The sequence below is a fragment of the Bacillus sp. GW821-FHT11D08 genome, assembly GCF_058808515.1.
This window is the reverse complement of record NZ_JBXARS010000005.1, coordinates 1-334,286: the sequence shown is the minus strand read 5'-3', so window position 1 is coordinate 334,286 and position 334,286 is coordinate 1. Positions and strand designations below refer to the sequence as shown.

General features: G+C 46.0%; 347 protein-coding genes, 1 tRNA gene, 2 other RNA genes, 13 pseudogenes and 4 riboswitches. Of the genes and pseudogenes, 85 read left to right on the top strand and 278 right to left on the bottom strand.

Features of this window, described 5'->3' with window-relative positions; translation table 11 throughout:
• The 4 genes from AC1RRX_RS12980 to AC1RRX_RS12965 all read right to left on the bottom strand — a co-directional run.
• The coding region (locus AC1RRX_RS12980; protein ID WP_492870924.1) for a non-ribosomal peptide synthetase at positions 1-3,140 on the bottom strand (3,140 nt) is incomplete at its 3' end.
• Between the two features lie 479 nt (positions 3,141-3,619).
• Positions 3,620-5,095, bottom strand: coding sequence for a D-alanyl-D-alanine carboxypeptidase/D-alanyl-D-alanine endopeptidase (gene dacB, locus AC1RRX_RS12975; protein WP_144464386.1), 1,476 nt, complete (start codon positions 5,093-5,095; stop codon positions 3,620-3,622).
• An 18-nt stretch (positions 5,096-5,113) separates the two neighbouring features.
• Positions 5,114-6,082: an aldose 1-epimerase gene (locus AC1RRX_RS12970; protein ID WP_144464389.1), complete on the bottom strand. Its 969-nt coding sequence runs from the start codon at positions 6,080-6,082 to the stop codon at positions 5,114-5,116.
• A 115-nt stretch (positions 6,083-6,197) separates the two neighbouring features.
• The gene (locus AC1RRX_RS12965) at positions 6,198-7,586 is read right to left on the bottom strand and encodes an MATE family efflux transporter (protein ID WP_007407362.1); all 1,389 of its coding nucleotides are present in this window, start codon (positions 7,584-7,586) and stop codon (positions 6,198-6,200) included.
• A gap of 228 nt (positions 7,587-7,814) precedes the next feature.
• Here AC1RRX_RS12965 and AC1RRX_RS12960 point away from each other — a divergent pair, with 228 nt between their 5' ends.
• Positions 7,815-8,357 (top strand): DL-endopeptidase inhibitor IseA, encoded by a 543-nt coding sequence (locus tag AC1RRX_RS12960; protein ID WP_053104023.1) that lies wholly within the window; start codon positions 7,815-7,817, stop codon positions 8,355-8,357.
• A gap of 145 nt (positions 8,358-8,502) precedes the next feature.
• Here AC1RRX_RS12960 and AC1RRX_RS12955 read toward each other — a convergent pair.
• From AC1RRX_RS12955 to AC1RRX_RS12945, 3 genes are all read right to left on the bottom strand, one after another.
• A tRNA-Arg gene (locus AC1RRX_RS12955) sits at positions 8,503-8,575 on the bottom strand.
• 42 nt (positions 8,576-8,617) lie between these two features.
• Complete coding sequence (locus AC1RRX_RS12950) at positions 8,618-9,163, bottom strand: site-specific integrase (RefSeq protein WP_007407359.1); 546 nt, start codon at positions 9,161-9,163, stop codon at positions 8,618-8,620.
• Positions 9,164-9,478: 315 nt separating this feature from the next.
• Entirely contained in the window at positions 9,479-9,709 is a 231-nt protein-coding gene (locus AC1RRX_RS12945) for an excisionase family DNA-binding protein (protein ID WP_003153848.1), read from the bottom strand.
• 243 nt (positions 9,710-9,952) lie between these two features.
• Between AC1RRX_RS12945 and ggt the strand changes: the two genes are divergently transcribed.
• Complete coding sequence (ggt, locus tag AC1RRX_RS12940; RefSeq protein ID WP_007407357.1) at positions 9,953-11,728, top strand: gamma-glutamyltransferase; 1,776 nt, start codon at positions 9,953-9,955, stop codon at positions 11,726-11,728.
• Between the two features lie 46 nt (positions 11,729-11,774).
• On the opposite strand, the gene AC1RRX_RS12935 is transcribed toward ggt, so the two are convergent.
• The 4 genes and pseudogenes from AC1RRX_RS12935 to AC1RRX_RS12920 all read right to left on the bottom strand — a co-directional run bounded on the left by AC1RRX_RS12935 (position 11,775) and on the right by AC1RRX_RS12920 (position 14,590).
• Positions 11,775-12,950: an MFS transporter gene (locus AC1RRX_RS12935; RefSeq protein WP_007407356.1), complete on the bottom strand. Its 1,176-nt coding sequence runs from the start codon at positions 12,948-12,950 to the stop codon at positions 11,775-11,777.
• Positions 12,951-13,092: 142 nt separating this feature from the next.
• Complete coding sequence (locus AC1RRX_RS12930; protein ID WP_007407355.1) at positions 13,093-13,395, bottom strand: ArsR/SmtB family transcription factor; 303 nt, start codon at positions 13,393-13,395, stop codon at positions 13,093-13,095.
• A gap of 46 nt (positions 13,396-13,441) precedes the next feature.
• Positions 13,442-13,672, bottom strand: a pseudogene (locus AC1RRX_RS12925) (His/Gly/Thr/Pro-type tRNA ligase C-terminal domain-containing protein); the annotation flags it as partial.
• A 51-nt stretch (positions 13,673-13,723) separates the two neighbouring features.
• Positions 13,724-14,590, bottom strand: a complete 867-nt coding sequence (locus AC1RRX_RS12920) for a LysR family transcriptional regulator (protein ID WP_061046699.1) — start codon at positions 14,588-14,590, stop codon at positions 13,724-13,726.
• A gap of 118 nt (positions 14,591-14,708) precedes the next feature.
• Between AC1RRX_RS12920 and AC1RRX_RS12915 the strand changes: the two genes are divergently transcribed.
• Positions 14,709-15,689, top strand: a complete 981-nt coding sequence (locus AC1RRX_RS12915) for a zinc-binding dehydrogenase (RefSeq protein WP_144464391.1) — start codon at positions 14,709-14,711, stop codon at positions 15,687-15,689.
• A gap of 27 nt (positions 15,690-15,716) precedes the next feature.
• Here AC1RRX_RS12915 and AC1RRX_RS12910 read toward each other — a convergent pair whose 3' ends face one another.
• The 3 genes from AC1RRX_RS12910 to gltB all read right to left on the bottom strand — a co-directional run bounded on the left by AC1RRX_RS12910 (position 15,717) and on the right by gltB (position 22,070).
• Positions 15,717-15,917, bottom strand: a complete 201-nt coding sequence (locus AC1RRX_RS12910; RefSeq protein WP_047935787.1) for a hypothetical protein — start codon at positions 15,915-15,917, stop codon at positions 15,717-15,719.
• Positions 15,918-16,012: 95 nt separating this feature from the next.
• Complete coding sequence (gltD, locus tag AC1RRX_RS12905) at positions 16,013-17,494, bottom strand: glutamate synthase small subunit (RefSeq protein ID WP_014418084.1); 1,482 nt, start codon at positions 17,492-17,494, stop codon at positions 16,013-16,015.
• 16 nt (positions 17,495-17,510) lie between these two features.
• On the bottom strand, positions 17,511-22,070 hold the full coding sequence (gltB, locus tag AC1RRX_RS12900) for a glutamate synthase large subunit (protein ID WP_144464393.1): 4,560 nt from the start codon (positions 22,068-22,070) through the stop codon (positions 17,511-17,513).
• 145 nt (positions 22,071-22,215) lie between these two features.
• Between gltB and gltC the strand changes: the two genes are divergently transcribed.
• On the top strand, positions 22,216-23,118 hold the full coding sequence (gene gltC, locus AC1RRX_RS12895; RefSeq protein ID WP_007407347.1) for a glutamate biosynthesis transcriptional regulator GltC: 903 nt from the start codon (positions 22,216-22,218) through the stop codon (positions 23,116-23,118).
• 60 nt (positions 23,119-23,178) lie between these two features.
• On the opposite strand, the gene proB is transcribed toward gltC, so the two are convergent.
• The 4 genes from proB to AC1RRX_RS12875 form a co-directional block, all read right to left on the bottom strand.
• Positions 23,179-24,297 carry a glutamate 5-kinase gene (proB, locus tag AC1RRX_RS12890; protein WP_020955919.1) on the bottom strand — a complete coding sequence of 373 codons (1,119 nt, stop codon included), beginning with the start codon at positions 24,295-24,297 and terminating at the stop codon, positions 23,179-23,181.
• Positions 24,298-24,321: 24 nt separating this feature from the next.
• Positions 24,322-25,170 carry a pyrroline-5-carboxylate reductase gene (gene proC / locus AC1RRX_RS12885; protein WP_007407345.1) on the bottom strand — a complete coding sequence of 283 codons (849 nt, stop codon included), beginning with the start codon at positions 25,168-25,170 and terminating at the stop codon, positions 24,322-24,324.
• A 176-nt stretch (positions 25,171-25,346) separates the two neighbouring features.
• Positions 25,347-25,715: a replication termination protein gene (rtp, locus tag AC1RRX_RS12880; RefSeq protein WP_003153833.1), complete on the bottom strand. Its 369-nt coding sequence runs from the start codon at positions 25,713-25,715 to the stop codon at positions 25,347-25,349.
• Positions 25,716-26,000: 285 nt separating this feature from the next.
• Positions 26,001-26,717, bottom strand: coding sequence for a 3-ketoacyl-ACP reductase (locus tag AC1RRX_RS12875; protein ID WP_015417604.1), 717 nt, complete (start codon positions 26,715-26,717; stop codon positions 26,001-26,003).
• A 129-nt stretch (positions 26,718-26,846) separates the two neighbouring features.
• On the opposite strand from AC1RRX_RS12875, the gene AC1RRX_RS12870 reads away from it, so the two are divergent.
• Complete coding sequence (locus AC1RRX_RS12870; protein WP_144464395.1) at positions 26,847-27,152, top strand: DUF948 domain-containing protein; 306 nt, start codon at positions 26,847-26,849, stop codon at positions 27,150-27,152.
• Between the two features lie 67 nt (positions 27,153-27,219).
• Positions 27,220-27,981 (top strand): hypothetical protein, encoded by a 762-nt coding sequence (locus AC1RRX_RS12865; RefSeq protein WP_144464397.1) that lies wholly within the window; start codon positions 27,220-27,222, stop codon positions 27,979-27,981.
• A gap of 31 nt (positions 27,982-28,012) precedes the next feature.
• On the opposite strand, the gene AC1RRX_RS12860 is transcribed toward AC1RRX_RS12865, so the two are convergent.
• The 3 genes from AC1RRX_RS12860 to AC1RRX_RS12850 are packed head-to-tail and all read right to left on the bottom strand — an operon-like array spanning position 28,013 to position 31,783.
• Positions 28,013-29,260: an RbtT/DalT/CsbX family MFS transporter gene (locus tag AC1RRX_RS12860; RefSeq protein WP_020955920.1), complete on the bottom strand. Its 1,248-nt coding sequence runs from the start codon at positions 29,258-29,260 to the stop codon at positions 28,013-28,015.
• 47 nt (positions 29,261-29,307) lie between these two features.
• Positions 29,308-30,774 carry an FGGY-family carbohydrate kinase gene (locus AC1RRX_RS12855; protein ID WP_144464399.1) on the bottom strand — a complete coding sequence of 489 codons (1,467 nt, stop codon included), beginning with the start codon at positions 30,772-30,774 and terminating at the stop codon, positions 29,308-29,310.
• Positions 30,767-31,783: a 2-hydroxyacid dehydrogenase gene (locus AC1RRX_RS12850; protein ID WP_042635260.1), complete on the bottom strand. Its 1,017-nt coding sequence runs from the start codon at positions 31,781-31,783 to the stop codon at positions 30,767-30,769. Before AC1RRX_RS12850 ends, AC1RRX_RS12855 begins: the two co-directional genes overlap by 8 nt.
• A gap of 121 nt (positions 31,784-31,904) precedes the next feature.
• A riboswitch (SAM riboswitch) is annotated at positions 31,905-31,997 on the bottom strand.
• 147 nt (positions 31,998-32,144) lie between these two features.
• On the opposite strand from AC1RRX_RS12850, the gene AC1RRX_RS12845 reads away from it, so the two are divergent.
• Positions 32,145-34,208, top strand: coding sequence for a molybdopterin oxidoreductase family protein (locus AC1RRX_RS12845; RefSeq protein ID WP_144464401.1), 2,064 nt, complete (start codon positions 32,145-32,147; stop codon positions 34,206-34,208).
• An 81-nt stretch (positions 34,209-34,289) separates the two neighbouring features.
• Positions 34,290-34,542, top strand: a pseudogene (locus AC1RRX_RS12840) (hypothetical protein).
• Between the two features lie 43 nt (positions 34,543-34,585).
• Here the strand turns inward: AC1RRX_RS12840 and AC1RRX_RS12835 are convergent.
• Positions 34,586-34,810 carry a hypothetical protein gene (locus AC1RRX_RS12835; protein WP_015417608.1) on the bottom strand — a complete coding sequence of 75 codons (225 nt, stop codon included), beginning with the start codon at positions 34,808-34,810 and terminating at the stop codon, positions 34,586-34,588.
• 197 nt (positions 34,811-35,007) lie between these two features.
• Here AC1RRX_RS12835 and AC1RRX_RS12830 point away from each other — a divergent pair, with 197 nt between their 5' ends.
• Positions 35,008-35,586: a MarR family winged helix-turn-helix transcriptional regulator gene (locus tag AC1RRX_RS12830; RefSeq protein ID WP_032869940.1), complete on the top strand. Its 579-nt coding sequence runs from the start codon at positions 35,008-35,010 to the stop codon at positions 35,584-35,586.
• Positions 35,579-35,860 (top strand): hypothetical protein, encoded by a 282-nt coding sequence (locus AC1RRX_RS12825; protein WP_012117731.1) that lies wholly within the window; start codon positions 35,579-35,581, stop codon positions 35,858-35,860. Before AC1RRX_RS12830 ends, AC1RRX_RS12825 begins: the two co-directional genes overlap by 8 nt.
• Before the next feature lie 39 nt (positions 35,861-35,899).
• On the opposite strand, the gene AC1RRX_RS12820 is transcribed toward AC1RRX_RS12825, so the two are convergent.
• The 6 genes from AC1RRX_RS12820 to AC1RRX_RS12795 form a co-directional block, all read right to left on the bottom strand.
• The gene (locus AC1RRX_RS12820; RefSeq protein ID WP_032869945.1) at positions 35,900-36,364 is read right to left on the bottom strand and encodes an SMI1/KNR4 family protein; all 465 of its coding nucleotides are present in this window, start codon (positions 36,362-36,364) and stop codon (positions 35,900-35,902) included.
• Positions 36,365-36,377: 13 nt separating this feature from the next.
• Positions 36,378-38,177, bottom strand: a complete 1,800-nt coding sequence (locus AC1RRX_RS12815; protein ID WP_144464403.1) for a T7SS effector LXG polymorphic toxin — start codon at positions 38,175-38,177, stop codon at positions 36,378-36,380.
• Positions 38,178-38,507: 330 nt separating this feature from the next.
• Complete coding sequence (csaA, locus tag AC1RRX_RS12810) at positions 38,508-38,840, bottom strand: chaperone CsaA (RefSeq protein WP_007407998.1); 333 nt, start codon at positions 38,838-38,840, stop codon at positions 38,508-38,510.
• Between the two features lie 68 nt (positions 38,841-38,908).
• Positions 38,909-39,619, bottom strand: a complete 711-nt coding sequence (locus AC1RRX_RS12805) for an AraC family transcriptional regulator (protein ID WP_061046692.1) — start codon at positions 39,617-39,619, stop codon at positions 38,909-38,911.
• Between the two features lie 52 nt (positions 39,620-39,671).
• On the bottom strand, positions 39,672-40,238 hold the full coding sequence (locus AC1RRX_RS12800) for a TetR/AcrR family transcriptional regulator (protein WP_144464405.1): 567 nt from the start codon (positions 40,236-40,238) through the stop codon (positions 39,672-39,674).
• Complete coding sequence (locus AC1RRX_RS12795; RefSeq protein ID WP_077392189.1) at positions 40,238-40,957, bottom strand: MBL fold metallo-hydrolase; 720 nt, start codon at positions 40,955-40,957, stop codon at positions 40,238-40,240. Before AC1RRX_RS12795 ends, AC1RRX_RS12800 begins: the two co-directional genes overlap by 1 nt.
• 224 nt (positions 40,958-41,181) lie before the next feature.
• On the opposite strand from AC1RRX_RS12795, the gene AC1RRX_RS12790 reads away from it, so the two are divergent.
• Positions 41,182-41,703, top strand: coding sequence for a CcdC protein domain-containing protein (locus AC1RRX_RS12790; RefSeq protein WP_061860630.1), 522 nt, complete (start codon positions 41,182-41,184; stop codon positions 41,701-41,703).
• 29 nt (positions 41,704-41,732) lie between these two features.
• Here the strand turns inward: AC1RRX_RS12790 and czrA are convergent, their stop codons facing one another.
• Positions 41,733-42,065, bottom strand: a complete 333-nt coding sequence (gene czrA / locus AC1RRX_RS12785; RefSeq protein WP_012117736.1) for a Zn(II)-responsive metalloregulatory transcriptional repressor CzrA — start codon at positions 42,063-42,065, stop codon at positions 41,733-41,735.
• A gap of 191 nt (positions 42,066-42,256) precedes the next feature.
• On the opposite strand from czrA, the gene AC1RRX_RS12780 reads away from it, so the two are divergent.
• Positions 42,257-42,922 carry a lysozyme family protein gene (locus tag AC1RRX_RS12780; RefSeq protein ID WP_003153802.1) on the top strand — a complete coding sequence of 222 codons (666 nt, stop codon included), beginning with the start codon at positions 42,257-42,259 and terminating at the stop codon, positions 42,920-42,922.
• Between the two features lie 63 nt (positions 42,923-42,985).
• Here AC1RRX_RS12780 and AC1RRX_RS12775 read toward each other — a convergent pair whose 3' ends face one another.
• Entirely contained in the window at positions 42,986-43,522 is a 537-nt protein-coding gene (locus AC1RRX_RS12775; RefSeq protein ID WP_007407990.1) for a DUF420 domain-containing protein, read from the bottom strand.
• 144 nt (positions 43,523-43,666) lie between these two features.
• Positions 43,667-44,452, bottom strand: coding sequence for a VLRF1 family aeRF1-type release factor (locus tag AC1RRX_RS12770; protein WP_061581514.1), 786 nt, complete (start codon positions 44,450-44,452; stop codon positions 43,667-43,669).
• A 188-nt stretch (positions 44,453-44,640) separates the two neighbouring features.
• Here AC1RRX_RS12770 and AC1RRX_RS12765 point away from each other — a divergent pair, with 188 nt between their 5' ends.
• Both AC1RRX_RS12765 and AC1RRX_RS12760 read left to right on the top strand, forming a co-directional pair.
• Positions 44,641-45,144, top strand: a complete 504-nt coding sequence (locus tag AC1RRX_RS12765) for an N-acetyltransferase (protein WP_014418107.1) — start codon at positions 44,641-44,643, stop codon at positions 45,142-45,144.
• A gap of 64 nt (positions 45,145-45,208) precedes the next feature.
• The gene (locus AC1RRX_RS12760; RefSeq protein ID WP_144464407.1) at positions 45,209-46,186 is read left to right on the top strand and encodes a S66 family peptidase; all 978 of its coding nucleotides are present in this window, start codon (positions 45,209-45,211) and stop codon (positions 46,184-46,186) included.
• A gap of 31 nt (positions 46,187-46,217) precedes the next feature.
• Here the strand turns inward: AC1RRX_RS12760 and AC1RRX_RS12755 are convergent, their stop codons facing one another.
• From AC1RRX_RS12755 to gerPC, 7 genes are all read right to left on the bottom strand, one after another.
• Positions 46,218-46,610 carry a hypothetical protein gene (locus tag AC1RRX_RS12755; protein ID WP_144464409.1) on the bottom strand — a complete coding sequence of 131 codons (393 nt, stop codon included), beginning with the start codon at positions 46,608-46,610 and terminating at the stop codon, positions 46,218-46,220.
• Positions 46,611-46,772: 162 nt separating this feature from the next.
• A complete protein-coding gene (locus AC1RRX_RS12750; RefSeq protein ID WP_007407985.1) occupies positions 46,773-47,642 on the bottom strand; it encodes a 3D domain-containing protein in 870 nt (289 codons plus the stop codon).
• 235 nt (positions 47,643-47,877) lie between these two features.
• Complete coding sequence (gene recQ, locus AC1RRX_RS12745; protein WP_059368394.1) at positions 47,878-49,656, bottom strand: DNA helicase RecQ; 1,779 nt, start codon at positions 49,654-49,656, stop codon at positions 47,878-47,880.
• A 107-nt stretch (positions 49,657-49,763) separates the two neighbouring features.
• Positions 49,764-49,949, bottom strand: a non-coding RNA gene (gene ssrS, locus AC1RRX_RS12740) — 6S RNA.
• Positions 49,950-50,164: 215 nt separating this feature from the next.
• A complete protein-coding gene (locus tag AC1RRX_RS12735; RefSeq protein WP_144464411.1) occupies positions 50,165-50,791 on the bottom strand; it encodes an FMN-dependent NADH-azoreductase in 627 nt (208 codons plus the stop codon).
• A gap of 144 nt (positions 50,792-50,935) precedes the next feature.
• The gene (locus AC1RRX_RS12730; protein WP_025284851.1) at positions 50,936-51,427 is read right to left on the bottom strand and encodes a TraR/DksA family transcriptional regulator; all 492 of its coding nucleotides are present in this window, start codon (positions 51,425-51,427) and stop codon (positions 50,936-50,938) included.
• Positions 51,428-51,510: 83 nt separating this feature from the next.
• Complete coding sequence (gerPC, locus tag AC1RRX_RS12725; RefSeq protein WP_032873433.1) at positions 51,511-51,891, bottom strand: spore germination protein GerPC; 381 nt, start codon at positions 51,889-51,891, stop codon at positions 51,511-51,513.
• A gap of 92 nt (positions 51,892-51,983) precedes the next feature.
• On the opposite strand from gerPC, the gene AC1RRX_RS12720 reads away from it, so the two are divergent.
• Positions 51,984-52,217 carry a hypothetical protein gene (locus AC1RRX_RS12720; RefSeq protein ID WP_012117743.1) on the top strand — a complete coding sequence of 78 codons (234 nt, stop codon included), beginning with the start codon at positions 51,984-51,986 and terminating at the stop codon, positions 52,215-52,217.
• Here AC1RRX_RS12720 and AC1RRX_RS12715 read toward each other — a convergent pair.
• Positions 52,204-52,686 carry an Hsp20/alpha crystallin family protein gene (locus AC1RRX_RS12715; RefSeq protein ID WP_003153787.1) on the bottom strand — a complete coding sequence of 161 codons (483 nt, stop codon included), beginning with the start codon at positions 52,684-52,686 and terminating at the stop codon, positions 52,204-52,206. The genes AC1RRX_RS12720 and AC1RRX_RS12715 overlap by 14 nt on opposite strands.
• A 70-nt stretch (positions 52,687-52,756) precedes the next feature.
• Between AC1RRX_RS12715 and AC1RRX_RS12710 the strand changes: the two genes are divergently transcribed.
• A complete protein-coding gene (locus tag AC1RRX_RS12710) occupies positions 52,757-53,029 on the top strand; it encodes a hypothetical protein (protein ID WP_003153786.1) in 273 nt (90 codons plus the stop codon).
• Positions 53,026-53,259: a hypothetical protein gene (locus AC1RRX_RS12705; RefSeq protein WP_003153785.1), complete on the top strand. Its 234-nt coding sequence runs from the start codon at positions 53,026-53,028 to the stop codon at positions 53,257-53,259. Before AC1RRX_RS12710 ends, AC1RRX_RS12705 begins: the two co-directional genes overlap by 4 nt.
• Positions 53,260-53,303: 44 nt before the next feature.
• Here the strand turns inward: AC1RRX_RS12705 and AC1RRX_RS12700 are convergent, their stop codons facing one another.
• The 3 genes from AC1RRX_RS12700 to AC1RRX_RS12690 all read right to left on the bottom strand — a co-directional run bounded on the left by AC1RRX_RS12700 (position 53,304) and on the right by AC1RRX_RS12690 (position 54,351).
• The gene (locus AC1RRX_RS12700) at positions 53,304-53,648 is read right to left on the bottom strand and encodes a PH domain-containing protein (protein WP_003153783.1); all 345 of its coding nucleotides are present in this window, start codon (positions 53,646-53,648) and stop codon (positions 53,304-53,306) included.
• A 293-nt stretch (positions 53,649-53,941) separates the two neighbouring features.
• The gene (locus AC1RRX_RS12695; protein WP_003153781.1) at positions 53,942-54,082 is read right to left on the bottom strand and encodes a DUF4025 domain-containing protein; all 141 of its coding nucleotides are present in this window, start codon (positions 54,080-54,082) and stop codon (positions 53,942-53,944) included.
• Between the two features lie 65 nt (positions 54,083-54,147).
• Positions 54,148-54,351, bottom strand: a complete 204-nt coding sequence (locus AC1RRX_RS12690) for a DUF6501 family protein (protein ID WP_007407979.1) — start codon at positions 54,349-54,351, stop codon at positions 54,148-54,150.
• Between the two features lie 183 nt (positions 54,352-54,534).
• Here AC1RRX_RS12690 and AC1RRX_RS12685 point away from each other — a divergent pair, with 183 nt between their 5' ends.
• The 3 genes from AC1RRX_RS12685 (at position 54,535) to AC1RRX_RS12675 (ending at position 58,844) form a co-directional block, all read left to right on the top strand.
• The gene (locus tag AC1RRX_RS12685) at positions 54,535-56,022 is read left to right on the top strand and encodes an aldehyde dehydrogenase family protein (RefSeq protein ID WP_024085472.1); all 1,488 of its coding nucleotides are present in this window, start codon (positions 54,535-54,537) and stop codon (positions 56,020-56,022) included.
• A 96-nt stretch (positions 56,023-56,118) separates the two neighbouring features.
• Complete coding sequence (locus AC1RRX_RS12680; RefSeq protein ID WP_144464413.1) at positions 56,119-58,002, top strand: terpene cyclase/mutase family protein; 1,884 nt, start codon at positions 56,119-56,121, stop codon at positions 58,000-58,002.
• Positions 57,999-58,844, top strand: a complete 846-nt coding sequence (locus AC1RRX_RS12675) for a superoxide dismutase (protein WP_007407976.1) — start codon at positions 57,999-58,001, stop codon at positions 58,842-58,844. The genes AC1RRX_RS12680 and AC1RRX_RS12675 overlap by 4 nt, the downstream gene beginning before the upstream one ends.
• Before the next feature lie 39 nt (positions 58,845-58,883).
• On the opposite strand, the gene AC1RRX_RS12670 is transcribed toward AC1RRX_RS12675, so the two are convergent.
• Positions 58,884-60,221, bottom strand: a complete 1,338-nt coding sequence (locus tag AC1RRX_RS12670; protein ID WP_007407975.1) for a sodium-dependent transporter — start codon at positions 60,219-60,221, stop codon at positions 58,884-58,886.
• A 199-nt stretch (positions 60,222-60,420) separates the two neighbouring features.
• Here AC1RRX_RS12670 and AC1RRX_RS12665 point away from each other — a divergent pair, with 199 nt between their 5' ends.
• On the top strand, positions 60,421-61,392 hold the full coding sequence (locus AC1RRX_RS12665; protein ID WP_032866238.1) for a bile acid:sodium symporter family transporter: 972 nt from the start codon (positions 60,421-60,423) through the stop codon (positions 61,390-61,392).
• Positions 61,393-61,424: 32 nt separating this feature from the next.
• On the opposite strand, the gene AC1RRX_RS12660 is transcribed toward AC1RRX_RS12665, so the two are convergent.
• The 9 genes from AC1RRX_RS12660 to cdaS all read right to left on the bottom strand — a co-directional run bounded on the left by AC1RRX_RS12660 (position 61,425) and on the right by cdaS (position 73,655).
• The gene (locus AC1RRX_RS12660; protein WP_007407973.1) at positions 61,425-62,171 is read right to left on the bottom strand and encodes an MBL fold metallo-hydrolase; all 747 of its coding nucleotides are present in this window, start codon (positions 62,169-62,171) and stop codon (positions 61,425-61,427) included.
• 73 nt (positions 62,172-62,244) lie between these two features.
• Positions 62,245-63,492 carry a 2-oxoglutarate dehydrogenase complex dihydrolipoyllysine-residue succinyltransferase gene (odhB, locus tag AC1RRX_RS12655; RefSeq protein ID WP_007407972.1) on the bottom strand — a complete coding sequence of 416 codons (1,248 nt, stop codon included), beginning with the start codon at positions 63,490-63,492 and terminating at the stop codon, positions 62,245-62,247.
• Between the two features lie 15 nt (positions 63,493-63,507).
• Complete coding sequence (sucA, locus tag AC1RRX_RS12650; protein WP_022553224.1) at positions 63,508-66,342, bottom strand: 2-oxoglutarate dehydrogenase E1 component; 2,835 nt, start codon at positions 66,340-66,342, stop codon at positions 63,508-63,510.
• Between the two features lie 227 nt (positions 66,343-66,569).
• Positions 66,570-68,486: a vWA domain-containing protein gene (locus AC1RRX_RS12645; RefSeq protein WP_144464415.1), complete on the bottom strand. Its 1,917-nt coding sequence runs from the start codon at positions 68,484-68,486 to the stop codon at positions 66,570-66,572.
• Positions 68,487-68,496: 10 nt separating this feature from the next.
• Positions 68,497-69,387: an AAA family ATPase gene (locus AC1RRX_RS12640; protein WP_003153758.1), complete on the bottom strand. Its 891-nt coding sequence runs from the start codon at positions 69,385-69,387 to the stop codon at positions 68,497-68,499.
• Positions 69,388-69,464: 77 nt separating this feature from the next.
• Entirely contained in the window at positions 69,465-70,055 is a 591-nt protein-coding gene (locus tag AC1RRX_RS12635) for a superoxide dismutase family protein (RefSeq protein WP_012117752.1), read from the bottom strand.
• Positions 70,056-70,137: 82 nt separating this feature from the next.
• Entirely contained in the window at positions 70,138-71,379 is a 1,242-nt protein-coding gene (locus tag AC1RRX_RS12630; RefSeq protein WP_032869970.1) for a C40 family peptidase, read from the bottom strand.
• Positions 71,380-71,698: 319 nt separating this feature from the next.
• Positions 71,699-72,910 carry a macrolide family glycosyltransferase gene (locus AC1RRX_RS12625; protein WP_007611974.1) on the bottom strand — a complete coding sequence of 404 codons (1,212 nt, stop codon included), beginning with the start codon at positions 72,908-72,910 and terminating at the stop codon, positions 71,699-71,701.
• Between the two features lie 118 nt (positions 72,911-73,028).
• Complete coding sequence (gene cdaS, locus AC1RRX_RS12620; protein ID WP_007407964.1) at positions 73,029-73,655, bottom strand: sporulation-specific diadenylate cyclase CdaS; 627 nt, start codon at positions 73,653-73,655, stop codon at positions 73,029-73,031.
• Positions 73,656-73,932: 277 nt separating this feature from the next.
• Between cdaS and AC1RRX_RS12615 the strand changes: the two genes are divergently transcribed.
• A complete protein-coding gene (locus AC1RRX_RS12615; RefSeq protein WP_144464417.1) occupies positions 73,933-75,291 on the top strand; it encodes an MATE family efflux transporter in 1,359 nt (452 codons plus the stop codon).
• A 13-nt stretch (positions 75,292-75,304) separates the two neighbouring features.
• Positions 75,305-76,153: an STAS domain-containing protein gene (locus tag AC1RRX_RS12610; RefSeq protein ID WP_012117755.1), complete on the top strand. Its 849-nt coding sequence runs from the start codon at positions 75,305-75,307 to the stop codon at positions 76,151-76,153.
• A gap of 27 nt (positions 76,154-76,180) precedes the next feature.
• Here the strand turns inward: AC1RRX_RS12610 and bshB2 are convergent, their stop codons facing one another.
• The 4 genes from bshB2 to rarD all read right to left on the bottom strand — a co-directional run bounded on the left by bshB2 (position 76,181) and on the right by rarD (position 78,453).
• Positions 76,181-76,846, bottom strand: a complete 666-nt coding sequence (gene bshB2, locus AC1RRX_RS12605; protein ID WP_007407961.1) for a bacillithiol biosynthesis deacetylase BshB2 — start codon at positions 76,844-76,846, stop codon at positions 76,181-76,183.
• Positions 76,847-76,863: 17 nt separating this feature from the next.
• Positions 76,864-77,214 carry a YojF family protein gene (locus AC1RRX_RS12600; protein WP_007407960.1) on the bottom strand — a complete coding sequence of 117 codons (351 nt, stop codon included), beginning with the start codon at positions 77,212-77,214 and terminating at the stop codon, positions 76,864-76,866.
• Complete coding sequence (gene yoyC, locus AC1RRX_RS12595) at positions 77,211-77,489, bottom strand: protein YoyC (RefSeq protein WP_003153742.1); 279 nt, start codon at positions 77,487-77,489, stop codon at positions 77,211-77,213. Before yoyC ends, AC1RRX_RS12600 begins: the two co-directional genes overlap by 4 nt.
• 67 nt (positions 77,490-77,556) lie before the next feature.
• Positions 77,557-78,453 (bottom strand): EamA family transporter RarD, encoded by an 897-nt coding sequence (gene rarD / locus AC1RRX_RS12590; protein ID WP_007407959.1) that lies wholly within the window; start codon positions 78,451-78,453, stop codon positions 77,557-77,559.
• Between the two features lie 97 nt (positions 78,454-78,550).
• Between rarD and AC1RRX_RS12585 the strand changes: the two genes are divergently transcribed.
• Complete coding sequence (locus AC1RRX_RS12585; protein WP_003153738.1) at positions 78,551-79,015, top strand: hypothetical protein; 465 nt, start codon at positions 78,551-78,553, stop codon at positions 79,013-79,015.
• A 34-nt stretch (positions 79,016-79,049) separates the two neighbouring features.
• On the opposite strand, the gene AC1RRX_RS12580 is transcribed toward AC1RRX_RS12585, so the two are convergent.
• Entirely contained in the window at positions 79,050-79,289 is a 240-nt protein-coding gene (locus AC1RRX_RS12580; RefSeq protein WP_003153736.1) for a hypothetical protein, read from the bottom strand.
• A gap of 202 nt (positions 79,290-79,491) precedes the next feature.
• On the opposite strand from AC1RRX_RS12580, the gene AC1RRX_RS12575 reads away from it, so the two are divergent.
• Both AC1RRX_RS12575 and AC1RRX_RS12570 read left to right on the top strand, forming a co-directional pair.
• Positions 79,492-79,881: a tautomerase family protein gene (locus AC1RRX_RS12575; RefSeq protein ID WP_113766742.1), complete on the top strand. Its 390-nt coding sequence runs from the start codon at positions 79,492-79,494 to the stop codon at positions 79,879-79,881.
• Between the two features lie 52 nt (positions 79,882-79,933).
• A complete protein-coding gene (locus AC1RRX_RS12570) occupies positions 79,934-80,302 on the top strand; it encodes a hypothetical protein (protein ID WP_113766743.1) in 369 nt (122 codons plus the stop codon).
• A gap of 39 nt (positions 80,303-80,341) precedes the next feature.
• Here the strand turns inward: AC1RRX_RS12570 and yodB are convergent, their stop codons facing one another.
• On the bottom strand, positions 80,342-80,683 hold the full coding sequence (yodB, locus tag AC1RRX_RS12565; RefSeq protein ID WP_012117759.1) for a transcriptional regulator YodB: 342 nt from the start codon (positions 80,681-80,683) through the stop codon (positions 80,342-80,344).
• A 129-nt stretch (positions 80,684-80,812) separates the two neighbouring features.
• Here yodB and AC1RRX_RS12560 point away from each other — a divergent pair, with 129 nt between their 5' ends.
• Positions 80,813-81,421: a nitroreductase family protein gene (locus AC1RRX_RS12560; RefSeq protein WP_003153727.1), complete on the top strand. Its 609-nt coding sequence runs from the start codon at positions 80,813-80,815 to the stop codon at positions 81,419-81,421.
• 43 nt (positions 81,422-81,464) lie between these two features.
• Here the strand turns inward: AC1RRX_RS12560 and AC1RRX_RS12555 are convergent, their stop codons facing one another.
• Both AC1RRX_RS12555 and AC1RRX_RS12550 read right to left on the bottom strand, forming a co-directional pair.
• A complete protein-coding gene (locus AC1RRX_RS12555; protein ID WP_023356960.1) occupies positions 81,465-82,067 on the bottom strand; it encodes an alpha/beta hydrolase in 603 nt (200 codons plus the stop codon).
• Positions 82,068-82,069: 2 nt separating this feature from the next.
• Positions 82,070-82,993, bottom strand: coding sequence for a ring-cleaving dioxygenase (locus AC1RRX_RS12550; RefSeq protein WP_061046677.1), 924 nt, complete (start codon positions 82,991-82,993; stop codon positions 82,070-82,072).
• A gap of 185 nt (positions 82,994-83,178) precedes the next feature.
• Between AC1RRX_RS12550 and AC1RRX_RS12545 the strand changes: the two genes are divergently transcribed.
• Both AC1RRX_RS12545 and AC1RRX_RS12540 read left to right on the top strand, forming a co-directional pair.
• A complete protein-coding gene (locus AC1RRX_RS12545; RefSeq protein WP_003153716.1) occupies positions 83,179-83,379 on the top strand; it encodes a DUF3311 domain-containing protein in 201 nt (66 codons plus the stop codon).
• Entirely contained in the window at positions 83,379-84,869 is a 1,491-nt protein-coding gene (locus AC1RRX_RS12540) for a sodium:solute symporter family protein (RefSeq protein ID WP_144464419.1), read from the top strand. The genes AC1RRX_RS12545 and AC1RRX_RS12540 overlap by 1 nt, the downstream gene beginning before the upstream one ends.
• A 291-nt stretch (positions 84,870-85,160) precedes the next feature.
• Here AC1RRX_RS12540 and AC1RRX_RS12535 read toward each other — a convergent pair whose 3' ends face one another.
• Together AC1RRX_RS12535 and AC1RRX_RS12530 are read right to left on the bottom strand one after the other, a co-directional pair.
• Positions 85,161-85,529, bottom strand: coding sequence for a hypothetical protein (locus tag AC1RRX_RS12535; protein ID WP_144464421.1), 369 nt, complete (start codon positions 85,527-85,529; stop codon positions 85,161-85,163).
• Positions 85,530-86,540: 1,011 nt separating this feature from the next.
• Positions 86,541-86,934, bottom strand: a pseudogene (locus AC1RRX_RS12530) (family 1 glycosylhydrolase); the annotation flags it as partial.
• Between the two features lie 4 nt (positions 86,935-86,938).
• Here AC1RRX_RS12530 and AC1RRX_RS12525 point away from each other — a divergent pair.
• A pseudogene (locus AC1RRX_RS12525) lies at positions 86,939-87,151 on the top strand (UTRA domain-containing protein); the annotation flags it as partial.
• Between the two features lie 60 nt (positions 87,152-87,211).
• Here AC1RRX_RS12525 and ctpA read toward each other — a convergent pair.
• Positions 87,212-88,615, bottom strand: a complete 1,404-nt coding sequence (gene ctpA, locus AC1RRX_RS12520; protein ID WP_144464423.1) for a carboxy-terminal processing protease CtpA — start codon at positions 88,613-88,615, stop codon at positions 87,212-87,214.
• A gap of 146 nt (positions 88,616-88,761) precedes the next feature.
• Between ctpA and AC1RRX_RS12515 the strand changes: the two genes are divergently transcribed.
• Both AC1RRX_RS12515 and AC1RRX_RS12510 read left to right on the top strand, forming a co-directional pair.
• Positions 88,762-89,463 carry a class I SAM-dependent methyltransferase gene (locus tag AC1RRX_RS12515; protein WP_007407947.1) on the top strand — a complete coding sequence of 234 codons (702 nt, stop codon included), beginning with the start codon at positions 88,762-88,764 and terminating at the stop codon, positions 89,461-89,463.
• A gap of 92 nt (positions 89,464-89,555) precedes the next feature.
• Positions 89,556-89,807, top strand: coding sequence for a hypothetical protein (locus AC1RRX_RS12510; RefSeq protein ID WP_007407946.1), 252 nt, complete (start codon positions 89,556-89,558; stop codon positions 89,805-89,807).
• Between the two features lie 43 nt (positions 89,808-89,850).
• On the opposite strand, the gene AC1RRX_RS12505 is transcribed toward AC1RRX_RS12510, so the two are convergent.
• Positions 89,851-90,669 carry a M15 family metallopeptidase gene (locus tag AC1RRX_RS12505; RefSeq protein WP_015417648.1) on the bottom strand — a complete coding sequence of 273 codons (819 nt, stop codon included), beginning with the start codon at positions 90,667-90,669 and terminating at the stop codon, positions 89,851-89,853.
• A gap of 83 nt (positions 90,670-90,752) precedes the next feature.
• A complete protein-coding gene (gene deoD, locus AC1RRX_RS12500) occupies positions 90,753-91,451 on the bottom strand; it encodes a purine-nucleoside phosphorylase (RefSeq protein WP_003153702.1) in 699 nt (232 codons plus the stop codon).
• 136 nt (positions 91,452-91,587) lie between these two features.
• Here deoD and AC1RRX_RS12495 point away from each other — a divergent pair, with 136 nt between their 5' ends.
• Positions 91,588-91,713 carry a hypothetical protein gene (locus AC1RRX_RS12495; RefSeq protein ID WP_003153701.1) on the top strand — a complete coding sequence of 42 codons (126 nt, stop codon included), beginning with the start codon at positions 91,588-91,590 and terminating at the stop codon, positions 91,711-91,713.
• 54 nt (positions 91,714-91,767) lie between these two features.
• Here AC1RRX_RS12495 and yodL read toward each other — a convergent pair whose 3' ends face one another.
• The 3 genes from yodL to AC1RRX_RS12480 all read right to left on the bottom strand — a co-directional run bounded on the left by yodL (position 91,768) and on the right by AC1RRX_RS12480 (position 93,006).
• A complete protein-coding gene (gene yodL / locus AC1RRX_RS12490; RefSeq protein ID WP_003153700.1) occupies positions 91,768-92,088 on the bottom strand; it encodes a shape determination protein YodL in 321 nt (106 codons plus the stop codon).
• A gap of 59 nt (positions 92,089-92,147) precedes the next feature.
• Positions 92,148-92,759, bottom strand: a complete 612-nt coding sequence (locus AC1RRX_RS12485; protein WP_144464425.1) for a phosphatase PAP2 family protein — start codon at positions 92,757-92,759, stop codon at positions 92,148-92,150.
• 73 nt (positions 92,760-92,832) lie between these two features.
• A complete protein-coding gene (locus AC1RRX_RS12480) occupies positions 92,833-93,006 on the bottom strand; it encodes a YozD family protein (RefSeq protein ID WP_003153696.1) in 174 nt (57 codons plus the stop codon).
• A 120-nt stretch (positions 93,007-93,126) separates the two neighbouring features.
• On the opposite strand from AC1RRX_RS12480, the gene AC1RRX_RS12475 reads away from it, so the two are divergent.
• Positions 93,127-93,267 carry a hypothetical protein gene (locus tag AC1RRX_RS12475; RefSeq protein ID WP_175384522.1) on the top strand — a complete coding sequence of 47 codons (141 nt, stop codon included), beginning with the start codon at positions 93,127-93,129 and terminating at the stop codon, positions 93,265-93,267.
• On the opposite strand, the gene yodN is transcribed toward AC1RRX_RS12475, so the two are convergent.
• The 14 genes and pseudogenes from yodN to cgeC form a co-directional block, all read right to left on the bottom strand.
• Positions 93,264-93,944: a germination protein YodN gene (gene yodN / locus AC1RRX_RS12470; protein WP_003153690.1), complete on the bottom strand. Its 681-nt coding sequence runs from the start codon at positions 93,942-93,944 to the stop codon at positions 93,264-93,266. The two genes, AC1RRX_RS12475 and yodN, sit on opposite strands and share 4 nt — an antisense overlap.
• Positions 93,945-94,711: 767 nt before the next feature.
• The gene (locus AC1RRX_RS12465) at positions 94,712-94,936 is read right to left on the bottom strand and encodes a YozE family protein (protein WP_144464428.1); all 225 of its coding nucleotides are present in this window, start codon (positions 94,934-94,936) and stop codon (positions 94,712-94,714) included.
• A gap of 74 nt (positions 94,937-95,010) precedes the next feature.
• Positions 95,011-95,289, bottom strand: coding sequence for a YokU family protein (locus tag AC1RRX_RS12460; protein WP_144464430.1), 279 nt, complete (start codon positions 95,287-95,289; stop codon positions 95,011-95,013).
• Entirely contained in the window at positions 95,286-96,707 is a 1,422-nt protein-coding gene (kamA, locus tag AC1RRX_RS12455; protein ID WP_082998638.1) for a lysine 2,3-aminomutase, read from the bottom strand. The genes AC1RRX_RS12460 and kamA overlap by 4 nt, the downstream gene beginning before the upstream one ends.
• The gene (gene ablB / locus AC1RRX_RS12450) at positions 96,704-97,576 is read right to left on the bottom strand and encodes a putative beta-lysine N-acetyltransferase (protein WP_144464522.1); all 873 of its coding nucleotides are present in this window, start codon (positions 97,574-97,576) and stop codon (positions 96,704-96,706) included. The genes kamA and ablB overlap by 4 nt, the downstream gene beginning before the upstream one ends.
• Positions 97,539-98,840 (bottom strand): peptidase, encoded by a 1,302-nt coding sequence (locus tag AC1RRX_RS12445; RefSeq protein WP_374106815.1) that lies wholly within the window; start codon positions 98,838-98,840, stop codon positions 97,539-97,541. Before AC1RRX_RS12445 ends, ablB begins: the two co-directional genes overlap by 38 nt.
• Positions 98,812-99,507 (bottom strand): 3-oxoacid CoA-transferase subunit B, encoded by a 696-nt coding sequence (locus tag AC1RRX_RS12440; protein WP_015240034.1) that lies wholly within the window; start codon positions 99,505-99,507, stop codon positions 98,812-98,814. Before AC1RRX_RS12440 ends, AC1RRX_RS12445 begins: the two co-directional genes overlap by 29 nt.
• On the bottom strand, positions 99,492-100,181 hold the full coding sequence (locus tag AC1RRX_RS12435; protein ID WP_015240035.1) for a CoA transferase subunit A: 690 nt from the start codon (positions 100,179-100,181) through the stop codon (positions 99,492-99,494). The genes AC1RRX_RS12440 and AC1RRX_RS12435 overlap by 16 nt, the downstream gene beginning before the upstream one ends.
• Positions 100,182-100,187: 6 nt before the next feature.
• Positions 100,188-101,519, bottom strand: a complete 1,332-nt coding sequence (locus AC1RRX_RS12430) for an aspartate aminotransferase family protein (protein WP_085342092.1) — start codon at positions 101,517-101,519, stop codon at positions 100,188-100,190.
• A gap of 247 nt (positions 101,520-101,766) precedes the next feature.
• A pseudogene (locus AC1RRX_RS12425) lies at positions 101,767-102,089 on the bottom strand (GyrI-like domain-containing protein).
• Positions 102,090-102,226: 137 nt separating this feature from the next.
• Complete coding sequence (locus AC1RRX_RS12420) at positions 102,227-102,373, bottom strand: YjcZ family sporulation protein (protein WP_014418145.1); 147 nt, start codon at positions 102,371-102,373, stop codon at positions 102,227-102,229.
• A 78-nt stretch (positions 102,374-102,451) separates the two neighbouring features.
• Entirely contained in the window at positions 102,452-103,231 is a 780-nt protein-coding gene (locus tag AC1RRX_RS12415) for a GNAT family N-acetyltransferase (protein ID WP_144464432.1), read from the bottom strand.
• Positions 103,232-103,269: 38 nt separating this feature from the next.
• Positions 103,270-104,541 (bottom strand): glycosyltransferase family 2 protein, encoded by a 1,272-nt coding sequence (locus AC1RRX_RS12410; protein WP_144464434.1) that lies wholly within the window; start codon positions 104,539-104,541, stop codon positions 103,270-103,272.
• 64 nt (positions 104,542-104,605) lie between these two features.
• The gene (gene cgeC / locus AC1RRX_RS12405) at positions 104,606-104,905 is read right to left on the bottom strand and encodes a spore maturation protein CgeC (RefSeq protein WP_007407929.1); all 300 of its coding nucleotides are present in this window, start codon (positions 104,903-104,905) and stop codon (positions 104,606-104,608) included.
• Positions 104,906-105,115: 210 nt separating this feature from the next.
• Between cgeC and AC1RRX_RS12400 the strand changes: the two genes are divergently transcribed.
• On the top strand, positions 105,116-105,547 hold the full coding sequence (locus AC1RRX_RS12400) for a hypothetical protein (protein WP_144464436.1): 432 nt from the start codon (positions 105,116-105,118) through the stop codon (positions 105,545-105,547).
• Between the two features lie 6 nt (positions 105,548-105,553).
• Positions 105,554-106,510 (top strand): CgeB family protein, encoded by a 957-nt coding sequence (locus tag AC1RRX_RS12395; RefSeq protein ID WP_007407927.1) that lies wholly within the window; start codon positions 105,554-105,556, stop codon positions 106,508-106,510.
• A gap of 49 nt (positions 106,511-106,559) precedes the next feature.
• On the opposite strand, the gene phyC is transcribed toward AC1RRX_RS12395, so the two are convergent.
• On the bottom strand, positions 106,560-107,711 hold the full coding sequence (gene phyC, locus AC1RRX_RS12390) for a 3-phytase (protein WP_144464438.1): 1,152 nt from the start codon (positions 107,709-107,711) through the stop codon (positions 106,560-106,562).
• A 315-nt stretch (positions 107,712-108,026) separates the two neighbouring features.
• Here phyC and AC1RRX_RS12385 point away from each other — a divergent pair, with 315 nt between their 5' ends.
• Positions 108,027-108,452, top strand: a complete 426-nt coding sequence (locus AC1RRX_RS12385; protein WP_003153663.1) for an SDR family NAD(P)-dependent oxidoreductase — start codon at positions 108,027-108,029, stop codon at positions 108,450-108,452.
• Positions 108,453-108,485: 33 nt separating this feature from the next.
• On the opposite strand, the gene sprB is transcribed toward AC1RRX_RS12385, so the two are convergent.
• Both sprB and AC1RRX_RS12375 read right to left on the bottom strand, forming a co-directional pair.
• On the bottom strand, positions 108,486-108,662 hold the full coding sequence (sprB, locus tag AC1RRX_RS12380; RefSeq protein WP_007612049.1) for a recombination directionality factor SprB: 177 nt from the start codon (positions 108,660-108,662) through the stop codon (positions 108,486-108,488).
• A 362-nt stretch (positions 108,663-109,024) separates the two neighbouring features.
• Positions 109,025-109,360 carry a DUF3221 domain-containing protein gene (locus tag AC1RRX_RS12375; RefSeq protein WP_237436942.1) on the bottom strand — a complete coding sequence of 112 codons (336 nt, stop codon included), beginning with the start codon at positions 109,358-109,360 and terminating at the stop codon, positions 109,025-109,027.
• Positions 109,361-109,827: 467 nt separating this feature from the next.
• On the opposite strand from AC1RRX_RS12375, the gene AC1RRX_RS12370 reads away from it, so the two are divergent.
• Both AC1RRX_RS12370 and AC1RRX_RS12365 read left to right on the top strand, forming a co-directional pair.
• Positions 109,828-110,064 (top strand): hypothetical protein, encoded by a 237-nt coding sequence (locus tag AC1RRX_RS12370; RefSeq protein WP_007407922.1) that lies wholly within the window; start codon positions 109,828-109,830, stop codon positions 110,062-110,064.
• Positions 110,065-110,189: 125 nt separating this feature from the next.
• A complete protein-coding gene (locus AC1RRX_RS12365; RefSeq protein ID WP_007407921.1) occupies positions 110,190-110,564 on the top strand; it encodes a YoqO family protein in 375 nt (124 codons plus the stop codon).
• A 233-nt stretch (positions 110,565-110,797) separates the two neighbouring features.
• On the opposite strand, the gene AC1RRX_RS12360 is transcribed toward AC1RRX_RS12365, so the two are convergent.
• Positions 110,798-111,250, bottom strand: a complete 453-nt coding sequence (locus AC1RRX_RS12360; protein WP_144464440.1) for a YoqH family protein — start codon at positions 111,248-111,250, stop codon at positions 110,798-110,800.
• 369 nt (positions 111,251-111,619) lie between these two features.
• Between AC1RRX_RS12360 and AC1RRX_RS12355 the strand changes: the two genes are divergently transcribed.
• Together AC1RRX_RS12355 and phrK are read left to right on the top strand one after the other, a co-directional pair.
• Entirely contained in the window at positions 111,620-112,735 is a 1,116-nt protein-coding gene (locus AC1RRX_RS12355; protein WP_085342093.1) for a Rap family tetratricopeptide repeat protein, read from the top strand.
• Complete coding sequence (phrK, locus tag AC1RRX_RS12350; protein WP_016936664.1) at positions 112,732-112,854, top strand: phosphatase RapK inhibitor PhrK; 123 nt, start codon at positions 112,732-112,734, stop codon at positions 112,852-112,854. Before AC1RRX_RS12355 ends, phrK begins: the two co-directional genes overlap by 4 nt.
• A 40-nt stretch (positions 112,855-112,894) precedes the next feature.
• Here the strand turns inward: phrK and AC1RRX_RS12345 are convergent.
• A pseudogene (locus tag AC1RRX_RS12345) lies at positions 112,895-113,014 on the bottom strand (DNA polymerase); the annotation flags it as partial.
• Positions 113,015-113,547: 533 nt separating this feature from the next.
• Between AC1RRX_RS12345 and AC1RRX_RS12340 the strand changes: the two are divergent.
• Positions 113,548-113,718: a hypothetical protein gene (locus tag AC1RRX_RS12340; RefSeq protein WP_014305239.1), complete on the top strand. Its 171-nt coding sequence runs from the start codon at positions 113,548-113,550 to the stop codon at positions 113,716-113,718.
• A gap of 63 nt (positions 113,719-113,781) precedes the next feature.
• Here AC1RRX_RS12340 and AC1RRX_RS12335 read toward each other — a convergent pair whose 3' ends face one another.
• From AC1RRX_RS12335 to AC1RRX_RS12320, 4 genes are all read right to left on the bottom strand, one after another.
• Positions 113,782-114,141 carry a hypothetical protein gene (locus AC1RRX_RS12335; protein ID WP_144464442.1) on the bottom strand — a complete coding sequence of 120 codons (360 nt, stop codon included), beginning with the start codon at positions 114,139-114,141 and terminating at the stop codon, positions 113,782-113,784.
• Between the two features lie 380 nt (positions 114,142-114,521).
• Positions 114,522-114,980, bottom strand: a complete 459-nt coding sequence (locus AC1RRX_RS12330; RefSeq protein WP_144464444.1) for an SMI1/KNR4 family protein — start codon at positions 114,978-114,980, stop codon at positions 114,522-114,524.
• 2 nt (positions 114,981-114,982) lie between these two features.
• Complete coding sequence (locus AC1RRX_RS12325; RefSeq protein WP_144464446.1) at positions 114,983-116,788, bottom strand: T7SS effector LXG polymorphic toxin; 1,806 nt, start codon at positions 116,786-116,788, stop codon at positions 114,983-114,985.
• Between the two features lie 36 nt (positions 116,789-116,824).
• Positions 116,825-117,259, bottom strand: coding sequence for an SMI1/KNR4 family protein (locus AC1RRX_RS12320; protein WP_144464528.1), 435 nt, complete (start codon positions 117,257-117,259; stop codon positions 116,825-116,827).
• Between the two features lie 506 nt (positions 117,260-117,765).
• Between AC1RRX_RS12320 and AC1RRX_RS12315 the strand changes: the two are divergent.
• From AC1RRX_RS12315 to AC1RRX_RS12305, 3 genes and pseudogenes are all read left to right on the top strand, one after another.
• Positions 117,766-118,215 (top strand): annotated as a pseudogene (locus AC1RRX_RS12315) (thermonuclease family protein); the annotation flags it as partial.
• Positions 118,216-118,383: 168 nt separating this feature from the next.
• Positions 118,384-118,485: pseudogene (locus tag AC1RRX_RS12310) on the top strand (excalibur calcium-binding domain-containing protein); the annotation flags it as partial.
• Between the two features lie 79 nt (positions 118,486-118,564).
• A complete protein-coding gene (locus tag AC1RRX_RS12305; protein WP_095353037.1) occupies positions 118,565-119,224 on the top strand; it encodes a hypothetical protein in 660 nt (219 codons plus the stop codon).
• A gap of 102 nt (positions 119,225-119,326) precedes the next feature.
• Here AC1RRX_RS12305 and AC1RRX_RS12300 read toward each other — a convergent pair whose 3' ends face one another.
• On the bottom strand, positions 119,327-119,647 hold the full coding sequence (locus AC1RRX_RS12300; RefSeq protein WP_095353036.1) for a hypothetical protein: 321 nt from the start codon (positions 119,645-119,647) through the stop codon (positions 119,327-119,329).
• A gap of 23 nt (positions 119,648-119,670) precedes the next feature.
• Complete coding sequence (locus tag AC1RRX_RS12295; protein WP_064505233.1) at positions 119,671-120,234, bottom strand: YqxI family protein; 564 nt, start codon at positions 120,232-120,234, stop codon at positions 119,671-119,673.
• Positions 120,235-121,036: 802 nt separating this feature from the next.
• Here AC1RRX_RS12295 and sprA point away from each other — a divergent pair.
• Both sprA and AC1RRX_RS12285 read left to right on the top strand, forming a co-directional pair.
• Positions 121,037-122,721 (top strand): annotated as a pseudogene (gene sprA / locus AC1RRX_RS12290) (serine-type integrase SprA).
• Positions 122,697-123,317: pseudogene (locus AC1RRX_RS12285) on the top strand (polysaccharide biosynthesis protein); the annotation flags it as partial. The pseudogenes sprA and AC1RRX_RS12285, both read left to right, overlap by 25 nt.
• Positions 123,318-123,357: 40 nt before the next feature.
• Here the strand turns inward: AC1RRX_RS12285 and msrB are convergent.
• Both msrB and msrA read right to left on the bottom strand, forming a co-directional pair.
• Positions 123,358-123,792, bottom strand: coding sequence for a peptide-methionine (R)-S-oxide reductase MsrB (gene msrB / locus AC1RRX_RS12280; protein WP_007409536.1), 435 nt, complete (start codon positions 123,790-123,792; stop codon positions 123,358-123,360).
• 1 nt (position 123,793) lies between these two features.
• Positions 123,794-124,327: a peptide-methionine (S)-S-oxide reductase MsrA gene (gene msrA / locus AC1RRX_RS12275; protein WP_003153641.1), complete on the bottom strand. Its 534-nt coding sequence runs from the start codon at positions 124,325-124,327 to the stop codon at positions 123,794-123,796.
• 128 nt (positions 124,328-124,455) lie between these two features.
• On the opposite strand from msrA, the gene AC1RRX_RS12270 reads away from it, so the two are divergent.
• Entirely contained in the window at positions 124,456-124,881 is a 426-nt protein-coding gene (locus AC1RRX_RS12270) for a MarR family transcriptional regulator (protein ID WP_012117803.1), read from the top strand.
• A gap of 49 nt (positions 124,882-124,930) precedes the next feature.
• Here the strand turns inward: AC1RRX_RS12270 and AC1RRX_RS12265 are convergent, their stop codons facing one another.
• The 5 genes from AC1RRX_RS12265 to ilvA all read right to left on the bottom strand — a co-directional run bounded on the left by AC1RRX_RS12265 (position 124,931) and on the right by ilvA (position 128,630).
• Positions 124,931-125,494: a YpmS family protein gene (locus AC1RRX_RS12265; protein WP_144464454.1), complete on the bottom strand. Its 564-nt coding sequence runs from the start codon at positions 125,492-125,494 to the stop codon at positions 124,931-124,933.
• 9 nt (positions 125,495-125,503) lie between these two features.
• Positions 125,504-126,259 carry an SGNH/GDSL hydrolase family protein gene (locus AC1RRX_RS12260; protein WP_144464456.1) on the bottom strand — a complete coding sequence of 252 codons (756 nt, stop codon included), beginning with the start codon at positions 126,257-126,259 and terminating at the stop codon, positions 125,504-125,506.
• 77 nt (positions 126,260-126,336) lie between these two features.
• Positions 126,337-126,918 carry an SCO family protein gene (locus tag AC1RRX_RS12255; RefSeq protein ID WP_099566858.1) on the bottom strand — a complete coding sequence of 194 codons (582 nt, stop codon included), beginning with the start codon at positions 126,916-126,918 and terminating at the stop codon, positions 126,337-126,339.
• A 99-nt stretch (positions 126,919-127,017) separates the two neighbouring features.
• A complete protein-coding gene (locus AC1RRX_RS12250) occupies positions 127,018-127,269 on the bottom strand; it encodes a DUF2535 family protein (RefSeq protein ID WP_007409532.1) in 252 nt (83 codons plus the stop codon).
• Positions 127,270-127,361: 92 nt separating this feature from the next.
• Entirely contained in the window at positions 127,362-128,630 is a 1,269-nt protein-coding gene (ilvA, locus tag AC1RRX_RS12245) for a threonine ammonia-lyase IlvA (RefSeq protein WP_014418155.1), read from the bottom strand.
• Between the two features lie 184 nt (positions 128,631-128,814).
• Between ilvA and AC1RRX_RS12240 the strand changes: the two genes are divergently transcribed.
• Complete coding sequence (locus tag AC1RRX_RS12240) at positions 128,815-129,807, top strand: sigma-54-dependent transcriptional regulator (RefSeq protein WP_144464458.1); 993 nt, start codon at positions 128,815-128,817, stop codon at positions 129,805-129,807.
• 16 nt (positions 129,808-129,823) lie between these two features.
• On the top strand, positions 129,824-130,462 hold the full coding sequence (gene trhA / locus AC1RRX_RS12235; protein ID WP_007409529.1) for a PAQR family membrane homeostasis protein TrhA: 639 nt from the start codon (positions 129,824-129,826) through the stop codon (positions 130,460-130,462).
• A gap of 39 nt (positions 130,463-130,501) precedes the next feature.
• Here trhA and AC1RRX_RS12230 read toward each other — a convergent pair whose 3' ends face one another.
• From AC1RRX_RS12230 to AC1RRX_RS12185, 10 genes are all read right to left on the bottom strand, one after another.
• Complete coding sequence (locus AC1RRX_RS12230; RefSeq protein WP_144464460.1) at positions 130,502-131,125, bottom strand: lysophospholipid acyltransferase family protein; 624 nt, start codon at positions 131,123-131,125, stop codon at positions 130,502-130,504.
• 21 nt (positions 131,126-131,146) lie between these two features.
• Entirely contained in the window at positions 131,147-131,632 is a 486-nt protein-coding gene (locus AC1RRX_RS12225) for a dihydrofolate reductase (protein ID WP_007409527.1), read from the bottom strand.
• Entirely contained in the window at positions 131,629-132,423 is a 795-nt protein-coding gene (locus tag AC1RRX_RS12220; RefSeq protein WP_061582163.1) for a thymidylate synthase, read from the bottom strand. Before AC1RRX_RS12220 ends, AC1RRX_RS12225 begins: the two co-directional genes overlap by 4 nt.
• Before the next feature lie 99 nt (positions 132,424-132,522).
• Complete coding sequence (locus AC1RRX_RS12215) at positions 132,523-133,131, bottom strand: YpjP family protein (protein ID WP_061582162.1); 609 nt, start codon at positions 133,129-133,131, stop codon at positions 132,523-132,525.
• A 262-nt stretch (positions 133,132-133,393) separates the two neighbouring features.
• Positions 133,394-134,164 (bottom strand): class I SAM-dependent methyltransferase, encoded by a 771-nt coding sequence (locus AC1RRX_RS12210; protein WP_032870018.1) that lies wholly within the window; start codon positions 134,162-134,164, stop codon positions 133,394-133,396.
• 39 nt (positions 134,165-134,203) lie between these two features.
• A complete protein-coding gene (locus AC1RRX_RS12205) occupies positions 134,204-134,638 on the bottom strand; it encodes a BrxA/BrxB family bacilliredoxin (protein WP_003153619.1) in 435 nt (144 codons plus the stop codon).
• An 81-nt stretch (positions 134,639-134,719) separates the two neighbouring features.
• Positions 134,720-136,396, bottom strand: coding sequence for a dihydroxy-acid dehydratase (ilvD, locus tag AC1RRX_RS12200; protein ID WP_007409524.1), 1,677 nt, complete (start codon positions 136,394-136,396; stop codon positions 134,720-134,722).
• Positions 136,397-136,648: 252 nt separating this feature from the next.
• Entirely contained in the window at positions 136,649-137,782 is a 1,134-nt protein-coding gene (locus AC1RRX_RS12195) for a conserved virulence factor C family protein (RefSeq protein ID WP_061582160.1), read from the bottom strand.
• Between the two features lie 68 nt (positions 137,783-137,850).
• Positions 137,851-138,459 carry an HD domain-containing protein gene (locus tag AC1RRX_RS12190; protein WP_061582159.1) on the bottom strand — a complete coding sequence of 203 codons (609 nt, stop codon included), beginning with the start codon at positions 138,457-138,459 and terminating at the stop codon, positions 137,851-137,853.
• Between the two features lie 11 nt (positions 138,460-138,470).
• Positions 138,471-138,953 carry a glutathione peroxidase gene (locus tag AC1RRX_RS12185; RefSeq protein WP_061582158.1) on the bottom strand — a complete coding sequence of 161 codons (483 nt, stop codon included), beginning with the start codon at positions 138,951-138,953 and terminating at the stop codon, positions 138,471-138,473.
• A gap of 283 nt (positions 138,954-139,236) precedes the next feature.
• Here AC1RRX_RS12185 and metA point away from each other — a divergent pair, with 283 nt between their 5' ends.
• From metA to cspD, 4 genes and pseudogenes are all read left to right on the top strand, one after another.
• Positions 139,237-140,142 (top strand): homoserine O-acetyltransferase MetA, encoded by a 906-nt coding sequence (gene metA, locus AC1RRX_RS12180; RefSeq protein ID WP_003153608.1) that lies wholly within the window; start codon positions 139,237-139,239, stop codon positions 140,140-140,142.
• A 224-nt stretch (positions 140,143-140,366) separates the two neighbouring features.
• Positions 140,367-141,509 carry a diglucosyl diacylglycerol synthase gene (locus AC1RRX_RS12175; protein ID WP_007409520.1) on the top strand — a complete coding sequence of 381 codons (1,143 nt, stop codon included), beginning with the start codon at positions 140,367-140,369 and terminating at the stop codon, positions 141,507-141,509.
• 93 nt (positions 141,510-141,602) lie between these two features.
• Positions 141,603-141,714, top strand: a pseudogene (locus AC1RRX_RS12170) (hypothetical protein); the annotation flags it as partial.
• Positions 141,715-141,729: 15 nt separating this feature from the next.
• Complete coding sequence (gene cspD, locus AC1RRX_RS12165) at positions 141,730-141,930, top strand: cold-shock protein CspD (RefSeq protein ID WP_003153604.1); 201 nt, start codon at positions 141,730-141,732, stop codon at positions 141,928-141,930.
• A 16-nt stretch (positions 141,931-141,946) separates the two neighbouring features.
• On the opposite strand, the gene AC1RRX_RS12160 is transcribed toward cspD, so the two are convergent.
• Complete coding sequence (locus AC1RRX_RS12160; protein ID WP_144464462.1) at positions 141,947-142,162, bottom strand: hypothetical protein; 216 nt, start codon at positions 142,160-142,162, stop codon at positions 141,947-141,949.
• A gap of 162 nt (positions 142,163-142,324) precedes the next feature.
• Here AC1RRX_RS12160 and AC1RRX_RS12155 point away from each other — a divergent pair, with 162 nt between their 5' ends.
• Positions 142,325-142,582 (top strand): DUF2564 family protein, encoded by a 258-nt coding sequence (locus AC1RRX_RS12155; protein WP_007409519.1) that lies wholly within the window; start codon positions 142,325-142,327, stop codon positions 142,580-142,582.
• A gap of 26 nt (positions 142,583-142,608) precedes the next feature.
• Here the strand turns inward: AC1RRX_RS12155 and AC1RRX_RS12150 are convergent, their stop codons facing one another.
• The gene (locus tag AC1RRX_RS12150) at positions 142,609-142,791 is read right to left on the bottom strand and encodes a zinc-finger domain-containing protein (RefSeq protein WP_015240062.1); all 183 of its coding nucleotides are present in this window, start codon (positions 142,789-142,791) and stop codon (positions 142,609-142,611) included.
• Positions 142,792-142,793: 2 nt separating this feature from the next.
• Entirely contained in the window at positions 142,794-143,465 is a 672-nt protein-coding gene (locus tag AC1RRX_RS12145) for a ribonuclease H family protein (protein ID WP_061582157.1), read from the bottom strand.
• 81 nt (positions 143,466-143,546) lie between these two features.
• Here AC1RRX_RS12145 and AC1RRX_RS12140 point away from each other — a divergent pair, with 81 nt between their 5' ends.
• Genes AC1RRX_RS12140 through sspL form a run of 3 tightly spaced genes read left to right on the top strand, consistent with a single transcriptional unit; the run spans position 143,547 to position 144,806 of the window.
• Positions 143,547-144,227 carry a queuosine precursor transporter gene (locus AC1RRX_RS12140; protein ID WP_012117815.1) on the top strand — a complete coding sequence of 227 codons (681 nt, stop codon included), beginning with the start codon at positions 143,547-143,549 and terminating at the stop codon, positions 144,225-144,227.
• A 6-nt stretch (positions 144,228-144,233) separates the two neighbouring features.
• Positions 144,234-144,626 (top strand): reverse transcriptase-like protein, encoded by a 393-nt coding sequence (locus AC1RRX_RS12135; protein ID WP_015240064.1) that lies wholly within the window; start codon positions 144,234-144,236, stop codon positions 144,624-144,626.
• Positions 144,627-144,677: 51 nt separating this feature from the next.
• A complete protein-coding gene (gene sspL / locus AC1RRX_RS12130) occupies positions 144,678-144,806 on the top strand; it encodes a small, acid-soluble spore protein L (protein ID WP_003153575.1) in 129 nt (42 codons plus the stop codon).
• A gap of 5 nt (positions 144,807-144,811) precedes the next feature.
• Here the strand turns inward: sspL and AC1RRX_RS12125 are convergent, their stop codons facing one another.
• From AC1RRX_RS12125 to AC1RRX_RS12095, 7 genes are all read right to left on the bottom strand, one after another.
• Positions 144,812-145,699 carry a 5'-3' exonuclease gene (locus AC1RRX_RS12125; protein ID WP_014418167.1) on the bottom strand — a complete coding sequence of 296 codons (888 nt, stop codon included), beginning with the start codon at positions 145,697-145,699 and terminating at the stop codon, positions 144,812-144,814.
• A 94-nt stretch (positions 145,700-145,793) separates the two neighbouring features.
• Positions 145,794-145,937 carry a hypothetical protein gene (locus AC1RRX_RS12120; RefSeq protein ID WP_003153570.1) on the bottom strand — a complete coding sequence of 48 codons (144 nt, stop codon included), beginning with the start codon at positions 145,935-145,937 and terminating at the stop codon, positions 145,794-145,796.
• Between the two features lie 76 nt (positions 145,938-146,013).
• Positions 146,014-146,271, bottom strand: coding sequence for a YpbS family protein (locus tag AC1RRX_RS12115; protein ID WP_032866470.1), 258 nt, complete (start codon positions 146,269-146,271; stop codon positions 146,014-146,016).
• A gap of 68 nt (positions 146,272-146,339) precedes the next feature.
• Complete coding sequence (dynA, locus tag AC1RRX_RS12110; RefSeq protein ID WP_136803629.1) at positions 146,340-149,918, bottom strand: dynamin GTPase; 3,579 nt, start codon at positions 149,916-149,918, stop codon at positions 146,340-146,342.
• A 183-nt stretch (positions 149,919-150,101) separates the two neighbouring features.
• A complete protein-coding gene (gene fbpC / locus AC1RRX_RS12105) occupies positions 150,102-150,197 on the bottom strand; it encodes a Fur-regulated basic protein FbpC (protein WP_025284905.1) in 96 nt (31 codons plus the stop codon).
• A gap of 72 nt (positions 150,198-150,269) precedes the next feature.
• The gene (locus tag AC1RRX_RS12100; RefSeq protein WP_032866277.1) at positions 150,270-150,776 is read right to left on the bottom strand and encodes an isoprenylcysteine carboxyl methyltransferase family protein; all 507 of its coding nucleotides are present in this window, start codon (positions 150,774-150,776) and stop codon (positions 150,270-150,272) included.
• Entirely contained in the window at positions 150,776-151,876 is a 1,101-nt protein-coding gene (locus tag AC1RRX_RS12095; RefSeq protein WP_032866278.1) for a type III polyketide synthase, read from the bottom strand. Before AC1RRX_RS12095 ends, AC1RRX_RS12100 begins: the two co-directional genes overlap by 1 nt.
• A 164-nt stretch (positions 151,877-152,040) precedes the next feature.
• On the opposite strand from AC1RRX_RS12095, the gene AC1RRX_RS12090 reads away from it, so the two are divergent.
• Positions 152,041-152,649, top strand: a complete 609-nt coding sequence (locus AC1RRX_RS12090; protein WP_032866279.1) for a GNAT family N-acetyltransferase — start codon at positions 152,041-152,043, stop codon at positions 152,647-152,649.
• 28 nt (positions 152,650-152,677) lie between these two features.
• Here AC1RRX_RS12090 and AC1RRX_RS12085 read toward each other — a convergent pair whose 3' ends face one another.
• The gene (locus AC1RRX_RS12085; RefSeq protein ID WP_032866281.1) at positions 152,678-152,986 is read right to left on the bottom strand and encodes an MGMT family protein; all 309 of its coding nucleotides are present in this window, start codon (positions 152,984-152,986) and stop codon (positions 152,678-152,680) included.
• A 221-nt stretch (positions 152,987-153,207) separates the two neighbouring features.
• Between AC1RRX_RS12085 and AC1RRX_RS12080 the strand changes: the two genes are divergently transcribed.
• Positions 153,208-153,471, top strand: coding sequence for a hypothetical protein (locus tag AC1RRX_RS12080; RefSeq protein ID WP_032866282.1), 264 nt, complete (start codon positions 153,208-153,210; stop codon positions 153,469-153,471).
• A gap of 802 nt (positions 153,472-154,273) precedes the next feature.
• A pseudogene (locus tag AC1RRX_RS12075) lies at positions 154,274-154,851 on the top strand (DUF421 domain-containing protein).
• A 229-nt stretch (positions 154,852-155,080) separates the two neighbouring features.
• Here the strand turns inward: AC1RRX_RS12075 and AC1RRX_RS12070 are convergent.
• The gene (locus AC1RRX_RS12070) at positions 155,081-155,647 is read right to left on the bottom strand and encodes a cysteine hydrolase family protein (protein WP_007409506.1); all 567 of its coding nucleotides are present in this window, start codon (positions 155,645-155,647) and stop codon (positions 155,081-155,083) included.
• A 366-nt stretch (positions 155,648-156,013) separates the two neighbouring features.
• Here AC1RRX_RS12070 and AC1RRX_RS12065 point away from each other — a divergent pair, with 366 nt between their 5' ends.
• Positions 156,014-156,289, top strand: a complete 276-nt coding sequence (locus tag AC1RRX_RS12065; protein ID WP_007409505.1) for a hypothetical protein — start codon at positions 156,014-156,016, stop codon at positions 156,287-156,289.
• A gap of 245 nt (positions 156,290-156,534) precedes the next feature.
• On the opposite strand, the gene pbuX is transcribed toward AC1RRX_RS12065, so the two are convergent.
• From pbuX to AC1RRX_RS12040, 5 genes are all read right to left on the bottom strand, one after another.
• The gene (gene pbuX / locus AC1RRX_RS12060; protein ID WP_007409504.1) at positions 156,535-157,839 is read right to left on the bottom strand and encodes a xanthine permease PbuX; all 1,305 of its coding nucleotides are present in this window, start codon (positions 157,837-157,839) and stop codon (positions 156,535-156,537) included.
• Entirely contained in the window at positions 157,836-158,420 is a 585-nt protein-coding gene (xpt, locus tag AC1RRX_RS12055; RefSeq protein WP_108724855.1) for a xanthine phosphoribosyltransferase, read from the bottom strand. Before xpt ends, pbuX begins: the two co-directional genes overlap by 4 nt.
• Before the next feature lie 99 nt (positions 158,421-158,519).
• A riboswitch (purine riboswitch) is annotated at positions 158,520-158,619 on the bottom strand.
• 133 nt (positions 158,620-158,752) lie between these two features.
• Positions 158,753-160,255 (bottom strand): carboxypeptidase M32, encoded by a 1,503-nt coding sequence (locus AC1RRX_RS12050; protein ID WP_007409502.1) that lies wholly within the window; start codon positions 160,253-160,255, stop codon positions 158,753-158,755.
• A gap of 111 nt (positions 160,256-160,366) precedes the next feature.
• Positions 160,367-162,286: an ATP-dependent DNA helicase gene (locus tag AC1RRX_RS12045; protein WP_007409501.1), complete on the bottom strand. Its 1,920-nt coding sequence runs from the start codon at positions 162,284-162,286 to the stop codon at positions 160,367-160,369.
• Between the two features lie 103 nt (positions 162,287-162,389).
• Complete coding sequence (locus tag AC1RRX_RS12040) at positions 162,390-162,581, bottom strand: hypothetical protein (protein WP_003153550.1); 192 nt, start codon at positions 162,579-162,581, stop codon at positions 162,390-162,392.
• A gap of 165 nt (positions 162,582-162,746) precedes the next feature.
• Here AC1RRX_RS12040 and AC1RRX_RS12035 point away from each other — a divergent pair, with 165 nt between their 5' ends.
• Positions 162,747-162,899, top strand: coding sequence for a YpzG family protein (locus AC1RRX_RS12035; RefSeq protein ID WP_003153548.1), 153 nt, complete (start codon positions 162,747-162,749; stop codon positions 162,897-162,899).
• 40 nt (positions 162,900-162,939) lie between these two features.
• On the opposite strand, the gene AC1RRX_RS12030 is transcribed toward AC1RRX_RS12035, so the two are convergent.
• From AC1RRX_RS12030 to AC1RRX_RS11990, 9 genes and pseudogenes are all read right to left on the bottom strand, one after another.
• Positions 162,940-164,106, bottom strand: a complete 1,167-nt coding sequence (locus tag AC1RRX_RS12030; RefSeq protein ID WP_007409500.1) for a THUMP domain-containing class I SAM-dependent RNA methyltransferase — start codon at positions 164,104-164,106, stop codon at positions 162,940-162,942.
• 96 nt (positions 164,107-164,202) lie between these two features.
• An RNA gene (gene rnpB / locus AC1RRX_RS12025) (RNase P RNA component class B) lies at positions 164,203-164,584 on the bottom strand.
• A gap of 55 nt (positions 164,585-164,639) precedes the next feature.
• Positions 164,640-164,939 (bottom strand): cell division regulator GpsB, encoded by a 300-nt coding sequence (gpsB, locus tag AC1RRX_RS12020; protein WP_003153541.1) that lies wholly within the window; start codon positions 164,937-164,939, stop codon positions 164,640-164,642.
• A 79-nt stretch (positions 164,940-165,018) separates the two neighbouring features.
• Positions 165,019-165,567, bottom strand: a complete 549-nt coding sequence (locus AC1RRX_RS12015) for an SLOG family protein (protein ID WP_007409499.1) — start codon at positions 165,565-165,567, stop codon at positions 165,019-165,021.
• Positions 165,568-165,655: 88 nt separating this feature from the next.
• Positions 165,656-165,892, bottom strand: coding sequence for a spore coat protein CotD (gene cotD / locus AC1RRX_RS12010; RefSeq protein ID WP_003153539.1), 237 nt, complete (start codon positions 165,890-165,892; stop codon positions 165,656-165,658).
• An 83-nt stretch (positions 165,893-165,975) separates the two neighbouring features.
• Positions 165,976-166,083, bottom strand: a pseudogene (locus AC1RRX_RS12005) (hypothetical protein); the annotation flags it as partial.
• A 121-nt stretch (positions 166,084-166,204) separates the two neighbouring features.
• The gene (locus AC1RRX_RS12000) at positions 166,205-167,443 is read right to left on the bottom strand and encodes a ribonuclease H-like domain-containing protein (RefSeq protein WP_032866286.1); all 1,239 of its coding nucleotides are present in this window, start codon (positions 167,441-167,443) and stop codon (positions 166,205-166,207) included.
• Between the two features lie 19 nt (positions 167,444-167,462).
• A complete protein-coding gene (locus AC1RRX_RS11995; RefSeq protein ID WP_039254742.1) occupies positions 167,463-169,709 on the bottom strand; it encodes a DEAD/DEAH box helicase in 2,247 nt (748 codons plus the stop codon).
• Between the two features lie 98 nt (positions 169,710-169,807).
• Entirely contained in the window at positions 169,808-170,314 is a 507-nt protein-coding gene (locus tag AC1RRX_RS11990; RefSeq protein WP_012117833.1) for a PTS sugar transporter subunit IIA, read from the bottom strand.
• 138 nt (positions 170,315-170,452) lie between these two features.
• Between AC1RRX_RS11990 and AC1RRX_RS11985 the strand changes: the two genes are divergently transcribed.
• Positions 170,453-170,866: an Hsp20/alpha crystallin family protein gene (locus AC1RRX_RS11985; RefSeq protein ID WP_017418017.1), complete on the top strand. Its 414-nt coding sequence runs from the start codon at positions 170,453-170,455 to the stop codon at positions 170,864-170,866.
• A gap of 29 nt (positions 170,867-170,895) precedes the next feature.
• Here the strand turns inward: AC1RRX_RS11985 and AC1RRX_RS11980 are convergent, their stop codons facing one another.
• Positions 170,896-171,402, bottom strand: coding sequence for a YppG family protein (locus AC1RRX_RS11980; RefSeq protein WP_144464464.1), 507 nt, complete (start codon positions 171,400-171,402; stop codon positions 170,896-170,898).
• A gap of 186 nt (positions 171,403-171,588) precedes the next feature.
• On the opposite strand from AC1RRX_RS11980, the gene AC1RRX_RS11975 reads away from it, so the two are divergent.
• Complete coding sequence (locus AC1RRX_RS11975; protein WP_003153532.1) at positions 171,589-171,771, top strand: YppF family protein; 183 nt, start codon at positions 171,589-171,591, stop codon at positions 171,769-171,771.
• A 38-nt stretch (positions 171,772-171,809) separates the two neighbouring features.
• On the opposite strand, the gene AC1RRX_RS11970 is transcribed toward AC1RRX_RS11975, so the two are convergent.
• Together AC1RRX_RS11970 and AC1RRX_RS11965 are read right to left on the bottom strand one after the other, a co-directional pair.
• Complete coding sequence (locus AC1RRX_RS11970) at positions 171,810-172,178, bottom strand: YppE family protein (RefSeq protein ID WP_007409492.1); 369 nt, start codon at positions 172,176-172,178, stop codon at positions 171,810-171,812.
• A gap of 45 nt (positions 172,179-172,223) precedes the next feature.
• Positions 172,224-172,469: a DUF5446 family protein gene (locus AC1RRX_RS11965; RefSeq protein ID WP_007409491.1), complete on the bottom strand. Its 246-nt coding sequence runs from the start codon at positions 172,467-172,469 to the stop codon at positions 172,224-172,226.
• Positions 172,470-172,674: 205 nt separating this feature from the next.
• On the opposite strand from AC1RRX_RS11965, the gene sspM reads away from it, so the two are divergent.
• Positions 172,675-172,779, top strand: coding sequence for an acid-soluble spore protein SspM (sspM, locus tag AC1RRX_RS11960; protein ID WP_003153525.1), 105 nt, complete (start codon positions 172,675-172,677; stop codon positions 172,777-172,779).
• Between the two features lie 43 nt (positions 172,780-172,822).
• Here the strand turns inward: sspM and AC1RRX_RS11955 are convergent, their stop codons facing one another.
• On the bottom strand, positions 172,823-173,785 hold the full coding sequence (locus tag AC1RRX_RS11955; protein ID WP_108724853.1) for a DUF2515 domain-containing protein: 963 nt from the start codon (positions 173,783-173,785) through the stop codon (positions 172,823-172,825).
• 41 nt (positions 173,786-173,826) lie between these two features.
• On the opposite strand from AC1RRX_RS11955, the gene recU reads away from it, so the two are divergent.
• Together recU and AC1RRX_RS11945 are read left to right on the top strand one after the other, a co-directional pair.
• Positions 173,827-174,435: a Holliday junction resolvase RecU gene (gene recU / locus AC1RRX_RS11950; RefSeq protein ID WP_007409489.1), complete on the top strand. Its 609-nt coding sequence runs from the start codon at positions 173,827-173,829 to the stop codon at positions 174,433-174,435.
• A 38-nt stretch (positions 174,436-174,473) separates the two neighbouring features.
• Complete coding sequence (locus AC1RRX_RS11945) at positions 174,474-177,254, top strand: PBP1A family penicillin-binding protein (RefSeq protein WP_144464466.1); 2,781 nt, start codon at positions 174,474-174,476, stop codon at positions 177,252-177,254.
• Between the two features lie 77 nt (positions 177,255-177,331).
• Here AC1RRX_RS11945 and AC1RRX_RS11940 read toward each other — a convergent pair whose 3' ends face one another.
• The 18 genes from AC1RRX_RS11940 to AC1RRX_RS11855 all read right to left on the bottom strand — a co-directional run bounded on the left by AC1RRX_RS11940 (position 177,332) and on the right by AC1RRX_RS11855 (position 193,547).
• Positions 177,332-177,823, bottom strand: a complete 492-nt coding sequence (locus AC1RRX_RS11940) for a YpoC family protein (RefSeq protein ID WP_144464468.1) — start codon at positions 177,821-177,823, stop codon at positions 177,332-177,334.
• On the bottom strand, positions 177,820-178,479 hold the full coding sequence (gene nth / locus AC1RRX_RS11935) for an endonuclease III (protein ID WP_007612187.1): 660 nt from the start codon (positions 178,477-178,479) through the stop codon (positions 177,820-177,822). The genes AC1RRX_RS11940 and nth overlap by 4 nt, the downstream gene beginning before the upstream one ends.
• Before the next feature lie 18 nt (positions 178,480-178,497).
• Positions 178,498-179,196 carry a DNA replication protein DnaD gene (gene dnaD / locus AC1RRX_RS11930; RefSeq protein WP_060674319.1) on the bottom strand — a complete coding sequence of 233 codons (699 nt, stop codon included), beginning with the start codon at positions 179,194-179,196 and terminating at the stop codon, positions 178,498-178,500.
• Between the two features lie 94 nt (positions 179,197-179,290).
• Positions 179,291-180,583 (bottom strand): asparagine--tRNA ligase, encoded by a 1,293-nt coding sequence (asnS, locus tag AC1RRX_RS11925; RefSeq protein ID WP_003153515.1) that lies wholly within the window; start codon positions 180,581-180,583, stop codon positions 179,291-179,293.
• Between the two features lie 134 nt (positions 180,584-180,717).
• On the bottom strand, positions 180,718-181,899 hold the full coding sequence (locus tag AC1RRX_RS11920) for a pyridoxal phosphate-dependent aminotransferase (RefSeq protein WP_061860663.1): 1,182 nt from the start codon (positions 181,897-181,899) through the stop codon (positions 180,718-180,720).
• 22 nt (positions 181,900-181,921) lie between these two features.
• On the bottom strand, positions 181,922-182,407 hold the full coding sequence (tseB, locus tag AC1RRX_RS11915; protein ID WP_007409483.1) for a cell wall elongation/penicillin-binding protein regulator TseB: 486 nt from the start codon (positions 182,405-182,407) through the stop codon (positions 181,922-181,924).
• 9 nt (positions 182,408-182,416) lie between these two features.
• The gene (locus tag AC1RRX_RS11910) at positions 182,417-182,587 is read right to left on the bottom strand and encodes a YpmA family protein (RefSeq protein ID WP_003153512.1); all 171 of its coding nucleotides are present in this window, start codon (positions 182,585-182,587) and stop codon (positions 182,417-182,419) included.
• Between the two features lie 147 nt (positions 182,588-182,734).
• The gene (gene dinG / locus AC1RRX_RS11905) at positions 182,735-185,521 is read right to left on the bottom strand and encodes an ATP-dependent DNA helicase DinG (RefSeq protein ID WP_144464470.1); all 2,787 of its coding nucleotides are present in this window, start codon (positions 185,519-185,521) and stop codon (positions 182,735-182,737) included.
• A gap of 121 nt (positions 185,522-185,642) precedes the next feature.
• Positions 185,643-186,026 carry an aspartate 1-decarboxylase gene (panD, locus tag AC1RRX_RS11900; protein ID WP_003153510.1) on the bottom strand — a complete coding sequence of 128 codons (384 nt, stop codon included), beginning with the start codon at positions 186,024-186,026 and terminating at the stop codon, positions 185,643-185,645.
• 1 nt (position 186,027) lies between these two features.
• Positions 186,028-186,888, bottom strand: a complete 861-nt coding sequence (gene panC, locus AC1RRX_RS11895) for a pantoate--beta-alanine ligase (RefSeq protein WP_144464472.1) — start codon at positions 186,886-186,888, stop codon at positions 186,028-186,030.
• Between the two features lie 3 nt (positions 186,889-186,891).
• On the bottom strand, positions 186,892-187,725 hold the full coding sequence (panB, locus tag AC1RRX_RS11890; RefSeq protein ID WP_144464474.1) for a 3-methyl-2-oxobutanoate hydroxymethyltransferase: 834 nt from the start codon (positions 187,723-187,725) through the stop codon (positions 186,892-186,894).
• A gap of 244 nt (positions 187,726-187,969) precedes the next feature.
• Entirely contained in the window at positions 187,970-188,947 is a 978-nt protein-coding gene (locus tag AC1RRX_RS11885) for a biotin--[acetyl-CoA-carboxylase] ligase (protein ID WP_144464476.1), read from the bottom strand.
• Positions 188,932-190,122: a CCA tRNA nucleotidyltransferase gene (locus AC1RRX_RS11880; protein WP_144464478.1), complete on the bottom strand. Its 1,191-nt coding sequence runs from the start codon at positions 190,120-190,122 to the stop codon at positions 188,932-188,934. Before AC1RRX_RS11880 ends, AC1RRX_RS11885 begins: the two co-directional genes overlap by 16 nt.
• 4 nt (positions 190,123-190,126) lie before the next feature.
• Positions 190,127-191,260 carry an N-acetyl-alpha-D-glucosaminyl L-malate synthase BshA gene (gene bshA / locus AC1RRX_RS11875; RefSeq protein WP_144464480.1) on the bottom strand — a complete coding sequence of 378 codons (1,134 nt, stop codon included), beginning with the start codon at positions 191,258-191,260 and terminating at the stop codon, positions 190,127-190,129.
• Positions 191,257-191,970, bottom strand: a complete 714-nt coding sequence (gene bshB1 / locus AC1RRX_RS11870) for a bacillithiol biosynthesis deacetylase BshB1 (protein WP_108724848.1) — start codon at positions 191,968-191,970, stop codon at positions 191,257-191,259. Before bshB1 ends, bshA begins: the two co-directional genes overlap by 4 nt.
• Positions 191,963-192,376 carry a methylglyoxal synthase gene (gene mgsA / locus AC1RRX_RS11865; RefSeq protein ID WP_003153499.1) on the bottom strand — a complete coding sequence of 138 codons (414 nt, stop codon included), beginning with the start codon at positions 192,374-192,376 and terminating at the stop codon, positions 191,963-191,965. Before mgsA ends, bshB1 begins: the two co-directional genes overlap by 8 nt.
• A gap of 23 nt (positions 192,377-192,399) precedes the next feature.
• On the bottom strand, positions 192,400-193,203 hold the full coding sequence (dapB, locus tag AC1RRX_RS11860; protein WP_003153497.1) for a 4-hydroxy-tetrahydrodipicolinate reductase: 804 nt from the start codon (positions 193,201-193,203) through the stop codon (positions 192,400-192,402).
• An 8-nt stretch (positions 193,204-193,211) separates the two neighbouring features.
• Positions 193,212-193,547, bottom strand: coding sequence for a nucleotide pyrophosphohydrolase (locus AC1RRX_RS11855; protein ID WP_003153495.1), 336 nt, complete (start codon positions 193,545-193,547; stop codon positions 193,212-193,214).
• 142 nt (positions 193,548-193,689) lie between these two features.
• Here AC1RRX_RS11855 and AC1RRX_RS11850 point away from each other — a divergent pair, with 142 nt between their 5' ends.
• Complete coding sequence (locus tag AC1RRX_RS11850; RefSeq protein WP_003153493.1) at positions 193,690-194,562, top strand: YitT family protein; 873 nt, start codon at positions 193,690-193,692, stop codon at positions 194,560-194,562.
• Between the two features lie 23 nt (positions 194,563-194,585).
• On the opposite strand, the gene AC1RRX_RS11845 is transcribed toward AC1RRX_RS11850, so the two are convergent.
• The 35 genes from AC1RRX_RS11845 to AC1RRX_RS11675 form a co-directional block, all read right to left on the bottom strand.
• Positions 194,586-195,761: an oxalate decarboxylase family bicupin gene (locus tag AC1RRX_RS11845; protein ID WP_144464482.1), complete on the bottom strand. Its 1,176-nt coding sequence runs from the start codon at positions 195,759-195,761 to the stop codon at positions 194,586-194,588.
• 29 nt (positions 195,762-195,790) lie between these two features.
• On the bottom strand, positions 195,791-196,573 hold the full coding sequence (ypjB, locus tag AC1RRX_RS11840) for a sporulation protein YpjB (protein ID WP_020955993.1): 783 nt from the start codon (positions 196,571-196,573) through the stop codon (positions 195,791-195,793).
• A gap of 67 nt (positions 196,574-196,640) precedes the next feature.
• Complete coding sequence (lhaT, locus tag AC1RRX_RS11835) at positions 196,641-197,234, bottom strand: lipoprotein heptaprenylglyceryl N-acetyltransferase LhaT (RefSeq protein WP_021734183.1); 594 nt, start codon at positions 197,232-197,234, stop codon at positions 196,641-196,643.
• Between the two features lie 107 nt (positions 197,235-197,341).
• The gene (locus AC1RRX_RS11830; protein WP_007409471.1) at positions 197,342-198,109 is read right to left on the bottom strand and encodes a menaquinol-cytochrome c reductase cytochrome b/c subunit; all 768 of its coding nucleotides are present in this window, start codon (positions 198,107-198,109) and stop codon (positions 197,342-197,344) included.
• A 31-nt stretch (positions 198,110-198,140) separates the two neighbouring features.
• Entirely contained in the window at positions 198,141-198,815 is a 675-nt protein-coding gene (qcrB, locus tag AC1RRX_RS11825; RefSeq protein ID WP_003153485.1) for a menaquinol-cytochrome c reductase cytochrome b subunit, read from the bottom strand.
• Position 198,816: 1 nt separating this feature from the next.
• A complete protein-coding gene (locus tag AC1RRX_RS11820; RefSeq protein ID WP_003153484.1) occupies positions 198,817-199,320 on the bottom strand; it encodes a Rieske (2Fe-2S) protein in 504 nt (167 codons plus the stop codon).
• Positions 199,321-199,458: 138 nt separating this feature from the next.
• Positions 199,459-199,905, bottom strand: a complete 447-nt coding sequence (locus AC1RRX_RS11815) for a YpiF family protein (protein ID WP_039063262.1) — start codon at positions 199,903-199,905, stop codon at positions 199,459-199,461.
• 54 nt (positions 199,906-199,959) lie between these two features.
• On the bottom strand, positions 199,960-200,499 hold the full coding sequence (locus AC1RRX_RS11810) for a ReoY family proteolytic degradation factor (RefSeq protein ID WP_003153482.1): 540 nt from the start codon (positions 200,497-200,499) through the stop codon (positions 199,960-199,962).
• A gap of 73 nt (positions 200,500-200,572) precedes the next feature.
• Positions 200,573-201,844 carry a tetratricopeptide repeat protein gene (locus AC1RRX_RS11805; protein ID WP_144464484.1) on the bottom strand — a complete coding sequence of 424 codons (1,272 nt, stop codon included), beginning with the start codon at positions 201,842-201,844 and terminating at the stop codon, positions 200,573-200,575.
• A 315-nt stretch (positions 201,845-202,159) separates the two neighbouring features.
• Positions 202,160-203,446 (bottom strand): 3-phosphoshikimate 1-carboxyvinyltransferase, encoded by a 1,287-nt coding sequence (gene aroA, locus AC1RRX_RS11800; protein WP_144464486.1) that lies wholly within the window; start codon positions 203,444-203,446, stop codon positions 202,160-202,162.
• A gap of 11 nt (positions 203,447-203,457) precedes the next feature.
• Entirely contained in the window at positions 203,458-204,573 is a 1,116-nt protein-coding gene (locus AC1RRX_RS11795; RefSeq protein WP_033574764.1) for a prephenate dehydrogenase, read from the bottom strand.
• 51 nt (positions 204,574-204,624) lie between these two features.
• Positions 204,625-205,707, bottom strand: a complete 1,083-nt coding sequence (gene hisC, locus AC1RRX_RS11790; protein ID WP_007409465.1) for a histidinol-phosphate transaminase — start codon at positions 205,705-205,707, stop codon at positions 204,625-204,627.
• Between the two features lie 11 nt (positions 205,708-205,718).
• Complete coding sequence (trpA, locus tag AC1RRX_RS11785) at positions 205,719-206,516, bottom strand: tryptophan synthase subunit alpha (RefSeq protein WP_061582116.1); 798 nt, start codon at positions 206,514-206,516, stop codon at positions 205,719-205,721.
• Positions 206,509-207,711 carry a tryptophan synthase subunit beta gene (gene trpB, locus AC1RRX_RS11780; RefSeq protein ID WP_020954213.1) on the bottom strand — a complete coding sequence of 401 codons (1,203 nt, stop codon included), beginning with the start codon at positions 207,709-207,711 and terminating at the stop codon, positions 206,509-206,511. Before trpB ends, trpA begins: the two co-directional genes overlap by 8 nt.
• Complete coding sequence (locus tag AC1RRX_RS11775; protein ID WP_042635306.1) at positions 207,692-208,345, bottom strand: phosphoribosylanthranilate isomerase; 654 nt, start codon at positions 208,343-208,345, stop codon at positions 207,692-207,694. The genes trpB and AC1RRX_RS11775 overlap by 20 nt, the downstream gene beginning before the upstream one ends.
• A 4-nt stretch (positions 208,346-208,349) precedes the next feature.
• Complete coding sequence (trpC, locus tag AC1RRX_RS11770) at positions 208,350-209,102, bottom strand: indole-3-glycerol phosphate synthase TrpC (protein ID WP_020955998.1); 753 nt, start codon at positions 209,100-209,102, stop codon at positions 208,350-208,352.
• Complete coding sequence (gene trpD, locus AC1RRX_RS11765; protein ID WP_020955999.1) at positions 209,095-210,111, bottom strand: anthranilate phosphoribosyltransferase; 1,017 nt, start codon at positions 210,109-210,111, stop codon at positions 209,095-209,097. Before trpD ends, trpC begins: the two co-directional genes overlap by 8 nt.
• On the bottom strand, positions 210,083-211,630 hold the full coding sequence (trpE, locus tag AC1RRX_RS11760; protein ID WP_032866310.1) for an anthranilate synthase component I: 1,548 nt from the start codon (positions 211,628-211,630) through the stop codon (positions 210,083-210,085). Before trpE ends, trpD begins: the two co-directional genes overlap by 29 nt.
• Before the next feature lie 223 nt (positions 211,631-211,853).
• Entirely contained in the window at positions 211,854-212,237 is a 384-nt protein-coding gene (gene aroH, locus AC1RRX_RS11755; RefSeq protein WP_003153463.1) for a chorismate mutase, read from the bottom strand.
• A complete protein-coding gene (aroB, locus tag AC1RRX_RS11750; RefSeq protein WP_015417725.1) occupies positions 212,234-213,322 on the bottom strand; it encodes a 3-dehydroquinate synthase in 1,089 nt (362 codons plus the stop codon). The genes aroH and aroB overlap by 4 nt, the downstream gene beginning before the upstream one ends.
• Entirely contained in the window at positions 213,322-214,494 is a 1,173-nt protein-coding gene (gene aroC, locus AC1RRX_RS11745; RefSeq protein WP_003153459.1) for a chorismate synthase, read from the bottom strand. Before aroC ends, aroB begins: the two co-directional genes overlap by 1 nt.
• A gap of 71 nt (positions 214,495-214,565) precedes the next feature.
• Positions 214,566-215,336, bottom strand: coding sequence for a protein-glutamate O-methyltransferase (locus AC1RRX_RS11740; RefSeq protein WP_039063265.1), 771 nt, complete (start codon positions 215,334-215,336; stop codon positions 214,566-214,568).
• A gap of 189 nt (positions 215,337-215,525) precedes the next feature.
• Positions 215,526-215,972 carry a nucleoside-diphosphate kinase gene (gene ndk, locus AC1RRX_RS11735; RefSeq protein ID WP_007409456.1) on the bottom strand — a complete coding sequence of 149 codons (447 nt, stop codon included), beginning with the start codon at positions 215,970-215,972 and terminating at the stop codon, positions 215,526-215,528.
• 121 nt (positions 215,973-216,093) lie between these two features.
• Positions 216,094-217,056, bottom strand: a complete 963-nt coding sequence (gene hepT, locus AC1RRX_RS11730; RefSeq protein ID WP_003153454.1) for a heptaprenyl diphosphate synthase component II — start codon at positions 217,054-217,056, stop codon at positions 216,094-216,096.
• Between the two features lie 28 nt (positions 217,057-217,084).
• Complete coding sequence (gene menG / locus AC1RRX_RS11725) at positions 217,085-217,786, bottom strand: demethylmenaquinone methyltransferase (RefSeq protein WP_003153453.1); 702 nt, start codon at positions 217,784-217,786, stop codon at positions 217,085-217,087.
• A 5-nt stretch (positions 217,787-217,791) separates the two neighbouring features.
• A complete protein-coding gene (gene hepS / locus AC1RRX_RS11720; RefSeq protein WP_007409455.1) occupies positions 217,792-218,547 on the bottom strand; it encodes a heptaprenyl diphosphate synthase component 1 in 756 nt (251 codons plus the stop codon).
• A 156-nt stretch (positions 218,548-218,703) separates the two neighbouring features.
• Complete coding sequence (gene mtrB, locus AC1RRX_RS11715) at positions 218,704-218,931, bottom strand: trp RNA-binding attenuation protein MtrB (protein WP_032866315.1); 228 nt, start codon at positions 218,929-218,931, stop codon at positions 218,704-218,706.
• 20 nt (positions 218,932-218,951) lie between these two features.
• A complete protein-coding gene (gene folE / locus AC1RRX_RS11710; protein WP_003153448.1) occupies positions 218,952-219,524 on the bottom strand; it encodes a GTP cyclohydrolase I FolE in 573 nt (190 codons plus the stop codon).
• A 186-nt stretch (positions 219,525-219,710) separates the two neighbouring features.
• The gene (gene hbs, locus AC1RRX_RS11705) at positions 219,711-219,989 is read right to left on the bottom strand and encodes a non-specific DNA-binding protein Hbs (protein ID WP_003153447.1); all 279 of its coding nucleotides are present in this window, start codon (positions 219,987-219,989) and stop codon (positions 219,711-219,713) included.
• A gap of 374 nt (positions 219,990-220,363) precedes the next feature.
• Positions 220,364-221,842 (bottom strand): stage IV sporulation protein A, encoded by a 1,479-nt coding sequence (spoIVA, locus tag AC1RRX_RS11700; protein ID WP_007409454.1) that lies wholly within the window; start codon positions 221,840-221,842, stop codon positions 220,364-220,366.
• A gap of 185 nt (positions 221,843-222,027) precedes the next feature.
• Positions 222,028-222,762, bottom strand: a complete 735-nt coding sequence (locus AC1RRX_RS11695) for a YphF family lipoprotein (protein ID WP_007409453.1) — start codon at positions 222,760-222,762, stop codon at positions 222,028-222,030.
• Between the two features lie 19 nt (positions 222,763-222,781).
• The gene (locus AC1RRX_RS11690; RefSeq protein WP_003153435.1) at positions 222,782-222,985 is read right to left on the bottom strand and encodes a DUF2768 domain-containing protein; all 204 of its coding nucleotides are present in this window, start codon (positions 222,983-222,985) and stop codon (positions 222,782-222,784) included.
• Between the two features lie 319 nt (positions 222,986-223,304).
• Positions 223,305-224,342 carry an NAD(P)H-dependent glycerol-3-phosphate dehydrogenase gene (locus AC1RRX_RS11685; RefSeq protein WP_003153434.1) on the bottom strand — a complete coding sequence of 346 codons (1,038 nt, stop codon included), beginning with the start codon at positions 224,340-224,342 and terminating at the stop codon, positions 223,305-223,307.
• 17 nt (positions 224,343-224,359) lie between these two features.
• Positions 224,360-225,670: a ribosome biogenesis GTPase Der gene (der, locus tag AC1RRX_RS11680; RefSeq protein ID WP_003153433.1), complete on the bottom strand. Its 1,311-nt coding sequence runs from the start codon at positions 225,668-225,670 to the stop codon at positions 224,360-224,362.
• Positions 225,671-225,862: 192 nt separating this feature from the next.
• A complete protein-coding gene (locus AC1RRX_RS11675) occupies positions 225,863-226,465 on the bottom strand; it encodes a YphA family membrane protein (protein WP_032870086.1) in 603 nt (200 codons plus the stop codon).
• Positions 226,466-226,541: 76 nt separating this feature from the next.
• Between AC1RRX_RS11675 and AC1RRX_RS11670 the strand changes: the two genes are divergently transcribed.
• Positions 226,542-226,673: a YpzI family protein gene (locus tag AC1RRX_RS11670; RefSeq protein ID WP_003153429.1), complete on the top strand. Its 132-nt coding sequence runs from the start codon at positions 226,542-226,544 to the stop codon at positions 226,671-226,673.
• Between the two features lie 34 nt (positions 226,674-226,707).
• Here AC1RRX_RS11670 and fni read toward each other — a convergent pair whose 3' ends face one another.
• The 17 genes from fni to AC1RRX_RS11585 form a co-directional block, all read right to left on the bottom strand.
• Complete coding sequence (fni, locus tag AC1RRX_RS11665) at positions 226,708-227,757, bottom strand: type 2 isopentenyl-diphosphate Delta-isomerase (protein WP_042635307.1); 1,050 nt, start codon at positions 227,755-227,757, stop codon at positions 226,708-226,710.
• A 14-nt stretch (positions 227,758-227,771) separates the two neighbouring features.
• The gene (rpsA, locus tag AC1RRX_RS11660; protein ID WP_003153426.1) at positions 227,772-228,920 is read right to left on the bottom strand and encodes a 30S ribosomal protein S1; all 1,149 of its coding nucleotides are present in this window, start codon (positions 228,918-228,920) and stop codon (positions 227,772-227,774) included.
• Between the two features lie 227 nt (positions 228,921-229,147).
• Positions 229,148-229,822: a (d)CMP kinase gene (gene cmk, locus AC1RRX_RS11655; protein ID WP_144464488.1), complete on the bottom strand. Its 675-nt coding sequence runs from the start codon at positions 229,820-229,822 to the stop codon at positions 229,148-229,150.
• Between the two features lie 78 nt (positions 229,823-229,900).
• Positions 229,901-230,077: a YpfB family protein gene (locus AC1RRX_RS11650; RefSeq protein WP_003153420.1), complete on the bottom strand. Its 177-nt coding sequence runs from the start codon at positions 230,075-230,077 to the stop codon at positions 229,901-229,903.
• A 46-nt stretch (positions 230,078-230,123) separates the two neighbouring features.
• A complete protein-coding gene (locus AC1RRX_RS11645) occupies positions 230,124-230,780 on the bottom strand; it encodes a flagellar brake protein (RefSeq protein ID WP_007409449.1) in 657 nt (218 codons plus the stop codon).
• An 88-nt stretch (positions 230,781-230,868) separates the two neighbouring features.
• On the bottom strand, positions 230,869-232,218 hold the full coding sequence (gene ypeB, locus AC1RRX_RS11640) for a germination protein YpeB (protein WP_007409448.1): 1,350 nt from the start codon (positions 232,216-232,218) through the stop codon (positions 230,869-230,871).
• 24 nt (positions 232,219-232,242) lie between these two features.
• A complete protein-coding gene (gene sleB, locus AC1RRX_RS11635; RefSeq protein ID WP_047935900.1) occupies positions 232,243-233,112 on the bottom strand; it encodes a spore cortex-lytic enzyme in 870 nt (289 codons plus the stop codon).
• A gap of 130 nt (positions 233,113-233,242) precedes the next feature.
• Positions 233,243-233,899: a glutamic-type intramembrane protease PrsW gene (prsW, locus tag AC1RRX_RS11630; protein ID WP_003153415.1), complete on the bottom strand. Its 657-nt coding sequence runs from the start codon at positions 233,897-233,899 to the stop codon at positions 233,243-233,245.
• A 96-nt stretch (positions 233,900-233,995) separates the two neighbouring features.
• Positions 233,996-234,979 carry a YpdA family putative bacillithiol disulfide reductase gene (locus AC1RRX_RS11625; RefSeq protein WP_020956007.1) on the bottom strand — a complete coding sequence of 328 codons (984 nt, stop codon included), beginning with the start codon at positions 234,977-234,979 and terminating at the stop codon, positions 233,996-233,998.
• Between the two features lie 105 nt (positions 234,980-235,084).
• Positions 235,085-236,359: an NAD-specific glutamate dehydrogenase gene (gene gudB, locus AC1RRX_RS11620; protein ID WP_003153413.1), complete on the bottom strand. Its 1,275-nt coding sequence runs from the start codon at positions 236,357-236,359 to the stop codon at positions 235,085-235,087.
• Between the two features lie 160 nt (positions 236,360-236,519).
• On the bottom strand, positions 236,520-237,104 hold the full coding sequence (locus tag AC1RRX_RS11615; RefSeq protein ID WP_003153412.1) for a genetic competence negative regulator: 585 nt from the start codon (positions 237,102-237,104) through the stop codon (positions 236,520-236,522).
• 151 nt (positions 237,105-237,255) lie between these two features.
• A complete protein-coding gene (locus tag AC1RRX_RS11610; RefSeq protein ID WP_020956008.1) occupies positions 237,256-238,044 on the bottom strand; it encodes a metallophosphoesterase in 789 nt (262 codons plus the stop codon).
• Positions 238,045-238,130: 86 nt separating this feature from the next.
• Positions 238,131-238,589 carry a YpbF family protein gene (locus tag AC1RRX_RS11605; RefSeq protein WP_007409443.1) on the bottom strand — a complete coding sequence of 153 codons (459 nt, stop codon included), beginning with the start codon at positions 238,587-238,589 and terminating at the stop codon, positions 238,131-238,133.
• 68 nt (positions 238,590-238,657) lie between these two features.
• The gene (locus tag AC1RRX_RS11600) at positions 238,658-239,428 is read right to left on the bottom strand and encodes a LysM peptidoglycan-binding domain-containing protein (protein WP_007409442.1); all 771 of its coding nucleotides are present in this window, start codon (positions 239,426-239,428) and stop codon (positions 238,658-238,660) included.
• A complete protein-coding gene (locus AC1RRX_RS11595) occupies positions 239,406-239,993 on the bottom strand; it encodes a CPBP family intramembrane glutamic endopeptidase (protein ID WP_007409441.1) in 588 nt (195 codons plus the stop codon). The genes AC1RRX_RS11600 and AC1RRX_RS11595 overlap by 23 nt, the downstream gene beginning before the upstream one ends.
• Before the next feature lie 14 nt (positions 239,994-240,007).
• Complete coding sequence (locus AC1RRX_RS11590; RefSeq protein WP_136803640.1) at positions 240,008-241,498, bottom strand: RecQ family ATP-dependent DNA helicase; 1,491 nt, start codon at positions 241,496-241,498, stop codon at positions 240,008-240,010.
• The gene (locus AC1RRX_RS11585) at positions 241,491-242,549 is read right to left on the bottom strand and encodes a YpbB family protein (protein WP_144464490.1); all 1,059 of its coding nucleotides are present in this window, start codon (positions 242,547-242,549) and stop codon (positions 241,491-241,493) included. The genes AC1RRX_RS11590 and AC1RRX_RS11585 overlap by 8 nt, the downstream gene beginning before the upstream one ends.
• A gap of 268 nt (positions 242,550-242,817) precedes the next feature.
• Here AC1RRX_RS11585 and AC1RRX_RS11580 point away from each other — a divergent pair, with 268 nt between their 5' ends.
• Positions 242,818-243,066, top strand: a complete 249-nt coding sequence (locus tag AC1RRX_RS11580) for a ferredoxin (RefSeq protein ID WP_003153403.1) — start codon at positions 242,818-242,820, stop codon at positions 243,064-243,066.
• Between the two features lie 138 nt (positions 243,067-243,204).
• Here AC1RRX_RS11580 and fmnP read toward each other — a convergent pair whose 3' ends face one another.
• Positions 243,205-243,777 (bottom strand): riboflavin transporter FmnP, encoded by a 573-nt coding sequence (fmnP, locus tag AC1RRX_RS11575; protein ID WP_012117881.1) that lies wholly within the window; start codon positions 243,775-243,777, stop codon positions 243,205-243,207.
• A gap of 147 nt (positions 243,778-243,924) precedes the next feature.
• Positions 243,925-244,059, bottom strand: a riboswitch (FMN riboswitch).
• 206 nt (positions 244,060-244,265) lie between these two features.
• Between fmnP and serA the strand changes: the two genes are divergently transcribed.
• Positions 244,266-245,843 carry a phosphoglycerate dehydrogenase gene (gene serA, locus AC1RRX_RS11570; protein ID WP_007409437.1) on the top strand — a complete coding sequence of 526 codons (1,578 nt, stop codon included), beginning with the start codon at positions 244,266-244,268 and terminating at the stop codon, positions 245,841-245,843.
• 45 nt (positions 245,844-245,888) lie between these two features.
• On the opposite strand, the gene AC1RRX_RS11565 is transcribed toward serA, so the two are convergent.
• The 14 genes from AC1RRX_RS11565 to AC1RRX_RS11500 all read right to left on the bottom strand — a co-directional run bounded on the left by AC1RRX_RS11565 (position 245,889) and on the right by AC1RRX_RS11500 (position 258,852).
• The gene (locus tag AC1RRX_RS11565; protein WP_458294236.1) at positions 245,889-246,989 is read right to left on the bottom strand and encodes an RsiX family anti-sigma factor; all 1,101 of its coding nucleotides are present in this window, start codon (positions 246,987-246,989) and stop codon (positions 245,889-245,891) included.
• Positions 246,928-247,512 (bottom strand): RNA polymerase sigma factor SigX, encoded by a 585-nt coding sequence (gene sigX, locus AC1RRX_RS11560; RefSeq protein ID WP_003153399.1) that lies wholly within the window; start codon positions 247,510-247,512, stop codon positions 246,928-246,930. The genes AC1RRX_RS11565 and sigX overlap by 62 nt, the downstream gene beginning before the upstream one ends.
• A gap of 190 nt (positions 247,513-247,702) precedes the next feature.
• The gene (locus tag AC1RRX_RS11555) at positions 247,703-249,484 is read right to left on the bottom strand and encodes an ATP-binding protein (RefSeq protein WP_007409435.1); all 1,782 of its coding nucleotides are present in this window, start codon (positions 249,482-249,484) and stop codon (positions 247,703-247,705) included.
• On the bottom strand, positions 249,481-250,203 hold the full coding sequence (resD, locus tag AC1RRX_RS11550) for a DNA-binding response regulator ResD (protein ID WP_003153397.1): 723 nt from the start codon (positions 250,201-250,203) through the stop codon (positions 249,481-249,483). Before resD ends, AC1RRX_RS11555 begins: the two co-directional genes overlap by 4 nt.
• An 81-nt stretch (positions 250,204-250,284) precedes the next feature.
• Complete coding sequence (gene ccsB, locus AC1RRX_RS11545) at positions 250,285-251,460, bottom strand: c-type cytochrome biogenesis protein CcsB (RefSeq protein WP_039063274.1); 1,176 nt, start codon at positions 251,458-251,460, stop codon at positions 250,285-250,287.
• 18 nt (positions 251,461-251,478) lie between these two features.
• Entirely contained in the window at positions 251,479-253,107 is a 1,629-nt protein-coding gene (resB, locus tag AC1RRX_RS11540) for a cytochrome c biogenesis protein ResB (protein WP_007409433.1), read from the bottom strand.
• The gene (resA, locus tag AC1RRX_RS11535) at positions 253,104-253,643 is read right to left on the bottom strand and encodes a thiol-disulfide oxidoreductase ResA (protein WP_003153391.1); all 540 of its coding nucleotides are present in this window, start codon (positions 253,641-253,643) and stop codon (positions 253,104-253,106) included. Before resA ends, resB begins: the two co-directional genes overlap by 4 nt.
• An 84-nt stretch (positions 253,644-253,727) precedes the next feature.
• Positions 253,728-254,462, bottom strand: a complete 735-nt coding sequence (rluB, locus tag AC1RRX_RS11530) for a 23S rRNA pseudouridine(2605) synthase RluB (RefSeq protein WP_007612296.1) — start codon at positions 254,460-254,462, stop codon at positions 253,728-253,730.
• Between the two features lie 93 nt (positions 254,463-254,555).
• On the bottom strand, positions 254,556-255,092 hold the full coding sequence (locus tag AC1RRX_RS11525) for a spore maturation protein (RefSeq protein ID WP_144464492.1): 537 nt from the start codon (positions 255,090-255,092) through the stop codon (positions 254,556-254,558).
• Between the two features lie 4 nt (positions 255,093-255,096).
• Positions 255,097-255,687, bottom strand: a complete 591-nt coding sequence (locus AC1RRX_RS11520; protein WP_003153385.1) for a nucleoside recognition domain-containing protein — start codon at positions 255,685-255,687, stop codon at positions 255,097-255,099.
• Entirely contained in the window at positions 255,675-256,826 is a 1,152-nt protein-coding gene (locus AC1RRX_RS11515) for a D-alanyl-D-alanine carboxypeptidase family protein (protein WP_144464494.1), read from the bottom strand. The genes AC1RRX_RS11520 and AC1RRX_RS11515 overlap by 13 nt, the downstream gene beginning before the upstream one ends.
• A 112-nt stretch (positions 256,827-256,938) precedes the next feature.
• Complete coding sequence (locus tag AC1RRX_RS11510; RefSeq protein WP_015240120.1) at positions 256,939-257,424, bottom strand: DUF3907 family protein; 486 nt, start codon at positions 257,422-257,424, stop codon at positions 256,939-256,941.
• 89 nt (positions 257,425-257,513) lie between these two features.
• Positions 257,514-258,107 carry an SMC-Scp complex subunit ScpB gene (gene scpB, locus AC1RRX_RS11505; RefSeq protein WP_007409428.1) on the bottom strand — a complete coding sequence of 198 codons (594 nt, stop codon included), beginning with the start codon at positions 258,105-258,107 and terminating at the stop codon, positions 257,514-257,516.
• Complete coding sequence (locus tag AC1RRX_RS11500) at positions 258,097-258,852, bottom strand: segregation/condensation protein A (protein WP_007409427.1); 756 nt, start codon at positions 258,850-258,852, stop codon at positions 258,097-258,099. The genes scpB and AC1RRX_RS11500 overlap by 11 nt, the downstream gene beginning before the upstream one ends.
• A 207-nt stretch (positions 258,853-259,059) precedes the next feature.
• On the opposite strand from AC1RRX_RS11500, the gene AC1RRX_RS11495 reads away from it, so the two are divergent.
• The gene (locus tag AC1RRX_RS11495) at positions 259,060-259,149 is read left to right on the top strand and encodes a YjcZ family sporulation protein (RefSeq protein WP_003153376.1); all 90 of its coding nucleotides are present in this window, start codon (positions 259,060-259,062) and stop codon (positions 259,147-259,149) included.
• A gap of 88 nt (positions 259,150-259,237) precedes the next feature.
• A complete protein-coding gene (locus AC1RRX_RS11490; RefSeq protein ID WP_003153375.1) occupies positions 259,238-259,759 on the top strand; it encodes a DUF309 domain-containing protein in 522 nt (173 codons plus the stop codon).
• A gap of 65 nt (positions 259,760-259,824) precedes the next feature.
• Here the strand turns inward: AC1RRX_RS11490 and ribT are convergent, their stop codons facing one another.
• The 9 genes from ribT to AC1RRX_RS11445 form a co-directional block, all read right to left on the bottom strand.
• Positions 259,825-260,199: a GNAT family N-acetyltransferase RibT gene (gene ribT, locus AC1RRX_RS11485; RefSeq protein ID WP_003153373.1), complete on the bottom strand. Its 375-nt coding sequence runs from the start codon at positions 260,197-260,199 to the stop codon at positions 259,825-259,827.
• A gap of 116 nt (positions 260,200-260,315) precedes the next feature.
• Positions 260,316-260,780 (bottom strand): 6,7-dimethyl-8-ribityllumazine synthase, encoded by a 465-nt coding sequence (ribH, locus tag AC1RRX_RS11480; RefSeq protein ID WP_003153372.1) that lies wholly within the window; start codon positions 260,778-260,780, stop codon positions 260,316-260,318.
• Between the two features lie 32 nt (positions 260,781-260,812).
• A complete protein-coding gene (locus tag AC1RRX_RS11475; RefSeq protein WP_003153371.1) occupies positions 260,813-262,009 on the bottom strand; it encodes a bifunctional 3,4-dihydroxy-2-butanone-4-phosphate synthase/GTP cyclohydrolase II in 1,197 nt (398 codons plus the stop codon).
• Between the two features lie 14 nt (positions 262,010-262,023).
• Positions 262,024-262,671 carry a riboflavin synthase gene (gene ribE / locus AC1RRX_RS11470; protein ID WP_047935906.1) on the bottom strand — a complete coding sequence of 216 codons (648 nt, stop codon included), beginning with the start codon at positions 262,669-262,671 and terminating at the stop codon, positions 262,024-262,026.
• A complete protein-coding gene (gene ribD / locus AC1RRX_RS11465) occupies positions 262,652-263,767 on the bottom strand; it encodes a bifunctional diaminohydroxyphosphoribosylaminopyrimidine deaminase/5-amino-6-(5-phosphoribosylamino)uracil reductase RibD (protein ID WP_015240125.1) in 1,116 nt (371 codons plus the stop codon). The genes ribE and ribD overlap by 20 nt, the downstream gene beginning before the upstream one ends.
• Positions 263,768-263,898: 131 nt before the next feature.
• A riboswitch (FMN riboswitch) is annotated at positions 263,899-264,045 on the bottom strand.
• 119 nt (positions 264,046-264,164) lie between these two features.
• Positions 264,165-264,509 (bottom strand): hypothetical protein, encoded by a 345-nt coding sequence (locus AC1RRX_RS11460; protein WP_007409423.1) that lies wholly within the window; start codon positions 264,507-264,509, stop codon positions 264,165-264,167.
• A gap of 248 nt (positions 264,510-264,757) precedes the next feature.
• The gene (lepB, locus tag AC1RRX_RS11455; protein WP_032861567.1) at positions 264,758-265,333 is read right to left on the bottom strand and encodes a signal peptidase I; all 576 of its coding nucleotides are present in this window, start codon (positions 265,331-265,333) and stop codon (positions 264,758-264,760) included.
• 80 nt (positions 265,334-265,413) lie between these two features.
• Positions 265,414-265,905 carry a CcdC protein domain-containing protein gene (locus AC1RRX_RS11450; RefSeq protein ID WP_007409421.1) on the bottom strand — a complete coding sequence of 164 codons (492 nt, stop codon included), beginning with the start codon at positions 265,903-265,905 and terminating at the stop codon, positions 265,414-265,416.
• Between the two features lie 149 nt (positions 265,906-266,054).
• Complete coding sequence (locus AC1RRX_RS11445; protein WP_003153363.1) at positions 266,055-266,486, bottom strand: peptidylprolyl isomerase; 432 nt, start codon at positions 266,484-266,486, stop codon at positions 266,055-266,057.
• Between the two features lie 284 nt (positions 266,487-266,770).
• On the opposite strand from AC1RRX_RS11445, the gene AC1RRX_RS11440 reads away from it, so the two are divergent.
• The gene (locus AC1RRX_RS11440) at positions 266,771-267,673 is read left to right on the top strand and encodes a DUF1002 domain-containing protein (protein WP_007409419.1); all 903 of its coding nucleotides are present in this window, start codon (positions 266,771-266,773) and stop codon (positions 267,671-267,673) included.
• A gap of 44 nt (positions 267,674-267,717) precedes the next feature.
• On the opposite strand, the gene lysA is transcribed toward AC1RRX_RS11440, so the two are convergent.
• The 24 genes from lysA to AC1RRX_RS11320 form a co-directional block, all read right to left on the bottom strand.
• Positions 267,718-269,037 (bottom strand): diaminopimelate decarboxylase, encoded by a 1,320-nt coding sequence (gene lysA, locus AC1RRX_RS11435; protein WP_025649809.1) that lies wholly within the window; start codon positions 269,035-269,037, stop codon positions 267,718-267,720.
• A gap of 124 nt (positions 269,038-269,161) precedes the next feature.
• The gene (locus tag AC1RRX_RS11430; RefSeq protein ID WP_007409417.1) at positions 269,162-270,643 is read right to left on the bottom strand and encodes a spore germination protein; all 1,482 of its coding nucleotides are present in this window, start codon (positions 270,641-270,643) and stop codon (positions 269,162-269,164) included.
• Positions 270,597-271,205 (bottom strand): stage V sporulation protein SpoVABEA, encoded by a 609-nt coding sequence (gene spoVAEA, locus AC1RRX_RS11425; protein WP_025284950.1) that lies wholly within the window; start codon positions 271,203-271,205, stop codon positions 270,597-270,599. The genes AC1RRX_RS11430 and spoVAEA overlap by 47 nt, the downstream gene beginning before the upstream one ends.
• Before the next feature lie 3 nt (positions 271,206-271,208).
• The gene (gene spoVAE, locus AC1RRX_RS11420; protein WP_007409415.1) at positions 271,209-271,559 is read right to left on the bottom strand and encodes a stage V sporulation protein AE; all 351 of its coding nucleotides are present in this window, start codon (positions 271,557-271,559) and stop codon (positions 271,209-271,211) included.
• The gene (gene spoVAD, locus AC1RRX_RS11415; RefSeq protein ID WP_007409414.1) at positions 271,560-272,576 is read right to left on the bottom strand and encodes a stage V sporulation protein AD; all 1,017 of its coding nucleotides are present in this window, start codon (positions 272,574-272,576) and stop codon (positions 271,560-271,562) included. It abuts the gene before it with no gap.
• A gap of 11 nt (positions 272,577-272,587) precedes the next feature.
• Complete coding sequence (gene spoVAC, locus AC1RRX_RS11410; RefSeq protein ID WP_003153353.1) at positions 272,588-273,040, bottom strand: stage V sporulation protein AC; 453 nt, start codon at positions 273,038-273,040, stop codon at positions 272,588-272,590.
• Between the two features lie 12 nt (positions 273,041-273,052).
• Positions 273,053-273,478: a stage V sporulation protein AB gene (locus tag AC1RRX_RS11405; RefSeq protein WP_144464496.1), complete on the bottom strand. Its 426-nt coding sequence runs from the start codon at positions 273,476-273,478 to the stop codon at positions 273,053-273,055.
• Positions 273,468-274,088 carry a stage V sporulation protein SpoVAA gene (spoVAA, locus tag AC1RRX_RS11400; RefSeq protein WP_007409412.1) on the bottom strand — a complete coding sequence of 207 codons (621 nt, stop codon included), beginning with the start codon at positions 274,086-274,088 and terminating at the stop codon, positions 273,468-273,470. The genes AC1RRX_RS11405 and spoVAA overlap by 11 nt, the downstream gene beginning before the upstream one ends.
• A gap of 126 nt (positions 274,089-274,214) precedes the next feature.
• Entirely contained in the window at positions 274,215-274,982 is a 768-nt protein-coding gene (gene sigF / locus AC1RRX_RS11395) for an RNA polymerase sporulation sigma factor SigF (RefSeq protein ID WP_003153348.1), read from the bottom strand.
• A gap of 11 nt (positions 274,983-274,993) precedes the next feature.
• A complete protein-coding gene (spoIIAB, locus tag AC1RRX_RS11390) occupies positions 274,994-275,434 on the bottom strand; it encodes an anti-sigma F factor (RefSeq protein WP_003153347.1) in 441 nt (146 codons plus the stop codon).
• Positions 275,431-275,784 (bottom strand): anti-sigma F factor antagonist, encoded by a 354-nt coding sequence (gene spoIIAA, locus AC1RRX_RS11385; protein ID WP_007409411.1) that lies wholly within the window; start codon positions 275,782-275,784, stop codon positions 275,431-275,433. Before spoIIAA ends, spoIIAB begins: the two co-directional genes overlap by 4 nt.
• 95 nt (positions 275,785-275,879) lie before the next feature.
• A complete protein-coding gene (locus AC1RRX_RS11380) occupies positions 275,880-277,049 on the bottom strand; it encodes a D-alanyl-D-alanine carboxypeptidase family protein (RefSeq protein WP_007409410.1) in 1,170 nt (389 codons plus the stop codon).
• 137 nt (positions 277,050-277,186) lie between these two features.
• Entirely contained in the window at positions 277,187-278,005 is an 819-nt protein-coding gene (locus tag AC1RRX_RS11375) for a purine-nucleoside phosphorylase (protein ID WP_007409407.1), read from the bottom strand.
• Positions 278,006-278,017: 12 nt separating this feature from the next.
• Positions 278,018-279,202 carry a phosphopentomutase gene (deoB, locus tag AC1RRX_RS11370; protein WP_015417748.1) on the bottom strand — a complete coding sequence of 395 codons (1,185 nt, stop codon included), beginning with the start codon at positions 279,200-279,202 and terminating at the stop codon, positions 278,018-278,020.
• Between the two features lie 168 nt (positions 279,203-279,370).
• Positions 279,371-280,261, bottom strand: coding sequence for a site-specific tyrosine recombinase XerD (xerD, locus tag AC1RRX_RS11365; RefSeq protein WP_012117897.1), 891 nt, complete (start codon positions 280,259-280,261; stop codon positions 279,371-279,373).
• A 7-nt stretch (positions 280,262-280,268) separates the two neighbouring features.
• On the bottom strand, positions 280,269-280,496 hold the full coding sequence (locus AC1RRX_RS11360; RefSeq protein WP_003153331.1) for a YqzK family protein: 228 nt from the start codon (positions 280,494-280,496) through the stop codon (positions 280,269-280,271).
• A gap of 115 nt (positions 280,497-280,611) precedes the next feature.
• On the bottom strand, positions 280,612-281,061 hold the full coding sequence (gene fur / locus AC1RRX_RS11355; protein ID WP_003153330.1) for a ferric iron uptake transcriptional regulator: 450 nt from the start codon (positions 281,059-281,061) through the stop codon (positions 280,612-280,614).
• Positions 281,062-281,173: 112 nt separating this feature from the next.
• A complete protein-coding gene (spoIIM, locus tag AC1RRX_RS11350; protein WP_007409404.1) occupies positions 281,174-281,818 on the bottom strand; it encodes a stage II sporulation protein M in 645 nt (214 codons plus the stop codon).
• Between the two features lie 76 nt (positions 281,819-281,894).
• Positions 281,895-282,122 (bottom strand): ribosome rescue factor BrfA, encoded by a 228-nt coding sequence (gene brfA, locus AC1RRX_RS11345; protein WP_012117898.1) that lies wholly within the window; start codon positions 282,120-282,122, stop codon positions 281,895-281,897.
• A gap of 56 nt (positions 282,123-282,178) precedes the next feature.
• Positions 282,179-282,469: a hypothetical protein gene (locus AC1RRX_RS11340; RefSeq protein WP_003153325.1), complete on the bottom strand. Its 291-nt coding sequence runs from the start codon at positions 282,467-282,469 to the stop codon at positions 282,179-282,181.
• Between the two features lie 112 nt (positions 282,470-282,581).
• Positions 282,582-283,895: an NAD-dependent malic enzyme gene (locus AC1RRX_RS11335; RefSeq protein ID WP_007409402.1), complete on the bottom strand. Its 1,314-nt coding sequence runs from the start codon at positions 283,893-283,895 to the stop codon at positions 282,582-282,584.
• Between the two features lie 12 nt (positions 283,896-283,907).
• Positions 283,908-285,314: a Na+/H+ antiporter NhaC gene (nhaC, locus tag AC1RRX_RS11330; RefSeq protein WP_020956027.1), complete on the bottom strand. Its 1,407-nt coding sequence runs from the start codon at positions 285,312-285,314 to the stop codon at positions 283,908-283,910.
• Between the two features lie 141 nt (positions 285,315-285,455).
• Positions 285,456-286,883 (bottom strand): aspartate ammonia-lyase, encoded by a 1,428-nt coding sequence (gene aspA / locus AC1RRX_RS11325; RefSeq protein ID WP_003153322.1) that lies wholly within the window; start codon positions 286,881-286,883, stop codon positions 285,456-285,458.
• Between the two features lie 37 nt (positions 286,884-286,920).
• Complete coding sequence (locus tag AC1RRX_RS11320; RefSeq protein ID WP_003153321.1) at positions 286,921-287,910, bottom strand: type I asparaginase; 990 nt, start codon at positions 287,908-287,910, stop codon at positions 286,921-286,923.
• A gap of 176 nt (positions 287,911-288,086) precedes the next feature.
• Between AC1RRX_RS11320 and AC1RRX_RS11315 the strand changes: the two genes are divergently transcribed.
• Positions 288,087-288,440, top strand: coding sequence for a helix-turn-helix domain-containing protein (locus AC1RRX_RS11315; protein WP_007409399.1), 354 nt, complete (start codon positions 288,087-288,089; stop codon positions 288,438-288,440).
• Between the two features lie 10 nt (positions 288,441-288,450).
• Here the strand turns inward: AC1RRX_RS11315 and AC1RRX_RS11310 are convergent, their stop codons facing one another.
• Together AC1RRX_RS11310 and AC1RRX_RS11305 are read right to left on the bottom strand one after the other, a co-directional pair.
• Positions 288,451-289,614, bottom strand: a complete 1,164-nt coding sequence (locus AC1RRX_RS11310) for a TIGR00375 family protein (RefSeq protein WP_042635319.1) — start codon at positions 289,612-289,614, stop codon at positions 288,451-288,453.
• On the bottom strand, positions 289,614-290,168 hold the full coding sequence (locus AC1RRX_RS11305) for an NUDIX hydrolase (protein WP_038464042.1): 555 nt from the start codon (positions 290,166-290,168) through the stop codon (positions 289,614-289,616). Before AC1RRX_RS11305 ends, AC1RRX_RS11310 begins: the two co-directional genes overlap by 1 nt.
• Positions 290,169-290,246: 78 nt before the next feature.
• Between AC1RRX_RS11305 and mciZ the strand changes: the two genes are divergently transcribed.
• Positions 290,247-290,369, top strand: coding sequence for a Z-ring formation inhibitor MciZ (gene mciZ, locus AC1RRX_RS11300; protein WP_003153315.1), 123 nt, complete (start codon positions 290,247-290,249; stop codon positions 290,367-290,369).
• Positions 290,370-290,431: 62 nt separating this feature from the next.
• Entirely contained in the window at positions 290,432-291,352 is a 921-nt protein-coding gene (locus AC1RRX_RS11295; RefSeq protein ID WP_144464498.1) for an aldo/keto reductase, read from the top strand.
• A 32-nt stretch (positions 291,353-291,384) separates the two neighbouring features.
• Here the strand turns inward: AC1RRX_RS11295 and AC1RRX_RS11290 are convergent, their stop codons facing one another.
• Complete coding sequence (locus tag AC1RRX_RS11290; RefSeq protein WP_186302959.1) at positions 291,385-291,609, bottom strand: YqkE family protein; 225 nt, start codon at positions 291,607-291,609, stop codon at positions 291,385-291,387.
• Between the two features lie 122 nt (positions 291,610-291,731).
• On the opposite strand from AC1RRX_RS11290, the gene AC1RRX_RS11285 reads away from it, so the two are divergent.
• Positions 291,732-292,646 (top strand): alpha/beta hydrolase, encoded by a 915-nt coding sequence (locus AC1RRX_RS11285; protein WP_023357006.1) that lies wholly within the window; start codon positions 291,732-291,734, stop codon positions 292,644-292,646.
• 39 nt (positions 292,647-292,685) lie between these two features.
• Here the strand turns inward: AC1RRX_RS11285 and AC1RRX_RS11280 are convergent, their stop codons facing one another.
• From AC1RRX_RS11280 to AC1RRX_RS11260, 5 genes are all read right to left on the bottom strand, one after another.
• Positions 292,686-292,925, bottom strand: a complete 240-nt coding sequence (locus tag AC1RRX_RS11280) for a DUF2552 family protein (protein WP_003153307.1) — start codon at positions 292,923-292,925, stop codon at positions 292,686-292,688.
• The gene (locus AC1RRX_RS11275; protein WP_014305346.1) at positions 292,900-293,262 is read right to left on the bottom strand and encodes an iron-sulfur cluster biosynthesis family protein; all 363 of its coding nucleotides are present in this window, start codon (positions 293,260-293,262) and stop codon (positions 292,900-292,902) included. Before AC1RRX_RS11275 ends, AC1RRX_RS11280 begins: the two co-directional genes overlap by 26 nt.
• A 90-nt stretch (positions 293,263-293,352) precedes the next feature.
• Positions 293,353-294,303 (bottom strand): GNAT family N-acetyltransferase, encoded by a 951-nt coding sequence (locus tag AC1RRX_RS11270; protein WP_144464502.1) that lies wholly within the window; start codon positions 294,301-294,303, stop codon positions 293,353-293,355.
• Positions 294,300-294,644 (bottom strand): antibiotic biosynthesis monooxygenase family protein, encoded by a 345-nt coding sequence (locus AC1RRX_RS11265; RefSeq protein ID WP_047935917.1) that lies wholly within the window; start codon positions 294,642-294,644, stop codon positions 294,300-294,302. The genes AC1RRX_RS11270 and AC1RRX_RS11265 overlap by 4 nt, the downstream gene beginning before the upstream one ends.
• Positions 294,645-294,656: 12 nt before the next feature.
• A complete protein-coding gene (locus tag AC1RRX_RS11260; RefSeq protein WP_007409392.1) occupies positions 294,657-295,127 on the bottom strand; it encodes a GNAT family N-acetyltransferase in 471 nt (156 codons plus the stop codon).
• Between the two features lie 215 nt (positions 295,128-295,342).
• On the opposite strand from AC1RRX_RS11260, the gene AC1RRX_RS11255 reads away from it, so the two are divergent.
• The 5 genes from AC1RRX_RS11255 (at position 295,343) to AC1RRX_RS11235 (ending at position 298,639) form a co-directional block, all read left to right on the top strand.
• Complete coding sequence (locus AC1RRX_RS11255; protein WP_015417758.1) at positions 295,343-296,569, top strand: DNA polymerase IV; 1,227 nt, start codon at positions 295,343-295,345, stop codon at positions 296,567-296,569.
• A 15-nt stretch (positions 296,570-296,584) separates the two neighbouring features.
• Entirely contained in the window at positions 296,585-296,929 is a 345-nt protein-coding gene (locus AC1RRX_RS11250; RefSeq protein WP_144464504.1) for a YolD-like family protein, read from the top strand.
• A gap of 99 nt (positions 296,930-297,028) precedes the next feature.
• Complete coding sequence (locus AC1RRX_RS11245; RefSeq protein WP_003153294.1) at positions 297,029-297,235, top strand: YqzH family protein; 207 nt, start codon at positions 297,029-297,031, stop codon at positions 297,233-297,235.
• A 73-nt stretch (positions 297,236-297,308) separates the two neighbouring features.
• Positions 297,309-298,391 (top strand): AI-2E family transporter, encoded by a 1,083-nt coding sequence (locus AC1RRX_RS11240; RefSeq protein WP_020956036.1) that lies wholly within the window; start codon positions 297,309-297,311, stop codon positions 298,389-298,391.
• Positions 298,392-298,471: 80 nt separating this feature from the next.
• Positions 298,472-298,639, top strand: coding sequence for a DUF4083 family protein (locus tag AC1RRX_RS11235; protein ID WP_007409388.1), 168 nt, complete (start codon positions 298,472-298,474; stop codon positions 298,637-298,639).
• Position 298,640: 1 nt separating this feature from the next.
• On the opposite strand, the gene AC1RRX_RS11230 is transcribed toward AC1RRX_RS11235, so the two are convergent.
• The 5 genes from AC1RRX_RS11230 to AC1RRX_RS11210 form a co-directional block, all read right to left on the bottom strand.
• Positions 298,641-299,030, bottom strand: coding sequence for a VOC family protein (locus AC1RRX_RS11230; protein WP_029973629.1), 390 nt, complete (start codon positions 299,028-299,030; stop codon positions 298,641-298,643).
• A gap of 24 nt (positions 299,031-299,054) precedes the next feature.
• A complete protein-coding gene (gene coaA / locus AC1RRX_RS11225) occupies positions 299,055-300,014 on the bottom strand; it encodes a type I pantothenate kinase (RefSeq protein ID WP_003153290.1) in 960 nt (319 codons plus the stop codon).
• 75 nt (positions 300,015-300,089) lie between these two features.
• Complete coding sequence (dsdA, locus tag AC1RRX_RS11220) at positions 300,090-301,439, bottom strand: D-serine ammonia-lyase (RefSeq protein ID WP_144464506.1); 1,350 nt, start codon at positions 301,437-301,439, stop codon at positions 300,090-300,092.
• A 16-nt stretch (positions 301,440-301,455) separates the two neighbouring features.
• Positions 301,456-302,232 carry an SDR family NAD(P)-dependent oxidoreductase gene (locus AC1RRX_RS11215; protein ID WP_039063282.1) on the bottom strand — a complete coding sequence of 259 codons (777 nt, stop codon included), beginning with the start codon at positions 302,230-302,232 and terminating at the stop codon, positions 301,456-301,458.
• 5 nt (positions 302,233-302,237) lie between these two features.
• Positions 302,238-303,197 (bottom strand): MBL fold metallo-hydrolase, encoded by a 960-nt coding sequence (locus tag AC1RRX_RS11210; RefSeq protein WP_015417764.1) that lies wholly within the window; start codon positions 303,195-303,197, stop codon positions 302,238-302,240.
• A gap of 396 nt (positions 303,198-303,593) precedes the next feature.
• On the opposite strand from AC1RRX_RS11210, the gene proC (AC1RRX_RS11205) reads away from it, so the two are divergent.
• Entirely contained in the window at positions 303,594-304,433 is an 840-nt protein-coding gene (proC, locus tag AC1RRX_RS11205; protein ID WP_144464508.1) for a pyrroline-5-carboxylate reductase, read from the top strand.
• Between the two features lie 36 nt (positions 304,434-304,469).
• On the opposite strand, the gene AC1RRX_RS11200 is transcribed toward proC (AC1RRX_RS11205), so the two are convergent.
• The 7 genes from AC1RRX_RS11200 to AC1RRX_RS11170 form a co-directional block, all read right to left on the bottom strand.
• Positions 304,470-305,216: a polyketide synthase gene (locus AC1RRX_RS11200; protein ID WP_144464510.1), complete on the bottom strand. Its 747-nt coding sequence runs from the start codon at positions 305,214-305,216 to the stop codon at positions 304,470-304,472.
• A gap of 59 nt (positions 305,217-305,275) precedes the next feature.
• Positions 305,276-306,523, bottom strand: a complete 1,248-nt coding sequence (locus AC1RRX_RS11195) for a hydroxymethylglutaryl-CoA synthase family protein (protein ID WP_007409381.1) — start codon at positions 306,521-306,523, stop codon at positions 305,276-305,278.
• Between the two features lie 57 nt (positions 306,524-306,580).
• The gene (locus AC1RRX_RS11190) at positions 306,581-307,735 is read right to left on the bottom strand and encodes a cytochrome P450 (RefSeq protein ID WP_015417767.1); all 1,155 of its coding nucleotides are present in this window, start codon (positions 307,733-307,735) and stop codon (positions 306,581-306,583) included.
• Positions 307,736-307,816: 81 nt separating this feature from the next.
• Positions 307,817-314,032 (bottom strand): beta-ketoacyl synthase N-terminal-like domain-containing protein, encoded by a 6,216-nt coding sequence (locus AC1RRX_RS11185; RefSeq protein WP_144464512.1) that lies wholly within the window; start codon positions 314,030-314,032, stop codon positions 307,817-307,819.
• Entirely contained in the window at positions 314,029-320,181 is a 6,153-nt protein-coding gene (locus tag AC1RRX_RS11180; RefSeq protein ID WP_144464514.1) for a type I polyketide synthase, read from the bottom strand. Before AC1RRX_RS11180 ends, AC1RRX_RS11185 begins: the two co-directional genes overlap by 4 nt.
• A gap of 22 nt (positions 320,182-320,203) precedes the next feature.
• Complete coding sequence (locus AC1RRX_RS11175; protein WP_144464516.1) at positions 320,204-327,922, bottom strand: SDR family NAD(P)-dependent oxidoreductase; 7,719 nt, start codon at positions 327,920-327,922, stop codon at positions 320,204-320,206.
• A 4-nt stretch (positions 327,923-327,926) separates the two neighbouring features.
• Positions 327,927-334,286, bottom strand: a 6,360-nt coding sequence (locus tag AC1RRX_RS11170) for an SDR family NAD(P)-dependent oxidoreductase (RefSeq protein ID WP_144491216.1), incomplete at its 5' end; no start/stop codon positions are given.

Genomic DNA, 334,286 nt, shown 5'->3' with positions numbered 1-334,286 from the left:
ATCGCTTCATACGGGCTTTCTTCCAAGTCCTGAATAACCGAAGCGAGCTCTTCCACCGTCGGCCGGGCGAAGATGTCCTGTAACGGCACCTGAACACCGAACTCTTTGGCGATGCGGGAGACGAGAGCCGTCGCTTTTAACGAATGGCCGCCCCGCTCAAAAAAGTGATCCCGGATGCCGACGGGGCCGTTTTTCAGCACCTCTTCCCAAAGGGCGCAAAGCTTCATTTCCGTGACGTTCCGCGGGGCGGTGTACGCCTGTCTGTCTGCCGCTCCGCCGGGAGCCGGCAGCGCGCGGCGGTCAAGTTTTCCGCTCGGCGTGACCGGCCATTCGCTCATCTCTATAAACTGAGCCGGCATCATGTAGGCCGGAAGGCGTGTCGCAAGCTCCGCCCGCACGTCATCGCTTTCCCGTCCTTCGATATAGGCGTAAAGCGCGGTTTCGCCGTGTTCGGTCCGGGCGGTGACCGCCGCCTCACGAATGCCGTCGATGCGCCGGATCGCCGCTTCGATTTCTCCCGGTTCAATCCGGTAGCCGCGGACTTTCACCTGTCCGTCTGAACGTCCGAGCCATTCGACTAGGCCGTCTTCTGTCCAGCGTGCGATATCGCCCGTCTGATACATGCGCTCTCCCGGATAAAACGGATCATCGAGAAAACGCTCCTCCGTCAGCTCGGGCCGGTTCAGATAGCCCCGGGCCACCCCTGTCCCCGCGATGTACAGCTCTCCTGCCACGCCCGCAGGCTGGATGGTTCCTCCGCTATCTAATACATACAGACGGGCACCAGGAACGGGTTTACCAATCGGAAGCCGCGTCCGTCCGCTGTCCCGTTTTCGGTCACAGACGTAAAACGCCGCATCAACCGTTGCTTCTGTCGGCCCATAGCCGTGAATGAGCATGGTCTCCGGCAGAAGATCGGCAAACCGGGCAGCCGTAAGCGGGGAAAGAGCTTCCCCTCCGGCAAACACGCGTGTCAAGGTTCTGCCGAGGCGTGTTCTTGTTTCCGCAGGCTCTGTTTCCAGCGCGTCTAAAAAGCTGTTGACCATCGCCGGAATAAAATGCGCGGTCGTCACCTTTTCTGAGGCAAACGCTTCAATCATCCGCACAGGATCTTTCTCCCATCCGGCCGGAAGCAGATACACGGACGCGCCGGACATCGTCCACCAAAACAATTGCCAGATGGAAGCGTCGAAAGAAAAGGATGATTTCAGCACGATAATATCCTCTTCCGTCAATGAGAACTGCCCTTGCATCCCTGATAAAAAGGCGGCGGCCTGACGGTGTTCAACAGCCACTCCCTTCGGTGTTCCCGTCGAACCGGACGTATAAATGATATAAGCGAGCGAATCGCTATCCGCTTCTTCAGAAACAGCCCCTGTCTCCGTCTCGCCTGTCAGAGCAGAAAGAGACACTTCAAGCGTCTCGCCGGAAAAACCGGAAACGGATAACCCCGGCTGTGCAAGCAGGAGACAAGCGCCGCAGTCATCGAGCATATAACGCAGCCTGTCCTCAGGATACTCCGGGTCAAGCGGCACGTAGGCGCCGCCCGCTTTTAACACGGCAAGCACTGAAACCACCATCTCCGGCGAGCGTTCAGCGAGTACGCCGACCATGCTTCCTTTGCGGATGCCTTTTTGGCGGAGCCGAGCGGCGAGCCTGTCCGTGTACTGATCAAGCTCGGCGTACGTCAGCATGCCGCCCGGAAAACGGAGCGCCGGACGATGCGGCGAAAGCGCGGCACGGCGGGTGAACAGCCCGTGAAGCGTCGGAGCCGGCGGTTCAACCGCTTCTGTACGGTTAAACGAAGATAACACCCGTTTCTTTTCTTTTTCATCCGCCATATCAATATGCCGAATCAGCCGGTCTGGATTTCTAACGGCATTTTCAACGATCGTCAGCAAATGAGTTTGAATACGTTTAATCGATTTTTCAGTAAATAAAGCGGATTGGTAATCAAAATTCAGCTCAATCAATCCCGTATCTGTCCGCTCCTTAATTAAAATGGAGAGCTCGTTTGCAGTATGTCCGCTGAAAAACATGGCCGTTTCATAATCGAAACCGTCTGCCTTACGCCACTCAAGCGGCTGATACTGCATCGAAATACCGATGATATTTTGCAGGTCATGATGAGTCTGCCTTAATTCATTCACAAAAAGATTGTAAGGATATTTCTGGTGCCGCATAACAGACAGCTGCTCTTTTCCTACGCTGCGGACAAAGGACAGGAACTCTGCATCAGGATCTGCCGTCATTCTGATCGGCAGTGTGCTGACGAACATGCCGAGCATATCCTTTTCGAGCCTGGAGCCCCGGTTTCCGTAATAAGTGCCGATGGCAATATCCTTTTTAGCCGTCAGACGGCTGATGCATATGTATAACGAAGCCATAAACAGAGAGATGATGCTGATATTATTTTCTTTGCAAAAAAGCCGGATAGATTGTTCTAAGGAGTGAGAAAGAGTGATTGTATCTCTGGAAGCCGCAGTGCTTTGTCTAAGATGAGAGGTTCGTTCCGCCAGTGAAAGGTGTTCCGGAACGGTTCGGTATGTTTCAGTCCAAAATGAACGGTCTTTTTGAAAACGGGAAGACTGTAAGTATTGCTGTTCTTTTTCCATGTAGCTGAGATAGGAAGGTCTGTGGTGTTCAGTTAAATCCTCGCTCCGCATGATCTTTTGGTAGATATCAATGAGCTGGTTGCCGAGCAGGTTGAGCGAGATGCCGTCCATGATAATATGGTGAAATTTTGAATAAAGCCAAACTTCTTCGTCTGACATGACAAGCAGAGTAAATTGATACAGAGGTGAATGAAACAGCTTGAACGGAACACGGGTCTGCGTGTCAATCCATGCGTCCCGCTCTGCCTGATCAGTATGAGTAAAATCAACAGTCTCTAGAGAAATCGGCCGATGCCCCGCCAGATAAAGCTGGGGTTCTGATCCGTCCCCTTCTGTCAGTTGAAATCTGAGCGAATCATTTTGCGAGATAGAAAAATCTAAAGCATGGCGCAGTACGTCAAAATCGATGTCCCCCCTGAATTTGACGCATGCCGCGAGATTGCAGATACTTGTGCCCGGTTCGAGCAGCTCCGTAAACCACACTCTTCTTTGTGCGTGAGTTAAAGAATAAACAGTGTTCTCCAATGGAATCCCTCCGCTTCAATTTAAGAGGATAAGAAAGTGAAATAATTACAATTAAATTTCGACAGCATATGACTTAATCATCCATATAAGCATTATTTTAAAACATATTTTAGAAATCACAATAAAAAATTAAATTTTCTCTAACATTTTTTAGAATATAGTATATATTCCTCACTTCACTTCTTCATTTCTATAATCTTTATACCATGTAAAACGGTATGTATGCATACTATAAACTGGTTCTTAAACACTATAATAAGGAATAAAATGTATAATTAATTGCGCTTTTAAAAAGGTTTTCCTCCCGAAAAGAAGTTTTATGTTAAAAAATGAATAACCGGTGAACATGTAAGAAAGCGGTATGTAAAAAAAAGGAAGGGTATTGCCGATATTACTTTTTGAAAAGATTGATTCATAATCGCAATATAATGTTTTACAGACATCAAAAAAAGCCGAATCCTATAAGGATTCGGCCCTTCTTATTGATTTGCCAGCACGACTGCGATTTTGTCTTCAATGTCTTTTCCGTCATCTTCGTCAAGCAGCCCGTTTTGAAGCACGGAAAAAATAAGCGTATCTCCTGTTTTTGTGTCTGCATAGCCGGCAATCGAACTGACTGATGTTAGTGATCCGGTTTTCGCTTTAATTTTGCCTTCTGCCGGAGTATTCTTCAGCCGGTTCCGAAGGGTTCCTCCCGTCATTCTGTCGCTTGCACCGGCGACAGGGAGCGAACGAAGGAAAGCCGGGTACCACTTTTCTTTCTGAACCGCATACAAAAGCTCTCCGATTTGGCCGGCGGATACGCCGTTAATATGAGAAACGCCGGATCCGTCTCTTGCAATCAATTCATCCGGATTCAGCCCGAACGATTTGAGCTCCGATTTCATCACGTCCAAGCCCTTTTCCCAGCTGCCCTCCCCTTTTTTCACTTTTCCCATTTCCTTGATCAGAATTTCGGCGTGCCCGTTGTTGCTCAGTTTCATAAACGGGATCAATAATTCTGAAAGAGGCATGGATGTCCGTGATGTGACGAGCTGGGTGCGGTGCGGCATTCGCCCTGTTCTGATTTTCCCTTTTACAGTTATACCCTGTTTAGTAAGCGCTTGTTTCCATAAATCTAAAGCATAGGACGACGGATCCCACACTGCCGCCCATTCTCTTGCCTTTGCCGAGCCGGCAGGTATGGTTCCCTTTATCGTAATCACATTGCCGCCGTGCTCCCGTTCAACCGTCAATTCTTTCGCTTCATCAGAAGCGACGGTTTTCACTTCATTTTTCACACGAACGACGTCCGTATGGGGGGAAATCGAAATGCGCGGCTTTTTACCGGGCTGTTTTGCCGGGCTGATTTCCGCAATCACCGTTCCGGTATCATAATCCTCATTTGGGGAAGCGGTAAGAGCTGATACTTGCGCGCCATAATATTGGCCTTCATCACTCCACGGAAGATCAACTGAATACCTGGTATCGTCATACCACGAATCATCCCCGATCAGATCTCCTTTAATGACATGGATGCCTCTGGCTTTGACCTGTTTAGCCATCTTCTCAAAATCAGAAGCCAATAGGGTCGGATCGCCTTTTCCCCTGAGATAAAGGTTTCCGCGCAGCTGTTTTCCTTTCACGGCGCCGTCTGCCCGTACTTCTGTCTTAAAGGTGTAATCTTCTCCGAGAACGGAAAGCGCCGCAGATGCCGTCAGCAGCTTCATCAGTGATGCAGGCCTCAGCCGCATATCTTCCCGGCTGCCGAACAGCACCTCCCCTGTTTTTGCTGACCGGACACTGACGCCCGCTGAAACTCCCTTTAAAGCAGGTTCTTCATCCAGAATGTGTTCCAGCTCTTTTTGCAAAGTATTTTTTTGTTCAGCCGCCTTAGCCGCCTCATCAATATAAGGAACTGCGGCAATGACCAAAAGCAGAATCACCGCGCACAAGCGTTTCACATATGTTTTCAATGTTATCCCGCCTCTTTCCTATTCTTCGTCATGCAAAATGGTGATCCTGGATGACGCAGCCGCTTCTTCGCCCGGTTTCAGAATCTGAAGCCCTGTCAGTGATGCAGGCTGATTCAGATTAAATGCATCTGTAACGGAAGTATAAGGCTCAAGACTGACAAACCCCTGCTTGCCGTCACCGTTATATACCACCCAATGCTTGAAAGACGTGTCTGCTTGATACAAAACGGATAATTGCTCATCCGGATGATAAATAACAGCTTCATTATTGCCGCCATTCCGTCCGGAAGAAAGAAAAACATCGTCAAACTGTTTATTTTTCAAAGACATCCCATGACGGAACGCTTCTTTATCAGGAACATCCAATAAACGGCCCGTCGGCACGAAACGTTCATTTAATTCCCACATGCGGTCAGCCGTCAAAAATAGACGGGATCGCTCTTCATTGAAAACAAAAGTTGAATGATAGCCGAGCCCCCAAGGAAAAGCCTCCGTTCCCTTGTTGATAATCAGCGCCCGCTGCGTAAACACATTGTCTTTTAATGTATAGATCATCCGGACAACGACATCGTGCGGAAATTGTTTATGAACACGGGGAATCTTTGAAAGATCAATTTCTGTTTCGACTTTCATTCCATCCCCCTCTTCTTTCGCTGCCGTCGCTTTCCAATGCTGATTGTGAAGAAAGCCGTGAATATGATTATGTTTATCCTCTTCGTTTATCTCAAATTGATACGCGCGGCCGTCAAAACGAAACGTCCCATCCGTAATCCGGTTCGGCGGGAATAAAACGGGAATGCCGTACAGCATCGGTTTTTTGCGGAATTGCTCCGCAGTTTCCGGTTCTCTCAGAAGCCGCATACCGGTTCTTTTATCCCGAAGCGATATGACATTTGATCCCCACTCCGGCACAATGATGCATTCAGCCTGATCAGTCTCCGCTTTTATGGCTGAAGCCCCTAAATAAGTCGTATGTTCAATCGTCATAAGCACCTGCCCTTTCCTTGTTTTCTAGCATGTATAGGAATTCCATTTTCTAAACTCATTTTCCTTCTCTAAAAAAAACATCGCCCGTATGAACTGAGCGATGTGCGGTAAAACCTTATTGAATCAGCCGGGTAATCTGTTTTTTCTTCCATACAAACCGGTAATATCCGTATTGCAGCAGCAGGCTGACGACAAAAGCCGCCGGATAACCGACCCAAATGCCGAGAATGCCGAGATTCGTATAATGAGAAAGAATAAAGGCCACAGGCACTTCAATTCCCCAAATCGCAAAAATGCTGATAATCGTCGGCCATAACACCGTACCGCTCGCCCGCATCGTCGCTGAAACGATTTGAGCGTGCCCGAAAATCAAATAGCTCCAAAGGGTAATCATAATCAGATTGCGGGCAATGTGGAGTGTGTCCTGATCTGTTAAAAACAAAGCAAGTATCTGCCGGGAGAAGGTGTAAATCAGCACAATCAAAACCCCGCCGATCAAATAATTCAGGCCGATGCCGACTTTGATGACCTGTTTCAGCCGGCCGAATTGATTGGCGCCAATGGATTGGGCGGCAAAAATGGAAACGGCGATACCGAGGCTTACCGCCGGCATCTGCACATAACTCGCCACTTGGTTGACGACCCCGTAAGCAGCCGTCGCGTTTGATCCGTAATGATTGACAAATGAAATGACCGCAATTTCAGAAAGTGACACGAGAATCATATTGATGCTCGACGGAATACCGAGACGGAGTAAAAGCGCGAGCAGCTTTTTGTCCATTTTAAGAGAACGGAGCGCAGTCCGGTCAAATGCCAATGGATGTTTCCTTTTCCGCAAATAAACCATGAGTACGATAAATGTCACGATGTTTGAAATCACGGTTGCATACGCCGAACCGTAAATGCCGAACTTCGGAAGTCCGAAAAGCCCGAGAATCAATAAGGGCAAGAGCCCGATGTTTATGACTGTACTGACGATTAACGTATAAAACGGAGTCTTTGAATCTCCCGTTCCGCGTAAAAATGTCGTATACGCAAAATATAAAAACATCAGCGGCATTGCGCAAAACAAAATGCGCGCATATCGGACACTGACATCTATTACGTTTTCCGGCGTTCCCATCAGCCGCAGAATATCAAGCGTAAACACACTGCCGACAACTGCCAGGACAACACCGAGCATAAAGGTAAAAGTCAGTGTAGTGCCGACAATCGCCTTCATCCTCTCTTCGTTTTTCGCGCCGTAAGCCTGCCCGATCAGAATGGAACTTCCCGAACCGATTCCGATCGTAAAGGAGATCAGCAGAAAAAACAGCGGAAAAAAAGACGATACAGCGGCAAGCGCATCGACTCCGAGCCACCTTCCGACAAATACCATTCCGACCAATTGGCCGACAGATTGCAATACATTGCTTAAAAGCAGCGGCACTAAAAACAGTGACATCGATCGCCAGACTGACTGGCCGCGGCCTTCCGCTGTTTCTAAATGATCTTGTACTTCCATATGTAGGACTCCTTTTTTGATTTTCTTCCATTTTATTATTCAGCAGACAGCTTGTAAAAACCTTTTGTTCAATGAAACTCTTTATCTTTTTCTCACGTCTTACATGGAAATAAACCATAAAAATAAAAAGTCCGGAAAATATTTCTGAAAAGGTATTGTAATCTTACCGTAATTATTGTAACATTTGTAACATAAGAGAAAGAGATTGATTGAAGGAGAGATTATATCATGAAAAAATGGCTATTATTCCTCACTACTATTACATTGATTCTATCATTGGGCACTGCTGCGACCGCAAAAAATGCACCTAATGACCTTACACAAAAACAAGCACTTCAGCTGGCCCTGTCAGCGAGAGAACATTTCTGGAATACAATGAGCGGCGGTGCGCTTACATCAAACGCAAATTGCACATCTGAACCGTTTGAATATCAAAATCTGCAATATGTATTTATGTGCAAAGACCTCGGAACAAAAGCGAAAGCCGTAAAATATCTGACACCCGCTTTTACAAAGCAAGCGATTGACAAAGGGCTCAAAGATTACCACTTCACTGTAAAAGACGGCAAATTGGCTGTTCCGGTCGGCGACGGAGATAACCTCCTGAATTGGAAAAAAGCAAAAATGACCCTTCTTTCTAAAAAAGGAAGCGTCCAAACATACCGCTTCACTGTACCGACTCTTGACGGTTCTCCGTCAGCAAAACGCGATGTAACATTCGTAAAAGAAAACAACGTTTGGAAAGTCAATCAATTTGATGCTGTCATATAAGAAAAAGCCCGCTTGCTTACAGCGGGCTTTTTTCACATCATTTCCATCAGGTTTTCACAAAATATCCAACTCAAAACCCCCTTGTATAACAAGGGGGTTTTTGTTTTACCGACATTATTAATCTGCGCCTATCTTATACAAAAAACGCTCTAGGAGAGATTCGAACTCCCGACCTGCAGTTTAGGAAACTGCTGCACTATCCGCTGTGCTACTAGAGCCTGCTTCTATTATAGTAACGCTGGCGGCCGTTTTTTTCAAGTCTACAGCCCTCCGAACACTTTATAGGCGGCTCTCGTCGTATCTTCATCTATTCCGATATAACGCATTGTAATAGACGGAGAAGAATGATTCAAAATCCTCTGCAGTTCAGCAATGTCTTTTGTCCTCTGATAAAAATGATACCCGAACGTCTTTCTAAGCGTATGCGTCCCGATTTCCTCCAACCCGCAAGCGGCAGCCGCTTCCTTTAATATTCTGTATGCCTGAATCCGGGATATGGGCTTATTCGTCCGTTTCGATTTAAACAAATAGTCATCCTCTTTCATGTCTTTTGTATAAGCGTATATGTCGGCCTTTAAAGACTCCAGTATCAGAATTTTTCTTTTCTTTCTCGTTTTGCTTTCGGTTGCCCACACATGATCTTTGTTCCTGACATCCCTCACGCGAAGCGGCAGAACATCTGAAATCCGCAGTGCGCTGTTCATGCCGAAAATAAATAAAAAATAATCACGATCACTTTTTTGCATTAAATACTCTTTGACTTCCTGGATCTTCTCCAAACTTCGGATCGGCTGTACGATATGCATCAAAAAACCCCTTATAATTGGTAAAGTAACATATTGAGCATTATGTTACTATTATAGCCGAAACCCGTTGAATGATAAAGGATAAAGGGTCTTATGTAACATAATATACATAGTGTTACATAAGGGGAATCAGATACGCAGTTTCAACAAATTCCTCAAAAACATCATTTTCAGCCCGGTGACAAGCTTTTAAACAAATAGAGGCCCAAGGCATTAAAAAATGAAAACAACATCCTTAAAAAGAAATCTGAGCATCCGTTTTTTTGTGAGCAACCGAAAAAAATGCAAAAAAAAGACACAATATGAAATTGTGTCCTAGTCTTCATCTTTTACATCAATGTCTTCAGGAAGCGGCTCATTTAAAAACTCTTGAATCATTTCCTTATATTTTTCCAACTGCTCGAGATGGGTTTGAAATTGTTCCTTGTTGATTAAATATTGCTGTCCGTCATGGACGGCCCTTATTTTATTCGTCAAAACAAGATTGTGCACATATTCTTCAGGAAGACTGGTAAACTCCGCTGTCTCTTTGATCGTTAAATACATGGCTCACGTTCCTTTCATATGTCATGTGAGTGAATTCTGTTTTGTTCATTGTAGCTTATTTTTTGTCTTTATGCTTGTTTCACAGCTTTTTCAGTCCGGTTTCCCATTTAGCCTATTTGCGACTGATTACATTCACACAGAAACTCCGGCTTTTTGCGCACCGGACTATTCCGTTTGTCACTTGTGAAAACAGCACATTTTACTTACTCTATAATTGTAAGCGGAAAACAAAGGAGGCAGACTATGAAAAAGAAAAAGTTTATGAATCTCTGTTTTATCGTTCTGCTCAGTACGTTGCTCGCGGCCGGAAGCATCCCTTATCACGCTCAGGCTAAGAAACACCCGTTTTCCTATGACGACTACAAACAGGTAGATGTCGGCAAAGACGGCATGGTTGCCACCGCCCACCCTCTCGCTTCACAAATCGGTGCCGACGTGCTGAAAAAAGGCGGCAATGCAATTGACGCCGCGGTTGCCATTCAATTCGCATTAAACGTAACTGAACCTATGATGTCAGGAATCGGCGGCGGCGGATTTATGATGGTTTATGATGCGAAGACGAAAGACACCACCATTATCGACAGCCGAGAACGCGCACCGGCAGGCGCAACACCGGATATGTTCCTTGACGAAAACGGCAAAGCCATCCCTTTCTCCGAACGCGTTACGAAAGGGACTGCAGTCGGTGTTCCGGGAACATTAAAAGGACTTGAAAAAGCGCTCGACAAATGGGGCACACGCTCCATGAAACAACTCATCACCCCTTCCATTAAACTTGCCTCAAAAGGCTTTCCGATCGATTCGGTTTTAGCTGATGCCATCTCAGATTATAAAGACAAATTATCACACACTGCTGCAAAAGACGTGTTTCTTCCGGACGGAGAACCTCTGAAAGAAGGAGACACACTCATCCAAAAAGACTTAGCCAAAACATTTACAGCTATTAAGTACAAAGGCACAAAAGCATTCTATGACGGAGCATTCTCCAAAAAGCTTGCGGAAACAGTGCAGGAATTCGGCGGCTCAATGACAGAAAAAGATATTAAAAACTTCAATGTGACGATTGACGAACCGATCTGGGGAGATTACCAGGGCTATCATATCGCAACTGCTCCTCCTCCAAGCTCGGGCGGTGTTTTCCTGTTGCAAATGCTGAACCTTCTGGATGATTTTAAGCTTTCTCAATATGATATCCGTTCTTGGCAAAAATATCAGCTTCTCGCAGAAACGATGCATTTGGCTTATGCTGACCGCGCCGCATTTGCCGGGGATCCAGAATTCGTCAACGTCCCTCTCAAAGGCCTCTTGAATCCAGATTATATCAATGCCCGCAGACAGCTGATAGATATTGATAAAGTCAATAAAAAACCGAAAGCCGGCGACCCTTGGGCCTATCAGGAAGGTTCTGCAAACTATAAACAAGTGGAGCAGCCGACTGACAAACAAGAAGGCCAAACGACTCACTTCACGGTAACTGATCGCTTCGGCAATGTCGTATCTTATACGACAACGATTGAACAGCTGTTCGGTTCCGGCATTATGGTTCCCGGATACGGCGTTGTGTTGAATAATGAGTTAACAGACTTCGATGCGGTGCCTGGCGGTGCAAATGAAGTGCAGCCGAATAAACGTCCGCTCAGCAGCATGACTCCGACTATTTTATTCAAAAATAACGAACCTGTCCTGACTGTCGGCTCCCCCGGCGGAGCAACGATTATTTCTTCCGTCCTGCAAACGATCCTGAACAAAGTTGAGTACGGCATGGATCTGAAAGCGGCGGTCGAAGAGCCGAGAATTTACACAAACAGCATGACATCCTATCGATATGAAAAAGGAGTGCCGGAAGAAGCCCGCACAAAACTGAACGAAATGGGGCATAAATTCGGCAGCAGCCCGGTTGATATCGGGAATGTGCAAAGCATCCTGATCGACCGTGAAAACGGCACCTTCACCGGAGTTGCCGACTCAAGCCGAAACGGAGCCGCAATCGGCGTAAACTTGAAAAAATGTGAAAAATGACAAGACAAAAAGCCTCGTTTCTCAAGCTGAGAAATGAGGCTTTTGTTTATTCTGCACTGTATTCAGATGAGGTTTTTTCAGACGTTAATGACGCAAGCGAAAGCACGCCGCACATCGCGATGACAACACCCGCTGATCCGATCCATGTCACTGACGCAAGAGACAGATGGGTGACAACAATGCCCCCGATGCCCGCTCCGGCTGCCATAGCCAGCTGCATGACAGACTGGTTGAGGCCAAGTAATACACCCGATGATTCAGGCTCCATCGTTGCCAAATGATACTGCTGAGCAGGCCCAGATGACCAGGCGGCGAAGGACCAAAAAATAAGCACTGCCGCCGCTCCGAAAGCAGAATGTGTGACAAACGGCAATAACATGAGCATGATAGCATGAAGCGCCATTCCGCCGGTTAATGTCATACGCGCCCCCCATTTGTCTGCGCTGAAACCGCCTGCTTTAGAACCGGCAAGACTTGCAACACCGAAAATAAGCAGCAATGTACTCAGTATTCCGCTTCCGATATGAGTAACGTTCAGTAAATACGGAGAAAGGTACGTATACGCAACCGAATAGCCTCCGAGCCAAAAAAACGTAATGGCCAGCCCGACAGCCACCTTTCGTTTCTTCAAAAGAGAAAATTGCTGAATGAGCGGCACCGGTTTATCTCCTTTTATCTCAGGCAACGCGAAACGTATAATAAGCATGGCAATGATTCCGATTGCCGCAATTCCGGCAAAAACCACCTTCCAGCCAAAAGCTTCAGACACGGTTCTTCCGATCGGAACACCGATAATGAGCGCCGCCGTAAACCCCATAATGACGGTTGCGAGAGAACTTGCCTGTTTTCCCGGGGGAGCGATTTTTGCTGCGATCGTAAGCGCGGTGACCACCACAGTTCCTGCTCCAAGCGCCATGATCACCCGCGCTCCCGCAAATAAGCCGAATCCCTGCACAAGGAAAGAAATGATATTCCCGATAACAAACAGCCCCAGAGCATAGATCATGAGCTTCCTTCTGTCCAGTTTTGCTGTAAGGGCCATCATGACAGGCGTTCCGATTGCATAAACAAGTGAAAAAATCGTAATCAGCTGCCCTGCCGCTGCCACAGTAACTCCCAAGGAACCTGCAATTTTATCAAGCATCCCTGATATCACATATTCAGACGTCCCCACTAAAAAACTGATAATTGCCAAAATGTAAATCTTCCAGGTATTTTGCACCTGACACACTCCTTCATTGATGATTTATATAAAGATATATTGTGATATATCGATATAAAGAGTTGAAAAACAGAAACAAATCGCAATATGTCGATGTGTAGTCGGAAAAAGAAACTGAATCCCTCTTCTAAAGGATTCAGCCCTACATTTCGCGCTGAAAATAATCGGCCATCGCCTTTATCGCTTCTTCATCTCTTTTATAATAGGTGTATTTGCCAATCCGTTTTGTTTGGATAAGGCCCGCCCGCTGAAGGATGGAAAGATATTGAGACGCCGTTGACTGTGTCATCTGAAGCTTATCGGTGATCTGGCTGACACACACTCCGATCTCATTCATATCAATGCCATCATGCGGGGCGAAGTGACGGTCCGGCTCTTTCAGCCATTGTAAAATCTCAAGCCGTGACTCATTAGACAACGCTTTAAAAACATCAATAGGTTTCATACGCTTTATTATATCGTGATTTTACGATATGTCAATGTTGTTTTTGTTAAATCTCTATTTTTTGTTTTGCCTCTCTTATGATCCGGGAAATAAAATCACTCACATTCTCTTCAAATGTGTCTTCCCGCCCGTATTGCCTTACATGTACAGATTGATGGCGGCACTCTCGATCTCCCACAACAGCAATATACGGGATTTTTTTCATTTGTGCTTCTCTGATTTTATAGCCGAGTTTTTCATCGCGCTGATCAAGCTCAGCCCGGATACCCGCTTTCTTTTGAGAAAAACCAGAACGAAAAAAATTGGCGTACACAGCTGTCCTGTTTTCTCATCTTCCGTTCGGTAAAGTTTTTAATCCATTCAGAAGTTCTTCAAACGCCGATGTCAAAAATAAATCACTCCGGTAGATAAATGATATATTCATATCCCGAAACTGTTCAGGGAGCTCATGAAGAAAAAGATTTTTCCTGTTTTGAAAATAACGGACGGCTGATGCAGGCAGAAAGGAAACCCCCATCCCCGCTTGCACCGCCCCAATAATGGCTTCCAACGTACCGAATTCAATGATTTTATGTGCGGGCACTGCTTCTTCTTTCAGTATGTTTTTTATTTTGCGGCGGTGCGAACAGCCCGCGGCAAAATACAGAATCGGATCTCGCAACAAGTCTTGCAAACTGCCTTCCCGCTTATTTGAGACCAAGACCAATTCTTCTTGAAATACAGCGACTTGCTCAAGATCTTCGTATTCGACCGGTCCATAAACAAAAGCGCCGTCCAGCTCATAGTGTAAGACGTGCTGCACTAAGGTATGTGTATCACCGGTTGACAGAGACAGCTGTACTTTCGGGTAGCGGCTGCAATACTCTGTGAAAAATTGAGGGAGATGGACGGCTGCCGCCGTTTCAAGAGAACCGATTCGAAGCGGACCGTTCGGATCGCCTGCCTCTTGCACCGTTTTTTGCGCCTCATGCAGCAATTGAAGGATTCTGTCTGCGTCTTTCAATAAGTTTTCACCTGCGGGCGTCAGCGTCATCCCCCGATTTGTGCGGTAAAAAAGCTGTGTTTGCAATTGCCGTTCCAGCTGCTGAATCCGGTTTGTCACATTTGATTGAACATAATGCAGGCTTTCTGCCGCCTTTGAAATACTTCCTTTGCGGGCGACAGCCTGAAAAATCTTTAAGTCTCCGCTTTCCATGTAAGGACACCTTCTTGCTATGATTTTTATTGATAGCCGGCTATCAATTTTCATTTATTTACTGCAGCTGCTACAGCCTGTAAAATCTTTCTCATCAATCATAAAGGAGAGAAGAATGATGAATGCCCTTATCATACACGAAAATGGCTTTGATTTCAGGCAGGTACCTGACAAAAGGCCGGGAAACGGCGAAGTAAAAATAAAGCTGAAAACAGCCGGATTAAACCATCGTGATTTGTTTTTAATGAAAAAACACGAAACCGGAAACCATGAATTTACTCTCGGTTCAGACGGCGCGGGAATCGTAACCGAAATAGGACACGGCGTCCGGTCTCATTTACTGCATGCAGAAGTCATTATCAACCCGGTGCTGAATTGGAAGACTGTTGGGGACGTACCGGCCGTCCCTGATATTTTAGGCGGTCCGAGCGACGGAACCTTTTCACCTTATGTCATCGTTCCTGCGGAAAATGCCGTTTTAAAACCCGAACACCTGACATGGGAGGAAGCGGGCGTGCTGCCGTTATCAGCATTAACCGCTTATCGCGCCTTATTTACAAAAGGACAATTAAAAAAAGGCGAACACCTTATCCTTCCGGGCATCGGAAGCGGCGTGGCAACATACACCTTATTAATGGCAAAAGCTATCGGAGCGACAGTCAGCGTCACCTCCCGCAGTGAAAACAAAAAACAAACCGCACTGTCATACGGTGCAGACCGGGCGATTGACAGCTACGGTGACTGGAATGAGGCGCTGAATGGCGAAAAAGCAGATATCATACTTGACGGTGTAGGCCCCGCCTTGTTTCAACACTATCTTGACATTATGAAACCGAATGGCCGGATCGTAACATTTGGCGCCAGTTCAGGCGATCAGCTCGGATTTCCTATTCGCTCGCTGTTTTTTCCGCAGATTCATATTCTCGGTACATCAATGGGAAGCAATGAGGAATTCGCGGATATGCTGGAATTGGTAAACCGCTGCGGCATCCGCCCCATTATCGACCGCATGTACCCTCTCAGTGAAGCAGCTGCCGCTTTTAACAGAATGCGGGAAGGACGGCAGTTCGGCAATATCGGCTTTCGTTTGGATGTCTAAAAAAGAGGAGCGGACCCGTCCGTTTCCTTATTTGTTTATAAGCGTTTCCGCTTGAAATTCAATATGTTTTTCTTCATCAATTAAAATCTGCCCGCAAATCGACTGCAGACACACAGAGCCCGTCAGCAGCACCGTGATCGACTGCTCAAGGCTTGCAAATCGTCTCAGTCTCCGGAAGAAAACAATCTCTCCACTCTGTAAAACAAAATTCCATATGTTATCTTCCACGTTACCCTTCTATGACCAATACAGGAAGAAGGAGGTTTCATTTCAATACGAAAAACCGGCTGATCCCAGCCGGTTTTATAAATAAACCCCTTTATTTACGGTAAAACAGTGCTCCCCATTAAATAACTGTCGACTTCGCGCGCTGCTTCCCGGCCTTCATTAATCGCCCATACAATCAGGCTTTGGCCCCTTCTCGCATCCCCTGCGGCGAAAACACCGTCAACATTCGTTTTATAATCCCCATATGCCGCCTGAATTTTATGATTTGCCGAATCGACACCGAACTGTTTCAATAATGGCTGTTCTGTCCCTTCAAAACCGATGGCGATGAACACCAGCTGAGCAGGCCAGACTTTTTCTGTTCCGGGCAGTTCATGAAATTCATACTTTCCGAATTCGTTTCTAACTTTTTCCATTTGAATGGTGTGAATCTCTTGTAAGCGGCCCTGCTTATCGGCCACCATTTTTGTCGTCTGAATTGAATATTCTCTCGGGTCTTTGCCGAACTTTGCCTGCGCTTCTTCATAGGCGTATTCAAGGGTAAAGACGTGAGGCTGTTCAGGCCACATATTGTCGTTCGTGCGCGTTTGAGGAAGTTTAGGATGTTTCCCGAACTGGTGCACGCTGCGCGCTTTTTGGCGCAGCGCGGTTGCCACGCAGTCAGCTCCTGTGTCTCCTCCGCCGATTACGATGACGTCTTTCCCTTTAGCGTCTATATATTGTTTGTCTTTGAAGTTGGAATCTAAATAGCTTTTCGTCGCCAGTGTTAAATAGTCCATCGCATAATGGACGCCTTTTGCTTCCCGGCCTTCAATCAGCAGATTGCGCTGCTTTTGGGCGCCTGTGCACAAAATGACGGCATCAAATTGATCTTTCAGCTCATCTGCCGTTATGTCAACGCCGATTTCGGTATTTGTTACAAAATCTATACCTTCCTGCGTCAAAAGTTTAATACGGCGTTCGACGACATTTTTCTCAAGCTTCATGCTCGGAATGCCGTACATCAGCAGACCGCCGGCTCTGTCAGCACGCTCATAGACCGTTACGGAATGACCGGCTTGGTTCAGCTGATCAGCGCTTGCCAGACCTGCCGGGCCTGAACCGACGACAGCGACTTTTTTACCTGTGCGTTTCGCTGGAATTCTCGGCTGAATCCATCCATTTTCAAAACCTTTGTCAATGATCGTCCGCTCGATGTTTTTAATTGAAACAGCCGGATCTGAAATAGCCAGCGTACAAGATCCTTCACAAGGAGCGGGACAGACCCGCCCTGTGAATTCAGGAAAGTTATTCGTTTTCAGAAGGCGCTCCAAGGCTTCTTTCCAGCGCCCCCGATAGACGAGGTCATTCCACTCCGGTATCAGATTATAAATCGGGCATCCGGAGGTAAAACCGTTGATATCAGCGCCGATTTGGCAAAACGGTGTGCCGCAATCCATACACCGCGCCCCCTGCCGCTTTGACGCTTCATCTGAAAACGGAGCCGAATACTCTTTCCAATCCTTTAAGCGAGTGAGAGGGTCCCGCTCAGCCGGTTTTTCTCGTTTTTCTTCCATGAATCCAGTTGGTTTCCCCATGTTCCTCTCCCCTTTCTTACTGTACTACCGCTTGTTTTTGATCTTTGGCAGGCGTTTGGAGGACCTTTGTATTGGCTTCAAAAGCATACATAATTGCGTCTTCTTCTGATAAACCCGCCGCTTTTTGTTCTTCGATGCTGAGGAGCATTTGTTTATAGTTTTTCGGAATGACTTTGATAAAGGTTTCTGCGGCTTTTTCCCAATTGTCCAGGAGATCTGCGGCTTTTTTGCTGTTTGTCAGCGCCGCATGCCGTTTGACCATTTCTTGCACTTCTTTGATCTCCGCCTCATCCGTCAGCTTTTCAAATGAAATCATTTCCATGTTGCATTTGCGTTTAAATGCTTTGGAATCATCACTCAGGACGTATGCGATACCGCCTGACATTCCCGCCCCGAAGTTTTTGCCGACTTCGCCGAGGACGACAACCCGGCCGCCTGTCATGTATTCACAGCCGTGGTCTCCGATACCTTCTACAACGACATTGACTCCGCTGTTACGGACTGCAAAACGTTCACCGGCGCGCCCGTTAATGTACGCTTCCCCGCTTGTTGCCCCGTAAAATGCGACGTTCCCGATAATAACGTTATCGTGCGTTTCACAATTGAAGGCATCAGGCGCTTTCACGATGATTTTTCCGCCCGAAAGCCCTTTGCCTACGTAGTCATTTGAATCCCCGTTCAAATGAAGCGTCATCCCTTTAGGGACAAATGCTCCGAAACTCTGTCCGGCTGATCCGGTAAAATGAAGTCTGATCGTATCATCCGGCAGGCCTTCCGCTCCGTAGCGTTTAGAAATTTCACTTCCCGTCACGGTTCCGGCTACGCGATTTGTATTATTGATCTTGATTTCAGCTTCCGCTTCCTGACCGGCTTCAATTGCAGCCTGCACCGCCGGAAGAATAACCGTCATATCAAGCGACTCGTCGATTTTATGGTTTTGCGCCGTACGGAAAGTGCGTACGCCTTCAGGCTGGTACAGCAGTGTGGATAAATCAAGCTGGCCCGCTTTCCAATGCGCTTTCGCACGTTCACTGACATGAAGAACGTCTGTCCGTCCGATCATTTCATCAAGCGTCTTAAAGCCTAACTGCGCCATATATTCACGCACTTCTTCTGCGACAAACAGCATGTAATTTACGATATGGTCAGGATCGCCCATGAATTTTTTGCGAAGCTCCGGGTTTTGCGTCGCGACACCTACAGGACATGTATCTAAATGGCAGGCGCGCATCATGACGCAGCCGAGAACGACAAGCGGCGCTGTAGCAAAGCCGAATTCCTCCGCACCGAGCAAGGCGGCCATTACGACATCCCGGCCTGTCATCAGCTTACCGTCCGTTTCCAATACCACGCGATCCCGTAAACCGTTCAGCATCAGCGTTTGGTGAGCTTCTGCAAGACCAAGCTCCCACGGAAGACCCGTATGTTTAATACTTGTTTTCGGCGACGCGCCCGTTCCGCCGTCGTAGCCGCTGATGACGATGACATCCGCAGTGCCTTTTGCCACACCGGCCGCAATCGTGCCGACACCAGCTTTTGACACGAGCTTGACGCTGATACGCGCGCTTCGATTCGCATTTTTCAAATCATGGATCAGCTGCGCCAAATCTTCAATTGAATAAATATCATGGTGAGGAGGCGGTGAGATCAGCCCTACACCTGGTGTAGAACCGCGGACATCCGCGACCCAAGGATATACTTTGTTGCCCGGAAGCTGACCGCCTTCTCCCGGCTTCGCCCCTTGCGCCATTTTGATCTGCAATTCATCCGCATTGACGAGATAATGGCTCTTTACGCCGAAACGGCCGGAAGCAATCTGTTTAATCGCACTTCTTCTGTCGTCGCCATTTTCATCCGGAACGAAACGTTTCGGGTCCTCGCCGCCTTCTCCGCTGTTGCTTTTTCCGCCAAGCCTGTTCATCGCTATCGCTAAAGCCTCATGGGCTTCCTTGCTTAATGAACCGAATGACATCGCTCCTGTTTTAAAACGTTTCACGATGGACGCAGCTGATTCAACTTCCTCTAATTTTAAAGGCTTGCGGTCTTCTTTGAAGGCGAACAGATTGCGTAAAAATCCGATTCGTTCTTCATCCGCTGCATGAGAATACTGCTTAAACAGGCTGTAATCATTTTTGCGGCAGGCCCATTGCAGCGTATGGATGGTTTTCGGGTTGAAAGCGTGGTGCTCTCCCCCGTTCCGCCATTGGAATTCACTTCCCGGATCAAGAGTTTGGCTGTAATCATCCTTGTACGCCGCTTGATGGCGCTGTTTCGCTTCTTGCGCAATCGTTTCGATATCGATTCCGCCAAGCTGAGATGCAGTACCGGTAAAGTATTTGGCAATAACGTCTTCACCGATGCCGACCGCTTCAAAAATTTGGGCGCCCCTGTAACTTTGCACAGTTGAAATCCCCATTTTTGACATCACTTTCACGACGCCTTCTGTTACGCTCTTTCCGTATTTGCTGACAGCTTCTTCATACGGAATATCAAGCCGGCCTTCATCGATTTCCTGCTTATACGTAGCGTAAGTCAAATACGGATTGACAGCATCGGCACCATACCCGATGAGAGCCGCAAAGTGATGAACTTCACGCGCTTCCCCGGATTCAACGATAATGCTTGCTTTTGTTCGCAGTCCTTGGCGGATCAAATGCTGATGCAGCGCACTGACGGCCAAAAGCGGCGGAATCGGCGTCAACTCTTTACTCATTGCCCTGTCAGATAAAATTAACAGAGATACGCCTTCCTTGATCGCTTTTTCCGCCTGCTGAAACAAATCCTTCAGGCCTTTTTCTAGGTCATCGGAAAACAGCGTACGGATGTTCTGGCTCTTAATGTCAGGATGCACAAGTGTTTTCAGCGCATAAAACTGTTCGTTTGATAATACAGGAGTATACAATTTTATGCGGCGTGCATTTCTTTCACTCGGATGCAGCAGATCGCCTTCAGCTCCGAGCCAGGTCACCGTAGAAGTTACCAGCTGCTCGCGGATCGCGTCAATCGGCGGGTTTGTGACTTGCGCAAACAGCTGTTTAAAGTAATGAAACAGTGATTGGGCGCGGTCGGATAAAACGGCGAGCGGCGAATCATTTCCCATAGAGCCGAGCGGGTCCTTGCCTTCTTTAATAACAGGGATTAAATATTTCTGAATATCTTCATACGTATAGCCAAACGCTTTTTGACGGACGAGAAGATCATCGAATTGTTCCTCTTCCCGGATTTCCGGGTCAGGATTCACTTGAACCAATTCTTCTTCAAGCCATTTTTGATAAGGGAATTCATTGGCAATTTCTGTTTTCACTTCTTCATCTGAAATAATCCGGCCTTCTTCTAAGTCAATGAGCAGCATTTTTCCGGGCTCCAGACGTTTTTTATGAAGAATATTCTCCTGCTCTACTTCAATAACGCCGACCTCAGATGAGAAAATAATATGGTCATCTTTTGTCACATAGTAACGTGCCGGACGCAGGCCGTTACGGTCAAGGATGGCGCCGATCTGTTTTCCGTCCGTAAACGAAATGGCGGTCGGCCCGTCCCACGGCTCCATTAAAGAGCTGTGATATTCATAAAAAGCCCGTTTCGCTTTAGACATGTGAGTGTTTTCCGTCCATGGTTCCGGAATCAGCATCATTGCCGTATGTGCCGGTTTCCGCCCTGCCATCACGAAAAATTCAAACGCATTATCAAGAATGGATGAGTCACTGCCCTCAGCATTTAAAATCGGCAGCACTTTGTGAAGATCGTCTCCGAAGCTTTCTGAAACGAACTGCTGCTCCCTCGCTCTCATCCAATTGATGTTGCCCCGGAGCGTATTGATTTCTCCGTTATGAATCAGATAGCGGTTCGGATGAGCACGTTCCCAGGTTGGAAAGGTATTTGTGCTGAACCTTGAATGCACAAGTGAGAATGCAGATACGAAGGTTTCATCCTGCAAATCCAAATAAAATGCGTCAACCTGCTCAGGCGTTAACAAACCTTTATAAACAATAGTCTGGCTTGACAGGCTTGCGAAGTAAAAATCAAGCTGTTCTTGAACGCCCCAATTTTCCGCCTGCTTCCGGATGACATACAGTTTGCGTTCAAAAGCAAGGCTGTCTTTCAAATCGTTTGCGGCGCCGATGAATACTTGACGCACATACGGGCAAGTGCTTTGTGCCACTGTTCCGATTTTTCCGACATTTACAGGGACGGTTCTCCAGCCGAGAACGATCTGTCCTTCCCGCTCAATGAATGCATTCACCTGTTTTTCAATCTTTTTTCTTTCCTCTTCATTTTGCGAGAAAAAGACCATTCCTACCCCGTAACGGCCTTTTTCCGGCAGTCTCATTTCTCCGCACTCTTTCTTAAAAAAAGCATCAGGGATCTGAACCATCAGGCCGGCGCCGTCACCCGTATTCGGATCACTGCCCTGTCCTCCTCTGTGATCCAGCTGGCAAAGCATCTTCAGTCCTTTTTTGACAATGTCATGTGAAGGTTTCCCTTTTAAATGGGCATACAAGCCGATTCCGCATGCATCGTGCTCAAATTCCGGACGGTAGAGACCTTGTGCTTTCGGCATTTGATTGTAAGTCATAATTCCTCTCCCCCGATCAGTTTCCGTTAATTATCGGTCATAAAATCTGACAACTTTAAATTAATTGTAAGTTTTCAAAACAATATAAACAATATATAATTTAGATCAAATACATCTCAAAATGAGATAGATAGGTGTGAACGCAATGGAATTACGCCAGCTTCGGTATTTTATGGAGGTAGCAGAACGGGAACATGTGTCAGAAGCGGCTGATCATCTGCATGTCGCACAATCCGCCATCAGCAGGCAGATTGCAAATCTTGAAGAAGAGCTGCAAGTCACTTTATTTGAACGGGAAGGCAGAAATATTAAATTAACGCCGATCGGCAAACAATTTTTAGAACATATTAAAACGGCGATGAAAGCAATTGATTACGCGAAAGAACAAATTGATGAATATCTTGATCCGAATCGCGGAACCGTCAAAATAGGATTTCCGACGAGCCTTGCAAGCCAGCTTTTGCCGACGGTGATTTCGGCGTTTAAAGAGGAATACCCGAACGTTGAGTTTTTGCTCCGCCAGGGGTCTTATAAGTTTTTAATTGAAGCCGTAAGAAACAGGGATATAGATGCTGCGCTGCTCGGCCCCGTTCCGACGGAATTCCCCGACATAACAGGCAATATCTTATTCACGGAAAAGATTTACGCGCTTGTTCCGCTGCACCATCCGCTTGCCAAACAGAAAAATATTCATTTAATTGATCTGCGCGGCGACCAATTTGTTTTATTTCCTGAAGGGTTTATTCTCCGTAACATGGCGATTGACGCTTGCAGACAGGCCGGCTTTGCGCCGCTTGTATCGACGGAAGGCGAGGATTTAGATGCCATTAAAGGATTAGTCTCCGCGGGGATGGGAGTTACTTTATTACCTGAAAGCACCTTTGGAGAAACCACCCCTCGGTTCACGGTCAAAATTCCGATTGAATTTCCTCAAGTGAAGCGCACCGTAGGCATTATTAAACCAAAAGGAAGGGAACTGGCTCCGTCTGCAAATGATTTCTATCATTTTGTCATTCAATTTTTCTCCAAACTTGAACAATATCAATAAAAAACAAACCCGAGCTTCAAAACGAAGCCTCGGGCTTTTTCATATTTTTATAGATCTTTCTCAGCCGATCGGAATGGATAGTTCAACGTGGCAGACAAACGCTTCCGGATCAATGACTGATTGATCGGTCTGTTTGGGCGGCGTTTCTTTAAATGTCTTCAGCTGGGCTGAGGAATAGTTGACGATGCCGAGTCCGAGCTCTTCTCCCTGCTGATCAAGCAGCCTGACAACCGCTCCGCTGCTGAATCTGCCCTTAATCTGCTCGATGTCCTGCGGTGACAGCTCCATATTTCCGTTCGCGACATCGCGGCTGCTTTCTTTTTCCATCACAATTTCGCCTTCGGGGCCGGAATTAAATGCAAGCCATTGTTCTTTGTGGTTTAACGGCAGGGTTCCTTCCGCTTCAAAATAAGTTCCTTCAGCCGCCTCATCTACCGCTTGAAGCAGAATGTCCGGAATGTTAGCCTGCCCGAGAAAGCCTTTAATACCGGAGGCCATCACAATTTTAAAAGCATCCAGTTTCGAACGCATTCCGCCGGTTCCCATTTCACTCCCGGCATCTCCCGCGCTTGCTTCTATTTCCGGAGTGATGTCACTAACATGACTGATTCTTTTCGCTTTCGGGTTGCTGCGCGGATTATCATCATATAAACCGTCAATGTCTGATAAAATCACAAGCATGTCGGCATCAATTAAACCTGCCACCTTCGCTGCGAGTGTATCGTTATCTCCGAATTTCAGCCGGTTGACTGTGACCGTGTCATTTTCATTAATAATCGGAATAATGCCCCGTTCCAAAAGGACGTTCATCGTATTGCGCACATTATGGTAGCGGCATTCATCGGAAAAGTCGCTTCTTGTAATTAAAATTTGTGATGCGACATAACCGTGCGCTAAAAACAGCTTTGAATAAGCCTCCATTAATAATCCCTGCCCGATGGAAGCAGAAGCCTGTTTTTCAGGGAGGCTTTCCGGTTTCTGAATAAATCCGAGCTTCCGATAACCTGCCGCCACTGCGCCGGAAGATACTAAAATCATTTCATAGCCGCTGTCTTTCAGCTGTGCGATTTGATCCACCAATGCTTCCAGCTTTCTTCTGCTGATTTCCCCGTGCAGGCTCGTCAGTGAGCTGCTGCCGATTTTCACCGCGACTCTTTTGATCTTCGTCCGAGACGTCACTGTATCACTCCTGTTTTTTAACGATTATAGTGCTGCCGTTTTTTCAATTGTTTTGCTGATCTCAATAGAACGTTCAGTCGCGTGTTTGATGGCTTTGGCAATGGCTTCTCCGCCGCCTTCTGACCTGAGCGCATCGAGGCCGGCTTCCGTCGTGCCGTTTGGAGAGGTGATGTTTTCCCGAAGCACATCCGGTTTTTCACCCGTTTCCATCAGCATTTTAGCGGCGCCCAATAACGTTTGCGCGCCGATTTTGCGGGACAGCCGTTTGTCTAAGCCGGCTTCTTCACCTGCTTTTTCAATAAACTCCATTAAATAATAAAAGTACGCCGGTCCGCTGCCTGCGATGCCGGTGAAAATGTCCATCTGATCTTCCTTGATCACGTACACTTCCCCGAGGCATTCCAAAAGGGATACCGCGGTTTTTGCTGAACCGTAAGAGACATGGTCTCCGAAAGCCGCAGCTGTTGCCGATTCGCCGATCATGCTGGATGTGTTCGGCATCACTCTTACAACCGGCTGATTATCATGTAATGACTGTTGTATAAATGAGGTTGTTATGCCTGCCAGAACAGACAGGATGATTTGATGAGGTTGAATACGCCGTTTCAGCGCAGCCAGAGCGATTTCAGCATCCTTCGGCTTCATGGCTAAAATAAAGACATCAATGTCTTCGGTTTTCATGCTGTCAAAAGCAATGCCCTGAATACCGTATTGATGTTCCAATTCAGCGAGTCGCTCTGTATTGCGGCGGTTTGTCACGCAGATGTTTTGGTTGGGAATTTTTTTTGCGCGGACCATGCCTGATATCATTCCTTCAGCCATTGATCCTGCTCCGATAAAAGCAACTTTCTTTTGATCTAAGATCGGTAACATCTCCCTTGTTCGTATTTTGTTCGTATTTTTCACACGTTTTTTATGTTACCACTTCAGGAGTCGATGTCAAGTTTGAAGGTTTTATTGATATGTATTGTTCCGAGCCTGTTATTATGTATAATGAATCACAGAACAAACCTTTAGAGACCGGGAGGCCGGGTGCGTTCCGGCCGGATTTAAAAATTATCTGAAATGGCTTTTTCTATCAGCTTTTTGCAGCGGTCAAGCTCTGTCTTCAGCTGTTTTTTGTAAAGCTTCGCAGCTTCATAGTCTTTAAATTGATAGAGAACGACTTCCTGGAGTTTGGCTCCCTCTTTTTTCACTTTTACTTGCTTTAAAATCCCGTCATCCAATAGTTCGTGAAGTGAACGGTACACCTCGGTATGATTTGGCTTAAAACCGATGGGTTTAAATTCCGAACGCAGCACCTCGAGAAGCTTCAGTCCGTAAAGCCGTTCCTGCTCTGTCATTGTAATCATGTAAAGCTTTAAAAAAGCTCTTTGTTTCACTAAAAAACCGGTTGAACTTCTTTTTTCTTCTTTCAATATGTGCACACCCTTCCTTCTAACAAATTATTCCATGTACTAAATATTCTCTTTATATCCCGTTTTCCCTTTTATTGTTCGGACAGTTTGGTTTGTATTGATTTGTTTTTTGGAGGCGGGGAAAAATAATTTTAGTGAACATTTGGTACATAGTTTATTTAGTTTAATTATAGCTGATATCGGTTTCTTTTTCACTCTTTTTTCTGCAAAAACGGATCTTTATGCCCATTTATTCGGGTTGCGGAAACCAAAAAAGACCCGTCACGAAGACAGGTCCCCTTTTGTTTAAGGATTAGTTGACCACAAACCGGCAGTTTTGATGAAAATGCGCGGATGTAATTTCAATTGAGCAACCATATATTCTGCAAGATCCTCAGGCTGCATGACTTTTTCCGGATTGCCGTCTGTCAGATTTAATTCAATAGACATGTCGCTGGCAACCGTGCTCGGAGTCATTGCGCTGACACGGATATTGTGTTTTCTGACTTCCTGCATGAGAGATTCAGTCAGACCGAGAACGGCAAATTTAGAAGCACTGTACGCACTTGTCGCCGCAGCGCCTCTTTGGCCTGCCGTAGAAGAAATATTAATGATATCTCCTGATTTTCTCTCAATCATTTCAGGAAGAACGGCGCGTGTCACGTGGTATACACCCATTACATTCACTTGAATGATGTCTTCCCACTCTTCAGGCGTAAGATCCAAAAATCCGCCGAATTTGCTGATTCCGGCATTGTTAATCAAGATGTCAACCTCACCGAGTTCTTCTTTAATAGAGGAGACGGCTTGTTCAACCTCTTTTTGGTTTTTCACATCGGCAGCAGCGAATGATGCCTTTACACCAAGGGCTTTCACTTCTTCCGCAACCTTTTCGACATTTGCTTCTGTACGGCCGATTAAACCGATATTGACTCCTTCTTTGGCTAAAGCGATAGCGGCGGCGCGGCCGATTCCTCTGCCCGCACCCGTGATAAGAGCCGTTTTGTTTTGTAAGCTTTCCACGTCTTTCACCCTTTCTGAATGTCCTTATGTACGATTTCACATTATAAGCAGAAAAAAAACAATTAGCAAATAAAATGATTCAACACGATCCGTAAAGGGTATCAACTGAAAAAAAGGAGTGAAAAGCAGATGATCATCATTTTGTATATCAGTGCTGCCGTTGCGGCTGCCGCATTCATTTATGCAGCCGTATCCGCCGTCCATTTTAAAAGAAACACAGCGCCTGATATAAAGAAGATTAACGCCGCGACAGCGTCCATGCAGACGTCCGTTGATGAAATCAAAACAGAAACCCGTTTGTTATCACAAAAGCAGAAAGAACTGCAGGAAGACTTTCTTACTAAAAAAACAGCCGTGCAAACGACGGCAGCCGAAGTTAAAGGAACGCCTCACGTGCTGAAAATGCTCTGGAACGCCGGTAAAAGCGGTTTATGAGCCTGCATGTCATCCGACGTTTTTGATGACACTAAGAGAAACTGGCGCGGATCCAAGGAGGCATAACATGATTTGCGATCGTGAGCGGCTTGCGCATTTTTTGCAGCAGCTTAAAGCACTATCTTCTTCGGGAGGGTTTACAAAATCGGATTTGCTGACTCCGGCTTTCCATTTAGCTAAGGACGGAGATCTGGATTTGTATTATTCGCCTCATAATGAATATATTAACCCTTATGCAGTCGTTGCCATTTCCGGAATCACACCCGGTTTTTTTCAAATGCAGCTGGCTTACAAAAAAGCGGCACAGCTTTTAAAAGATGGCGAAACTTTTGAAACGATAGCCTATGAAACAAAAAAAGCGGCCGGACTTTCCGGTTCAATGAGGCAGAACATCATCGAAATGCTTAATGAATGCGGTCTGCCGGCCGCGCTTCACGTTGAGGATTCATCCCGGTTATTTGATTCAAAACGGGAGCTTCTTCATACAACGTCCGTTATCAAACACCCTGTTTTTTATAAACAGAAAAACTATACGGGACATCGGCCGGCAATCAGCAGGTCAGCTCTTCTCAGCCGTTACGCGCTGACATGTTTTCCGGATGAAATAAAAATGATGAAAAAGGACATTCTGCTTATCCCTCTCGGCAAAGCAGCAGAATCAGCCTGCCGCATGCTGAAGAAGAACGGCAGAATGGGTCATGCGGTCATTCTGGAAGGCTTCCCGCATCCGTCCGGAGCAAACGGACATCGTTTCAAACAATTTCACGAAAACAAACAATCGTTACGTGAACAAATTCAGCGCTTTGCCGGGTTTCTTCAGCAGCTGTAAAAAAACGCCCCGAATTTTCGGGGCGCTGCTGTTAAGAAGCGTATTCAGGCAATGCTTTATTGTGTTTTGCCGTTTTCTCTTCAGGTATTTTGATTTGATTGGTCAAGATTGCACTTACGAAATAGAGCGCTGCGAAAATCCATACAACGCCTTGTGCGCCGACAAGTCCGATGAACGCCCAGGCAAGCGCAGGGCCGACAAATGCCGACAGGCCCGCAGCCAGATTTAACACAGACATGGCAGCACCTTTATCGCTGCCGGCCGCCGTCGGCACGATAGCCCCGATCGGAACGAACCCGGCGAGGAGCCCTCCCCATATAAAACCGACAATGCTGACGAAAAGCAAGTTCCCATGTGATACAACAGGAGCATAATATAATAAAAGAGTAAAAATGCCGCAGCCCACTCCCCCGAACCACATGACAGTCTTTTTCCAGCCGAAGGCATCGCCGACTGCGCCGAAGATTAAGTTAAAGACGATATTTCCGAGAAAGATCGTTCCCCAAATTTGAAGCCATACATTTGTAGAAATGCCGTGCTGCGCCATATGCATCGGAAGAAATACCGGAAATCCGTATGTACCGATGCTGTTAATGATCCGAATGATCCCCCCAGAGAGCACGCGCGGATTTTCAGCAAGGATGGTGATTCCCTTCATTAATTCCTGCGCCTTTTCCAGCTTATCTGCCTTTTTCTTTTCAAAGCGGTCCCTATTTAAAATCAAAGCAAAAAACGCGCCGAGGCAGACCCAAAAAATTGAACTCCACAGTGTATTCAAATAGCCGAAGGATTTGATGGCCCAGCTTGAATACCAAGCACCGAATACAAACATCCCGCAGCAATATGCAATCCAGAACCAGCCGACCGCCGTACTGAGCCTGTTTTTCGGCGACCGGTAAATCACCCATGTCAAAAAAGAATAGGCAAACAGCGGATAACCCAGCCCTTTAATAAAATACGTGACATACATCACCGGCAAATTAAGATTTTCAAATCCGTATGCGATAAATGCGGCTGTTCCGATAACGTAAAACAACAGCCCCATAAACATCGTCCGCTTTGCGCCGAAGGCTTCGAGGCAGACCCCTGAAAACCAAGACGCCACAGCGAGAGAAATACCGTAAACTGTAAACAAGGATGCTGATTGCTGTACCGTCAAGCCGTTTTCAACTAAAAACGGGCTGAGCCATCCTTGTTCAAGGCCGTCCCCCATCATAAACAGCACGACTCCCAAAAATCCCCATGCGAGCTGTTTTGGAATTCCTATTTTATTAAGCATTTTTGTTCCTCCTCAGCAATCTTTCATGTTGTCATCTCATCCCCAAGTCAGGCTTTCACCGCCGGCTGAAAATGAGTAAATAATTTTTGCGTATGTTTCCATTCTTCATATAGGAAGAGATCCGTCTGATCCGCTTCCGGCTCAATTACCTTTGTGCGGCTCGAAAGCTCTGCTTTCACACCGAGAGCTTCGTTGCAAATCATCGCCGCTCCCATTGCGGATGCCTGGCTGAACCCCTCTCTCTTATAGATTTTCTTTTGGAGAAGGTTAGCAAGAAACTGCGTCAAAGCATCACTTTGGAAACCGCCGCCGCACACCTTCACATCATCTTGTGAAAAGGAAGCCACCTCTGTTAACGCCTCATAGTTCCATTTGATTGAAAAAGCGATTTCCAGCAGTGCGGCTTTGACAAAATGGGCTCTGCTTAAGTTTTGGGACAGCGGAGCGTCAAAAATAAATCCGCCTTTTGCCAGTGCGTTTTTCTCAGGCGATAAATAGGAGCCTAACGCAGAAATACAAGCATGATCATGTTTCGGCAGACTTGCGATTTCCCGTTCCATAACGCCGTAGGATTCATTCGGATAAAAAATGGATTTTAATTTTTGATAATTGAGTCCTGTTACACCCGGATTCGTTTCAAGAAGCCATTGACCTTCTTCTGTATGGCAATTCAGCCATGCATTCTCTAAACTTTCGGTTCCGGTCTCCGCTGTTATCTTTGTAATCGGCGTCGTCGTGCCGGATACGATGACGATATCTCCCGGCTTTGCATCTGCACTTTTGATGGCAAGCTGTGTGTCTCCCCCGCCTGCAATCACAGGCACTCTTTCAGAAAGGCCGAGAACCGCCGCTTTCTTAAACGTTAACATTCCGACAACCGTCCCAGATCGGACGAGTGAAGGAAGAATGGCAGAAGGCACACCGAAGATGTTGCATAATTTCTCTGACCACGCCTTTTTCCTTACGTCAAACAGCAGTGTTTCAGCAGCCTGTGACGGTTCATAGCTTAAAATACCGCTCAGCTCAAATGTCACCCAGTCACTGATGCTTGTGATGTACTTCACTTCTTTCCATAAAGACGGCTGTCTAGCTTTTAATCCGACAAGTTTCATGGCGGAAAATAAAGCGCTCGGAAGACGTCCGGTTTGCTGATGCACTTCTTCTATTGCCTCAATCCCGTCTTCCCATTCACGCCCTCTGTTATCAATGTTGGGCAGACCGAGAAATGCCTTTTTACCTTTATTGATCAGAACAATTCCCTGCCTCTGGCTTGTGGAGGTGATTCCGATTAATGTAATATGTGGGCTTTTGGCAATAACCTTCCTTGCCATAGCGCTGATTTGCGTCCATAATCTTTCCGGTGAGAAATATCGTCCGTCCGGATAAAGCGGATCCGTCACATATTCAATGTCTTCCCTTTCAAGCGCGGTCACTTCGCCGCCGGCAGTCACGACCGCGACTCGCGCATTCCCCGTCCCGATGTCAAATACAAGGTAGCCTTTTTGTTCAGCCATTACAGCCTCCTCCTTCCGTTTCAAGTTCTCTTTTGTTATAAAGTTCACGTATTGAGCAGGTTTGATCTTGTTTCCATTTGAAAAGCGCTTCATTTAAAATCTTCACATGATGATCTTCCACTTCAAATGTTGCGCCCGCTAAATGGGGAGTCGCTAATACATTAGGCAAAGAGATCAATTCATAATCAGAAGATTCTGGCGGTTCGTGATAAAACACGTCAAGGATCGCTCCCTTAATCCGCCGTTCTTTCAGCACCCGCAGCAGCTCTTCCCTGTCTGTAACCACCGCTCTTGACGTATTGACAAAAACAGCTTCCTGTTTCATCAATTGAAAGTGCCGGGCGCCGATAAGGCCGATGGTTTCTTCTGTACGCGGCAAGTGAACGGAAACAATATCACTTTCAGAAAATACCCGTTCAATCGTCGTTTTTTCATACTCCCGGTTTTCATGACGGACAAATGGATCATAGTAAAGCACCTTGCAGTCAAAAGCGGCCAATAGCCGGGCGATTCTCTGTCCGACGGCTCCGAAACCGATAAGGCCGACTGTTTTCCCCGTCAGCTCATTTCCTCTGAATTTGACGTAAGCCTGCAAATAATCACCATTCCACTTCCCGTCTTTCAGCCACTGATGGGAAGAATACGTATGACGCAAAAATGAAATCACATTTCCGATAAACATTTCAGCAACAGCCTGGGCATTGCGGGCCGGTGTAAAGAAAACGGGGATTTTTCTTTTAGTCGCCGCCGCAATATTCACGTTAGACGGCATTCCTCTGCAGACACCGATAAAAGCGGAATCAGGCAATATGTCAATAACACGCTCAGACACCTCATCAAGTTCAGTGATAAGCCCCGACGCGTTTGTCTCTTGAATCATTCGGATCAATTCATCTTCCCGATAGGCCCGGCCGTGCTTCTTCCACGGCCGGTGCACAGTCCGGCCGAACAGCTCAGTCAGCTCCTTCAGCCCCTCGTCGTGATATGGTGCGGTAATTAAAACCGTCATGGTGCAAAACATCCTTTTCACATAAATTTTTTCATAAAAAAATCTCTTTCCCCAAAGAAGGAAAGAGATTCATATACCGTCTTTATGCGCTTGAAGCGCACAAATATGTATAGATCATTCTTTCCTATCTTTCAAGCATACGCTTGCTGGAATTGGCACAATAAATGTTGCCGAGGTTTCGTAGGGCCAGTCCCTCCACCTCTCTGGATAGAAAATAAAATGATGAAATTGTCAGGCTGTTTAAAAGAATAAACTCATCATAGAAAAGTCTTTCCGTGATGTCAACACTTTTTTTCTGAATTGACGTTCGATTTTGAAATGTTATAATGCTTACAATATAAACAAAGAGGAGAAATGGGCTATGAATTCTGCTGCAAAACAGCCGAACGGGGTCTTTAAGTCGGTATGCTCACTAGACTGTCCCGATCAATGCGGCTTGCTTGTGACAAAAAAAGACGGAAAAATCGTTAACATTCAGGGAGACCCCGATCACCCGGTCACATCAGGGAATATTTGCAACAAAGTCAGACACATGGCTGAGCGTATTTATGATGAGAAACGCATAACCGTTCCGTTAAAACGGATCGGTAAAAAAGGTGAAGCCGCGTTTACGCCTATTTCCTGGGAGGAAGCGATCAATACGATCAGTGCGCGCTGGAAAGAGCTTATTGCCGAAGAAGGAGCGGAAAGCATTCTTCCGTACAGCTTTTACGGCAATATGGGAAAACTGGCGGCAGAGGGAATGGACCGCCGTTTTTTCCATCGTCTCGGAGCGAGTCATCTCGAACGGACGATCTGCAGCAAAGCCGGATCTGAAGGCTATAACTATACAATGGGTGAAGGAGCGGGTACTGATCCGGAAGAGACCATACATGCAAAGCTCTTTATTTTTTGGGGAATCAATGCCGTCAGCACGAATATGCACCAAGTCATGATTGCCCAAAAAGCCCGGAAAAAAGGGGCTAAAATTGTCGTTATCGATGTACATAAGAACCAAACCGGCCGGCTTGCCGATTGGTTTATTCCCATTCGCCCCGGCACAGATGCCGCACTCGCCCTCGGTATCATGCATGTCTTATTCGACGAAAACCTTCACGATGAAGCATTTCTCACAGAATACACCGAAGGCAGTGACGAATTAAAAGCGCATGTTAAACACTATGATCCGGAAACGGTTTCTGCTATTACAGGCGTTAAAGCCGACGATATCAGACGCCTTGCGAGAATGTACGGGGAAACCTCCCCTTCCCTTATCAGGATCGGAAACGGCATTCAGCACCATGACAATGGCGGAATGATCGTCCGCACCGTTGCCTGCCTTCCGGCTGTTACAGGACAGTGGCTCAACACCGGAGGAGGCGCAATCAAGCACAACAGCGCGGTATTAAACTATAACAGACAAGCGCTCCAGCGGCCTGATCTGCTTTACGGCAGGAAGCCACGATCATTTAATATGAACAGGCTCGGAAGCGTTCTTTTAGAAACAAAACCGCCCGTGCGCTCCCTGTTTATTTACGGTACGAATCCCGCAGTGGTTGCGCCGGAAGCGAATAAAGTCAGAAAAGGCCTGCTGCGGGAGGATTTATTTACAGTCGTTCACGATCTGTTTTTAACGGAAACCGCCAAATACGCGGATATCGTGCTCCCTGCTGCATCCGCTTTGGAAAACACGGATTTTTACACGTCTTACTGGCATCATTTTATTCAGCTGCAAAAACTGGTGATCGAACCCTACGGGGACAGCAAATCGAATACGGAAGTGTTCCGTTTGCTTGCCGGAGCAATGGGATTTACCGAGCAGGAGCTTCAGGATTCCGATGAAGAATTGATCAGACAGGCGCTGGACTTTCCCGACAATCCGTATATCGAGGATATTGATTACGAATCGCTCTCACGCCATTCCTTCATGAGAGCCAAACGGAAAAAACCGCTTTTTCCGGGTAAGCTCAAAACACCGAGCGGAAAAATTGAATTATATTCTGAAAAGATGAAACAGGACGGTTATCCGGCGCTGCCGACGCACATCCCTCTTGAGAGCGATGGCGATTTTCCGCTTTTATTTGTCCCGGGACCGAATCATAATTTTTTAAATTCGACATTTTCGAATAATGAAAAACACGTAAAACTGGAAAAAGCGCCAAAGCTTTTTATTCATACAGAAGATGCTGTACGCCGGAACATAGAAGACGGGGAAACCGTTAGAGTTTGGAATCACCGCGGAGAGTGTGAATTGACAGTTTCGGTCGGCGAACAGGTGCTTCCCGGCGTTGCAGTCAGCCAAGGTCTTTGGGCCGATATGGATGATAAAAAACAGCTCGTCAATTCGCTCACGCCCGATCGGCTGGCGGATATGGGCGGAGGCGCTGTTTTCTTCTCCGGAAAGGTGCAGGTGGAAAAGCTCAGCAATCAAAACCGTCCGCAATAAACGCCGGGCGGTTTTGATGAAGGCTGAATCCTTTCGGCCGGCTTCACCGTATAAAAAGTGATAACGTTTATTGGAGGTTTGCTGTATGGATATCATACCGGCATCGGAATCACTTTAGCCGGATATTTCATCGGAGACGGATTGAAAAACTTTAAATCACCTGATCCTCATGAAGACACTGACCACATTCTCATTAATGGGAGTAACCAAGGAAGAAGCGAAACAAATCGTGCCCGACACCTCTGACATTCCGCATATCACGAGAAACGGAAAGCGGTATGTACAGAAAACTGCATTAAGAGAATGGCTGACTTCCATGCTGGAAAAAGAATAACAGCTGCCATGAAAAGCGGGAAGAGTTTGTCTCTTCCCGTTTATTAAGATTCGCCGCCCTGCCTCTCTTCAACCCCAAACATACGACAGATATCATTCTTACGTAACGAAACATCCCCTTCTTTAGATTTCAAATAAAACCCTTTCTTATATAACCGTATGACTTCCTCATATGTAAGCTCATGACGAAGGAGCGCCATTAAACGCCCGTCTTTTTCATCTTGTTTATTGAACCATTCATACTGTTCTGACCAGTTCACTTTCTGCATGTCAAACACCTTCTCACTTTGTATTAATGCCTTTTCGCATTCTTTTACTTATTACCCCTTCTGTAAACACTCCGACTGCCTGTGACATTTTTGAAAACAGCCGTAACCCCTCCAATTAGTCACCATGTTGACTTGTTCCCCATTTCGTTGTATATTATAATTGTCAACATGGTGACAATTAAGATAGGAGATACCTTATGGATATTAATTTATTAATGAAGGAACTGCATGTTATGCAACAAAGTTACGCATCATTATTTTCGGTTGTCAATAAAGTGCAGGCTCGGGGGGACGAATACTTAGAAATGTTGACTTCCCGACAGCACATGACTCTTATTGCTATTGCCCATTTACCGACGGAAGATACCACACTTATGAATATCGCTAAAAAGCTGGGCACAACAAAACAAACCGCTAACAAATTAATTTCAAGCCTCGCGAAAAAAGGATATGTTCACACTGTGCCAAGCAAACTGGATAAACGTGCAATCAATATTGAGATTACCGCTGAAGGAAAAAAAGCGTTAATTTCCTGTTCAGAAAAATCCACCTATTTTTTAGCGGATATGTTTCATGACTTCACTACTGATGAAATTGAAACATTCTGGAGGCTATTGCAAAAACTTTATCGTTTTGATGGTGAAGAACAGGATGGTTTTGAAGAAAAAGCACATTTGAAAGTTGAAGATCAGGCACAATTCATCTCAGATGACTATGAAGAAAAAATCATGGCTGAATTTTCAAAACGGCGATATGGGAGTGCAGACGATGAATAATATGCTTTATCGAAAAGTAAAAGAAACAGAGGATAAGATGAAGGAAAAATGCTATGAGCTGAAAGATAAAATTGATCAATTTATTTCTCATGCCAAATATAAAATTCATTGCAAACATAAACTGGACCGAGCCGGCAATTATATATCAATTGCCATTGGACTCTTTATCCTAACTGCCTCATGGCTGACCGCAACACAATGGCTGCTTTGGATAGGCGCGGCGAGTATTTTGAGTAATGCCTGTTTGCTCATTATAAAGCCTGTTAAAAATTGAAAATCTGAAAAAGGCTCTCTAATAGAGAGCTTTCTTTTATTAATCGTCCCAGTCTTCATCTTCTTCCCAGTTTTCTTTCATCTCATGAAGTCTTTCATAAAAGAACTTTATAAAATGGGCAGAATTAAGTTCTTTATAGCCACCGAATTCACTCCAAATAACAACTGGACATTCTCCTTCACTGTTGATTTTATTGGTATCTAAACAATACCCAAAAAAATCAACATGTTCTATGACTACTAAGCCACTTGGCAATCCCCTATATTCATGATATTCCCTGGTTGTTTCTACAACTGAAGCACCGCCAAAATCATAGCCTAATAAATCGATTCCATAAACCCCGCCAGAACCATAGTTTCTAAGAAACCATTTGTAGCTATCCGGCAGCGTGACTTGAAGATCTTGCTCAATTTTTAAAATTTCATCTTCTCCAATCCCACCCGTAAAATCTTTTTCTTTTGCATTATCAGCTATGAATTCTGTTACTTTCAAATAAAAATCCATGGTTTATAACCCCTTATTCTTTCTCATATTGTTTTGCTCTCCACTTCCAATACCTTGTCTTAAAGTTATTGTACTGTTTCTCCAGGTAAACATCATTCCGGAAGCTTTCTCCATTACCTTTAAGGCCATGTATTACGTCGCTATACTTTGTATGTAAACTATTAGGTATCTCAAGCAACGGTCCACTTTCTTCTTGTATGAGGTGATGTAAGTTAATCTGTGTTCCGTCTTTAGCATAAGGAGACTTACCATCTTTCATTAATTCCAGGTTGGTTTTTCCTTTTGGAGTTTTTTGATTAATATCAATGTCCTTTAAGGTATAGACTCTACGGCTTACATCTCTAATTTGTCCTTTAACTTTTACTTTGCCGTCTATTTCAACAGCACCATACTTTTCTTTATTTAACCAAGGAAGGTTTATTTCTTGACCAGTAAACGGCTTTCTCGTTCCATCCGGGATTTTCTTTGCATTGGTCAAAAGTTCATTTTTAAGTTTTTGGCTGTCAACCACATTGTATGGTACGTCACCCGACAGAGCAAGATCATATTTAGAGTTATAAGGAAGGAGTTCTGGAAGTTTAACGTCTTTAATTTTCTTCCCTGCCTGCCCTGCCTTGTTTATGACTTTCCCCGCCGCATCAGCTTTGTTAACGGCTCCTGCGCCTTTCGTTCCGACGACAGCCACAGCCACTGAACCGACCGCGTATGTCACCCATCTTGATCTGGAGTAAGCATCTCCGTTCACCATATCTTTTTGATATGATTCCTCAATTGCTGCTGAAACAGCATCATATGTTTTAACTGGATGAAGTACTGCATTACCCAGTGCTGACAAGGTTTCTCCCGGATCGGTTATGAAGTCCCATAAACCGGTTACCGTGTCTTTCCCGACATCATATAAACCAACGCCAGCTCCTTTTAAAATATCCCAAGTCACTTCTCCGACTTCTTCAAGCTGTTTTGCTTGTTCAAGCTGAATGACATATTGCTGCTGGGAAGGTTCAAGGTTTTCATAGCCGATCTTCTTCGCAATTTCCAAGTATTCATCCGGATCGGTCACACCGTCAGCGAGCTTTTTCTTCAGATCCTTGATTTCCCGCTCTTTTGCTTCTTCCTTCTTAAACGTTAAATATGTGTCTGAATGTCTTGCAATCTCGCCTTTTTTCTTATGTATGTCACTTTCCCTGTACGCCTTGGCGTTATAGTGAAGCGGAGTGGCGTTTTTTCCTTTGCCCGTGGCATTTTGGAGCTGCTGAAAGTCGGCCTGGATGAACTGTTCGTTCGCTTCTGTTTCGGCGTATTCTTTTGTTAGATCGTGATCAAGCTTGCCGAGCCTATTTACGGTATCGTCCCGTTTTTTGTCTGCTGATTCCAGATTTTGATCGACATCTTCTGTAGAGAAAACATCAAGATGAATGATATCGCTGATTTCATTTATGATGTCCTTGAGTTCATTGCGCTGCTCCTGCATGATGACTTGTGATTTATTCTTCGCATGAATCAGCTCGTGTTCTAAAAATGACTCTTCCACAAACGAATCGGCCAATCCGGCATCAGATACTTTTCCAGAAATACTGTTAAGAAACGCAATCTTCATATCGATCAGATCAAGCCAGCTGTCTGTGACACCGGCGTGATCTTGAAAGAATGCTTTAATGTTGTCTGCGCCTTTGCCTGAAAACTCACTGTCGTCTAAGTCAGCCATTCCCTGATAGGCTTTCCTGAGAGTGATAAATTGTTCTCTAATCTGATCGTATTGTTTTGCCCGCTTTTCTGCGGCTGAAATGAACGAGGCTGCTTCAAATACTTTCATTTACGGCTCCTTTCTGCTTCTTTCTGTCTAAATTTTACCATAGGATATAAGATTAGATGAATCTCTTGCATTTGTCGAACTGCTTTATTCAAGATCATAAAATTTCAAATGAAACCTTACACGAAGGAATCTGGGATCGGTAAAACAAAGCCAGATATAACATATATTAAAAAATCTCTTGCATTTCCACACCCGGCATGCTATATTGATATAGCGATGAGCTGAATTGTGTAAGCCGATGCACATGCCCTTGCGGCACACACGAATGTGGCGTGTGGTGTATCGCCTCAATACGCAAAAGACGTTTGCTTCTGCAAACGTCTTTTTTTATTATCCGATTTTCGTTCCGTTCGGTACTGTCTGCTCTGGCGTAAGCAGGACAACGTCTCCTTTTTCCGGGATGCCGCCGAGAACGAGAACTTCTGACTTAAATCCGGCGATCCGCCGCGGCGGAAAGTTGACAATAGCTGTAACCTGTCTGCCCATCAGATCACCCGGTTCGTACCGTTTTGTAATCTGGGCGCTTGATTGTTTCATGCCGATCTCTTCGCCGAAATCTATTGTCATCTTAATGGCCGGCACCTTTGCTTCCGGGAATACTTCCGCTTTTACGACCGTTCCTATTCTAAGATCAAGCTTGATAAAATCTTCGATGACTGCCATATCAAAAACTCCTTTTTTACAATCATGATACCAAAAAAAGAAGCAGTTTATTTAACCGATTTTCAGGATTATTTATCAGATTGAAAGGTGTTTCGGAAGACGCGCGGCGTTATTCCCTTATGTCTGACAAACCATCTGGTAAAGGAAGACAAATTTTGAAAGCCGACCTCCTGACTGATGTCTGTCAGCCGGCATTTTGTTTCAATAAGCATTTGTTCCGCTTTCTTCATACGGAGCTCAGCAATATAAGCTTGCGGGCTTTTCCCCGTCTGCTTTTTAAACCAGTCGGAATAATACGCCGGGTGGTAATGTTCCATTGCGGCAAGCTCTTTAATTGTAAAAGTCTTTGATAGATTTCGGCGGATATACGCAATTGAATCATTCGTACGGTTTACTTGTATCTTTTCAGCAATATATTCTGCAAGCAGACTCAATGAATGAGCCGACTGCTGCTTTGTCTCTTCTGTCAGCAGAAACCGAATCGATGTCCAAAAAGGATCAAGCTTATTCAGAACGCCGGGGGCAAATGAACCTTTGAAAAAATATGCCGGTATGTCGAGAACGAGACATTCATTTCGCTCCAAAGAACGGAACCGATGTTCATGCCCGGGCGGAATATACAGCATTTGATCAGGTTTTAATCTGATTTTACGTCTTTCTGTCTCCAGGTCCAGCTGTCCTTCGAGCGGAAAGAGCATTTGGCAGTATGTGTGTGCATGAGAATCAAAAATATGTGAATAGGTGCGCCGCTCACAAATGATATGTTGTAATGAATCCATTTGTCACTCCTTTTTACATGATGCGTCTTTTTATTTGGTTTACATAATAATATTATTGTTCCCTCTCCTGCAAACCTCTTAGAAAAGCAACAACTGCAAACTTCCGGCTTTCCTTAATTGATTCGGTTAATTCAAATGCACTCTGTTTTCTCAACACGGCAAATCCGTGAAGAAGGCTCCTCAGTCCTCTCGCAGCATGAATCGCAGTGTCAGACTGTGCATAACCGTTAGCTGTCAGCTGCCTGACAACAAGCTCTACAAGCAGGCTTGACAGATTCTCAATCCGCCCGTCTTTTATCTTTTGAAATGTTGCGTCATATAATCCTGGATTGGCTTCGGCGAAATTGATATAGGCATCGGCAAGACTGAGCAAAGCCGTTTCGCCCGTCAGTCCTTCTGCAGAGGCCGCCATTTTTTCATATAACATAGTTAAACCGGAGACAGCCAGCTCTGCTTTAATTCCTTGAAGGCCATTGACAAAATTGTAAAGGGAAGGCGGTTTTACGTTTAAGGATTTTGCAACAGCCGCAAGCGTTACTTCGTTCAGCCCTTTTTCGTCAGCGATGCCTGCTGCGGCTCTCAATATCATGTCAAGGCTCATTCCGACTCTCGGTGACATTATGATCGGCCTCCCGGCAGGCTTCGTTCGGCTTCCTCAACAGCCTCAGCCATCATTTCAACGGGATTGCAGAGAACATCTCCATGTCCGGCGGCCAGACTGCTTGGTTGATGAGCGATAAGTGTTCTTGCTGTTTTTACAGCTTCTTCTTTATTCCACGTAGCAAAAGCCGGAAACGGAAATTTCCATTTCAGCTTCCCAGAAACAGCAAGGCCGCCCCGTACTTGAAAGGCATCTCCGACGATCAGCATATCATTTCTCGTATCTTTAAAAGCGAGGCTTCCCGGCGTATGACCGGGAGCGGGAATGACAAGTAAAGATCCGATCCGCTCGCCGCCTTTCAGCAGGCGATCAGGTTCGGTCTGAACATTTTTCGGCACTCCCCCCTTTATCGGCGTTTGTGCTTCATGCTCAAATAATGAAGTGTCACCTTTCAGCAAGAAAGAATCCCGCTCAGAAATACAGACGGAAGCATCCGGAAATTCCGCAGCTAATGAGTCAAGCGAACCGATGTGATCCCCGTGCGCGTGGGTGAGTAATATGTCATTCAGCGGCTTCCCAAGCTGCCGCAATGCTTGTTTGATTCCTTTATGACTGTTAGGCAGTCCGGCGTCAATCAGGGTTACTCCTTCTTCTTCTTCAACCAAATAACAATTCACCGGGAAAAGCGCTGGAAAAAAAGTCAGCTGCCAAACGGTTCCGTATTGTAAGATTCTCATGAACATCCTCCTAAAACTAATATTATTAGTTTTATTATAACTAATACCGTTAGTTTATCAAGAGTTTTCTGTTTAAATCCTGAAAAAGGCGCGGGCGCTTCTCTTATGCAAAAAAAAGAAACGCGCATACTGTGATAAAAGATGCTTTCAGCCTGCGAATAAATCACACTACTAAAACCAGCCGGATAAGCATACACTACTCAACGGAGGGGGAGTTCCACACCATGCATATCACACTTCAAAGCATCTGCCCTGTCTTAATGATTGCCTTTTTTCTGTATAAAAAGGTGAAACGGTCCGTCGGCTTTCAGCCTTTGAAACCCCGCTGGCTTTATACAAGAATGATTTTGTTTTCATTGCTGGCCGCAGCTCTGGCGTTTTTCAGCATCACACACCCGGCTTTATACGGCCATCTTATATTCGGCACTTTTTGCGGCTGGCTTCTGGTCCTGTTTGCAAAACGGAACATTTCTTTTGAAGAACGCCGCGGAAAAATGTATTTTCGTACTCACCTGTGGATTGAACTTATTCTATTAACGTTATTCCTATCGAGATTTGTTTATCGCGTTATTGAAATTTACCGGGTCACAGCGGACTTTACCCATCCGGAGGCATACAGCCAAACGGTCGGGGCCGATCCGCTGACCATCAGTATCTTTTATTTCATCGCAGTGTATTACAGCGGCTTCTCTTTTTATGTTTTAAAAACGAGCAGAGACCAAACCGATAACAGTCAGTACGGCTGACATCCCTGTAAAAAATGCAGGGATGTTTTTTAATCGTGCCGCGTATGGTGAATCATTTGCTGAAGCACATCTAACACATGTTCATCCTCAGGAGAATAATAGATGGATGTTCCTTCTCTGCGTGATTTGACGAGGCGCAGATTTTTAAGAAAACGCAGCTGATGAGAAACGGTAGACTGCAGCAAATTCAGCTTTTCTGCGATATCATTTACCGCGTGCTCACCCTGTGACAGCAAATGGAGAATTCTGATTCTGGTCGGATCAGACAGCGCCTTAAAAGTCTGGGCAACCAAAAATAAAGTTTCCTCATCTAAATCGACAGCGGGGTCATTTTTGTTTCCGGATTCGTGAAATTCAGTCATATACCTCACCCTTCTTTTCTCAAGTAGCCCAATTATACCAAATGTCAATTGATGCAGATACATCCTGCGCCTGACAAAAGAACCGTTATTTTAAATTTATGTTTCAAATACGGGTTTCCGCTTGGTTTCGCGCATTCATCTGTGTCATAATGAAAAAGTCATAATGCTCCTGAAATTGAGGGTGAAACACAGTGGAGAAAAAGAAAAAAGGCTGTTTCGCTGCCGCGGGTCTTATGATGATATGTGTTTTTGTCATGGTTTCCTTCTTCCTCATTCTGCTATTTTCAAATAATGAATGGCTCAAAAGTCTTCCGTTTGATGTCAAGCCGATCGTCCTTGAACGGCTGACAGATTACAAACCGCTTGTTGAAGACGAGCTGGATGAAAAAGGACTCACCAAATATACATCGCTTGTACTCGGCATGATATATCAGGAGTCAAAAGGAAGAGGAAATGATCCCATGCAGTCTTCAGAATCTCTGGGTTTAAAGCGAAATGAGATTAAAAACCCTCAAACCAGTATCAAACAGGGAATCAAACAATTCACTCTCATGTACCAAACAGGCAAGAAAAAAGGCGTAGACTTGGATACGATTATACAAAGCTACAACATGGGAGCCGGCTATATTGATTTTGTGGCTGAACATGGAGGATCGCATACTGAGGAACTGGCAAAACAATACTCCGAGCAGCAGGTCAAAAAGAATCCGAAACTTTACACTTGCGGAGGGAACAAAGACAATTTCCGTTATCCCTACTGCTATGGTGATTACACGTACGCAGAAAAAGTAAAAGCAAAAACAAAAACCGTTGAACAATCCTTAAATGTAACAACACTTGAAACGCTTGAAGAGTAAAAGGCGCCCTGATGAGGCGCCTTTTTCAATCAATAGAAAAAAGCCGCGCAGAGCACGGCTTTTTTAATAATACGGTGAGATCATTAAGTATACAATGACACCCGTCAGACTGACATACAGCCAGAGCGGCATCGTCCATCTCGCGATTTTTTTGTGGCGCTCCACTTGCATGCTGAATCCTCTGATCAGCGTAAACAGCGCAAGCGGCACGATAACGGCGGAAAGACAGATGTGCGTAATTAAAATAAAGAAATAAATCCCCCGAATGATGCCGTGGCCGCCGAATAAAGTATTTTCAGCCACAGAGTGGTATACGACATAGCAGATCAAAAACAGCAGAGTCGTCGTAAACGCCGCCAAAATAAAGCGTTTATGCGCTTGAATATTTTTTTGCTTAATCATAAAGAGCGCTGCCAGCAAAAAGATAAAAGTAAAGCTGTTAAAAATGGCATTTAACATCGGCAGAATATGAATATTGGCAATGCTGACCTGTCCCGATTTCGGCATAAAAAACAGCACCGCAATTAACCCGTTGATCAGAACGGTCAATGTCAGCACGATACCGGTATAACTTTTAGGTTTGTTTTCTGTCTGATTCATCTTATGACCTCTCTCAATTTTACTGACTATCCAAATGGTATGAGAATTCAGCTTTGATGTCAACGGTTTCGTCCGCTTCGTCAGAAATTAGACAAACTTAAGCCCTAAAAAGACCGGGTGTTTGAGACCCGGCCTTTCGTCATATTATGCTTCCTTCAACAGTTCTTCTATCACCTTATGTTCGTTTTCATTCAACAGATTTTTTGGAATGATCCGATCTATCGGTTTATTCATATGCTGATCGAGAATATCGGCTGTTTCTTTGTCCCCTGCGATTACGAGACGCTCCCATTCGTGTGAAGCAGCCTTTTGATCAAGGTTTGAAGCCAATCGTTTATATAGCCTGTTTTGGTTTTCTTCGACGTGGGCTTTGGCAGCGTCTTCGTCCATCGACGCGGAGCGGCTTCCGCTTACATCCTGCGGTTTCCACGATTCATTGATGACGTCGTAATGATAATGCTCCACTCCTTCAATTTTTCCGAGTACGGTTTCTATGATCTTCACTTCATTCTGCTGGGTGAGAATAAAAGCCGTGCTCGGAAATTGTTCACGAAGAAGTTCTAATTGATCAAGGACAGCCGTCTCTTCCCAATAAAATCGTGTTTCAACAGGCACCTGCAATTCAATCGTCTCCCAAATACCGCCTTCTCCCGACGCAAAAAATACGAGACTTCGCGGCATCTCTTTACCAAGCCCATCGATATATTGATAGACACGTTCCATGATGCGGACGAGAGATTTTTCTTCTTCCGGATCACTGGCAGACAGATACTCTTTTAATCTCCGAAAACCGGTTTTCAAGGCGATTTTCCACTCTCCCCCCTGCTGATCCGGATTTCTCATATCCGTATTTACATATAAGGAAAGCATTTTATCAGGAGATTCCGTCATTACGTACTTCAATTTGCCGATGAGTGAGTCAATTGCCATTATAGATTCCTCCTTTTTCCGCTGCTCACTGTTCCTTTCCCTATCCGCACCGCCTTAAAAACGTCAATCCACATATAAACGGCAGACTTTTCTAAAAAAGTTTTTGCAAAACCCATTTACAAACCAAGACATCATTTACTACAATGGATACTTGTGTTTAACTAAGACTTTTACGCTGTGAAAGGAGTATGATTTTGTTTACTGCAGAAGAAAGAGATCAGAAAGAGCTGGAAAAAGAGCTTCATAAACTTGAATTTCAGATTTTCAGAATGCGGGAAAATCTGATAGATGTATCAAAAGACGCGCGAGTGCTTGGTATTGATCAATCGAACAATGACGATTGGATCATTGTTTCCTCGATTGATGATGGCCAAACATGTAAGATTATGCTGACTGATTGTGAATCAGCCTACCGGGGAAGAGGCTGTTTTTCACTGATCGCCTCTTATTATGACAATGCCATTCATATCGGGGACATTAAAGGCCCGCCGAACCATGGCTACGGCTCGATCTGCATGAAATTTTTAAAACATATCGCCAGAGAGCAGAATATCCCGAAAGTGACGGGCGACATCGCTAAGCGTGATTGGGATCATGTCGACAGGCTCGTTCATTTTTATGAAAAGCATCACTTTGATGTCTGGATTGACAATGATACGCAATCAGGCGGCATTAAATGGGTCGACCTGTAAAAAATGATAGATAAACCCTCGTTAATATGGTGTAATAGATTAAACCATTTAAGGAGGGTTTTTTTTGTATCCGGAAAAATTGAAAAAAGGTGACGGCATTCGTATTGTGTCTCCGGCCACAAGCATGTCCGTTATGTCAGATGAAAATATAAATGCCGCGAAGACAAAATTGGAGGAGCTGGGCTTTTGTGTCTCTTTTTCAGAGCATGCGAAAGAAATAAATGAATTTGATTCATCATCCATTGAATCGCGTGTACGGGATCTGCACGAGGCTTTCGCTGACCCTGACATCAAAGCGATTTTGACGACACTCGGCGGGTTCCAATCAAATCAGCTGCTCCGCTATCTTGATTATGAAAACATCAAGCGGCATCCGAAAATCCTTTGCGGCTATTCAGATATTACCGCTCTCGGCCATGCCATATATCAAAAAACCGGCCTTATTACATATTCCGGTCCCCACTTTTCTTCATTTGCCATGAAAAAAGGGCTGGACTATACGATTGACTCTTTCTTGGCCTGCTGTGCTTCTGACAACCCGTATGAGGTAAAGCCTTCATCCGAGTGGAGTGATGATAAATGGTATTTGAACCAGGAGGACAGACGTTTTTATCGGAATCCGGGACCGCTCGTTATTCAATCCGGATATGCGGAAGGAACACTGATCGGAGGAAATCTATGCACGCTGAATCTTCTGCAGGGCACCGAATACTTTCCGGAGATGGAGCAAGTGATTCTGTTTATAGAAGATGATTATATGTCGGACATTCATATGTTTGACCGGGATTTGCAGTCACTCATCCACCTTCCCGCTTTTTCAGCCGTGAAGGGAATTGTCATCGGACGTTTCCAGCATGCTTCAAATGTGTCTGAGGAGGCTCTGCGTGCCGTCATCCGTACAAAAGAAGAACTGTCATCCATGCCTGTTATCGCAAATGCTGATTTCGGCCATACCTCCCCTTTGATGACATTCCCGATCGGAGGAACATGCAGGATAGAAGCCGGCTCAGAAGGCGGACGGATATGGATCGATCGGCATTAATACATAAAGACGGGAAAACCGCCCCGTCTTTTTATTTTGACGCCTTATGCCGCGGCGTGCGCGGAGCGATCATCATTCGTCCGCCGGCCGCTGCCGTCACCCATACGGAAGCTCCTTCATAAAAACGGCTGATCTCTTCATTATATACGGCGTGTGTCAGTTCACGTTTATCATGCGTTCCGTCTTGGTTTTTTACGTTTAAAATAAGCACAAGCTCGTGCCTGCCATTCTTCATCACGCCAGTACGTCTCACCTTTTCAATAACGGCTGGCCTTCCTCTCCCTCTGTCAAGCGCCTGAAACAGCCTGACAGCAGGCAAAGACAGTCCGATAACGAGCACAATGGCGAAAGCGGTGCATATACCTGCTTGAAACACCGGTGATTCTGTGAAGGCATTCCATAAACATATAAATTCCGGCTCCATCGGATTCATACATCCCTTCAGATTCCGTTTTCACATCCATTCCTTATTATATTAGAGAAACGCTTTTTCTTTTTCCGCATATAACGATTATATACAGTCAAAAAAGGGAAGAAAAAAAGAACACAAAGCATTTCGCCTTGTGTTCTTCATCTCTATATGAAACTAGTCTAATACTTTAACATTTACTGTTCTGACGCCCCAGTTGTTAGCGTCACTTTTCTTTGCAACAAATACGTCAATTTTATTTCCTTTAATTGCGCCGCCTGTATCTGCTGCTGTTGCCACTCCGTAACCTTCAACATAAACCTTAGAGCCAAGCGGAATGACACTAGGGTCTACCGCGATGACTTTTGCATCAGGGTTTTTGTTTAAGTCAACACCGGTTGCCGTTACACCGGAAATGCCGCCGTCGTTAGCAGAGTAAGCAGTTGCAGTCATTGTCAGCTGCTTTTTAGGCTCTTGTTGGTTTGTATTTGATTGAACAGGCTGCTGTTTTGCTTCGACAGCCTTCGCTTCTTGTTTAGGTTGTTGTTCTTGAACAGGTTCTTGTTTAGGCTGCTCGTTTTTGACAGCTTCTTGTTTTGGCTGTTCTGTCTCGGCAGCTGGTTTTTGTTCAGTTTGCGGCTGGCTGGCTTCTTGAGCCGGCTGTGCAGCCTGAGCCTGACCTTTCACATTTAACGTTGTGCCTGCGTAAATTATATCTGATTGCAAGTTATTCAAGCTTTTCAGATTGCCGACTGATGTTCCGAATTTCTGAGCAATTTTCCAGAGGCTGTCGCCCTGCTTCACTGTGTACTGCCCAGATGTGGTTGTTTCTACTGAAGAAATAGTCAGTTTCTCTCCTTCAATGATTAAATCAGAAGATAACTGATTCCATTCTTTTAAGTCCTTTAGGTTCACTCCGTTTTTTTGCGAGATCCCCCAGAGCGTGTCACCCTTTTGCACCGTGATTTCTTTAGCAGAAGCGTGAGCTCCAAATGCAGTTGTTGAAATTGCTGCAACTGCGACAAAGGACATAATCGTCTTCTTCATAAGTAAATCCTCCCTTGTTAGCTTTTTATTGGCGGCTAACAGGTGATATCGTAACATATGAAAATGTCAGTTCAATAACAAAACGATTTGAATTAGATTACAGTTCCTTTACATGAAACATTTCTCTCGCTTGGTAAGTCTTGCTGAAACCTTGATACAGCAAGGGTTTTCAAGCTTCTGATTTTTCCGGCGCGAATGAAAAACACAATGTGCAAATTTCCAAAAAAACTTTTTTTCACTCTGTTTCTCTTACATAATTTCGGATTTCTTCTAAAAAAACCGCTCCGTATTTCAATCTTTTTTGTTCCCCGACCCCTTTTACGGAAAGAAGATCCTGATCTGTTTTCGGAAGTTTCGCCGACATTTCTTTTAACGTCTGATCTGAGAACACGACAAATGGAGGCACGCCCTGTTCAGCTGCAATCTCTTTGCGGAGACGCCGGAGAAGCTCAAATAATTCATCATTTTCGGTAACGGCGGCGGCCTGTAAGGCTTCTTTTCTCGCGACTGCGCTTTTTCCAAGCAGAACGTCCCTGCCTTTTTGGGTGACCATAAGCGTCGGAAATGTGCCGTCCGCCATTCTGATATATTCATCTGAAATAAGGAATTCAATAAAATCACTGATTTCCGCTGCGGATTGATGCTTCATAATGCCGTAAGTGGACAGGCTGCTGAAGCCGTTTTCCAGCACTTTTTTATTTTTAGATCCGCTAAGCACCTGCGCCACCATCGTTTTTCCGAAGCGCTCATTCATTCTGATGATACATGACAATACCATCTGCGCTTCTTTTGTGACGTCATGGGCGGTCCTTGTATCAGTGCAATTGCCGCATGCTCCGCAAGCTTCCGCCTCATTCTCGCCGAAATACTTCAGAATAAACCGCTGCAGGCAATCTTCCGTATGGCAGTAATCCACCATCTGTCTCAGTTTTTTGAGATCCTGCTTTTGTTTTTCTTCTCCGGCGGCCGATTGGTCTATTAAAAAACGCTGCACCATAATATCCTGCGGCGAAAATAAGAGCACACACTCGCTGTTAAGACCGTCGCGCCCGGCCCGTCCGGCTTCCTGGTAATAGCTCTCCATATCTTTCGGAATCTGCGCGTGTAAAACGAACCTGATGTTGCTCTTATCGATTCCCATTCCGAAAGCGGACGTAGCTACCATCACTTGTATCTGATCGTTAAGAAACCGCTCCTGCTGGTCTTTTCTGTCATCATCCGCCAATCCGCCGTGATAACGGCCGGCATTGATGCCGCCGCGTTTTAATTTCTCATATAAACGGTCGGTTTCTTTTCTTGTCGCTGTATATATAATGCCGGCTTCGTGTTTATTTTTTTCGAGGTACCGCTCGATAAACCGGTCTTTGTTTTCGCCCTTTACTACTTTAAACGTTAAATTCTCTCTGGCAAAACCGGTATATACAGTTTGTTCTTTCTTAATATGAAGCTGTTTGCAGATGTCATCATGAACCTCAGGCGTAGCCGTCGCCGTTAATGCGATGATGACGGGCGGTTCTTTTAGTTCATTAAAAAGGATTTCGATATTCCGGTAACTCGGCCTGAAATCATGTCCCCATTGCGATATACAGTGAGCTTCGTCAATGGCGACAAGAGGAACCGTAATATTCTGCAGGATGTGAATGAATTCAGAAGAAGTCAAACGCTCCGGTGTGATGTAAAAGAGCCGGTAAGCCCCTTGCTTCAAACCGGTCAGGCGCTCATGAATGTCACGGCTTGTCTGAGTGCTGTTAATATAAGCTGCCGCGATACCCGCTTCTTCAAGCGCGTCGACTTGATCTTTCATTAAGGAAATAAGAGGGGAAATAACGATTGTGGTTCCTTCAAACAGCAGTGCGGGAATCTGATAGCAGATTGATTTTCCGCCCCCCGTCGGCATAATGCAGACCGTGTTTTTTCTCTCCTCTGCAACTGATTGTATCGCCTGCTTTTGGCCCGCGCGAAGACTGTCGTAGCCAAAATAATGCGCCAGAAGGGATTGGGCTTTCTCCAGCATATGTTGTAAAACCTCACTTTGTCTTTGATTCTTTTATTTTATCATACTGATAAAGTACGCTGCTCAAGGGCAATTCAAAATAAAAAGCCATCTCCGCAAGGGAAATGGCTTTCGCTACGTATGCCGTACGCAAGTAAGAAAGTTTTAAACCACCACTCCTCAAAGTGGGTGTTTGCAGAAGCGTTCCTGTCGTCCTCTGCAATGGAGGCATGACATTCCGGCTTCGATATAAAACTCCCTATTACAGCTTAAAGGTTAAAACTTAATTAACAATACGAACAATGTAGCTTCTCTTATATCCTACACCATCAGTCGTATTTTGGCAAGAGGGTTAATTCTTTTACAGAAAACCTTTTTTCTTTGCGAAAAATGCTTTATTCTACATAAAAATTGTTTTTTCGACAAAATATCAATATATCAATATAAGATCAGATCGAAAGCAGCCGCCAGTTTCTTCTATAATAGAAAAAACTCTCACACCCTGTAGGGGCGCAAGAGTTAATGAAAATTAGAATTTTGCAGCCAGATCTTTCGCTTCTTGCAGTCCTTTTTCAATGATCGCTTGAGCGTTATCCGGTGCAGCATTATGGCCTTCAACGACAACAGTGTGAAGATCTTGGACACCCCAGAAACCGAGAACGGTTTTCATGAAGTTTAATGACATTTCAAGAGATGCCATCAGTCCTTCAGAATATACGCCGCCGCGTGCGTTTAAGAGCGCTACTTTTTTATCTCCCATCAGACCTTTAGGGCCTTCAGGCGTGTATGTGAAAGTAACTCCTGCACGAGACAGGTAATCAACATAAGTATGAAGCACAGCAGGCACTGTGAAGTTCCAAAGCGGGAATGCAAACACGACTTTGTCAGCTTTGACAAATTGATTTAAGTAAATGTCAGCAGTTGACGCTTGTTTTTTCTCTTCGTCTGTCATTTCAATTCCTTTTGAAGCTTTAAATGTTCCGTTAATCATATCTCTTCCGAGGTAAGGAAGGTTTTCTTTATGAAGATCAAGTTCGATCACTTCATCATTCGGATTGTTTTCTTTATAAGCAGCCAGAAACGCTTCGTATAATTTTACGGATACGCCTTCTTCAGCCGTACGATCACTTGATTTTACAAATAATACTTGAGACATTCTAAATTCCTCCCGGTAATCTTTTAATATTTACTTACAAATAGTATGTTACTTTCTTTTTTATATAAAGTCAATGATTTTATTTCGATTTTGAGATTTTTTATGGAATAAAAAAACAGGTACATATGAATGTACCTGCTGCTATTATTGTGAATCCTGCTCACGATCCAGGATTTCGTATGTTTGTGAGCTTTTTTGATCAACGGTTTCTTTATTTGAGAGGTCTTTCACCTGCTCGTGAAATTCCCTTTCATATGACGGAGCGTCTGTTTTCACATCCCCTTCTGTTTCTCGCTGCGCTTCGACGGTCATTCTGGCGTACGGCACGGCTTCAAGTCTTTCATAAGGAATTTCTTTTCCCGTTTTCTCGCAAATCCCGTATGTTCCTTTATCCATTCGTTCAAGCGCGGCGTTCACCTCATCTAAAAGATTCTGATCGACACCGTCCAGCGTCTGATTCGTGACCCTGTCCAAATAAATGCTTCCGTGATCAGCTAAGTGGTTATCTACTCCGTTCGACAGTTCTCCTGTGTCTTCACTCATTGAATGATTTTCTTTTGATTCTCCCTGAAGACTTTCCTTTAAATCGATTAATTTATGATAAAGGCTGTCCTGCTGTACTTTTGATAATGACATATTCATCATCTCCTTTTTCGTCTGTATTCTTCGCTGCATCTGTTAATACATACCCTCGAAAAAGGAGGATGAAACAATGGAGGTCAATGCTTTCTCCCCCTGATGGTGACATTGGGTGTCTGCTGCTTTGTCTGTCTTTTTTCTTTCGCAGCATCATTTTGCCGGTTGTCCCGAAATTCTTCAGCGCAGGCTTGTTTGAGCCTGTGCTCCGGTGTATGGTAAGTGGCGCCGATATTCAGCATACCGCTCAGCTCTTCTATACTCAGCTTTTCAAAATCAATATTGTATTCAACCTTGTCCACTTTGACGTGCTCAATATGGACATATGTTTTTTCCCCTTCAACCGTCTGCGGCTCAAAATGACACTTATCCTGAAGCTCATCAAGCTGTTGTTCCACTTTCTTAAGCCGGTCTAATTCTTCTTCACACACTTTTTTGAAAATCTCTTTCATTATTTTTTTCAAAGAAAATCACTTCTTTCCCCGTCACTCTTGGAAAGTTCTATGCGTCCCGCATTGCGAATATATAAACATGATATACAAAAAGGAGGCGAATCATGATGTTTTTTCCATCCGTTATCAATTTTGAGTATATAAAAATGAACGGAATCAGCGGCGGAGCAACTTTTAACACCGGCTCTTCCGTTATGGTGAGAAACACAGCAGCCAATAAAAGAAATGAAGGGTACGGTGAACAAAACGGTGATTGCACCGTTGTCGTCATCCCTATCATGAGTATCGATGATTCAGATCTGATAGATGGCACAGCAAACAAGATCAGCCTTCGATAATGATCTGGCTTGCATCCCCCAGATGTTTAGCAATCGATATATATAAAATCCCGTCTTTGAATACCGCCTGCATTCCCTTTGTTCCCTGAGCGGAATGCGGAAGGTCGAGTTTTTTTTCAAAATCGCCGTATTTTCCGGTCTTCTGTTTAAAATCCTGTTCATTAAAAAAGGATTTTCTCGTGCCTTTTACGACGATATATTCTCCGTAGGACAGCAGCTGAACATCTTGTTTCCGGTAGCCGGGCAGATACAGTAAAAATTGGAGCTCATCATGGGTTTCCACAATATCTATAAGAGGAAAAGCATCCTCATTTCTTCTCATTTGCCCATCTCCCTGTTGAAAGGGAAAATGAGAATGGCCGTTTTGAAATGATTTCAGTTGTTCATCATCAAAAACGTTTTTCCAAAAGTCGCCGCCGGACATGTTTTGCGCCATTTCCATCCATTGCTTCATCTTATCGAAATCCATTTTTATCGCCCCCTGTCTAAGCATACGGTCATAACAGCCGGCATACACCTGTATTAAAGGAGGTTTGCCTGTGGTTCAACCAACTCCATATATCAATATTAATATTTTCATGTTGAAAATTAATTCCTTTGAAAATGCTTCAGCGGTGAATGTCGGACAAAATTTACTGGCGGAATGGCAGAATTCTGATAAAAAGAATCAGGGATACGGACAGAACTTCGGAGATGCAAGCGGCTTCATCGGCACGAACGGCAAAGTGGATGACCGGGATCAAATTGATTCTCCATCTACCTTTGAGTCTGCATGCGATAAAATCCCTGCCGGAAAAGGAGGCCCATTATGATGTTTTCGCCGGTTTTGGTAAATGTAGGAGGCTTTAAAGTAAATGCAGTCGACCGCGGTTCTTCCATTACGATCGGCCCGTATCAGCAAATCGATTATTTTTTATCCAATAAGATCAACTACGGATTCGGTGAAGAAAATGGTGATTTGGCGCCGATTTATATCCCCATCAGTTCTATTGCTGATCCGGATCTCATTGATTCGAACTCCGGAAAAACAAGCATTATATAATAAAAAGGCCATCCGCATGCATTCGGATGGCTTTTATGTGATATTTAACTGCATAAGTATTTTGTTAAGATGGCTTGAACCTCAGTCAAGTCCGTTTCTTTTGCAAATTCCAATTCGAAAGTTTTTCCCCTTGTCATTAATACAAGCCCGGTATCTGGATCAAACATCCCCGCTTCTTGAATGGCGAAGCTTTCAATTGTTTTATATGGAAGAAATACGCGCACTTTCTTTTTGGAGAACATTTTATTATCAAAGAAAATCACTCGTTTATTCGTAAAGCATATTTGGTCAACCCGCAGTTTATAAATCGTTTCGATCCGTTCTCCCTCAACGAGCAAAGCCTCCAGCTTTTTTGTGTCGGTTGATCTGCTGACAGAAAAAATTCCCAATGAAGAACCCCACTTTCTGCTTCTATACTATTGTTTTATTACAATCATAAAAAAATAAGTTCTTTATCCCTATATAAGAATACGACATAGACGGCATTTAAACCATTACGAACAGATTACATTTTTAGAACGTTCATCAAAAAAGCCCTTCGCGAAAGGTGCCGCTTTTATGAAGTAGTACGGTTCAGCGAAAGAAAAGGTTTCAAGAAAACGGTATTTTTTTCGAAAAGTCAGTTTTTTATCTTCGCCATAAAAAACCGCGGCTTCTCCAATGCCGCGGTTTCAACAAAACATCAACGATCCGTATCTTCAATCGTTCCTTCTTTATAGGTATCTGAAATTTGTTCCATCGTCGTGTCGGTGCCTTCTTCAGGTTGCACTTGCTGAAGCTGATCTGATGTTTTATTTTGTTTGTCTTGCTCTGTTTTTTTCATTTTGCAGCCACCCTTTATATGTAGTCTTTTTTAGTATGGCTCAGGCAAAATAAATTCATTCAGCTTTAAACTTCTTCAAAATACTCTTTGTAGAAGCCTCCGACTTTGTTTGTATTGTCTACAACAAAAATGAATTCTTCTGTTTCATTTTTGACTTCATACTCTTTACCCGGCGTCAGCACATTTTTGACAATGTATTTTTTCGCATCTGTATGTACGCATTTGACCTTTTTGACGCTTTCTTTTGTCTGCCAATTATTATGAATCATTTATAAAACTCCTTTTCTTAATCGATAAGCTTATTGTAGCCGTTTTTTCTTGTGAATTGCAATAACGGTTATCAATTGATTTTACCGGGGCTGTTATTATAGAATGACTGTATGCGCTTACTTTGCGCGGACATCAAGATGCTCAAAACAGACCATAAAAAAATTTCGGGAGGTTTGTTACGAATGAGTTCTTTAACGATGCAGATCACAAAAAGGCTGGAAACATTTTTACAGGGCACGAAGAAACTTTATATTGACGGAAAATTTGTTCCGAGCGCTTCAGGATCAACATTTGTCACACCGAATCCGGCAACCGGAGAAACGCTGATGACGCTTTACGAGGCACAGTCAGAAGACATTGACAGTGCAGTGAAAGCGGCACGCAAAGCCTTTGATCACGGCGAATGGCGCACTATGCCGGCCGCTTCCAGAAGCAGGCTGATGTATAAGCTTGCCGATTTAATGGAAGAGCACAAAACGGAACTCGCGCAGCTTGAAACACTTGACAACGGAAAACCGATTAATGAAACGACGAATGGGGATATCCCGCTTGCAATTGAGCATATGCGTTATTATGCCGGGTGGTCTACAAAGATAACCGGACAAACAATTCCGGTCGCCGGCTCATATTTTAATTACACCCGCCATGAGCCTGTCGGCGTCGTGGGGCAGATCATCCCTTGGAACTTCCCGCTCCTTATGGCGATGTGGAAAATGGGCGCCGCCCTTGCCACAGGCTGCACAATCGTTTTGAAACCGGCCGAGCAGACACCGCTGACCGCCCTCTATTTAGCGGAATTAATAGATCAGGCGGGCTTCCCTGACGGCGTCATCAATATTGTTCCAGGGTTCGGCGAGACGGCCGGGGAAGCGCTGACCAACCATGACGATGTCGATAAACTCGCTTTTACCGGCTCTACAGAAATCGGCAAAAAAATCATGGAAAAAGCCGCAAAAAAAATTAAACGCGTGACACTGGAGCTTGGCGGAAAGTCACCTAATATCATTTTGCCTGACGCCAATTTGAAGAAAGCGATTCCCGGCGCTTTAAACGGGGTCATGTTTAATCAGGGGCAGGTATGCTGCGCAGGCTCCCGCGTCTTCATTCACAAAGACAAATATGATGAGGTCGTCAGCGAAATGGTTTCATATGCGAAATCGCTTCAGCAAGGCGCCGGCCTTCACCAAGATACACAAATCGGCCCGCTCGTCAGTCAGGAACAGCATGAGCGCGTGCTTTCATATATTGAAAAAGGAAAAGCGGAAGGAGCCAAAGCTGTCGCGGGCGGCAGCTGCCCGTTTGAAGAAGGGTATTTTGTCTCCCCGACTGTATTTGCGGATGTGGATGACAGCATGACCATCGCAAAAGAAGAAATTTTCGGCCCTGTTTTAGCCGCCATTCCGTATGATACGGTAGATGAAGTCATTGAGCGGGCGAACCGCTCGGAATACGGCCTTGCAGCCGGACTTTGGACTGAGAATGTGAAAAACGCCCATTACATTGCTGACCGTCTCCAAGCCGGCACCGTTTGGGTCAACTGCTACAATGTTTTCGATGCGGCATCTCCTTTCGGCGGCTATAAGCAATCCGGCCTCGGGCGGGAAATGGGCTCTTACGCGCTGAATAATTATACAGAAGTGAAAAGCGTCTGGATCAATCTGGAAGATTAAATCAAACAAGAAACTGCTGCCTGTCAGCAGTTTCTTTCTTTTGTCATGCCGCCTTTTACATATGAATATATATGCTTCTGAAGGAGTTGAGCGAGTGTGAGCACAATTCATGAAAACGTCAGAAGCCGCCAAAAGAAAACCATCTCCCTATTAAGAGAAACGCAAAATGCGGACGGCTCATGGTCATTTTGTTTTGAAGGACCGATTTTGACAAACGCCTTTCTGATCCTCCTCCTCACTTCTCTTGGAGACAATGATAAAGAACTGATCGCTGAGCTTGCAGAAGGCATTCGCGCTAAACAGCGCCCGGACGGAACTTTTGCCAACTATCCTGATGACCGGAAAGGAAATGTGACCGCCACTGTACAGGGCTATGCCGGCTTGCTGGCTTCCGGTTTATATAGCCGTTCTGAGGCGCATATGATTCAGGCCGAACGCTTTATCATCTCAAATGGCGGCTTGCGCAACGTACACTTCATGACAAAGTGGATGCTTGCGGCAAACGGCCTTTATCCATGGCCCGCGCTGCATCTGCCATTATCTTTCTTAGTCATTCCCCCATCCTTCCCGCTGCATTTTTACCAGTTCAGTACATACGCCCGTATTCATTTTGTACCGATGGCCGTGACGCTTAACAAAAGATTTTCGCTGAAAAATCCCAACGTTCCGTCTCTCGCGCATTTAGATCGGCATATGACTAAAAATCCGTTTACATGGCTTCGTTCCGATCAGGATGAGAACAGAGACCTCTCTTCTCTTTTCGCGCACTGGAAGCGGCTTTTGCAGAATCCTGCCGCTTTTCACCAGCTCGGTCTGCGTACGGCCAAAACGTATATGCTTGACCGGATTGAAGAAGACGGCACATTATACAGCTATGCGAGCGCCACTATTTTTATGGTGTACGGCCTGCTCGCTCTCGGTGTATCGCGCCACTCCCCCGTTATCAGAAAAGCACTTGCCGGCACGAAAGCTTTGCTCACGTCTTGCGGCGATATACCGTACCTGGAAAATTCAACGTCGACCGTTTGGGATACGGCGCTTCTCAACTATGCGCTTATGAAAAGCGGGATCTCAGATAACGATCAGATGATAACCAGCGCCGCCCGGTTTCTGCGTGAACGGCAGCAGACGAAAGTCGCTGATTGGGCCGTTCACAACCCGCATGCTGAACCGGGAGGATGGGGTTTTTCAAACATCAATACAAATAATCCTGATTGTGATGACACAGCCGCAGTGCTCAAAGCCATTCCGCGAAAACTTTATCCCGCCTCATGGGAACGCGGACTGAGCTGGCTTTTGTCCATGCAAAACAGTGACGGCGGCTTCTCTGCTTTTGAGAAAAATGTCAATCATCCGCTGGTCCGCCTGCTGCCGCTGGAATCGGCTGAGGAAGCTGCCATCGATCCCTCAACAAGCGACTTAACCGGGCGGGTGCTGCACTGTTTAGGAGAAGCGGGGCTTTCTTCTGATCACCCTCAGATTGAAAAGGCCGTCCAATGGCTGATCCGCCATCAAGAAGAGGACGGATCGTGGTACGGCAGGTGGGGTGTCTGCTATATTTACGGCACATGGGCGGCGCTGACAGGGATGAAGGCTTGCGGCGTGAGCCAAAACCACCCGGCCGTGAAAAAAGCGATTCGCTGGCTGAAGTCCATTCAAAACGAGGACGGAAGCTGGGGGGAATCCTGTATAAGTGCAGAAGAGAAAACCTATGTTCCGCTTTCTTACGGGACGCTTGTACAGACGGCTTGGGCGGCCGAAGCTTTGCTGCAATACGAAAAAACTCATCATCAAGCCGTCACAAAAGGCATATCTTTTCTTATTGAAAACCGGCATTACGAAGGAGCCGCTTTCAGCTATCCGACCGGAATCGGCCTGCCGAAGCAGTTTTACATCAGGTATCACAGCTACCCGTATGTGTTTTCTTTGCTTGCGCTCAGCACTTTTATGAAAATGAGTGAAAAGGAGGAAGAAAAATGAAACGGCACGCTTATCAAACCGAGATGCTGAATTGGTGTGAAACCTTGAAGGAACAAGTTATTCAGCAAGGTCGGTTCGATCGCTTCGCGGCACAAATCGACCGGATTTTTCACACCCTTCAGGATGATGGATTAACGGAGGCCGAATGGTACGAACAGGCATCAGCACTTTACCGGGACATTACTGAACCCGAAGAGCCGGATGAGCGCAGAGCTTATGTGCCGATCGGCAAGCATGTCCTCCCTAAACTGCCTTACAGTTATTCCGCACTGGAACCGTATATTTCAAGAGAGATTATGAAACTCCACCATACCAAACACCATCAGAGCTATGTTGACGGTCTGAATAAAGCAGAACTAGAGCTCAAAAAAGCGAGACAGACGAAACAGTACGACTTAGTGGCACATTGGGGGCGGCAATTGGCGTTTCACGGCGCGGGCCATTATTTGCACAGTATTTTCTGGTTTTCGATGAATCCAAACGGAAAAAGACGGCCGACGGGTGCACTCTTTCAAATGATTGATGTGTCATTCGGAAGCTACTCCGCTTTTAAAGAGCAATTTTCTCAAGCGGCGAAAAAAGTCGAAGGAGTCGGCTGGGCTATCCTAGTCTGGGCGCCGCGCGCCGGGCGGCTGGAGATTTTGGCCGCTGAGAAGCATCAGCTCTACAGCCAGTGGGACGTCATTCCTTTGCTTCCGCTGGATGTGTGGGAACACGCTTATTACTTACAATATAAAAACGACCGAGCGGCTTACGTGGATCAATGGTGGAATGTCGTTGATTGGCGGGAGGCGGAGAAACGGTTCGAGCAAGCGCACCGCGTGATATGGCCGCTTTATTAAAAAAGCCCCCGTCTTGAACGGGGGCCTGCTTTTTTTGGTTTAAAAAATACCAAGCACGTGCAGAAAAACGATAATAATGGCTACAGGAGCCACATAACGGATTAATAGGAGCCAGACTGCAAACCATTTTCGTTTTATACCGGAACCGCTTTTCAGTTCGTCAAACAGCATCTGTTTCGGGATTTTCAACGGTACGAAAACGGCAATTAAAAGCGCGCCCAGCGGCATTAAGACATTGCTGACCAGAAAATCCGCAGCGTCAAAAATACTGCGGTGAAAAATAGAAACATCACTCAAAATTCCGTACGACAGCGCCGAAGGGACCCCGACAATAAATATAGCAAGTCCCCCGATCCATGCATACCGCTTCCGTTTTGCCGAATCGCCTTTTGACAAAACAGCAACTAAAATTTCAAGCATTGAAAAAGCCGATGTCAGCGTCGCAAATAAAAACAGCAGCAAAAAGGCGAGTAAAAACACGATGCCCAACGGCATTTGGTTAAAGACGGTCGGCAGCACGTTAAATAAAAGCTGCGGGCCTTGATCCGGCTTGAGGCCGAATGCAAACACCGCCGGAAAAATCGCCACTCCCGCCATCACAGCAACAAGGACATTTAATACCGTCACCGATACGGCGGATTGAACAATATTTTCTTCTTTTTCTAAATATGCGCTGTATGTAACCATTACAGACACTCCGACGCTTAACGAGAAAAATGATTGTCCCATCGCATATAAAATGGTATTGGCATCCATCGCGCCAAAATCAGGCATAAAAAAGAATTTTAATCCTTTTGCTGCATCATGCAGTGTTACGGAGCGGATCATTAAGAGAATAAACAGAATAAACAGAGCCGGCATCAGCACCTGGCTCACTTTTTCAATGCCGCTGCTCACCCCTTTTGCCACAACTAAAATCGTCAGCACGATAAACAGCAGTTGGCCGAAAACGGCTGCATAAGGATTTGAAATGGTATCGATAAATAACGTATCAAATCCCGAAGAAAGCGATAAGCCGCCTGTAAAGCCTTTTATAATGTAGATTAATATCCATCCCCCCACTACGCTGTAGAAGGATAATAGAATAAAACACGTAATGATTCCGAGATATCCGATCCAGTGCCACTTTTTCCCCGGCGCGAGCGCCTTATAGGATTCAACGGCGTTTTTTTGTGTTTTTCTGCCGATAATAAATTCAGCAAGCAAAAGCGGCAGTCCGATTAAAACAGTAAATAAAATAAAAACAAGCAGAAAAGCGCCGCCTCCGCTGGTTCCCGCTACGTAAGGGAACTTCCATATTGCGCCGAGCCCGATTGCAGAGCCGGCCGTAGCTAAAATAAATCCCAGCTTAGATGACCATTGATTAGCTTCTTTCACTTCAGCACTCCCAATTCATTTCAGTATAAAAATCAATTGTAAGAATATATGTCTGAATAGTCAAGAAGATGTTAGTTTACATAATAATTTTATTGAAAACTTATATTTAATATTGAATTATTCAGAAAATTATTTATAATGGAATACAGAAAAGTCAGTCATATTTTCTGACTGATTTAATGTAAAAGGAGCTGTGTTTATGGAATGGCTGAAAAAAATAAGCGGGTTTGCGGGCCAAACCTTTGGCTTGTGGGTTATCGTCTTTGCCGGTTTAGGATTCGCCTGCCCTGATTTGTTTTCTTGGATCAGTTCTTATATGACGATTTTCCTTGGTATTATTATGTTTGGGATGGGGCTTACTCTTCAAGCAGACGATTTTAAAGAATTAATCAGAAAGCCTTGGCATGTCGTGATCGGAGTCGCTGCCCAGTTTACGATTATGCCGCTTACGGCTTTCTGTTTATCAATCGGGCTCCGCCTCCCCGCAGAAATCGCCGCGGGCGTCATTCTGGTCGGATGCTGTCCGGGCGGTACGGCATCAAACGTCATGACGTTTTTGGCGAAAGGCAATACGGCGCTTTCTGTTGCGGTCACCACGATCTCAACATTGCTTGCTCCTATTGTAACGCCGGCACTTATTATGCTGTTTGCGAAAGAGTGGCTCCCCGTTTCTTTCGGCTCACTGTTTGTTTCCATTATGCAAGCCGTGCTTTTGCCGATCGTCCTCGGGGTGATTGTGAAGCTGTTCTTCAAAAAACAGGTCGGACAAGCCGTGCACGCGCTTCCTCTCGTGTCGGTAATCGGCATCGTAGCGATTGTATCCTCTGTCGTCAGCGTAAATCGTGAGCATTTGCTTCAATCAGGACTGCTGATTGTGTCTGTCGTCATCTTACATAACGGAATCGGATATTTGTTAGGATTCCTGACTGCAAAGCTGTTCAAAATGGATTATGCTTCACAAAAAGCGATTGCGATCGAAGTCGGGATGCAAAACTCCGGACTGGGCGCAGCGCTTGCGACAGCGCATTTCTCCCCTTTGTCAGCCGTGCCGAGCGCAATTTTCAGCATATGGCACAATCTGTCGGGGTCTGTTCTTGCCACCTACTGGTCTAAGAAAAAAGAGAAAAACAGCGCCGAAGAAGAAGAAACGGCAAAGATTCCGTTTTCATAACTGAACAAGGATAGGATAGGCTGCTGCCGCTCCTATCCTTGTTTATTCTGCAGATCACGAAACAGACGCAAAAGCGCTTTTTTTACATCCCCCTGAAATAAACCTCCATGATAACAAATCAATTGGCGGATATCATAATCGAGCAGCCGCTGCACAGAACGGACCGCATCATCCATATGTAACGTATAGCCGGGATTAGCAAGGTTCAGCTTTCCGTCTTCAATGACGACCGCATCACCTGTGACCATAGTTTTTTCGGCAGGCAGATAAAGACTGATATGGCCGGGTGTATGACCCGGCGTGGCTACAACGCGAATGCCTCCGCACCAAGGCAGCAGCTCGCCGTCAGTAACTGTCCGGTGAACTGGAGCCGATTCGACTGATTGAAGAGAGCGGATGAACTGTTTTGCATAAGGCTTTGCATCCTCTGGCAATGAACAAAACGTTGATTCAGCCTGCTCAAGCCGTAAAGATTTTTTAGAGCCGTCAATATACGGCGCTTCACGCTCATGTACTGTCACGCTGACATCCGGATGTAAACGGTATAATGCAGCGAGTGAGCCGATATGGTCTATGTCGTGATGCGTTACAATGATTTTTGTCAATGAATGAAGCGACATTCCATGCCGGGCAGCGGCATGTTGAAGATGGTTTGTAAAACCGGGATATCCGCAGTCTATTAATATCGTGTCATGTTCGTCTTGCAGAAGAACCGGAGTGATAGAATGCAATTCTTCATTATATTCAAATTCGATCTCAAGCGGATAACAGCTTTTCATATAAATTCTCCCCTTCTCTCAATAAAAAAAGTACACTGCTTGTAAGGGCAGTGTACTTTTTGTCTGTCTCAAATTATCCTTCCAGCAACAGCTGTTCCGGATCTTCAAGCAGGTTTTTAATGGTGACAAGGAATCCGACCGCTTCTTTACCATCTACAATTCTGTGATCGTATGATAAAGCGATGTACATCATCGGACGGTTTTCAGAGCGCTCCGCATCAATCGCTACTGGGCGCAGCTGAATTTTGTGCATACCTAAGATCCCAACCTGAGGGCTGTTTAGGATCGGTGTTGACATAAGCGATCCGAATGTACCTCCGTTTGTGATCGTGAAGGAGCCTCCTTGCAGCTCACCTAATGTTAATTTATTGTTTCGCGCTTTCTTCGCAAGTTCGCCGATCTCTCTTTCAATGCCGGCAAACGTCAGGCGGTCAGCGTCACGCACGACTGGGACGACAAGCCCTTCTTCAGCCGCGACAGCAATACCGATGTCATAGAATTTTTTCACGATCAGCTCATCGCCTTGAATTTCAGCGTTAAGGAGCGGGAATTTTTTCAATGCAGCCACGACGGCTTTTGTAAAGAACGACATGAAACCGAGTTTTACTTCGTTTTGCTCAAGGAATTGGTCTTTACGGCGTTTTCTTAGATTCATAACGGCCGTCATATCAACTTCGTTAAATGTAGTCAGCATCGCAGAAGTCTGCTGCACTTCAACCAATCGTTTCGCGATCGTCTGTCTGCGGCGGGACATTTTTTGCACTTCGACAGGTTTGTCAAAGCTTTGCTGTGTTTTTGGAGCCTGCTGTTTCGGCTGTGCCGCAGGTTTTGAAGCCGGTTTTTCATAAGCTTCCACATCTTGTTTGCGCACGCGGCCGAGCGGGTCTCCCGTCGGAATTTGTGATAGATCTATTCCTTTTTCCCTTGCCAGCTTGCGTGCAGCCGGAGACGCTACCGTTCTGGATTTCGCTTCTGATTGTGCTTCCTGGCTGACTTCTTGTGCAGCAGGTTCAGCTTTTGCTTCCTCTTTCGTTTGTTCATTGGCTGGAGCACTTTCTGAAGGGGCGGGTGCAGAACTTTCGCCAGCGCCTTCTGTAATGGTACCGATAATTTCTCCTACTTGGACGGTATCACCCGAATCTTTCAATACCTCTTTTAGAACACCCGATTCTTCTGCTGTCAATTCAACATTTACTTTGTCCGTCTCCAGTTCAAGCAAGTACTCACCCTGTTCTACATAATCACCGGGCTGCTTTAACCATTGGGCTATCGTTCCTTCTGAGATTGATTCTGCTAATTCAGGTACCTTAATTTCCGCCATTTTTTCATTTCCCCCTTAGTTTTTGCGAGTCAAGCTATCAGATACAATGCGTTCCTGTTCTTTTTTGTGGACTGTCGGATCTCCTTCTGCGGGACTGGATCGTCTTCTTCGGCCGATGTATTGGACATTTACTCCTTTTGGCGCGATTTCCGTCAGATACGGGCTGATATAACTCCATGCCCCCATGTTCTGCGGCTCTTCCTGAACCCAAACGATCTCTTGCAGGTTCGGCAGTTTGGCGAAAAGCTCCTTCGTATCTTTTGCCGGGAACGGATACAGCTGTTCGATTCTGGCAATATGAAGCCAATCCTTATCGCCTTCCATTTTGTTGAAGTGATCGCTGATATCAATTGACACTTTTCCGCTTGATAATACGACGCGAGTCACTTTTTCGTAAGCATGGGAAAGACCGGACTGCTCATAGACAGGCTTGAATCGGCTTTCGCTCAGTTCCTGCACTTCAGATACCGTATTCGGGTTGCGCAGCAGGCTCTTCGGCGTCATGATCACAAGCGGGCGGATTTCCTCACGAAGCAGCATTTTCGCTTGTCTTCTTAAAATGTGGAAATACTGAGCCGCACTTGTCAGGTTGGCCACCGTCCAGTTGTTTTCGGCCGCCAGCTGCAGGAACCGCTCGACGCGGCCGCTGGAGTGTTCAGGGCCCTGCCCTTCGTAACCGTGAGGCAGCAGCATGACCAGTCCTGATTTTTGTCCCCATTTTGCCCGTCCTGCAGATATGAATTGATCAAAATAGACTTGAGCCGCATTGGCAAAGTCCCCGTACTGCGCCTCCCACATCACAAGCGTTTCAGGCGAATACACGTTGTACCCATATTCAAAGCCGAGAACCGATCCTTCAGAGAGCGGGCTGTTATGCACCGTAAATGAAGCAGCGCAGTCGTCTAAGTGATGGAGGGCAACAAATTCTTCTCCTGTTTCGCTGTCATGCAGCACAAGGTTTCTTTGAGCGAACGTTCCGCGCTCTGAATCCTGTCCGGTCAGCCGGATCGGCGTGCCGTCTTTCAAAATGGAAGCAAACGCAAGCGATTCAGCCAATGACCATTCAACTTTACGGTCATCATCAAACGCTTTTGCACGTCTTTCCAGGATTCTTTTCAGCTTGCCGAACACGTTAAAAGATTCCGGCCAGTTGATAAGTTCGCCGTTCAGCTTGCGGAGAACATCAAAATCAATGGCTGTGTCAACGTCTGGAAAACCGTTGGACACCGGCTCCGGCAATTCAATTTCCCGTACGGCGTCTTCTTTTTTGGCGGGCACCTTTTTATAGGCGTCTTCAATTCGTTTTGTCACTGCCGTTTCGATGTTTTGCGCTTTTTCCTCGCTGATCAGTCCTTCACTTACGAGTTTTTCCGCAAAGATCCGCTTGACAGTCGGGTGTTTTCTGACGGCGTCATACAGCATCGGCTGTGTCGTTGACGGCTCATCCATTTCATTGTGGCCGTACCGTCTGTACCCGATTAAATCGATTAAGAAATCTTTATTGAACCGCTTCCGGTATTCAACCGCAAATTTAACGGCTGACAGGCATGCTTCCGGATCATCCGCGTTGACGTGAACGATCGGGATTTCATAGCCCTTCGCCAAATCACTGGCATATTTCGTGGATCGTGATTCATCGCTTTCAGTTGTAAAGCCGATCATATTATTGGCGATGATATGAATGGCCCCGCCGACCTGATAGCCTTTCAGAGAGCTTAAGTTCAGCGTCTCGGCGACAATGCCTTCTCCCGGGAACGCTGCGTCACCGTGAATTAAAATGGCGAGCGATTTTGTTTCGTCTTGAACCGGGTACCCCTTTTGCGTTCTTGTTTCCTGTGCCGCCCGCGTGCTTCCTTCAACAATCGGATTGATGAATTCCAAGTGGCTCGGGTTATTTGCAAGCGTAATCCGCGCGCTTTTGGTTTCAGCATCCTGAAGCTGTCTGTCTGCACCGAGGTGGTATTTTACATCGCCCGTCCAGCCGTAGCTGATGCCGGTCGATCCTTCAGACGGCACAAGGTCTTTATTCGGCGCGTGCTGGAATTCTGAGAAAATAATCTCATACGGTTTGCCGAGCACATGCGCAAGCACATTTAAACGGCCTCTGTGCGCCATCCCGATATTGACATTGGTTGTGCCCGCTTTCACAGACTGGGCGATAATGTCGTCAAGAACCGGCACAAGCGCGTCTAACCCCTCAATTGAGAAACGCTTCTGACCGACGAATGTCCGGTGTAAAAATTGTTCAAATCCTTCTACTTCCGTCAGTCTTTCTAAAACGGCTGACAGTTTTTCCGGTGAATTTTTCCGGAACAGTTCTCCGGATTCGACCATTTTTGTAATCCATGCGCGCTCTTCGAAATCATGCACATGGTCAAACTCGAAGGAGATGGTTCTTTTATAGGTATTGCGTAAATGCTGGATGGCTTCTAAGCCGTTTGTTATATTGGCAGGTGCGTCTTTACAGATGACAGACGCGGGTATTGCTTTCATTTCTTCTTCTGTAAGCCCGTACTCGGATAACGGAAAGAGCTCGCTCTTTTTCGGATCCTTTCTGAGCGGATTGACGGAAGCGTTCAGATGGCCATAGGTTCGAATATCTTCTGCAAGTTTAACTGCTGCTGCGATCTTTTGAATCAGATCTGCGGTGACGCGTCCCTGTTCCTTTGTTCCCGATGCCTCTTTTATTTGGCTTGGCGGAGCGCCGAGTTCGTCAAACATGTCTTTCAGATCCGGATCAATGCTGTCTGGATCTTCAGCATATTGGTCGTACAGCTCCAGTGCGTAGCCGAGGTTCGGTCCGTAAAAATCTTCCCAATTCATTCTTTGTTTCATATTATTTTGAAACATTTGAATATTACCCCCAACCTAGATAATCAAGTGATCAATTCACTATCTTGAAATAACTTTTGAACGCTGTGCCCAAAATTATGTAATAAAAACGCTTCCAAGGATATTTTACCACTGATTGCGTTTGGATTCTACCTTGATTGTTCACAAAATAGTAAAAAAAACAGATCAATACCGAAAAAATTAAATCATTTTAAAATAAAAAGCGAAAAAGCATAGGAAAAAGCCTATCCTATGCTTTTATGAAGCAGTTTTTTTAAGAGCGGATACAGCACATCGGGCAGCTGATCGACATCCGGAACAAAAATACTGTACTTTCCGTACATATCCTGAATGGTTTTCATCTGTGATTCCTCTATTGCAGTATTGGACAGAAAAACATTTATGACTTCTATCCCTTTTTTTCTCGCTTCGATGACAGCCTCGCTCGTATCGACGATGCCGTTTTGTTCGTATCCGAATGCTGCCGGCTCTCCGTCTGAAAACACGATTAAAAATTTTTGCGCCTCACTCCGCCGCATCAGCTGTTTCGTCATTTGTCTGATGGCGTATCCGTCTCTGTTATCTTCTTCAGGCGCAAGCTGCATGATCAGCGGACCCGCCGCCTGCAGCAGCGACTCTTCAAACGGAATGACGGTATTGAAGAAATTCGGCTGGCTCGTTTCGGTCGCTTCGTTTGTATCCTCCCAAAATCCGACGATCTGGTGCGGTACGGACACTGATTTCAAGGCTTCATGAAAAAGAACGATCCCTCTTTTTGTTTCATCCATTTTGTCGAACATGCTGGCCGAACAATCGACAAGCAATGTAAAAACGGCGTCAATGTCTGAAGACGGGTCCTGCTTTTTAAAGAAAAGGCGCGGGTTCCGCTCCGTAAAATAGCGGATCAGTTTGCGATTCAGCCGGCCTGCGTGAAGGTCGGTCCGCGGGAGCGTTTTTTTGTGCTCAAGTGTTTTTTGTATCATCTGCTTCAAGCGTTTTTGATATGATTCTATCGTTTTTGCCTGTTCTTTATAAGACTGCTCCTCTTCAGGAGACGGTTTATGAGGCGTTTGATAAACCGGGAAGGCAAATTTGTTTTCTTTTCCGTCAGCCAGCCCCGCGCCCTCATGTTCATCCTGAATGGATTCAAGCGCTTCCAGTTTGGAGTAATCCTCTCTTTTCGTCTGACGTGCGGAACCTTGAACGGAGCCGAGCGCCTGGTCACCGTCATCGCCTTCTCTGGCCGCGTCTTTCCCAAGATCTGATTTCGCGCCGTGCTCAATATCAAATTGAAGGAAACTTTTTGACGGCGCTTCGGTTTCCCGGTGCCACGTATGCATTTTCTCTTCAAGGATTTCTTCATCTCCGTCGGAAGACTCAGGGAGCGTGAGATCGTCACTTAACGAAGGCGCTTTTTTTACACTTTCGAATAAAGGCTCTTCAGCCGCTTTTTCGTAATCAAGTTCCGGCAGAAAAAAGTACGTGTTCAGCATATCTTTCTCAAGCACTTCATCAAGGCCTTCCATGAGGTCTTCCGTTATTCTTGCGATTTGTTCCGTAGAATCCGCCTCATACACCCGGATGAGCTGACGTTCAATATACGGTATCATCATATCAATATGTTCATGCATGGAAGGAATGCCTTCAAGCGGAGACTCAGCCGTCAGCTTGACAAACATCGCGCAATACAAAGCGTCGGTGAAAATGCTCCGTTCTAAATTCAATGTCAGCTGCGTCGTGAAATATTTCCTGTACATCTCCCTCCGCTTCTGAAAAACACGTTTCGTTCCCGGCCGTTCTTTTTTGATCAGCTCTTCAATTCTGATATCCTCAAGCAGCATAAACAGCTGCTTGGCAAAGCTTTGGCGGGTGAAATGCCGGTGAACGTCATTTAAAAACCCCGCAAATTCCCGAAATGAGCTGCTGCGTGTTCCGACAGCGCGCAAATAGACATCGCTTTTCAGGCCGGCTTCCATATCCCCGGCTGATCGGTCTTTCCAAAAGTGGCTCATGTAAATTTTCTTTTCAAAGGGATTGTAGTAAGACTGCACGCCGTATTCCACTTCAACTTCACTGCTTCTGGTCAGTGTTTTGGCCAGATCAGTCAGCATCATGAACAAAAACGAATCAATCGTGCTGTCATTAAATTTGATAAACTTCATTGTATATCCCTCATTCGAACAGCGTTTCTGCAATATTTCTGACAGCGGCTTTTTCCCTGTCATCGTCAAGTTTTTCTACGATGCCTCTTTCAATCGCCCGTTTCGGCGGGATGTACGCAGCCAAGTCGCACGTATCAATGAGAGCCCTGATGGACGCCGCTTCTTCTGACACTTGTCCGTTATGCGCTTGTGCGATTAAATCAGAAGACAGCGTCATAAAGCGCTCAATTAATTTCTCATCTTTTAAGACAGACTGAGAGGTCAGCACCTGCTTCAGGAGGCTTCCTTTAATATACGGAACATCAATGATGACAAAACGGTTTTTAAGAGCTTCGTTCAGCGGAACGGTGCCGACGTAGCCTTCATTAATCGCGGCGATAACACCGAATCCTTCGCTTGCCTTAATCACTTCTCCTGTAAAGGGATTTGTCATCATTTTTCTGTAATCTAGCACGCCGTTTAGAATCGGAAGGGTTTCAGGCTTTGCCATATTGATTTCGTCAATGTATAAAAAATGTCCCTCGTTCATTGCGGTTGTTACAGGTCCGGGAACGAATTCAATTGTCGCCTGTCCCTGTTCATTTTCAATCGTTTTATAGCCGACAAGCGCTTCTGCATCGAGGTCTACGGAGCAGTTGACGCTGTGCATCGGTTTATGAAAATAGTTCGAAAGCGTTTCCGCCAATTTAGTTTTCCCTGAACCCGTCGGTCCTTTTAATAAGATATTTTTTCCCATAGTCAAAGCAATGACGGCATCGAATACAATCGCTTTATCTTCGGCCTCATAGCCTGATGATCCGATTAAATCCCGGAATTCTTGGGAAACGGGATGATTTTGATAAGCCTGCAGTTTGTTTTGTATATCTTCCGGAAGTGATAGGTGCTGTAATTCTGAAGTCATAGGTGATGTTTCCTTTCCATTTGTATTCCATAACCGAGTATACTAAAAAAGCCCTTGTATACTCAATACAAAAGGGCTCATTCCCTGCGGGCGCTTTTTGTCAGGGGAGCGCAGGCGATTCTGGCTCCGGAATTTCCGCTCGGGTTTGTCAAATAATCGTCCGTATGTTCATGAATGACGAACGCGCTTCCGTCCCGGTCGAGCAGGCTGAGTCTGCTCCCTTCTTTTAATGAAGTTTGCGGCGCGTTCATAATGACATCCACTTTACCATCAGCCCCCACTTCAAGATTGGGGAGATCCCCGGCGTGATGACCCATCGGATTGTTGAAGCCGTGTTCTTTGTTCAAAGGGTTGAACGGACCGCCGGCTGATTCGAAATCAGGTGCCTGACATGTCCCTTTTTCATAAATATGAAACCCGAGAGAAGTGCCGGGCGGCAGATGCCCCGCTGATATATGAATGTCTGACCCTTCATCATCAGATTCCCTCACTTCGATATATCCGATCGTTTTTCCGTTTTGATTGATGAGTCCGGCATGCTCACGGTATGCAGATGCTTCCAATGCGCGGCTTTCCCCATGTTTTTTGGGCGGAACAGGAGCGGGTCTCCCCCCGCAGCCGCAAAGCGTAATTGATACGAGCATGAGAAAAAGCAAGAGACGATTCATGCTTCCTCCCCCTTATTTTTTTACCCATCAGTCTTGTCAAAACGTGAAAATGGTAAACAAAAAAAGCCCCGAAAGGCTTTTTTTAAAAATAACTGCGCGCTCCTAAATAAGCTTTTTTCCAATACGGATTGCTTAAGTTTGAAACTTCAACCCCGGAGGAGCTTGCGTGAATAAAATCTCCTCCGCCTAAATACATCCCCATATGAGAAGGGCCCGCTTTATATGTCGTAAAGAAGACAAAGTCGCCTGCTGACGGCTGGCTGATATGTTTCATCGTATTCCAATATCCGGCCGTGCTCAGACGGGAAACAGAGCTTACCTTATTTAAAAGGTAATAGATGTAACCGCTGCAATCGAAGCCCGCAGGCGTATTGCCTCCCCAGCGGTAAGGCACGCCGACATGTTTTTTCGCCTCGCCTATCATTCTGTCAATCTTTGACCCTGTCACCGGAGGTTCGGGAGTATTCGGCTTGTTTGGTTTTGCCGGTTTGTTATCCGGCTGCCGCACAGGATCTTCTGTTTTTCCCGTTCCGTTAATCACCAGAACTTGTCCGATTTGAAGCACATCAGTTGTCAATTTATTTTTTTCTCTGATGAGCTGAGCGGTGATGCCGAACCGATTAGCAATTTTCCAGAGGGAATCGCCTGCTTTTACTTTGTAAGTGGATGGCTTCTCAGAAGGGTTTGAATGAGATGGCGGTGTTGTGCCGCTGTTTCCGTTATGTGAAGAACCTTTGATCTTTAACACTTGATTCGGATACAGCATGTCTGATGTTAATTGATTCAGCTTTTTCAGTTCGGCGATGGTGATCCCGGTTTGATTGGCGATTTTCCACAGCGAGTCACCCGGCTTCACAGTGTAAGTCCCTGATGCGCCTTTATCAGGCTTTGTCTGTCTGCCGCCTCCGTCCGTGCCGCCGGCAGACCCTTTAATTTTCAGTTTCTGGCCCGGATAGATGACATCTGAACTCAAACGGTTCAAGCTTCTCAGCTCAGAAACGCTCATTTTGTATTTTTTTGCGATCACCCATAATGAGTCTCCGTATGTAACTGTGTAGGCACCCGTGCTTCGTTTTCCCTTTTGCCCCGTTTTATGTGTGCCGCTGCCGTCGGGAATGTGCAGCCGCTGTCCTGGGTGGAGTATCGTTGATTTCAGTTTATTTTCCGCCTGCAGGGCTGAAATACTTGTATGATATTGCCGGGAAAGCTTCCAAAGAGAGTCGCCGCTTTTTACTTGAATGGTTTTTGCTTCAGCGGGATGCACGGCGAAGGTTGAAGTCATTACTGCAGATACAGCCAGTCCGGCTGCGATTTTTTTCTTCATATAACGAAAAACCTCCTATTTATCATTGCTGAAAGGGACGTTCCTTTTCTTTGGACGCCGCCTGTTATGCAGGATTCATTCAGAAGTCGACATTAATTCCGATTCATTTGGCCTTAGATCATCACCAATGTCACACATTTTACATATATTGAGAACATTTCACAAAAGACTTTGGAATCATTTTCATAACATGGCTTTTTTCCGCGACATTCCACCTTTCTTGTCTGTTTTTCATACAATTCTCTTTACGGCGTGAAAAATCCTCCCGAAAAACAATCAAAAAAGCCCGCTTCCTTTAAAGGAAGCGGGTGACGGCTGATTACAGAACCCGGGTCTCGGCAGTTTTCACGTCTTCTGCTATCAATTCCGCTGCACGCTGTGCTCCGCCGGCCGCTTTCAGGGATTCTCCGATTTCAGAAGCTTTTGTCTGATATTCAGGATTTTCGCTCAATTCTTTTATTGCTTCAGTGAGCAGTTCCGCTGTTACATCTTCTTTTTTAAACATTTTGCCCGCGCCCGTGTTTTCCACTTGGCTTCCGACGGCGAACTGATCTGCGCCCATCGGAATGACGATCATCGGGGTTTTGTAGTAAAGCCCTTCGCTCGTACTGTTCATTCCGCCGTGAGTGATAAATAAGTCCGCTCTCTTCAGGATCTCAAGCTGCGGAACATAAGGCTTGACAATGACATTCTCAGGAATTTCATCAAGCTCCGCCGGATCAAGATGTTTGCCGATTGACATGACGGCTTTTCCGTTAAAGTTTCTGACCGCTTTTAAGCATTTATTAAACAATTCCTTCTGATTGTTAAAAATCGTGCCCATGGAAATAAACAGGACGTTTTCTCCTTCAAGCTGTTCAAACGGGAAATCTTGAGCCGCCGCCCTTTCGGTAATGGACGGGCCGACAAAGAGATAAGAATCGCCAAACTCTTCTTCTTTCGGCTGAAACGCTCTTGAAGTAAATACGATGGTTTTTCTGCCGTCATTTGAGAAAATATCATACGGCGTTTTAATGTCTGCGCTGAATTCTTCATTGAGCCGGCTGACCGCTTCGGTATAAGCCGGATAATGAGATGATTCCTCTGATACAAGGTTTGTATTTGAAAACACTTCTTTAATAAATGCTTCATTCATTGCAAATGTCGTACAAAGTGAATATGCCGGCAGTTTCAGCTGGTTTCTCACGAGCCTTCCTGCCAGAAAATGATGATCATACAGGATGTAGTCGTAGGATTCATCTTTTACTTCCTCAAGAATACGGAGTGCGGCTTTTTTGGAAGTCTCAATCATTAATAGCAAAAACTCGGTAGCGTCCCGCTGTTCATCACCCGTTGCGTTTTTTCCGAATTCATCTTTACGGAAATCTTCATATTCACGGAATTCCGCTCCGCTTGACGCGATTTTGTTCTCATATTCCTTCACGCCGTAATATACGACATGTTCCCCTTTTGCCTTCAGTTCTTTTACGACGCCTAAAGACGGATTGATATGCCCTTCTCCCGGAAAGCCGATCATCAATACATTTGCCATCTTTCCACTCCCTATTCTTTTAAATTTTATGTATATTTAAACGATAACATCAATACAGAAAAAGGTAAAGATGTTCACCTTATTAATATTAAATGGGTACAATATTCCCATTTTCTTATTATTTCGTATGAAGCGCCCGCGGCGAAACAAGCGGATACAGTCCGCCGTCTTTAGCAAAGGACATTTTTCCCGTTTCTTCTGAAACAACGAGCACGAGTGCATCAGTCACGGCCGAAAGTCCCATCGCGGCCCTGTGGCGCGTCCCGTATTTGAGATCGACATGTTTTGTTGTGAGCGGAAGCACATTGGCTGCTGATACAACCCGGTTTTCTCTGACCAATACGGCTCCGTCGTGAAGCGGATTGCCGGGATAAAAAATACTCTCAATTAAAGCTGCACTGATCTCGGCATGCAGGCTGGTCCCTTTTTGTATCATTCCGTCCAGCGGATCTGCACGTTCAATCACAATCAGCGCTCCGTGTTTTTCTTCCGCCAGATGCTGCACGGCCCTCGCCAGCTCTGTATAGGAAGGCGTAAAATGTTCGATATATGACTGCAGGTAAAACGACGAAGCGACAGCCTGCATTTCCTGAAACGTATGTCCCAGTTCATCTAATTCGCAAAGAAGGCATTGGTCTTTTTCATCCAATGTCCGCAGTATCATTCCGGCATCCTCCGTAATTTGTTTCAAATACGTTTGAACGGCAGCGGTAAACGCGCTTTCCGTCATTTGAGTGTGGCGCATGTCACATCAGCTCCTTTCCCTTATTTTCTGCATCGTGCGCATGGATATGCGCCGCTGTGTGCACCATAATCATGAAAGGAGGCGCACATCATATGGAATTCGCACGGCTGATGCAATATATCTGCACCTTTTTAGGGGTCATTTCACTTTCATTCATTTATGCCAAGATGTTTAAAAAGCCGAAACCGGATAAAAAAGAGTAGGCCGGCTTTCATTGCTTTTTATACATAAAATGTTATAATTTCTCTCGTTAAAATAAAGAAACGGGGAACCTAACTTGAGAGAAACGAACACGATCGGCCAAAAGGTCAGACAGCTGTTACATATCTTCATTCCGATTTTAATCTCACAGGCGGGCCTTTCCCTGATCACCTTTTTGGATACGGTGATGTCAGGGAAAGTGAGCGCTGCCGATTTAGCCGGGGTTGCAATTGGTTCAAGCCTGTGGACGCCGGTTTATACGGGCCTGGCAGGAATATTAATGGCCGTTACGCCCGTTGTTTCGCAGCTGTTTGGAGCCGGCAGACAAAAGGAAGTGCCGTTTTCCGTCATCCAGGCCGTTTATGTAGCGGCCGTTCTCAGTGCGGCGGTTATCCTGATCGGCTTTTTCACCGTTGATATGATCTTGGGACATTTGGGGCTGGAACCTCGTGTCCGGACGATCGCCAAACACTTTTTAGGCTTTTTATCCCTCGGTATTTTTCCTTTGTTTGTGTACACCGTTTTGCGCTCGTTTATTGATGCACTCGGCAAAACGCGAGTCACAATGCTTATTACGCTTTGCTCATTGCCTATTAATTTTGTTTTAAATTATGTATTTATTTTCGGAAAATTCAACATGCCGGCATTGGGCGGAGTCGGTGCGGGGCTCGCTTCCGCCCTGACTTACTGGTGTATTTGCGCCATCAGCTTTTTTATCGTCTGCAGATTTGAGCCGTTTGCCGGGTACTCTGTATTTCGGAAACTGTACCGTTTTTCTCCGTCTGAATGCAGAAAGCTTTTGAAAATCGGTTTGCCTATCGGTTTTGCCGTATTTTTTGAAACGAGCATTTTTGCGGCTGTCACACTGCTTATGAGCCATTTTCAGACGGTGACGATTGCAGCCCACCAAGCGGCAATGAATTTTGCTTCCCTCTTGTATATGCTGCCGCTCAGCGTATCCATGGCCATGACCATTTTGGTCGGCTTTGAAGCAGGCGCAAATCGCTACAGAGATGCCCGCTCATACAGCTATATCGGGATCGTGATGGCGCTTAGTTTTTCTTTATGCACGGCGGCTTTCATTTTGCTGTTCAGACCGCAAATCGCCGGAATGTATACATCAGATCCGGCGGTGCTCATGTTGACGCAGCACTTTTTAATCTATGCGCTGTTTTTCCAGCTTTCTGATGCCGTAGCAGCTCCGATACAAGGCGCTCTGAGAGGATATAAGGATGTCAACTATACACTCGGCGCGGCTTTTGTGTCGTATTGGATTATCGGGCTTCCGGTCGGTTACGCAGTCGGCACTTATACGGGCCTCGGGGCATACGGCTACTGGATCGGGTTAATTGCAGGACTTGCCGCAGGAGCTGTCGGTTTATTCTTCAGACTGATGAAACTGCAAAAGCATTATGTGAAAAAAATGATTTCATAAAGGAGGAGCAGCAATGCCAAAACATAAACTGCTGTACGATTATTTAACTGAACGGGCGGAGGACATCAGTCAGACATGGTTTGATACCCTTCATGATACGGATCCTGATTCTGTTTATGCTTCTACTGACCCGGCTGTACTCACGAATCTGAAAAAACAAAATCTGGCGTTTAATTATCAGCTCAATCGGATTTTTTCTGAAGAGAAGGAAGTATATACAGCGGCATTGGAAAAGTGGGCGTTCGAAGCCGCACGGGATGAAGAACATTTAAAAACTCCCATCCATTATATTATTCGCGAGTTTATCAGAGTTCGTGATTTGTATGTCGGCCATGTCAAGCAGTTTACCAGACTTCATGCGGACACCGTGACAGAAGAAGATGCCGAAGATATATTCCATACGCTGATTAAATCGTTTGATGTGGTCATTCATATTTTCATAGAAGAAATGTATAAAAACACAAACATTCAGCTTGAAGCGCAAAAAGAATTGATTACCGAGCTGAGCTCGCCGGTAATTGTGCTTTTTGACAATGTCGGACTGCTGCCGCTGATCGGGGATATTGACACGGCAAGAGCCAAAATGATTTTAGAGAATACGCTGCACCAGTGTTCAGAGAAGCGCATCACGCAGCTGTACATTGATTTATCGGGCGTAGCCATGATTGATACGATGGTTGCCCAACAGCTTTTCACCTTAATTGAATCACTCGGAATGCTCGGCGTGAAAGCGACATTATCCGGAATCCGTCCTGAAATCGCCCAAACCGCAGTGCAGCTGGGACTGAGTTTTTCAAATTTATCAATAAGGTCTTCGCTTGCAGAAGCGATCGCTTCCGATCTGACACAAAAAAAGGGATAAGGCATTTCAGCCTTATCCCTTTTTTTATCAGTCTTTCCACGGATATGTCCAATACACTTCTTCTTCAAACCATGTCTGAAGAACCGGCTCGTTATTTTTTATTTTTTCTTCCAGCTCTCTCAGCATGCCTTCCGTTTGGGTGCGGTGCGCTTTTAAGGCATTCATTTTAATATCGGCAACCTCTTTAATATCAAGAATAACATCAGGCTTGCCGACGGCTTCCTCCCTGTTGCGGGTGATTGCCATGCAAAGCGTGCGCGGGCGGTCCTCTTTTTTCTTTCTGTAAAGCGCTCTGATAACCGCTTCGCCGCATGCATCATGATCCGGATGGACGCCGTGCTCCGGATAGAATGTGACAATCAGACTCGGTTTTACATCGTCGATAATCTCTTCCATCATATCAGCGAGCCACTCGTCATCTTCAAATTCAAGTGTTTTATCACGAAGCCCGAGCATTCTCAGGTCAGTAACGTCCATTGCTTTGCATGCGTCGATCAGCTCTTGTTTTCTTAACAGCGGCAGTGTTTCACGGTTCGCGAAAAAAGGGTCTCCCATGTTCCGGCCCATTTCGCCAAGCGTTGCGCATGCATACGTAACGGGAATATCTTTTTGTCTGTGTAAAGCAATCAGCCCTGCCACTCCGTATGATTCATCATCAGGGTGAGGCAGGATGACGAGTACATGTTCTTTCATGATTTTCACCCTTTTCTTTAAACTGTAAACGGCTTTTCGCTGATTTGAAGCGAAATCGCCAATTTTCCGCCCGGCAGATGCCCTGCCATTAACAAGCGGTTTTCGTCATCTACTGTATATTCAGTCAGACCTTCTGCGTAAATCCAGCCTTCTTCCGTTTTCAAACCGACGCGGTACGGGCCGTTTCCTTTGATTTTCGCCTGATGGTACGTCACTTTTGCATTGCGTATATAGGCTACAACCGTCATGTTTTTCTCATTCAGATGCGCTGAATAAGAACCGGTCGTTGTTTCCAAATGGATATATACAGGACGATCGGCATATCGCTCTAAAGAAGTTTGCACATCTTCTTTTATGATCGCTTTCATAGCTGCTCCCCTCTTTCTTCTTTTAAAAATTGCAAACGCTTCGTATGTAGTTCAACCAATTCATATTTCTCAATCGGCCGCAGCCGGGAATCTACAATTCGCTGCACCGCCAGAGCAAACTTTTCCTCGGGTGACTTCCGGAGCCTCGGATGTGTTCTTTGATCAAGCAGTTCAAGATCAATTGCCTTCTCCGCTTCTTCAAGAGTTGAAGCCGGGAGAGTGCGGTTATTCCACAGTGCCTGATAGGCTTTTGCTATGTCTTTATCAGTGCCCATTGTACAGCTCCTTTACATACTCGTAATGATTATACATAATTTAAGCTATCGCTGGAAAGCGAAAGGCTTAGCGGCTTTTTATCGGCCGCTTCCATTTTATCTGTGAAAAGGTAAACAAAAGCAATGCTGCCCATATACAAATGAAGGTAAACGCTTTTTGCCCGGAAAACGGTTCATGATACACAAATACGCCGAGCATAAGGGTAATGGTCGGCGCTATATATTGCAAAATGCCGACTTGATACAGCGGCAGACGCTTTGCCCCCTCTGCAAACAGCAACAGCGGCAGGGCCGTAAATACCCCTGCGAAAAATAGGAGCGCCCATGTTCCCGCCCCCAAGGACCCGGAAGTGCTCCCGTCAGCTGTATATCCTAAATAAATAAGTGCAGCCGGGGTAATCAAAAGCGTCTCCAGCGTCAGGCCGATCGTGCTGGACATGCGGGTTCTTTTTTTACATAAGCCGTACAGGCCGAAGCTGAATGCAAGCAGCAATGCGATATAAGGAACCGCGCCATATTGAAACGCAGATATGATCACGGCCGCCCCGGCAATAGAAACGGCTGCTGTTTGCATCTTGTTAAGCTTTTCTTTTAAGAATAGGATGCCCAAAAGAACGGAAACGAGCGGATTAATGTAGTACCCGAGACTTGCTTCAAGCAAAAAGCCGTGATTGACGGCCCATATGTACACAAACCAATTAACGGAAATTAAAACGGAAGCGAAAAAAAGCGCCAGCAGGCCCCCTTCCGATTTCAAAAGACGCAGTTCACGCCATCCGGTTTTCCACTTCTTAAGCACAGTTAAAAGCACACACATGAAAACAAATGACCATAAAATCCGGTGAGCTAAAATGTCCAATGCGGGTATTTGTTCAAGAAGTTTCCAATAGACCGGAAACAGCCCCCACATGACGAAAGAACAAGCGGTATAAATGATTCCTTTTCTTGCGTTATTCCCTTGCACGGCCTTCCCCTTCCTTTCTGTAAACAGATTATATTATATCACGGGAAGCTTCCGGCGGGCATATACTATGTTGTCCGTTAAGAAAGGGTGAGATGCCGTGTTTGATTGGAACAGATATTTTCCCTTCCAAAATCAGTTCTCTAAAGAAACGTTTAAAAATGCTGATCCGAAAGATGTCGAGACATATGTCAACCGAGTGATGGAAAGCGTATTCGGCGCTGGTTATGCCGGACAGTTCCCTTTTCGCGACCCAATGTCCAAAAAGGCCGATCCGGTCGAAGCGGAACCGCCCAAGCCGGAAATTGACCTTTTTGAAACATCCGATCATGTTTTTGCGAAAATTCCCGCAGAACAAGAAGAACTCGACCGTATCAGGATTAAGCATACGTCACACAGCCTCGTTGTAGAGAACAGCAGTCTGGGAGAAGGAAAAAAAGAAATCGTCCTTCCGAGCCTCGTCAAACGGAAAGGAACAAAAGCAGTCTATAAAGACGGGATGATTGAAGTTATGTTTTCAAAACAGGAAGACTACAATCTATCGGAAGTGGAGATTTTAAGATAAAAAAACGGCCCGCGCGATGCAGGCCGTTTTTTCTTTAATAAAATGGCGGATAACCGCCGGCTCCCGGCCCGAAACCGCCGTATGGGACGCCTCCGTATCCGTAACCGGCGAACCCGTACGGATAGCGGGGTCTTGTAAAGCCTGTGGCAATCACGCCTCCGAGAAGACCGCCTAAAAATCCGCCGAATAAAGGAGCGCCGAACAAAAAAGGACTTCTCGCCGGAAATCCGGCAGGACCGAAATTCCCGCGATACAATGCATGACGAGGGTACATGTTTTTCCTCCTTTATGTCTGCCTATTCTTAAGCGTATTCATAAAATGAGGAAATTGATTGGGCGATTGTAACAACATGTGCCTCTCTGTGATATTGCATTAATGTATAAATGTTTTGGTTATAATTTGATTACATTTTGATTAACTGTTATACTTTTTTACAAGTTGCGACATGATAAAAAACCATCAGGGGGAATAAAATATGCCATTACTTCGTTTTGACGTTATTGAAGGCCGGGATGACGCAGCATTAAAGAAATTACTGGATACCGCCCATTACGCCATGGTTAAAGCTTTTGACGTCCCTGTAACGGACCGTTATCAGATCGTTCACCAGCATCGGCCTCATGAGCTTATCATTGAAGATACCGGGCTCGGTTTCAAAAGAAGCAAAGATCTTGTCATCATCAGCATTGTCAGCAAAGCGCGCACCGAACATCAAAAAGAAACGTTATATCAACTGATGGCTGATCAGCTTAAAACAGAATGCGGCATATCACCCGAGGACGTCATGATTTCCATTACAGAAAACGGGAATGCCGATTGGAGCTTCGGGCTTGGTGAGGCTCAGTTTTTAACCAGGAAACTGTAAAAGGCCTCCCCGCTTGTTCTGAATGATTGCAAACTGAATAAAAGAGGGATGTATGTTGGTTAGTGAGTTGTACCCTTGTTTGATATGCGGATTTAAAGGATTAGAGACAAATCCCTTTTATAACGGCGAATATCAAAAAACATTTGATATTTGCCCCTGCTGCGGGTTTGAATTCGGCTACAGCGAGGACCATGACGTAAGCTTAGGGTTTATTGTAACGCCTGATCATTTAATTGAAGCCGCATTTCAGTTATACCGGAAACAGTGGATTGAGGGAGGAATGAAACTATTTTCTCCAAATGATGTCCCGGTGGAATGTAAAAATGATCATTTCCTTACATTCGATGCTTTATTAAAGCAATTAAAAGACTTGAATCTCAATCTGAACAATTTTGATATTAATGGTTTTTATGACGAGTAAACATGATCATTAAGAAAAGGCTGCCTTGGGCAGCCTTTGTTATTCATCACATGTGTCGTTGGCAGATCCCCCGGGCTCGCAAAAACTGTCTGCCCATTTTTGCATTTCCTGAAAAACGGCTTGCAGGGCCAAGCCTTTATCAGTCAGTTTATAAATGACTTTGACAGGTGTTTCAGGCAGCACCTGACGCTCGACGATTTCATTTTGTTCCAGCTCTTTGAGCCGCTCCGCGAGCATTTTTTGGCTGATTGTCGGTATCGTTTCGGTCATATCTTTAAATCGTTTCGGCCCGTCCATCAGTACATGGATAATAAGGCCGTTCCAGCGCTTTCCCAAAAGAGAAAAAGCGGATTCCATTTTAGGACACATTGTATATCCCACGTGAGTTCATCCCTTCATCTATGAATTGACAAGTTTTTTGTGATCCATTAAAATTAGTTTTCGAGTTACATTTAGTAAGCTTCTAACTTTTCTATTATGATAACACGTTTATCCGAAGGAGGAAACATGATGACATCCGTATTAGACGTTTTAAAGGAACGCGCATCTGTTAAAGAATACGATAAAGACGCGGTCATTACAAAAGAGGAATTAACAGAACTCCTTGAAATCACAACGCAAGCGCCTTCCGCCTGGAACCTTCAGCATTGGCATTTTCAAGTCTTTCACAGTGATGAAGCAAAAGCTGCCCTGCTTCCGGTTGCTTTTAATCAAAAACAGATTATTGATTCATCAGCAGTTATTGCCGTATTAGGCGATTTAAAAGCAAATGAAAATGGTGAAGACGTTTATGCTGAACTGGCTGAGCAAGGCAATATCACAGAAGAGATTAAACAAACGCTTTTAGGCCAGATTAACGGTGCATACCAAAATGATCAGTTTGCCCGTGATTCAGCATTTTTAAACGCTTCTTTAGCAGCGATGCAGCTGATGCTTGCCGCTAAAGCAAAAGGCTACGACACTTGCGCGATCGGCGGATTCAATAAAGAGCAATTCGTTAAGGAATTCGACGTGAGCGAGCGTTTCGTGCCCGTCATGCTGATTTCAATCGGTAAAGCCGTTAAGCCGGCGCATAAAAGCAACCGGCTGCCTGTATCTAAAGTGTCAACTTGGCTGTAAGATGAAAGAAACCCTTAGTCCGCTTAAGCAGACTAAGGGTTTTTTATAGGAATCGCTCACTGTACCAGGTTCGTGCCTGCTCTGCTTCCTGCTGTGTGAGCTGATGACCGCCCTCCTGCCAAACAAGCGAAACGGATGCATGGGCATCTGTCAGATACTGATAAAGCTCCTCCGATTCTTCTTTTGTACATAGAGGATCGCGTTTTCCCGCACCGATAAACACAGGCATCCCTTCCATATCAGGCAGCTTCACTCCGCGTATCGGCACCATCGGATGATGCAGAACCGCTCCTTTCAGTACATCTTTATAATGAAACAAAAGACTTGCTGCAATATTGGCGCCGTTTGAATAGCCGGCAGCAATCACGTTTTCTCTGCTGAATCCGTACATTTGCGCCGCTTCATCAATAAAATTCTTTAATTCTTCCGTCCGTTCAATTAAATCTTTCTCGTCAAATACGCCTTCTTTCAGCCGCTTAAAAAAACGGGGCATGCCGTTTTCCGACACTGATCCTCTGACCCCGAGCAGACTTGCGTTCGGATCGATAAAACGTCCGAGCGACAGAAGATCATGTTCATTTCCTCCCGTTCCGTGCAAAAGCAGCAGAACATTTTCTGACGTTCCCTGTTCAAACACATGTTTCATCATCATTCTCCTTTCTCCATTTTGGGCAAAACAGCTGTAATCTGGCTGCGATGCTCTTCCAGCCATTCCGGAAGCTTCAGCTCTGTTCCGAGATTTTCAAAGGATTCATCCGTCATAAAGCCCGGTTCATCGGTTGCCATTTCAAATAAAATGCCGCCGCTTTCCCTGAAATAGATTGAAGTAAAGTAAGACCTGTCAAGAATGTCAGATGAAGCAAGATGAGAATCAGCAAGAATATCCTTCCATTCCGCCTGCTCTTTTTCGCTAGTGCGGAAAGCGACATGATGAACCGTCCCGTAACCGCCGATACCTGCTTCTTTCGGCGCAAGGTCAACATCTATAATATGTCCGATCCGTGCCTCCGATTGCAGCCTGACAATCTGATTTTCTTCGCCTGTCTTTGAATAACCGAAGCGTTCTATGAGAAATTGAATGGTTGCTTCAGGACGGTATGAGTACAGAAGAACACCTCTCATGCCTGTGATCGCTTCTTTTTCAGTAATGCCCGCAGGAGTCCATTCACTCTGTCCGCTTCTTTCATCTTCCATTATGGCAAGCGGCAGGTCTTCTGTATCATTAAAGAGAAGCACTTGTTCAGACAGCATGATCTGTTCTTTTACAGACAAGCCGTTTCCTTCAAGCCGGCGCTTCCAAAACGCGAGTGCTCCTTTCGGCACGGAGAAATAAATTCTTCCGGCCTGCCCTTTTCCCACGGTTCCCGGGCGGCTTCCCTGAAAAGGAAAAAATGTAATGATCGTACCCGGCTCTCCGTTTTGGTTGCCGAAATAAAAGTGATAAGTGGCCGGGTCGTCAAAATTAACGGTTTTTTTAACGAGCCGCAAACCCAGCACTTCAGTATAAAACCGAAGATTTTCAGCAGGATCTTTTGCAAATGCGGTAACATGGTGCAATCCTTGCGTATTCAATGTATTCACTCCTAAATATCTTGATTTCGAGATATTAACTATTCTAATTTAATATGAATGAAGATGCAACTAAAGTGTTTCAGTTAAAAAAGTAATAGAATTCTTTTTTTTCTGAAAAATATCTTGTGATCTTATCTGACACCTGCTATGATAAGGAGCATTATCAAGTTTCAGGAGGAAAGTAAATGGTCAGAAAAGCACTAATTTTCGTTCTCATCTTAATCCCTTTCAGCCAGCTGGCCCTGCTGTCAGTCGCTAATCGGGTTCATCCGATCATTATCGGGCTGCCTTTTTTTCATTTCTGGCTGCTTTTATGGATCGCAGTCACTCCATTATGTTCGTTTCTTATTTATAGGCTGCAGAAGAAACAAGGAGGACTGGACTGATGCCCGCAAATATAACAGCATTGATCATTACAGCCGTCATCGTTTTAACCGTTGTCTGTATCGGCTTTATAGCCGGGAGAGACAAATCATCACGCACTTCTGTTGAGGAATGGTCTGTCGGCGGCAGACGGTTCGGGGGGCTCCTCGTCTGGTTTTTAGTCGGCGCGGATCTCTATACGGCTTATACGTTTTTAGGCTTAACAAGCACTGCCTACACAGGGGGAAGCGTTGCTTTTTTTGCCATTCCGTATTCTGTTTTGGCGTATTTTATCGCGTATTTCTTTCTGCCGAAGCTGTGGAAAGTGGCAAAAATACACAAATTAACGACGCTTGCCGATTATGCCCGTGAGCGTTTTGACAGTAAACTTTTGGCCAGTCTTGTCGCCATTGTCGGCGTTCTTATGCTCATTCCTTATATTTGTCTCCAGCTGAGCGGAATTCAAGATACGCTTCAGGTGGCCGGAACGGGTGTCATTAATGTCAATGTGGTCGTCATCATCTCTTTTATTCTTGTAGCGCTTTATACTTTTTTCAGCGGAATTAAAGGGCCGACGTTTACGGCGATTATTAAAGACATTCTCGTGTGGGTGATTATGCTGTTTATGGTCGTATCACTCCCGCTGATCCATTTTCACGGCTGGACGCCGATGATTCACACTTTGGCTGAAAAAGCGCCGCAAATGCTGACGATTCCGGACTCCGGGCCGAAAGGAATTCCTTGGTTTATCACAGCTTCCATCGTATCTGCGCTGGCGCTCTTTATGTGGGCGCATGCGGCAACCGGCGTATTTACGGCAAAAAGCGCAGATGCCGTCCGCAAAAACAGCATGTTTCTGCCGCTTTATAATATTGTTTTGATTCTTGTTATTTTTCTCGGCTTTATCGCGTTTCTTGTCCTGCCGGAAGATACCAATCCGCGGCTCGCTTTATTGAAGCTGATTCAAACGTCTTACGGCGGAGTCGCGCAGGGCTTTGCTTACTCCACGATTGCCCTTGCGTCATTGATTCCCTGCTCTATCATGGCCATCGGAGCATCAAACTTATTTGCGAATAACTTATATCGGGATTTGATTCACCCAAATGTGTCACCAAGCAAGCTGACGATGATCACCCGTTCAATGGTATTTGTCGTCATCGGGCTCGCGCTTTTATTCGGCATGCTGTTCCCGACTGCGCTCGTTACCCTTCAGCTTCTCGGTGTTTCCGGCATGGTTCAGATCTTTCCGGCTATCGCCGTCAGTCTGTTTTGGAAGAATCAAACGAAAGAAGCGACAATTATCGGTCTTCTCGTCGGTCTTATCGTGACATTCACGGTAAATATCACCCAATCCGCCCACGGTATATATGAAGGCTTTTGGGGTTTGACCGCTAATATGGCAGCCGTTATTATCCTCAACCCGTTTTTTGTAAAAAAAGCGGCTTCAAACGCCGTCAAAGACGGTTTATTCAATAAAGCGCCTTCTGATGAACTGAACCAAAAAGGCGCTTAACAGAAAGAAGCCGGCACGTAAATGTGCCGGTTTTTTACTTTTTTCTCTTCCATTTGTAGGTAGCCACAGTTTTAGCCGGGATGACAGCTTCAAACTGCCGATTTTCTGAAACGACATGGAGTTGGTCATCGCATCGGCATTCCTGCTTTTCGTATGCCTCATTAAATTTGCGAAAGTACTTGGATCTGCAGTCACAGAGAATAAAATCGCAAATCCATTTTCTGGTTCAACATATCAGTATCTTTTTTTAATAATATCTATTTTGGCCCACAGTGACAACGGTCTAAAAAATCAACTCTCAAGATCATCTATATGGGATGTTTTTATCGGTGAACTTTGCCCATCACTTTCTCTCCATCCTCTCCAAACTCGTTCATGGTACCTTTTCAGTCTTTTCTTTTCCCATTTTTTATTTTCTGAACTTACACTATTTGATTTATTGTTTTTAGACTTTTTATTGAACTTTCTTCGTGATTTTTTCGTTTTTTCAGGCTCCATTTTTACATTGTTGATTGTCGCTAGCTCTTTTTTAGCTCGTTCTCTAATCATGGGTTCTCTTCTTTTTCTTCTTTCATGTTTTTCAGCAAGTTCCTTTGCTCTTTTTTCTTGATTTCGTTTTGCCCGCAAAAGGCGCAATTCTTCAGAATTTAGTTTTTCCAAAACAGACCTCCTAAAGGATAAAGACCTCGATTACGCTCTCGATTTTTAGTAGCTCAAACAAATACCAGCACTAGTATCAGTTGTTTCACATTCCTACTTTATTTCGGATTTAATCGATGAAAATTAAGCATTATTTTTTCGAAAGGTTTTAAAAAACCGTCTCAGGCCTCTACTCTTTGAGAGAGAGGTCTGATTCTCGTGACTCCTTTTTGGGAAGTAGTGCATAAGCAAAACTTATTAACGTCACCAATTTTAGACCATCACACAAATAGAAAATTACAACTATAACGCCAAGATATAACCGTTGGAGTATAAAAAAGGATAGGGGTTTATCAATATACAAAAAAACAGCGATCTACTTCCACTTCACCGCAGCAAAAACCATCTTACACGAAATCAACCTCTGTGGAACTGATTGGGATTTGTAGCAAACTTCCCAACAAGAACGGTTTTATCGATATTGATAAAGATGGAAACACACGAGAATGTGGAAATAAGTCTAATTTTTCAGATACAAGTATCGCAGTCGAATAAAAAGGTACGCCAAGATATGTGTTCCGAAGAGATTATTCAGTGAATTATCTCTTCTCACATTATATTATTGTTTAGGGGGTAGAACCAAAGTAAGTGATAGAATTGGGTTTTAGAGAATTGTTGATAATTCTATCACTTTACAACAACTGAATCATTTTGAGCTGAAGACCATGGTATCCTATTTTCGCAAGAAATGGTTGAGCGCTCTGCGAAGTAACTACCGAACACAATAAGCGACTCAACGCCTTATGACGCTTAAGCTTTGTCTACCCCATGTCTCTTATATAAAGGAAGATTAAAGGTAACATGAGTTTAACTATAAACGACTAGCTACCACTCGTATGCTGATCTTAGTTTCAAGGTTCGTCCCGCCATATTTAGTTATTATTTCCAAATAAGAATCCAAAATTCATGTGACAATATTATGTTACTTTAGCGGAGGAATGTAATATATTTCTGCCACCATACGTACAGAGGGATAACAATAATTCCCCATGGTATATAATTCCATTACATCCATACCATCATACGTGACGATAAATATTCAATTCTTGAAGTGTCATGAATTGAACCGTCCTCTTCTAATGTGTCAGTGGCGCCGAATCCGTTTTCCACGATAAATAATGGAGTCTGGTAGCGGTCGTATAAGCGGTTTAATGTGTACCGTAAACCGGTCGGGTCAATCGCCCAGCCCCAATCACTCGCTGTAATATAAGGATTTTCCACGCCGTTTGGCAATCCTCCGTTTACGACATCCCCGGTATTATCGTTTGATACAGCACTTTTTACGGTTGTAGACATGTAATAGCTGAATCTGAGGTAGTCCACTCACTCGGCCTCTTTTCAAAATCTCTTCATCACCGTCTTCAAAGTGTTTTTCAGATTTATATCTGTACGCGGGGATGTTAAATGAGGAAGAAGCGGAGTACTTAGGTCTATTTACAGGAGCGCCTAAGCTATGCGTTGAAACGATTTTTCATTTAACCAACGGCCAGCCGTTTGACTTCTCAAAAGTCACCTATCACTATGAGCAATCACAGTTTTTCATTCAGGCGAACAGCCACCTTTTTGAACAGGAAACGACATAAGACGGGCTTTTCGCAAACAGAAAACACCCAATGCGCGTGCGACGCATCGGGTGTTTTTTACTATTTCATATTCTTATTTAATGTTTCAACGGCTTTTTTCATTTGTGTATCGTTGTCCGCAAGCTGTTTTTGCAGATCCGTCATCAATTTTGCCGTTGTGTCTCCCTTTATAATGCCTGTTTGTTTCAGTTTCTCTTTTGCTTGGAATTGTTTAACGGCTTGTTCAAATGCTTTATCATACGTGCCGTTTACTTTCACGCTGTACCCCAGCGCTTTCAGCATTTTTTGCGCATTGGTGACGGTGGTTCCGGAATCCCCGTATTTGTATGTTTTTTTCACATCTAAATACGGCAGGTTTGCATATTCAGGAAGCTTAACCTGATATTGCGGTTTGATGCCTTTTTTATGAATCCACTCTCCGTCCGCTGTGAGCCATTTAGCGATTGTCAATTTAACGGTAGAACCGTCGCTGTAATCTTTTGCCGTCTGCACGGTTCCTTTTCCGAACGTTTTCTCGCCGATCAGCGGAATGCCCGATGATTCATGCAGCGCAGCCGACATGATTTCCGCGGCGCTCGCGGTGCCGTCATTGACGAGGACGACTGTCGGTTTTGTCACTTTGCGCTCTTTCGTCGCTTTCATGACCTCTTTCGTGCCGTCTTTGTATTCGACCTGCATGATATTTTTCCCTTTATCGATAAACATGTTGCTCATTTTGATGGCTTCATCCATCAGTCCGCCCGGGTTGCCCCTTAAATCGAGAATGTATCCTTTCGCTCCTTGTTTTTCGAGGCTGTCAATGGCTGAATTCAGCTCTTTTGCCGTCGATTCGGAGAAGGATGTGATTTGGATTTCGCCGATGTCTCCTTTTTTCATTTCAGAGTACACCGTTTCAACCGGAATGGTGTCACGTTTGATCGACAGGTTCAGATCGCCGACACCCGCTCTGTGCAGCACAAGCTTGACGTTTGTTCCCTTTTTGCCCCGGATTAATGCGACGGCTTCGTTTACATTAAGGCCTTTAACACTTTTGCCGTTGACCTTCAAGATCTGGTCATTCGGTTTAACCCCCGCTTTTTCCGCGGGTGACCCTTTAATCGGCGATACGATCAGGATGCTGCCGTCCTTTTCTTCCACTTGTGCGCCGATGCCTTCAAACGAAGCGGAAATGGTTTCTTCAAAAGACTTTCCTTCCTGCGGGTCCATATAAGAAGAATATGGATCATCCAGGGAACTGATCATGCCTTTTATCGCTCCGTCTACTAATTTGCTGTCATCTGTTTTTTGATAGTAATCACTTTTAATCTGCTCGTAGGCTTTATTGAATTTCTCAAATTTGCTGTTCGTCAAAGCAGCCGAGCCTTGTCCGAAAATGGTCGTATTGCCCGTGATAAACAGCGTAAGCGCCGAGGCTGCGACCGCGGTGATCAATATAATAAAAAACAGTTTAAATTGCCGCTTCAAGAAAACACCACCTTTTTATTCTTACATTATTATCATAGACGAACGCTCATTCGTCAACTTCAAACGTGAGGCGCCCTTCTTTCCCGTTTACCCAAACCTATGCTTTTCTCTCAACATATGCTGAGGAAAAAAGGAGGATTCGGCCTTTGAGCAAATATTTAGAAATGCTGTCCTTATTCGGAGTCGGAGGGGCTCACCCCGGCGGGCTCGCTTTTTCCAAAGCCGTTCTCACAAAAGCGGCTCCTCCTCCTGGCGAACCGATTCTTGACGCCGGCTGCGGAACGGGACAGACGGCCGCTTATCTCGGCCACCTGCTGTACCCCGTCACCTGTGTTGATAAGGATCCCCTTATGCTTGAAAAAGCAGCAAAACGATTTGCCGCTGAAGGCTTAACCATTCCGGGCTATTTGGCGGAGCTTGAGCGGCTTCCGTTTGCTGAAAATCAATTTTCCGCCGTTCTTTCCGAATCAGTTCTCACCTTTTCAAATCTTGATTCATCGCTGTCTGAAATCCTGCGGGTCCTTAAACCCGGGGGTATGCTGATCGGCATTGAAGCTGCTTTACAAAAGCCCATGCCGGAAAACGCCATCACGCAGATAAAAGACTTCTACGGTTTTACCGTATTGCAGGATGAAACGGCATGGAAACAGAGATTGCTTCAGCAAGGCTTTCAAAAAGCGGATTTCATTCCCGCTGTCTATGAAAACAATGCGCAGGAGCCGACTACAGAAATGGATTTATCGCCCGTTATTCAGCCGGTTCACTACGATACGCTGACGGCTCATTACGAGCTTATGCAGACGTACCGTGAATATATGGGACACTGCGCTTTTGTCGCTTACAAGTAAAACGGCGATTGTCCTCCTGTTTTCGTCCAACCTTTTTACCGCACTCTATCATAAGCTGACATAGAAAGATAGGTTGGATAGGAGGAGAAAAGATGCAAAACTATTATCATCTTTGCCGGCAGCACCAGGGAAAAGTAGCAAGAATTACAGAACGAAACGGCAGAGTCCACGTCGGAAGAATCGTACGGGTAACTAACAGCAAAGTGTATATCGCCCCTGTCGGCGGCCGTCACAGAGGATACGGGTTCGGCTATTGGGGAGGCTGGGGAGGCTGGGGAGCAGCCTACGGTATCGGCCTTGGTTTCATTACCGGATTTGCGCTTGGAGGTTTACTCTTCTGGTAATAAAGAAAGCCCGCTTTCTATTTTTCAAGCGGGCTTCTTCTTATTACACTTTCTTTACTTCATTAAAATATTCTTCAAGCGTTAATTGATGGTCATGGATGGCTTTTGCCGCTTTTTTGCCTACATAGCGTAAATGCCATGGTTCATACTCATACTTTGTGACATTTTCTTTGCCTTTAGGATAGCGGATGATAAAGCCGTATTCATACGCATGGTCTTTCACCCATTTGCCGTCCGCCGTGTTTCCGAACGCTTCATTCAGCTCATATCCGTTGCTTTTGCTGGAAATGTCCATGGCAAGCCCCGTCTGGTGTTCGCTTTGCCCTGGATATGCGACGGCTTCTTTCGCCTTTTTTTCACCTTTCAGACTGACTTCATTATCGAAAATAACTTTCTGTCTGTCATAAGAGCGGTATCCTGAAACGGCAACCAGGTCATAACCTTCTTTTTTCCCGGCGCTGAATAGTTTCGCCAAAGCATCGGCGGCAGGTTTGCGGATATATCGTTTCTCGATTTTCTCAGTAAAAGAAAATTCGACTTTCGGGATCACGAGATCATTCGGTTTATAATCTCCCGGCAGCGTGTATGTCTTATTCACGAGCGCAAGTGTATTTGTCGGGTTTTGAATGGTCTCAAGCCCGTTCACTTCTTTAATATCATTAAAATATTTGCTCTCCAATACAAAATCGCTGTTTTCTGCCTTCGTTGTTTTTTTGCTTGATGTGTCATCTGATTGTTTTGTTTCAGCTGCTGTTTTTGTGTCCTTGTGGCTGTCGCCGCCTGAAATGCTGCAGCCGGTTCCCACGATTGCGGTTACGCTGAGAGCGGCAGCGAGCGAGAACCATTTAGTGGATTTCTTCATTTTACACTTACCTTTCTTTTTTTGAATCAGGGCGATGCATAAAGAAGAGGGCTGCTTTAATCAGCATAACCCTCATCTCAAGTTTACGAAACAGTATGCAGCGCCAGTTTAATCATATCATGAAAAGTCGTTTGACGCTCTTCTGCCGTTGTTTCTTCTCCCGTTAATACGTGATCGCTTACAGTCAGGATAGACAGCGCTTTTTTGCCGTATTTAGCGGCAAGCGTATATAAAGCAGTCGTTTCCATCTCTACGCCGAGAACGCCGTATCTGGCAAGCTTTTCGATTTGGGAGTCTTCATTGTAAAACTGATCGGCGGTGAATACGCTTCCGACCGCTACGGGAAGATTGTTTTTTTGCGCTTCCTGGTACGCTTTATGAAGCAGTTCGAAGTCTGCGCAAGGAGCATAATCTACACTGCCGAAGGCGACACGGTTCATCTGTGAATCAGTTGAAGACGTCATAGCCAAAATCACGTCACGCACCTTCACGTCATTACGGATGGCTCCGCATGAGCCGACTCTGATTAAGTTTTGAACATCATAGCTCTGAATCAGTTCATTCACATAAATAGAGATAGACGGAACACCCATGCCGGTGCCTTGGACTGATACTTTTTTGCCGTTATATGTACCCGTAAATCCGTACATTCCTCTGACTTCATTATAGCATTCCACATTTTCAAGATAAGTTTCCGCAATAAATTTCGCTCTGAGCGGATCTCCCGGCAAAAGCACTGTATCCGCAATTTGGCCTTTTTCTGCGTTTATATGTACACTCATTTCCTTTTCCTCCTGCCTATTCAAACTCCCACCCATTGTACACTGAATAACGGTAAGAGACAATCATCAGCATGATCAGGGCGATCTTGGGCAGAATATGCGGGATGACAAGCCTAAAGAAAAAGGAGTGAACATAATGGGCAAAAAACAGCGCAACCGGGTGACCGGCCAGAAAAAGAACAATCACGTGCCCGTTTCAGACGTCATTGCAGCTGATGAAGCGCATGGAAAAGAGCATTCCGCCGCTAAACGGAAGCCTTAACACTGTCTTTCCCAGACAATACGGAAGCCGGCTGAAGATTCAGCCGGCCCCGTCTTACCTCGGCTGGACGAGCAACCGGTTAATTTTGCTCCATCCCGCAGGGTTAAGCCTGTAATAGGTCTTTCCTTTTCTTCCTTCGTCTATGAGTATGACATCTCCGGTCGCTATGAATCTGGCTTGATAGTCGTTTGGGACCGTATCAGGCACATTAAAAACAGAAAATGCCCTTTCCAGTGCGTCTTGATGATTGTCAGCGGCCAGCTCTGTCCGATAGACGACCCTGTATCCCTTTTTCTCGCCGTAGCGGGGTGTTTGAAAAATCGTCACATCATAGGCGCAAGTCTTTTTTTTAAACACGGGCAGCGATAACAGCATCAAGATCCCTCCCTCTTATTTCTTAATAGTATTAGCGTTTTTTCTCATTTCTCCTGTCTCTATTTTTGTCGAAACGGATGATACTTTTCGTCAAAGAGCGCAAAAAGCGCAACGAGGCAAAGTCCGAGACTGAATCCGGCAAGGACATCCGTCGGAAAATGCGCGCCCAAATAAATTCTGCTGAATCCGATCAGAATGACGAGAACTCCGGTAAAGACGGTGACGGCCCGTTTTCTTTTCGTGAAAAACGGAACATGCTTGATCAAAAAGTAAGCGATGACGGGATACATCACTGCCGAATTCATGGAGTGGCCGCTCGGAAAACTGTATGAGGTTTCATGGACGAGCGGTTCAAAAGCGGATCTGGCTCTTTCAATCAATTCTTTTATTTTTATGTTTACAATCCGTTCAATGAGAAAGAGAAGCGGCAAAAAAACAACATCCGGCGTTTTTTTGTACATATACAGAGCCGCGCCTGTCAAAAGAAGAAGCGGCAAAAGCACCGCGGTCGTGCCGAGCTCCGTTATCCATAACATCAATTCATTCAGCCAGGGAGCCCTGATCCTGACAGCCGCTTCTATGAGACGCTCATCAAAAACCCGGACGGCTTCTATCCGGATCGCTGCTGCGAGCAGAATAAACAATGCGAAAAGACTTGCTGGCTTGTACAACGTTTTCCCCCCATGTTTCATTCTCCCGAGCTGATTGAAAAAACCGAAGCTTTTTCACTTCGGTTCCGCAGTTTCAGTCTTCATCAAGCTCTTCGTCTATCATACATTTTTCTAATAAATAATCAAAGGTGATGTCGGCTATTTCGAAGATTTCCTCTTCACTCGGTATGTACCCGCGCATAGCAAGCTGACTGTAAAAATAATCAGCTATTTCTTCTGTGTCAATCACAAGATCTATTTCTTTCATGCAAACACCGCCTCCTTTTTTATGTTTTATGAAAAAACCGTTCAAATTATACCCGAAAGTTCTAAACGTTTTGTCCGCTCATATACTTTTAAAAAACAAGCCCCGGAGGGAGAAAAGATGATGACGAAAATGATGGCTTTATTGGACGGAGATGGATTTGATATCGTATTGAAAAAAGTGCTGAAAGGAATGTCGTTTGTAATCTTTGCCGGCTGTCTGCCCTGGTTTTTATATGTCACCGTCCGTTTTTTTGCCGGCTAGCTGAAATGCTCCCGCAGGCTTTCCAGCACAAAATTCATCATATCTTTATATTCTTCGTCACCGAACAAATGATAAAGAATCTTATAATCGTTATAAATATCAAGCAGCTCATCTACAATCGATACCGCCAGCACATGCAGGGCATCGGGATCATCAGCATCGCCTTCAAACTGAAGAAGAGCAGACGCGACGGTATCCTCGCCGATCTCATGAGATGCTTCCCCAACATAGTGGACAAACAGCAGCTGATGCACAAACTGATCCATTTCATATTTTCTCAGAACCAGCGTGAGATCCTCTTCCTCCGTTTCAAGCCACTCTCCGTCTTTCAGCCGAGTCAGCTCATAAATAATATCCTCCCAGCCATCCTCTAAATATCTCCATATTTCAGTTCTGTGGCCGATGACACGGAATAATTCCTTTCCGTAGTCCTTTACATATACGACGTCGCCGATCAGAAATTCATATTCAATATCCAATTTTTCCATATCGACGATCACGCCCTCATAATCTTTATAAAGCTGGATGGACGATTCAAAATAAAGCACTTCATTATGATTGACTTCGTAAAGATAATGTTTATCAATTTGATGAACCTTCGTAATGGTGCCGACGGTTCCGTACATCACGACGACCACGATGTCTCCCACTTGAAATTTCGGTTTATCTGGCTTCATGCTGTCTCCCCCTTGCCGCGGACTGTCATACGCTATCGTATGCCGGCCGCCATCATTTCGCATGGGCATGAAAACCACAGGAAATATCTATTTCTGAACCTGTTCAAAATGTCAAAAAGCGCAACATGCTTGTGCGTTTTTTCGCTTACCGTAACAGAAGCGTCCGATGACATTCCGCTCTCGATCGAATGAGCAGTAACAATGCTGAGACAAAAAGCTTCTATTTTTTATGAGTCTTTGTTTTTTTCTCTATGACGCAAAGGTAAATACCCGGCCCGAAGGCATGTTGACAATATCACCGCCGTGATGTTCAAGATTTGCCGGAAACACATCATCGAAGGTGTATGGAGACTCAATTCCGGCTGCATATTTGCAATCGCTTGTTTATCATGAACAACCAAACTCGTTTCGGCTTTCAATGAAGGCACAACTTCAATCCGCTTCAACCTTGTCACATAAAATCCCCTTTTCCGCCCAAACGTCAGTGCCTCATCAGGCTTACCTGATGGATCATTTGATTCCCCTCACTTCATTTAAATGTTTGATTATTTCTCCGTGAAAAGCGGTTCCTTACACGGGGCCCCGCCGGCAGCAGGCCTGATCTGTCGAACTCTGCAGCTATACATTCTCCTGCCTTATGATACGTGCCGTCAGGAAGATTTGTTTACGTGCTGATCAAAACGGACGGCGTTGCGGGATTTGATCATACGGCACCTCATAAGCGAGTGATTTCAACAGAAAAAAACCGCACAATGTGCGGTTTTTCGTCAGGCGTGATGCACCTCGGTCTCATATTTTTCCCAAGCTTCATCAAATGTCGCCATCGTTTCTAAATAGTCGGCGCTCAGTTCTAAATAAGAACTGAGCTCGTGATAATTGCTTGACGTTTTCGGAAAGCCGTGATCTTCATATGCCTGATTCGCAAACTGGCTGATTGCGTCCTGCGGCTTGGGATGCCTGTATTTCATCAAATAGTGATAAAAGGATTTCATGGGTTTCCCCTCCTGATGACTGTCTTTTGTTGTACTATTATACAATTCAAGTGTGAAATTACAACAAAAGAAGACTAGGAGAAGTCAAAATAATTCCGTTTCAAGATCCGTTCTGTCCCCATCAGCTCTTGATATGTGAGTGTTTCCGGTAATTTTTTTGCATTGACTAAAAAAAGCTGATTTTCGATTTCCGCTATGACCGCTTCCTCCTGATAAGTCATGCCGCAGGAGGAACAGGCGAATGAGGGTGTTTCTGTAATTTCTATGGCCCTCGTACCGTCAGGAAGCTCCCAGTACACAGCCGCCTGACTAGCTGACGCCTTCTGATTGCCGCACCACTCGCATGGCTTCACGGCGACTCACCTCCGACTTCCGATCCTGCTTTTTGCTCTTTCTTTTGCTGTGCAATAAATTTCTTTTCTTTCAATTCATCTCTCTTTTCCCTGCGGTCTTTCAGCGTTTCATGATCAGGGTTTGATGTAAACGTTTTCCTCCTGTCGATCCTCGATACATTTTCCGGTGTGAACGAAACCTCTTTGTCCGCGAAAATGGCGCTCAGTCCGACCGGCTCGTGTTTGGCCATCGTTCCCGGAAAAACAGATTCAAAATAGTCGTCGGCTTGATTCGGGATATAGTTTTCCGGCTCGGGATAAGATGTAATCACCCCTTCGAAGTTTCTGATCACAACTTTCTCCGGACTTTGGGAGAGCAAGTAGTTCGGCTGCAGGGCGATTTTACCGCCTCCGCCCGGGGCGTCGACGACAAAGGTCGGCACGGCAAAGCCCGTTGTGTGGCCCCTCAGTCCTTCAATGATTTCCAGCCCTTTTGACACAGGCGCTCTGAAATGGCCGATTCCCTCTGACAAATCACATTGATAAATATAATACGGACGCACGCGGATTTTCACTAAATCATGCATGAGTTTTTTCATAATCGGCACCGAATCGTTAATGCCTGCTAAAATAACGGCCTGGTTACCGACCGGAACACCTGCGTTAACGAGCTTTTCACACGCCGCAACCGATTCTTCCGTCAGTTCGATGCTCGTATTAAAATGAGTGTTCAGCCAGACCGGATGATATTTTTTCAAAATCTGACAAAGGTTATCTGTTATCCGCTGCGGAAATACGACGGGCGCTCTCGTTCCGATCCGGATAATTTCAAGGTGGGGAATGTCACGCAGGTTTTTTAAAATATATTCAAGAATCTGATCGTTGATTAAAAGCCCGTCTCCTCCGGAAATCAGGCAGTCACGGATTTCCGGCGTTTCCCGGATGTAAGCGATGGCCGCATCGAGCTGTTTTTTCGGCACCCCCATTCCGATCTGTCCGGAAAAACGCCTTCTGGTACAATATCGGCAATACATCGAGCATTGATTTGTCACCAGAAAAAGAACGCGGTCGGGATAGCGGTGCGTAAGACCGGGAACCGGTGAATCTTCATCTTCAAACAGCGGATCTTCAAGGTCATATTTCGTTTTGTGCATTTCTTCTGACAGCGGCACGGACTGCATGCGGATCGGACATCTCGGGTTATCGGGATCCATTAAAGAAGCATAATAAGGCGTAATGTTCAGGGGAATGGTTTTTACAGACATCCTGACGCCTTCTTCTTCCTCTTCGGTCAAATGAATGACTTTTTTCAGGTCATCGACGGTTCTTACAGTATGGGTGAGCTGCCACAGCCAATCATTCCACTTGTCTTCCGGCACATCTTTCCACAATTCAATCTCCTTCCAATGACGCTTCGGCTGAAACCATTTGTTTGTCAAACGAATTCCTCCTTATGAATGGCCAAACGTAAAGTCTTGCACCATATATTCATATTTTCGAGCCCTTCTGAAATGCGGCAGTTGTTCACAAGCCTGCCTCTGTAGCCGTATCCCGCATGGTACAAAACGGCATTCATCCCGTAAGACGCTGCACGGGCCAAGGAAAAAAGATGGATGATTTCCCGGCCCGCGAGTTCCTGCTCCAACGCTTTAAACAAGTGTGCCGTTACGGAGTTCCCCCTGTAATCTGACAGAACCGCGCAATCGGTCATTTCAGCGTGCCCCAATACCGGATTGATATCTGCGCTTGCCGCCCCAATGAGACGATCCTGATCGAATGCGGCATAATAGATGGTGTTTTCTCTCATTGTTTTTTTAATATAAAGGGGATTAAAGACAGGAGTCGGATAGGTAAGAAAAACATGTTTATATAAGTGCGATAAGCGGTCTGCATCATCTTCATCCGCTTTTCTGAACATCAGCGCGCTTTCTGCCTGAGTCAGTCCCCGCCGCGGTGTCTCATATAAACGGTCAACAGTCGAATCTTCTGATACATATGAATCTGACCGTCTCCGTTCCTCTGCTAAATAGCGCACCATCACAACAGCCTCATGCCCGTTGTAATACCCGTCTATGACACCCTCAACAATAAAAAGATGCTTGACAAATTCCGGCTCATCGCCGCGCTTGGCAAAGAAAATTACCTTTTGGGCTCCTTCTTGCTTTGCTTCTGCCAAAACGGCCGGAATAAGCGCCGTGATCTGTCCGTCATAACGAATGACTCTGAGCCGCTCATTGAAACGGTCTGCATCAATCTCGGCCGCTCCCTTTTCAGCCCTCAGTTCCTTTATCAGCTCCGTCACCCCCATCTGCCACCCCGCACCATTCCATGATAAAAAGAGAAATGATTTTGACGGCATCGATTAACGCCCGGATTTCAATGTATTCATTCGCCTGATGCGCCGCTTTGACTTCTCCCGGCCCGAAGACGATGACCGGCGTCTGTCCCGCGTGCTGCAAAAGCCCTCCGTCCGTTCCCCACGGGGACGCTTCACGAACCGGTTTTGCCCCTTTCATTTTCTCAAAAGAAGATTCCAGAGCGGAAATCAGCGGATGCTCATCCGGGAGATCATTCGGAAGCCACTGAGCCCCAAACCATTCTATTTCCGCCGGGTGGTGTTTAAACCACTCATCCCGGTACTCCAAATCTTTCAGCCAGCTTGCGAGCTCTTCTTTTACTGCTTCGGGCGTTTCATCCGGAGCTATTCCGCACCTGCCTTCTATCACCACACGGTCAGCTACCGATGATGGCCACGTTCCCCCTTGGACGGTGCCGATATTAATGGGAACCGGGATCGGAACGTCCCGATAAAGCGGGTCTGTGATACGGGCGTTGCGGACGTGTTCAAGCTCTTTAAGGGCTGTGATGACATGCAGGCTTTTTTCGATGGCGCTCACCCCTTCATAGCGGGTGCCGCCGTGTGCGGACAATCCCCTTACCGTAATGCGGAACCACATAGACCCTTGCTGCTTAACAAACAGCTTTAAATTAGTCGGTTCGGGAATAAGCGCCCCGTCAGCCTTGTAGCCCCTCATAACAGCCGCCAGTGTTCCCGCGCCGCCGCACTCTTCATCTATGACACTTTGAAACAGAACATCTCCTTTTAATGTAATCCCGCAGGCTTCAAGCGCTTCTAACGCAAACAAGAGAGCTGTATTGCCGCCTTTCATATCCGTTGACCCGCGGCCGTAAACTTTGCCGTCCTTTTCAACAGCGGTAAACGGTTCATACGTCCATGCGGCGGGATTTCCTTCCGGGACAACATCAATATGTCCGTTCAGTATCAGTGATCTTCCGCCCCCGGCCCCTTTCTTTACAGCTGTGATATTCGGGCTTTCATGGAAGTCTTCGCGTTCTGATATAAAATAAGGATGCTCTTTCAAATGTTTGACACTCGGCTCCCATACATCAATATCCATGTCAAACTGTCTCAGTTTTTCTAAAACGACTGCCTGCGCGTTAAATTCATGGCCGAACGTGCTTTTTTCCCCGATCAGCCGTTTCAGCAAGCTTACCGCTTTTGCTGTGTTTTCTTCCGCCCACTCAGTGACTTTCTTTTCTAATTGATCCATGGACAGGCCCCCTTTTAAGAAAACATTCTCCCAATCTGATCTCGGCATCCGTTGTTTGAATGACATCGTCTATGGTCGTGCCATTCAGCAGTTCCTCAAGAACAAAAGCCCCATCATCTATGCTGATGACGGCTTTCTCTGTAATGATGAGATCTGCACAGCCCGCTGCTGTAAGCGGCAATGAACAGCTTTCGACCAGCTTCGGCCGTCCTTTCTGATCGGTGTGGCTCATGACGACAACTACTTTTTTCGCGCCTTGGGCAAGCTCCATCGCCCCGCCCATTCCGGGCACTTTTTTTCCCGGCACGAGCCAATTGGCGAGATCACCTGTCCTGCTGACTTGGAGCGCGCCTAAAATGGTAATATCTATCAGCCCTTTTCTGATCATGGCAAAAGACAGAGCTGAATCAAAATAGGAAGCACCCTTAACTGTACTGACAGGAAACCCGGCCGCATTGCATAAAAGCTCATCCTCCTCTCCGCGCTCCGGACTGCCGCCGATCCCGAGGACGCCGTTTTCCGCCTGCAGCATTACCTCCATGCCGGCGGGCAGAAAGTTCGGCACTAAAGAAGGAATGCCGATCCCCAGGTTGACAATCATACCTGAGGTAACTTCACTGGCGGCCCGCCTCGCGATACTCTCTCTTTCCGCTATTCCCAAGCCCATTTCCACTTCACTCCTTCACTTTGCACGACACCCTCCACGAAAACGCCCGGCGTTACAATATGCTCGCTGTCAAGTTCGCCGGCAGGCACAATCTCTGCCGCCTCAGCAAATGTTCTTTCGGCCGCCGCAGCCATCAGAGGGTTCATGTTGCGCGCCGTTTTGTCAAACGTCAGATTCCCGAATTCATCAGCAGTATGTGCGGACACAAAAGCGAAATCAGCCGTCAGCGCTTTTTCAACTAAATAGGACTTTCCGTCAATCGTTACGGTTTCTTTGTTTTCACAAACGGTTGCGTTATCAATGCCGATATCAGTTAATATACCGCCTAGCCCCGCTCCGCCTGCGCGAATCCGTTCAGCAAGCGTCCCTTGCGGCGAAAATTCCACCTCAAGCGCTCCGTCAGTCATTTGTCTGCCCGCGACAGGATTTGAGCCGATATGGGAAGCGATCAGCCTTTTTACCCGCTTATGAACGATAAGCGGGCCGATGCCGATTTCCGGAAATCCGGCATCATTGCAGATGACGGTCAGCTCTTTAACGCCGCTTTCCAAAATCGCTTCGATTAATGACGGAGGTGAACCCACTCCCCCAAAACCGCCGAACATGATGACAGATTCGTCCTTGACATCGGCAATTGCTTCATGAATATCGATTTTTTTATGAAAAATAGACATATCAGCTCAATCCTTCTTCATTATTTTTTCAACTTCTTCTGCGGCCTGTGAAAATAGATCTGACAGCTCATCCAGCTCGGCATATGAAATCGTGAACGGCGGGGCGATGATGACGGCGTCTCCTTCTCCGCTGTCAATACCAGGCTTTGCAGGGTAAATAAGCAGGCCCCGTTTTTTTGCCGCTTTAATGATTTTTTCGGTGAAGGCCTGTTTTTTCGAAAAAACGTCCTTCGTCGTTTTATCCTTAACGAATTCAACCCCGATCAGGAGGCCTTTACCGCGGACATCCCCAATCACCCCGCTGCGCTCTTTGATTTCTTCTAATTTCCGCTTCAGCATTACGCCTTTCTCCTCTGACTGCCGAAGCAGCTCGTGTTTCTTAACATAGCGAAGCACTTCAAGCGCCGCTCTTGCACAGTATGGGTTGGCACTGTACGTATGTCCGCTCATAATGACCCCGGAGCCCCGCTTGATCGTTTCAATGATGTCATCAGACGCAACGGCTGCCGCTATCGGAGCGTAACCGGCGCCTAACCCTTTTCCGAGCACCGCGATATCAGGTGCGATCCCCCAATGCTCAGAAGCAAGCATCCGCCCTGTTCTCCCGAGCCCCGTCATGACTTCATCCGCGATAAACAAAATACCGTGCCGGCGGCAGACATCCTCAAGCGCTTCATAATAACCTGCCGGCGGAGTGATGGCCGCCCCGGCTGCTCCGACAATCGGTTCTGCGACAAATCCCGCGATAAATGAGGAACCGATCCGCTGAACAGCCGTTTCCAGTTCAGCCGCCGCAGCTTTCACAAATTCCTCTCCCTGCAGCTCTGAACGATACATATTAGGCGCTGAAACGGCAGGAAACCGTTCGAGCAACTGGGTGAAGCGGTATCTCCGTTCGTAGAACCCCGATAATGAAAGCGCTCCCAAAGTAATGCCGTGGTAACTGCCCCATCTTGATAGAAAGACGGATTTTTGGTATTGCCCTTTTTCCTGCCAATATTGAACGGCCATTTTCATCGCTGTTTCGACTGCCTCTGAGCCGCTGTTTACAAAAAATGACCAATTCAGCCCGCCCGGCAGATGATCCGCCAGAAATAAAGCCAGTTCTTCTGCCGGAGTACTGGTGAATTGCGAGCGATACACAAACGAAACAGAGTCAAGCTGCTCTTTTAAAGCTTGTATAATATCCTCCGTGCCGTGGCCGATATTGCAAGTGACCGCCCCCGATGCTCCGTCAAGATACTTGTTCCCCTCCTGATCATACACATATGATCCCTTTCCATGACTGACTGACGGATAATTTGCGTCAAGCTCCGGTTTGATTAAATAGCTCCCCATATCTTTCCACCTCGAAAACCCATTTGCTTCATTGTATGAACAGATGAATAACCGCATTCTTATCCTTCAGAAAGTTTTTTGCAGAAAATACCTTTCTGTAAAACAGGCTGCCGGAGATGTCCCGACAGCCTGAAGAGCGTTCTGGAAATTCTATTCCTATTGTTGATTTTATTCTTTGCTCAGCTCATCATCACATCATTTTTGATCTGAATCAGTATAAGCAGAAGGCGGAAAATTCCCGTCTTCTTTACCGTATGGGAATCAATATTTCACACAAATGATGATTCACCTTTTGTAAAGTATACCTTTCGATAATGGGCTGCTCTCTGATTGATAAATTATTTTTTTCGATCTCAGAAAAAACAGTGTTCCAAAATCCACTGACTGCCTCTTACGATTCGGATGATCTTGCGGAATTCCTAAAATGACAGAATGATCAAGCAGACCATTCAATTGCGCCCAGTTTTTAAATGACTCCATCAGTTCTTTGTTTTGCTTTCCGCCATACTCTCCGACGTTTCGGAAATAAGCAATTCTTGATTCAAGTAATTCTTCAATCGTTATGTTCACATTTTCGCCCCCTTCTCCAGAAAGGTAATATGTATTAAAATGTTTTTCAAGCTGATTTTTCAGCATGGAAATAACAAAAAGCCTGCAGAAAGTGATGTTCTCTGCAGGCTGATTTTTATTATAGGATTTTTTTCAGTCTAACAAATAAAAGCCGCACCGACGATGATTAATAAAATAAACAATACCACGATCAGCACAAAAGTGCTGGTTCCGCCTCCGCAGCCGCCGTGCCCGTAACCATAGCCAAAACTGCCGCAACCGTAGCCATATCCGTATCCGTACATACACAAATCATCCTTTCTTCTTACGATATACGGCATTGTATGCGGGCCAACTCCCAATTGGTTTATGCGAATGCCCAACTATGTAAGAAAATAATGAAAAATTGTATGCACGCGCCGAAATCTTTTGAAGCCGAGTTTTTCATAAAAGCGGTTTACACCGTCCATCCCGGACGTCACAAGGTATACGGTTTCCATGCCGTTCAGCTTTGCCGCCGCCATCAGCTCATTCATCAATATCGATCCGTAGCCTTTTCGTTGGAATTGATCCAGAATTGCGACTTCTTCTATTTTTGCGGTTTTATCTGCTTTGTTGATGAAAAGCTCTCCGCAGCCGATCGGAATCGTTTGCGAGGCGTCGCTGTAGCACACGACAAGCATAACCGTTCCGTCCTTATACAAAGGATATTTCCGCTCAAGCTTTTGTTCGGCCGCCGCCTCGCCAATGTAAAGGGCATCATAGATGTTCATAATAGACGACCCGTCGGCGAGGCTTTTTTCCGTCCCCCAAGCAGTGAGCGGGTGTCCGGCCTGCAGGTCCCCATTTTCCAGTTTCCTTGCAAAAAACAGCTCATCTTCCACTACGCAGCCCTGCTTTACGAGAGTTTGTTTCAGAAGAAGCGGAAACGCGTGCTCCGGAGACGCTTTCACATGAATATAATTGGCTTGAAGCATGCCCGGAACGGACGAAAAAAACGACAGCAGTTTGTCTAACGGAAATGTACGGTGCAGCTGAACAAAGTTATGCGAAAAAATCTGCGGCAAAAAAGGGTCCGTATATACACTGAAATGCTCGAACCTCTGAATGCCGGAAGTAAGCTCTATATACTGCTTCTCGGTTTTATCAAATTGATCGGTCATAAAAGCTCTCCTTTTCCTTACACATCCAACTGCATCCCTCAACCTTTTGTTATATTGAGATTTCTCATAATTTCATCGTACACCGGATAGAACGGCATTCCAATTGGTAATTGTTTAATTTGCTGAAAGGAAATGGGTATCGCCTTCTGATTCGCAAAAAAGCGTTTCGCTACGTCATGACTGATCGGATGGAGAACCCCTCTCAAATAAACATAAAATTCCCGTTCAATGCGAAACAGCATTCTCCCGGGCAGATGTTGAATACAGCCCGATGTCTCCCAGCTGATCGGCGGACCGTCCGGAAGCGATTGTATTTCGGCCCGTTCTAAAGCCGGGATGTCATGCCGTTTAAATCGGTAAAAGCGAAATGCGCTATGATCAACCAGCCTTTTCTCCCCGTCTTCTATAAAATAAACATGAAACTGATCCCTGACGAGCTGAAAATTCGGAATACTGACGGAGTTCTCTTCCTCATATTGAAATAAAAACGGATCCGGAATGACGACGGTTCGGCCTTCATATAACGTATGCCAGCGCTCGTTTACAGGCTTCCTTTTATTTCGGTCAAGCTGATATACTTTCTGATCCGTCCCCTTTACAAAGGATCCGTCGATCAGGACAGACGGAAGCGATTGATACGTGTTCTGAAATGAGTGGGGTGTTTTATAGGTCGTATCCAACACTTCTTTTATCGGCAGAAATGATGTAAATGTGTTGAGCCTGCTCCAAAAAACAGAGTCTCCGTGATTCCAATGCATAACATCTTCGTCCCAAAAGCTGCCGAACTTCTCTTTCACACGCTCAAGCAATGATCTCCGGTGCATCACTGAACAGTGATCAACGAGAAAAGCGGCCTGATCAAGCACCTCTTCAGCAAAACGATAGAAGTGGAATTGTTCTGTTCCGCGCCCGTTTACATGTATCACCTTCTGGCTGGAATAGACGGCATCAAACTCGCTGTATTGATTAAGCGCTTCCGCCATGCGGCTGAGCCTATCCGGATGAAATACGGTGTCGTCTGTCAAATAAGTGATGTATTCGCCTTTAGCCCGTGAAAGCGCATCATTAATCAAAACGGCATACCGGGTCGACTTCAGGCGTTCGGCAGGATTGATAAAACTGTTGTCATAATATATGCGAGGATCTTTTATATACGTACTGATGGCAGCCGAGGTTTCTTCATTTGAATGATCATCCATCACAAACAGCTCCCAATTGCTGTGGGTTTGATGCAAAACACTTTCAATCGCCTGTTTCACAAGATCCGGTTTGTTGTAACTCGTTAAGATAATTGAGATCTTCTTTTCCATCCCATCACCCCTTCTGTAAAACATAAAAAACGGCTCCGAAAGAGACAGAGCCTGATATCCGTTATTAAAAAGCACCCCAGCTGACGATGCTTGAAATCGCGACGTTTGATCTCGTATTATTGAGCGGATTTTGAAAAACGGCCAAATCTGACAGCACTTCTTTGACAATTACGTTTTGCAGTGTGCTGCCGTTAATCAGATTGACGCGTGATACAGGGACCCCAAGCTCTTTTGCCATTACAAGCTGACGCCGCAAATCTGAATGATCTCCGGACGGCTGACGGGATAACAAAAGAAGAAGAAGCAGTACGAGCTGAAATTCCTCCTCAAAACCCCCGTGTTTTACAGTTTCTTCTGAATCCAAAGTATTCCTCTCCTTCATTTTTTAATCTATACAACGTATGTCATACTCTTACAAACCGCATAGGCAAACAAAGCCTGATTCGAAAATTCAGCTGTTTGATTAAATATTGAAAAAAACACAAGCAAAACGGCATTCGACTTATACCAATCTCTTCAATCAGGAATATGAATAAACGTGAGGTTGAAATTGTTAAAGGAGGTGTATGTCCGCATGAGCGAGGATCGTTTGGAGCTTAAAAAGGAGTTATTGAAAACTCTTTTAGCCCCTGTATTTGACAACAGCGCTTTATCTGGCGGTACAGATGGAGGAGATAACGTGAAAAACAGCGTAAAAGAATTATTGGAAGCGGCAATTGATGCAAAAGTAGATGAAGCAGCGGTGAAAGACAGTCTCAGCGCACAATCTGTATTGGGAAGCGGTATTTCATTAGCTGCGAGATGGATTTTTGCAAGAATTCAGCCCGGCACTGTCATCAGCATTGTGATGGATTCAGGAGACATGATCGGCCCGGTTCAATTTGTTGCCTTTGACGAAATTCACGGAATCGTTTTTGTTACGCAGGAAAATTCCGTTACACCGGCAGGCTCTGCTACAACATTGCTTGACGTCGACAAAGTTGAAAGTGTCACGTTCACTTCGTAACAGCATATGAACGTTTTATATATCCGTTCAGGATATAAAGGCATATACACGTATTTTGACCGCTGGATTGAGGAAGGCTTTTTACAGTCTTCCGTCCGCTTTTTTTCTGTTTCTGAGTTTGAGGAAGATACCATCCGCAGTATACGGGCATTCAAACCAGACATCAGTCTGATGATGACGGGAGACCGTATTCCGTCTGAATGGCTTCAATGGCTGAAGACAGAACAGATTCCCGTTTATCTATGGATGACGGAGGATCCTTTTTATTTCGATGTGAGCATGACAATCGCCCCGCTTGCCGATGCCGTTTTAACGATAGAACAAAACGCGCTTGATGCTTACCGGCAAATGGGCTTACAGCACGTATATTATGTCCCGATCCCCGTTAATCAGCGGCTTTTTAAGAAACAACCTGCTGAAGCTTCTCTTCACACAAATCTGCTTCTGATCGGATACCCGTACCCGAACCGCGTTGAACTGGTGAAAGCAGCGGCGAAGCTTCCGTATACGCTTCGTATCATCGGGAAGGGATGGCGCAGACATCTGCCTAAAAAAATCGCCAGGCAGCAAAATGTGCTCGTAATGGATGAATGGATTGCACCCGAACGTGCCGCATTATATTACAACAGCGCAGACGTGGTCTTAAACCCTCACCGTTCTTATCGGTTTGCGCTCAATCAGAACGGACGCGGCATCGAAAATATCAGTTTAAATACGAGAAGCTTAGACATTGCGGCTTGTCAGGCCTTTCAGCTGACAGACCTTTCTCCCGCGCCCCCGTTTTCATCCTTTGTTTCTTACAGCGGGCTTGCGGATTTTGCGGATAAGATCCATTTTTATATGACAAACCCGGGTGAACGTAAACAAACCGCGGCGCTTAATTATCAAGAGACAGTCCCGGCGTACACGTATGACCAGATTCCGGCTGTGCTTGCGGCTATCCGTTCCAAGACTTTCTCATGAAACGCTCTTCACATCAAAAAGCAGCTTGGATAAGCTGCTTTTTTCATGTTTATTTTCCGCTTCTGTCAGTCAGTTTTCTCGGGTCAACCTGTTTATTGACCTGCGGGTGAAAGCCGATTTTATCAACGATTCTTTCCCATGGCACCATTTTAAAATTTTGATTGGCCTTTTGGCCGTGATCTATATTTTCTCCGTCCTGTGCGACAAAAAGGCCGAACGGATATTCAGGTCCCAGCCCGAAACCCAGAACGTCAATTCCGTCTGTATCGCTTGTGCCGTCTGTCTCAGGCCCGTCTGTTATCTGAAAGTCCGCAACATATTTGTTCTGTCCCTGTCTTTCATAAATCGCGTAGCTGCTGTTACCCTGGCTTGATGCAAGCAAATAACCTTTCCCGTCAGCAGCGTAGTAAATCGTCAGTCCTTCAATATCAGGGGTTAAATGCCTGCCGTCGGCACGATCGATAACCGTTCCGTTACTGCCGCCGTCCGGCTCAGCGCTGAACTTCCAGATGGCCTCATCTTCTTCTGCGATATAAAGACTGCCGTATTCGTCGTCTGTTGCCATCCCTTCTGTCTGAGAATTCATTTTAAACGCCCTTACCTTTTTGCCGGATATGTATCCATTTTTATCAGCATTTAATTCGTATTGTTCAAATTCGCCTTCTTTCCCTGTCACCATCGCGTAATATTTTCCTGTTTTTTGACTGTGGTACAAGCTGAAACCGTATACTTCATCAATTGCTGATGCAATCGGGCGGTCTGGATCCGTAATGCTTTGTAATGTGCCGTTTTTTCCGTCGATGGCGTAAATCTCAATGGTATTCTTTCCTTCAGACCGATTGGATGCCGCCGCAATATCAACTTTTTTTCCGTTCAACGGAAAATCATAGCGGATATCAACATTGTTCAGCTTCCCGGTAGGATAGGAATGAAGCATCTTTCCCTCTAGGCTGTACACGACTAAGCCTGATTTTTTATTGGTTGTGATCAATTTGCTGTTCTGAGGATTCTTGGGATCCAGCCAAATCGCAGGATCATCAGCTGCATCACCTGCTGTATCAACCGGCTCCGTTTCCGCCGCCGCATTCACGGTAAAATGATAAGGATCAGACAGCTTATGCTTGGCCTGGGAAGAAACCGCACCGCATGTGAGCATCAATCCGGCTGCCGCGGTTAACAAAAGTGTTTTTGAATGATTCATTTTCCTTCCTCCTTTTATGAAAGTGTACTTTAATTGTAAAATACATACAGGAAGTTCAGTGTTAAGTTTTTGTGAAGATTGTCCGCATGTGAGAATTTATGAAGAGAAAGAATTGACATGAGCAAATATTTAGAATGAACATTTAGTACAATGTTTTATTTGTGATTTCTATTCTATTAATCGGGTAAAGCGATATGAAAGCGCATCAGATTAATGTTTTTCTCTAATTTTTGATTTATTGGTTTCTTTCATTAACTCGCTGAAATTGTTCAACATATGATGCATGGTAGAGAAACGAGAGTTGGAGGATAAGCCATGCCTAAACAGCAAGCAGTAGAGCTACAACCGTTTTTTCACGATAAAACTGTTCTCGTCACAGGCGGGACAGGATCAATCGGAAGCCAAATAGTAAAACGCCTTTTGCTCTTAACGCCTAAAGAAGTCATTGTGTTCAGCAAAGATGACAGTAAACAATATGTGATGAAACAAAAATACGCGGATGAACAAAGACTGTCATTTGTGCTCGGCGATGTTCGTGACTACAGAAGAGTCAACCAAGTGATGAAAGGTGTTGATATTGTCTTTCACACAGCTGCGCTGAAGCAGGTTCCGACATGTGAGGATAATCCCTTTGAAGCCATTCAAACCAACCTTATCGGCGGACAAAATGTCGCAGAAGCCGCCTTGCTGCAAGAGGTGACGCATGTGATTAATATCAGTACCGATAAAGCCGTTTATTAAGATACTTACTACAAACAAATCAAAAAAAGAAGCTTACTCTGCACTCCTTTCCAAAGCAGCCTCCAATAAATGCTGAGCAAATTGTTTATAAAATTCATCTAAGTCATTACTGGCTTCATCCTGATCTATATAGCGGATACTGTAATTATCTTTATGGACAACCTTTATTGTTTTCTTCTTTAATTCCTCATAACGTTGGTAAGGTTCCAAAACTACACCCCCGCTTTCACAGGAGTATTATATGTATGTAATGGTTCGTCTCTTGACTGTTCTTTCTTTATCAAAGCCTCGCAAGCTTGTTCAAATGTACGGTTAACTTTTTTCTTTATCCAGCGTTCAGTACCGATCTCTTCGCATATGAATACGGGAATGCTGGTTTTATTCAAGGTGCCCAGTAATTCAAAAATGTGTTCTTGGCATGTGCCTTCTCTGCACCTGAGTCAACAATCGTCAAATAAATCTTGGGGCAGAATTAAGCCACCGCGAATGAGGTAAGGTTTGAAGACATTATTTCTGTTCAATATGCCGCTTCAGTTTTTTCAGCGGTATTCCTAGGAATTACAGAATATGTACTAAATACTTTCAAACTTTGAGATGTTTGTTTTTGGAGGTGAAGATTCATTTAATTTTTTATACCAAATACGAATTTTTTGTCCTTTGCTCAAGTCATCTTTATTGTTAAGTTGACTAAGTCCCAGTAATACTATATCCGATCTATACTTCTCAATAATCTCTTTTTCACTAAGATTTTTAAAGTCTTTAGCATCAGCTTTTTCATTAGGTATGAGAATTGCTTGGTTCTCTCTTTTTAAAATGACATAGCCGACCATAGTTTGCTCAGCCTCCATAAAATGTTTGTTATGTTGGTTTTGACACCCTAATGTTATACATAACAAAATTAACAGCATTATAAACACTCTATACAAGTTCAAACCGCCCTTCTTGCATATTTGTAACAAGAATAAATCACTGTTTTAGGAAATGACAGACTAAAACGCCTCATGTTTATGAATTTAGACAAATTCCCCCTAGACAAATGGAACATGGCGAGGTCTTCACCATTATAGAACCGCACAATTGCATCATGAAATATTCAATTGGCTGATCAACCACATCACCTTCTTTAAGCGATCTAATGTTTATATAAGATCCTATAAGTCTATACAGCCTTTCCGCTTAATCATTTTGCTTATCTATAAGCAGTTTACATTAACTAAGGATATGTACAGTTTTTCAGACATGTTCAGCTTGTCCTTGAAATGCCGGATTGCTTTATCTTGTTCTTGACGTAAAATGTTTATCATTTAATCATGCTGACTTAATATAATGTTTAAGTGTTTTTATATGGGGGAATATGTGTAAGGAGGCGGTTTATTTGAAAAACGATCAGAAAATAACACTTGACTCTTCTTTTGCGTTATCCACTCTTATTGTCTTACTTATTGCATTGTACCCATCCTATTCTTCTTGGTTTGTCACAATATTCTTTTTAGGATTTGCACTGATATACACATTTGAAAAAAAGAGCAAATCTTCAAAACTAATTGCTGTTATCTCTTATCCATTATTTATTGTTGCGTTTGTTTACAGCATAATAAACAGCATGTCATGATCCACTCTAAATTTGTTCTTAAAATTACGATTTTAAGTTAAGTTTAAACTGCATTATGTTGAGAATATCACCTTTAATTGGTAAGCTGACATCTAAGGTCATACTTATACAAAGCAGGTGATATATTGAATAAAATAATCGGAATGACCGGATTAATTATCTCCTTACTTGTGCAAGGGTTTTCAGCAAGTGATTCATTGACTCATAAGATCGCCATGGCTTGTCTATTTTTGTTCCTATTGGTTTATAATTTCAACCATACTAAGGAGTTCTCTAAAAAGTCTCTGGCGATTATAGGCGCTTCCTTTATTGTGCTAATGCTTGGAATTTATCAATTGCTCTTTTTTACCGATGATTACTTTGAAAGTCGCGGTTTAAATTTTGGATTTATCCTCTTACTTGAAATTGTTTTAGTTATTGGATTAGTGACTGCTGCGCTGAATTTAATTAAGCATATTGCAGACCGCTTAAGGAAAACACCTGATGGTAAAGAGCGTTGACTCTTTGCCTTTTTTTAGCTAACCATTTCTTTTTATGCCGTCTTTCTATGTACAAAATCAAACGCAATATCGATTTTTGCCGGCTCTCTTCTATCAAATGATGAATTGACTCCAGACATTCCATCTTAATGGACTCTTCTTCATTTTTCACCAGAATTTCTCGATCAATTACCTTTTTGACAATTTACAAAAGATCCAGTCGCATTGCTCTCTTTGATAAGAGCTCTACATTTCTAATAGCAAGATTGAACATTGTTTGTTAATACACTCGGTCCCAACTTTTGCGTCTTAGAATTTGAAAGGCGTACTTGCACTTTAACATTTGTCATTTCAGCCGATATGGAATCAATCCTTCCAGCCCAATTAGGGCTCTCTTCCTCGGGAGTTGGATATAGTTTAAATCGCCAACTGATCTCCCCTGTTTTGGCGGCAAATCCTTCATAACCGTCGTAGCTTCCATAAGAAGATGGCTGAGGAAGGTGGACAGCAAGAATACTCATATTCGTTCTTGAAGCACTTGGCGGGTATAACTGCACTTTATAGATTAGTGCCGCACCCTTCGCATTTTTCAGTTTTTGATTTACCGGTTCGAGTACTGCACTACAAGGCATTGGACTTGCTTTCATTTGAGTTGGAGAGGCAATAACAGCAGCCAATAACGGTATAACCAAGATAAATCGTTTTATCTACATTCCCTCACATTTTTTTGTTAATTTTCCTTACTCCCGCCTTGAATATTCATCACTTTTGAATGGTTAGCTTCATTAAAAGGTGAAAAAGGCAGTACTGGAGCTACTGGCGCTGCCGGTAAAGATGGAAAATCAGCATATGAATTAGCCGTTCAACAAGTTTTCTCAGGAACATTAGATGAATGGCTTGCCTCACTAAAAGCAACAGCAAACTGATCACGTACCCTTCTCTAACGAGGAGGGTATTTTTTTCGTTTTTTCAAATTAGAAAATCCCAAAATCTCTACATCCTTTTACAATTTTTTCAATGACTATGTTATGATTATCCCCAAAGGATTTTTGAAATTTTCAGAAAGAGGGGTTTGGATGAGCAAGATCGCTTCAGAAGTTGTTGCTACTACACTGAATGATTGGTACATTGCTATAAAGAAACAAAAGGTACATGAGTCAATAAAATATTACTCAGAGATTAAAAGCCTGTTCGATGATATGGAAGAGGATCAAGAAGTTCTTGCATATTACAGTTTATTAGAAGAAAGACACAAAATGTTGCTACACTCTTCACGCGGAGAGCCTTTACAAAAGCACACTTATTTCACTGAAGAGAATGAAAATTTCATAAAAAGAACGAACGATAAATTGGAATATAACTTTTATTTATTCGAAGCAATGTACGAGGCATACAACAAAAATTATGATCGAGCAATTAACTTATATGGATTAGCGGAGAAAAAGCTTGCAGAAATTCCGGATGAAATTGAAGCAGCTGAATTCTACTCCAAGGTCTCCTACTTATACACTCTTGTTAAACAAAGCATTGTGGCACAACACTACATCAAGAATGCAATTGCAATATATAAGCGACACCCTGATTATAAATGCAAACTGGCAACTTCAACAATGATTGCGGCTGCAAACTATTCCGATATGAAACGGTTTGAAGAGTCAGAAACATATTATTTAGAAGCAATAGACATTGCACAAGAAACACAGGATGAATATTTGGAAGCTCAGTTATATCACAACCTTAGTATCGTGTATTCTGATTGGGACAAACCTGATAAGTGCATTAAATCTCTCGAAAAAGCTATTGAAAATGAATCTTGGATGAATTCAAATTATTATATAAATTCTTTATTCATGATGATTAAGGAACTATTTAAAATTGACGAAAAAATGAAAGCCATTAATTTTTACAATAAAGCACAGGAAAGACTCATATTAATGGAGAATAAGATATACGAAGCCAAAATTAGCATCCTATTCAACCTATATTGCGGTGAATTAAAAAACAACTTCAATAATTGCATCCGTTATATTGAGTTTTTAAAACAACAAAATGACCTTGAAAGTGTAGATGAATTGTCCTACATAGCTGCAAAAAGGTTTGAATCAATAGGTGCTTTTGAAGAAGCAACAAGCTTTTTCAATGAAAAAATTTGGGCTGAACAGAAAATGAATCAGGTGGAGGGAATCTTATGAAAAAAATTGTGCTTTGCGTATCTATTTTAACTGTAATTTTAAGTGGGGTAGCTTTAACGCAATTGAGTACAGATTCACCATCTAACATCCAGGTAGCTGAAAGGCCAGTCGGAGGTTAAAAATTAATTTAGCCCTACTCATATGAGTGGGCTTTTTATTTTATGATTTGTGATCACCTGTCAAACCTGCTCTATGCAAAGCTGTGCCTCCAGGTGTATAAGAAACAGCTCGTAAGATCGCTTTTGATCCGTATTTATTTCTTATCCCCTCCATAACAAAATTATGGAAGCATGGGCTGGAAAAGGGTAAGGAATTATCAGAACAACTGGAGTAAGCGATTCAAAAGCATAAGGGCGCAGATATCTATGATAAGGTAAAGGCTCAGACATATGCTAGTAGTAAAACAGATAAGCCTTATTCAGTTGCTGCAACCAAAAAAGTACAAATAAATAGTATTGCTCTAAACTTGTGTGGCAATCATACAAAAATTCAAAAGGAACGGACCTAGACAGTAATGGAGGCGCACTTGTCACATCTGGATATTAACCGCTCATCAAATGTCCACTCTGTAAGTACTTCTAAAATTAATCCAACCGAGGATAAAATCTTTTTTATCTATTCAAATCCACTCATCGAGAAAAGCGTACTCATATCCACATTCCAAGGAGAAAAATTCAATAAACGATACTTTAAGGTACCGGATATACCATATATCTAAAAACGTTACATATATTAACAAATCCCGATACACCTGCTTACTTGAGTACGGTCAAGATTTTTCTTTTGAAAAATTCGATTTACAATTTCCATATATGAATGCAAAGTTTAAAGATCAAAAACTTTATGTGATTTCACAAGAGGAAAACAAAAAAGGCATTGGTGGCTATATGGGGATTTTTGATATTCGTACTAAAAAGAAACTTAATGAATTTGATTTACCTGAAGAAGAAACAAAAGTGCAGGACTTTATGGTTTTAGATTAAACATAAAGAATAGGTGCAAAGCAAAAAGCCCCTTCCTGTAGGATAAGGGGCTATAATTTTAAATTAAATAGATGTTTTATAAGCGTTAATTGCTTGATTTCTCAAAAGCATATTATCTTTCGTAACCATTCCGAGATTGTATGCTTGTTTGATGATATCCAACACTTGATTATCAGTTTCAGTTACAGCTCGTCCCCCAGTTATTCTGGACTTCCAGTAATCAAACTGATGACTTAACTCTGAACTGCTTTTAAGGTTTTTATTATCAACTACTTTGCCATTCTCCAGCGCTTCTTTGAATTCAGTAAAACCAATTGAACATTGCTGATTCGAACTAATTCCTGCACCTTCTGTCGCTAAACTGCAAAACGCTAAAAACTTCGGATCTTTCGTGATATTGTAAGAGTTATTTAGACCATCCATAACATTCACCCTCTCTCGAATTTTACAACGTTGCTATAAATGATTTTCATGTTTTTCCCAAGACCTTCAACTTGAATCTCATTTGAAGGAAGTTCGTTCATTGGAATTTCAATGTATTTATCCCATCCTATCACTACCCTGTTTTGCCCAAGTATAGCATCATATTTGTATATGTTCGCTTCACCTTTGTATAACAAATCCCTTCCGTTTGGTATTATTTCACATGTTATTTATCGGTAATTCCAGCGAGATATTCAACTTAAATTCGACCAAATATAATAGATGGAAAAACAGTTTCTTTTCAACCAACAGTATCTTATTTCATTATTTCATACAAAAAAAGCTCTCAAAAAGAGAGCTTAACTTTGCAATACTTCTACTTAATCGTCCCAATCTTCGTCCTCTTCCCAATTTTCTTTTGCTTCTTCAAGCTCTTCCAAGAAAAATTGCAGAAAGTTATCTGCAACCTTGTCACCATAACCGGCTTCATTTGCCCAAACTATTACTGGACATTCGTCGTTTTCCATTTTGTTTGTATCAAGGCAATAAGAGAATTCATCTACATCTTCTATAACGATAATACCGTCACTTAAATTATAATAAGTTCTATATTCCTCAGTAACTGTAACAACCCTTGCAGAAACTTTCCCATGGCCTAGTATATTTACCCCGTAAATTCCACCGGAGCCATATTTATTTAAAAACCACTTATAACTCTCGGGAAGTTTTACATTTAAACGATTTTGTATCTCTTTGATTTTTTCTTCACTTATTCCGCCTGTAAAATCATCATCTTCAGCGTTTTCTTTAATAAATTCTTCAATTTCATGATTAGTCATTGTTACATTTCTCCTTTCTCAAATTGGCTCGCTCTCCATTTCCAATATCTTCGTTGGAAGCTTTTATACTGATTCCGCAACTCCCTGTCATTTCTAAAACTTTCCCCACCTTTTTTCAATCCATGGAGAACTTTTTTATTATTTTGATGAACAGAAGCTGGAATTTCCACCATCGTTCCTGGCTCTTCTTGAATTAAATGATGTAAGTTGATTTTTGTGCCATCATTAGCAAAAGGAGCGTCACCTTTTTTCATAAGTTGTAAATTTGTTTTTCCGCTTTCAGCATCAACTTTGTTTATATCAATATCTTTCAACGTGTATACTCTTCGACTTACATCTTTAGTTTTACCCGAAGCTTTTACCTTCCCTTTAACTTCAAAGGCGCCATACTTCTCTTTATTTAGCCAAGGGAGAGTTAATTCCTTACCTGTAAATGGCTTTCTACTCTCATCTAATTTCTTCGCATTAGTTAATAGTTGATTTTTAAGGTTTTGGCTGTCAACCACATTGTATGGTACGTTATCGGCCAGAGCAAGCTTATACTTAGGATTATACGGAAGCAAATCTGGAATCTTGACGTCCTTAATTCTCTTCCCTGCCTGTCCTGCCTTGTTTATGACCTTCCCCGCCGCATCAGCTTTGTTAACGGCTCCTGCGCCTTTCGTTCCGACGACAGCCACAGCTGCTGAACCAATTGCATATGTCACCCATCTTGATCTGGAGTAAGCATCTCCATTTACCATATCCTTTTGATACGATTCCTCGATTGCTGCTGAAACAGCATCATATGTTTTAACAGGATGAAGTACTGCATTCTCCAGTGCTGACAAGGTTTCCCCCGGATCGGTTATGAAGTCCCATAAACCGGTTACCGTGTCTTTCCCAACATCATATAAACCAACGCCGGCTCCTTTTAAAATATCCCAAGTCACTTCTTCGGCTTCTTCCAGCTGTTTTGCTTGTTCAAGCTGAATGACATGTTGCTGCTGGGAAGGTTCAAGGTTTTCATAGCCGATCTTCTTCGCAATTTCCAAATATTCATCCGGATCGGTCACACCGTCAGCGAGCTTTTTCTTCAGATCCTTGATTTCCCGCTCTTTTGCTTCTTCCTTCTTAAACGTTAAATATGTGTCTGAATGTCTTGCAATCTCGCCTTTTTTCTTATGTATGTCACTTTCCCTGTATGCCTTGGCGTTATAGTGAAGCGGAGTGGCGTTTTTCCCTTTACCCGTTGCATTTTGGAGCTGTTGAAAATCTGCCTGAATGAACTGTTCGTTCGCTTCGGTTTCTGCGTATTCTTTCGTTAGATCATGATCAAGCTTTCCGAGCTTATGTATGGTCTCATCCCGTTTTTTATCTGCTGAATCCAGCTTTTGATCGACATCCTCTGTAGAGAAAACATCAAGATGAACAATATCACTTATCTCATTAAGAATATCCCTCATTTCATTCCGCTGCTCCTGCATGATGGCTTTTGATTGATTCTTCGCATGAATCAACTCATGTTCTAAAAATGACTCTTCCACAAACGAATCGGCCAATCCGGCATCAGATACTTTTCCAGAAATACTGTTAAGAAACGCAATCTTCATATCGATCAGATCAAGCCAGCTGTCCGTGACACCGGCGTGATCTTGAAAGAATGCTTTGATGTTATCAGCACCTTTGCCTGAAAACTCACTGTCGTCTAAGTCAGCCATTCCCTGAAAAGCTTTTCTGAGGTTGATAAATTGTTCTCTAATCTGATCATATTCTTTTGCTCGCTTTTCCGCTGCTGAAATGAACGAGGCTGCTTCGAATACTTTCATTTACGGCTCCTTTCTGCTTAATCTTATCTAAATTTTCTATTCTGAAATATATTTATAATACTCTTGGATTTTCGGCTTTACTGCCCAGTATTTAGTTCCGTTTGATGCCGCCAACATGTCAAACCAAATCTCAAAGTTAGAGTCTAAATATACCGCATCTTCAATATTATCAATTGAATCCAGATGCAACATATACCCCAACCCTTTATTTGATTTGTTTACATCAATAACATACCTGCCATCATAATGATACCCAATTAGGACATATCCCTTAGGGAAGTCTTGAACTTCATTAAATTCAATTATCCCTTCTGTACTAAGAAGCTCAATACCATTAAACATTTCCATTCCATTGTGATTGAATAGGAACTCTTTATAATCATTAGGCAAAGTTACCCCTAACATCTTTTCTAAACTATTAATTTCTTGAGGACTGGCTGGGTCTCTGAATTGAAAAGCAGCATCTTCCATGACATGCCCTCCATGTTGGAGCATAGGAAAAGTTCCGTATTTAGAAACAGCTTCCTTTATCCCATCAAGAGTCATGCGAATTAACTTTCCTTCTTCCAATTAAATTTCCCTCCTCTAAGGTTTAGATCACTAAATTTTACCACACAACTGCATTTGATTGTCTTAAGATGTTAAATACTTAATTTACAATCTTTGGTTTTATATTTATAATTAGGAAGGTTTGTCCATTATAGAGACAGAACAAACAAATTGGGGGAATTACATTGAAGAAATGGCTGTTAGGTATTGGCGCATTATCTCTAATCTTTTCTTTGGCTGCGTGTGGATCTGATTCTGCTTCTACAGATAAAACAGATTCAGATAAAGCTAAAACAACGCAGCAAGATGAAAAGGATGCAAAAGAGACAAAGAAAGACAATCTATCATACGACAAAAGCAATAATGACAAAAATGAAAAAGCCGAAAATGCTTCAAAGAAGGATTCATCGAATAAAAAGCCATCTGACAATAAGAAAAAGCTGGTCGATGTAACACTTAACAGAACAGTTGATGGGAATACGATTAAAGTTAACTATAAAGGCGAAGTCAAAACTGTTCGTTATTTACTTGTTGACACGCCTAAAACTAAGAACCCAAACTCTTGCGTACAACCATATGGTGAGGATGCTTCAGCAAGAAACAAACAGCTGGTTAACAAGGGAAAACTTCAACTGGAGTTTGATAAAGGAGATCGTACAGACAAGTATGGCAGAATGCTGGCTTACGTTTATGCAGATGGCAAATCAGTACAAGAAACACTGCTTAAAGAAGGATTAGCACGAGTAGCTTATGTATATGAACCAAACACGAAGTATTTAGATACGTATAAGAAAGATGAGCAAGCTGCGAAAGATAAAGACTTGAAGATTTGGAGTAAGAATGGATATGCGACTGATAAAGGATTTAATGGCTGCGTAACGAAACCGAAGAAATCAGTAAGTGTATCTAAGCCGGCTCAAAAGTCAGTTACAACACGCCAATCCGAGACACATAAATCGAACTCAAGCGGTTCAGCATCAAGCAGCTCTTCTAACTCTGCACAAGCCTCCCCTTCTGCTGGAGGAACAGAACACTTTGCAAACTGCACAGAGCTGAGAAAGAAATATCCGCATGGCGTACCAAGCACTCACCCTGCTTATACATCTAAGATGGATCGGGATAATGACAACTTTGCATGTGAACGATAAATACAAACTCTAAGAATGCTCTACCTGATTGATATAAAAACGAATAAGTTAGGAAGAATTATTTAAGTGAGGGATATTTATGAAGAAATCTAATTTTTTTAATAACCTTTATTTTGGAATTGGTGGAGAACATTTAGTTATGAGTGACTTTATAATGAGGGGGTTTGAGGCCGTAAAAATAACACCAGATTTCGGTTACGATATCCTAGTTACAAATAAACATAAATTGTTGACCAAACAAACTGAAGAGGAATTACAATTGTATTTACAAGTTAAAACCAGACTTATATATCCAGAGGCCTCTAACACAGATTTAAACATTTTTATTGAAAAGAAAAATTATTCTTACCTACTTTCTGATAAGAATTCCTATCTTGTCATCGTAACTGTTAAAGGAGTATTGGCTAATGACACTTGGTCAGAAGACCCCCTCCAAACTTATGATTTCAACGCAATATCTGATTCTCAGCGCAACTTGGACAGAAGTATATATCAATACTTCATACCGCATAATTTCACATGGCTTAATCATGATGACTTGAAGTACCTAGACAATAATAATTTTATCAGTGAATGTGTTATAAACGGAGTCCAATATTTTAAAATACGCTACGACATCAATAACAGACTATATGATAATAATAATGACTATCATGAATTAAGCGATAGTAGAACCTCTCTATTCAGTATGACGAATATGAATTATTGGACTTACAATAATGTAAGCCTATTTTATTAAGAATAACAATTAACCTTTATAAACCACAGAGCATGAGAGAGAGCTCTGTGGTTTTTCTATAGTGGCTGATTAAACCCCTATGATACATCAATTAGGATTTTATCAAAACTTTTCTTTTAAAGATAACATCATCTCTGTCTCAAATAATACCTGAAGCAGTTCATCTATATTAATTTCGTTCTGCTTGTAATTATTCTTTTCATAAGTACGAATAATTTCTTCATATTCTGATCGATTATCTCCTTTAATGGAGCTAATTCCAAGCTCTTCACCGTATCGGTTAATGAATAGTTGTTTATTCATTTCTTTCGCTTTATCATTTTCATAATTACAAAATGCACCTGACAACTGGACGAGAAAAGTTTCGTCTTCAGAATTTAGGTTATTTTCGTTACACCAGTCTACAAAACGATTTCCAGTCATGTTATCACCTTTAATTTTAGTATTTAAAGAACAAGATAATCTGCAGCAAGGATGATATATTCTACTGCCATGCCAATTGTTTCAGCAACTCCTGCGCCAACTGCACCTTTAATAGCTGGTGGAATTTGTTTTCTTGCCATAGCAGCAACCTCTTTAGGAGCTCCGGTTATATCTTCGAGAACCTTACAAATTTTGTTTGTGTTTTTAATAATCTTGTTTACCGTGGACTTTCCAAACATTGTACCTAAAATGTCTTTTGCCCAAGCATTATTCGCTAGTCCTCTAATAACCTTAATCGCTTCTTTAGCTGCGGCGCTTTTAGCTCCCATAGTACTCATTTGATCTTGTGAGTTACCATTTTCGAGACCTTTTAATTCTTCAGCAGCATTTAAAATGCCTTTTTCTTTAACTGGTGGGACTGAGTATTCTTTAGCTAGTTTTTGAAGCTCGGTAGGATTATAAGTAAATTGCACGTCCTGTTTGGAAACACTTGCTTTTTGCACTTCTGAGGCCGAAGCTCCAACAGTAGGGATGGCTATAACGGCTGCAAGCAACATCAAAAGAATTTTAGCAAATAGACTTTTCAATTTGAACTCTCCTTTATCCCTAATTTTATTGTTCAACACATTGACCACAATACCATAAAATACTAATATTTTTCCTGTTTTTATAATATTAGTTTAAAAAAGGTAAGGAATTCCTGCATTTGAAACTGTTCAGAAATCACTACGGTGATCAAATATTCATTCACAATTTAAGATATTTTTACTATATAAAAAAGACTGTTCTCAAAAACAGTCTTAGATGTTTTTAGAATTAACGTATCCGTTAATTTCCTTAATTCTTATTCTGATTTTTAAACGCCAAGTGCTCAATTCCTTGATCCTTAAAAACTTGACGGATGTAGGGAGGCGAATAATTATATTTCCGGCCAATTTCTTTTAGGCTCATTTTTTTGTTGAAATGCAGATCGTATAGCAGATCAAAGTCTTTTGCTCTCCTCCTCTTTGACAATTCAGAGTAAGAAAGCTTGTCCACTTTTTTTGCCTTAAATAGATTCAGAATACCCCAGTCTGGGATATTAAGTTCCTTTGGTATTTCCCCCATCGTTTTAAGTTCTTTGTTTATGGATAAAACCATTATTTTATTTAGTGTTCAAGTTATAGTTGCTCATAAGCGCTGCCATATGAGGATTAAATGAACAAAATAAAAACCCTGTTAATTACAGTCGGCGTTTAATTAAAAAATGAATACGATTAGAATAGATCAATATTCAAACAATACAATCCTTACAATATATTACGTTATTTTCGTATTCAATGTCAGACAGCATATTGTATGAATACTTCTGTTTTTACAGCAAATACAATAAAGAGGAGGTGCTGATTTTTGGAGTTAAAAAACATCGTTCATTCTTACAACATTACAAATATTTTGGGTTATCTTAGACGCTCTCGTCAGGATATGGAGCGAGAAAAAAGAACAGGCGAAGATACGCTAACAGAACAAAAAGAACTCATGAATAAAATACTGAAGTCGATTGAAATCCCCTATGAATTAAAAATGGAAATCGGGTCAGGAGAAAGCATTGAGGGCCGCCCTGTTTTTAAAGAATGTCTTAAAGACCTCGAGGAAGGCAAGTACCAGGCAATTGCTGTTAAAGAAATAACAAGACTCAGCCGCGGGAGCTACAGTGATGCGGGACAAATTGTTAACCTTCTTCAAAGCAAGCGATTGATTATCATTACACCATATAAAGTTTATGACCCTCGAAATCCTGCAGACATGCGTCAGATTCGTTTTGAATTGTTTATGGCCAGAGAAGAATTTGAAATGACCAGAGAGCGTATGACAGGCGCTAAATACACATATGCGGCACAAGGGAAATGGATTTCCGGACTAGCGCCTTATGGATACCGGTTAAACAAAAAAACATCCAAACTAGTCCCAGTCGAAGAAAAAGCAAAAGTCGTTCAATTCATCTTTAACATCTTTTTAAATGGGTTGAATGGAAAAGATTATAGTTATACAGCGATTGCTTCTCACTTAACAAAATTACAAATACCGACTCCATCAGGAAAAAAGCGCTGGAATCAATACACAATTAAAGCAATTCTGCAAAACGAAGCGTATATCGGAACTGTTAAATATAAGGTTAGGGAAAAAACAAAAGACGGTAAACGAACAATTAGACCTGAAAAGGAACAAATTGTAGTATCGGATGCACATGCTCCTATAATAGATCAAGAACAATTTCAACAATCACAAGATAAAATTGCAAACAAAGTCCCCCTGCTGCCTAATAAAAATGCATTGGAATTAAGTGAATTGGCAGGCGTATGCACTTGTTCTAAGTGCGGTGAACCATTATCTAAATACGAAACTAGGAGAACGCGAGAAAACAAAAACGGCACGGAAAGTGTGTATCACGTTAAATCACTCACTTGCAAAAAGAATAAATGCACTTATGTAAGATATAACGATGTTGAAAATGCCATTTTGGATTACCTCTCTTCTTTAAGCAACTTAGATAATAAGACTTTAACAAAACATATCACTTCAATGATTTCTAAATACGAAGACGTAAATAGTAATGTGAAAACAAAAAAGCAAATGTCTGAACATCTTTCACAAAAAGAACAAGAGTTAAAAAACAAAGAGAATTTTATCTTCGAGAAATATGAGAGCGGCATTTACACTGATGAACTTTTTTTGAAAAGAAAAGCTGTTTTAGATGAAGAATTTAAAGAACTCCAGATTGCCAAGCATGAGCTCAAAGGAACTCAAGAAGCGCAATCAGAAATAGACAGTAATACAGTCAGAAACAACATAAATAAGATAATTGATCAATATCACATTGAATCAAGCACAGAAAAAAAGAACGCGCTATTAAGAATGGTCTTCAAAGAAGTTATCGTTACGATGACACAAAAAAGAAAAGGGCCAATTCCGGCTCAGTTTGAAATTACCCCTATCCTGAGGTTTAATTTTTCGTTTTCGACCTCACCGTCACTGATAGTCCCTCAAAATGCAGTAAATATCTTAAAAAACCGATAAAGCCGTTTCCCCGGTAAACACAATGGGAGCTACGAAGCTGTTGTCCGAAAAGCTGTTTCATCAGGCAAATCATCATGTTCAAAACCGCGGTACGGTGTTTTGTTCGGTCCGCTTCGGCAATGTGCTAGGTTCACGCGGTTCTGTTATTCCTATTTTATTTGAGCAATTGATGGCAGGCGGTCCGCTCACCATTACGGATAAAAACATGACGAGGTTTTTTATGTCGATTGATGATGCCGCAACACTCACCCTGCAATCTGCGGCGATCACAAAGGGCGGAGAAACGTTTATTTTTAAAATGGAGTCCCTGAGGCTCGAAGAACTGCTTCACGGGTTTGAGGAATATGCGTCCCGGCACGGGCTGCCGCGCCCCGCCGCTGTTGAAGTGGGAAAACGCCCCGGTGAGAAGCTTCATGAAGAACTGACCTCTCCTCATGAGACGGAATCTTTATATGAATGGGGCAATCTTTACGCGATATTGCCCGACCCCGCCAAACATCCGGAATTTCGGAAGGTCAATCTCCCCAGATATCAATCCGATCAGGCGCCGCTCATCACAAAAGACACAATCGTAAAGATTATTGAACGATTACATGAAGAAAAAAAAACATAGAAAAAAGGCCTGTCTGATAGGCAGGCCTCATTGCTGAGCTCTATTTTTCAAATAAGTGCAGACAGGCTTCATAGCCCTCTTCCTTCAGCTTGTCTTTCGGAATAAACCGGAGTGCCGCAGAGTTAATGCAATAACGGAGACCGCTTGGCCCCGGACCGTCATTAAATACGTGGCCTAAGTGGGAATCCGCTGTTTTGCTTCTCACTTCCGTCCGGATCATCCCGTGGCTTGTGTCCAGTTTTTCGTCAACCTCTTCTTCCTCAATCGGTTTTGTAAAACTGGGCCAGCCGCAATGAGAATCGAATTTATCCAGAGAAGTAAACAAGGGCTTTCCCGATACGATATCAACATACAGCCCCTCTTCTTTGTGATCCCAGAATTCATTTTGAAACGGCGGCTCCGTTCCGTTATTTTGTGTGACTTCATATTGCATGCGGTTTAATGATTTGATTTTTTCTTCTTTATTAAAAGCCATCTTATCTGTCCCTCCAATGCTCATCCAGAAAGCCTTGACGTCCGGAACCTACACGGTAGCGCCCGTAGTGATCAGGATTTTTCTTATAAAAGTGCTGATGATAGCCTTCCGCTTCATAAAAAGGCTCAGCCTTCAAAATGTCTGTCACGATCGGCTTTTTAAATATACCGCTTTCTTCAAGCTGTTTTTTTGAGGCTTCAGCAATTTGTTTTTGTTCATCATTATGGTAATATATCGCCGCCCGATATGAACTTCCGCGGTCTGCAAACTGGCCGCCTGCATCAGTCGGGTCGATCTGCTGCCAAAACAGCTCGACAAGCTTTTCGTACGGATAAATGTCAGGTTGAAATGTGATTTGAACGGCTTCTCTGTGTCCGGTCGTTTCACTGCACACTTCTTCGTAAGTCGGATTCTCAGTATGACCTCCTGTATAGCCGGACACCACCTTTTCAATCCCGGGCTGTTCGTCAAACGGCTTCACCATGCACCAAAAACAGCCGCCTGCAAATGTGGCGATTTCTTTTTTTTCTGACATACGGGTGCCCTCCTTTGTTCATACGTGGTATTATTATATTATAGCATGTATAAACAGAATAAAAATAATTCTGCTTTCAGGGGAAGCTGAACAAATGCCACGCTGACTACATATTGGAGGTTCATGATTTGAAAGTAAGGACACAAATGATGTATGATATGGAAGCTTTGCTTCGAAAAGTGTTTAAACAAATCAGAAATGAAGTTAATGAAATTCTAGATAAAGAGCTGTCCAGGAATGAATTTATCATTTTGCGGATTCTCAGTGAACAAGGGCCTAAAAAAGTAACGGAATTCGCCCCCATTCTTGAGGTCTCCGCAAGCCACATTACCGCAGTGACCGACGCTTTAGTAGAAAAGGAATGGATCACCCGCATCCGTTCTAAAGAGGACAGGCGAATTATCAGAATCCATATTACGGAAGCCGGGGAGAAAATTGTCGATCATTTCAACCAGAAAAAAACAGAATACTTTTTTAAACGGTTTGACTGCTACTCTGATGAAGAGCTCGCAACGTTAATCAAACTGTTCAGCAAGCTGGATAAAAAACGCTGACACGAAAAAACACAAATCCCTTAAAGGATCTGTGTTTTTTTATGAAAACTTAATGTTTCGGATGATAATAGGAAAATTCAATTTCATCCGTGTCGAGATTGATTTTATCCGCTTTTACATACATGCCGTTGTCTAAAGGCATTTCCGACAGACGGATCTCGATGCTTTTATCCCCGGAATGAACGTGCACAAATGACGGGAGTTCATAAAAGCTGTCCATATAATTCAGCACAAAGCTGATCGGCAGGCTTAATTCGCCTAAGGAAAACTTCGTCACTTTCAACATCACATCTCCGTTCTCCTGTACGGACGGTTCAAATGTGACGACCGCGTTAATGGAGGTTGAGAATGCTTTGATTTTACCTGCCACGTGCACATCGTTATTGATGTCCACTTTGTAGTCAAGCTGATTCGATGCCTTCTCTTTTAAGTACGCATTCACAAACCTGGCAAGAGATTCTTTCGAGCTCGTGATATGAAAGCCGTACTCACTTTTTGTCTGATCTTGTATTTTCGCCTGCTCTCCCGGCATAACCAATAATGTCACAATTACCGCGGCGGCAATCACATTGAGTGCGAGAAGAACAAAAAACAGCGATTTCCACTTTTTCATCATTTCACCCTATTCTGCTGGTAACCCTTGTTTTTCAATGATGCCGTACATTCGATCGGCGATGAGTGCATACCCTTTTGCGTTCGGATGAAAATCATCATCCTTTGAAATCCGTCTGCTGCCGCTTTTTTGACTGAACAAGTCTTCAACATTCACCGAGGCGGCGTGAGGATCTTTTTCCAGCTCTTTTGCGGCGATCTTGTTCCAATCCGTTACAACCCCATTAATTTCTTTTAATTCAGGCAGCGTAAACGTGAATGGATTATACATGCTGACATACACCAGCTCTGCGTTTTCATTATATTTGCGGATTTTTGAAACGATCGCCTTGAACCGTTTTTCAAAAGGTTTCTCTTCCTTTTGGAACGGCTGAACCGTCAGCTGCATCATATTCTGGCGGAGCACCTTCATTAAGTCATTGCCGCCGATGGTAAAAAAGATATAGTCGGCGCTCTTTAATGATTTCTGCACTTTTTTATTATCAAGCTTTTCCAGCAGGTCCGACGTTTTGTCACCCTGCACCGCATAATTTTTAATATCTACCGTTTTCACATGTCCCTTTTTCTTAAGAGACTCCGCTGTCCTGCCGACGTATCCTGAACCGTCAGGATCTCCTACTCCTTCAGTCAATGAATCACCGACCGCAGCTATGACAATATGATCTTTCGTTTTCGGTTCTTCAGCGTCAGAACCGGTGCGCTGGACAGAACAAGCTGATAAAAGCAAGGCCAGTCCGGCGATCAATGAGAACATTCGCAGCTTCAATCTGGTTGCTCCTTCCCCGTCTACTAGTGGAAAGTGTAACATGTTTTTTCAGATTTGAAAATGTCTAATCTGCCAGTTTACTTGAGCTCCTCAGCCGCTCTGACATCTGAGAGGATGTCATCATACGGAACCTTCTGCACGCCGTCATAATCTTTAAGCACCTTTCCGTCAGGTCCGACTAAATAAAAAGAGGTTTTATGTATGACCTGGTCCTCTCCCTCCGGCTTTTTGACGATTGCTTTAAAGCTGTTCAGGGCAAAATCTTCAATGTCCTTTTGGCTGTAACCGGTCAGAAAATCCCAGTTGCGAAGCGAAAGCGGATATTTGGAAGCAAAGGCTTTCAGCTGTTTCGGCGTATCCTTTTCAGGATCTACACTGAACGACACAATCCGCACGTCCAGATTCTCAGCCTTCAGTTTTTTTTGCAGTTCGGTCATGTGGGCCGTCATCGGCGGACAGACCGTATTACAATTTGTAAACATAAAATCGGCAATCCAGACATGCCCCTTCAGGCTTTTCAGTGACACTGTTTTCCCGTCTTGGTTCTGATATGAAAACGGTTCAATCTGATAGTTCAGCGGGTCTTTTATCGTTTTCCCCCCGCAGGCGCACAAGAGCAGCAAACAAAAGACGGCAGCGAAGATTTTCATTTTTTTCATTTTCATTCCCCCCCATGGATAAAACGCTTACAGCATTCATCATAAAAAAATTCCCGCACCCTCCCTTATCAAAAGGAAGGCGCTAAGGAATATGCACCGTTATGCGTTATGTTTTAAAATCTCTTGGTTGAAAACGGCCTCGTAATCTTTCCACTTCATACGGCGCTTGACATATTGTCGGAATGAATACACTGTTCTCACACTTTGTGAAGCAAAAACCTCTCTCAAATAAAGCTCAAGGTGCTGATGAATTTGAAAAAAATAATGTTCACCTTCCGTGACAACCGGTATTTCTGTCACTTTTACCTGAATCCCGTCCTGTCGTTTGAACTCTAGGCTTTTGAGTAACAAGATATCAATCCTTCTTTTTCGATTGTTTTCTTTTTATTATATACAATCTGAGAAAGCGTGTCTGTCATTTTGCGCGGCCGTTCTAAAAAAAGTCAGATTAACAGGTGGAACAGATCCTGATCTTTATTCACCTCTACGTAATGAAATCCTTTTTGATTCATCCGGGCAATGAGCGCGCCGTAATCTTCCCGATGCTTAAGCTCAATGCCGACCAATGCGGGGCCGCTGCTTTTGTTATTTTTTTTCGTGTATTCAAACCGGGTGATGTCATCATCAGGACCGAGCACCTCATCAAGGTATTCGCGAAGCGCTCCCGCCCTTTGCGGGAAATTAACAATAAAATAATGCTGCAGCCCCTCATAAATCATGGAGCGCTCCTTCATCTCCTGCATTCTGCCGATGTCGTTATTCCCTCCGCTGACCACGCAGATGACGTTTTTCCCTTTAATCTCTTCCTTGTACAGATCAAGTGCTGACACGGACAATGCACCCGCCGGCTCCGCTACGATGGCGCATTGATTATATAATTCGAGAATCGTGCTGCACACTTTTCCTTCCGGGACAAGCACAACGTCATCGACGACGGTTTCGAGCGTTTGAAAGGTTTCAGCGCCGATTTTTTTTACGGCCGCCCCATCGACAAATTTATCAATTTTCTCGAGTTCAACCACTTGTCCGGCTTTTTTCGATTCAAAATAGGAGGCTGCGCCCTTCGGCTCAACCGCTATGATTTTTGTATCCGGCGAGATGTTTTTCATGTACGTGCCGAGCCCGGACAGGAGTCCTCCTCCCCCTACGCTTGCAAAAAGAAAATGCGGTTCAACGTCAATGTCATTTAAAATTTCGATGGCAGCCGTTCCCTGTCCGGCCATGACATCGGGATCGTCAAACGGATGAATAAACGTGCGGTTTTCTTTTTCACAGCATTCCGCAGAACTCTTATACGCATCATCGAAAGTGTCACCCGTCAATATGATTTCAACAAATTCTTTTCCGAACAGTTCCACTTGGGATACTTTCTGTCTCGGTGTGGTTGACGGCATAAAAATCTTGCCGTGAATGCCGAGGTGTTTGCATGAAAACGCAACCCCCTGCGCATGGTTTCCCGCACTTGCGCATACAATTCCGTTTTCAGTCTGCTCTTTTGAGAGCTGCCTCATTTTATTATAAGCCCCTCTGAGCTTAAATGATCTGACCACCTGCAGGTCTTCTCTTTTCAAATAGATATTGCAGCCATACCTCTCAGAAAGTCTGTCATTCCTCTGCAAAGGCGTATGTATCACAACGTCCTTTACGTTTTGGTGCGCTTTTAAAATGTCTTTTACCTGGATGAGAGAGTCTTCTTTAAGCAACGGTTTCATTTACAGAGTCCTTTCTTATTTAAATCCCTATTTAATATGCCATTATAACATGAATATTCAAATAATAAGATAATTATTTTAATTTTGTAAATAAAAATAAATGAACCGATACAAGAGAAAAAGATTTTTTCGATGGCATAAACATGTTATACTTAAACCAATTAGAACCAAAAGGAGCCAATTCATGAGTGTAATTGAACAAACTGATCCTTTTTATCAGCTGGCCGGCGAACATCACACCTTTTCAGAAGCAAAACGATTGGCCTCGCAATTTGCCTTATCTGATTTGCCGGTCTTCATAACAGGTGAAGTCGGAACCGGAAAAAAACAAATGGCCAGAGCGATCCACCATAAATCCCGCAGAAACAGCGAACTATTTATTACCGTTCACTGCAGCCAAAGCGAAGAGCGGCTCGAATATGAACTGTTCGGCGCTGAAGGCGCATTAAACAGGGCCAGCCGCGGAACATTATTCTTATATGAAATCGGAGACATGCCGCTCTCGGTACAGGCCCGCCTTCTTTCCGAGCTGGACGCCGGGCTTTCCGCCCGCATCATTGCAAGCAGCACGGCGGATCTTGGCGATACCGGCGCGGAAAATACGTTCAGCCAAGATTTATTTTACAGGCTTCACGTGTTATGCCTTCCGCTCCCTGCTTTATCTGAACGAAAAAGCGATATACCGCTTCTTTTGCAGCATATGCTGACAGCCACGGGGCAGCATATTCATATCGATCCGTCCGTTTATCCGCTGTTTGAGCGGCACACCTTTAACGGCAACATCAGAGAACTTCAAAATGCGGCGTACTATATGGCCGCGGCAGCATCCGGCAGCACGATTTATCCCGATGATGTCCCGCTGTATATCAAAAACAGCCAGAAAGCGAAAACAGCTAAGAAAAAAGAAAAACGGCTGACATTGATGGAGAAAGAAGAGTTTTTGTTTATTTTGGAATCAATTAAAGACTTAAATACGAAGGGCGAATCCGCCAGCAGACGGAGCATATCCGAATTAAGCGAAAACAGCACAATGACATTATCGCCCCAGCAGGTCAGAAACAGGCTTGATTACTTAGAAAAGATGAACTATGTGACAAAAGGCCGTGGACGCGCTGGAACAAAAATTACATTAGAAGGGTTGAGCTTTTTGCAGTCACTGCAAAAGCAAATCCTTTAAAAAGGAGGACATTTGATTGTTCACAATAAAAGAAGAAATCGCAAATGCCGTCACACACGGAATCGGTGTATTGCTGTCGATTCCGGCGCTTATTTTTCTCATTATCTTCGCGGTGAAATACGGCTCGCCGACAGACATCGTCAGCTTTTCAATCTTCGGCGCTTCAATGCTGCTGCTGTATCTCAGCTCGACTCTTTTGCACAGCATTCAGCATAAAAAAACGAAAGACATTCTTGAGATTGTGGATCATTCCGCGATATACGTATTAATAGCCGGAACATATACGCCATTTTTATTAGGACCCCTTAAAGGGGCGCTCGGTCTGACCCTTTTAATTATTGTTTGGTCGCTTGCCATCGGAGGCATCGTGTTTAAAATCTTTTTCGTGAAGCGGTTTATCATTTTTTCAACGCTTGTCTATTTAATGATGGGCTGGCTGATCATCGTCGCCATTAAACCGCTGTACGCTTCGCTGTCAGGCCCCGGTTTCGGCCTTCTTCTTTTCGGCGGCTTATTGTATTCCGCCGGCACAATATTTTATATTTGGAGAAAGGTTCCGTATCATCACGCCATTTGGCACAGTTTTGTTTTAGGCGGCAGCGCCTCGATGTTTTTCTGTATTTTATTTTATTGCGTCAAAGTCCCCTTTATCTGAAATAAAAAGCACAGCCTCTCTATAGAGACTGTGCTTTTTTTATGCACGGAGCCGTTTCTGACCGGCCGGATAATAAGCGGGCTTTATATGTAATTCAATGTCAGCCGGTTTCAGCCGTTTCAGTAATCTGCCCCGCAGCAGCCGGTCTGTTCCCGAAGTGCTGACAGGCACAATCGGGAGATCGAAACGAAGGGCCAGTTCCTCCGGATTGATTTTGCCGTCTTTGGACAGAATCAGGCTTTGCCCTTTTTGCAGACGGACTTCCGCCTCCTGAAACACGGCATCCCGACTGTCTCCGTCACAAATGACACCCATCAGCCGCAGCCAATTTCCGAGAAACGGCATCCGGAAAGCTTTCTCGCCAGCGATAAAACCAGCCGGCTCTTCAAGATGTCCCGCAAGCAGCAGAAGATCAGCCGGGCGCAATCTGGGATGCACATACAATACGGGGCCGTCCGGTATCGGCTGATCATGATGAATGCCGATTGCCGATCCCGACACGTCAATGCAGCCTCTCATAAAGGCTTTCGGCCGCTCATACACCAGCCTCATCTGTTTTTGAAAAGAAAGCCGCGGGTCAAGCTCTTTTTGATTGATATATTCCTGAATATTTTTCATGAACATAAATACAACGTACATCACAAGGCAGCCGTAACGAATCAATTCTTGTCCCCCTGCTTAAACTCAATTCTTTTTCTCGTATACAAGATACTCATAATCGTAAGGGTTTTTTTCATCTTTTACTCCCTGTTTGCGGGATGTCAATTCCCATTCAGCTTCATTAAATTCCGGAAAAAAACGGTCTCCTTCAAAGACATGGTGAATTTTTGTCATGTAGAGTCTGTCCGCATAAGGAAAGAGCGCACTGTACAGCTGGGCTCCGCCGATCACAAAGCATTCTTCATCCGCCGGGATCAGCTTGAGCACTTCCTCAGCCGAGTCGGCGGTAATACAGCCTGGGAATAAAGATTCGTCCCGTGAGGTTACAACGATGTTACGCCGGTTCGGAAGCGGGCGTCCGATTGATTCAAACGTTTTCCGCCCCATTACAATGGTGTGGCCCGTCGTCACTTTTTTGAAATATGCGAGATCATCGGGAAGGTGCCAAGGCAGATCGTTATCTTTTCCGATCAGCCGGTTTTCATCCATCGCAAAAATAAACGAAATCATACGCTGACAGCTCCTTTTATGTGCGGATGCGGGTCATAATCCTCAATGATAAAGTCTTCAAACGTAAAATCAAAAATAGAATCAACATTTCGCGCAAACCGCAGTTTCGGCAGCGGACGGACATCCCTTGTCAGCTGCAGATTCACCTGCTCCACATGGTTTTGGTAAATGTGGACGTCTCCGAATGTATGAACAAACTCACCTGGTTCAAGTCCCGTCACATGCGCGATCATCAATGTTAAAAGCGCATAAGACGCAATATTAAACGGCACGCCGAGAAAGACATCCGCTGAGCGCTGATAAAGCTGACACGACAGTTTTCCGTCCGCGACATAAAACTGAAACAGGCAGTGGCAAGGCGGAAGCGCCATATGATCAATTTCGCCGACATTCCAGGCGCTGACGATTAAACGTCTGGAATTCGGGTTTGTCTTGATGTCATGAATCAGCCGGGAGATTTGATCAATGGTCTCGCCGTCCGCTCCGCGCCACGAACGCCATTGAGAACCGTAAACCGGTCCGAGTTCTCCGTTTTCATCCGCCCATTCGTTCCAGATGCGGACTCCGTTTTCCTGAAGGTAGCGGACATTCGTATCTCCTTTTAAAAACCAAAGCAGCTCATGCGCGATGGACTTAAAATGGAGCTTTTTCGTCGTAAGCATCGGGAAACCTTTCTGAAGGTTAAACCGCATTTGGTAGCCGAACGTGCTGATCGTACCCGTTCCCGTACGGTCTCCTTTTTTTTCTCCGTTTTCTAACACATGACGGCACAAATCTTTATATTGTTTCATTTTTTTCATCCTTTTAAAGTAGTCTTTTAGTAGTGTAACACAATAAAAAATCATTTCTGCAAAATTTCTCAGAAATGATTTTTTTATTTCTTCTCGCTATTACACGCTCATCCAGTCAGGCGGCGTATTGCGGTCCCAGTAAATGCTACCGAGCTCATGATGTGATTGAAATCCGTCTTCAGCGGTATGGTAATGAAAATTAAACCAGTAGCCGTCTTGCGGAGGATGATCCCGGCGGACGTGGAACCTTAAAAGATCTTCACCCGTCAGCCTGTTATACACATGAAAAATTTTTTCAGTTTTTCCGGCCGACGGTTTGCTGGAAATAACCACATCCTGATACGCTTCATCATCTTGAAACTTGGCTAAATGTCCTGTGATCACATCTTCGATTTTCGGCAGAATTTCACTTCTGTAATCATCTTCAATGACCGGAGAGATTTTGTTGCCGAATTTTAAAAATGATTGATTTTCAGCATCACCGAGAAGCTGCTGCTGATACGATTGAAACAGTAATTCAGGCTCCCGCCCTGCCTTCTCTTCTCCCGGCAGGGCGTGTTCATCATAAAAAGCGGTGTAATCATTCTGCTCAAGACTGCTCGACTGTCCTGAAGGCTTGTCTGTCATCAAAGCAGCCGGAGGAGACACGAGTCCGAACGTTACAATGGTAAACAGAACCACAAGGGTCTTTTTCATCCACAATTTCATGACAGATTGTTCCCCTCTGTTTTATTGTCCTCTTTTCCTTTATTTTAGCATAGATGAAAGCGCGGCGTCATGTCCGGCAGCGTATTATCATGCAATATGGGAAATTGGTAACTGTGACCGAGCGGATAAACCGCTTACAATAAGAAGGAGAAAAAGGAGGGGATGAGATGATTAACGCTTTATTTGCGACAGTATCACTTCTCACGCTGCTTTATTTTGTCGTTATGGAAATCACTGATTAACGAAAAAGAAGCCCATGATATCATGAGCTCACATGGATGACACCGAAGTGGAAAAGCGCCGTCTTTCTTTTCAGCACCTTGAAGCCGTATCGTTCAAACCGCGGGCTTTTCCAATGGTCTTTAAGCACTACGCATTTTTTCGCCGCCCGGACGGCTTGCGTGATGCACTCTTCGTTAAAACCCTCTTCTGCCAGCGCGCGGAGCGGTGCAATGCCGTCTGACGTTTCAACAGGTTCGTGAAACATCGGGTCAAAATAAATGACATCTACCGATGAATCAGGAAGCTCCCGCAAATAATCGGCGCAGTCGGCATGTTTGACCTGAATGCGTTTCATGGCGGTTTGGAGCTGCTCCATTCCGGTTTCCCACGTTTGAAGTCCTGTTTCAACAAGCAATGAGACAAGCTTGTTTTTCTCCAGGCCGATGACTTGTCCGCTTTTTCCGACTGCCAGGCTTGCCAAAATCGCATCGGATGCCAGGCCGAGCGTACAATCTAAAAAGGAATCCCCTTCGCGTAATCCGGCTGCTTTTAACAACGGCTCGGCTTCCCCTCTCAAAAACCGCTTTGCGCGGAACATCGCTGTATTCGGGTGAAAAAAGAACTTCTCCCCTTGCTTCGTGTAAAGTTCGAACCGTTCCTTTCCGATGACTAAAAGATCGCTAGCCGCTCGTTCCAGCATTTTTTCAATGGGCTGTTTATTGCGGCTGCAGTAAGTGTCACCCAGCTTGACACTGAGCGACTGCGCTGTGTGTATCGTATATTCGCTTGGTCTGTAACTCGTTGTGATCATCTTTTTCTCCAAAAAGAAAATGCCCGGAATTCGGGCATTTCAGCAGTGCGCATCGAAGGCATCCGTCAGATTTTTCATAATTTCCTCCATGTCATGCCCTTCGATTTCGTGGCGGGGAATAAAATGAACGACCTCTTTACCTTTTAACAGCGCCATTGAAGGCGAGGAAGGTTCCTGCCCCGTAAAATATTCACGCATTTTTGCAGTTGCGTCTTTATCTTGACCGGCAAATACGGTAACCGTATGATCAGGCGCTTTTTCATGCTGTAAAACAGCCTGAGTCGCAGCCGGACGGGCAAGACCTGCTGCACAGCCGCACACGGAGTTGACAACGACCAATGTCGTGCCCTCTGCCTGTTCCATAAAGCTTTCTACTTCTTCAGCAGTCGTTAATTCCTGAAAACCCGCACCCGTCAGCTCACGGCGCATCGGCACGACCAGCTGGCGCATATATTCTTCATAAGCCATTGACATAAAAAAGCCCCCTCTAAAATCCTTATATGAAGTCAAGGATACTATAGAGGGGGCCGGAATTCAATTGTTCAGGCCTCTGTTTTATATTTTCATGATTCCGCCCGTATTGGCGCTTGTTACGAGTTTGGAATACCGGGCCAGATATCCTGTTTTTACTTTCGGCTCGAAGCCTTTCCATTCGGCCTTGCGTTTTTCCCATTCTTCTTCAGGCACTTGTACGTCCAAAATCCGTTTTTCTATGTCAACGATGACATGGTCACCGTTTTCTACGAATGCGAGCGGGCCGCCTTCAGCCGCTTCAGGCGATACGTGCCCGATTGAAAGGCCCCGGGACGCTCCTGAAAAACGGCCGTCTGTAATAAGCGCCACTTTCGGGCCAAGCCCCATTCCGACAATCTGAGACGTCGGAGCGAGCATCTCCGGCATGCCCGGGCCGCCCTTTGGCCCTTCATAACGGATAATGACAACATCTCCTTCTTTTACTTTGCGGTTTATAATGCCTTCAAGCGCGGCATCCTGGGAATCAAAGACGACAGCGGGACCTTCATGTCTTGTAATCCCGTCCTGTACGCCGCCTGTTTTGATAATGGCGCCGTCCGGAGCCAGATTCCCAAACAGGACGGCCAAACCGCCTTTTTCGGTAAACGGATTGTCAAGCGGATGAATCACGTCATAATCCTTTACTTCATGACCCGCAATTGTTTCTCCGAGTGTGCGGCCTGTTACAGTCAGCGCGTCAAGATGAAGCGCCCCTTCTTTTTTCGCTAATTCATTAAGGGCCGCCGAGACTCCGCCCGCTTCGTGCAGATCTTCAATGAAGACGTCCGAGGCCGGCGCCAATTTCGATAAGTGAGGCACTCGTTCAGCCACTTCGTTAATGCGTTCTAAAGAGTACTCAACCCCAGCTTCATTGGCAAGCGCAAGCGTATGTAGCACTGTGTTGGTTGAGCCGCCGAGAGCCATGTCTAACGCAAATGCGTTGTCAATCGCTTTTTCGGTGACGATATCGCGCGGCTTAATGTCTTTTTTGATGGTCTCCATCAATTGGGCCGCTGATTTTCTCACAAACTCTCTTCTTTCCGGTGAAGTTGCAAGAATTGTTCCGTTGCCCGGAAGCGCCAGACCGAGCGCTTCAGACAGACAGTTCATGGAGTTTGCCGTAAACATGCCCGAACAAGATCCGCACGTCGGGCAGCCGAACTGTTCCAGCTCCTGCAGGTCGCTTTCACCGATTTTCCCGGCTTGATATGCGCCGACGCCTTCAAATACTGAAGAAAGCGAAATTTTGCGGCCGTCGCTTGTGCGGCCGGCTGCCATCGGCCCCCCGCTGACAAAAATGGTCGGAATATTAATCCGCATAGCCGCCATCAGCATTCCCGGCGTAATTTTGTCGCAGTTCGGAATGCAGACCATTCCGTCAAACCAGTGCGCCGAGACGACCGTTTCAACTGAATCGGCAATGATTTCGCGGCTCGGCAGCGAATATCTCATGCCGATATGCCCCATTGCGATTCCGTCATCTACTCCGATCGTGTTAAATTCAAAAGGCACACCGCCCGCTTCCCTGATTGCTTCTTTTACGATTTTTCCAAATTCCTGCAGGTGAACATGCCCGGGAACGATATCGATGTATGAATTACAGACCGCGATAAACGGCTTGCCGAAGTCCTCTTCTTTTACGCCGGCAGCGCGAAGAAGGCTGCGGTGCGGCGCTCTGTCAATTCCCTGTGTGATCATGTTGCTGCGTAATTCTGCCATGGTGATCCCCCTACTGTTTTTAGACTGTGCACTATTTTTAAAATTTTCAGTTTATTCTAGGGCGCGTTCTGCAAATTTTACAGTGTCTTTGCCCTGTCTCGCTTTTCTATTCTTTCTGTATTTCGATAAAAACCCTCCAACAATTAATATTGTACTTACTATATAGAGTTTTGAATCATTTTTCAACAATATTCTAAATAATTTTTATAAAAAGTGAATTCAAATAAAAAAGGTGCATGGCGCACCTTTTTGTTATAACTGTTCTTTTTTTCTGCTTTCAGTCATCTGTTTCCAGACTGAACCTTTCGCCTCTTCTCCGTGCTCAATCCGTTCAATCGCCATTTTGACTTGCAGGCTGACTTCGAATTCCGGATCGTCTTCCGCCGCTTTTAATGCTTCCAGCGCGCTTTCATCGCCGACTTCATATAAAAACATGGCCGCGCGCCAGCGCACGAGCTTACTTGAGTCACTGAGCGATTTTATCATGGCCGGGATGGCGCTCGCATCGCCGAGATCCGACAGACAGTCACCCGCCGTCCTTCTGACCGTCACCGTTTTGTCTTCAAGCGCTTTGTATAACAGCGGAAGCACAGACGGCTTTTCGATCATTCCCAAATAAACGACGGCTTGTCTTCTGATCGAAGTCTTCGGATCATGCAGCGCCTTTTCCAATACTGGTAAATCGTCTTCATCCGGATCCATTTGCTCAAGATGGGCATAGCGCTGTTTCCAGTCTTCATCATCAAGCATGTCCAGTGTCACTTTATAAGCTTTCCGCTGCACTGCCGGTCTGGCCTCACCCTTTTGCTGTGCGGCTGCTTCTGTCAGACGTTTGAGCCGCTCATCACTGTAGGCGGCCTGAAGCTCTTCTGTGACATCGTGTCCGATTTCGGTAAAATCCCCGAAGCGCACGCCTTGTTCTTTCCAAGTCCGCTCAAATACAACATTTGAAGCTTCGGAACGCAGCTTTAAAATGGCTTCTTGGAAACGTTCCGGAAGGCCGAAGCGTTCTTCACGTTCGCCGTCCGTCAATTTGACCTGCATCGGGATTCCGCTGAACATTTGTACGAAAACCTTCACTTCACCGAACGATTCCTGTTCAGAACGGCTCTCAGACTGCTCCGTATATTCCATTCCGAAAGCGGAACGGACCTGAGGCAGAATTTCCTTCCAGTCAAAACGTGCGTTTCTCTCCACAGCCAGGAAATCGGCAACGTGATAAACGCCCTTTACTCCTTCAATGTTTAAAATATCACGTACGACAACCGGAGCATCATCTGCCTGATCGGGCTTGTAATTGTTGCTTTTCCCTGCCGGAAGCTCTTCAGTCAAAATCACTTTCATCGTGTTCGGACTCGGCGTCGGTTCTATTGATTTAATCTTCATATTGGTCCTCCTATGCGCAATCTGACACTTATTCTAACATAGTCGGCACAAGCGTTCTATTGCGCCGCTTAGCTTTTGCAAATGCCGGCCTCTTTTTGGATACGGGCGGCGAACTGTAAAAGAAATTGATGCCGCTCCTCTGCTAAACCGGCCCCCGCTTTTGTATTCATTAAGCCTTTAAGCTTGATTAATTTATCCTCTATATGGGCCAGCACACTTGTTTGAGTTCCGTACATCGGATGACCCTTCGCCCCGGCAAACATAAAAGCCCTGCCGATGCCCGCTGCGCCGATCGCATCAAGCATGTCTGCATCCTGAACAACTTTCCCCTCCAATGAAAGCGGCCGCTTTATCAGCAGTTCCCTGTGTCTGAATGACATTCTCGTGATAATATCCGTGATCTCCTGAATGGAGCCAGCCGCGATGTTGAAAGCAGCCAGCCGTTCTGTCACTTCGCCTGCCGTCAGCCTTTCGCTTTTTTCGAGCTTGGCGTCAATCAGATCATGAACCAGCGCGGCCGTCTCAGTGATAAATAAGTCGGCGCCTTCTTCTTTTGCCATATAAACAGAAAGTGTTGCGACGCGGGAAATATGAAGCCAGTCATGGCCCGTTCGTTCATTGATAAGCTTGTCTCTGACCCAATTCCTGACGCTTTCCAGCTGCTCTTTTTCGTTCACCGTATCATCCCTTATTGGGCCAAAAGCCTCTGCACCGTATCTTCAAGCTCTTTTGGGTTGACGTTCGGTGAAAAACGCCCGGTGACTTCACCGTTTCGGTCCACGATAAACTTAGTGAAATTCCATTTGACCGCTTTTGTGCCGAGCATCCCCTTCGCCTGTTCCGTCAGATATGTGAAGAGAGGATGAGCGTCTGCTCCATTGACATCAACTTTCGCAAACATCGGGAATGTGACTCCGTAGTTTTTCACACAGAACTCTTGAATTTCCGCTTCGTTTCCAGGTTCTTGGTTCATGAATTGGTTGCAGGGAAATCCCAATATTTCAAGACCTTCCTCCCGATATGTATCATAGAGCTCCTGAAGCTGCTTGAGCTGGGATGTGAATCCGCATTTGCTTGCTGTATTCACAATGATCATCACCTTGCCTCTGTAAGCCGATAGCGTCATGTCTTCGCCTGTTATGGTCCGTACGTTTATATCGTAAATTGTCATCTGCGGCCCTCCTTTTTACATTCTTCATTTATTTTACCTGTTTTACACTGCAAAACAAACGGCAACCGCTTTTTCCTTCCACTTAACGGAAAACGTTTTTTTCGAGGAACCAAACGGCTCTTTACCCGTCATAATAAAGAGCCGCTCCGAATTTATGCCCATTTGCCGCTTTTATCCCTGTCATTATGCGTTAAATGCGGTTTATTACGCCGGGATGGATTGAAAAATGGCTTAAAAATTTCTATAATGAAGAAAATTAACGGGGAATAACGGAGGTGGCATGTTGCCTATTAATATACCAAATCACCTGCCCGCTAAGCAGGTGCTTGAAAGTGAACACATCTTTGTAATGGATGAAAGCCGGGCTTTTCATCAGGATATCCGGCCGCAGAAGATCGTGATTTTAAATCTGATGCCGAAAAAAATCCAAACGGAAACCCAGCTCCTCAGGATGCTTGGGAATTCACCTTTACAAGTTCACTTTACGTTCTTAATTCCGAGCACACATACTCCAAAAAATACGGCAAGGCAGCATCTGGATGAGTTTTATACGGATTTTTCCAGCATCCGCCACAAACGGTTTGACGGAATGATTATTACCGGGGCTCCGATTGAGCACCTGCCGTTTGAAGATGTTTCTTACTGGGAAGAATTGAAGGAAATCATGGAATGGAGCAAAACGAATGTCACTTCAACCCTCCATATCTGCTGGGGCGCTCAAGCCGGTTTATACTATCATTACGGCATTGAGAAAGTGGAGCTGCCGAAAAAAATCTTCGGTGTGTTTGAGCATACCGTTCTTAAAAAACATGAGAGATTGGTAAGAGGATTTGACGAGCTATACTATGTGCCCCACTCACGGCATACAGATATTAATACGGAGCAGCTGCAATCGGCTTCGGATCTGGATGTGCTCAGCGTTTCAGAGGAAGCGGGGGTCTGTTTAATCGTTTCAAAAGACGAAAAACAGATTTTCTTAACGGGTCATCCGGAATATGATACCGATACGCTACTTCAGGAGTATGAGAGAGACATAGAGAGAAATCTTTCAAACGTAGAAGCTCCTAAGCACTATTTTGCGCCCGGCGGGAAAGAACCTGTTAACCGCTGGAAAGCTCATGCAACGTTATTGTTTATGAATTGGCTGAATTATTACGTATATCAGGAAACCCCGTATGAATGGGATTAATTTTTGTTTTGAGTGATACGGTGACAAAAATATGATAAAATACTCTTGATTCAGTATGCGTATAACAAAACTTTAAAATAATGGAACATATCAATTAAATTTAGTTTAAATATGTTGCCGCGCTTATTATAAAATGATGCACTTGTGTTATGTTTATCTATAGACAATAACTCCTTACGATGCATGAAGCTTGCTTGTTGTTGATTACATTGAGGTGAATTTACTTGAATACCAATAAAAAAGTATTAATTTTGACTGCAAATTACGGAAACGGGCATGTTCAAGTGGCCAAAACGCTCTACGAACAGTGTCTGCGTCTCGGCTTAGATGTGACGGTTTCCAATTTGTATCAAGAGTCAAATCCGATTGTTTCAGAGGTTACTCAATACCTTTATTTAAAAAGCTTCTCAATCGGGAAACAGTTTTATCGTTTGTTTTATTACGGAGTTGACAAAATCTATAATAAACGCAAATTCAATATTTATTTTAAAATGGGAAATAAACGTTTAGGCCAGCTCGTCGAAGAGCATAAGCCGGACATTATTATCAATACATTTCCGATGATTGTCGTACCGGAATACAGACGGAGAACCGGAAAAGTGATCCCGACGTTCAACGTTATGACCGATTTCTGCCTTCACAAAATCTGGGTTCATGAAAATGTTGATAAATATTATGTCGCCACAGATTACGTGAAGGAAAAACTGATTGAAATCGGCACTCACCCGAACAACGTAAAGATCACGGGCATTCCCATCAGGCCTCAATTCGAGGAATCAATGCCGAAAGAGCCGATTTATAAAAAATACAATCTCTCTCCCGACAAAAAAGTTCTTCTTATTATGGCGGGAGCGCATGGTGTGCTGAAAAACGTAAAAGAACTGTGCGAAAATCTCGTTCATGACGATCAGGTGCAGGTTGTGGTGGTATGCGGCAAAAACAGCTCGCTGAAAGAATCCCTCAGCAGCTTGGAAGGTGACAATGCCGACCGGCTGAAAGTTCTGGGCTATGTAGAAAGAATTGACGAGCTGTTCCGTATTACGGACTGCATGATCACGAAACCGGGCGGCATCACACTGACGGAAGCGACGGCGATCGGAGTACCCGTTATTTTGTACAAACCAGTTCCCGGGCAGGAAAAAGAAAACGCCATTTTCTTTGAAGATCGCGGTGCGGCTGTCGTGGTCAACCGCCACGAAGAAATTTTAGAGTCTGTCACCTCCCTTCTTGCGGATGAGGAGAAGCTGAACCGGATGAAGGACAATATTAAAAGCCTTCACCTCCCCAACTCTTCTGAAGTCATTTTGCAGGACATTATAAAAGAATCTGAAATGATGGCCGGGAAGGCGGATATGGCATTATCGTAAAAGAAAAGCACACGAACGATTCGTGTGCTTTTTGTTTTTTTCGGTTAAGCTTTGTTACTGGAAAAATAAAGATAAAAAATAGGGAGCGGCCGCTTGACGTCCGCTCCCATATGGTGTATAGTTGAACCATCATTTAACAACGTTTACATACGTACGGTTGGATGATGACAAAATTTTTTTTAGCACGAAGGTGCTACAGTACTAGGAGGAATTAAGCAATATGCAAAACGGTAAAGTAAAATGGTTCAATAACGAAAAAGGATTCGGCTTCATCGAAGTTGAAGGCGGAGACGACGTATTTGTTCACTTCACTGCTATCGAAGGAGAAGGATACAAATCATTAGAAGAAGGACAAGAAGTTTCTTTTGAAATTGTCGAAGGTAATCGTGGACCTCAAGCTTCTAATGTTGTAAAACTCTAAACTCAATACATGTTGATCAGATGACAAATAGAGGAGAGGCGTATGCCTCTCCTCTATTTGTCATCTGAATCTCAATTGCGACAAGATTCTGCTTGCAGCGCTGCTCGATCTCTTCAATTTGTTTCTCCATTGACGGCATTCCTTTTTTTGCCATTTCCGCTAAACTTCCCAAATCACCGTATATCTCTTTAAATGTCTGCTGAAGGATTGTTTTTAAATCTTTATCATTCACGGCTGGTTTTTCCCTTCTCTCCCAAGATACCCTGAATAATAGTAAATAAGCCCTAATTAATCAGGTTCAATAGTTATATCGGCTTATTTTCTATATTTTTTTCTATTTTCCGTACATATTTCTAAAAAAAAATCTCCAAACTATTTGCGGAGGTGTTTTTTAATGGACTCTGAATTTTTTCCAAACGGACTGACGGATAAACGCCAGCTTGAATTAGCGGTGGAAACGGCCCAGAAAACAACGGGAGCGGCTACCCGGGGCCAAAATTCAACTTTGGTGGAATCTGCATACCAGGCGATTCAGGATGCCAGAACGATGTCACAATCCAGTGAACTGCAGGCTCTCGACCAGGATTTTCTGCAAAAGCAGCGAATGCTTCTCGACGATTGCCAGCATCAGCTTGATGAATTCGAAAAATAAAACCGCAGAAGCTGCGGTTTTATTTTTTATTGATTTGTCAGCTCCTTGCCGTAGGCTTTCAGCTTCTCCCCCACTGTGCATTGGTTGATGCAGAAAGAATGAGCGTGATTTTTTCCAAACTCTTTGCGGAAATGCTTTTTTACGAAACAGTCTTTGCAATATTCATCCTGAAGCTCTGTCAATTCTTTATAAATGCTTTTTTTATCCAATATCAGTCATCTCCGTTACCTTCTAATGTTATGCGGCTTTCAATCTGCCGGTCCGAGAGAATTTTTCTGGCAAGGTCATCCGCTTCTTGATTTTCCTTTCGGTTTACGGCTTCATATGTCGGTGTCAGCTTTAAGGATTCGAGCAGCGCTTCAATTTTATCCAGCCATTCGTTTTGCGTTTCATCATAACACGGCCAGCTGCCGTCAAGCTGATGTAAAACGACGAGGGAATCCCCTCTTATCGTGATTGAATTTCTGCTTGCGCCAAGTTCCTGTACTTCCTTAAGCGCTTCGTACAAAGCGGCATATTCCGCTTCATTGTTCGTCTGAAGCGTTAAGCTTTTGTTTTTCCGTATGCGGTGCCGCTTGCCGCCGAGAGAATAATACACGACAATTCCGAGTCCGGCGCGTCCGCTTGTTTTGTCAAAACCGCCGTCGAAATACACTGTAATGTCGTCAGGTTCGTGCGCAAGCTCTTCAGTAAGCTTTTCTAATTCTTTAAGCGTCCAGGTTGCGCCTTTTTCATCCTCAAAATAAATGTCTTTTATATAAGGAAAGCGGCTGACTTCTCTTGCAAGCATGCGCGCTTTCGGAACGGTCAGCCAATCTTCGGAAAAAAACGCGACAGGGCCTGTTCCTTTTGCTTCTATTTCGATATACGGCTTAAGATTCATTGAAATCACCTTACCATTCATTAGTTGACGGGCGTGTGCTATAATCAAACCATTCTCAAATTGAAAGGAAGTCAGCAGGTTTTGTTTAACGATGTGTTATGGATCTTATTTGCGGTCATTCATTTTATCATTGTTCTTCTGTTTTATAAAGGATTTGGCAAAACGGGCCTATTCGTATGGATCGGTTTCGCCACGGTGTGCGCCAACTTGCAGGTTGTCAAAACAGTCGAGCTGTTCGGGCTTACGGCGACACTGGGAAATATCATGTACGGCACCGTTTTCTTCGCAACGGATGTGCTGAATGAAAAATACGGTCCCAGGGAAGCGCGCAAAGCCGTCTGGCTCGGGTTTTCCACTCTGCTCGCTTTGACATGCGCCATGCAGGGGGCTCTTTTATATAAACCGGCTGCGTCAGATATCGCACAGCCTGCCCTTGAGACGATTTTCGGTTTTCTGCCGCGTGTTGCGCTCGGAAGCCTCTTGGCTTTTATTTTCAGCCAAACGATAGATGTTTATGTATATTCAGCCATACGGAGAATCTTTCCTTCAGACAGGCTTCTCTGGCTCAGAAACAGCGGAAGCACGGCGCTCAGCCAGCTGCTGGATACATTTATCTTCACTGCCGTGGCCTTTATCGGCGTTTATTCCGCGGGAGTATGGTTCAGCATCTTCATTTCAACTTACCTGATTAAATTTGCGGTATCACTCATTTCTGTCCCTTATGCGTATGCGGCAAAACGAATGACACCGAATGGAGAGTGACGGATGATGCCCGCTGAAATTTATGTAGACGGTGCAAGCGCCGGAAACCCGGGCCCGTCCGGTATCGGTATTTTTATTAAACATGACGGGGAAACAGAATCTTTCTCAATTCCGATCGGCGACCATTCAAATCAGGAAGCTGAATTTCTCGCTTTAATTGAAGGAATGAAGCTGTGTGCCGCCCGCGGATTTGAGTCCGTGTCATTCCGGACGGATTCGGATATCGTGGAGCGGGCCGCAGATCTTGAAGCGGTTAAAAACAAGGCTTTCCAGCCGTTTGTTGACGAAATCATCCGCTTAAAGGCCGAATTTCCATTGTTTTTCATTAAGTGGATTCCCGGCAGACAAAACCAAACAGCCGATCAGCTCGCAAAAAAAGCGATTCGGCTGAATAAATAACCGGAATGAAATTGCGTCTCACTGTTCATCCTACAAATGAGGTGAACAGCTATGAGAAAAGAAAATAAAGGCCGGCTGACCGGGGGCGTGAATCCTCAGGGAAATATGGAAGGAAATGCGCATAAAGACCCGAAATCAGCCCTTGAAAACAACGCAAAAAAAAGCAATACAAAACGCTAGAGGGATCAGCTGATCTCTCTGGCGTTCAGCTTTTCGAGCATCCTTTCAATTCCTTTTATCTGATGACGTCTGAGCATTAATGCCGCCTCTTCCATCTTTAATGAAAAAAGCGCTTCTTCAAGCGTACAGACTAACGGCACCTCGCAATGTATTTCAGCAAGCTGCCTTGACAGCTCCAATTCTTTCAAGCTTTGCTGAATTTTCGTTTGCTGGCCCTTCGGCAAGAGAGCGAGGCTTTCTAATAACCGGTCTATGTTTTGGTATTCACGGATCAGCTTGTACGCCGTTTTTTCCCCGATCCCTTTAACGCCGGGATAGTTATCGCTCGTGTCTCCCATCAGCGCCTTAATGTCAATCAGCGCTTTTGGCGGAACTCCCGTTTCTTCTCTGAATATCTCATCTGTATATACCTTATAATTGCCGATACCCTTTTGCAGCAGCGCTACTTGAACTTGATGATTCAGCAATTGAAGCAGATCTTTATCACCCGTTACAATCGTAATTTCCGCTTCCCCGGAAAATAGGGCAGAAAGCGTACCGATACAGTCATCCGCCTCATAGCCTTTTATGCCGATGTTTAAAAAACCGAGCTCTCGCGCTGCTTCTTTCGCTAGATCAAATTGCGGAATCAGCTCTAGCGGCGGTTCGCTTCTGTTGGCCTTATAATCTTGAAACAAATCATTGCGGTACGTTTTGCTTCCCATATCCCAGCAGCAGACGACATGTGTGGGCTGAAACGTATCAACAGCCGTAATAAGATGCTTTAAAAAACCGTTGACGCCGTTTGTGGGAATTCCGTTTTCATTTATCATAAAATTGCGATGAACGGCCGTCGCGAAAAACGAGCGGAACAAAAGCGCCATGCCGTCAACGAGCAGTAATTTATTATTCATATATCGAAACTCCTTTTTATTCAATGTTCCTATTTTACCAAAGAAGGCGGTAAAAAAACAGCATCCCCCCATTTGGAAGATGCTGCCGTCACGTTTACTCACCGTGTCTTTTATTGCTTGCCATCAGCTTTTCAGCTTCACGGCCGGCATAAGAATCAAATTTCTGTCCGAAGCCGTTTTTCTTTTTGGCATTGTTATTCTGCTGAGCATTTCTGTTTCCCAGTTTTGTTCTGCCCATGGTCATATCCCCCTTTAGAGAAGATACGGATAGTATGTACAGCAAGCGCTGATGACACACGCGGCAGGTTCATCCATTACTGTCTGCTGACGAATTCTTTCACCATCTCTTCACTTACGAATTGTCTTTGCGGCACGATGCCCCTTTTCGCCAGCTGGTTCATTTTTGCGGTGATGCCATTGATGGCATCTGTCGTGAACGGTTTATTCTGTCTGCATTTTACAATGGCTTCTTCAATGGCCTGTTCACGCTCATAATCAAGCTGTACAAATGTTTTGACGTGCTGATGCTGTTTTGCGGAATGTGCTGAAATTGCTTTATGGACTTCTGACATAAAAGGTTTCATCTCGCTTTTTTTCATTTTAGTCTACCACGACTGTTATCTGCCCGCCAACCGGATTTTTAAATTTTCAGCATTTCATCTTTCTTTTTCCATGCTTTTTCGGCTTCGTAAAGGTGTTCAATTTCCCTTGCACTCGTATTTTCCGCAAGACCTTGTAAATAAGTGTCCCGCTGCTCGCGGATCTGGGACAGGCTTTTATCCGCCATGTCTCCTTGCAGACGGCGCACCTGCTCAGTATATCGCTCTGAAAGGCTTTCTTTCTCCTGCTCAAGCCACTTTTCTGTCACTTTTTGCAGGCTGAGCCTGAGCCCTTCTACAAACGCTGCTTTTCCGTTCTGTTCAAAAAACTGCTTCGGTGATTTAACTTCCTTTACGTGATGTGAGAATGCCGAGACGTCAATGACCGGAGCGACCTCTTTCAGCTGAACGGCAAATTCGTTTTCACCGCTGACATAAATGGAGAAATCTCCGTCTTCCATAAGCTTCTTCTGACAGTTTTCCATCCATTCCTCAGTCATATGGCGCTCAATAAAACCGGTCATCCGGATATCGAGCGTTTTCAGCTCTTGAATATATTCAAAACGGAATTCCTTGAGCGCTTCATTCAGCGCCGCTGATATATTTTGTTTCCAATCACCGTTTTGAAGACCCGGATGGAAGGCGGTTTTCAGCATATCATTCGCATAAAACGTCAGGCGGTGTTTAATGTGATAGAGCTGTTCTTCCGTATCTTTCATCACTTTTCGAATGATGACCTCAGACGTACGGCGCTTTGAAATGTCAGCGAGAGCTTTTTCATAGGAAGACTCCAGACGCTGTTTCTTTTTCTCTTTTTCTTCTGCCGACTGGTGAAGAGATTCGTGAAGTTGTTCCACCATATCGCACAATTTGTCCGCCTCTGTTTTCAGCTGGGCGCAGCTGGCCCTCATTACATCTTCCTCAATAAAGTGCTCAAGCCCGGTTCTTACATCAGAGAACCTGTTATAAAAAGTTGCTTTTTTACCCGCAAGCTCTTCTTTACTTGAGACATGATATAATTTCGGCCGGTTAATTCCCTCTTTTGAGAGTTCTGAGCGGACATAGTCTTTGACGGTTTCCAGCTCGCTTTCCGTTTTGGCCAGATCGGCGGCGTTAATGACAAAAAACATTTTATCCATGCCGAATGATTCTTTGACGAGGCCGAGTTTCTTCAGAAAAGACCTGTCTCCTTTTGAAAAAGAATGCTGATAGTACGTCATATAAAAGAACGCGTCAGCATCTTTTATATATTGAAAGGCAAGTTCCGTATGGCGCTTGTTTATACTGCTTGCTCCCGGCGTATCAACAATGGTGATGCCTTTTTGCGTGAGAGGCGAATCATAATACACGGTGACTTCTTTTACGCAGCAGGCCGTTTTTTCTTCGGCTGCGTACGGTTTTAAATCTTCAACCGGCACCGTCAGTGTCAGCCTTTGACGGATCTGTTCTTCGTACGTATCAAACGCCTGCAGCATCGTCTGAATCACCGGGATGAGTTCATCCGGAATTTTTCCCTTTTTAATGGCATAATTCCATCTCTCTTTCAGTGAACGCCCCTTTACATCAGCGTCTTTCAGCTCAGTCAGCTGAAGCATTTCAGCGTCCAGCTCCTCCTCCGTTTTAAAAACGATCTCCGCAGATTTATGCGGTTTGCCGTCTTGCGGTTTCGTTATTTTGTTGATCGTAGCCGTTGTGGGCGTCGGTGATGATGGCAGCACGTATTCACCGACAAGCGCATTTGCAAATGATGATTTACCGGAACTGAATCCGCCGAATAACGCCAAGGTAAACTGGCGGTTTTCAAGCCGCTCAATCCTGCTTCGAAAGGCTTCTGCCTGTTTTCCTAATATGCTCGAGGATTCAAGAATCCCGGCAAGCTCATAGAACCGATCAGTCTGCTCTTTTATAGGAAGTTCCTTCATCGCATTTTTTTCGGGCTTGCTTACTTCATGCTGTACAGCCTCTTTTGGTTTCTTTTGGACGGGCGCTTTTGCAAGGCGTTTTTTTCGCGTATACCAGTCGCCGCTTCCCGTATCACAGGTCAATTCTTCTTCCCACAAAGCGCGGACGCGGGCTGCTTTTTCCAAGGCATTGCGTTCTTCTTTTGCCGATTGCGCGAGCTCATCCCTTATTTTCTTTTCTTTTTCGAGCCGGTTTTTCAAGTTCTCAATGAGCGGTCCGTTTTTTGTCTGAACATAAGCGGTCAGCTCCTCAATGAGTTCCGCTGTCTGTCTTTTGGCTTCCCTTCTGATCATTTCAGCGAGGTCTTTCGTATAAGTTAATACGTATTCAGATGAAAAGGCCGCTCCCTGCTTAAGGGCCTGAGCGGTGATATCATCAGAAAGCGGTGTGCGGTACGCCTGGATTTTCTTGATCAGTTCGTCCGAATCCGCTTCATACCGCTTGGCCGCTTTCGTAAATGTGTCGATAATATGCCAATCCGCTTCCCCTTCCGTTCTTTTTTTAATATCGGCAAAAAATTCAGCATGCCTTCTTTCTTTTTCCGAAGCTGTTTTCGCTTTTGAAAAGAATAATCCGGTTTTAAATGATGGCTGCTGTGATTCAATATAAGCAGATGCAAGCACCCTCATCTCAAAGGGTGTCAGATTAGCGTTTTGCAATATGTTCTGCACGTCTTTTCTGATGTCTTTCTCTGCTGTTTCAGCCTGTTGAACGGCTTTTTTAAGCTCATCTTCAACAGAACGGACAAGTGCTTCTTGTTTGTCAAACTGCTCTCCGCTGCCGTTTTTATCTTCTTTTACGAGCATCTCTGTATGCTCTTTGACTAAGTGTGCGACTTTTCTCTCCGTTAAGGACCATAAATTTGTTTTTGCCTGCTGTTTCAGCTTCTGCAGATGTTTTTTCAGCTGTTCCATGCCGTTTAAAGGATGGTCAGGCTCAGTGACAGACGTAAAGAAAAGCGATTCTTTCGGTATTCCCGCGCCTTCAAGCATGTCTTCCACCTGCCTGCGGTACTCTTCAAACTTCGTTTCAGTTTCATCATGTCTGTCAATTTGGTTGACGATCAGAAACAAATTCGGAATACGGTCTTTGATGGAGCTGAGAAACAGCATATTTTCTTCTGAATGGACGTGATTATAATGAACGACGTAAAATAAAGCGTCAGCCTGATGGAGAACTGAAGCGGCAGATAAAAAATGCGCTTCGTCCGTCGAATCAATTCCCGGTGTGTCAATGTAGGCCGCATAAGGCTCTGACTCCTTAAAGCCGGCATAGACTTCCACCGTTTCAATTTGCTCACCGTCTTTACAGAATTGCTGCACTTGTTCTTTATCGTAACTTCCTTTGATCTCTGCATAAGCCCCGTCCGTCGTATGAAGCACGACTTTATCTTCACCGTGCCGGATGACAACGAGGTTGGCGCTTGTGGGAATCGGGCTTGTCGGCAGTATGTCTTCACCGAGCAATGTGTTTAATAAAGAGGACTTTCCGGCCGAATAATGCCCGGTAAACGCGATATAAACCTCTTCATCAGCCGCTTTTTTCATAATGGCCGCGAGCTGATCGGCCCGTTTTTCATCCTGATGATCCAAAAATTGTGCGTATAAGGCACCCGTTCTGCTGAAAATCTCCCTGTTATGGCGTTCTTCTTCTGTCATGTGTCTTTACCCCTTTGTGTCTGTCGCATCAAATGACGTTTTTCATTTTTAGAAAGCTCTGAAAAAAACCTCTCCCCCATTTTACACAAGAATGGCTCACTTTTCTTCAGGAAACGCAAAAAAGCCGCCGATATCGGCAGCTGATAAAGAAAAAACACCCGCGGCAGGAAAAACCGCAGATGTTTAAGAAGACATCGATTTATTCGAAACTTTTTTCAATACGAAACCAATTAAAACACTGTATGTACAAACGGCTGCAAATAAAAATAACATTGTCATTTTCGGCACCACCTTGAATGAGAATCATTTTCATATTTACATCTTATCATGAGTGAGAATGATTTTCAATCTCTATTTTGCGGTGTTTTCTTCTAGCGCTTTCTCTTCGGCGCGAATCCTCACAGTGAGCATGCAGGCATTGAGAATCGAAAAGAGAAACAGTGTCCAATACGCTCCGTATAACAGCGGCAGAAAAATAAATTCTAAGATGACGACCGCGTAGTTCGGGTGCTTCATCCACCTGTACGGCCCCTTTCTGACAAGCTCCGCATCCGGCACGACAAGGATTTTCGTATTCCAATACCGCCCTAATGATAATAGAGCCCAATACCTGATCCCCTGTACAAATAAAATAATACATATAATGGCGGCCCACCTTGGAGAAAGCGTTTTTTGAAACGCCGCCACCTCAGCTGTAAGAGAGACGAAAAAGAGCACGTGCATCAGGACGAGAAAGGGATAATGTCCTTCTCCGTATTCGACTGCGCCTTGCTTTTTCACCTTTTGCTCATTGCGCCGGGCCACGATCATCTCCGCAATCCGCTGGGCCGCAACCAGCATGATAAACAGCCAAAACATTAAGAAGCCCCCTTTTCCCAGCTGAACAGCAAAAGCTCAGACGAAAATCCCGGCCCGAGAGCGCCGATCAGCCCTTTTTCGTTTTCTTTCTGCCGTCCGTTGAGCAACTGTTCTTTTATCACATGAAAAATAGTTGCGGAAGACATGTTCCCGTGTTTTTGCAGCACCTTCCGAGATGCCGCAAGCTGCCCGGTGCCCATTGAAAGACTCGTTAAATAGGCGTCAATGACCTTTTTCCCGCCTGGATGGGCAAGAAAGGTTTTAATGTCGTGAGTACTGACACCATATTCAAATAAAAATTCATCAACATTGTCCTTCAGCCACTGTGAAACCAGGGTGGGAATGTCTCTTGAAAAAATGACTTGAAAACCGCTGTCGGTGAATTCCCAGCCCATCACATCTTCCGCATCCGGCATCATCACCGATTGAGTGGCGAATATCCGCGGAAGAAGCGGCTGTTTGACGTCGTTTCGGTTCGCCTTTTCTCCTCCCATTAGTACTGCGGCAATCCCGTCCGCAAACAGGGAAGTTCCGATTAAGTTGCTTTTTGACTTGTCGTTCGGCTGAAACGTTAAGCTGCAGAGTTCAGCCGCGATGACAAGCACGTATGCTTCAGGATACGCGCGGCAGTATTCGTACGCCCTGGACAGGCCGGCCGCTCCGCCCGCGCATCCTAAGCCCCAGATCGGTATCCGTTTTGTTTTCGCAGAAAACGGAAGCTGATTCATCACTTTCGCTTCAATGCTGGGTGTCGAAAGCCCGGTGCTGGAAATAAAAAAGATCGCATCCACTTTTTCATATGGAAAGGGATTTGTTAAACAATCCGGGTTTGTTAAACAATCAAGTGCCGCATCCGCACTGTGCTTGACGGTTTCTTCCGTATACAGCCGGTTTTTTTCTGAAAAACCCCGTGCCGTTTTATACCATTCAATCGGCCGGACAAACTGCCTTGATTCAATTTCGCCGTTTTGAAAGGCTTTTAACAGCCGATCAATATCCTTAAATGAATCGGCAAACATCCCTCTCGCAAAATCCGCCGCCGTTTCTTGCGAGACATGATACTTCGGAATGCTCGTTCCGACAGATAACACATATGCCATGCCCATCACCTCTTTACATAAAGGTTTCCGCTTTTTTCCTGAATGTATGCATAAGTTTGAATCGAGGATTTCACTGACATGCCATTTTAATAGGAAATTGGCCCTTTTGAATAAGAAACCGTTCGGCTATACTTGATCCATTCATAAAAAAGGTTGTGATTGGGATGCTGACACCTGTCATTCTTAAAGGGTCACTCGTTCAGTTAGAGCTGCTGACGATTGATCACTCTCAGGCACTTTGCGAAGCAGCTTCAGAAAATAGGACGACTTATGCTTACACCCATGTCCCTGACGGAATCGAAGAAACAAAGCGTTATATTGAGCGTGCGCTTTCCGATTATGAAAAAGGACTTGCATTGCCTTTTGCAGTACGGAGTCTTGAAACAGACCGAATCGTCGGAAGCACGCGGTTTATGGTTGCGGAAGTGTTTACGCGGCCGGCGGACGCAGCTCCGGAAGTGTGTGAGATTGGCAGCACATGGTATGCCTCTGCCGTGCAGCGGACTGGTGTCAATACGGAATGTAAACTTCTGATGCTGACTCATGCGTTTGACGTGTGGCAAGCTGTCAGGGTGACGCTGAAAACCGACGTTCGCAACCAGCGCTCACGGACTGCGATTTTGCGGATCGGAGCCCAATTTGAAGGGATCCGCCGCGCACACATTCCGGCTGTCGACGGCGGTCTCAGAGATACCGCCTACTACTCCATCCTTCGGGAGGAATGGCCTTATATCCGGCAAAACCTTTCTGGCCGGCTCAAAGCATATAACTGAAAAACCTGCCGATATACGGCAGGTTTTTTTACATATTCGGATCATATAGGTATAAATTGAGATCGATCCGTCCGTCTGACGTGACCGCTACCCCCTCAGCTTCAAGAGACAGCTTCTGTACAGAAAACATCTCTTCGTCTCTCAATCCGATTTCGCCCTTTGCATTGATGACCCTGTGCCAAGGAAGACGATGCTTTTTACTCATGGAGTGAAGAATCCTCACAACCTGCCTCGCTCCCCGCGGACTTCCCGCAAGACCGGCAATTTGACCATACGTCATCACTTTTCCTTCAGGTATCTGTTTGATAATGGCTACCGCCCGTTCCGTAAATGTCATGCAACTCCCCATTTCGCAAGAGCAGATGATTTTTGAGAAAATCAGCCACTTCCTGATCTTATATTTATAGATGATAATTGCTTCATCATCATACTTATTTCATCTCTGCGTTTAAATAGATTATCTGTTTGTTCACAAAAAATTAACAAAGATAAGCATGTACTTATTTAACATAATATGTAATAATACAATTGTATTAAAAAAGAAAAGGAGTGTTTACAATGAAAATGAAGAAAGCTTTAGCCGGCTCAGCCCTATCACTCGCTTTACTCTGTTCTGCCGCCCCTGCTTTTGCCGCAGGTCCTGCTGATACACCTTCTGCAGAAAGTAAAACGAAGGAAGTATCTGCTTTGGCGACGTTCATACTTAATGGTTCCGGACCTGATTATCCTACTTCAATTTACCGGAATGGAATCACCTATTATTTAGACAACATCACCTTCCATGGTGCTGATGGCACTTGGACAGCCGTCTACAAAAGCTGATTTTTCATGACGCGGAATGTTTGTTCTAAGCAACAACTAAAAATAATCCGTATGTTACCGTGCCGATAAGAGAATAAATGATTGCTAACATGTACCTAAGAAGTGTCAAAATTGAAAATTGTGACAGATTCTGAATTATCTCTTGCTCTACTTGTATCGGAATCTCCTGCTTTTGCAACTTCTGGAGGATATGAACAATTGGTATCTAAAAGAAGTTTCTTTCTGGAACGGAATCTGGTATGGGAATGATGAGCACTGTTACTAATATGAAGGGGGCTTTGCCCCTTTTTCTAGTTTCACTGCCTTTTATAATTGATCCTACATATAGCACCTAGTTGCGTAATTTCATTTCACCCGATGATCATTATCAGTTGTACTGTTTTCTGCTTTTAGACGCAAAAACACATAATCTAAAATTCTCTCCTGCCATAGGTTTTTTGATCGGATCCTGCAGCACTTTAGTGAATCACATGTCTATCCAAAAGCCGAGCCTCAACTCTTTACGAAGAATCAATCCAGATCCTTCAGAACATTTCTATGGACGCTTGAGTTCCCCAGCTCATGTTAAGGTAACTCTATTCTTGATATATGCTGACGTAAACAAAAGGCCATGGAATGTTTTTCCTCCCCTCTTTAGTTATCAAACCTTCTTTTGGACGAGGGGCGCAGGACATCCCCGATCAGAAAAACACCTAAAATGAATAAAATTAAATGTAAGGGCAATAATTTTTCGTGAGCAAGTACACATAAAACCTCTTACTTGCTCTTTTATTTTTGATAAAACACAATCCAGGGTGATAACATGAGATTTGCTTGGGAAGAATTAATTATAATTGCATTCGGAATGATTTTACTGAGAATTTCAGGGAGAAAATCCATTGCACAAATGACCATTGCACAGACAATGGTCATGATTTCAATCGGTACGATTATCGTTCACCCCATTTTAGAAACCAGTTTATTGAAAACATTAATCGCTGCGTCTATCCTTTTTAGCGCTTTGATTTTGATGGAATGGTTTCAAGTAAAAGTAAACTGGTTGAATCTTTTTTAACCGGAAAACCTAAATTCGTTTAGAAGACGGCCAACTCAGAAAACTTAAAGAAGCTGAGACTGACAGCAGATCAACTCGAAATGCGTTTAAGACTTCTTGGCATTTCAAACATAAACACAATTAAATATGCCAATTTATAAGCTAATGGACAATTAGGTTACGAATTAAAAGATGACTGTAAGCCTTTAACCATCAAAGACCTTAAAAATGTGATCGATCCAAAATGTCTTAACAAAGAGCCTCAGCCTCAAAAAGATGATCAAGCCAATATATTCGAGGAAATCAAAAGTCACCAGGCCCAGCATAAGCCAAAAAATCTTGAATAATTCGCTGATTAGTAAAGCCTTTTGTTATTCGCCGAATCAGACCGTTAACCGCCGATCAAAACCGGTTTACAAGAAACAAAAAAAGCATCTGAAGCAGATGCCTTTTTCAATCGATATTGCGACGATGAAAAGAGTCGGTAATCCCCGTATTTTTCGAGAGGTCCTTGTATGCGCCTGAATATGCTTTTCAGCCGCCTATCCCTACCGCCGCCCTTAGCCATAATGTTAGTCAGTTTGTTTTTATAAAATCATTGATTAATTGATCAGTCGTTAATATTGTGGCAAATTCATCATGCAATGTTGCCAGAGATATATTGTGAATAGTCTCTGCATCATAATATGTATCATTTTGATCTCTCATTCCGAAGGCTGCTGTTGCATCTGAAATCAGGTATGTATCAAATCCTAAATTACCGCTCATCCTTGTGGTTGTTGAAACACAGTGCGGCGTAGTCAAGCCAGTGATTACGACAGTTGTTATATCATTTGCTTTTAAAAGCTCTTCTAGATTAGTCCCAATAAAGCTGCTGTTTACTTTTTTGGTTATAATGACTTCTTTTTCCATAGGTTTAACGATTTCCTTTATAGCAACCCCCTCATTTTTTGGATAAAATAAAGAACCAGGTTTATCAGAAATATGTTGTATGTATATGACTGTCCATCCTTTTTCTCTCCATAATTTCAGTATTTTGCTGATATTTTCTTCCGCCTTTACGTTATTTCGGTCTCCCCACTTTTTATCATCAAAGGCTTTTTGTACATCCACAATGATTAAAGCTTTTTTCTTTTCTGCCATCAGATAACCTCCTATATTGAAAATTCGCATTTATAACATTTTAAATAAAGATTTTACTTTTGTACAATTGTTTCAGTGTTAAATTTCATATCGCACCTTCCCCGTTGGAAAAGCGCTGGAATAGCTAAAGCAAACACTGACTCAAAGGCTGCAGCTCACCAGAAGCCAGCAATATTCAACTCTTTTTCTCTATATACTTATCAATATTCTGAAATAAGCCGCAACAGTGAATGAAAGCATCGCTCCTATCGCCATCCACTCCCCTAACTAAATTCACGCTCACAAAATATTAACAAAAAAACCCTTGGTTCTTTTTGTATTGTATGTAATAATACAAGTGTATTAAAAAACAAAGGAGTGTTCAAAATGAAATTAAAAAAAGTTTTAACTGGTTCTGCCTTGTCTCTCGCTTTACTCGTTTCCGCTGCCCCTGCTTTTGCATCTAGCCCTGGCAATACAAATAGCGACTCAACTCAAACAAAAATTTCGACACAAGCGACCAAAGATTCTTTTACAATGGATTACCTTCATAGATGGGATATCCCAAATACAACTGTTAAGAATGGTGTTACATATTACCTTAAGAAAGTAGAGATAATCGAAGGGTTCTATCGCGCAACTTTTGAAGGATGGATTAATTAAAAGAAGGGGCTTTCCCTTCTTTTCACTCTCATTTGTAAGGATCCGTGCACAAGATACTCGTTCACGTACATATAGTTCGGGACGGTTTTTCGGCAAAAAAGGCGGATGCCTCATCACTCAATTTGTTTCTTTTCAAACAATGAAAATAATAAATGAAAGAGGATGCCTCGCAAAAAGTTCAGCAAACTTTCGGAAGCATCCTCGATCTGGATAAAATAAGATGTTATTTTAAAGAAAACGGATCACTAACCCTCTTGAACCCTTGTCACATCAAGGGTTTTTTTCGTTTTAGGAATCATATTATAAATAATATTCAAAAGGACGGCGGTAAAGCTTCCGGCGACGATTCCGTTTGTGGTCAGCAGATTGAAGTAAGACGGCAGGTGCTTAAACATATCGGGAACGACGGTTACACCGAGTCCCAATCCGACCGAACACGCGACAATCAGAAGGTTTTCCTGTTTTTTAAAGTCAATTTGACTGAGCATTTTAATGCCGTAGGAGATGACCATGCCGAACATGGCCACCATCGCGCCTCCCAGTACGGAAGACGGGATGATGGTCGTGAAGGCTGCGATTTTCGGAAAAAGGCCGAAGAGCATTAAAAGTGCGCCCGTGACACCGATAACCGCGTTTTTCTTAATTCCTGTCAGTTGCACGAGGCCGACGTTTTGGGAATAAGCCGTGTACGGAAAAGCATTAAAAATGCCGCTGATGAATACCGCCAGGCCTTCCGCGCGGTAGCCTTTTGCTAAATCACGTTCAGACAGGCGCCGGTTTGTCAGGTCACCGAGAGCGAAATAGACGCCGGTTGACTCAACAAGGCTGACAATGGCAACGATGGACATCGTAATAATCGGTGCCGCATGAAATGTCGGCGTCCCGAAGTAAAACGGTTTAATCATTTGAATTGCGTCAGCATTCGCCACATTGTCAAATTGCACTTTTCCCATAAAATATGCGATGGCCGTCCCGATGACAATGCCGATTAAAATCGAAATGGATTTCAAAAATCCTTTTGTAAACCGATAAAGCAGCACGATGATGACGAGCACCGTAAATCCGAGGGCAAGGTTAGCCGGATCACCGAAATCCTTGCTGCCTTCCCCGCCGGCAATATGATTCATCGCGACCGGCATTAAGGTCATCCCGATAATCGTCACGACAGATCCGGTTACAACAGGCGGGAAAAAGGATACGAGCTTGCCGAAGAAAAACGACAGCAGAATGACAAGCAGACCCGATGCCAAAATGCTCCCGTAAATGGCTGAAATCCCGTACTCCTTACCGATGGAAATAATCGGCGCTACCGCGGTGAACGTACAGCCGAGCACAACGGGCAATCCGATGCCGAAACATTTATTCCTCCATACTTGAAGCAGCGTAGCCGCCCCGCACATAAAAATGTCAATTGATACGAGATATGTCAGCTGTTCTGCGTTCAGTCCCAATGCCGCTCCTACAATTAAGGGAACGACGACGGCGCCGGCATACATGGCAAGCACGTGCTGGATACCGAGTGAAAGTGTTTTGGCATAGCCGTTTTTCATGAACGGACCTCCTGTACAAATGTCACTTTTCCGTCTTCAAGCGATTGAATTCTCGCCAGTGATTCGACCCGGCATCCTTTTTTCATCAGCTCATCTCTTCCCGGCTGAAATGACTTTTCAATGACGATTCCGATCCCGCAAACCGCTGCGCCTGCTTGTTTTACAATGGATAAAAGTCCTTCTGCCGCCTGTCCGTTCGCTAAAAAGTCGTCAATGATTAACACGCGGTCATCTTTCGACAGATGATTTCCGGAGATTACAATCTGACTTTCTGTTTTTTTCGTGAAAGAATAGACGGATGCCGTCAGCAGATCATCCGTTAATGTGAGAGACTTCCTTTTTCTCGCAAAGATGACGGGAACGCCGAGTTCAAGGCCGGCCATCACCGCAGGGGCAATGCCCGAAGATTCAATTGTGACGATTTTGGTTATCTCGTCTTTTTCAAAACGGCGCGCAAATTCCCGGCCGATCTGCTGCATGAGAACTGGATCAATTCGATGGTTTAAAAAAGAATCCACTTTCAGCACTTGATCAGAAAGAACAATTCCGTCTTCTGCTATTTTTCGTTTTAATGCTTCCACAATGATTACCCCCGCTTATAAAAAATAAAAAAAGCATTGCCCGCTCTCCAAAAAAAGAGCAAGCAATGCCGAATGATCTACACGCAACGGCCGAATAAAGCCGTTCCATTGCTCACTCATAGTCGGACATTTACGGTGACCGGTAGAAACTTGCGTGCCATATCCACGCGATTATATGAGTGTTCGTATGATATTAATCAAATTATAACAAGATACACTTCTTTTGCATAGTGAAATTTGAATATTTCCGAACTTTTACAAAGAATTGGTTTTCGATTATTCGTGTTTTTAGAATTTTTAGAAAAACACCCGGTGTATACCGGGCGTTTCGTTTATAAATATAAATTTGAATATTTGCCGACGAGATACTCAATGAGATATTGAACGTTCAGCTCTTCTCCCGTTGCATCTTTTATGATGTCAAGCGGCATTTTGCGTCTTCCGTGCTGATGAACCTTTTCTGTCAGCCATTGTTTGATCGGCTCAAAATCGCCCCGTTCTATTAATTGGTCAAATTCAGGCAGATCGTCAAGCATGGTATGCTTCAGCTGTGCCGCATACATATATCCGAGCGCATAGGAAGGGAAATAGCCGAAATCGCCGCCCGCCCAATGTACGTCCTGCAAAATGCCTTTGGCGTCAGATGGCGGCGTAATGCCTAAATAATCATGATATTTTTGATTCCACAATGCAGGCAGTTCTTCCACTGTCACTTCATTGCTGAAAATCGCTTTTTCAATTTCATAACGGATAATAATATGAAGCGGATACGTCAGCTCATCGGCTTCAATTCGGATAAAGGTCGGTTTCGCCTCGTTGACAGCGCGTACAAAATCTTCTCTTTTCACATCTTGAAATTGATCAGGCGAAGCCTCAACCATTTTTTCATAATAGGCGGTCCAGAAATGTTGATTTCTGGCGATAAAGTTTTCATAAAATAACGATTGGGATTCATGAATTCCCATGGATGCACCGTCAGATAAGTTCGTTCCGCTCAACGCTTCGTCAATATTCTGCTCGTAGATCGCATGCCCGCATTCATGAATCGTTCCGAAAATCGCCGTGCGGAAATCGTTTTCGTCATATCTGGTCGTCACCCGCACATCGCCCCGGTTGATTGTCGTCGCAAACGGATGCACCGTCTCGTCCAGGCGGCCGCCGTCAAAATCATACCCGAACTCTTTTAAGAAATACAAGGAGAGGGCTCTTTGTTGTTCTTTCGAAAACGTTTTCGTTATAAAGGAAGTGTCCGGTTTATTGCCGGATTCCGTCACTTTTTTGATAAGCGGAATAATCGCTTCCTTCAATTCAGAAAACAGCTGATCCAGCACCTTTACCGTAACACCCGGTTCGAAAATATCGAGCAATGCGTTGTATGGATGATCTTCATAGCCCCAATACGAAATAAACCGCTTATTAAAATCAATCAGCTTCTCAAGGTACGGAGCAAACATAGAAAAATCAGAGGCAGCCTTTGCATCCTCCCAAGCCGTTTCAGCTTTCGATGTTAAAATGACATATTCTTTATACTCATCTTCAGGAATTTTTTTATTATGATCATAATCTTTTTTCGCAAGTTCCGCCGCTTTCACTGTATCTTCAGAGAGCTCCTCTGCATGCGCGAGAAGGATGTCGATCAGCTCTTTCATCCGGTCGGATGTCTGGATTTGAAAAACGTCAGCCGACAGCTGTCCGATGCTTTCCGCCCGGTCATCAGAGCCTTTTTTTGGGGCTCCCGTTCTTAAGTCCCAATGCATAAGTGCAATGGCTTCGACATAGTGGGATACTCTTTTTAACAGATCAAAAAACTCTTTTTCATATGTATGTAAATCCATATCCGTTCCCCTCCCTTTTCACTATCAATTACAGGCTAATGGAATGCCGTGATAAAGTCAACTTCCCGGATTTAAAAAAGCCGCAGGATAAGAATCCTGCAGCTTTTGTTTTTATACGATTTTCGGTGTAACAGGCAAGATCTTTTTGACTTCGGCCAAGACCCGTTCACTTTCTCCGCCCGCATAAATGGATATGGTTCCGCTGTCCTGATTAGAACGGATGAGGCGGCCGATTCCCTGCCGGACTCTCAAGAGCATGTACGGCAGATCAACTTCCTCAAACGGATCTTTTTTCGCTCCGTTCCGCTTTGCGGTAAACACGGGATCATGAGGCGGATACGGCAACGCCCAAATGGTCACATTCCGGAGCGAGTCACCGGGAATGTCAAGACCTTCCCATAAGTGGACGGAACAAAGCACGGATTCTTCATCCCGCTGGAATTTTTCGACCAGACTGGAGATCTCTTCGTCACCTTCGTAGTATATCGGATACGGCAGCTCCCACGCGGCAGCCTGTTCTTTAAATTCCTTCATGTCTTCAAAGGAAGGGAAAAGAACGAGGGTGCGTCCTTCATTCTTCTTAATGGTTTCAATCGTTTCGGCTGTTTTCTGCTCAGACGTCATGTCACCGTGAAGCGCAACAGACATTTGCTCCTCGTAATCGTACGGAGATTCAACGGTGAATGATAACGGATCACGGATTCCGAGGCTGTCAGCGATATAATCAAATGAACCGCCCTCAGAAAGAGTGGCCGATGAGAAGATATAAGGAATCTTTTTAGAAAAGACCTTTTCTCCCAAAACTTCGGCTACAGTTCTCGGCATAACGACAAACGTTGAGTCTGTATCCCGCGTTTCAAGCCAGCTGATGGCATCCTTTTGATACAGCGACAGCGAATATGCCATTTGTTCGACGTATTCTTCTACAACTGACAGCTCGTACTTATCAATCGTATACATTTCCGATTCAAATACGAGCGCCTCGCCGATTTTATCGAGCAGACGGCACAGTTCGTCAGCCGCACGCTTAACACGCTGATCGTTTTGGATGTCCAATCGGTGAGAGCCTTCGATTTCCTTCGATTCCTCTGACAGCACATAGAAAAACTCATCGTTTGCGGCAAGGGCATCTTCAATCAGTTCGGCGAATTCCTCTCTGATATCATTTTGAAGCAGACGCTCTAAAAACAGCTCAAGCGTCGACTGCTTCACGCGATACGTTAACGCTTTTTGCGCGGCGAATTCCAGCAGATGTCCTTCATCAAACACGACGGCGCTGTGATCCGGCAAAAGCGGCAGCTGTCCTTCCCTTTTGCGTGATTCTTCCGTCCATACATGCTCCATGTAGAAGTCATGGGAGCAAACAATCAGATCCGTTGATTTTCTGTAATGATCTCTTGAAAGTGTTAAACCGCATCTATGTCTCATATCACAAGTTAAACAATCTTGGAAGGAATCATAGCTGACGCCTGCCCACTCTTCATTCGTCAAATCAGCGTACTGTTTGCGGTCGCCGTACGGATAAAAGCGCTGCATCGCTTGTGATTCGTGTACGAATGAAGGCAACGACTCATAAAGATCCAGCCACTTTTCATCATCAGAACGCTGCATCGTTTTCTCAAGCTTTTTCAGACACAGATACTGCTCATGGGATTTGGACAGCCGTGTATCAATCTGCAGATCCAAATGTTCTGTCAGCTTGGAAATGTCGCCTTCTTTTTTGACAAGCTGTTCAATTAACGTTTCATCGGCGCATGCGATAATGGCCGGTTTACCCGTATATCTGGCATAGCTGATGGCAAACAGCAGATACACCAGCGTTTTCCCCGTACCGACTCCTGCCTCAGCGAACATGACTTTTTTCTCTTTAAATGCCCGTTCAAGCTGAAACGCCATAAATACCTGCTCATCCCGAAGGTCAAAGCCTTTCTCGGGAAGGATATCGTAAAACACGTCACCAATCCAATTGTTCAATTCTTCGTAAAAATTCTTTTCTTTTGTTAAAGCAAAAGGCAAACGTGATGTTGTCACCCAACTCCAACCCCTAACTATTCGGCATTCAGACCATCTATAATATCATTTAACCCTTTTCAATACAACAAAAAAACTTGGCCTCGCCAAGTTTTTGCCATTATCATTTCCGGTTAATGATATGTGTACATAGGAACGGATGGTCTGTTGAATGTGTATGTTTTACCGCATTTTCAAGTTCTTCCTGTGCGTGTGTCATGGCGGAAGGACCGAACTCCGCTCCGGCTTCCTCCAGCCGGAAAGCAGTTGCGTCTAACGCCTTTTGTATTTTACTGAAGTGCTCGCTGTTCAGCATAAAATAGATCACCTCTCAAATAGAAATAATCATCATTCTATGCCGATGCTTCACTTTCTATACATGCCATTCTGAATGATCCGCACCTGACCTGCACAAACTACAACAGATATTCGATCGAATATCCATCTTCACAAAATTATTCTATCCGGGAGTGATGGTTACATGAGTTATAAAGATCGATTAGATCAGCATTCTGAATTGTTTCATCACAATTGGACGCGGCCGAAACGCTCTAAATCGCAAGTGAACGGCCACACCGAAATGTCCCAGACCAACATTATTTTACGGAGCAACGCAAAAGCGCACCGCTGGTAATGGCAGAATAAAACGTAAAGATGCCGGAGAAGACGCTGTTTCAGGCGTCTTCTCTTTGTTGCGGCTTTTTCCGCTGCGGCCGCACTTTAGCCCAGTACTGATAATAATCAGTTTTGATAAAACCGTTAAAGAGCTTCCGTTTTTTGGTTGCTTTTCTTCCGTAGGCCTCTTCAAATTGTTCATTTGACGTTAACATGTAGACAGACCATGTATCAAGAGATTCAAATGCCCGGCCCATTTCTTTATACATCTTCTCGACTTCCCTTTTTTCGCCGAGCCGTTCGCCGTACGGAGGGTTTCCGACGATTACGCCGTATTCGAGTTTCGTCGTAAAATCCTGCACCCGCATTTGTTTGCATTCGATCAGGTCACCAAGTCCCGCTTCTTCTGCGTTTTCTTTGGCGATGTTTACCATCCGGTGATCCACGTCACTGGCAAAGATCTGCAGCGGCTGATCATAGTTCGCCTTTTCTTCCACTTCAAGACGCGCCTTGTCCCACAGTTCTTTTCCGATCCATTCCCAGTCTTCTGAAACAAAATCACGGTTAAAACCGGGAGCAATGTTTTGCCCGATTAAAGCGGCTTCAATGGCGATCGTGCCGGAACCGCAGAACGGATCGACGAACGGACGGTCAGGCGTCCAGTTGGTTAACTGAATTAACGCGGCAGCGAGCGTCTCTTTAATCGGAGCTCCTCCCTGATCAACCCTGTATCCCCGTTTGTGAAGGCCTGTTCCTGATGAATCCAGTGTAAGCACGGCTTTATCTTTTAAAAGGGAAATCTCCACCTTATACTCGGGGCCCGTTTCTTCAATCCATTCATTTTGTTTTCCTGATTGAAGTTTCAGCTTTTCCGCTATCGCCTTTTTGACGATCCGCTGGCAGTCAGGCACACTGGCAAGCACTGATTTCACGGATTTTCCGATAACGGGGAACTTTGCGTTTTCCGGAATGTACGCGCGCCAGTCAATCGCTTTTGTTTTTTCAAACAGCTCATCAAACGTTTTCGCCTGAAACTCGGCGACCTGTACTTTGATGCGGTCAGCCGTCCGCAGCCATAAGTTAGCGCGGCAGATCGCAAGCGCATCTCCTTCAAAAATGACTTTTCCGTTGTCTACTTTGCATTCATAACCTAAATCACGCACTTCTTTGGCGACGATCGCTTCAATTCCCATCGGCGCCGTCGCTATTAGTGTGTACTTCTTCATCGTATCACCCTGTCTCTTTTAAGCTTTCGTTTCATTCAAGATAAAAGCTCCCCTTTAAAGGAGAGCTCTAATTTGTCATATCAATAATGTTTAACGTTCTGTAAGCCATGTTTTGTTCCGTCGTACTGCAATCGGCTCATCACCTCGTACTCAGGCGGCAATCATCTATCTACAGAAAGCATTCTGTCCTTCTATCTGTTCAATTCCTTCAAGAAGGTTCCCCTACCAAAATTTGGGTTTCTCGCTCGAGGGGTTTACCGCGTTCCACTCTCACCATTTCTGATGAGACTTCGTCACTGTGGCACTTTCAAGGATACTCAGCCATATCCGGAGACGTAGGCTTTTTTCCTGCCGTCAGCCTATCAAGGCTGCCCTAGCTTATTTCTTCGCTAGGCACGAACACTACGGGCATCTCAGCACCGTGCGAGCATGGACTTTCCTCTACAGATTCAAAGATCTGCAGCGATTACCCGAACGTTAAGAACACTTGTTCATTATAAAGCAACTTGTCTCATTTGACAAGTGCATCTGCCCTATTCGTCATAAAGTTTGCTGCCGAATACATGTTTCTCAAGGTTGGACAGCCTTTTCAGAATGTCAAAGTTGGTCGTATTGGACTGCACCGGCTGTTTTTTGCTTGCTTCTTCAAGCTGTTTTTTCAGCTGCAGATTTTCTTGCTGCAGTTCTTCAATTTCTTGATGAAAGGTTTCATAATCCTTAATAATCATATCTAAAAATTTGTCAACGTCTTCTTGTCTGTAACCTCTAACGCCTGTTTTAAATTCTTTTTCCAAAATGTCTTTCGCAGAAAGCTTTACTTTATCAGCAAGCATCTTTTTCACCTCATATCGTGAATCATCATGTTATATTTTATTCAGAAACACGTCCCGTTGTCAAATATTCTCTGACGTGTTATGTAAAGAAATCTTCTTCTTCAACGGCGGCACGGAGATCATCCATCGTGATCGAATAAATCGGATATCCGTCTGTTTCACGGCGTTTTTCTGCCTGCTGCAGCATATATTTCGGCGATCCTTCCATTTCAGGATCATATAAAAGCAAAAGCGCATCTGACTTTTCAATAAAGAACGCGTTTTTCTGCCGGAATTGGAGCGGACTTTCGTACGGCCGATGCGTCAGGCTCTCCTCATAATCTGCCTGAGCAAGCACCGCTTCATACATTTCTTTATTCGGTTCCTTCCACTTTTCTTCCTGGCCGTAGAAAGGCGTGATAACGGCAACCTTTAATTCCGGATACTCTTCTCTGAGATCGTACGCCGTTTCAGCCGCCCAAAGCTCAGTCCCCAGCTGTCCGGATATGAGAATCCATTCCAAGCCTTCGTCAATAAAGCTTCTGAGTCTGGTTTCTATCGCCTTTTTTATATAAACAAGCGCCCGGTCATCCTGTTTAAAAATTCCGAGTTCAAACGGCTTGTATCCTGTTACGGCTAATACTTTCAATTGATCACCTGCTTAAAAAATGGGGCTCCCCATCGGGCCCCATTTTGATTTGCTGATATCCTAACCGATCTTGCTTAAGCGTTCAATACTAATGATCGCAGCAGGGGCTTCCGCACTGAAAATGCTGGTGAGTTGTCGGGTCAACATTTGAAAAAGTGTGCGGATAGTAATGAACGTGCTCAAAGTTGTGGTGATTTACGTTAGTTGTATGTTGCGGATGAATATGCGGCACAACTGTGTTAGAAAAACAATGGTGTTCACAGCAATGAGTCGGATGGACAATCGGCGGCATCACGTTTGGTCTGCAACAATGATGATGAAACATGCTAAATCCCCTCTCCATTAACTTATATTACACTGTTAGGTTATGAAGAAAAGAGGGTGCATGTTCTAATTCAATCACCCAATTTAAAAGTGTGTCAGCAAGCTGTCTTTAAAATTCGAAAATACAAACGCAATCAAAAAAACCACGACAAAGAACAAGTAAAAAACACCTTTATACATACCAACTCTCCCCTATAAATAACTAACGCTATTTTACAAGATGCGGCACCATTCTACAACAAAATCGATGCGGATTCAGAAAAAAATATTTTTGGCGAAACAGCTCGGCTTTTGCGCTTTCCCGGGCAATATTTCAAGAAGGATATTTCCTCTTAAGCCGGGCAATTCTCACATGGAGCTTCTCGGCTTCTTTTTCCGATATTTCCCCGTCTTCTGCCGCCTGCTGTGCGGCCTGCAGAGCTTTTTTATAATCTTTTGCGTGATGCTCAAAATAGATCGCCAGCTCTACCGCTGATTGGTGTCTGCATATGTGAAGATCAGAGCCCGTCAGTTTCTCCCAAAGGGGCACGGCGTCTTGCCTGCGGTTTTGTTTTTTATAAAGCATTGCTAAGTCAAAAAGGGCCCGATCCGAATCTTCAAAGTCTTTGCCTTGCAGCGCTTCCAGCTGTGAAACAGCCCGATCGGTTTCTTTATGAGCGATAAACCATTTCGCCATGGCGTATGCTTCCTGACGTTCTGACGTCTGATCAGAAGATGCAAAAATCTTTTTTGACATATGGATGTAAAGAGCGATGAGGGAAAGCACATCTTGTTCATTATGCGAGAGCACTCCCTTTAAAAGAGCCGGATCCTCCGCCTTTAAAAATTGAAAATACAGCATCGGCGCCAAATAACCAGGTGTGTCTTCGTCCCTTTTAAAAGCAAGCTCTTCATTTTCAACCGCCGAAAGCGATACACGCTCTAATTTATGTTTCCAAAGCCGTCTCGCCCCGTGCAGAAGATCAAAGTGACCGAAGTCAGGAAGCTTCGGAAGCCTGTCCCGGAGCAATGTATGCCTAGTTTTTACCTGCGGCCAGTCAAAGGCTTTTCCGTTATACGTAACAAGGGACGTAATGTCAACCTCACTTAAAAAGCTTTTGTAAAGAGCCGTCTCGTTTCCCGGTTTAGGAAGCAGATGCTGTTTAACCGCGACACGGTCTTCATACACTCTTGCATGACCGAGCAAAAAAATCATATTGCCGGCCCCGCCGCCGAGGCCGGTCGTTTCAGTATCAAAGAAGAACAGCTGGCTTTTTTCGTATCCTTCTGCTGATAAAGTATGTGTCAAACCGCCTTTATTCCATAATGCCATGACGTCATCAAGTTCACTGAAGCTGTACCGTCCGTGGCGGTGCGAAAGCGGATAGACGGTTTCGCGGATAAGACAGTATTCATCCTCAAAAAAGAAAGGCTTCACTCCGAATGCCTCCCATTCTTCTCTAAATGGGACTTGAATATCCGGGACCGAAAGTTGTGAAGCTGCCGGCTTTTTTTCAGCTTCCGGCACATTCAGGTGGTTTTTCATCCGCTTTAATTTATTTTTCAAGGACATCTTTCGTCCCCCTTTTCTTTTACACGTAATTCAAGAGCCGGAGTATCGCTTTCTTTGCATCTATTCCTTCTATTTCGGAGCCGATGCAGGAAGGACATCCGTCTTGACATGGACATTGTCTGATCAGGCGCTCAGCCCCTTCATTGATTTCATCAAATCGCTTATATACTTCATCAGCAAGTCCGATTCCGCCCGGATAATGATCATACAGAAAGATTGTCGGAAGTCCGGTATGTGCGGCTTTGATTTGCGGCACGACATGCACGTCATTTCGGTCGCACATGACGTATACAGGCACGATATGCTGCAGGACGTGGGCAATGCCTAAAAGCAGCTGTTCAAGCGTTTTTTCGCCGATCTCCGAATCCGTCTCTTTCAATTCAAGCCAGGCAGCACTGGTATGCAGTTCTTCTTCTGGAAGATGAATCGGCCCTGATCCTATATTTTCAAATGTCGTCATTTTAATTTTTTTAAATATTGTCGGAAGTGCGTTCACGGTTACATCGCCGAAATGTAAGGCCGTTTTCTTTCTGCTGTCCGTTCTGTCAATGTCCAGCACTTTCAGCTGCACCGCTAAATTGGCATCTGTATAATATTCGACATCGACCTTTCGCACGTACGCTTTTTTATGATCCCAATCAAGCTTTTCAACCTGGTACTGCACCCCTTCATGAAGATAAATCGCTTCATCATGAAGAAGCGTCATCGCGCTGAAGCGGTCCATTTCTCCGATGATTTTTACATCAGCCGTCTCTGAGCGGTCAACGATGACCACGTTTTCCTGTGACGCCGAACGGAGACTGATGTTGGAGGCGGGAAAAGATTCGCTCGCCCAGTGATAGCGTTCGCGGTTTTCGTGAAGCACCCCTTCTTCTTCTAAATACTCGAGAATGTCTCTTGCATCATTTTCTCCGAATGTTTCATCGGCTCTGAAAGGCAGCTCATACGCGGCGCATTTCAGGTGATCAACCAATATAATGAGATTATCAGGATTAATCCTTGCAGATTCAGGCGAGCGTTTAAAGAAATAATCAGGATGGCGCACAATATATTGGTCAATCGGATCAGAGTTCGCCACCATCACGATAAGCGCCTCTCCCTGCCGCCGCCCGGCCCGGCCCGCCTGCTGCCATGCGCTCGCGACACTGCCCGGGTACCCCGTCATCACGCAGACCTGAAGCTGGCCGATATCAACGCCGAGCTCCAGTGCGTTTGTGCTGACAACGCCGAGAATGCTGCCGTCTCTTAACCCCCGCTCTATTTCTCTTCTTTCTTTCGGAAGATATCCGCCGCGATAGCCTCTGACAGACTTCGCGCCGATTTCTTTTTTTACGATCTCCTGAATGTGGCTTAAAATAATTTCAACCCGGACACGGCTTCTGGCAAAAACAATCGTCTGGATCTTATTTTTTAAAAAAGTTTTGGCGAGTTCGTTCACTTCCACGGTGGCGCTTTTTCGAATATGCAGCGGTTTATTTACAATCGGAGGATTGTAAAAAGCAAAGTGCTTTCTTCCGGCCGGGGCGCCGTTATCGTCAATCAGGCGCACTGATTTTCCCGTCAGCTGCTCCGCCAATTCCCTCGGATTGGCGATTGTGGCGGATGTACAGATAAATGACGGCGTGCTTCCGTAAAAAGCGCAGATTCTCATTAAACGGCGGATGACGTTCGCCACATGGCTGCCGAATACGCCGCGGTACGTATGTAATTCATCAATGACGATATATTTCAGGTTTTCAAACAGACTCACCCATTTTGTATGGTGGGGAAGAATGGCTGAATGAAGCATATCAGGGTTTGTGATCACAATATGCCCGGCCTTTCTGACTTTCTGCCTGATGGCCGGGGACGTATCTCCGTCATAGGTGAAGCTTTTAATGTCCATGCCCGTCTCGTCTATGATTTCGTTCAGCTCGCTTTTTTGATCCTGCGCGAGCGCCTTTGTCGGAAATAAATAAAGCGCGCGGCTTGAGGCATCTTCCGCGATAGACTGAAGAACCGGAAGATTATAGCACAGTGTTTTTCCGGAGGCCGTCGGTGTGACAGCCACAATGCTTTCTCCGTTTTGAACCGTCTGAAAAGCGGAGTATTGATGTGTAAAGAGCCGCTCGATCCCCCTCTTTTCGAGAGCCGCCCGAATTTTCCGATCTACTTGCTCCGGCATCGGCATGGTTTTCGCCTCCCGCGGTTCCTCTTCATGCCAATGCACAATATTTTCATGATTTTTTAATTCCTGAATCAGTTCGCTCAGTGATTTTTTCTTCATCGTTCACACCTCTTTATGAGGTACAGTTTACCGAATATTTGTTTGCCTGGCTAGATGAAAATCCTGCACAAGAAAAAAAGCAGGGAATCAGCCCCTGCCTACTTCATTTTTATCGTAAAAAGCTCTGTTTGTCCTTTTTTCGCTTCATTTGCGCCTGCAAATTGCAAAGGTTCTGCGGCATCGCCATTCATAATCACCATAGGGATGACGGTGCTGCTTGCTTTTTCTTTTATTAAATCCAGCCGGCACGTTAAAAGCAGATCGCCTGTTTTCACTTTGTCTCCTTCTTTTACATGCGCTTCAAAGCCTTCGCCGTTCATATTGACGGTATCCAAACCGACATGTATCAAAAGTTCCGCTCCGGAAAGGGTGCGGATGCCGACAGCATGTTTTGTATGGAACAGCTGAATCACTTCTCCCTCAACCGGTGAAACAATGTCTCCGTTTGCAGGCTCGACGGCAATCCCGTCCCCCATCATTTTTTGTGAAAATACGGGATCCGGCACTGAAGCCAAATCCATCACCGCTCCGTCAGCCGGAGAAAAAATCACTTCCTCGGCCGGCTTTTTCCGGCTGTCTCCCAATCCGAATAATTTTTTCAGCAATGTGTTGTGCTCCCCTTCCTAAATGTGAATCCGTTACCAGTTTATTCTCCACTATTTAACCATACTTTCTTTTTTCCTTCAATTCTTAACCATACGGCATAACATCGCATAGTCTGTTTGTAAAAAGGCGGTGGTCATATGGATCAATCACAAAACGATAAACTTGATCCGCAAAGAAATGAGGACATCATCAGCCATGCGATGGACCAATTTTTTCACTCAGGTCCCTTCGCAGAATTGATGCAGGGTTTTCAGCACCTTGTCAATTCGGCTTTTACTGAAGCGCAAGTGACGATTGACGTCAGAGAAGAGCCGACGGGCCTCGCGGTTGATATCAGCGTTCCCGAGACATTCCGTGACGGTGATATGCTGGTGGAAACGAAGGGGTGCTACCTTCACGTTACAATCCGCTACGATCATAAACAGGCTCATTCATCCCATGTGTCTTCAAGCATGACAAGAACCGTTGTCCTCCCGTATAAGGTGAGTGAAGAAGATATGGAAACATCCTGGAATGAACAGACGCTTACCCTCTTTTTCCCTAAAAAATAAGCATGAATGATGGATATCATTCATGCTTTTTATTTGAAGATACTGGTGAAGCCTTTCACCAGCGATCCGACCTGATTTACGGCGCTTACCATCTGCCCCGTTGTATCTATCATTTTATTAAAGTCAAACTGTCCGTTCGTTTTTTTAAACTGGGAGAGTATGCCTGAGAATTGGGAAGACTGCTGCTGATTCGGTCTGGGAACGGGGTAAGGATTCACAAACCCCGGCTGCCCCCCGGGCATGCCTGCCTGAGGGGGAGCGGGAGCAAACGGCTGCTGCACATGACCGTATTCCTGATTCGGATAAAATTGCTGCGGGTACTGCCCTTGCTGATGATATGGCGGCGGCGGCTGCTGCAATGGCTGTATCTGCTGCGGATACGGCGGCTGTAATGGCTGTATCTGCTGCGGATACGGCGGCTGTAATGGCTGTATCTGCTGCGGACTCGGCTGCTGTAATGGCTGTATCTGCTGCGGGTAGAAATATCCCGCCGGCTGCTGGTACATATTTTGATATGGCTGCGCTCTCCATTGCATATGACATTCCCCCTTGTCTCTCACTAAGTTTCTGCTATATATGTATGAATTCCGCCGTGGTTATGTGCTTTCGGTGATTCTGATTTTTGTCAAATGCTGTCGAAAGTCTTAATTTTTTAAAAACAGAAAAAAGTCGAATCGTTATGTTACCATAATCTCAACATACATGAGAGGGGATGCACCATTATGAACGTATCATACTTAAGAAAGCGTTTTGCTGAAGTGAAAAAATATGAAACAGATTGTGCAGATAAACTGATGGACTTTGCAAAATTCCTCTATATTCAAGGCCATCTCACCGCAACCGAATTTCGAAACAGTATGAAGGTTCTCGAAGCAAGTGGAGCAGAAAACCCGGCGTATGAATAACATACCCGACCCCTTTATATAAAAGAAGGCAGCCGTTTTCAGCTGCCTTCTTTTTCAATTTCATCCCTTAATATACGAAGCGTATATAAAACAGATTCAGTTAAATCCCTGTATCTTTTTTTATGAATATGATGAACATATGATTGGAGCATCAGCTCTCCGAAATTTTCTGTAACGGCCTGAATTTGTGCGTGATGAACGTATTTCGGACGGTTTTCCTGAATAAACGCAAGCGCTGCTTCTGTCCAAAGCGCGCAAAGCCGGTCTCTTTTTTCAACATCGGGTTTAATAATCTCAAAAAAATCATATGAACGGCCTGACTCTTTTCCATCCTGATACCTTTTTTCGGCTTCCAGAACCGCCTCTATCATTTGTTCTGTCAGCTCCAATAACGACTGTGTCTGCAAACGGACTCACCTCAGTACATATGGTACCAAAGTTTTTGCATAAAATCAGCTGATCCGGCAGGCTCTCGGCAAATCCTTTTTACGCCGGTCAGCCAAAAACAGGTCATCAATACAAACATGAAGCTCCCGCGCCTCTTCCTCAAGGCGGGAAAGTTTCTCCTGTCTGATTTCTTCAGCTTCCGCCTGACAGGATCTGACTGCTTGGGTAAGCGTCTTTTCAGCAGCAGAAATCCGGAATTCGATATCAGAAAGCAGACGGAGAATATCAGCCTTGCTCGTGTAAACAGACATTCATGTTCCTCCCTTTTATCACTTGCGTTTCTTTAGAATATAATTCTCGTTTTCATACCGCTCTCCTTTGCACATGACAAAACTAGAAGCAGTTCGGCAAACAAACAGAGATTATCCTAAAAGGCGTGCCTTTCGACAAAAAAGTGCCGCAAACTTTGTATGAACCGGCACGTTAATGCAAACGATACAGTTGAGGAGGTGCCGTATGAAAACGAGACCGAAAAATGCAGGTAAACAGCAAAAAACCGAAGCAAAAACGACTGATACGCTTGATAAAAAATTAGGCGGCCCAAACCGCCCTTCCACGTAACACATCAGCAGCCCGAAACCCCAGCGAACGGTTTCGGGCTTTTTCATTTCTTCAGCCACTCTTTAACCGCGAAGAGCGCATGGAGCTCCCGTCTTTTCTGGAAGTACCAGTCCGTCAGTTCAAGCTGTTTCGGCATTTTCTCCTGTAAGAAAGCCCCTTTTCTTAACCTTTTTTGAAACCAATCCGCCCTTTCGCCGTCTAATGGGTGGGCAACAATGGGATAGGTTGTCCTCAGCATCGGTGATGTTCTTTTTTTGATGCCGATCATTTTCTCCATATCAAAGCGTGAACCGGTATGAGGAACGGTATCAAGAAAACGGTAAAAAGAAGCGTGAAGATCAGGGCTGAACAGAAGGCGGGCCAGCTGTTTTCCGAGCGTAATTCTTTCTTCGGTTTTTGAAAACCGTTTGACGGAAATTCCGTATAAATGTCCGTCAAATGAAGGGAATATCACCGTATTAAAGTGAAAACAATCACTTAAATAAAAAGGAATCGTGCCAAAAACATTCTTTTTAAACGAAGGATTTTGTATAATAGGTGCTTGGATAGTGTTTTGTTCATTTATAATAAGAGCATACATGAGCCGTTCCGTATCTCCGTCACGCCAAAAGCGGAACCATTCTTCCTGCATAAAAGCCGAGACGCGGAAATAAGGAAGATGACGGAAAAGAGGTTCGCCGATTTGTTTTGACCACTGGTAGACCAGAAGCTGAGGATAGGCATCAGAAAAAATCAGCCAATTCGCCCTTTCATACGAAAGGAAAAACCAGTTTTTCTGACTGCTGTCAAGGCCCTCCTGATAAAGGACGCCTCTTAAATCAGTCATCGACCAGCCCGCATTGCGGGACACAAACGATGCCAAAAGCGGCCACTTGATCTCAGGATGGCGGTCATAATATGCTTTATAGGCATTCGTCCGGGAAATATTATCGGCATTTTTTATTTTCGTCTCTTTTTCGATCAGGCGAAGAATGGCGGTTACGGTCTGTCGTTTATGCACGTTCATTCACTTCCGTCACTATTAGTTTGATAAGGAGGATGGAAAAAGTGATTCGGTACCCGAATGGAAAAACTTTTCAGCCGAACAAAACGGTTTCATCCCAAAACAGCCAGAAACGGTCCCATTCATACAGTAATCGCGGCATGACCCTCGAAGACGACCTGAATGAAACGAATAAGTATTATCTGGTTAACCAAATTGCTGTCATTCACAAAAAGCCGACACCCGTCCAGATTGTAAACGTCCACTATCCGAAAAGAAGCGCCGCAGTCATTAAGGAAGCTTATTTTAAACAGTCTTCCACAACTGACTACAACGGCATTTATAAAGGGCGCTACATTGATTTTGAGGCAAAAGAAACAAAAAACAAAACGGCATTTCCCCTGCAGAATTTTCATGATCATCAGATTGAGCATATGAAGCAGGTGGTCAGACAAGACGGCATTTGTTTTGTTATTATATCCGCTTTCGGAAAGGTTTATTTCCTCGAAGCCGACAAGCTGTTTGTCTTTTGGGAGAGAAAGGAGAACAATGGCAGAAAATCGATTCGCAAAGACGAATTAGAAGATGCTTCCTTTCCGATTTCCCTTGGATACTCACCGAGAATTGATTATATTAGTATTATTGAACAGCTTTATTTTTCGCAGGAACAGTAGACTGAGCGAAAGGTTGATAAACGAAAGGTTGAGATGTTATGTCAGATCAATTTACGAGCCGTGAAGAACGCCGTAAGGCAAGGCAGACGAAAAGCACTAAGCCCTCTTCACCGAAAAAAGGCAAGAAACAGCGTAAAGGCGGTTTATTCAAAAAGATTGTACTGTCCTTGGTTATTCTGTTTGTCCTTGGCATAGTCGGCGGAGCGGCGGCATTTGCCGTTTTGGTTTCCGGCGCGCCGTCTTTGGACGAAGCCAAGCTGAAAACGCCTTACTCTTCAACGATTTACGATAAAAACGGCAAAGAAATCGCGGAAGTGGGCGGTGAAAAACGAACCTACGTCCCGATTAAGGATATACCCGATGTTGTGAAAGAAGCATTTATCGCAACTGAAGACGCCCGTTTTTATAAGCACCACGGTATAGACCCGATCCGGATCGGAGGCGCCTTGGTCGCCAACTTTACGGATGGATTCGGTTCAGAGGGAGGAAGCACAATCACCCAGCAGGTTGTGAAAAACTCGCTTTTGACCCATCAGAAAACGATTAAACGGAAAGCACAGGAAGTGTGGCTTTCACTGCAGCTGGAGCGCCATTATTCTAAAGATGAAATCTTAGAAATGTATTTAAACAGAATTTATTTCTCACCGCGTGCCTACGGCGTCGGTAAAGCCGCTGAAGAATTCTTCGGCGTAAAAGATTTGAGCAAGCTTACGGTTGAACAGGCGGCGACGCTTGCCGGAATGCCGCAAAGCCCGACCGGATATAACCCGGTTAAAAATCCGAAGGCTTCCGAAAAACGCCGAAACATCGTTCTCAGCTTAATGGAAAAACAAGGATTCATTTCAAATTCTGACTACCAAAAAGCAAAGAAAGTGTCCATGAAAGATGAAGGCGTCGTCAGCCAAAAGGAATACGATAAAAAGGACACAAATAAATACAGCGCTTTTGTCGAAGAAGTTATGAAAGAAATTGAGACAAAAGAAAAGAAAGACGTCGATATTTCAACTGACGGATTGAAAATTTACACGACTCTTGATACGAAAGCACAAGATTATCTTGATCAATTGATGAACGGAGATACAGCCGGCTTTTCGGAAGGCATGCAGGGCGGCGTCACCCTCCTTGATACGACAAACGGAGAAATCCGCGCTATCGGAGCAGGACGGAACAGAACTACCGGGGGATTCAATTATGCAACACAAGGTAAAACCCAGCCCGGTTCAACGATAAAACCTATTCTTGATTACGGCCCGGTCATTGAAAATAAAAAATGGTCGACGTATGAGCAGATTGATGATTCGGCTTATACGTACTCTAACGGCACACCAATCCATGATTATGACAATAGATACAGAGGCCAGATATCAATGCGAGAGGCCCTCTCAGACTCACGTAATATCCCTGCTTTAAAAGCATTCCAAGCAGTTGGAAAGGATAATGCCGTGGACTTTGCAAACGACCTGGGATTAGGTTTAAACAAAGATCAAGTATATGAGCCCTATTCTATCGGCGGTTTTGGGGATGAAAATCGCGGTGTATCTACTATGACCATGGCAGGCGCCTACAGCGCTTTCGGAAATAACGGAACGTACAATGAACCGCATGCGGTCACATCAATTGAATTTAATGACGGCACTAAGCTTGATTTAACACCGAAACCGAAAAGTGCTATGAGCGATTACACGGCATTCATGATTACCGATATGCTCAAAACAGTCGTGCAGTCAGGAACAGGCAGACTGGCTCAAGTACCGAACGTGGAAGTCGCCGGTAAAACGGGTACGACTAACTTTACTAAAGAGGACATTCAAAAATATAATATTGCTCCAGGCGGAGTTCCAGACTCCTGGTTTGTCGGATACACCCCTCAATATACTGCGGCGGTTTGGACCGGAGTTGAGTCTGGCAACAAAGCAGGCAAGAAATCACTGTCTTCTGCAGACCAGCAAGTCGCAAAACGGATTTTCCAAAAGCTGATCTCTTACGTTGATGACGGTAAAGGAAGCTTCAAGCAGCCTGACAGCGTCGTCAAAGAAACAGTTGAGAAAGGCTCGAATCCTGCCGCTTTAGCCGGACCGAATACGCCGGATGATAAAAAAGTGACGGAGTACTTCGTGAAAGGAACGCAGCCAACTGCCGTTTCTAAAACGTACAAGAAAGAAAAAGCCGATAAACCTACAGGATTGCAAGTGAAATACGACAAAGATAAAAAATCATTAACTTTAAGCTGGAATTATGACGGTGATGCAACATTCAATGTCAAACAATCCGTTGACGGCGGAAGCTACAGTGACATTCAAAACAGTTCGGCAAAAGAAGCCGTCGTCTCAGATGTCACACCAGGCTCCACATACAGCTTCCAGGTGACAGCGGAAAACGATGACGGAAAAAGCGATACGGCATCAGCTTCTTTCAAAGTCCCGAAAGATGAAGAAGACGATGCGGATAAAGATAAAGCGACTGACGATGAACAGAAGTCTGATGAAGATAAAGACAAAGACAAAACGCAAACCGATGATTCAAACACAGATGACAATCAGACAGATACGTCTGACGGATCGGATCAAACACCAACTGATGACCCGGATAAAAATCAGGATCAATCCGATAAGGATCAAACAGATAACAACAATCAGAATCAGCCCGGTAACGGGACCGATAACAACGGACAGCAAGATAACTCTGATAATGGTTCCGACTCCGGTTCAGACGGCCCGAATAAACCTGACAACGGTCAAACGGACAAAAACCAAGACTCATCTTCAAATATCAACGGGCAGTCCAATTCGTCAACCATCCAGTCAAATCCCGCTCATTAGCGGACGAAATCCTTCACCTCAACCAGGTGAAGGATTTTTTTCATACAAAAAAACCTCCTTTTCTCATAAGGAGGTTTTTAACCTTTGTTCATGGCTTCATATTTATGATATTGTTTCTTCATCTCCGTCATCAATTCATCCAGCTGAATAAACGAGTGATATTGAGTCGGTTTTGTTAAAATAAACGCCATTCGCTCCGCCCAATTGATCGGTTCGGCGGGAAAATGCTTTGTTTCAAGCACAGACCAATCGAGTGATGTGACCCGCTCCCCTGCCGTCCAGTGAAAAGCGGCAATCAGACAGGCAATTCCCTTCAGCATGTCATTTTGATCACATCTCGATTTTCTTGTTTGAAAAACGGGAAGCAACGTTTCTTTCGTTTCATTCCAAATCTGAAACAGAAACGGGACATATTCGCCCCTTTCCCTCCATGGCTGCACTGTTGGCTGACCGCTGAAATCCATATACAGCGGATGGCGGCGCAACGCCGTTTTGACCTCGAGGCTTTCCAAGTCCGTAAGGCTGCGCAGGTATGTTTCATAGCCTGCCAGAATGTCAATCGCCGTCACCGTTTCACCAGCCCTTTTTTGTCACGCTTCTGCCCTTCTCTGCACAGCGGAAGCAAAGGACATTCCGCACAGCGGGGAGATTGCGCTTTACAATGATACCTGCCGAAAAATATTAATCTGTGATGCGTAACAGACCAATCCTCTTTCGGCACTTTTTTCATTAATGTTTTCTCTACTTCCAAAACAGAGTCCTTCCAGCGGCAGATACCGAGCCGTTTAGAGACCCGCTCCACATGAGTGTCTACTGCAATCGCAGGTACGCCGAAAGCAACAGACACGACCACATTTGCCGTTTTCCGTCCGACACCCGGCAGATTCACAAGCTCATCCCGGTCTTTCGGCACTTCTCCGCCGTACTCTTCGATGATCATTTTGCTCAGCTTTTGAATATTTTTGGCTTTATTACGGTACAGGCCGATTGATTTAATATCCTGCTGGAGTTCTTCCAGCGATACGGCAAGATAATCTTCGGGCCGTTTATATTTTTGAAATAGCGTTTTTGTCACTCTGTTGACGAGAGCATCCGTACATTGCGCGGATAATGCGACTGCCACAACCAATTCGAAAGGATTTGAATGGACAAGTTCACATTCTGCGTGCGGAAACATATCGCCGATTTTTTCAAGACAATATTCAATCTGCTTTAAATTTAACACGTTTCTCCCCTTCTCATGTTATTGTTCCAGCCAATTGTAAAAAGGCACCTGCCTCGTATACTCTTTTTGCGGATCGTTTTGTTTCGTTTGAACACGCCGGAATTTTTGGCTGTGCGCCTTCGCCTGCTCAACCGTTTTGAAGCCGTTCTTTTTCCATTCAAATAAAATCCGGTCAATATAGCGAAAACTGAGTTTCCCCGATAAAACGGCTTCTTTTAAGGCGTGTTTAATCAGAATCGCATCATGCTGATCCTGGTCCTGCCATATGGCCAGCGTCTCGCATTCAAGCGGCGACAGCGGTCTTCCGAACTCTTCTTCAAAGATGGTATACAGGCTTTTTTGTTCTTTTTCTGACGTTCTTTCCTGCGTTTCATTTTGAGAATGCTGCATGTAATCATACAGCTTCGCCCATAACGGCTGCAGAGAATATTTTTCAAACTTTATGCCGTTATGGTCTTCACATTCTTCAATAAACAGAAAACCTTTTTGAATAAACATTCTCAGGCAGCTTGTACATTCTTCAGCAGAGATGGACATGCCTGACTGAAGTTCAAACGGCGTCGGAAAATAAGAGCCCTTTTCCAAATGCATTTTAATCTTCAAAAGCAGGATCAATTCGGTTTCATTCAGCCCGAGCTGCCGGTAATGTGTCAGCAGCAGGTTGGGAATGCTTGAAATGCCGAGTTCCTGCATATCTATAAATTGCTGTTTTTTCATCCTTACACCTCTTACTGTAAAAGGTTATCTCCGGGAGCTTTCCCCTTTACTTAGAAAAAGTCTCCCTTGCAGGAGACTTCGTTTTTCATAACTATTACGGATACAGACGGTTCAGAAGTCTCGGGAACGGAATCGTTTCACGCACGTGAGGCGCTCCGCTGATCCAAGCCACTGTCCGCTCAAGTCCGAGGCCGAAGCCGGAGTGCGGAACAGAACCGTATTGTCTGAGTTCAGCATACCATTTGTAAGCATCTGAATCCAGACCGTGTTCTTTTAATCTTTCTTCCAATAAATCCATATCATGAACGCGTTCTGAACCGCCGATGATTTCCCCGTAGCCTTCCGGAGCGATTAAGTCGGCACATAACACGACATCGTCACGATCTTTGGCAGGCTGCATATAAAACGGTTTTAATGACGTCGGGTAATGAGTGATAAACACCGGTTTGTCATAGCTTTCTGCGATCGCTGTTTCATGCGGCGCACCGAAGTCATCTCCCCACTCAATATCGTCAAAGCCTTTTTCCTTCAGGAATTCGATCGCTTTATCGTACGTAATGCGCGGGAATGGCGCTTTGATTTGTTCAAGCTTCGATGTGTCTCTACCTAATGTGTTCAGCTCGATCTTACAATGTTCCAGCACACTTTGTACGATGTATGCAACATAATTCTCCTGAACTTCAAGGTTTTCTTCAAATTCAACAAATGCCATTTCAGGCTCAATCATCCAGAATTCGATGAGATGGCGTTTCGTTTTCGATTTTTCCGCTCTGAACGTCGGTCCGAAAGAGAATACTTTTCCGAGCGCCATTGCAGCTGCTTCCATATACAGCTGGCCGCTTTGAGACAAGAAGGCGTCTTCATCAAAATATTTTGTCGCGAACAGCTCAGTCGTGCCTTCGGGAGCGCTTCCCGTCAAAATCGGCGGATCAACTTTCACGAAGCCTTCTTTGTTGAAAAATTCATAAGTCGCACGAATGATTTCGTTGCGGATTTTCATAATTGCGTGCTGGCGTTTCGAACGGAGCCATAAATGTCTGTGATCCATTAAGAATTCCGTACCGTGCTCTTTAGGCGTAATCGGATAATCAGTCGCTTCGTGAATGACTTCAATGGATGTAACAGCAAGCTCATAGCCAAGCGGTGAACGCTCGTCCTCTTTCACAATTCCTTTTACATAAAGTGACGTTTCCTGCGTCACTGATTTCGCGATTTGGAAGATGTCTTCTTCTACTTCAGCTTTGACGACAACTCCCTGAATGAAGCCGGTACCGTCTCTCAGCTGTAAAAATGCGATTTTACCGCTTGAGCGTTTATTAGCGACCCAAGCTCCAATCGTTACTTCCTCGCCTGTGTGTTTATACACTTGGTTGATTGTTGTTTTCAAACTCTTTCCCTCCAGAACAAGAAAGACATTCAGGAATCTGCCTGAATCTCTTTTTTCATCACTTTATTATACCCGTTCTACTCTAACGGGGTCAATGCAAGTAAAAAGCGGCTTTAAAAGCCGCTTTTTCAGAATCAGCTGTGTTTTTCCGTGAAGCGGCGGATTCTTTCGACCGCTTCTTCTAAAAGATCGAGTGACGTTGCGTAAGATAAACGGACGTTGTCCGGTGAGCCGAAGCCCGAGCCCGGCACGACGGCGACTTTTTCTTCTTCCAGAAGCGCCTTGACGTATTCATCGACATCTTTGAATCCGCAGTTTTCTGCGGCCGCTTTGGCGTTAGGAAACAAGTAAAATGCCCCTTCAGGCTTGACACAGGTGAATCCGGGAATCTCACTGAGCTGAGCGTAAATGGTGTTCAGTCTGTGCTCAAATGCCTGTCTCATCTCTTCCAGCGGCTCAGCCGGACCGTTATAGGCCGCAATGGCGCCGTATTGAGCGATGGACGTCGGATTTGATGTGCTGTGGCTTGCAAGGCTCGTCATCGCTTTAATAATCGTCTCCGAACCCGCCGCATAGCCGATCCTCCAGCCCGTCATGCTGTGAGATTTCGACACGCCGTTAATGATGATCGTCTGCTCTTTCAATTTATCTGAAAGCTGTGCGATTGAGACGTGTTTTTTTCCTCCGTATGTAAGCTTCTCATAAATCTCGTCGGAAACGATCAGAATGCCATGCTCCAGACACACTTTTCCGAGTTCCGCAAGCTCTTCTTTCGTATACATAACACCTGTCGGGTTGCTCGGTGAATTGATAATGAGCGCTTTTGTTTTCTCGGTGATAGCCTGCTTCAGCTGCTCCGGTGAAATTTTAAACTGATTGGATTCCAGCCCTTCTGCATAGACGGGACGCCCCCCTGCCAGTTTCACCTGCTCAGGGTAGCTGACCCAGTAAGGAGTCGGTATAATCACTTCGTCCCCTTCATCGAGAATAACCTGAAATAATGTATACAGAGCGTGTTTCGCTCCGGTGCAGACAATGATTTCTGACGGCTTATATTCAATCCCCTGGTCGTTTTTGAATTTTTTTGCAATACTGTCTTTCAGCGCCGGCAGACCGCCTGATGGCGTATATTTCGTATGGCCTTCATTCATGGAACGCACCGCGGCATCTATAATGTGCTGAGGCGTATTAAAATCCGGTTCTCCTGCTCCGAGGCCGATGACATCATGGCCTTCTGCTTTCAGCTCTTTCGCTTTTGCAGTAATTGCAAGTGTTGCAGACGGTGTTAATGCGGATACTCTTTTTGCCAATTTCAACTTGAACTCCCCCTAATACGTCTCACGGTGTGATGTTTTTGAGAATCTTGCCGCTTGTAAAGTCCACATAACTAAAGCTATACTGCCCGCTTTTGTTGATATAGGTCACTTCCCATAACGGAACATTGTTTTCTCTCGCCGGGTGAACGCCATTCAGCTTGGAAACAAGCCCTTCGTCCCGAACGATCTTGGCAGCCTTGCCGCTTGAAATGCCGTCACTGGCTTTTTTTGAGAGAATTTTTGCTTTTTTGTCGGCCGGAACCCATACATACATATCTTTTCCATGTTTATCCGTTCCGGTAACAACATAATATTTCTGTTTGCCGACAAAGGTCTCCACTTTCTCAGCATCTGTCAGATCCGTTTTTTCTTTAGCGGCTGCGGCAGCTGTTTCGTGGCCTTCTTCTTTTTGAGCCATTGCAGATTTAAAAATGCTGGCCGAAAATAAAAGAACTGCTAAAAAAATAATACCAAATACGGCTGTAAATATTAATGCTTTTTTTCTCATCTTTTTCACCTATGTGCGATAAATGGTGAAGACCGCTTCATTTTGATTTTCTTCGTCGAGCGCAAGCCCGAACATCAGATTGTCCCGTTTCAAAGTCCGGTTTAATGTATCGACGATTTTATATAAATCATCTGAATGCTCCACATTAATCGTTGACAGAATTTCAATTTTGCTTTCCATTTTTATACCCTCCATCGGTCGAACAAATTTTGTTAGTCATAACGGGATGCGCCCGCGGCATAATAAAATCACAAGGCGGCATGAACCCGCTTTTACTATAAAAACAATTCCTCATCCCACACCACGAAAGCCGCGTTTATGCGGCTTTTATTCCGTTTGGCTGACATAATCCCCGAGTTCGGCATCCGTCAGCTCCAAAAGAGATGAAGTCGGGAGCGCTTCAAGAAACAGCCGTCCGTATCCCGCCGTCTTTACACGCTGATCTAAAAGAACGATTGTTCCCTTGTCTCCCGCCGTACGGAGCAGGCGCCCGATCCCCTGTCTGAACGTTAACACGGCCTCAGGCAGGGAAATCGTCTGAAACGGATTTTTCCCCTGCTTTTTGGCAAATTCGCATTTTGCGGCATGAAGCGGATTGTCAGGCGCCCTGAAAGGAAGTCTTGCGATCATGACGGTTGACAATTCATCCCCCGGAAAATCAACGCCTTCCCAGAAATGATTTGTCCCGAGCAAAATCGCCCGGCTTGCCGTTTTAAAGGTTTTCATTAATTTACCGGGACTCCCGCCCGAAATACCTTGGGCGAGAAGCTGAATGCCTGATATCTCCATACTGAGTTTCAGTTCCTGATACACTTTTTTCAGCATATCATGAGACGTAAACAGGACAAGGATCTTCGGCTGTTTTCCCTTTGACATGATTTCTGCATACTTGGCAATATGCTCAATGACTTCCCGCTCTCCGTCATATTTAACGGATTTCATCTCTTTCGGAATGATGACGTTCATCTGATCATCGTATGAAAAAGGAGACGGGATGCTTTTGGTGCGCGGATAAAAATCCGCAAGTCCGAGCCTTTCAATCATAAATTGAAAAGAATGCTCCACCATTAAGGTCGCTGATGTGAGCACAACGCTTTTTTTGCGGGCGAAAAACTGGTCTGCCAGCATTTCACCGGGCTCCAAAGGCTGCGCATAGATGCTGACGGCATTTTTTGCGCCCTTCGCGTCAATTTCAACCCAAACGGCTTCTTTCTCATCATTTTCAAACAGCAGCCTGCTGAACGTATCGCGATATTCTTTCAGCCCCCTGATACACTTTACATATTCGGCCGCTAAAAAAGCCGCTCCGCTTTTCATCTGATCAAGCTTTTGATGTAACAGTTTCTCCTGTACTGAAAACATGTCAAGCAGCTGATCCAGCATCGCACAAAGCCGCTCCGCTCCGTCCGTTATCATGTGAAACCCTTTATCCTGGCTTTTATGATTGAGACTATAAACGAGACGGTTCAGATCGTCTTTAGGTTTTCTTCGTTTGACAAAAGAATGCACCGAACTGAAAAATGCGTCGCTTTCCGATTGAATATGCTTCATCCACTCATCGGCGTCAAAAAAACTTTCCGCCGGCAGTTCATACGTATAAAACAGTTTTCTCATCCGCTTTAACAGTCCGTGTTCCTTTAAGGTTCCGATTCGGCTGAGCTTTGTGTGCAGTCCGATGTATGAAGCTCTCTTCCCCAGGTGCTCGCTGGCAGCGCGTTCGAAATGATGCGCTTCATCAATGATGACCGTTCCGCTTGCAGGCAGTTTTTTCGTTTCACTGCTTTGATCTGAAAACAGCAAAGCATGGTTTGTGATAATCAGATCTGCGGCCTGCGCCTTTTCTTTAGCCCGTTCATAAAACCCGGCAGCCGAGTCCTTCCCTTTTTTAAAAAAAGAATTCTCATCGTAAGCCATGCGCTCCCACAGCAATCTGCCGCCTGATGGAAGATTCAGCTCAGCGGCGTCGCCCGTTTCAGTCTCCGTCAGCCAGACGAGAAGCTGCGCTTTCGTCAAAACCGCATCATAGTTGTCATCTTCCTCATGCAGAATATGTTCAAACTTAGGCAGGCACAGATAATGTGATTTCCCTTTTAAAATAGCGGCTTTGACCGGCCAAGGAAACATACGCTCCAAAAGCGGAAGATCTTTAGACATGATCTGCTGCTGCAAAAGAGTAGAGTACGTGCTGATAATCACGGGAGTTTGCTCCGCTTTGGCAAATAAAACAGCCGGAACGAGATAACCGATCGTTTTTCCGATGCCGGGCGCCGCTTCAATCAGCGCATGCTCCCGATTGCGGAAGGCGCCAAGCACTTCATCCATCATCGAAAGCTGCCCTTTCCGCTTTTCATAGCGGGGGATGATGCCGGATAAGATCTGTTCTTTTTCTTCGTTCCACTTTTCAAGATCAATGGCCGCATTCACCGGACGGGAAACCGGAATGTGATCGGGCTCTTTAATTGAAAAAGAGGCGTATGGAATGCAGCGCTTTTCTTCCGCCGGCCTGCTTTCATGTATAAAAGAATCCAAAAGCAGCGTCAAATCGCTGATAAAATGCTGTGAAAGCCTTCTAAGCTGCTTTAATGTCGGTAAAGGCAAATGTTTCAGTTTATGTAAAATGTCTAAAAAGACCAGTCCCGTAACCTCCGCATCGCTGTCTGCGCGGTGAGGGCGGTCATGTACAATATTCAGCTCCGCACACAACTCACCGAGCTTATATCCTTCAAACCCCGGGAAAACAATACGCGAAAGCTCAACCGTATCAAGCACTTCACAATCCGGCAGCTCATAGCCCGCTTCGCTCAGTTCATACCGGACAAATCCGAGGTCGAAATGAATATTGTGGGCAACAAAATACGCGCCGTCAAGCAGATGAAAAATCTCCTCTGCGACCGCTTCAAACGGCAGTTCATTTTCAACCATTCCGGACGAAATTCCGGTCAGCTGTTCAATAAACGGCGGGATGGCCTGATTCGGATTGATATATTTTGAAAACCGCTCAGTTATTTGTCCATTTTCAATGACAACCGCTGCGATTTGAATGATTTTATCGCCCTTTTTCGGCGAATTTCCTGTTGTTTCGACATCTATGACAACGAACCGTTGTTTGTTCATTAAAATGGACACCTCAATTCTTGCATACGAGAAAAGTGTAACACGTTTTGTTGAGAAATGGAGCGAAAAAACAGCTTTTGCCCCTAAATCTTAAAAGAAAACCCCCATGAAGGGGGCTCTTTTACAAAATTGTGTGTGCCGGCTCCTGGCCCAGCATCTGCTCGATTTTATTCTGATCATCCAGAACGGCCACCTTCGGCTGATGGCTTTTTGCTTCCTGATCAGACATCATTTGATAAGAAATAATAATGACTTTATCTCCTTCTTGGACGAGACGGGCGGCAGCTCCGTTTAAACAGATGACGCCGCTCCCCCGCTTACCGGGAATAATATACGTTTCAAGTCTCGCTCCGTTGTTATTATTCACAATCTGAACTTTTTCATTAGCGAGCATTCCGACGGCATCTAAAAGATCTTCATCAATCGTAATGCTGCCGACATAGTTTAAATTGGCTTCCGTCACGGTAGCGCGGTGCAGTTTTCCGGCCATCATAGTGCGGTACATATTATGATCTCTCCCATTCATCAATATCAATAATGATATTATCAATCAGTCTGGCTTTAGAAAATTGGACGGCACAGGCCAGAATGACCTTGCCGTTTAATGTTTTAAGCGGAGTCAGCTCCGGATAAGCGTACAGTTCGGCATAATCAATGACGCCGCTTGTGTTTTCGATGATATCGGTGACGGTTTTTATAACGGTTTCCGGATTTCTTTCACCGTCTCTGATCAGTTCGGCACCTTGCTGCAATGCTTTATAGATCATCGGCGCTTCTTTGCGTTCCTGCTCAGTCAGATAGACGTTGCGAGAGCTTTTGGCAAGTCCGTCTTCTTCTCTGACCGTGTCCACTGCAACCAATTCGATATCCATAAAGAAATCCTCAATCAATCCGTCCACAACCGCTGCCTGCTGGGCATCTTTCAGGCCGAAGTAGGCGCGGGTCGGTTTAACGAGATTGAAAAACTTCGTCAGCACAGTGGCCACTCCGTCAAAATGGCCGACGCGGGAGGCGCCGCACAACGCGTCAGTTCTCCTTTTCACTTGCACGGCAACATTTTGCTCGCCTTTATACATGTCACTTGGAGACGGCGTAAACAAAACATCTGCCCCCGCCTGATCTGCAAGCCGGGCATCGCGCTTTAAATCTCGCGGATATGCTTCGTAATCCTCGCCCGGTCCGAATTGAGTCGGATTGACAAAGATGCTCATCACGACAATATCGTTTTCTTTTCTTGCTTTTTCAACCAGCGTCAGATGTCCTTCATGAAGAAAACCCATCGTTGGGACGAAGCCGATCGTCCGGCCTTCTGAGCGGTATTGTGCAATCAATTCTTTCAGCTGTTGAGTTTCTGTCAGTTGTTTCATCGCTTACTTTCCTCCGTACAAGCCTTGCAGCACAGTTTGGTTTATCTGAAAGGAATGCTTTTCTTCCGGGAAAACCCGGTCTTTCACATCACGGACGTAATCGCTGAGGGCCGACTCAATCGTGCCGTCGATTTTGGCGTATTGCTTCACGAACTTCGGTGTTCTGTCCACGCCGTGGCCGACAACGTCATGATAGACAAGGACTTGGCCGTCCGCTTTTGAACCGGCTCCGATTCCGATGACGGGAATAGATACTTCTTCTTTTATTTTAGCAGTCAGTTCAGCAGGCACGCATTCAAGCACGAGCATCATCGCTCCCGCCTGCTCGCATTTGATGCTGTCTTCAATGAGCTTTTTCGCGCTTTGCTCATCTTTTCCCTGCACTTTATATCCGCCTAATACGCCGACAGACTGCGGTGTGAGGCCTAAATGGCTGACGACAGGAATTCCGCCGAGAGTCAGCGCGCGGATGGATTCGAAAACGCCGTCTCCGCCTTCAAGCTTTAACGCGTCCGCGCCGCTTTCCTGAATAATGGCCGCGGCGTTTTTCAATGTATCCTCTTTTGAAAGATGGTAAGACATAAACGGCATGTCAGTTACGATAAACGTATTTTTCGCACCGCGTTTTACCGCTTTTGTATGGTGAATCATGTCACTGACCGTTACGCCGACTGTTGAATCGAGTCCGAGCACGACCATTCCGAGCGAATCCCCGACTAAAATCATGTCGACTCCCGCCTGTTCCGCAAGCTTTGCCTGCGGATAATCGTAAGCGGTCAGCATCACGATCGGCTCTCCATTTTCCTTCATTTTCATGAAATCCAGTTTTGTTTTCATTCTGTTTCTCCTCCTCTAAACGGTGAGGAGATGAGCCGCCAATTCTTCGCAAGCAAAAAAGCCTTCTGTAAAATAAGAAGGATTCCCACTTGTTTAACGTTCGGCGAATGTCATCCCTCTGTCCCAGTCCTTTTTTGGATCAAGGCAGACTTTTCGTAATCTCTGTTCTGCTGATCAGGTGCAGTTCATTATGATACTGCCCATAGGAAGTATACCAAATTCACGAGGCTTGTACCAACTAAGATTAATTGAGCTCAATATCGGCAGAATAGATCTTCTTTATACCGTCTCTCGTTTCCAAGAGAAGAACTCCCTCATCATCAATGCCGAGCGATTTCCCGTAAAACGTCCCTTGCAGCGTTCTCGCTCTGAGCTCGTTCCCCAGTCCGACCGCATAGCTTTCCCATAACAGCTTGATCGGTGTAAAGCCGTGCTTCAAATAATCCTGATAGCGTTTTTCAAAAGTCAGCAGAATCTCTTGTATCAGACCCGCTCTGTCAATTTTTTCGCCGGCTTCCATGCTCAGACTCGTCGCAATGTCCTGAAGCTCGCCGGGAAAATCGGTTTCCTGCTGGTTCACGTTGATGCCGATGCCGAGAATGACCGAACGGACACGGTCTTCTTCTGCCTGCAGCTCAGTTAAAATCCCGACGGCTTTTTTGCCGTGAATCATTAAATCATTCGGCCATTTAATGGCGGGCTGTACACCTGTAAAGGCCTCGATGGCCTGTACGACCGCAACGGCGGATAACAGAGTGAGCTGCGGCGTTTTTTGCAAAGGAACGTCGGGTCTCAGAATGAGGCTCATCCAAATCCCGTTTCCCTCCTGTGAATGCCATACTCTGGCCATTCTTCCTCTGCCTGCCGTTTGTTTATCGGCGACTACGAGCGTCCCTTCCGGCGCGCCGTCATTGGCAAGTTCATGAGCGGTTTTTTGGGTGGACGGCAGGACGTCCCGGTAATGAAGCTGTTTGCCCAAAACCTCTGTTTTCAGCCCGAAACGGATTTCGGATTCACTGAGTTTCCCCGGTTTTTTAATGAGCCTGTACCCTTTTCGTCTGACCGCCTCAACCTCATAGCCCTCTTTGCGGAGCTCTTCTATATGTTTCCAAACTGCGGTTCTCGAGCAGCTGAGCGCGTCACTTATTTTCTGCCCGGAGATAAAGCCGTCACCCGCCTCAGAAAATAAATCTATTAATCGGGTTCTTAATGTTGATCCCATGATGCGAGCCACTCCTTTATATCATGTTTTCGGTTAGGGAGCTTCCCTGCCAATACCGCTGCTTCAATCCGGCGAAGTTCTTCGGCCACCCATTTACCCGCGCGGCGGTTTCTGAGCTCCATCAGATCAGCGCCTGAGATGTCGAGGTCTCGAAGGCTTTTGATCGGCAGCTGCTCATACAGGCTCTGAACCTCTTTCAGCTTTTGTTCATCAATCGTCTTATGCTTTTTCAGCATCCCGATTTTAACGGCTGAAAACAGCGCCTCTCCCGCCCGGTACATCGCTTCTGCTTCCAGCTGCGCCGGATAAACGCTTATGATCTGCATCGCTTTTTTTACGACTTTTCCCGGCAGTTTCCATTGTTTTAAAAACGCCTCGGCGCTTTTCGGACAAAGACCGAGAAACAATAACAGCGCTGCCCAGCGTTCTTCGCGTGCATCTAAAGAAGAAAACGGAAATCCGCTTGCTTCAAGCATTTGCTGCTCATAACCGGAAAGGCCGGGCAGCTCTTGTATCAGACCTGTCTGCACCATCGTTTGAATCGCTTCTTGTGAGAAAGCGCCCTGCAGCAGCTTTTCAAACTCGGCGGTCTTTCGTTCTACTGATACATGTGCCAAAAGCTCCCTGTCTTTTATGACGGCCTCTCTTGTTTCTTTTTCTAACAGAAAGCCGAGCTGACTCATAAAGCGGACGGCTCTCATCATCCGCAGAGCGTCTTCCCGAAAACGGTCTTCAGGGTTACCCACCGTACGGATCAGCTTTTGTCCGATATCATGCGCGCCTCCGAAATAATCAAGCAGCTCTCCTTCGGCAGACATCGCCATCGCATTAATCGTTAAGTCTCTCCGCTTTAAGTCTTCTGATAAAGAAGTAATGAACCGCACAGCTTCAGGGCGCCGGTAATCCTTATATTCTGATTCGGCACGAAAAGTGGTGACTTCATAGGTTTCATCTTCCCACAGGACGATGACGGTGCCGTGCTCTTTTCCAACATCGACAGTCCGCTTAAAGAGACGCTCCACCTCATTCGGCGAAGCGCTGGTTGCGATGTCCACATCACCTATTTTTCGTTTCATATAGCTGTCTCTGACGGCTCCCCCGACAAAGTACGCCTGATGGCCCGCCTTCATCAGATGATGAAGGATGGGGAGGGCTTTGACAAATTCCTGTTCCATAAGATCACTCCGGTCCTGACAATTCGTCATAAATCCGTTCATACTGACTGACGATTCTTTGCGAAGAAAAGGCGGTCTCCACCATTTTCAGCGCATGATCAGTCAATCGTTTGCTGAGCTGTTTATCTTCTAAAACGGCAAGCGCTTTTTCAGATGCCGCCTGAATATCGCCGACTTCCACCAGAAAACCGCTTACTTGATCTTTAATCACTTCCGGGATTCCGCCGATATTTGTTCCGATGCACGGCACGCCGCAGGCCATCGCCTCAAGGAGGACGAGTCCGAAACTTTCTTTTTCAGACAGAAGAAGCTTAAGATCGCTGATAGAATACAGCTCTTCCACCCTGTCCTGATTTCCGAGGAGCAGCACTTGATCCTGCAGTCCGTATTTTTCGACAAGCTGCCAAGCGACGCACTTTTCCGGTCCGTCGCCGACAAGCAGGAGCTTCGCCTTTGTTTTTGCTGCGATATTACGGAAAACGCGGATGACATCTTTAACACGTTTTACCTTTCTGAAGTTCGAAACATGGATGACGACCTTTTCATCCGGCAAAATGCCATGTTTCTCTTTTATACTCTCTGTATTTTTCTTAAGATAAACACGTTCATCAATAAAGTTGTAGATTGTCTCAATTTTTTTATCCGGCTTGATTAAGTCATATGTTTCTCCGGCAAGCGCGGTTGATACCGCCGTCACTCTGTCGGACGCTTCGATGGCAAAACGGATTAAATCTTTTAATGACGGATCATATCCTAAAACGGTGATGTCCGTACCGTGAAGCGTCGTCACGATGCCGATGTCGCGCTTGAGCATCTGTTTGGCGAGATAAGCACATACCGCATGCGGCAGCGCATAATGCGCGTGAATGATGTCAAGATTTTCCCTCGCAGCAACCTCGGCGATTTTGCTCGCCAGCGTAAGGTCATAAGGCGGATATTTAAATACCGCGTATTGGTTGACTTCCACCTCATGAAAATGAATATTCGGATGATATGTATTTAATCTGAACGGGATGCTTGATGTGATGAAATGAACCTGGTGCCCTTTTTCTGCAAGCAGCTTGCCGAGTTCCGTCGCAATAATACCCGAGCCTCCGACACTCGGGTAGCATGTAATCCCTATTTTTAATGGTCTCATTGTCCGCCCCCAAAAACATCATCATTCAAAACGGGAAGCTGTTTTGAAAAGAAACCCTCGGCATACCCCGTCCCGGCTTCTTTGCCATACAGTCTTTCCCGCGCTTCCACCATTTCAATATAACCGTTGGTCAGCGGTGTGTTCACTGACTGCGCCGTAGGAATAAACTGGCTTTGATAGGCGTGCAGGCTTTCTTTTTTCAGATCGATGGTTTCCGTTATGTCGATTACAAAGTCCGGACGGTGAAACCCATTGATCATATAATAGTATACGCGCTGAGCCTTATGAGCCGGCAGTTCCTGGTGATCTCTGTATTTATGAATTCCCGCCGAGAACACCGCTTCTTCGACCAAAGCCGCCGCATTGCCGTGGTCAGGATGGCGGTCTTTCGGATAAGGGATGAAAACGGTTTTCGGCCGGCAGGCTCTGATGACACTGACAATCCGGCGGATGCCGTCCTCACTTTTCAAAAGCCCGCGGTCGGGAAACGTAAGCTGGATTCTCTCTTTTACGCCGAGAATTCGTGCCGCCTCTGCCGCTTCTTCTTTTCTTATCCCTACCGTTCCGTTGGATGATAGTTCGGCCTCGGTCAAATCGCATATCACCGCGGTTTTTCCTTGAGCCGTAAATTTTGCGATCGTGCCGCCCATACCGATCTCGACATCATCACTATGGGCGCCGAACGCCAGAATATCAACGTGTTCAGACATTCGGCTCTCCTCCGCGCACAAGATTGCGGAAATCAAATGCCCCGCCGTCCAGCGTCCGGACGAGGATTTCCGCTGTCCCCATATTTGTGGCGAGCGGGATCGCGTATACGTCACACAGCCGGATCAGCGCCGAGACATCCGGTTCATGAGGCTGCGCAGTTAACGGATCGCGCAGAAAAATGACGAGATCCAGGGCATTTGCCGCAATCAATGCGCCGATTTGCTGATCTCCGCCGAGCGGGCCGGATTGAAAACGTTCAACGGACAATCCGGTCGCTTCCTGGATTTTCAGGCCTGTCGTACCTGTCGCGTATAACTCATGATGGCTCAGTATATCTTTATATGCGGTCGTAAACTGAACCATATCCTGCTTTTTCTTATCGTGAGCAATCAAAGCGATTTTCATTTGATGTTCTCCCCCTTGCCGATTCAGTCGATAATATTTTCGAGTCCGTATACAAGCTGGTCGATTTTCATCACTTGCTCCACTGACAGCTTCACTCCTGACATAAAGGAAGCCCGGTTATAGGAGTCATGGCGCAGTTTCAGCGTCTGGCCGTCCATGCCGAACATGACTTCCTGGTGGGCGATAAGGCCCGGCAGACGCACGCTGTGAAGGCGGATGCCGTTTAATTCAGCACCGCGGGCGCCTGGCAGAATTTCTTTTTCATCAGGATGGCCCTGCTGCTTTTCTGTACGGACGCTTGAGATCATTTCCGCTGTTTTCAGCGCCGTTCCGCTCGGGGCATCCAGCTTTTGATCATGATGAAGCTCAATGATTTCTACATCTTCAAAATAGTTGGCGGCCATTTGTGAGAACTTCATCATCAGCACCGCGCCCAATGCAAAGTTCGGAGCGATGATGGCGCCGATTCCTTTTTCTTCAGTCAAGGCTTGAAGCTCCTCTAAATCCGCTTCAGAAAATCCGGTCGTTCCCACAACGGGGCGGACGCCGTGTTCAAGAGCGGCTTTCGTATGTTTTTTGCCGATTTCAGGCGTTGTCAAATCGATCAGCACATCCGGTTTTGTTTCTTGGAAACATGCGCGGATATCCGTATAAATAAGAGCGTCTGAATCAGCTGACATCACTTCCCGCAATGTTTGCTGATCGTATGTATGGTCAATGGCGCCGACAAGCTCAAAATGAGGCGTGCGGACGGCAAGTTTTACGGCCTCCTGGCCCATTCTGCCTCTTGGTCCGGCAATGACGACTTTAATGGTTTCATTTGACATGGTTTCTCCTACTTTCCTTCTTCTTTTCTAGTCCAGCGGTCTTTATCACGTGTATTAAATTTATGCATGACGCGGTTATGAGCTTCCTCCAATGAAATATCAAGGGAGTTGGCGAGGCAGATCAGGACGAACAGCACATCGCCCATTTCCTCTTCCATGCTTTTCTCATTTTCCGTCGTTTTCTTCGGCTTTTCCCCATAATAATGGTTGACTTCTCTTGCAAGTTCGCCCAGTTCTTCCGTGAGACGGGCCATCATGGCAAGCGGGCTGAAATAGCCTTCTTTGAATTGGCCGATATATTCATCGACCTCAGCTTGTAAGTCTTTCATCGTTTTGTCACTCACTGTGCGAATACCTCCTGTCATCTCTTCCATGTTAGCTAATTCAAGTACATTTGACAAATGTTAAAAACGGCAGTTTGCTGTTTTCTTTTGTATCCACTATAATATTTACGCAATCTTATGGAAGGAAAAGGGGTTTGATGCAATGCTTGGAGAAATCAGAATCAAAAACATTTGCTTTATTTTAATCGGCGCCGCTGTTTTTTCATTCGGACTGGTTCACTTTAATATGCAGAACAATTTGGCGGAAGGCGGATTTACCGGCATTACGCTGCTTTTATATGCGTTATTCCACATCAGCCCTTCTATTTCCAACCTGGTATTGAACATTCCTATCTTTTTCATCGGCTGGCGTATGCTCGGCCGAACGATGTTTGTCTATACCCTGATCGGCACCGTCTCTCTTTCTGTTTTTCTGAGTGTTTTTCAGCGCTACGAAATTCATATGCCGCTGTCCCATGATTTAGCGCTGGCCGCCTTGTTCGCCGGAGTATTTATCGGCGCGGGTCTCGGTATTATTTTTAAATACGGCGGCACGACGGGCGGGGTCGATATCATCGCCAGGCTGATCAACAAGTTTTTCGGAATCCCGATGGGCCGGACGATGTTTGCCTTTGACGCCTGTGTCATTCTGCTTTCTTTGTTTACGTATCTTTCTTACAAGGAAGCGATGTACACGCTTGTAGCCGTTTTTGTCGCTGCGAGATTGATTGATTTTATTCAGGAAGGCGGCTATGCCGCAAAAGGGGCAACGATTATTTCTTCGAAAAACGATTTGATCCAGCAAAAAATCATTGAAGAGATGGAGCGCGGCGTCACCGTTTTAAAAGGACAGGGATCATATACAAAAGAAGACAGGGACGTTCTTTACTGCGTCGTTCCGAAAAACGAAATTGTGCTTTTGAAAAGCGTCATCACTTCCGTTGACCCGCACGCCTTTGTTGCAGTAAGCGACGTCCATGATGTGCTCGGCGAAGGATTTACGCTTGATGAAAATAAAAATCCGATCAGACGATAATAAAAAGGCGGCTTTTGCCGCCTTTACTGTTCGTGTTTCCATTTGACAACCGGTGATTTTTTCTTTTTCAATCGGCGGGCGAATGCCGGACTGACATTGAGCGTCTGCTCGACGAAGCGCTGCGGCGTCAGTGCCAGCCATTGGTTTAAGGAGACGTCTTCGAAACGGTTGCTTTTGAAAATTTCCAGAAAGCGAAGCACGGTGTCACCGGTATTCTGAACATAATGTCCCATTGCAAAAGGAACATATCCTACGTCACCTGCTTGATAGTTAAATGTCCGCGCTCTTCCCTCCGCCGCAAACACCGTCATTTTCGCTTCTCCTGAAAGATAGTACTGCCACTCGTCCGTATTCGGATGCCAATGCAATTCTCTCATGCCTCCGGGTTCGACTTCCACGAGAGCTGCGGCAATCGTTTTTGACACCTTAAACGTTTTTGAATCGACAATCTTTACTCTTCCCCCGCTGGTAACAAGAGGCTCCTGCCGGGAAAGCTTGTAGCTGAACGGCTCCAAAACGGTGCCTTCCGGGGAAGAAACTGCTGCCTTTTCAATAGGGGGAGGCGGTTCCAGCTGGAACATGTAACGCTCTTTTTTATGGATGTAAGCCAAATCATATCCGGGAACACCGAAGTTCGCCTCCAGCACGCTGCGCGGGGTATGGGCAAACCAGTCCGTTACTGAAAAGGTGCTGTTTTCTGAAAAAGAGCCGTCATCAAAGACGAGCAAAAACTCACTGCCCTGCTCTAATCCTTGAATGGAATGAGGAATGCCGGAAGGAAAATACCACAGATCCCCTTCACTTACGTTGTCAATAAAATTCCTCCCATTTTGATCGACCGCAGTTAAACGGACTCCTCCGTTAATCACATATCCCCATTCGGCTTCTTTATGCCAATGAAGCTCCCGCACAGCTCCCGGCTTCAGTCTCATGTTCACCGCCGCGATGTTTTTGGATACCGGCAGTTCCCTGACCGTCACCTCTCTGGACCATCCGCCGTCTTCAAGCCTCATATGCGTATCAGAAAATGAGAATTTCAAGTTTTGAACCGTTCCTGCATCCGTTGAAGGCGGAACGAGCATGTCAGGATTCTGGAAGTCACGCGCGAGGTTTCGCGGTCCTTCGTCAGTCGCCCCTTTTCTGCCTCTGATCGGCTGCGGGAGGTGTTTTGAAGCCAATTGCTGGATGAGTTTTTTCACTGACTTAGCTCCTTTACAGCAATTTGTGTTTATTTAGACTTAGGATACTCACGCTTTTTCTCTTTCTTTTTTTCCGCTCTGTATTTTCGGTAGCCGACATATGTCAGCGCAGTAATAATGATACCGCCTGTTGTCAGAATGACCCAGAGCAGCGAAGGGTCAGCGTCATCCCGCTCCACCTTGTCAAAAACCCGCTTTAAATCCTGTTGCAGGAGCGTCAGACGCTCAAGCTTTGTTCCTTTTGTCATCTGCTGAAACCCGTCCTGCTCAATCACCTCGATATGTTTCGCCACCGTATCAAGCTGGCCGGCCGACACATCCATTGTCAGGCTGGGATAAATTAAATCATATAATGATATAAATTCATTCCACTTTTCATTGAAATTTTCACTTCCGTTTCCGCTGACATCTTCTTTTAAGGCGCTGAATGTCGCCATAATCGGTCTTTCAAGCGAACCCCACAGCGGATCGGAGTGGTCTTCCATCGCATCCATTACCAACCTGAACTGGGCGGCTGCCCGGATTTTTTCGGTATCTGAGGCGTCTGCCTGTTTCAGAACGCGCACTAAATCATTGAAACCCAGAGTCACCTGCCTGACTTCGGCGCCGCTCAGTGAGTTTACGTGTGTCATTTTTTTCTTAAAGTAGCCAAGCACTTGCAGAGCCTCATCATACTGCGAACGCCGCGTCATTTGGAAAACGGTATCCGAAAGGTCGTTCAGTTCCTTGAGACCGCCCTCATCTTCAGCTTTGGCAGTTGTGATGAAACACATAAGAGCAAGTAAAAGACAGATCGTCAGCTTTCGTTTCATAGAGGTCCCTCCCACTCCTTCTCTTTACAGAATATGAGGAGCGGGACAAGGTTAGACCAAGATTCTATCAGTGTAAGTCAAGCTTTATCCGTCTTTTAGAAATCACCAAATAGTATGCAAGGCCGAGTGAAAATATGCTCAGCCAGAATGTAGCATAGCCGATCTCTTGCATATAGTCATTGAGCATTGAGTAGCGGGGCATCATGCCGAAAAGATAATCAATGACATCATTATGAAGCGTCCAAACAGCGGCAACGGCAAGATGCCATAACCGGAACCGAAAATACGGGCTGTATAAAACGCCTTGAACGGCCATGGCAAAATGTGAAGCAATCAGCATGTACCCTTCCCAAGGCATCTGCCCCATTTTGACCAGCACAAAGACATTCATTCCGACCGCCCACAGCCCGTATTTTACAAGGGTTACAAGAGCCAGCGCTTCAAACAGCGGCGCGTTTCTTCCCATGAGAAATGCCAGAAGCACGAACAGGAAGAAAAACGTCGCCGTCGGGCTGTCAGGCACAAATATCAGAAATCGGAACGGCGTGTCCGCAAGCTGAGGCACATACCAATAATAGCCGTACACCGTACCGATAAAATTAACGGCAAGAACAAGCAGAAGCATGCCGCGCAACCCTAAAAGATAAGAAATCCACCTCATACCATCAACTCTCAGTCCGTAAAAAGTATGTATCATGCAAAAAAAGCTGACATCCGGTCAGCTCTTTTCATAAAAGTATATCCTGCTATTGTCTACTTCACAATACGTTATTTCGCTGTCGTTTCAGAAATGAACTTCGCCAGCTGATCAAGCTGTTTGTCATTCCCTTTAAAAATACCGGCTGGCATCTGCCCTTTCCCTTTAACGGCGATTTTTTTAATTTCTTCCGGGCTCAGCCCGTTATCGACCAGGGACGGACCGGCGCTTCCGCCTTGAAGATTATCCCCGTGACAGGAAATACAGCCTTGTTCTTTAAATACCTTATAACCGTCTGATTCAGTATCAATGGCGGCTTCTTTTTTGATTTTCCCTTGCTCCTCCGCCTTCGCCCAGTCATGCGTCGCGACTGACTGCCACGTTAAAAAGACCGTAGCGCAAAGCGCCAAAAGCATCATGCCGACCGCAACCGGACGCTTCCACGGCCTTCTTTCAGACCCCCTGTCGAGAAACGGAGCCAAAAGCAGCGACCCGAAGGCAAGACCCGGTATAATCATCGCGCCGATAACGGTGTAGCTCCCTGCGGCATATTCATATTTTAATAGCTGGTATAAAAATAGAAAATACCAATCCGGCAGCGGAATATACCCTGTATCCGTCGGGTCCGCCACCCGTTCCAAAGGCGGCTCGTGCACAATCGTTAAAACGAGAAATCCGACGAGGAAAACGGCCCCGACCATCCATTCTTTCAGCAGGAAGTTCGGCCAAAACGCCTCTGTCTTTCCAGGATACTCTGAATAGTCTTTCGGTATATTCGGTTTTTTTTCAGCCGGTATCCTTGAATCTCCTACAAACTTCATTCCTTTCCCCCGGTGCATGTCATCCCCTCCCTTTTATATCAGATTTGTATTAAAGCGGTCCTGAAATTCCCTGCTTGCGGATCATGACAAAGTGGGCGCCCATGAGCGCAAACAAAGCGGCAGGGAGAAAAAATACGTGAATCGCAAAAAATCTCGTCAGCGTTTGGGCGCCGACAATATCGTGGTGGCCGGCAAGAAGAGTTTTCACCTGCGCTCCGATCAATGGCGTCGCCTCCGCAATCTGAAGACCTACCTTTGTCGCAAACAGCGCCTTCATATCCCATGGAAGCAGATACCCTGTAAAACCGAGACCGAGCATCACAAAAAAGATCAGAACACCGACGATCCAGTTCAATTCCCGAGGCTTTTTATAAGCTCCCTGAAAGAAAACCCGGAGCGTATGTAAAAACATCATCACAATGACTAAACTTGCACCCCAATGGTGCATACCCCTTACAATCTGCCCGAAAGCGACTTCATTCTGCAAATAATACACAGATTCCCACGCGTTTTTTATATCCGGCACATAATACATCGTTAAAAACATCCCGGACAACACTTGGATAACGGTTACAAAAAACGTCAAACCGCCGAAACAATAGACAAAAGCCGAGAAATGGTGAGCGGGATTTACATGTTCCGGCACTTCATGGTCGGCGATATCCCGCCACATCGGCGTAATATCGAGACGTTCATCCACCCAGTCATAAATTTTGTTCAGCATGTCACCCTTCCCCCCTAGGCTTTGCTTTTCCAAGATACAAAAAGCCGTCCTTTACTTTTTGCTCATAACGGTCAAGAGGCGCGAGCGGCGGCGTGCCCGGAACGTTCGTGCCGTCTTTTTCATACAGCCCGTAATGGCAGGGACAAAAGAACTTGTTCGGATTTTTAGGATCATTGTTCCAGTTTACGGTGCAGCCCAAATGCTTACAGATCGGAGAAAGCGCTATAATTTCATCCCCATGCTTGTAAACCCAGGCTGACCTGGATTCTTCCGATTCGTACCAGGCGTCGACTTGATGAATTTTAAAGTCAAACCGCTTCGGCTCCTTCGTCAGCTCATCCACACTGACAACCTGCACCATTTTTTGATCTCCTGTCGGTTTTAATACCGGGTCCAGCGCAAAACGGACCATAGGCATAAGCGCACTGGCGGCCATAAAACCCCCCACGCCGGTGAGCGCATAGTTTAAAAATTGTCTTCTTGATATATCTTGTTTTCCGCCCATCTCTTCCCCCCCCTAAAGATTGACCAAAAATTAACTAAAATAGAAAATAATTCTGAGATTTAACACCCTCATAATATATGAATCTTTCAGCAAGGTCAACAGAGGCAAAACGGGTGTTTTGCGGGATGCTTGGTGTTTTTAAGAATTGTTCCACTTCTGTAACAAAACGTTCAAAATTTCTCCGCACTTATCATCCGCTATTTTTCTCTTTAAAGAGTCTTTCATATGTTCAAACGGAACGGCAGGTATGTATATGACATCAGACCCTATTTCAGAATCCTTCCATTTTTCGTCTGCCGTCAGGAACAAGGCGTGGCGAAAGTTGGTCATCACCTCGTCTTTGAGTTTTTTAAGCAGGGCGATTTGTGATTGGTCTATATCAACATATGTATAAGAGGGGAATAAATATACCCGTCCCTTCAATTGGCGCTCAAGCTCTTCAGAAAGCAATTGGGTGCTTTCCCCCTGTTCAACGGCCTCTTTCAAGCCTCCTGAAGATGTTATGGAAATTAACGGAATGACAGCGGTATCAATGTAATCCGCAGATTGTAAATAGGCATCGGCATCAGCGGCCCTCCATCTCATGTCTCGTTCCTCCTCTTTACGCAACAAGCCTTGCATATTCTGCAAGGCTGTCATTTATGTGAGCTGATTCAATTGGCGGGAAAGCTTTTCAAATGTTTCTTTGTCGTGGCGGTCCAGCGCCTCGTCGATATCTTTAAGCAGCTTTTCCCGCTGGAAAGTGGAAATGGCATGTTCTAATATTTTTTCGGCCATCCCCTGATCCTGTTTATTTTCAAACAGGTCTTTCGGCAGATGCGGATTTGATTCAAGAACAGCGGCATATTCCGGTGAGCTGTAGGCCGAACGGAAATTCAGCTGGATAAATAAATCCTGCTGTTTATTTAACCGGATGTCGTGAAAAGATTTTTCCGCGTCCGTAGTCATGACATTTTCTTTGTAAAACCTAAACGGCACCTCATCAACGCAATGAGTAGACATGATAATGCCTCTCGGGCAAAATTCGGCTTGTTCTACAAAATGGACTTTTTCCATTAATGAATCATGACTCATTAAATAATTTAAAATCCAGACGCACTCCCGGCGTTTAAGCTGATAATGATTTAAAAACCAACGGATAAAATCCTTTTTTTCATTGACAGAAACAGGGGTCTGCATGTAATTCCCTCCTCTATCGATCGTATAATCTGACATCACTTATACATTCAGCAAGCATGGTCCAAAATCCTGCTTATCTTAAAAATTCATCCTCTATCCGTAAGATTGTTTCTTCAAGCTCTTCGTTTGTTCCATCCATTGAAAGCACTTGTTTTAAAAGCGGCAGCGCTTCTTTCTGGAGACCCTCTTCCAATAAGAAGTGAGCGTATTCATATAAGAAATCCCGATCATCCTGATAATGGAGATACGCAGCTTCGAAGCTTTTTTTCGCTTCAGCGTATTGCTCAAGGCCTGTATAAGCACCCGCCAAATACCAATTGTATTTCGGATCTTCTTCTCCGTAGCCGCGGACTTCCTGAATCAGATCAATAATCTCTTCAAAGCTTTCTTCTTTATGATAGACGGCTAAAAGCGTATGGAGCGCTTCCACGTAACCCGGATCGAGCGCCAGCGCTTCCTGAAGAAGCTTTTTGCCTTCCTCTTCGTTGCCGAGCTTTAACGCCATTTTCGCCGCATAGAGAAAAAGCTCTTTATTGTATTCATCGTAAGTAATACCTTCTTTAGCGGTTTTTAATGCATCTTCATACATGCCTTCTGCCTCGTAGCTTTTTGCAAGCGGCATATAAAGCGATGAATAGGAAGGATCAAGCCCTTTTAAATCAGACAGCTGCTTGATGGCTGTTTTGACCATTCCCGCCTGATAGGCTGTAAACCCGTACCCGAAAATCGTATTCGGTTCTGTATGTTCTGCCGCCGCTTTTTCATACCATGAAATCGCTTCCTCAAATTCACCCGCCGCGCTCAATGACTCAGCCAGCCTCTGATGAACATTTACGCCGCCGATTTCGTGCCGTTCTTTTGCCGTCTCTTCATAGTAAGGAACGGCTTTTGCGTATGATCCCTGAGTAAAGTATAATTCCCCCAGAGCGAAATCAATAACAGGTTCATCTTGTAACATCGCTTTCGCCTGTAACAGCTTTTGCTCACTTACTTCAAATAAGCCCTGCATCTGATACAGATCAGCCATTAAAAGAAGGCTTTCCGCGTAAGACGGGTCTTCCGGAGAAATTGTCTCCAGCACCTCAAGAGCTTTTTCTTCTTCATCAATATCTATTAACAATTCGGCGTAAAAATTCGTCAGCTCAGACTCATCCGGATAAAGGTCATGCAGATCACTGATCAGCGCTAACGCTTTTTCGGCGTTTCCCCATTCATAGTAGAGCTGGGCTGCAATGGCTTTGTCTTCGTCATGAAGCTGCGTTTCAGCTTTTGAAAGCGCTTCGAGTCCCTTTTCGGTTTCACCTGCTTCAACTAATTTTATGGCTTCTTGGATCAATGTATTCAAATCAGACCGGTCCTTTCTTTTCCTATACCTCATCAACCAATGAAAAGGGTTTTTATTCGGGTTATTCTTATCATAATTCAGACAGGGCCTGCCCGCAAATAAGATGCTTCACCCGGCATTATAGTTTATCAGAAAATGATTAAGAGGAAAACGGCAAAAAAGGGGACGGCATCTTTATACGCAAACAGCGCAATTTGTTCCGGCTGTCTCTGTAACGAAAACGCATTCCCCCTTTCTGTTATTTTCTGTTTAAGACAAGCTATGTCAAAGCCCAAAGTTTTATGACACATGAAGAAAAAAGCCCGAAGAATCTCTTCAGGCTTTTTTGGCTAATTGATCTAAATGCTCAAAAAATGTCGGATATGAGACATGGATTGCCTCAGTATCACGGATGTCAATCGGCTCTTCTGTCAGGCATGAAGCGATACCGAGCATCATGCCGATGCGGTGGTCGCCGTGGCTTGACACATCGGCTCCGCCCGCAAGCGTTTTTTTGCCGTGTATTTTCATGCCGTCTTCAGTCGGTTCAATGTCTGCGCCGATTTTCCGGAGCTCTGATACGACGGTGTCGATCCGGTTCGTTTCCTTCACCTTCAGCTCCGCAGCGTCTTTAATGACAGTTGCGCCTTCAGCCTGCGTTGCCAAAAGGGCGATAATCGGGATCTCGTCAATTAAACGGGGAATGATTTCTCCGCCGATTTCTGCCGCTTTCAGAGCTGAGGTTTCAATAACCAGGTCTCCGTAAGGCTCTGCGCTGTCCGCTTCTGAAGGAATCACTTCAAGTGAAGCTCCCATTTGCTTTAAGACATCAATCACTCCCGTGCGTGTCGGGTTCAGGCCGACGTTTTTCAGCACAATCCGGCTTCCGGGAACGACAGCGCCTGCCGCAAGGAAAAAGGCTGCTGAAGAAATATCGCCGGGCACGAAAATATCAGCTCCCCGGAGCTTCTGACCGCCCGTTACGGAAGCGCTCGTCTCCGTTTCCGCAAGCTCGGCACCAAAAGCGTTCAGCATCCGTTCCGTATGGTCTCTTGATTTATGAGGCTCAGTGACGGTCGTCGTCCCTTCAGCCTGCAATCCGGCAAGCAGCACGGCGGATTTGATCTGCGCGCTTGCAACAGGGGAGACGTAATCAATGCCTTTCAATTGTCCGCCTCTTACGGATAAAGGCGTAAATCCTCCGTCCGCTCTTCCGTCAATCGCGGCTCCCATCTGTTTTAAAGGCTCCGTCACCCTCTTCATCGGGCGCTTTGCAATACTTTCGTCGCCCGCTACCGTACTGTGAAATGGGCGTCCGGCTAAAATGCCGAGCATCAGGCGGATAGTCGTGCCGGAATTTCCGACATCAAGAAGGCTGTCAGGCTCACAAAGTGCGTCAATGCCCTTCCCGTATATCGTTACATCACTTCCGTTTTGTTCAATGGAGACACCCATTTTTCTGAAGCAGGCAATGGTGCTCAGACAATCGGCTCCGGGCAAAAAGTTTTTTACCGTTGTGGTTCCTTCCGCAAGCGCTCCGAACATAACAGAACGGTGGGAGATGGATTTATCCCCCGGAATATGAATTTCACCGTTTAAAGACGTCACTTTTTCTCTTTTCAATGTTTTCCACCTCAGTCAGCGTAAAATGTGTCATATTTGGCGCGGGATTGAATGCAGGTTTCCGCACGCTTCCGGTCATCATCAGTCTGGAAACTGATTCTGAGAATTCCGTTAATATCTTCTCTTGTTTCGATAATGCGGATGTTGGTGATACTGATTTTTTCTTCTGCCAATATCGCCGTAATTTCTGAAATGACCCCCGGATGATCGGGAACATCGACATAAAGGTCATAAAAGGACGGGATCGCTCCTTTTTGACGGAGCGGCAGACCGTCGCGATAATCTTTCGCTTTTTTAAAATATCCGAACAGGCTGTCCGCATCTTCATTTTCTACATAAGATTCGATCGTGTCAATCTCCCGTTTCCATTCTTTGAAGCGGTCAAGCAGTTTATCTTTGTTATGAAGAAGTATGTCCCTCCACATCGCCGGACTGCTTGAGGCGATCCTGGTGATGTCCCGAAAACCGCCGGCTGCGAAACGTGTCAAAAACGGATAATCTTCTTCAGCATGATGAGCCTGATGTACGAGGCTTGCAGCAACGATATGAGGGAAATGGCTGATGACGCTCGTTACGCCGTCATGCTCCTCGGGGGTCATCTCCACAAAGTGGGCGTTTGCCGCTTTCAAGAGTTCCTTCAGATGCGTTACTGACTCTTTAGAAGTTGATTTTCCGGGTGTTAAAATATAAAACGCATTTTCGAATAAAAATTCTTTCGCGGCAGCGGCCCCGGATTTATGAGATCCCGCCATCGGATGGCCGCCGACAAATTGATAGTGAGCCGGAAGCACTTTGTCGGCGTAGCTGACGACTTTCTGTTTCGTGCTGCCCACATCCGTAATCAGGAGTTCATGGGTGATGTCTGATGCGGCCAGCACATCGAGCATTTTCAGCGTTTGGGCGACAGGCGTGGCGATAATGACAACAGACGCTTGCTGCGCCCCTTCCGTAAATGAGCCGGCCCGCTCGTCAATAATTCCGAGCTTCAGCGCGGCAGTGAGCTGTTCTTCCGAAATATCCACACCGATAATCCGTTTATGCGGATGCTCCTTTTTGATGGCCAATGCGATCGATCCGCCGATCAGCCCGATCCCCGCAAGCAATATAGTATCCTTCATTTCACTCATTTCCTTTTTCAACTATTTTAATAGAGCAAAGAGGTGATGCCTGATCACCTCTTATAATATTTCAGCTAAAATTGTGAGAATTTCCTCATTCTGCTCTTTCGTACCGACCGTAATCCTTAACGCTGTCGGAAATCCGAGCGCCTGTCCTGAGCGGACGATATATCCTTTTTCCAACAGGGCTTGGAACAGTTCATCCGCCGGGCGGTTAAAATCAATGAGCACAAAGTTGGTTTGTGAAGGATAACAAGTTAATCCGTGAGTTTCTGCAAAATCATAATACTGCTTAAGGCCTGCTTTATTTTTCTCGACGCATTCCTGAATAAATGTCTGGTCATCAAGCGCTGCCAGTGCCGAAGCCTGACCGATTCTGCTCGTATTGAACGGCTCTCTCGCCGGTTCAATCTGACGGATCAGTGCTTCGTCCGCAATGCCGTATCCGACGCGCAGCGCGGCAAGTCCGTACGCTTTAGAGAAGGTGCGGAGGATCATAACATTCGGATATTGCTTTAAAAGCGGAATGCTTTCTGGGTAATCTTCCGCCGTAACATACTCGTAGTACGCTTCATCAAGTACAACGAGTATATGCTCGGGAACTCTGTTTAAAAAGGCAATTAGCTCTTGCTCAGAAGTATATGTCCCCGTCGGATTATTGGGGTTGCATACCCATATGATTTTCGTCTCGCCGTCAATTGCTTCCAGCATCCGGTCCAAATCATGAGCGCCGTCACTGCGGAGCGGAACCTCGCGCACCTCAGCGCCTTCAATCACCGCATTGTGTCTGTATTGCGGGAAAGTCGGGGCGGCGGTAATCGTGTTTGCCTGATCATTTAATAAAGAACGGCAGATAATCTGCACAAGCTCATCAGAGCCGTTGCCAAAAATGATCGAAGATTCACTGACCTGCAGATGCTCACTGAGCCGTGTTCTCAAAGCGGCACTGTAACCGTCGGGATACAGCGCAAGCTGCTCAATCTCCTGATGCAGCGCATCTTTAGCGGCCTGTGAACAGCCGAACGGATTTTCGTTAGAAGCGAGTTTTACTACTTTCTCAAGCCCGTATTCCATTTTCACTTCTTCTATTGGTTTGCCCGGCTGATACGGTTTCAGCTGCCGCAGCTGTTCTTTAATCTGCAAATCCAGTCACCTCATTTTACACTGTACAGTCGTCCGAACGTCTTTGCGTATTCTTCAAATTCAAGAAGCGCATCGGCTCTTGTTTCGGGATTCACAAGCTTTGTTTTAAGCTCTTCAACTTTTTTGACAAGCGCGCTGCCGACAACGACACCGTCAGATATTTCATTCATCCCGTCAACCTGTTTGCGGTTTGAAATGCCAAAACCGACCGCCACCGGAACAGGGCTGAATTCTTTCACCTTACGTATGAAAGAGTATACAGACGGATCGAATTCGCTGCGTACGCCCGTCACTCCTAAAGAGGATACACAATACACAAAGCCGCAGGCCTGTTCAGTAATTATTTTCAAACGGTCTTCACTTGTCGGCGCAACCAGTGAGATATAAGCGATGTTCTCCTTTTTGCATGTCATTTGCAAAAGGGCGCTTTCCTCTAATGGAAGGTCGGGTACAAGCAGACCGTCTATGTCGTTTTCCCGCAGTAAAGCGAAAAAGTATTCTTTTTCTAATTGTAACACAGGATTATAATACGTAAAGAGGATAATTGGAATATGAACGCCGTTTTTTTTCATTTTGCCGCCAAGTTCAATTGCTTTTACGATATTCATTCCGTTTTCCAGAGCCCGTTTTGAAGCCCGTTGTATGACGGGTCCGTCCGCAAGCGGATCTGTGTAAGGAACGCCGATTTCAAGGGCAGAAGCGCCTGCATTCTGCAATGATATTGCCAGCTCAACAGAAATGTCAGGAAGCGGATCGCCAGCCGTAATAAAAGGGATAAATAATTTTTCAGAATCTCGCAGATTAAACATGTGTCTCCACCCCGTTTTCCAAAACATTCATCAGCGTATGAACATCTTTATCTCCTCTTCCCGACAAACTGACGAGAATGATTTTGTCTTTATCCATGTCTTTTGCCATTTCAAACGCTTTTGCCAGGGCGTGGGCAGATTCAATAGCCGGAAGAATACCTTCTGTTTCAGAAAGCAGACGTAACGCGGCAATCGCTTCATCGTCTGTCACGCTTTCGTACGTTACACGGCCGCTTTTATGCAGATAGGCGTGCTCAGGGCCGATCCCCGGGTAATCAAGGCCGGCTGAAATGGAATACGGTTCGATAATCTGCCCGTATTCATCTTGTATTAAATAGGTCATTGAACCGTGAATCACCCCGAGTGTCCCTTTTGCGATCGTTGCCGCATGCAGCGGCGTATCAATTCCTTTTCCGGCCGCCTCGGCGCCGATCAGCTCAATATCTTCGTCTAAAAAGGCCTGAAATATGCCCATCGCATTGCTTCCGCCGCCGACACATGCAACAACCTTATCCGGGAGCGTTCCTTCAACCCGGCGGAGCTGTTCTTTCGCTTCCTCGCCGATGATTTTCTGAAATTCGCGAACGATATACGGATACGGATGCGGCCCCACTACAGAACCGATAAGGTAGAAATGATCTTCACAATGCTGGACCCAATACCTGATCGCCTCATTCGTCGCATCTTTCAGCGTGCCGTTTCCGCTTGTGACCGGCACCACTTCCGCGCCGAGCAGTTTCATCCGGAATACATTCAGCGACTGGCGTGCAACGTCTTCTTCACCCATAAAAACTGTACACTTAAAACCGAATTTTGCGGCGGCTGTCGCGGCAGCGACACCGTGCTGTCCCGCACCGGTTTCGGCGATGATTTTCGTTTTGCCCATCTTTTTGGCAAGCAGAATCTGGCCTAACGCGTTGTTAATTTTATGAGAGCCGGTATGGTTTAAATCTTCTCTTTTCAGATAGATTTTCGCCCCTCCCAAATACTCTGACACCCTGTCTGCGAACGTTAATGCGGTCGGTCTTCCGGAGTAATCAAACAGTAGTTTTTTATATTCGGCATGAAAAACGGGATCATTCTTTAATTCTTTGAAAGCCGTCTCGATTTCCTCAAGTGGCCGCATCAATGTTTCAGGGACAAATTTGCCGCCGAATTCGCCGTATCTTCCGATTTCATTTGGATATGGATACATAGTGGTTCATCCTTTCTTCTAAAAGCCGGATCAGTGTTTGATCCTTTTGTCCGTTTTTTTCAATTCCACTGGCAAGATCTATACCGCACGGACGCGATCTCAGTAAGCCGGTAATCGTTTCAGGATTAACGCCGCCCGCAATAAAACAGCGCTTGTTTGCATTTTGAGCCTGCTTTCGGTACAAGGGGACACGAGCCCACGAAAACGCGATTCCCGTGCCGCCTCTCATTCCTTTTACTGAAGAATCAATGACATAGCCGTCGACAGCAGGTGCAAATTGAGCCATCTGACGAAGCGTCCCTTCCCCGTGATGGAGCGCTTTCCATATCTCCGAGCGCACAAGCGGACGGAGACGGAGGGCATCCTCAGGCGATTCATCTCCGTGAAGCTGGATGGCGTCAAGTGCCAGATCAGAGGCGATTTGCGCGATGTTTTCTATCGTTTCATTTACAAATACTCCGACATGTTTCTTGTCTGTCCGGACCTGCTCTTTCCATTTCCGGACCTCATCCGGCGTTACTCTCCGTTTGCTTGCGGCAAAAACAAATCCCAGATAATCCGCTCCTGAAGCTGCCGCAAGTTCGTAATCACGCTTCGATCGTATCCCGCAGTACTTTACCTCAGGCTTTTTCATATCATCACTCCCCGAACAGTCCGCGGATCGCCTTTTGCTGCGAATCCTCTCTCATTAAGGATTCTCCGACCAATACAGCCTGCGCCCCGTGCTTGTTGACGAATTGCAGGTCAGCCAAAGAACCGATGCCGCTTTCGCTGACCAGCAGGCAGCCGTCCGGTACAAGCTGGGCTATTTTTTCCGTTTGCGAAACAGAAGTACGGAACGTTTTTAAGTCCCGGTTGTTTATGCCGAGAATGTCCGGCTGAAACACTTGTAAAATCCGTTCAAGCACAGTTTCATCATGGACTTCAACGAGCACGTCCATGCCCTTCTCGCGGGCCTCCAGATAAAGCTCATGAAGCTCTGAAGGTTCCAGCGCTTCCCCGATCAGCAAAATGGCATCGGCGCCGATCCTGAACGATTCCTCCACCTGATGGGAATCAATAATAAAATCTTTTCTCAGGACAGGAAGAGACACGGTTTGTTTAACATCTGTCAGAAATTGATTTCTCCCCTGAAAAAAACGGGTATCCGTGAGAACCGAAAGGGCGTCGGCTTTAGCCGCTTCATAATCCGCCGCAATCGTTTCCGGAACAAAATGCTCTTTAATCAATCCTTTAGACGGCGAAGCTTTTTTCACTTCGGCAATCAGCCCGATAAAACGGTTCGGGTTCAGGAGCGCTTCTTTAAAGGATCTCCGTTCAATTTGACAGGTTTCCGGCAGCACGATGGATTTGATTTCTTCTTTTTTCTGCTGAATGATTTGATCAAGCATACATTTCTTCCTCTTTCTGTTTCAGACGTTCGAGCTGCCTTTTGGCATCTCCGTTTTGAATCGCTTCTAAGGCGGTTTTCGTTCCTTCTTTCAGATCATTTGCAAGACCTGCCGTATAAATGGCCGCGCCCGCATTTAAGGCGGTAATATGCAGAGCGGATGACGGAGCTTTATTTGCAAAAATATTCTGAATGAGGAGCGCGCTTTCTTCCGATGAACTCACTTGAATATCCTTTAGTGAACCTTCTGTAAAACCGAATTGTTCAGGTGAAACGGAATATTCCAGACGTTCACCGTTTTTCAGTTCAATGATATCGGTCGGTGCTGAGATGGACAGTTCATCTAATCCGTCACGGGCCGACACAAGCATGACGTGTCTGACATCAAATTGTTCCAGAGCGCTTGCCATCAGGCGCGCTTTATCAAATGAATAGACGCCGATCACCTGCCGCTTCACCTGCAGCGGGTTGCTGAGCGGGCCCAGCAGATTAAATACGGTTCGAAAGCCAAGCTCTTTTCTTGCGGCGGCGACGTGCTTCATTGACGAATGAAACAGCGGCGCAAACAAAAACCCCATTTGTTTCATTTCAATGCTGCGTTTAACGCTTTCTGGAGTGGCTTGAATGGAAACCCCCAGTTTTTCCAGCACATCCGCGCTGCCGCTTTTAGACGAAACGGAGCGATTTCCGTGCTTGGCAACTTTAGCTCCGGCAGCAGAAGCTGTAATCGCCGCTGCCGTGGATATGTTAAACGTAGAAATCCCGTCTCCGCCTGTTCCGCACGTATCAACGACATCCGCCAAGCCACCTGATGTCTGTGCCCGCGCCCGCATCACTTTTACAAATCCGGCAAGCTCCTCCGCCGTTTCACCTCGGTGGGCTAATACCGATAAAATCCCTCCGATCTCAGACTGCGACATGTCCCCGTTCATCATCATCTCCATCAGCTTTTCGGCTTCTCCGGTTTTCAGCGTACGGCCATTAACGCACGATTGCAGAAATTTGTTCATCCGTCTTCTCCTCCCCGCCAGAAAAGATGTCTTCTGCGATTTGAATCGTTTTTAAAAGCGCCCCCGCTTTATTACAGCTTTCTTCATATTCGGCTTCCGGGACGGAATCGGCGACTATTCCCGCGCCCGCCTGCACCGACGCCGTACCGTTTTTGACACTCATGGTGCGGATGGTAATACACGAATCAATCGACCCGTCAAATCCGATATAAGCGATACATCCGCCGTAGGTTTCTCTGGAAGTCGGTTCTAATTTATTTAAAAGCTGCATCGCGCGGATTTTCGGAGCGCCCGTGAGTGTTCCTGCCGGGAATGCTGACATCAGCGCGTCAACGGGATGGACGCCCTGTTTTAAACGGCCGGTTACAACAGAGATGATGTGCATCACATGTGAAAAAGAAACGACCTTTGTGAATTCCGGAACGGCTACGGAACCGTACTCCGCAACTCTGCCGATGTCATTGCGCGCAAGATCGACGAGCATGTAATGTTCAGCTTTTTCTTTTTCGTCATTCATCAGCTCTTTTTTCAGGCGTTCATCCTCTTCTTTTCCGGCGCCCCTTCTTCTCGTTCCGGCAATCGGATGAATTTCCAGGTGCCTGTCATGCACGCGGATCAGACGTTCAGGCGAACTCCCGACAATGTCTCTGTCAGGCAGTTTGATATAGTACATATAGGGTGAAGGATTGATGATGCGGAGCACCCTGTACAGCTCAAATGAATGTCTGGATACCGGAATGTCAAACTTTTGCGAAAGCACCCCTTGAAAAATGTCTCCCGCTTTTATATATTCTTTCAGTTTATCGACGCCGGCCATAAACTCTTCTTTCGTATAATTGGATGTCACAGCGGCAAAACTTGGCGTGTCAAACGTTTCTTTAGAAAAAAACGGCTCTTTCATATCTTTCGATTCTGTCAAAATACCGATAAGCTTACGAAGCTCCGCGCAATTTTCTTTAAAAACGGCCCGCTTTTCTCCCTCCGTCTCCCGGCCGTTAAGCTCCGCATATTGAATGAAATGCACTTGTTTCGTTTCGTGGTCGTACGCGATGATTTTCCGGCAGACAAACAGCATACATTTTTCGAAATCTGTTACTTTCGCGTGGCTTGGCACGGAAGGCTCAATCAAAGGAATCATGTCATAGCTCAGATAACCGACCGCCCCTCCCGAAAATGGGATATCAAGCTCGGGTGTTTTAATGCGGAAGCTCTCATTCATCCAGTCAAGCACGGCTTTTAATTCTCCGGCTTCAAACAGCGTATGCCCGTTTGGATCAGCGGCAGTGAATGTGTTATGACTCTCTTTAATGGTGATAAAAGGATCAAGGCCGATAAAAGAGTATCTCGACCAGCTTGACGACTCATCCTTGCTTTCTAAAAGATACGTAATGTTTCTGTCCAGTTTTTCAACCATCTGAATGGGTGTGATCGTGTCGACCGTAAAAGTCTCTGCGATTGGAATGGTGCGGTGTGTCAGACTGTCCTTTAAAAATAAAGAAACATCCGATTGTAAATTCATGATTCTCCTCCTTACGGTAAGGAGAATGAGATGAAGAGTGAGAGGAGTCTTGCGTATAAGAAATAAACCCAAAAGAAAGGCTTCTTTTGGGCAGAATAAAAACGTGTTTATCTCAGCTCAGCTAAACTCATTCTCTGCTACCCTATTCTAAACTCAACTGTTCAATGTCTTACTTACCAGCTCTATACACACTCTTGTGTATTTCTAAGCTTTGTTTATCGTATTACATGTCAGTATTTTTTGTCAATGATAAATCCGGCCTTAACACAACGGCTTTTTCTAAATAGACATGCTTGATTTCATCCTGAGGCGTATCCGTCTGAACCGTCATCAGGACACGGATACACTTTTGCAGAGCGCCGGTGACATCCATTTCCTGCATGCACGTCACCGGGACGTACTGCCACCCGGAAAGGCGGCGGACCGCTTTTGCCGGAAATACGGAATGGATATCAGGCGTGGCGGATAACAGGATCTGTACAACGTCTTCCGGCTTGCATCCATTTTGTTCAATGATTTTTTCAAGCAGCTGCTGTGTTTTTTCTAATATTTCTTGTTCGGTGTCTTGTTCCACCGTTGTTGCTCCGCGAATGCCGCGTATCATCATGCTGTTTCCTCCATTCGCCATTTGTTCAGCAAATTTTCGAGCTCATCTTTTGAAAGCATGCAGTCCCGCGCTTCGCCTAATTCTTTTAACACGATGAACTGTGTCATGCCTCCGCGCGTTTTTTTATCATTCATCATCCGGGCGGAGAGAACCGGCGTTTCAATATCTTGTCTGATGCTTCCCGGGTAGCCGAGCCCAATCAGCCATTGTGTGAGTTCTTTCCTGTTCATCTTGCAACCCGCAACCTGTTCACTCACGTAAAGGGCAAACTGCATGCCGAGGGCGACCGCATCTCCATGTGTAATCCGTCCGTAGCCGTATTCCGCCTCAACAGCATGGCCGAGCGTATGGCCGAAATTCAGAAAAGCTCTTATCCCCTCTTCCTTTTCGTCCTCACGCACGACAGCCGATTTGATTGAAATTCCTTTATAAATCATTTCATTCAGCTCAGCGCTTGTCAGTCCTTGCAACGTGTCAAACGTGAGAAGTTTTTCTAAAAAAGCATGATCGGCGATAAACGCGTGTTTGATCACTTCAGCCATGCCCGATCTCAGCTCTTGTTCCGGCAGGGTTTTCAGTAGCTCCGTATCGTAAATCACCGCTTTCGGCTGATAAAACGCGCCGATTAAGTTCTTTCCGAGTTTATGGTTGACGGCCACCTTGCCGCCGACCGCGCTGTCATGGGCAAGCAGTGTCGTCGGCATTTGAATGAAATCAATTCCGCGCATAAAAGTTGCTGCGCAAAAGCCGGCCAAATCACCCGTCACGCCGCCTCCGAAGGCGATCATACATGAGGAGCGGTCCATATGGAAAGCGATCGCTTCCGTTTGAATCCGTTCATACTCTTTTAGAGATTTCGCTTCTTCTCCGCTTGGAACGATCACTTTTTTCACGGGCCATGTTTCGTTTAAAAGCCGGAACATCTCATCACCGTAAAGCCGGTCAACTTCAGCATCGATGATGAGAAGGATCTTTGTCAGCGGCCTGTTCAGTGAAGACAAAAGGGCAGCGGCCTGTTTCCTTATACCTTCACCGATATACACGGGATATGCGGAGGAAGCTGTCCGAACCTCAAGCTCTTTCATCAGAATTCCCTCGATAATTTTTTCATGTTTTCAACATTTTCTTTAATTCGGTCGATCTGGTCAAGCCCGAATTGTTCTACGACGGCATTTGCGATTTCCCAGGCCACTGCTGCTTCAGCCACTACACTTGCTGCCGGAACCGCGCAGCTGTCTGAACGTTCAATGCTCGCTGTAAACGGTTCTTTCGTTTCAATGTCGACGCTTTTCAGCGGCTTGTACAAAGTAGGGATCGGTTTCATAACGCCGCGGACGACAATCGGCATTCCCGTCGTCATACCGCCTTCTAATCCTCCGAGCCTGTTTGTGGCGCGTGTATAGCCTTTCTCTTCATCCCATACGATTTCATCATGAACTTCACTGCCGTTTTTGCCGGCCGCTTCAAAACCGATGCCGAACTCTACGCCTTTAAACGCGTTAATCGACAGAACGGCAGCAGCGAGCTTGCTGTCCAGCTTACGGTCATAGTGGACATAGCTTCCGACACCGACCGGCATACCTTCGACGATCACTTCAACGATTCCGCCGATCGAGTCGCCGTTTGCCTTCGCTTCATCAATGGCTGCCATCATTTGACGGCCTGCTTCTTCATCGTAGCATCTGACCGGTGATTCTTCCGTTACCCGTTTGAGATCCTCAATGGATGTGTAATCGGTTTTCTCTGCTTTTACGCTGCCGATTTGCAGGACATGCCCGGCGACTTTAATGCCAAGCTCCGCTAAAATCTTTTTAGCGACGGCTCCGGCAGCCACGCGAACCGTTGTCTCACGCGCGGAAGATCGTTCTAACACATTTCTCATATCACGGTGATTATACTTAATAGCACCGTTCAAATCTGCGTGCCCCGGTCTCGGTCTTGAAATCTGGCGTTTCATTTCACTTTCTTCTTCTTCTGTAATCGGTGCGGCGCCCATAATTTTTGTCCAGTGGGTCCAGTCTTTATTTTCTACAACGAGCGCGATCGGTGAACCGAGTGTCCGGGCATGCCGCACGCCGCTTGTGATCTTCGCTCTGTCCGTTTCAATCTGCATGCGGCGTCCGCGGCCGTGCCCTTTTTGACGTCTGGCAAGCTCAAAATTAATGTCTTCTTCAGTTATATAAAGCCCCGCAGGCACACCTTCTATAATTGTCGTCAGCTGCGGACCGTGTGATTCTCCGGCTGTTAAGTATCTCATTTCTTTCTTCTCCCTTCATCGCATTAACGCTTTTAAGTAAAACTATACCACAAGTTTTCATTAAATGTCTTCTATCTTTTTTGATAAAAAAATGTATCAGTGCTCTCAAGGCCGAAATTTTCCGGGCTGAAAATTTGTTCTGTACTGCCGACAAACAGAATTCCGTTCTTTTTCAGACTGCCCGCCATTTTCACATACAGCTCTTCTTTTGCTTTTTCAGTAAAATAAATAAAGACGTTGCGGCAGACGATCAGATCAAAATCCTGTTCATAGCTGTCGGCAAGCAGGTTGTGCCGCTTAAACCGGATGTTGTTCTGAATCTCTTGTTTTACTTGATAACTGTTGTCAGCCTGCTTGGTGAAATAACGGCTTTTCACGGAAGCCGGCACCTCTTGCAGCGAGCGTTCCTGGTAGATGCCCCGCTTAGCTTTGCTTAGCGCCTTTTCATCAATATCTGTCGCCAATATATCAAATCCGGCCAGTCCCGTCTGCTGATTGAGAATCATAGCCAAAGTATAGGGCTCCTCTCCCGTTGAACAGGCCGCACTCCATATTTTTAACGGTTTGTTATGCTTTATTAACGGAAGAATTGAGGTTTCAAGAACTTCCCACCGTTTATAATTTCGGTAAAATTCAGAAACATTGATCGTCATTCTGTCCAATGTTTCGTTTAATAAAAGCTTGTCCTTTTCCAAAGCGGCGGCAAATTCCTGAAAATCTCTGAACCCCTTCTTTTCATAAAGGGACGTCAGCCGCCTTTTCATCTGTGCTTCTTTGTATAAAGATAAATCAACGCCGGTTATTTGTTTCCACTTGGTGATAAAAATGTCGTAAGGCTCCATTGCTTCTCTCCCAATCTCGCTGTCTTTTGTCCTAGTATAGCCTGTTTTCTGTCGAAATTGTACGATTTCAATAAAAAAATCAGCCCGCGGGCTGATTTGTGAGAAACGAAAAGACAGGGCAGCGCAGCCTCTGTCTTTCATAAATGATGTAAACCTTTTCATAATACGAGAAAAAGAAAGGCTGACGGTTTAGTACACCCAGTCGGCCATTAATTTTTGATACGGTACAAGCTCTTCCTGTTTAAAGAAAATGTGAATTTCCCGCTCAGCGCTTTCTAAGGAGTCTGAACCGTGAATGATATTTTTGCCGACAAACATGCCGTAGTCACCGCGGATTGTGCCCGGCAGTGCATCTTTCGGGTTCGTTTTTCCGATCAGCTGTCTTGTGATCTCTACTACATTTTCCCCTTCCCATACCATTGCAAATACGGGTCCTGATGTAATGAATTCCACAAGCTCGCCGAAAAACGGCTTCCCTTTATGTTCAGCATAATGGTTTTCAGCCATCTGTTCTGAAACTTGCATTAGCTTGGCTCCTGCCAATTGTAAGCCCTTACGCTCAAATCTGGATAAAATCTCTCCGATCAGCTGGCGCTGTACGCCGTCCGGTTTTACCATGATAAAAGTTTTTTCCATAAGATTCTCCACCCCATCATTATGTATAGGCTTTCAAGTTGCACACCGAAATCGTAACATCTTTCTGACAATTAATCAATCCAGGGCGGAGAATGTTCACATCTTGTTCGTAAAAAGGAATTTAAAATTTCCGTTTGCCGATATATTTGGCGATGGCGGCCAATGATGAGCGCGCACGTCCTCTCGGCAGTGTATTCAGTTTTTCAAACGCTTTTTTTAAGTACCTGTCACTAACGGCCATTGATTTTTCAATCGCGTCTGTGCGTTTAATATTTTCAATAATGGGGGCGAGCTGCTCCTGTGTTGTTTCACTGTTAATTAATTTCAGCTGATTTTTCAATTCAGGCTGACGGAGCGCGTACAAAACGGGCAGAGTGACATTTCCTTGCAGCAGATCCCCTCCGACCGGTTTTCCCAGTTCCTCTTCCGTTGAAGTGAAATCAAGAATGTCGTCAATAATCTGATAGGACATGCCCACGTAATAACCGAACCAATATAATGCTTTGTGAATCTTCTCATCAGCTCCCGAAGCGATGGCGCCGAGCTGGCAGCTGACGGCAATGAGAAGAGCCGTTTTCCGTTTGATGCGGCGCAAATAGGTTCTGAGGTTTTGTTCCATATTGTATTTATCTCTGATCTGTTCAATTTCTCCGAGGCATACTTCTACGATGGTTTTGGACAGGATTCGGTGGGCTTTCGGCTCATCCAATCTCGTCATCATCTCAAGTGAGCCCGCAAGCATATAATCACCGGTATACATGGCGATGCGGTTGTCCCACTTGGCTTTGATGGTCGGTTTTCCCCTCCGCAGCTCAGCGTCATCAATGACGTCGTCATGCACGAGGGACGCCATATGAATCATTTCCAGCGTCACCGCAACATATTTTATTTTATTAATGTCATAGTCGCCGAACATGCCGGAAAGCAATACGAAAACAGGGCGGATCCGCTTGCCGCCCGCCTGGAGCAGGTGGAGCCCGGCTTCACTCAGCAAAGGATAGTCTGACCGCACCGTTTGCTCAAGCTCCCTTTCGATCACATCAATATCGTCATTTAAAAAAGAATAGGCCATTTTAAATTTCATATCATTCACCCAAACATCTGTATATTCATCATTTCCAACCGATATGCGTAGCGGCCACTCCGCCGGTAAACGAATGGTATTTGACATTCGTCAGGCCCGCTTCTTCAAACAGACGCGCAAGTTCTTTCATACCGGGAAATTCTCTTGCCGATTCTTGAAGCCAAGAATATTCTTTATAGCTCTTCGCAAACATTTTTCCGAAGAAAGGCATGATGTATTTAAAATAAAGAAAATATGCCTGTCTGAATCCGAACATTTCCGGCTGGGATGTTTCCAGACATACGACCTGCCCGCCCGGTTTGACGACCCGCCGCATTTCTTTCAGCACGGTCAGATAGTCGGGAACGTTCCGCAGCCCGAAGCCGATGGTGACAAAATCAAAAGAATCATCAGCGAAAGGAAGCTCCATCGCATTTCCGTGCAAAAGCTCAATTTGGCTGTAACCGCCCTCTTTCACTTTTTTCTCACCGATGCTCAGCATATTTTTGCTGAAATCCAGTCCTTTGATTTCGCCGCTTTTTCCGGCCGCTTCTGCGAGGGCAATCGTCCAGTCAGCCGTTCCGCAGCAGACATCAAGCGCTTTTGCGCCTTCTTTTACATTCATGATCTGCATCGTTTTATCGCGCCATTTTTTATGCTGCTGAAAACTGATAACAGAGTTCATTTGGTCATAATTTTTATAGATTTTTTCAAACACGCCGTGTACGCGCTGTTCTTTTGACTCCTGCATGTTGATTACCCTTCTTCCACTTTCTGATGATATGTTTTGTCCTGGCTGATCGCTTTAAGCCGGTTCAGCATGAGGTTTTGGATTGGTGAATTGAGCGGCAGCAGCGTTTCAATGCTTTGCTTTGCCTTTCGGAAGCTATCTTCCATTATGTCAGCCTTTGATTTCCCTGACTTTACAATATTGCCGATGACATCGAGAAATATAGCATTGCCGTTCATCAGCCGCTTATATACAAAAAAATCACTCGCCAGCTCTTTCCAGCGCGGAAGATTAAAGTGGTCTGACACTCTGTGAAACAGGGCCGCTTCCACAATCGCCATGCTTTCAATCAATTGATTCAAGTCATTGACAGACCGATCGTACAGACGGATTTTATGCTCATTGATTTCTTTAATTGCCGTAGCGAGCGTCCGAATCATATAGATATCCTTCATTTCAGATAAAAGCGAATAATACAGTCCGCTGAAATAGTCGCCGGCAAGCACGGTGAGCTGCCGGTTTTTATTTTCGTCTCGCTTTAACGCTCTGGCTGTTGTCACTTCATCGTGGGTATCAAGGGCGCTTTGGACAAGCATCGCAGTTACTATGTAATTTTCTCTGTCGTTGTTCTTAATGTCCGCCTCTTCAAACAAAGCGTGAAAAAGAAGAAGCTTATCCTCATCGATTTTAGGCGCGGAAATATGTTTCGCTAAATAAGGATGAGACAGCTTTTGTTTTAATTTCGTATTTAGATTCGCTAAAGTTCCGTAGATGTCTTGCAAAAATATCACCCTTGTCCCCAAATTCACATTTATTCTAATATGTATGAGATTTACTCGTCATTATTATACGCAGGTATCATTATAGCATAAAAAAAAGAAATTGGCTGTATTCTCCCGCCGTTTGCGGGCATTTGGCAAAAGCGGGAAACAGCCGGCTTATTTTTTTTCGCTCTTCATTTCTCCGTAAGCGGTCTGGATGAGGGCGTTGCCTCTCACTTTGATGGCAGAGGTATGCTCAGTAAACTGAGCGATAATCACTTCGCCTTTGTCCAGTTTTTCGGAATGGTGAAATTTCGTATCCGTTCCTCTCGTTAAACCGATGACGTTCACGCCGTCCTCGACCGCTTTAATGACGACAAAATCACTTGAATGCTTTGAATTCATATCTGCACCCTCTATCATTATTAATCCGCACGTTTAATATGTTCTAACACTTCGGAACGCGCCGCTGCGTCATCTTTAAAAATACCTCTTACAGCGGAAGTCACTGTTTTTGCGCCCGGCTTTCTTACGCCCCTCATCGTCATGCACATATGCTCAGCTTCGACGACAACCATGACGCCGTGGGGATCTAAGGTCTCTACGATGCTTTCTGCAATCGTTGAAGTGATGCGCTCCTGGAGCTGCGGGCGTTTTGAGACGGCTTCCACCGCCCGCGCCAATTTACTCAGGCCCGTCACTTTGCCGCCGCGCGGAATGTAGGCAATATGCGCTTTTCCGTAAAAAGGAACAAGGTGATGTTCACACATGGAATGAAACGCGATATCTTTTACAAGAACAAGCTCCTCATGGTCTTCTCCGAAAACGGTTTTAAAGTGTTCTTTCGGGTCTTCATTTAATCCCGAGAATACTTCCGCGTACATTTTTGCCACGCGTTTCGGCGTATCTAAAAGCCCTTCCCGGTCCGGGTCTTCTCCAATCGCCTCTAAAATCTGGCGAACCGCCTGTTCAATCTGTTCTTTATTAACTTCTTTCATTGTCTGTGTCCTCCACCATTGAATACATTTAATTTCGATTCTAGCACATTTGCCGCGCCAAAAGCAAAACGAAAGTCCTGCCCGGTGACCGAGGCTGCTTAAATATGAAAAGCCCCTTTATCAAGGGGCTTTTCTGTGAAGAAACAAAGTGTATGTATCAGATGCATACACGATCTATATTCACAATTATTTTCCTGCAACAGCGTCTTTAAGAGCTTTACCTGGTTTGAAAGCAGGTACCTTGCTTGCAGGGATTTCGATTTCTTCACCTGTTTGCGGGTTACGTCCTTTACGTGCAGAACGCTCGCGCACCTCAAAGTTACCGAAACCGATCAGTTGGATTTTATCACCGTTTTTAAGTGCATCTAAAATCGTATCAAAAACAGAATCAACTGCTTTTGTAGCGTCTTTTTTAGACAATTCGCTTGCTTCAGCAACCGCATTGATTAGTTCTGTCTTGTTCATGCCTTTCACCTCCTCCCAAAAGGGTATCAAATCAGCAGTTTATTATCATTTCTTCACAGTTCAGCCTGATTCTAAACCTGTCTGATAAAAAATCAAAGCAGGGAAGAACAGACAAGTAAACGGCTTTTCAAAAGAAAACAGACACTTTGAGGAATGTTTGTCCAACAAAGTGAAGATTTTCTGTATGTAGAGTAACACATATAAAAAGCCATATCAAGCATTTTAAAGCCTCAATCCCTTGCTCGTCAAGGTTTTCACGTGTTTTACCGAACAAATATTCCTTTTTTTGCTTTTTTCCTCCTAATCCTTGATTGATTTCCAGTATCTAAAAAGAATAAAAAAAGACCCCCCGTTTCAGGAAGAGGTCCTTCAGCTTACAAAATAATGGCGATAAGGCCGCCTGAGCCTTCGTTAATAATTCTCTCCAGCGTTTCTTTCAGTTTATATCTCGCATTTTCCGGCATGAGTGACAGTTTTGCGGAGATTCCTTCTCTTACGATAGAGCTCAATGATCTGCCGAAAATATCGGAGTTCCAGATAGAAAGCGGATCATCTTCAAAGTCCTGCATTAAGTAGCGGACAAGTTCTTCACTTTGTTTTTCCGTCCCGATGATCGGCGCGAATTCACTTTCCACATCCACTTTGATCATATGAATGGACGGAGCGACCGCTTTGAGCCTTACTCCGAACCTTGATCCTTGTCTGATGATTTCCGGTTCATCAAGGCTCATATCGGCTAAGGCCGGGGCGGCAATGCCGTAGCCGGTCTGTTTCACCATTTTCAGCGCATCTGATACCTGATCATATTCTTTTTTCGCGTGGGCGAAGTCCTGCATTAATTCAAGCAGGTGGTCTTTCCCGCGGATTTCAACGCCGACCACTTCTTTTAAAATCTGGTCATATAAATGATCCGGCGCATACAAATCAATTTCTGCGACACCCTGGCCAAGTTCGATTCCGGCCAATCCGGCGCTTTCAATAAACTCAAATTCACTGAAGTGGCCGACAACCCGGTCGACATCGCGCAGGCGTTTAATATCTTTTACGGTTTCTTTCACTGATTCCTGGTAGCTCTCTCTGAGCCAGTGATTTTCTTTCAGCACCATGACCCAGCTCGGAAGGTTGACATTGACTTCCAGCACAGGGAACTCGTAAAGCGCTTCTCTGAGGACGCTTAACACATCTGTTTCCCGCATGCTTTCAACACTCATGGCGAGGACGGGAATATCATATTTCGCGCTTAATTCAGCTCTGAGCGCTTCTGTTTCCGGGTGGTACGGTTTTACCGAGTTGATGACCATAATAAACGGTTTGCCGACTTCCTTCAGCTCGTCGATGACTCTTTCTTCCGCTTCCACGTAATCGCCCCGCGCAATATCGCCGATTGAGCCGTCTGTCGTAATGACGACCCCGATTGTGGAGTGTTCCTGGATGACTTTTCTCGTACCGATTTCCGCTGCCTCATGAAAGGGAATCGGTTCTTCGTACCAAGGTGTATTGATCATTCTCGGGCCGTTTTCATCCTCATATCCCTTCGCCCCGGGAACCGTATATCCCACACAATCCACAAGACGGATGTTGACATCAAGTCCTTCCGCGACATGAACGGACATGGCTTGATTCGGGACAAATTTTGGTTCTGTGGTCATTATCGTTTTTCCTGCTGCGCTTTGCGGAAGCTCATCCTGCGCCCGCGCTCGATCGGCCTCATTGCTGATATTCGGGAGCACCACGAGCTCCATAAATTTTTTAATGAATGTAGATTTCCCTGTACGGACAGCGCCAACGACTCCTAAGTATATATCGCCCCCTGTTCGTTCAGCGATATCCTTGAAAATATCGACCTTTTCCAAGTGATCCCCTCCCGGACTTCCTATCCTTATCATTTTTCATTCACCATTCTCCAATCAAATACAGGACACTATATGTGTATGACGTTGTCCTATTTCAATATGACATCTTTAGAAAATTTTCAGACAGTCTTTTCTATCAAAATCAAAAAAACCTTTCTCCCTATTTGTATGCGCGGGAAAAAGGTTCATTCCTGTTTCGTTTGACTTTCTAAAAAAACGGGTTCCTGTTTTTCATTTACGGTGTATGTGACTGAAAAGGCCGGGACGAAAGGAGTCTCTTTCCATAAAATATCTTGAATTTCCGCGCCCGGTTTGATTTTCTTTTTGTTTTCCTTCAGGCAGCGGGCGAGATCGACGCGATAGTCAGCATAGATTTCTCCGTCAGCGCCGATTAAAAGCGGCAGAGACGTGCCTGAAACCGGACTTTTGACTGAAGGAGAGTCTTTCATGCCGAGCTTTTTTTTATTTAAAGTGAAAAGCCCTTTTGAAACGGCGTCCTCATAGGGAGGATATGTATGCTTTTCCTGATACATTTTGACACGCAGCTTCATGTCGCGGATTGCTTCCGCCATTTGGAGATCGACCAGCTTGACGGTCGGCTTATTTTCCACATCGACAAGCACGTATTGGTACATTCCTCCGCTTTCATAAGCTGAGGCCGGCGGCTCCTCTATGTATCTGGGCGCGAGCCGCTTAAAATCTATCGGATATTTTTGATAGAGCGGTGTTTTCATATCTTTTGTCTGAATCGGCAGAAGTCCGCCGTTCGCCTTTTTAAATTCATCCACTGCCGCTTGCACCTGCTGAAGCTGATGTTTGTAAGATACTTTATTTTCAGTTTTTTCCGCTTCAGGGTACAGACAGCCGGACAGCAGAAGCACCGCCATTGCCGTTATGACGGCCATTTTTAACTTATGCATTCCGCGCCCCCTTTTTGCTTTATTCATTGACAGGCCCGCTGAAAACGACCATTAACACGATCAATCCCGAGATGACCATGCAGGCATAAGCGAGTGAAGAAACCGCTGCTTTTATCAGTTTGTTTTTCACTTTGTACCTGCTGACATAAATAGAGGCCACCGCAACAAACATTAATCCCATAGCACCAAGCGCAAACCACATTTTCATCAATGCCACACTCACGTTCGTGCCCCCCGTCCCATCATTGTAAGCGTTATATTTCATTTTAATATACAAATGTTGAAAAGATCAACAGGTTTTCCATCTATTGAAAAAACAAAAAAAACTGAAGCAAAGAGGGGGACTTTGCTTCAGTCAAGTTGACTATATTCACCTGTACGTCTGAGATACACTCTCTTGGACTTCGATGCTATAGTATGCGCAGATGCATACGTCTGCATCCTCTTCTGCCTAAATCAGCAAATGTTTTAAGCGATTTCAGCCGGAGAGTTCTGCGTTTTGGACTTTCGTCACTTCAGAATATGCTGACGGCATGTTATTGTCACTTCACCCGGTTTTCGAATGTGTTGACCAAGTCTTCCATCTCATGGGTTTTCACTCTGGCCATTAAGGATTCTACGGCCGTTTCTACCTTCTGCCCGTTAAATAATACTTGGTGAAGCGCCTCTGTGATCGGCATTTTCACTTGGTATTTTTGAGACAGCTGATACGCAGCTTTCGTCGTCCGCACGCCTTCAACAACCATCCCCATCTTATCCAGGACAGCTTCCAGCTTGTATCCTTTGCCGAGCAGGTTGCCGGCGCGCCAGTTTCGGGAATGAACGCTTGTACACGTCACGATTAAATCGCCTACGCCGGTCAGGCCGGAAAAGGTGAGCGGATTTCCGCCCATCTTTGTGCCGAGTCTGGCGATTTCAGCAAGACCTCGGGTGATTAAGGCCGCTTTTGCATTATCTCCGTATCCCAATCCGTCTGTAATCCCCGCTGCAAGAGCGATGATATTCTTTAACGCTCCCCCTATTTCAACACCGATCATATCCGGATTGGTATAGACGCGGAAATGCTGGTTCATAAATAAATCCTGAACCGCTTCTGCAGCCTTGATATTTTTTGAAGATGATGTAACAGTCGTCGGGTGTCTTAATCCGACTTCCTCAGCGTGGCTCGGCCCTGAAAGCACGACGATGTCTTTTCTGTACTCCTCAGGCAGCTCCTCTTCCATTAATTCTGAAATGCGGAGAAGCGAATCCGGCTCAATTCCCTTGCTGACATGAACAAAAATCGATTGTTTCGGGATGTACGGCAGAGCCTTTTTCAGCACTTCCCGAATGGCTTTTGTCGGAACTGCCACAATGATGAAGTCAGCTCCTTTTAAAGCCTCGCTTAAATCAGCTGTACCGATGATAGAACTTGATAGCTCCACCCCCGGCAGGTAATCTTTGTTTTCATGCAGTTCGTTGATTTGATCGATCAATTCGGCACGGTGTCCCCACATCATGACTTGATGTCCGTTATCAGCCAGCACTAAAGAAAGTGCAGTGCCCCAGCTTCCCGCTCCAAGCATTGCCACTTTTTTCATCTCTGTATCACACCTTTTTATTTTCTTGCTCTTGCAAATATTTTAATTGGCGTACCTTCAAATCCGAAAGCGTCCCGGATTCGGTTTTCTAAAAAGCGTTCATAAGAAAAATGCATCAGTTCCGGATCGTTGACAAAAACAACGAAGCTCGGCGGCTTAACAGCGACTTGAGTCGCATAGTAAATTTTCAGACGGGAGCCGTTGTGCGTCGGAGTCGGATTCATGGCGACCGCATCCATGATGACATCATTTAAGACATTTGTCTGTACGCGGAGAGAGTGGTTTTCACTCGCTTTAATAATCGCAGGCATGAGTGTATGAATCCGCTTTGTCGTCAGTGCCGACATAAACAGCACCGGCGCGTAATCGAGAAATTGGAAATGTTCCCGAATATTCTGTTCAAATTCTTTCATCGTGCGTTCGTCTTTATCAACGGCATCCCATTTGTTTACGATAATGACGACGGCTTTCCCGGCTTCATGGGCGTATCCGGCGATCCGCTTGTCCTGCTCAAGGATGCCTTCTTCTGCATTCAGCACAACGCCGACGACGTCTGAGCGGTCAATGGCTTTTAACGCCCGAAGCACACTGTATTTTTCTGTTGTTTCATATACTTTACCCTTTTTTCTCATTCCCGCCGTGTCAACGATTACAAATTCCTGCTGATTGTAGGTGAACGCCGTATCCACAGCGTCTCTAGTCGTTCCGGCTACGTTGCTCACGATAACCCGCTCTTCGCCGAGCATCGCATTGACAAGGGATGATTTTCCGACATTCGGGCGGCCGATCAGGCAGAATTGAACGACATCATCACTATACTTCGTCTCCGGAATGTTTTTAAAATGCTCGGCACAAGCATCGAGCAAATCTCCCAATCCTAAACCGTGTGTGCCCGAAATCGGATACGGTTCTCCAAAGCCGAGCGCATAAAAGTCATAGATGTTCGCTCTCATTTCGGTATTATCTAATTTATTTACGGCTAATACGACCGGTTTTTTCGTCCGGTACAGTATTTTTGCCACTTCTTCATCCGCAGACGTCACACCTTCGCGGCCGTTCACCATAAAGATGATCACATCAGCCTCGTCCATGGCGATTTCAGCCTGCTGGCGGATCTGTGTCAGAAACGGTTCGTCTCCGATATCAATTCCGCCCGTATCAATCAGGTTAAAATCATAATTCAGCCATTCCGCCGAACTGTATATCCGGTCCCGCGTCACTCCGGGGGTATCTTCTACTATTGAAATTCTTTCACCCGCAATCCGGTTAAAGATTGTAGATTTTCCCACATTCGGTCTTCCGACAATGGCTACGACAGGTTTACCCATAGTACCCTTCCTTTCAATCCAGCCGCTTACATTTTCACAAAAAATTGTTCAACCGGTTATTAAAAATCATCTTCGCTATGAAAAGAACCCTTCAAACAGAAGGGCTTAACTCATTTATTATATCAGTTTTCACTGAGATCACAATGTATTCTTCAAAATGTTTCGCATTCATGTAACAGTCTCCGTCTGTTTTCAAGACATTTTTGTCGCTCCTTTGCCCTGCTTTTTGCTTTTTTGGCTGATGCGCGCCGCAAGCTGTTCATATGTAGTCAGCCCGACGAGGAGAATCACTCCCGCCGAACAGCCTGAAAGCCATTGATAATCCCCGACGGCTGCCGCACCCGCAATGTTGCGGATGACCGCAGCATACAATAGCTCCCCCTGGCACATGCCGAGAACAAAAAGACAAAGCCTCTCAGGGAACCGCCCCTCAACGGAAAGCGTAATAACGGTAAGCAGTATAACCGCCGCCCATTCAGGTTTTATGATAAACCAAACAGGATCATATAATGCAAAAAGAAAAATAAAGCCGTACGCCGCAGCCGCCGTCAGATGAATCACAATATTACGGAGCCGTTTATGCATGCCGAGGCTCCCCGCATAAACAAATGCCGCAGCAAAAAACATGACATATGCCGCGTTCAGCGTAAAATAAGCCGTAATCTGATGTATGCTTGCCATCATATTAGTCAAAATAAAGACTGATACGTAAAAGCGGCTTTTTGTTTTGGCAAAAATAAAAGTCGCAAGTATCCATAAAAACCACATTGACCAGTAATAATAAAACGGTTCCATAATCGCTCCTCCTCTGATCAGTATGGAGCGGGAACGCATTTTTTAAACCAATTATGCCTGAAAGGAGCGGATAAGGATGGGAAAAGACAGACAGGAGAAAAAACTGAAAGCCTCCCGACGGGTGGAATCTGATCGCGATGATTCGATTCACCATAAAGGAGCGACAAGCCTTGAGCAAAACGGGGAATTCCGAAAAAGAAAATCGTAAAAAACAGAAAAAGGCATGCGGGTTCGCATGCCTTTTAACGTCTGCTGAAACGGGACGTGTCAATCCCCCGTTCAGAAAGCCAGTGATGTGTCTCACCTTTTATGACCAAAGGCGCCTTTTGCAATTGGGAAACCGATTGGCATCCGAGGGCGGTCATAATCATTTTCAGCTCTTGTAAAAGCGCCGTCATCTCGTCAAACAGGCCCTCTTCTCCTTTAGAGGTGAGAGCTTTCAGGAAAGTGCCCGCCATTCCCGCGCCGGAAGCGCCGAGGGCAATCGATTTGGCGACATCCAGGGCGCTTTGCAGCCCGCCGGATGCGATAATTGATTGATCAGCGGAGAGCGAGTGGATTTCCGCTAAGCTTGCGGCAGTGGAAATTCCCCACGTATTAAAAAAATGAAGCGCCTTCTCTCTGCGCATATTTTCAATCTTAGAGAAATTCGTACCTCCGTATCCGCCGGCATCAACTGCTGCTGCGCCAGCATCAAATAACTGCCGTGCCGATTCCCTGCTCATTCCGAAGCCGACTTCTTTGACAAAAACGGGAACTCCCGCTTCCGCCGCAATCCGCTCAATACGGCCGAGAGCGCCAGTAAAGCTTCTGTCACCCTCTGGCATGACGATCTCCTGAATCACATTTAAATGAATCTGGAGGGCATCTGCTTGAATCATATCAACTGCCCTTTTCGCCTGCTCGGCATCCGCCTCGCTGCCTAAATTGGCAAATATCAGCCCATCCGGATTCTCTTTTCTGACGATCTCGTAAGAACACCGTTCGGAGGGATCTTTTAAAGCTGACATTTGCGAACCGACAGCCAGCGGCATGCCGGCTTTGCGCGCGGATCTTGCCAGCGATCTGTTAATTTCGTATGTAAGTTGTCCGCCGCCGCCTGTCATCGCATTGATAAAAATCGGCGAACTGCTTGTGAGTCCGCCGATTTTCGTTGATATATCCACTTTTTCCAATGCTAGGTTCGGTAGGCTGACATGAACAAACGTAATATCATCAAGCCCCGTTTCCCGGTTTTGGCCGGTAGACAGCGCATGATTTATATGTTCTCTTTTTCGTTCTGCTCGTGTCACGTTTTATCACCAATTTATTTTAATTTATTAAGCTTGTCTCCGATTAAATCGCCAAGCTGGAAGCCGGTGCTCGGCTCTTCTTTCGCCTGGTATTGGCGGAAGTCCTCCTGATCGGCTTTCGGCGCTTCTTCAAGCTCACGCATGCTTAAGGAAATGCGCTCTTCGCTTTCGTTCACGTCAAGCACTTTCACTTTAACAGTCTGTCCTTCTTCAAGCACTTCATGCGGCGTTCCGATATGTTTATTGGAAATTTGCGAAATGTGCACAAGTCCTTCCACGCCCGGAAGAATTTCAACGAAGGCGCCAAAGCTTACAAGGCGCTGCACTTTTCCTTCAAGCACATCTCCCTGTTTTACCTTTTCGCCGATCTGGCTCCAAGGTCCCGGCAGCGTTTCTTTAATAGATAAAGAAATACGTTCGTTATCGCGGTCTACGGACAGTACTTTCACTTTTACGTCCTGACCTTCTTCCACCACGTCAGACGGTTTTTCGACGTGTGAATGAGACAGCTGCGAAATATGAACAAGCCCGTCAATTCCGCCGATGTCGACAAATGCGCCGAAATCAGTCAGACGCTGCACTTTTCCTTCAAGCACGCTTCCAACCTCAAGCGTTTGGAGAAAATCATGCTTTTTGGCTGTCTGTTCTTTTTCCACTACAGCCCGGTGTGACAGAATCACCCGGTTTTTATCACGGTCGAGTTCAACGACGATAAGAGAGAGGGTTTTCCCTTTATAGTCAGTGAAATCCTCGACGAAATGAGCTTCGACAAGTGATGCGGGAATGAAGCCGCGAACGCCGATATCAACGACGAGACCGCCTTTCACCACATCTTTCACTTCAGCTTCAAACACTTCTTTTGTGTCGAATTTTTTTTCAAGGTCTTCCCAAGCGCGGTCAGCATCAACGGCACGTTTAGATAAAATCAAAGCATCGTCTTCCACTTTTGTTACTTTCAGGTCAAGCTCGTCGTCAACTTTTACGACATCCGATGCTTTCTCTACATGAAGACTTGATAATTCACTGATTGGAATGATTCCGGACTGTTTGACATTGACAATTTCGACATCTACATGCTTGTCCTCTACCTTTGTCACAATCCCTTTTACTACATCTCCAACCTCTGGCACTTGAACATCAATTTGATTCATTTCCTCTGTCATTTGAATAACCTCCTTGGTCCAAACCTACACAGCTTAATTAATACGGTTTGAAAGCTGAACATGTGAATGTCCGCTTTTCAGCCGAATATGTATTAAAGAATCATCCAAAAAAGATTTTGAATGATCAATAAAAAGTTTTATTAGTATTAACTTCTAATAAATGGACTGGTTTGTCAAGCAATAACATCTTGTCTTTCGAAAAAAATTATAAAGCACTCCGCCCGAAGTTAACGTGATTTCTGTTCGACGATCTCCAGAATTTTTCCTGCGACTTCGGCAATGCTGAGTGACGTCGTATCGATTTCAATCGCGTCTTCCGCTTTGCGCAGCGGGGAAACTTCCCTCTCTGAATCGAGCTTGTCGCGTCTGGCAATTTCTTCAATGAGCGTCTCGTAATTCACGTCATAGCCTTTTTTCTTATTCTCTTCATATCGGCGCTTCGCTCTTTCCTCTACGGACGCGAGCAGAAAAATTTTCACTTCGGCATCAGGCAGCACGTGAGTACCGATATCACGGCCGTCCATGACGACACCGCCTTTTTGTCCGAGCTGCTGCTGTCTTTTGACCATTTCTTCTCTGACGCCTTTATGCTTGGCGGCGATTGATACTTGGTTGCTGACTTCGTCTTTACGGATTTCTTCTGTCACATCTTCTCCGTTTACCAGAACGATTTGTCCTTCCGGAACGGATACAAGCTCAATTTCCGTACGCTTCAGCAGCTCTGTAAGCGCCGCTTCATCAGTTAAATTGGCATTCTGCTTGAGCGCCGTATATGTAATGGCACGATACATCGCTCCTGTATCAATGTACACATATGATTTTTTCTCAGCCACTATTTTAGCAACGGTGCTTTTTCCGGCAGCGGCCGGCCCGTCGATCGCAATTGATAATTTCTTGTCCATAATCTCTCTCCTTGCTCTTTACTCCTCTATGGATTGTATCATGAACTGCCGGAAAAGGGGCGAAAAAATTGAGCTGATTTACCGCTTTACCGTTTCAATCCATTCTTTTTTCTCCATTTTATCAACTCCCTCATATTTCACAGCTTTCGAAATATAAGGTTCAATAGGCTGATAATGAAGCAAAAATTGCACCGCGCCCAAAATTATAAGCTGAATGCAGACCAATTTGACCAGCAGACGTTCAAACGTTTTCATACACGCGCACCTCCATTAGGATTAGTATGGAAAAGTGCGCTGCTGTTTATTCCGACAGACTGTTTCTTCTCTGCTGCAGCTGCGCGCGCATACAATATTGGAGTAAAAGCTGCTGCGATGCGGGATCGATTTCTGCAAATTCAAGCGTCATTTTTTGTTTATCCGCCTTTTCATCATAAAAAATCCGCTGGGTAACAGCCTCGGCCGTAATATCGGCTGTATTTTCCTTGCCGGGAAGAGAAAATGAGACATACAGCTTTTCACCTGGTTCCGCGGAAATATGCTCAGGCATCACAACAGCGATTCCGCCGGCGCTGATATTAGAGGAAACCGTTTGGAAAGCGGTTTTTTTCGCTTCCATTTTGACGGATACATCCAATACTGCGTCTGCACGGACGTATCGGCGTCTTTGAATCCGCTTCATTTCCTCCTGAGGGGGGATGTCCAATCCGATCATCGGGATGGGGTCTTTTTTCTTTCCTTTGATTATGCTTTTAAATTGATACGGCACGTGGCCATTCCCCATAAATTCCGCTGTTATTTCCAATCCTTTATGCAAAAAGACCGTCCGTCCCGAATCCAGATCGACGGGATATGAGATGTGCAGTTCGCCGTTTTCAACGCTTACTGCTTTGCTCCTCGCTTTTTTGGGCTCATTGTTCTCTATGTATTCAATCCAAATATAATCTCCGACAGCTATCATGGGCCTTCACTCTTTCATTATTTATGCTTTTATTAAAGCATGTAACGAAAAAAAGGAAAAGACTTTTTAGTCCTTTCCTCCTTTATTTTTATAGGTCTTTATATATAGGTTCTGCACTTTTTAACTTTTCTATTTTTTCCTCTTTTCCGTCGTCCGCATTAATGAACATTTGATATGTGTCTTTCCCGATCGTCCCGAGCATTTCGTAGCAAAGCACTTCCTGACCGAGCTCATTCGTGATCAGCGCCTGCCGGGTCTCCCGCACTTCAACATTTTTATTCAGCTTCGCTTTCGCTTCATCAGCTGACAAAGCGGGAGCCGGAATCGTTCTCGTGCGGTGCGCCGCCAGGTAATCACGCGCGGAAAAACCGACGACTTCACCATCATCCAGCGCCACTTTCATTCGGATGGCTTCCGGATAAATGCGGACATTTTTCTCCACGGGGATAAAAGAAAAGACGCCGATGTTATTATATTGCGCGCTTTCATCAATTTCGAGGCCTTTTGTTTCATATCCATTTTTCTTTAAAAACGCGACGGCCCGGTTAGATGCTTCATTGAGGCTGATCTTTTGTTTCTTCACGGCCCGTTTTTGAATCAAATAGACCGGATGTCCGCCTTTTTGGGTAATATCCATATAGATAAAAGACTTGTTGTCGGCGTCTTTCATGCGGATGCTGTATACGTCCCGATTCGTCTTCCTGCCGCTTTTGACCACTTTAATTGAATAATTATGATCAGGCGCAAACCGTTGCGCGATTTTGACCGCTTCTTTTTCCGTAATTTGTTTTCCTTTCAGATGCGTAAAACCTTTTCGTTCTGTATTTGCTCCCGTAAATGTGGGGCTGATGCTGTCTTCAGAAAAAGCGCCTACATTTTTTTCGACTGTTTTAAAGCTGTCGACGATCGTATTATCGCTTTGTTTTTTGTCAGAGGCGAGCGCCATCTCAACATCCATCCACCGTAAATTTTTGCTCATGACGAGATGCTGAACGCTGCGGAGCTGGTTTTGAATGTTCTCCGCCTGTTTGTACAGGCTGTTCAGTGTTGTATATTCTTTCTTATCAAGCGGTTTTTGGTCTAAATCCCGGACGGATGTTTTATAGCTGAAATCTCCTATGTTGGATAAAAACTCCTCCGTCTTATTAAAAGGCATGAGAGTCAAGGGCAGCTGGCTCACATTGTTATGAGCTTCAGATGTTATTCTCCATACATCAATGAGCGCCGGAGACAGAGATTTTTTACTGTTCATCGCAAGCGTCGTCCCGATTTTGTCGTGAAGCTGATCTACATGGTACGTCAATTCATGAAAAGCCCTCTGATAATTATTTTCCGCGTGCAGAAGGACCGCATCTTTTTCCTGATGCTCTTTATATCCCCAGTATCCGGTTGCGGCGATCGCGACACCGAGAACAGCGATAATGATTCCTCTAATCATGTTAACACCTCATTTTGCGTACTTTTACTCACAGAAAATGTGCTTTCCGATTCTTTTAATTTGCGGACGTCCCCAAATCCATTTGCTTGTCGCCGTATCAGGATTGAAATAATAAATCGCGTTTTCAGAAGGATCCCAGCCGTTGATCGCATCAAGAACCGCTTCTTTTGCTCTTTCATTCGGCTGCATGTATATTTGGCCGTCGGCAACGGCGGTAAACGCGAGCGGTTCGAAAATGACGCCGGCCACCGTATTCGGAAATAACGGGCTTTTAATACGGTTTAAAATAACCGCGGCGATGGCAACCTGCCCTTCAAACGGCTCACCGCGCGCTTCCCCGTACACAGCCTGTGCCAGAAGATTGATGTCGTTGTTTGAGAAACCGCCAGGCATATTGGCCGCTGTCGTATTTTGCTTTTGATTTGACTGACCGCCTGTATTGTTTTGCGGCTTTTGAGCAGGCTTATTCGTTCCCGCCGGCTTCTGCGTTCCGGCTCTCGGTTTTGTTTGGTTTTTCAATGGGACGTTGCCATAATGAGTGAACGTATTCCCTTTTTGGATCTGCTCCATTACATATTCACGGTAATATTTTGATTTAGAAATCAGCACCTGTTTGGTTTTCGCGCCGACGAGGCCATCAACCGGCTTCATGCCGAATTTCTCCTGAAAATTTCTCACGGCCCAGTATGTGGTCCAGCCATAAACACCATCGATTTTCCCGTTATAAAATCCGTTATATTGAAGACGGGCCTGCAATTCTATAACATCATCACCCGTCGCGCCTCTTTGAATCACTTGATTTGAAAACGCATGAACCGTTTCATGATGATCGAAGAAAGCGGCGGCGAAAGAAAATAGAATGAGACATGCCATAAAGGCTCCTTTGCACTTCATCTCTTCAAGCCTCCTACTGCAAAATTTAAAGTGTACCCGTATTGTCTGTCACGAGGTTATTTTTATGCACGTTTCCTTCTTATCCCCTGTCAAGGCATAAAAAAGAAACCGCACGCGACGCGCGGTTTCTTCACACTTGGATCATATTGACGGAGCGTGCTTTTTTTGCCTTTCGCAGCCCGAACCACCATAAAAACAGCATAAACGGCAGCATATAATATACCCAATGATTGAGGGCGGTAAGAATAAAATCGTAAGAACCGTGCAGACATGAAGGCACGGCCAGCGAAATCACAAGCCATTTGACACGGGCTTTTTTCTGCGAAAAGCGGGCTTTTCCGAGATAAAATCCCATAATCACTCCGATCAGCGCATGGCAGGAGACCGGCAGAAGCGCCCTGATGAAAGCATGCTCAACGCCGTGGCCGAATAGATACAGAATATTTTCAAGCGTGGCAAATCCTAAAGACACACTGGCCCCGTAAACGATTCCGTCATAATGCTCATCAAAATGAGCATGCGGATACACACTGATCATCAGAACGAACCATTTCACCGATTCTTCCAGAAATCCCGAAGACAAAAACGAAACGAAAAAGCTTCCTCCCCCTACATGCTCTTTTTCAAGAACATATTGGATAAACATGGTCGGAAACACAAGAACAACCCCGAGAAAAAAAGACCTCAGCACCATATGTACGGGTTCATTGTCATACTGATCTTTTAAATAAAAATAGCTTAACAGCGCAATGCCGGGAGCAATTCCTGCAGAGATGATTGCAAACATCAGGCAACCTCTTTCCTTTATATTCCTATATCTATCGTACCATGTTGTTCATATTTTTACATCTTTCAATTTTTTTAAAAAAGAGCATATGAATGATCATATGCTCTCTGCACCCAGCCGTTTTGATATTTCATTTGCGATCAAGCCGCCGTGAAAACGGCCGTTCTCGATAAAAATTTCGTTGGCGTTATTTCCAGCCGCAATGACTCCGGCGATAAAAACACCGTCAACATTTGTTTCCATCGTTTCTTCCCGGAAAAACGGCCGGCCTGATTCCGCATCAATCCGCACACCGATTTTTTCGAGGAAACCGTGATCGGGATGGTATCCCGTCATGGCAAATACGAAATCGTTTTTCAGCCGGACCGTCTCATTTCGGCCGGAGCGGAAAATGATTTCATCTTCCGTCACTTCTTCAAGACAAGCGCCGAATTCCATCCGGATTGTGCCGTTTCTGACGAGGGCCTCAAACTCAGGCAGAATCCACGGCTTGATGCTCGGGGAGTACTCATGTCCTCTGTAGAGCACCGTGACGCGCGCACCGGACTTCACCAGTTCCAAAGCCGCATCCACACTTGAGTTTTTCCCGCCGATCACAGCAACATCTTTATCAAAATAAGGATGGCCTTCTTTAAAGTAATGAAATACCTTAGGAAGCCCTTCACCCGGTATGTTCATATAATTCGGATGATCATAATATCCTGTCGCAATGATACAAAACGGAGTGAGGTAGCGGTCTTTTGATGTTTCTACAAGAAAACGGCCGTCTTCCTGTTTCGTTACGCGCTCCACCGTTTCAAAGGCGTTTACGCGCAGCTCTTTTCTTCTGACAACCTCTCTGTAGTAAGAGAGAGCCTGTATGCGGACCGGTTTTCTGTTTTCCGTAATAAAGGCGACATCGCCGATCTCCAATTTTTCACTTGAACTGAAAAAAGTTTGGTGGGTCGGATAGTTATAAATGCTGTTTACGACATTCCCTTTTTCGATCACAAGCGAGTTCACGCCAATTTGCTTCAGATGTATAGCCGCCGATAATCCGCAAGGACCTCCGCCTATTATAATTGCTTTTTCTTCTGTCATGTCCTTCAACTCCTGCGATTGGCATTTCCATCATAAGTTTCCACTCATATAAAAAATCTCCTATATTATCATAGGAGATTTTTTTTGTTTATGCAAACGATTGGTTTATATCCAGCCTCTGAAACGCGAAGCCTCCGCCATTTTCCGCACGCCGACCATGTAAGCCGCAAGCCTCATGTCAATCCGGCGGTTTTGGGACATTTCATAAATATTATTAAACGATTTTATCATCATATTTTCCAGTTTTTCCTCGACTTCTTCTTCACTCCAGTAGAAGCCTTGGTTGTTTTGAACCCATTCGAAATAAGAAACCGTTACACCGCCGGCGCTCGCCAGAACATCGGGAACCAGCAGCGTTCCTTTGTCTGTCAGGATTTTCGTTCCTTCCAGTGTCGTCGGTCCGTTTGCCGCTTCTACAACGATTTTCGCTTTGATGCGGTCAGCGTTCTCTTCTGTAATTTGGTTTTCGATCGCCGCCGGGACAAGTATATCACAGTCCAGCTCAAGCAGCTCCTGATTCGTAATGGTGTCATTGAAAAGCTTCGTCACCGTTCCGAAGCTGTCTCTGCGGTCAAGCAGATAATCAATATCAAGACCGTCCGGATCGTAAAGGCCTCCGTACGCGTCAGAAATTCCGACAACTTTCGCGCCGGCGTCATGCATAAACTTGGCCAGATAGCTGCCCGCGTTTCCGAAACCTTGTACGACGACGCGCGCGTTCTGAATATCGAGACCTTTTTTCTTGGCCGCTTCTTTTATGCAGATGGTAACGCCTTTTGCCGTCGCTGATTCCCTGCCGTGGGATCCGCCGAGTACAAGCGGTTTTCCCGTAATAAAGCCGGGTGAGTTAAATTCATCAATTCTTGAATATTCATCCATCATCCAAGCCATAATCTGTGAGTTTGTAAATACGTCAGGTGCCGGGACGTCTTTAGTCGGTCCGACAATCTGACTGATTGCTCTGACATATCCCCTGCTCAGCCTTTCAAGCTCTCTGAATGACATATTTCTCGGATCACAAACAATTCCGCCTTTACCACCGCCATAAGGAAGATCAATAATTCCGCATTTTAAACTCATCCAGATGGAAAGTGCTTTCACCTCTTTTTCCGTTACATTCGGGTGAAAACGAATGCCGCCTTTTGTCGGACCTACGGAATCATTGTGCTGCGCACGATAGCCTGTAAATATTTTCACAGACCCGTCATCCATCCGAACAGGAATTTTAACCGTTAATAATCTGAGCGGCTCTTTCAGCAGTTCATACACTTCTTCTGGATACCCCAATTTTTCCAGAGCTTTATGTATTACGGTTTGGGTTGATTTTAATACATCATGTTTGTCTTCTTCATTATGACCGGTGAATCGATCGGCTGCCATTTGAGTTAACCTCCTAAAATCTTCTGTTTCTCTCATGCTCCCTTTCAGTGACTAGTATACACCTTCAATATCTCCGTGCATAGAAGAAAGACAATGATTTTTCCATTATTTCGCTTAAAAAAAGACGGCCGCTGAAAACAGCTGCCGTTTCAAATCTTTTTTATGAAAAATGTTTCTGGATGGTCTCCACAGCATTGCCGTCCATGATGAGTTTTCCGTACTCATGGAGCCTGTAAATCGTAATCGTCGCCGGGTGTCCGTATTCAGCCAGCACCGCGATGACGCCTTCGGCGGAACGGGAGCCGAGGTCTTCAAGGCTTACATAGTATTGGTTCTCATAGTGGTAGACGGTGCCGCCGGTAATCCCGATTCGGTGAAGGCTTCCGGCAAGCTGAATGATATCTTCAAACGAATGGAACTGATAAATAATATCCGGGCTTTCGTCAAGTTTGACCTGCATCTCGATATAATCATCGTCATATTCGTCATCTTCTGCGTCCGCGTCATGATTTTTCGTTACAATCACAACCATGCCTTGTGCCTGAAGAGAATATACTTCCACCGCGATCGGACCATTCGCTTCAAAGCCGAGCTCTGTATTTGCTTCATTCATCATATCTTTAAATAACTGGTGGACTTTAAACGAGTCCTTCCAGAGGTCTTCTTTTGTCAGTCCCCGATCAGTCAGATCGTCGAGGGTTAAAAAGATTTTAATCTTATTATAGTTCAGACGCTCAAGCCGCATAATGTTCCCTCCTGCCTCTTCTTGCACACAAATCATATAACACAGTATATGAATAAATGAGTCATAGGTTCTTAATTTGTTATCAGTTTACACCGTGTACAGCGGGAAGACAAGCAGAATGCCGTTTTTTATCACCGCGGCCGGGTTTGTTTCAGGAAGACGGCTCATCCGGTCCGCACAGCGTAATCATATGCGTCTCCGGTTTCGCCCCGAGCCTCAGCGGAACTTTTGTCGTCCCGTAGCCGTTGCTGATCAGGTAATGCGCTTTTTTTACCGTTCCCGTCCCGCCCAATTCGTACGGCCCGAACCGGCCGAAACGGATTTGGCCGCCATGCGTATGGCCGCTGAACACAGCGTCAATCCCGTCTGACTCCCTCATCTGCTCATGGATGTCGGGGTTATGGCAAAGCAGGAGGTTTACTTTGTCAGCATCCGTATATCTGATTGCAGCATCGTAATCATCCATCATCATCCTGATATCATCCACGCCGCAGATCGTAACGGTTTCCCCTTTATAAGCAAACTGAACCGATTCATTTCTCAGCGGGATCACTTTATATGCCCGTAAAAGAGAGAGCAGTTTTTGCTGGCTGACCTCGTAATCATTATTTCCCCACACATACATGACAGGCGCAAGAGCCGTCAGACGTTTGATGTTTTCTTCAATTCTGGCGTAAGGAACTCCGCCCTCCGCCAAATCACCGCCGAGCAAAACGGCATCCGGCTTATAACCTGCCGCTTCGCGGAGAAGCTTTTCATCAATTAAACGGCGGTGCACGTCAGATATAAAAAAGATGGTGAGCGGCTTCATCCCCTTCATTTTATCAAGCGTAAATGTATGTGTTTTCAGATGGCTGCCGTTTGCCGTTTTGTACATAACGGCCGCCATAACCGCAGCCGCTCCCGCCAATGAGCCGAGAATTCCCGCTGTAAGCTTCATAAACGCACTCTCCATTCTGTCATTGTCTTATATTAGACGGACAAACAAAAAAAGACGTTTCTATCCTTTCCGGAAAACGCCTCATTTTATTTGCTTTCAAAATAAAGATTGATATCATACCGATGTTTCATCAAGTGAAAAACAGATTCTCTCGCCCTCCATTTTTCAGGCTGGGGCCATAAATCCGTGCTTTTTTGGATAATTTCACACCTCAGTTTATGAAATTCACCCTCAGCTTTTTCTTCCTTTTTTTTGAAATAATAAGAAGTGCAATACGCAAAAGCGGAAGCCATAATCCAGCACAAGTAAACCGTATGGCCTAATATTTCCTGCAGAATCAGCTGCGGAGAGGCTTGGGGGGCATTAAAGCTTTTAAACATCAGCAGTATGCACATCAGGGAAAAACAAACGAGGGACGCCCACTGCCATCTTCGGCATTGTGCGGCATAATTTTCGTATTTTAATTTCCGTTTCACCAGCGCCTGAAGCATTTGTTTCGTCGGTCCGTCAGCAAATCGGTCTAATTGCTTCCATAAAGAATCCATGCGCTTCACACCTTGTCCGTTTTCATTGGTACACTATATGAAAAACGCGGTGAAAACATGCATTTATTTTAATCAGACAGCGGAATGTTCAGAACCTGGCCGGTGTACACGTCGTTTCCGTTTAATCCGTTGTAGCTGCGGATTTTTTCTTCGCCCGCCCGGCTTTTATAATATTTCATTGAAATGCGGTAAAGCGTTTCTTTCGGCTGTACAGTATGCTGTACGGTCCGCACTTTTTTTGGGACAGTCCCGGCTTGATCACTCGCCTCAGCCGGAGCCGCTTTTTCACGGACAGCCGGCGGAGACTGCTGTTTTGTCTCCGCGTATTCGGTGTCTGTCGGCTTTACTTGTTTTTCTGAGGGCGTTTCCGTTTTTTTAGGTGTTTTTTCACTTGGTTTTTCTTTCGTTTTTTCAGGTGCAGCCGCTTCTTTCTTATCTTTGTCGTCAGACTTTTTTTTCGGTTGTTCTAAAAGAGCGGTTTCTGACGTTTCTTTCTGAGCGCCTTTCGGAATAACGGCAGGCGCGCTTTCACTGTGGTCTATAAAGACATCTTCATAGTCCTTCGGGTCAAATCTGCTGCTGTTCGTCATATAAAGAAGACCGAAAAAGACACCGATTGTTACGATAATGAACAGGACGGTCAGAAAAGTGAACAGCGGCGTTTTTGTTTTGGTTTTTTCCTTCACCTGCTCTTCCTTTTTTTTACGCTCCTCTTTTACAGATTGTCTTGTCGGGAGGCTGTCTTCAAGATATTCAATTTGTTCATCCGCGGCCGCGGCAACCTGCTGCTCGGCACGCAGCTGAGCTTTTCTTCTTTCAACTCTTGACATTTCCGTCATGCAAACCCCTCCTAACATATTGAAAACGGATCTGACAGGCAAATACCGCATCAATAATAAAATGCGCTGTAACCGGAACGAATAAATTGCCGGTCCATTCATAGATAAGCCCCAGCAAAAGACTGATGCCCGCAACCATCATAAACAGAAGCCACTTCGCCAAGTATCTGAAATGAAGCACGGTAAAAATGAAGCTGGCGGCCCATAAGCCGATATGTGTCTGCAGAACGCCTCTGAACAAAATCTCTTCGCTGAACGAAATGAGAAGCGTCAAAAACAAAATGTGCAGAACCGGCCTGTTCTTAAAAAGCAATACATTAATGCCGCCGTCATCATATAAATGCGAAGGACACCATTTCATCACCGCCAGATCGGCAAAAATGACAAGGACGGCAAGAGTTACACCGTACCATATGATATTATCGTCACGTATATGCCACAGCTTTAAAAAATCGTGAATGTCGGTAAAAAAGAAAAAGCCGATAACAGCTGAAACCGCCAATATGAGCAATTGGGTGGCGTACAGCTGCATCACAATCTCCCGGTCTGAGAGCTGCCGGATCAATTCGCTTTGCCGTCTCAGCTGAACTCACCCGCAGACTCTGATCCGAAAATCCGGCCTAATTCCAGCTTCCAATCTTCTAACCGTTCCATATTTTTACGTTCTCCTTTTTGCTCGTACGGAGCCAGATCAAGTCCGCAGCTGCTGCAGCATTGTCCGGTTTGACCATCAGGCTCATACGGTTCATCAAAATAAGACAGCAGCGCTTCTCTTATACATTCTTTCCGCTCTAATAACGCCGAAAAACGATTCATTTTACGCAGCTTCTTTTCCATGCGGTATGTCAGTTCTTCCCGCAGCTGGTCTTTTGTGGTTTTTCCTCGCAGAAACAGATGGACGGCCGTTCGCGCCTGTGTTTCCTGGACTCCCTTATTGATCAGAACGTCCCGAAGCTTTCGTTCATCACTCGTACCGGCATCCCGTATGACGGCCAGAATGCCTTCCAGGTCATAATCAGACAGGCTTTCTGTCTGAATAATCTGCTGCTGAAGCTCGGTATCGCCGGGCGCCCTCAGCAAAATACTGACACTCGGGCTGCCGTCGCGTCCCGCTCTGCCGATTTCCTGCATAAAGGCCTCGGCCGTTTGGGGAGGATAAAAGTGAATGACAAAGCGGATATCTGACTTATCCACACCCATGCCGAACGCATTGGTGCAGCAGATGCAATCAAGCTGGTTATGGATAAATTGCTGCTGGATTAAAATCCTGTCGCCTGTATCCATTCCGCCGTGATAATAATCCGTCCGCTTTCCCGTTTTTTCGTTCAGCTCAGCCGCAAGCTCTTCCGCCCATTTTCTGGTCGGACAATATATGATACCCGGGCCTTCAAGCTTTTCGGCAAGCTCCGTGAGCCTGCTTATTTTTTCGGCATTATCAGCCAAATGTTCTGCCGCCAGGAGAATATTCGGCCGGTTGACTGAATAAAGATGACGCACCGCATGCTCAAGTCCGAGCACATCCGTCACGTCTCTGAGCGTTTCTTTTGTCGCTGTTGCGGTCAGCGCCAATACAGGCGGCTTTCCGAGTGCCTGCCTGAAAGGTCCGAGCTTCGAGTAATCAGGCCTGAAATCATGTCCCCATTCTGATATGCAATGAGCCTCATCAATAACAAATAAACTGACCGGGACGTTTTTCAAGCGGTTCAGTACATAAGGTGAAGAAAGGGCTTCAGGAGACATATAGAGAAATTTATACCGGCTGATGTTGCTGAGGATAAAATGCCGCTCTGCGGAATTCAGCATGCTGTTTAATGCAGCAACCCGCTTTTCTCCTTTCGCTTTCAGCTGCTGCACCTGATCTTCCATTAATGATAGAAGCGGTGAAATAATCAGCACCAGCCCGTCCATCATGTAACCCGGGAGCTGATAGCATAATGATTTTCCCCCGCCGGTCGGAAGCATGGCGATCGTATCTTTTTTTTGGAGCACGCTAGTCATAATCTCTTCCTGCCCTTTTTTAAAGGAATGCAAACCAAAATACCTGGATAAAGCTTTATGCAGCTCAGTCATGCTGATTCACCGTCTTTGCCAGCGCCAGCCTGATCTGAAAATAGCTGAAGCGCATCTGCATTCCTTCGCGAATCCGTTTAATTTTATTCGTTTGATGCTGTTTTGCAAATGCCGTTATCATACGCTGTTCCTCTTCAGAAAGATACTGTTCTGTAAAAAATGCAGGCTGATGCAATGATATTTCTACGATATGATCTTCGATTGTGGCGGTTTTTAAATTTCTGACCGCGGCGATCCGTTCAATCGGAAACCCTTTTTCCAACAGCTCAAAGGTTTTTCTGGCAGACTGTGTCAGCGCGCTTTCCGCCTGCAGATCGGACAACAGCTCGCGCAGAGCGGGATATGCACATTGCGGAAGCGATTGAATAACATAATGTACCGCTCCCCAAAACTGGACGGACACATACCATTCATCTTCGTTCAGCTGGAGAGCGAGCTGCTTATTCGTTTTGCCGATTCTGTTGAATGAAGTTAAAGAATAGACAAAAATAAGCGCCTGCCGTTCACTTACGCCTTGCAGAAGGTGAAACAGCGTCTCATGCATTTGGACGGAGAGCTCTTTAGCGTCTCTGTTTTTGCGCATGAACCGTTTGACCCATCTCAGCGTCTGCACATCGTTTGTAACCGGGATATATTGACTGCATTGATGCTCTTTGTTTGACAGGACTTGAATGAGCAGGGAAAGCCGCCTCCACAGGGTAACGGCAGGCGTTTGATAATTCGCGCCGTGGCAGTGCTTCGGCCAAGGCCGTTCGGCAAACGCCCGTTCAAGCCTTTGAACGCCGCGCGCAGTCACTTTCCACGTTCCCTCTTCTTTTCCGGCTGTAATGTATGAGTTCTCGGTGAGTTTATGCAAAGAAGCCGCAATATCGCCGCGTTCACACTGTGAAGCCATGCCGAAATATTTAGCGATATGAAATAAGCCGGCATCCTGAATGGTTTGAGACGACTTTTTTCCTTTTAATAAATGAAACACAGCACTCGGAGTCCGTTCGCCGTCTATTTTGTCCAGACAGTCGAGAACCACGGTATCAAAGTAGTTTATCGCCAATCTAAACACACCTACATTTCTTTTGTGACAAGTTTCGTTTTTTGGTTCTTTTTATTTTAACAGATTTTCATATAAATTTGACGTTTAAAGTCATCTTTTAGGGGGAAGTGCTAAAGAGAATCCCTTATGTGATAAGCATTCTCAATCATTTTTCTGTTGAAATTTGACACTAACATCATTACAATAAGTAAGAGGAATAGGTGTTATATTTAAAAATATATAAGGTAAACCATTTGTTCCAACACGAACAATCTGGGAGGTTTTATTCATGGCAAAGTACACAATTGTAGATAAAGATACGTGTATTGCATGCGGCGCCTGCGGAGCTGCGGCACCAGACATTTATGATTATGATGATGAAGGCATTGCGTTCGTTACGCTTGACGAAAATAAAGGCGTCGTCGAAGTTCCGGAAGTTCTGGAAGAAGATATGATTGACGCATTTGAAGGATGCCCTACTGATTCAATCAAAGTTGCGGATGAACCGTTCGAAGGCGACCCGCTGAAATACGAATAAAAAAGCCCTCCCCGTGAGAGGAGCTTTTTCGTCCTGAATAAGACTCCGGCTGTTATCGGCCGGAGTCTTATTTTTTGCGATCAGCACAAACAAAAAAGCGCCCGGTCTGTGTTTTACAGAGCGGGCGCTTTGGAGTGGTTATTGTGTCTGGATGCTGCGTTTTTGTTCAATCCAAGGTTTCAGCTTCGTAAAGATGAACGTAAAGACAATGGTGATGATAACGCCTTTTACAATGTTAAACGGCAGAATTCCTGCGACAACCGCCGTTTTTAACTGGCTGTTTGACAGTGCCGGTGAATGTAAAAACCAAGTATACGCGGGCAGGATAAGAATATAGTTCAAAATACTCATCAGCACGGTCATCGCCGCGGTTCCGGCCAGCAGGCTCACTGCAAGCCCTTTTGCCGAATTGAGCTTTTTAAACATAAACGCCGTCGGCAGAATAAACAGCGTTCCCGCGATAAAATTGGCTGCCTGCCCGACAGGCACGCCGGCCATGCTTCCTTGAATGATATACTGCAGAATATTTTTAATCGCTTCAACCGCAACCCCCGCCGCAGGCCCGTAAACCAAAATGGCGATAATTGCAGGAACATCACTGAAATCAATTTTCAAGTAATCCGGCAGCCCCGGAAACGGGAAATTTAACAGCATAAGCACAAAAGCAATACTGCTAAGCATACTGATGACAACTAATTTTTTTACTTTCACAATGCTCTCTCCTTTTCGATCAAATCTCTCGAAAAGAGGAAAGGTTCTTTTGCGCCCCAATAAAAAAACCGCTTTTGTTAAAAAGCGGGAGCTTACTAAGGCTTGGCAAAGAAACGTTTGATATAAGCATCAAAACGTCTGCTGAACCTCCATCTTCTCCCATCCAGACTATACTGTCGGCTCCGGAATCTCACCGGATCCTGCCGCCGAAGCAGCTCGCGGGCTTAGAGCATGATGCTCATCACCGCCGGTAGGGAATTTCACCCTGCCCCGAAGATTGATCTTATGAATTTATTCACATTATATATGATCAAATTGCAATTGTATAGAGAACTGCTCAAATTTAAATAAAATATTGGGGAAGCCCAATTTAAGCTGATTCAGCGGTTTCCTTTTCTCCTTTACTGCGTCAATACACATTGACACTCTATTGAGAATATGATAAATTATCAGATATTTAGTCAGCTAAACTAGGAGGAAATCTAACAATGTTTCGAGTTTTGGTCTCAGATAAGATGAGCAATGACGGCTTAAAGCCGCTGATGGAATCAGACTTTATAGAAATTGTTCAAAAAAACGTCGCGGATGCAGAAGATGAATTACATACCTTTGATGCCCTGTTAGTCCGCAGTGCCACGAAAGTAACCGAAGAATTGTTTAAAAAAATGACCTCTTTAAAAATCGTCGGCAGAGCCGGTGTCGGCGTAGACAACATCGACATTGATGAGGCTACAAAACATGGGGTTATCGTGATAAACGCGCCGAATGGAAACACCATTTCAACGGCAGAGCATACATTCGCGATGATTTCTTCATTAATGAGACACATTCCGCAAGCCAATATCTCAGTAAAATCAAGAGAATGGAACCGGACGGCTTTTGTCGGGGCGGAGCTCTACGGAAAGACTTTAGGCATTGTCGGTCTGGGCCGGATCGGAAGCGAGATTGCCCAGCGCGCCAGAGCGTTCGGTATGACGGTTCATGTATTCGATCCTTTCTTAACCGAAGAGAGAGCCGGTAAAATCGGCGTAAACAGCCGGACATTCGAAGAAGTGCTTGAAAGCGCGGATATCATTACCGTCCACACGCCTTTAACAAAGGAAACAAAAGGACTGCTTAACAGAGAAACCATTGCCAAAACGAAAAAAGGCGTCCGTCTTATCAACTGCGCAAGAGGCGGCATTATTGATGAAGCGGCGCTTTTGGAAGCGCTGGAAAGCGGCCATGTCGCAGGCGCTGCCCTTGACGTGTTTGAAGTGGAACCGCCAGTTGAATCAAAGCTTCCCGACCATCCGCTGGTGATCGCCACACCTCACTTAGGCGCTTCAACGAAAGAAGCACAGCTGAATGTCGCGGCACAGGTTTCTGAAGAAGTGCTGCAGTTTGCAAAAGGTCTGCCTGTCATGTCAGCGATCAACCTGCCTGCGATGACGAAAGATGAATTCAAAAAAATCCAGCCTTATCACCAAATTGCCGATAAAATCGGAAGTCTCGTGTCACAATGTATGAAGGAACCCGTCAAAGATGTTGCGATTCAATATGAAGGCACCATCGCCAAACTTGAAACATCATTTATTACAAAAAGTCTGCTGTCCGGTTTCTTAAAACCGCGTGTAGACTCAACGGTCAATGAAGTGAACGCCGGCGGTGTAGCAAAAGAACGCGGAATCAGCTTCAGCGAGAAGATTTCCTCCAATGAATCAGGATATGATAACTGCATCAGCGTAAAAGTAACCGGAGACCGGAGCACATTTACGTTAACGGCTACGTATATCCCTCACTTCGGTGAACGAATCGTTGAGCTGAACGGCTTTAATATTGACTTAAATCCTGCCGGCCACCTCGTTTATATCCAGCACCAGGATACGACTGGTGTAATCGGACGCGTCGGACGCATCCTCGGCGATAACGATATCAATATCGCTACCATGCAGGTAGGCCGTAAAGAAAAAGGCGGAGAAGCCATTATGATGCTTTCTTTTGATAAACATTTAGATGATAAAGTCGTCAATGAGCTGACTTCAATTCAGGATATTGTTTCCGTTAAACTGATTGATCTTCCGTAACCAACAAAAAACCCAAAACATTCATATGTTTTGGGTTTTTTACGTTTAATGGCTTGGAAGCGGATTAGGCGCGGCAGGCACAGCGATAGGTTTTGTCACATCATAATTACCGATTTTCTTTGTATGCGCATGTGTGAACAGCACCTCAGAATAACCGAATTCCTTCGCAGTTAACAGAAGCCCTTCGATCATTAAAATCCCTTCCAGCGAATCTTCAACCTTATGTTTTTCGGACAATTGAATCCGCAGCTGCTCGCCGTCTTCCCTTTCCGATACCGATGCAATCGCATCGGCTTCTATAATGCTCGCGGTCTGTGAGCCTCCGTCTGTTGTCTTCATCCCGTCAATAGCCTGATATACTGAATAATAGGTTTGTTCAGACGGGATGAGATACTCTTGTCCCAGACTGTCGCTGTAAGAAAAATACGCCCGGTTTGTCTGTTTATGTACGGACATTTCAGCGGATATGCCGTAAGATTTATAAAAATCCTGTCCGGCTCCGTTTTGAATCTTTTTCAATTTAATCCGCTCGTAAGGACTCCATGTCAAAGTCTCTTTCAGCATCTTTTTCAATAAGTCAGCATCGGCAACTGATTCGATAGAGAGCCGTCCGTTTACCTGCACAAGCAAATCCTTCTTATCCGCCGTTACCTGCACACCGTCCAAAAGGTTCGGCACAGACAGGAAGGATTCGGGCACTTCTAGGTCTTCCGCTTCGGATAAAGCCTCTGAAACCGATTCATCCGGCTTCTTTTTTTCAAAACTGACCGGAATGACGGCGGATGTTTCTGAATCGGCAAATGCCAAAGTAATGTAATTGTTTTTGTTTTGGTTTGAGACGACGAACGTCTTCTGATCCGGCGGCTTGACAGAAGCTGACTGACTGGCTTTTTCTGTCTGGCGGCTGTCAGCGGTAAGATCACCGGAAGATTTGTTTGTCATCAGGTGAGGAGATATAATCAGAGCGATGCACAATGCGCAGACGCCGGCTGCGGCGGGGCCGATCCAGCTTCGGGCCGGTTTTTTCCTGTACGGTTTACCCGTTTCAATATTCCGGTAAATGGCCTCGGGTGAACGATGATCTCTAACCGCCGGAAGTTGTCTTAACAACTCCTCTACTCTTTCTTCGTTCCAATATGACTTCATCATCCATTAGCTCCTCCCTCAAAAGCTCCATCTGTTTCCGAAGTATTTTGAGCCCTCTGTGTTGGGTCGTTTTGACTTTGCTTTCCGAGAAGCGGAGAGCGGCGGCTGTTTCCTGAATGGAATATCCCTGAATAAATCTCAAGATAATAACAGCTCTTTGATCAATGGTGCAATGATCAAGCGCGGTATAAATTTCCCGGACGTTTTCATGCTGTACGGCGAGTTCGTCCGGAAGCAAATGCTGATCTCTGACATCTTGTGTATCCCAATCAAACGTACCCATAATACGCTGTCTGATCGTCTGCTGCTTGCGGAACCAGTCAATCGCCACATGGCGTGCGATGGACAACAGCCATGTTTTTTCACTGCTTCTTCCTTCAAATGTATGATAGGAATTCAAGACGCGGATATACACTTCCTGCGTCAAATCTTCAGCCTGCGACTTATCTTTTACCATATAAAATAAAAATTGATATAAATCTTGATGGTATGCATCATATAATATCTGAAAGGTTTCTTCCATGGGAAACCCCTCCGTTCACTTTTTTGTCGTAAAAATGCGTTGAAAAGTTACATTACAACTATATTACGAGAAACTGGAATTTGGAAGGGAATTTATATTAACATATTCTTAAATTTTTAAAGGAGAAACAAATAAAAAACACCCGCAGAACATGCGGGTGTTTCGTATGGAACAAGATTGTTCGTCAATTTCAGACGTCATCCTGCACTTTTGTCGGAATATAAAATGTAAACGTCGTCCCTTTGTCGATGCTGCTGTGAACCGCAATTGAGCCGCCGTGGGCTTCCACGATATTTTTTACGATGGCGAGTCCGAGTCCGGTTCCCGCCCTGCCTCTTGTTCTTGCTTTGTCCGCTTTATAAAAACGTTCAAAAATAAAAGGCAGGTCCTCTTCCGGTATTCCAGAGCCGGAATCTTTGATATCGATCTTCAGTCCGTCTTTTACGGTCTGAGCCGCGATATGAACGCTTCCGCCTGACTCCGTATGGCGCAGCGCATTATCTATAAGGTTGGTAAACACCTGTTCCATTTTGTCTTCATCAAAGACACACTCCGGCTGAGACACTGAGATGTCCTCTGTGAGCGAAACGCCTTTTTCCTTCGCTACCCCGGAAAATTTGCGGGAGATCTTCTCCAGAAATTCATGCAGGTTTACCGTTTCATAGTGCAGGCCCGTATGTCCGGATTCCATTCTGGCCAAATCCAGCAAATCATTGACAAGCCGGCCCATGCGAAGAGATTCATCATAAATGATCTGCGCGATTTCTTTTTTCTCCTCTTCTGTGCTTGCAATGTCGTCCACTATTGCTTCGCTGTATCCCTGCAGCATAGAAATCGGGGTTCTGAGCTCATGACTGACATTGGCAATGAAGTCTTCACGCAATTTATCCAGCCTGCGCTCTTCGGTCATATCACGGAGCACGGCCACGGCGCCGCGGACGTGTGATTCCGCATAAAGAGGCGACATCAATAAAACCCATGACCTTCCTTGAAGCGTCATTTCAATCATTTGCTCTTTTTCCGTGTTCACTGCATTTTGAAATAGCTCTTTTGCTTCAGGGGGAAGGTTGTCTCCTTCTTTAATGTTCATGTTCTGCTCATAATACCATGCCTGCAGAAAACGTTCGGCCGGCGGGTTGGTCACCAAAATGGTGCCGTCGATATTAATGGTGATGACCCCGTCTGCCATACTGCTTAAAATATTGGACAGCTGTTCTTTTTCCTGATTCAGCGCGTTAATATGGAAATTGAGCTGCCGTCCCATCTGATTAAAGGCAATGGCCAGTTCCCCGATTTCATCTTGGGTCAGAATCGGAATTTTTGTATCAAACTTTCCTTTCGCCAAGTCTTGGGCGCCTTCCCGCATTTTCCGAAGGGGATATGTCACCCTGCTGGATAAAAAGAACGCGAAAAACGTTGTCAAGACGATGGCAATGCCCGCCGCAAGAAAAATATAGCGTGTCGTATGTTTCGTCGTATCTTTGACGGCAAGCAGCGATTGGGATAAAAAGACCATGCCTTTTTTGCCGTCTTTTTCATACGGCACTCCGACGATCAGCCGTTCGTTATCCGAACCGGCATTGTTGGGGACCGCGCGTTTGCTTACTTTTTTGCGGTCTGTCAGCGCCTTGTGCAGATCCCGGTCATGTTTGATCTGCTCTAATGTAATAGAGGATAAATGATTATCGTCATTGGGCGAATACCAGACATGCTTATCGTCCTGAATGATCGCGATGCTCGTTAAATTGTCCGCCAGTTCCCACGTGATGGATCTGGCAAGCGGCTGGTCTTCATGATTTTCTATTATGACCGCAATTTTGTCGGCAAGCTGCGTTAAATCTTTTTCCGCTTCTTCAACGTGGTAATTTTCTATAAATTCCAGAAGCAGCACCGTTAAAATAAATAAAACAATTAACACGAGTGAAAGAATGGTAAACCAAAGCTTACCTACTACGCTTTTCCAAAACTTCATTCAGCGCCTACCTCAAATTTGTATCCGACTCCCCATACGGTGACGATTTTTTTCGCCGCCCCCGGGGACACTTTATTTAATTTTTCACGGAGCCGTTTGACATGGGTGTCCACCGTTCTGAGGTCTCCGAAAAATTCATACTGCCACACTTCTTTTAAAAGCTTTTCCCTGTCGTACACTTTGTCCGGTGTTTTCGCCAGAAAGTACAGCAGTTCATATTCCTTCGGCGTCAGGCTCACCTCCGTGCCGTCCGCAGTCACCCTGTGAGCATCGTGATCAATGGATAGATGCGAAAAGACGAGCACATTTTTTGTCGGGGTATTTGCTGTCAGATAAGATGTTTGGGAAGCCCTTCTTAAAAGCGCCTTTACCCGAAGCACCACTTCTCTCGGGCTGAAAGGCTTGACGATATAATCGTCCGTACCCGCTTCAAACCCCTGGACGCGGTTGGCTTCTTCCCCTTTTGCCGTCAGCATGATAATCGGCGTCGCTTTTTTTTCTCTGAGCTGCCGGCATACTTCGATTCCGTCCGTTCCCGGCATCATTAAATCCAAGAGCACCAGATCATAATCTGATGCCAGCCCCATTTTAATGGCCTCGTCGCCGTTTTCCGCTTCTTCAATCACATAGTTTTCCCGTTCAAGGTACATTCTTAAAAGGCGTCGAATTCTGGCTTCATCATCTACTACTAATATTTTAGTTTCATTTGTTTGATCCATCGTTTTCCCCCTGCTTTCCTTCTGTTACTTTCATTTTAACAAACTGTGCAGCAGCTTGAGAACTGTATCGGCTTTTTGCATCTATGCGTACGAATGAAGTCCGGCAAGCACGAGATTCACAAAAATTAAGTTAAACATAATAATGGCGAAGCCGATGACGGCAAGCCACGCGGACTTTTCGCCATGCCAGCCTCTTGACAGCCGCAAGTGCAAATACGCTGCGTAAAATAAAAAGGTGATCAGCGCCCATACTTCCTTCGGGTCCCAGCCCCAAAAACGCGTCCATGCAAGCTGCGCCCAAATCATCGCAAACACAAGCGCGCCGAGTGTGAATACCGGAAAACCGATGGAAACAGCGCGGTAGCCGACTTCATCGACCAAGTCCAGATTCACATTTTTGACGAGCGGGCTGATAAGAGCGCTGATTCTCTTTCTGAATATCAGCCTGAGCGCACCGTATAAAACGAGGCCTGCGCCAAACGACCAGATCACCGTATTGACCTTTCTGCCTGAAAAAATGGCCGGAAGCTCAATAAGCGGCTTCATAGCGCTTTCCGTAAGCAGTTCTCCCTCATGCGGGCCGACAAGCGCAGGCATATCATATATCATGACGCTTTTGGCTTCTTTTTTATCCACCCAATTAAATTCAGCTTTGTAGTCCGCCAGCCGGAATGCCGACGTGACGGCGATAAATGCCACGGTCGTCACGAGTATAAACATGATGACTTCAAGCCAGAACGTTTTTTTACCCGGTCTGGATTGGTCGACATGCTTTAACAGGAAAATGACGCCGGCTACAAAACTGATCGCAAGAATCGCCTGCCCGAGCGCCGCCGTCGTGACGTGAATGTACAGCCAATTGCTCTGCAGTGACGGAATAAGCGGCGTGATGTCTGTCGGAAACATGCTTGCATATGCGATAAGCAAAAGCGCGATAGACAATGTGAACATGCCTAATGAAGGCAGTCTGTAAATAAAGTAAATAATAATAAAAGCGAGAACAAGCATCATGCCGAATGACGTCGTAAATTCAAACATATTGCTGACAGGCGCATGTCCGCTTGCCGACCATCTCGCAATGAAGTAGCCGAGATGACAAAGAAATCCGAAAATGGTTAACGTGATTCCGATAGCCGACCAGCGGCCCTTACCGTCCTTAGCACCTTTTGTTCCCCGGATGGCGCCGCCGAAAACCGGGACGGCAATTAAATAAATCAAAAAGGCAGCATAAAGAAAATTTGCGCTCAGCTCCGCCATGACACCACTCCTTTTTCACTAGGCCTGATTTTTGGCCAATTCTTTTTGATCGGCCGGCTCTTGAATCCCGGTCCCGCTAAGAACAAATTCGATATCCTTTTTCAGACCGAACCAGTTTTTGTTCGTATGTCCCGCCACAAGCACTTCATGATCACCTGTTTTGATCCAGATCCTTCTGTGCTGCCAGTACATTCCTTGAATGACGCCGATCATAAAGATCGCGCCGCCGACGGCAAGCACCCATAAGGTTAAGTCTTTTCTGACGGTGAGTCCTGTAATGTTTTTCGTTTCCACATGGTCGAATTTTAATTTGTACTTGTTACTTTCGGAACCTTCAACAGTCTGCTGAATCGCAACAAAACTTTTCTCCCCTTTCGGCTTGTCAGGAGCCGTGATTTTAAAGACAAAAGCCGGATTGTTAGGAACCTTCGTTTTCGTGCTCGGTTCTCCGTCCTTGTTAAAATAAAAATCAGGAAGATAACTGGCGATCTGCACTTTGTAACCGTTACCAAGATCATAGTCCGTGTCGGGATCGAGAAGATTGATCTTCAGTTTGCCGAATGACTGTTTTGTTTTTTGGTCGATCAGGTGAAATACCATCTGATCGAGCTGGTTTTCTTTATAGTCCACCTGATACACAGAATAGGAGTCAAAGCGCAGCGGTTCATTGACGCGGATATTGTTTTCTTTGACTCTTTTAAGCTTCGGCTTTTCACCGAATACAATGTCGCCTTCCCTCTTATACAAAACCGCGTCCGTTGTGAAGGATTTGGCGACTTTGCCGTTTCCGGCTCTGTCAATGGCGTCGGCGAATACTTTTTTCTCAGTGTCTTTGTTATATGTCTGCATCGTGAACCGGTTGTTTTTTAAGTAATATTTGCCGTCAGTACCTGGGATCTGGGCGGTTTCGCCTTCACGGACCCAGAGCGTTTCATCGACATACATACCGGGTACAAATCTCAGCATGGCTCCGATCAGAAAAATGATCAGGCCGATATGATTGACGTAGGGCCCCCACCTTGAAAAACGGCCTTTTTCCGCCAGAATGCTGCCCTCTTGTTCTCGCACTCTATAATGCTTTTTTTTCAATCGTGTTCTGAGGCTATCAGCCGCATCCCCGCTCAGCTCGGTTTCTGTCCGGCTGTATAGACGCTGCCTCTTCAAAAAGACCGGATTCCGCCGAACTCCTTGATTTTTCAGCGCCCTGTACAAAGGAATCACCCGATCCAGGCTGCAGATGACCAGTGATATGCCAATAGATGCGATCAGGAGCATATACCACCATGAGCCGTACAGGTGATGAAATCCCAACAGATAATACATTTGGCCGATTATGCCGTACTGCTGTTCATAATATGTATCCGGCTGGGCGCCCGGCGGCAGATAAGCTTCCTGCGGAAAAACCGTGCCGAAAGCAGACGCCGCCAGAGTAATGACGATCAGCCATATTCCGACTTTTACGGAAGAAAAGAAGTTCCATACCTTATCTACGATTGTTTTATTATATGTTTGCGAACGCCTTGCGCTGCCGTCGTACCGCATATCGGCAAGCGGCGATTTTTGATCATCAAGCGGCTTCCCGCACGACTCGCACAAAACCGTCCCGGCTGGATTCACGTGCCCGCATTCACATTTGACCTTTTTCATGAAGACGCCTCCGGCTTAATTAAATTCATATAGTCATGAACCATGCGTTCTGTCATCGTGCCGGTCACCACTTTCACGACTTTTCCGTCGGGATTGATCAAAAATGTCGTCGGAATAGGTGATACGCCGTACGCGTCCAGCACTTGCCGGTCAGTATCGAGCGCAACCGGGAAATTGACGCCGTATGTTTTCATAAAATTATGTACTGCAATTTTTGATTCGCCGACATTTACCGCAACCACCTCGACACCGAGGTCTTTAAAATGCTTGTATTGATTCTCCATGTAGGGAAATTCCTGCTTGCACGGCTCACACCACGTTCCCCAGAAATTCAGAAAAACACCTTTTCCTTTTAACTGACTCAGTTCTATGAGTCTGCCCTCTGTATCTTTCAGCGCGAAATTCGGGGCTTTGGACCCCTCAGATATACGCTCACCGTTTGTGTATACGGCATTATAGATGGTATATCCGAGCGCGCAGAGTAAGATGAGAAGGATGCCGGTCCGAATGAATAAACGCCGCCGTTTTTTGTTCATTGTACACTGCTCCCCTCCCCTGCCTGCAAATCCATTCAATTATATCATCAACACGTTTTGTAATTTTTGAAGGTTATGTGAAAATTAGAAAGCGTTTTTACCGTGTTCAGCTAAAGCCCGCAGCCTTTTCACCTCATGCGGCGACAATTCTCTTGCGTCTCCTGTGCGCAGGCCTCTTAAATCTAAAAATGCGTATTCTTCACGTTTTAGTTTCAGCACGTCATGACCGATCGCCTCGAACATGCGGCGGACCTGTCTGTTCCGGCCTTCATGAATCGTCAGCTGAATGATGCTCGTCTGCTTTCTTTTGTCCAGGGAAAGCATTTTCGCTCTGGCCGGCGCCGTCTTGCCTTCTTCAAGCTGAATGCCGCGCTCAAGCTTTCTCAGAAGTTCCTTGGAAGGAATCCCCTTCACTTTAGCGACGTACGTCTTATCAATTTCGTATTTCGGATGCATGAGTTTGTTGGCAAACTCGCCGTCATTTGTCAGCAATAAAAGTCCGCTCGTATCATAATCAAGCCTGCCGATCGGATAAATGCGCTGCGGCACTTCTTTGAAAAAGTCGGTCACCACTTTCCGCCCTTTGTCGTCATCAGCTGCTGAGATCACTCCTCTCGGTTTATAAAGCAGAAAGTACACGGGTTCTTCCCGCTCCACCTTTAATCCGTTTACTTCAATCTGATCAGAACCGGTCACTTTTACGCCGAGCTCTGTTATTACTTTTCCATTCACCTTTACTTTTCCTTCTTTTATCAGCTCTTCCGCCTTTCTGCGTGATGCCACGCCGGCATGAGCAATAACTTTTTGCAGTCTTTCCATGTCGTTCACCTCAAGTATAATCTTACTTTTTTCCCCTTGAACAAACAAGCTTTTTCAAGGAGAGTTATTCTGATATATAAAAAGCGCCTGATTTCAGGCGCTTCCAAATAATAACGTAACTATGATGATTGATGCAACCACCCCGATCAAATCAGCAAGAAGACCAACCTTTAAAGCATCCCCCATTTTTTTGATGCCGACCGCCCCGAAATACACCGTCAGGACATACAGCGTCGTGTCAGTCGATCCCTGCATGACCGAGGCCAGCCTGCCGATAAATGAATCAGGCCCGTACACGGCGATCAGATCTGTCGTCATGCCGAGCGCCGCCGTCCCCGAAATCGGGCGGATCAGAGCAAGCGGCACGACTTCTGCGGGAATGCCGAGCGCTGTAAAGAAAGGCTTGCACAGCCCCATGACAAAATCCAGCGCGCCCGAGGCCCGGAATACGGTAATCGCCACCAGCATCCCGACCAAATACGGAATGATGGAAAACGCAATCTCAATTCCTTCTTTTCCGCCTTCAACGAATGATTCATACGTCGGCACTTTTTTGATCGTGCCGTATACCAATATACCGGCGATAATAATCGGAATCATGGCTAAAGACACCCAATTCACCATTTCCATTCGCTTACCTCCCTTTTCTTTTGCGGCGGTACCAGAAGTAGCGGTCAATGAAAATCGCGCCGATTCCCGAAATTAAAGTCGCTAAGATGGTCGGCCCGACGATATCGGTCGGTGATTTCGCCGAGTAAGCCATGCGCACGGCAATGACGGTTGTCGGTATCAATGTAATACTCGAAGTATTTACCGCCAAAAAGGTAATCATGGAACGGCTGGCCTCAGACTTACCTCCATTCAGCTTTTTCATCTGCTCCATGGCTTTAATGCCGAGCGGTGTCGCCGCATTTCCCAGTCCGAAAAAGTTTGCCATGAGATTTGATAAGATGTATCCCATCGCCGGATGATCAGGGGGAATATCGGGAAACAGCTTAGAAATAAACGGGCGGCACATTCTGCTGAATATATCCAAAAGGCCGGACTGCTCGGCTATTTTCATCAGGCCGAGCCAGAACACGAGAACGCTCATTAATCCGAACGAGATCGTAACCGCTTCTTTCGCTCCTTTAAAAACGGCTTCATTCACATCCTGCAAGGTACCGTTAAACATCGCAAAGACAAGTCCGATTACCGTCAGACATACCCAGATTAAATTGACCATGACGAACCGCCCGCCGCGCTCATAAACAGGCTCGTAAACGTCTCAATGAAATGCTTTTTCGGTTTTTTATGGCGCTCATTTTCATAATAGACGGGGATCTTGGCGATCACTTTCCCATCATGCATAACAGTCATCCGGCCGACGACATCAGGAATGAGAGAGGCGTCCTTTTTCCAGGCTTTTTTCGGTTTTATTAAGGTTGTGCTGATTTTTACATCGTCGATTTCATCCTCTTTTAACAAATATTTTACATCCCGGGCAATAAAAGCGTGTTTTCCGTAAAACGTCTTTTTCAGCTTCGGAATGCCGCCTTTTTTAGCGACGACATAGGTTCTATAGTGATCAAAGACATAATTAAACATATTCATATGGTCATCCCAGTCATCCGGATCATTTATGGTGACCGCGATGAGATCCGTACCGTCTTTTGAGGCCGTCGAGACGAGCGTCCGTTTCGCGATTTTTGTGTAACCCGTTTTTCCGCCTGTGCTGTAACGGTAGAGCCCAGTCAGAAGCTTGTTTTTATTTTTCCATACCCGGTCCATCGTTTCCGCCTTATACACTTTTGTGCCTGAAACGGTCCGGTATTCCTTGATTTTCATCGCGTATTTAGTCAAAAGCGCCATGTCATACGCCGTTGAATATAAATTTTCATGGTCGTCCAGCCCGTGCGGATTTTGAAATTTTGTATTTTCCATCCCGATTTGCTCGGCTTTTTTGTTCATCATAAATACAAAACCGTCAAGGCTTCCGCCGACATATTCCGCTATTGCCGCAGCGGCGTCATTTCCTGACCTTAACATAAGCCCGTATACGAGATCTTTCAGCTTTACTTTTTGTCCCGGCTGAAGATAAATGGCTGAGCCTTCCGTTTTTACGGCATTCGGGGAAACCGTCACGGTCTCTTCCATCTTCCCTGATTCAATCGCCAGCACCGCCGTCATGATTTTCGTAATGCTTGCAATCCGCCGCTTATGATGTTCATCCTTGGCGAATAACACCCGGCCAGATGCTCCGTCGATTATAATCGCGCTTTTTGCGCTGACATGTATTTGGGCATGTGCCGTATTGCCGTCTGTAATGGAAAAAAGAATAACAAAAGTCAAAAGAAATACGGCAGCTTTTTTGAGAAAGCGCATGAATGCTCACGTCCTTGTTGTGGGTTTGTACAAGTTTATGCGCATGTCCATGACTTATGAATACCAATTGCATCACTTTCACATAAAAAAACTCTCCCAAAAGGAAGAGTTTTTATCTGACTGATGCCATATTTGAGCCTGATGCTTCATATTGCGCCAATTCTTCCCGCATGCGCAGAAATTCACTGCTGAGCGAAAGCAGAAGGCTCCGCAGCGAGTCCGGCACTTGCTGGTAGAATTCAATCGCGCTTTGGCCTGTATAAGCGGCGCGGCTGTTTTCGTACCATGTATCCTTTTTCGGCATGAAAAACTCTTCCACGCACTGATGATATACTTTATACAGCGTTTTTTCCGCTCTCGCCTCATGAAACGGCTCCTGCATTAAAAGCCGCCTGCAGGCTTCCTGGGCGCCTTCGCAAAAGACGGTCATCCTCCTCAGCACACTGAGCACGTCGCGGCAGTATGCTTCATCCGCCTCTCCTTGAGCCCGCATCTCCGGCAAAGTTGTATGATTTAAATAGCTGCTGACCATCGTGACAACCTCGGCTAAAAATTCACCAGTTTCTTCAGTATGGGCCCTCACAATCGAATTTCCCATTTCCGTCCGTTTCCTTCCTCTCTTGTACGTCGTCATTTGCGTCATTCATCAATGGCCTTTCCCTACTATCGTATGATGAAAAACGATTATTATTTAATATCCTCAAAAGTTTGGTTGAAGTTTTCAAAGAATAAATCGGCTTCCTCCTGGAGAACGTCTTCCTCCGCATTTTCAGGAAGCGGCGGGAGCTCCTCCAATGTTTTTAAGCCGAATTGTTCAAGAAATACCGGTGTCGTGCCGTATAAAATCGCCCGGCCGGGACCGTCGGCGCGGCCCACCTCACACAGCAGCGCTTTTGACACGAGGCTGTGCAGAATCCGCTCAGACTTCACGCCCCGGATATCTTCAATTTCCGCCCGTGTGATCGGCTGCTTGTACGAAACGATCGCCAGCACTTCCAAAGAAGCCTGTGACAGCCCTTTTGACGGCACTTCGATTAGTTTTTTCAAATAAGGCACGAATTCTTTTTTCGTTCCAAGCATATACGTATCCGCATATTCGGTAAGCTCGATGCCTCTGTCGTCTTCCTTGTACTGAGCGGCCACTTCTTCCATGATTCCGGCCAGTTCCGCTTCTTCTATTTCAAGCACCGTCACCAATTGCTTTTTGGTCAGCCCTTCATCACCCGCCGCATACAGCAGGGCTTCCACAATCGCTTTCCAATTCACGATATCAAGCGCCATGAATGGATTCACTCCCCGTAATGTATATATCTGAAAAGTTTTCTTCCTGTTCAATGATAATCTGCTGATTTTTCATCAGTTCCAGGACTGCTAAAAACGTCACGACGAGATGGTCCTTTTGCCGAGAAGGAAAAAGCTCCGTGAAGTTTATTCTTCTCCCCGCCGTTTTTAAGCTTTTTACGATTTCGTTCATTCTGTCTTCAATCGGTATTTCCTGCCTTGTAATGGTCGTTTCTTTCGGCCGCGTGATTTTTTTACGCTGAAGCACCTTTTGAAACGCGCCGATCATGTCATAAACGGTCACCGACAGTTTCTGCTCCGTCTGTTTGATTTCTTTTGCATACTCACTTAAATCACTCGGCGGCTTTGTAAATGACTTTTGTCTTTCTTCTTCCCGCTCTTTTAAATCCTTCGCAGCGGTTTTATACTTTCTATACTCAATCAGCTTTTCAATCAGCTCGTCCCGAGGGTCTTCTTCTTCAAGCATTTCGTCTTCAAACAGCTCTTCCTCTTGTTTCGGAAGCAGCATTCTGCTTTTAATGCTGAGAAGCGTCGCCGCCATGACCAGATATTCACTGGCGACATCAAGTTCAAGCTCTTGCATTGTATGTACATATAATAAATATTGTTCAGTAATGGTTGCCACGGGTATGTCGTATATGTCGATTTCAAGACGGTTAATCAGATGAAGCAGCAGGTCCAATGGGCCTTCAAACGTATCAATTTTCACTTGATATTCTACCATTATCTCACCATTTTCAATATCACTCTCATTGCCGGAAAAACTGGCTACCCTTTAGTATAATCCACCGAAATGCTCTCGTCCAATACTTTTATACACGTCCTCCGTTATTTAGAAAATACTGAAAAAGAAGATATACGCCTATACCTTTAAAGGCGGATGCACATATGATAGCCGTGTAAACTTGAAACAAAGGGAGGCTGATTTCACATGAGCGGAGCTTGTTTCGGCGGAGGTTTTGCATTAATTGTCGTTCTGTTTATTTTGCTCGTTGTCGTAGGAGCATCTTACATCTGCTAGTTCCTCAGGCTTCAGACACCAAGCCGCTCTTTTTTTCCTTTTCATAGCGCTGTGGTACACTGGTTTTAGCATAAAAGGAGGAAGCGGCTTGTATCCTAAAGCTTATATCGGCTTTTTGGCCGAATTTCACGCATCAAGAGATTATTTTGAGTGTCATGAACTGTTAGAGGAATATTGGAAAGAAAGCCCGGCTGAAAAGCGGAGCATTCATTGGGTCGGCCTGATTCAGCTTGCCGTCGCTCTGTATCACCAGCGCAGGGGAAATGAAGCCGGGGCGAAACGGCTGATTGCCAACAGCTTACGTATTCTCCGGTCTGAAAAGCAGGCGGTCTGTTCTCTCGGTCTCAGCCACCCGAAGCTGATTGAGCTGATAGAAACGCTGTCAGACGATATAGAAGCGGGCCTGCCTTACAGAAGTGTTATGCTGCCGATTACAGATGAAGCCCTGAAAGAAGCATGTCTTGCCGAATGCCGCCGAAAGGGCTATACATGGGGGCAAGACGGCGTATCAGATACCTTTCTTATTCATAAACACCGCCTGCGGGACAGGACGGATGTCATTAAGGAACGCGAACGGGAAATTGAGAGAAGAAAAAAAAGCAGAGGCTGACGGTCAGCCCTGCTTTTTCTATATCAAAACAGCTCCCGAAACCGTGAAGATTCCGGGAGCATTTGTCAGTTATTATATGAGATATCCTGATCTTTTTGATGTTGACAGCGTTCAAAAAAGCTTTGCGTTAATTCATTCGGAACGAGTGCCTCCGTTTTGAACAGACGTTTTAAGGCGTCCATCATTTGCTTTCCGATTCCTTGATGGCGGTGAGAAGGATTCACGCTGATATGCCGGATTTCAACTTCTGAGTCCTTTTTTTCGACTCCGATCGCTCCGACGATATCTTCATCCTCTTTCCAAAGAAAGAGCTGGCGGCCAGTATCCGTTTCATAGTCCTTTATTGTCTGCTGAAGCTGCTTGAGATCTTTTTCATTCGGCATAAATGACAGAAGACCCATCGCAATCTTTTCAAACGATTTTTTATAACGAATTAACATAAAAACCCCTCTATATCCAAAATGTCCATTCATGTCCTATCAAACGGATACATAAAGGCGATCCGTTTCCTCACATTATATCATTTTCGCCGCTGTTTTAAACGCTTTTCAACAAATTATTCAAATGAACGGTTTAAATTTGCCATTTCAATGGCAGATACTGCGCAATCCGCTCCCTTATTTCCGGCTTTTGTTCCGGCTCGTTCGATGGCCTGCTCAATGGTTTCAGTCGTCACGATGCCGAAGATAACCGGGACGCCCGTCGCCGTTCCCGCCTGGGCAATGCCTTTTGCCGCTTCATTGCAGACATAGTCATAATGCGTTGTCGCTCCTCTGATAACCGTGCCGAGCGTAATGACGGCATCGTATTTTTTCGTTTCCGCCATTTTCTTTGCCGCAAACGGGATTTCAAACGCTCCCGGCACCCAAGCGACGTCAATGTCGTTTGATTCTACACCGTGGCGAAGCAACGTGTCTTCCGCTCCGCTTAACAGCTTGCTCGTAATAAATTCATTAAATCTGCCGACGACGATTCCGATTTTAAGTCCTGTTCCTACTAGGTTTCCTTGTATGATATTCATATGTTATCCATCCTTTTTTGTGAGATTTGTTTTTAGAAATGAAGCAGATGTCCAAGTTTTTTCATTTTGGTCTGTAAATATTGCTTGTTATGCTCACTCGCTTCCATTTGAAGCGGCACCCGTTCTGAAATGCTGAGACCGTATCCTTCGAGGCCGGCGATTTTCCGGGGGTTATTGGTTAAAAGTTTCATATGCTGAACCCCTAAGTCGCGGAGAATCTGGGCGCCGATGCCGTAGTTGCGCAGATCAGGCAGAAAGCCGAGCGCTTCGTTCGCTTCAACCGTGTCATACCCTTGTTCCTGCAATCGGTACGCCTTCAGCTTATTGATTAAACCGATCCCTCTGCCTTCCTGGCGCAAATACAATAGAACGCCGCGGCCTTCTTCAGCAATTTGCGCAAGCGCGGCATGAAGCTGAGGTCCGCAATCACAGCGATGGGATGCAAACACATCGCCCGTCAGGCATTCTGAGTGCACTCTGACAAGAACGGGTTCGCTGTTAAACGGGACATCCCCCATGACAAAGGCGAGATGTTCTTTTCCGTCAACCTCGTTTGTATATCCGTAAACTCTAAACGTGCCGAAGTCAGTCGGCAGCGTAATATCAACTTCTCTGTTCACAAGGGTCGTAATGTTGTAACGGTACTCTATTAAGTCTTTTATCGTAATCATTTTCAGCTGGTGGCGTTCGGCGATTTCGGCTAACTCCGGCACTCTGGCCATAGTGCCGTCTTCATTCATAATTTCACAAATGACGCCCGCTCCCTGAGATCCGCAGGCTTTTGCAAGGTCAACGGCTGCTTCCGTATGGCCGGCCCGCTTCAGGACGCCTCCTTTTTTTGCGATTAAGGGGAAAATGTGGCCCGGACGCTGAAAATCGTCAGACACAGATTCTTCGTTCAACAGCGCCTGAATGGTAAAGGATCGTTCCTGCGCGCTGATGCCCGTTTTTGTCAGCCTGTGGTCAATACTGACCGTAAACGCGGTCTCATGTGAGTCCGTATTATGATCGACCATCGGGTGAAGATCCAGCCGGCCGGCGATGTCTTCAGACAGCGGCGTGCAGATCAGGCCTCTCCCATGGGTCGCCATAAAATTCACCACTTCCGGCGTGGCATGCTCAGCCAGCGCTACGAAATCTCCTTCGTTTTCTCTGTCTTCATCATCGACAACAATGATGACTTCACCTTTTTTCAGCGCCTCTAACGCCTCTTCTATCGGATGAAACATATCGATCTTCCTTTCTAAAAGCCGTTCTCGCTTAAAAAGGCTTCCGTGATAGTTTGATTGCTTTTCGTTTGTTCTGTTTTGTGCAAAAAGCGGTATAAGTATTTGCCGATCATGTCACACTCAATATTTACGGTCGATCCGACTGTTTTCGTCTGAAAAATCGTTTCTGAGATGGTATGCGGAATGATGGATACCGTCACGCTTTCGTCTGATAAACCGAAAATCGTCAGGCTCACGCCGTCTACCGTAATTGAACCTTTCAATACGAGCGCTTTTGTCAGTTCCGGCGAAAGTTTTAAATCGTAATAGACCGCGTTGCTTTTTTTCTCGATCCGCGTAATTTCCGCCGTTCCGTCCACGTGCCCTGATACAAAGTGGCCGCCGAACCGCCCGTTGGCGGACATCGCTCTTTCCAAGTTTACTTTACTGCCTTTTGACAAGCCGTTCAGCGAAGTGGCTTTCACTGTTTCCGGCATGACATCAACCGTAAATTGATTGTCAGAAAATCCGGTTACGGTCAGGCAGATGCCGTTTACCGCAATGCTGTCGCCAAGTTTCACATCACTTGTCACTTTTGAAGCGGCGATGGTTAATGCCATGGAAAGGCCTGTCTTTTTGATTGCTTGGATCGTGCCTGTTTCTTCAACGATTCCTGTAAACATCGTCACCATCCTTTCCATCTTTAGGTATGGCCGTCAGTTTTATATCCGGCCCGATTTGGGTGATTTGTGTGAATTGTAAATGGGGGACATCTTTCATTGATTGAAAACCTTCACCGGAGATCAAGCTGGGAGCAAGCGTTCCTCCGATTAATTTAGGGGCGAAATAGAAATGAAGCTCTTGGAAACAGCCTTCCTTGACAAAACTTCCGTGTACGGATGCTCCGCCTTCCACATAAACCGACATTATGCCGTTTTCAGCGAGAATACTGAGCACCTCAGGGACGTGAATGCGGTCTGTTTCCAGCGGAATAACTTTTATTCCGAGTGCGGTCAGCCGGTCTTTCTTTTGCACGTCTGCACCTTTGGCCGTAAATATCCATGTCGGCGCAGCGCCGTCAGTGAGCACATTTGCCGTTTCAGGAATGGTCAGCTTTGTATCGAGAATCACTCTGACCGGCTGCTTCACCGCATCAGGAAGCCTGCAGGTCAGGCTCGGATTATCGGCTTTGACTGTGCCTGCTCCGACAAGAATGCTTTGATGCGATTTCCTGTATTGCTGGGCATCAAGCCTTGCCGCCTCTGATGTAATCCATTTGCTGTCACCGGTTTCAGTCGCTGTTTTCCCGTCAAGGCTCGCGGCCGCTTTCAAGGTGACATACGGAAGTCCGGTCCGCATGAAGTGAAGAAACATTTTATTCAGCTCTTCTGCCTGCTGCCTGAGAAGTCCGGTTTTCACTTCGATGCCCGCTGCTTCCAGCATTCCGATGCCTTTTCCGGCTACAAGCGGATTCGGATCTTTCACAGCGATAAACACCCTTTTTATCCCCGACTTTATTATCAGTTCGGCGCATGGCGGTGTTTTTCCGTAATGGCTGCAAGGCTCCAGCGTCACATACAAATCGGCGCCTTTTGCGTGTCTGCCGGCCATATGAATCGCGTGAACCTCGGCATGCGCTTCTCCGTATTGCAAATGGGCGCCCATTCCGACGATCTGTCCGTTTTTGACGACGACAGCGCCGACAAGAGGATTGGACTGTGTCTGTCCTTCACCGCGTCTGGCAAGTTCTATTGCCGTATTCATATAATATTCTTCCATCGTTATCCCTCCCTTCTTCCACGCAATTTGGCGTCAAAAAAGCCCCGAATGTTTACACAGTTCGGGGCTTTGCCAGTTTTAATCCATAGGAAATAAGACTATACAGTAAGTTTATTTTTTGCATAGCTTCTCTCATCCTTCTCCCATCCAGACTTTCACTGTCGGCTTCAGCTTTTCACTGAATCCACCGTATACAGATGCATACGGGTCACGGGCTGTAAAGCGCAAAACGCCTTATTACCGCCGGTCGGGATTTTCACCCAGCCCCGAAGGATACAATCAATATTTTTTTGTCCTTATCCGCTATTATAACATCCTTTGCGGCAGGCGCAATGAATTTGCACCTAATTATTCAGAAAAATAAAAAGCGCCCTTTTCCCATAAAAGGCGCCTTTATTTATTCGTTCACTTTGACGACCTTCAATAAGCCGTCAATCCGGTTTGATTTGCTGAAATACGCTTTAATCTTATCTCCCTTTTTCACATCGGAGAGATCCTGCTTCAGCTTGTCGCCGTTAAAAATAATTTTTGTGCCGTTTTCTGCCGTACCGTGGTACTCAGTTCCTTCGATTTTCGTAATTTTATATGTTTTGACTGTATATTCTTCTTTTTCCTGGGACAGGGTTTGTCCGATTGCAGTCGGCACGTCTTTCAGTTCAATATCGTTTATGACCATATAACCGCCCGCTAATAACAGCAGCAGTACAAGTAAAATGGCTGCTTTTGTTTTAATTCTTCCCATTTTTCTACCTCCAGCCCGTATCAATCTATTCATTACTATGTCATTTTCCTTTTTTTCATGAATAGAAAACCGTTCTTCCCTGCGTGAGTTATTCATATAACGTTTCATAAAGGGAAGATGTTTCATGTATCTGTAAAACTTTCTATCTATTAAATAGATATACGAATTTATGTTCTGTTTTTGAGGGTGGAAAGATAAATTTATATAAAAAAAGCAGTTTTCCTCATGAAGAAAACTGCCTGTACGGTTTATTTCGTCTTGCGAATTTCGTTAAACGGGAAGAAGACGAATTTTGATGTGCCCGCTATTTGTTTTTTCGTAAAGAGACCGAGGCCGTTGCGGCTGTCCATAGATTCTCTGCGGTTATCACCCATGACGAAATATTTGTCGTCCGGCACCTTCACCGGGCCGAAGTCTTCTGTCAGCCGGTCATAGCCGTCTTGCTTCGCCTTGTGCTTGTTTGCCGCTAAATACGGTTCGGACACTTTTTTGCCGTTGATGTACAGCTGATCGTTTTTCATTTGCACCGTGTCGCCGGGAAGTCCGATAATCCGTTTGACATAGTGCTCGTTTTCTCCGTTCAGCACGACGATCTGGCCGCGTTTGAAGTCGCTTATGTATTTGACCGTCATATTGACAAAGATTCTCTCGCGGTCATGCAGCGTCGGATCCATTGATCTTCCATCAACGAGATAAGGGGCAAATAAAAAGTTTCGGATGAGCAGTGCCAGAACGACAGCGATGATAATGGCTTTCGCCCAATCAAGTACGGCGCTTTTTTTAGAAGTTTTTTCTTTTTCTGATTTCAAGTGATTTCCTCCCATTAGCCATGGTCGTTTTTATTTTACCATGAATCCCTGCACAGAGGGCAAATAAGCCCCGCACCTCATCCATTTTTTTCATTTTATAAGCCGGATCTGCTGATTTTACGGTATTTCACGAAGCTTCCGATCCGCCAAATGCACAAATACACAAAAGCAAGTTCCATCGTTAAAACGGCGAATTCCGCCGCGTCAATGTTTTTGAAATATTGGCTGAGCACGATACGGATCGCAATAATCGCGATAATGACATATTTAAAGTTTTTATTCCGCTTGGAGTAGACAAAGCCGTCTTCCCGGATTTCATAGGCGGTTTGCGACAGCATGATGACGCCGAATACCGCGCCTAACAGTCCGGCGATGGCGAGCTCCCAAAGAGCGGGAAAATGAAACGGCTTTCCCGGGATATTCATGAGCTGGCTGATGCTGAATGTAAAAATGACGGCGATAATCAATAGCGGGAGAATGATGCCGAAGCCGCCGCCTTTAATCGGCCTGTTTCCCTTTTTCACCCTGAACCAAATCATAAGTGCGAGAATGATAATGACAAATAAAACGGTTGCCAATTGAACCAACGTTTCTACCTCTTTTCATTGTTGTAATCGGTCTTTTTCACTATACCAGAATGATCGCTGATGTTCATATATGTATTTTTTCATGATTTACACATGAGAATTTTCATATACATAAAAAAACCCGCCTGAAAAAGGCGGGTTTTTTGTCATTATCCTTCTACACGGATTTCTTTCATTTTGTCTCCGTTAGACATGTTTTTCGCATGCTCTAAACCGCTTGTCACTTTTCCGAATACAGTATGAACGCCGTTTAAATGCGGCTGCGGCTCATGTACGATGAAGAATTGGCTTGAACCCGTGTCTTTACCGGCATGCGCCATTGATAAAGAACCGGCTTCGTGCTTATGCGGATTGCCTTCTGTTTCACATTTGATCGTTTTTCCGCTTCCGCCCATGCCTGTCCCAGTCGGATCTCCGCCTTGGCTGACAAAGCCCGGAATCACGCGGTGGAAAATAACGCCGTCATAAAAGCCCGTATTCGCCAGGTTTTCAAAGTTAGCGACTGTATTAGGCGCTTCATTCGGATAAAGTTCAAATTCAATTCTGCTGCCGTTTTCCATTTCGATGTAACCAGTTTTCATTCTCATTCCTACTTCCGTATTGTTTTTTGTCAAAGCCTTCTTCAATATGAATTTCAATTGTAAGCCGGCTTTCTTTTTGATATTCTTTTGAAGGAAGAGGCCTCTGCTCTTCTTTTCGCGGCTATTATACCACACCTTCAGCCGGAAAACGAATCTCCACGCTTCCGCAGAAAGAAAATGAAACCAGAACAGCTTCACAGCCGTCTATGTATCGGAACTGCTTCACGCAGGTCCTCACAAACCGCTTCAAAACGGCATTTGTGAAAAGAAGGAGGTTAACCGCTTTGAAAAAAATGTGGATTGGATTGCTGGCGGCGGCCGTTGTATTGTGTACAATACCGAAAATCAGCCTGGCCGATGCCGCAGTCGGAGATGTCATCGTCACACTGGGGGCGGATCTGTCAAACGAAAACCGTCAGAAAGTGCTTGACGAATTAAATGTCCCTGATAACGCGACAAAAGTGACGGTCACGAATAAAGAAGAACATGAATATCTGGGAAAATATATATCGAATGCCCAAATCGGCACAAGAGCCATCTCTTCATCATCCATCACGGTGGCAAAGAAAGGGTCCGGGCTTGACGTTAAGACCCATAATATCGATTCCATCACGGATGAAATGTACTTAAACGCCCTGATGACAGCAGGAGTGAAAGATGCGAAAGTATACGTGACGGCGCCGTTTGAGGTATCAGGCACCGCAGCATTAACGGGAATCATCAAGGCATATGAAGTCTCATCAGACAAAGCGATTTCAGAAGATGTAAAACAGGTCGCCAACCAAGAGCTTGTCACCACTTCAAATCTCGGGGATAAAATCGGGGATAAAAACGCCTCCGCGCTCATCGCAAACATTAAAGATGATTTCGCGAAAAACGGTGTGCCCGATACAAAAGAAGGAATCGAGAAAAAGGTCGATGATGCGGCTTCAAACCTTAACATTACACTGACTGACGCTCAAAAAGACCAGCTCGTTTCATTGTTTAATAAAATGAAAAATGCCAAGATTGATTGGGGCCAAGTCGGCAGCCAGCTTGACAAGGCAAAAGACAAAATCACGAAGTTCATTCAATCCGATGAAGGCAAAAGCTTTGTTCAAAAAGTCATTGACTTCTTCGCTTCGATTTGGAATGCGATCGTGTCTGTATTTACAGGAGACAGCGGATCAAGTTCTAACAACAGCTGAATGCAAAAAGAGACCGGACGCCATTGTTCCGGTCTCTTTTTTATTTATTGTTTGACCCCCGTCTTAAACGGCAGATCCAGTTTTACAATGTCTTCATAAGTTTCCCTTCTAATGACAAGATGCGCTTCGCCGTCTTCCACAAAAACGACGGCGGGACGCGGAATGCGGTTGTAGTTGTTAGCCATGCTGTATCCGTATGCTCCCGTGCAGAAAACGGCGAGAAGATCGCCTTCTTTCACTTCCGGAAGGTCTATATCCCAAATGAGCATATCACCGCTTTCACAGCACTTACCCGCGATGGATACCGTTTTATCGTGGTGTTCTCCGATTCTGTTTGCCGATACGGCCTCATATTTCGCCTGATACAGCGCAGGACGGATGTTATCGCTCATGCCCCCGTCAACCGCTGCATATTTACGGGTGCCGGGCACTTCTTTTTGCGAACCGATGGTATAAAGCGTCGTTCCGGCGTCTCCGACGAGCGAGCGTCCCGGTTCAATCCAGATCTCCGGAATGTCAAAAGCGTGCAGCGCTGCGTTTTCTTTTACCGCTTCGATAATTTTTTCCACATAAACGGCAGGATGAAGGGGTTCATCCTCCTCCGTGTAGCGGATGCCAAAGCCGCCCCCTAAATTCAGCACTTCAGAGACAAAGCCGAATGATTCTCTCCATTCATTCAGTTTTGTGAAGATTTTTTCTGCGGCCAGCACAAAGCCCGCCGTATCAAAAATTTGCGATCCGATGTGGCAGTGAACGCCGAGAAGGCGGATATGGTCTGACTGTAATACTTGTTCAATCGCCTTTTCTATTTGCCCGTTATGCAGATCAAAACCGAATTTGGAATCTTCCTGTCCCGTCGTAATATAATCATGCGTATGCGCCTCTACCCCCGGAGTGATCCGCAGAAGCACATCCATTGTGCGCCCTGATTTGCGGCACAGTTCCGCGAGTAAGGATATTTCATAAAAATTATCAACGACAATGCAGCCGATTTGATGATCGAGCGCCATTTTCAACTCTTCTTCGCTTTTGTTATTGCCGTGAAAATGAATCCTGTCAGCCGGAAAACCAGCCGCAACCGCCGTAAACAGCTCTCCGCCGGATACAACGTCCAATGAGAGCCCCTCCTGCTCAGCGAGCTGTATCATCGCAACGGAAGAAAACGCCTTGCTCGCGTACGCGACCTGCGCCTTTAAATCCGCGTCAATGAATGCCTGTTTAAAGCTTTTAGCGCGCTCACGTATTAAAGCCACATCGTAAACATAAAGAGGCGTGCCGTAATGCTCCGCTAAATACAGCGCGTCCACACCTCCGATTTCCAAATGACCTAGTTTGTTTTGTCTGCTTGTGCCATGTAAGAACAATGCTCATTCCCTCTTTCTGATCCGCATATGGGTGAAAAGGACAGCTTCTTTTGAGCTGTCCTTATACAAGTCCCGTATAAGTTAAGACATACAATATCATAATCTTCTGTCGGTTTCAATGCGATTATGAACCGCTTGGCTGTCTTTGACGGTCTTTCGGGTGAACAATGCTCGGTCTGACTTTCGCTCCCGGCACTGTCGTCCGGACGAGCACCTGCCACAGCGCCTTGCCGTTAAACGGTAAAAACGGCCATAAATACGGCGTGTGAAACGAGCGGATATTCGCCATTATGATCAGCAGCAATGTAAAACCTATCACAAAGCCTTTCACTTGGAAAATGGCTACGAGAACCATTAAGATGAGGCGTATCATTTTATTGGCGAGGCTGAGCTCATAGCTCGGCGTGGTAAATGATCCGATGGCGGCGATCGATACGTACAGAATCACTTCTGCTGAAAACAGCCCCACCGCTATGGCGATTTGACCGATCAGCACCGCCGCAATCAGACCCATGGCGGTGGATAAAGCGGTCGGCGTATGGATCGCGGCCATCCTGAGAAACTCAATCCCCAAATCGGCCAAAAAGATTTGCAGAATGATCGGGATGTGCGTATTTTTATTTAAACCGATAAAATCCAATCTTTCAGGCAGAAGAGACGGCTCGAGAACAAAGAGGAACCAGATCGGAAGCAGAACGGTTGAAGCGATAATACCGAAAAACCTGATCCATCTTAAAAATGTGCCCACTGAAGGCGCCTGCCTGTATTCTTCCGCATGCTGAACATGGTGAAATATCGTTGTCGGCGTTATGATCACGCTCGGTGACGTATCGACGACGATGATGACGTGCCCTTCCAAAATGTGATTGGCGGCCACATCCGGCCGCTCCGTGTATCTGACCATCGGAAACGGATTGTAGCCTTGTTTGACGATGAATTCCTCCACCGTTTTATCAGCCATCGTCAGTCCGTCAATGTCAATCGCATTCACTTCGTTTTCGACGATGCTGACAAGGTCCGGGTCCGCGATGTCCTCTATATACACAATCGCAAGATCGGTCTTAGAGCGCTCGCCGACTTTCGTAATTTTGACGCGGAGCCTTTCGTCCCTGATTCGTCTTCTGATCAATGCTGTATTAATGACGATATTTTCGATAAAACCGTCTCTTGCCCCGCGGACGACCTTTTCCGTATCCGGTTCTTCAGGCGTGCGTCCGGGATAACTTCTGACGTCAACGATAAAGGCGAAGCCCGCGTCTTCAACGATAACCGCCACAAGTCCGGAAAGCACTTGATCCGTTGCTTCGTCGAGCGTTTTGACTTTTTGAACCTGCTGATTGACAAGCCTGTTTTCAACAACGTCAATCGCTTCATCCGCATTCTCGTCATAATTATTGACGTCGACGAGCTGTTCCATTAAATGAATGATAAACAAAGTATCGGTTAATCCGTTGACAAAGTAAATCTGGACTTCCCGGTCTAATACTCGAACTTTGCGGACGCCGACATCATAGCTCGTTCCCATACCGACGCGGTCTTTAAAAAATTGTTCATTTTTTCTAGGATCCCGGTACACCTTGATCATGTTTTCCGGTTTTTCCGGCATGGCTTTCGCTCCTTTCTAAAATGAATTCGACCGCCTTCATCGTGATCGGCGAGCCTTTGGATATGTCATCTTTTCTTCCCATCTTACCTATGTCGCCGATGCCCACAATGAGGGGAACGTCCAATTTATCCAGACAATACACCGTATCTCCGTTCATTCTGTGCTCGTCCATTTCTCTCATTCCGGTTTTATCGACGCCAAACTCCGTCACTTCTCCATCACGGTCAATGGAGACATCGACTTTCGTCCATTCAGCCTGATGGGTCTTAGAAGCGACCGCAATCACCCCCAGCACTTCAATGTCCTGATGAGAGGCGACATATTTCAGCGCCGTTTCGCCCGGCCCTTCCCCTTGCAGGCCTGAATCGTCAAACATGACAAACACCGGGTCATTCGGCGCGGCTTTAATCAGCTGAACAAGTTCGGGGCCGCTTCTCGTTGACGGATTGCCTTTTGATTGGGAAATACACCGTCCGCCTGCTTTTTCCGCGGCATATTCAATTGTTTTGGCGGCGTACACGTCCCCGTCTGTCACAAGAATGACCTTCCGTTTCGTCATCAGGCATTATCCTTTCGGTTTAAAAATAACGGCTACAAGAAATGCGAATAAAATCGCTGAAGATATACCGGCGGAAGTAAGTTCAAAAATCCCCATGGCGATCCCGATAAATCCATGCTCGTGAGCTTGATGCATGGCGCCGTGCAATAAGCTGTGACCGAAGCTGACGATGGGAACCGTTGCGCCCGCGCCCGCGAATTCGATAAATTTGTCATAAATTCCGAACCCATCTAACAAGGCGCCGATGACGACAAAAGTTGTCATCACATGGGCGGGTGTCAGTTTAAAAATGTCAAGCAGCAGCTGACCGATAATGCATATGATTCCCCCGCAAACAAAAGCCAACAGATATTCCATTTATGATGCACCTCCCGCCCGCTCAAATACCACACCGTGCGCGATGGTCGGAATGGTTTCCTTCTGCTGGATCATTGTCGGACTCAAAAGCGCTCCTGTCGCGACAACGAGTACCCTGTTTAGAGTCCCCGCTTTTAATTGGTTAAAAATATGTGTGTACGTAACAAGCGCGGAGCAGGCGCAGCCGCTTCCGCCCGCAAACACCTGCTGGTCCGGCGTATAGATGAGAAGACCGCAGTCATCGTGTTTCGTTCCCACGGGATAGCCTTCTTCTTTGAGCAAATCTTTCACGATCGGCGAGCCGACGCCTGAAAGGTCTCCCGTTAAAATCAGATCATAATCATCCGCCGTGCGGTTTAAGTCCTGCAGGTGCTGTTTGATTGTGTCGGCGGCAGCGGGCGCCATGGCGGATCCCATATCGGACGGATCTGTTATTCCAAGGTCGCTTACTTTTCCCACTGTTGCGCTTGTAATCTTGATATCAGAAGGGTTTTGGCTGATGATGACCGCCCCGCCCCCCGTAACCGTTGAAGTGGCGGTATCCGGTTTTTGCCCGCCATACTCCGTCGGATTGCGGAATTGCCGTTCTGCCGTCGCGTTATGGCTGCTCGTGGCTGCGATCGCCCGGTTCGCAAAACCGCCGTCAATGAGCGCGGATGCGACGGCAATCGTTTCCATTGATGTCGAACAGGCGCCGAACAGACAGAGGAACGGAATTTTCAGATGTCTGGCGACGTAGTTGGCGGTCACATTTTGATTTAAAAGATCCCCCGCGAGTAACAAATCAATATCGCTCTTTTTCAAGTTCTGTTTTTGCAAAGCGGAGTTGATGGCATCTTCCATTAACTGACGTTCCGCCATTTCCCAGTTTTTCTGATTGCAATGCATTTCATCGTATGTCTTATCAAACAGCGAACCGAGCGGGCCGTCTTTTTCTTTCGGTCCGGCTGCCGTTCCCGCCGCATTTACAAATAACGGGTTTTCAAACACCCAGGTTTGCTTTCCGGTCAATTTCATTTTTTCTCCTCCTACGAAAACAGTTTTTCACAAGCAAACCGTATCAGGCCTACGATATAGGCTGCCACGACGCCGAATACAATGACGTTTCCCGCCAATTTAAACATGTTTGTCGCTACTCCGAGCACGAGTCCTTCACTTCTGTGTTCCAGAGCGGCGCTTGTCATACTGTTTGCAAAACCCGTCACCGGCACGGCTGAACCCGCTCCGGCAAACTGCCCGAGTCTGTCATAAATGCCGAATCCGGTCAAAAGGGCGGAAATTAAAATAAGAGTGGCGGCCGTCGGGTTGCCCGCTGTTTTTTCATTAAAATTAAAAAAGTGGATGTAAAAGTCTTGAAGAGCCTGCCCGATCAGACAGATCAAACCGCCGATCAGAAAGGCTTTGACGCAATTCCAAACATATGGCGGTTTCGGCTGATAGTCTTTCACTTTTGTTTTGTAATTTTCTTTTAAGTTTGTCATGTCGGTTCCTCCTTATGAATGATGGATAAAATACAGCCAATGAAATAAAGAGCCGGCTATTTTGCCGAACACAATGGCCATCAGCAATATGATGATTTTGCTGCCGAAGCCGATCCGTTTGGCAAGAATGGGAAGCACATTCAGCACTTCTGTAAGCGCGGCGGCCAGCATGCCGACAAACATGCCGGCCAAAAGCCCGACCGGAACGGCCAGCCATTCAGATAAAAAAAAATGATTCATATTTAAGGTTTCCCAGCCGCCGAACACAGCTCCTGAAATAACAGCTCCTTCGTAGGCCTGTACAAAGCGCATTGTTTTTGTCAGCTGCATAAGGCGGGGGATGATTCCCATAACGGTTAAAAAAGCCACAAATCCCGCACCCACGGTCAGCCCTCCGCCAAGCCCGACAAATATAACGAAAAGAATGCTAACGATCATGCAGATCTTTCATCGTCTCTTCATTTTCGTGCATTGCGACATAATGATCGAGATCAAGCTGATAATTAAACATCTCGACTTCCAGCGGGCTTGGCTCTTCATTCAGGCGTTTTTTGAAGATGTGATTAAAAAAGACGATCATACCGAGACCGAGGCCGATGCTGTACGGAATCTGAAGCAGATACGGATATTCATTCCGTTCGCCCGTTATGATTTCATATAAGGCGATATGAACTTCTCTCATACTGACATCTTCATGAAAATTCATAATGGCAAGACATGAACCGATAAAAAGCAGGAGCCAGACACCGACGAACAAAACGGCTGACAGCTGCTTTTTCTGGTAATGGATTTCCACTATCGTTTCAGCGCCGCCGACGGTCTGTACATCAAGAGCGGGAAAAGCGGTATGAATGGTTTTCAGCACTTTTATGATGTCCAGCACGACGATATTTTTGTCTTTTTTCGTGACCTTATACAGCGGCAGTGCCGACAGTTTTTTTTTCAGCTTTTGCTGTCCCGCGATCTGCGCGGCGTCGCCGATTGTGATGATATCTCCGGTATGAGCCTTCACGCGGTGGCGAAGTCTGAGAAATATTCGTCTTTCCATCTTGCATCACCATCTTTCGGGTGGTTATATATGTAGTATGCGGTTCACTTTTGTTCTCATTCATCAGCGGCAAAAGACCATAAATTACCACCGATGCACAAATAAAAAAAGCCGGCCCGTAAAAGGTCAGCTTTCCGTATGATCCATCTGCACTTTAATCTGCTTTAATATTTTTTTCTCCAGCCTCGATACCTGGACTTGGGAAATCCCGAGCCGTTCGGCTACTTCCGACTGTGTCTGATCTTTATAATATCTCAGATAGACAATGAGTTTTTCCCGTTCTTCCAAATCACTGATCGCTTCCTTGAGGGCGATTTTGTCAAACCACTTCTCTTCTGAATGATCGGCGATCTGATCAAGCAGGGTGATCGGGTCTCCGTCATTTTCATACACGGTCTCATGAATGGATGAAGGCGCCCGCACCGCTTCCTGCGCAAGCACCACATCCTCCGCATCAATTTCTAAATGGTCCGCGATTTCCTGGACGGTCGGCACTCTTCCGTATGTTTTTGACAGTTCATCTTTCGCCCGGCGTATTTTATTGCCGAGCTCTTTTAAAGATCTTGAAACTTTGACGGTTCCGTCATCGCGGATGAAGCGCTGGATTTCTCCGATAATCATCGGCACGGCATAAGTTGAAAAACGGACATCATAGGACAAATCGAATTTATCAACGGATTTTAACAATCCGATACAGCCGATCTGAAACAGATCGTCCGGCTCATAGCCTCTGTTTAAGAACCTTTGAACGACGGACCACACAAGACGCATGTTTTTTTCTATGAGGAGGTCTCTTGCCTGCTGGTCGCCCTCTTGGCTCTTTTTGATTAATTCTTTGACTTCATGGTCCTTGAGCTGCGCGTTTTTGCTGTTTTTCTTAACCTCCACATCCATAACAAATCTCCTTAATTACAAAGCGCTTTGCTTTTTGATAGGTGTTTTGTTAAGCGTATCGTCGTTCCCATCTCCGGCGAGGAATCAATCGTGACATCATCCATGAAGTTTTCCATAATGGTAAAGCCCATTCCGGAGCGTTCAAGCTCGGGTTTTGTCGTAAAGAGCGGCTGGCGCGCTTCCTCAAGATCCGTGATCCCGAGGCCTTCGTCACGTATGGTCAGATAGACGACATGATCCTCCAGCGTAACGGAGATGTACACCTTTCCGTCGCAGTTTTCTTCATAGCCGTGGATGATCGCGTTTGTTACCGCTTCTGATACGACGGTCTTGATTTCCGTCAGCTCATCCATCGTCGGGTCGAGCTGTGCGATAAAAGAAGCAACTGTTACGCGCGCAAACGATTCGTTCTGACTGAGGGCTGAAAATTCAAGATGCATCTCGTTTTTCATGATGCCACCCCCAACGTTAAAAGCGCTTTTTGTTCTGATTGTTCGAACCTGATGATTTTAAACAGGCCGGACATGTCAAACAGACGTCTCACCGCGGGTGAAATCGCGCACACGACCATTTCTCCGCCGAGCTGTTTAATTTGTTTATAACGCCCTAAAATCACGCCGAGGCCGGAGCTGTCCATGAAGGTAAGATCTTCAAGGTTCAGCACAATGTGACGGATGCCGTCAGCCTCCAGCGATTCAGTAACCTTTTGTTTTAATGATTCTGCCGTATGATGGTCGAGTTCACCTGTTAATCGAATACAAAGCACGGATTCTTTGACATGAAAGTCAATTCCAAGGCTCATGCTCATTCCTCCTTGATATGATCGGATAATGAGTGTTTCGATTTTCGGGAAAGCAATTCCTTCACTATGACAAAACTAGTGCCCGTTCGCCACGATTATTTAAATTTAGTCCAATCTCCCATCGTCCGCTTCAGAAAAGTGAGAAAACCCGCTTTTTCCATGTCGTCTTTTGCCGTGACCGGGCTTTCAACGAGCACCTTTCCGTCTTTTTTCAGAACGAGGCTGCCGAGCACCTCTCCTTTTTTAACCGGAGCCGTTACATTGCCGTTGATTTTCACTTCTTTTTTTACTTTGTCCATGTTCTCTCCCTTTTTGGCCAGAAGAGAAATCGGCTCAGATGTGGTCAGCTTGATCAGTTTCTGTTTTCCTTTTTTCACTTTTACCGTTCCGACGATTTGATCCCGTTTGTACAGCGGGTGTGTTTTGAACTGGCTGAAGGCGTAATCAAGCATTTTGGTCACTTGGGCATTTCTTTCTTTCGGAGTGCTGGCTCCGAAAACAACAGCAATGACCCTCATATTTCCTTTTTTAGCGGTGGCGGTTAAACAATACTTCGCTTCGCCTGTAAAGCCCGTCTTCACGCCGTCTACACCCGGATAAAATTTGATCAGCCGGTTTGTATTGACGAGCCAGAACTTTTTGTCTGTGTTTTCTCTTAAATAATCTTCATACGTTCCCGTAAATTGAGTGATTTTATCATACTTCAATAATTCCTTCGCCATTTTCGCCATGTCATAAGCAGAGCTGTAATGGTCTTTTTCAGGCAGTCCCGTCGGGTTTTTGAAGGAGGTATCTTTCAATCCCAATTCTTTTGCTTTTTTGTTCATCCGGCTGACGAAATCCTCTTCTGAACCGGCAATATACTCCGCCATTGCGACGGATGCGTCATTTCCGGAAGCTATCGCAATTCCTTTGAGCATTTCTTTTACCGTCATTTCTTCTCCGGGTTCAAGGAAAATCTGTGATCCGCCCATGGACGCGGCATGTTCACTCGTCCTGACTTTATCGCTCATCTTTATTTTCCCTTTGTCAAGCGCTTCCATGATTAAAAGCATGGTCATAATTTTTGTCATGCTTGCCGGCGCCAGACGCTCCCGGCTGTTCTTGTTATAAAGAATGCTTCCCGTATCGCGTTCAATCAGCACGGCGCTTTTGGCTTCATGAGCGAGCTCCGATGTATGTTTTCCGTCCGGCTTTGCAAAAGCGGACGGTGCTGATGCCGTTAATAAAATGCCAATCAACAAAGTGGATATAAGACGTTTCATCTCCAAAGCCCTCCATTTCATAATCCTTTTTATTTTTTCCAAATCCGGTGGTTTTATACGCCTCATCTGGAAAATGTTTCGTGTTGAGGGCACAAAAAAAACAGCTGCTTCCGAAGAAACAGCTGACTGATGCTGACTTATTTTTGAGATCGTGCGACTACGGCTTTTACAAGCTTCAAAAAACCGCCTTTTACTTTTTCCGTCATTTCCATTACTTCTTCATGGGATAACGGCTGGTCAAGAATACCTGCCGCCGCGTTGGAAATGCATGAGATGCCGAGCACGCGCATCCCCGCGTGGTTGGCGACGATGACTTCCGGCACGGTCGACATGCCGACAGCGTCAGAACCCATCGTTCTTAAAAACCGAACCTCAGCAGGCGTTTCGTAAGACGGCCCCGTAACAGCTGTATACACCCCTTTTTGGACAGGAATGCCCAGCTCATCGGCCGTTTTTTCAGCCAAGCCTGACAGCTCTTTGTCATAGGCTTCTGACATGTCCGGGAATCTCGGTCCGAATTCAGCTTCGTTCGGCCCGATTAACGGGTTGGTGCCCGTAAAGTTGATGTGGTCTGTAATAATCATCAGATCGCCGGCCCGGAATTCAGTGTTGATACCGCCGGCTGCGTTCGTCACGACGAGAGATTCAACGCCGAGCGCCTTCATCACGCGGACGGGAAATGTGACCTGATCCATTGAGTAGCCTTCATAGTAATGAAAGCGGCCCTGCATCGCGATGACCTGCACACCTTCAAGCGTTCCCATCACAAGCTGGCCGGCATGGCCTTCTACCGTTGAGACCGGAAAATCAGGGATCGTTTCATATGTAAGCTTGACAGCTCCTTCAATTTCATCGGCCAATACGCCGAGCCCTGACCCTAAAATCAGACCGATCTTTGGTGTTTCTTTCACGTGTTCTTTAATAAATGCAGCAGCACGTTCGATCTTTTGTTTCAAAAAAAGTCCCCCCTACTGTAATCTTGATAAAAAGCTTTTTCCGTATTCCGGCTTTTCCGTTTTGAAATTATCCGCAATGGTTGCGCCGATATCGGCAAATGTATCCGCAAGCGGCAGCTGTTCAGTGTGTTTGTGCTTTTTGCTGTACACAAGAAGCGGCACATACTCCCGCGTGTGATCCGTGCCGTGATGGACAGGATCATTGCCGTGATCCGCAGTGATGATAAGCAGATCGTCTTCTTTCATTTTCTCAAACACTTCCGGAAGCCTCGCGTCGAATTCCTCGAGCGCTTTTCCGTACCCTTCCGGATCGCGGCGGTGTCCGTACAGCGCGTCAAAATCAACGAGGTTGGCAAAGCTCAGGCCCGTGAACTCTTCACCGAGCGTTTCAATCACTTTGTCCATGCCGTCCATATTAGATACCGTCCGGCGGGAAGATGTAATGCCTTCTCCGTCATAAATATCAGAAATTTTGCCGATGGAAATGACGTCTAATCCGCTGTCTTTCATTCCGTTCATTACCGTGCGGCCGAACGGTTTGAGCGCATAATCATGACGGTTCGGCGTGCGTTTGAAGCTGCCCGGTTCTCCGACGAACGGTCTTGCGATAATCCGGCCGACCATGTACTTCGGATCAAGCGTCAGTTCTCTTGCCGTTTCACAGATGCTGTACAGTTCGTCAAGCGGAACGACATCTTCGTGAGCCGCAATCTGCAGCACGGAATCTGCTGATGTATAAACGATCAGCGCACCCGTTTCCATATGTTCTTTTCCGAGCTCATCCAGAATCGCCGTGCCTGAAGCCGGCTTATTTCCGATGATTTTCCGTCCTGAACGCCGCTCAAGTTCCTGAAGAAGTTCATCCGGAAATCCTTCCGGGAACACTTTAAACGGTTTTTCAATGTAGAGGCCCATAATCTCCCAGTGCCCCGTCATCGTATCTTTCCCGTTTGACGCCTCCTGCATTTTTCCGTAGTACGCAAGAGGGTGCTCCGTTTTTTCCACGCCCTTAATGTCTCCGATCAGTCCGAGACCGAGCTGCGCCATATGGGGCATATGTAAGCCGTTCATGTGCTCTGCGATGTGTCCGAGCGTATTTGCGCCTATATCATTAAAATCGGCGGCGTCCGGCGCTTCACCGATTCCGACAGAATCCATTACAATCAAAAATACCCGGTTATATTTGTATTCAGACATCATAAAAGCCTCCTTTTCTTCCATCTGTCCATTGTAGCTTACAGAGGTCAGACAACTCAAGTATAAACCGTTTACATTCTTGTTGACAATGCCGATTCAAATAATTAGAACCTTCTCTGTATTCCGCCAATCCGGCAAAAAAAGCCGCGGCCCCTCTGGCAGCGGCTCCTAAGCGCGCGGATGATACTGTTTGTACACGTCCTTCAGCCTTGTTTTCGTCACATGCGTATAAATTTGCGTCGTGGAAATATCGGCATGTCCGAGCATCTCCTGCACGGCGCGCAGATCCGCCCCGTTTTCGAGCAGGTGCGTTGCAAAGGAGTGCCGGAGCGTGTGCGGTGTCAGCTCTTTTTTAATCCCCGCTTCAAGTGCGATTTTTTTTAGGTTTTTCCAGAATCCCTGACGGCTGATCTGCCTGCCGTGATGATTCAGAAAAAGCGCTTCGGTTACGTTTTTCTTTAATAATTTCCCTCTGGCTTTTTCAATGTATGCTTCTATCGCATGAGAAGCGGCTTCACCAATCGGCACAATCCGCTCTTTCCGCCCTTTTCCGAAGCAGCGGACAAATCCCATCGTCAAATGGACGTCGGATAATTTCAGCTCGATCATCTCGCTGACCCTGATGCCGGTCGCGTACAGCAGTTCAAGCATGGCTTTATCCCTGAGACCGAACGGGCTGTCAAGCTTAGGCGTGTCCAATAACCGCTCAACTTCGTGAAGCGCCAATACTTTCGGAAGCGTCCGCTCTGTTTTTTGTGTTTCAATATGTACCGAAGGATCTTTATCCGCGGCTTTTTCCCTTAACAGAAATTGATGAAAAGACCGGATCGACGCCAAATGCCTCGCAGACGTCTTGCCGGATTTCCCGGAGTCCTTTATATGCTTTAAATATTGAATAATATGAAGACGGGTCACATCATTCCATGAAGTGATCTGAAGGGTTTCAGTTAAGAAGAGAGAATAACTTTTCAGATCACGCTCATAGGACATCATCGTATTTTGGGACAGCCCTCTTTCAACCCTCACATAATGGATGAAATCCTTAATTTGATCCTTCACTCTTGATCTACTCCCCGTTTTGGTAAAAAAAGATCAATCGGCCGAACCAGCCGTCTTTCTCCTCATGTTCCGTTTTGGCCACTTTGACGGCGGAGCCTTCCGGTTTATCGTACCGATGATAGTTTTCATACTCTGAATTCACCCATATCATAGCATAATAGAACAGCGCGGTAAAACCTGTGAACAGAATAAACACTTTGATCGTATCCGCGGCTGTTTTTAAGAATCTGCCCATCTTTCGATCGACCCTTTCTTTTGGCGGCTGTTAGTACACCTTATGCCAATTTCAAAGGCTTTTATACATAAAAACAGCAAAAAACCCTTTCCTGGCAGAAAAGGTTCGTAGGCTTTTACTCTGTTTCATCCCCGCGGCAGCGGTGGCAGATTCCGTGAAAAGTCAATCTATGATCTTTAATTTTAAATTTCCAATCACGTTCAATCACTTCTTCAACGTCTTCAAGCAGATCTTCTTCAATTTCATCGACGGCTCCGCACTCCATGCACACCAAATGGTGATGAAAGTGAGCCGCGCCTTCTTTGCGAAGGTCGTAGCGGGATACGCCGTCCCCGAAGTTAATTTTATCAACGACTTTTAGCTCTGTTAATAATTCTAATGTACGGTATACTGTAGCGAGACCAATTTCAGGAGATTTCTCTTTTACGAGGAGGTATACATCTTCTGCGCTTAAATGGTCTTCTTCGTTTTCAAGCAGCACTCTTACCGTTGCTTCCCGCTGTGGCGTAAGCTTGTAGCTTGACGAGTGCAGCTGCTTTTTAATTCGATCAATACGGTTTTCCATGTCTTTCCCTCCTACGCCGCATTCCATGACTCATTATAACAAAATACGCGCAGAGTTCCAACTATAATTATTATAAACTGATAAATAAAAGTATTATTTTGTGATAATCATTCTAAAATATGCGTGATGACAGCTTTTCCATAAACAGCGGAGACACGTACGCCTCGAGCAGCGAGGCGATGACCGAGAAGAAAACGATGAGAATCAGCACGAAGGCGTAGCGTCCGAACCATTGGATCGGTGCGTCATGAAGGCTGCGTTTGACAAACAGCTGCCGGATCAGTTTCAGTGAAAAAGCGATGGAGCATGTCCCCATGATAAGATACGCCGGAATGAGAACGATGTTTTGCGGCAGAACCGAAATAAATGACAGGAAAAACCCGTTCATCCCCATTTGATTCACTAAAAAACCGACCGTGAAGCCGACCACGATTCCTTTTAAGAACACCATAATGAAAATAACCGGCAGACCGATCACGGAAATACCGAGAATCCACATCAGCCCCAAATATTTCACATCATGAAAGACGGCCTGCCAAAACATTTCTGAAGCGCCGGCATGTTTTCCGTCAGACAGCTGTCCGAAAAACTTGCTTAAATAGTAATACAAATCTTCTTTCTGCGTGATGGTCATGCTGTTGACGATGATCGCCCCGAAAATGACCCCCATCAAAAACAAGACGAACACAAATATATAAAGTGACAGATGATCCTTTACATGGCGAAAAAACAGTTCTTTGTACGATTGTTTTCTCATACCGCTTTCCTCCCGCTAATCTATTGACTTGATTTAGTAGATTGTATGAAAGAAAAGAGAAAACATGACAGAGAAATCATAGAAAGGCGCGAGATTCGGGCATAAAAAAAGAACCCCCGTCATCACTCCGGTGATCATAGGGGTTCCTTTTTTTATGCTTTATTCTTTCAAGCCTGTCTTTTTTGGTTTTCGTTACTCTTTCATGGGTGCTGAAAGACGGCGCCGTCCCCCTTGACAGGACTGCGTCACGCATCCCGTTTCTTTTGAGATGCTCCCGCATTTTTTTCGTTTTGCTCTTCGCCATGTGCCAACCGCTCCTTTTTCCCTTTTCTTTATCATAACAAAAAAATCCGGATGTGTTCATGAATACGGCTCATGTTTCGACCGGTAAGCGCGCAGAGACGTTTTGGCAGATGAATAGCTCCCCATTGCGGCGTATCCGTAAAAAAACCCCATAAAAATCCCCGCATACACGTGTTCATGATGACCGAAAACGATAGACACAACATTTCCGGCAGCAAGGGCAATCGTGGGAACGAATATGCCCGGAACCCGGCAGAACACTTTGATCAGCTGTGTGACGCATAAGACGACCGGCACGCCGATCACAGCATCCCAAATATTTGTATGGATCAGCGGAAAATAATCCACATCGACACCTCTTTATTCCGTCTTTTGCTATCTGTTAGCCTGCCTAAGAATTCCGCTTCCTATTCATGATAAAAAAACAGCACCGGCACATGTCCGGTACTGTAAGAGTTGTTTATTTTCCTGCCGCAGCCCGTTCTACGGCTGCTGATACGGCTTGATGCACGTCCGCATCCAAAGGCTGAGGCACGAGATCGCCGTGTTTCGTGCAAGAGGCGATGGCTTCTGCGGCCGCCACAAGCATTTCATGGTCGATTTTCTTGCTTTTGGCGTTCAGCGCGCCGCGGAAAATCCCCGGGAAGCCGAGAACATTATTGACCGAACGGCCGTCAGCTGCATAAGCGGCTCCGGCTTGTAATGCCTCTTCCGGTTCAATCTCCGGTTTCGGATTAGATAAAGCCAGAATGACGTGTCCTTTTCTGACATCCTCTTTTTTAATGAGACCCGGAACTCCTGTGGTGCTGATCACAATGTCACACGTGTCCATTAATTCTTTGATGCTTCCAAGCGGCTGACCTCCGTACTGAGCGAGGCGGTTCATTGCGTCTTCTGACTTGTCCGTTCCGCAGACCGCTTTGACTCCGTATGCCATAAACATGCGGCAGATGGCGACGCCTGCCGCGCCGAGACCGATCTGACCGACCTTCGCTTCTTTTAAATCAAGACCGGCGCTTTTACAAGCGGAAATGGCGGCGGCGAGCGTGACGACCGCCGTGCCGTGCTGGTCATCGTGCATAACCGGAATGTCCAGTTCTTCTTTCAGGCGGTCTTCAATGTCAAAGCAGTGGGGCGAACCGATATCTTCAAGCAGAATTCCGCTGAACCCCGGGGAAATATGTTTTACCGTGCGAATGATTTCTTCCGGATCAGAGGTATCGAGCAAAATCGGAATTCCGCTGATACCCGCCAGCTGGTCAAAAAGCGCGGCTTTCCCTTCCATTACGGGCATTCCGGCGACAGAGCCGATATTGCCGAGGCCGAGAATCGCCGTTCCGTCGGTGACAATGGCGACAGAATTGCTGATTGTCGTATAGATGGACGCTTTTTCAGGCTCGTTTTCGATCAGTCTGCACACATCGGCGACACCCGGCGTATAAACACGCCCAAGCTCAGCCAGTGTCCGGATCGGCATTTTGCTTTTCATCTGAATTTTGCCGCCTTCATGAGCAGAGAGCACTTCATCTGAGACTGTATGAAGCCGGATGCCTTCACCGAGAGCTTCAATGGCTTGAATGATTTCCTGCAGCTGCTCTTCATTTTCGGCCTGCACCGTGATGTTGCGCATTGTGTAGTTCGGGCCGACTTTAACGGTTTCAACTTCCCCGATATCTCCGCCCATCACTCCGATGGCGGTTGCCACTTTTCCGAGATTTCCGGGAACAGTCGGCGTTTCAATCATTAACGTCCGAATCATATGCTTTGTAATCATGAAATGAACCTCCTAACCCAATTTTTGAGATTGCAAGGATTTTTCTTTCGTGTACCAAATGAATTTCCCCGTGTATCCGTACAATATTGCCAGTCCGATAGATACAAAACTGAGCCACATGAACGGCAGATAAGAAAATGTGGATACGCCGAGAATGCCGGCCATATAGATGCCGTTATCAGACCACGGCACCATCCCTGAAGTAAGCGTGCCGCCCACCTCTGCGTTCCGGGATAAAACTCTTCTGTCAAGTTTCAGTTTATCATAACTGTTCTCCATGATTTTCGGCGTCAGGATCAATGACACGTACATCGCACAGCCGAAAATGTTTCCTAAAAGGGCGACGATCAATGTCGAAAGCGTTACATTTCCCGGTGTGGTCAGCTTTTTCTCAAAAGTTGAGACAATCACTTTTAATACGCCGAGCTTCTCAAGAATTCCTCCAAAACCGAGACCGAACAGGATAACGACTAACGTATCCAGCATACCGGTAATGCCTCCGCGGTTTAACAGGCCGTTTAAAAATTCGACGTCCGTTTTAATAGAAAAACCATTATAAGCAGTCGCGATGGCACTGGCAAAATTCATTCCCTGAAAGACGGAAGCCCAGATTGCGCCAAGCAAAGCACCGATGATAATAACGGGCATAGACGGCTTTTTCAAAATCAGAAGGACAACGACGACAACAGCCGGAATGAGCATCCATATATGAATGTCAAACGTTTTCTGCAATGAAGATTTTAAAAATTCCACTTTGTCGAGATCAATATTTTTTCCGCCGTATATAAATCCCGTTACGGTAAACAGAATGGCCGTAATAATATAGGACGGAATTGACAGATACATCATCGCTCTGACGTGTGACAGCACATCCACCTTAGAAAGCGTGGAGGCAAGCACCGTACTGTCAGACAGCGGTGAAAGCTTGTCTCCGAAGTAAGCCCCGGACAAAACGGCTCCCGCTACGATCGGAAGCGGTATACCCATTCCCTCTCCGATGGCAATCATGGCGATCCCCGCGGTTCCCACGGTTCCCCACGACGTTCCGGTCGCAACGGACATAACGGAACAAATAACCAGTGTAGCCAGAAGGAAAATATGAGGATTAATAAACTCTAAACCATAATAAATTAACGTCGGCACAACGCCGCCGGCAATCCATGTCCCGATGAGCGCACCGACCGAAACGAGAATCAATACCGCTTCAAGACCGTTTGATATCCCGGTGACAATCGAAGCCTGCAAGTCTTTATATGAATATCCCAGCCTGACTCCGAGAATAATAGCGAAAAACCAGGATATTAATAGAGCTAGCTGGATCGGCAGGTCTAAAAACACTGTGAACGATAAGACAAGTGCTAAAAACCCGAATAATAAGATAATAATTTCCAATAAATTTGGCAATCTGACCTCTTTCACAAGAAAATCCCCCTAGAAGAAAAAAGCTAAAACGCTTTCATCAAATGATATAACAAATTATACTATACTGCCTCATCCCTTTGTATGGCAACCGCCTATTCACTAAAAAACGTGAAAAGGCGGCTGTTGTTGCTTTAAAATTTATTTTTCTAATAGATCTTTTCCGGCAATCCCCGGTTTTGTCATTTCATACGGATTCAAAATGATATCCAATTCTTCTTCTGTCAGTACATCATTTTGAAGGCAAAGATCTCTTACAGATTGCCCCGTCATGATTGCTTCACGGGCAATTCGCGCAGCCGCTTCATACCCGAGGTGCGGATTGACCGCTGTAATGACGCCGACGCTTTTTTCCACGTATTGCTTCAGACGTTTTTCGTTGGCTTCAATTCCCGCCAGACAATGATCGGTAAATGAACGGAACCCGTTATTCATGATGCTGATGGATTGAAGCAGGTTAAATACGAGTACCGGCTCCATTACGTTAAGCTCCAGCTGGCCCGCTTCTGAAGCGAGGCAGATCGTATTGTCATTCCCGATGACCTGGAAGGCGATTTGGTTGATCAGCTCTGCCATTACAGGGTTGACTTTCCCAGGCATAATGGATGATCCCGGCTGACGGGCGGGCAATGAAATTTCCGCAAGTCCCGCGCGCGGACCTGAAGCCATTAAGCGCAGATCGTTGGCGATTTTAGACATGTTCATCATGCATACTTTCAACGCGGCTGAAACTTCCGTATACGCATCAGTGTTTTGCGTGGCGTCAACCAAATGGCCGGCGCCGACAAGCGGCAGTCCGCTGATGTCAGCCAGGTGCTTCACAACCTGTTCTATGTAGCGCGGATCGGCGTTAAGTCCCGTACCTACGGCCGTTGCCCCCATGTTTACTTCATACAGATGCTGGCGGGATTGTTTAATTCGCTTTATGTCACGCTCAAGCACGCGGCTGTATGCTTCAAATTCCTGTCCGAGACGGATCGGCACAGCGTCCTGAAGGTGTGTGCGCCCCATTTTAATGACAGAATCAAATTGTTTCGCTTTATCTTTAAAGACACTGAGCATATGCGCCATCGTATCAAGGAGCTTATCCAAAAGTTTCAAGGTTGAAATATGGATTGCCGTCGGGAACACGTCGTTCGTCGATTGTGACATGTTGACGTGTGTGTTCGGGCTGAGGTGAATGTATTCACCTTTTTTATGCCCCATGATTTCAAGAGCCCTGTTGCCGATTACTTCGTTGGCATTCATGTTCATGGACGTTCCGGCTCCCCCTTGGATCGGATCGACGATAAATTGGTCATGCCATTTTCCCTCAAGAATTTCATCTGCGGCCTGTACAATCGCATTTCCGATTCCTTCATACAGCCGTTTTACATCCATGTTGGCAAGCGCCGCCGCTTTTTTGACGATGGCGAGCGCATTAATCATTTCTTCGTGGATGCGGTAGCCGGTAATCGGAAAGTTTTCTTTCGCGCGCAGCGTTTGTATTCCGTAATACACATCAGCTTCAATTTGTTTTTCTCCGAGGAAATCTTTTTCCTGACGATATTCTTTTTGCGCGTTTGTCATGCTAAAACCCTACTTTCTCTTTGTGGTAGTCATGTTTTTACAGTACAACGTCGTCTGCGATCGGTGTCTCCATAATGTTTTTGACTTCAGCCAAGTTGTGAGACTGGCCGAGCGCCCACATTAATTTCGGCACGATGGCTTCCGTGTTCATATTTCTGGAGCGGATAATGAGATCTTGATTGACTCTTCGGCCGACTTCATAGACGCTCATGTCCTCTCCTTCTTCAAGACATTGTGTCGTAATGACGACGACAATGCCGCTTTCAATCATTTCATTGACTTTGGCGAGAATGTCTCTTCCTTCAAACGGCACGCCGCCGCTGCCGTAGCTTTCAATGACGATTCCTTTGTACATGCCCTTTAATGCGTCAAACATTTCCGGTTTCAGCCCCGGGTGTAGCTTGAGCAGGCACACGTCCGTGCAAAGTGAAGTATTGACCGTAAAAGCATCGTCTTTTGGCATGTGCACTTGTTTGTTGTATTCAATTCCGTTTTCGGTAATAAACGCGATATACGGATAGTTAATGCTCTCAAATGCATCATAGCTTTTCGTTCTTAATTTAATGGCGCGTGTGCCTTGAATGACTCTGCCGTCAAATACGACGTATACGCCGCCCACCCCTTCACATGCGAAGCGGATCGCGTCCGTGATATTTTTTTTGGCATCGGTTTTTTGAAATGTAATCGGGATTTGCGAACCCGTAATGACGATCGGTTTATCAGCATGCTGAAGCATATAAGACAGTGCCGCTGATGTATAAGCCATTGTGTCTGTCCCGTGCGTAATGACGAACCCGTCATATGCGTCATATTTTTCTTTGACAGCATTTGCGATTTCGGCCCAGTATTCAGGCTGCATATTTGTGCTGTCGATGTTCATTAACGAATGGGTTTCCATCGTGTAATCGTTATCAAGTTTTGATACGTAGGTTAACAATTCGTCTGCTTTCACCCCGGGTGCAAGCCCGTTTTCTCCTTCGACTGAGGCGATTGTTCCTCCGGTTGTTAACAGCAATAATTTTTTCATACCCTGCACCTCTTCATCCATTTCTCAAGATGTGTTAAGCATTCGCTTTTCGCATACTTTTAATCAAATTATAGACAGACGAATGAAATTAATCAAGTGATTATTATTCAATTCGCGTACACTTTTGCATATCGATATGATATAATTTGCTCAAGTGAAAAGGAGCGGTTTTGAATATGAATTTAGATCGTTTAACTGAACTGAGAAAAAAGAAAAATTGGTCTCTTCAATATACGGCTGACCGTCTCGGCATCGCCAAAAGCACGTACGCCGGGTATGAATCAGGATACCGGCGTCCGTCATTCGAGGCGCTGGGCACGCTTGCCGATCTGTTTGACACGACGTGCGACGATTTACTCGGGCGCACTGAAAAAAAGGCGGAGCCGTTTGCCCAGACCATCGAATTAACAAACGCCGCACAAGGCCGCGGCACACTGACCGTTGACGGACAGCCGCTGAATCAGGATGAAATCATCGAATTGATTGCGTTTGTCCGCACGAAAAAGAAGGTGCAGGAGGAGCTCCGTTAAAAACCGGCTTTTACGGCTTGATTCTGCCGTACGTCCCTCCGCCCCCGGCCTCAAGGACGAGCTGCCCGGTGCGCGCTTTATGAATGACAGCCGCTATTTTAGGCTGGACGACACGCGCCAATTCCTCTTCTTGCGCCTGATGAAGAATCGCCATCTCCGTCCCGAAGGCCCGCTTCAGTTTTTCTAACGTTTTCGGCCCGACCCCGGGAATGAACTGCAGCGGGATTTGATGAATATACGGCGGCCGCGGCATGCGGCTTTTTTTCGGTCCGCTCAGTTCCTCCAGCCGTTCACTGACCCCTTTTGTCATTGTTTTCCCCCCGCACTCCGGACATGCGGAAGCTCCTTTTTCAACCGGGCTGCCGCAGCGGTCGCAAGCCGTCCGGTAATACTTCCCGAGCTTCGGGTTCAGCCCGTAATTCGCCGTGATTTTTCTTCCGTCCTTCCCTTTTAAAGCCAGCGAAAATTCCGTGAAATTCGCTTCTTTAAGAAGCATTTCATTATATTCTCTGCCGATTTTTCCTAAGGAATGCGCATCAGAATTTGTTAAAAATGTATACGGATCAAGTTCTGTTACCCGCGAAGCCATGTCGGTGTCACAGCTTAATCCGAGTTCCGCCGCGTCAATGAGCGCCGGGTCGAAAACTTCTGTCAAAGAAGATATGACTCCTTTTCCGTACAGGCTTTTATGCGGGGTGAACATATGGGCGGGAATAAACAGCCCGCCCAATTCCTTTGTTTTCCTTTGAAGATTCAAACCGGTTTCATAAATGCGCTGGGAACTGAGATGGATATTTTTAAGCCTTTTTGCAAGCCACTCAGAAAACATCTTCATTTCGGCAAGAGACGGCATAAAGACGAGAACGTGAATCGGCCCGCGGCATGTGTGATCATAGATTTCAAGCTCACTGCCCAACAGAAGCGTCGTATTCCGATACCGGATGCCGCCTTCTTTCAGCTCACGGTATCTGCCTTCATCAATTCCGCGCTCGATTTCTTCTATGACTTCCGGGGAATGGCAGTCGATGATGCCCAATAGTTCAATTCCCTTCCCCTCACTGGCTTCTTCTAAAATCCGGTGCAGCGTCAACGTTTTGGCCCCGGTGATTTTGACCGGTTTTCCCGTATAGGTGCGGCCGATATGAATATGCAGATCCGCATAGATGGTTTTCATCATTTTTCCTTCAGCGCTTCTTTCAGCTGGAGATACTGAATCGCGTACGCCGTTTTTGCGTCATACACCCTGCGGGATTCAATCAGCTTCACGGCCTCTTCAAGCGTGACCTGCATGACTTCGACAAATTCATCCTCATCCAGCTCTCGTTTTTCTTCCAGCAGCGAAAGCCCTTCCGCAAGAAAGAGATGCACGATTTCATCAGCAAACCCGGGTGATGTATAAAAAGCGGTGATTTTCGTCAAGGTTTCCGCTGTATATCCCGTTTCTTCCTCGAGCTCTCTTAACGCCGTATGTTCCGGCTCTTCCCCCTTTTCAAGCTTCCCGGCCGGAATTTCAACGATTGTCCGTTCCAGCGGCTTTCTGAACTGGTTCACCAAAATGATTTTTCCTTCCTCGGTCACCGCAAGTACGGCCACTGCTCCCGGATGTTTGACGATTTCCCGCTTGCTTGTTTTTCCGTTCGGGAGCTCTACATCCTCTAAGTAAAGATCTATGACTTTCCCGTCATACAGCTTTTTTTTCGCAAGTGTTTTTTCTTCTAAATGTTTCATCATGTCATCTCCCGTTCTGTCTCTCTATTATGCCTCATATATTTTATCATACATGCATGAGAGGGAGGTGCTTTTCGATTGAAGGTTTACCGGAAGGATAAGAGTATCGTATTGGTCGGAAAGGCGTGGGAAGTGCGGGCTAAACTGAAAGAATACGGACGGACATTCCGCTATGTCGGAGATTGGATCACCGGGCCTTAACAGTTGAAAACTTCGCGCCTTTATATTACGGTCAATAAAAGACTATAAAAAGGAGCGAAACGATGAGAAAACGCACACTGGGACATTCTGATTTAGAAATAAGCGAAATCGGGCTCGGCTGTATGTCGCTGGGCACGGATAAACCTAAAGCGCTGTCTATTTTGGATGAAGCGATCGAGCTTGGAATCAATTATTTAGATACCGCTGATCTTTATGATTTCGGCAGAAATGAGGAAATTGTCGGGGAGGCCGTCAAAAACCGCAGGCACGACATCATTTTAGCCACGAAAGCCGGAAACCGCTGGAATGATGATAAAGACGGCTGGCATTGGGACGCTTCCAAGGGCTACATAAAAGAAGCGGTCAAAAACAGCCTGCGCCGGCTGAAAACGGACTATATCGACCTTTATCAGCTGCATGGCGGCACGATGGAAGACCATATTGACGAAACGATCGAAGCATTTGAGGACTTAAAACAGGAAGGTGTCATCCGGTATTACGGCATTTCCTCGATTCGTCCGAATGTTATTAAAGAATATGTAAAAAAATCAAATATCACCAGCGTTATGATGCAATACAGCCTGCTGGACCGGCGTCCCGAGGAGTGGCTTCCCCTTTTAGAGGAGAACGGAATCAGCGTAGTCGCAAGGGGGCCTGTCGCTAAAGGGCTTCTTACGGAAAAACCGCTTGATCAAGCGGCCGCAAGCGTAAAAGAGAACGGCTATTTAACATATTCTTTTGCAGAACTGGCAGAAACCAAAAAAGCGATCAGCGCTGCCGCACCTGACTTGAGCATGACGGAGCTTTCTCTTCAATACTTGCTGTCACAGCCGGCCGTCGCTTCTGTCATCACCGGAGCCAGCTCACTTGAGCAGCTGAGAGAAAACTGTTCGGCTGCAGAGGCCCGGCGTTTAAGCAGCCAGGAAATCAAAGCCCTGCAATACCATACAAAACCGGACGTATACGAAGCCCATCGTTCTTAAATAATAAAACCGGCACCTTTTCAGATGCCGGTTTATTTATATTTTTGCCAATCGAGACTGCTTTCATTCAGCAACTCTTCAAAGCTTTTATGTTTTTCTTTTTCTTTTCGTTTTCTGATTTGTTCCGCCTTTTGCTGCGCCTGTTTTTTCTCGTCTTCTTCCTTCAGCTCACTTTTCATTTGCAAAAGCCTGGCCTTCAGATCTTCCCCCAGATCGTCTTTTAAGCTGTGTTTTTCGTTAGGCAGCTGCTTTTTCATCATGACGCCCCCCGTATCTGAATATGGTGAAGCAAGTGTACCACGGAGCGCCGGAGGCCGGCAACGTTCACGGTCCTGAAAAGCCGGAGGAAGGATTTTTCATATGAAAGGAGGGTGCCTGTGTGAAAAAATGGCTGGCGGTGTTCGGCTCGGCTTGCGCAGTCTTTTTGGCTGCCGGATTCGCTTTTACGAATCTGATTATGTTTATGAAGAAAAAGACGGATGAAGATATCATGAAAAAAGAAACGGCGGACGGGCATGATAGATTTGATTCCTTTCAGGCCATGGAAAAAGAAGAAGCCGTCATCCTGTCACGCCACGGGTATGAGATCAAAGGCTTTTACGTCGCCCCGCATCATACGGCAAACACCATGATTATTTGTCACGGCGTTACCGTAAATTCGTTCAATTCATTGAAATACATGGATTTATTTTTAGATTTAGGATGGAATGTGCTCGTATATGACCACCGCGGGCACGGAAAAAGCGGCGGCAGAACGACGAGCTACGGCTATTTTGAAAAAGATGATTTGGAAGAAGCCGTGAATTGGGTGAGACACAAAACCGGAGACGGCGGTCAAATCGGCATCCACGGGGAATCGATGGGAGCGGTGACGGCCTTATTATACGCGGGCGGGCATCAGGATGAAAACGGCGCTGATTTTTATATTGCGGACTGTCCGTTCGCAAGCTTTCGCGATCAGCTCGCCTACAGGCTGAAACGGGAGTTCCGGCTGCCTCCGTGGCCGCTTCTGCCTTTGGCTGATTTCTTTTTGCGGATGAGAGAAGGCTACCGTATCCGTGATGTATCTCCTCTATCGGTTATCAGCCGCATCCGGCAGCCCGTGCTGTTTATTCACAGTAAGGAAGATGATTATATACCCTCCGCTTGTTCCGAATTGCTGCACCGCAGAAAACGCGGCCCTAAGATGCTCTATCTGGCCGAATCGGGAGGGCATGCCATGTCGTACACCAAAAATCCGGAGAGCTACCGTAAAGCCGTTCAAACCTTTTTAGATACCATGACGCAAACGTAAAAAAGCGAAAGAACGTATGCTGGTTCTTTCGCTTTCCCGTCATAAAACGTCGGTAATCCCGTCCATATTTTCTCCGATCCAGTCAATGGCGAGGTCGATTGTCGTAAACTCCTGCGCTTTGAAGGTCATCTCATCTTGAAGCAGCCAGACATCCTTCTGAACGGATTCAGCCCCTCCGATGGACCAGTGCAGCAGACTGTACGGGTGGTTGTTGTTCAGAAAGGATACCCACGTTTTATGCTGTGCCGTCTGTTTAATGGCTTTCAGCTTTTGATTCACTTTCCGTTTCTCCCTGCTTTACTAATATGCTCATTCTCGGGCTCAGCATCTCTGCCGGGCTTTTTAAGACGAGCGTTTTTGCCTTTTCATTGTAATCGATTGTCATTTCCTCGTCAAAAAACACTTTTTGTGAGGTCTGGATGTAAAGCGGAAGTCCGTTGGTTTCAATGGCTTCGCATTGTCCCGTTAATTCGTCCGCCAGCCAGATGGTCGGCACGCCGCTCACCGCGCACCCGCAGCCTTCTGCGTCATAGCGGAGCTGCGCTTTTTTCCCCGGGTTGGCGTCCATTGCCTGCTGAAGTGTGTGTTTCGCCGCATCCGTCACATGTATTTGCATAGATGATCCTCCGTTTTTCATTTTCGCCATTGTAGCATACCGAGCCGCTGTATGCATTGTTTCTGCTTTCTTTACAGCAGCCCGCTCTCCTTAGTCCTTTGCCTCTTGTTCAGCCGCCTTGATCCAGTCATTTTTCCCTTCACTATACTTTGCCATATCGTATGGGTACGTCTTAGCGAGGTGCCGTTTCAGTTCCATGTATTGAGCCGCTTTTTCAGGCTTTGCGGTGAGGTAATCCCGGAACAGCAGATGACGCTTCACGTCCGGATGGCCTGTTTCGTATATGTGAACGTGGTGTGTGCGCTTGTTGCCGCCTTTTTGAAAGAAACGCCGGCCCTCTATCCCATTTTCCCCTTTCGCCTCATAGCCGAGTGCTTCCAGCTGCGGACTGAATCGGTCAGCGTCCGAAATATCTTTAACCTCCGCCAGTATATCGATGACGGGTTTGGCGGCCATCCCTGGGATAGAGGTGCTGCCGATGTGGCTGACAGAATGAAGTGCTGGGCCGAAGATTCGGATCAAGTCCGCCTTCTCTCTTTCAAACGTTTCTTTCCATTCCGGCTTGTACGGAACAACTTCCGCTTTCCTCTTCGGATAAAGATGAAAAAACGAGAGGGTCAGCCCTTCCGGCGTCTCTATCTGTCCGGCTTCTGTGAAACCTGTTTTTAAATAGAGAGAGACTGCCGGAACGTTTTGGCTGGCGGTAGCCGCCTCTATTTTTTGGGCGTCCCGGTTTTGATCTATCACAAATTGAATAAGCGCCCGTCCGATTCCTTTTCGAAAGCCGGACGGGTGCACCGTCAGCCTGCATATGACAAGGTCATATCCCTTTTTTTCATACGAAATGACGCCTGCAAGCTGATCTTTTTCCTTGAAACCGGCAAACGTCTCCCGTGACCGCTGTATATCATCGGGTGTTTCATGCAGGGCGGGAATGCCGAAAAAGCCGATCAGCTCGGCTTCTTTTTGATAAGCGCAGCGCTGAACCGCCGCGATTTCCCGCGCGGTCTGTCCTTGTGTATGCTGTAAAAATGTAATCAATCTTCCGCCCCTTTTGACGCAAACATCCGCTGTGACTCTGTCTTCGTAATGCGGACCGCGTACGCTTCATACCAGGCGCTTTTTCCTTTTTGTTTTGCCGCCTGGTGGTCAGTATGATCTTTCCACCTTTTAATCGCCTCCAGGCTGTCCCAGTAGGAAACCGTGATGCCGCAGCCGTCTTCCTCCCGAACGCTTTCCGCGCCTAAAAAGCCTGGCTGTCCGCCTGCCAAATTCATCATGCGCTCTGCCGTATGTTCATATTCCTCATCATATTTTCCCTTTATTGATGAAAAAATGACCGCATAATAAGGCGGTTTGGGCGTGTCAGCTAAAAAACCCATATTCATCCCCCTCTACATATATTTCACAAACAGAATCCGGTCTTCTCCCGGACCGTCATAATTCGCAAAAACAGGGATTCCGTTTACGGTTTTGGTTCCTTTTTCAGCTTCAAAGCCTAATTTTGTATGATAAGCGATTGATACTTTATTGACAGGCGCCGTCACGCAATTGACTTTTGTGCAGCCCCTTTTCTTCACCGTCTCCATAAATCGGTCGTAGAGCTGTTTTCCAATTTGCATTTTTCTGAAATCCGGATGCACACCGGAAAAATGAATGTAGGCTGTCTCAGGGTCTGATTGTGACTGAAAACCGATTAAAAAACCGGTCATTCCCTCCGGCCCGTACGTGATAAAGCTTGTGTCCTGAAAATGTTCAAAAAACAAGCGCGGCAGTTTGTCTTTCATCTGCCTGCCGCCCCACCAATCATTCAAAACAGACGTAACCATTTCATAGTCTTCAGAGGTAATTGTTCGAATATCCATTATCGATTGACTCTCCTTTTCGTCCGGCAAAATGAATGTCAGCTCTTCTCATTGGAATATAAAAAATTATATGTGGGTTGTTTGCAATTGTAAATGATTTCTTTTCAAGCAAACGAATCAGCACGTCTTCCAGCCAGGGAATGATTTACCAGTATAAACGTGATCATTGTTCGGGTACAATGAAAAACAGAACAAATGTTCCCGGAGGTTTTTTTATGGCTGATATTCTTCTTGTAGATATGCAATCGTTTTATGCGTCTGTGGAAAAAGCGGAAGCGCCTCATCTCAAAAGCCGGCCCGTGATTGTCTCGGGAGATCCCGAAAGACGCAGCGGCGTCGTGCTTGCGGCTTGTCCGCTCGCCAAACGATACGGCGTAAAAAATGCCGAACGGCTGTGGGAAGCGCAGGCCAAATGTCCCGATGCCGTTATTGTCCGTCCGCGGATGCAGCGGTATATTGATGTATCCGTCATGATTACCGAACTGTTTGAACGGTATACCGATCTTGTAGAACCCTACTCCATCGATGAGCAGTTTCTCGACGTGACCGGAAGCAGGCGGCTGTTCGGTGATCCTTTTACAATTGCCAAAAGCATTCAGCAAGCGATTATGCGTGAATTCGGCATTTATGCCCGTGTCGGCATCGGGCCGAATAAGGCGCTCGCGAAAATGGCTTGCGACCATTTTGCCAAAAAAAACGCATCCGGCATCCACAGATTGGATATGTCAAATATCAGGCAGGATCTGTGGCCGCTGCCGGTCGGAAAATTATTCGGCATCGGAAAACGGATGGAGCATCATTTAAGACGGATGGGCATCAGCACAATCGGCGGGCTTGCCGGACACCCCGCCGAATTGCTGAAAAAACGCTGGGGCATTAACGGCGAATTGCTTCAGCGGACAGCCCGCGGCATCGATCCCTCTCCGGTCACCGTCAACACGCACAGCCGGCAAAAAGCGATCGGCCATAACATGACCCTCCCGAGAGACTACAGCCGCTTTGAGGATATCAAAGTCGTGCTGCTGGAGTTAAGCGAAGAAGTGGCCCGCCGCGCCCGTTTCAAACAATACATCGGCCATACGGTTTCGGTCAGCATCAGAGGCGCTGATTTTGAATTCCCTTCAGGTTTTCACAGACAGAGAAAGCTGGTGTCACCGACTAATTTCGGAATGGATATTTTTAAAACGGCGGTCAAGCTCTTCAAAGAGCATTGGAACGGTGAGCCCGTCCGCAGCGCCGGCGTCTCCCTTTCCCAGCTGGAGCCTTGTGATTATGTTCAGCTGAGCCTGTTCGATGCCCAGGAAAAAAAGATCAGTCTCGGCAAAGTATTGGATGATATTCATGAGCGGTACGGCCCTGCGTCGCTCCTCCATGCCGCTTCACTGACAGAGGCCGGCCAAGCCTTTCACCGGGCTGAAAAAATCGGCGGGCATTACAAATAATTTGAGGTGATATACATGAATCCGAACAAATTAACACCCGGGTATAATGTCATGTGGGAATCAAGCCGGATGATGCTGCCCGAACATCGGGAGCAGCTGCTTGCAAAAAAACGAAAAGAACGGGAATTCCGGCCTCCGGAACTGAGCGAAGAGCAACTGAACGACATGAACCGCATCATTGCGGCGTCAATTGAAGAAGACAGGGCCATTTCGGTCACCTACGCTTCCGCACACGGCCCCCTCCGGTTTTGGGGGTGGGTAAAACAAGTGAGGCATGACGAAAAGCGTTTAAAAATCATAAACGATGAAGATGCGTTAACGCTGCCGTTTCATCGTATTCTCTCGGCTGAACTGGAATAAAAGCCTAAATCGTCCTGACAGAAAATATGATAGAAGAGTGGGAGGATCACATGATATTTAGTAGAATAAAGATGAATGACAAGAATAGGAGAATATATGATGGATCAATTTATAGAAAAAATGCTGGGACAAGCCCTCCGCCAGTATGGACGGAATGTGTCGACAGATCCGCTGAGCCCCTATGAAAAACAGAGTTTAAAAAAAGCTTTAGAAGAAAGAAGGAATGAAGAACCCGATGAGGATCTCCATGCCCATGTAGAAGATATTATCTACGATTACGTCACCAATCAGGGGCAGTTTTCCTGACACGGACGTTTATGCACCGGGCGATAAGGGAAATGTCCGAGAGTAAACCCTTAAAGATTGCGTGGTGCAGGATATGCCTGTCGGGCCTTATTTCAGGATCGGCTATGCCGTTCTTCTGTTATTTCTCATCATTTATCTCGGAACATTAATAGACTTTTTGTTCCAGCCTGTTGTGATTACGGTTAAAACCTTGTTTCCGCCCATTGTATTATCGGGCGTCCTTTACTATTTGTGCCGCCCGCTCGTCAGAGTGCTGCATGCGAAATTAAAGCTGCCCGAAGGAATCGCGATTTTAGCGATTTATGCGGGAACAGCCGGCCTTTTTGTCCTCTTCCTTTATACGGCGGGCCCTGCCGTTCAAAAACAGTTTACAGCCTTCACAGATCATATTCCGGAGCTTTCCGCAAAAGCTGAAAATTGGATCGGGCATCTTCAGGACAGCAAATGGTTTTCCCGGCTTCAGCATGGGGATTCCTTTAAAAAATTAGCGGACAAAGCCGCAAATTATTCCGGTTCAATCGCTGATTCTCTCAGCAGCCTGGCCGGTACGGCTGCCAATGCCGCCATCACCGCAGCCATTATTCCGTTTGCGCTGTATTACATGTTAAAAGAAGGAAACAAAGCCCCCCGGCGACTGCTGCGGCTTCTTCCGGAAAAACATAAAAAAGAAGGAAAACAAATCCTTCAGGACATGGATGAAGCTCTCAGTTCATACATACAAGGACAGCTGCTCGTCAGTTTCTGTGTCGGCGTTCTCGTCACGATCGGCTATTTTATAATCGGGCTCGATTATCCGCTCGTTCTGGGCGCGTTCGCCATGGTGACAAACCTGATTCCGTTTATCGGGCCTTGGATCGGCACATTTCCCGGAGTCATTGTCGGATTGTTCGATTCACCGACCGAGGCGGTGCTGGTGATTACGGTCGTCGTCATTGTACAGCAGCTTGAAAGCCAGCTGATTTCCCCGCAAATTATGGGACGGAAGCTGGACATTCACCCGCTGACCATTATTTTTCTTCTGCTTGCCGCCGGCAAATTCTCAGGAATTGCCGGGATGCTTCTGGCCATTCCGGGATATGCGGCCGCAAAAGTGGTCATAAGCCACATGCAGAAACTATTCATTCTCAGAAAAAAAACAAAGCTAGGAGAGAAATGATTCATCCCCCATGTCTTCACATCGGTCAAAATGAAAAAACGGCGGGCTGAAGAAGCCCGCCGCACACGGAGGTAAAAAAGATGAACATCGGTGATGTCATTTTTCAATTGATTTCATTTATTGCAGCCGCATTTTTCCTGTTTGCCGTGATATACGTATTCAGAAGCTTGAACAAGCGCCGCATACAATTGGACAGAATCGAAAAGAAACTCGACGCGCTGCGCGAAGAAAAAAACGAAAAGTTATAGTTCATTCAGAAGCAGGCGCAACGAGCTCCACTTTTATCCGATCCGGGTCCTCCGTGTATACGGCGTAATGCGTGCTTCCGCCTGCATATGGATGGCGGTCCCTGTAAAGCACGGGGCATCCTCTGGCAAGCAGCTTTTCTGTCATCTCGTCAACCTGCTCTCTTGATGCAGCATGAAAAGCCAGATGGTTCAGCCCGACCCGGCATCTGTGGTACTCCGGTGTTAAAAAACGCTCCTCTGTCTGTACAAGCACAACATAAAATCCTGCGTTTTTCCAGCTGATGCCGGAGTCCCAATTTTGAAATTCCCTATAACCGAGCTCACCTAAAAACCATCCCCAAAACCGGGCGGAGGCTTTCAAGTCAGATACATACAACTCAATATGGTGTATCATAATATTCGCTTCCTCCTCACATCACACCCGCCTTACCAGCACCTCTTCAACTTTATGGCCGTCACCTTTTCTCAAAATCAAATCCGATCTGAATTTTGTCGGCAGAATATTTTCATACAGATTCGGACGGTTGACGCTCTCCCAAATGGAGGCGGCCATGGTATCCGCTTCTGCATCAGACAAATCCTTAAATTTATGAAAATAAGAAGCCGGATCCTGAAAAGCGGTTTCTCTTAAGAGGCGGAAACGCTCCAAATACCACGTGAAAATCCGGCTTTCTTCGGCATCCACATAGATCGAAAAATCAAAGAAATCCGATACAAAAATCCGCGGATCTTCCCTGTCGTCCTCTAAGGTCGGCGACTGCAGGACATTGATTCCTTCGATAATAACGATATCCGCACCTTCGACAACCTCGACGGCGCCCTCTTCCCTGTCATACGTAAGATGGGAATATACGGGCGCCTCCACTCTCTCTTTCCCCGACTTTATATCGTTCAGAAACTCAAGCAGCGCTTTCACGTCGTAGCTTTCCGGGAATCCCTTTCTGGACAGAAGGTTTTTCCTTTTTAATTCCGCCGTCGGATACAAGAAACCGTCGGTTGTCACCAGGCTCACCTTCGGCCTGTCCGGCAGACGGGAAAGAAGCTTTTGCAAAATTCTCGCCGTCGTGCTTTTGCCGACGGCGACGCTGCCCGCGATTCCGATGATAAACGGGATTTTCGCTGAATGCGGATGCTTCAGAAACACATTGACATGCTGATTCCGTCTTGCGGCAGACGTGACATGAAGATGGAGCAGGCGCACAAGCGGAATGTAAATCGTTTCTACTTCTTCCACCGACAGGTAGTCATTCAGCCCCTCTACGGCCTTGGCTTCTTCCTCTGAAACGGCAATGGAAAGATGGCCGCCGAATCCGGCCCACGACTCGCGACTGTGCTGCGTATACAATGTATGTAAGTTCAATTCTTTACTTTTCACAATTCACACCAATCTCTCTGTATGGCTTTCCGATAAAAAAACAAACGCTTACAAAGATTGTAACGGAAAACCGCTTCACTGTCTGCCCATTTTTTTCAAAAATGAGGAACCGATCCGGCTGTACTCTTCCATTTCCTCCTCCGGAACCATGCTTCCGCCGGTGCTCCACACAAGGTGCACGGCATTTTCCATCTCAAGCCCCCGCTCTTTTATATAACGGTTTCCGGCTTCGGTCTGAACGACCTTGACGGCCCCGGCCAGTCCGGCGAGTGCAGAGGGTTCAAGGCTCTTATTCTCGGCCGCCCTTAATTGATAAAGCAGCGAAAAAAGCGTGCCGTCATCGGCGGTATAACAGCCGCTGATTATAGGCTCCATCAGAGGGCCGGCCAGTCCGGACGGCCTTCCCACCGCGAGTCCGTCGGCGGCCGTTTGATTATCAAGACCGATATCCTGCACGCTGATTCCGTCATGCAAGCCGGAAAACAGTCCTAACAGCATACACGGTGAATGCGTCGGCTCACCGAAAAAAATATGGACATGCTCGCCATAGATCAGCTTTAGCGCAAGCGCGACGCCGCCCGGGCCTCCTCCGACCCCGCACGGCAAATAAACGAAAAGCGGTTCATCTGCATCAGGCTTTATGTTCATTTGGTCGAGCTGCTTTTTCACACGGCTTCCCGCAACGGCATACCCCAAAAACAGATCCCGGGAATGCTCATCATCAATAAAATAACAATAAGGGTCCTGCTTCGCCTGCATGCGCCCCTCTTTGACAGCCAGACTGTAGTCTGCTTCATATTCGATGACGCGAACCCCCTTTTCCCGGAGCAGCTCCTTTTTCCACTGCTTTGCGTCACTGGACATATGAACGGTCACACAAAAGCCGAGCTTCGCGCCGATTATGCCGATACTCAGACCTAAATTGCCCGTAGAGCCGACGGCTATAGAGTATTTTGAGAAAAAAGCGGTAAACCGTTCTTCAGTCAATATGCTGTAATCGTCGTCTGCTGAGAGCATTCCCGCTTTTACCGCGAGATCTTCGGCATGCTTCAGCACTTCGTAAATCCCGCCGCGCGCTTTAATGGAACTGGAAATCGGAAGTTCGTCGTCGCATTTCAAAAGCAGACGCCCGGGGAAAGCCTGAGCGGCGCTGTGTTCCAGATGCTTCTTCATTTCATTAATCAAGACAAGCGGAGATTCAATGAGGCCTCCCTCCGCTTCCGTCTCCGGAAAAGCCGACGCGATATAAGGCGCAAACCGGCGCAGCCTTTCTTCCGCTTCGGCAATCTCCTTTTTCCATTCAGCGCCATGCTTTACTGGATCATCGGTTTTATGCGGATTGATCCAAAATACTTCACGCGCCTCCGCCATTTGCCTGACTAAAGGCTCTGCCATCAATGCCTTGTGTATATCCCGGTCGGACATTCCTTTTTCCCCCTTGTTACTTTTTCTTTAATGCGCGGCCGGCCAGTTTTTCTGTAAACGATGGGAAAAGCTGATACAGCTTCGTCCCGAGGCTCATCCATCGCGGAAGATTCATTTCCCGTTTATCCGTCAGAATCACGGATGTAATGCGCTCTGCCACATGGTCGGCATCAAGCATCCATCTGCCGACGCTTTTCACATAACCGCCCTCTTTATCTGCAATTGTAAAGAAGTCTGTTTTGATCGGACCGGGATTAACCGTTGTCACGGCTACACCCGTACCGGCCAGCTCAAGCCGCAGCGCATTGGAATACCCTAACACGGCGTGCTTCGTTGCGGAATAAAGGCTTGATTTCGGCGTCGCCAATTTGCCGGCCTGTGAGGCGATATTGATAATATGGCCGCTTTTCGCATGAAGCATCACAGGAAGACAGGCCTTCGTACAGGCGATTAATCCGAAGACGTTGACTTCAAACATTGCCTTCATATCATCCAAAGATGAATCAGCGGCCGTTTCAAAAATGCCGAAGCCGGCGTTGTTGATTAATACGTCAACATGACCGATCAAACGCCTTACGTTTTCAGCCTCTTCTGCATGCCGGACGTCAAACGGAACGACATCACACTGTCCGCCGCGCGCGGTAATCGTCTTTTTCACTTCCTGCAAGCGGTCCTCCCGCCTGGCGGATAAAAAAACATGAGCCCCTTCTGCCGCGCAGGAATATGCAAGCCGTTCTCCGAGTCCGCCGGATGCTCCGGTGATCCAAATCCGCTTATCCGTTAATCTGCCCATTTCCTTCACCCCTTCACAGCTTTAAACTTCAGAGTGTTCCCCGACTGAAAGGATACAGCCTTCCCTTCGGCGGCCAGCACGTCAAGATGGCCGATCGTTTCTGACATCGTTAAAAACAATTCATTTTCATACACAGCCGGAAACAGCCGCCGGCATACCTGGAAAGCCGTCAGCGTTTCCTCTGACAACAGGCGCAGCACATATTCCGACCGGTTTCTCTGTTTTTCAAGCCGCCTGTCAAAAGCAGGCTTTACGTCTGTCAGCAGATCGCCGTGTCCCGGATATAAAAAGGACGGGTTTACGTCATACAGCCGCTTCATTGAGTTCAAGTAGTCGAGCATCGGGGCCGCGCGCACGCCCCCCTTTTCCGGAGCTTCCAGAATCGGATTGGTGGAGCTGTTGGATAAAAGCAGATCGCCGCTGAACATTTCACCGCTTTTTTCATGGTAGAGCGCAATGTGAGAAGCGGCATGACCCGGGATTTCGAGCACCGTCCAGCCGTTAAGCCCGTCAATTTTTCCGCCTTCCCTCACTGTTTTCGTTAACGGACGGTTTGCAGAAAATAAGTATGACAGCTTAACTGTTTTATGTATGTCTTCAGGCGTCAGGGGAACGTCCATTTCAGTCATAAGCGACAGAAAAAAGTCCTCCTGCCGGGCGATATACGACTGATCCTGAGTAATGTACCTGTCATTCAGCGGATGCCCTATTACTTCCGCATCATCGGAAAAAAGGTGCAGCAGACCTGAATGATCTGCGTGATGATGAGTGAGCACCACCTGTTCTATATCTGCCGCAGAAACGCCGTGTTCCTTAAGCTGCAATGAGAGCGATTCAGCCGCTTCCTTTGTATTCGGGCCGCAATCAATAAGGGTTAAGGCTTCATCTTTTACTAAATAAACGATAACGTCGCCGACTGCAAACGGAGTCGGCACACGTATCGGAATGATCTTTCTCGCTGCCATGTTTACGCTCCTTCGTTCTTTTCATTCCTGAATAATCATATTTTAGCGTTTTCTTTTCACTGTGTCATTATTGCCGCATATCGGAAAAAAAGATTGACATCCCGCTCTTGCGCATAGCATAATGAACAACAAACTAGAAAACACGGAACGCGATGACGAGGAACTAGTATATAAACAACGGCAGCAGAGAGCAATGTCCCCGGCTGAAAGACATTGCGGCCCTCTTGTTTACAGAACCTGCCCTCAGAGCGGTTAGGAAAACCTAAACGTATCCCCTCGTTACGGGATTTGAGCTGAGCACGGCTGATTCGTGCTAATGTAAGGTGGTACCGCGAAACCTTTTCGTCCTTTTTGACGGGAAGGTTTTTTTGTGTTTTGAGAAGAAGGAGGATTTATATGAAGAAAATCGGTTTTATCGGGGCCGGAGCAATGGCGGAAGCAATGGTGAACGGACTGCTGCAAAGCGGAATGACAGCCCCCGGACATATATATATGACAAACCGGTCAAATGACAGCCGGCTTGAAGAGCTCCAAAAAACGTACGGAGTAAAACCGTGCCGGGATAAAGAAGAGTTTTTCAGCAATACCGACATTCTCGTTCTCGCCTTTAAACCGAAAGATGCGGCAGAAAGCATTGAGAACATTCGCGAATACGTGAAAGATCAGCTTGTGATTTCTGTCATCGCAGGGCTGACGATTCACACGATTCAGCAATATTTCGGCAGAAAGCTCACCATCATCCGGGCGATGCCGAATACATCCGCGGCCATTCAGCAATCGGCGACCGGTTTTTCCGCAAGCTCCGAGGCGAGTGAAGCTGAAATCCGGACGGCAAAAGAGCTTCTGGAAACAATCGGAGAAGCGACGCGCTTTGAAGAAAAACACCTTGACGCCGTCACAGCCATTGCCGGAAGCGGTCCCGCCTATGTGTACCGGTATGTCGAAGCAATGGAAAAGGCCGCCCTTCAAGCCGGCCTGCCGGAAGAAACGGCAAAAGAGCTGATTTTACAAACAATGGCCGGGGCGACGGAAATGCTCAGAACAAGCAGCAAACGGCCTGAACGCCTGCGCAAGGAAATCACAAGCCCGGGCGGCACGACTGAAGCAGGCCTTCGCGCATTAGAAGAGCGCCGCTTTGAAGAAGCCATCATGCACTGCATCGCAGAAACCGCAGCCCGGAGCGCCGAAATTAAAGAACAATTCGCAGGCTCCGTTCTGCAAAAGACGGACCAGTGATAAAGCATGGGGCTTCCCATGCTTTTTTCATTCTGTTTAACTGCCGTATAAGCGGCTGATTCTCTCTTTTACTTCAGGAAGATGGAATGTGGCTTCGTGCATGTTCACCTCTTCCTCAACCGCTTTTGTCAGCTCTCTTTTGATCCGTGCCGTCACATTGGTTTTCAGCGCAACCAGTGAGGCTCTCGGTTTATCCGCCAGCAGCCGGGCCAATTCGCGGCCTCTTTGAAGGACGTCTTTTTTCGACAGCACTTCAAACGGAACTCCCCGTTTTTCCAGAGCGGCGCCGCTGAAATTCGCGGCAGTAAACAGCATTTCTTCCCCGAGGACAATTCCCAGTTTTTCAGGCACAATATACGTCGCGCCCATTCCCGGTGTAAATCCGTACTTCATATAATTACAAGAATAAAAACTCTCTCTGCTTAAAATCACGAAATCCGCGCTCAGACCGATCGTAAAGCCGGCTCCGATCGCATGCCCCTGCATGACGGAAATCACGGGAATCCTGCAATCCAATAAAAGACTGTGAAGCTTTAAATCTGTAAATTGAAGCTTTCCGCTCTGAATGGTCAAAAGCCCCTCCTGCGTTCCTCCCGTGCAGAAATAATTTCCGTAACCCGTCAGAAGGACGGTTTTATAGGACGGATGGGCATTGATGTCTCGGAATACCCGGTGCAGCTCTCTGACAAACTCTTCTGACAGCCCGTTTTTCCCGGCCGTATCCTGCATTGTGACCTGCACAATGCCAGGTTCTTTTTCCTGTACATCAATCATTGGATTCATGTTTATTCTCCGTTTCTTTAAAAATACTCAAGCCTTTCCGGCTCTGAGTGTTTCTGACACTAGGTCGTCCATTCATACTTTCTGTGAAACTCTTTTATTTCAGTCAGCACCAATCGCGTTTTTCCTTGATGCGCATTCGGGATGTCTGCTGCGGGCGCGGCATTTCTTGTGCCGAATTTTACGATGCCGCTGTCTTGGAGCAGCCGGTCATAATCAGCCATCGATAAACGGACGCGTTCATCCAAATGCCGGCTGATCTGAAATTGATTCTGCCGCGTACGGCTTTGCGGCATAACGACACCGCTGTAAAATTCAGAGCAGCAGCCCGAACCGTATGAAAAACAGCCGACGCGTTTCGGCGTTTCAAAAGAGCCGTTATCAATCGTGCTGGCAAGAGATAAAAATACGGTGGCCCCCATGATGTTGCCGACGCGCTGACAGTATTGAATCCCAGGCAGCACGCGTTGCTGAAAATCCGCTTCAATGTCTTGCGGCTTAGCCTTTGCCAATTTTCTCATCATCGTCCGATGCGCTCCTTTTACCATTCCGCCAAACGGAGTATGAAAAGAAAGGTATTGAAATGTATTCTTATAATCCGCCCCGCTCACACGCTTTCGGTATTCCTGAAATGATTTTTCACAGCAGTCCAAATAAGACATGAGCGACAGATCAGCATCCCCCGCTTCACTATCCGGAATCGGGCGGCACGTATCCATGACTTCATACCCGTAATACCCGCTTGCGCCTTGATCAAGCAAAAAGACATGAGGGGTGCTGCTGACTAAAAGCGCCACAGCTCCCGCCCCCGCACTCGGTTCGGCATAGGACCATTCCTCCGTCAACGCGTCACCGCCTTCAGCCACTAAAAAGCGGGAAATATCCGTTCCGATGATGAGCGCTTTCGCTCCCGGCGATGTTTGCGATAAGATGAAATTCACGCCCATTTGAAACCCGGCCGTTAAAGAATAGCAAGCCTGTTTCACCTCAAATAACCGGCAATTCCGCTTCAGCTGCAAATAATCATGGACGTATGTACTGATGGATTTGCCAAAATCAATCCCGGATTCCGTACAGGTGATGACCATTTCAATCTGATTCCGTTCCTCTTCTGACAGAGAGTCGATAATCGGTTTTGCGGCATTTACGGCGAACGTAATCGGATCTTCAAACGGAAGCGCCACCACTTTTTCTTTCATCAGCAGGTTCTCAAACCTTTTTTTATCCAAGTTCCGATGTTCCGCAAGCTCCATGACGTCTACATACGCGGTTCCGCCAAACACGTTCATTGCTTCGATTCCTACATTCATTTCTCCAAGCCCCCAGAGTAAAGAGGCTTCCTGTGGAAGCCTCTTTTATTTTTCCGTTCAAAACTCAACAAGCAGCCTGTCAACGCCGTGAAATACAGGGCTCGGAACCAGATTCGGCTCTTGATCCTCAGTAAAACGCCATGCGGACATCTGTTCAAAAAAGTGGGAAAGCGCGATTTTCGCTTCAAGCCGGGCCAGCGGTGCTCCTAAGCAATAATGGCTGCCCTGACCGAATGACAGATGCTGATTCGGCTTTCGTCCCAAGTCAATCTGATCGGCATTTTCAAACTTCTTTTCATCTCTGTTCGCCGATCCAATCCACGCATACACTTTTTCTCCGGCCGGAATCGTTTTTCCGCCAATCTCGCTTTCAACCGCGGTGTAGCGGGTTACCCGCTGAATGGAAGGTCTGAGGCGGATGACTTCCTCAATAAAGTCAGGAAGAAGCGCCTTGTTTTCAAGCAGCCGGGGCAGAATGTGCGGGAACTCCTTGAGACTGAGAAATGAATTTCCGATCACATTTTCCGTCGTTACGTGCCCCGCGACGATCAACAAGCCGCAAAAACCGATTAATTGCTTGTCTGACAGCGGCTCTCCGTCTAAATCAGCTGAAATTAAATGGCTGATTAAATCATTTTGCGGCTGTTTTCTCCGCTGTAAAATAAACTGCATGAAATATCCGATCATCTGCTTTTGCACTTCATTCATTTTCTTTTCATCTTTTACATTCTGGCTTTGGTCGACCCAGCTTTTAAAGATATCTCTGTCTTTCGGAGGGAATCCTAAAAGCTCTGCGATCACGATAATCGGAAGCGGAAATGCGTAATCTTCAATAATGTCCATCCTGCCTTTTGAACGGACGGCCTGAAGCAGGTCATCAGCGATAGCGGCTATACGCGGTGCAAGAGACTCAACCGATTTCGGCATGAACGGCTGATTGACCAATTTTCTGAAGACGGTGTGTTCGGGCGGGTCCATTTTCAAAAGGCTGTCTTTGTTAATATGCCGGATCATTTTTTCCTGTTTGTCCGCACTTAAGTATTTATGATCGGAAGAAAAATGACTGTAGTCAGAAATCACCCGCTTCACTTCATCATAGGTGAAGATTTCCCAGCAATCTTCCTTTTCATTGTAATGAACGGGAGAGGTTTCTCTCATCGTTTGGTACCACTTGTACGGCTGCTGCTGTCTGATTTTTGTTAAACTGGTCATTTTCATTCCTCCAAGATGTGATCAAGATTTGAAATGACCCGCCAAAGCTTACGAGTAAACCCGGCGGGCGGATATGTGAATTTACGGTCTTGTTTTGGCGGGCTGCTTCAGCATCTCACCATGCACGTTCAGTATCTTTTCCTGCAGCTGCAGAAAGCTGTATTCTGTCATTCCGTCTGCCGAATATAAAACGCCGCAAAATTCAGAAATCGTTTCGGCTGCGCTGTCTTCAGCCAATAACGTCATATGGTTGGATACCGCCACATCCATGATGGCGATGTTTGTCATATGCTCTTCCCACTGGCTCCAATAGTTGACGAAATCAGCGGATAAAATATCAGCCCTGATTGTAAAATACGGATCAAGCTCACCCAAGAAAATACCGTTTTTATTTCGGAAATAATAGCATGTCACCCCGTTCGGATCCGGAAGCGGCAGGAGTTCGTAATCAGTGATTTCGTAAGCGTCCTGAACGTTTATATTCTGCCTGATCAGATTTTTCACCAACGCGTCCGTCTTCGTTAACCCCCGCTGTTTGGCTTTGACGATTAATTGCTCTAAAAATATGTCTTCATGAAGATCGGCATTCAGTTCATCACGATGAATCAAGGTTTCAGATATGCGTTCCGGATGTTGATAGACCGGTGCAAATAAAGCCATGTTCACCGTCTGCAGCATCATATTTTTATCAAATAATTCATCAGGAATGTTTATTTCCCGCGCACCCGCCGAGTCAAAGGAGTCGAGCATGACGATTGACTCAACGGTTTCTCCAGCCAGCTGCAATTGCCGGGTGACTTCATAAGCGAGCATGCCCCCTAATGAATAGCCGCCTACATCGTAAGGACCCCGGGGCTGCACGGTACGTATGAGCTTAACGTAATATTCGGCCATGTTTTTAATGCCGCGGATCGGTTCCCGGTCTGTCATCCACCCTCTTGCCTGAATTCCGTAAAAAGGACGCCCGGTCCGTTCGGCAACAGGCTGGTACAGCTCCACTGCCCCCAGCGCGGAATGAAACCAGAAAATCGGTCTTCCCTTTCCCCCCGGGTTAAGACAGATCAGCTCGGGCGGTTCTTGATCATCTGTCTCTTCTGATATATCGTTTTGTTTCGTATGTTCCTCATGTACTTCCTCAGTGTCTTTTTGGACAGAACCGGTCAGATACCCGGCTAATGTTGCGATTGTCGGGTATTCATAGACCAGATTTGCCGTAATAGACGCTTGATAGGTTTTATTAATGGACTGAACCCATTCCACACCGATAATAGAATCCAGCCCCATCTCAATGAATGCCTCATGCTCATCAATATCTTCCGGCTTCAGAAATAGGATGTCCGCAAGGCTTTCTTTGAGCTCTTTGCGCAAAGTGCCGTCAGAGATGCCGGCAAGGGGAGTTTCTGCTTCCGGGATTTCCGGACGTACCGCGGTTTCCTCCGCTTCAGCATACTCGGGTTTCTTTATTTGTCCCGCTATATATTCCGCAAGCTCTTCAAGCGTCGGGTGTTCATACACCTTATTGGCAGTAATCTCAGTGTGGTACGTTTTATTTACTGTTTGTATCCATTCAACCCCGATAATGGAGTCAAGACCCATATCGATGAAAGGCTCATCAGCATCAATATCTTCCGGTGACAAAAATAAAATATCTGCCAGGCTTGTCCTCAATTCTTCAAGCAATGTTCTATTGTCTTCGGAAACGGCTTTTTTCGGCTGTTGGACAGAAACAGTACAATCCAAAGGCTGTAACACGATTGGCTTTTGCAATGTCTCCGGTTCAAACGCTGTCATTTCGATCTCAGTTAAAGGACTCAGAGAAATCAGCCCTTCATGTTCAGGCTGTGGCGAAGACGGGAGAACGGTTTGCGTTTCAGACTTTTTCATGGCTTGGCCTGGTAAAGAACTGTTTACATCAGCCGCCCAATACCTTTCTTTTAAAAACGGGTAGGCCGGCAGCGGCGTTTTATAATATTGCCCTCCGTCAAAAAGCCGTGTAAAAGGAAGATCATACCCTCTGCAAAAAAGGTCAGCGATATGTGCCAGGCTTTCTCTGTACTGCGCGGGCGAAGCTGCCGAGCGGCACTGTTCAATGCATTCCATTCCGAATGTTTTCATTCCGGCTTCTTCTGCCGGCTTCTGATCCTTCAAATTGGACATAAACACACCCGGAAGCTCTCTTTTTACAAGCCACTCCGATAATACCCGCTTCAGTTCGTCCGCACTGCTTACGATACAGGCAAACCGGTGATGTAAATGCTTTCTGCCGAGCAGGAGCGTATAACTTATATTTCCCAGATCGCTGTCTTTGTTCTTGCTGAGTGAATCCAGCAGGCGTTCTGCCTGAATTTCCAGCTGACGCTCCGTCCGCGCAGATAAAGGAATGAGGCAGGCCGGTTTTGCCGGCGACCGGCGCACGGTTTGCGGCGCCTCTTCAATCACAAGATGGGCATTTGTTCCGCTGAATCCGAATGAACTGATGGCGGCTCTGCGCGGTGTATCCGGATTCCGTTCCCACGGTATCAGCTTTTCATTCACAAAAAACGGGCTGTCCGCAAATTGAATATGCTGATTGGCTTGGTGAAAATGCAGGGAAGCCGGAATCTGCCGATGCTTCAGCGACAGCAGGATTTTAAACAGTCCGGCCATCCCCGCGGCCGCAGCGGCATGTCCGAGATTGGTTTTCACAGAGCCGATGGCGCAATATCCTTTTTTATCCGTATAGCGGCGGAAAGCGCGCGTTAAGGCGCCGAATTCGATCGGGTCGCCCAGTGCAGTGCCCGTTCCGTGAGCTTCCACCATTTGAATGGTTTCCGGATCAATGTGGAAAGTATCATAGACATGACGTTCCAATCGTTCTTGAGAAAGCGCGCTTGGAGCGGTGATTCCGTTTGTAGCGCCGTCCTGATTCATTGCAGATCCTTTTATGACGCCGTACACATGATCTCCGTCACTAACGGCGTCGCTAAGACGTTTCAGCACCACCGCTCCCACGCCTTCACCAGGCACGAACCCGTCCGCGCTTTGATCAAACGTATGGCAGCGTCCGGTCGGTGACAGCATATTCGCCTTATTTGACGACTGATAAAAAGCGGGAGTGGATTGAATGAAAACCCCGCCCGCCACCGCCATTTCCGTTTCTTTCGTCCAAAGCCCCTGACATGCCAAATGAATGGCTGTCAGCGAACTGGAACATGCCGTATCAACAGTGATCGCCGGACCTTGTAAATTAAGGTGATAGGCGATCCTTGCCGGAGTGACGGAATTATGATTGCCCCAAAAAGCCTGCGCAGGCCCCTGCTGTTTAAAAATGGCCTGGTAATCTCCGCCGCAGGAGCCGGCATACACGCCGCATTCCCGGCCTCTTACCGAGTCTCCCGCATATCCCGCATCTTCAAGCGCTTTCCATGATTCTTCCAAAAACAGCCGCTGCTGAGGGTCCATATAGGTCGCTTCACGTCCCGATATATGAAAGAAAACGGGGTCAAAACATTCAATGTCCTCTATAAAACTGCCATACTGGCATTGGCTGTCAGAGACATCCCATCTGTCTGCTTTTTTAATCAGATCCCGCCCGGCGGCTAAGTGTTCCCAAAACTCATGGAGATTCTCCGATTCAGCAAACCGCCCGCTCATCCCGATAATCGCGATCGGTTCTTTTTCATGTAACACAGCTGCTGATTTTACTGTATCGGCCAGATCCTTTTGTTCGGGGCGGTACGTCATTTGATACGGCTCAGAAACGCTGATGACGATTTTCCCGATATTTCCGCGGTCATCCAGACAGTGATACGCCTCTTTTATGTCTTCAAAGGAAAAGATTTTTGAGATGACAGGCTGAATGACTCCCTCTTCCGCCAGCCGCTGCAGTTCCAATTGATAGTCCTTGACCTGATCCGGATTTTGAAGGGACAGCTTCCGCAAATCCACGCTGTGAAACGATTGATTGTTATGAAGGACGGACAAGTCGACTGATTTAGCGGATTTCAGCGCAGTCATGGCAATTTCGATATATCTTCCGCCCGGCGCCAGGCAATTCATTCCTTTTTGCAAGGCATCACCGGCCAGGGTATTAATGACAACATCCACCCCACGGCCGCCGGTCATTCGCATGATTTCCGTTTCAAAATCTTCTTCTAAATAGCAAATGGTATTACGGACCCCTAGTGAATGCAAATACTCAATTTTTTTCTGTGATCCGGCCGTGGCATATATTTCCGCGCCGATATGCCGGGCCATTTGCACCGCGATCAGCCCCGTTCCTCCCGTCGCGGTCTGAATTAATATTTTTTCGCCTTTTTTAAGTCCGGCTTTCCGGAAGGCGTCTATCATGGTCACCGCCACGGTGGGAAGAGCGCATGCTTCTTCAAAGGTCAGCCGGGCCGGTTTATGATAGACTTGATGTTCTTTACATGTGATGAGATTCGCCTGAGATCCAAATTCCTCTCCCATGCCGACAATCACTTCATCACCTGGAATGACGGATGTTACATGCCTCCCTGTCTTGATCACGACGCCGCTTGCTTCAAATCCCGGAGTGAACGGATAAGGCGGCATCGTCGGGTACAGCCCTCTGATACAAAGCAAGTCTCCGAAGTTTAAAGAAAAGGCGCGGACGGCTATTTGAACCTCGTCATCTTTTGTCTCGGGCACTTCACTGCGGGCAATCGTCAGATCTTCAATGCCGCCCGGACGGTCAATCACAACCCGGAACATTCCCGAGTCATCGGACTTTGCGAAAGAAGGCGGCATACGTTCTTGTTTCGGTTTCTGATAACCGTTTTCCTTTCTTTCCGTCTGCAGAGGTTTTTCAGCAGGCCGTTCTTCCTGAAGCGCCGGGCGGATTTTCGCTCTATCGGTCTTCAGAGACGAGGCTATGATGGTTTCGTATTCTTCCGAGATATAACCGGTCAGCAGTTTCACATGATAGTAATCAAATAAAATCGTTGTCTGCAGTGTAAGATTCAATCGCTTATTAATCTCGTTAATCACATTGACGGCCAGAATGGAATCAATGCCGTATTCAGAGAAGTTCAGTTCTTCCTGAATATCCTCTTCTTTCATTTTTAATACATCGGCAATACTTGTTTTGATGACAGAGCGGACATGGGAAGCGACCGATTCCCCATCAGCCTTAACAGCTTGATGCACCTCTGGCGCGCGGCTGCGGGAAACAGGCTGCGCGGGCTTTCGGAAAACTTCGGCCGGGGCGGCGTATGGCTTTCTGCCGTCTCTGATCCCTTGCATCCGAACGAGTCCGTCACTCTCAGCTGCGATAATCTGCTGGCCTAGATCATGAGCCGTTTCAGCAGGGAAACAAACCGCTCTGTATCCTTCCGAATGCAGCACACGCTCCCACGATTTTGGATATAGGCCGGGACTTCCCGGAATCCGAAGCTCAGCATCCTCATAGGACCACCAGCCGTCAAGCAGCCCGAAGGTTAAATGGGTAAAAACAGAACGATCGCTGATTTCGTTTATCAAAATCATCCCGTTGTATTTCAGGAGCGCTTTCAGACGGCGCAGTGTCAAACCGATATTTTTTGTGGCGTGAAGCACATTGGCGGCGATGACAATATCGTAAACACCCGTTTTGATATTTTGTGATTCGCAAGGCTCCTCTGCATTAAACAAGGCTGTTGTCAAATACGGCACATCAGGTCCGTATTCCTGTTCGGCATGCATTAAAAAAGCTTTAGAAACGTCCGTATAACAATATTCCGCAATCTGTTTTGCAAATGGTTTCAGTTTTGTAAACAGCATGGCGCTCGTTCCGCCCGTCCCGGCCCCTACTTCTATCAGCCTGATACGGGCATCGGGGTGTTCTGTAAGATAGGCTTTCAGGTAAGCGGCCGCGGAATCTGCTAACACTTCATTAAAATAATCCGCGACAGGATTATGCTTATAAACACCTTCAACGAGCCGCATTGATGAATCGGGAAATACGATATCCGTAGCCGGACGTTCTCCTTTTAAAATGGAAGGCATCGCTTTTATCGTCGCCTCGGCCAATTCAGCTTGCGCAAGCTCCCCATTGGGAAGCAGGCGTTTATGGGCATTCCACTCATTCCAGACTGTGCGGCCGTCCGGGCGCTGATCCGTGAGAAGAGTGACCGTGTATCCGTCATACGCGATATATCCGTTTTCTTTTAATAGATTCAGGCTTTCTTCCAGCCATCTGCCGTATGTGCCGATCACGCCGGCGCTCCGCATGGATGCTGCAGGTGTAGTGACAGGCTCGCTGAAAAAACCGATTGACTGTAATTGGTAAAAGAGCAGTTTGCAAAGAAGGCTGTTCATATGCGCAACTCCATTTCTCGTTTTAAAGTCTCAAGCCGTTCATTCCGATCCGGATTTTGCCGCTTGACGCTTTCCATAAATGAAGGCTTCGGGCCGGATACAACCGATATTGCATCTTGATCCGTCAGCGCGGCTAAGCCGTGCGGAGCAGCTTTGATGAATGCCGCTTGGCTGAACGGTTCTGATAGTAAGACTTCCAGCGCCTCCATTGCTTCATCGGGTTCAATAGAACCGATCCCTGACGCCTCCATCCGTTTTCTGTAAGACGGGTCTGATACAACACCCAGACTGCCCCAATATCCCCAATTCATGACTTTCACTTCACAATCAAGCAAGGAAGCGATATGGCGGGCAAAGGCGTCTTGAAATGTACACCCTGCCGCATAGTTGCTTTGCCCGGCATTTTTTGTGAAAGAATTTACGGATGAGAAAAACAGCACAAAATCAAGCGGTTCTTCCTTAAAAGCTTCGATCATTCGGACGCTCGTATTCACCTTAGCTGAATAAGCGTTTCTGAAAGAAGCTTCATCCATATTCGCCATACTTTTGTCGGCAAGCGTTATCGCGGAATGGATGACTCCCGTTATATTGCCGTATTGCTCTCTTACGGAACGGACGGCCGCTTTAAGCGCTGCGGCATCTTGAGCATCAGCCTGTATATAATGCGGCGCGGGGCCTGATAGCGCCAGCCTGTCTATTTTGCTCTGAATCTCCTGATCCTTCGGCCGCCTGCCGATCCATATCATCCGTGCCTTGTAACGGGTGATCATGTATTTGCTCCATGCTTCTCCGATGCCGCCCGCTCCGCCGATGACAGCATAAACGCCGCCTTCTCTGTACGACATACGCGGAGCGGAACTTGTCAGCACCCGGACTGTTTTTTGCTTGTGCCAAGCTCCGTTACGGTACGCGGCAGCATTTCCGTCCGGATCTGGAGGGAGGCGCCAGATGTCTTTCATTTCAGACGAATCACTGTCTTCTTCTGCATCAATCAGCCTGATGTCCCAGTTCGGATATTCTTTTGCCAATGAACCGATCAAACCGTGTACGCCTGCATGCTCAGGCTGCGGCAGATCACCCGGATACACGGACTGTGTCTGCCGGGTCACCGCCGTAAAGCTGATGTTTCGGTTTCCATACCCGAGTGACAGCAGCGCTTTGATGAAACGGAAACATTGAATCACCCCATTCTCCTGCTCATCAAGCATTTCCTGACTGACGGATGCGGGTGCGAAACGATCCGGCGCAATCCATAAGAAATGGCGGATATCCTGATACCCGGCTGTCAATTCACGTAATGTTTGCTCGCTTGAATGATCCGGCGTCTCCGCCAGATGGGCGCGGGGCCACATTTTTGCCGCAGCCTTTATTGTATTTCCCGGCTTTCCGATGATCAGCAATTGTTCTTGATCAACCGCTCGATTTTCTTCCAGAGAAAAGAAAGTTTTGTCCCAAATAGGGGCAAGCATCGCCGTCTGAACTTCCTGCCGTTTGCTTTCGGTTTGGTTTGTCTGCCGGACAGCCCGGCAGGAGAAGCCTGTTAATCTCATACAAACAGCGCCGTTTTCATCACATAAATCAATATCCAGCGTCAGCGCTCCGTTATCTGACCGATCGCTCTGTTTGCGGACAAGCGCCCACATCGTTTTCTGAGTCGGCTGAAATATTTCTGCCTGCCGCAGGGAAAACGGCAGCATCGGAGTGTCTCCGGCAGTATCTGAACCGGCACCCAGTGACGCCTGAAACGCGGCATCTAAAAGACTCGGGTGGATGACAAACTGATCGGCGGTACTGTCTGCCGATTCCGGCAGCGACAGCCGGGCTGCAGCACCCCTCTCTCCGATCATCAGCTGATCAATTCCTTGATGGCTCGGCCCGTATATCATACCCGCATGCCGGAAAGCCTGATAAACCTCATCAGACGTCATAACCGATTGGCTGCAGCCGGACAGCCAGCCCTCTAAGTGAACTGACGGAACCGCTGCTATCTCTCCTGATACCGCGGTGCCTTTACTGTATATAATCCGTTCTCCCCCGGGTTCTTCCGATAGGCTGTAAATCGTAAATTCAATGTCTTCATTTCCCTTAAGGATAAGGCTGATATGGACTTCTACATCCGTCCCCTTATGAACGACAGGCCTCATCCATATGAGATCTTTCAAATACATTCCTTTACGTCCGTCCGGCACAGCGTATGCGGCACGCTCAACGGCCGCCCTGGCCATTTCGATCACGGCGGCTCCCGGGAGCACCTTCTCCCCATTGACTGTGTGGTCAGTGAAAAAGAATTCCCGTCCGGTAAAAACGGATGTGAATTTCAGCTCCCACAGATCGGATGTGTTTTCATGAAGCAGCGGATGGATCACCGTTTTGCCGTCATTCCGTTTTGAAACCGCCTCGGCTTCATCTTGAATCCAGCATCTGACCTTTGCAAACGGATAGGCGGGAAGGCTGATTCTCCGGGGTTTTTGTCCCGAATATAACAAGTTCCAGTCCACATCGACTCCCTGCACCCACATGTTCAGCAAATGACCGTACTTTCTCTTTTTCAGCCATTTGACCATGGCTTCTTGCAAATCTTCATCAGATTCAAACACAGCCACTGTCTCATGATTTCGCTTCGCCCGTCCCCTGTAAAGATGCGATGCGTTTTCATTTTCCAAGTACGATCTGAGCTTGTCCTCCAGCTCCTTAAGAGAGTCCGCAATGAAAGCCAGCCGCTCATCCATCGCTTCCCGCCCCGCTTGTAAAGTGTACGCGACATCAAATAAGTCCGGCTTATCCGTATGCTTCTTTTGAAGAAAAGCAAGAAGGCGCTCCGCATATTCTGTCAGACGCTCCCCGTTTTTCGCAGACAGCAGAATGACAGCCGGCTCTTGGCTGCTGATTGCTTGTTTGACAGGAGCCTCATATTCTTCAATAATGATATGCGCGTTAGAACCGCCCGCCCCAAAGCTGCTGACCCCCGCCCTGAGCGGCTGTTCTGCTCCGTCTGCTGAAATCCGTTTCCAATCTGTTAATTCCCGGCAGACGGAAAACGGCCCTTCGTCAAATTGGATATTCGGATTTAAAACATCCGCATGCAAAGATGGGGCGATTTGTTTGTGCTTCATCTGCAGCAGCACTTTTGTGACAGCGGCGATGCCCGCTGCAGATTCCCCATGTCCGATATTTGATTTGACAGACCCGATGAGACATGTTTCAGGAACATCACCGAATGCATCGGTTAAAGCCCGGATTTCAATCGGATCGCCTAATTTCGTCCCTGTCCCGTGCGCTTCCACATAGCTGATCTGGCCCGGAGATACCCCCGCCTCCTGTAAAGCTTGAGAAATGACTTCGCTTTGCGCCTTGGGGTTCGGTACGGTGTAACCGCTCGCTCTTCCGCCGTGATTAATGGCAGCTCCTTTAATGACGCCGTAAATCCGATCTCCGTCTTGTACGGCGTCTTCTAAACGTTTAAGAAGCAGCACCCCGACCCCTTCTGCCGGAATATAGCCGTCACCCCCGGCGCCGAAACTCCCGCAGTGTCCTTTAGATGAGATGAACTGCCCCTGGCTCAGCATGAAGTACTTGTTAGGATGAACGGTGAGATTCACTCCGCCGGCAAGCGCCGCGCGAATCCGATGATCCCGCAGATCCCGGCACGCCATGTACAATGAAGTCAGCGAACCCGAACACATCGTATCGACCGAAATGCTCGGCCCTTGAAAATCACAAAAATAGGAGACACGGTTAGCAATGGATGAAATCCCGCCGGGGAGCCCGATATGCCGTCCTTTCACTCCCGCTTCAGCCGCGAATAGCGGGTATTCCTGATACATGACACCGGCATACACACCTACCTGACGGCCAAGTTCAGGTGATGTCCTCGTATATCCCGCATCCTCCATGGCCATCCACGCATGCATTAAAAACAGCCGTTCCTGAGGATCAAGGTGTTCCGCTTCACGGGGGGAAATCTTAAAGAACTCAGGATCAAAATCGGCGATCCCGTCAATGAATCCGCCCCATTTGCTGTAGATCGCTCCCGGCGCCGTCCGGTCCTCGGAAAAGTAATGTTCCCAATTCCAGCGGTCTTTCGGAATTTCGGTAATACAATCCTTTCCTAGTTTGAGATTTTCCCAAAACGCATTGATATCATCGGCCTGCGGATACTTGCCGGAAATCCCGACAATGGCAATATCCAGCGGTTTTCCTTTCGTTTTTTGACGGCTTTGATTCCCGGACGGGGCAAAAGACGCATTTTCAAGCCGATTTGGCTGAAGCACTTCTTTCACAGACGCGTTTTTCAATTCCGCCAGCTGTTCCCCGGTATGACTGAGGACTGCGGCATCAAATGAGAGAAACCCGTCTTTTTTATGTTTGATTGTATTCACCACATAGACGGTATCAGACATGACTGGTCCGTAAAGCGTCAGCCTCTCAATCATGAGCGGGACGTGAATCCGCTTTTTCAGCTGCAACTCTTCTTCACCGAGCGACATATAACAAGAATTCAATATAAGCGGGTCAAATGCAAAGTGACGCAGATCGCCTTTTTCTTTTTTTCCTGATAAGTCCAGCTGCAATAAAAAGGAGCTCTCACTCATTTTGTATCCCGCCGTTACCGTTTTCAGCATCGGGCCTATCGTGAAGTCGGCAACCGAATCGTACAGACGGGAAATAACATCCGGCGCTACCTTTTGTGCATGCGCCTTCATTTGTTCAACGTCATACGATTTTTTTACGGGTGCCTCTGTATATCTGCTTATTTCTCCTTCGGCACACGTCTTCCGGCTTTCTTCACCGGAGACAGTGCAGCTTGCGGTAAAGCGTTCGGCACTCTTTTCTGTTGCAAATGAAATGTCAATATGTGCGGCCTCTCCCGGCTCCAGCGTGACGGGCCCGCCCGTAAAGCGGATATCTTTCAGCTCGGCGGGATACGTGCCGGAATGAGACGCTCCGGATGCTTCAAGCACCAGACACGGATACACTACACCCATCAGTGCCGGTTTGCCGAAAACCAGATGATCCTGAAGGAATGATTCATGTTCATAGAAAGTAAATGTCTGACTGACTGATTGCGTTTCAGAGACCGGTGCTGCATCCGCGACAAGGCCGGAAGATTCACCTGTTCCTTTTGTTTTTATGTCTTCAAGCAGTTCGGATATGCTGCTGCACTCAAATAAAAGAGTCGGATTCAGCCGCAGATCAAACGCCCCTTCGATATCTTTAATAATGGCCAGAAGCTGTGACGATTCAAGACCTAATTCAAAAAACACAGTGTGCGCATCATTTCTTGTGACAGGACGGCCTACGTATGTTGAAAAAATGCGGTATAAGGTTTCCTCCATCTGCTGAACGCCTGATATCAGCTGCCGGTCTGTCCGCACCTTTTTGGCTGTCAGGCCGAGCAGTGAAGCAATATGCGCACCGCTGGGGTTGTAAAAGTCAATATCCATTTTCACCATTTCAGAAGGCGTGCCGGATTTTTTCGAAATCACCGCGTAACAGCGCTCCGTAACGGTTTCAGCGGCACTAAACGAATCATAATAAATCGGTAAAAACAAACCGGCGCCTGCAGCTGTCTGCAATACGCCGGAGGCCATGGCGGCACCGTCCATCAGCGCGGGATGAAAGAGAGCGCCGGGGAGATTTTCCTGGCATGAATCAGACTGCCGAATATCAAGGAAACATTCCTCTTCATTTGCATAGATCTCTCCCTCCGGCTTCATCAGCCCGTCATGCGACAGTCCGCGGCTTCTCGCGTCTTCGTAAACCGTATGCAAGGAGACTGATGGAAGCGCAACTTGTTTTTTCTCTTCCGCGTCAAGGCGCTTATCTGATGAGAAAACCCCTTCATGCACCTCCGCTGATAAGAAAACCGTCCCGGAATCCGCCCCGCAAATCGAGGCAGTCCAGAACTCCTTTTCTTTACTGAATATGACACTCACATCAAGCCGCTCTGACCGTTTCACTGATAAAGGATGATAAATGGTCACCCGTTTCAGACAGATGGAACGGAATGAAAGATCAAGGCTTTGCTTTGCCAGCTGATACAGCATATCAATATAGGCCAGACCGGGCATGACAGATTCTCCGTGAACAAGATGGTTTTTCATAATGGGATGTTCTGCCGTCAGGCGCAGATTCACTGTTTTTTTCATGGTTCGTCCCCTTTTAAAAACGTCACGTTGTCACCTGCCAAAACGAGTCTGCAGGTGCAGTGCTTGTCTCTGCTTTTTTCTCATATTTCTTTAAAAGATCCGCAATGTCTGTTTTTTCATTACTTGTTTTTTCCGCTTCATTCTCCGTGCTGTTCCAGCCGCTCAAAAGCGGGTAGTGTTTTTTTCTGAATTCCGGCGGCTGAGGCGCCAGGTGATGTTCCCGCTGCCTTTCACCTCTGTATTCTTCAACGAGGATATGAGCATTTGTCCCGCCGTCAGGAAATGAACTCTGAGCTGCGACGCGGGGTTTCTTCTCTGAATGCCAATCAACGGGTTCACGATTAAAATGAATACGCGACGCTTCAAAGTCATAATGTTCAAATGGCTCACGCGCTGATAAGAAAGGCGGAATCCGCTTATGATAGACGCTCAGCACACATCGGATGAAGCCCGCAAGACCTGAAGACAGAAGCAAATGCCCCACATTCGGTTTCACCGATCCGATCCGGCAGGGCAGAAGCATTTTCCGGTTCAGCTGATAGACATCTGAGAGTGCCTTGATTTCCACCGAATCAACGATTGGGGAACCGCCTCCGTTCACTTCTATATATCCAATGTCTTCGGGCGACTTTTCCGCCATGTCAAGCGCAGTTTGAATGGCGTCTCTCTGCGCTCTTATATTCGGTGAACCGGGACCGAGCGTCCGGCCGTCATTGTTTACCGAGACGGCTTTTATGACGCCGTAAATACGGTCTCCGTCCCGTACCGCATCGCTCAATCGTTTGATAAAAACCGCCCCCGCTCCTTCTCCGAGCACTTCTCCCGCTGATTCACGGTCGAATATATGAAACACGCCGTTCTCATTTAAAATATGGCGCGCTCCGAATAACCGGTGCGCGGACGGAGATAAGAGCAGACTCACCGAACCGACTAAGGCCGCGTCAATCCTTCCGGCCAAAAGGGCGTCTTTTGCAAAGGACAGCCCGATCAGCCCTGAGGAACATGCTGTATCCACGACAAGGCTCGGCCCTGTGACATTCAAAAATCGTGAAATGTTGGCCGCCAAATAGTTTTGTCCCGCCCCCAAAATCGGGTTAGGCGCCTGCAGGATATGTTCCATACCGGCTGAAGGCTGCGCCCTGCCGCCGATGTACACGCCGACTTTCCGGCCCGATAAATCCTTTTGGCCGTACCCGGCATCATAAACAGAATGAACCGCTTCTTCTAATATGATCCGCGCCTGCGGGTCCATAATTGCCGCGTCTTTTTCAGAGATGCCGAAAAAGCCCGCATCAAACATGTCGATATCATCAATCCACCCCGCATAATCCTTTGCATTTGCTGTTGCATGCCAGCGCGATGCGGGGACAGGCCGAATGGCGGTGTTCCCTTTCATCAGCAGCTCCCAAAAAGCATCCGTTCCGCCCGCCCCCGGAAAACGGCAGGATATGCCGACGACGGCAATATCGTCTTCAGTATCCGCTTTCGGCTCCATGAATGTTCTCTCTTCAGCGGCGGCGGTTAAATCAGACTGGACGTCCCTGTCTTGAACGAAACCATTTTCTTTTGTCACAAAATCGGCTTCATGATGCGCTGCGAAATAGTCAACCATTTCTGTAATCGTTTGATATTGAAGCATTAAGGACGGTGTTAACTTTATGCTGATCCGTTTTTGCAATGATTGAACCAATTCCGCAAAGAGTATTGAGTCAATCCCGTATTCATCAAACGGCATATCATCTTTTATCTGCTCATCCGTCATTTTCAGTTCTTCGCTGAAAACGGTGCGCACCCATTGACGAATCATATCCTTCACCTTTTGGTCACCGGCAGTGCTTTTTTTCATGGGAGCTTCAGCTTTCTTCACCTTCAGAAGATCACCAAAATCAGCCTCACTGTCTTCGGGAACACAAGGAATTCCGCAGCTTTGTCCGTTTAAAATGATGTAATCTAAAAACTTCAGTCCGTCTTCGGCAGACAGCCTGGAAAGTCCTGATTTTTGATAAGCAGGTGTTTCCGGCAGGCCTTCAGCCATGCCGGTTTCTTTCCAGACGGGCCATTGAACGGCTTTAACAAACACGTTTCCTTTACCTGCTTGATGATTTGCAAAAGAGTCCATAAATGAATTAGCCATCGCGTAGTCACTTTGCCCCGCAGCAAGCGAAGGGATCAGGCCCGAAACGGATGAGAACAAAATAAAAAACGACAGCGGCTCATTCTGAACGGCTTCATAGAGACCGCGAAGCCCTGTTACTTTCGGTGTGCAAACGCTTTCTATTTCAGTTTCGGTTTTGTTATAAAAAGCGGGGTGTTCTCCCATTGCACCCGCGCAATGAAAAACGCCGGTAATCGGCCCCATCGTGCCGCGGATGCCGTCCGTCATGTTCCGGAGTCCCTTTTGATCCGTAAGAGAAACGCTGTAATAACGGATCTCCGCGCCCCGCTCGGCTAACTTCTGCATCCGCTCGGCTTTTTCCGGGAGAATGCCGTCCTTTTTCATGTCTGCCCACTCTGAGGAATCGGGAAGCGGCTCCCGCCCCATGATGACCAGTTTCCTGCATCCGCGTGAAACGGCATGCTCCGCCGCAATTGCGCCGATCCCGCGCGATCCGCCCGTTATTAACAGCACATCATCAGACGAATAGGAAAGCTCAGGCGCCGCCGAAACATTCATACCCTGCTTCAGAAACGGCACATAACGGCGATTCAGCCTGTAGCAGCATTCACTGACGCTTTTGGCCCGCGGCTGTAAAAATTCAATCTCAATCTGTCTGCTTAATTCTTCTGTATGCTCAATCTCACAATCGCTATCTATCGTAAAAGAATGAATGTTGGCATACTCAGCGCCCAGCATCCGGTACAGCCCCGCCGTTTTCGCCCCTTGCATCAGAGGTTTACTTTCCTTGAAAGGCTGGAGGCGGTGTGTCACTTGGCTGAACACAGCGCCGCTATGACGGAGTGATTCCAGAGCCTGCTGTAAAAAGGCAAGCTTTCCGTGTTCTATCTCTTCCTGCCGTTCATATTCCGCGTCATATGCGGTTATGTCGACGACCCCGAGTATCTGTTTGTTTTGAAGAGACTCCCGCACTCTGCCGTAAAGGTTTCGCCCCGATGCGGCGGCATAATAATCGGCGCCGTCTTTTGCCTGATGGATGAAGCAGATCGTTTCAATATGGCCGTTTCCTTTAAAAAGAGCATCGGCCAATCGGCTCGTCTTATCAGTTGCAAGTATCATTACTGTTCCTGATAATGCTTCAGATTCCGCCGGATCTTGCTGCTTCCAGTCTTTTTGAAGAATGATCTTTTGGTTTTCCGCCGGTTCGTCTGTCTGTTTCCGGATATCCGCAGGCACAGGCACCCAATACCGCTCCTTCGCGAACGGATATACAGGAAGGCTGACCCGTTTCGGCTTCTCTCCTTCGTATAACAGGCTCCAGTCAACGGCGGCTCCTTTTGCCCACTCAGTGAGCAATCTGGAATATTGCTTGTTTTTCAGCAGCTCGGCCATTCCACTTGATGAAATATCATCTTGAGCACGTCCGCGGAAACATCCTTCAATTTCTGTTTTCCGTTCAAGCACATCCTTCAGCTTCGCTTGCAGGCCGCAAACGGATGTAACGATAAATGCCAGCCGTTCAGGCATCGCTTCTCTGCCAGCTTGAAGCGTGTAGGCCAGGTCTTTAAGGTTGACTTCTTTTTCCCGTAAAAAGCGGTCATACCGTTTGACATATTCTAATAGGCGTTCTTCATTTTTTGCCGAAAGCAGAAACAGAACCGGCTCGTCTTCCCGTATATTTACCGATTTCTTTTCAGCCTGCGGCGGCAGATATTCTTCTATGACAAAATGGGCATTGCTCCCGCTGGCGCCAAAAGAACTTAAACCCGCTCTTCTCGGCTGGTCAGAATGTGACGGCCGTTGCCATTCTTCCAGCCGGTCCGCCACATAAAACGGCGTGTCCGGAAACGGAATATGGGGATTCAGCGTGTCCGCGTGCAATGACGGAAAGATTTCTCCATGCTTCAGCTGCAAAAGCACCTTTGTTAATCCGGCGATTCCGGCTGCTCCTTCTAAATGGCCGATATTTGATTTGGCAGAGCCGATGGCGCAAAACCGCTTCTTGTTTGTCCATTTGCGGAAAGCGCGGCTCAGCCCTTCAATTTCAATCGGATCACCCAGAGACGTGCCTGTTCCGTGGGCTTCAATATAGCTCAGTGTCTCCGGATCAATGCCGGCACCCCGAAAAGAATCTGTAATGACTTCCGCCTGTGATGCCGGATCAGGCACGGTCAAACCGGATGTTTTTCCGACATGGTTTAAAGCGGAGCCTTTTATGACGCCATATATCGGACAGCCCATTCTTTCCGCTTCTTGAACGGTTGTCAGTAACACCGCGCCGACGCCTTCTCCCGGCACATAACCGTCACCGCCGTCGGCGAAGCTTTTGCAGACGCCTTCTGAAGACAGAAATCCGGCATTCGCCAAAAACGCATATTTATGCGGGTGTGTGACCGCATTCACACCGCCGGCAAGGGCGAATTCGCACTCCCCCCTTTTAATGCTTTCACATGCCAAATGTATGGATGTGAGCGAAGAAGAGCACATCGTATCCACAGCCATTGACGGTCCCGTAAAGTTCAGGCAGTGAGACACGATATTCGGAACAGAGGCAGGCGTCACGCCCATAGACAGCGGTGTGCCCCGCTGTGTGATTTCAGCCCCGAACAGCTCATAATGGCTCCAAAACACACCTGCGAATACCCCGACGCGTTTTCTCTTTTGCGAAGATGGCCCGCGCGCCGTTCTGTCCTGATAAAAACCGGCATCTTCACAAGCTTCCCAAGCCGTCTCTAAAAACAGCCGCGCCTGCGGGTCCATCATTTCAGCCTGGCGAGGAGTCAGATTGAAAAACAGCGGATCAAAGCTGTCTATGCGATCTAAAAATCCTCCGTAACGGTAGAACTGATCTGCTTCATATGAGAAAGGATAACCTTTCCATCTGTCTTTCGGCATTGTTGTGATGCAGTCTTTCCCCGAGCGCAGATTTTGGTAAAATTCATCAATGCTTCCCGCCTGCGGGTATTTTCCCGCCAATCCGATTACCGCAATATCGCGCTCTTCTGTATGTCTCTCTTGTTTTCGGCTCCTTCTCTTGACAGCTGCATGGGATAATGAAGAGCGGTTCTTGTCTGCCATCGGAACCAATCGGGCCATGCTTTCAGTTACAGCGGGCTCCTTCCCGTATAAAATAACGGATTGCAGCTTGCCGAGACGCAGCATATATTCAAGTGAAGCCATCCCTTCCCCGGCCGGAAGCGGGCTGGTGCCCGTTGCATCATTCATGATCTCTTTCATCAAGCTGTCAACCTGCATGCCGCCATCTTCCCAAAGCGGCCAGTTGATCGTCATAGAAGCCCCGGTCCGTTCGCCTTTTTCCGCTTTGCAATCGCGATATTTCATATATTCATCCATAAAAGCGTTCGCTGCGGCATAATCTGTCTGGCCCGCATTTCCGGCCAACGCCGAGAATGAGGAAAATACGGCGAAAAATTCAAGCGGTTCATGCCGTGAAGCTTCGTCCGCATGAATCAGGCCGCTGATTTTAGGCAGGAACACCCCCTTCAAGTCAGAACTGTCTTTTTGGATGATAAATTGATCTTTTAAAACACCGGCGCAATGAAAAATGCCCGTCAGCCGGCCGAAGGTTTCTGTAATCTGAGCAAATGCCCGCTCTGTTTCGGCTTTATTGCCGATGTCCGCTTGAACGTAAAGAACTTCTGCGCCCAATGCTTTCAGTCTGCTGATCTTCTCAGACTGTTCCGGCGAACGGCCGATGAGTGCGAGCTTCACTTTTTCTTTTTCTGCAAGGTGACGGGCAAGCAGAAATCCAAGACCGCCGAGGCCTCCTGTAATGACATATACGCCGTTTTGTTTCCAAGGAGACTGTGTCTGCCCGTCCAGTTTCTCAATACGTTCGAACAATCTGATCTGCCGCATATTGTCTTTATACCGAATGTCTGTACATCCTGCATGAGAGCAGTCTGCTTCTGTTCTAATGATTGCGGCCGTCTCACTTGGCAATCTCTCATTCTTTTCACAGAAGGTGATGACCTGAATGCGAAGAGCTGGATTTTCCAGATGTGCCGTTTTCAGCATAGCCCCGAGAGCGGATGACAATGCCGCTCCATTCTCAACGGCGCATACAAGCTGAATCAATGTATGTTCTTTCGGATGGTCTGTCAGTTCCCGTTTGAGCATACGAAATATGCGCTCGGCATCTGCTCCAAACTGCTCATCTGCAGCCTCATGCTCCCTTTTCAGTTCTATCACTTCCGCTTCCGGGCAATATGTGCCGAGTTCACCTGTGAGACGGGGTCCTGCATCGGCAGCGATAATGAGATGACGGGTGTGTTTTTGCCCGTTCTGCACCGCCGTTTCCAGCGGATGATCTTTCCAGGCGGGTTCAAAAAACAGAACCTCATCAGCAGTGTCAGCGTCTGATGTATGCCGTTCTTTTGCCGAATCTTTCAGCACACAGCCCGCTTCATTGATAAGGTAATCCGCAAGGCGGCGGACAGATGAATATTCAAAAAGCAGTGTCGGATAAAACTGCTGCTGAAAAGTCTGCTCTAATATCTTTACAAGCTTCAGCAAATGCGCCGAGTCAAGCCCCATATCATAAAAGCCTTTCCGCACATCAATATCCTGTGCCGGACGATTGACCAGCCTGGCGATTTCCGACTTTATGTAAGTCACCATGTTTTGTTCCGGCGTTTGCTGTTCAGACACGTCTTCTGCGGCCACAGAATTTTCCGACTCACCACGGCCGCTTCTGTTCTGCTGAGGCGGCTTCTCTTTGTCTATCAGATGGGTAATCATATTCGCTTGTCTGACCCTTTTTACTGTCAGTTTCTCACATTCGGCCAATACGTTCCCTGCCCTGTCGTAAATCGTGAAGTCGGCCGAATAAACATCAGGTTCGCTATCTGATACGCCGCTTTCAGTGCGGCTGTTTTTCGCAGAATAAGTGTAAATCGTTTTCGGAAACGGCTGATACATGCAAAAACGATTGATCATAAAAGGAATATAAGGTGTGTCATTCTGCTTTTGGGCCGACAATGCAAAGGAAGAACCGGCAAGGGTGGACGCATCCAAAAAAGCCGGATGCGCCTTAAATTTCTCCCGGAATCCTTCAGCCAAATCACTCAGAGTAAGCTCCATTAATTCTTCTTTATCCTGAAGCTGATAAACGGCCCCTTCATTTTTCATAAACTCGCCATGCTCAATATGGCTTCTTCTTGCAATTCCATAAATGTCATGCATGTCCCATTTTCGGCTTGCGTTTTTCATGAACGCTTCAATATTCAGTTCTTTTGCCCGCGGCGTGTCTTCTTGCAAATAAAGCTGGCATTCCATATTCTCATCCCGGTTTCCGCCAAGCGGTGTGCCGTTTTTTGCTTTTTCGCTAGTAATCTCAACTTTCCAGCTGTCACGCGCCGGCGTAAAGGTCACATACAGGTGTTTATCAAACTCTTCAGATGTTACAACAGGCTGCTTAAAAATAATCTGTCTTAATTCTATAGGCCGTTCACCGAGATACCCGGCGGCGAGCCGATACAGCATATCTATTAAAGTCACGCCCGGGAGGACGCGGATTTGATGAACGCGATGATCCCGGACGATATAATTCGTATGGCTGATTTTCTGCAGGAACGTTTTGACTTGATCGGTGGCAACTGCCAATCTATCACACCTCGCTTATTTCAAACATTGCTTCTGTGCCCGCCTCATTTTCTTCCGCTTCGGACAACTGTGCTTTTTCAGGCCAATACCGTTGTTTTCGGTATACTGTCTGGCCGCCTTTCGGTTCCATGGCCGCTTTTCGCTCTTTCGGAATTCCTTCGTTGCTGACAATGATATGGGCGTTATTCCCGCCCAAACCGAACGCGCTGACCCCGGCCCTGAGTATCTCTTTTTTTCCGTTCCACCGCTTCAGCTCAAGCACAGGATAAAGCGGAGAATCTTTAAATTGGAAGCGGGGGTTCGGTTTATGGCAATGCAAAGTCGGCGGCAGTTCTTCATTGGCAATCGCCAGCAAAACTTTGATGATTCCCGCCGCGCCCGCCGCACTCAGCAAGTGGCCGATATTGCTTTTGACGCTTCCTACACCGCAAAATTGTTTTTCATCGGAATAAGCAGACAAGACATTGGTTAATCCCTTTAATTCAATCGGGTCGCCGATCAATGTACCGGTTCCGTGCGTCTCTACGTATGTCATGGTGTCCGGATCGATTTCCGCTGATTGAACCGCCTGCTCAATCAAGTCCTGCTGCGCCCGGGGATTCGGCGTCGTCACGCCCATTGTGCTGCCGTCATTATTTATCGCAGAGCCGTCAATAACGCCGTATATTTTATCTTCGTCTTCTATCGCTTTTTCGAGCGGCTTCAGCATCAGCACACCGCAGCCCTCTCCGATTCCTGTTCCGTCCGCATCGGCATCGAAAGATTTTGAACGGCCATTTGGCGATAAGATTCTCGCCGCGCTCATTGTGAGAAAAGGTTTTTCATCAAGCAAAATGTCAACCCCGCCCGCAAAGGCCGCTTCCGCTTCTCCATTTTGAATGGCCTGCACGGCCAAATGAATTGCCGTAAGCGAACTGGAGCAGGCCGTATCCACGACCAGGTTGGGCCCTGTAAAGTTATAAATGTGCGCCATGTGTGCGGTAATAAAATTTTGCCCCGCGCCAATAATCGCGTCTTTTTGCAAATATTGAAATTTCTGATGAAACGCACCTGCCCTTGCACCGGCAAAAACGCCGATACGGCGGCCCCAGAGATCCTCTTTTTGATAACCGGCATCGGCCAAAGCTTCCGCGCTCACTTCGAGCCACTGCCTTTGCAGCGGGTCTATCATCGGTGCCAGCGTTTCTGAAATATTGAAATACTCCGGATCAAATTGATCAATATCGTGAATAAAACCGCCCCATTTACTGATGCTTTTTCCTTCTTGATATTCACCCGGCTGATAGTGTTCCCCGGCGTTCCATCTGTCCGGCGGAACTTCAGTGACGGCATCCGTTCCGCTGCGGAGATTCTTCCAAAATTCTCTTATATCCCCCGCTTTCGGAAAATGGCAGGCCATGCCGATGATCGCAACCTTTCCCCGTTTCCCGGGGTTATCTGCCGTTTTTTTGCTCCGTTTCAGCGTCTTCTGCAAAGGGACCTTCTCCGCGGGAACTGCTGCATCTGCCGAAAAAGCTTCCGGACAATGTGCGGCTAAATAATCCGCGAGCTGTTCTATGGTAGGGTGTTCCAGAAGGACAGTCGGATCAATTGAAACGGACGGCAGTTTTTGATCGATCTTTGTCAGCACTTGCGCCAGAAAGATAGAATCCATTCCGTATTCCTGAAAAGGCACATCGATATCCATATGCGTTTCATCGATACTCAGCTCTTTTGCCAAAAGCGACCTCAGCCAAGATTGAATATCAATCCGGTTATGTTCCCGTTTTTTGGTTTCAGGGGGTTTGGAAGCTGCTTTCATTCCTTTATTGGCGGCTGGCTTGGCGTTTTCCAGCGCTTTGATGTCCCAATCATGTTTCACTTGTGCCGGCAGCACGACAGCTCCGGGTCTTTCTCTTAAAATGTAATCAAGCATCTTGAGACCTTCCGCGTCAGAGTGCCGCAGCAATCCCGTTTGCTGATACATCCCGCTTTTTGTATCCCTGCTCATGCCCGTCTCATCCCATGCCGGCCATTGTATGCTAATGATACCGCTCTCATTGTTTTCTGCAAAATAGTCCATGTAAGAATTAGCCATCGCATAATCGCTCTGACCCGTCGCAAGAATCGGGACGGCTGCCGAGACAGATGAAAACAGGACGAAAAATGCCGGCGCACCATCCTTTACACTCTCATACAGACTGTGAAGGCCGTCTGCTTTCGGGGCGAGCACCCGCGCAATACTGTCTTTGGATTTGCGGAGAAAAGCAGGGTTTTCACGGTCCGCAATTCCCGCGCAATGCAGAATGCCTCCGACAGGTCCGAGCGTTGAGGTTACCTCTTTTATAAGCCGTCCGACGGCCTGCTTATCCGTCAGATCAACTGCTGAGACGCACACTTTTACGCCTTGTGATTCCAGCTGCCGGATAAGCTGTATTTTTTCCGAAACGACAGGGTCTGTTTGCTCAAGATCCCACTCGGTTTTCGGCGGCAGCTCCTTTCTGCCTGTCAGAAGCAGTTTCTTCACACCGTATGCGGAAACGAAATGCTTGGCGCATAAAGCGCCGAGTCCGCGCGTTCCTCCGGTTATCACCAGGACGGCGTCTTTTGGAAACGCAGTCCGGTCTGTTTGCACGGCTTCTGGTTCAATCTGATCAGTCTGCCGAAGAACATAGCTGAAGCGCATGCCGTCCCTATAGCAAACAGCAGACTCCGTTAAGTCTGATTGAATTTCTTGTTTAATAAAAGCGGCTGTCTGCTCCAGCGGCCCTTCAGGATCAATATCGGCGTGACAGGTGAGAATATGGCTGTATTCATTCCGCAGCATGCGATAAAGCCCCGCTTTTTCAATACCATGCATAACGGCAGCCTTATTTTTGAAGGCTTCAAGCCCTTTTGTAAGGTAAAGCATTTTCATGTTTTCTTGTCCGCGGCCGTATTCAATCAGCTGCTGCAGCGATGCCACCCAGCTGATGTCCTGCCGCTTTTGTCGGGAGCCGCAGCCGGTGAAGTCAATAAACCCGGAATAGATGGCCGCGTTCGGACCCTGTAAGAAAGAGATGAGCTGATTTTCCTGCACAATGTCAGCATCATTCAGCTGTTTTTTCACCTCGGCGGCAAGGTCTTTTGTATCTTCAGAGACGATGAGCGCTATTTTGTTGTTGAACGGCTCGGATGAAGACACTGCCTCGCACGGTTCCCATGTTTTTTGCAATAATACTGTTTTTTGATTCGAAAGCGGCAACTGCTCCCGTTTCGGCACCCAATAGCGGTCGGCTCTGAACGGATAGGAGGGCAGGCTGATGCGGCGCGGCTTCCTGTCCGTATACAGCTGCTCCCAATCCGTGTCAAATCCGTTTGCCCAGAGCCGCAGCACTTTCCTGTATTTCTTTTTCTCAAGCCAGGCGCTGACGAGGTCAGCAGCGTCTTTATCGTCTGAGAACATGGAGATCGTGTTATTCTCGCGTTTTTTACGGCCGCTGATGATATCTTCGCTGTTTTTTCCCATCAAAAACGCGTTCAGTTTTTCAGTCAGTTCCTCTGCGGAGCCTGCAATGATTCCCAGCCTCGCTTCCATCGCATCCCGTCCGGTCTGCAGTGTGTATGCGGCATCTGCAAGATCGATATGGCGGGATGATCCGTTTTTGATAAAGTCGCGAAGGAGACGCGCTCTTTCTTTCAGCCGCTCTTCATTTTTAGCCGACAAAACAAAAAGAGATGACGCTTTCTCACGGGCTTCCTGCTGTTCCGTCTCACTTCTGCCCATGTATTCTTCAATAACGATATGCGCATTGACACCTCCGAAACCGAATGAGCTTACACCCGCCCGGCGGGGCAGGACCCGGCCGTTTTCATCACGCAGCGCTTCCCACTCCTTTGTTTCTGTCACAATGTAAAACGGGCTGTCCTTCAATTTGATATGGGGATTGATGTTCTCGCAATGCAGACTTTTGGCGAGCGTCCGATGTTTCAGCTGCATCAATACTTTGATAACGCCCGCAATACCTGCTGCGAGCTCCAAATGTCCGATATTTGTCTTCACTGAGCCTATCCCGCAATATCCGCCCGGCGCCCCGTCTGTTTGGAAAGCTTTTTTCAATGCATTGATCTCAATCGGATCTCCGAGTGCCGTTCCGGTTCCGTGCGCTTCTATATAAGTGATCGTTGACGGGTGAATACCGGCTTTTTGATAAGCGCTTTTCAGCACATCCGTCTGAGCCTGCGGATTCGGCGCGGTAAGTGACGCTGAGCGTCCGCCGTGATTTTCCGCTGTACCGCGGATGAGGCCGTAGATGTGATCCCTGTCACGCTCAGCCTCTGAAAGCTTTTTCAAGACAATCATGCCGGCACCCTCTCCTCTGACATAACCGTCAGCCTGATCGGAAAATGTTTTGCAGTGCCCGTCTTCACTGAGCATGCCTGCTTTTTGAAAACCGATATGCCCTTCAGGCGTGACGATCGTGTTGACGCCCCCTGCGACCGCCATATCACAATCTCCCGTTTCAATGGCTTTTACCGCGCGGTGAATGGCGACTAAAGAGCTTGAACAAGCGGTTTCTACCGGCTCGCTCGGCCCGTGGATATCAAGAAAATAACTCATCCGGTTCGGCCCGACGGACGGCACGATTCCGGTCATCGTATACCCCTCGACAGGAAGACCCGCCTTATTGATTAAAGTTTGATATCCGCTTCCCAGTGTACCGGTGAAAATGCCGGTTTTTGTTCCGGCAATCCGTTTTGCTGAGTACCCCGCGTCTTCAATGGCTTTCCACACATACATCATTAATAGACGCTGCTGAGGATCCATCATTTCAGCTTCTTTCGGAGATATCCCGAAAAACAGCGGGTCAAACCCGGCGATTCCATCTATGAAACCGCCCCATTTAATTGACGTTTTATTTGCATCCGCTGCCGGATCGCCGTAATATTCGCGCCAATCCCAGCGATCTCGGGGAATTTCTGTGATGCAATGCTCTCCTTTTTGTAAACGTGTCCAGAATTCATCTATGTCTTTCGCTTGCGGAAAAATACCGCTGATTCCGATAATGGCTATCGGTTCGGTTTTTTCTTCTGATTTTCCTTTTACGGATACGGGCGTTTCCCGCTTGACATGAACGGCCGCCGGAGCTTCAGCTTTTCTTATTCCGGCTTTTGGAGCGGTTTTTAAACGCTCTCTTTCTAAGCCGCTGAATGCTTCTTTCCATTCAGATATCAAATGGCCGCTCAGTTTGCGCAATGTCGGAAATTCAAAGAAGATAGTCGGGCTGAGCTCAAGCTGATAAGACCGATTTAATAGATTTGTAAATTCAGTGAAAATGATCGAATCAAATCCGTATTCCGTCAGTTCGCTGTCAGCCTCGATATCTTTCATGCTTACCTTTAAAAGATCTGATACATGCCGCTTTAGTTTCTCTTGAACCTGATCTTTCAGATCTCTTGCATCTGCCACTGCCGGAGCTTTTCCGGCGGCGCTTTGTTCTTCGCCCAGATCGAAAATATGGCTGCGAATCCGTTTTTCGTCGCCTTCTGCCACCATGACCTGGTGTTCTCCGGAGGCAAAAGCGGCGTAAAGCGCTTGGATGCCTGAGGCCGATCGCATGGCTTTCATTCCGGTCTGTTCGTACATCAGCCGTTCGGTCTCTTTGTCCACACGCATACCGCCTTCTTCCCAAAGCGGCCAGTTGACAGACAGGGTCTGCCCGCTCCGCCTGTTGTCCCGCACGAGACGGTTCCGGCGGGCTGCATAAACGTCCATAAATGCGTTGGCTGCCGCATAACCGGCCTGCCCCGGATTTCCCATACCTCCCGCCAAGGAAGAAAACAGGATGAAAAAGTCCAGCCGCACATCTTTCGCTGCTTCATCAAGATTGATAAGCCCTTTCACCTTCGGCGCCATGACGGTCTTCCGTTCGTTTTCTGTCTGGTTCAGAATGTAGTTGTCAGCGATCACGCCTGCGCCGTGAATGATACCGTCGAGTGTTCCGTGCTCCTCCTGTATGCCGCGGACGAGGGCGATGACCGCCGCCCTGTCTGTCACGTCTACCGGTTGATACAATACACGGGCACCCGACGCTTCCAAGCGCCGTAAGCGGGCGGAGCGGTCTTCATCAAGCGCTTCCGCCCTCCCCGTTAATACGAGGACGGCGTTTTTGACGCGGGAGGCTATTTCTTCAGCGAAAATCAGTCCGATGCCGCCCGCTCCCCCAGTGAGGAGGTAGACCCCTTCGTCTTTCCACGGAATGGCGCCGCTTTGAGGCGCCGGCAGATGACGCCAGTTTCTGACGAGACGTTTGCCGGCTTCATAACGGATTTCCGCTTGTTCAGGATGCGCCCGGTTTTCTTTCAGCTTGGCAAGAAGCGCCGAGGCTGACTCGTCCGGATCGGC

Coding starts and splice junctions, on each gene's coding strand:
- AC1RRX_RS12970 (WP_144464389.1), bottom strand. CDS start 6,082: ATGACGATTGAACATACGACTTATTTAGGGGCTTCAGCCATAAAAGCG.
- AC1RRX_RS12965 (WP_007407362.1), bottom strand. CDS start 7,586: ATGGAAGTACAAGATCATTTAGAAACAGCGGAAGGCCGCGGCCAGTCA.
- AC1RRX_RS12960 (WP_053104023.1), top strand. CDS start 7,815: ATGAAAAAATGGCTATTATTCCTCACTACTATTACATTGATTCTATCA.
- AC1RRX_RS12950 (WP_007407359.1), bottom strand. CDS start 9,163: ATGCATATCGTACAGCCGATCCGAAGTTTGGAGAAGATCCAGGAAGTC.
- AC1RRX_RS12945 (WP_003153848.1), bottom strand. CDS start 9,709: ATGTATTTAACGATCAAAGAGACAGCGGAGTTTACCAGTCTTCCTGAA.
- ggt (WP_007407357.1), top strand. CDS start 9,953: ATGAAAAAGAAAAAGTTTATGAATCTCTGTTTTATCGTTCTGCTCAGT.
- AC1RRX_RS12930 (WP_007407355.1), bottom strand. CDS start 13,395: ATGAAACCTATTGATGTTTTTAAAGCGTTGTCTAATGAGTCACGGCTT.
- AC1RRX_RS12920 (WP_061046699.1), bottom strand. CDS start 14,590: ATGGAAAGCGGAGACTTAAAGATTTTTCAGGCTGTCGCCCGCAAAGGA.
- AC1RRX_RS12915 (WP_144464391.1), top strand. CDS start 14,709: ATGAATGCCCTTATCATACACGAAAATGGCTTTGATTTCAGGCAGGTA.
- gltD (WP_014418084.1), bottom strand. CDS start 17,494: ATGGGGAAACCAACTGGATTCATGGAAGAAAAACGAGAAAAACCGGCT.
- gltB (WP_144464393.1), bottom strand. CDS start 22,070: ATGACTTACAATCAAATGCCGAAAGCACAAGGTCTCTACCGTCCGGAA.
- gltC (WP_007407347.1), top strand. CDS start 22,216: ATGGAATTACGCCAGCTTCGGTATTTTATGGAGGTAGCAGAACGGGAA.
- proC (WP_007407345.1), bottom strand. CDS start 25,170: ATGTTACCGATCTTAGATCAAAAGAAAGTTGCTTTTATCGGAGCAGGA.
- AC1RRX_RS12870 (WP_144464395.1), top strand. CDS start 26,847: ATGATCATCATTTTGTATATCAGTGCTGCCGTTGCGGCTGCCGCATTC.
- AC1RRX_RS12865 (WP_144464397.1), top strand. CDS start 27,220: ATGATTTGCGATCGTGAGCGGCTTGCGCATTTTTTGCAGCAGCTTAAA.
- AC1RRX_RS12860 (WP_020955920.1), bottom strand. CDS start 29,260: ATGCTTAATAAAATAGGAATTCCAAAACAGCTCGCATGGGGATTTTTG.
- AC1RRX_RS12855 (WP_144464399.1), bottom strand. CDS start 30,774: ATGGCTGAACAAAAAGGCTACCTTGTATTTGACATCGGGACGGGGAAT.
- AC1RRX_RS12850 (WP_042635260.1), bottom strand. CDS start 31,783: ATGACGGTTTTAATTACCGCACCATATCACGACGAGGGGCTGAAGGAG.
- AC1RRX_RS12845 (WP_144464401.1), top strand. CDS start 32,145: ATGAATTCTGCTGCAAAACAGCCGAACGGGGTCTTTAAGTCGGTATGC.
- AC1RRX_RS12835 (WP_015417608.1), bottom strand. CDS start 34,810: ATGCAGAAAGTGAACTGGTCAGAACAGTATGAATGGTTCAATAAACAA.
- AC1RRX_RS12830 (WP_032869940.1), top strand. CDS start 35,008: ATGGATATTAATTTATTAATGAAGGAACTGCATGTTATGCAACAAAGT.
- AC1RRX_RS12825 (WP_012117731.1), top strand. CDS start 35,579: ATGAATAATATGCTTTATCGAAAAGTAAAAGAAACAGAGGATAAGATG.
- AC1RRX_RS12820 (WP_032869945.1), bottom strand. CDS start 36,364: ATGGATTTTTATTTGAAAGTAACAGAATTCATAGCTGATAATGCAAAA.
- AC1RRX_RS12815 (WP_144464403.1), bottom strand. CDS start 38,177: ATGAAAGTATTTGAAGCAGCCTCGTTCATTTCAGCCGCAGAAAAGCGG.
- csaA (WP_007407998.1), bottom strand. CDS start 38,840: ATGGCAGTCATCGAAGATTTTATCAAGCTTGATCTTAGAATAGGAACG.
- AC1RRX_RS12805 (WP_061046692.1), bottom strand. CDS start 39,619: ATGGATTCATTACAACATATCATTTGTGAGCGGCGCACCTATTCACAT.
- AC1RRX_RS12800 (WP_144464405.1), bottom strand. CDS start 40,238: ATGTCACCGAGAGTCGGAATGAGCCTTGACATGATATTGAGAGCCGCA.
- AC1RRX_RS12795 (WP_077392189.1), bottom strand. CDS start 40,957: ATGAGAATCTTACAATACGGAACCGTTTGGCAGCTGACTTTTTTTCCA.
- AC1RRX_RS12790 (WP_061860630.1), top strand. CDS start 41,182: ATGCATATCACACTTCAAAGCATCTGCCCTGTCTTAATGATTGCCTTT.
- czrA (WP_012117736.1), bottom strand. CDS start 42,065: ATGACTGAATTTCACGAATCCGGAAACAAAAATGACCCCGCTGTCGAT.
- AC1RRX_RS12775 (WP_007407990.1), bottom strand. CDS start 43,522: ATGAATCAGACAGAAAACAAACCTAAAAGTTATACCGGTATCGTGCTG.
- AC1RRX_RS12770 (WP_061581514.1), bottom strand. CDS start 44,452: ATGGCAATTGACTCACTCATCGGCAAATTGAAGTACGTAATGACGGAA.
- AC1RRX_RS12765 (WP_014418107.1), top strand. CDS start 44,641: ATGATTTTGTTTACTGCAGAAGAAAGAGATCAGAAAGAGCTGGAAAAA.
- AC1RRX_RS12755 (WP_144464409.1), bottom strand. CDS start 46,610: ATGGAGCCGGAATTTATATGTTTATGGAATGCCTTCACAGAATCACCG.
- AC1RRX_RS12750 (WP_007407985.1), bottom strand. CDS start 47,642: ATGAAGAAGACGATTATGTCCTTTGTCGCAGTTGCAGCAATTTCAACA.
- recQ (WP_059368394.1), bottom strand. CDS start 49,656: ATGCTGGAGAAAGCCCAATCCCTTCTGGCGCATTATTTTGGCTACGAC.
- AC1RRX_RS12735 (WP_144464411.1), bottom strand. CDS start 50,791: ATGTCTCAAGTATTATTTGTAAAATCAAGTGATCGTACGGCTGAAGAA.
- AC1RRX_RS12730 (WP_025284851.1), bottom strand. CDS start 51,427: ATGTCATTATCAAAAGTACAGCAGGACAGCCTTTATCATAAATTAATC.
- AC1RRX_RS12720 (WP_012117743.1), top strand. CDS start 51,984: ATGATGTTTTTTCCATCCGTTATCAATTTTGAGTATATAAAAATGAAC.
- AC1RRX_RS12715 (WP_003153787.1), bottom strand. CDS start 52,686: ATGGATTTCGATAAGATGAAGCAATGGATGGAAATGGCGCAAAACATG.
- AC1RRX_RS12705 (WP_003153785.1), top strand. CDS start 53,026: ATGATGTTTTCGCCGGTTTTGGTAAATGTAGGAGGCTTTAAAGTAAAT.
- AC1RRX_RS12695 (WP_003153781.1), bottom strand. CDS start 54,082: ATGAAAAAAACAGAGCAAGACAAACAAAATAAAACATCAGATCAGCTT.
- AC1RRX_RS12690 (WP_007407979.1), bottom strand. CDS start 54,351: ATGATTCATAATAATTGGCAGACAAAAGAAAGCGTCAAAAAGGTCAAA.
- AC1RRX_RS12685 (WP_024085472.1), top strand. CDS start 54,535: ATGAGTTCTTTAACGATGCAGATCACAAAAAGGCTGGAAACATTTTTA.
- AC1RRX_RS12675 (WP_007407976.1), top strand. CDS start 57,999: ATGAAACGGCACGCTTATCAAACCGAGATGCTGAATTGGTGTGAAACC.
- AC1RRX_RS12665 (WP_032866238.1), top strand. CDS start 60,421: ATGGAATGGCTGAAAAAAATAAGCGGGTTTGCGGGCCAAACCTTTGGC.
- AC1RRX_RS12660 (WP_007407973.1), bottom strand. CDS start 62,171: ATGAAAAGCTGTTATCCGCTTGAGATCGAATTTGAATATAATGAAGAA.
- odhB (WP_007407972.1), bottom strand. CDS start 63,492: ATGGCGGAAATTAAGGTACCTGAATTAGCAGAATCAATCTCAGAAGGA.
- sucA (WP_022553224.1), bottom strand. CDS start 66,342: ATGTTTCAAAATAATATGAAACAAAGAATGAATTGGGAAGATTTTTAC.
- AC1RRX_RS12645 (WP_144464415.1), bottom strand. CDS start 68,486: ATGAAGTTTATCAAATTTAATGACAGCACGATTGATTCGTTTTTGTTC.
- AC1RRX_RS12640 (WP_003153758.1), bottom strand. CDS start 69,387: ATGACTTCAGAATTACAGCACCTATCACTTCCGGAAGATATACAAAAC.
- AC1RRX_RS12635 (WP_012117752.1), bottom strand. CDS start 70,055: ATGAATCGTCTCTTGCTTTTTCTCATGCTCGTATCAATTACGCTTTGC.
- AC1RRX_RS12630 (WP_032869970.1), bottom strand. CDS start 71,379: ATGAAGAAAAAAATCGCAGCCGGACTGGCTGTATCTGCAGTAATGACT.
- AC1RRX_RS12625 (WP_007611974.1), bottom strand. CDS start 72,910: ATGGCAAATGTATTGATGATCGGCTTTCCGGGAGAAGGGCATATCAAT.
- cdaS (WP_007407964.1), bottom strand. CDS start 73,655: ATGCGCCACACTCAAATGACGGAAAGCGCGTTTACCGCTGCCGTTCAA.
- AC1RRX_RS12610 (WP_012117755.1), top strand. CDS start 75,305: ATGCCAAAACATAAACTGCTGTACGATTATTTAACTGAACGGGCGGAG.
- bshB2 (WP_007407961.1), bottom strand. CDS start 76,846: ATGAAAGAACATGTACTCGTCATCCTGCCTCACCCTGATGATGAATCA.
- AC1RRX_RS12600 (WP_007407960.1), bottom strand. CDS start 77,214: ATGAAAGCGATCATAAAAGAAGATGTGCAAACTTCTTTAGAGCGATAT.
- yoyC (WP_003153742.1), bottom strand. CDS start 77,489: ATGGGCACTGATAAAGACATAGCAAAAGCCTATCAGGCACTGTGGAAT.
- AC1RRX_RS12580 (WP_003153736.1), bottom strand. CDS start 79,289: ATGTACCCTCGTCATGCATTGTATCGCGGGAATTTCGGTCCTGCCGGA.
- AC1RRX_RS12575 (WP_113766742.1), top strand. CDS start 79,492: ATGCCATTACTTCGTTTTGACGTTATTGAAGGCCGGGATGACGCAGCA.
- AC1RRX_RS12570 (WP_113766743.1), top strand. CDS start 79,934: ATGTTGGTTAGTGAGTTGTACCCTTGTTTGATATGCGGATTTAAAGGA.
- AC1RRX_RS12560 (WP_003153727.1), top strand. CDS start 80,813: ATGACATCCGTATTAGACGTTTTAAAGGAACGCGCATCTGTTAAAGAA.
- AC1RRX_RS12555 (WP_023356960.1), bottom strand. CDS start 82,067: ATGAAACATGTGTTTGAACAGGGAACGTCAGAAAATGTTCTGCTGCTT.
- AC1RRX_RS12545 (WP_003153716.1), top strand. CDS start 83,179: ATGGTCAGAAAAGCACTAATTTTCGTTCTCATCTTAATCCCTTTCAGC.
- AC1RRX_RS12540 (WP_144464419.1), top strand. CDS start 83,379: ATGCCCGCAAATATAACAGCATTGATCATTACAGCCGTCATCGTTTTA.
- AC1RRX_RS12510 (WP_007407946.1), top strand. CDS start 89,556: ATGCAAAACTATTATCATCTTTGCCGGCAGCACCAGGGAAAAGTAGCA.
- AC1RRX_RS12505 (WP_015417648.1), bottom strand. CDS start 90,669: ATGAAGAAATCCACTAAATGGTTCTCGCTCGCTGCCGCTCTCAGCGTA.
- deoD (WP_003153702.1), bottom strand. CDS start 91,451: ATGAGTGTACATATAAACGCAGAAAAAGGCCAAATTGCGGATACAGTG.
- AC1RRX_RS12495 (WP_003153701.1), top strand. CDS start 91,588: ATGGGCAAAAAACAGCGCAACCGGGTGACCGGCCAGAAAAAGAACAAT.
- yodL (WP_003153700.1), bottom strand. CDS start 92,088: ATGCTGTTATCGCTGCCCGTGTTTAAAAAAAAGACTTGCGCCTATGAT.
- AC1RRX_RS12480 (WP_003153696.1), bottom strand. CDS start 93,006: ATGAAAGAAATAGATCTTGTGATTGACACAGAAGAAATAGCTGATTAT.
- AC1RRX_RS12475 (WP_175384522.1), top strand. CDS start 93,127: ATGACGAAAATGATGGCTTTATTGGACGGAGATGGATTTGATATCGTA.
- yodN (WP_003153690.1), bottom strand. CDS start 93,944: ATGAAGCCAGATAAACCGAAATTTCAAGTGGGAGACATCGTGGTCGTC.
- AC1RRX_RS12465 (WP_144464428.1), bottom strand. CDS start 94,936: ATGAAATCCTTTTATCACTATTTGATGAAATACAGGCATCCCAAGCCG.
- ablB (WP_144464522.1), bottom strand. CDS start 97,576: ATGGGGGTGACGGAGCTGATAAAGGAACTGAGGGCTGAAAAGGGAGCG.
- AC1RRX_RS12445 (WP_374106815.1), bottom strand. CDS start 98,840: ATGGATCAATTAGAAAAGAAAGTCACTGAGTGGGCGGAAGAAAACACA.
- AC1RRX_RS12440 (WP_015240034.1), bottom strand. CDS start 99,507: ATGGGCTTGGGAATAGCGGAAAGAGAGAGTATCGCGAGGCGGGCCGCC.
- AC1RRX_RS12435 (WP_015240035.1), bottom strand. CDS start 100,181: ATGTCTATTTTTCATAAAAAAATCGATATTCATGAAGCAATTGCCGAT.
- AC1RRX_RS12430 (WP_085342092.1), bottom strand. CDS start 101,519: ATGGGGAGCTATTTAATCAAACCGGAGCTTGACGCAAATTATCCGTCA.
- AC1RRX_RS12420 (WP_014418145.1), bottom strand. CDS start 102,373: ATGTACGGATACGGATATGGCTACGGTTGCGGCAGTTTTGGCTATGGT.
- AC1RRX_RS12415 (WP_144464432.1), bottom strand. CDS start 103,231: ATGACCGATCAATTTGATAAAACCGAGAAGCAGTATATAGAGCTTACT.
- AC1RRX_RS12410 (WP_144464434.1), bottom strand. CDS start 104,541: ATGGAAAAGAAGATCTCAATTATCTTAACGAGTTACAACAAACCGGAT.
- AC1RRX_RS12400 (WP_144464436.1), top strand. CDS start 105,116: ATGAGCGAGGATCGTTTGGAGCTTAAAAAGGAGTTATTGAAAACTCTT.
- AC1RRX_RS12395 (WP_007407927.1), top strand. CDS start 105,554: ATGAACGTTTTATATATCCGTTCAGGATATAAAGGCATATACACGTAT.
- phyC (WP_144464438.1), bottom strand. CDS start 107,711: ATGAATCATTCAAAAACACTTTTGTTAACCGCGGCAGCCGGATTGATG.
- AC1RRX_RS12385 (WP_003153663.1), top strand. CDS start 108,027: ATGCCTAAACAGCAAGCAGTAGAGCTACAACCGTTTTTTCACGATAAA.
- AC1RRX_RS12375 (WP_237436942.1), bottom strand. CDS start 109,360: ATGCTGTTAATTTTGTTATGTATAACATTAGGGTGTCAAAACCAACAT.
- AC1RRX_RS12355 (WP_085342093.1), top strand. CDS start 111,620: ATGAGCAAGATCGCTTCAGAAGTTGTTGCTACTACACTGAATGATTGG.
- phrK (WP_016936664.1), top strand. CDS start 112,732: ATGAAAAAAATTGTGCTTTGCGTATCTATTTTAACTGTAATTTTAAGT.
- AC1RRX_RS12340 (WP_014305239.1), top strand. CDS start 113,548: ATGAATGCAAAGTTTAAAGATCAAAAACTTTATGTGATTTCACAAGAG.
- AC1RRX_RS12335 (WP_144464442.1), bottom strand. CDS start 114,141: ATGGATGGTCTAAATAACTCTTACAATATCACGAAAGATCCGAAGTTT.
- AC1RRX_RS12330 (WP_144464444.1), bottom strand. CDS start 114,980: ATGACTAATCATGAAATTGAAGAATTTATTAAAGAAAACGCTGAAGAT.
- AC1RRX_RS12325 (WP_144464446.1), bottom strand. CDS start 116,788: ATGAAAGTATTCGAAGCAGCCTCGTTCATTTCAGCAGCGGAAAAGCGA.
- AC1RRX_RS12320 (WP_144464528.1), bottom strand. CDS start 117,259: ATGGAAGATGCTGCTTTTCAATTCAGAGACCCAGCCAGTCCTCAAGAA.
- AC1RRX_RS12305 (WP_095353037.1), top strand. CDS start 118,565: ATGAAGAAATCTAATTTTTTTAATAACCTTTATTTTGGAATTGGTGGA.
- AC1RRX_RS12300 (WP_095353036.1), bottom strand. CDS start 119,647: ATGACTGGAAATCGTTTTGTAGACTGGTGTAACGAAAATAACCTAAAT.
- msrB (WP_007409536.1), bottom strand. CDS start 123,792: ATGGCTTTTAATAAAGAAGAAAAAATCAAATCATTAAACCGCATGCAA.
- msrA (WP_003153641.1), bottom strand. CDS start 124,327: ATGTCAGAAAAAAAAGAAATCGCCACATTTGCAGGCGGCTGTTTTTGG.
- AC1RRX_RS12265 (WP_144464454.1), bottom strand. CDS start 125,494: ATGAAAAAGTGGAAATCGCTGTTTTTTGTTCTTCTCGCACTCAATGTG.
- AC1RRX_RS12255 (WP_099566858.1), bottom strand. CDS start 126,918: ATGAAAAAAATGAAAATCTTCGCTGCCGTCTTTTGTTTGCTGCTCTTG.
- ilvA (WP_014418155.1), bottom strand. CDS start 128,630: ATGAAACCGTTGCTTAAAGAAGACTCTCTCATCCAGGTAAAAGACATT.
- AC1RRX_RS12240 (WP_144464458.1), top strand. CDS start 128,815: ATGAGTGTAATTGAACAAACTGATCCTTTTTATCAGCTGGCCGGCGAA.
- AC1RRX_RS12225 (WP_007409527.1), bottom strand. CDS start 131,632: ATGATTTCGTTTATTTTTGCGATGGATGAAAACCGGCTGATCGGAAAA.
- AC1RRX_RS12220 (WP_061582163.1), bottom strand. CDS start 132,423: ATGAAACAATATAAAGATTTGTGCCGTCATGTGTTAGAAAACGGAGAA.
- AC1RRX_RS12215 (WP_061582162.1), bottom strand. CDS start 133,131: ATGAAATTGTGGATGAAAAAGACCCTTGTGGTTCTGTTTACCATTGTA.
- AC1RRX_RS12210 (WP_032870018.1), bottom strand. CDS start 134,164: ATGATCACAACGAGTTACAGACCAAGCGAATATACGATACACACAGCG.
- AC1RRX_RS12205 (WP_003153619.1), bottom strand. CDS start 134,638: ATGTCAATGGCTTATGAAGAATATATGCGCCAGCTGGTCGTGCCGATG.
- ilvD (WP_007409524.1), bottom strand. CDS start 136,396: ATGGCAGAATTACGCAGCAACATGATCACACAGGGAATTGACAGAGCG.
- AC1RRX_RS12195 (WP_061582160.1), bottom strand. CDS start 137,782: ATGAAGATTAAATCAATAGAACCGACGCCGAGTCCGAACACGATGAAA.
- AC1RRX_RS12185 (WP_061582158.1), bottom strand. CDS start 138,953: ATGACAATTTACGATATAAACGTACGGACCATAACAGGCGAAGACATG.
- cspD (WP_003153604.1), top strand. CDS start 141,730: ATGCAAAACGGTAAAGTAAAATGGTTCAATAACGAAAAAGGATTCGGC.
- AC1RRX_RS12155 (WP_007409519.1), top strand. CDS start 142,325: ATGGACTCTGAATTTTTTCCAAACGGACTGACGGATAAACGCCAGCTT.
- AC1RRX_RS12145 (WP_061582157.1), bottom strand. CDS start 143,465: ATGAATCTTAAGCCGTATATCGAAATAGAAGCAAAAGGAACAGGCCCT.
- AC1RRX_RS12135 (WP_015240064.1), top strand. CDS start 144,234: ATGCCCGCTGAAATTTATGTAGACGGTGCAAGCGCCGGAAACCCGGGC.
- sspL (WP_003153575.1), top strand. CDS start 144,678: ATGAGAAAAGAAAATAAAGGCCGGCTGACCGGGGGCGTGAATCCTCAG.
- AC1RRX_RS12125 (WP_014418167.1), bottom strand. CDS start 145,699: ATGAATAATAAATTACTGCTCGTTGACGGCATGGCGCTTTTGTTCCGC.
- AC1RRX_RS12120 (WP_003153570.1), bottom strand. CDS start 145,937: ATGGGCAGAACAAAACTGGGAAACAGAAATGCTCAGCAGAATAACAAT.
- AC1RRX_RS12115 (WP_032866470.1), bottom strand. CDS start 146,271: ATGTCAGAAGTCCATAAAGCAATTTCAGCACATTCCGCAAAACAGCAT.
- dynA (WP_136803629.1), bottom strand. CDS start 149,918: ATGACAGAAGAAGAACGCCATAACAGGGAGATTTTCAGCAGAACGGGT.
- fbpC (WP_025284905.1), bottom strand. CDS start 150,197: ATGACAATGTTATTTTTATTTGCAGCCGTTTGTACATACAGTGTTTTA.
- AC1RRX_RS12100 (WP_032866277.1), bottom strand. CDS start 150,776: ATGTTTTGGCTGTTTATCATGCTGGTTGCGGCCCAGCGGATTGCGGAG.
- AC1RRX_RS12095 (WP_032866278.1), bottom strand. CDS start 151,876: ATGGCATATGTGTTATCTGTCGGAACGAGCATTCCGAAGTATCATGTC.
- AC1RRX_RS12090 (WP_032866279.1), top strand. CDS start 152,041: ATGCTGACACCTGTCATTCTTAAAGGGTCACTCGTTCAGTTAGAGCTG.
- AC1RRX_RS12085 (WP_032866281.1), bottom strand. CDS start 152,986: ATGACATTTACGGAACGGGCGGTAGCCATTATCAAACAGATACCTGAA.
- AC1RRX_RS12080 (WP_032866282.1), top strand. CDS start 153,208: ATGAAAATGAAGAAAGCTTTAGCCGGCTCAGCCCTATCACTCGCTTTA.
- AC1RRX_RS12070 (WP_007409506.1), bottom strand. CDS start 155,647: ATGGCAGAAAAGAAAAAAGCTTTAATCATTGTGGATGTACAAAAAGCC.
- AC1RRX_RS12065 (WP_007409505.1), top strand. CDS start 156,014: ATGAAATTAAAAAAAGTTTTAACTGGTTCTGCCTTGTCTCTCGCTTTA.
- pbuX (WP_007409504.1), bottom strand. CDS start 157,839: ATGAAAAACGGCTATGCCAAAACACTTTCACTCGGTATCCAGCACGTG.
- AC1RRX_RS12050 (WP_007409502.1), bottom strand. CDS start 160,255: ATGGATTTACATACATATGAAAAAGAGTTTTTTGATCTGTTAAAAAGA.
- AC1RRX_RS12040 (WP_003153550.1), bottom strand. CDS start 162,581: ATGCTGAACAGCGAGCACTTCAGTAAAATACAAAAGGCGTTAGACGCA.
- AC1RRX_RS12035 (WP_003153548.1), top strand. CDS start 162,747: ATGAGTTATAAAGATCGATTAGATCAGCATTCTGAATTGTTTCATCAC.
- AC1RRX_RS12030 (WP_007409500.1), bottom strand. CDS start 164,106: ATGAAGAAGTACACACTAATAGCGACGGCGCCGATGGGAATTGAAGCG.
- gpsB (WP_003153541.1), bottom strand. CDS start 164,939: ATGCTTGCTGATAAAGTAAAGCTTTCTGCGAAAGACATTTTGGAAAAA.
- cotD (WP_003153539.1), bottom strand. CDS start 165,892: ATGTTTCATCATCATTGTTGCAGACCAAACGTGATGCCGCCGATTGTC.
- AC1RRX_RS12000 (WP_032866286.1), bottom strand. CDS start 167,443: ATGTCCTTGAAAAATAAATTAAAGCGGATGAAAAACCACCTGAATGTG.
- AC1RRX_RS11995 (WP_039254742.1), bottom strand. CDS start 169,709: ATGAAGAAAAAATCACTGAGCGAACTGATTCAGGAATTAAAAAATCAT.
- AC1RRX_RS11985 (WP_017418017.1), top strand. CDS start 170,453: ATGGATCAATCACAAAACGATAAACTTGATCCGCAAAGAAATGAGGAC.
- AC1RRX_RS11980 (WP_144464464.1), bottom strand. CDS start 171,402: ATGCAATGGAGAGCGCAGCCATATCAAAATATGTACCAGCAGCCGGCG.
- AC1RRX_RS11975 (WP_003153532.1), top strand. CDS start 171,589: ATGAACGTATCATACTTAAGAAAGCGTTTTGCTGAAGTGAAAAAATAT.
- AC1RRX_RS11965 (WP_007409491.1), bottom strand. CDS start 172,469: ATGTCTGTTTACACGAGCAAGGCTGATATTCTCCGTCTGCTTTCTGAT.
- sspM (WP_003153525.1), top strand. CDS start 172,675: ATGAAAACGAGACCGAAAAATGCAGGTAAACAGCAAAAAACCGAAGCA.
- AC1RRX_RS11955 (WP_108724853.1), bottom strand. CDS start 173,785: ATGAACGTGCATAAACGACAGACCGTAACCGCCATTCTTCGCCTGATC.
- AC1RRX_RS11945 (WP_144464466.1), top strand. CDS start 174,474: ATGTCAGATCAATTTACGAGCCGTGAAGAACGCCGTAAGGCAAGGCAG.
- dnaD (WP_060674319.1), bottom strand. CDS start 179,196: ATGAAAAAACAGCAATTTATAGATATGCAGGAACTCGGCATTTCAAGC.
- tseB (WP_007409483.1), bottom strand. CDS start 182,407: ATGAGAAAAAAAGCATTAATATTTACAGCCGTATTTGGTATTATTTTT.
- AC1RRX_RS11910 (WP_003153512.1), bottom strand. CDS start 182,587: ATGGAAAGCAAAATTGAAATTCTGTCAACGATTAATGTGGAGCATTCA.
- dinG (WP_144464470.1), bottom strand. CDS start 185,521: ATGAACAAACAACGGTTCGTTGTCATAGATGTCGAAACAACAGGAAAT.
- panD (WP_003153510.1), bottom strand. CDS start 186,026: ATGTACCGCACTATGATGGCCGGAAAACTGCACCGCGCTACCGTGACG.
- panC (WP_144464472.1), bottom strand. CDS start 186,888: ATGAAACAACTGACAGAAACTCAACAGCTGAAAGAATTGATTGCACAA.
- panB (WP_144464474.1), bottom strand. CDS start 187,725: ATGAAAACAAAACTGGATTTCATGAAAATGAAGGAAAATGGAGAGCCG.
- AC1RRX_RS11885 (WP_144464476.1), bottom strand. CDS start 188,947: ATGGGATCAACATTAAGAACCCGATTAATAGATTTATTTTCTGAGGCG.
- AC1RRX_RS11880 (WP_144464478.1), bottom strand. CDS start 190,122: ATGGAACAGGAATTTGTCAAAGCCCTCCCCATCCTTCATCATCTGATG.
- bshA (WP_144464480.1), bottom strand. CDS start 191,260: ATGAGACCATTAAAAATAGGGATTACATGCTACCCGAGTGTCGGAGGC.
- bshB1 (WP_108724848.1), bottom strand. CDS start 191,970: ATGTCTGAACACGTTGATATTCTGGCGTTCGGCGCCCATAGTGATGAT.
- mgsA (WP_003153499.1), bottom strand. CDS start 192,376: ATGAAAATCGCTTTGATTGCTCACGATAAGAAAAAGCAGGATATGGTT.
- dapB (WP_003153497.1), bottom strand. CDS start 193,203: ATGTCAAATGAAACCATTAAAGTCGTCATTGCCGGACCAAGAGGCAGA.
- AC1RRX_RS11850 (WP_003153493.1), top strand. CDS start 193,690: ATGCTTGGAGAAATCAGAATCAAAAACATTTGCTTTATTTTAATCGGC.
- ypjB (WP_020955993.1), bottom strand. CDS start 196,573: ATGAAACGAAAGCTGACGATCTGTCTTTTACTTGCTCTTATGTGTTTC.
- lhaT (WP_021734183.1), bottom strand. CDS start 197,234: ATGAGGTGGATTTCTTATCTTTTAGGGTTGCGCGGCATGCTTCTGCTT.
- AC1RRX_RS11830 (WP_007409471.1), bottom strand. CDS start 198,109: ATGCACCGGGGGAAAGGAATGAAGTTTGTAGGAGATTCAAGGATACCG.
- qcrB (WP_003153485.1), bottom strand. CDS start 198,815: ATGCTGAACAAAATTTATGACTGGGTGGATGAACGTCTCGATATTACG.
- AC1RRX_RS11820 (WP_003153484.1), bottom strand. CDS start 199,320: ATGGGCGGAAAACAAGATATATCAAGAAGACAATTTTTAAACTATGCG.
- AC1RRX_RS11815 (WP_039063262.1), bottom strand. CDS start 199,905: ATGAGATGGAGGGCCGCTGATGCCGATGCCTATTTACAATCTGCGGAT.
- AC1RRX_RS11810 (WP_003153482.1), bottom strand. CDS start 200,499: ATGCAGACCCCTGTTTCTGTCAATGAAAAAAAGGATTTTATCCGTTGG.
- AC1RRX_RS11795 (WP_033574764.1), bottom strand. CDS start 204,573: ATGAGTGAAATGAAGGATACTATATTGCTTGCGGGGATCGGGCTGATC.
- trpA (WP_061582116.1), bottom strand. CDS start 206,516: ATGTTTAATCTGCGAGATTCTGAAAAATTATTTATCCCTTTTATTACG.
- trpB (WP_020954213.1), bottom strand. CDS start 207,711: ATGTATCCATATCCAAATGAAATCGGAAGATACGGCGAATTCGGCGGC.
- AC1RRX_RS11775 (WP_042635306.1), bottom strand. CDS start 208,345: ATGAAAAAGCCTGAGGTAAAGTACTGCGGGATACGATCGAAGCGTGAT.
- trpC (WP_020955998.1), bottom strand. CDS start 209,102: ATGCTTGATCAAATCATTCAGCAGAAAAAAGAAGAAATCAAATCCATC.
- trpD (WP_020955999.1), bottom strand. CDS start 210,111: ATGAACAAATTTCTGCAATCGTGCGTTAATGGCCGTACGCTGAAAACC.
- trpE (WP_032866310.1), bottom strand. CDS start 211,630: ATGAATTTACAATCGGATGTTTCTTTATTTTTAAAGGACAGTCTGACA.
- aroH (WP_003153463.1), bottom strand. CDS start 212,237: ATGATGATACGCGGCATTCGCGGAGCAACAACGGTGGAACAAGACACC.
- aroB (WP_015417725.1), bottom strand. CDS start 213,322: ATGAAAGAGCTTGAGGTTCGGACAGCTTCCTCCGCATATCCCGTGTAT.
- aroC (WP_003153459.1), bottom strand. CDS start 214,494: ATGAGATACTTAACAGCCGGAGAATCACACGGTCCGCAGCTGACGACA.
- AC1RRX_RS11740 (WP_039063265.1), bottom strand. CDS start 215,336: ATGGAGCCTTACGACATTTTTATCACCAAGTGGAAACAAATAACCGGC.
- ndk (WP_007409456.1), bottom strand. CDS start 215,972: ATGGAAAAAACTTTTATCATGGTAAAACCGGACGGCGTACAGCGCCAG.
- hepT (WP_003153454.1), bottom strand. CDS start 217,056: ATGAAATTTAAAATGGCCTATTCTTTTTTAAATGACGATATTGATGTG.
- menG (WP_003153453.1), bottom strand. CDS start 217,786: ATGCAGGAGTCAAAAGAACAGCGCGTACACGGCGTGTTTGAAAAAATC.
- mtrB (WP_032866315.1), bottom strand. CDS start 218,931: ATGAATTCAAAGCATTCAAGTGATTTTGTCGTCATTAAAGCGGTCGAG.
- folE (WP_003153448.1), bottom strand. CDS start 219,524: ATGAAAGAAGTTAATAAAGAACAGATTGAACAGGCGGTTCGCCAGATT.
- hbs (WP_003153447.1), bottom strand. CDS start 219,989: ATGAACAAGACAGAACTAATCAATGCGGTTGCTGAAGCAAGCGAATTG.
- AC1RRX_RS11695 (WP_007409453.1), bottom strand. CDS start 222,762: ATGCATAAGTTAAAAATGGCCGTCATAACGGCAATGGCGGTGCTTCTG.
- AC1RRX_RS11685 (WP_003153434.1), bottom strand. CDS start 224,342: ATGAAAAAAGTGGCAATGCTTGGAGCGGGAAGCTGGGGCACTGCACTT.
- der (WP_003153433.1), bottom strand. CDS start 225,670: ATGGGTAAACCTGTCGTAGCCATTGTCGGAAGACCGAATGTGGGAAAA.
- AC1RRX_RS11675 (WP_032870086.1), bottom strand. CDS start 226,465: ATGGAACCGTTTTATTATTACTGGTCAATGTGGTTTTTATGGATACTT.
- AC1RRX_RS11670 (WP_003153429.1), top strand. CDS start 226,542: ATGGGAAAAGACAGACAGGAGAAAAAACTGAAAGCCTCCCGACGGGTG.
- rpsA (WP_003153426.1), bottom strand. CDS start 228,920: ATGACAGAGGAAATGAATCAAATTGATGTTCAAGTGCCAGAGGTTGGA.
- cmk (WP_144464488.1), bottom strand. CDS start 229,822: ATGGACAAGAAATTATCAATTGCGATCGACGGGCCGGCCGCTGCCGGA.
- AC1RRX_RS11650 (WP_003153420.1), bottom strand. CDS start 230,077: ATGAAAACGTTTGAACGTCTGCTGGTCAAATTGGTCTGCATTCAGCTT.
- AC1RRX_RS11645 (WP_007409449.1), bottom strand. CDS start 230,780: ATGATAGCTGTCGGAGATTATATTTGGATTGAATACATAGAGAACAAT.
- ypeB (WP_007409448.1), bottom strand. CDS start 232,218: ATGATTAGAGGAATCATTATCGCTGTTCTCGGTGTCGCGATCGCCGCA.
- sleB (WP_047935900.1), bottom strand. CDS start 233,112: ATGAAGTGCAAAGGAGCCTTTATGGCATGTCTCATTCTATTTTCTTTC.
- prsW (WP_003153415.1), bottom strand. CDS start 233,899: ATGTTTGCAATCATCTCTGCAGGAATTGCTCCCGGCATTGCGCTGTTA.
- AC1RRX_RS11625 (WP_020956007.1), bottom strand. CDS start 234,979: ATGACAGAAGAAAAAGCAATTATAATAGGCGGAGGTCCTTGCGGATTA.
- gudB (WP_003153413.1), bottom strand. CDS start 236,359: ATGGCAGCCGATCGATTCACCGGTCATAATGAAGAAGACAAACATGAT.
- AC1RRX_RS11615 (WP_003153412.1), bottom strand. CDS start 237,104: ATGCGGCTTGAGCGTCTGAACTATAATAAGATTAAAATCTTTTTAACC.
- AC1RRX_RS11610 (WP_020956008.1), bottom strand. CDS start 238,044: ATGAAGCTTACAGCGGGAATTCTCGGCTCATTGGCGGGAGCGGCTGCG.
- AC1RRX_RS11605 (WP_007409443.1), bottom strand. CDS start 238,589: ATGGATTCTTTATGGAAGCAATTAGACCGATTTGCTGACGGACCGACG.
- AC1RRX_RS11600 (WP_007409442.1), bottom strand. CDS start 239,428: ATGACGGAAATGTCAAGAGTTGAAAGAAGAAAAGCTCAGCTGCGTGCC.
- AC1RRX_RS11590 (WP_136803640.1), bottom strand. CDS start 241,498: ATGACTGAGCTGCATAAAGCTTTATCCAGGTATTTTGGTTTGCATTCC.
- AC1RRX_RS11580 (WP_003153403.1), top strand. CDS start 242,818: ATGGCAAAGTACACAATTGTAGATAAAGATACGTGTATTGCATGCGGC.
- serA (WP_007409437.1), top strand. CDS start 244,266: ATGTTTCGAGTTTTGGTCTCAGATAAGATGAGCAATGACGGCTTAAAG.
- AC1RRX_RS11565 (WP_458294236.1), bottom strand. CDS start 246,989: ATGAAGTCATATTGGAACGAAGAAAGAGTAGAGGAGTTGTTAAGACAA.
- sigX (WP_003153399.1), bottom strand. CDS start 247,512: ATGGAAGAAACCTTTCAGATATTATATGATGCATACCATCAAGATTTA.
- AC1RRX_RS11555 (WP_007409435.1), bottom strand. CDS start 249,484: ATGAAGTTTTGGAAAAGCGTAGTAGGTAAGCTTTGGTTTACCATTCTT.
- resD (WP_003153397.1), bottom strand. CDS start 250,203: ATGGATCAAACAAATGAAACTAAAATATTAGTAGTAGATGATGAAGCC.
- ccsB (WP_039063274.1), bottom strand. CDS start 251,460: ATGGCGGAGCTGAGCGCAAATTTTCTTTATGCTGCCTTTTTGATTTAT.
- resB (WP_007409433.1), bottom strand. CDS start 253,107: ATGAAAAAGGTCAAATGTGAATGCGGGCACGTGAATCCAGCCGGGACG.
- resA (WP_003153391.1), bottom strand. CDS start 253,643: ATGAACAAAAAACGGCGGCGTTTATTCATTCGGACCGGCATCCTTCTC.
- rluB (WP_007612296.1), bottom strand. CDS start 254,462: ATGGAAAGACTGCAAAAAGTTATTGCTCATGCCGGCGTGGCATCACGC.
- AC1RRX_RS11525 (WP_144464492.1), bottom strand. CDS start 255,092: ATGGAAATGGTGAATTGGGTGTCTTTAGCCATGATTCCGATTATTATC.
- AC1RRX_RS11520 (WP_003153385.1), bottom strand. CDS start 255,687: ATGGTCAATTTAATCTGGGTATGTCTGACGGTAATCGGACTTGTCTTT.
- AC1RRX_RS11515 (WP_144464494.1), bottom strand. CDS start 256,826: ATGCGCTTTCTCAAAAAAGCTGCCGTATTTCTTTTGACTTTTGTTATT.
- AC1RRX_RS11510 (WP_015240120.1), bottom strand. CDS start 257,424: ATGGGAAATTCGATTGTGAGGGCCCATACTGAAGAAACTGGTGAATTT.
- scpB (WP_007409428.1), bottom strand. CDS start 258,107: ATGGCGCTTGATATCGTGAATTGGAAAGCGATTGTGGAAGCCCTGCTG.
- AC1RRX_RS11500 (WP_007409427.1), bottom strand. CDS start 258,852: ATGGTAGAATATCAAGTGAAAATTGATACGTTTGAAGGCCCATTGGAC.
- AC1RRX_RS11495 (WP_003153376.1), top strand. CDS start 259,060: ATGAGCGGAGCTTGTTTCGGCGGAGGTTTTGCATTAATTGTCGTTCTG.
- ribT (WP_003153373.1), bottom strand. CDS start 260,199: ATGTTAATTCGTTATAAAAAATCGTTTGAAAAGATTGCGATGGGTCTT.
- ribH (WP_003153372.1), bottom strand. CDS start 260,780: ATGAATATCATACAAGGAAACCTAGTAGGAACAGGACTTAAAATCGGA.
- AC1RRX_RS11475 (WP_003153371.1), bottom strand. CDS start 262,009: ATGTTTCATCCGATAGAAGAGGCGTTAGAGGCGCTGAAAAAAGGTGAA.
- ribE (WP_047935906.1), bottom strand. CDS start 262,671: ATGTTTACAGGAATCGTTGAAGAAACAGGCACGATCCAAGCAATCAAA.
- ribD (WP_015240125.1), bottom strand. CDS start 263,767: ATGGAAGAATATTATATGAATACGGCAATAGAACTTGCCAGACGCGGT.
- AC1RRX_RS11460 (WP_007409423.1), bottom strand. CDS start 264,509: ATGGGAAGAATTAAAACAAAAGCAGCCATTTTACTTGTACTGCTGCTG.
- lepB (WP_032861567.1), bottom strand. CDS start 265,333: ATGGGAGGAAATCACTTGAAATCAGAAAAAGAAAAAACTTCTAAAAAA.
- AC1RRX_RS11445 (WP_003153363.1), bottom strand. CDS start 266,486: ATGAAAACTGGTTACATCGAAATGGAAAACGGCAGCAGAATTGAATTT.
- AC1RRX_RS11430 (WP_007409417.1), bottom strand. CDS start 270,643: ATGCCGGAAAAACCGGAAAACATGATCAAGGTGTACCGGGATCCTAGA.
- spoVAE (WP_007409415.1), bottom strand. CDS start 271,559: ATGGAATATCTGTTGGCTTTTGTTTGCGGGGGAATCATATGCATTATC.
- spoVAD (WP_007409414.1), bottom strand. CDS start 272,576: ATGAAATTGACCGGAAAGCAAACCTGGGTGTTTGAAAACCCGTTATTT.
- spoVAC (WP_003153353.1), bottom strand. CDS start 273,040: ATGACAAACTTAAAAGAAAATTACAAAACAAAAGTGAAAGACTATCAG.
- AC1RRX_RS11405 (WP_144464496.1), bottom strand. CDS start 273,478: ATGATCGTTAGCATTCTTTTCGTTATATTTGTCGGGCTTGGCGGAGGG.
- spoVAA (WP_007409412.1), bottom strand. CDS start 274,088: ATGGAAAGACGAATATTTCTCAGACTTCGCCACCGCGTGAAGGCTCAT.
- sigF (WP_003153348.1), bottom strand. CDS start 274,982: ATGGATGTGGAGGTTAAGAAAAACAGCAAAAACGCGCAGCTCAAGGAC.
- spoIIAB (WP_003153347.1), bottom strand. CDS start 275,434: ATGAAAAACGAGATGCATCTTGAATTTTCAGCCCTCAGTCAGAACGAA.
- spoIIAA (WP_007409411.1), bottom strand. CDS start 275,784: ATGAGCCTTGGAATTGACTTTCATGTCAAAGAATCCGTGCTTTGTATT.
- AC1RRX_RS11380 (WP_007409410.1), bottom strand. CDS start 277,049: ATGAAACGTCTTATATCCACTTTGTTGATTGGCATTTTATTAACGGCA.
- deoB (WP_015417748.1), bottom strand. CDS start 279,202: ATGTCTGAATACAAATATAACCGGGTATTTTTGATTGTAATGGATTCT.
- AC1RRX_RS11360 (WP_003153331.1), bottom strand. CDS start 280,496: ATGGGCAGATTCTTAAAAACAGCCGCGGATACGATCAAAGTGTTTATT.
- fur (WP_003153330.1), bottom strand. CDS start 281,061: ATGGAAAACCGTATTGATCGAATTAAAAAGCAGCTGCACTCGTCAAGC.
- spoIIM (WP_007409404.1), bottom strand. CDS start 281,818: ATGAGAAAACAATCGTACAAAGAACTGTTTTTTCGCCATGTAAAGGAT.
- brfA (WP_012117898.1), bottom strand. CDS start 282,122: ATGGCGAAGAGCAAAACGAAAAAAATGCGGGAGCATCTCAAAAGAAAC.
- AC1RRX_RS11335 (WP_007409402.1), bottom strand. CDS start 283,895: ATGATTACAAAGCATATGATTCGGACGTTAATGATTGAAACGCCGACT.
- aspA (WP_003153322.1), bottom strand. CDS start 286,883: ATGACAAACGCGCAAAAAGAATATCGTCAGGAAAAAGATTTCCTCGGA.
- AC1RRX_RS11320 (WP_003153321.1), bottom strand. CDS start 287,910: ATGAAAAAATTATTGCTGTTAACAACCGGAGGAACAATCGCCTCAGTC.
- AC1RRX_RS11315 (WP_007409399.1), top strand. CDS start 288,087: ATGAATTTAGATCGTTTAACTGAACTGAGAAAAAAGAAAAATTGGTCT.
- AC1RRX_RS11310 (WP_042635319.1), bottom strand. CDS start 289,614: ATGAAAACCATCTATGCGGATCTGCATATTCATATCGGCCGCACCTAT.
- AC1RRX_RS11305 (WP_038464042.1), bottom strand. CDS start 290,168: ATGAAACATTTAGAAGAAAAAACACTTGCGAAAAAAAAGCTGTATGAC.
- AC1RRX_RS11295 (WP_144464498.1), top strand. CDS start 290,432: ATGAGAAAACGCACACTGGGACATTCTGATTTAGAAATAAGCGAAATC.
- AC1RRX_RS11290 (WP_186302959.1), bottom strand. CDS start 291,609: ATGAAAAAGCAGCTGCCTAACGAAAAACACAGCTTAAAAGACGATCTG.
- AC1RRX_RS11275 (WP_014305346.1), bottom strand. CDS start 293,262: ATGCAAATACATGTGACGGATGCGGCGAAACACACACTTCAGCAGGCA.
- AC1RRX_RS11265 (WP_047935917.1), bottom strand. CDS start 294,644: ATGGGTTTTTTAGCTGACACGCCCAAACCGCCTTATTATGCGGTCATT.
- AC1RRX_RS11260 (WP_007409392.1), bottom strand. CDS start 295,127: ATGGATATTCGAACAATTACCTCTGAAGACTATGAAATGGTTACGTCT.
- AC1RRX_RS11255 (WP_015417758.1), top strand. CDS start 295,343: ATGGCTGATATTCTTCTTGTAGATATGCAATCGTTTTATGCGTCTGTG.
- AC1RRX_RS11250 (WP_144464504.1), top strand. CDS start 296,585: ATGAATCCGAACAAATTAACACCCGGGTATAATGTCATGTGGGAATCA.
- AC1RRX_RS11245 (WP_003153294.1), top strand. CDS start 297,029: ATGGATCAATTTATAGAAAAAATGCTGGGACAAGCCCTCCGCCAGTAT.
- AC1RRX_RS11240 (WP_020956036.1), top strand. CDS start 297,309: ATGCCTGTCGGGCCTTATTTCAGGATCGGCTATGCCGTTCTTCTGTTA.
- AC1RRX_RS11235 (WP_007409388.1), top strand. CDS start 298,472: ATGAACATCGGTGATGTCATTTTTCAATTGATTTCATTTATTGCAGCC.
- dsdA (WP_144464506.1), bottom strand. CDS start 301,439: ATGTCCGACCGGGATATACACAAGGCATTGATGGCAGAGCCTTTAGTC.
- AC1RRX_RS11215 (WP_039063282.1), bottom strand. CDS start 302,232: ATGGGCAGATTAACGGATAAGCGGATTTGGATCACCGGAGCATCCGGC.
- AC1RRX_RS11210 (WP_015417764.1), bottom strand. CDS start 303,197: ATGGCAGCGAGAAAGATCATTCCGATACGTGTGCCGACTCCGTTTGCA.
- proC (WP_144464508.1), top strand. CDS start 303,594: ATGAAGAAAATCGGTTTTATCGGGGCCGGAGCAATGGCGGAAGCAATG.
- AC1RRX_RS11200 (WP_144464510.1), bottom strand. CDS start 305,216: ATGAATCCAATGATTGATGTACAGGAAAAAGAACCTGGCATTGTGCAG.
- AC1RRX_RS11195 (WP_007409381.1), bottom strand. CDS start 306,523: ATGAATGTAGGAATCGAAGCAATGAACGTGTTTGGCGGAACCGCGTAT.
- AC1RRX_RS11190 (WP_015417767.1), bottom strand. CDS start 307,735: ATGACCAGTTTAACAAAAATCAGACAGCAGCAGCCGTACAAGTGGTAC.
- AC1RRX_RS11185 (WP_144464512.1), bottom strand. CDS start 314,032: ATGAACAGCCTTCTTTGCAAACTGCTCTTTTACCAATTACAGTCAATC.
- AC1RRX_RS11180 (WP_144464514.1), bottom strand. CDS start 320,181: ATGAAAAAAACAGTGAATCTGCGCCTGACGGCAGAACATCCCATTATG.